Genomic DNA, 457,675 nt, shown 5'->3' with positions numbered 1-457,675 from the left:
TCGAACAGCGCAGCGACTTCGCGCGCTTCACCATCGGCGGGCAGCGCGGCCTTGTCGGTGTAGTGCATCACGCCGCCAGCCAGCGCCGGGGTGGCGGCCAGGGCCAGAACCAGAGAGAGAAGGGTGCGACGCATGGGGAATCTCCGTTGTGATAGATGGGTGCCTCAGCAGGCAGGGGCCAGTATCGAAATCCACGGAGCGCCGAAATTCCGCTGTTCGGCATATGCCTCGATACGCCTTTCAGCGTATCGACGTCAAAAGTAAGTGATTGAATTAGATTGGATATATCGAAAAATAAAGCGTGGTTTCGATTGCCGCGTCCGTGCCGCTCCTAAGATCGTCGCGGGCCCTCGAGTCAGGCAGGCGTCAGCCCATACAGATCGCGCCGGCATCGCCGAGCTCATTACCGTGTCAATTGACGGTACCCACACAGCGTGCCCACCTTCCGATTCCCGATTCCCGATTCCCCACCACGCATGCACCAAGGCACAACGTCCTAGCGCCACATGCTGCAGCGCTGGCCGCAGCACGGCTGCACGAGTGCGACGCTGCTAGAATGGCGGTCCCTTTCCATCCGCCGCGCCATCGCGGCCGCAGGAGCTAGTGAACATGGCAATCAAGGTTGGCATCAACGGATTCGGTCGCATCGGCCGCAACGTGCTGCGCTCTGCGGTGCAGAACTTCGCCAATGACATCGAGATCGTGGCCATCAATGACCTGCTCGAGCCCGATTACCTCGCCTACATGCTGCAGTACGACTCGGTGCATGGCCGCTTCAAGGCCGATGTGTCGGTCGACGGCAACACGCTGATCGTCAACGGCAACAAGATCCGCCTGACCCAGGAACGCGACCCGGCCAACCTCAAGTGGGATGCAGTCGGCGCCGACGTGGTGATCGAGTCCACCGGCCTGTTCCTGACCAAGGAAACCGCGCAGAAGCATCTCGACGCGGGCGCCAAGAAGGTGATCCTGTCGGCACCGTCCAAGGACGACACGCCGATGTTCGTGTTCGGCGTCAACGACAACACCTACAAGGGTGAAGCGATCGTCTCCAACGCCTCGTGCACCACCAACTGCCTGGCGCCGTTGGCCAAGGTGATCAACGACAAGTGGGGCATCAAGCGCGGCCTGATGACCACCGTGCACGCGGCCACGGCGACACAGAAGACCGTGGACGGCCCGTCGAACAAGGATTGGCGCGGTGGACGCGGCATCCTGGAGAACATCATCCCGTCCTCCACCGGTGCCGCCAAGGCCGTGGGCGTGGTGATCCCCGAGCTCAACAAGAAGCTGACCGGCATGAGCTTCCGCGTGCCGACCTCGGACGTGTCGGTGGTCGACCTCACCGTCGAACTTGAAAAGCCGGCCACCTACGCCGAGATCTGCGCCGAAGTGAAGGCGCAGAGCGAAGGCGCCTTGAAGGGCGTGCTGGGTTACACCGAAGACAAGGTCGTGGCCACCGACTTCCGCGGCGAAACCTGCACCTCGGTGTTCGACGCCGACGCCGGCATCGCGCTGGACTCGACCTTCGTCAAGCTGGTGTCCTGGTACGACAACGAGTGGGGCTATTCCAACAAGTGCCTGGAAATGGTGCGGGTTGTCGCGAAGTAAACCTTCGCGCCGCTCGGTCGAAGAACCCCGGCTGGTCCGGGGTTTTTTATGCGTGCTGTAGCGCCTTGAAGCGTGCCGCCGGGCAGGAATGGATAGAGTGGGGCCGTGCATCCTCTGCGCGATCACGCGACGTGGCGTATGTAGTGCGCGCGATCGGTCGATGACCAGACGATCCGGGGGCGTTGCTGCTGGCGGGAGTGCCGGCTGACGACTTGGTCAGGCGCGCCGGTAGGCGGTGTCCTCGGCCCAACCACTCCAGGAGTGGCCAACAAAAACGGCTGCGTGTCCGCCCGGCGCCTTCACCCACCCGACGACCACTCGCTACGTTTGTTATGCCTGCGACTTTCGTCGGCGCGCCGAGTAGCATGATGGCGCTAGCGTCGGCCGGATGCCGACTCAGGGGTTGTGCGTTGGAAACGATGATTGTGACGGTGGTGCTGTTGCTGCTTGCGGTGCCGGTAGGGCTGGTGATCGCCCTGGTGTGGATCGCCGGGCTGCGGCGGCGCGTGGATGCGCTGGAACAGCGGCTTGCGCAATGGCAGGCTAGCGGCGCAGCAGGTGCGGACGCGGCGGCGGTGCACAGGTCAGCGCCAACGCCATCGCCTGCCGGGGCGTGGGAGCCGCAAGAGGCGTCCAACGTCGGCATGCCTGCGTATGGCGAGCCTGAGCTGCCTCTCGCAGCAGATCTGCAAGCCGCGCCGGCGCCGTCGCCGGTCGCACCACTGCCAGTGCCGCCATCATTGCCGGCAGAAGCTCCCGCATCGTCGGCGGCGCGCAGCGCAGTGCAAGCGCCGTCCCTGATCGCTGCGCCTGCCGAGTCCGAGCAGCCAGCGCACGTGCCCTCCGGGCCGGGCCCGCTGGCGCGCGTGGCCAGCGCAGCGAAGCGCTGGTTCACCGAGGGCAATGTGCCGGTCAAGGTCGGCATGCTGGTGTTGCTGGCCGGTGTGGCGTCGCTGTTGAAGTACGCCAGCGACCAGGGCTGGATGCGCATGCCGATCGAGCTGCGGCTGGCCGGCATCAGTGTGCTGGCGCTCGTCGGTCTTGTCTTCGGCTGGAAGCAACGGCTGCAGCGGCCGGGCTTTGCGCTGGCGTTGCAGGGCGGCGCCATCGGCGGCTTGCTGCTGACGGTATTCGCCGCGTTCAAGCTGTACGGGCTGCTCGGCGCGGGTCTTGCAATGGGCATCAGCGTGGTGCTGATTGCCGGCATGTGCGTGCAGGCGGTGGTGCAGGATTCGCGCACGCTGGCGGTGCTGGGTGTGCTGGCCGGCTTTCTTGCGCCGATCTGGCTGTCCACCGGCAGCGGCAATCATGTCGCGCTGTTTTCGTACTACGCGGTGCTCAATGCCGGCGTCGTGGCGATCGCCTGGACGCGTCCGTGGCGGGTGCTGAACCTGCTCGGATTCGCCTTCACCTTCGGCATCGGCACGCTGTGGGGTGCGCTGCAATATACCCCGGCGAAATTCGCCACGACCGAGCCGTTCCTGCTGTTGTTCTTCGCCATGTATGTGGCGATTCCGGTACTGCACGCGCGGCGTGGCGATGGCAGCGCGGGCAAGCTCATCGACGGCAGCCTGTTGTTCGGCACCCCGCTGGTGGCCTTCGCATTGCAGGCGCGCCTGCTGGATGGCGAGCGCCTGCCGTTGGCGCTGTGTGCGCTGGCGGTGGCTGCGCTGTACGCGGGCCTGGCCAGCTGGTTGCTGCGACGTGCCTCCACGCGCCTGCTGGGCCAGGCGCACGCGATGCTTGCGGTCGGTTTTGCGACCCTGGCGGTACCGCTGGCCTTGTCGGCGCGTGCCACCGCCAGCGTCTTCGCGCTCGAAGGCGCCGGCTTGTTGTGGCTGGGGCTGCGGCAGCAGCGTCACATCCCGCAGTTCAGCGGGGTGGCGTTGCAGTTGCTGGCGGCGGTCGGGGTCGCCTTCGGTGTAGATGCGTGGCGCCACGACACAGCGGCCGTTGCCAACGCCACCTGCATGAGTACCTTGCTGCTTGCATTGGCCGGCTGGGCCAGTGCCTGGTTCCTACGCGATGCAGGGCAGCCGCGCCGCGCGCTGGTGGCGTATCTGTGGGGGCTGGGCTGGTGGGCGCTGTGCGGTGTGCACGAGATCTTGCGCTTTGCCGGCGATCTGCGCAGCGAGCCGGATCTGCTGCTGGGCTTTGTCGCACTCAGCGTGTGGCTGGCAGCCGAGGTGCATCGGCGTCGCCCGGCAACGGCGCTGGTGTGGACGGCGATGTTCGGGCTGGCGCTGGCCGCGCCGTTGGCGCTGTGGCAAAGCCATGCGCATACGCAACCGTTCGCACATTGGGGGGCGCTGGCCTGGCTGGCGTTCGCCGTGGCCGGCACGCGCGCGCTGTGGTGCCTGCGCAGGCAGCACGGCGCCGGCGCGGTGGCCGCACAGTTCGTCTGGTGGCTGCTGTGGCCGCTGGTGCTGTCGTTGGGCGTGTCCTGGCTGGCCGATACGTTCGTGCTGGCAAATGGCTGGCGTTGCGCCTTGCTGGCCGCGCCCTGGCTGATCGTGGCGGCAGTGGGGCTGTTGCGCTGGCCATGGCTGGCGTGGCCGCAGGGTGCCGGTTTCGATCGGGCACGCAATGCCTTGCTGGGCTGTGTGTTCGCGGTGCTGGGCATCGGCTGGTTGATCGTGCTGCTGGACCCGGTCAGCGCGGCGCCATTGCCGTGGCTGCCCGTGCTCAATCCGGCCGAGCTGGCACAACTGGCGGTGCTGGCCTTGCTGGCGCGTTGGGCCTGGTCCGCGCAGGCGCCGTTGGCCGTGCAACGCTGGCGGGTGACTGCGCTGGGCGTGTCGGGCTGGGCCTTGATCACCGGCAGCACCTTGCACAGCGTGCATCACTGGGGTGGCGTGGCGTGGGATGCCGGGTTGATCGGCGCGACCCTGTCGCAGACCAGCCTGACCATCGTGTGGAGCGTGCTGGGCGTGCTGGGCTGGGTGATCGGCTCGCGGCGCGGTCAGCGTGGACTGTGGCTGGGTGGTGCGCTGTTGATGGGTCTGGTGCTGGCCAAGCTGGTGCTGGTCGACCGCCAGCATCTGGGCAATCTGCTCGGCATCGGCTCGTTCATGGCCTATGGCCTGTTGTGCACCGTGGTGGGCTATCTGGCACCGGCGCCGCCGCGCCAGCCGGTGGCCGAAGAGCAGACTGGCGGAGACGATGGCGTGGACAAGGATCAGGCATGAAATCGAGGCAATGGGGATGGCTGCTGTTGGTGCCGCTGCTGGCGCAGGCAGCCGATGTGCGCCAGGACTATCGTCAACAGTGGCCGCTGCAGGTAACCGGCGCGGACGCCGGCATGTATCAGCTGCGTTTGAATGCGGCGATCTATCGCACCGCCCATGACCCGGGGCTGCGCGATGTCACGGTGATCGATGCGCGTGGCGAGGAGATGCCGGCCGCGCTCTTGCCGGTGGATGCCGCGCCGGCTGCCGCGCCGCGTCGGCAACGCCTGCCCTTGTTCGCGCTGCCGGCCGGTGCGGCGCCCGCCAACGGCGATCTGCAGCTGATCGCCGAACGCGATGCCAGTGGCGCGGTGCGTCGGCTGGAAGGCCGTTTCGCCACCGGCACCGCTGCCGTTGCAGGCGCCGGTGGCAGCTGGCTGATCGATGCCAGCGCGTTGCGCGATCGTCCGCGCGCGCTGTGGCTGGACTGGGACGGCAACACGCCGGTGCAGGCCCGGCTGCGCGTGGAAGGCAGCGACGATCTGCGCGACTGGCACCTGCTCGCCGCAGATGCCACCGTGATGGCGCTGGACAACCAGGCGCAGCGTCTGCAGCAGCGCCGCATCGCGTTGGACGCGGGCGCGCGCTATCTGCGCATCGTGCCGGTGTCCGGCGAGTTGCCGGCCTTGCGCGTGGTCGAGGTGGAACTGGACGGCGTCTCGACGCCGCCGCAATCGCAGTGGCTGGAATTGCCGGGCACCGCGCAGGACAAGGCAGTGGTGTATGCCCTGCCTGGGCGCTTTCCGATCACCCAGGTCGATGTCAGCGGCGGTCAGGCCGAGGCGGTCGAATGGACCGTGGCAAGCCGCGATGCCGATGACGCACCGTGGCTGCAACGTGCCGGGCCATGGTTGGCGTATCGCCTGGGTACTGGCACCGCCGCCGCGTCGCCGCCGCAACAGCTGTCAGCGCCTGTGCGCGACCGTCAGTGGCGGTTGCTCGCCGCGCAAGGGCGCAGCACTGCGCTGCCAACGCTGCGTGTGGGCTACCAGCCGGAGCGGATGATGTTCCTCGCCCAGGGGCAGCCGCCGTATGCGGTGGTCGCCGGCAGCGCGCGGCAGCAACGTGGCGATGCGCCGCTGGCCTCGATGCTGCAGGCACTGCGCCGCGAACGCGGAGCGCAATGGCAACCGGCGCAGGCCAACATCGCCGCGCAGGCACAGCCGCTGGCCGGTGATGCCGCGCTGCAGCCGGCCGCCACACCGCGTGACTGGAAGCGCTGGTTGCTATGGGCGCTGCTGGTCGGCGGCGCCTTGCTGGTCGGTGGTTTTGCAGTGAGTCTGCTGCGCAATTCGGCGACCGACCGCAGCCCCTGACGACCCGCGCATCGCACCGCGGTTTGCCGCTGCGGCGCGAAGGTCCGACAATGGGCATCCCCCGTCGCCAAGGCAGCCGCATTGCCCGTCGTCTTCGACCGAGCATCCCCCGCATCGCCAGCCGTATGGGCAGCGACATGCGCGGCAGGCAGGCTGCAATCTCCGCGACCTGCACGCGGGCGCAACGCCAGCGTGCAACGGCTGCCCCAAGCCATCCATCCGCGCAGCGCCCAGACATCGGCGCCACGTGTAGCAGCTGCTTCTTCGATTCCCCAATCCCGATTCTCGATTCCCCAATCCCCAGACCTAGCGAGCTGACCCCATGTCCATCGTCCGCATGACCGACCTCGATCTCTCCGGCAAGCGCGTGCTGATCCGCCAGGATCTCAACGTGCCGATCGACAACGGCCAGATCACCTCCGAGCAGCGCATCACCGCCTCGGTGCCCACCATCAAGCTGGCGCTGGAAAAGGGCGCTGCAGTGATGGTCACCTCGCACCTGGGCCGGCCCAAGGAAGGCAGCTGGAGCGAAGAAGATTCGCTGGCGCCGGTGGCCGCACGCCTGACTGCGCTGCTGGGCGTGGACGTGCCGCTGGTGCGCGACTGGGTCGACGGCGTGGACGTCGCGCCGGGCCAGGTGGTGTTGCTGGAGAACTGCCGCATGAATGTCGGCGAGGGCAAGGACGACGAGGCGCTGGCACGCAAGTACGCGGCGCTGTGCGATGTGTTCGTCATGGACGCCTTCGGCACCGCGCATCGCGCGCAGGCCTCCACGCATGGGGTGATCCGCTTCGCGCCAGTGGCTGCCGGTGGTCCGCTGTTGATGGCCGAACTCGATGCGCTGGCCAAGGCGCTGGATAATCCGGCCAAGCCGCTGCTGGCGATCGTGGCCGGCAGCAAGGTGTCCACCAAGCTGGAGCTGTTGTCCAACCTGGTCAACAAGGTCGACCAGCTGATCGTCGGCGGCGGCATCGCCAACACCTTCATCGCCGCAGCCGGGCATGGCGTCGGCAAGTCCCTGAGCGAGCCGGATCTGATTCACACCGCCAACCAGATCGTCGCCGATGCGAAGCTGCGCGGTGCGGAGATTCCGTTGCCCACCGATGTGGTCGTTGCCAAGCAGTTCCTGCCCGATGCCGAAGCGACGGTGAAGGCGCTCGACGCCGTGGAGGCCGACGACCTGATCCTGGACATCGGCCCGCAGACCGCCGCGCGCTACGCCGAGCTGATCGCCAGCGCCGGCACCGTGGTGTGGAACGGGCCGGTCGGCGTGTTCGAGTTCGAGCCCTTCAGTCACGGCACCGAGACGCTGGCGCGTGCGATCGCCAGCTCCAAGGCGTTCTCGATCGCCGGTGGCGGCGACACCCTGGCGGCGGTGGACAAGTACGACATCGCCAAGGACGTCACCTACATCTCCACCGGCGGCGGCGCCTTCCTGGAATTCCTGGAAGGCAAGACCTTGCCGGCGGTGGCGGCGCTCGAGGCACGCGGCAAGTGAGTGCAGCCACGCTGTTCTTCGATCTGGACGGCACCCTGGTCGATTCGGAGCCGGGTATCGTTGCCAGCATCGTGCATGCCTTCGACGCGGTGGGCCAGCCGCGTCCGTCGCCGCAGACCCTGCGCGCGTGGATCGGCCCGCCGCTGCGCGACAGCTTCACCGACTGCTTTCCCGACGATCCGGAGCTGGTGCAGCGCGCACTGGCGGCGTATCGCGGGCGTTACGACGCGGTCGGCTGGACCGAACTGAGCGTGTTCGACGGTATCGGTGAGGTCGTCGTCGACCTGCACCGCGCCGGCCATCGCCTGGCGGTGGTGACCTCCAAGAACGAGCGCTACGCGCGCCGCATCGTCGAGCATCTGCCGTTCGGGGCCTGCTTCGAGAACGTGATCGGGGCCAGCGAAGACGGCGAACGCCGCTTCAAGCCGGACCTGATCGCCGAAGCGTTGCGGCGGCTGGACATCGCCAAGACCGGTTGCGTGATGATCGGCGACCGTCGGATGGACATCGATGGCGCCAACCACCACGGCATCCACAGCATCGGCGTGTTGTGGGGATTCGGCGACGAAGCCGAGCTGCGTGCCGCCGGTGCCGGCGCGATCGCGCACACGCCTGCCGGGTTGCGCGCCTTGATCCAGTCGTAGGAGTGACAAACAGAGCAGCTGCGCGCACCGCCAGGCGAGCGCAGCCGGCGCTCGTCGTTGGGTGGCAGCACGCGGATGCGGTGAGGGTCTTGCAGCATCCGCGCTGCGACGACCGCTCGCCGTCATCCGACCGCCGCTGCAACCCGTAGGGCCTTCACCGCTGCCGCGTTAGGGTGGCAGCCCACAGCAACATCCCGCGACGCGCCAGCGCGCTGCGGAAAGCGTACGTACTGTCCCGCACTGTCTTTAGGACATGCCGGAATACGAGGGTGGCTATGCCGCAATGCCATCCTCGGTAGGTGACGCGTGTGTTAAGTTTCGCGGCTTTTACAGGGAGGCCATCATGAAAGAACGTCAACGCCGCACCAAGATCCTCGCCACGCTCGGACCGGCGACGGATCCGCCCGGTGTGCTGGAAGCCTTGTTCAAGGCGGGCGTCAACGTGGTGCGCCTCAACTTCAGCCATGGCGACCCGTCCGGCCAGGCCAAGCGCGCGGCCGAAGTGCGCGCGGCGGCCGTGCGCGTCGGTGCCGAAGTCGGCATCCTGGCCGACCTGCCGGGCCCGAAGATCCGCGTCGAACGCTTTGCCGAAGGCAAGGTCAAGCTGACCACCGGCGAGCGTTTCGACCTGGTGGCCGACCCCAATGCGCCCGCGGGCGACCAGCACCAGGTGGGCGTCAGCTACCTCGGCCTGCCGCAGGACGTCGCCGCCGGCGACGTGCTGCTGCTGGACGATGGCCTGGTGCAGCTGCAGGTGGCCGAAGTGCAGGGGCAGCGCATCGTCACCACCGTGCTCAACGACGGCGTGCTGTCCGATCGCAAGGGCCTGAACAAGCAGGGCGGCGGCCTGTCGCTGGGCGCGCTGACCGAGCGCGACAAGGAGCTGATCGGCATCGTCGCCAAGATCGGCGTGGACTTCATTGCGGTGTCGTTCTGCCGCAACGCCGAAGACATGAATGACGCGCGCCGTATCGCGCGTCAGCACGGCTGCGATGCCGCGCTGGTGTCCAAGATCGAGCGCACCGAAGCGATCGAGAACCTGGTCGAGATCGTCGAAGCCTCCGACGTGGTGATGGTGGCGCGTGGCGATCTGGGCGTGGAAATCGGCGATGCCGAATTGCCGGGCCTGCAGAAGAAGATCATCCGCGAGTCGCTGGCGCAGAACAAAGTGGTGATCACCGCCACGCAGATGCTGCAGTCGATGGTGGAAAGCCCGATCCCGACCCGCGCCGAAGTGCTGGACGTGGCCAATGCGGTCATCGACGGTACCGACGCGGTGATGCTCTCGGCCGAAACCGCGGCCGGTGCCTACCCGGTGCGTGCGGTGGAGGCGATGGCGCGCATCTGTCTGGGCGCCGAGCGCCAGTTCGAGTTCGACACCGACTTCGAAGCGGCGCAACGCAATCTGCAGCGCGCCGACCAGGCGATCGCGATGGCGACCATGTTCCTGTCCGAGCACATCGGTCTGGCCGGCGTGGTCGCGTTGACCGAGTCCGGCGGCACGCCGCGGTATCTGTCGCGCTTCCGTTCCAACATGCCGATCTACGCCTTCACCCGTCACGATGGCGCGCGCCGCCACATGGCGATGATGCGTGGCGTGTTCCCGATCAGCTTCGACAGCCGCGGCCTGACCCCGCGCGAAGCCGCACGTGCGGCGATCCGCCTGCTGGTGGAGAACGAGCGCATGGGACCTGGCGACCGCGTGGTGTTCACCAGCGGCGAGCATATGGAAACCCACGGCGCCACCAACACGCTGCGTCTGCTGGAAGTGGGCGAAGACGGCCGCGCCAGCGGTCTGGGCGAGCTGTAACGCACGGCCTGCGCAGCGCGTGCGTCGTCGGTCGACACACGCGCTGCATCCACATCGTTGCGTACAGACACAGCGGCGGCCTGCGGGTCGCCGTTGTGCTGTGCGGGACAGGGTCTGCGGTGCGAGTGCGCCTGCGGGGCACGCAGCCCGCAGCGTGCGCATCACGCTGGGAGCCGCGCCACACATCCGCCATGCCGGACACGTGTAATCGGTTGCAGGCATTCCGTGAAGGAATGTCTGCAACTTTCGTCGCTATACTTTCGTTCTCCCCCGCAGCTGCCACAGGAACTACATGAGCATCGAACAGCTTGCCGAAACCGCCCAGGCCATGGTCGCCCCGGGCAAGGGCATCATCGCCATCGACGAATCGACCAGCACGATCGCCAAGCGTTTTGCCAGCGTCGGCATCGAGAACATCGAAGAAAACCGTCGCGCCTACCGCGAACTGCTGCTGACCACGCCCAAGCTGAGCGACTACATCTCCGGCGCGATCCTGTTCGACGAGACCATCCGTCAGAAGACCAAGGACGGCGTGCCGTTCGCCGAGTACATGACCGCCCACGGCATCATCCCGGGCATCAAGGTCGACAAGGGTGCGCAGCCGCTGGCCGGCATGCCGGGCGAGCTGGTCACCGAAGGCCTGGACGGGCTGCGCGCGCGTCTGGAGGAGTACTACACGCTGGGCGCACGCTTCGCCAAGTGGCGTGCGGTCATCAACATCGGCGAGGACATCCCGTCCGGCACCTGCATCGAGGCCAACTCGCATGCGCTGGCGCGTTATGCCGCGCTGTGCCAGGAGCAGGGCCTGGTGCCGATGGTCGAGCCGGAAGTGATCATGGACGGCAACCACGACATCGAGACCTGCTACGAGGTTACCGAAGCCACGCTGCGTTCGCTGTTCGGCGCACTGTATGAGCAGAATGTGGTGCTCGAAGGCACCATCCTGAAGGCCTCGATGGTCATCTCCGGCAAGGGCTGCGAAGAGCAGGCCAGCGTCGAGGAAGTGGCCGAGTCCACCGTGATGTGCCTGAAGTCGACCGTGCCGGCGATCCTGCCGGGCATCGTGTTCCTGTCCGGCGGCCAGACCGACGAGCAGTCCACCGCGCACCTCAACGAGATGCACCAGCTCGGCAACCTGCCGTGGCCGCTGAGCTTCTCGTACGGCCGCGCGATGCAGCAGGCCGCACTGAAGCTGTGGGCCAAGGACATGACCGGCAATTTCGCCAAGGCGCAGCAGGTCATCTATGAGCGCGCCAAGGAAAACGGCCTGGCCGCGCTGGGCAAGTGGAAGGGTTGATCGGCATGCCGGCTGCTTCATGGCCGGAGCACACCTAGCGAAAACGCCGGCAGCGATGCCGGCGTTTTTGTTTGTGTGGGTTGCCCCGCGCCCGCATGAGTCCCCAAACGCAACGAGCGCCTTGCGGCGCTCGTCATCTCCAACCTCTGCCTTGCACAGGCGTCAGGCGGCAGCGGTTTCCTGCGCAGCCAGCGCCTGCTGGTAGGCCTTGAACGTGGCCTCGTTGTAGGCCACCAGCACGATGTGCTTGGGCACCTTGTGCGAGCGCTGCCAGTCGCGCGTTTCGGTCACGGCGATGCGCGCGGCCTGGTACAGCGGATAGCCATAGATGCCGCAGCTGATGGCCGGGAATGCGATCGAATGCAGCATCATCTGCTCAGCCAGCTTCAACGACTGCCAGTAGCAGTTGGCCAGTTGCTCCGGCTCGTTGTGCTTGCCGTCGCGCCACACCGGGCCGACGGTATGGAAGACGTGCCGCGCCTTGAGATCGAACCCGTCGGTGATGCGGATTTCGCCGGTGGGGCAGCGCACGCCTGGACGCACCTGCGGCAATGCCTCGCAGGCCTGCAGCAGGCGCGGGCCGGCAGCGCGGTGGATGGCGCCATCCACGCCGCCACCGCCCAGCAGTGATTCGTTGGCGGCGTTGACGATGACGTCAACGTCGAGTTCGGTGATGTCGCCTTGCCAGACTTCGATCTTCATGGCCAGATAATTATGGGATTTGCATGAGGAACGCGTGATGGGGCGCGCGTTGCGGAACAGGCACGCTAGCGCCCATTCATCTCATCTGCTGCGATTGCCGGGAACGGCTGTGGCGGTCGTGCGGCGGGAAGCATGCGAACCCACAGCTGCGATCGATCCGCTCAATCGCCGAGCAGCGATGTCGCCACGATTGGCGACTTACAGCCAGCGCCGCACGCGTGCGCAATAGGCGATGTATTGGCGGCCGAATTCGTTGCGCAGACGCGCCTCTTCGAATGGAATCACGTACCGCTGCAGGGCCAGCCAGGGCAGCGGCAGCAAGACGACTGCCCACAGCAGGCCTAGCTGCAGGCACAGGCCCACATAGCTGAGCACCAGCGCCAGGTACATCGGGTTGCGGGTGAAGCGATACGGGCCATCCAGCACCAGCCGTGAGGGATGGCCGCTGGGCATGATGGTGGTGCGCCGGCGCGCGAACAGCATGAAGCAGCTCACCGCCAGCGCCAGCCCCAGACAGGCGATCACACCGCCGACCAGCTCGATCCAGGCCAGTGGCGTCGGTGCAGGCAATGGCAGCTGCAGTGCGCTCTGCAGCCAGGCGCCCACGCCCAGGGCAAGCGCGAAGTGCGCAGGCGAGGTGATCTTGACCAGCCATGGCGCCCGCCACACGCGGGTGTCGCTGTATCCATACGGCCGGTTGCTCACGACGGTTCTCCCTGTGTCGGCCGCCATCCTAACGTTTCCTTGACGCGGAGGGGAGTACGCGCACGCCGGAGTCCGCCGCACGCGAACGAAAATCCATGCAGGCGTAGTGCCGCGACGTTGGCATGTGCGCGCCGGCACGCGGGAGCACACCGAGCAGCTGCGCAATGACTGGACGACCACAAACGCACAGGCCGCGCTGTGGGCGCGGCCTGTGCGTGCAAACCAACGCCATGTGATCGGTCAGGGCAGACCGGCCAGCCAGTCGTCGTCGGAGCCTTCGTTGATGTCGGCAAACAGCGGCGTGGAGAAATAGCGCTCGCCGGTATCCGGCAGCATCGCCAGCACCACTGCGCCGGGCACCGCGCTTTCGGCCACGCGCAAGGCGGTGGCGACGGTGGCTCCGCCGGAGATGCCGGTGAAGATGCCTTCTTCGGCGGCCAGGCGGCGCGCCACGCTGATCGCGTCGGTGTCCTCGACGCTCAGCACTTCATGGGCAACCTCGCGGTTGAGCACTTCCGGCACGAAGTCCGGAGTCCAGCCCTGGATCTTGTGCGGCTTCCAGTCCTGGCCCTGCAATAGCGCAGCGCCGGCCGGTTCGGTGGCGGTGATGCGCACTTCCGGGCGGGCCACGCGCAGCACTTCACCCACACCGGTGAGCGTGCCGCCGGTGCCCCAGCCGGTGACGAAATGGTCCAGCCGGTGGCCGGCGAAGTCGCGCAGGATTTCGGCCGCGGTGGTGTTGCGGTGGTAGGCCGGATTGGCCGGGTTGGCGAACTGGCTGGCCAGGAACCAGCCATGCTGCTCGGCCAGCTCCCTGGCCTTGCGCACCATGCCGCTGCCACGCTCGGCGGCCGGGGTCAGGATCACCTTGGCGCCATAGGCGCGCATCAGCTTGCGGCGCTCGATCGAGAAGGTTTCCACCATGGTGGCGACGAACTTGTAGCCGCGCGCGGCGGCCACCATCGCCAGCGCCACACCGGTATTGCCGGAGGTGGCTTCGACAATGGTGTCGCCGGGCTTGAGCAGGCCGCGCTGTTCGGCATCGAGGATGATCGCCAGCGCCAGGCGGTCCTTGACCGAGCCGCCCGGATTGAACGACTCGACCTTGACGTACAGGGTCACGTGCTCGGGCGCGAGCCGGTTGAGTTTGACCACCGGGGTGCGGCCGATGGTGTCGAGGATGTTGTCGTACAGGGCCATGGGGTCTCCGTCGGAATCAGGCTGCGTGGGCGAGTGTGGGCGCGTCGGGCGTTGCGATGGGTGAGTGCGGGGGCGGCTGCGCGGTCAGCGGCGCTGCGCCGAACCAGTGCAGGCTGGCGGCCAGCCCGGCGACCTCGCCCAGGATCAGCAACGCCGGGGCGCGCACGGCGTGCTGCTGCGCGGTGGCGGCCAGGCTGGCGAGGGTGCCGGTGATCACGCGTTGCTGCGGGCGCGAGCCGTTTTCCACCAGCGCGAACGGGGTGGTGGGTGCGCGGCCGGCCTGCAGCAGGCGTTGCTGGATGCCGTCCAGGCCGGCCACGCCCATGTAGAACGCCAGGGTCTGGCGTTCCTGGCCAAGCGCCTGCCAGTCCAGCGTGTCCAGCGAATCCTTGCAGTGCGCGGTGATCAACCGCAGCGATTGCGCATGGTCGCGGTGGGTGAGCGGAATGCCGGCATAGGCGGCGCAGGCGATCGCGGCGGTGATGCCGGGAATGACCTGGAAGCCGATGCCGTGCGCACGCAGGAATTCCAGCTCTTCGCCGCCGCGGCCGAACACGAACGGGTCGCCGCCCTTGAGCCGCACCACGCGGCGCCCGGCGCGCGCGTGCTCGCGCATCAGTACGTGGATCTGCTCCTGGCGCGTGCTGTGGCCCTGGGCGGCCTTGCCGACTTCCACGCGCAGTGCGTTGCGCCGGGCCAGTTGCAGGATCTGCGGGCTGACCAGGCGATCGTAGAGCAGCACATCGGCCTGCCGTAGCGCGCGCAAGGCATGCCGGGTGAGCAGGCCGGGGTCGCCGGGGCCGGCACCGACCAGGGTCACGCTGCCGGGGGAGAGCCGGCCGACCGCGGTGCGCGGCATCGGGGGCCGTGCGGGCGGCGCTGCCGACGCGGCGGGCGTGGCGTCGTGGGTAAGCAGGCGGCGTGCGCTGGCCGCAGTACGCAAGGCATCGTTGAGGTCCGGCGCGGTGCTGGCGGCGATGGTGAGCCAGACCGGTTGGTCGGGCAGCTCCAGCCATGCCGGCTCGAACCGTCCCACCAGCCAACGCAGCCGCCCGGCCTGCGCCCAGTCGCGCAGTTGCGGGCTCAATTCCGGCGCGCCGACCAAGGGGACGGCGCCGGCCTGCAGCAGCGCGGAGGTGGCGTGCTCGGCCTCGGCGCCGCCGCCGATCACCAGGACGGCACGGCCACGCAGGTCGGCAAGAAGCGGGAACACAGAGGGCACGGCCAGCGCATCGAGAGGGGAGGGCCAGACCGTAACGCCGGCATATAGCGGTCGGAAATGACTTCATACACCCTGAAAATAGCGTTCGGTTATAAGCTGGCCCGCAGAACTCCTCTACAGTCGAGTCCTTCGTGGCGCCTCGCGCTTTTTTGGATATAAGCCCATGACGCTGACCCAACTTCGCTATCTGGTCGCCATCGCCGATGCCGAGCTCAACATCACGCTCGCCGCCGCGCGTGTGCATGCGACCCAGCCCGGTCTGTCCAAGCAGCTCAAGCAGCTGGAGGACGAACTGGGCTTTCTGCTGTTCGTGCGCAAGGGGCGCAGCCTGGATGCGGTGACGCCGGCCGGCGTGGAAGTGATCGAGCGCGCGCGCTCGGTGCTGTCGGAAGCCAACAACATCCGCACCTACGCGGCCAACCAGCGCCGCGAGAGCCAGGGCCAGCTGACCCTGACCACCACCCACACCCAGGCGCGCTTCGTGCTGCCGCCGGCGGTGGCGCAGATCAAGCACGCCTATCCGCAGGTCAGCGTGCACCTGCAGCAGGCCGCCGAGAGTGCGGCATTGGATCTGCTCAGCCAGGGCGATGCGGATATCGCAGTGGTCAGCACCGCCGGCGGCGAACCGAGCGCCGGCATCGCGGTGCCGCTGTATCGCTGGCGCCGGCTGGTGATCGTGCCGCGCGGCCATGCGCTGGATCAGGCGCGCACTGCGCCAGACATGCAGGCCTTGTCGCAGCACCCGTTGATCAGCTACGAATCCTCCACGCGGCCGGGCTCGTCGCTGCAGCGCGCGTTCGCCCAAGTCGGGCTGGAGCCCAGCATCGCGCTGACCGCGCTGGATGCGGACCTGATCAAGACCTATGTGCGTGCCGGGCTGGGCGTCGGGTTGGTGGCGGAGATGGCGGTCAGCGCCAGCGACGAGGACCTGCGCGCCTGGCCGGCACCGGCGCCGATCGCCGAGTGCATTGCCTGGGCAGTGCTGCCGCGTGACCGCGTGCTGCGTGACTACGCCCTGGACCTGGTGCACGTGCTGGCGCCGCAGATCGACAAGCGCGACCTGCGGCGCGTGCTGGACGGCAACCAGGCCCCGGCCTGGCCGCTGCCGCCGACCTGGGAATCGCTGACCCAGACCATTACCAGCTGAGCTGCCTGCCGAAGATTGCAGCGCGCCTCGAGCACGCTCGCTCACGACGTCTGCGGTGTTTGCGAGAGGGCTTCGGTCGCTGAGGGGCGCCTGCACGCGTACCGGCATGGGACACGCCGCAAGTACGTCCACGTAGCAACTGTGCAACTGCGTCATGCTGGCGGTCAGTGTGCGGAATCGATGACGACTGTCCGTACACTGCGACCTGCGCGCCGGCGTACCGATTCCGCTTGGCTGCGCGCGCGGTCCCTGTTCGCCACTGTGAGGCACTGCCACCGATGACCGAGCCACTGCGTCCGCCCCTCAGCCGGCTGTGGTCGCCCGACCAGGACGGCGGCATGGCCTTGCAGCTGTCGGCACGCGTCGAGGGCCGCGAGCATGCGGTACTGACGGTGCTGGCCGATTCCCGGGACGAGTCGCTGTGGGTGGAACTGCAGGCCGATGGCACCCAGGTGCAGATTCCGCTGGCGGTGCTGCGCCAGCTGCTGGAGGTTGCGGCGGAAGAGGTGCATTCGGCGGACTGGTTCGCGCGCCAGGATGCGGCCGATTCCGGGTTCTGAGACAGCCTGCGAACGCACATCGGAATGCTGCGCTGCAGCGTCCGCTTTCTAGAAAAGCTTTCTTCTATCAATCACTTGGGAAGCGGCGCGCGCTCGCCAAAATGCGCGCTGTCGGTGATTCTCCCTACAGCTGTCAGGGCCGTGGCGGCGGGGTGGTCTGGCCGCATCAAGTTGCGCGCTGCGCTGTCGTAAATCCTTATAGCAACCATCACGCGACACTCTCGGACGTCTAGGGGTGGACGGCGCAGGACTGGCGATGCGGCACATCGCATCGCTGGTTTGTCTGTCGGTGTCGCCAAGCGGTTGCTAGCGCTGTCGCACCACCGTTGCGCGAGGCTGCGCAATGGAGCGACTGGCGCACCCGGGTCCCTGGGGAGAGACCTGGCGTGCTTGGCGGCGGATCCGGGTCGGGAGCCCGGGTCCGCCTTTTTTTTGCGTGGCATCGGCTGCATGGCGTTGACGGTCTGCGCAATGCCGGCAAGCAGCGCCCACCTGCTGCGCTGACTCGGTCTGGCCCGGCGCTACCGAGCGGTGGTCAGGCCAGCGGGATGCGTACCGAAAAGCAGGTGCCGCCGCCCGGGCGTGGGCGCACATCCACTTCGCAGCCCAGGGTCTCGGCGGTGCGGTGCACGATCCACAGGCCGATGCCCAGCCCGTCGCTGCGCGGGTCGGCCTGGCGGAAGGCCTGGAACACCTGTTCGGGGTGGTCCAGGTTCAGGCCGATGCCGCTGTCGATGATTTCCACCACCGCATGGCCGGGACGACGCCGGACGCCAACCAGCACGCGTCCGCGTTCGGTGTACTTGACCGCGTTGCCGATCAGATTGCCGAGCAAGGTGGTCAGCAGCGTGGGGTGGCTGCGCACGCGTAGCGAGGTGGGCACGTGGCGCAAGGCCAGGCACTTGTCGATCGCCGGTTGCCGCCACACACCCAGCACCGAATGCAGCACATCTTCCAGCGCCAGCGGTTGCAGATCCGGCGTGGCGGTCTCGCTGGCGGCCGCCAGGGTGGCCAGCTCGTCGAGGTTGCGCGCCACCAGATTGATCGCATCGCGCGCGGTGACCAGGGTCGGCACCGAATCGACATTGGCATGCCGGCGCATCTTGTCGATGGCGTAGGCGGCGGTGCGCAGCGGGGTCTTCAGGTCGTGCCCGGCGATGGCCATCAGACGACTGCGGTAGCGGTCGGACTCTTCGGCCAACTGCAGCGCGCGGCGCAGTTCCAGCTGTGCCATGGTCTGGCGCGCGAGTGCGCGCAGCGCATCGACCTGTTCGGCACTGAGCTGGCGCGGCTGGCGGTCGAGCACGCAAACCGTGCCCAGCGGCAGACCTTCGCTGGTCTTGAGCACGGCACCGGCATAGAAATGCAACGGCGCCTCGCCGGTCACCAACGGATTGCGCGCGAAGCGCACATCCTCGCGGGTGTCCGGCACCACCAGCACGTCACTGTCGAGCAGCGCATGCGCGCACATCGACTTGAACAGCGGCGTCTCGCGCTCGCCCATGCCGAGTTCGCTCTTGAACCACTGCCGCTCGGCATCCACCAGGCTGATCAGCGCGATCGGCGTCTGGCAGATGATCGAGGCCAGCCTGGTGATGTCCTCGAAGGCGGCCTCGCGCGGCGTGTCGAGGATGCCGTAACTGCGCAGCGCCTGAAGGCGCAATGCCTCGCTCGGCGGCTTGGCAGCACAGGGAAGGGGCTCGGCCGCTGGGTCGGACAGGACGGTGCTCATGCGCGCGCAGGTGGATGGATGACGTATAAGCATAGGGCATGCCAGGGCCTGCCATGTGCGCGCTGTCACGTCCACTGCTGGAACTGTGACTACCGACCTCGACAACGGCCGTGCATCGACCCTTCAGGACTTCGTCTGTACTCGCGTCTGCGCGCCTGCAGGGTGCCTGATCGGCAGATTCCGCCACTGCTCAGCCTGGCGGGCAAGGCGGCCGTTGCCGACGGGTGCGACATGCGGTCGCGCACCGGCCGCCACCATCGCCCCTGCGGCATGCGGCGGCTTACACTCGCGCAATGCCTTCGCTCCGCCGCCACCCTTGCCTGCATCTGCTTGCCTGTCTGGCGGTGCTGCTGATGCTGGTGGCGCCGCTGGTCAGCCGTTGGAGCCAGGCGCAGTCGCCCGAGCCGATGTGCATGAGCGGGCCGGCGCTGGACGCGGGCGGGTCGCTGCGTGCGGATCATCAGGCCCTGCCGGCGCAGACGGCCGCGCACCATCACGCCGCCGCTGCATCGCCCGCCAAGCCGGACACCGGCGAACACGCAGGCGCGCATGGTGAAGCCTGCGATTACTGCGTGCTGGCCGCGCGCCTGCTGCCGTGGCTGGCCTTGCTGGTGCTGTGCCTGCTGCAAGCGCGGCCGGCGCCGGCGCCGGTGCACAGGCAGGTGCGCGCAGCATCGATACTGCGCTGGGCCGCACTCGGGGCACGTGGGCCGCCGCTGCACGCGTGAGTCTGGCCCCATCGCGGGCGTCCGTTGCGTTGTAGCGATTGCGTGCCGGATCTTCCGGCGCGCCTGCATGCAGTTGCGTGGACGACCCGCTCTCCTGAAGTGATGCCTGTGCCCGCTGTGTTGCCGCGGCGCACGGCGGTGTTGCCGTGCCGGCACGGCGAAGGGTTGGTCATGCGGTTGCGATTATTGAAAACGCTGTGGTACGCGCCATCGTTGGCGCTGGTGTGGGGGCCTGCCTGCACTGTGCAGGCGCAGGATGCGGCATTGACCCTGGGCAAGGTGCAGGTGAGCGCGCAACCCCAGCGCAGCCCGAGCACGGCACGCGTGCTGAGTTCGGTGGATGTGATCGGTGGCGAGCTGCTGCACGATCAGCACGTGGACTACAGCTGGGAGCTGTTGATGCGTGCGCCGGGCGTGCAGGTCACCCAGTTCCGCATGGGCACCGATGCGGGGCGGTTCTCGTTCCGTGGTTTCAATGGCGAGGGGCGCATCAATGCGGTGAAGCTGCTGATCGACGGCATCCCCAGCAACGACAATGCCGGCGGCATGCCGTATCTGGACGCGGTGTTTGCGCAGGACATCAGCGCGATCGAGATCGTGCGCGGCACCAACGATGCACGCTACGGTCTGCATGCGATCGCCGGCAGCGTGGATGTGCTGACCCGTACCGGCGGCAACGATGGCCGCCTGAGCGTGACGGCGGGCAGTTTCGGTGCGCGCGAGGTGCAGTTGGGCAAGGGCTTCGAACATGGCGCATGGAGCCAGAACTATGTGCTGGCCTGGCGCGATTCCGATGGTTATCGCGAACACGCCGACGCGCGCAAACGCAGCGTGGCCGGCAAGTGGTTCTATACCGACCCCGATGGCGGCTTCCGTGCCGGGCTCACCACGCGCTACTACGACAATCACGCGCTGGAAGCCGGTTATCTGGATGCGGCCAGCGCACGCGCGGCGCCACGCAGTTCGCCGGCGTATGCGCAGGACGATCGCAGCGAACGCCAGCTGCGGCAGACCGCGTTGCACGCGGACGGCACGCTGGGCGCCGCTGCGCAGTGGAGCGCCAAGGCCTACCAGAACTATTACCGCAATCGGCGCTGGGTGCGCTTTTCCGCAGCCGGCCTGCAGCAGGAACGCGATACCGACGAGACCCATCGCGGCCTGCTGTTGCGCGGCAACTGGCAGCCGGATTGGGGCGCGCTGGCGGCCAATCTGGAAGCCGGCGTGGATGCGCAGTGGCAGGACAATCAGTCGCAGCGCTACCGCACCGTGGCCCGGGTGCGCGGCGCGCAATTGCGCGATTGGGATTACGACCTGCGCACGCGCGGGGCCTACGTACAGGCGGTGCTGACCCCGGTCGAGCGGTTGCAGCTGGTGCCGGGCTATCGCATCGACCGTGTCGATGGGCAACTGCACGATGTGCGTGCCGGCATTTATGCACCGACGTACGACTACGGCACCATCAAGCAGCCCAAGTTCAGTGCCAGCTACCGGCTGGCCGGGCAAAGCAGCGTGTATGCGAACTGGGGGCGCAGCTTCCAGATCGGCAGCGGCGATGGCGCGTATCGGCGCCAGCCGGCAAATCTCGGCCCGTCGATCAATGACGGCTGGGAGGCCGGTTTCAAGTTCGCGCCATCGGCGCTGATGGACGGCCGCCTGGCGTATTGGGAGCAACGCGCCTCCGGCGAAGTCGCCACGATCCTGGGCGTCAATGGCGTGGCCGGTGTCGGCGATGTGGCCAATGTCGGGCGCACGCTGCGGCGCGGCTGGGATGCGCAACTGAACCTGCAGCCGGCCGAGCACTGGCGGGCCTGGATGTCGTACTCGCGGCAGAAGGCCAGCATTGCCACGCCGGACCCGAGTGCGCCGGCCACGCGCGGCAAGGAGATCGAAAACGTGCCGCACTGGCTGGCCACCGCCGGGCTGGAATGGCAGCTCACCGCGGCCGTGCAGCTGAGCGCCTGGGGTAATGCGCAAGGCGATTATTATCTGGAGCGCAGCAATACGCTGGGGCGCACCGGTGGCTACGCCCTGCTCAATCTGGGCGCGCGTTGGAACCTTGATGCACGCAACGCGCTCAGCCTGCAGCTGCGCAATGTCACCGATCGCGCGTACGTGTATGCGTGGTACGACACCGGTAGTTCCGGCTATTCGCCGGGTGATGGACGTGCGTTGTCGCTGTCCTGGGACTGGAGCTTCTGATGCGCGCAATCATGGGCGATGGCCGCGTCACCGATCCGCGCCGCGATGGCCGCTGGCGCTTTTATCGCGCGGTGTGGCGCTGGCACTTCTATGCCGGGTTGCTGGTGCTGCCCTTCATCGTCTGGCTGGCGCTGACCGGTGCGGCGTTCCTGTACCAGGATGCGATCGACCGCAGCGTGCACCATGGCTTGAAGGTGGTGCCGGTGGGCGAGCTGCGGGTGTCTGCGCAACGCCTGGTCGATGCGGCGCAGCGCAGGGTCGGCGGCAGCTTGTTTCGTTACACCACGCCCGCACGTGCCGATGCCAGTGCCGAGATCGGGCTGGTCGACACGCACGGTGTGCGGCAGGTGGTGTATGTCGACCCGTATCGCGCACGCGTGCTCGGTGCGCTGCCCGAGCACGGCACCCTGGCCTGGACGATCCGGCGGCTGCACAGTCTCGAGTTGATCGGGCCGTTTGCGCGCGGCCTGATCGAAATGGCGGCGGGCTGGGCGATCGTGCTGGTGCTGACCGGTGTGTATCTGTGGTGGCCGCGCGGGCGCCGCGGCGGGGTGGTCAGCGTGCGCGGCACGCCGGGGCAGCGGCTGTTCTGGCGCGATCTGCATGCGGTCACCGGTGCCGGCGTCGGTGCGGTGTTGCTGTTCCTGGCGCTGACCGGGATGCCCTGGTCGTGGCTGTGGGGCGCGCAGGTCAATCGCTGGGTCAACGGGCAGGACTTTGGATATCCGGCCGGTGTGCGGGTGCAGCTGCCGATGTCGCAACAGCGTTTGTCCGAGACGACCGATCCGGCATGGTCGTTGCGGCAGGCGCGTGTGCCGGAGTCAGCGGTGCCTGGGCGTGGAGCCGCGGGGGGGGATGAGGGTCTGCATGACGGGCGGGTGGGTGTGACGCTGTCGGGTGCGGAACATTCGGAACATTCGGAACATTCAGAACATTCAGAACATTCAGAACATTCAGAACACGCGGAACACGCGGAACACGCGGAACAGCCAAGCCGGTCGGAACATGCGGTGCAGTCGGAACATGCCGCACACGGCGGCACCGGCAACGTCGCTGCGCCCGGTCACGGTGCCATCGGGCTGGATGCGGCGATGGCGCGGTTCGATGCGCTCGGCATCGTGCCGGGCTATAGCGTCTCGCCACCGCGTGGCGCCACCGGGGTGTATACCGCCTCGGTCTATCCGGCCGACCTGCAGCGCCAGCGCGTGATCCATCTGGATCAGTACAGCGGCGCGGTGCTGCTGGACATGCGCTATCGCGATTACGGGCCAGTGGGGCGCGCGCTGGAGTGGGGCATCAATGTGCATCTGGGCCAGCAATACGGCACTGCCAATCAGGTGATCCTGTTGCTGGCCTGCGCGGCGATCGTTCTGCTGTGCGTGAGCGCGGCGGTGATGTGGTGGAAACGTCGCCCGGTCGGCGGCCTGGGCGTGCCGCCGTTGCCGGCCGATCCGCGCACGCTGCGCGGTCTGCTGGCGCTGCTGGTGATCTGCGGGCTGATCTTCCCGCTGGTCGGGGTGTCGTTGTTGCTGATGTGGCTGTTCGATCGCTACTGGATGCAGCGCAATCAGGCACGTGTTCCCGCGCCATGAGCACGTGCGCGTCACCTCAATGCGCTGCGGACGCGCCGAGTCAGGGATGCGCTTGGCGGTGTGCCCACCGGCAAACTCGACGCGTAGTGGTGCAGGCCTGCTTTGTAACGGCCGCGCACCGCGCCGCGCTCAGATGTCCTCGTGGATGCCGCATTCGCGCTTCAACCCGAAGAAGCGCGTGTCCTCCTCGCGCATGCCCGGTTCCCAGCGGCGTGTGGTGTGGAAGTCGCCGATGGACACGTAGCCTTGTTCCCATAGCGGGTGATAGGGCAGGTCGTGCGCCTGCAGGTATTGCCACACGTCGCGGTCGGTCCAGTCGGCGATCGGGCTGACCTTGTAGCGCTCGCCGCGCTTTTGCACGATCGGCGTCTGTGCGCGGCCGCCGGACTGGCTGCGGCGCAGGCCGGTGAACCAGGTGCCCACGTTGAGCTCGTCCAATGCGCGGCGCATCGGCTCGACCTTGCGCAGGTTGTTGTACTGGTCGATGCCGACCATGCCCTGTTCCCACAGGCGGCCGTGGCGCGCTTCCATCCAGGCACGGCTGACCAGCGGGCGGTAGACCTTGAGGTTGAGCTTGAGCCGGTCGGCCAGCGCGTCGGCAAACCGGTAGGTTTCCGGGAAAAGGTAACCGGTATCGATCAGGATCACCGGAATGTCCGGGCGCTGCTGGGTGAGCAGATGCAGCGTGACCGCCGACTGCGCGCCGAAGCTGGACGACAGTGCCGCCTCCTGCGGGCCGTGTTGCAATGCCCAGGCCACGCGCTCGTCGGCGCGCAGGCCTTCCAGCTGCGCGTTGAGCGCGTCCAGGTCGTCCAGCGCGGACGCAGTGATCGATGCAGCGGGCAGCGCGGTCATGCGAGCAATTCCAGGTCGAGGTGACGGTGTGTGGGGTAGGGCGGCAGCGCGATCAGGCCGCTGCGATGCAGGAAATCGCCGAAGCCTTCGTCGCCGGCCTGATCGCGTTCGGCCGCATAGCGCGCCAGCAACGGTTGCAGTGCGGCGAGAATGTCCGCTTCGGTGATGTTTTCGCGGTACAGCGTGTTCAGGCGCTGGCCGCGGCGGTCGCCGCCCAGCATCAGGTTGTAGCGGCCGGGCGCCTTGCCGACCAGCGCGATCTCGGCCAGATACGGGCGCGAGCAGCCATTCGGGCAGCCGGACAGGCGCAGCACGATCGGGGTGTCGGCCAGCCCGTGTTGCTCCAGCACCGGCTGCAGGGCCGCGCTGAAGTCGGGCAGGTAGCGTTCGGCCTCGGCCATCGCCAGCCCGCAGGTCGGCAGCGACACGCAGGCCATTGCGCCGCGTGCCAGCGCGGTGGGCGCGCGATTGCCGGCATCCAGGCCGTACTGCGCGACCAGGGCATCGACGCGCGCGCGCTCGCTGGCCAGCACGCCGGCGATGACGAGGTTCTGGTTGGGCGTCATGCGGAACTGGCCGACGTTCAATTGCGCAATCGCGCGCAGGCCGCTCAGGTGCGCAGCGGTGTCGGTATCGGCAATGCGCCCGGCAGGCAGGGCCAGGGTCAGATGCGACAGACCATCGTCGCCCTCGACCCAGCCGTAGCGGTCGCCGTTGTGCTCGAACGCGAACTGCCGGGCGGGTTGCAGCGCAAAGCCGGCACGACGTTCGATCTCGGCCACGATGGTGTCCAGGCCGTGATCGTCGATGGTGTACTTGAAGCGCGCGCGCTTGCGCACCGCACGGTTGCCGAAGTCGCGCTGGGTGGTGACCACGGCGGTGGCCACCTCCAGCAACTGATCGCGGGTGACGAACCCGACGACATTGGCCACACGCGGCCAGGTTTCCGCATCGCCATGGCTGGCGCCCATGCCGCCGCCGATGCTGACGTTGTAGCCGAGCAACTCGCCGTCGCGCAGGATCGCGATGAAGCCCAGGTCGTTGGCGAACACGTCCACATCGTTGAGCGGCGGCGCGGCGAAACCGATCTTGAACTTGCGCGGCAGATAACGGTCGCCGTAGATCGGCTCTTCTTCGTTGCCGGAGCCGGACACGCGCTCTTCGTCCAGCCAGATCTCGTAATACGCACGGGTGTTGGGCAACAGATGCTCGGACACCCGCGCGGCATCGGCATACAACGTGGCATGCGCCTGCGACAGCAGCGGATTGGCGGCGACCTGCACATTGCGATTGACATCGCCACAGGCGGCCAGCGTATCGATCAAGGTAGCGTTGATCGCCTGCATGGTCGCCTTGAGTTCGCGCTTGATCACGCCGTGGAACTGGAACGCCTGGCGCGTGGTGATGCGCAGCGAATGATTGGCGTACCGCGTGGCGATGCCATCCAGCGCCAACCACTGCGTGGGCGAGATCACCCCGCCCGGCGTACGGGTGCGGATCATGAACTGGTACGCCGGTTCGAGCTTCTGACGACGCCGCTCATCGCGGATATCGCGATCGTCCTGCTGGTAGCTGCCGTGGTACTTGATCAGGGTCTGATCGTCCTCACGCAACGCACCGGTCACCGCATCGGCCAGGCTCTGTTCCAGCGACCCGCGCAGACGGCGACTTTCGGATTTGATGTCTTCGACGGAGTGGCTCATGACGGGATTCGGCATTCGTGATTGGGGATTGGCAAAAACAAACAAGCAGCAGCACGACAACAACCAGACCCGGGGAACCCGCAGTTACGAATCCCCAATCTCAACTCCCCAATCCCGGCATTAATAGACATCACGCGCATACCGCCCCTCCACCTGCAGCTGGGTGAGATACGCCGCGGCGGCTTCTGCATCCACGGCGCCGTGGGTGGCGACGATGTCGAGCAGGGCGGCGTGCACGTCCTTGCCCATGCCGATGGCGCCGCACACGTACAGATGCGCACCGCCCTGCAGCCAGGCGTAGACCTCGGCGCCGCGTGCGCGCAGGCGGTGCTGCACGTAGATCTTTTCGGCCTGGTCGCGCGAGAACGCGACTTCCAGTGCGTGCAGTTCGCCGCGCTGCAAGGCCTGTTGCCATTCGGCCTGATACAGAAAATCGGTATTGAAATGTTGGGCGCCGAAGAACAGCCAGTTGCGGCCCTTGGCGCCGGTTTCGGCGCGCTCCTGCACGAAGCCGCGGAACGGCGCCACGCCGGTGCCCGGGCCGATCATCAGGATGTCGCGATCGGTATCGGCCGGCAGCCGGAAGCGCGTGTTCGGCTCGATGTAGACCGGTGCGGTATCGCCTTCGCGCAATGCGGCCAGAAAGCCGCTGGCCGAGCCCAGGTGCGCATGCCCGTGCGCCTGGTAGGTGAGTTCGTCCACCACCAGGTGCACTTCCTCGCCCACGCGCTTGCGGCTGGAGGCGATCGAGTACAGGCGCGGGGTGAGCGGACGCAGCGCGGCCAGCAGGCCGGCATGGTCCCAATCCGCCGGCCAGCGTCGCAGCACGTCGATCAGCTGGTGATCGGCAAGCAAAGACGCCAGGCCGGCGGTCTGGGTCGGGGCGAGCAGCGCTTGCAGCTCGTCGGCGCGCGCACGCTCGGCATGTGCGGCCAGCAGCGGCCGCGACAGCTTGGTCAGTTCGCGCCGGGTGGCCAGCCACTCGTGCAGGGCCAGAGTCTCTTCGCCGACGGTGACCGCGGCATGACCATCCAGACGCAGCGTCTCCAGCACCGCATCCACCAGCGTCGGCGGATTGCGATGGCGGATGCCTAGCGCATCGCCGGGCTCGTAGCTCAGCCCGCTGCCTTCCAGCGAAAATTCCAGATGGCGCACGCGCTTGCTCGGCAAGGCGTAGACGCGGAACTGCGGGCCCTTGAAGTCGCGCCCGCTGACGATCTGGTTGGCCAGCAATTCGGCGGGGAAGGGCTGCTGATGCGACCACACCGGTGCGGCTGCACTGATGCGCAACGGCGTGATGGTGGCCGATGGCGGGCCGCTCCTGAGCTGCTCGCGTGCATGCTTGAGCGCCTGCGTGCGCCAGGGCGCAGCGACACTGTCGATATCCAGATCGGCTTCGCCGCGTGGCTGCACGCGGCTGCCGCCAAGTTCGGCCAGGCGATCGTCGATGCGGCGTGCGATGCCGCAGAAATCGGCGTAACTGGAGTCGCCCAGGCCAAGCACCGCGTACTTGAGCTCGGGCAGCTTGGGCGCGCGGCGGCTGGCCAGGAACTCCACCAGCCCGATCGCATCGTCCGGCGGGTCGCCTTCGCCCTGGGTGCTGATGACCACGTAGAGCAGTCGCTCGCTGGCCAGTTCGCGGGTGGGGTACTGGTCGGCACGCAACAGACGCACGCTCAGTCCGGCGGCCTCGGCCTCTGTCGCCAGCTGCTCGGCCTCGCGGCGTGCATTGCCGGTCTGGCTGCCGTACAGCACGGTCAGGCGCTGGCTTTCCTGTGCCGGCGCGTGCGGCTGGCCGCCCGGCAACACCGCCAGTGAGCGCGGCGGCTGGCCTTGTGCCAGCCCGGCGGTGTAGCCGGACAGCCACCACAGCGATGCGGCATCCAGGCCGTCGACCAACCGTTCCAGCAGCGCCTTGCGCTCGTCGGGCAAGGGGCTGGGCGGTAGCGCGGAACTGGCGGCGGTCATTCGGATCCAGGGCGGTTGATGAGACCACTGATGTTAGGGAAGCGTTGCCGCGGCCAGAAAGGATGAGCCGTTATCGCGTTATGCCGGCCGCTTATTTGGGTGCGGGCGGCCCGCGCCACACACTGCGGCGCCTTGCCCTACCATCGGCTGGTCTGCCCGCCGACGCCCACGATACCCTGATGACTCTGCTGCCCCTGTCACACCTGGATCGGCTCGAGGCCGAAAGCATCCACATCCTGCGCGAGGTCGCCGCCGAGTTCCGGGCCCCGGTGATGCTGTATTCGGTGGGCAAGGACAGCTCGGTGCTGCTGCATCTGCTGCTCAAGGCGTTCGCGCCGTCGCCGCCACCGATCCCGCTGCTGCACGTGGATACGCGCTGGAAGTTCGGCGAGATGATCGCCTTCCGCGACCGCCGCGCGGCCGAGACCGGCGTGGACCTGCGCGTGCACATCAACCCCGACGGCATCGCCCAGGACGTCGGCCCGATCAGCCACGGCGCGGCGGTGCATACCGACATCATGAAGACCCAGGGCCTGAAGCAGGCGCTGGAGCAGGGCGGCTTCGACGCGGCGATCGGCGGGGCGCGCCGCGACGAGGAGAAATCGCGGGCCAAGGAGCGCGTGTTCTCGTTCCGCAACGCGCGTCATCGCTGGGACCCCAAGAACCAGCGCCCGGAGTTGTGGAATCTGTACAACGCGCGCACCAAACCCGGCGAAAGCGTGCGCGTGTTTCCGCTGTCCAACTGGACCGAGCTGGATATCTGGCTGTACATCTACCGCGAACGGATACCGGTGGTGCCGCTGTATTTCGCCGCGCCGCGCCCGGTGGTGCAGCGCGACGGTGCCTGGATCATGGTCGACGACCACCGCCTGCCGCTGCACGACGGCGAGACGCCGCAACTGCGCTCGGTGCGCTTCCGCACGCTGGGCTGCTATCCGCTCACCGGTGCGATCGAATCGACCGCAGACACGCTGGAAGCGGTGATCGCCGAAATGCTGGTCAGCACCAGCTCCGAACGCCAGGGCCGCATGATCGATCATGCGCCAGGCGCGTCGATGGAGCAGAAGAAGCTTGAGGGGTATTTTTGATGGGCAGGGAATCGGGATTCGGGATTGGGGATTCGCAACAGCGGTTCGCCGTGGACGGAACGGAGGAAGCAGCTGCCTTTGCCAATCCCCAATCCCCACTCCCCAATCCCGGCGCCATCAGCGCCTACCTGCATCAACACGAAGCCAAGCCGCTGCTGCGCTTCATCACCTGCGGCAGCGTGGACGATGGCAAGAGCACCTTGATCGGGCGCCTGCTGTACGACAGCAAGCGCCTGTTCGACGATCAGCTTGCCGCGCTGGAAAGCGATAGCCGGCGGCATGGCACGCAGGGCGAGGGCATCGACTATGCATTGCTGATGGACGGGCTGGCCGCCGAGCGCGAGCAGGGCATCACCATCGATGTGGCGTACCGCTACTTCGATACCGACCAGCGCAAGTTCATCGTCGCCGACTGCCCCGGACATGAGCAGTACACGCGCAACATGGCCACCGGCGCATCCACTGCCGATGTCGCGGTGGTGCTGGTGGACGCGCGCAAGGGCTTGCTGGCGCAGACGCGCCGGCACAGTTACATCGTGTCGCTGCTGGGCATCGGACATGTGGTGCTGGCGGTCAACAAGATGGACCTGGTGGACTACGACGCGCAGGTCTTCGCCGACATCGCCGAGGGCTACCGCGCGCTGGCCGCGCAGTTGGGCATCGTCGATGTGCAATGCATTCCGCTGTCGGCCCTGGCTGGCGAAAATCTGTCCAGCCCATCGACGCGGATGCCGTGGTACCGCGGCCCGCATCTGCTGCAGCATCTCGACACCGTGCACGTGGAGACGCCGGAAGCCGGCAGCGGCTTCCGCTTGCCGGTGCAGTGGGTCAATCGCCCCCATCAGCACTTCCGTGGCTACGCCGGCACCATCGCGGCCGGGCAGGTGCGGGTGGGCGATGCCGTGGTGGTGGTGCCGTCCGGGCGCCGCACGCAGGTGGCATCGGTGCTGGATGCCAACGGCGAGGTGGACAGCGCACGTGCTGGCCAGGCGGTCACGCTGACCTTGCGCGAGGAGATCGATGTCAGCCGCGGCGACATCATTGCCGCCGTCGACGACCCGCCGGAAGTGGCCGACCAGTTCGCCGCGCATCTGCTGTGGATGGACGATGCCGCCTTGCTGCCGGGGCGCCCGTACTGGCTGAAGATCGGTACGCGCACGGTCACTGCGAGCATCAGCGAGATCAAGCACAAGGTCGATGTGAACACGCAGGAGCGGCTGGCCGCCAAGCGGCTGGAGCTCAATGAGGTGGGCTACTGCAATCTGGCGCTGGACGAGCCGATCGCGTTCTCGCCGTATGCACGCAACCGCGTGCTGGGTGGCTTCATTCTGATCGACCGGCAGAGCAATGCCACCGTGGCCGCCGGCACGCTGGAGTTCGCGCTACGCCGTGCCGGCAACGTGCACTGGCAGCATCTGGACGTGGACCGCGCCGCGCGCGCGCGCATCAAGGGCCAGACCCCGCGCGTGCTGTGGTTCACCGGCCTGTCGGGCGCGGGCAAGTCCACCGTCGCCAACCTGGTCGACAAGCGCCTGCATGCGCTGGGCTATCACACCTTCATCCTGGACGGCGACAACGTGCGCCACGGGCTCAACCGCGACCTGGGCTTCACCGACGAAGACCGCGTGGAGAACATTCGCCGCGTGGCCGAGGTGGCGCGGCTGATGGCCGATGCCGGCCTGATCGTGCTGGTGAGCTTCATCTCGCCGTTCCGCGCTGAGCGGCAGCTGGCGCGCGAGCGCTTCGATGCCGGGGAGTTCGTCGAGGTGTTCGTGGACGTGCCGCTGGCGGTCGCCGAAGCGCGCGATGTGAAGGGGCTGTACCGCAAGGCGCGGGCCGGGCAGATTCCCAATTTCACCGGCATCGATTCACCCTACGAGGCGCCGGAGGCGCCGGAGGTCCATCTTCACGCCGATGGTGAGAACGTAGAGGCGCTGGCGCGTCATGTGCTCGAGTTTCTCGGGCTGGAACGCTGAGCGGGGCTGACAGGACATAGCGGCAGGCGTCAGGTGGGTGTGGGCAACGCGAAGCCGTCATGCATGAATGCGTCCATGCAGCGGCCGAGCGGTGGCCGCGTCCGTCCGGCAGCCACGCCGCCGTGTCGGTGGCTGCGCTGGCCAGCGCATCGCGCCGACGACAGCAAGGGTCTTTGGTCATGGTGCAAAGCACGCCCTTTCTGTCAACTCCATGGCGGCTAGGTCGTTAAACTTTCGACGTACCCCGCCAGGATGTTCTGATGCTTGTTCGACCCAGCGCGCGTTTCGGCGCAGCGCTCTTGTTGGCCGTTGCGCTGGCCGGTTGTAGCCGTGAGGCCGCCGCGCCGGCCGCCGCCAAACCCATCCCGGTCTCTGTGCAGGCGGTGACCACCCAGCCCTGGAACTCGACCGTGCAGTCGATCGCTACCGTGCGTGCGCGCGAATCGGTGGCGCTGACCGCGGCGGTGAGCGATGTGGTGGAGCAGGTCAATTTCGACAGCGGCGACGAGGTCAAGGCCGGGCAGCTGCTGCTGCGGTTGCGCGGCAATTCGCAGCAGGCGGCACTGACGGCCGCGCAGGCCACCTTCGAGGAAACCGATCAGCTGTACCGGCGCCAGTTGAGTCTGGTTGGCCAGCAACTGGTGGCCAAATCCACTGTCGATACCCAACGCGCGCTGCGCGATGCAGCGCAGGCACGCGTGCAGCAGATGCGCGCGGAGATCACCGACCGCGAGGTGCGCGCGCCGTTCTCCGGTGTGCTCGGCATCCGCCAGATCAGCCCGGGCTCGTTGATCACCTCGAGCACGGTGATCGCCACGCTGGACGACGTGGCGCGCATGTACGTGGACTTCCAGGTGCCCGAGTCGCAGTTCGGCCTGGTGCAGCTCGGCAATACCGTCAATGGCACCGCGGCGGCGTATCCGGGCGAGCAGTTCGAAGGCGTGGTGGCGGCGATCGATTCGCGTATCGACGAGACCACCCGTTCGGTGACGGTGCGGGCCGACTTCCCCAACGGCGACCGCCGCCTGCGCCCGGGCATGTTGCTGGATGTGCGCCTGTTCCAGCCGGCGCGGCAGGCGGTGGTGATCCCGGAGATTGCGGTGGTGCAGGTGGGGCGCGAGTCCTACGTGTTCCGGGTCAAGCCCGACAGCAGCGTGGAGCGCGCCGACGTGCGCCTGGGCGAGCGCCGCGACGGCAAGGTGGAAATTCTCGACGGGGTCAAGGCCGGTGAGCGCATCGTGGTCGACGGCACCGGCAAGCTGCGTCCGGGCCTGAAGGTGGTCGATCAGGCCGCGCCTGCATCTGCAGCGGCGCGCCCGCAGGCAGCACGATGAAACTCTCCGACCTGTCCATTACCCGCCCGGTGATGGCGGTGGTGATGAGCCTGCTGCTGATCGTGCTGGGAGTGATGTCGTTCACCCGGCTGACCTTGCGCGAGTTGCCGGCGATCGACCCGCCAATCGTGTCGGTGGACGTGGAATACACCGGCGCGTCGGCGGCGGTGGTGGAGAGCCGCATCACCCAGGTGCTGGAAGACGCACTGGCCGGCATCGAAGGCATCGAGACCATCGAGGCGCGCAGCCGCAACGGCTCTTCCGATATCAGTATCGAATTCGTGCAGTCGCGCGATGTGGAAGCCGCCGCCAACGACGTGCGCGATGCGGTCAGCCGCGTCTCCGACCGCATGCCCGACCAGGCGCGCCCACCGGAGATTTCCAAGGTCGAGGCCGACGCCGACCCCATCCTGTGGCTCAACATGAGCTCCAGCACGATGGACACGCTGCAGCTGTCCGACTACGCCGAGCGCTATGTGGTGGACCGCTTCTCCAGCCTGGACGGCGTGGCGCAGGTGCGTATCGGCGGGCGCCAGCGCTATGCGATGCGGATCTGGCTGGACCGCGATCAACTGGCCGCGCGCGAACTGACCGTGGCCGACGTGGAAGCGGCGCTGCAGAACGAGAACGTGGAGCTGCCGGCCGGTAGCATCGAATCGGCGCAGCGCGATTTCACCTTGCGCGTGGAGCGCAGTTATCTCAAGCCCGAGGACTTCGCCAAGCTGCCGCTCAGCAAGGGCGAGGGCGGCTATGTGGTGCGTCTGGGCGACGTGGCCAGGGTCGAGCTGACCTCGGCCGAGCGCCGCGCCTACTTCCAGAGCAACGGCGTGCCCAATGTGGGCCTGGGCATCGTGCGCAACTCCACCGCCAACGCGCTGGACGTTGCACGCGAGGCGCGCGCGCAGGCCGAGGAAGTGCAGAAATCGCTGCCGCAGGGCACCAACATCTTCGTCGCCTTCGACACCACGACCTTCATCGATGCGGCGGTGGAGCGCGTGTATCACACGCTGATCGAAGCGGTGGTGCTGGTGCTGGTGGTGATCTGGGTGTTTCTGGGCAGCGCACGCGCGGCGCTGATTCCTGCGGTGACGGTGCCGGTGTGCCTGATCGCCGCATTCATCGCGCTGTACGCGTTCGATTTTTCGATCAACCTGCTGACCTTGCTCGCGCTGGTGCTGTGTATCGGCCTGGTGGTGGACGATGCCATCGTGGTGGTGGAGAACATCCAGCGCCGCATCGACCTGGGCGAGCCGCCACTGGTGGCGGCCAAGCGCGGTACCGGCCAGGTCGCCTTCGCGGTGATCGCCACCACCGCGGTGCTGGTGGCGGTGTTCCTGCCGGTGGGCTTTCTGGAAGGCAATACCGGGCGCCTGTTCCGCGAGCTGGCGGTGGCATTGGCCGCGGCGGTGGCGATCTCGGCCTTCGTGGCGCTGACGCTGACGCCGATGATGTCGTCCAAGCTGTTGCGCTCGCACGGGCAGGCCAGGCCCAACCGCTTCCATCGCTGGTTCGATGGCCGCATGCAGGCAGTGTCCGGTGCGTACGGGCGCTCGCTGGAGCGGCATGTGCATCGCACCTGGATCTTCGCGCTGCTGATGCTGTTGGCACTGGGTGCCAGCGCGTGGTTGATGGGGCGGATTCCCTCCGAGCTGGCGCCAGCCGAGGACCGCGGCAATTTCCAGATCATGATCGACGGGCCCGAAGGCGCCGGCTTCGATTACACCGTGGGGCAGATGCATCAGGTCGAGGCGATCCTTGGCCCCTACGTGGGCCCGGACAAGCCCATCGTGCGGGCCAACCCGCGCGTGCCCGGCGGCTTCGGCAGCAGCGAGGAAATGCACACCGGCCGGGTCAGCGTGTTCCTGCAGGACTGGGAAAAACGCACGCGCCCGACCACCGAAGTGGCCGACGAACTGCAGCAGAAGCTCAACGTGCTCAGCGGCGTGCGCGCACGCACGCAGGTGAGCGGCGGCCTGGTTCGCAGCCGCGGCCAGCCGTTCCAGCTGGTGCTGGGCGGGCCGGATTATGCGGAGATCGCGCAGTGGCGCGATCGCATCCTGCAGCGCATGGAAGCCAATCCCGGCCTGGTCGGCCCGGACTCGGACTACAAGGAAACCCGCCCACAGATGCGCGTCAACATCGACCGCCTGCGTGCGGCCGATCTGGGCGTGCCGGTCACCGCGATCGGTGGCGCGCTGGAGGCGATGATGGGCTCGCGCCGTGTGACCACGTTCGTGGACAACGGCGAGGAATACGACGTGATGCTGCAGGCCGGCCGCGAAGGCCGCATGGCGCCGGAAGACCTCACCGCCATCCGCGTGCGTTCCACACGTGGCGAGCTGATTCCGCTGTCCAACCTGGTCACGCTCAGCGAAGTGGCCGAAGCCGGCACCCTCAATCGCTTCAACCGCCTGCGTGCGATCACCATCAGTGCCGGCCTGGCGCCGGGCTACCCGCTCGGCGAGGCGATCGCCTGGGCGCAGCAGACCGCACGCGAGGAATTGCCCGAGTATGCGCAGGTGGACTGGAAGGGCGAATCGCGCGAATACCAGCAGTCCGGCAGTGCGGTGCTGCTGACCTTCGGCATGGCCTTGCTGGTGGTGTATCTGGTGCTGGCCGCGCAGTTCGAAAGCTTCGCCCATCCGCTGGTGATCATGCTCACGGTGCCGTTGGCGGTGCTGGGCGCGCTGGTCGGCTTGTGGGTCACCGGCGGCACGCTCAACCTGTTCAGTCAGATCGGCATCGTGATGCTGGTGGGGCTGGCGGCCAAGAACGGCATCCTGATCGTTGAGTTCGCCAATCAGTTGCGCGACGAAGGCCGCAGCGTGCATGAGGCGATCGTGGAATCGGCATCGGTGCGCCTGCGTCCGATCCTGATGACCTCGATCGCCACTGTGGTCGGCGCAATTCCGCTGGTGGTGGCCGGCGGGCCCGGCTCGGCCAGCCGCGCCACGATCGGCGTGGTGGTGATCTTCGGCGTGTCGCTGTCCACCTTGCTGTCGCTGTACGTGGTGCCGGCGTTCTACAGCCTGATTGCGCCATTCACCAAGTCGCCCGAAGCGGTGGCGCGCGAGCTGGAAACCCTGGAGGCGCAGACGCCGTCGGTAGGCGGTCACGCCTGAACGATACCGGCAGCGGCATGCTGCTGCCGGTTGTCGATGAGCGGGGATGCTGCGGCATCGGCGTTGATCGCGGCGTTTGCATCTGGCTGCATCGCAAACAAAACCCAAACATCGGGGCGCAGGCTGTGTCCATCGAGCGCGGCAGCGCCAGGCCAGCGCGATCGATGCGACGCCGCAGCGCGGCAGGTTGCCTTTGCGGGCGGCGCGCTCACCGCATCGGTCGTGCAATGACTAAGGTCACATGACAGTCATGCCCGGCTGTGGTCGACTCCCGCAGTTGCCCTGACCGGAATCGCCAATGCGTCGTCTTGCCTGCCTGCTTGCTCCCTCTCTCCTTGCGCTGTGCTGTGGCACCGCGCTGGCGCAGTCCTCCGGCGAGCCGGTGCCCAATGGCCGCCTGCCGACCTGGGCAGTGCCCGAGCGCTACAGCCTGTCGTTCAAGATCGATCCGGACCAGAGCGAGTTCAGCGGCCGCACCAGCATCCGCGTGCAGCTCAAGCAGGCCTCCGATCATCTCTGGCTGCATGGCAAGGAACTGAAGGTCAGCAAGGTCACGGTCAAGCCGGTCAAGGGCAAGGCACTGACCGCACGCTATGTGCAAGCCGATGCGCAGGCCGGTGTGGTGCGCCTGGATTTCGGCCGCACGCTGCAGCCGCAGACGCTCACCGTGGACATCGTCTACAGCGCGCCGCTCAATCAGCAGCTGCAGGGCCTGTATCAGGTGAAGTACCAGGGCCAGGCCTATGCGATGACGCAGATGGAGCCGATCAGCGCGCGCTACGCGTTCCCCGGTTTCGACGAACCCGCGTTCAAGACTCCGTTCGACCTCAGCCTGACCGTGCCCACCGACGACCAGGCGCTGGCCAACACCATCGCCACCTCGACCAAGCCGGCCGGCAAGGGCTGGAAGACGGTGACCTTCGCCCCGACCGTGCCGCTGCCGACCTATCTGGTCGCCTACGCCGCCGGCCCCTGGGACGTGGTGGACGTGCCGGCCATGCCGGCCACCCCGCAGCGCCCCAACCCGACCCCGTTGCGCGGCATCGCCGCCAAGGGCCAGGGCCCGCGCATCACTCCGGCGCTGGACCAGACCCCGGCGATCATCGCCGCGCTGGAGGACTATTACGCCTTCGGCTATCCGTTCGACAAGCTCGATCTGGTCGCCGCCCCGGACTTCAGCGCCGGTGCGATGGAAAACCCCGGGTTCGTCACCTTCCGCGACTGGCTGCTGTTGCTGGACAAGGACTCGCCGGCCGAGAACGTGCAGCGCTCCTTCAACACCAATGCGCATGAGCTGGCTCACCAATGGACCGGCGACGCCGTCACCATGGAATGGTGGGACGACCTGTGGTTGAACGAGGCGTTCGCCACCTGGATGCAGCAGAAGATCACCATGCAGCTGCACCCGGAATACCGCGCCAATCTGGACCGCATCGGCGGTGCGCAGTACGCGATGGACAACGACAGCCTGGTCAGCGCGCGCAAGATCCGTCAGCCGATCACCGGCAACGGCGATATCGAGACCGCCTTCGACGGCATCACCTACCAGAAGGGTGCGGCGGTGCTGGCGATGTTCGAGGCTTTCGTCGGCGAAGACGTGTTCCGCCAGGGCATGCGCGCCTACATCGCCAAACACAAGTTCGGCAGCGCCACCGCCGACGATCTGGTCGATGCGATCGCCGATGCCGCCGGCAAGGGCGAGGAGTTCAAGGCTGCCTTCCGCAGCTTCCTCAATCAGCCGGGCGTGCCGTATCTGCAGACCCAGCTCGTCCGCGAAGGCGGCAAGACCGTGGTCAAGCTGCAGCAGCAACGCTATCTGCCGCTCGGTTCCACCGGCTCCACCGCGCAGCAATGGGGCGTGCCGGTGTGCGTCAAGTACGGCAAGGGCAAGAACCAGGTCGGCACCGCCTGCCAGATGCTCGCAGACGGCAGCGGCAGCATCGTGCTGGATGGCGCCGGCAAGAACACCTGGGTGTTCCCGAACGCGCGTGGCGCCGGCTACTACCGTTTCAGCCTGCCCAAGAAGCAGCTGGCTGAACTGGGCAAGCAGGTCGGCCAGCTCGACGACAACGAACAGCTGGCCTATGCCGATGCGATCGATGCGGCCTACCGCCACGGCGATACCGACGGCGACGCCGTGCTGGCAGCGCTCAAGCAGTTGGCGCCGTCCGAATCGGCCGATGTGTCCACCGCGCTGCTGAACCGCTTCGTGTGGATCTGGCGCTACCAGGCCACCAGCCAGGCCCAGCGCGACGTACTGCGCAAGGCGGCCGAACAGGCGTATCTGCCGCGTCTGCGTCAGCTGGGTTACACGCGGCGTAGCGGCGAGTCGATCGACGACACCAGCCTGCGCTCGGCGCTGGCCGGGCTGTTCGCGCTGCGCCTGCAGAACGCGGAGGTGCGCAAGGCACTGCTGGCGCAGGGCGATGCGGTCCTGGCCGGCGGCAACGGCGCGCTGGACTTCTCCAAAGCCAATCCGGATCTGCTCGGCACCGCACTGGCAGTGACCGCGCAGGAGCGCGGCGCACCGGCGGTGCAGAGCCTGATCGATGCATTGCGCACGCATGCCGACCCGGCGCAGCGCAACGCCATGATCGCCGCCCTGGGCACGCTGCAGGACCCGGCGCTGCTCAAGCAGGTGCGTGATTTCGCGCTGACCGATGCGATCAAGGTGGGCGAGATGAAGAGCCTGCTGATGCGCGGTCACAGTTATGAGGCCTCGCACGCGTCGATGTGGCCGTGGTTCACCGCCAACTTCGACCGTATCGTGCAGCGCAGTGGTTCGTTCGACGGCGGCGGATTGCCGGCGCTGGGCGCGTCCGGCGGTTGCAGCGTGGAAGAAGCCGACCGCCTGGATGCGTTCTTCAAGCCGCGCCTGGCCACGCTCAGCGGCGCCGACCGCGGCATGGCGCAGACAGGCGAGACCATCCGCCTGTGCGCCGCGCTCAAGCAGGCGCAAACCACCAAGCGCTGAGCCGCGGCCTGCGGCCCGGGTGCGCGGTATCGGCAGTGGCGATACCGCGCATATCGCATCAGGAACGGCTACAGGCAACTGCACGTTCCGCCAGTCGGGCGCGGCGGGACCATCCGGCATCGGCCAGGGTGCTGCTGCGCAACGGCGTCGTCGAAGAAGGCTGCAGCCGCTGCGCGATCACGCGGCCGGATGGGCTGCACGATTTGCGCGTGCTCGCGCGGGTGGGGGGTGCCGGACGATCTGGACTGATCCCGGCCATGCGCGCTGGTGAATGCGTGTGCCAGGCGCATCTGTACGCAGCGGGTCGGCGCAGATCCAACACCGGCATCGGCACCGATCCGCGTGTCCTGCATCGCGTCAACGTCAACCCGACTCACCCGTGTTGCAGGGCCTCGAAAGCAGCGCTTCGGCTACTTCGTATACGGCTCGTTGCGCCAGTGGCTTACCATCGTCGCCAATGCGTCTGCACCGCCGGCTGCGCCGGCCTGCAGGATGACGAGCAACGCTGGTGGCAAAAGGGGAGACACGATCCCCGCAGCGCCGGCAAGCAACACGAACCCTGGATACGACGATGACACAGCATGATGGACGCGGCGGACGACCGCCGCGCGATGGCGGCAGCTCCGGCGCCTCGCACAATCCCTGGGGCCGCGCCGCGCCGCGTACACCGGCAGCGCGCCCGCCGGCACGACAGGCGGCAACGGCGTACACGCCTGCTGCTACGCAGTCCGCGGCTTCGTCGTCCGGCGGCAGTGCGCGCGAGCTGCGGCTGTACGGCATCAACGCAGTGCAGGCCGTGTTCAAGGCGCGCCCGGAGGCGGTGCGCAAGCTGTACCTGAGCGAGGCGCGCATTCCGCAGTTCAAGGCCTTGCTGGCCTGGTGCGTGGCCCAGCGCATCGGTTACCGCGTGGTCGAGGAAGCCGATCTCAGCAAGCTCGCCGCCAGCGCCCACCACGAGGGTGTGGTGGCCGATGTGCTGCGCGTCGCCCCGCAGCCGTTGCAGGACTGGCTGGCTGCGTTGCCGCAGGGGCCGGTGCTGGCGCTGTGGCTGGATGGCGTGGGCAACCCGCACAACTTCGGCGCGATCCTGCGCTCGTCCGCGCACTTCGGGGTAGCCGGCCTGCTGCTGCCTGCCGGCTCCACGCTGGGTCTGTCCGGCGCAGCCGCGCGCGTGGCCGAAGGTGGCGCCGAAGCGGTGCCGCTGGTGCAACTGCCCGACACCGCAACGGCGATGGCGCAGCTGCGTCAGGCCGGTTTCGCAGTGGCGGCCACGCTGGTGGAGGGGGGGCAGGACGTGTTCGCCGCCGCGCTGCCGCAACGGCTGGTGTATGTGATGGGCGCGGAGAGCGAGGGCATGGACCGCCAGTTCGCGCGCGATTGCGACCTGCAGTTGTCGATCCGCGGCAGCGGCAAGGTCGAAAGCCTCAACGTGGCCTCGGCCACCGCCGTGTTCCAGGCCGCCTGGCGTGCCCGCGCGTTGGGTGGAGAGTCGTGATGCGCCTGTGTGCCGGTCTGCTTGCCGCCGCTTGTGCGTTGAGCGTCAGCGCGCATGCCGCAGCAGCCTCCACGCCTGCCGCACCGCCGCAGGTGCGCACCGATCACGGCCTGGTGCGCGGGCAGTGGCAGGACGACGGCAGTGCGGTGTTTCGCGCGATTCCGTTTGCCGCGCCACCGCTGGGCCCGCTGCGCTGGCAGCCGCCGCAACCGGCCGCTGCGTGGTCGGACGTGCGCGATGCGACCCAGGCCGCCACGCCGTGCGTGCAACCGGCGCTGGGCTGGAACGACGCCATGGCCAGCCGCGGTACGGAAGATTGCCTTTACGTCGAAGTGCAGACGCCAACGCTGCAGCCGGCCAAGCCGCTGCCGGTGTTCGTCTGGATCCACGGCGGCGCCAATGTGGCCGGCGGCGCCGATGGTCATCTGCCGACCAACCTGGTCGCACAGGACATGCTGGTGGTGACGCTGCAGTACCGGCTCGGTGCGCTCGGCTTCCTGTCGCTGCCGGAACTGCGCGATGGCGACCATCAAGCCGCCGGCAACTACGCCTTGCTCGACCAGATCGCCGCGCTGCAATGGGTGCGCGACAACATCGCGCAGTTCGGTGGCGACCCTGCGCGGGTCACCATCGCCGGGCAGTCGGCCGGTGGCCAGGATGTGGGCTTGCTGATGCTCAGCCCGTTGGCACGTGGTCTGTTTTCAGCGGCGATCGAGCAAAGCGGCACCGCCGGGTTCGGATTGCCGGCGCGTTCGCTGGAGGACAATCGCGCGCTGGGCGTGGAGATCGCCAAGCGCGCAGGTATCGATGACCCCGCCACGCGTCTGGCGCAGTTGCGCGCGCTGCCGGTGGAGCAGCTGATCAAGGCCGGGCAGGATGTCGACGTGCCGGCACTGGATGACGATGGCTACATCTGGCTGCAGGCGATCGTCGATGGGCGCGTGCTGCCGCGTGCGCCCGCCGCGTTGCTGGCCGACGGTGCACAGGCCAAGGTGCCGCTGTTGATCGGCTATGTGGTGCAGGAACTGGAATACGGCGGCAAACAGGGTGCACAGGCGCGGCTGCGTCGCGACTATCCGGCGCAGGCCGATGCCGTGCTGCAGGCGCAACGCACGCATGCGGCGCAGCGTGCCGCACGGCAGGGCGACGCAGCGATGCAGCTGTCCACCGATCTGACCTTCCGTTGCCCGGCAGTGAACGTGGCCCAGCATCAGGCCGCGCTCGGCGTGTCGGTGTGGCATTACGTGTTCGATACCGCCGCACCGGGCGGGCGGGTCACGCATAGCGCCGAGCTGCCGTTCCTGTTCAAGGGTCTGCCGATCGGCCAGCCGCCGGTGAGTCTGCAGCGCTATTGGGCCGCGTTCGTGCAGCGTGGCAATCCCAACACCAAGGGCTTGCCGGCCTGGCCGGCATTTGCGCCCAAGCATGCGGCATTGCAGTTCGACGCCAGTGGCGTGCGCCCGCTCAAGGATGCACGCCCGGCGGTGTGCGCAGGCGTGGACCTGCCGTAATCGATCGCGCGTACCGCCACGGTACGCGCGCTTGACTCAACTCGACTTGGCTCAACTCAGCGGACGCAGCCCGTCCGCCTAGCTTATTTTTTTTGCAGTCGCACGGCGGCGCCGCCGTTTGCAGCCAATGGCAGCTGCAGGCTGTCGTTGGAGGTGAGTTTGCGCGTATCGATACGCACCTCCGTCGGGGCCGCGCCGTCGGCATAGATGGTGGCGGTCCAGCTGCCCTTGCCCAGGAATGCCAGCGGCAAGCTCAGCGTGCGTGCCTGCTCGTTGGTCATCGCGCCTACGTACCAGTCCTTGCCGCTACGCCGCGCCAGCGCGATGTGCTCGCCGATGGCGCCATCGAGTGCACGTGTCTCATCCCAGCTCGCCGGCACATCGTGCAGGAACTGTGCTGCCGGCACGTTTTCGTATTGTTCCGGGCTGTCGGCGACCACCGCGAACGGGCTTTCGTAGACCACATACATCGCCAGTTGCTGCGCACGTGTGGTCATCACCTGCGGCGCGATGTGCTGCATCTTGAACTCGGCCGGACGCACATTGCGGAAGCCACCCGGTGTGTAATCCATCGGCCCGAGCAACATGCGCGTAAACGGCAGCGTGAGGTTGTGGGTGGCGGTGATGCGCGTGGTCCACTTGTTGTACTCGGCGCCGAGCACGCCTTCCTGCGTGAGGTAGTTGGGATAGGTGCGGGTCAGGCCGGTCGGGTGATAGGCGCCATGCAGATCCACCAGCAGTTTGTGCTCGGCGGCCTTGGCTAACAGGCGGTGGTAGAAATCCACCATCTGCTGGTCGTCGCGGTCCATGAAGTCGACCTTGATGCCCTTGATGCCGAGTTGCTGATACCAGGCGAGTGCTTCGTCCATGTGCGCATCCAGCGCGCGCCAATGCGCCCATAGCCACAGCCCGACATCGCGCTGCCGTGCGTAGGCCACCAGGCCCGGCAGGTCGAGCTGCTCCACCGGGCGGCGGATATCGGCATCGACGTTGTACTGGCCATCGCCGGTGCTGCCGAAATACCAGCCATCGTCGATCAGCATGTATTGCAGTTTCAATTGCTGCGCGTGATCGATATAGCGCTGAATCGTGGCGGTATTCATGCCCGGCTGTGCCACGCCGCTGGCCAGTGAGCCGGACCACCAATCCCATGCCGATTTGCCCGCGCGCACCCAGCTCGCATCGAAGGCCGGCGGTGGGTTGAGTGCGGAAATCAGATTGGATTCAATCAGGCTGGCCGGGCTGTCGCCCAGCATGATCACCCGCCACGGCGTGGCGAAATCGCGGCCCTTGGCATCAAGGCTGACGGCCAGCGTGGGGTCGTCCAGGCGTGGCGATAATTTCGCCGACACGCCCAGGCTGCCATCCTCGCGGCCGCTGAGATACAGGCCGGCATAATCGCGCAGGTTCGCCTCGGCAATCGCCAGCGTGGTGCCGCTGGCATCGGTCTGGCACACCAGCGGCAACTCGAGCAGATTGTGCGGGCGCAGCCTGGATGCGGCGATCGCATCGTATTCGCCCTCATGGCTGGTGCCGAAGCGGCCCAGGTTCAAGCTCCAGCATGCGTAGTCGCTGGGGAATGCAAAGCCGGTGAGTTCATTGCGAATCCGCACCTCACCGGCATTTGGCAGCACATAACGCAGCGCAACGCCATCGTCGTAGGCGCGCAATTCCACTGTCAGGCGTCGCTGTTTGGGGTCTGACAACTGCACGCGCAATTGGCGGTAGTGATCGCGTGCCTGACGCGTCTTGCCCACGGGCAGGGCGAAGCGGCTGTCATGCGTTTCGTTGGTGCTGCCCTGCAACGTCATCGCCTTGCCGAGCGTGTCGGCGCGGCCCAGATCCAGTCCGAGCGGAGCGTCGTCGAGCACGACTTTGTTGCGATACAGCACGCGATAGGTCGGCACGCCGCCCTCGCGCAGCGTGAATTCCACCTGCGTACGTGCGTCGGGCGACTGCACCTGCAAACGCTGCGCAGCTGCAGGCAACGCGATCGAACACAGCAGCGCGCACGCCGCCGGTAATGCGGACTGGATCAGGTTTCGCATGAGCCCCTCCTCCTGGGAGCGCCAACCCTAACGCAGAACGGTTGTCGTCGATATCCACCTGGGGTAACGTTACCTCGCACCATGGCCGCTGAAACAGGGGCGGCAGCCACGGGCGGCATCACGACAGATGCAATGACAAGGCGACGACGCGTCGCCTTGGCGGTTGCGTCCAGGTGGTGTGCACCGTTGCTTGGCAGTAGAGCTTGGGAGAGGCCTCTAATGCTGATGGTTCGCAAGGCGTTCCGCCGTGGAGCGCTGTGGTTGTTGTGTGCTTGCATCGCCTGGACTGCAGTGGAGGCTGCACCCGCCGATGCCGATCCGCCCGGTCCCTACGACGTGCGCGTGCTCGCGGGCGGTCTCGGGCTGAGCAAGAAGCTCGCTGCCGGAACACCGCTGCTGGCCGCCGATGCGGATTGGAGCGTGTCCGCCTGGGTGCGGCCCTCCAGCGGGACCACCGGCCCGGCCTTGATTGCCGGGCTCGGTGATCCGCAGGCGGCTGGCCGTTTCTTCGTCATCGACAACGGCCTGCTGGGCTTCGCCCAAGGTGCCGAGCATGTGCTGCGCAGCAAGCAGCCGCTGCGCGCCGGCGTCTGGACGCAGGTTGCCGCAATTGCGCAGGGCACGCGCCTGAGCCTGTATGCCAATGGTCGCAAGGTGGCCAGCGGCAACGTGCAGCAAACTGCGGTCGCGCCCACGCTGGTGTTCGGTCCGCGCCAGCAACCGGCGGCGTATACGCAGCACTTCGGCGGCGAGATCGCAGGCTTCACCGCGCAGTCCGGTGCGCTGGATGCTGCAGCCATCGCACGGCTTGCCGGACAGGCGCCGGATCCTGCGCTGCAGCGCTTCGAAGACGCATCGCCCGGCTGGCGCGTGCAGGTCAAGCAGATGGCAGGGCAACTCGCACCGCAAGCGGCGGCGACCCTGCCGCGCAGCGCCGCGCCCTTCCCGGTGCCGGTCGCCAGGCCGGTGTCGGAAGCGCCTGCGCTGCAGCCGCTGGATGCTGCCGCATGGCGGCTCGGTGCATGGCAACTCGCTGCGGCACCAGAGCTCGGTCAGGCCAGCGGTGCGACGCTGTCGCGTAGCGATTACGCTGCCGGCAAGACCCGCTGGCGCGCCGCGACCGTGCCGGGCACGGTACTCACCACGCTGGTCGATCGTGGTGTGTATCCGGATCCGGATATCGGCCTCAACAACATGGCGATTCCCGAATCGCTGAGCCGGCAGGACTGGTGGTACCGCAGCAGTTTCGATCTGCCTGCAGCACTGCAAGGCAAGCGATTGGAGCTGCTATTCAACGGCATCAACTATGCCGGCGAGATCTGGGTCAATGGCACCCAGGTCGGCCGTACCCGCGGCGCATTCGCACGCGGTCGCTTCGATGTCAGCAAGCAGCTCAAGCCGGGCAGGAACGTCGTCGCGGTACGGGTGTCGCCACCACCGCATCCCGGCATCGCGCACGAACAGTCGATGACGGCCGGTGTCGGCGAAAATGGCGGCATGCAGGCGTTGGACGGGCCTACCTTCATCGCCAGCGAAGGCTGGGACTGGATTCCGGCGGTGCGCGATCGCAATGCCGGTCTGTGGCAGGACGTGCAGCTGCATGCCACCGGTCCAGTGGCGCTCGGTGATACGCAAGTGATCACCGCGAAGCTGGCACCTGATCATCACCGCGCGGAACTCGAAATCAACGTGCCATTGCGCAACGACACTGCCGCAGCAGTGCAGGGCACGGTGCAGCTGGCCTTTGGCGATGTGCGCATCCGGCGCGAGGTCAACGTGCCGGCCGGTGGCAGCACGCTCAAGCTCACTGCTGCGGATACGCCGCAGTTGGTCGTCGCCAATCCGCGTCTGTGGTGGCCAAACGGTTATGGCGAGCCTGCGCTGTATACCTTGCAGGCCAGTGTCGAAGTGGCCGGTACGCCGTCGGACGCGCAGCAGCTGCGCTTCGGCATTCGTCAGGTGACCTACGAACTGTCGTTGTTCGACGACGATGGCGCGCTGCGCCGCGTCCTGGTCGATCTCAATCAGGCCCGGCAACGCGGCGAGCGCATCGTCGACGTGCGGCATGCAGCGATCCGTCCGGTACCCGGCGGCAATGCGCAATCCCTGTATCCCGGCGCCTTGTCCTCGCCGGCGGTGCAGCAGCTCGACGACAACAGCCTGGCCCCGCATCTGGCACTGCGCATCAATGGTGTGCGTATTGCGGTGAAGGGCGGCAACTGGGGCATGGACGACTGGCGCAAGCGGGTCTCGCGCGAGCGGCTGGAGCCATACTTCCGCCTGCAGCGCGATGCGCATTTCAATGTGGTGCGCAACTGGGTGGGGCAGAACACCGAAGCCAGCTTCTTCGAGCTGGCCGACGAATACGGCATGCTGGTGCTCAACGACTTCTGGCAGTCAACCCAGAACTACAACATGGAGCCGGCCGACGCGGCGCTGTTTCTGGACAATGCCGCCGAGGTGATCAAGCGCTTCCGCAATCATCCTTCCATCGTGCTGTGGTTCGGACGCAACGAAGGCGTGCCGGCGCCGATTCTCAACGAAGGCCTGGACCAGCTGGTGGCCGAACTCGATGGCACGCGCTGGTATACCGGCAGTTCCAACGAGATCAATCTGCAGGGCAGCGGCCCGTACAACTACCGCGAGCCGGTGGCGTACTTCAACAAGCTGGCGCAGGGCTTTTCGGTGGAGGTGGGCACGCCCTCGTTCTCCACCCTGGAGGCGTTCCAGGCATCGGTACCTGCGGTGCAGGACCAGTGGCCGATCGGCGATGCCTGGGCATATCACGACTGGCACCAGTCCGGTAACGGCGACACCGCCAGTTTCATGCGCTCGCTGACCGACAAGCTCGGCGCGCCGACCAGCCTGGCCGACTTCGAACGCAAGGCGCAGCTGCTCAACTACGAAACGCATCGCGCCATCTTTGAAGGCTTCAACGCGCAGCTGTGGAGCAAGAACAGCGGGCGGCTGCTATGGATGAGCCATCCGGCCTGGCCCAGCAACATGTGGCAGATCTACAGCCACGACTACGACACCCACGCGGCCTACTACGGTGTGCGCAATGCGGCAGAGATGCTGCATGTGCAGATGAACCTGCCTGGCCACGAGGTGGTGGTGGTCAACAATGCGGCCGAGCCGGTGAGCGGCCTGCGCGTGCGCGCAGACGTCTATGCCGCCGACGGAAAGCTGCTGCAGCAGCGCGAGCAAGTTTTGGAGGCCGCGGCGGTTGCGGTGTCGGCACCGGTGCTGCAACTGGCGCCGTTGCTCAAGGACACCAATGGCCTTGGCTTTGTGCGGCTGCAATTGCTCGATCGCGACGCGGTCGTGCGTTCGCGCAATTTCTACTGGGTGGCGCGCGATGCGGCGGCCATGCGCGGTCTGGATGCGCTGGCGGCAGTGCCGGTACAGCTCAGCACGCAGCTGCAGGAGGGCGCCGAACCGGTGCTGCGCGCCAGCGTGCGCAATGCCTCGCAGCAGGTTGCGCTCAACACCAAGCTGACCCTGGTGGATGCGCAAGGCCAACGCATCCTGCCGGCGTACTACAGCGACAACTACCTCAGCCTGGTGCCGGGCGAGCAGCGCGAGATCGAGATCCGCGGCCCGTCCGCGGCGAGCTTGCGCAATGCCACGCTGCAGGTGCGCGGCTGGAATGTCGAACCATCAACAGGCGTCGCCAACGGGCCTCCGTAGCGGCGCCAGCGCGTTGCCGCGCCGTGCCCCCGCACGGCGTTCGCACTGACGCGCCGATTGCGCGTCAGCCAATACCGCATTGCCGTTGCTGCAATGCCATTCGAAACGGTCGTGGATTGTCGTCATCCCTGGGAGGGGACCATGAACAAGCTGCATTCGAACACCCGCCACACCCCACTGGCCGCCGCACTCGCGGCTGCACTCACCCTGCTTGCCGGCAGCGCAGGCGCACAGGACGCCGGCAATGCCGCCGGGGTCACCGACCTGGACAAGGTCATGGTCAAGGGCGTGCGCGGCGCGCAGGCAGAGGCCATCGAGAACAAGCGCACCGCTGCGCAGATCATCGACTCGATCTCTGCTGAAGACATCGGCAAGTTGCCCGACGTCACCATCACCGATTCGCTGCAACGCGTGCCCGGCGTGCAGATCCGGCGTTCGGCCGGCGAGGGCTCGCAGCTCAATATCCGCGGCATGCCGCAGGTGCAGACCACCATGAACGGCGAGTTGTACCTGAGCGCCGGTGGCGGCGACCAATACGGCCAGCCGAACATCGGCCGCGCGCAGCCGGATTTTGTCGATATCCCGCCGACGCTGTTCAGTGGCGTGGACGTGATCAAGTCGCCGACCGCCGCCGATCTGGATGGCGGCATCAGCGGTACCGTCTCGCTGAAGACGCGGCGCCCGTTCGACCTGCCGGAAGGCTGGACCTTCAGCGGCCAGGCCGAAGGCTCCTACGGCGACCGCGTGCAGGAACTCAACGAGCTGTACTCGGGGCTGGCCAGCTTCCGCACCGAGCGCTGGGGCGCGTTGCTGGCCGTGTCGTACTCCGACGCCACGCTGGAGAACAAGCACCCCAGCGTGTATTCCAATGGCGCGCAGAAATCCACCGAGCAGAATGTGGGATTCGATTTCAACGGCGACGGGCGCATCGGCAGCAACACCGACCCCAGCAATCTGCCGCGCGATTATTTCTATAACTGGGTCGCCACCGAACTGGACAACCGCAGCACCGATCGCCAGCGCACCGGCATCAACGGCTCGTTCCAGTTCAACATCAACGATTCGTGGACGGTGTTGGCCGATGCGGCCTACACCAAGCTCGAAGACCAGGACACCTCGGTGGCCGCGCAGCTGCACACCGGTTGGGCCACCAACCAGTTGCAGCCCGGGTCGGTGGTCGATTCCAACGGCGTGCTGGAATACGGCCAGTTCCGCTACAACCGCTTCCAGGCCCACTCGATGGCCGGCGTTGCCGACTCGGACGCACTCAACACCAATCTGGAGCTGCGCTTCGATGATGGTGGCCCTTTGCGTGCCTCGTTCCGCTGGGTGCATGGCGATGCACAGCGCACCTACGACGAAGCGCGTGCCGATGCGGTGGTGACGCGTGGCGACCAGATCACGCGCGCCGGCGGCGTCACGCAGTGGGCGAACGCCAACGGCTTGCCGACAGTGGATGCCTCGGTGGATTTCCGTGGCACCTATCCGGCGGTCAACCTCGGCACCGACGTGTCCAACCCGGACAACTGGCAGCTGATGTCGACCTGGGCGCAGGGCAACAAGATCGAAGCGACGATGGACGCGTTCCGCGCCGATGGCACCTTCGAGTTCGACGAGGGCGTGGTGCGCGGCTTCCAGTTCGGCATCCGCTACGGCGAGCGCGAGGTCAAGCTGGATACCTATCGCTATCTGTCGCCGGTATCGACCAGCTGCGCCGACCCGAACCGCTCGCTGTATTACTTCAAGGATCCGCTGATCGTGGACACCTGCAGCGGCGTCTCCGAAGCGCGCCTGCTGCCGTTCAATTCGATTCCCGGTTACTGGGCGTATTTCAACGATTTCGATCCGCTCAAGGTCACCGGCCTGGGCAGCCAGGGCCTGCCGGCGATCAACCCGCAGGTCATGAAGGACCCGGTGGGCTATCTCAACAGCCTGTACCCCGGCAACGTGGCCTACCAGCAGGCCGCCGATTCGTACAAGGTCACCGAAAAGAGCACCGCAGCGTATTTTCTGGCCAATCTGGAAGGCGGTACCGGCAGCGCGGTCCCGTGGACGGCCAACATCGGCGCGCGCATCGTGCAGACCAAGCTGGCGATCGACCAGTACCTGAGCAGCGGCAATGTGTTCATCGGCAATGTCGAATGGAACGGCGTCAGCCCGGCGATCGGTACCAATCGCCTGAACCGCCAATACACCGACGTGCTGCCCACCGCCAACCTGTCGCTGGACATCACCGATGCGCAGAAGCTGCGCTTTGCCTACAACAAGGCGGTGGCGCGCCAGGACCTGCCCGATCTCGGGCGCGGGCTGGTGAGCTTCTATGCGGTCAACGGCACGCCACCGCGCAACCCCGCGTTGCCTTCGGATGCGGTGCTGTTCCTCAATGGCCGCTCCGGCAATCCGGATCTCGATCCGTATCGCGCCACCAACTACAACGCCTCGTGGGAATGGTATTTCTCCGATGCGTCGTTGGTCAGCGTGGGTGCGTTCCTGATCGATGTGAAGTCGTTCCCCACCACGGTGACCAATATCGAACTGTTGCCCGATGCCGATGGCGTGGCGCGACTGGGTGGCCCGGTGGAGCGCATCGTCAACGGCGGTGGCGGCAAGATCAAGGGCTTTGAAGTGGGGTATCAGCAGGCCTTCGACTTCCTGCCCGGCTGGTTGAGCGGCTTCGGTACCAACATCAACTACACCTTCTCCGACGCCGACACCGACAACACCGATATCGACGGCAACACCTTGCCGATCGGCGACAACTCCAAGCATCAGGCCAACGCGGTGCTGTGGTACCAGAAGGACAAGCTGCAGGCGCGTGTGGCGTACAACTGGCGCAGCAAGCGCTTCAGTCAGGTCAACAGCGGTGCCTGGGGCGACGAGCTGGCGATCTGGAACGACGACGTTGGCTATCTCGATGCGTCCTTCAGCTACGACGTCAACGATCACCTGACCCTGTACGCCCAGGCGACCAATCTGACCGGCGAAAGCGAGCGGCGCTACGCGCAGTGGACCAACCACTACTACGACCAGAACATCTTCGAGCGTCGTTACTACGCGGGCTTGCGTCTGCGCTTCTGATCCGGCTGCACCGTTGTGCGACCCAGCGCACCCCCGCGCTGGGTCGCGCATGTTTCGCTGTTGTCGCTCTCCAAGCGGTCATTGCGCTTTCTTCCCGTCGCCGCTGAGTGCGGCGCTGCAGTACGCCTGACGGCAACGTCAGGCACCCTCCCATTCGGCCGCATCGTCGGGAAGCGATGTGGCCGTTTTTTTAGCGTGATGCCGCAGGCGTTACCCGATGCCGATCGATGCGGCGCTTACCGCGCCGGTGGCCCGGCCGTCGAGCCGCGCTTGACCACGGTGTACTTCATCACCTGATGCACGCCCTGCGCGGGAGCGCCCTTGCGTCGCTGGCGGATCGCATCGGCCAGCAGCGACACCGCCGCGCGGCCCATCGCGGTGACCGGTTGATGCACGGTGGTGAGTTCGGGCCAGATGGTGGTGGCAACCGGGGTGTCGTCGAAGCCGGCGACCGATACATCTTCGGGCACGCGCAGGCCCAGGCCGTGTGCGACCGCAACGGCGGCTGCCGCCATATCGTCGTTGCTGCAGAACAGGGCGGTAGGCGGTTGCGCCTGCGCGAGCAGGCTGCGCGCGGCGAGCAGGCCGGAGTGATAGGTGAACAGACCGTCTGCCATCAACTCTTCGGCCACAGGCAGGCCGGCAGCCTGCAGGCTGTCGAGATAGCCATTGGCACGTAACGCACTGGGCGTGTGCTTGGGGTCGCCCTTGATCAAGGCGATGCGGCGATGGCCCAGTTCGATCAGGTGATCGACGATGGCGCGCGCAGCCTGGTAATCGTCGATGCGCACCGAGCTGATCTGCGCCATCGGTGCGCCGCTCGCCACCGCCACGACCGGGATGCCGCGTGCATCGAGTTCGGCGATGGTCTGGCGCGAATCGCATAGGGGGGGCGGCAGGATCACGCCGTCCACACCGGCCGCCAGCAAACGCTCGGTGGCGGCACGCTGGCTGCGGATGGCGCCGCATTTTTCCACCAGCACCTGGCTGCCATTGAGGCTGCTCTGTTCGAGCAGCCCGAGCATGAATTGGTTGAGGTAGGCCGCGCTGGGATTGCTGTACAGCACGCCGATGCGCAACAGGCCGCTGGTGCGCAACGAACGGCCGGCCAGGTTAGGGCGATACCCCAATGCCTGGACCGAGGCTTCCACACGCACGCGCATCTCCTCGCCGACATGCGGGTGGCGGTTGATAACGCGCGAAGCGGTCATCGGCGAGACCCCGGCGTGCTTGGCGACATCCAGCAGGGTTGCCGCGTTGTTCGCACTGCGTTGGCGCTTGGCCGCCATTGTGTGTGCTCGTCCTGGAGTGGAAGCGAAAGGCGGGTGGCGTGCTCGAGACCTGCAGCGACCAGGACGTGCCTGGCCGCTGGCAATCGTCGCTGCGATGTCGGTATCGGCACAGATCACGCGCAGCGTGCGCGTGCCCTGTGCCGCGCGCACTCAACCGAGGTGCGCCCGCGACGTCTGCAAATGCAGTTATTCGCTCGGCGGCTGCACGCTTTTTGCGCGGCTGCCGAAATCGCCATCGGCTTCGGCCGCCAGGTACGCAAACACCGTGTAGGCCGCGACATTTTGCGCAAGCGCCTTGGGGTCGATCTTGTCCAGCGTGTCGTCGGCGGTGTGGTGCAGATCGAAGTAGTCGGTGCCATCCTGCGCCAGCCATGCCCAGGCGCCACCCTTGGCGGAAATCGGCCCGACATCCGGGCCGGGGCCGCCCTTGCTCGGCTCATACGCGATGCCCAACGGCGCGAGTACCTCGGCAATCTGTCTGGTCGCTGCGCGCGACTGGTCCGGTGCCGCCGAGCCGGTGTTGAACGCATAGATGCGCCCGGCACCGAAGTCGCTCTCCGCGCCGATCTGATGCAGCGCCATGTCCTTGGCATCCTTGCCGTGCGCGGCCGCATACGCCTTGCCGCCGTACAGGCCTTGCTCCTCGTTGGCGAAGGCCACCACGCGGATGCTGCGCTTGGGCGCCTGCTTGAGTTGGCCGATCAGGTGGCCCGCGGCCATGGTGATCGCCACGCCGGCGCCATCGTCGATCGCGCCGGTGCCCAGATCCCACGAATCCAGATGCCCGCCGATCACCACCACTTCCTTCGGCTTGCTGCGTCCGGTGATTTCGCCGATCACGTTGTACGAGGTCGCGGTGCCATCCCAGCCGCAATCCAGCGCCAACCGCACACGCGTGCTGCCCAGCGCGGTCAGGCGCGCGAGCTGGTTGGCATCGGGCACCGACAATGCCGCTGCCGGTACCGGCGTCACGCCTTCATCGAAACGGGTGATGCCGGTATGCGGCACGCGGTGCGAGTCGGTGCCAGCCGAGCGCATCACGAAGCCGATCGCGCCCTTGCGGATCGCTTCCGACGGACCCTTGCTGCGCACCGCGCCGCCATTGCCGTAATCCTTGCCGTCGCGCGCCTTGGTCATCTGGTAATCGACGAACGCGATCTTGCCGGCCAGCGAGCCGGCCGGCGCGGCCTGCAGTGCGGCCAGGTTTTCGAAGCGCACCACCTCGCCTTCGACGGTGCCGCCCGGGCTGCCGCCCAGTGCGGTGATGTGCAAAGGCTGCGCATGCGCGCCGATCACCGCCGCCTGTTCGCTGCGCCGCTGCCACTTCGGAAAGCTCACCGGCTCGGTCCACACCTTGTCGAAGCCCAGCGACTGGAACTTGGCCTTGGCCCAGGCCACCGCGCGCGGATCGGCCTCGCCACCGGCAATGCGCGGGCCCACTTCGGTGGTCAACGATTCCACCACCGCAAAGCCGGTGGTGTCGGCCAGGGCCTGCTCGCGCAGCTGCGCGGCGGTGCGCAGCGCGCCATCGGCGATGGTGGTCTGTGCGGCAAGCGCGGGTGTGCAGGCGAGTAGGGCAGAGATGGCAACAGCGAGGCGACGCATGCAGGGCGGCTCCAACGACAAGGGGACCCCGAGCTTATCAGCGCGAGGTCCCCCGTCTGCGTGCGAAAGGTCATCCTCCCGCGCGAAGTTGCGCAGCGGATGTGTCCGCTTACGGCACGCCCGGTGTCTTCAGTGTGTCGTTTTTCAACGAATCGCGGATCTCGCGCAGCAATAGCACTTCTTCGCTCGGGCCCTTGGGAGCATCCGGCTTGCGGTGGGTCAGGCGGTTGATCAGCTTGACCACCATGAAGATCGCAAAGGCGATGATCACGAACTGCACGACGGTGTTGATGAAATCGCCGTAGCCGATCGCCACTGCCGGAATTTCCTTGCCGGTGGCATCGACGCCGGCTGGCTTGAGCACCCAGGCCAGGCGCGAGAAATCCACATTGCCGATGGCCCAGCCGATCGGCGGCATGATGATCTTTTCCACCAGTGCAGTGACGATCTTGCCGAACGCTGCACCGATGACCACACCGACCGCCAGGTCGATGACATTGCCACGCATCGCGAATTGCTTGAATTCGCTGACCATTCCCATAGCGCACTCCAGATGCGGTCGCGGACCAACTGCCGCAGGGTGATCGTAGCGGGCCGCGTGTCAGCCCGCGATGATGCCGTGGCGCTCGGCAACGTTTTCCAGGCGCGCACTGAACTGATCGCCGGGCAGCAGCGGGCCGACACCGGCCGGCGTGCCCATGAAGATCAGGTCGCCCGCGCGCAATGCGTAGAGCTTGGAGAGCTCATGCAAAATCTCCGGCACGTTCCAGATCATCTGATCCAGCAACGACTGCTGACGCACCTGGCCGTTGACTTCCAGTGACAGGTTCAAGGCCTCCAGCGCACCCACTTCGCCGGCATGCACCAGTTCGCTGATCGGCGCGGAGTGGTCGAAGCCCTTGGCGATGTCCCACGGCAGGCCCTTGGCCTTGGCCGCTGCCTGCAGATCGCGTCGGGTCAGGTCCAGGCCCACGCCGTAGCCATAGATCAGCGCCTCTGCCTGCTCCACCGGCAACTCGCCGGCCGGCGCATCACTGCCCAGTGCCACCACCAGTTCCACTTCGTGGTGCAGTTCCTTGGTGCCCGGCGGGTACGGAATGTGGTCGCCGTGGCCGACCACGATCGCATCGGCAGGCTTCATGAAAAAGGTCGGCTGGCCACGCTCGGCCTTGGAGGCAGGCGCAGTGGCGCCCATCTCGCGCGCGTGATCGGCAAAGTTGCGGCCGACGCAGTAGATGCGGTGCACCGGAAAGTTGCCGCCACCAACCACCGGAATGCGCGGAACATCGGCGGCGGGAATCACATCGTGGGTCATGCACGCATCCTTGGGGAACGGGGCACGTGAGTCTAGCCGTTTGCCCGTGCATGACGAAACCGCCGCGCTGCAGCGTGCAGTGCGGCGCAACGTCTGGCTGGCAGGTCTGCGATCACGGCTTGCATCGGCGCACGCAAACTCGCGCAGACCGGTCAATACCTGCGCGACTGATTCGGGATTGGATGCTCACCGCGCTGAAGGCGGTGGACTGGTGCCTCAGTGCGACAACGGCAGCGCAGGCTTGCGCACCACGCGGTATTCGGCCTCGACCACGCGGGTGTGCTGCGGCGTGCGACGGTTCGATTTGCTCAGCAGCTTCCAGGCAATGCCGCCCAGGATCATCGCCGCGCCCACGAACACGCTGAAGAAGATCAGCACCGCAAGGATGACCAGACCAGCCAGGCCGGCGGCCACGCGCACCAGCGGGTGACGCGGCTTGCGCGGGGCAAACAGGTGGTGGAGGTTACCGAGTTGGAAGATGCGTGCAGGCATGGCGGTGGGCTGCCGGGCAGGAAACAGGCAGGCAGTATCGTTGCGGTTTCATGTCATTGAGTGAAAACTTCGTTAAACGTTCGCTCGTTTTGTTAAATCCATCACATCAGGTGTGCTGGGCGATTGTCGCTCTGGCAGCCCGGAGCACCGGCCGTACGGGCCGGCAAGCGGCGAATTGCAGCCCGCCGCGTGGCGTCGGGGCGATGCAGGCGCATGCCACAATCGCAGTCCGTTCTCGAACAGCAGACTGCATGTCTTCGTCATCGTCCACCACGCTTGTCGAACTGGCGCAGATTCCCGACGCCGGATTTCTGGAAGTCGAAGCGGTCTGGGACGGCGGCCCGGAGTCCCTGGTGCTGTATCGCGACGGCGCCCAGGTGCGCGCCTGGTTGAACGTCTGCCCGCACGCCGGCCGCCGGCTGGACTGGGCGCCGGGCCAGTTCCTCAAGACCAAGGACGGCCATCTGGTGTGCGCAGCGCATGGCGCAGCGTTCGAGCTCACCGGCGGCGAATGCATCAGCGGCCCGTGCCGCGGTCAGTCGCTGCTGGCGGTGCCGGTGCGCATCGAGGGTGAGCAGGTGGTGCTTGGGTGACTGCTGAAAGTGGTGCGGCTCAGCGCGCTGCCCACCAGAACATCAGGTTGATCATCGACACCATCACCACGATGTAGATCAGCGACAGCGGTGCGCCCACGCGCCACAGCTCGCGCGGCTGATAGTTGGCTGGGCCGGCCACCATCGAGATCACCGGGTTGGAGGCCGTCATCAGATTGTTGGACGCCGACAGCGCCACGATCAACGCGAATGCGGTGGGGTTGCCGTTGGCGGCCAGCGCCAGGTTGACCGCAATCGGCACCATCACGATGGTGGCGCCGACATGGCTGATCACCAGCGAAAACGCGGTGGTCAGCAGCGCCAGGCTGATTTCCAGCGCCCATACCGGAATGCCTTCGGGCAGGCGGTCGATGGTATGGCCCGCCACCCAGGCCGCGGTGCCGCTGCTGTCCATCGCCCAGCCGAGTGGAATCAGGCCGGCCATCATGAAGATGGTCTTCCAGTTGATCGAGGCATAGGCCTCGTCCATGCGCAGCACGCCGCTGACCAGCATGCAGGCCACGCCGGTCATCAAGGTCAGTGCCACCGGCAAGCGCGAGGTCAGCGCGATCAGGATGGTGAAGGCGAAGATCGCCATGGCGATCTTGAACTTGTGCGGGCGCTGCTCGCCCTTGGGAAAGTCGGTCACCGGCACGAAGTCGCGGCTTTCCGCCGCCTGCGCCAGGTCCTGCCAGATGCTGTGGAACACCAGCATGTCGCCGCCACGCAGCGGCACGTTGCGCACGTCTTCGCGGATCACCTGCTTGTCGCGGTTGATCGCCAGCAGGCTGATGCCGCTCTGCTTGCGCAGGCGCAACTCGGCCGCGGTCTTGCCGATCAGCCGCGAGTTGGGCGGGATCAATGCTTCGGAAATGCCGGCCAGGCTGGGGTTGAACAGATCGCCCAGGTTGCGCAGGCGCGAGGACATGCGCAGGAACTGGTTCTGCGCGAAGTCGGTCACTTCCTGGCGCGGCCCCATCGCCCCGAGCACGCTGCCGACCCAGATGCGCATGTCGGCCGGCGGCGCCAGACGGGTGTCGTTGCCGGTCTTCAGGGCCAGCAGCAACGGCGCGTCGTGCAGCGCTTCGGCCTCGCCCAGGGTCATGCCGACCAACGGGCTTTCGGCGCTGACGGTGAGCTCGAACACGTCGCCGTCGATGCCGTAGGTCTTGGCGAAATAGCTTTCGGTGCGCGAGGGCGTGACGCCTTCGTTGATCAGGCGTTCTTCTTCGATCAGCTTGCGGTCGCCGTAGAAGCGGAAGTACAGCAGTGCGGCGATCAGCAAGGCCACGCCGATCGGCAGCGGCGCGAACATCGTCAACGGCTCGATGCTGGCCATGCCCGAGGGCAGGTTGTTGTTGGCGGAGACCAATAGATCGTTGAGCAGGATCAGCGGTGAATTGCCCACCATGGTCAGCGCGCCGCCCATCACGATGGCCGCGGCGATCGGCAGCAGCATGCGTTGCAGGGTCAGCCCGGTGCGCGTGGCCAGCCGCGAGGCGACCGGCAGGTACAAGGCCATCACCGACGGGTTCTGCATGAAGGACGAATTCAAGCCGGAGATGGCCAGCGTCATCATCATCAGGCGTTGTTCGCTGCCGTGCGAGCGCCGCAGCAACCAGGTCGCCAGGCGATTCAACGCACCGGTGCGCTCCAGCCCCGCACCAAGAATGGTGGTGGCGATGATGCTCATCACCGCGTTACCGGAAAAACCACCGAACAGTTCTTCCGGCGCCACCAGCCCGGTGACGCCCAGCACCACCAGCACGATCAAGGCCACCACGTCGGCGCGGATGCGCTCGAACAAAAACATCGCCATCGTGAAACCGACCAGCCCGAGGACGAGCTTCATATCGTTGGTCAGTGTCAGCGCGGTGTCCATCGGGGCGGGGATTCGGGATTCGGAAGTGGGGATTGGTCAGGCGACTGCGGCGTCGAGTATGCGGGGAAGCGCTGTTACGAGTCCCCAATCCCCGCCCCCGAATCCCGGTCATAAACCAGATCCCACACGCCGTGGCCGAGCTTCTGGCCGCGGGTTTCGAAGTGGGTCTGCGGGCGCCAGGCGGGGCGTTCGACGTGGCCGCGTGGGCCGGCGCGATTGACCAGGCCCGGGGTGGCGTCGAGCACGTCCCACATCTGTTCGGCGTAATCGGCCCAGTCGGTGGCCGCATGCAGGCGGCCACCATCGCGCAGCTTGCGCACCACCAGCTGCGCGAACGCCGGCTGGATCAGGCGGCGCTTGTTGTGGCGCTTCTTGTGCCACGGATCGGGGAAGTAGATGCGCACCTCGTCAAGCGCGCCATCGGCGATCTCGTGTTCGAGCACTTCCACTGCGTCGTGGTGATACAGGCGCACATGCGTGCTGCCATCCTCGTCCAGCGCATTGAGCAGGCGACCGACGCCGGGCGCATGCACCTCGATGCCGATGTAGTCGCGGCTGGGGTCCTGCTGCGCGGCAAAGCGCAATGCCGCGCCATTGCCAAACCCGATCTCCAGCACCTTGGGTGCGGGACGGCCGAAGGCCGCATCGAGATCGCGCGGCGCACCGCTGTAGTCCAGGCCGAAGCGCGGCCACAACTCGTCGAACGCGCGCTGCTGCGCCGGGGTGAAGCGGCCCTGGCGCAGCACGAAGCTGCGCACCTGCCGGCGGCCCTCTTCGATGGTGAAGGGCTTGGGCGGCATCTTGGCGCCGTCGCTGGTGAAAGGATCAGTCATGAGTTAAGTCACATCAAAAAACAAAAGCCCCTCTGCCTTGGGGAGAGGGGTTGGGGTGAGGGTACGGCGTAAGGGAGCACGTGCAGCGACGCGCGATCCAGCAACGGCCACATCCGGCATGTCACACGGCCAAGCGGTGCGCATCGACGGCAATGTCAACGCAGTCCACCCACTCATCCAATCACGCCATCCACCGGACTCGACGCCGAGGCATACCGCTTGCGCGGAATCCGCCCGGCCAGGAAGGCTTCGCGTCCGGCCTCGATCGCCTTGCGCATCGCGCTCGCCATCAGGATCGGATCGCGCGCACCGGCGATGGCGGTGTTCATCAGCACGCCGTCGCAGCCCAGCTCCATCGCGATCGCCGCATCCGATGCCGTGCCCACGCCGGCATCGACAATGATCGGCACCTTGGCGTTTTCGATGATTTCCAGCAGGTTGTACTTGTTCTGGATGCCCAGCCCGGAGCCGATCGGCGCGGCCAGTGGCATCACCGCCACGCAGCCGATCTCTTCCAGGCGCTTGGCCAGGATCGGATCGTCGGAGGTATAGACCATGACGTCGAAGCCATCGGCAACCAGCTGTTCGGCGGCCCTGAGCGTCTGCACCACGTCCGGATACAGCGTGCGCTCGTCGCCGAGCACCTCCAGCTTGGTCAGGTTGTGGCCGTCCAGCAGCTCGCGCGCCAGCCGGCAGGTGCGCACCGCGTCTTCGGCGGTGTAGCAGCCGGCGGTGTTGGGCAGCAGCGTGTAGCGATCCGGCGGCAGCACATCGAGCAGGCTGGGCGCGTTGGGGTCCTGGCCGATGTTCACCCGGCGGATCGCCACGGTGACGATCTGCGCGGCGGCCGCTTCGGTGGCCAGGCGGGTTTCGTCCAGGTCCTTGAACTTGCCGGTGCCGGTCAGCAGGCGCGAACGGTACGGCTTGCCGGCGATGATCAGCGCATCAGAGGGGGCGGTATTGGTCATCGGGCAATTATCACCGATCGCGCGCAGCTGCGCCGGCCTGTGTGCCGCATCAACCGCCGCCCAGCGCGTGCACGATCTCCACCACATCGCCGGCACGCAACCGGTGCGTGGCATGTCGCCCGCGCGACACGATTTCGCCATTGATCTCCACCGCCACGCGCCGTTGTGCAAGACCTTCCTGCTCCAGCAGGGTGGCCAGCAGCAGATCGTCGGGAACGTCGCGCGGGGTGCCGTTGAGTTGAATGTTCATGTCATCATTGTGGCATCGCGTGCCGCCAGGGCGCGCGTTTTTGCGTTATGCGGCAATGCAGCGTGAGCGCGGGCGGCGAGGGTGAAACCATGTGCCATTCGCCGGCGTACGTCAGCAGGTCCGGTCCAGTTCCACACTACCTTGAGCAGGCACTCCCATGGCTTCAACCCTTCGCCCGATCCGTTCCCTGATGGCCGTGGCCATCGCCATTGCGGCCACCCCGGCCATGGCCGCGTCTGCGTTCGACCAGACCGTGTTCTTCGGTGACAGCCTCACCGACAGCGGCTACTACAACCCGTTGCTGCCGGCCGCCTCGCGCGCGGTCACCGGCAAGTTCACCACCAACCCGGGCTGGGTCTGGGCCGAGTACGTCGCCGACCACTACGGCACCAATGCCGCGCCCAACGGCAATGGCCAGACCGGCGACAACTACGCCGCCGGCGGTGCCCGCATCCAGGCCGGTTCGACCAGCGTGCTCGGTGCCGCGCCTTCGGTGACCAGCCAGATCAACACCTACCTGAGCGCCAACGGCGGCCAGGCCAACCCGAATGCGCTCTACACCGTATGGGGCGGCGCCAACGATCTGCTCGCCGCTGCGGCCGTGCCGGCCCAGGCGCAGGCCATCATCGGCAACGCAGTCACCGCGCAGGTCGGTGCAGTCGGCGCCTTGCAGGCCGCCGGCGCGCGCTACGTGATGGTGCCGACCATTCCGGACGTGGGCATCACCCCGCGCTTCCGCGCCGGCGGTGCCGCTGCGATGGCGCAGGGCACTGCTGCGGCAACCGCCTACAACACCGCATTGTTCAATGGCCTGCGGTCGGCCGGCCTGCGCGTGATCCCGGTCGACACCTTCCACATCCTGCAGGAAGTGGTCGCCAATCCTGGCACCTACGGCTTCAGCAACGTCACCAGCACCGCCTGCAACCCGGCCGTGCCGCTGCCGGCCTGCAACCCGACCAGCCTGGTCGCCGCCAACGCGCCCAACACCTATGTGTTCGCCGATGGCATCCACCCTACCACCGCCACCCACCAGATCCTGGGCCAGTACGCCATCTCGCTGCTGGAAGCCCCGCGTCTGCAGCAGGTGCTCACGCATTCGGCGCAGGCGATCGGCCGCGCGCGCGCCGACCAGGTGGCCTGGCATCTGGACGGCAAGCCGGACGCCGATGGCCTGCGTTGGTGGGGCAGCGTGCGTGGCGACATGCAGCGTTACGACCACGCCGATCTGTACGACGGCATGGCCCCGGCCGGCCTGTTCGGTGTGGACTGGACTGCGGGCGACCTGGTGTTCGGCGGCTTTGCCGGCTTCGGCAGCATGGACGCCGACTTCGGCAACCGTAACGGCAGCTTCAAGCAGGACGACACCACGCTGGGCGGCTTCTTCGGCTGGTACACCGGCCCGGTCTGGGTCAACGCGCAGGTCAGCTACAGCTGGCTGAGCTACGACGTCGACCGCGAAGTGCAGCTCGGGCCGGCCACCCGCGTGCACAGCGGCTCGCCGGACGGCAGTAACCTCACCGCCGCGGTCAACGCCGGTTATTCGTTGGGCGAAGGCAACGTCAAGTACGGCCCGGTGGTCGGCCTGACCTGGCAGAAGCTCAAGCTCGACGGCTACACCGAGAGCAACGAAAGCTCCACCGCACTGGGCTACGCCGATCAGGACATCGACTCGATGGTCGGCCGCATCGGCTTCCAGGTGCGCCTGGACGGTGCAATGGTCAAGCCGTACCTGCAGGCGACCTACGACCACGAGTTCAAGGACGGCACCGAAGCCAGCGCCTGGCTGCAGTCGATGCCGGACGTGGGCATGTACACCGTCCCGGGCCAGAACTTCGATCGCAACTACGCGACCGTCGTGCTGGGTGCCCGCACCGGCCTGTGGGGCCTGCAGAGCAACATCGGCCTGAGCACCACCACCGCCCAGCGCAGCGCCCGCGACGCGACGCTGTTCGTGAATTTCAGCGGCAACTTCTGATCCAAGCACCACACGCGTTGCAAGCGAGGGCCGGGCAACCGGCCCTCGTCACATCTACGCATTGCGCCCGGCCCCCGCACCCGCCTAAACTCTCGCAACGCCGTGCGGGCGTAGCTCAATGGTAGAGCTGTAGCTTCCCAAGCTACTGACGTGGGTTCGATTCCCATCGCCCGCTCCATGTCCGGCAGTGGCCTCTGACGATCTTGTCCACTAGGCCAGCGCGGATTGCTCGATATCCGATCCGTCCTAACTGAATTGCTTATCTTCTGGGCCGGTCGCTGCGCGATTGCGCTTACACCCTGACATGCCATTTCAGGGCGCAGCTCAGGCCTCCGCAGTCGATGGCAACGATTGGTTTTCAGCTGTCGGCTTTTTAACCCTGGATGGGGTGTTTTCGTCGGCTACAACCGATTGCGACAATGCAGCCGGATATAACATTTAGTGTTTGGACCGGCACCGATTGCAGCGCGCTTGGAGCGAATAACGCCAGTTGCGCGCTTCGCTATTTCCTTCCCCTTGGTCAGGAACCTCCTGATTGAGCGGGCTCGCGGCGATGGGCATAGTGGCAGCCATCATCGAGCGAGCACCATGACCGCCACGCATCCTCAACTCATCGGCGCACTTCTGAAGGGCATACGACGCGCCGAATCCGCGCGGGCAGCCTCGGTTGCTCACCGCGCCGAGCAGATGCGTTTTGGTTACGGCACGCCGGACGATGCTGGCAAGGTGTTGGAGATGTTCGCGCTGGATTCCGAGCAGATTCGCGAGCTGGGTCTGGTGGGGGTGGAAGAGCTGGGCGAAGCGGTCTGCCATGCCTGGTCCATCAACGCCGGCGAGCTGGATCGGGTGGTGCAGTGGTTTTCTGTGCCCAGGGTCGAGTTTGTCGGCAAGCACTGCGGTGAGCTGATCCGGGCCGGGCGCATCGGGCCGGTGCTGACCATGGCCCGCGAGCATGCCTTGCTGCGCCATCGCTGAGCGCAGCCAGACTCGGGCGCGTCCTGCCGCTTTACGCTAGCCGGCGCAACGGCAATACTCGCTGACCCGTCCAACCTCAGTTTTGCCAATGCGCCAGGTTCCGCCCGCTTCACCCTCTGCCGCCGCCAAAGCCCAATTGCTGGAAGAGCTGCGCAAGCTCGAGCAGGAAGAAGCCCAGCTGAAGTACGCCCAGACGCTGGAAGCCTTCGACCAGGTGGTCGAGGTGCTGACCCAATTCGGCAGCCGCTTCAATGCCAAGCAGAAGTCCCAGATTGCCTCGCTGGCAATGACTGGCAAATCCAAGGGGCCGTTGTCGTCCACAGGCGAAGTGGTGGCCAAGTACTGGATTCCGCATTCCGGCGAGACCTGGTCCGGGCGTGGCCGCACGCCGCGTGCGTTCAAGGCCTGGGAAGGCACCAGCTCCTACAAGGAATGGAAGGCCAATCATCCGGACAAGCGATTTCCGCTGTATCCGGGCTGAGTTTTGCGTCTTCAAGGTCTGGCTAGGGTGCGTAACGCTTAGCGATTCACGGCCGTCGTGCACTTTGGTGTTATCGCCGTCATTGCCGCATTCGAGACGCTGCCGGATCGTGCAATCACATCTGGGTGTGGTGATGCTTGCCGATGTCGCCGTGTTTTAGGCCGGAGCCAGAGAATTGCGTGTCCAGCTTGCTATGGCGATGTAATTGTTTAAGCACAGTGCGTCGCGATTAAGCGGCGGGTTTTTCGATAGATGTACTCGAAATGCGTGATTGCCGGGTGCGGCTGTTTCGTTTTTTAAGTTGGTTGATCGGCTATCGATAAAGGCGAGCGGTAACTTGATAAATACCGCACCAGGCCGCATCGCCACGCGCGTCACTAGAGACCAAGCCACTGCTCCAAGCGCTTTGGCAAGCAAAGCCATTGCAGCTCTATCTGCGATTGCGGCGCGCCGGCAGCGATTCTGCTTCCCCCGCGCTCGACGCAGAGTCTGGCTGTCACCTTCAGGGTTGACTGCTGCATCGGCATCCATGAATCGATAGCGCAGATCCTGTCAAAGCCGTAGCCTCCGTCGCCGATGTCGAAGCAATAAAAAACTCGCGGTCTACCGGGTTTCCGGCAGGCCGCGAGTTCGTGTTACCGCATCAGTGTTACTGGTCGTTCTTGCACTCGAACACCGACACGCTGCGCGGCGGGGCCAGGAATTCGCTGGCGCCGGCCGGCATCATGTCCACTTCCAGTGCTTCGTCGGTCGAGAGCGCCAGCTTCCAGTGCACCGGTTCGTCGGCCGAGGGCAGGGTGAAGGTCACGCCTTCGTGATAGGCATTGATGACGATCAACAAGGTGGCGTCGTTGGCCAGCTCCTTGACGCCGGAGGTCTGGGCCTTGCCTTCCAGCAGCAGTCCCACCGAGCGCGCGCCGGCATCGGTCCAGTGCGCGTCGTCCATTTCGGTGCCGCCCGGATTGAGCCAGGTGAGATCGCGCAGGCCTGCCTCCTCGTTGTACTGACCGTTGAGGAAGCGGCCGCGCGACAGGATCGGATAGCGCTTGCGCAACTGCGTCAGTGCCTGGACGAAGTCGGTCAGGCGGCCATCGGTCGGGTCGTTTTCCCAGTCCAGCCAGGTGATCTCGTTGTCCTGGCAATAGGTGTTGTTGTTGCCGCCCTGCGACTGCGCACGCTCGTCACCGGCAAGCATCATCGGTGTCCCTTGCGAGAGCAGCAGCGTGGCGAGCAGGTTCTTCATCTGCCGCTCGCGGATCTGCAGCACGTCCGCGTTGTCGGTATCACCTTCCTCGCCATAGTTGCAGGAACCGTCGTTGGACGAACCGTCGCGATTGTCCTCGCCATTGGCGATGTTGTGCTTTTCGTTGTAGCTCACCAGGTCGCGCAGGGTGAATCCATCATGCGCGGTGATGAAGTTGACCGACGCCCACGGGCGGCGACCGCGACGATCGAACAGATCGGCCGAACCGGTGAAGCGCGTGGCGAACTCGGCGAGCTTGCCATCCTCGCCCTTCCAGAACTCGCGCGCGTTGTCGCGGAACTTGTCGTTCCATTCCGACCAGCCCGGCGGGAAATGACCGACCTGGTAGCCGCCGGGGCCGCAGTCCCAGGGTTCGGCAATCAACTTGACCTCCGACAGCAACGGATCCTGGTTGCACGCATCCAGGAAACCGCCACGCTGGTCGAAGCCACTGGGCTCGCGTCCCAGGATCGTGGCCAGGTCGAAGCGGAAGCCGTCCACATGCATTTCGCCGGCCCAATAGCGCAGCGAGTCGTTGACGAACTGGATCACCCGCGAGTTGCTCAGATTGAGCGTATTGCCGGTGCCGGTATCGTTGATGTAGTAACGCTTGTCTTCGGCAAGGCGATAGTAGCTGGCGTTGTCGATGCCCTTGAACGACAGCGTCGGGCCCAGCTCGCTGCCTTCGGCGGTGTGGTTGTAGACCACGTCCAGGATCACTTCCAGGCCCTGCTTGTGCATGGCCTTGACCATGTCGCGGAACTCATCGCGATGTCCGCTGGACAGGTAGCGCGACTTCAGCGCGAAGAAGCCGATGGTGTTGTAGCCCCAGTAATTGCGCAGGTCCTTGTCCAGCAGATGCTGGTCGTCCAGATACGCATGTACCGGCAACAGCTCCACTGCGGTGATGCCCAGGTCCTTGATGTATTGCAGCACCTGCGGCTGCGCCAGGCCGGCGAAGGTGCCGCGTACGGCCTCCGGTACCTGCGGGTTGCGCATGGTGTAACCACGCACATGGGTTTCGTAGATCACCGTCTCGTTCCACGGCTTGAGCAGGCGCGCATCGTCTTCCCAGTCGTAGGTGTCTTCGACCACCACACACTTGGGCATGAACGGTGCGCTGTCGCGCTCGTCGAAACTCAGATCGCCATCCGGGTGACCCACGGTATAGCCGTACAGTTCGTCTGCCCAGATCAGTTCGCCATCCATCTCGCGTGCATACGGATCCATCAACAGCTTGTTGTGGTTGAAGCGGTGGCCTTCGGTGGGCTCATACGGGCCATGCACGCGGTAACCGTAGCGCTGGCCGGGTTTGACGTCGGGCAGGTAGCCGTGCCAGATCTCGTTGGTGTATTCCGGAAGATCCACCCGCACTTCGGTGCCCTGTTCGTCGAACAGGCACAGCTCCACGCGCGTGGCATGCGCGGAAAACAACGCAAAATTGGTGCCCTGGCCATCGAAGACGGCACCGCGCGGAAACGGGCGTCCTTGACGGATGCGGGAGGGGTTGGCGTAAGCCGCGCTTGCTGGACGTCGCATTGAGAGTCTCGGGTGCGCCGGCATGCCGGCATTGAGGGAACTCAAGCATTGCGGGTTGCGCTGTGCAAACTGCGTCACGACGACAGGGGGGCGGCGTGAGGGCGGTCGATGCGGCACGCGGCGGCCGGTCATTCCGCCCGAGGTGACGGAAGCGCGCGCGCTGACGCGGATGGAGCTGAGACGTCGAGTCGCGGATGTCTGCTGCGTTGTCTGCGCGACTGTCGCCGGGCAAACCTGCGCCGTGCATCACCTGTGCCGCGGTACGTCAGCGCGCTTGAGCGCTGCGCAGCCGCCCTGCTAGCATCCGGGCCGTCGCAGCCACGCCGCGCGTGCAGTCTTACAGCTGCCTTGCTGCGTCACTTCCACCTCCCATTCTCGGGGCCGTCGCACACCCGTCGAACGCAACGTGCAGGGCAGGGACGCTGCCCGCGCGTGCAATCGGCCGGCAGACCTACGGACTTGGGTCACTCCGTCATCAGACTCCGACCATGTCCAGGCCGCGCCGTACACCTGCCGCGATGAAAATCGCCATTCTTTCCCGCAACAGCAAGCTGTACTCGACCCGGCGGCTCATCGAGGCCGGGCGCAAGCGTGGTCATACCGTGCGCATCCTCGACCCGCTGCGCTGCTACATGCGCATCGCCGCCGACGGTTTCAGCCTGCACTACAAGGGCAAGCCGATCACCGGCTTCGATGCGGTGATCCCGCGCATCGGCGCCTCGGTCACGCGCTATGCCACCGCCGTGTTGCGCCAGCTCGAATTCATGGGCACCTACACGCCCAACCCGTCCGACGCCATCCTGCGCTCGCGCGACAAGTTGCGTGCGCATCAGTTGCTGGCCGCGCAAGGCATCGACATGCCGGTGACCGTGTTCGGCGACAACCCGGACGACACCCAGGATCTGCTGTCGATGCTGGGCCCGCCGCCGCATGTGGTGAAGTTGAACGAGGGCGCGCAGGGCGCCGGGGTGATCCTCACCGAGAAAGCCAGCGCCTCGCGCGGCGTAGTCGAGGCGCTGCGCGGGCTCTATGCCAACTTCATCGTGCAGGAATTCATCGGCGAGGCCGAGGGCGCGGACCTGCGCTGCTTCGTGGTCGGCGACCGGGTGGTTGCCGCCATGCGCCGGCAGGCGGCCGAGGGCGACTTCCGTTCCAACCTGCATCTGGGCGGCAGCGCTGCGGTGGCCCAGGCCACCGAGCAGGAGCAGGAGGTCGCGGTACGCTCGGCGCGCGCGCTGGGCCTGGCCGTGGCCGGTGTGGACCTGATCCGTTCCAGGCGTGGGCCGTTGGTGCTCGAGGTCAACTCGACTCCCGGACTGGAGGGCGTGGAAGGGGTCTGCGAGGTGGACGTGGCGGCGGCGATCATCCAGCACCTGGAGCAGTCGATCCGTTGATCGGGCCGGGAGTGTTGTTAGCAAAAATTTAACGAAAATCTAATCCTTTCCTCGCTAGCCTCACCCGACCGTAGCTCCGCTCTCGGCAGTGACGGTGATCGGGATGAACTTTTGGCCCAAGTGCGTTGTCGCACTTGGGCCTTTTTACTTAGGCACGCTTGCTCCACCAGCGACGTCGAGTCTAAAGTGAGGAAATGTTAAACGGACGATGGAACAAGGAACGATCATGCTCAAGGCTTTCTGTTATGCGGCATCTTTGTCTGTGCTCTTGCTAGTCAATGCTGCGGATGCTTCGGCAACAGTAGACGTCAGGAAGCCTTTCGCCCAGCAGGCCGCTCAAGTGCGCAACGAGCTGGATGGCGGCACCAAGTACTCCGAGATCAGTCAGGAAGACCGCGCTAAGGTGCTTTCTGCGCTCACGAGAATAGAAATTGCAGTGGCAGAAAATGGTGATGCACAGGCGTTGACGCCGGACCGAAAGGCAGCGGTCTATAACGACCAAGAGCTCATCAATACAATTTTGACGAGGGCGGGTGAGGAAAGTCGCCTGGTTTGTACGCGTGAAAAGGCGACGGGTTCTCATCACACCACTTCGATCTGCAAAACCGTTGCCGAACGCAGACGCTTGCGTGACAGCGGCGAGCGTGACATGAGCTCCATGCAGCGGAGACACAAGGCCACCGACCCGGGCTCCTAAGTCCACCCCGACCATAGTTATTGAGGTTTCAGTGCGAATTCTAGTAATCGAAGACAACAGCGATATCGCCGCCAATCTGGGCGACTATCTCGAAGACCGCGGCCACACGGTGGACTTTGCCGCCGACGGCGTGACCGGTCTGCACTTGGCCGTGGTGCACGAGTTCGACGCCATCGTGCTCGACCTCAACCTGCCCGGCATGGATGGCATCGAGGTGTGTCGCAAGCTGCGCAACGAAGCGCGCAAGCAGACACCGGTGCTGATGCTCACCGCACGCGATTCGCTGGACAACAAGTTGGCCGGTTTCGACTCCGGCGCGGACGACTACCTGATCAAGCCGTTCGCGCTGCAGGAAGTGGAAGTGCGGCTCAACGCGCTTTCGCGTCGTGGCAAGGGCGTGCACACCCGCGTGCTGGAGACCGGCGATCTGGAATACAACCTGGACACGCTGGAAGTGCGTCGCCGCGGCAAGCTGTTGCAGCTCAACCCCACTGCCTTGAAGATCCTGCAGTCGCTGATGGAGGCCTCGCCGGCCGTCGTCACCCGCCAGGAGCTGGAAACCCGCGTCTGGGGCGAAGAACTTCCGGATTCGGACTCGCTGCGCGTGCATATCCACGGCCTGCGTGCGGTGGTCGACAAACCTTTCGATGTGCCGATGATCCAGACCCGTCACGGCATCGGCTATCGCATCGCCTCGCCCGATGCCTGAAGGCAATAACGGCGCGCGGCCCGCCCGCAGGCGCGGCCGCTACCGGCGGCGCCTGCGCAGCCGCATCATTCTGTCGTTCGTGTTGTTGGGCTTCTGCCTGACCACGCTGTTCGCCTTCGCCACCAACTGGGCGCGCTCGCGTGTGGAAAACCAGTTGGTGGAAGACGTGATGAACCGCAACATCGACGCCTTTGCGCAGCGCTTCTATTCCGACCCGCTGCGCAACCCCGACCTGCCGGTGCAGCAGATGCGTGGGCGGGTGGTCAAGAGCGACAAGTTCGAAGCGCTGCGGCTGGAACAGCCGGAGTGGTATCAGTTCCCGGACGGCATCCACACCATCTCCGGCGTGGACGAGAACGGCAACGCGTATTCGTACAAGCTGGCGGTGCGCAAGACGCCGAGCGAGTGGTTCTTCCTCGCCTACGACATGACCCAGACCATCAAGGGCGAGATCCAGCTCAAGCGCACCTTGATGCTTTCGGTGCTGGTGTTCAGCGGCTTCTCGCTGCTGATTGGCTGGTGGTCCGCATCCAAGGTCATGCGCCCGGTGTCCGACCTGGCCGCACGCCTGCGCGCCTATCGCGGCGGCACCAGTGAGCCCAAGCCGCTGGCCGCGCACTTCCCGGACGATGAGGTGGGCCAGCTGGCCGAAGCGCTGGACGATTACTCGGCCCGCCTCACAGAAGTGGTACAGCGCGACCGCGAATTCAACGCCGACGTCAGCCACGAACTGCGCACCCCGCTGGCGGTGATCCGCGGCGCCACCGAACTGCTGCTCACCAAGCCCAATCTCGACGAAAAGATGCTGCAGCGCCTGCAGCGCATCCAGCGCGCCGAACTGCAGTGCAGCGACCTGATCGGCTCGCTGCTGCTGCTCTCGCGCAACGAACGCGGGCAGGGCAGCAGCAATGTCGCCAAGGTGGCCGAACAGCTGATCGACGCGCACCGCGCCCAGCTTGGCGGCAAGCAGCTGGAGCTGCTGCTGGAAGGCGAGCGCGATCTGGTCATCGACGCGCCCGAATCAGCCTTGTCGGTGGCGCTGGGCAACCTGATCGGCAACGCGGTCAAGTACACCCAGGATGGCCAGGTGCGCGTGCGCGTGCTCGGCGACGCGGTGGAAGTGATCGACTCCGGCCCCGGCCTGAGCGAAGAAGACGCCGCCAAACTGTTCCAGCGCGGCTATCGCGGCACCCACGCCGGCCACTCGCAAGGCGGCGGCATCGGCCTGTCGATCGTCAGCCGGCTGTGCGACCTCTACGGCTGGCGTGTCAGCGTGCGCCCAGGCCAGCAGCGCGGCGTCATCGCAACACTAGCCTTCCATCGCTAACCACCACCCGCACTCCCGTAGGAGCGCACCCGGGCGCGAGGGCTTTACACGTATCGTCCTTCCCACTGCAGGGCGTCCAAACAACAACTGCACCCAAAACACCTTTCAGCGCTCCACCACCGTCACCACCAACTCGCCCGCACGCGCAGTGATCTGCAGCTTGCACCCAATCGCAAACCCCAACTGCTCCAGCCACAGCCCGCGCAAACGCACACTGGGGATGCGCTGGCTGTGCGGCCGGCCCGGCTCCGCATCGTAGAATGCATAGCCCACCGTGCAGCGCGTGGGCGTACGTGCCTTGCGCGGTGGCCGCGGCGGCAGATCGTCCACGCGGGGCCTGTGGCGACGGTCGAAGGCGAGGTTGTCCACATCGAACGTGGGTGACGGCACCAGCCGCATCGGCTGCGTGTCCTTTACCGGCGTAGCTGCTCGCTTGGCGGAAGTGGCGCGCTTGGTATTTGATTTGGACCGCTTGGAGCTTGGAGGCTTCGTTCGGCTCATCGCCTCACCTGCCCCAGCACCACGGGGCGACGACGCCCACCAACCTGCAATACCGATGCATCTGTCATGACAGCGCCTCCCTTCCAGGAACAGGCACCGTCGCCGGCCGGCGATGGGATGTCGGGAGGTTAGAAACCGCTCATAGCCGGCGGGCGTATTCCTCCCGAAGGAATGTTGTATTAGCCGCCCTCCCGACGCAGGCATCGCTTCGGCTTGCGCCTGGGAACAGGCACAAAAAACTCAGCGGTTTAACGGAGGTGGGTACCGCTATAAGCGGAGTTTCTACGCTCCTTGAGGCGGAGGTTGCCATCGAAATGATAGGTGTGTCAACTAGAGCTGGATTCTTATAGGTAAGTGATTTCCAAGAACGGAGAATTGGTTCCAGTTGCATATGAATTTATTATTCAATCAGGCTGAATCTACATAGATTTGTAGGAATTAAAAAACGCTTTCCGCCCGAAACGTCTATTGCGCGAACAAATTCGTAATTTATTAAGCTGTAATGATTCCAATCGAAAAAATCATAAAACCTAAGTTCAAGCGATTTGCCTAGGTCTGCTGGGTTTAGCTCGTCCCAGCGGGTGTTCCCTTCGTCAGAAAAGGCCGATTTATATGCTGGACCTTCACTAGGATCTTCTATTACGTGAACTGCTAAGCAATCAATTGCTTTCGTCCTATATTTATCTGCGGCGTCCTCCATATCACTGAGTACTAAGCATCTCAAAAGCTCCCTCTCAATAATTTCGAAAGATTGCTCAACGTCTAGTTGCAGGATATTTTCACCTGGCATTAGGTAGTTGTTCCAATTATGGCAGGCGGCTTTGCGGAAAGTTTCCATTCTTGAGGTAACGTCTTTCACAGTCAAAATCCTTGGAGTCCACCGCTTGGGCGATCTGGGTAGCACATGCAGGTTCGAGGGTCTTGATTGTAATTTATGACGTGCCAGTATCCATTGTTGTGACCATGGCCGGGCTTATTAACAAACCATCTTGCGCCTTTGGGGCAGGGCATGCAGTTGCCATCACAATCCCGTCCCGGGTTAACCGGAGGTAGTACTACTGGATCACTCTTACCCCGTGACTCCTGGGCAATGGGCATCGCCACGTTATGTGTATCGCCCGGCATGCTCATGACGGCGGCGACAGCCACTGCCGCGCCGATAGCTGCACCCACGCCGCAACCGACTGGTCCTGCCCATGCGCCGATAAAACAGCCTGCTGCAGGGTTTAAGCCATTTGGGTCAAAGTAAATGAGTGGCGATGCATAAGAATATCCATAGGTCGCTAACCCGCCGATTTGACCAACCGGATCACTTTGCCCATACCGCCCAGTAGCTGCTTCATAGTCCCTGAAGTAGTTCTGATTCAACCCACTCGCCGCATCAAACCGCTGCCCCGGAAACCGCATATCCAACACCAGCGCCGCACCATCCCCATCAGGATCCTGATTCGGTGCGGTGTTGCCGAAGGCTTCGCCCTTCAAGCTCCATGTCCACACCGCCACATCGCGGGTGGGGTCGATCACCACCCGCGGGCTGCCCAGGTGGTCCGGTTCGATGTAATGCAGCGTGTTGGCGTTGGCCAGCAGGCCGACCGGTAGATCGTCCAGCCAGATCGCCTGCTGCTTGGGCGCGCCGTTGTTGTCGTAGTCACCCAGCCAGTGGCCGGCTTCATCGTAGAGCGCGTAGGTATTGGTGGTGCCGAGGAAGCGGCGCACATGCTGCCCTTTCCGTTGTAGCGGTAGTTCATGGTAAGTGCTGACGCAGTGGCCTCATGTGCGGGCGTCATTGGTCAAAGGGGGCGGACGGCTGAGTATCTAAAGCTAGCTCGTGAAGCTTTAGAATTTTTCTATATTCCTCAAATTCATTAGATGTGATTAATTTATTTTCAAATTTTATTTGAATTGTTTCGTATAGAAAAAATATCAACCTGATGTCTCTGCATTCATGATCTAGATATAGTTCAATTATGCAATTTTCAATTGATGGAAAAATTTCGCCCTTAAGAAAGGTTCCGGTAATTCCTGCTTTAATATTTGCGCCGCTTGCGGCCACTACCGCAGCCGCAAATGCATTGGAATCACTAAATCCCAGTTGTATAATCCCATCTTTATTTCTTATTTTAAATATTTTCAAGCTTGGCGATAGCTTGATTGCTATCATTTTAATTTCGTCAAATAGATTATTATCGGCCACGGTTATTTCCCCATATTTCACTAATCACTGGTCCGCCGCCGGTATTTGTGCAGCATCGGCAAGAAAATATAGACCCCATGTACGCGCCATTTAGGAATACCGTCTGATGCCCCCCCTTCATTGAGCATATTCCACCCATTGCAGGTGTGGCAGGTCTAGCTCTGCTGCCTCTCGGAAAGTCAAGGAGTGAGTGGGCGGATGATGCATACGGATAGTAGCGTGACATTTCCGAACATTCGTCATACTCAGGATAAATGTCCGAACACGTCTTGCATTTCTCTTGTGTGTCGGGTTTGGGAAGAGCGATGCTTCCTGTTTTAGGAGTTGCCGTAATGGCACCCATTGCGAAAATCGCTGCGCATTCTACCGGGTGCTGCCTACACCATATATCAACTGTTGTTTGTAGTCCTAGCGGATCTGTCGAGTTAAGAGGAGATCCGTAAACATAGCTATAAGTTGAAACTCCACCCCCTAAGCCAATCGGATCACTCTGCACATACCGCCCAGTAGCTGCTTCATAGTCCCGGAAGTAGTTCTGATTCAATCCACTCGCCGCATCGTACCGCTGCCCCGGGAAGCGCATATCCAGCACCAGCGCCGCGCCATCCCCATCGGGATCCTGATCAGGCGCGGTGTTGCCGAAGGCTTCACCCTTCAAGCTCCACGTCCACACCGCCACATCGCGAGTTGGGTCGATCACTACGCGTGGGCTGCCCAGGTGATCGGGTTCGATGTAGTGCAGCGTGTTGGCGTTGGCCAGCAGGCCGACCGGTAGATCGTCCAGCCAGATCGCCTGCTGCTTGGGCGCGCCGTTGTTGTCGTAGTCGCCCAGCCAGTGGCCGGCTTCATCGTAGAGCGTGTAGGTGTTGGTGGTACCGAGGAAACGGCGCACCTGCTCGCCACGGCCGTTGTAGCGGTAGTTCATGGTCACCGCGCCGGCGCGGCGGGCCTGGGTCATGCGGCCGGTGGTGTCGTAGGTGTACTGCCGCGCGGTGCCGCCGATGGCGGTGGTGTTGCCGGTAGCGTCGTAACTGCGGGCCACGCCGGCCACCGCACTGAGGCGGTGGCTGTCGGCCGGGTAGGTGTAGGCCTGCATGGCCGTGCCGACCTTGGCGCTGAGGCGGTTGCCGGTGGCGTCGTAGCTATAGCCGTCGATCAGGGTGCCGGTGCGGCCGTCCTTGAGGCCGATCAGGCGGCCCAGGGTGTCGTAGCCCAGGCCGATCTCCGGCGTGGGATTGCCAGCGGGCGTCAATGCGGTGAGGTTGCCGGCCGGGTCGAAGCCGAAGCCGACTTCCAGCCCGCCTGGGCGGGTGTCCTGGATCGCTTGCGGGCGGTAGTCCAGATCGTACTGGCGGGCGAGGGTGCGGCCATTGCCGTAGGTCCAGCCAGCGGCCGGGCCAAACGGGTAGTAGCTGGCATTGCCCAGCAGCACTTGCCGGCTGCCGCCGGCCGGGGTTACGCCGACCTCGGTGGTCTGGCCTTGCGAGTTGCGCACATAATCGACCACCGCCCCGTCCGGATAGATCATGCGGCGCAACTGGCCGCCGACGGTGTAGTCGTAGCGCAGCACCAACGCCTTACTGTTGCTGGTCTGCACCTTGCGCACCAGATCGCCGAAGCGGTTGTAGCAGTACTGGGTGATGGCGCCGCCGTCCTGCATCTTGGTCAGGCGGCCGATGGAGAAGGTCTCCCCGCTCGCACACACTGTCTGCGTCACGTCGTAGGTGTACGTCACGTTGAGGCTGGTGGTGGGGTAGGTGACCTCGGTCAGGCGATTGAGCGCGTCGTAGCCGTAGCCAGTGGTGTTGCCGCGCGCATCGGTCTGGGTGGCGCGGTTGCCGGCGCCGTCGTAGGTGTAGCTGGTGACGCCAGTGTCCGGGCTGGTGAGCTTCACCAGATCGCCGAAGCCGTTGTACTCGTATTTGGTATCCAGGCCCTTGGGGTCGGTGACCTTGGTGAGGTTGTCCAGCGCGTCGTAGTCGAAGGTGGTGTCGGCCTTGATGCCGGCCACATCCTGCAGCGTGCGCGACAGCCGGTTTAGCGGGTCGTATTCGCTCTGCGTCGCGGTTGCCAACGCATCGGTCACCTTGGTGGCGTTGCCGTTGGCGTCGTACTCGAAGTCGGTGGGGTCGCTGGCCGCGGTGGCCTGCGTCTTGAGTTGCCCCAGCTGGTTGTAAACGCGCGAGAGCGTGCGCTTCAACGTACCGGCCGTGTCCTGGGTGTCTTCCTTGACGCGATTGCCGGCGTTGTCCAACGTGTAGTGGACGGTATTACCCGCGTTATCGGTGATATCGGTCAGCCGATGCGCGGCATCGTAGGTAAAGACGGTGAACGCGCCATCGGGCTGGGTGACCTGCTTGACCAGGCCGGTCGGCCAGTAATCGATGCGGGTGATGCGGTCATCGGCCTCGCTGGAGGCATCGGCGCCGCGCACCTTGCTGGCCGTCAGCCAGCCGCGCGGGTGATAGGTGTAGTCGGTGACGATGCCGTTGGTGTCCTTGATGGACAGCGGGCGGCCGGCGCCGTCGTAGGCGAGGTATTCGGTGGCTTGGCCGAGGGCGTTGGTGACTTTCCACAGATCGCCCTTGTAGTGCGGGCACGTGCTCGCCGAGGCCGTGCAACTGGTGTCATCGGCAGGGTAATAGGTATAGCGGGTGCTATCCGCGATATCTGCGCGTGCGCCATCGCTGGCCAGGAGCAGGCCGGTCAAAGGACAGCTATTGGCGGCAACATCGCTGTCTTCGCAGTAGCGCTGCGTGGTGGCACGCGTGGGACCTCCGCTTGGATTGATCCGCGACATGGTCAGTGCCTGACCCCTGCTATTGTAGGTCCAGGTCGTCCTTGCTATCAGTACATCATTGGCATCGTAAGTGCGCTGGTCGGTGGGGACACGGAAGCTGGGGTGCCAGTCTGTTTGTAGCGTGCGGCGCTTTGACAAGATGTTGTTGGCATCTTCGATCGTTCGGATCAACAGGCCACGCGTGTCATAGGTAGTTTTTACAGACACACCGGAGAAATCAATGGTTTCCTTGGGGTAACCGGCATCATCATAAAAACGTTGTTGATAATCTCCTTCAATGCATGCAGGGCATTTAGCTTGAGCCCCAGTCAGCTTCGCACGTCCGAACTGAACTTGGTAGCTGTACTCCACAGTCCCACCCGATGGATTCTGGACGATGGCCTTATTGTTGGTGCGCGTGACCGAGAAAAGCTCGATGTTGTCATCGCCGTGATGGCTGCTAATCGCCTGGCCGTTCGCATCATAGGACCATGTGGCATATCGGTTGCCACTTTCGTCGATTATTCCCGTCAGTGCATTCTGTCTCAAGGCGTCGTCATATCTGTATCCGATACTGCTGATTTGGTTATCGGATTCATCGCTCTGAGTGACTTGTGCAAGTCGTCCATCGCTGTAGCTGTATTGAGCTTTTGTTCCGTCTACAAAGTCGGTCTCTTCTAAGTAGATGCCGTTGAAATGAAATGTCAACGAACGGCCACGGCGGTCGACGACCCTTTTAAGGGTGCCATTGTAGTCATAGCTCAGTCGGACAACGTCTCCGTCAGGGTATTCGATGCTTTCCAGCCATCCCGCAGGATTATAGTTTTCTCTGCAATCCAGTGTGTCGACTAAGGTCCAGCCGATGAAGACGCCATCCTGCGTGCGTTCGAAGAGCTGTTCCTTTACATCGGCATCGGCAAGCCAACTTGTACCGGACTTATGGAAGATGTATTGATTTCCCGATGGTCGACTGACGCCGATCACGATTCCGTCGCTAGTAGATTCAAGGAGGAGATTGCGTTGATAGGAATGCCTCCAGTTCGGCCCCATCATTACTGTTGGATTCGAGGGAATATTCGTGCTGCTATATGACCTGGAAAAATCTAGATGGCCAGATGGGTCGCTATAGTCATAGGCAATCTCATGTTTGCCGCCAGTGAACATATTGATTGGGTTGCCAATCATGACTGGCCCGGTAACTGTGCACGAACTGTCGCAAGAATTATTTTTGGCAGGATCAATCTGTGGGCATGCGTCTCCAATGCAAGGAGTGGTAGGTGAGTATCCGCGACTGAACTGTCTATAGTAACTGCCGCTGCAAATCGGATTGGGTCCGCTATGTGTGATATAGGCTTCCAGCACGATATGCGACGGTGAAGACAGGCGAGGCGGCATCCAGCAGATAATGCGCCGGTTACGATCTGGTAAGCCGGACCAAGCGGCGTTTACGAGTTGCTGTAGCGCAAGCTGTGCGTCGCCTTTGGTAGGGCAGCTTATATTTGTATCCCATGCCCTGTAACATTCTTCGATTGGGTTTGAAGCTGCAATTGCAGTGCGTGGAAAAAAGAGCAGCGAGATAATAACCAGGGCGGCCGTTGCCAGAACCAAAAGCTTTTCATTGGCTTGCATCTTTTGACGATTTCCGTTGATGTTTTTTGTGCTTCCAGCTTTCGGGCTGGCAAAGACGATGCGAGTATTGAGGATCGTCAGCTTCATTTAGATAGTCCAGCCAGCCTATTGTTCGGCTGTAATAAAGCAATTCGTGTCGTCAGAGCTTGCTCGGGATGCCGAGAGCAACGGAAGCATGCGTCGCCACAAACGCAAACGGCAGCCCGAACTATGTGGCCAGATCCAGGGTTTCGCATCTCCATATCCTGCATTGCGTCTAACTCCTTGTAGAATTTGTGCAGGGCCCCATGGTCGTGCTTTCGCAGGTAACTTATCTTAGAAGTGGAATCGCTAGCGGCGAGCGTTGCTCTGTTTTTGCAATTGCCATAGTGCATCCCGGCGCTCCGCAGCGGTCGCTGCGAACACGTTGATCAAGATATGCGTAGCGCATATGGGCATGCCGATGCATGATGGCCTAGCGGTTGCCTCGTGCGCGATAGTGCGCGTCCAATCTGCGTGCCGCTTGCGTCAATTGCTCCAATACGCCGTCATTGCAGACGACATCATCGGCAATTGCCAGCCGTTGCTCGCGAGTCCCTTGCGCAGCGATCATGCGATCGGCTGCTTCAGTTGTCGCGCCATCCCGCTGCATCAGACGCTCGTGTTGCAAGGCGACTGGCACGTCGACGACGAGGATGCGGTCGAGCCATGGATAGCCCTCACGTCCGCCAACCTCGGCGAGCAGGGGGACTGCGACAATGGCATAAGGCCCCCGGGCCGCCAGTGCTGCCCGCTGCAGCTCGCTGCGTATTGGGGGGTGGGTGATGGCTTCGAGAGCTCGCCTTTGCGCGGTGTCGGCAAAGACGTGATGACGCAGGGCCTGGCGATTGAGTGTTCCGTCGGCGAGCAGAATGCCATCCCCGAAATGCGCAACGATAGCGTCGAGAATGGGGCCAGGCGCCACCACCTGCCGCGCAACGACATCCGCATCAATGACCGGCACACCCAGTTTCTCGAACTCGGCGGCGAGGGCGCTCTTGCCGGAGGCGATGCCGCCCGTGAGGCCGACGATGAAGTCGCTCATCGTCGTGCCCCGGTCAACGCAGGCCTGCGAAGTGCAGGTAGCCGTCCACCAGGTCGTTGCCCCAGAAGAACACCACCCAGCCGGCGATGGCCAGGTAGGGGCCGAACGGGATCGGGGTGGCACGGTCGCGGCCCTTGGCCACTAGCCAGATCGAGCCGAGGATGGCGCCGACCAGCGAGGAGATCAGGATGATCGGCAGGATGCCTTTCAGCCCGCACCACGCGCCCAGCGCGGCCAGTAGCTTGAAGTCGCCGTGACCCATGCCTTCCTTGCCGGTGAGCTGCTTGAACAGCCACCACACCGTCCACAGCGAGACATAGCCGACCGCCGCGCCCAGCAGGGCGGGCTTGGCCGGCATGTAGAGGTTGTCCATCGAGCCGACCAGGCCCAGCCACATCAGCGGCAGGGTCAGCTGGTCCGGCAGCAGCTTGTGGCGCAGGTCGATGCCGGACATCGCCACCAGGAAGCAGCTCAGCACGATCGCGCCGAAACCCTGCCAGCCGAAGCCGAAGCGCCAGACGCTGGCCACGCACAGGATCGAGGTCAACAGCTCCACCAGCGGGTACTGGATGGAGATCGGCTTGCCGCTGTAGCGCGACTTGCCGCGCAGCATCAGCCAGCTGACGAGCGGAATGTTCTCCCACCATTTGAGCTTGTCGCCGGTGACCGGGTCGTGCGAGGGCTCCACCACGATGCCTGGCGGCGGCGGTTCATAGATGTCCGGCAGCTCCAGGATCTCGCGCGCGTCGCGCCGCCACTGCCACTCCATGCGCTTGGGCAAGCGCAGGATCACCACGTTCAGGAAGCTGCCGATCAGCAGTCCCAGTCCGGCCGCGGCGGGAAAGCCGAGACCGGGATGCTGGTCGAGAAATGCCATTACGTCTTATCCAACCACTGCGCCGAGTTTGAAGATCGGAAGATACATGCCGATGACCATGCCGCCTACGATGGTGCCAATAAACACCATGATCATTGGCTCCAACAAACTGCTAAGCGCATCCACAGCGTTGTTGACCTCCTGTTCGAAGTACTCGGCAACCTTGAACAGCATGGCGTCCAGCGCGCCTGCTTCTTCACCGATCGCGGTCATCTGGATCACCATATGGGGAAACAGGTTGACCTGCTTCATCGCCATGTTGACTGGATAGCCAACTGACACGTCGTCCCGCATGCGTAGCACTGCTTCTTCGTACACTTTGTTGCCTGTGGCGCCCGCCACGATGCCTAGTGCCTCCACCAGCGGAACACCTGCCTTAAACGTAACAGCGGTAGTTCGAGCGAACCGCGAGATCGCACTGTTATGCATGATCTGTCCAATCACAGGCACCTTCAGGATCAAACGATCCATGCCATGTTGCATGCGTAGTGAACGCTTGTATGCGTACACGAAGCCAATGGCTGCCCCGCCTACAATGAACAATAGAGCCCACCAATAACTGACCATGAAGCGTGAAGCTCCCACGATCAGCTGTGTGAACGCGGGTAGCTCTGCGCCGAAACCCTTGAAGACCTCTTCGAACTGGGGGACGACGAAAATCAGCAAAATGGCGCTAACAATAAGGGCAACTGCTACCACCATTGCGGGATAGAAGAGGGCCTTCTTGATCTTGCCTTTCAGGGCCTCGATGTTTTCTTTATAGTTGGCGACAGTATCTAGCACTGTCTCGAGTACGCCAGCGCCTTCGCCCGCGCGGACAAGATTGCGGTAGAGTTCGTCAAATTGCACCGGATGCTTGCTAATTGCTTCATGCAGCGAAGAGCCGCCCTCGATGTCGGTCCTTATTTGGCCGACCATCTTCCTCATTCGCGGGTTCTTATGGCCCTCGCCGATGATCTCTAGGGATGCGACGATAGGGACGCCGGACTTCATCATGGTCGCCATCTGACGACTGAAAAAAGCAATGTCCTTGGGGCCGACCTTTTTGCCAGCAGCGCCGAAAAGTGGCTTAGGTTTTGGTTTGACGACAGTGGGCGTAATTCCCTGCCGACGAAGCTCTGCACGCAGCATATTCACGTTGCGTGCCCCCTGCTCCCCCTTCATCTTTATGCCACGCTTGTCCGTCCCCTCCCATACGAAAGGCTGCATCTGGCTGCTGCTACGGTCGGCTGGCTGCTTCTTGATCACGTTACGCGCGACAGACATAAAAGTTCCCCGTCGGCCATCCCCAGGCCGAGACTACCCATATGGTAGCGCCTTTGGGAGCACTTCACACAATGTAGAGCCTGCCGGGATTGCCCTTGAAGGTTCTGCGGGGCGGCTAAAAGTGACCCCTTACGTCACATCGCAAGAAAGGTCGCACTTCCGGAAATCGGTGCTTCCAATCGGCTCCGGGTCTGCGATGCTTTGCCCTGGGGAGACTCCTGGGTTGAGATGTATAGTTGGCACGCAACCTGCTTAACCCTTCCTGCAAGAAACCTGGCGTCTAGGTCATTACGGCCGGCGACATGCGACAACCTTTGATATTCACCACCTCTAGGGGATGTACTCATGAAGAAGCAACAAGGCTTTACTTTGATCGAATTGATGATCGTGGTTGCGATCATTGCCATCCTGGCAGCCATTGCACTCCCGGCGTATCAGGACTACACCATTCGCTCGCGAGTTTCGGAACTGGCTGTGATGGCTAGCTCCTTCAAGACGACCGTCGCAGAAAATATTGCCAACAACGGTGGCACTTTGCCGGCTGATGCTTGCGTCGGTGTCGGTGCCACTGCAGCGACAACTAATATGGCCTCGATCGCATGCACTCCTGCTACCGGTAATATCGTCGTTACTGGCGATGCGACTCGTACCAAGGGTACCGTCCTGACTTATGCTCCCACCGTGGGCGCCGCCAATTCGGCGGTTGGCACTACTTGGCTCTGCACGGGAAGTGGCAGCCAGTCTAAGTACTACCCGGCCGAGTGCCGTCGCTAATTGTCGATGCAGTAGCAACTCGGTGATCTAGAGGCCTCGCAAATGCGGGGCCTCTTTGCATGAGGCATTCATTGCGGCCTTCATACAGGAGCATCTATGGGCCGGGAAAACGGTTTCACTCTGCTTGAGCTGATGATCGTCGTGGCGATCGTGGGGATACTGTCCGCCTTGGCCCTGCCTGCTTATCGAAGCTATGTAGTCAAAGCGCGCGTGTCGGAGGCAATTGTTTTGGCTGACTCTGCTAAGGCAGCGGTGACGCAGAATGTCAATAACGAAAATGCTTTGACCAATACTGCATGTGCGGGGGTGAGCGGGCTTTCGTCACCTACTAAGAATGTGTCTTCCTTTACGTGCCAGGGTGCAGGAATTCTTACGGTCGTCACTACCAGCGTTGCCGGTTCGGTCACTCTTTCACTTGTACCCAGCTACAACTCAGATCGCCCGGTAGTGTGGACTTGCCGGCATGTTTCCGGACCAGCTAGCTACGTGCCGTCAGATTGCCGAAACTGATGTAGTTAGTTAAGTTGCTATGTCTGCGTAGGAGTTTTGCCATGAACGTTGCAATCAGCTCAAATCTAGTTGGGATTACCGGCATTGCGCGGCGCCTTGTTCAGGATGGCGCGCTCGATGAGGCGAGTGCACGTGCGGCAATGGATCATGCAACCCAGGCCAAGGTTCCTTTGCCGCAATGGTTCGCCGAAAAGAAGCTTGTAACAGCCGCGCAACTCGCGGCCGCCAACGCGGTCGAGTTCGGTATGCCGTTGATGGACGTGTCGGTCTTCGACGCCAACCAGAACGCAGTCAAGCTGGTCAGTGAAGAGTTGCTCCAGAAGTACCAGGTGCTGCCGCTGTTCAAGCGCGGCAACCGGTTGTTCGTGGGGGTGAGCAACCCGACCCAGACCCGGGCGCTGGACGACATCAAGTTCCATACCAATCTAGTGGTCGAGCCGATCCTGGTCGACGAGGACCAGATCCGTCGCACCTTGGAGCAATGGCAAGCCAGCAATGCGGCGCTTGGCTCGTCGCTCGGTGACGACGATGAGGGGATGGGCGACCTGGACGTGTCGGCCGGGGACGAGGACATGGGCGCCGGCGGGGATTCCGGGGTCGATGCCAAGGGCGACGACACGCCGGTGGTGAAGTTCGTCAACAAGGTGCTGGTGGATGCGATCCGGCGGGGAGCCTCCGACATCCACTTCGAGCCGTACGAAGACGACTACCGGGTGCGCTTGCGGATCGATGGGCTGCTGAAGAATGTGGCCAAGGCACCGGTAAAGCTGAACCAGCGCATCGCGGCGCGCCTGAAGGTGATGTCGCAGTTGGATATCGCCGAGAAGCGGGTGCCGCAGGACGGGCGCATCAAGCTCAACCTGTCCAAGACCAAGCAGATCGACTTCCGCGTGAGCACCTTGCCGACCTTGTTCGGCGAGAAGGTGGTGCTGCGTATCCTGGACGGCAGCGCGGCCAAGCTGGGCATCGAGAAGCTGGGCTACGAGGCGGACCAGCAGAAGCTGTTCCTGGAGGCGATCCACAAACCCTACGGGATGGTGCTGGTGACCGGGCCGACCGGTTCGGGCAAGACGGTGTCGCTGTATACGGCACTCGGCATCCTCAACGACGAGACGCGCAACATCTCCACCGCCGAGGACCCCGTTGAAATTCGCTTGCCTGGCGTCAATCAGGTGCAGCAGAACAACAAGCGCGGCATGACCTTTGCCGCGGCGCTGCGTTCGTTCTTGCGCCAGGATCCGGACATCATCATGGTCGGCGAAATCCGCGACCTGGAGACCGCCGAGATTGCGATCAAGGCCGCGCAGACCGGTCACATGGTGCTGTCCACGCTGCATACCAACGATGCGCCGCAGACCATCGCGCGTTTGATGAACATGGGCATTGCCCCTTACAACATCACCTCGTCGGTGACCCTGGTGATCGCGCAGCGTCTGGCGCGGCGCCTGTGCAACAACTGCAAGCGCAAATCGACCTTGCCCGAGCATGCGTTGCTGGCGGAAGGCTTCACGCCTGCGCAGATCGCTGCCGGGATCGAGCTGTATGAGGCGGTCGGTTGCGACGAGTGCACCGAAGGCTACAAGGGCCGTACCGGTATCTACCAGGTGATGCCGATGACCGACGAGATCGGCGCGATCGTGCTGGAAGGCGGCAATGCGATGCAGATTGCCGAGGCGGCGCAGAGTATCGGCATCCGCGACCTGCGCCAGTCGGCGTTGGTCAAGGCCGCGCACGGGGTGACCAGCCTGGCCGAGATCAACCGAGTGACGAAGGACTAAGGGCTGGGATTTGGGGATTCGGGATTGGGGATTCGCAAGAGCCCCCGACCGGCGGGCTGGGCAGCTGTCTGTCTTGGATCGTTACTGGCAACCTGCATCAGGTGGACTGGATGAAGGTCGCGCGGGTGATCAGCCTGGCCGAGATCAATCGGGTGACCAAGGACTAAGGCCGGGAATTGGGAATTGGGAATCGGGATCGGGGAATCGGAAAAGCTGGCTACGGCGGTAATCCCTCTCCCCCAAGCTTTTGCTCACCGGTTTTGGCGAGACTGGGCAAAGTTGCAAAGCCCCAATAAAAACGGCGCTTCCTCGTAAGAGGAGCGCCGTTTTTTATTGGTGAACAGCATAAGGCTATGAATGCCGTCTTCTAGGGTCATGGAGACGTAGAGGTCAGAACGGAGCATTCAGAAGAAACGCAGCCAACTCGCGTTTACGAATCCCCAATGCCGAATCCCCAATCCCAGCCTTCCAGCTACTCCATCCCCAACTTCTTCAACTTGTAACGCAACGCCCGAAACGTGATGCCCAGCTGCGCGGCGGTCTTGGTCTTGTTCCAGCGGTTTTCTTCCAGCGCCTTCTGGATCGCGGCGCGCTCCAGTTGCTCGATGTAGGAAGGCAGGGCGGCCGAGGCGGGGTCGATGTCGACCACCGCTTCGCGGGGTTCGACGGCGGCGCTGCCGGGGGTGGCGGCCAGGCGATGGCCGCCGTGGGCGGGCAGGCGCAGGTCGGTGGCGCTGATCTGGTCGTCTTCGGCCAGGGCCAGGGCGCGTTCTAGGATGTTTTCCAGCTCGCGCACATTGCCCGGGAAGCCGTACTGGTCCAGCGCGTCGAGCGCGGACTGGGTCAGCAGCGGAATCGGCCGGCCGTGGCTATGTGCCAGGCGCGCGATGATGGCCGCGGCCAGTTGCGGCAGGTCGCCGCCGCGTTCGCGCAGCGGCGGCACGCGCAGTTCGATGACGTTGATGCGGTAGTACAGGTCGTGGCGAAAACGGCCGTCGGAGACCAGGTCGCCCAGGTTCTTGTGGGTGGCCGAGAGAATGCGCACGTCCACCAGCGACTCGCTGGAGGCGCCCACCGGGCGCACCGATTTTTCCTGGATCGCGCGCAGCAGCTTGACCTGCATCTGCAGCGGCAATTCGGCCACCTCGTCCAGAAACAGCGTGCCGCCGTGCGCGGCCTGGAACAGGCCTGGCTTGTCGGCATGTGCGCCGGTGAAGCTGCCCTTCTTGTGGCCGAAGAACTCGCTTTCCATCAGTTCGGCGGGGATGGCGCCGCAGTTGACTGGCACGAACGGGCCGGCCGCGCGTGCGCCCTGTTCGTGGATGGTGCGGGCGACCAGTTCCTTGCCCACGCCCGATTCGCCGACGATGTAGACCGGCGCCTGGCTGCGCGCGACCTTGCCGATGGTGGCGCGCAGGCTTTCCATCGCACTGGAATCGCCCAGCAGGCGGCTGGCCTGTTCCGGTGGCGGCGGTGGCGGGGCAGGGCGGTCGCGGTTATTCAATTCCAGCGCGTGCTTGACCAGGCCGCGCAGCACGCTGATGTCCACCGGCTTGCTGACGAAGTCGAAGGCACCGGCCTTCAAGGCTTCCACCGCCAGGTCCATGCTGCCGAACGCGGTGATCATCGCCACCGGGGTCTGCGGATAATGCTTGGCGATTTCGGTAACCAGTTCAATGCCGTTGCCGTCGGGCAACCGCATGTCGGTCAGGCACAGGTCGTAGGGATTGTTGGCCAGCAGCTCGCGTGCTTCGGCCAGGTTGGCGGCGGTGCTGATGCGCAGGCCCATCCGGCCCAGGGTGAGAACAAGCAGTTCGCGAATGTCACGCTCGTCATCGACAACCAAGGCACTTTTCGGTTCGTTCATGTCGCGCACGATAGCCCACGGCGATGACCGTCGACAATTGCCGGCCGGGTCCGGGCGTAACGATTCACGCGATCACACGATGGTGCGCGGGCGCAGCGCGATGCGCAGCGGCTGGCTGCACGGACACGATCGCAGTGCCAGCGCAGGCCGCAGCGCCATTGGCTTGCTGCTGGCATGACGCAGCGCTCTCGCTCATTTCCCGAGCAGGCTATTGGGCCCCTGCAACAGGATCCGGAAACAGGCGCCGCCGCCCGGCACCGACACGTAGTCCAGTTGCGCCTGGTTGGCGCGGCACAGTTCCTGGGCGATATACAGGCCCAGCCCGGTGCCGTGCTCGGAGGTGGTGTAGAACGGGCGGAACAATTGCGCGGCCACCGTCTCCGGGATGCCGGGGCCGCGGTCGACCACGTCGATCACCGCCATGCGCTCCATGCGCTCCACTCGCAGTTTCACCCGCGCCGGTTCGTCCATGACCCGGCCGTACTTGAGCGCGTTGTGCACCAGCGCGGTCAGGATCTGGTGCAGGTGCTTTGGGTCGATCAAGGCATGCACGGCATTGCCCTGGATGCTGGCCTCCAGGATGTCGGTCTCCATCGACAGGGTCTGCCGGTACTCGACCACGAAGCGGCGCACGAAGGCGGCCAGATCCAGGTTGTCCGGGCTTGCGCGCTCGCGGCGGGCCAGCGCGAGCACGCTCTCGACAATGCCGTTGGTGCGCTGGCATTGCTGGTGGATGATCTGCAGCAGGCGGCGGTCGGCATCGCCGATGTCCGGGGATTCTTCCAGCAGCTGTGAGGCGTAGCTGATCGCCGCCAGCGGGTTGCGGATCTCGTGTGCCAGGCTGGCCGAAAAGCGCCCCATCGCCGACAGGGTGAGCGATTCGGCGCGCCGCGACACCACGCTGGCATCGTCCAGAAACACCAGCACCAGGTCGCTGTCGGCGAGCAGCCGCACGAAGCGCGGCTGCACTTCCGGGCGGTCGGCGCCCAGTTGCAGCGGGGCCTCTTCCTGGCGCCAGCCGCTGCGCCAGCGCTGCAGGCGGCGCGACAGTTCGGGCGTGAGCGCCGCCAGCGACAGGTCGACCGGGGCGTTGCGCTGGTCGCCGTCGCCGAGCAGCGCCAGCGCCGCCTCGTTGGCCAGGGTGATGCGGTTGTGCGTATCGACCACCAGCACGCCGGTGCGCATGCGGCGGATGATCAGTTCGTTGATCTCGTAGAGGTTGGCGACCTGCGCGCCGCGTTCTTCGGCCAGTACCTGATTGCGGCGCGCACGCGAGCCGATCTGTTCGCAGATGAAGGCCACCGCGACGTAGCTGGTGGCGAACATCGCCAGTTCCGCGACCGGGCGGGCGGCGCCGCCACCTTCGAGCAGGGTCCACAGGTATTCCAGCACGATGGCGCCGCTGGCGAGCACCGCGATGCTCATGCCGTAGCGCAGGCGCAGCAGGATCGAGGCAGCGGCGACATTGAACAGCAGCATCATCGCGATGCCGGCGCTGGCGCCGGGCAGCGCATGCGTGGCCAGGGTCGCCGCGGCGATGTCGGCCAGCACCGAACAGAACACGGTGGTGGTCAGCCGGCGCTCGCTGCGGCCCCAGAACAGCAGCGGGATCGCCACCGACAGATAGCCGATCGCCACGCCGGCCGCCAGGCGCGGGTAACGCGGCTCCGGGATCGCGTCGGACAGGGGGCTGAACACCAGCGCGGCGATCAGCCCGGCCACCAGCACCCGGTACAGCGAAAAGAAGTACAGCTCGCGCTGCGGCGCGGACTGGATCCGGTCGATAAGCGATGGGCTGGATGGCAAGCCGATTCCCCGCTGGAGCAAGCCGCGAGTATAGGCAGGTGCGCGGCCCGCGCAGCGCTTGCGCACAGTGCCGGGCGGCGTGCAAGCGCCGCAAACGGCGGGCCGCGCGCGCCGACTTTTGCGCCGCACGGCGTGGTCGGCCACAATAGGCGGCCCGTTCGCGTCTCTTGACGTGCCGCCCAGGCGGTCTGCGTTGCACGCAGCGGTCGTTTCCTTTTCCCACGGTGACGCATGAATTTCCACGAATACCAGTCAAAACAGCTGCTTGCCGAGTACGGCATCCCCGTTCCGGCCGGCAAGGTCGCGGCGACCCCGGACGAAGCGGTTGAAGTCGCCAATTCCCTGGGCAAGGGCCCCTGGATGGTGAAGGCGCAGATCCACGCGGGCGGTCGCGGTAAGGCTGGCGGCGTCAAGTTCTGCAAGACCACCGACGACGTGAAGGCCGCAGCGGCCAAGATGCTCGGCACCAAGATGTCCACCTACCAGACCGCCGGCGTCGAGCTGCCGATCAACCTGGTGCTGGTGACCACCGCCGGCGAGATCGTCAAGGAGCTGTACCTGTCGATCCTGGTCGACCGCGGCACCAAGACCATCACCTACATCGCCTCCAGCGAGGGTGGCGTGGAGATCGAGCAGGTCGCCGCCGAGACGCCGGAGCTGATCCACTCGCTCAACGTCGATTTCGTCGAAGGCGTGCAGGGCTACCACGGCCGCGATTTCGGCTTCAAGCTCGGCCTGACCGCCAAGCAGGCCGGCCAGTTCGCCAGCATCATGGTGAACCTGTATCGCCTGTTCAACGAAAAGGATCTGGCGCTGGTTGAAATCAACCCGCTGGCGATCCTGGACGACGGCAACCTGTACGCACTGGACGGCAAGTTCGACAGCGACGACAACGCCGCGTTCCGTCAGAAGCAGCTGGTCGCCATGCGCGACAAGACGCAGGAAGACGAGACCGAAGTGACCGCGTCGGAGCTGGACATCAACTACGTCACCATGGACGGCAACATCGGTTGCATGGTCAACGGCGCAGGCCTGGCCATGGCCACCATGGACGTGATCAAGCTCAACGGCGGCGAGCCGGCGAACTTCCTGGACGTGGGCGGCGGCGCCAACAAGCAGCGCGTCATCGAGGCGTTCAAGCTGATCCTGTCCTCGGACAAGGTCGAAGGCATCTTCGTCAACATCTTCGGCGGCATCGTCCGTTGCGACATGATTGCCGAGGGCATCATCGCTGCGGTCAAGGAAGTGGGCGTCAAGGTCCCGGTCGTGGTGCGCCTGGAAGGCACCAATGTGGAAGAAGGCAAGCAGCTGCTGCGCGACAGCGGCATGGCCATCATCCCGGCCGACAACATCAACGACGGTGCCAAGAAGGTCGTCGAAGCTGTCAAGAACGCCGCCTGATCCACGACACCGAAGGAACTATCCATGTCCGTTTTGATTAACAAGAACACCAAGGTGATCGTGCAGGGCTTCACCGGCCAGCAGGGCACCTTCCACGCCACTCAGATGATCGAGTACGGCACCCAGGTCGTCGGCGGCGTGACGCCGGGCAAGGGCGGCACCACGCATATCGACCTGCCGGTGTTCAACACCGTGGCCGATGCCGTGCAGAGCACCGGCGCCGATGCGTCGGTGATCTATGTGCCGCCGCCGTACGCGGCCGATGCGATCCTGGAAGCGGCCGCGGCCGGCATCAAGGTCATCGTCTGCATCACCGAAGGCATCCCGGTGCTGGACATGCTGCGCGTCAAGAACGTGCTGACCCGCTCGCATCCGGACACCGTGCTGATCGGGCCGAACTGCCCCGGCGTGATCACCCCGGGCGAGTGCAAGATCGGCATCATGCCGGGCCACATCCACAAGCCGGGCAAGATCGGCATCGTGTCGCGTTCGGGCACCCTGACCTATGAAGCGGTCAAGCAGACCACCGAAGTGGGCCTGGGCCAGAGCACCTGCATCGGTATCGGTGGCGACCCGATCAACGGCCTGAACTTCGTCGACTGCCTCAAGCTGTTCAACGAAGACCCGCAGACCGAAGGCATCATCATGGTCGGCGAAATCGGTGGCGACGCCGAGGAAGCCGGTGCCGAGTACATCAAGCAGTTCGTGAAGAAGCCGGTGGTCGGCTTCATCGCCGGTGCGTCGGCTCCGGCCGGCAAGCGCATGGGCCACGCCGGTGCGATCGCATCGGGCGGCAAGGGCACCGCCGAAGGCAAGTTCGCGGCGATGGAAGCCGCTGGCGTCAAGACCGTCCGTTCGCCGGGCGATCTGGGTGCGGCGATTGCTGCGCTGGTGAAGTAAGCACGCCGCGCGCGCAAGCGCGTAGCGTCGGAGAGGCCGCCTTCGGGCGGCCTTTTTTGTGGCTAGCCATTCGTGGCTAGCAGTTTGTGGCAATGGCCGACGTGGCCATTTCCGTGGCCAATGGCTGGCTGGTGTCAGCGTCTTCGCCGGCCGCCGTTGCCTGCTGCGGCTTGGCGGCGGATTCGAGCGGCTTGCAGCGTTCGATTCAAAGCTCGTGCTGTTGCGCATTGAGCTCAAGCAACAGATCCACGAACGCGCGCACCTTTGCCGGTCGAAAGCGCGTTGCCGGGAACACGGTGTGGATGCCGCCGGACGGCAACTGCCACTGCGGCAGCACATGCAGCAAGCGACCGGCGGCCAGATCGTCGGCGACCACATAATCGGGCAGCACCGAGATGCCTGCACCCTGGCACACCGCCTCGCGCACGGCGAGGGTGGCGTCGAGAAAGACGCCCGGCTGCACGTCCACACTCTGCGGCGCATGCGTGGCGTGCGCGAATTGCCAGCGCTGGTGATCGCGCAATGCAGTGTTCGCCACGAAGGGCAGGGTGGCGACGTCCTGCGGCGATGCGATTCGGGCCAGCTGCGCGGCCATCGCGGAAGGCGCGACCAGCAACTGGCGAAACGCGCCGATCCTGCGTGCCTGCAGGCTGCTTTCGGCCAGCCAGCCGACCCGGATCGCAAGCTCGATGTTGGCCGTCATCAGGTCCAGGGTCTGGTCGCTGAGGATCGCGTCGACCTTGCAGGCCGGATGGCGCCGGGTGAAGGCCGCGATCGCCGGCACCACCACGCGCACGCCGTAGTCCAGCGGGGCGGTGAGCCGGAGCAGCCCGGACGGTTCGGCGGCGGTGTCGGTGAGTGCGTCGAAGGCGTCGTCGGTATCGCGCAGGATGGCCGCGCAGCGCTGGTAGAACGCCTGCCCGAGTTCGGTGGTGCGCACCCTGCGGGTCGTGCGCACCAAGAGCGAGGTGCGGCATTCGCGCTCCAGGCGGGCGACCTGCTGGCTCACCACCGCCTTGGTGATGCCCAGGCGCTCGGCGGCCGCCGTGAAGGAGCCGGTGTCCACCACTGCGACGAAGTAGGCCAGGCGGCGCAGATTGCCCAGGCCGCCTGGCCCGGTCTCGCTTCGATTGTGTGTCTTTGGCATACGGTATGTTTATGGCGGATGGATTTAAGAGTCAACGGCGCGGGCCTAGGATGCCTTCCTCGCCACCGGATGCCGCTGCCATGTCCACTACCGTTCACTACATTTACGACCCGCTGTGCGGCTGGTGCTATGGCGCCAGCGCGGTGGTGTCGGCGTTGCAGGCACGGGCCGATGTCACGCTGCAAACCAGCCGGGCTGTTTCTGGGCGCGGGCGCCAGGGCGATGGACGACACCTTCGCCGGCTACGCCTGGTCCAACGACCAACGCATTGCGCAGCTAACCGGCCAGGGTTTCAGCGCCCAGTATCTGCAACGCGTGCTCGGCAATCGTCAGCAGCGCTTCGATAGCGCTCCGGCGACGTTGGCACTGACGGCGGTGGCGCGTGTCGCTCCGTCGCGCGAAGTGCAGGTGCTGGGGGCCATCCAGCGGGCGCGCTATGTCGAGGGCGACGATGTGACCGCGCTGGACACGCTGGTGGGCCTGCTGCAATCGCTTGGGCTGGAGCAGGCCGCGAAGCAGATCGCCGCGCCGGATGCGCAGCTGCTTGCGCTGACACAGGCGCGCATCGACCAGGCGCTGGAGCTGTTGCAGGAATTCGATGTACGCGGCGTGCCGACGCTGGTTGCGCAGTCGTCCGGCAAGCGGTGGTTGCTGGATGTCGGGGCGGGTTATGGCAACCCCGATGTCGTCCTGCGGCAGTTGGATGCTGGGCATTTTTAGGCATCTGGGGGACTGGTTTCTCGCCATGGGGTTGGCTTTCTTGCAGCTGACCTTTCCCCACACACGTCTCCAGTGACTTGGTTGTCTTCCGCCGCACCCTCACCCCAACCGTCGCCATCCCTAAAGGCCGAAACAATGCCAACCCGACGAGACGTCATCAAAACCCTGGCCGTTGCGAGTGTCGCAACCGCCTTCCCTGGAGCGAATACCGCCATGGCTGCACCGACTACACTGACGTATCAACATTTCCCCGCCGGCGAACATGGGTTCTTCCGCGCGCCGGTGCTGATTTCCGGCACGCACGATGCGGTGCTGATCGATGGTGGCTTCACCCTGCCCGACGGCAAGGCGCTGGCCGAGGCGATCCGCGCCAGCGGCAAGACGCTGACCACCATCTACATCAGCCAGAGCGACCCGGACTACTACTTCAGCCTGGCGCCGATCAAGGCTGCCTTCCCCGAGGCGCGCGTCATCGCCGCCTCGGCCACCATTGCGGCGATCAAGGGCAATGTCGAAAAGAAACTGGCCACCTGGGGCCCGCAGCTAAAGGAAAACGGCCCGCAGCGCCTGGCCGACATCGTGATGCCGGAACCCTTCGATGGCCCTGCGCTCACACTGGAAGGCCACGCGCTGGAGATCGTCGAAGCCGACGGTCTGGCCAATCGACGTTATGTCTGGGTGCCTGCACTCAAGGCAATCTTCGGTGGCGTGCTGGTGTTCTCCGGCACGCATGTGTGGACCGCCGATACGCGTGGCGCCGAAGGTCGTGCCGCCTGGCGCAAGGCGCTGGACAGCATGGCGGCGCGTTCGCCGTCGGTGGTGGTGGCCGGCCATCTGCTGCCGGGCGCGCCCACCGATGCCTCAGCCATCGCCTACACGCGCGATTATCTGCTGGCTTTCGAGCAAGAGCTGGCCAGGCACAGCAACAGTGCCGACCTGATCAAGGCCATGACCGCGCGCTACCCCGATGCCGGCATGACGGTGGCATTGCAGATCGGCGCCAAGGTCGCCACCGGCGAGATGCAGTGGGGTTGATGCGATGACGGCGCAGCCGGACATCGTCCGCGCAGGCGCCGTGCACGCAGCGGACGCGTAACACCGAGGCGCGGCAGATCCCTGCACGCCGCCGCGCTTCTGGAATAATGCAGGCTTGGCGGCGACGCCGGTCTGCATCCCGGTCTGTTGCGGGATGCGGCGCAGCCACGCCTTCCCCGCTGCATTCGCATAGGCCTTCCAATGTCCCAGACGCTCCGCATCGCCATGGCGCAGTTCGACTTCCCGGTCGGCGCCGTGACGCGCAATACCGATCGCATCATCGACTTCATCGCGGCAGCGCGCGACGAGTTCGATGCGGACATCGTGCTGTTTCCCGAGCTGGCGATCAGCGGCTACCCGCCGGAAGATCTGCTGCTGCGGCCCGGTTTTCTCGCCCATTGCCAGGAAGCGCTGGCGCGCATCGCCGCCAGTACGCGCGGCATCGTGGCGGTGGTCGGCTGGCCGCAGAGTGCCGGCAGCGTGGTCTACAACGCCGCCAGCGTGTTGCGCGACGGGCGTATCGAGGCGACGTATCGCAAGCGCGAATTGCCCAATTACGCGGTGTTCGACGAGCGCCGCTACTTCGACGTGGACCCGGATGGCGACAACTGCGTGGTCACGGTCAAGGGCGTGCAGGTGGGCGTGGTGATCTGCGAGGACCTGTGGTTTGCCGAACCGCTGGCCAGGACCGTGCAGGCCGGCGCCGAGCTGGTGCTGGTGCCCAATGCCTCGCCCTACGAGCGCGGCAAGCATGCGCAGCGCGATGCCCTGCTGGCCGAGCGCACCCGCGAGAGCGGGGCGGCGATTGCCTACCTCAACGTGGTCGGCGGCCAGGATGCGCTGGTGTTCGACGGCGCATCGGTGGTGGCCGATGGCGACGGTACCGTGCATCCGGCCGCTGCCGCCTTCGTCGATCAGTGGCTGGTGGTGGACTACGCCGCCGGCGAGCGCAGTTTCACCCCGGTGGTGTGGGTGGACGATGGCGACGAGAGCATGGATGCGCTGGCCTGGCGCGCCGTGGTGCGCGGGCTGCAGGACTATTGCCGCAAGAACGGCTTCAGCAAGGTCTGGCTGGGCCTGTCCGGCGGCATCGATTCGGCGCTGGTGCTGGCGATGGCGGTCGATGCGCTGGGCGGCGACAACGTCACCGCAGTGCGGTTGCCGTCGCGCTACACCGCCAACCTGTCCAACGATCTGGCCGACGAGCAATGCCGCGCGCTGGGCGTCAAGCTGGAAACCATCGCGATCGAGCCGGCGTTCGAAGGCCTGCTCGCCGCGCTGGGGCCGATGTTCGAAGGCACCCAGCCGGACATCACCGAAGAAAACCTGCAGTCGCGCAGCCGTGGGGTGATCCTGATGGCGCTGTCCAACAAGTTCGGCGGGCTGCTGCTGACCACCGGCAACAAGAGCGAGTACGCGGTGGGTTACGCCACCATCTACGGCGACATGTGCGGCGGCTACGCCCCGCTCAAGGATCTATACAAGACCGAAGTGTTCGGCCTGGCCAAGTGGCGCAACACCGTGGGCGGGGCGCCGGTGATACCGCCGGCCGTGATTTCGCGCCCGCCCTCGGCCGAGTTGCGCGACAACCAGACCGATCAGGATTCGCTGCCGCCGTACGATGTGCTGGACGGCATCCTGTACCGCTACGTCGACCAGGAGCAGTCGCGCGATGACATCGTCGCGGCCGGCTATGCCGCCGACATGGTCGAGCACGTGCTGCGGCTGGTGCGGCTCAACGAATGGAAGCGCCACCAGGCCGCGCCCGGGCCCAAGGTGTCGCGGCGCGCGTTCGGGCGCGAGCGGCGTTACCCGATCACCAATGGCTATTCCGGCCAGTAGCCCGAACGGCTATTGCGGTCGGTCGCCCGGCGCATCGGCTGTCGTTGCGGTGGCCGGTGCTTGGGCAAAGCGGGTGAGCAGGTCCAGGGTCGGCTTGGGCCGGGTCAGGTCGTACATCAGGCCGAAATGGCCTTCGGTGCCCTGGATGCTGGTCTGGTCCAGCAATTCGTAGACGTTCACCTCGGACACCACGTCGGCATAGTTGTCGCGCACGTTGCGCAGCAGCTGCGCCAGGCTGTCGTAGCAGCCGCGGTCGCCTTCCGCACCGCCGGTGGTGTTGCCGGTGTAGATCTCCGCACAGTTGAGTTCGTTGAAGAACACCGGGGTCTTGTAGGTCTGCGCCGCGGTGCGCAGCTGGCCCAGGTACAACGCGCTCCAGTAGCCGGCATCCTGGTGGAAGGCGTAGTAGTGGAAGCTGATGTGGTCGAAATCGAAGCCGGCCGCCTTGGCCTTGGCCAGGAACCATAGCGAGCCATTGCGATCGCCGGGGCAGCGTGCGTTGGCGCTGCGGTCGTCGCTGTTGCAGGCGGTGATGTTGATGGTGAAACGCAGGCCGGCGCCCAGTTCGTTGGAGGCCTGGCGCATGCCCAGGTACATCGTGGTCATTGCCGCGATGCGAACATCGGCCTCGGCGCGCACCAGGTCCTGTTCGTTGCCGATCTCCCACACCTTGATGTCGGCCGCATAGCGGCGTGCCAGCTGGTAGCCGATCTCGCGCGACATCGGGTAGACCATCGGGCGCAGCGTGATGCCGTACTTGCGCGCCAGCGGGACCAGCGCATCCAGCGTTGCGTAATCGCGCGGGTCCACATCGAAGCGGTAGCTGCGCAGATTGCGTGCGGCCAGCAGCTTGAAGCGGGCCTCGGCCTGGGCCATGGAATAGCCGGGGCGATTGTCGTGGGCGTTGACGCCATAGACGATCGGCGCCGCGGTGGCGGTGGTGGTCATCGCCGCCAGCAACAGGGCGAGCAGGAACGGGACGATGCAGCGGGACATGCGGCCTCCTGGGCGGGCGCCAGCGGGGAGTCGGAGCTTCTTCAGGGCCGAGTATAGGCAGCGCACCGGCGCGGTTCGGTGACCTGGTGCCGGGTCTGGCGACGTGCCCGCAGCTGTCGCAGGCAGGCGCGCCCCGCGTTGCGCGAGAGGGTGGGGCGCGGGCGCGGAATGCGGGACGGCCGATCTCCCGGTCGATCAGGCGTCATTGTCGCCAGGCATCGCGAGTGCCTGCGGCAGCCGGCGCGCCGTCACCGCCGCAGGCGCGTTACCGCAATAAAAAAGGGGCCTTGCGGCCCCTTCTCATCACACCGGCGACTACTGTCTCAGTCGCGGCTCATCTGTGCGTTGCGCTGACCGGTGGCGGCAGACTTCTCGCCGGCGAACGGGTTGAGCTTGCGGATGGCCCAGGGATACTTCGGCCAGTCGCCGGTCAGCCACGGGTGCTGCGGGCTGTTGAGCTCCAGCACGCGGCGTGCGTCGGCGGCCAGGGTCTTGTTGCCCAGGTGGGTGTAGGCCTCTGCCAGCACCGCGACCGCGTCGTATTGGTAGGCGCTCTGCGGATAGGTTTCCAGCAGGTAGTTGGCGCGACCGGCCGCCGAGACCCAGGCATTGCGCCGCAGGTAGTACAGCGCGTTGTCCAGTTCATGCTGGGCGAACACGTCGCGCAGCTCGATCATGCGCTTGCGCGCATCCGGCGCGTAGCGGCTGTTCGGGTAGCGGTCGGTGACGGTGTTGAAGTCGTTGTAGGCCTGCTGCGGCGAGGACAGGTCGCGACGGCTCGGATCCAGCGACCACACGCGGCGCAGGAACACCGTATCGCGGTTGCTGTTGGCCAGCCCGCGCAGGTAGTACAGATACGAGATGTTGCGATGGGTCGGATAGGTCCGAATGAAGCGGTCGACGCTGGAGACGGTGTCATCGTGCTTGCCGGCCTTGTACTGGGCATAGGCGGTTTCGATCATCGCCTGCTCGGTGTACGGGCCGTACGGGTACTGGGCGATCAGGCGCTTGTAGCTGGCTTCGGCGCCGGCCCAGTTGCCTTTCTCCATCAGGCCGTGGCCCTTGCCGTAGAGCTGCTCGACCGGCATGCCCTCATCGGGATTCTTGTCCTTGGCGCCGCGGTGGCAGCCGGTGACGACGAACGCCATGACCAGCATGAGGGCAATCAGGCGCGCAGGCGCGGAAAACGTGGACCGTCGGATCATGGGTCTGGGCAGGACGCATCAGGAAAACGAGAGCGCGATGATAGCCTAGTGGCCTGTCCGGCGACTGACTCCCGCCGCCCGGACCGCCAAATTCCCGCTTTTGCCTGAGTGCCCGTGTCCATGTCCGACCCATCTGCCGACCCCCTCGACCCGTCCATCCGCCAGGCCATCGTGCCCGACAACGCCGCTGGACGCCGTTTCGACGCGGTGCTGGCCGAGCTGTTCCCCGAATTCTCGCGCTCGCGCCTGTCGGAGTGGATCAAGTCCGGCGATGCGCTGCTGAACGGGGAAATGGCGCGCCCGCGCGACACCTTGCGCGGCGGCGAGAGCGTGCAGGTGCAGGTGGTGCTGGAAACCCAGACCCACGCCGCGCCGCAGGACATCCCGCTGAGCGTGCTGTACGAAGACGACCAGGTACTGGTGATCGACAAGCCGGCCGGGCTGGTGGTGCACCCGGGCGCGGGCAATCCGGACGGTACCCTGGTCAACGCCTTGCTGTTCCGCGACCCGGCGCTGGCGGCAGTGCCGCGCGCAGGCGTGGTGCACCGGCTGGACAAGGACACCAGTGGGGTGATGGTGGTGGCGCGTACCGTGCAGGCGCAGACCGCGCTGGTGGAACAGCTGTCCGCACGCGATGTGCATCGCCAGTATCTGGCGGTGGTGGTGGGCGCGCTGGTCTCCGGCGGCACCGCCAACGCGCCGATCGACCGCCATCCGCGCGATCGGCTGAAGATGGCGGTGCGTGACGACGGCCGCGATGCGGTCACCCATTACCGCCTGCGCGAGCGCTTCCGCGCGCACACCGCGCTGGAATGCCGGCTGGAAACCGGGCGCACCCACCAGATCCGCGTGCACATGGCGCATCTGAAGTCGCCGATCGTCGGCGACCCGCTGTACGGCGGCGCGCTCAAGCTGCCCAAGGGCGCCACCGACGAACTGGTGCACGAGCTGCGCACCTTCAAGCGCCAGGCGCTGCATGCCGAAACCCTGGAATTCCTGCACCCGGTCAGCGGCGAGCCGGTGCGCGCCAGCGCGCCGGTACCGGCCGACCTGCAGCGGCTGATGACGGCCCTGCGCGAAGACAGCGCACGCGCCGCCGAGCTGGCACGCCGCTGACGTGGCCGCCGCCGCACCCTTCGTGCTGCCGGCCGACTGGCCGGCGCCACCACGCATCCATGCGCTGACCACGCTGCGTCACGGCCTGGGCGGCTCGCTGGCGCCGTTCGACACGCTCAACCTCGGCAACCGCAACAGTGCCGATGGCGACGCGCCGGAGCAGGTGGAACGCAACCGGGCGCTGCTGGTCGAGGCGCTGGTACTGCCCGGTACCCCGCAGTGGCTGCGTCAGGTGCATGGGGTGGAGGTACTGCGTGTCGACGCGCCCGTGCTCGCGCCCGGCGAACAGCCGCCTGCAGCAGGCACTGTCGCGCCAGGCGCGCAGGAACCGGTCGCCGATGCAGCGGTGACCGCTGTGCCCGGCGTGGTGCTGGCGATCCTCACCGCCGATTGCCTGCCGGTCGTGCTCGCCGCTGGCGATGGCAGCGAAGTGGCCGCCGCGCATGCAGGGTGGCGCGGCCTGGCCGACGGCATGCTGGAGCGCAGCGTGGCGGCGATGCGCACGCCGCCGCAGCAGGTGATGGCATGGTTGGGGCCGGCAGCGGGGCCGCAGGCCTATGAAATCGGTGAAGACGTGTTCAACGCCTTCGTCGCGCACGATGCGCAGGCGCAACGCGCGTTTGTCGCGACCCGCCCGGGGCATTGGCGGGTGGACTTGTATACGTTGGCGCGTCAGCGCCTGCAGCATGCCGGTGTGCCGGCCAGCGCCATCCATGGCGGCGGGCTGTGCACCATTTCCGAGCCGCAACGTTTCTTCTCGCATCGTCGCGACCGCCGCAGCGGACGCATGGCCACGCTGGCATGGATCGCGCCCTGAGCGTGCCGTTGTTTGCGCAGGTGTTGGGGCAGGGCGCGTTCGCGCAGCTGCCTGCGCCGGTGCGCGCGCTGCATTCGGTGCAGCAGCGGCAGACCTTCGCCGGCCGGGCAAGGATTCAACGCGGCACGCATGCGCTGGTCCCGTTACTGGCACTGTTGAGCCGCTTGCCGCGCAGTGGCGAGGTGGAGGTCGAAGTAGAGTTTCTTGCAGACGCGGCGGGCGAGCGCTGGCATCGGCGGTTCGGCGGCCTGCCGATGCATTCGCGCCTGTGGCGTGAGGGCACGCGCCTGCGCGAACATCTGGGCGCGGTGCGGTTCGAATTCGCGCTGCGCGCCGACGCGCAATCGCTGTACTGGCAGGCCACCCGGGTGTGGGCATTGGGCTGGATCCGGTTGCCTGCGCGCTGGTTCGAGCAGGTGCGTTGCCGCGAGCATGCCGACGCCGGGCGTTACGGGTTCCTGGTCGACGTGCACTTGCCGCTGGTCGGCCAGTTCATTCGCTACGAGGGCTGGCTTGAACCGCGTTGATCCACCGCTCGTTGACGTGTCTCAGCTGGAGACATCTCAGTTGGAGACCCCTCACTCGAAGCCGTCGCGCGTGGAGCCGCCCGGCCGTCAGCCAGGTGCTGTGCCCGCGACCATCGTGTTCGATGGCGTGTGCCTGCTGTGCAATGGCTGGGTCAGGTTCCTGCTGCGTCACGATCGACGCGGGCATTATCGCTTTGCCGCAATGCAGGGCCAGGCCGGACGTGCGCTGTTGCAGCAGCATGGGCTGGATCCGGACGACCCGTTGTCGTTTCTGCTGGTGGATGACCGCGGTGCATGGACCGACAGCGACGCGATCGTGCGGGTGCTGGCCGGGTTGGGCGGCTTCTGGCGGCTGGCCACGGTGTTGCGCGTGGTACCGCGTCGCGTGCGCGACATCGGCTATCGCCTGATCGCACGCCATCGCTACCGCTGGTTCGGTCGCAGCGAGCATTGCATGCTGCCGACACCGGAGCAGCGCGAGCGGTTTCTCGACTAGCGCCCCAGCTAGACGTAGGAGCGCACCTGGGCGCGATGGGGCGTTACCGGGAAAGCTTCGTCGCGCCCAGGTGCGCTCCTACGGTGATTCCGTGACGGCGGCTTACGCGGCTGCGTTTTTGAAGCTTGCGGGCGCTGCTTTCGGGTTGCCGCTGTGCGCAGGCTGCAGGCGGAAGATCGACACCGCATCGGCCAGTTCCACGGCCTGTTCTTCCAGGCTGCGCGCGGCGGCGGTGGCTTCTTCCACCAGCGCGGCGTTGCGTTGGGTGACTTCGTCCAGTTGCGCGACGGTACGGTTGACCTGTTCGATGCCGCTGGATTGCTCGGCGCTGGCGGCGGTGATCTCGCTCATGATGTCGGTGACGTGTTTGACCGAGCCGACGATCTCGCGCATGGTCGCGCCGGCGCGGTGCACCAGGCCCGAGCCCAGTTCGACCTTGTCGGTGGAGTCGGCGATCAGCGTCTTGATCTCCTTGGCCGCATCGGCCGAGCGTCGCGCCAGCGCGCGCACTTCCGAGGCGACCACCGCAAAGCCGCGGCCCTGTTCGCCGGCGCGTGCGGCTTCCACCGCGGCGTTGAGCGCCAGGATATTGGTCTGGAAGGCGATGCCGTCGATGACGCCGATGATCTCGCCGATCTTGCGCGAGGCAGTGCTGATCTGGCCCATGGTGGACACCACATCGTCCATCACCTGGCCGCCGTTCTGCGCGACTTCGCCGGTGCCCACCACCAGCCGGTTGGCCTGCAGCGCGCTGTCGGCGTTCTGCTTCACGGTGGAGGTGAGTTCTTCCATGGAGCTGGCGGTTTCTTCCAGATTGGCGGCCTGTTGCTCGGTGCGCTCGGACAGGTCGGCGTTACCGGCGGCGATTTCCACCGCCGCGCGGCGGATCGTGTCCGATGCGATCTGGATGTCGCCGATGATCTCGGTCAGCCGGGTCACGGTCTGGTTGGTGTCGTCGCGCAGGCGCGCGAAGATGCCGTGCGCATCGCCCTCCACGCGCTGGGTGAGGTCGCCTTCGGCCAGTGCACCGATCACCCGCGCCAAGGCGGCCAGGTGGGTTTCCACCGAGTCGTAGATGCGGTTGATGCCCTGCGCCAGCGACAGCAGCACGCCATCCATGCCGTCGATTTGCATGCGCCGGCTGAAATCGCCGGCCGCGGCGGCATCGATGATCTGGATCAGCGCCTGCTCGGCGTTGACCTGCGCGGTGACGTCCATCCACTGCGCGATGGTGCCGAGCTTGGTGCCGTCGGCGGCGATGATCGGGCTGTAGACGAAGTCGATCTGGCGGCCGAAGAACGGCGCGCGCACCGCCTTGGAGGCGGTCAGCGCACGCATGCGGTCGATCGCGGCCTGGCTGTCGGGATAGATGTCGCCGATGCTGCCGCCGACGAAGCCTTCGGCATGGAAGCTGGGGCGGAAGCTCTGCACATCCGGCTCGATCAGCTTGAGCATCGCCAGCAGTTTGCGGTTGGCGAACAGCACCTGGCCGTCGTCGTCGGCGATGCGGATCATGGTGTCCAGATCGTCCAGCGCCTTGATCACGAACTGGCCGTGGCGCAGCCCCTGTTCCATCACATCGAGACGGATGGCCAGCTTGTCCTGGGTCGCCTGCAGGGCGTGCAGCAATGGCGCGAGTTCGCCGGAGGCGGTGCGCAGATCCAGGCGCTGAAAGCGCCCTTCACCGATGGCGGTCACCGTGCCGATCGCCTGTTGCAGTTGCGCCACACCGCGCCGGCGTGCCCACCACCACAGCCCGGCACTTGCCGCGCCCAGTACCAGCAGCGCCGGCAGCAAGCGGCCCAAGCCGGTCCAGACGCCGCCGGGCAGCAGCGTGGCGGCGTAGAGCGTCAGCAAGCCCAGCAGCCCGATCTGTGCAGCGGCAGGCAGCCATGCGGCCGTGCTGGCACGCGCAAGGTTCCGGCCGGAAGGCGGGCGGGAGACGGCGGTGGCATCGGGTGAGGGCGACATAGGCTGAGTCCAACTGAGTGATTCGGAGTGGGGAGCGGCGTCCTGCGCTGCATGGGCTGCTATGGGGTATCGGCGGCCGAGCCCGAATCATGACGGCGTGAAATCACCGTTCGTCGGAATCTGCCGACCAGACCCCCAAAAACACCGATGTAGTTGATTTGGAAGCGGTTTCAGTACCGCCCGATGTGCTGTAAAAATGCGACTTTCAGCCAAACGCCGGTCTTGCAATTGTAAATCCCACGTGAAATATCAGCTGGCTCCGTAAACACTTCGTAGACCGCGACGCCACGCAGTCCGATCGCATGCACGCAATCAAGACTGACCAGTGGCGCCATCGGTGCAACGCAACGAACATGCATCGAAGCGCGGGGAATCGGGAGTGGGGATTGGCGAATCGGGCGCGCCATCAATCCAGCCCAGCGGTGAAAGACGACAGAAAAGCGCTTTTCCCATTCCCGAATCCCGATTCCCGATTCCCAAAAAAAAACCGGCCATCTCACGATGACCGGTCTATCGATACCCAACTAGCTGACGCTACACCGGCTTACTTCGCCGGCTTGGCGCCCGCGTCGTCGGGCAGCGCCCAGGCGATCACGCTGTCGCCCGACTTGGTTTCCATGCGGTCGTGCCCACCCACGGCGGCCACGATGTACTGCTTGCCGTCGATGGTGTAGCTCAGCGGAGCGGCCTGCGGGCCGGCCGGCACGCGGGTCTCCCAGACCTGCTTGCCGGTGCGGGTGTCGAAGCCGCGCATGAAGTCGTCCAGGGTCGCGCCGATGAAGGTCACGCCGCCGGCGGTGGCCAACGAGCCGCTGTTGTTGGGCGTGCCGATCTCGAACTTGGTCTTGGACGGGATGCCCATCGGACCCTGGTCGTAACCGGTGCCCAGCGGACGCCGCCAGATCACCTGCTGGGTGCGCAGGTCCACGCCGGAGATGTAGCCCCACGGCGGTGCCACGCACGGCGTGTTGAGCGGCGACATCCACGGCTCCTTGCGGGCGCCGTAGGCCAGGCCCTTCTGCGCCATGTAGCCCGGCGTCTTGCTCTTGCCGTCGAACACCGACACCACGCCCAGCTCATTCATCTTTTCGCGGGTGTAGACCTGCAGGGTGTAGGGCAGGCGATTGCTGTTCATCACCATGATGCCGCGCTGCAGATCGACCGAGACGCCGCCCCAGTTGATGCCGCCGTGGTTGCCGGTGAAGGCCAGCGAGCCCTGCAGGGTCGGCGGGGTGAACATGCCTTCGTAGCGCAGCTGCTTGAACTGGATGCGGCAGGCCAGCTGGTCGAACGGGGTCATGCCCCAGGCGTCGGATTCGACGATGGTTTCGTACTCGCGGCTCGGTGCGCCCACGGTATTGGGCATGCCCGGCGAGATCGGCTGGGTGGCCGCGGTCCAGTCGCCATGATCGGTGCCCTGCGGCACAGCGATCTGCTTGACCGGCATGAGCGGGGCACCGGTGGCGCGGTCCAGCACGAACACCTGACCGGACTTGGTGGCCTGGATCACCGCAGGGCGGGTAGCGCCGCCGGCGACCGGCCAGTCGACCAGGTTCGGCTGCGGGCCGATGTCGTAATCCCACAGGTCGTGGTTGACGGTGCGGAAGTGCCAACGCTCCTTGCCGGTGGCCGCATCCACGGCAACCAGCGAGGCGGTGTATTCCTCATCCTGCGGGGTGCGGCCCTTGCCGAAGAAATCGCCCGAGGCATTGCCGGTCGGCAGATACACCAGGCCCAGTTCGTCGTCGGCCGCCATCAGCGACCACACGTTCGGGGTGGAACGGGTATAGGTCTGCCCGGCCGGCGGCTCGGCGGTGATCGCCGGGTTGCCCAGGTCCCAGGCCCAACGCAGCTGGCCGGTGAGCGCATCGAAGCCGCGCACCACGCCCGACGGCGCATCGCCTTCCTGGCCGTCACGCACCTGGCCGGTGGGCTGGATCACCACGCCGCGCATCACCACCGGCGGCGAGGTCGGGCCGACGAAGCCCGGCTTGGTGTTGCCGGTGCCGGCATTGAGATCGACAAAGCCGTTGTTGCCGAAGCTGGTGCACAGCTTGCCGGTCTGCGCGTCCAGCGCGCCGAGGCGGCCATCGACCATCGGCCAGAAGATCCGCGTCGGGCACTCGGCGGTGCCTTGCGGCGCCTGGTAGTACGACACGCCGCGGCAGGTGGTGGCGGCAACGCCGGCCATCGCCTTGGGGTTGGTCTGCGGGTCGAAGCGCCAGCGCTCCTTGCCGTTGGCCGCTTCCACCGCGATCACCTTCTGGGTCGGGGTGCAGATGTAGAGCAGCTCGCCGACCTTGAGCGGGGTGTTCTGGAAGGCGTAGCCCAGCTTGGAGCCGGCCGGCTTCAGATCGCCGGTATGGAATTCCCAGGCCACCTTCAGGTTCTTGGCGTTCTCCGGCGTGATCTGCGCACCGGGGGTGTAGTGGTTGGACAGGTTGGAGCCGGCGTACGAGGTCCAGTTGCTGGCATCGTGATTGGCCGCGACGTTGCCGTCCGGGCTGGGCACGTTGGCGCGGCTGAACGGCGTCGCATTCTCGGCCGGCAGCTTGGAGGCATCGGCCAGTTCGACATTGCGCGGCACCAGCAGTGGCCACAGGATCAGCGTCGCGCCCAGGATCGGCAGCACGCCAGTCACCAGCACATAGCCCAGCCCCGACAGCGGCTGCATACGGCGACGGGCCACGCCCCAGAACGGCAGCAGCACCAGCCCCAGCACCGACATCCAGGCCAGACGCGGGACCAGGCCCCAGCCATCCAGGCCCACTTCCCACAGCGCCCAGGCGATGGTGGCCGCCAGCGTGGCGCCAAACAGCCACAGGCCGGCACGCTTGCCCAGCGCCAGCAACACGCCGGCCAGGAACAGGCCGATGCCCGCCAGCAGGTAATACCAGGAGCCACCGACGGCGACCAGGCGGCCGCCCTCGTAGGCAAGCACCGCACCGAGCACGGCGATCACCACGGCATAGACCACCAGCAACCAGGTGCCTAGTCCACGTTTTGAGGATTGATCAGTCATTTTGAGATGTCAGGAAGGACCCAGGCACCGGCAGGCGGTGGCGAGTCGTGGAGGGAGCAAGATCACAGGCTGGCAAAGGGCGGCCTTGGATCCAACAAAAACGTCCTAAAGCAGAACGTCCGGATATGAACGCGCAGCCCCTCCCAGGGTCCTCAGCGCTACTCATGCAGATATTTTAGACCGCAATGACGCTTGTGTCCGTGACGGAATGAGAACCAATGTTCCAGGCCATGCGGTTGGGGCGCTGGAATTGCTCAAATCCGATATGGCTGGAGATTGCTGCAGGCGTCAGTCGGTGTTTGGTGCATTCGTGCGCCGCGACAAATGCAGGATCCTGCAGTAGTTCTATTGAGTTATTGACTCAAGCGGTGAGGTGGGGATTCGGCATTCGGGAGTTGGGATTTGTAGAAGCTGGGAGTTTGCGCTTCGGACATTTCCACTTGTACGTACACGCTTACTCTCATCCGCCCTTCGGGCACCTTCTCCCGAGGGGAGAAGGGGGGGGCGCTGCCGGTGCGCAGCGCGTCTGTGCTGATAGCGTGGTGCTGGCAGCCTGCGTTGCGGACACCGAAGTCAGATATCTGCAAGTGCCTGCAGGTAGCGCTGGCGCCAGTGATTGATGTTGTTCTTGCGCAGATGATCCATCATCGCGCTCCAGCGTTCGATACGGGTTGCCAGCGGCATGCTTGCCGCAGTGGCGATCGCGTCGGCCACGCCGTCCAGATCGTGCGGATTGACCAGCAGTGCCTCTTTCATTTCGTCCGCTGCACCGGCCAGCAACGACAGCACCAGGACGCCCGGATTCTGCGGATCCTGCGCCGCGACGAATTCCTTAGCGACCAGGTTCATGCCATCGCGCAGCGGTGTGACCAGGCCGACTGAGGCCGCACGATAGAAACCGGTCAACGTCGCATGGCTGAAGTTCTGATTGACGTAGCGCAGCGGCGTCCAATCCGGCTCGGCATGTCCACCGTTGATGTGGCCGGCGATCTGTTCCAGCTGCCCGCGCAACTGGCGGTACTCATTGACGTCGCCGCGCGATACCGGCGCAATCTGTAGATAGGTCAGGCTGCCGGATTGGTCCGGATAACGCTCCAGATAGCGCTCGAAGCCCTGGAAGCGTTCCGGCAGGCCCTTGGAATAATCCAGCCGGTCCACGCCGATCGCCAGTTGCCGGCCACGCAGGCTTTCGCGCAGGTCGCGCACCGCCTGCTTGCCGACCGAGGCCTTGGCCTGGTTGGCGATCAGGTCGGTATCGATCCCGATTGGGAACGCCGCAGCACTGAAGCGACGCCCGCCGGGGCCTTCGACGATGTCGCCGTCGAGAATGCGGCCGCCGCCGAACAGGCGCACATAGGCCTTGAAGCGCTCGGCATCGCGCTGGGTCTGGAAGCCGACCAGGTCGTACGCGTAGAACGTACTGAACAAGCGCGCGTGATCCGGCATCGCCTGCATCAGGTCGGCCGAGGGCATCGGCACGTGCAGGAAGAAGCCCATCTTGCAGCCCACACCCAGCTCGCGCAGCATCGCGCCCAGCGGAATCATGTGGTAATCGTGGATCCACAGCGTGTCGCTGTCCTTCAGCAACGGCGCCAGCTTTTCGGCGAACAGCCGGTTGACGCGCATATAGCCTTCGCGGGTGGCGCGGTCGTAATCGACCAGGTCCAGGCGGAAGTGCAGCAGCGGCCACAGCGTGCGATTGGCGAACCCGTTGTAGTACGAATCGATGTCGCGCTTGTTGAGGTCCATGGTGACGAACTTGATGTCGCCCTCGGTCTGTTCGTGCATGCCGCCGCTGTCGCCGCGGACGGTCTTGCCGCTCCAGCCGAACCACACACCGCCGCGCTCCTTGAGCGCAGCCAACAAACCAACCGCCAGCCCGCCGGCGCGGTTTTCGCCGGGCACTGCAACGCGGTTGGATACCACCACCAAACGACTCATGACGCCTCCTGCCAGCTCCGCGACAAGCGCATCGCTGCGATGATCAAGCCCACATGCGAATAGGTCTGGGGGAAATTCCCCCAGGCTTCGCCGTCTTCAAACGATAGATCCTCCGACAGCAAGCCGAGGTGATTGCGGCGCGAGAGGATGCGTTCGAACAATTCACGCGCCTCCTCCTTGCGACCGATCGCGGCCAGCGCGTCGATGTACCAGAACGTGCAGATGGTGAAGCTGGTTTCCGGCTCACCGAAGTCATCCGGTGCGATGTAGCGATACAGCGCATCGCCATGCTTGAGCACGCGGCCAACCGCTTCGACCGTGCGCACGAAGCGGCTGTCGTCGTTGGCGACGATACCGATATCGGCCAGCAGCAACAGCGATGCATCCAGGCGATGACCGCCCAGCGTATCGGTGAAATGGCCGCGCTCTTCGCTCCAGGCCTCGTCCAGCACGCGTTCGCGGATGGTGTCGGCGCGTTCGCGCCAGTAAACGCTGCGCTCGGGCAGCACCAGCCGGTCGGCGATCTTGGAGAGGCGGTCGCAGGCAGCCCAGCACATCGCGGCGGTATAGGTATGCACTTCAGCGCGGCCGCGGAATTCCCACAAGCCGGCATCGGGCACGTTGTGCAGCGCGAACGCGCGCTCGCCCAGTGGCTCCAGGCGGCGGAAGGTGTCCGCATCGCCCTGGTCCTTCAGGCGCAGATCGAAGAACAGCTGGGTGGAGGCCAGCACTACGCTGCCGTAGACATCGTGCTGCTGCTGGATCCAGGCCAGGTTGCCGCGGCGTACCGGGCCCATGCCGCGGTAGCCCTCCATCGTCTCGACTTCGTGCTCTTCCAGCTGGGATTCGAAACCGATGCCGTACAGTGGCTGCATGGTGCCGTCGGCGGTGGCGATGTTGAAGATGTAGCCGATGAACTGCTCCATCGTGCGGGTGGCGCCCAGGCGATTCAGCGCACGCACCACAAATGCGGCATCGCGCAGCCAGCAATAGCGGTAATCCCAGTTGCGCGGGGTGTTGGGGGCTTCCGGGATCGAGGTGGTCATCGCCGCGATGATGGCGCCGCTGTCTTCGTACTGGCACAGCTTGAGCGTGATTGCGCTGCGGATCACCGCTTCCTGCCAGTCGAGCGGAATCGACAGGTAGCGCACCCATTCGCGCCAGTATTCTTCGGTGCGTTCCTGCGCTTCCTGCACATAGCCGGTGAGCGAGCGGGTCAGCGATTCGTCCACGCCCAGCACCAGGTTGACCGGGTGGCTGAGCACGAACGGCAGGCCGTCGCGTACGAAGCGTACCGGCACGTCAGTGGTCAGGCGCAGGGTGAATTCGGGCAGCACCCAGCGGATGTGATTGCTGCCCCAGGTGGTTTCCGGGCTGCGTCCGCCCCAGTCGGCCAGCGGGCGGGCGCGCACGATGATGCGCGGGTTGCCGGCCAGCGGGCGGATCTGCCGGATGATGCTGACGGGCCGGTAGAAACGCCCGTTGTTGCGCCAGCGCGGTGCGAAGTCGATGACTTCCACTTCGCCGCCGTGGTGGTCGCGCAACACGGTGCGCAGCACAGCGGTATTGGGCAGATAGTGTTGCTCGCTGCTGGCGAAGTCCTCCAGCTCCACGGCAAAGTCACCGCCTTCGCGCTTGGGCGAGAGCAGCGAACAGAACGCCGGGTCGCCGTCGAACGCCGGCAGGCAACTCCACACCACGCGTGCCTGCCGATCGACCAATGCCCCAAAGCTGCAGTTGCCGATGACGCCCAGATCCAGGTTTGGCTCGGTCATGGAGTGCGAACGATCCTTTTGAAGAGAAGAGGGGAAGGCGCGCCGCGCTCAGGCCTGACGCGCGTTGCGTTGCAGCCACGCATGCACGTCGGCGGTGCCGTCGACGCGGAAGCGCGCGCTGGTCTGGGCGCGATCGCCGACCAGCACGCTCCAGCCGCCGAGACGATTGGCTGCTTCGAAACCGAATTCGTCGGTGAGGTCGTCGCCGACGAACACCGGCGTGCGGCCGGCGAATGCGCCCTGCTGCATCAGCTGTTCGACCGCCAAACCCTTGTTGCTGCCTTCGGGGACGAATTCGATCACGTGGTCGCCCGGTTGCAGGCGGTACCCGGAAAGCTGGGCGATTTCCTGCTGCGCAAAGGCGAGCACGTCGGGGCCGGCCAGCGGCTGTGCGCGCCAATGCAGCGCGACGCTGACGCCCTTGTCTTCGACCAGCACGCCGGGGTGCCGGTGCGTGAGTGCGGCGGCACGCTGATGCAGGCCATGCAGCCACTCGGAGGTGTCCTGCGGCATCGCCGCGCGTGCGGCGATATCGCTGCGCAGTTCGTGCCCGTGCAGGCCGGCGGCCGGAAGCAGCAACGGCGCGAACAAGGCGTCCAGTTGCGACAGCGGTCGGCCGCTGACCAGCGCCACGGCGCCATGCAGGCGGTCACTTAGCTGGCCGATGGCCGCGCGGACCTCGGGCAGGAGCCGCACAGCCTCGGGGCTGTCGGCAAAGTCGATGAGGGTACCGTCCACGTCCAGAAACAATGCGCAGGCATCGTCCAGCAATGGCGGCGACGGAAGGGGGGAGTGCACGTCTGCCATCACGCTAGTGTGCGCAAGGCGATGTGATATTCAGGTTATGCAACAGCGGGGAGTGGGAATTCGGGAGTGGGGATTGGCGATGCGCCGCCCTTGCCAATCCCGAATCCCCGATCCATCCATCCCGGCGTCAGAACGAGTAGCGCACCCGCCCGTACCAATACGCGCCGTTGCTGCCGATCGGCGAGAGCACGTCGTAGGGCAGGTTGCCGAAGTAGGCGATGTCGTCGATGGAGCGGTCCGAATAGTTGTCGAGAATGTTCTGGCCGCCGATTGCCAGCGTCCACTGCGTGCCCAGGTGGTACTCGGCTTCCAGGTCCAGCTGCCATTCCGCGCCATAGGTCTGGCGTGGCACGAAGCCGCCGCCGAAGTCGAACACGCGCGTGGCGCTGCCGTAGCGATTGACCCGGGTCTGCAGGTTCCAGTGTTCGTTGTTCCAGTTGGCGGCCAGCGCGGCGCGCGTGCGTGGTGCGGCATCGGTGAGCGTGTTGCTCTCTTCGACACCGAACAGCACGTAGTCCGGGTCCAGCGCGAGCAGCTGCGCCGGGGTGCCGATGACGTTCTTCAACTCGGTCTTGGCGTAGCTGTAGGTGCCGGTCAGCAGCAGGTCGCCGCCGAAGGCGTATTGGCGCCAGTTGCCGACCAGCTCGGCGCCGCGGGTGCGGGTGTCGGCGGCGTTGAGGAAATAGCTGGCGCTCTGCACGCCGGCGACGGCGAAGTTCTGCTGCACGAAGTCGGTCAGCGTGGTGCCGGTGATGTCTTCGGACAGCGCGATGCGGTCGTCGATATCGATCTGGAAGAAGTCCAGCGACAGGTCGAAGTGATCGCCCAGCTGGCTGGTGAATCCCAGGCTGTAATTGAGCGACTTTTCCGGCTTCAGGTCGGTGGCACCGAGCGCGCGTGCGATCGGGTTGTTGACCGACAGCAGGCGGCCCTGGGTCAGGCGGCCGGCGGCGTCGTAGCCGGTGGAGGTGGCTTCGTAGCCGATCTGGCTGAGCGAGGGCGCACGCACGTTGTTGGAGACCGCGCCGCGCAGCGCGAACGCCGGGGCGAAGGCATAGCGCGCGGCCAGCTTGCCGGTCCACTGGCTGCCGAAATCCTGGTAATGCTCGTAACGGCCGGCCAGGTCGGTGGAGAACTTGTCGCCGAACTGGCTGGACACGTTGGCATAGGCGCTGGCCACGTTACGCGACAGGTCGGCCTCGTCCTGCGGGGTCAGCCCACCGCCGGCCTGCGAGCCGGTGGGGCGATCGGTGAACGGGCCGGCCGCATAGCTGGCCGGGTCGCCGGCATGGGTGCGGTATTGCTCGCGGCGGAATTCGGCACCGGTGCCGAAGGTGTGGGTGGCGCCGGCCGCATCGAACACGCGGGTCAGATCCAGATTGCCCACGGTCTGCGCAAAGGCGAAATCGCCGGTCTTGAAGCGGGTGGTGCTGCCCGGGCCGAGCGAGGCGTTGAGCGAGTTGCGCAGCCGGTAGGTGAAGTCGTTGCGGCCGTAGTTGACGCTGGCGTCGTAGTCCCAGCTGCCGAGCTGCCCACGTGCGCCGGCGACGACCTGCAGGTCGCGGTTCTCGCCTTCGGAAATCGGGCGGTAGCCGTTGGGATAGATCTCACGCCAGTTGGCGCTGCCATCCGGGTAACGGAAGTAATTGGCGCCTTCGGTGTCGCGCTGGTTGTAGGTGCCGAAGGCGTAGAACTCGCCGGTGGCACTGAAGGGCACCTTGGTGTTGAGCCAGGCATTCAGGCCCTTGGTGGCGCCATCCCCGAGCACGTAATTGCGCTTGCCGGCCAGCGCCAGGTTGGCCGGGGTCTGCTCCTCGAACGACGGAATCTGGTCGAAGCCGGCGCGGTTGGTCGCCTCGCGATTCTTCAGCTCCAGGCCGACCTTGAAGAAGCCGCCGTCATCGCCGAGCAGGCTGCCGACCTTGGCGCTGGCGTAGCTGGTCTGGCCATCGGTGACGCGGCGATTGATCGGCTCCACGTCGGTGTTGTAGGCGCCGAAGCTGGCTTCCAGCTCGCCACGCTCGGGGTTGTCGTCCAGGATCACGTTGATGACGCCGGCGATCGCGTCCGAGCCGTACTGCGCGCCGGCACCGTCGCGCAGCACTTCGATGCGCTTGATCGCGTTGATCGGGATGGAGTTGAAATCCACTGGCGTGGTGCCCTTGCCGATCTTGCTGTCGGTATTGACCAGCGCCGAGGTGTGGCGGCGCTTGCCGTTGACCAGCACCAGCACCTGGTCGGGCGAGAGCCCACGCAGCTGCGCGGCGCGGATATGGTCGGCACCACCGGAGTTGGACTGGCGCGGGAAGTTGAACGAGGGCAGCAGCGCCTGCAGCGCGCTGCCCAGCTCGCCGTTGACCACGCCGGCCTTGCGGATGTCCTCGGCGGTGAGCACGTCCACCGGCACGGTCGATTCCAGCACGGTGCGGTCGCTGGCGCGGGTGCCGGTGACGATCACGGTGTCCAGCGTGGTGGCGCCGGGGGCGGCCTGCTGGGCCTGGGCGTTGACGCTCAACACGGCGGCCACGGCCAGGCCGATAGCCGAAAGGGTGGGGCGGGTCATCTCTCTCTCCTGCGACAGCAACTGCGAACGCGCCGCGCGGACGGCATCCGGCCGGGCAGGGGCGCAAAGGGGGTTCGGATCGTCCACATTCATCCGGATGGAGAGATATTATCGCGTTGTTCAGGCGCGTGCGAGATGGCACAGTGCGCGCACGCCGGCATCAGCTGATGCCGGCCCTGCATGAGCCCGCCCCCGATCCGTCGTAAACGCACCCGTTGTGGAGAAGTCGATGAAGTTGCTGCCGTCCTGCCTGCTTGCCGCCATGCTGGCGCTGTCCGCCTGCGCCACCACTCCCGGCGGCGCGCCGGGCCCGACCACTGCCAGCCTGCAGGGCGATGCGGCGCGGCCGGCGGCGGCGCGCGGCTGGGTGCGCAGCGAGCTGTACTTCGGCGTGGGCGAGGAAACCGGCCCGGCCGATCGCCCGCAGACCCGCACCATCGACGAAACCCAATGGCGGGCGTTTCTGGACAAGGAAGTGACCCCGCGCTTTCCCGACGGCCTGACCGTGTTCGACGCCTATGGCCAGTGGCTGTTCCGCGGTGCCAAGGAACCGAACCGGCTGGGCACCAAGGTGCTGGTGATCCTGCACGAGGACACCCCGCAGCGGCGCAACGACATCGAGGCGATTCGCCTGGCCTGGAAGCAGGCCACCGGCCACCAGTCGGTGCTGTGGTCGCGGCAGGCGGTGGAGGTGTCGTTCTGAGTCTGGCGACCATGCGGCTTGAACATCTGCACCGGCTGCGCGTGAGCGCTGCGCGCAAGCTGCTGTTCGCCGCACTGGGTGGGCTGTCGTTTGCGTGCTTTGCACGCGACACCAGCGTGCAGGTGACTCTGGACGCAAACACACAGGCGACCGCCACACTGGTCGGCGCGCGCCTGCATGTGGTGTTGGGCCCGGGCGGCAAGGAGCAATGGTTCGACGCGAACCTGGACGAGGGCGAAGGCGGCGCCGGTGTGGACAGCGACGACTACAACTTCGACGGACATGCGGATCTGGCGGTGTCGGCGATGCTCGGCCAGGTCAACGAAGCGGTGCTGGTCTTTGTGTTCGATCCGGCGCAACGGCGCTTTCGTGCGCTGACCGCGCCTACGCGCCCGGCAGTGCAGTGCGAGGGCTTCTTCAATCTGACGCCCGACAGGCAGCAGCGCAGCCTGACCAGCTCCTGCCGCAGCGGGCCGATGTGGTACGCCGATGTGTATCGCTACGCGGCCGATGGGCGGTTGTATGTGGCCAGGACGCAGCAGCCGATCGCCTCGCCCGACATCCAGACCTTGCTGGATCCAGGCACCGGCGATGGCATGCCGCTCTCGGTGTGGCCCAGTTACGACGCGCGCGGAGCGAAGCTTTCAAGCGAGATCGGCACCACCCTGGACGCGCCGATGCCGGTGCAACTGCGCGTGCAGGTGGCGCGTCTGCCGCTCTACGCCACCCCTACGGCGACCGGCACCAAGCGCTATCTGGTGCAGGGCGATCGGGCCGACGCGCTGGATGTCAGCGCCGATGCCACGCGCGTGCAGGTGCGCTATCGCAGTGCTGGCCGTGGCGACATCGTCGGCTGGATCGAGGTCGCTGCGGCAATGAAGTAGGGCCGTTGCTGCCACGCAGCCGCCTGGCATGGAACAGATCGGCGCAATCGCGGCGACACGCTCTGATCCACCGCGCCGCTGTCGCACGTGCGGAGCAGCGGCTACCATCGGCCGATCCCCATGCTTCCTGGCTCCCATGTCGGCCCCTTCCTCGCGTACTGCGGCATCGCCGCGCTGGTTCGTCGCCGGCGACCTCAATGGCTTCTTCGGCCTGGTCGTCGACAATCTCTCCATCCTCGGCTTCATCGCGATGGCGTTGGTCGGGATGTTCCAGTTCCCGGCCGAGGTGGTGTTCGGGCGCATGTTTCCCGGCACCGCGTTCGGCGTGCTGGTGGGCAACCTGCTTTACACCTTGATGGCGCGGCGGCTGGCTGCACGCACCGGGCGCGACGACGTCACCGCGATGCCGCTGGGCCTGGATGCGCCGACCAGCATCGGCATGGCGCTGTTGGTGCTGGGCCCGGCATTCGTCGGCTTCAAGGCACAGGGACTGGACCCGCAGGCAGCTGCCATCGCCACCTGGAAACTCGGCATGGCCGCGCTGGTGGTGATGGGCCTGCTCAAGCTGGTGCTGTCGTTCGTCGGCGAGGCGGTCACGCGGGCGTTGCCGCGCGCGGCCTTGCTGGGTTCCATCGCCGGCATCGCGCTGGTGTTGATGGGCTTGTTGCCGCTGCTGGAAACCCTGCGTTCGCCGGTGGCTGGCTTCGTCACCCTGGGTCTGTTGCTGTACGTGCTGCTCGCCAAGGGCCGGTTGCCGACCAAGTTGCCCGGCGTGCTGGTGGCGTTCGTGATTGGCACGGCGTTGTACTACGGGCTGGGTTTGGCCGGATTGGGCGCACCGGGCTTCGCGGTGCCGGAATGGACGCCGCCGCAGATCGTGTTGCCGTTGCCGAACCTGGGCTTCATCGACGGCCTGCCCGCCACGCTGGCGTACCTGCCGCTGCTGCTGCCGTTCGGCCTGTTGATGGTGGTAGGCGGCATCAATGTCAGCGAGAGCGCACGCGCCGCGGGCGATGACTACCGCACCCGTGACATCCTGCTGGTGGAAGCCCTGGCGACGCTGGTCGCAGGCGTCTGCGGCGGGGTGGCGCAGACCACGCCTTACATCGGCCAGCCGGCCTACAAGCACATGGGGGCGCGCTCCGGTTACACGCTGCTGACCGGACTGTTCGTCGGGATCGGCGGCATGCTGGGTGTGATCTCCGGCTTGGTGCAATGGCTGCCACTGGCGGTGCTGGCGCCGATCATCGTGTACGTGTCGATCGACATCACCACGCAGGCGTTCCAGGCCACGCCCAGGCAGCATGCCGGTGCGATGGTGCTGGGCTTTCTGCCATCGGTGGCCTACCTGCTGACCATCAAGGCACCGGGCTGGATTGCGCCCGATCAACTGGTCGCACTCACCACCAAACTCGATGGGCATGGCCTGCCGGAGCTGGCGGTGATCTTCGCGTTGGGCAATGGCTTCATCATCACCGCGATGTTGTGGATCGCCGCCGTGGCGGCGATGATCGATGGCCGGCTGCGCCGTGGCGCGGTGTTCCTGCTGGTGGCCGCGGGGCTGACGCTGTTCGGCCTGATCCATTCGGTGGACCCGCGCGGCGGCATCTATCTGCCATGGTCGCTGCACGGCCTGGCGCGCGTGATCAGTTGGCAGTTCGTGGGTGCCTATGTCGCGCTGGCGGTGACTCTGCTGCTGCTCTCGCTGCTGCCCGCACGCAAGGAGGCAGTGCAATGACATCCTGCTCCAGCATGTTGCGGGTGATCATCGGTGGCGCACTATTGCTTGGCGCCGGCGGTGCCTGGGCGGCGTCGTTCGATTGCAAGCAGGCAGCCACGGCGGTCGAAAAACGGCTGTGCGCGGTGCCGGCGCTGGGCAATCTGGACGATCAGCTGGACGAGTCCTATCGGGCGCTGCTGGACACTACGCCGCGTAGCGCGGTTGCAGGCGTGCGTGATCAGCAACGCGCCTGGCTGCGGCAGCGCAATGCCTGCGCGCAGGACGCCAAACTGGACGACTGCCTGCAACGCACAGTGACGGCCAGGGCCGATGTGCTGGCCAAGGCGCTGACTGTGCAGCAACAGGCGCTGGATCGCATCATCGCCTTGATTCCCACTGCGCCTGCCGACGCCGCGCGCCAGTTGCAGGGCTACGACACGCCGCTGGCTTCGGCGTGGCTGGCGTATCTGCATCAGTTTGTCCCCGCCGCGGGCGTGGATGCGAAGCTGGCCAGCGCGCGGTTTGAAAGTGCGCGCAAGGCGCTGCGCAAGGTCGACGACTTCGCCGCATCCTTGCTCGACGATGTGGATGGCATGCCCGCCATGCAGGCGCAGGAACGCGTACTGACATTGCTGCGGATGTGGATCGAACGCGACAACAGCGATCATCGTCCTTACGTGCATTGCTTCATCTTTGCTGCAGTGGGCGAGCCGGCGTATGAGGCGTTCGGGTCGCTGTATGGCTCGACACGCGACGGGTTCGCGCCGATCTGCGAGCCGCCGGGCGGTCTGTTTGCATTGGCCAGCTGGAAGCAGCTGGATGCCGGCTTCGACGGGTTGATCGAGGCCCTGAGCAAGGACGCCGGCACCATTCGCTACGCCAGTTACGCCGAGTGGAAAATCATCGCGTTACGCGCGTCGGTATCGCCATTGCTGTACCTGACCCCGGCATTGCGCAAGCGCTACGGCGACGATCCGGACAAGGCGATTGCCGCCTGGACCGGGGAAGACAGCGACTGGCCGGCGGCACAGCGCAAGGCCGTGCGCGCGTTACTGCCGAAGGTGCGCGCCGACACGGCCGCATGGCTGGTGCGCGAGAAGCGCCTGCCTGCGAAGCAGGCCGAGCAGGCGGCCGCCGCCATCGTGGCGGCCTGGGTGAACGCGCGGCTGGATTTCGCAAGCTGAGAGCGGCGGAGACAGCCACTCGCGGCCATCGGGCGGGCGGCGTTGTTGCTTGATGCGGCGATGCTGATCGTTCTGGTTCGAGCGTTGACGATGTGGGTGAGCGAGAGTCAAAGCCAGAGCTAGAGCCAGAGCATGTGATCTGCGGATGGCTGCGGGGCCCTTGCCCGCCCACCATCGCAGGACACGCCGCAAGTACGTCCATGTAGGCTCTTACGCGGCATCCATGCCGCGTAAGGTCCCGCGACGGTGGGCCGGCAAGGACCTGTCGAGATGGTCGGTGGTTTGGTTGCAAGCAAAGCATGGTGTGCGTTGTTCGGATCACCGTGTGTTCGATCAGCTTTCCAGCGCAAACCGAGTAACGGCAGCGGCTCAACAAAGCAACCTGCAAACTTTTCAGCGTCCCGACGCAAGACTTGCAATCGCAACAGGCAGCTTTTCATTCGACCACCAACCAACCTCCTGGCGCGGTGTCCTTGCCGGTTGCGGGACCCTTGGCGGCATGGATGCAGCCAAGGAGCCTCCACGGACGGATTCACGGCGTGTCCCGCAAGCGGTGAGGGCATCGCGCCCCTCGATCACTGAGTTGTGGCTGCATCGGACTTCGCTACGCGCGTGATCGGTTCGCAATGAGGAGGGTAGTCACAGGTATGTCGTTGCCAGTTCTAGCGCTGCAGCCAGCGTTTCCTGCCAGAGACAGGCATCCTCGCGTGCCAATCGCTCTTTTGCGATGCACATGGCCTGCTTGATCGCGTCATCGCCGCACATCGATGGAACCACCGCGATATCTCGTTGTCACACCCTGGATGTTGTCGATGTAAGGAGTTCCACGATGCAATCCAAGTCTTCGCGTTGGCCGTGGCTGCTGGCGGTGCCAGTGGTGGCTGGCGCTGCCTGGTGGCTATTCAGCGGGTCACCCACGGCGCCGGGCGCGTTGCCTGCGCCGATCAGCCAGACCGCCAGCGCCGTGGCAGCGGCGGTGGCCCCAGCGCCGCCGGCACCGGCAGGGCCGCGGCATCCGGTGCAGCAGCCCTCGGCCGATGCCGCCGACGCTGCGATTCCTGCGCTGGCACAGAGCGATGCCGCTGCGTGGCAGGCCTTGCTGGAACTGGTGCAGGACGATGGCGCCTTGTCGATCGTGCTGCGCAAGCACCTGATCGAACGCGTGGTGGTGATGATCGACAATCTCACCCAGCCCAGCATCAGCCGTCGCGCCTCGGTGCTGCAGCCGGTGGCGGGTGAATTGGCAGTGTCCGATGCCAGCGGCAGTGTGGTGATCGATCAGGCCAATGCGGCGCGGTATGCGCCTTATGTGGCGGCGTTCACCCAGGTGGATGCGCAGGCGCTGGTGCGCAGTTATGTGCGTTTCTATCCGCTGTTCCAGCAGGCCTATGCCGATCTTGGTGCGCCAGACCGCTACTTCAACGACCGCGTGATCGACGTGATCGATCATCTGCTGCGCACGCCCGACCCGGTACAGCCGATCAAGGTGCAGCGCGACGAGCGTGGCCGTTATCGTTTTGTCGATCCCGCGTTGGAGTCGCTGTCGGTCGGTCAAAAGGCGCTGCTGCGGTTGGGGCCAGCGCAAGCGGCTGCAGTGAAGGCGCAGTTGCAGCGGATCCGGACGGCGTTGCTGCAGGGACGTTGACGCAGCGTGTGATGACGTGAGGAGAAGGCCGCCCGAATGCGGCCTTGCATGCATGGATGCAGCGTCGTGCGCCAGCCCAGCAGGGAAACAACGCAACTTCGGCGGCATGCGGTGCATCACGCGCCGCCATCGTTTACGCCGCATCCAGCTCCGGATAGTGGCGGAAGATGCCGTTGGTATTGAACGCCACGCGTCGTTCGGAGGCGAGATAGCCGGCGATGCGTGGGCGGGCGGCCACGCGCTGTTGCAGCGCTTTCAGGCCTGGCAGCTCGGCTGACAGTGTCTTCATGCGCTTGGGGAACATGTATTCCAGCCCGCTGATCAGCTGAAACAACGACAGATCCACATAGGAATGCGTGCCAAGCACATGCGTGCCGCCGGCCTGTTGCAGCACCTGCTCGAAGTAGCCCAGGAACTTGGGCAGGCGGTTGTCGCGCAGATTCTTGGCGCGCTTGGCTGCCTCGGCTTTCTGGTCTTCGTAATACAGGCCGGTGGCGATCGGATGATGGCTGTCGTGCACCTCGGCCACCAGGTCGGCGATGGTCAGCTGCAACTGCAATGCCTGGATGCGCTGTGCGTCCGAGTCCGGCACCAGCTGCAGTTGCGGTCCGATGACATGCAGGATGGCCGCCACCTGCGCAACCACCGTATCGCCGGCCTTGAGGAAGGGCGGTGCGAACGGCTGCGCGCCGGCCTGGTGGCCTTCTAGAAAGGCATTCATCACCTCATCGCCTTCGACACGCGCCACGTCGGTGTAGTCGGCGCCGGCGTCTTCCAGTGCGAGCCGGACGAATTCGCCGCGGCCTTGCAGGCCGGTCCAGTAATAGAGCTGATAGTGCATGCGCTGCTCCGCGATTGATGATGCTGCAGCGTAGAAACCGCGCGGCTAGGCGGGCGTGAGCGAAGCGTCAGCGGGCTGTGACCCGGTGCCGTCGTGCGGCTGCGCCAGCAGCCAGGCCAGCTTGCGCGCGCGCGGTTGCTGCTTGAGCTGCCACTCTGCGCGCGAGGCGGCGGCGCGGTCCGCATACGGATGGCTGGCAAGCAGCTCCAGCGGCGGGTTTGCGCGGGTATAGCGCGCGCCGGTGCCGCGCTGATGCGCCTGGAAGCGCCGCTCCAGATCGTTGGTGATGCCGGCGTAATAGCTGCCGTTGCGACATAGCAGCAGATAGAGGTGCCAGGGCTTGGGTGCATCCATGGGCCCATTATCGCCATTGGCCTGGGTGTTGTGTGCAGCGATGGTCTTGGCGAGCGCTGGGCACGGGTGGTCGACACGCGGCGGCGCGTGAGTGAATAACCACCTAAACATTGGTTATTTGACGCTCGCGGTCGCTGCAAACAGCATGCGCTACTGCATTGCAGCGCCGTGTCGGCCTGTGCTGCGGCCGGGTCGCCGTGCATGCATGGCGCCTGCCAATTCGCAAAAAATCTCCCCACGCTGCTGCACGACAGCCGACGCCACGAAAGGACGTACATGCCTGCGCGACACCGGACCCCTGCAAGGATCCTCGCTGCTTCGAGATGGTTGGCCAGGCCGCAGGTGCTGGCGTGGAGTCTGGTGTGGGCATGTGCGCCGGTGCTGGCCGATGAAATGGGCGAGGCTGCTGCGACGCCGGAGCACGCCGCGCAAACCCTGGGCGCGGTCACCGTGACCGCCACGCGCCGCGAAACCACCTTGCAGCAGGTGCCGGTGGCGGTATCGGTGGTGCAGGGCGAGACGCTGGAGCGCGAAAACCGCAACAGCGTGGCCGACCTGCCGGCGCTGGTGCCCAGCCTGAGCTTTCGCAATGGTGCCTCCAACAAGGACACTTCGTTGTTCCTGCGTGGCGTGGGCACCATCTCCACCTCGCCAGGCGTCGAGCCCAGCGTGGCGACGGTGATCGACGGCGTGGTGCTGGGGCGTCCGGGCCAGGCCACGCTGGACCTGCTCGATGTCGAACGCATCGAAGTCCTGCGCGGACCGCAGGGCACCTTGTTCGGCAAGAATGCCTCCGCCGGCGTGCTCAATATCGTCAGCAAGCCGGCGCCGGAGCTGTTCGGCGGCTATGTGGATTACTCGCACTTCGGTGGCGGCGACGAAGACCGCGTGCGTGCCAGCGTCGGCGGCACGCTGGTTCCGGAGCTGCTCAAGGCCAGCGTGTCGGCATTGTGGGCCGAGTACGGCGGCAACGTGCGCAATGTGGCCGACGGCCAGACCGTCAACGGCTACCGGCGCGCCGGCGCGCGCTTGCGGCTGGACCTGAGCCCGAACCCTGGCTTGAACGCGACGCTGCTGGCCGACTACCTGCAATCGCACAGCGACGCGCCCAGCGGCGTGGTGGTGGACAGCACGCGTGCCGACTTCGCCGCGGCGCTGGCACCGGTCGTCGCCAGGGACGACAACCGGCAGATCAACAGCGATTACCGCACGTATCTGGACGACATCAACAAGGGCGCCTCGCTGCAGCTGGACCAGCAGCTCGGCGATGCGCTGCTGACCTCGATCAGCGCGTGGCGGCAATGGGACAACACCCAGTTCCAGGATGGCGATCGCACCGCGCAACGCAGCGCGGCGTTTCCGTCTTCGCATGACCGTGGTGACCTGGGCTACACGCAGTATTCGCAGGAAGTGCGCATCCAGACCCCGCGCGATCGTGCGGTGGAGGCGGTCGCCGGGCTGTATTACCTGCATGCGCGCAACGACGAAACCTACCGCCGCACGGTGACGACGCCCACCGCCAGCAACGTGGGCGTGGCCGATTACGCCACCCGCGCGGAAACCTATGCCGCCTTCGGCGAAGCCACCTGGCATTGGCGCACGGATCTGCGTGCGCTGCTGGGCGCGCGCTTCACCCGCGACACGCTCGACTACCGGCATCAGCGCGTGTCCAGCTCGGCAACCGCAGTCACCGGCATCCAGCCGTCCACCGCAAGCAGCGGCAGCACCGCAGAAAACGGCGTGTCCGGCCGCACCGGCCTGCAATACGATTTCGATGCGCGGACCACCGGTTACATCACCTATTCGCGCGGCTACAAGGGCCCGGCCTACAACGTATTCTTCAACATGCAGCCGCGCGATACGCCGGCGCTGAAACCGGAGACCTCCAATGCCTGGGAACTGGGCCTGAAGGCGCGCGCCCTGGACGATCGCCTCAGTGCGAACGTGGCGCTGTTCCATACCGAATACGCCAACTACCAAGCCAACTTCTTCGACACCGTGGCCGGGCAGGTGGTGACGCGCCTGATCAACGCCGGGCAGGTGCGTACGCAGGGCCTGGAACTGGATCTGGACTACCGGCCCACCGAGCGGCTCAGCCTGGCCGCCTCGCTGGCCTACACGCAGGCGCGCATCCAGCGGTTTGCCTGCCCCACCGCAGCGGCGGCCAACTGCAATGTCGATGGCCGGCCGTTGCCGTTTTCGCCGGACTGGAAGGGCAATCTGCGCGCCGGTTACCGGGTGCCGCTGCGCGGCAGCCTGGCACTGGAATTCAACGGAGACGTGAGCTGGCAGGATAGCGTGCAGTACGACCTCAGCCAGACCCCGCAGACCATCCAGGGCCCGTATGCGATCTGGAATGCCAGCATCGCACTGGCCGACGATGTGCATGGCTGGCGGGTGGCGGTGCTCGGCCGCAATCTCGGCGACCGCTCATACGCCCCGTTGCTGGCCAATGCCACCGGCAACGTGTTCCGGCTGGTGCCGCGCGACGACCAGCGCTATGTCGGGCTGCAACTGCACAAGGATTTTTGACGATGTCCGTGATGTTTGTTGATGCTGATTCGAGCAATGCAGGCGCACCGCACGGTGGGCTGCGATGAGCGCTGCACGACAGCTCTCGCTCGGTGCGTTCCTGATGGCCACCGGCCATCACGTGGCCGCATGGCGGCACCCGCAGGCCAGTGCCGACCCGCTGGTGTTCGACCATTATCGCGAGATGGTGCGCATCGCCGAAGCCGCCAAGTTCGATGCGGTGTTCGTCGCCGACAGCCTGGCTGCGGCCGGTGGGCCGGTGGCGTCGCGGATGGCGCGCTCCAGCCTGTTCGAACCGCTCACGCTGCTGAGCGCGTTGGCGGTGGTGAGCGAGCGCATCGGCCTGATCGCCACCATGACCACCAGCTACAACGAGCCGTATCACGTGGCGCGCAAGTTCGCCTCGCTGGATCATCTGTCCGGTGGGCGTGCCGGCTGGAATCTGGTCACCTCCGATGCCGCCGACGAAGCATTGAACTTCAACCGCGACGCGCATTACGTGCATGCCGAGCGTTATGCGCGGGCGCGCGAATTCCAGCAGGTGGTCGCGGGGCTGTGGGACAGCTGGGACGACGATGCCTTCATCGCCGACACCGCTGCAGGCGTGCACTACGATCCGGCGCGGCTGCATGTGCTGGATCATCGCGGCGCGCACTTCCAGGTCCGCGGCCCGCTCAACATCGCACGCGCGCCGCAGGGGCATCCGGTGCTGGTGCAGGCCGGCTCGTCCGAGCCCGGGCGCGCGCTGGCTGCGGAAACCGCCGAGGTGGTGTTCACCGCGCAATCGTCGCTGGCCAAGGCGCAGGCGTTCTATGCCGACATCAAGGGGCGGCTGGAACAGTTCGGGCGCGCGCGCGATGCGTTGAAGGTGATGCCGGGTGTGTTCATCGTGGTCGGGCAGAGCCAGGCCGAGGCGCAGGACAAGTTCGCGCAGTTCCAGGAGCTGGTGGAGCCGGAGGTCGGCATCGCGCTGCTGTCGCGCATGCTGGGCAACTTCGATCTGTCCGGCTATCCCCCCGATGGCCCGTTGCCGGAGCTGCCGCTCACCGAAACCGGCCAGCGCAGCCGCCAGCAGTTGTTCACCGAGCTGGCCGGACAGGAGCAGCTGAGCATTGCCCAGCTCGGTCGGCGCATCGCAGGCGGACGCGGGCACTACAGCCTGATCGGCACGCCGGCACAGATTGCCGACGAGCTGCAGGCCTGGTTCGAAGGCGGGGCCGCGGACGGTTTCAACGTGCTGGTGCCGCATCTGCCCGGCGGCCTGGCCGATGTGGCCACGCACGTGGTGCCCGAGTTGCAGCGGCGTGGACTGTTCCGGCGTGAATATGCAGGGCGCACCCTGCGCGATCATCTGGGGCTGGCACGCCCCGTCAATCGCTTCAGCGCACGCTGACTCACCGGATACCCTGATGACCTATCTCGCACATCCCGATCGTTACGACCGTATCGCCTACCGCCGTGTCGGCCGCAGCGGCCTTGTCCTGCCTGCGCTGTCGCTGGGCCTGTGGCACAACTTCGGCGACAGCACGCCGATCGACACGCAGCGCGCATTGCTGCGGACCGCCTTCGACCTGGGCATCACCCATTTCGATCTGGCCAACAACTACGGCCCGCCGTATGGCAGCGCGGAAATCAACTTCGGCCGCCTGCTGCGTGAAGACTTCAAGCCGTATCGCGATGAATTGATCATTTCCACCAAGGCCGGCTGGGACATGTGGCCGGGCCCGTACGGGCAGGGCGGCAGTTCGCGCAAATACCTGTTGTCCAGCCTGGACCAGAGCCTGCAGCGGCTGGGCGTGGACTATGTGGACATCTTCTACTCGCACCGCTTCGATGCGGACACGCCGCTGGAAGAGACCGCCGGCGCATTGGCCAGTGCGGTGCAGCAGGGCAAGGCGCTGTACGTGGGGGTGTCGTCGTATTCGGCGGCGCGCACGCGGGAGATCGCCGGGTTGCTGCGCGAGTGGAAGGTGCCGCTGCTGATCCACCAGCCGGCCTATAACCTGTTCAATCGCTGGGCCGAGCATGAGCTGTTCGATGCGACCGACGAGGTCGGCGCCGGGGTGATTGCATTCACGCCACTGGCGCAGGGCCTGTTGACCGGCAAGTACCTCAATGGCGTACCCAGCGATGCGCGCGTGAATCGTCCCGGTGGCGACTCGCTGCGGCCGGAACATCTGGCCGAGGCCAACCTGCAGCGCGCACGCGGGCTGGATGCGATCGCGCAGCGGCGTGGGCAGAGCCTGGCGCAGCTGGCCCTGGCCTGGGTATTGCGCGACCCGCGGGTGAGCTCGGCATTGCTGGGCGCCAGCCGCCCGGAGCAGTTGATCGAAAACGTCGCGGCCTTGCAGACGCCCGCGTTCAGTGCGGACGAGTTGGCCGAGATCGACCGCTTTGCGGTCGAGGGTGGCGTCAACCTCTGGGAAAAACCGTCCACCGATTGGCAATGAGGAACGCTCCGATGCGCTACCGCTTTTTGATTGCTGCGTTGCTGTTGTCCGGCATCGCGTGGCTGCAACCCGCAGCGGCGGCCGAGCCGGCGCAGTTGCGTATCGGCTATCAGAAAGCGGTGTCCAGCCTGGTGCTGGCCAAGCAGCATCGGTTGCTGGAGCAGCGCTTCCCGCGCACCAGAATCAGCTGGGTCGAGTTTCCGGCCGGCCCGCAGCTGCTGGAAGCCTTGAACGTGGGCAGCATCGACCTGGGCGGTGCGGGTGATATTCCGCCGCTGTTTGCGCAGGCCGCCGGTGCCGATCTGCTGTACGTGGGCTGGGTGCCGCCCACGCCCAAGGCTGAGACCATTCTGGTGCCGGCCAAGAGCACGCTGCGGCGCGTGGCCGACCTCAAGGGCAAGCGGGTGGCCTTCCAGAAGGGTTCCAGCGCGCACAACCTGCTGCTGCGGTTGTTGGCCAAGTCCGGCCTGAGCATGCGCGACATCACGCCGTTGTATCTGTCGCCGGCCAACGCACGTGCGGCATTCGCGGCCGGGCAGGTGGATGCCTGGGCGATCTGGGACCCGTGGTATTCGGCATTGACGCTGGATGGCAGCGCACGCCTGCTCGCCAATGGCGAAGGGTTGGGATTGACCGGCGGGTTCTTTCTGTCCTCGCGGCGTTACGCCACCGCGTGGGGCCCGTTTGTGCAGCAGGTGATGCTGCAGCTCAACCAGGCCGATGGCTTGCTGGAGCGCGACCGCGCCGGCAGCATCAAGGTGCTGGCGCAGGTCAGCGGGCTGTCGCCTGCGGTGGTCGAGCGCACGCTGACGCATCGCCCGCCGGCCAGCGTGCAACCGCTCAGCGCCGAGGTCATCAAGGCGCAGCAGGCCACCGCCGATCTGTTCTACGCGCAGCGCCTGCTGCCCAAGCGCGTGCTGGTGGCGCCGGCGGTGTGGCGGGCGCCCGCAGTTGCTGCGGTGCAAGCGGCAGGCAAGCAGGCGGCGGGCAAGTGATGCATGGAAGCAGGAATACACTCGCAAGTAGGAGCGCATGCTCAGCATCCGTGAGCGGGCAGGCGCACGCCGTTGTTTCGCTGCATCGCCCAACCAACAAGGCCGTGCGATGAGTCGCCGCTCGCAGCGTCTAGGCAACGTGCTGGTGCCCTGGTTAGTGCCGCTGGCCTTGCTGGTGGCCTGGCAGGTCGCGGCCTCCGGCGGCTGGTTGCCGCAGCGCATCCTGCCCGCACCGGATGCGGTATTGCGTGCCGCAGTGACGTTGGTACAAACCGGCGAGTTGTGGCAACACCTGGCCATCAGCAGCTGGCGTGCGGCGGTGGGCCTGGCCATCGGCGGTAGCATCGGGTTTGCGCTGGGCCTGCTCACCGGCGTGTCGCGTATGGCCGAACGCCTGCTCGACAGCACCTTGCAGATGCTGCGCAACGTGCCGCATCTGGCGCTGATTCCGCTGGTGATCCTGTGGTTCGGGATCGACGAGGGCGCCAAGCTGTTCCTGGTGGCGCTGGGCACCTTCTTCCCGATCTATCTCAATACCTATCACGGTATCCGCAGCGTGGACCCGGCCTTGATCGAGATGGCGCGCAATTACGGCCTGCGCGGCCCGCAGCTGTTTGTCGATGTGTTGTTGCCCGGCGCATTGCCGTCGATTCTGGTCGGCTTGCGCTTTGCGTTGGGCCTGATGTGGCTGACCCTGATCGTGGCCGAAACCATTTCCGCCAGTTCCGGCATCGGCTATCTGGCCACCAACGCACGCGAGTTTCTGCAGACCGACATCGTGGTGGTGGCCATCGTGCTGTACGCGCTGCTCGGCAAGCTGGCCGATCTGGCCGCACGCGGGCTGGAAGCCTGGTGGCTGGGCTGGCATCCGGCGCAGCAACAGCGTGCGGAGCTGCGCCGGTGAGCGCGGCCGACACCGGCCTGCCGCTGAGCCTGCGCGGCATCGGCAAGCGCTACGGCGACAGCGAGGTCTTGCGTGGCGTCGACCTTGAGATCGCGCCTGGCGCTTGCGTGGCGGTGGTCGGGCGCAGCGGCTGCGGCAAGAGCACCTTGCTGCGCGTGATCGCCGGGCTGGAAGCAGCCGATACCGGCACCGTCGACAGCGGTCATGCAGCGCTGGCAGCGCAGCGCGATGCAGTGCGGCTGATGTTCCAGGACGCGCGCTTGTTGCCGTGGAAGCGCGTGATCGACAACGTGGCGCTGGGCCTGGGGCGTGCCGGGCATGCGCAGGCACAGGCGGCGCTGGACGCGGTGGGGCTGGGCACACGCGGCGGCGACTGGCCGGCGGCGCTGTCCGGCGGTCAACGCCAGCGCGTGGCCCTGGCGCGCGCACTGGTACATCGGCCGCGGCTGCTGTTGCTGGACGAACCGCTGGGCGCACTGGATGCGTTGACGCGCATCGAGATGCAGCAGCTGATCGTGCAGTTGTGGCGGCAGTACGGCTTCACCCTGGTGCTGGTCACCCACGATGTGGCCGAGGCGAGCGCGCTGGCCGATCGCATCGTGCTGATCGAACACGGCCAGGTCGGCCTGGACCTGCCGGTGCCGGTGCCGCATCCGCGTGCCCTCGGCGCGTCGGCCCTGGCGGCAATCCAGGCGCAGGTGCTGTCGCGTCTGCTGGGGGCGTCGCACGTGCCGGCGCCAGCGGCTGCGGAGAATCCTGCTGCGGCGCCTGCGTCGCTGCCGCTGCGGCGGATCGTCTAACGACGTGTCCGTCGGCCTGGGGCGGTCCAGGCCAGTGGGCGAACCCACACCGCCCAGCCCAGGCGCCACCGTGTGTGAGCCGGTCCTGCTGCCCCGCATCGGCACCTGCGCAGCCGCCAAACCTTGAAACCCCGCACGGCAGCCGCATCTGCACGGTATCGTCGGCGTCGCCGGCCACCAGTTCAGAGGATTATCCCCATGCGGATGGACAAGCTCACCTCGCGGTTCCAGCAGGCGCTGGCCGACGCGCAGTCGCTGGCCGTGGGCCGCGACCACAACATCATCGAGCCGGTGCACGTGCTCGCCGCATTGCTCGACCAGAGTGGCGGCAGCACGCGCCCGCTGCTGTCACAGGCCGGCGTCAACGTGCCGCTGCTGCGCGAGCGGCTGGGCGAGGCGCTGGACACGCTGCCCAAGGTCTCCGGGCAGGAAGGCAACCTGTCGATCGGCAACGATCTCAACCGCCTGCTCAACCAGACCGACAAATTAGCCCAGCAACATGGCGATGCCTTCATCGCCAGCGAGTGGTTCGTGCTGGCCGCCGCCGACGATGCCAGCCCGCTGGGCGTGGCCTTGCGCGCGGCCGGCGGCGACAAGAAGAAGATCGAAGCCGCCATCGACAAGCTGCGCGGCGGCGAGACCGTGCAATCGGAAAACGCCGAGGAACAACGCCAGGCGCTGGAAAAATACACCATCGACCTGACCGCACGTGCCGAGAGCGGCAAGCTCGATCCGGTGATCGGCCGCGACGAAGAAATCCGCCGCACCATCCAGGTGTTGCAGCGGCGCACCAAGAACAACCCGGTGCTGATCGGCGAACCCGGCGTGGGCAAGACCGCGATTGTCGAAGGCCTGGCGCAACGCATCATCAACGGCGAAGTGCCCGAAGGCCTGCGCGGCAAGCGCGTGCTGTCGCTGGACATGGGCGCGCTGATCGCTGGCGCCAAGTTCCGCGGCGAGTTCGAAGAACGGCTAAAGGCGGTGCTCAGCGACCTGTCCAAGAACGAAGGCCAGATCATCCTGTTCATCGACGAGCTGCACACCATGGTCGGCGCCGGCAAGGCCGATGGCGCGATGGACGCCGGCAACATGCTCAAGCCGGCGCTGGCGCGCGGCGAGCTGCATTGCATCGGCGCCACCACGCTGGACGAATACCGCAAGTACATCGAAAAGGACGCGGCGCTGGAGCGGCGCTTCCAGAAGGTGTTCGTGGGCGAACCGACGGTGGAAGACACCATCGCGATCCTGCGTGGGCTGAAGGAGCGCTACGCGGTGCATCACGGCGTGGAAATCACCGACCCGGCGATCGTTGCCGCCGCCACCTTGTCCAACCGCTACATCACCGACCGCCAGCTGCCGGACAAGGCGATCGATCTGATGGACGAAGCGGCATCGCGCATCCGCATGGAGATCGACTCCAAGCCGGAGGAACTCGATCGCCTGGAGCGCCGCCTGATCCAGCTCAAGATCCAGCGCGAGATGCTGAAGAAGGAAAAGGACGACGCCTCGCGTCAGCGCCTGGCCGATCTGGAAACCGACATCGACAAGCTCGAACGCGAGTTCTACGACCTCAACGAGCTGTGGAAGTCGGAAAAGGCCGCGCTGCAGGGCACCACCAAGGTCAAGGAGCAGATCGAGCACGCCAAGCTGGAGCTGGAAGCCGCGCAACGGCGCCAGGACTACGCCAAGATGAGCGAGATCCAGTACGGCGTGCTGCCGCAGCTGGAAAAGCAGATGGCGCTGGCCAACGAGGTCGAACATCACGACTTCAAGCTGGTGCAGGACCGCGTGACCGCCGAGGAAATCGCCGAAGTGGTGTCGCGCTGGACCGGTATCCCGGTCAACAAGATGCTCGAGGGCGAACGCGACAAGCTGCTGCGCATGGAAGACGAGCTGCACCAGCGCGTGGTCGGCCAGAACGAGGCGATCAAGGTCGTCTCCGACGCGGTGCGGCGTTCGCGCGCCGGCCTGTCCGATCCCAATCGCCCGAGCGGCTCGTTCCTGTTCCTGGGCCCGACCGGCGTGGGCAAGACCGAGTTGTGCAAGGCGCTGGCGGACTTCCTGTTCGACAGCACCGAGGCGATGATCCGCATCGACATGAGCGAGTTCATGGAGAAGCACTCGGTCTCGCGGTTGATCGGCGCGCCTCCGGGCTATGTGGGCTATGAGGAGGGCGGCTATCTGACCGAGGCGGTGCGGCGGCGCCCGTATTCGCTGATCCTGCTGGACGAGGTGGAAAAGGCGCATGCCGATGTCTTCAACATCCTGCTGCAGGTGCTCGACGACGGCCGCCTGACCGATGGCCAGGGCCGCACGGTGGACTTCCGCAACACCGTCATCGTGATGACCTCCAACCTGGGCTCGCACCAGATCCAGGAGCTGTCCGGCGACGGCAGCGCCGAGGCCTATACGCAGATGAAGGCAGCGGTGATGGGCGTGGTGCAAGCGCATTTCCGCCCGGAGTTCATCAACCGGCTCGACGACATCGTGGTGTTCCATCCGCTGGACAAGGCGCAGATCAAGTCGATCGCGCGCATCCAGTTGCATGGCCTGGAAAAACGCCTGTCCGAGCGCGGCCTCAAGCTGGACCTGGACGATGCCGCGCTGGAACTGCTCGGCAATGTCGGTTTCGATCCGGTGTATGGCGCACGCCCGCTCAAGCGTGCGATCCAGTCGCAGGTGGAAAACCCGCTGGCCCAGCAGATCCTGTCCGGCCAGTACCTCGGCGGCGACACCGTGCGCGTGCGTGCCGAGGGTGGGCGGCTGGTGTTTGGCAAGGGCTGAGACGCGGCGCCGGTTGTGCGCCGCATCGCTGGCAGCGGTTGAAGCAAGCAACGGGCACTGCGCAGGCAGTGCCCGTTTGCATGAGGGGGATGGCGCATGCGGCATATCGTCCGCGCTCACAACGCGGCGGCATAAGGTCATCACCGCTGGTTTGCAGACACGCGTGCAGGGCCGGCTATGGTCGGCACTCCTGTCCGAGCGAGCCGCGCCATGACCGATCCGCAGTGGAAGCCCGAAACCATCGCCGTGCACGGCGGCTATCAGCCCGATCCCACCACGCGGGCGGTGGCGGTGCCGATCTACCAGACCGTCGCCTACGCCTTCGACGATACCCAGCATGGCGCGGACCTGTTCGACCTCAAGGTGCAGGGCAATATCTACAGCCGCATCATGAATCCGACCAACGCCGTGCTGGAGCAGCGCGTGGCTGCACTGGAAGGTGGCATCGGTGCGTTGGCGCTGGCCTCGGGGCAGGCCGCGGTGACCTATGCGATCCAGACCATCGCCGAGGCCGGCGACAACATCGTCTCCTCCAGTGCGTTGTACGGCGGCACCTACAATCTGTTCGCGCATACCTTGCCGCAGTTCGGCATCGGCACGCGCTTTGCCGATTATCGCGATCCGCAGGCGTTTGCCGGCTTGATCGATGAACGTACCAAGGCGGTATTCGTCGAGTCGATCGGCAATCCGCGCGGCAACATCACCGATATCGAGGCCGTGGCCGCGGTGGCGCATGCGCATGGCGTGCCGCTGATCGTGGACAACACCGTGGCCACGCCGTCGCTGCTGCGGCCGATCGACTTCGGCGCCGACATCGTGGTGCATTCGCTGACCAAGTATCTGGGCGGCCATGGCAACAGCATCGGCGGGGCGATCGTGGACAGCGGGCGCTTCCCGTGGGCGGCGCACAAACAGCGGTTTCCACGCCTCAACGAGCCGGACGTGAGCTATCACGGCGTGGTCTATACCGAAGCGCTGGGCGAGGCGGCGTACATCGGCCGTGCGCGCGTGGTGCCGCTGCGCAATACCGGCGCGGCGCTGTCGCCGTTCAACGCATTCCTGATCCTGCAGGGCATCGAAACGCTGCCGTTGCGGATGGAGCGCATCAATGCCAACACGCTGGCGATTGCGACGTATCTGCAGCAGCACCCGCGGGTCGCCTGGGTCAATTACGCCGCGCTGCCGGATCATCCGGAGCATGCGTTGGCGCAGAAGTATCTGGGCGGGCATGGCTCGGGCGTGCTGACCTTCGGCCTGCCCGGCGGGCGCGCGGCCGGCGCGCGTTTTCTGGATGCGCTGCAGTTGTTCACGCGGCTGGTGAACATCGGCGATGCGAAGTCGCTGGCAACGCATCCGGCATCGACCACGCACCGTCAGCTGGGCCCGGCCGAACTGGAACATGCCGGGGTCAGCGAAGACACGGTGCGGCTGTCGATCGGCATCGAGCACATCGACGATCTGCTGGCGGACCTGGAGCAGGCGCTGCAGGGGGCGTGAGGTTTGATAGCCGTGAACTGAGCAGGAGTGCGGGAAGAGACGAGCTTAGCCTCTCTCTCGTCGGGGCGAGGAGGCACAGCTGGCGCGCCATGGGCGCGCGTGCCTTGGAGCGCCCGCGCCGCAGGCCGGGGCGCAGAGCGGGAGTTGGGGTGAGCGTACGGCAAAGCAAACTGCCTGTCGGTACTGGCTTCGGTAAAAGCGTCAGCGCGGCCGGGAATCGGCTCTTCGGCTCGGTCAGACATCCTGTCTGACTCGCCGCCGCGGCACATCCCTGTGCCGCTCTCCGCCAATCCCCGGCCACGCTGCCGCCTCGGCACGTTGTTGCCGCGACTTCGAGTTGCCGCGACTTCGAAAAATGCTGAACGCGGTCATGACGAAGTTGCCCGAAGCCCCTCTTCCGTCGGGGCGAGGAGGCACAGATGGCGCGCCATGGGCGCGCGTGCCTTGGAGCGCCCGCGCCGCAAGCGCGTGCCGTGGCGCGGAGTGGGGCTTGGGGTGAGGGTACGGGGGCGAAGCCCACTCGCATGTGCGAGATGACGCTCGGTGGCAGGCATGCGGCCATGCCGGTAGTCCCGGCATGCTGCTTCCATCCATGGCATGAGGCTTCGCTCCGTACCCTCATCCGGCGCTGCGCGCCACCTTCTCCCGGTGGGAGAAGGAATCGGCCATTCGCCATCCAGACGCGTGGCGACGCGTTGCGCCTGGCCGCCTGCCGCAGACCTCGGAAGCGCCTCTGGCCAATCCTGCTACCATGCGCGCCCCTGAGGTGACTGCCGGTTAGCCGGTGGTTTAAACGGGAATCCGGTGCGCGGATCGCCTTGGCGAACTGCAATGCCGGAGCTGCCCCCGCAACGGTGGGCGAGGTCAGATGCCGCAACACGCCACTGTGCAGTCGCATGGGAAGGCGCGGCATCGGAAGCGCAGGCTTCCACTCGCGAGCCCGGAGACCGGCCTGAGGGATTGAACCGGCACGCGGTGGGCGTGGCCTTGATCGTCTGGCGCTGCCGCGTTGGACGCCTGGCCCGTTGCTGCCTGCCGTCCCCATTGCCCCCGCGCGGGTAGGCGCGGTTCCAGGAGCAGCAATCGATGTCCGTTTCTTCCGTTTTGCCGCGTCGTGCGGTGCTGGCCGCGGGGCTGTCGCTGTGCGTGGCCACCCTGGCCCATGCCGAGGCCGCCATCGATCTCGACCAGGTCGTGGTCACCGCCTCGCGTACTGCGCAGACCCAGGACCAGACGCTGGCGCCAGTCACCGTGATCGACCGCGCGCAGATCGAGCGTCGCCAGGTGAATTCGCTGCAGGACCTGCTGCGTGGCGAAGCCGGGGTGGCGCTGGCCAACAACGGCGGCCCGGGCAAGCCGACCTCGCTGTTCCTGCGCGGCACCGAGTCCGATCAGGTCGTGGTGCTGATCGATGGTGTGCGCATCGGCTCGGCCACCTCGGGCGGGGCGGCGTTGCAGGACCTGCCGATCGAGCAGATCGAGCGCATCGAAATCGTGCGTGGTCCGTTCTCCAGCCTGTACGGTTCCGAGGCGCTGGGCGGGGTGATCCAGATCTTTACCCGGCGCCCGCAAGGCCGCTTCGTGCCCACCTTCAGCGCGGCGGCCGGCAGCGACAATGCGCGCCGCTACAGCGCGGGCCTGGCCGGGCGCAGTGCAGGCGATCTGAGCGAAAGCGGTGGCTGGTATTCGGCCAACGCGGTGCATGACGAAACCGATGGCATCAACGCGTATCTGGACACCAGCTCCAGCGACTACGACCCGGATCGCGATGGCTACCGCAACGATTCGCTGAGCATGCAGGGCGGCTGGCGCTTCAATCGCCAGTGGGACGCCGACGTGCATGCCTTGCGCGCGCAAAGCCGCAACGAATACGACGGCTCGGCCTTCGGCGGCAACCTGTCAAAGGGCGTGCAGCAGGCGGTCGGTGGCCGTGTGCGTTACGCGCCTACCGATGCGGTCAAACTCACTGCCAGCGTCGGCAGCAGTTCCGACTTCAGCGATGCGTATTACGACGGTGCCTATCTTTCCACCTACGACACCCGCCGCAAGCAGGGCGCGTTGCAGGCCGATATCGCTGCCGGCGCGGGCCTGTTCACGGTCGGCTTCGACTGGCAGCGTGACGCCATCGCCAGCAGCGACAATTACGATGCCGACAGCCGCATCGACCGCGCCGCATTCGCGCAGTGGCAACAGAGCTTCGGTGCGCAGTCCTTGCAGGCCAGCCTGCGTCGCAACGACAACAGCCAGTTCGGCGGCAAGACCACCGGTAGCCTGCTGTGGGGCTGGGATGTTGCCGAGCATCTGCGCCTGACCGCCAGCTACGGCACCGCGTTCAAGGCACCGACCTTCAACGAGTTGTATTACCCCGATTTCGGCAATCCGTTGCTGGGGCCGGAAACCTCCAGGAGCGCCGAGCTCGGCCTGCGCGGCAGCTACGGCTGGGGCACCTGGACGCTGAGCGCGTTCCAGACCCGCATCGACGATCTGATCGCCTACGACGCATCGTTGGTGGATGCGGCGCATCCGTTCGGGCAGCCGAACAATATCGATCAGGCGCGCATCCGCGGCGTGGAAGCCGGCTACGACACCGAGCTGGCCGGCTGGACCGTACGCAGCGCCTTGACCTGGCTACAGCCGCAGGCCGATGGCGAGGTCAACAACGGCAACTGGTTGCCGCGGCGCGCGCGGCAGAGCGGGCGCATCGATGCGGACCGCAGCTTCGGTGCATTCGGCGTCGGCGCGAGCCTGTTCGGGTCCGGCAAGCGCTTCGACGATCTGGCCAACACCGAGCGCCTGGCCGGTTACGGGTTGCTGGATCTGCGCGTGAGCTATGCCGTGACTGCGGACTGGAAGGTCTCGCTCACCGCCAACAACGTGTTCGATCGCCAGTACGAAACCGCACGCTGGTACGCGCAGCCCGGGCGCAATTATCTGCTGACGTTGCGTTATCAGGCCGCGCAGTAAGCGCGGCTGTTGCGCCGGGCATGCGCACTGTGGGGTGAGCGCGCAACGAAGCGGGCCAGGGCGTCGTGCCGCTGGGCGAACTCACGCCTCGATTTGTCGACAGGCCGGCTGCACCAGGCATTGGCGCTACAGTGCGAGCGTGTGGTGCTGGTGATGGCAGGTTTGCCGATGGTTCTAACGGGAGAGGCGGTGTGACAAGCGATTGGATCCATGGTGCCTGTGCGGTGCCGGACGCGCGTGTGCGCGCGGCTGCGCTGGCGCGGCAGGAGCAACTGACCAAGCCGCACGGCGCGCTGGGCCGGCTGGAACAGCTGGCAGTGCAGCTGGCGGCCTGGCAGCGCAATGAGCACCCCACCGTGCAGCGGGTCTGGATCGCGGTGTATGCCGCCGACCATGGCGTCGCCGCCGAGGGCGTGTCTGCGTTTCCGCAGGCGGTCACCGGCGAGATGGTGCGCAATTTCGCCCGCGGTGGCGCCGCCATTGCGGTGCTGGCGCGCGAGCTCGGTGCGCGCCTGGAAGTGGTCAATCTGGGCGTGGTCAACGACCCGGGCGAGTTGCCGCGGGTGCGGCGTGCCTGGATCGCGCCGGCCAGTGCCAACATCTGCGAGCAGCCGGCGATGACTTCCACCCAGTTGCGCGACGCGTTGGCCGCGGGCGCCGAAAGCGTCGCCCAGGCAAAGAGTTGCGACACGCAGCTGTTTGTCGGTGGCGAAATGGGAATCGGCAACACCACCTCGGCCGCGGCGTTGGGCTGCGCGTTGCTGTCGCAGTTTCCGCAGGCGATGGCCGGCGCCGGCACCGGGCTGGATGCCGAGGGCATCGCCCACAAGGCCACCGTGATCACCCGTGCGCTGGCCCTGCATGCCGATGCTGCGACGCCGCTGGAGCGGTTGCGCCGGCTGGGCGGTTTCGAGATCGCCGCGCTGGTCGGTGCCTACATCGCCGCTGCGCAGGCCGGGATTCCGGTGCTGGTGGATGGCTTCATCAGCACTGCTGCAGCGCTGGTCGCCACCCATCTCAATGGCGGCGTGCGCGAATGGCTGTTGTTCGGACATCGCTCGCAGGAGCGCGGCCACGCCGCCTTGCTGCGCGCGCTGGATACCGAGCCGTTGCTGCAACTGGACCTGCGGCTGGGCGAGGCCAGCGGCGCAGCGGTGGCGATTCCGCTGCTGCGTCACGCCTGCGCCTTGCACAACGGCATGGCCACCTTTGCCGAAGCCGGCGTGTCCGACGCATGAGTGTGCAGATCAGCCTGCTGTGGCACGGCGACACCGGCCAGCGCAGCGACCGCGGCCAGCTCGACGACCCGCTCGCTTAACTGGCTGGCAGCAACTGCGCGCGGCCACCGCCGATGGCGCATGGGACGCGGTGGTGGCCTCGACGCTGTAACACCTGCGCATGGTTCGCCACCGGGTTGTATGCAGCCGGACGCGCCAGCGACACTGCGCAAGATCGGGACCGCAGGCCCAGCCGATCTGCGCGATGCTGGGGCTGTCCAACAGGAGTCGCCCCATGCCAGCAGCCGCTTCGGTCGTCTTCAATCGCCAGCGCAGCGTCGAGCGCGTCGTCGCCCATCTGCAGGCCAGCATCCGCGCCGGCGAACCGCTGCCGGACCTGGCCGCATTGGCGGCCGTGGCGCAGCAGTCGCCGCATCATTTCCATCGGGTCTATCGCGCGTTGGCCGGCGAAACCCTGGGGCAGACCATCGCGCGGCTGCGTCTGAGTTATGCGCTGCATCTGCTGGGCGAGCCGACGAGCACGGTGACCGAGGTGGCGCTGGCGGTGGGTTATCAGACCCCGCAGGCGCTGGCACGCGCGTTCCGCAGCCTGTTGCAGGCCAGCCCGAGCAGCTTGCGCAACGCGCCCGCGGTGCGCGCACAGAAACTGCAGCAGCTGGCCATGCCCTCGCTGCCGCCGCAGATATCCGGCGCACCCTTGCAGGTGCTGGTGCAAATGCTCGATCCGCTGGAAGTGGTGGTGCTGCGCCAGCGCGGCGCCTTCGACGATCTGGACCGTGGCTTCGGCCGCATCGCGGCCTGGGCCGAGCGCGCCGGTGCGATCGAACACTTGCAGGCCTTGATCGGCCTGCCACTCAACGACCACCGCGATGTGCCGGCACATCGGCATCTGTTCGAATGCGGCATGGTCTTCGACCCTGCACTGTCGCCGCCCGCACCGTTGCAATTGCGCCAGCTCGACGGCGGCGCGCACGCGGTGCTGCGCCATGTGGGCTCTTATGCAGGTATCGAAGACGCGCTCGATCGCGTGCTCGCGCAATGGCTACCCGACAGCGGCTACGTCCTGCGCGATGCGCCGCTGCATTACCTCTACCTGGACGACCCCGAAGCGGTGGCAGAGGCAGAGCTGCGTGCAGACATTCGCGTGCCGGTCCGGCCCGCGACGCACGCCGATGCCGCCGCCTGAGCCGCAACCGGCAGGAACACCATCTGCGGCGGCGGATGCATCAGGAACTGCTGGTGCGAGATATTCCACGCATACGCGCCGGCCAGCGGGAAGGCTAGGCAGTCGCCTGGTGCCAGCGCTGCGACAGGTTGGTTGCGCGCCAGCACGTCCTTGGGCGTGCACAGTTGCCCGACCAGGGTGACCGGGGTGTCGCGCAGCACCGGCGCGTGCCTGCCACGCAATACGCGGAACGGATGATCGTGGCCTTGCGCGGCCGGGGTGCGGAAGTGATGGGTGCCGCCGCGGGCGATCGCAAACCAAGCGCCGTGGCTGCGCTTGAGGTCCAGCACGTCCATCAGATACCAGCCGCAGCTGGCGCTGACATAGCGCCCGGGTTCCAGCCGCAGGCGCAGCGCCTGGCCGTGTTCGCGTAGCAAGGCAGGCAAGCCGGCGCAGAAGCCGGCCCAGTCGAACGACGATTCCGGGGCCAGATAATGCACACCGAAGCCGCCGCCTGCATTCACCCGCAACGGGCCGAGTCCGTAGCTCTGCCGCCACTGCTGCACGGTGCGCAGGTAGGCGGCGATCAGATGCAACTGCGCGCCGGCATCGCGCTGGTGCGACATCAGATGGAAATGGAAGCCTTCCAATCGCAGCGAGGGGCTGGCCCGCAGCCGCTGGATCGCCGCGTCCAGATCGTCCGGGTCCAGGCCGAACGGCGAGGGCTGCCCGCCCATCATCAGGCGCGTGCTCTGCGCACCGGGCACGGCGATATTCATGCGCAGGAACACCGGCACGCAGCGGCCGGCCTGCACCGCGATCGCGGCCAGGCGCTCCAGTTCGCCCAGGCTTTCCACATGCACGGTGCAGTCGGGCAGTGCGACGGCCTGGGCCAGTTCGCCATCGAGCTTGCCAGGGCCGCCGAACAACAACGCAGCCCGGGGTTGTTGCGTGTGCAGCCAGGCCAGTTCGCCGCCGGAGGCCGCCTCGAAGCCATCCACGTGCGGGGCGAGCGTGTGCAGGATCGGTGGCTCCGCATTGGCTTTTGCCGCGTAGAACAGCTCGCAGTCGGCCGGCAGTTGCGCGCGCATCCAGGCCGCATGCGCATCCAGGGCGGCCAGGTCGTAGACGTAGGCGCACAGCGGGCCATCGCTTTGGTCGCGGATGCCCGGCAACGCCTGCATCACGGCGTCCATATCGATGCGCAGGCTCATGCCGCCACCCGCCGTGCCGCTGCGATGCATGGAATCGGATTGGGCAGCGCGGTGTAATCGGATTGGCGATCGGCGCGTTGCCACAGCCGCGTGCCCAGGTTGTTCTTGCCGGGCAGCGGCGCGCCGTCGAGCAGGCCCTGCAGCGCGGCTTGCGTGCCATGGCGCTGTTGCCAGCGTGCGGCGAGCTCGCCCACGCATTGCCACAGGCGCGCCTCCAGCACGGCATCGCCTTCGGTCAGATGGAAGATCGCCTCGGCCAGGTTGTTGACCAGCGCGCAATACGCCACCCGATTCCAGCCCTGTTCCGGCGTGTAGTACAGCGATTGCCGGGCGCGTTCGCCCACGCCCTGCAAGCGCGTGGCGGGCCAGTGATGTGCGAGCAGCTTGGTGCCTTCCAGGTCGCGGATCCATACCCGCGTCGGCCAGCCATCGGCAAACCCGATCACGGTGTTCTGCAGGTGCGGTTCCAGCGCGATGCCGTGCTGGAACAAGGCACTCCACACCCCGTCCAGCAGCAAGCCGGCATAGGCGCGGAACCACAGCAGCGTGGCGGTGTGGCGATCCATCTGCGCGCCGCCCAATGCCTGCAGCATGGACGCACACACGCTGTTGCCCTGCGCATCGCAGGTGAACAACGCGGCGGCCACCTGCGGCTGCCAGCGCGCGCGGTGCGCGGCGGGCAGGGTCTGCCGGTACAGGATGCCGAAGCTCTCCGACAGGCCACGCGCCGCCAGCGGATCGGCATCGTGGAAGGCGGGATCGACCTGGGCGACCTCCAGCGAGGTGGCCGCCGGCTCCAGCATCACATCGAAGCCCGGCACCTGCACGGCCAGCGCACGCCAGCTCGGTGCCAGCAGCTCGGTGAGCGCGACCGCACTTTCCAGCTCGTACCAGGCGTTCTTGCGCACGCAGTTGGTCAACCGCACATGCACCGAGCACTTGAGGAAATAATCCAGTTCCGGGTGGTACAGCGTGCGCACCGACGAGGTGGGCCGCAGTGCCTCGCCGAGCATGCCGACAGGCTCGATCAGCCCGCGCGCCTGCAGGGTGCGCAGCAGCGGGTCGTCGAGCAGGCGCTGCGCTTCCCACGGATGACAGGGATACAGCGCCTCGCTGCCGGAGAGTTGCCGCAGGCTGGCACGCACATCGCGGCCCTGCGTGCGCAGCAGCCGTGGGTCGATGCGGAACCAGAACAGCTGGAACGCGGCGCGCGCTTCCGGCGCGCAGGCCAGCACCTGCGCCAGATCGACGCCTTCGCGGCTCTTGGGCGTGGGATGCAAGGCATGCCCCCACAGCATCGATTGTTCGGCGTCGATCATCGCCTCGCCGGTCGCGGCGCTGCCCTGTGCCTGGCGCAGCAGTGCGGCAGTGATCGCCACGCTGTTGGCGCTTTGCGCGAGCAGTTCCGGGTTGACCGCCTGCGTGCTGCCCAGCGCCTGCAGCAGGCAACGCGCCAAGGCATGCGCGTCCAGGCTCTGCCACGGTTGGCCGGCGCCCTTGAGAAACGGCGTGGAGGCAAAGCGGCAGCGGCCCAGGCGATCGGCATAGGCAATGCGCACGCACAGCGTGCCGGTATCGCCCAGCGCGATCCGCAGCCAGCGCTGCTCGGCCACGCGCGGGCCGGGGCGATCCAGCCCGCGGTAATCGAAGTCCACTGTGCGTTGCGGAATTGCGAACTCGCGCAGGTAGCAGTTCAACCAGCAACTGCAGGCCTGCGCGTCGGCCATGCTGTCGTACCAGGGGTCATGCATCGTGTGCGGCGACATCGGCGGATCTCCTCGAAGGGAAGCGCACCAGAACGGTGAGCGCAGCGGCCGCCGCAGCCAGCGCGGCAGCCAGGAAAGGGGTGGCAGGGCCGGCGGCCTGGGCCAGCGCACCGGCAGCGGCACCGGCGAACACGCCGGCCCATTTGCCGCAGGCATCGAAGCGGCCGAACAGGCGCCCGGCGCCATGCCCGCTGGCGACCAGCGCCAGGCTGCGGTTGAGCCCACGCAGGCCGAACAACATGCCGAACCCGAACAGCAGCCGCGCCGCTACCAATGCGGCGGCGTCGTGCAGCAGCGCCTGCCACAGGCAGGCCAGCGCGAACAGCGCCAGGCCGGGCACCAGCCAGGCCTCGCCATCGCCGCGCCGCCACCACGGCAACACCACCAAATAGACCAGGTGCGGCAGGCTGTAGAGCAGGCCGGCCAGCGCGTCGTGGCCGGCGCCGCGCGCCAGCGCATACGGGATGAAGTAGGGGAAGGTCACCACCATCGCGAAGCAGAACAGGAACTGCGCGATCAGCAACGCAGGCCACAGTGCGCTGGCCGGTGCTGACTCCGATGGCGCCGACGTAGCCACATGCCCGGAGGGTGTGGACTGCGCAGTGGGCGCGGTCGGCCGCGGCGCAGGCCGGTCGGCGGGCAGACGCCAGGTCAGCGCGAACGCCAGCAGCGGCAGCAGCGCAAGCGCGCGATACAGCGACTGCGCCGGGCCAAGCGCCAAGGCCAGGCCCAGCAGCGCAGGCGCGCTGACCATCGCCAGGCGCGCCGAATACTGCGTCCAGTCGAGCGCACGTGCCAGCGGGCCGGCTTGCGGCTGGCTGGCCAGGTACGCATTGGCTGCCGCCAGCGAGCCGCCGCAGGTGCCTTGCACGATCAGGCCGATCACCAGCCAGCTCAGCGACGGCGCGAAGCCGGCGATCGCAAAGCCCAGCGCCAGCCCCAGCTGCGCACGCAGCAACGAGCGCTTGCGTCCATAGCGGTCGGCCAGACGCCCCCAGGTGCCGGCCGTCAACGCGGTGCACAGCGTCGGCAACACGTACAGCACGCCGCTCCAGCCAACCGCCGCCGAGGGCGCCAGCTCGGCCAGCACCTGCGGCAGAAACAACGGCATGCCCAGTGCGGTGAAGGCGGCCAGGTAATGCGCGGCCAGCACCGGGCCCAGGATGCGCTTCATCGCTGGGCACCCGCCTGCCGACGCGGCCTCTGCTGCGCGCCAGCGAAGGCGTCGCCGAAGGGGTTGGGCGCGCTATCGCCGTAGAACTTGTTGATGTCGCTCGCACCGGTGAGTTGCTTGCTGAGCAGGCTGCCGGCGCTGAGCAGGTACTTCACCGGCAGCCGCGGTGCGGCCAGCAGGCGACGCGCGGGAGCGGTATCGATGCCATCGACATCCAGCTGCGCCAGCGTCAAGGCGAACTGCGTCTGCAACTGCGTGTACAGCGGCGCGCGCAGCGCCGGCTGCCATTCGGCCAGGCCTTCCAGCACCGCCTGCAGATCCAGCTGCAGCACGATGGTGCAGAACATCTGCGCCAGGGCTTGCGGCTGGTCCACCGCGATGCGCGCATCGTGCAGCGGGCCCAACGCGTCCAGATCCGGCAGCTGCGCGCGCAACTGCGGCATCGCGATACGCGCGGCGTCGTTGTCCTTCATCAGCAGCCGCGTCGCCTGGCCATCGGCGTAGACCAGCATGCTGTTCTGCTGATTGGCTTCCAGCGCAATGCCGTAGCGCAGCCACAGGCGCAAATGCACCGCCAGCATCAGCTCGGTGTACTCACGCCACCAGCCGAGCACATCGCCCTGCGCAAAGCGCTCGGCCAGATGGATCGCCATCGGCCGGCCGTCGGGCAACCGCGCGCACAGCGCGGCCACCGGCACCAGCGTGGCGTTCTCCAACGGTGGATAACGCCGCAGCAGATAGGCCAGATGACGGGTCTGTCCCACATGCCCGCCATGCGATTCGTCCACGAACACGCAGCGGCCGCGCAGGGCCGGATCCAGCGCATCGATGCGCCGCAGTGCGCGCTCCAGCCAGTGGCCGTCGTACAGCGTGGAGGGCTTGATCAGGCGCAGATTGAGCGCGCCCAGCGTGCGCATCGGAATCGGCAGCTTGAGATGCAGCTGCGGATGCTGCAGCGGCACCAGCGTGCGGACCGACAGGGTGGGGCGCACCTCCAGCCAGGCCTGCGGTGCCCGCAACGTGCCTGGCGGCAGTGCAAAGCCGTCCTGCTCCAGCCGCGCCCACACCAGCGGATGCACCGGCCAGGCGACATGCGTGTCGGCCAGCGCGGGCGGCAGGCCCAGCGTGGCGAAGTCCGGCCACAGCTCGGCCGGCGCTGCACTGGTGCAGCTGACCTGCGCACGCGGAACCGCCAGCCAGCGCAGCGCGAAGGTGGGGGCGAATTCCGGTGCGTAATCGCGCAGTTCCGAGGCATCCAGCCCGGCCTTGGCACGTGCGGTGGGATAGAACGGATGATCGCGATAGCTGGCCAGTTGATCGCAGCGGTATGCACGCTCGGCCGCATCTGCATGCTGCAAGGCGTTGAGCAGCGCAGGTGCCTGCGCGTCGTAGGCCTGGCGCGCCAGGCCCAGGTGGGCGGCAGCGCACTCGGCTTCTTCGGCGTAGGCGCGATGCAGCTGTTGCGTCTCGCTGTCCAGCTGCGCGCTCATGCGTTGCAGCCAGGCCTGCGCACCGCGTTCGACATGCGCGCCATCGGCGCCCTGCACGATACAGCTGTCGCCGCAGGCGCTGATGTCCTGCAGATAGCCCTGCCGATGGATCGGCAACCACAGCGTGCCGTCGGGCAGATGCGCGATGCGCCACCAGCCTTCCACCGGGCTGGGGTCGGTCCATGCCGCCAGTACGCCTGCCTCGGGCATTGCGGCGCTGCCTCGGGTGGCGATGCCGCGCAGGTCCTCGCGCAGGCAGGCATCGATGATGCGGGTGGCGATATAGCGTTGGTCGGCGGCACTGCTCATGCGCGCAGCTCCGCGCCATCGATCCGCCACTGCAGCCCCGCTTCGGCATGCACCACTGCCTGTTGCAGCGCCTGTGCATCGCTGGCCACCGCGCTCAGCACACCCAGGTAATCCTTGTTGGAATGGCTCAGGCGGATGCGTTCACCGGGCGCGCGCATGCGCCGGTACTGCACATCGCTGTGCGCATCGTGGTGGCGGCGATCTTCGCTGGCGGTCACCAGCTCGCCGTCCTGCGCGGCGACGTAGTAACGCAGCAAGGCATGGGCGCGATCGCAGCGCAGCTGCGGCAGCGGCAGGCCCAGATGCGGCGCCAGCGCGGCGGTGAACCACTGCCCGCCGAACATGTCGTCGAGCAGGAACTCGCGGCGGTCGCCGATGCTGCGGTAGTTGATCTCCACCAGCACCGGGCCGTCGCTGGTGAGGATGAATTCGCTATGGCACAGCCCGAAGCCGACCCCGAAGCTGCGCAGCTGTTGCAGCGCCTGCGCAATCACCGGCGTGTCCACGCGGGCATCCCACTGCGCCTCGCATTCCACGAAGTGCGGCGGTGGCGACAAGCGCACCCTGAAGCCGCCCAGCGCTTGCAACGTATGGCCGTCGCCCAGCGTTTCCAGCGTAAACAGCTCCCCTTCCAGCATGCCTTCCAGCAGCATGGTGCGCTGCGGATGGCGCTGCCACACATCGTCCAGATAGGCCTGCAACTGCGCGGCATCTGCACAGTGGCGCACGTCCAGACTGGCCACGCCCTCGCGCGGTTTGGCCACCACCGGCCACGGAATGTCGGCCGGCAATGCGGCGCCCGGGGCCAGCGTGCAGAACCACGGCGACGGCAGTCCACGCGCACGCAGGCGCTGACGCATCGCCGCCTTGTTCTTGGCCGCGTAGCAGACCTGCCAGTCCTTGCCGGGCAGGCCGAGACCCGCCGCGACCAGCGCGGTGCTGGTCTGCAGATGATCGCTGTTGCTGAACACCGCACGCGGCGATACATCGGCGTCGTGCAGTACGTCCAGCACGCCGAGCGGATTGAACACATCGCATTCGATCACCCGTTGCGGCGCATGCGCCGGATGCTCGCGGAAATGGCTGAGGTGATCGAGTCGGTGGTCGGTCAGCAGCCACACCGGCAGGCCGAGCGCATGCGCGGCCGGGAGAAACCCTTCGGTGATGGCCGGATGGCAGACATGGGTGAGGATCACCAACGGTGCAGCGGATGTCGCAGTCATGGCAGCTCTCGTTCAACAGGACGGTGGAAAAAACCGGTACTGAAACGGGCTGCCTGGCGCCGCAGGGGCGTTGGGTGGCCTGCGATACGGTGATCGCATGCCGCATGCTGCGGCAGGGAGACGTGCGTCATGCACGCCGTGTTGTCTGCGGCGCCCGCCAGCGCGAGCGCCGTTGCCGTCAGCCGACCGACGCCCCTGTACGTCGGTCGCTACGGCATGTGCCGGGTCGAAGGCCTAAAACGTGTACTCCAGCCCGGCGGTGACGGTGCGCGACGGCGCGGCCTGGCGGCCCCACGGGCTGGTATCCACACCGCGGAACCAGTACTGCCGATCGAACAGGTTGTTGATCGCCAGCGACGCGCTGAATTTTTGTCCATCGCGTTCGAACAGCGTATGGCTCACCTGCGTGTTCCATACCCAGTACGACGGCAACTCGCCGACCGAGGCGATCGCGTTCTCCTGCACGGTGTTCGCCGCGTCGCTGTAGGCCTTGCTGAAGTAGTAGCTCGACAGTGCGACAGTGGTGTGACCGAGCGTGTAGTTGCCGCCCAGGATGATCTGGTTGCGCGAGGTGTAGGGCACGCGCAGCCCGCGGAATGCACCCGATTCCTGGCTGGCATCCAGATACGCATAACCGGCGTTGAGGGTGAGCGCGCGCAGGTTTTCCGGGCTCCATTGCAGTTCCAGCTCGCCGCCTTGATGGCGGGTCTTGCCGAGGTTGCGGAACACGCGCGTGGTGTTGTCCAGCTGGATCTGCTGATCGAAATCGATCAGGTACGCACCGAGCTGGATGCGGGTGCGGTCGTTGGGCTGGTAGCGCGTGCCGGCTTCGTAATTCCATGCCAGTTCGGCATCCAGGTTGTTGCCGAAGATGATTTGGGTGACCTGCGGCGCACGCAGCGAGCGCTGCCCGTCCGCGTAGAAGAACCATTCTGCGTTGGCCTGGAAACCCACCGTCAACCCCGGCAATACATCGCGGGTCTGGTTGAGCGTGCGCAAGCCGGTGGCGCGATTGAAATAGCGCGAATCCAGCCGCTCGTAGCGCAGGCCCGGGGTGATGGTCAGGCGTTCGTCGGGCAGGGTGATGGCATTGCTGACGTAGGCGGCCAGGGCGCGGTCTTCGAACTGCCAGTCACGCACGCTGGTGAACAGGCCATCGCGCAAGCGCAGATTGCCGACCAAAAAATCGATGTCCTCGTGCACCGCACGCACGCCGGCGGTCCACTGCTGACGCACGCCACCGGCATCGCCCATGCTCCAGCTCAGCCGCGGCTCGCTGCCGACCACGCGGAAGTCGCGCGGTGCGGTCTGGCGCAGTTGCGGCGGCAGGTCCGAACGCCAGGTTTCGGTGGCGGCCTGGCGCATGCCGACGATGAAGTTGCGGCTGCTGCGCGCGCTGAAGTTGGTCCAGGACAACCGGACGTCTTTCAGCGGGCCCCAGTCTCCGAACAACTGCTCGTAGCTCAACGATGCGCGCGTGGTACGCCCATTGAAGCTGTCCAGCGGGCGCGTGGACTGGCGCGGGTCGCGCCGGTAATCGTCCGGGCTGAGCGCGCCGGCCAGATCCATGTCGACCAGATAGCGTTGCACGCTGGCCTTGAGCAACTTGGTGTCGTCCAGCCACCACTCCGCACGCACGCGCAGATTGCTGATGTCGGTATCGCTGTGCGCGCGCCAGTACTCGCCGTAAGTGCGATTGGCATCGACCTGCAGGCCGAGGTTGTCGGTGAGGTAGCCGCCGCTGCTGAGCGCGCTGTCCTGCAGGAACTGGCCCTGGCCGCCGGCGGTGACCTTGTGCGCCAGCGTGGTACTCCACTCGCTGGGGATCTCCTTGCTGACCAGATTGATCACCCCGCCGACATTGTTCGGCCCGTACTGCACGGCCGCGCCACCGCGCACGATGTCGATGCGGTCGATCTGGTTCAGCCCCACCGGAAACAACGACAGGCTGGTCTGCCCGTACGGCGCCAGTGCCAGCGGAATGCCGTCTTCCAGCACCTGCACGCGGCCGCTGCGGCTCTCGTACAGGCCGCGCAGCATCAGCTGCGGCAACGCGCCGGTGCCGGTCTCGTCGAAGATCTTGATGCCCGGCACGCGCTGCAGGGCATCGTCCAGCGAGCGGTTGCCGCCATTGCGCAGTTGCTCGCGGTCGATCACCTGGCGGCTGCCGGCATAGCGCTGCACGTCGTCGGGCCTGGAACGCCCGAGCAGGCTGCCTTGCACCTGGATCGTGTCCAGCGCACGGATCGGCGTCTGCGCATCGGTGGCTGCCGCATCCGGCGACTCGGTGGCGAACGCCAACGGCGGCAGGGTCCAGGTGGCCGCAGCGATGGCGATGGTCAGGGCGTGGAAACGGAACGTCGACATCTACGGCGTGCTCCTGCAGGCGGGTGGTGGAGTGGGTGCGGCGAAGCTGGCCAGGTGGCCGCGCAGTGCGCGTTGAATCAGCGCGCGGTCTTCGCCGGCCAGCAGCCAGCGCAGGTCCGGCTGTTGCAGCCAGTGCGCGCGTTGCGCGTCGGTGCGCGGATTGGGGCAGAACGGCACGTTGGCCGCAACGCAGTGCGCATGCAGTTGCAGCAGCAGTTCCCACACCTGTGGATGGGTCGGTTGTGGGCCCAGGCCCAGATCCAGCGCAAGATCCAGCGCGCCTTCCATCACCAGGGCCACGCCGGGTAGCGCCAGCAGCTCGGGCACTGCCGCGATGCCGGCGGCACTTTCGATCATCGGCACGATGCGGATATCGCGATTGGCCTGCGCGATGTAGGTGGACAGGTCGACATTGCCGAAGCCGGTGACGCGCCCACCGGTGATGCCGCGCCGCCCCAGTGGCGGGAACCGTGCCGCGACGATGGCGTCGGCCAGTTGCGCGGCCGATTCGGCGCGTGGAATCACGATCCCGCGCGCGCCGGCATCCAGCACGCGGCCGATCAGTTTTTCGTCAACCTCCGGCACGCGTACCCAGGCCTCGCAGCCGGACAGCTCGCAGGCGCGGATGGCGTGTTCCAGTTCGTCCGGCGCGCGCAGCACATGTTCCAGGTCGAGCACCACAAAGCCGTAGCCGATGCGGCCCAGCAGCTCGCACAACTGCACGCTCGGCACTGCGTTGAGAACGCCAACCGCAAACGTCATGGATGAGGCCGCCAAGGAAACGGGCGCTCATCCTGCTCCGGATGGGAATGATTATCAAGTGGATTTGGTGGGCAGTTTTCGGTGCCCTGGTCGCAGTTCGATCAATGCACGGCTGCAAGCCGTTCCGCACTGAACCACCTGCGGGCAACAAAAAACCCGCAGGCGCTGCCGGCGGGTTTTCGATTCGTGCAGCGCTGCGTCCCCCGCCTTGCGGTTACGACGCCGGTACGCGCAATGCCCGATACGGCGGGGTGGACATCACCATCTCGGCCAGCGAATAGGCCAGCTCGCGTTCGGCCAGCACCGCGCCGTCGGCGCCGTGTTCGAGCAGGTGCTTGACCTCGGTGTCGCTGTGCGCGCGCGCCAGCAGCGTCAGCGACGGGTTGATCGCGCGCAGCTTGGCCAGCGCCTCGCCGGCTTCCAGTGGCTGCGGGATCGCCAGGATCGCGATCTTGGCGTGCTCCGGGCGGGCTTCGGCCAGCACGCGGTCGGCCGCCGCACTGCCGCGGATACCGGGAATGCCGGCCGCATGCGCCTTGGCCACATGATCGCTGTTGTCGTCGATCACCAGCACCGGCACGCCGCGGCTACGCAGCAACTGCGCCAGCGCGCTGCCGACGCGGCCATAGCCGATCACGATGGCATGGCCGTCCAGCGGCAGCGGCGGGCCGGGCGGCAGTTCCGGCTCCACCGCGGCCGGAGCGTCCTGCGCCTGCCTGGCCTGCCAGCGGTCCAGCCACGAGAACAGGAACGGGTTGGCGATGATCGACAGCAGCGCGCCGGCCAGGATCAGGTCGCGCCCGGTTTCCGGCAGGATCGCCAGCTGCACGCCCAGCCCGGCCAGGATGAAGGAGAACTCGCCGATCTGCGCCAGGCTGGTGGAAATGGTCAGTGCGGTGCCGGTGGGGTGGCCGAATGCACGCACGATCACGAATGCGGCCAGCGACTTGCCCAGGGTCACGGTCAGGAACGTGGCCAGTACCTGCCACGGGTGCTCGACCAGGATCATCGGGTCGAACAGCATGCCCACCGAGACGAAGAACAGCACCGCGAATGCATCGCGCAACGGCAGCGAATCGCTGGCGGCCTTGTGGCTGAGCTCGGATTCCTTCAACAACATGCCGGCGAAGAACGCGCCCAGCGCGAACGACACCCCGAACAGCGTAGCCGACAGGAACGCTACGCCCAGCGCGATGCCAAGCACGGCCAGAGTGAACAGCTCGCGCGAGCCGGTGGCGGCGACCTTTTCCAGCGACCACGGAATCACCCGCCGCCCGACCACCAGCATCACCGCCACGAACGCCACCATCTTGAACAGCGTCAGGCCCAGCGCGGCCAGCAGCGAGGTGGATTCGCCGGCATGCGCCGCGGCCGGCGCGGCGGTGCCCAGCACCTCGGCCAGCGCCGGCAACATCACCAGCGCGATCACCATCACCAAGTCTTCGACGATCAGCCAGCCCACCGCGATGCGGCCGCGCTGGGTTTCCAGCAGGCGGCGTTCTTCCAGTGCGCGCAGCAGCACCACGGTACTGGCCACCGACAACGCCAGACCAAACACCAGCCCATGCATCAACGGCCAGCCCATGCTCCAGGCCAGCGCCCAGCCAAGCAGCGTGGCGACCACGATCTGCGCCAACGCACCCGGAATCGCGATCCATTTCACTTCCATCAGATCGTCGAGCGAGAAGTGCAGGCCCACGCCGAACATCAGCAGCATCACGCCCAGCTCGGACAGCTGGTTGGCCATGGTCTGGTCGGCCACGAAGCCGGGCGTGAACGGCCCGACGCAGACGCCGGCCAGCAGATAGCCGACCAGCGGCGAGAGTTTCACTTTCTGTGCGAGCGTGCCCAGCACGAAAGCGACCGCGAGGCCGACGGCGATGATGTCGATGAGGCTGGTGTCGTGATGCATTCCAATCCGTTGTGAGAGTGTCCGAGAGAGCGTCGCGGGCGCGACCAGCCAACGGCACTGCGCCGGGCGTCGCCTGCGGGCATTGCGTGGTCATGGCTGGGGTCCGGCGCGGGGGAACCGGGACCGCGTTGCTGGTCCGGTTGGCCGGACGCCCATAGTACACAGCGCTTGATTAACGCGATGCGACACGCAGCGCATGCACGCAGGCCGATCCATGCGTCAGACGCCGCGCGTAAACCGCCGTGGCCCGCGCCTGCGCGTGCGAGCTGCGACGCAGGGCGCAAGTCCGGCACGCCGATTCAACATTGACGACACCGCTTCGCCCCTGCGCAAGGTCGCAGCGCGGCGCCGGCCGACAATCCGGGCTCCCAGTGGAGCGCCTGCGTCCTTCGGCAGGCCCACGCACGCATCGCCCCGTTGCGGGTGACGCCACACGAGCCAGGCCATGCATCTCAGCGATTTGGCAACACCCCAGTTCCGGCACGATCCCTATCCGACCTACGCGCGCCTGCGCGCCGAAGGCGCGTTGGTGCAGGTGGCAGACGGGCGGCTGATGTCCGGCCGCTATGCCGTGGTCGATCGCCTGCTCAGCGACCGCCGGGTCGGCCGCGACTATTTGCAAAGCATTCGTCTGCGCTACGGCGAGGCGGCGGTGCACCTGCCGCTGTTTCAGGGCATGAGCCGCATGTTCCTGCTGCTCAACCCGCCGCTGCACACCCAGTTGCGCGGACTGATGACACAGGCCTTCGGTGCGCGGCAGATGGAATCCATGCGTGAAGTGGCCAGCGATACTGCTGCCGGGTTGATCGACGCTTTCCAGGCCAACGGCCATTGCGATCTGCTGACCGAGTTCGCGTTCCCGCTGCCGATCGCCATCATCTGCCGGCTGCTGGATATCGATGCCGCCGATGTCACCGCGTTGAGCCACGCGACCAGCGCACTGGCAAAAGTCTTCGATCCGATGATGACGGCGGAAGAACTGCAGGCCACCAGCGTTGCGTACGACCAGCTGGCGACATATTTCCACGGCGTGATCGCGCAACGTCGCAGCGCTGGCGGCGATGATCTGATCGCGCGTTTTATCCAGGCCGAGGACAACGGCCGCCGCCTGAGCGACGAGGAGATCGTCTCCAACGTGATCCTGCTGTTCTTTGCCGGCCACGAGACCACCTCCAACATGATCTGCAATGCGCTGGTCGCGCTGCATCGGCATCCACAGCAATTGCGCCTGCTGCAGGAAACCCCGAGCCTGCTGCCCAATGCAGTGCTCGAATGCATGCGCTACGACAGCTCGGTGCAGATCGCCACGCGCACGGCGTTGCAGGATGTCGAGATCGAGGGCGTGGCGGTTCCCCAGGGCGCCATGCTGTATCTGATGCTGGGCGCGGCCAATCACGACACGCTGCAGTTCACCGACCCGCAGCTGCTGGATATCCGCCGTCAGCAGGGCCGCGCGCTGTCGTTCGGTGGCGGCATCCACCACTGCCTGGGCAATCGGCTGGCGCTGATCGAAATGGAAGCCGCGCTGGCCTGCCTGCTGGCGCGTCTGCCGGCGCTTCGGCTGGAGCAGCTGGACACGCTGAGCTGGAACGATCGCGCCAACCTGCGTGGTGTGGACGCGCTGTTCGCTTCCTGGTGAGCTGCGGCCAGGCGGCGCGGTGCCTGGCCGGCACGCAGTGTTGCGGCAGTCATAGCGCTGGCAATCACCGCGGCAAATGACGCACGGCCGCTGCTGGCGAATCGAAGCCCACAACGACAAACACCGCCGATCACTCGGCGGTGTTTGCGTTGACGCAGGCGCGGATTGTCAGATCCGCTCGAACCCGCCGGTCAGAACCGATAGGTGACCCGCCCGTACCAGTAGCGGCCGTTGAAGCCGAACGGCGACAGCGACGAATACTGCAGGCCGCCGGCGCGGTCGTCGTAGGCGGTGGTCAGCTGCGCCTTGGTCGGATACTGATTGGTGAGGTTGTCCGCGCCCACGGTGAAGGTGAACGCGTTCCAGGTCTGGCTGGCGGCCAGGTTCAACAACCAGCGCGCGTCGTAGGTCTGGTCCTGGCTGCCATCGGCCGGGTCGCTGATGCGCTTGATCGATCCGTAGCGGGTGGCGTTGAAGTTCAGCGCAAAGCCGCCCAGCGTCCAGTCCGCCGCCGCCATGTACTTGGTACGCGGGGTGGCGTCGGTGAGCAGGCCCTGGCTGGCGCGCCCGAAGTTGGGGTTGGACAGTTCCAGGATCGTGGTCTTGTTGTAGTTGGCGCTGGCACTGAGATTGAGCTTGCCGTAGCTGCCCAGGTCGGCGAGATAGCTGTTGATCCAGTCCACGCCACGGGTGCGGCTGGTGGCGCCGTTGACGAAGAACTGCACCGCGGCCACCTGGCCGATCGGCTGCGCCAGCTGCAGCTGGTCCGAATACAGGATCTGGTCCCAGATGCGGATCTGGTAGACGTCCAGGCTGGAAGTGAAATTGGCAGTCGGCTGCCACACAGCGCCCAGGCCATAGTTGGTGGATTTCTCCGGGCTCAGCGGGCCGGCGCCCAGCGCCACCGCGACCGGGTCGGAGGTGCGGTAGGTACCGACCTGCACCAGCTCGCCGTTCTGGATCAGCGTCACCACCGAGGCGTAGTTCTGCTGGGCCAGCGACGGTGCGCGGAAGCCGTTGGAGATGGTGCCGCGCAGCGAGAAGGTGTCGCTGAAGGCGTAGCGCGCCGACAGCTTGCCCGAGCGCGTGGAGCCGGCATCGCTGTAGTTTTCATAACGCCCGGCAATGCCGCCGGACAGCTTGTCGGTGATGTCCGCCTCCAGGTTTGCGTAGACCGCATTGCTGTGGCGTCCGAACTTGCCGGCCACCGTCGGCTCCAGGCCGGAGAACACCTGCGCGCCGCCCGGATACGGCGCGCCGTCGTCGGGATTGATGGTATTGGGATCGAAGAAGTACGACTCCGGCGAGCCGGCGGTGATCTGGTAGCGGTCCTGGCGATGCTCGGCACCGAAGGCCACGTTGACCGGATACGCCAGGCCCCAGTCGAAGGACTTGTTGATGTCCAGGTTGATCGTGCCCTGTTCGGTTTCGAAGCCACCGGAATTGAAATTGGTCGGCGAGCTGCCGGTGGTGTAGTACAGATTGGTGTTGATGCTGTTGAGGATGTTGAAGGTCATGTCGTTCTTGCCGTAAGTGGCCGACACGTCCCAGTTCCATTCGCTCTCGGTGCTGCCCTTCAAACCCAGCACCGCCGAGCGGTCGTTGGTGGGGTTGTAGATCTGCGGCAGGAAGCCGTTCGGGTAGATCGCCTGCACATTGCGCGCGGTGTTGTCGGCGGCGCGGTAATAGCCGTTGGAGGTGACCTCGCGACGGCTCATGCTGAGGTGGCCGTACAGTTCCAGGTTCGGCGAGAACGCGTAGCCGAATGCGGCCAGCCCCTGGTAGAACGTGGAGGCCGGGTCGCCGTGGCGCTGGTAGGGGACACCGCCTGGATTGGGCGTGCCCGGCACGGTGGTGGCGCGGTTGGTGTTCTCGCCGCGGTTGGTGCTCATGGTGTTCTGGTAGTTCCAGGACAGCCGCACCCAGCCCGCGGTGTCGCCGCCGCTGCTGCCGAACGGCAGGCCGACCGAGCCGTCGATGCCGTTCTGCTCGCCATCACCCTTGTCCATGATGCCGCCATTGATCGACACGCTGTTGCTGCCGGCATCGGCGCCATGCTTGAGCACGATATTGACCACGCCGGCGATCGCATCGGAGCCGTACTGGGCCGAAGCGCCGTCACGCAGCACTTCGATGCGCGCGATGGCCGACATCGGCAGCGAGTTCAGGTCGGCCGGCGCCGAGCCACGGCCGACGTACGGGTTGTAGTTGATCAGCGAGGAAGTGTGATAGCGCTTGCCGTCCACCAGCACCAGCACCGCATCCGGCGACAGGCCGCGCAGCGTGGCCGGGCGCGCGGCATCGTTGCCGTCGGAGATCGCCGGGCGCGGGAAGTTCAGCGACGGCAGCAGCTTGCCCAGCGCGGTGGCGATGTCGGTCGCGCCGGTGGCCTGCAGCGACTGCTCGGTGATGATGTCGATCGGCGATTCGGATTCGGCCACCGTGCGGTCGCTGACGCGGGTACCGGTGACGATCAGGGTGTCCAGGGTTTTCTGCGGCTGGGCAGGCTGCGATTGCGCACTGGCAGCGAACGTACAGACGGTGAGTGCGACCGAGATCGCAAGCGAGAGTGCGTTGGAGGTGTGCATGGGAATGGAGACTCAAAGGGGATGGTGGACGCAGCGATGCGCTGCGCGCATTGCCGGGGGGAAGACGACGGCGGACTGCGTGACCCGGGTTGCCTGCGCGCAGCGCGTGTGCGCTGGCAAGGCGACGTGCACAGCAAGACAGCAGACTGCGACGCAGCGTCTGCTGCGTGGCGCATCCTTGCGAAAGAAGGGGGGAGCTCGCCCTTTCGCGACAATCGGAAAGGGCGAGCGATGCTGCGGGCGTGCTGCCCCGTCTCAGCGAGGCGGGACGAGGCGATCGACATGCCGGTCGCTGCCGACCGGCACGCGGCGATTTACCACTTGTAGCTCACGTTGGCGTACACCAGCGCACCGTTGAAACCGAACGGCGAGGCGCTGCTGTAGGGCAGGTAGGTGCGCGTGCCCAGGCCGGCTTCCTGGCGGTCGGGATACTCGTTGAGCACGTTGTCGCCGCCGATGGTGAAGTTCCAGTCGTTCAACTTGTAGGAGGCGGCCAGGTCCAGCGTCCACTTGGCCGCATAGGTCTGGTCGCTGCCGGCGTTGGTGCCGAAGGTGCTGAACTCGCCCCAGCGCGTGGCGGTGCCGGTGAACGACCAGTTGCCTGGCGACCAGGTGCCGCCCAGGAAGAACTTGTCGCGCGGCGTGCCTTCGGTGATGCGACCGAGTTCGGCGCGGCCGATGCGCACCGCACCCGGATCGATCGCTTCCAGCGCTGCCGGGTTGTCGGCGACCCGTTCCACTTCGGTCTTGTTGTAGTTGTAGCCGGAGGTCAGCTCCGCGCTGCCACCGTCCAGGTTCCAGCGATAGGTGCCGACCGCATCCACGCCCTGGGTCTTGGTGTCCACCGCGTTGGTGAAGTAACGCCCGCCACCGATGCCCGGGAAGCCATTGGCCTGCAGGTAATTACGCGCCGCATTGGAGGTGAGGTTTTCCGACAGCACGATGCGGTCATCGATATCGATGCGGTAGGCATCGACCGTGATGTACAGGTTTTCGATCGGCTGCAGCACCACGCCAAGACCGTAGTTCTTGGATTCCTCGGCCTTCAACGGCTCGGCACCGAGTGCGATCGCGGCCGGGTTGTCGGTACGGAAGGTGCCGATCTCGAACGGGATCGCAGTGACCGTGCCATTGGGCTGGGCCACGTTGAGGAACTGGGTGGCGATCGACTGGAAGTTCTGCTGCTGCAACGACGGCGCACGGAAACCGGTGGAGGCGGTGGCGCGGACGGCCACCTTGTCGGTGAACGCGTAACGCAACGACAGCTTGCCGGTGGCGGTATCGCCGAAATCGCTGTACTTCTCGTAGCGCCCGGCCAGGCCGGCCGAAAGCTTTTCGGTCAGATCCGCTTCCAGGTCGACGTACGCCGAATGGCTGTTGCGGTTGTAGTAGCCGGCGTCGGAGAGTTTGAAGCCGGGGAACACCTGTGCGCCCGGAATCAGTGTGCCTGCCGCAGAGGGAATGCCGCCATTGGCCGAGGACGCCGCGTCGCCGGGCGACTGGTTGAACTTCTCACCGCGCCATTCCGCACCGAAGGCCAGTGTGACCGGATACGCCAGGCCCCAGTCGAGCGTCTTGGTGAAGTCGGCATTGAGCACGTTCTGGGTCACTTCCAGCGTACCGGCATGGAAGTCGGTCGGGCTGGCCAGGCCCAGGCTGTTGTTCAAGCTGTTGCGCACATCGAAGGTGAGATTGTTCTGGCCGTAGTTGTAGCTCAGATCGATGTTCAAGCCGCCTTCGGTGGAGGTCTTCAAGCCGCCCACCCACGACACGTCCTTGCTGACGTTGTAGATCTGCGGCAGGAAGCCGTCCGGATAGATTTCCGGGCGGTTGCGGTTGTCGCCGGCAAAGCGGAAATAGCCGTTGGACAGCACTTCGCGGCGGCTGACCATGCCGAACGAGTAGAAGGTCAGGTAATCGGTGGGGCTGTATTCGCCGTTGAAGGAGATCGCGCCCTGGTCGATGTCCGGATCGCCGTAACGCTGCTCCACGCGGCCCTGGAATGGCAGTGCGCGGTTGGTCTGATCCGAATGCCCGGCCTGTGCGGCCAGATGCACCTTGCCGGTGCCGGCAAAGCTGAAACCGGCATCGCCGGACAGCTGATACTGCTCGCCATCGCCGGCGCTGTACTTGCCGTAGCGGCCATTGACGCTGCCGCCTTCGCCGCTGCCCTTGAGCACGATGTTGATCACGCCGGCAATCGCATCCGAACCGTATTGCGCCGATGCACCGTCACGCAGCACTTCGATGCGCTCCACTGCGGCGATCGGAATGGTGTTGAGATCGGCCGGCGACGAACCACGGCCCTGGGTGTCGTTGAGATTGATCAACGCGGTGCTGTGATAGCGCTTGCCGTTGACCAGCACCAGTACCTGGTCAGGCGACAGGCCGCGCAGCTGCGCCGGGCGCACTGCGTCCGAGCCGTCGGAGATGGCCGGGCGGGGGAAATTCAATGAGGGGATCGCGCGTGACAGCGCGGTAGCCAGCTCGGTGGTACCGGTCGATTCCAGTGCCTGTGGCGAGATGATGTCGATCGGCGATGCCGATTCGGCCACGGTGCGATCGGCCACGCGCGTGCCGGTCACGATCAAGGTATCGAGCGTTTTCTGGGTGGGAGCCTGTGACTGCGCGGACGCGTTTGAAGCGGAAAACGACAGTGCAAGAACAACGGCAACTGCGAGTGGACTGGTCTTGCAATTCATGCGGTGACAACTCCGAGTGGGGAACGGATGCATCGCAGGGGGCCCCCTCCCGGGCCGCGTCCGTTGCGGCAGCTGCGGTGCGTTCCCAACCATTAACCACGTGTAACCGCATGTCAAATTTTGGTTACGTTGCGCAAGTAACTGTCATGTATGACGTGCTACTGCCATCGTTGTCATTGTGCACCAAAGTGATGCGCGGTTTGCACCAGACCTGCGGTATCAGCTGCTTGCCTGCACCATCATGGACATCGATACCAGATATGAAACTTCTGCATCAGAACGTGATTTGCACCGCATCGGCACTGCGTTGCGCAGGACCATGGAACACCGCTTCGATGTTGTTGCCATCCGGGTCGAGCACGAACGCGGCGTAGTAGCTCGGGTGATACGGGCGCACGCCCGGCGCGCCGTTGTCGCGACCGCCGTGGGCGAGGGCGGCCTGATGGAATGCGTGCACCATGGCCACGTCGTGCGCCTGGAAGGCTAGATGGTGGCGGCCGGTGAGTTGGCCTTGCGCCATCGTGTCGCAATCGGACACGAACAGCTCGTCGGCCCAGAAGAATCCCTCGCCTTCGCCACCGATCGGAATGCCCAGCACATCGAGCACCGCCTGGTAGAAACGTCGGCTCGCCGCCAGGTCGTGGACGACCAGATGCAGGTGATCGATCAGGCGGCCACGTGAGAGCTGCGCTGCGTCCATGGTGGGTGCTCCGGCAGGGTGGAAGCGATGTTGATACCACCGCAGCCGCCGGCAGCTCTTCACGGCGCATCGATGCCCGCGCCTGGATGGCTGCATCAAAACGCCGCACGTACAACGGATAAAACGCACACGCCCCGGGCAGGCCGGGGCGTGTGGTCAGGCGTCAGGATGCGGCCGTGCCGCGCGCGTCAGCAACCGACACGTGGCAACACCGCAGCAGTGTGGATCGCTGTCTTGATTACCAGCGATAGTTGATGCGACCGTACACGTAGGCACCGTTGAAGCCGAACGGCGACAGATTGCTGTACGGGAACTGCCCGCTGGTGGAGTTGGCGAAGTTGTTCTCGTCCGGGTACTCGTCCAGCAGGTTGTCCGCACCCAGGGTCAGTGTCCAGCGATCGATCTTGTAGCTGGCCGAGGCATCCACCACCCACTTGGCACCGAAGGTCTGGTCGTTGATCGCCGCGGCCGGACGCGTGCTGTACTTGCCATAGCGCGTGGCACCCAATGCCAGCGTCCAGTGCTCCAGGTTCCAGCTACCGTTGACCAGGAACTTGTCGCGCGGGAAGCCTTCCTCGATGCGACCGCGTTCGGTGCGGTCGATGCGCTCCAGGCTCAGCCCGTTGGCCGACAACGCAGCCGGGTTGGTGGCGACGCTGCGCACTTCGGTTTCCGAATAGTTGTAGCCGGCGGTCAGGTCCACGCTGCTGGCGGCGAGCTGCCAGCGGTAGCTGCCGACCACGTCCACGCCGCGCGTACGCGTGTCCACCGCATTGGTGAAGTAGCGCCCGCCGTTGATGCCGAAGATGCCCTGCGCTTCGAGCAGGTTACGCACGCCGGTGCCGGTGAGGTTGGACGACAGCACGATGCGGTCGTCCACGTCGATCTGGTACGCATCCACGGTGAGGTAGAGCGCATCGGTCGGCTGCAGCACCAGGCCCAGGCTGTAGGACAGCGAGGTCTCGGCATCCAGCGGCTCTGCGCCCAGCGCGCGCGCCACGTTGCTGTCGGCCGGGAAGGTGCGGATCTCGAACGGGTTCGGATTGCCGGCCAGGAAGGTGGTGCTGGTGGACTGGAAATACTGCTGCGCCAGCGATGGCGCGCGGAAGCCCGACGCCACCGTGCCGCGCAGCGCGATCTTGTCGGTGAACGCATAGCGCCCGGACAACTTGCCCGATGCCTGGCTGCCGAAGTCGTTGAAGTCTTCGTAGCGCCCGGCCAGGCCGGCGGAGAACTTGTCGGTGAAATCGGCTTCCAGGTCCGCATACAGCGCGTAGCTGTCACGCGAGTATCGCCCGGACACGCTGGGCGCGAATCCGCCAAAGCCCTGCGCGCCACCAGCCAGTGTGCCGGCCTGGAAATACGAGCCCACTTCGCCCGGCGACTGATTCCACTTCTCGTTGCGGTATTCGGCACCGAAGGCCACCGTCACCGGATACGCCAGGCCCCAGTCGAAGCCGCGCTTGACGTCCAGGTTGACGATGTTCTGCGTGGTCTCCAGCGCGCCGTCGTAGAAGGAGGTTGGCGAGCTCGGCCCCAGGCTGACGTTGAGCGTGTTGCGGGTGTGGAAATCGATCTTGTTGTAGCCGTAGTTGTAGCTGGCATCCCAGTCCCAGCCACTGGCGGTGGAACCGCGCACGCCGGCCACCAGCGAGCGGTCCTTGGCGTAGGTCTGGATTTCCGGCAGGAAGCCCTGCGGATATACCGACAGGATGTTCTGGCTGCTGCCCGGCGCGCGGAAGAACGCGAACGAGGTGATGTCGCGGTTGCTGGCGGTGGCGAAGGCGTAGCCGGTGATGCTGTCGCTGAAGGCGAACTCGGTATTGGCCGACACCGCCTGCGCGTTGACGTCCGGGTCGCCGATCTTGAACGCCTTCTGGCCCACGGCCGGCTGCGAGGCGCTGGGTGCGCCGGCATAGCCGCGCGCGCGGTCGGTGGGGTCCTGCTGGTTGAGCTGGGCGGCCACGTGCAGCCAGCCGCGCTCGTTGCCGTAGGCCACGCCGGTGTCGCCGGACAGCTCGTAGTTGCTGCCGTCGCCGGCCGAATACTGGCCGAAGCCGGCCTGCAGGCTGCCGCCCTTCTCCGCGCCCTTGAGCACGATGTTGACCACGCCGGCGATGGCATCGGAGCCGTACTGCGCCGAGGCGCCGTCGCGCAGCACTTCCACGCGCGCGATCGCCGCCACCGGAATGGTGTTCAGGTCCACTGCCGCGGCGCCACGGCCGATGGTGCCGTTGAGGTTGAGCAGCGAGGAGGTGTGGCGGCGCTTGCCGTTGACCAGCACCAGCACCTGGTCCGGCGACAGGCCGCGCAGCTGCGCGGGACGGATCGCGCTGGTGCCGTCGCTCAGGGCCGGGCGCGGGAAGTTCAGCGACGGCAGCGCGCGGGCCAGCGCGGTGGCCAGCTCCGAGGTGCCGGTGGCCTGCAGCGACTCGGCGCTGATGATGTCGATCGGCGACTGCGACTCGGCCACGGTACGGTCGGAGACGCGGGTGCCGGTGACGATGACGGTATCGAGCGTATTGGCGGGCGCGCTGGCCGGGGTGGCGGTCTGGGCGAAGGCGGGGGAGGCGAGCAGCGCCGCAACGACGGCGGTTGCGAGCGTGGACAACGGGTAATTCATGACAACTCCGAACGGGGGTCCAGGCAGGACCAGCAAGGCTGGGCGGGGTCTGGTCGCGGCGATGCGAAGGGAACGACGGCCAGCCCGAAGGCGCTAATTATTCGTTAACGCTAGAATGGCGTCGCAGGAGTGCTGCTCATCTGCTCATTCCTTTTCGTTCTATCGGACTGTCCATCAATGATTTCCCTGCGCAACTTCTCCATGCGACGCGGCGAGCGTCTGCTGTTGTCCAACGTCGACCTGACCATGCACGCCGGCTACCGCGTCGGTGTGGTGGGCCGCAATGGCACCGGCAAGTCGAGCCTGTTCGCCGCGGTCAAGGGTGAACTGGAAGCGGACAAGGGCGATGTCGACCTGCCCGGCAAGGTGCGCACCGCCAGCGTCTCGCAGGAAACCCCGTCGCTGCCCGATCCGGCGCTGTCGTTCGTGCTCGGCGGCGACATCGAGGTCTCCGCGATCCTGCAGGAAGAGGCCGCAGCCACCGCGCGCGAGGACTGGGAAGCGGTCGCCAACGCGCACCAGAAGATGGCCGAGCTGGGCGCCTACGATGCCGAGGCGCGTGCCGGCAAGCTGCTGCACGGCCTGGGCTTCCCGGCCGACACCCATCACCGCGCGGTGTCCTCGTTCTCCGGCGGCTGGCGCGTGCGCCTGAACCTGGCGCGCGCGCTGATGATGCCCAGCGACCTGCTGCTGCTGGACGAACCGACCAACCACCTGGACATGGACGCGGTGCTGTGGCTGGAGCAATGGCTGCTCAAGTACCCGGGCACCTTGCTGCTGATTTCGCATGACCGCGAGTTCCTCGACAACGTGGCCACGCATACGCTGCATCTGCACGGCGGCACCGCCAAGCTGTATGTCGGCGGCTATACCGATTTCGAGCGCCAGCGCATCGAGCACCTGCGGCAGCAGCAGATCGCCCACGACAAGGAACAGGCCGAGCGCGCGCATCTGCAGAGCTTCATCGACCGCTTCAAGGCGCAGGCCAGCAAGGCCACCCAGGCGCAGAGCCGCATGAAGCGCCTGGCCAAGATGGCCGGCACCGAGGCGGTACGCGCCGAGCGCGAATTCCGCATCCAGTTCGCCCAGCCCAATCGGTTGCCGTTTTCGTTGATCCGGCTGAATCACGCTGCTTGCGGGTATGCGGCTGCGCCGCGGGAATCGGGAATCGGGAATGGGGAATCGCAAAAGCGTGGGTCCAGCGATGCGATTACCGTGTTGCACGATGTTGGATTCGGATTGGAGGCGGGTGACCGGATTGGTTTGCTGGGGCCGAATGGTGCGGGTAAGTCAACGCTGGTCAAGACGTTGGTGGGCGAGCTGCAGCCGCTGTCGGGCGAGCGCAGTGCGCATCCGGATCTGCGGATCGGCTACTTCGCCCAGCACACGGTGGAATCGCTGCACGAGGGCCAGTCGCCGATGGATCACTTCCGCGAACTGTCGCCGGATGGCTCCAATCAGGCGTTCCGTGATTTCCTGGGCAAATGGAACTTCGCTGGCGACCGCGCCTTCGAAGTGGTGGATGGGTTCTCCGGCGGCGAGCGCGCGCGCCTGGCGCTGGCGCTGATCGCCTGGCAGCAGCCGAACGTGCTGTTGCTGGACGAACCGACCAACCATCTGGACCTGGAAATGCGCGAGGCCCTGGCCGAGGCGCTGAGCGACTTCGAAGGCGCCATCGTGATGGTCTCGCATGACCGCCATCTGATCGGTCTGGTCTGCGACAGTTTCTGGCGCGTGGCCGATGGCGTGGTCGAGCCGTTCGCTGGCGATCTGGACGAATACGCCGCCTGGCTGCGCAGCCGCCCGGCCGCCCAGGGCACCAAGCAGAAGATGGCCGAAGTGGCGCCGACCCCGCCGCCGCCGACCAAGCCACTGCCGCCGAAGAAAGCCGTCAACCCGCACAAGCTGGCCAGCGCGGAAAAGCGCGTCGGCGAGCTGGAAGCCGCGTTGGCAGAGCTCGACCGCCAGCTGGCCAACCCGGCGAACTATGCCGACACCGACAAGATGGCGGTGCTGGGCCGCGACCGCGAGGCGACGGCGCAGCAGCTGGCCGCCGCCGAGGCGGCGTGGATGGAGTTGATCGAAGGCGCGTAACGCGCAGGCGTTACGATGCGCGTGGGGCCAAGCACAGGGAGGTAGGCAACATGATCAGCGCCACCATCAGTCTGGAAGACCATCTGGCCGCGCAGCGCCTGCATGCGCGACAGACGGCCAAGCTGTTGATCGTGATCCTGGTGGTCCTGCTGTTGATCGGGGCGGGGTTGCTGCAACTGATCGGGGCCGGCGAAATCATCGGCCCGATGCTGATCGGTGCCGGAGGCGGCGGCTTGATCGGCCTGGTGGTGTTGCACGTCTGGGGCTTGCCGCGGAAGATCAAACGCCTGCACGCGCAGCAGGCCGCGCTGCGGCATACCTACACCTTTGCGTGGGACGAGACCGGGCTGGAGATCACCTGGGCAGACGGGCGACTGCGCCGGCCCTGGTCCGATTACATCCGCTACCGCGAGAACGAGCGGGTGCTGCTGCTGTATCACAACGACCGCTTGTTCGAGCTGTTCGCCCCGCACTGGTTCGCCGACAGGGCGCACTACGAGGCGTTTCGCCGCGTGGCGGTGCAGGGGATCGCGGCATCCGCGCGTCGCTGAGCGCAGCGGCGGGCTCGCTCAACCGGAGCGCTGTTGCTCCGTTGTCAGCCAGTCGCGCAATCGCGCATCGGCATCGCCTTCCGGGCGCGAGCGCAGCCGGGTGAGCCAATAGCGTCCGGCGTCGATCTGGATCGGGAACGGGCAGACCAGGCGCCCGGCATCCAGATCCTGGCGAAACATCGGCAACGGCAACAACGCCACGCCGGCACCGGCGGCCGCCGCGCTGGCCAGCGTCAACGACGAATCGAACATCGCCCCGCGTGCGGCGACTTCGGCCACGCCCGCCGCGCGAAACCACTGCGGCCATTCGTCCAGACGGTACGAGCGCAATAACGGCAGCTGGGCCAGATCGGCCGGTGTGCGCAGGCCCCGCGCCATGCTGGGCGCGCACACCGGCGCAAACGGCGCCTCCATCAGCGCATGGGCGATCTGGCCCTGCCAGTCGCCGTCGCCGAAACGGATCGCCAGATCCAGCCCTTCGCCAGCCAGATCGACCCGGTTGTTGTGGGTGGAAAGGCGCAATTCGATCTCCGGATGCGCCGCATGAAAGGCGTCCACGCGCGGCAGCAGCCAGCCGGTGGCGAAGGTGCCGACCACGCCGACGCTGAGCACCTCGCGATAGCGCCCGTCGGCAAAGCGCTCCAGGGTCGCCGCGATGCGGTCGAAGGCCTCGCCGAGCACCGGCGCCAGCGCCGCGCCCTCGTCGGTGAGCGCCACACCGCGTGGCAGGCGGTGGAACAGGCTGCTGCCCAGTTGCTGTTCCAGCGCCTTGATCTGGTGGCTGAGCGCGGCCTGGCTGACGCACAGCTCGCTGGCGGCGCGGGTCAGGTTCTGGTGGCGCGCGGCGGCCTCGAAGGCGCGCAGGGCATTGAGCGGAAGACGGGGCCGGGGCATGCACAGAGATTAGTTCAATTCATGCCAGGGATCGAAACATCGCAATAGTCCGGTGGCCGGCATGCGCCGATACTGCGGGCTCTCACCGGGAGGCTGCTGCATGTTGAACCGTCGACAATTCTTGTACGCAACCGGCGCGGGCGTTCTGCTTGCGGCCTCCAGACCTGCATGGGCACTCACCCCGGCGATGACGGTGGACGATGTGCTGCGGGCGCAGTGGGCGGAGATCGAACGCCGCACTGGCGGCCGCCTGGGCATCAGCCTGCTCGACAGCGCCACCGGCGGGCGCCTCGGCCAGCGCGAGGATGAGCGCTTTCCGATGTGCAGCACCTTCAAATTTGTATTGGCTGCGGCAGTCTTGCAGCGGGTAGACCAGGGCAAGCTGACGCTGGCGCAACGGGTCAAGATCCGTGCCTCCGACATGCTCGAGCATGCCCCGGTCACCGAGCGCCATGTCGGCGGGGCGCTGAGCGTGGCCGAGCTCTGCCGGGCCACGATGATCTACAGCGACAACCCGGCCGCCAACCTGCTGTTTCCGCTGGTCGGCAACCCGGCCGGCCTGACCGCCTTCCTGCGCGGCATCGGCGATGCGCACACCCGCAGCGACCGCCGCGAGCCGGAGATGAACCGGTTTGCCCCGGGCGACCCGCGCGACACCACCACGCCGGCGGCAATGGCCGCCACCTTGCGCACCCTGTTGCTCGGCAACGCGCTGCAACCGGCCTCGCGCAAGCAGCTGACCGACTGGATGATCGACAACCGCACCGGCGATACCTGCCTGCGCGCCGGCCTGCCGCGCGGCTGGAAGATCGGCGACAAGACCGGCAGCAACGGCACCGACACCCGCAACGACATCGCCATCATCTGGCCACCGGCAGGCAAGGCGCCATTGCTGCTCACCGCGTACTTGAATGGCGCCAGCGTCGACAGCGATGCGCGTGACGCGGCGTTGAAGGCAGTGGCGGCCGCGGTGCGCGACAGCATGGTGGGGTGAGCGCAACGACCCGCTGCCTCCCGCGATCCATGTCGCGTGTGAGTCCGCAAGCTGCTTGCTGTTTCCTGCCAGCTGTTCGAGGTACGACCGTGCGCATCAGGGTGTGTCATTGCCATCGCCGTCTATCCGGGCCATCTGTGGGCGCACGACGACCGCGCCACACGCGATCCTACCCATCTGTCGCTGCGGCCAGACAGCACCGTCACTGCGCGGACGCCGCCAACCTTTTTGCTACAGGCCGAGGACAATGCGGTGGATGGCGTGAGTCAATCGCTGGCCTACCACGTGGCGCTCAAGCAAGCCGGCGTACCGGCAGAAAGGCATCTCTATGCCGAGGTGGCCACGCGTTCGGTCTGCGCGCGGGTGCATTGCCGATCACGCAATGGCCGCATGTGGTGGAAACCTGGTTGGGAACGATCGGCATGCTGGATGCGGCCGACGCGCACTGAGCGGCACCGTGCGCAAGCATGCTGAGCACGCAGCCGCCTGCGTTCTCACCGCAGGCCCGGCTGCAAGGTTCAGCCGGGTGCCCCGAACGGCAAAGGCAGATCTTGCTGCAGCCGCGCCGGCCCGCCCATGGCTGGATCGCTGACGCTGTCTGCACCGGTTTCGATACGTCCGGCCAAGCGCTGGGCTGCGCCGTCGTGGTGTACCCACAGGTCGTACCAGCCGCCAGTTGCCGCCGCTGTCCAACGGCGCTGCTCGGTGGTGCCGGGTGCAACGCTCAGGCGTTCGTGCGGCTGCGCGGCTGAATATGCGGCCGGTTGCAGCTCCACCTGCACGGCAGTGCTGCCGGCATTGCGCAGCGATAACGACACGGCCGTAGGATCGTTTGCATCCTGTGTGATCTCGGTCACCAGCAACGGTGCGCTCAGATCGCCACGGTAGTGACGATGGAATCCGTTGGGGCCGAGCAACCACAGATCGTAGCGGCCGTCGTCGGTGGTCCACGTGGCATCCACTGCTGCGCCGCTCCCTACGGTGTAACGGCGCGGAATCGCCGCAAGATCGAAGCGGTCGTAGACATGCAGGACCACCGCAGCACCCGCGTTGGACATGCGCAGCCTCACCTGGCCACGCTCGGGCAACGCGGCCAGTTCCACGCTTTGGCGATACGGCAGCGCCCGCGAACGGCGTGTACCGAAGGGCTGCTGCGGCGGTTGCAACGCGGCAGGCAAGGGCGGCAGTGCGTGTTCGCGCAGGGCTGCCGCGCGCGCTGCGGTTGCGCTGACATCGGGCAGCGCCGCGGCGAACGGGCGCGCATCGGCCGAGCGGAAATCGAACGCATTGACCAGGTCGCCACAGACTGCGCGCCGCCACGGTGTGATCTCCGGTGCGGGCACGCCGAAGCGGCGTTCCAGCAGCCGCAATACCGATGTGTGGTCGTACACCTGCGAGTCCACCCAGCCGCCGCGGCTCCACGGCGAGATCACGTACAGCGGCACGCGCGGACCCAGGCCATAGGGGCTGCCGCGCAGCTCGGGCAGATCCACTTTCTGTTCGCCCGGTGCCGGGTGGCGGTGGTAATCGTCGTCGGTGGCGATGCTGGATGCGCCGGCAAGGCCGCCGGCCGCGCGTGGGTCCGGCGACGGCGGCGCCGGCGGCGGCATGTGATCGAAAAAGCCGTCGTTCTCGTCGAACATCAGCAGCAGTGCGGTGCGGCTCCATACCTGCGGGTCGGCGGTGAGCGCATCCAGCACGCGTGCAGTGTAGGCTGCGCCTTGCGCTGGGCTGGAGGGATCAGGGTGTTCGCTGCCGGCCGCATCGGCAATGATGAAACTCACCGATGGCAGTTGCCCGCCCAGCACATCGGCGCGCAGCTGCTCGACACCGCGCGTGCTGACACCACGCGCACGCAGTTGCGCATCGTGCCCGGGCGCAGCAGCGAAGGCCTGCCGGAACGGCGCAAAGCCCGCCAACGGGTTGTCGGTGAAGTTGTCGCGCATGTCCTGATAGATCTGCCAGGACACGCCGGCGTTCTGTAGCTGCTCGACGTAGGTCGTCCAGCGGTAGGGGTCGGCAAAACCGCCCAGCTCCGCAAAGTTGTCGTGCGAGTTGCCGATCACCGGGCCACCGGCCCGCGCCTGCGGATCGTTGCCGCCGCTCCACAGGAACACGCGATTGGAATTGGTGCCAGTCTGGATTGAGGCGTGGTACGCATCGCAGATGGTGAAGGCGTCGGCGAGCGCGTACTGGAACGGAATATCCGCGCGCCGGTAATAGCCCAGCGCATGGTTGTGCTTGGCGGCGGCCCAGTGGCCGAGCCTGCCGTGATCCCAGGCGCGCTGCGCATCCACCCAACTATGCGGCGTGCCTTGCACGCGCATGAAGCCGAATTGCGCTGCCGTATCCAGCGCAAACGGCGTCAGCCATTGGCGGCCGTCCTCGCTGGGCTGCAGCCACACCGTGCGCGCGGGCGCGCCCGGTAGCGGCGGTGCGGGAATCGGAAAACGATCGCCGAACCCGCGCACGCCGGGCAGGCTGCCGAAGTAATGATCGAAGGCGCGGTTTTCCTGCATCAGGATCACCACATGCTGCAGATCCTCCAGCGTGCCGGTGCGGCGGTCCGGCGCGATGGCGGCGGCCCGCGCGATGCTGGGGGGCAGCAGCGCGGCGGCGGCACTGGCAAGCCCGGTCTGCAGAACGCGGCGGCGGGGAAGGTCGATCATCGTGTCACCTGGTTGGCGCTCCCATCCTGTCTGCGCTGGAGCGGGCTGAGCGTAACCGACGCGTCAGCGGCTTTATTGTCTTGCGCTTGCAACACCGCCGATCCTCTCCGTTTGCACCTGTGTGGCAGGCGATGCAGGGGGCGGATCGGGTGGCGTGTCTTCAGCCCGATCCGCTCCAGTACATCGCAAAGCCTATCCCGCGCAGGTCGGCAATGCGCCGCCGACGTTAGAGATCCAGCGTCAACGTCAGCCCGACCGTGCGTGGCGCGGCGATAAAGGCACTGTCGCTGCCGTCCACGCCTTCCAGGTAGCGTTTGTCGGTGAGGTTGCTGACGTTGAGCGCCAGCTGCAGGCCCTTGAGCTGCGACGACAGCTGCGACAGCTCCACCCCGAGGTTGGCATCGAAGGTGGTCACGCCATCGAGTGCGGCGCGGTTGGAGGCATCCAGGTAGCGCTTGCCCAGATAGCGCCCGGACACACCGAAGCGCCACGCCTGGCCGCGCCAGTCCGCCGACATCACCAGGGTGTTGCGCGGTTGGCCGATCACCTGCGCGCCCGGGGTGATCTCCAGCGCGGTATCGCGTGCGGCGTCGCCGCTGCCCAGGTAATCGGCCTTGTTGTAGGTGTAGGCACCGTTGATGCGCCAGCCGTTGTCCCAGCCATAGCCCAATGCCGCTTCCACGCCGCGCGCATGCACGCCGCCGAAGTTCTCGTACACGCCGTCGGTTTCGCCAAGGTAATCGATGCCGGTGACGAAGTTGGCCGGCACATAGACGATGCGGTTGTCGAAGCGGATGTCGTACAGGGTCACACTGCCGGTCAGCGGCCAGCGGCTGAGACGCAGGCCGAGTTCGACGTTGTCGGCGGTCTCCGGTTGCACGCGGCTCAGTGCGACCGGGTCGGTCTCGCCGAGCACGCCGGACGGAATCGCAGCGAAGTTCTGCGAGTAGCCGGCAAAGGCTTCCAGGCCCTGCACCGGGGTGGTCCAGGTCAGGCCGGCCGACAGCAGCGGGTCCGAATGCGAATCCGATTCCACATGCTGCGCATCGCCGATGCGGCGGTCGCGGGTCTGGTCGACGAAGAACTGCTTGACGCCCACGCGCCAGGCGAAGGCGCCGTAGCGCATCACGTCCTCGACGTAATACATCTGCTCGTCGGTCTGGTAGTTGTCCTTGAACTGCACCCAGTACGGCTGGTGATCGAAGCTGATGTTGGTGCCGACGTTGAGCAGGCGATGCCAGTCGCGGGTGACACTGCGGTCGTAGCGCTCCAGCCAGGCGCCGGCGCGCACGGTGTTGTCGATGGCGCCGAGTTTGGCGCGCCATTCCACATCGGCCATCGCGCCGGCGCGGTGGTTGTCGTAGTGGCTGTGCCGATACGACTGCACCGGCACCGAGCCGGCCGGATAGCAGGCCGGGTTGGATTCGGCCGGCACCGCATCGCTGCCGGCGCAACCGGCCAGCATGGTCGCGGCCGCGCCGCCGGGCGTGAGGTAGTACAGCTTGCCCAGGTCGCTGCCGGCGTACACGGTGTTGCCGCCACGCGCTTCGGATTCCGGCGCGCCGGCGCCATCGTTGGTGACATCCACCAGATACGGCGGAATCCAGTCGCCGCGGCCCTGCATGCGATGCGCATAGCCGGTCAGCGTGGTCTTGAAGCCGTTGCCGCCATCGAAGGCGCCACGCAGGTAGCCAAAGGTATTCTTGCGCAGCGCACGCGAGCCGGAGCGGTAGTTCTGGTCCAGGTACGGAATGCCGGTGAGCGTGCCGTTCAACAGATCGTGCTCGGGGTCGCGCGCGAACTGCTCGGGCGTCACGCTGGTGTATTCGGATTCGTCGGCATCGTCGTAGGAGGCGTAGCCGCTGAGGGTCCACTTGTCCAGGATGCTGACGAACTTGCCGGCCAGATGATCGCGGCTGGTGTGGCCGCTGCCGTCGATCCAGTCGTCGTTGCGTGCCGACGAGCCGCTGACCCAGGCGCGTGTGCTGCCCCCGAGCAGGCCGGTGTCGTAGCGCGCGTAATACTTGCGCGCCTGGTTGTCGCCGATGCCGCCGATCACGCGCACGCGCTGCTCTTCCAGCGGCTCGCCGGTGAGATAGTTCAAGGTGCCGCCCAGCGCTTCGTTGGAGCGCGAGGCGATGTCGGCGGTGCCCTGGCTGACTTCCACCGTTTCCAGGTCCGGCATGTCGATGAAACGGTTGGCCTTGGAGCCGCCGCCATACGCCGAACCGCCATTGGGCACGCCATCGATGGTGGTGCCGATCTGCTGGGTATCGCGATTGCTGACAAAGCCGCGCATGCTGATCTGGGTGCCCCAATCCGACGAGCCGAAGGCATCGGCCTCGGTGACCACCACGCCGGGCAGTTCGTTGAGCGCATCGTTGACGCTGCCGAGCACGAACTGGCGGTCCAGCATTTCCTTGCTGACGTTGGTCTTGGAATACGTCATCGCCTGGCCGACCACCTGCACCTGATCCAGCGTGGACACCTGTTCGCCAGCGCTGCCCGGTTCGGCCGCAGCCGGGCCAGACGCTGCGCCATCTGGGACTTGTTGCGCATAAGCGGGCAGGGTGAGCGGAACCAGCAACAAGGCGAGCGTGGCCGGACGGCGCACGCGCGAGGAGGACGTCGAATCCATTGCAATCCAACAAGCGGGGAGGGTCTGCAAAGACTGCCGCGCTTGCATTGCGTGATGATGACCGCGCTAAAGGTGTGGCCGGGATCACCAGATGGACTTGGGAAGTCCTAACGTCGGGACGATGGCGATTCAGCGCTGTCTGGATGTTTCCGGGCCGCGCTATTGCAAGACACCCGGAGTTTCGTGTCGCAGCGTTGTCTCCACTTCAAGACAAGCGATTTCGAGTCGTCGCGTTGTTGTAGATGCACTCAAGTACTTAGGTAAAAAAAGCCTGGTGAGTCGAGTGCGCGGTGCCCTCACCACTTGCAGGACACGCCGTGAATCCGTCCATGGAGGCTCCTTGGCGGCATCCATGCCGCCAAGGGTCCCGCAACCGGTAAGGACACCACACCAGGAAGTTGGTCGGTGGCCGCGTGAAAAGCCGCTTGTCGAAACGTGTGTCGGGTTTCGAGCGGCACACCCTATCGAGCAACGCGCATCACGCACTGCTCTTAACCATGCACACCGACCATCTCGACTGGTCCTTGTCCGCTCACCGTCGCGGGACCTTACGCGGCATGGATGCCGCGTAAGAGCCTACAAGGATGTACTTGCGGCGTGTCCCGCGACGGGGGGCGGGCAAGGGCCTTGCAGCCAGGCCGCAGATCAACCGCTTGACAACTGATCCATCCAAAAAGTCGTCCACCAGCTGCTTCGCCTTGCGGCGCCCCTCGCAATGGTGGGCGGGCAAAGGGGCCTCTGCAGCAACGCCGCAGATCGCCTGATCAGCAGCGCAGCGACTGACGACGGTGAAACAGGTGTGTCAGCCGCCCTTGACGTGCGGCGGTGCTTCGGCCTGTTGTGTTTCCGGCATCAACTCCAGCGCAGATGGCGTGGTGCGCAGCATCGGGCGGAACAAGATCGGATGGGTGCGGCGGCGCGTGAAGCGCAGCAAGCGGGTCAGCGTAAATCCGGACAGTGCCAGCAGCATCACCGCGAAATACACCGGCAGTGCCGCTGGCCCGAATTTCTGCATTGCGCCGCCGGCCAGGGCCGGACCGATCGCTGCGCCCACGCCATGCACCAGCAGCAGGCTGCTGCAGCCGGAGAGCAGATCTTCGCGCGGCAGGTAATCGAGCATGTGCGCCACCGCAAACGGATACAGCGAGAACGCCAGCCCGCCGTACACGAAGAACAGCACGAACAGCAGGTTTGCCTGTGCCTGCACCATCGGCACCGCGGCAGCGATCGCAATGCCGGCTGCCAGCACGCTGATCGTGACCAGGCCGATGCGCCGGTCATGGCCATCGCTGATGCGCCCGATCGGCCACTGCAACACCGCGCCGCCGATGATGGCGGTGAGCATGAACATCGCCACGCCATCGGCATCCAGCCCGATGCGGTTGGCGTACACCGGCAACAAGCCCCAGAACGCCCCCATCGCCAGGCCCGACAGTCCCGCGCCGATGGTCGCCACCGGCGCCAACGCGTACAGCGTTTTCAGTCGCAGCCGCGAGACGTGCGGCACTTCGGGCGGAATCAGGCGCGTGGTCATCACCGGCATCACCGCCGCACAGATCAGGATTGCCGTCAGCGTGAACATCGCCGGTGCGCCCGCATCGCCTGCAGTGAGCAGGATCTGGCCCAGCGCCAACGCCGACAGATTGATCGCCATGTACACCGAGAACACCCGACTGCGCCGACGCGCGTCCGGCTCGGCGTTGAGCCAGCTCTCGATCACCGTGTACAGGCCGACCAGTGCCGCGCCGGTGACCAGGCGCAGCAGGCCCCAGCCCCAGGCATTCAACCAGATCGGATGCAGCAACACGGCAATCGCCGCCAGCGCCGCGTAAAAGGCGAATGCGCGGATATGCCCGATGCGCCGAATCAGCGGCGGTGCGAAAAAGGTACCGAGAAAGAAGCCGGCGAAATACCCGGACATGATCAGGCCAAGCGCACGCGCATCGAAACCGGCCTGGCCACCGCGCACGGCAAGCAAGGTGCCGAGCAGCCCGCTGCCGGTCAGCAGCAGGGCAACGCCCAGCAATAAGGCAGTCAGCCGCAACATGGATGCGGTCCTCGTGGGGGGAGAGGCGCGTCGATCACGTGTTCGAGTGTAGCAGCCCAAGTCGTGCGGCTTGATCGAAACGACCTGGCTCTGTAGCTCTCGATACCCGCTGATGCGATGTCAGGCCGATGCGAAGCGTGGGCTTCTGGCGTGCGGGATGACTACCTTATCTACCCGCGCAGTTCGGGCAGTCGCGCCGATCTGATGACCATCCATTACGCAGATTCGCGTTCTTCGGCATACGCGCGAACACTCCGACCGTCCTGCTACCTGCCGATGAGTGCTGCGGTGGTCAGCGAGGGCACCTAGCGCAAGCGCGACGCAACCACCATCGATCGATGTCTCTCACCCGCAAGATGTTCGCGCGCGTGCAGGGTCGCAGACGGCCCACTGCACCTGCCCGCCCGCATCCGTCTAGAATCTGCGCCCCGCATCGTCTTCAGCTGATCCTGCCATGCCCATCTACGGTTTCCAGTGCACCACCTGCGGTCACGCCTTCGATCGCCTGCAGAAGATGGCCGACCCAGATCCGCAGACCTGTCCGGCCTGCGCGGCGGCCACGATCAAGCGCCAGATCACCGCGCCCTCGTTCCGTCTGTCCGGCAGCGGTTGGTACGAGACCGACTTCAAGTCGGCGGGCGAGAAGAAGAAAAACCTCACCGAGAGCAGCAGCGCCGGTGGCGATGCCAAGCCTGCGGCCGCCGCCGAGAGCAAGCCTGCTGCCAAGCCCGCGGCCGACCCCGCCTGAGCCGGACCAGCGCGCCGCAGCCGCTGGCAGGGCGGACGTCCCAACCCCTGGGCCCAGCCGCCCGCGGCGCGCCTGTTCGCTGCTTCAACGCGCCTCGAAGCGTGCCCGGCAACCATCGTTGACCCACACCGTCGCGCGGCGCTCGTCGTACCCCCAGCTGCGGCCTTCTTCGCAACGGGTGTCGGACAGCTGGCGGGTCAGCACCGGGCGGCCATAGCGGCCATCCCAGCCGCAGGTACGCAGGCGGCGGTCGTCGCTGGCGCAGGTGATGGCGTAATCGTTGCGCGGGCGGTCGTCGCGGCCACCGTAGCCGCCGTCACCCCGGTCCCAGCCGCCGCCGCGTGCCTGCGCAAACTCGCCCCGGCAGCCGTCGTCCACCCAGATCCGGCCCCCGTCCTGGCGCCAGTTGCGGCCTTCCACGCAGGGCGTGTTGGACAGCTGGCGCACCAGCATCGCGCGGCGCCAGCCGGTGTCGCAGATCTTCTGGCGCTGGTCGTTGCTCTCGCAGCGCACCGTGCCGGCCACCCCGCCACCGTTGCCGCCCCAGCCGCCGTTGCGGCCATCGACAAAGCGCGCGCGGCAGCCGTTGTCGACCCAGACGCGGCCGCGCTCGCTGCCCCAGTTGCGGCCTTCGATGCAGCGCGTGCCTGAGATGTTTTCGACCAGCACCGCGCGGCCGCGGAATGGCGTATCGCACTCGCGGCGACGGTTGTCGTTGCTGGAGCAGGTGATGCTGGGGCCGTTCCAGCCGCGGTCCTGCGCGGCGGCAGGCGCGCTGGTCAGCAGGCCGGTCAGGGTGATCAGGCCGAAGCCGGAGAGCAGCAGGGCGGTGCGCAGCATCGTGGCGTCCTTGGTGCGGAAGGGTCTGGCGCCTATTCAGCCGGGCCCTGACTTAAGCGGCCATGAGCGCCCGCAGATTTGCTCCTGCCGCCCGCCGGCCCCAGAATATCCGGCTCTCCGGCGCTGTCCTGTGTCGGGTTTTTCAGCGGAGCTTTCGATGCGTACCCACTTCTGCGGCCTGGTCGACGAGACCTTGATCGGCCAAACCGTCACTCTCGCCGGCTGGACCGACGTGGCCCGCAACCTGGGCGGGGTGTGCTTCATCGACCTGCGCGACCACGAAGGCATCGTGCAGGTGACGGTCGAACCGGTGGCCGGCGACGACGCCAGTGCCGAGCTGTTCAAGGTGGCCGCCAGCCTTGGCTACGAGGACGTGCTGCAGGTCGAAGGCGTGGTGCGTGCGCGGCATGCGGTCAACGACAAGCTGCGCACCGGCAAGGTGGAAGTGATCGCCACCCGCATCAGCATCCTCAACAAGGCCGCGCCGCTGCCGTTCCACGCGCACGAGAACCCGGGCGAGGAGACGCGCCTGAAGTACCGCTATCTGGACCTGCGCCGTCCGGAAATGCAGCGCATGCAGCGCACCCGCATCAAGCTGGTGCAGGCGCTGCGCCGGCACCTGGACGCACGCGATTTCCAGGACATCGAAACCCCGATCCTGACCAAGGCCACCCCGGAAGGCGCGCGCGACTTCCTGGTGCCGGCGCGGATGCATCCGGGCGAGTTCTATGCCTTGCCGCAGAGCCCGCAGCTGTTCAAGCAGATCCTGATGGTGGCCGGCTTCGACCGCTACTACCAGATCGCGCGTTGCTTCCGCGACGAAGCGCTGCGCGCCGACCGCCAGCTGGAATTCACCCAGCTCGACATGGAATTTGCCTTCGTGCGCGAGCGCGACGTGCAGGATTTCGTCGAAGACATGATTCGCGCCATCTTCGCCGAAGTGGTGGACGTCGAACTGGCCGCGCAGTTCCCGCGCATGACCTGGGCCGAGGCGATGCGTCGCTATGGCTCGGATAAGCCGGACCTGCGCATCGCGCTGGAACTGGTCGACGTGGCCGAACTGGTCAAGAGCAGCGAGTTCCCGGTGTTCACCGCCGCCGCCAACGATGCCGACGGCCGCGTGGCCGCGCTGCGCATCCCTGGTGGCGCCACGCTGTCGCGCAAACAGATCGACGAATACGCCGCCCACGCTGCCAAGTACGGCGCCAAGGGCCTGGCCTACGTCAAGCTGTCGGAGAGCGGCGAAGTCAGCTCGCCGATCGCCAAGTTCTTCGGCGAAGACGCCTTCGCTGCGCTGCTCAAGCACGTCGGGGCCGGCAACGGCGACATCGTGTTCTTCGGTGCAGGCGGCTACAACAAGGTGTCCGACTTCATGGGCGCGCTGCGTTTGAAGGCCGGCAAGGATTTCAACCTGATCGCCGATGGCTGGGCGCCGCTGTGGGTCACCGATTTCCCGATGTTCGAGTGGGACGAGGAGGCGCAGCGCTACGTCGCCCTGCATCACCCCTTCACCGCGCCGGCGGTGGACGACATCGCCGACCTGCGCGCCAATGCCCGCACGGCGGTGTCGCGCGGTTACGACATGGTGCTCAACGGCAACGAAATCGGCGGCGGCTCGATCCGTATCCACCGCCCGGACATGCAGAGCGCGGTGTTCGAGCTGCTCGGCATCGGCGCCGAGGAAGCGCGCGCCAAGTTCGGCTTCCTGCTGGATGCGCTCAACTACGGCGCGCCGCCGCACGGCGGCATCGCCTTCGGCATCGACCGCATCGCGGCGCTGATGGCAGGCACCGACTCCATCCGCGACGTCATCCCGTTCCCCAAGACCACCGGCGCGCAGGACCTGATGACCGACGCCCCGTCGCCGATCGCCGCCGATCAGCTGGCCGAAGTGCACGTGCAGGTACGCCCCAAGCAGGTCTGACCTGCCGCCCACACGGCCACCCCAGCGTGGCCGTGCAGCCGGCACGCTGCGCCGTGCAGCGTGTCGCGTGCAGAGATGCCGCGGGCGCATCGCGCCCCCGCTCAACGATCGATGCCCACACCGGCGGCGGTGCCTGCCGCAGCCGCGACGCAGGGCCTTGCCCCGCGCTCGCCCTCAACAACGCACTGCGCGCAGTCCACGCCGCGCCGGCCCGCAAACGCGTATCGGATCGCAGATGCTCTTCCGATTCCCGAATCCCGAATCCCGAATCCCGAATCCCCGCTTGCGACCCCACCACCGCATGCGCGAAGCTGCCACGTCCACCCGGCAAGAGAAGCCCGCATGACCCGCATCCGCCGCGCCACACCGGACGATGCCGAAGCCTTGTCGCTGCTGGCTGCGCAGACCTTTACCGAAACCTTCGGGCATCTCTACCCGCAGGAGGATCTGCACGGCTTCCTGCAGGAGACCTATGCGGTCGAGCGCGCGCGCATCGTGCTGGCGCATCCGGACTATGCGATCTGGCTGCTGGAGATGGACAACCTGCTGGTCGGCCACGCTGCCGCCGGCCCCTGCGGACTGCCGCATCAGGACGTGCGTCCCGGCGACGGTGAGCTCAAGCGGCTGTATCTGTTGAAGGACTACCAGAACAGCGGTTGGGGCAGCCGCCTGTTCGAGACCACGCTGGACTGGCTGGAGCGCGACGGCCCGCGCACGCTGTGGATCGGCGTGTGGTCGGAGAATTTCGGCGCGCAGCGTTTCTACGCCCGCTACGGGTTCGAAAAGGTCGGCGAATACGATTTCCCGGTCGGCAAGATCCTCGACCGCGAATTCATCCTGCGCCGCACCCCGCGCATTGCGGCCGATTGAACGGCGCGCCGATGCCCGGCTGGCGCGGCGTGCGACCACGGTTGCCGGCGCCAATCGGTTGTCGGTCTGCCGGCCCGGCGCCGGTGGCGTTGATTCGCGCGCAAGCGACCTGCGGCAGATCCGCCGCACATTCGCGCTCACCTGAAGCCGGCGCCAAGTCGCGGTCATGACCTCCGTGTCCGGCGCATCCTCGTTCATCCCGGGTCACTCCCAACGCATCCTGCGTGAGCGGGCGAGCGCCGCGACCGCCGACGTGCTGCTGGTGCACGGCATCTGGAACACCGCGCACTGGCTGTTGCCGCTCGCGCGCCGGCTGCGTGCCGAGGGCCTGGCGCCGGCGCTGTTCGGCTACGCCAGTGTGCTCGGCGGACCCGAACGGTCCGTGCCACGGCTGATCGAACGCCTGCAGGCGACCGGCGCGCAATTGCTGGTCTGCCACAGCCTGGGCGGGCTGGTCGCGCTGCAGGCCCTGCGCGCCGCGCCCGAATTGCCGGTGCGCCGCGTGGTCTGTCTGGGCTCGCCGTTGTGCGGCAGCGCCGCCGCGCGCGGCCTGGCCCGCCGCGGCGGGCGCTGGGCGCTGGGGCGCAGCGCGGCCTTGCTGCAGCACGGTGTCGTGCAATGGGAGGGCGAGGCGGAGATCGGCCAGATCGCCGGCACCGTCGCGCGCGGGGTAGGGCGATGGCTGGCGCCGCTGGACGGCGGCTCGGACGGTACCGTGGCGCTGGCCGAAACCCGCCTGCCCGGGCTGCGCGACCATTGCGTGGTGCAGGCCAGCCACAGCGGCCTGTTGCGCTCGCCCGAGGCCGCGCAGCAGGTGCTGCGCTTCCTGCGCCAGGGCCGGTTCCGCCACTGAACGCCGCGCCCCGGTGCGGGCGAGCAATCAGGTAAAATCCGCGCCCTGTCATCCAAGCCAGTCTGGAACCACCCATGGGTAGAGGCCCCTCCATCGAAGGCCGCAAGAACGCCTCCGACGCCAAGCGCGGCAAGATGTTCACCAAGATCATTCGCGAGATCAGCGTCGCCGCGCGCGGCGGCGGTGGCGATCCGTCCAACAACCCGCGCCTGCGCGTGGCGGTGGACAAGGGTCTGTCGGCGAACATGTCCAAGGACGTGATCGAGCGCGCCATCAAGAAAGCCACCGGCGAGCTGGAAGGCGTGGAATACGAGGAAGTGCGCTACGAGGGCTACGCCCCCGGCGGCGTGGCGGTGATCGTGGACTGCCTGACCGACAACCGCGTGCGCGCGGTGGCCGACGTGCGCCATGCCTTCAGCAAGTGCGGCGGCAACATGGGCACCGACGGCTCGGTGGCCTTCATGTTCAAGCGCCTGGGCGTGCTGAGCTTTGCCGCCGGCACCGACGAAGACACCCTCACCGACGCGGCGATCGAAGCCGGCGCCGACGATGTGGTGGTCTACCCGGAAGACGGCGCCATCGACGTGCTGACCGCCCCGGACGCCTTCGCCCAGGTCAAGCAGGCGCTGACCGCCGCCGGCCTGGAGCCGGCGCACGCCGAAATCACCTTCCGCGCCGAAAACGACATCGCCGTCGACGGCGACACCGCCGTGCAGGTCCGCAAGCTGCTCGACATGCTCGAAGACCTGGACGATGTCCAGGACGTCTATTCGAACGTCGATCAAGCGGCGCTTGGCGCCTGATGATGGCCGGGATGGCGGGATTCGTTATTCGGGATTCGCAACAGCAATGCGATCGCCGCACGGCAGGTGCGTCACCAATCCCGAATCCCGACTCCCCAATCCCGGCGTTTCGATGACCCGCATCCTCGGCATCGATCCCGGCTCCCAGCGCACCGGGCTCGGCATCATCGACGTCGACGAGAGCGGTCGCAGCCGGCATGTCTATCATGCGCCGCTGGTGCTGCTGGGCGAGGGCGACTTCGCGCAGCGGCTCAAGCGCCTGCTGCACGGGCTGGGCGAGGTGATCGAGACCTACCGGCCGCAGGAAGTGGCGATCGAGAAGGTGTTCATGGGCAAGAGCGCCGATTCCGCGCTCAAGCTCGGCCACGCGCGCGGGGCGGCGATCTGCGCGGTGGTGCTGCGCGATCTGCCGGTGCACGAGTACGCTGCCACCGAGATCAAGCTGGCGCTGGTCGGCAAGGGCGGGGCGGACAAGGTGCAGGTGCAGCACATGGTCGGCATCATGCTCAACCTGAAAGGCAAGCTGCAGGCCGACGCCGCCGACGCACTGGCGGTCGCCATCACTCACGCCCACGTGCGCGCCACCGCGCAGCGCCTGGGCGTCAATACCCAACAGGCCTGGAGCCGCAAGAAATGAGAATCGGGAGTCGGGAGTCGGGATTGGGGATTGGCAACGGCAGGTTCGTTCGCGCTGAGCTGATCGGGCTGTACGCGGCCGTTGTCAACGGCCGCGAGGGAACTAACCAATCCCCAATCCCCAATGCCCAATCCCGGCATCTCCTTGGAGGTGCCCAATGATCGGCCGCCTGCGCGGGCTGCTGGCCTACAAGCAGCCGCCGTGGCTGGTGATCGATGTCGGTGGGGTGGGGTATGAGCTGGAGGCGCCGATGAGCACCTTCTACGACCTGCCCGATGTCGGCCGCGACGTGATTCTGTTCACCCACTACGCGCAGAAGGAAGACAGCGTGTCGCTGTACGGTTTCCTGCGCGAAGGCGAGCGCAGGCTGTTCCGCGACGTGCAGAAGGTCACCGGCATCGGCGCCAAGATCGCGCTGGCGGTGCTGTCCGGGGTCAGCGTGGACGAGTTCGCCCGCCTGATCACCAGCGGCGACATCACCGCGCTGACCCGCATCCCCGGCATCGGCAAGAAGACCGCCGAGCGTATGGTGGTGGAGCTGCGCGACCGCGCCGCCGACTTCAGCAGTGGCGCGCCGATCACCGGCCAGCTCGGCCCGGATGCGGTGTCCGAGGCCACGGTGGCCTTGCAGCAACTGGGTTACAAGCCGGCCGAGGCCGCACGCATGGCACGCGAGGCCGGGGCAGAAGGCGACGAAGTCGCCACGGTCATTCGCAAGGCCCTCCAGGCCGCGCTGCGTTAGGTCGCGCCGTCCTCCTCTCCTTCACGCCACTTGGCGATACCCTGCCCACTTCATGTCCCAGACCCCCACTTCCGCAGCTGGCCACGGCCATGCGCCTGCCAATAGCCATATGGCCTTGGTCATCGGCGCCATCGGCGTCGTCTTCGGCGATATCGGTACCAGTCCGCTGTACACCCTCAAGGAGGCGTTCTCGCCGCACTACGGGCTGACCAGCGACCACGACACCGTGCTGGGCGTTCTGTCGCTGGCGTTCTGGGCGCTGATGGTCACGGTGACGCTCAAGTACGTCACCATCATCATGCGCGCCGACAACGAGGGCGAGGGCGGCATCATGGCCTTGATGGCGCTGACCCAGCGCACCCTGCGCAGCGGATCGCGCTCGGCGTACGTGGTCGGCATTCTCGGCATCTTCGGCGCCTCGCTGTTCTTCGGCGATGGCGTGATCACCCCGGCGATCTCGGTGATGGGCGCGGTCGAAGGCCTGGAAATCGCCGCGCCCAGCCTGCATCCCTTCATCGTGCCGATCACCGTGATCGTGCTGCTGGTGGTATTCATGGTGCAGCGCTTCGGCACCGAAAAGGTCGGCAAGGTGTTCGGCCCGATCACCTGCCTGTGGTTCCTGTCGCTGGGGGCGATCGGCGCCTGGAACATCGTCGACGCACCGGAAGTGATGAAGGCCTTCAATCCCTGGTGGGCGATCCGCTTCTTCATGGAGCACGGCTGGCACGGGGTGTTCATCCTGGGCGCAGTGGTGCTGGCGGTGACCGGCGGTGAAGCGCTGTATGCGGACATGGGCCACTTCGGCGCCAAGCCGATCCGCCATGGCTGGTATTTCTTCGTGTTGCCGATGCTGCTGCTCAACTACCTGGGGCAGGGCGCGCTGGTGCTCAATCACCCCTCCGCACTGAAGAACCCGTTCTTCGAAGCGGTGCCGGGCTGGGCGCTGTATCCGATGATCATCCTGGCCACGCTGGCGGCCGTGATCGCGTCGCAGGCGGTCATCACCGGCGCCTATTCGGTGGCCCGCCAGGCGATGCAGCTGGGCTACATCCCGCGCATGCTGATCAAGCACACCTCGCGCACCACCATCGGCCAGATCTACGTGCCCGGCATCAACTGGCTGCTGATGGTGATGGTGATCGCGCTGGTGCTGATCTTCCGCAGTTCCACCAATCTGGCGGTGGCCTACGGCATCTCGGTGTCGATGACCATGCTGATCGATACCCTGCTGCTGGCGCTGGTGGCGCGCTCGTTGTGGCCGCGCTGGCGCAACTGGGTGCTGCCGCTGTGCGTGGTGTTCTTCTTCATCGAGCTGGCCTTCGTCATCGCCAACGGCGCCAAGCTGTTGCAGGGTGCCTGGTTCCCGCTGGCGCTGGGCATCGTGGTGTTCACCCTGATGCGCACCTGGCGCCGCGGCCGCGCGCTGCTGCGCGAGGAAATCCGCAAGGACGGCATCCGCATCGACAGCTTCCTGCCGGGCCTGATGCTGGCCCCGCCGGCGCGCGTGCCGGGCATGGCGGTGTTCCTCACCGCCGACCCGATGGTGGTGCCGCATGCGCTGATGCACAACCTCAAGCACAACAAGGTGCTGCACGAGCGCAACATCTTCCTCAACGTCGACACCTTGCCGATCCCGTACGCGCCGGCGGACAAGCGCCTGCAGATCGAATCGATCGGCGACGAGTTCTACCGCGTCTATGTGCGCTTCGGCTTCATGGAAACGCCGGACGTGCCGCTGGCGCTGATGCGTTCCTGTGACCAAGGCGGCATCCATTTCGACCCGATGGACACCACCTTCTTCGCCAGCCGCGAGACCATCGTGGCCAGCGCCAACCGCGGCATGCCGATCTGGCGCGACAAGCTGTTCGCGCTGATGCATCGCAACGCCGCCCCGGCCACCGGCTTCTTCCGCATCCCCGGCAACCGCCTGGTCGAGCTGGGCGCGCAAGTGGAGATCTGAGCATGGCAGCGCTCAAGTGGATGATCTACGGTCGTTCGCCGAGCCTGGCCACCTTCTGGGACGAAGCGCTCAACCTCGGGCGCGTGCCGGCGAGCGAGGCCGCCATCGCAGCGGCGCAAGCGCGGCTCGGTGTACGTCTGCCGGCGTGGCTGCGCAGCCTGTATGCACGCTATGACGGCGGCGCTGTGCAGATGGCGCGTGGCCAGTCGCTTGAGGAACCGGACAACTGGCTCAAGGCCGAATGGCTGATCCCGCGTGCACGCCTGCTTGGCAGTGCGGAATTGTTTTCCTTCGCACAGGTGCGCGCTCGCGAGGACTACCGCGATGACGCATTTGCCGGTCTGGCTGCCGGTCGCGATGACGGCCGCCTGATCGTCATTGCCGCCGATGACCGCACGCCCAGCCGCGCGCTGTGCCTGGACTACTCCGCATCCGATGTTGAGCCCACCGTGGTCTATGTCGACGCAGGCAATAATCGCAGGCTGGCGGAGTTTGCCAACGTGGACGCTCTGCTGTCGCAGTTGGTCGATGTCCACTACTGGTCGCCCGCCCTGCAGGCCAAGCACGATGGGGATGTGGTGCGTTGGCAGCCGCAGCCGCCCGCGTTGACCACGTTCTGGAGCGGTGCCGGGTACTGGAACGACGGCGGGGCCGCTGCGGACGCCTCTGTGTTGGCTGCCACCGAAGCGCGCCTGGGCGTGCGCCTGCCGGCGTTGTTCAAGCAGCTCTACAGTGTCCAGGACGGCGGCGACACCGGCTGGTGCTGGGTGCCGCGGACCCGCTTTCCCTCCGATCTTTACGTGGATTGGGAATGCGTGCTGGTGGATCGGTATCTGTCGCCGCTGGCGAAGATCGGCAGCCTGCTGGATCTGGCCGCTGCCTTCGAAGACCCCGACGACTTCAGCGCGGCGGCCTGCCTGCACGCCGGCCTGGATCGGGTGCTGGTGCTGTCAAGCCATAACATTGACTGTCTGTTGTGCCTGGACTATCGCGCGGGCGGCCCGCAGTGCGAGCCGGACGTGGTGTATTTCGATCGCTGGGAGGGGCTGGTCCCAACCTGGCGCGCGCCCAGCTTCGACGCGTTCTTCAGTGTGCTGCGGCAGGCCGATCTTGATTGCTAGATGCTGCGCCGCCCGCACGCGGCATGCGAAGATGGCGGGATGACCGAACAGCGCATCATCGCCAGCAGTGCCACCCGCGAAGACGATGCCGCCGATGCGAGCATCCGGCCCAAGCGCCTGGCCGATTATCTGGGCCAGCAGCCGGTGCGCGAGCAGATGGAGATCTACATCGAAGCGGCCAAGGCGCGCGGCGAGGCGATGGACCATGTGCTGATCTTCGGGCCGCCCGGTCTGGGCAAGACCACGCTCAGTCATGTCATCGCCAACGAGCTGGGCGTGAACCTGCGCTCGACCTCCGGCCCGGTGATCGAGAAGGCCGGCGATCTGGCCGCGCTGCTGACCAACCTGCAGCCGCACGATGTGCTGTTCATCGACGAGATCCATCGCCTCTCGCCGGTGGTGGAGGAAGTGCTGTATCCGGCGATGGAAGATTTCCAGATCGACATCATGATCGGCGACGGCCCGGCCGCGCGCTCGATCAAGATCGACCTGCCGCCGTTCACCCTGATCGGTGCCACCACCCGTGCCGGCCTGCTGACCGCGCCGCTGCGCGACCGCTTCGGCATCGTGCAGCGGCTGGAGTTCTATTCGCCGCAGGAACTGACCCGCATCGTGATCCGCTCGGCGGCGATCCTGGGCATCGACTGCACGCCCGAGGGGGCGGCCGAGATTGCCCGCCGCGCGCGCGGCACCCCGCGTATCGCCAACCGGCTGCTGCGGCGGGTGCGCGACTTTGCCCAGGTCAAGGCGGCGGGGCATATCGACCTGCCGGTGGCGCAGGCGGCGATGCAGATGCTCAAGGTCGACCCGGAAGGCTTCGACGAGCTCGACCGCCGCATGTTGCGCACCATCGTCGATCATTTCGACGGCGGCCCGGTTGGGGTGGAGTCGCTGGCGGCCTCGCTGTCGGAAGAGCGCGGCACGCTGGAAGACGTGATCGAGCCCTACCTGATCCAGCAGGGCTTTTTGATCCGCACCGCGCGCGGCCGCATGGCCACCCACAAGGCCTACATGCACCTGGGCCTGAAACCGCCACGGGACCGCGCGCCAGGATTCGGCGAGCCGGGAGAGCTGTTCTGATGATGCTCCGTTCATCGCGCGCCCAGGCCGTCTCGACCAACAATCCGTGCCCATGACCGCCGATTCCCGACTCCCGATTCCCCAATCCCCGCCTGTATTCAGTTGGCCGACACGCGTGTACTGGGAAGATACCGACGCCGGGGGCGTGGTCTACCATGCGCGCTACGTCGCTTTCATGGAACGGGCGCGCACGGAGTGGATGCGCGCACTCGGCTACGGGCAGGAGCGCATGCGCCAGCAGCACGATCTGGTGTTCGCGGTCCGCTCGATGCAACTGGATTTCCTCAAGCCGGCCCGGCTCGACGACGCGCTGTCAGTGTCGGCGGTACTGCTGCGATGCAAACGGGCCAGCCTGCTGTTTGCGCAGTCGGTACGTCGCGAGGGCGAAGTGCTGCTGACCGCCGAGGTGCGCATTGCCGCACTCGGTACCAGCGACTTCCGCCCGCGCGGGATGGACGATGCGCTGTATGACGTGTTGAAAGCTCTAGAAACCCCAGAATCCGATTACTGAGGAACAAACGGATGTCGATTGCATTGCTCCTGGCCCTGCAGGACACGGTAGTGGAAGCACTACCGCAGGACGTTGCCGCCGCTGCGGCACAGACCGCCAGCGTGGCGCACAACAGCAGCATCAACTATGTCGATCTGATTCTGCGGGCGAGTATCCCGGTCAAGATCATCGTGTTGCTGCTGCTGATCGGCTCGTTCATCAGCTGGGTGATCATTTTCCGCAAGGCGCGCGCCTTCAAGCAGGCCAACCGCGAGGCGGACGAGTTCGAAAACCGCTTCTGGTCCGGCGCCGATCTGGCCAAGCTCTACGCGTCGGCCACCGACCGTAACCGCACCGTCGGCGGCCTGGAGTCGATGTTCGAGAGCGGCTTCCGCGAGTTCTCGCGGCTGCGCGACCGTCGCCGGCTGGACGGGCGGGTGCAACTGGAAGGCGCACAGCGCGCCATGCGCACCGCCTTCACCCGTGAAGTCGACCAGCTCGAGCGCAATCTCGAATTGCTGGCCAACATCGGTTCCACCGCCCCGTACGTCGGCCTGGTCGGCACCGTGTTCGGCATCATGGTGACCATGCACGACATGGTCAGCAGCGGCGAGCAGGCCGGTATCGCTGCGGTCGCACCGGGTATTTCCGAAGCGCTGTTCGCCACCGCCATCGGCCTGTTCGTGGCGATCCCGGCGGTGTGGGCCTACAACCGCTTCACCACCCGCGTGGAACGGCTGTCGGTGCGCTACGAGACCTTCGCCGACGAGTTCAGCTCGATCCTGCAGCGCCAGGCCGGCGCGGACGAGTAATGCGCGTGCCCTGCGACAGCCGGCAGCCAGGCGAATGCCCCATCACGGCACGCACATCCCGCTGCGTGGACGTGGCAGGTGCGGCGTTCGCACATGCGCGTCTGGCGTGGCGCAGGGATTGGACAGGCAAGCCCCTCGCGACAGCGCGCACACGCATGTGCGATGGATTGGATGGGCGAGTCCCTCGCAAGAGCCCGCACATCCATGTGCGGGGGATCAATAGGAACGTTCCGCGATGATTTCCGGTATTTCCCGCCGTAAGAAGCGCAAGCTCAAATCCGACATCAACGTCGTGCCGTATATCGACGTGATGCTGGTGCTGCTGATCATCTTCATGGTGACCGCGCCGCTGCTGACCCTGAGCACCGACGTCAACCTGCCCAGCTCGCGCGCCAAGGCGCTGGAGAGCAAGCAGGATCCGGTCGTGGTGGTGGTCGCCGCCGACGGCCAGCTCGCACTGCAGCTGCCCAAGGGCAAGCCGCAGGCGATGGACGTGGCGGCGCTGCAGGCGCAACTGGCCGCCATCGTGGCGCAGGACAAGGACGCGCGCGTGGTCGTGGCCGGTGATCGCGCCGCGCCGTATCAAAAGATCATGGACGCCATCGACGTGCTCAAGCAGGCCAAGGTCGAGAAGGTCGGCCTGATCTCCGACTCCGGCGGCACTGCAGGCAGCGATGCACGCTGACGCACTCCCCACTCAGACGGCGCGCGAGGATGGCTGGCTGCGGCCGGTCGTGCTGGCCCTGGTCGTGCACGTGCTGGTCGCGCTGGTGTTCATCGCCGGCTGGCTGTGGTCGCCCGAACGCTCGGTCGAGCCGGCCGCGGGCGACCCCAGCATGGAAGCCTCGCTGGACGTGTCCGCCGCCGAAGCGCGCGTTGCGCGCCAGGCGCTGAAGGCCACGCCGGTGGAGGCACCGCCACCGCCGGCACCGCTGCCCGAACCGGCGCCGGAAGACACCGTGCCGCCGCCGCAGCCGATTCCCGAACCGCGTCCGCAGGATGCGCCCACGCCGCAACAGGCGCAGGCGCAGGAACGTGTCGCGCAGCCGGACAAGGTCGACCAGGACCGCGTCGACGCGCTGGCGCTGTCGGCGGAAAAGGCCAAGCAGGAACAGGAGGCCAAGCGCCGTCAGGAGCAGATCGACCTGACCGAGCGCAAACGCCAGGAAGAGGCCGAGCAGAAACTGCGCCTGGCCAAGCAGCAGGAAGAAGCCGACGCCAAGAAGAAGCAGGCCGCGGCGCAGCAGGCTGCCGCCGATGCCGAACGCGAAAAGAAGATCGCAGACATCCGCCGCCAGCGCGAACAGGCCACCAAGGAAGCCGCGCTGGCCGAGCAGAAACTGCGCCAGGTCGCCGCCGCGCGTGCGCAGCAGGCCTCGTCGGCTGCCGCCGCCACCGCGCAGCCGACCGCAGGGCAGGGCGGTACCAACACCGATCTGTCGGCCAAGTACGCCGCGGCGATCCAGCAGAAGGTGCTGGCGCAGTGGGTGCGCCCGCCGTCGGTGCCGCCGGGCCAGAAATGCAGCATCAACATCCGCCAGTTGCCGGGTGGCACCGTGATGGAGGCCAAGGTGGCGCCGGGTTGCCCTTACGACGAGGCCGGCCAGCGCTCGATCGAGGCCGCGGTGCTGAGCGCGCAGCCATTGCCGTACCGTGGGTTCGAGTCGGTGTTCCAGCGCAACCTGACGTTTGTGTTCACCCCGCAGGACTAAGCCCCTGATCGGGGGCGCGGCCGCATGACCTGCGCTGCGCCTCGGTCCGGATGTAGATTTGCGGGGTGTGGCCGGCTGCCTGGCGTCGTTCTGCCGGGTAGGTGGTGCTTCACCACCGCACGCCTGCTCGCCGGTTTGGCCGATGGAACGCCCGATGGTTGACCACTCGCTTCATTTTCACGCTGTCTCGTTCACGATTGCGAGTATGTTCACTCGCTGATTGGTATCCCTTGCACACTTTTCCTGCCCGATCCGAGCCGTCCATGAAAAAACCGCTGCGTTGGCTAGCTGCCTTGACCGCCCTGTTGTTGCCGCTGAGCGCGCTCGCGCAGCAGCAAGGGCTCACCATCGATATCGTCGGCGGTAGCGCTTCGGCGACGCCGATCACCGTCGTGCCCATGCCTTACCAGGGTTCCGGCACTGCGCCGCAGACCGATGTGTCTGCCGTCGTCGGTGCCGACCTGGACCGTTCCGGCCAGTTCCGCACGTTGCCGGTTGCGCAGATCGTCGAGAAGCCGACCCGCGGCACCGAGGTGCAGTTCCAGACCTGGCGTACGCTCAAGCAGAACTACATTGTGGTCGGCCGCGTGATGGATGCCGGCGAAGGCGCCTACCGCGTCGAGTACGAACTGTTCGACGTGGCCAAGGGCGAGCGTCTGCTCGGCCTGGCCATGACCGCACGCGCCAATGCGATGCGCGATGTCTCGCACCAGATGGCCGACGCGATCTACGAAAAGATCACCGGCGTGCGTGGCGCGTTCTGGACCCGGATCGCCTATGTGACCGCCAGCGGCAAGGGCGGCGCCATGCGCTATGCGCTGATGGTGGCCGACTCGGACGGCTACAACCCGCAGACCATCGTGCGCTCGGCCGAGCCACTGCTGTCGCCGAACTGGAGCCCGGACGGCAAGAAGCTGGCCTATGTGAGCTTCGAGCGCGGCAATTCCTCGATCTACCTGCAGGACATCGCCACCGGTGCGCGCGAGCTGGTGTCCAGCTTCCGCGGCATCAACGGTGCGCCGTCGTTCTCGCCGGACGGCCGCCGCCTGGCGCTGGCACTGTCGCGCAGCGGCAACCCGGAGATCTACGTCATGGATCTGGGCAGCAAGCAGTTGACCCAGCTGACCAATCACTTCGGCATCGACACCGAGCCGACCTGGGCGCCGGACGGCGGCAGCATTTACTTCACCTCCGACCGCGGCGGTCGTCCGCAGATCTACCAGGTGGCCGCAAGCGGCGGCAGCGCAAACCGCGTGACCTTCCAGGGCAACTACAACGCCACCGCCAGCGTCTCGTTCGACGGCAAGAAGATCGCCGTGGCACAGGGCAGCGGCAACAGCTACCGCATCGCCATGATGGACCGCAGCCTGGGTTCGCCGAGCTGGAGCACGCTCTCGCCGGGGTCGCTGGACGAGTCGCCGAGCTTTGCGCCGAACGCCAGCATGGTGCTGTACGCCGCACGTGAAGGTGGTCGTGGCGTGCTCTACGCCGTGTCTGCCGACGCTCGTGTCCGCCAGCGCTTGGTCCTGGCGGATGGAGATGTGAGAGAACCTTCGTGGGGGCCTTACCGAACCGCGCATTAATGTTAATATTTCGCTGCGTTAAACCACTCATTGGCCCAGAGCCTCCATAGGTATCCCATGAACAAGTCCACCCGCGTCTTGCTTGTCTCCCTGTTGTCCGTTGCCGTGCTGGCCGGTTGTTCGAAGAAGGTGAAGGAAACTCCGCCTCCTGCGACTGACACCACCGCTGGTTCCTCCGTTCCCACCGGCCCGTCCACCTCTGGCCTGTACGGCCCGGGCGACCTGGATACCGATGCCTGCTTGCGCCAGCGCGTCGTCTACTTCGATCTGGATCAGGACTCCCTGAAGCCGGAATTCCAGGCCATCATGGCGTGCCACGCCAAGTACCTGCGTGACCGTCCTTCCTCGCGCATCACCCTGCAGGGCAATGCTGACGAGCGCGGTTCGCGTGAGTACAACATGGGTCTGGGCGAGCGTCGCGGCAATGCCGTTTCGTCGTCGCTGCAGGCTGCCGGCGGTTCCGCCAGCCAGCTGACTGTCGTCAGCTACGGCGAAGAGCGTCCGGTCTGCACCGAAACCAGCGAAAGCTGCTGGTCGCAGAACCGTCGCGTCGAAATCGTGTACACGGCTCAGTAAGAAGCGATGCGCTTTCGAGTGACATCCCTGTTCGTCGCGGCGGCCCTTGTGGTCGCCGCGCCGGCACACGCGCAGCGAGCCAGTCTCGCTGATCGTGTTGCCGTTCTCGAGCAGCAGCAGGCCAACAGCCAGGCCAACAACGATCTCCTCAACCAGCTGCAGCAGGCGCGTTTGGACCTGCAGGGCTTGCGAGCGACCGTGGAGCAGCTGCAGCACGACAACGAACAACTCAAGCAGCAGTCCAAGGATCAGTATCTGGACCTGGACGGACGCCTGAATCGGCTGGAAGGTGCAGGTGGCGCAACCCCTCCATTGCCATCTCCCACCGGCAGCGTCACATCCGCCCCGGCTCCGGCCGCGCGGCCTGCAGCGGCGGCAACTTCCGAGAAGCCGCCCAGCGTGCATGGCGACCCAGGCACCCTGGCCGTCAGCAACGAGGAACGCACTGCCTACAACGTCGCCTTCGATGCATTGAAGAACGGCAAGTACGACGATGCCTCGCAGTTGTTCCTGAGTTTTCTGGAGCTGTATCCAAACGGCGTCTACACCCCCAATGCCTTGTACTGGCTGGGCGAGAGTTACTACGCCACCCGAAATTTCCAGCTGGCCGAGGCGCAGTTCCGCGATCTCGTCAGCCGCTATCCCACGCATGACAAGGCCTCTGGCGGCCTGTTGAAGCTTGGCCTGTCGCAGTATGGCGAAGGCAAGAACGACCAGGCCCAGCAGACCCTGCAGCAGGTCGCATCGCAGTATCCCGGCTCCGACGCAGCGCGCGTGGCTCAGGAACGTCTGCAGTCCATCCGTCTCGGCCAGCAACTGCGCTGAGCCCGCGCGTGCGCGCCTTCGGGCGTGACGAATACTTTGCCAATGAACGCCGCCGCCGTCCCCAGCGAGATCGTCCAGTCGCCGTTGCCGCGATTGAAGATCACCGAAATCTTTCTGTCCCTGCAGGGCGAAGCCGAGGCCGCCGGCTGGCCGACCGTGTTCGTGCGTTTGACCGGTTGCCCGCTGCGCTGCCATTACTGCGACACCGCCTACGCCTTCCACGGCGGTGAATGGCATGACATCGATGCGATCGTCGCCGAGGTGGCTAGCCACGGCGTGCGCCATGTCTGCGTGACCGGCGGCGAGCCGTTGGCGCAGAAGCGCTGCCTGGTGCTGCTGCAGAAACTGTGCGATGCCGGCTTCGACGTCTCGCTGGAGACATCCGGCGCGTTGGACGTGTCGGCCGTGGATCCGCGCGTCTCGCGCGTGGTCGACATCAAGACGCCCGCCTCCGGCGAGGAACAGCGCAACCGCTGGGAGAATCTGCCGCTGCTGACCGCACGCGACCAGATCAAGTTCGTGATCTGCAGCCGCGCCGATTACGAATGGTCGCGCGAGATTGTCGCCGCGCATGCGCTGGACCGCCGCTGCACGGTGTGGTTTTCGCCCAGCAAGAGCGAAGTGACGCCGCGGGAGCTGGCCGACTGGATCGTGGCCGATCGTCTGCCGGTGCGCTTCCAGATGCAGCTGCACAAGCTGCTGTGGAACGATGAGCCTGGGCGCTAGGCCCGAGCGCTAAGCCCGGGCGATAGAGCGACCGCGCTCGCCCAAGAAAGGCAGGCGCGGCCGGTTGCCCGCAATCGGCGTGTACCACGCATCCGTTGCGATTGCCGGCATGCCGTCCGCACCCACCTGACGACCACCCGCGACACTTTGTTGGCTGCTTCCGGTCCCCCGTGCAAGGCGAGCCAGGACGCGGCCGCCTGCGTTTACGCGGCGATCCTGTTCAATTCTTCGACGGCATCGGCCGGCAGTTTGAGTTCCGCCGCGAACAGATTGGCGCGCAGATGCGCCACCGACGAGGTCCCCGGAATCAGCAAGATGTTGGGCGAGCGCTGCAGCAACCACGCCAGTGCCACCTGCATCGGGGTTGCGGCCAGGCGCTGGGCAACAGCGGCAAGCGTGGACGATTGCAATGGCGAAAAGCCGCCGAGCGGGAAGAACGGCACGTAGGCGATGCCGTCGCGCGCGAGTGTGTCGATGATTTCGTCGTCGTGTCGATGCGCGATGTTGTACATGTTCTGCACGCAGACGATGTCGGTCATGGCGCGTGCCTCGGCCACCTGCGTCGCGGTGACGTTGCTGATGCCGATGTGCCGCACCAGGCCATCGCGCTGCAGCTTGATCAAGGCCGCCAGTTGCTCGGCGATCGAGCCTTCAGCTGGCTCCTGCGCCTTGAACATCACGCGCAGGTTGACCACCTCCAGCGTTTCAAGCCCCAGGTTGCGCAGATTGTCGTGCACCGCCTCGACCAGCTGCTGCGGCGAGAAGGCAGGTAGCCAGGAACCATCCGTGCCGCGCGCGGCGCCGATCTTGGTGACGATGGTCAATTCCTGCGGGTAGGGATGCAGTGCCTCTCGGATCAGCTGATTGGTGATGTGCGGTCCGTAGAAATCGCTGGTGTCGATATGGTTGACGCCCAGCGCGATGGCTTCGCGCAGCACCGCCAACGCACCTTCGCGGTCCTTGGGCGGGCCGAACACGCCAGGCCCCGCGAGCTGCATTGCGCCGTAGCCGATGCGGGTGAGCTTGCGGTCTCCAAGCAGAAACGTTCCGGCTTTTTCGATGTTGGTCATGGCATGTCGCTCGCGTGTCGTTGAGCCAACAACGATAGGAAACGTGGCGCGGCATGTGAATTCGCATTTGCCGCGGCGCCAGTCCACTCCCGCCAGGGCTTGTGGCATATGGGCGCAGCCGCAGCGCCCCGGGCCGATCGTCCGGCGGGATGTGCTGGAGTTTCAGGTTTTGCTGGCTGCACGGGCAGTGCTTTCGCCGCGTTTCTTCGCAACCGTCGCCGCCGCGTTGCGCGTTTTGCGTTGACAGGCGCCAAGCGGCGGCGCGAGTATTCCAACGTCGCCGCACAATCGGCGACCGGGATTGGCGTCCCGAACCAAAAGGCGCACCAGCGCCCATCGACCGATGCACGGCGCTTTTTTATCGCCCGCATCGTCGCGGGCGCATGCCGGCCAGTTTTATGGCGGGCGGTGCGCGGGGGCCGCAAGGCCCACCGGGTCCTTTTGGCCGGCACGCCAACCGCGTACCGTCCGCCACCCCGATTGGCGTCTGGGTGGCGGATTCCAAAACACAAAAGGAATCCAGCATGTCTCACGACACCCATGAAGCACCCACGTCTGTGGCGTACCAGGTCGTCCATGATGTGCGGCCGATCTTCAATGCCCGCGAAGGGACGCGTGCCGTCTGGCGAAGTCCGAATGCCCATCTCGGCGTCGCAGGTAAGGCTGTGCATGCGCTCACGCTTGCCGGCGCCGATGCAATCGCTAGCGTCGATAACGCGTTGACGGAGCCGCAGCGATGAGCCTGGGCAAACAGTTCCGGGTCTGCACGGGCGTCGTCCTCAGCGTCGAGGTGATGCAGGGCTATGTGCTGGCCATGCTGCATTCCGACGCGCAGCCCGATGCCTCGCCCGTCCTGATCGCCTGCGAAGCCACCGGCTTTGACGACATTTTGCCGGGCAGCGATGCGCAGAGCGTCGTACTGGGCCGCCTGCATGTCTGCATGCGCGTGGACGCCGCGGTGGACGTCGTCAGGTGGCTGCGCAAGCAGGCACGCGCCGCAGGAGCTGCGCGACGAACGCGGCGCGTGCAATCGCGTATCCAGAAGACGGGAGCCACATGATTGGCGAGAACGCCACGGCCGCCTGCGCCGGCCCACGACCTGCAAGATGACACGCGCGATCGGCAAAAGAGGAGCCGGCGTTGACGGCGGCGCGCCAGTCGCGGCAGATGGGGCATGCCATCCGACTCCGCGGCCGTGACGCAGGATCCCTGGCGATGCAGGTCCCGGCAACTTTCCGGCGGGCACAAAAAAAGCGCCTGTGGCGCTCTTCAAGTTGCTGATTTGATTGGTGGGCCGTGATGGATTCGAACCATCGACCAAAAGATTAAAAGTCTTCTGCTCTACCGACTGAGCTAACGGCCCACTGTCCCGGCAGTGCGCCGGGGTGCGCATTCTACCCTACAGCGGCGTCAAGGCGAAATGGCGTAGTGGGTGGGGTCCGCGACGCCGGCGTCGGCGAAACCGGCGGCACGCAGGCGGCAGGCGTCGCAGTGGCCGCAGGCGCGTCCGTCGGCGTCGGCGCGGTAGCAGGACACGGTCAGGCCGAAGTCCACGCCCAGGCGCACGCCTTCACGCACGATGTCGGCCTTGCTGAGGAACTGCAGCGGTGCGTGCACGCGCAGGCCGGCGCCTTCCACGCCAGCCTTGGTGGCCAGGTTGGCCAGCACTTCGAAGGCGCGCACGAATTCGGGCCGGCAGTCGGGGTAACCCGAATAATCGACCGCGTTGACGCCGCAGAACAGGTCGTTGGCGCCGATCACCTCGGCCCAGCCCAGTGCCAGCGACAGCATGATGGTGTTGCGCGCCGGCACGTAGGTGACCGGGATGCCGTCACCGCCGGCATCGGGCACGTCGATGTCGTCGGTGAGCGCCGAGCCGCCGATGCTGCGCAGGTCCACGTCCACCACCTTGTGCGCGATGACGCCCTGCGCCGCCGCCACGCGCGCGGCGGCGTCCAGCTCGGAGGTATGGCGCTGGCCGTAGCGCACGCTCAAGGCATGCACGGCAAAGCCCTGCTCCTGCGCAAGCGCGATGACGGCAGCGGAATCCATGCCCCCGGACAACAGAACAACGGCTTTTTTCATGACGGATCGGCAATCACAACGGAATAAGCGGAAAGGCTAGCAGGCTCGGCGTGGCACGGCGACCCGGCTGTCGCTGCGGCGGCAGCGGGATGCCGGGCAACGCGGCTGTGCCAAGCGTGCGCGGGCAGGGCAGCGATGTACCTGCAGGCCAATCCGGTGCGACAGCCTGCCGGCAGTTGCGCGCCTCGGACATCGTGTTTTTGCCGGCGTCGGTGCGGCACGGCCGGTCTCAGCGCAGGCTTGCAGCCGCGGCCTTGCGCAGGGCCTGGCCGAGCTGCTGCAAGGTGCTCGAGCGCACCGCGGCGCATTGCCAGTACAGCGGCACATCGAGCCAGCGTGTTGGGTCGATGATGACCACCTGCCTGTTGCGCACGGCAGGCACGACCATCGATTCCGGCGCTAGACACCAGCCGAGTCCGCGTGCGGCCGCTTCGACAAAACCGGTCGAGGTCGGCAGGTAGTGGATCGGCGGCGCCACCTGCGTGCGGGTGATGCGGCGGACAAAGCGGGTCTGCAGCGTGTCCTTTCGGTTGAACACCAGCATCGGTGCGTGGGCCAGGGCCGCTGCGCTGAAGCCCTGCTTGAAATGCGTTGCAACGAATGCGGCCGATGCGATGGCGTGGTAACGCATCACTCCCAGCGCCTGCACATTGCAGCCCTGCAGCGGCTTGCGCTCGGCGGTGACGGCACCGAGCACCGCCCCGGAGCGCAACAGCTCCAGGGTGTGGTCCTGGTCGTCCATCTGCACATCGAAAAGGACGCCGTGTTCCCGGTGCAGCGCCGACAGGGCCGCCAGAAACCAGGTCTGCAGCGAGTCGTCGTTGACGGCGATGGCCAGCGTGCGCGGATGCCCGGCGCTGCCGTCGCCAGGGAGGAAGTCGGCGATCGCTTCGGATTCCAGGACCTGCATCGGCTTCACCCGGCGTAGCAGGCGTTCGCCGGCCGGGGTAGGGCGGCAGGGGGCTTTGCGGATCACCAGCACCTGGCCGAGCCGGTCTTCCAGCGCCTTGATCCGCTGCGAAATCGCCGACGGCGTCACCGACAGCCGCCGCGCAGCGGCGTCGAAGCTGGCTTCCTCGAGAACGGCAGCGAATGCGGCCAGTTGCGGATGCAGAAGATCCATGGCGTTCGGCGGGATTAGAAGTTCTAAGCAGGATACAGAAGATTTAGTTTTCCTAATTGCAGCGGAACGCCCAGCATTGGCGCCTGTGATCCGGGAGGTGCTCGTGTTCCTTCAAGCCGCAATCTCTGGCTTTATCGCCAGCGCAGGTCTCATCATCGCAATCGGTGCGCAGAATGCATTCGTGCTGCGGCAGGGACTGCAGCGCCAGCATGTCGGTCTGGTGGTGGCGATCTGCGCGTTCGGCGATATCGCGCTGATCGTGCTGGGCGTAGCCGGGATTGGCGTGCTGGTGACGCAATGGCCGGAGTTGTTGCAGGGACTTCGCTATGCGGGAGCTGCATTTCTCGCGGCATATGGCGCGCTGGCTGCGCGCAGGGCCTGGTGTGGCACCAGCGGGTTGGCGCCGTCGCAGGCCGGTGCGCAACGCTGGCAGCGCGCCATGCTGACGTGCCTGGCATTTACCTTTCTCAACCCGCATGTCTATCTGGACACGATGCTGCTGCTGGGCAGCCTGTCCGCGCGCTACCCGGGTCAGCTGCGCTGGGCATTCGCGTCGGGTGCGTGCCTGGCCAGCATTGCCTGGTTTTCCGCTCTGGGCCACGGCGCGCGCTTGCTGCAGCCGGCCTTCCGCGATCCGCGCGCATGGCGTGTGCTGGATGCGGCGATCGCAGGATTCATGCTGGTGCTGTGCGCACTGTTGCTGCTGCCTGCGCGGGCGCTAGCCTGAGGCCACTGTTGCCGGAGTTGTCGTCATGTCGCCGCTGCGCGTTTCCACCGATCACTCCGAACTCGATGTTGCGCTGGTCCATCGCTACCTGGCCCAGCACAGCAGCTGGGCCAGGGACATCCCGCTTGCGGTGGTACAGCGCTCCATCGCCAACTCGCTGTGCTTCGGCGGGTTTCTGCAGGGCGGGCAGGTCGCGTTTGCGCGGGTGGTTTCCGACTATGCAACCGTCGCCTATCTGGGCGATGTGTTCGTGTTGCCCGAGCATCAGGGCAAGGGCTATGGCAAGGCAATGATGGACGCGGTCATGGCGCACCCCGATCTGCAGGGGCTGCGCCGTTTCAGCCTGGCCACCAGCGATGCGCATGGTCTCTATGCGCGCTACGGCTTCACGCCGCCGCTGGCTCCGCAGTCGCTGATGGAACGCTATCGTCCCGGTCTCTACACGCGCTAGCCGCGGCGGGCCGGCTGTTGCGCGGCCGCACCGGCATGGCACTGCGTCGTGGCAGAAGGACGGTTCAACGCGCTGCCGCTAGGCAAGCACTGCGACCTCGTCACCGCACAGCGCCGGCCAGGCATCGGCAGCGCGCATTGCCGCCAACGATGAATCGCAGTTGCCGCCGCACAGGTGCCGATCCTGCCGCAGGTCGATGGCTTCCCACTCCCAGCGCGGCGAATGCGGCATCTGCCAGGCTGCCAACAGCACCGACATGCCATCCTGGAGCATGAGCTGCCGCCGCCAGATCACGCGTGCGTCGAGAGGGGCTTGGTGCCAGTGCGATAAGGCATCGTCGTATGGCTTTGCGTCTGCGTCCCCTGCGTATGCGCAAGCATGCACGTTGGCATGCTCGTCGTTGATTGAGCGGTGCAGATCATGACTGTCGATGCTGGTGTTCACGGGTGATCCTTCCTGATTGAGAAGGCGTGCCGAGCGGTGACGAGAGCACGCACGGACACACCTGCAGTGCCGGCATCGCCGGCTGCGGATGTCGTGGGTACCGATGGCTAAGATGCCGCCTGCGCTGCAGACGGTGGCCGGGCTACCATCCGGCCTGCTCTCTTTCGACCGGCGCAGCGTAACCAGGCATCGCGCTGGAAACAAGCGCTTTTGAGTGGCTTGCGTGCTTGTTTTCCAGGTTGTTTTGTGGGCACTGCGCGCGCGTTGCGGGTGCCTGAGCTGTCTGCGCCGAATGCCGGTGAGCGTGCGGGATAAACGCAGAAAGCGCCCTGGCGGGCGCTTTCTGCGTGTGCGATGGCATCAATGGCTGCGGGCACATCCGCGGTGTTGCATCAGCGTGCCTGCACCGACAACCGGTCGACGGCGCAGTGCCGGCTGCTGGCTCAGGCGTTGCGGACCTTGCTCAGCAGCTGTGCGACCGGTGCCGCTACGCGCGAGGCGGCCTGCCGTGTCTGGCGTGCGTCGATCTTGAAGATCGCCACCGCATCGGTGAGCTGCACCGCCTGCTCTTCCATCGCGCGCGCGGCGGCAGTGGCTTCTTCCACCAGCGCAGCGTTCTGCTGGGTGGTTTCGTCCATATGCGTGATGGTCTGGTTGACCTGCTCGATGCCGGCCGACTGCTCCTGCGAGGCTGCAGAAATCTCGCCCATGATGTCGGTGACGCGTTGCACGCTGGCCACCACATCGCCCATGGTCTTGCCGGCGCTGTGCACCAGTGCCGAACCCTCGGCCACGCGTTGCACCGAGTCGTCGATGAGGTCCTTGATCTCCCTGGCGGCGCCGGAGGACCGCTGCGCGAGCGTGCGCACCTCCGAGGCCACCACGGCAAAGCCGCGGCCTTGCTCGCCGGCGCGCGCGGCTTCCACCGCTGCGTTCAAGGCCAGGATATTGGTCTGGAAGGCGATGCCGTCGATGACGCTGATGATGTCGGCAATCTTCCTGGACGAGGCTTCGATACCGGTCATGGTGTCCACCACCTTGCCGACCACGTCGCCACCTTGCGAGGCAACGCGTGCGGCGCCGATCGCCAGCTGGTTGGCCTCGCGTGCGCTTTCGGCATTCTGCTTGACGGTGGAGGTCAGCTCTTCCATCGATGCTGCGGTTTCTTCGAGGTTGGCTGCCTGCTGTTCGGTGCGCTGCGACAGGTCCTGGTTGCCGGCGGCGATTTCGCTGGCCGCGGAGTTGATCGACACGGCCGACTCCTGGATGTTGCCGACGATCTGCGCCAGCTGGCTGGCCGTGGTGTTGGCGTCATCGCGCATCTGTGCGAACACGCCGCGGAATTCGCCGCTCATGCGTGCGGTCAAGTCGCCAGCGGCGATGGACTGCAGCAACGACGACAGCGACTGCAGATTGCCGTCGGCCGTGGACATCAGGTGGTTGAGGCTTTCGACCATGATGCGGAAGTCGAACTGGAAGCGCTCGGCATCGCCGCGCGCGCTGAAGTCGCCATTGGCGGCGGCCTGGGCGAGATGCTTGATCTCGTGGTTCATCGCCGACAGGTTGAGCTTGACCTGCGACATGGTGTCGCTGAAAACGGCCTTTTCGCCGGGCAGCGGCTGCATGTCTTCGGAGAGTTCGCCAACCGCATACCGGCCCATGATGCGTGCCAGATCGGTCTGCACCGCCACGTGCGAGGCAACCAGCAGGTTGGTGTCGTTGGCCATGCGCCCATAGTCGCCCGGGAATGCTGCCGCATCGATGCGGAAGCTGATCTGGCCGTTGTCATGATGCCTGGCCATGTCGGTTTGCGCGGCGATCAGGTTGCGCAGCTGCAGCTGCATCTTGTCCATGGCCTTGAGCAGACGACCGGTTTCATCGTTGGCGTTGGTGTGCACATCGTTGTGCAGGTTGCCGGCCGCGATGGCTTCTGCGGTGCGTGTGGCCTGGCTGAGCGGCTGGGTCAGGCTGCGAGTGATCAGCCATGCGAGCAGGCCGCTGATGACCAGTGCGGCAATGCCGCCGGTGGCCAGGGTGATCTTCCCTCGATGCATCGATGCAACCGCGGCCGCATAGGCATCCTTGCTGAGGCGGCGCTCCAATGCAGCGTTCTCGCGGATCGCCGTCTGCTGCGCATCCATGGCCGCTGCGGCGTCGCCTTGCAGCAAGGCCTGCGCTTCCTGGTTCTGGTCGCGGAGGCCGTATTCGAGAATCTGGTTATTGAGCTTGACCGAGATGTCGCGCTTTTCCTGCACCAGGTCGAGCGCCTGTTTTTCAGGCACGCTGCTGGGCAGTGCGGCCAGGGCGTCGTGTGCCTGCTTGTAGCGTGCGCGGTTCTTCTCGATCATGTCCATCGCACGGCGATTGGCCGCGTCGCCAGCGACCATGACGATGTCGCGCAGGCCGATTGCCACGTTGGTGTTGGCGTCGAGCATTTCCGAGGACAGCTGGATCCTCTCCATGTTGCTGTTGACGATGGTGTCCAGTTCGAAACGCGCGTTGGACATGGTGACCAGGCCGGTGGCCACAAGCAGGCCCGACAATAGGATCAAGATGCCAAAGGCCATGCCCAAGCGGCGGCCGACATTGAGGCGTTGCAGATATGTATTCATGACCGCATCCAGGTAGTGCAACTGAGGGGCTCGATGAATGGGTCATCCACCAGAGCGTCTTGCCCCAGCTAGCGGCCGGATCGCGACGGGCTAAAGGCTCGTATTTGAAATTACTTATATTGAATTCATCGGATGGAAGAAATTTCCCGACAGCCGTCCGCAGCGGCCTGACATACGCGCAGAAATTGCTTGTTTATTGCGTTATGGCTGGATCGAAGCGTGCCAACGGCGGAACGATTTTCCGACGTTCTGATGCCAGGTGGCGATGCACCCAGGGCAAGGACGTTGCTGGGACAGGGTGCAATTCATCTCGTGTCGCGATACCGGCAATGCGCTTGTCTTCAAGCAGCGGCGGCGCCATTGCTACCGAGTGCTCAGATGCTTGGATCGGCCGTGATGCGGTGCGACAAGCCCACGTTGCCGCGAGCGATTTGCGGGCCCGCACGTGCTGGCTGCTCTGCCGGCAACGCCCATCGCGCGTGAGGCACCACGCGCGTGACGGCACTGTGGGTCTTGCGCTCAACCTTCCAGTGCAGCGAGCACCTCTGCATGCAGCTGCTCGGCGCCGCTTTCGGTATTGAAGCGTGCAAAGATTTCCTCGCCGGAGAGCAGGCCGACCCGGACCGAGTGGCAATACGAGCCGAAGTTTTCGCCTGCATTGAAGGGGTCGCTGATGACGGAGATATGGTTGAGGCGGACCCGGGTGGTGCCGAACTTGATGAACATCTGCAATCTCCTATGTGAGCGCCCAGTTTCCCATGTTGTCGGGCGGTGCAGAAGCCGGCCTCACGCATCCATCGACCCAGCACGTACACTGCCGTGCCCTGAAACCGAGCTCGCCCGATGTCCGATCCGATCCGTCTCGACAAATGCGTGGCCGCGCTGTTCGGCTGCTCGCGTGGCGAGGCGCAGCAATACATCGAAGGCGGCTGGGTCAGTGTGGACGGGGCCGTGGTCGAAGAGCCGCAAGCCTTGGCCACTGCAGCGCAGGTGACGCTGGCGGAAGACGCCGTGCTCGCAGCTGCCGAGCCTGCCACGCTGCTGCTGCACAAACCGGCAGGCATGAGCGCCGAAGCGGCGCTGGCACTGGCCACGCCGGCAACGCGCAGCGCACTGGACCAGCTCGAAATGCGGGTGCTGAAGCGGCACTTCCTGCGCTTGAACGCGCCGCTGCCGCTGGAGGACGAGGCGAGCGGCTTGCTGGTGCTGAGCCAGGACGGCCGCGTGCTGCGCAGGCTCAGTGCCGATGCGACCTCGATCGAACAGGAATTCCTGGTGGAGGTGCGCGGTGAGCTGCGCCCGTATGGCATGGCGCGGCTTGCGCATGGTCTGGTGTATCAGCAGCGCAGCCTGTCGCCGTGCAAGGTGAGCTGGCAGAACGAGGAGCGCCTGCGGTTCGCGATCAAGCATGTGCAACCCGGCCAGCTGCGTTACATGTGCGCTGAGGTGGGGCTGGAGGTGGTCAGCATCCGGCGCCTGCGCGTGGGCCGTGTATCGCTGGGCAAGCTGGCCATCGGTGAGTGGCGCTATCTGCCGACAGGCGAGCGGTTTTGATCGGCGTCGGTTTTCTGCGCGCCTAGTCGCAACGCGGTCGTCTGCAGATGCTGGTGACACGTGCTGGTGACACGGCACATGCATCAAATGCCGCGCGGCCTCAACGCAGCGATGTCGCTGCGGGGCCTCGCTTTCCAGACAGCGTTAGCACTGCTGCGCTGTTACGCGGGAAGTAGTGAGTGTTAGCCGTGCCAGGCAGAGGCCGGCCTGGACCGGCGCCCGGTATCAGCAACTCAGGGTAAGTGCGCATCGAGCGCGGGATATGTCCCATCTCGATGTCTGGCGCGCTTCCTGTGTTGCTTACTTCTTGTTGCGCTTCTTCTTGGCGCGGGTCACCAGCCAGAACACCACGGCAATCACGCCGATAACCAGAATGACGAAGGCCGGTGACAGAAACGAATTGTCGCCCATGGGAATTTCCTGAAAGTCTTCGCAGCCAAGTGCTGCACTGACATCAGCCTAGCGAGCGGCCTGCTTGATGGCGTGAAATATACTGCATTCGTCCCTGGCAGCAGCGGTGCATTGCCATCCGCGCAAGAGCACGCTACAGCTGCGAGTGCGGTTGCTGGGCATCTGGCTGCCGGCTCTGCCGTGGGAATACCGGCGCAATGATGCTGTGCTGGCGGTAACCGCAAACCGATAAGTCTCATGCCACAAGCGCATGGGCAGCAGCGTTTGGAGATCGCTGTGCAGGTGATCAATTCAATGCGCAGACAAGGCCAGCGCGTGAGCCAGCCATAATCAGCATCAGCACGGATCGAGTTGCAGGGTTGGAGCGTCCGTAACGTTGGAGCTCGGACACAGGGCCGGCGTGTCACCGAGCAGTTCGACTGCAAACCCAAGTGAGCCGTCTGCGCCTGCGCGAATGACTCTTTGTCCGAGTAAAGCGCGCGCAGCCAGGCTGATGGACGAACAACTCACCACGATGTGTGAGCCGCTTGCCCGGTACCGGCAATGTCCCGGCAGGGGCGTGCTCAGCGCCCCGCGAGTTGAGCGGCCCAACAGGCCTCGCGTCCGGTGGCTGCAGTCTAAATGAGGTGTACATCACGTAAATCGGGGCCGCGCCGACAGCTTGTCGGGTCATCCCCGACAGGCGTCGTGCCGTCCGGCTGCACCCGCACCCGGGCGCAGCCTTGTCAGGTCACGGGAAGCTCGCGCTGCAGCGGAAACCGGCGCAATCGATCTGTACCGTACTGCCGCCAGTGCAACTGGCGGTGAAGCGCGTGGCGCTGCGCGCCTGCACCGCGCCGCAACTCAGGCCAGTGCTGATGCCCTGCGCGCGCGTCATGGCCGATTCGGTGGACATCGCCGGGCCTGCAGGTGCAACGGTGGCTGCGGCGTTGCCGGCTGGTGCTGCTGCGCTGGCCGGTGCAGGCGGGGCGACATCGCCTGCCAGCGGCAGCGTGACCGCTCCGCCGGGCGAATTGCCGCCGCTGGAATCGGTTGCTGCGACAGCGCGCCCTTGTGCGTTGTCGCCCTGCAACGGTTGGCCGCGATCCTCGCGGTGGCGGTCGAAGCTCAGCGTCTGTCCGAATACCAGCTGGATCCAGCTCGGGTAGGTGTAGCCGGTCCCTTTGCTGTGGTCGACGATGGCGCCAATCGCGCCGCCGATCAGGATGTTGCCCCAGATCCCGATGTTGGCGCGCGAGATGGAGCGGCCGGCGGCATCGCGCTGACCGGGCAGCACGCAGCTGACCTCCAGATCGCGCGAGGACCGATGTACCTGCACGGTCTGCCCGGACTTCAGGGTGAACCGGCCCTTGTCGTTGCTGAGCGCGCAGTCGGCGCCAGCGATGACGTGCCCGTCGGCGGTCTTGGTATCCACACGGATGGGCTGGGTCGCGTCGTTCATGACCGTCGCGCAACCGCTCAACGCAGCCATGGCAATGGCTGCGGTCACTAGGTGTTTCATGTTGTCCCCTGGCGTAAGACATGGTCGGGCCAGGTGGGCATGGCGCCGCGTCCCTGGCACAACCGTGTCGTGATCAATCCCCGTTGCCGACGCATCGCGCCGGCCGCCACTTCATACCGGGATTGTGGGTCGCCGTCCAGTCGCGACCGTCTGCGTCATGCAACCGGGGTGGAGAGCACCCGGTGCTTGGCCATCACGCTGCGGATCGCGCTCAACAACTGCTCAGGGGTATAGGGCTTTTCGAGGAAGGCCACGCCGTCCGGCAGGATCTCTTCCACATATTCAACCGCCAGGCCGGAGGTCAGCAGCACCGGCAGGTTGTAGGGCGCGTGCGCCGTCTTGAGCGCCAGGTCCACGCCGGTCAGGCCGCCCGGGAAATGGATGTCGGAAAACAGCACATCCACGCGTGGGTCGCTTTCGATTAGGGTCAGCGCCTCTTCGACCGAGCCTGCACTACGGCAGGTAAAACCATAGCTTTCCAGCACAAGGCAGCTGAGTTGTCGGGTGCCATCGCCATCTTCGACGACAAATACAACTGGCCGTTCCTTGTTCTGTGACATGAGCACGTCTCGTAAGGCAGGCCACATTCTCAGCGATGCGGCAGTGAACCCTCTGTCAACGCAGACGGAGCCGTACGGTTACCAGCCGAACGGGCCGGGGCCGTAGCCGCCGGGGCCGTAGCGCGGGCCGAACAGCGCGCCTTCGCCGCGTCCGACGCTGATGCTGACGCCGATCTGGTGCGCCTTGCCGTCGTCGTCGTAATAGGTCTTGCAGGAATTCAGGTTGACGGCCTGCCAGTTGCTGTTGCCGCCGCGGTTGGAATAGCCCATGCCGGTTTCGACCGCGCCATGCAGCTTGCCCTGGCATTGTTCGGCACGTTCGGCAGCGAGCGAGGCCGCGCTGGGGCGGCTCAACGCAGGCTTGGGGCCACTCTTGTCGCCGTAGAAGGTGCCCGGCGGGTCGGTGCTGTATTCCGGGTCGGAGCGGTACTGCACCGGGGCTTGCGGAACGCTCAGGTCCAGCGACCGCGCCGACCCCGGCTCGGCACTGCTCTCGCCGGCCTGGGCAAGCGCGCTGCCGGCGGCAAATAGAGTGGCCAGGACAAGCAGGCTGCGTTTCATGGGTGGACTCTACTCAAGAGGGACTGACAGCGCGTGCCAGATCGCCTTGTGAAACTAGCAATGGCTGATTGAATGCGCGCTGTCGATTCTGCGGATTTTTGTGCCAGCGCCGCCACCGCGATGACACATGCCGTTGCATCAGCCCTGCTCGCGCACGATCTCGATCAGTTGCGCGCCATAGCGGGCCAGTTTGCCGCCACCGATACCACCGACGCGCGACAGTGCATCGATGCTGGTCGGCCGCTGTTCGGCGATATTGCGCAGCGTGCTGTCGTGGAAAATCACGAAGGCCGGCACGTTCTGCTCCTTGGCCAGCTCCGCGCGCAGGCCGCGCAAGGCATTGAACAGCACCAGATCCTGCGGCTGCACCGGCAGGCCGGTCCGCTGCGCGCTGCGCTCGCGCCCGGCAGCCGGGTTCTCGCGCCGCATCATCACCTGGCGCTCGCCCTTGAGCACCTGGCGGCTGGCATCTGTCAGGCGCAGCCCGCCGTGGCCCTCGCTGTCGACCTCCAGCAGGCTGGCCGCCACCAGCTGGCGGAACACTCCGCGCCAGGTGCGCTCGTCCAGGTCGCGGCCGATGCCGTAGGTACTCAGCTGGTCGTGGCCGAGCTGCTTGATGCGCTCGTTCTCGCTGCCGCGCAGGATGTCGATCAGGTGGCCCACACCGAAGCGCTGCCCGCTGCGGTACACGCAACTGAGCGCCTTCTGCGAGGCCACCGTGGCGTCCCAGGCGGCAGCAGGCGTCAGGCAGTTGTCGCAGTTGCCGCAGGGCTTGGGATAGGTCTCGCCGAAGCCGGCCAGCAGCACCTGGCGGCGGCATTGCATCGATTCGCAGTAGCCGAGCAGGTGATCGAGCTTGGCGCGCTCCAGCCGCTTGCGCTCCTCGGCCGCTTCGCCCTGTTCGATCATCTGCTTGAGCAGCACCACATCGCCCAGGCCATAGCAGAGCCAGGCCTCGGCGGGGTCGCCATCGCGGCCGGCGCGGCCGGTTTCCTGGTAGTAGCCTTCCAGCGATTTGGGCAGATCCACATGCGCCACGAAGCGCACGTCCGGCTTGTCGATACCCATGCCGAAGGCGATCGTGGCGGCCATGATGATGCCGTCCTCGCGCAGGAAGCGGCGCTGGTTTTCCGCGCGCACCTCGGCGGGCAGGCCGGCGTGGTAGGGCAGGGCGTTGAAGCCCTGCGAGCACAGATACTGCGCGGTCTCCTCGACCTTGCGCCGCGACATCGCATAGACGATGCCGGCCGAGCCGCGGTGGCGGCCCAGGAACTCCTGCAGCTGCTTGCGCGCGTTGTCCTTTTGCACCACGGTGTAACGGATGTTGGGGCGGTCGAAGGAGCTGACAAAGTGGCGCGCGTCGACCAGGTCCAGGCGTTCGGCGATCTCGCGCTGGGTCGGCGGATCGGCGGTGGCGGTGAGCGCCATGCGCGGGATATGCGGCCAGCGTTCGTGCAGCACCGTGAGCTGGCGGTATTCGGGGCGGAAATCGTGACCCCATTGCGAGACGCAATGCGCCTCGTCGATGGCGAACAGCGCGATGCGGCTGCGTTCCAGCAAGGACAGGAAGCGCTGGGTCAGCAGGCGCTCCGGGGCGACGTAGAGCAGGTCCAGGTCGCCCGACAGCAGGGCACGTTCGACCCGCTGGGCGTTCTCCGCGTCCAGCGTGGAATTGAGGAATTCGGCGCGCACGCCGAGCTGGCGCAAGGCCTCGACCTGGTCCTGCATCAGCGCGATCAGCGGCGAGACCACGATGCCGATGCCGTCGCGCAACAGCGCCGGCACTTGGTAGCACAGCGACTTGCCGCCACCGGTGGGCATCAGCACCAGGGCATCGTTACCCGCAGCGACATGTTCGACAATGGCTTGCTGTGGGCCGCGGAAGTCGTCGTAACCGAAGACGCGGCTGAGCAGTTCGTGGGCGGGGGAAGACATCCGCTTAGGATACCGCGCGGGTCAAGCCCTGGTCGGTGTCAGGCTGACGCTGTGGCGCAATGGTGCGTCGGAGATTGCCGCGATGTGGCGGGTGTGCCCACGAGTGCTGATGCGGACGTTGCTGGATAGGGGGCGTGCGGCGAAAAAAATGGCCGGTGGCCGAGCGTTGCCTAAGGCGACTGGAGCTTCGCTCCGTACGCTCACCCCAAGCCCCGCTCCGCGCCCCGGCCCGCGCTTGCGGCGCGGGCGCTCCAAGGCACGCGCGCCCATGGCGCGCCAGCAGTGCCTTCTCGTCCCGATGGGAGAGGTGCTCAGTGTCTAACTTATGGAGCAGGAGCCCAAGGTTTCGGCGCAGCGAAACCTTGGGCAAACCCGCAGGGGTGAAGCCCAGGGGGGTTACTGCAGCAGCGAACGCAGCATCCAGGCGTACTTCTCGTGGGTCTGCAGGCGCTGGGTCAGCAGGTCCACGGTCGGATCGTCGCCGGCGTCGTCGGCGGTACCCAGCACCTTGCGTGCGGTGCGGCAGACCGCCTCGTTGCCGCTGACCAGCTGGCGCACCATTTCACGCCAGTCGGCGCTGTCGCTCAGCCCCTGTTCTTCCGGGATCGAGGTCAGGGCGACGAACTCGCTGTAGGAGCCCGGTGCGTTGTAGCCCAGCGCGCGGATGCGCTCGGCCACTTCGTCCAGCGCGGCCCACTGCTCGGTGTACTGGGTCTCGAACATGGTGTGCAGCGAGTTGAACATCGACCCGGTGACATTCCAGTGGAAGTTGTGGGTCTTCAGATACAAGGTGAAGGCGTCAGCCATGTAGCGGGCCAGACCGTCGGAGATCTGCTTGCGATCGCCGTCCTTGATCCCGATATCGATGTGTGGCGCCGATGCTGCGGCGACCGGCAGTGCACCCGCTGCTTCATTGATGACGACGGGCTTGTTGGCGTTCTTTTTCTTGGACATGGGAATGGTCCTCCTGAGGAACCTGATATCGGGTCACAATAGACAGGCTAAAGGATCTGTTGTCATTCAATCTTTCACATTTTTCCATCAATGAGCGCTATCGACACCGACCTTGCCAACACCTTGCGTGAGCGCCGCCGCGCCGTCGATGGCGCGATGAGCCGCGACCGGGGCCGGCTGCTCGGTCTATGGTCGCGCTGGCAAGGCAAGCCCGGCAACCCGCAGGTGCGCGCGGCGTTCGAGCAGGCGCTCGCGGCGTCGCAGGCGCAACGCCAGGCGCGCGCCGAGCAGCAGCCGGCCATCACGCTGGATCAGCAACTGCCGATCGCGCGCGAGGCCGAGCGCATCATCGCGCTGATCCGTGACCATCAAGTGGTTGTCATCGCCGGCGAAACCGGCTCGGGCAAGACCACCCAGCTGCCCAAGCTGTGTCTGGCGGCCGGGCGCGGTGCGGCCGGCATGATCGGCTGCACCCAGCCACGCCGGATCGCCGCGCGCGCGGTGGCGGCGCGGGTGGCCGAGGAGCTGAAGACGCCGTTGGGCACCACGGTGGGCTTCCAGGTGCGCTTCACCGACCGGGTCGGCGAGCAGTCGCGGATCAAGTTCATGACCGACGGCATTCTGCTGGCCGAGATCGCCAGCGACCGCTGGTTGTCGGCCTACGACACCATCATCGTGGACGAAGCGCACGAACGCAGCCTCAACATCGATTTTTTGCTCGGCTATCTCAAGCAGTTGCTGCAAAAACGCTCCGATCTCAAGTTGATCGTCACCTCGGCCACCATCGATACCGAGCGCTTCGCCCAGCATTTCGACAATGCGCCGGTGATCAATGTGGAAGGCCGCACCTTCCCGGTCGAAGTGCGCTACCGGCCACTCGAAGGCGAGGCCGGCGGGGCCGACGACACTGGCGACGGCGAGCGTGGCAATGGCCGCGATGGCGAACGCACCGTCAACGATGCGATCGTGGCGGCGATCGACGAGATCACCCGCATCGATCCGCGTGGCGATGTGCTGATGTTCCTGCCCGGCGAGCGCGAGATCCGCGATGCGCACCAGTCGCTGGAACGGCGCAAGTACCGCGAAACCGAAGTGGTGCCGCTGTACGCGCGGCTGTCGGCGGCCGACCAGGACCGCGTGTTCAACCCAGGGCCGCGTCGGCGCCTGGTGCTGGCCACCAATGTGGCCGAGACCTCGCTGACGGTGCCGCGCATCCGTTACGTGGTGGACCCGGGTTTTGCGCGGATCAAGCGCTACAGCCCGCGCCAGAAGCTGGACCGCCTGCATATCGAGCCGATCTCGCAGGCCAGCGCCAACCAGCGCATGGGCCGCTGCGGGCGCATTGCCGAGGGCATCTGTTACCGCCTGTATGCCGAAGCGGACTTTGCCGCGCGGCCGGCATTCACCGATCCGGAAATCCGCCGCTCGTCGCTGTCGGGCGTGATCCTGCGCATGCTGCTACTGGGGCTGGGGCGGATCGAGGATTTCCCGTTCCTGGAAGCGCCTGACGAGCGTGCGGTCGCCGATGGCTGGCAGCAGTTGCTCGAACTGGGCGCGATCGACGGCAACCGCCGCCTGACCGCGACCGGCCGCCAGATGGCGCGCCTGCCGGTGGACGTCAAGCTGGCGCGCATGCTGGTGGCTGCGCAACAGCATGGTTGCCTGCGCGAGATGATCATCATCGCCGCCTTCCTGGGCATCCAGGATCCGCGCGAGCGCCCGCCCGAGGCACGCGAAGCGGCCGACAACGCGCATGCGTTGTTTGCCGATGCACGCTCGGAATTCGTCGGCATCCTGCGCTTGTGGGAGGCCTACCGACAGGTGCACGAAGATCTCACCCAGTCCAAGCTGCGCGACTGGTGCAACCGGCATTTTCTCGGCTTCCTGCGCATGCGCGAATGGCGCGAGCTGCATCGGCAGCTGCGCCTGTTGTGCGAAGAGCTGGGTTGGAGCGAAGAGCCGGCCACCGCGATGCTGGCACCATTGCTGGCCGGTGCCAGCGCGCCTGCGCGCGAGGATGGGCACAACGCCAACCGGCCCACGCGCGGGCAGCTGCATCGCGCTGCGCGGCTGGCACGCGAAGGCAAGCCGGATTCGAACGCGCCACCTGCACAACACGCCTCTGCTGCTGCCGCCAGGCAGGCCGAAGCGGCCGAAGCGGCGGCACGCACCAGCGAGCGCGAGCGTGCAGCGGCGTATCAGGCCTTGCATCGCGCGCTGCTGGCCGGCCTGCCCACGCAGATCGGCCATCGCACCGAAAAAGGCGACTTTCTCGCCGCGCGGCAACGCCGGTTCGTGCCGTTCCCCGGCTCGGCACTGGCACGCAAGCCGCCGCCGTGGATTCTGGCGGCCACGCTGCTGGATACGCAAAAAGTCTGGGGCATGACCAATGCCGCGATCGAGCCGGACTGGGCGATCGCCGAGCTGGGACATCTGCTGGCACGCAAGCACTTCGACCCGCATTGGTCGCGTGCGCAGGGGCAGGTGGTGGCGTCCGAACAGATCAGCCTGTTCGGCCTGGTGCTGGCACCGAAGAAGCCGGTCCATTTCGGCAAGATCGATCCGGCCGGCGCGCATGACCTGTTCGTACGCCAGGGCCTGGTCACGGGCGAGATCAACACGCGTGCGGCATTCATCGCCGACAACCTCAAGGTGCTGGAGCAGGCGCGCGAAGAAGAAGCCAAGCTGCGCCGCGCCGGCATCGTGGCCGACGAGGACTGGCAGGCGCGCTGGTATCTGGACCGCATCCCGGCCGAACTGCATTCGGCCAGCGGGCTGGATGCGTGGTGGAAAACCCTGCCGCCGGACAAGCGCCGCAGCCTGCACTGGACATTGAACGACCTGTTGCCGGGCGAAGGCAGCGAGGCCGATCGTTTCCCGAAGTATTTCCCGCTGGGCGATGCGCGGTTGCCGCTGCATTACCGCTTCGAGCCGGGCGCCATCGATGACGGCGTGACGCTGGACGTGCCACTACACCTGCTCAACGCGCTGGATCCGGCACGGCTGTCGTGGCTGGCGCCGGGCTTCGTTGCCGACAAGGCATCGGCCTTGATTCGCAGCCTGCCCAAGGCGCAGCGGCGCAACTATGTGCCGGCCCCGGATTTCGGGCGCGCGTTCTACGAGGCCTACAGCATCGCCTCGGCCGACGACATCCGCGGCGAGCTGGCGCGCTTTCTGACCAAGACCACCGGTACGCAGGTGGCGGCGCTGGATTTCGACGAAGAGTCGCTGGACACGCATCTGCTGATGAACCTGCGCCTGCGCGATGACGACGGCAAAGTGCTGGCCGAGTCGCGCGATCTGGACGGATTGCGCGCCCGCTTTGGCGAGCGTGCCGGCCAGGCCTTCGCCGCGCGTGCAGGGCGCGCGCTGGCTGCCGAGGGCCTGCGCGATTTTCCATCCACGCCGATTCCCGAACAGGTTGCCGGCGAAGCCGGCGTGCCGGCCTATCCGGCGCTGGTGGATCAGGGTGACGGCGCGGCGTTGCGCATCTTTGCCGACCGCAACGAGGCGGCGCAGGCGCATCCGCGCGGCGTGCGCCGGCTGCTGGAAATCGCGCTGGCCGACAAGATCAAGCAGGCGCGCAAGCAGCTGCCGGTGTCGCCCAAGACCGGGCTGCTGTACGCGGCGATCGAATCGCAGGAGCGCCTGCGCGGCGATCTGGTCGATGCCGCGCTCAACGCGGTGCTGGCCGATGGTCTGGGCACGATCCGCGACCCCGGCGCCTTTGCGCAGCGCCGCGACGAGGCGATCAAGCGCCTGTTCGGCGAGGCGATGGAACGGCTGAAGCTGGCCGAAAGCATTCTCGCTGCGGTGGCCGAGCTCAAGCCCCTGCTGGAAGCGCCGTTGATGGGCTGGGCGCGTGGCAACCTGGACGATATGGAGCAGCAGCTACGTGCGCTGGTGCACGCCGGCTTTCTGCGCGAAACACCGGCCGAGGCGCTGGCCAATTACCCGCGCTATCTCAAGGCGATGATCCTGCGGACCGAGCGCGCCAAACGCGATCCGGCCCGCGACCAGGCGCGCATGCTCGAACTCAAGCCGTTCGTGGATGCATTGGACCAGGCGGCTGCGCGCGGTCTGCAGCAACGTGATGAATGGCAGTCGCTGCGCTGGGACCTGGAGGAATTGCGCGTATCGGTATTCGCGCAGGAGCTGGGTGCCAAGTCGGGCGTGTCGGCGAAGAAGCTGTCACAGCGGGTGGTCGCGTTGCGCAACTGACTGGTGCCGGAGGCGCTGGTGACGACGGCTTGCCGCCATCGCCATCGCGTTGTGTCGGAGGCGCTGGTCCTGCCACCGACTGGTCACTCAGGCCAAGCACTGCGCTTTGAGCGGTGAACGCAACCCAGCGCGCAGTGGTCAGCTGGGCGTGGGCAATGCCCGGAACCGGCGTGTACGCCCGGTACATGCCGGTTCCGGACATTGGCCGCGCCGCCGGGCGGTGCGCGCCGTCCGGTTGCCAGCCGCTGTCAGAACTTCATGTGCAGGCTCGCCATGTAGCGGCGCCCGCTCCTGTAGCGGCCGGCCAGATGGTCGGTGTCGCCGAGATACTGCAGGTATTGCTCGTCCAGCAGGTTCTGCGCGTCGATCTGCAGCGACCAGTTCGGGCTGAACGCATAGCCGATGCTCGCGCCGAGTTCGGCGTAGTCATCTACGCTTGCCGGCGCGGCGCCGGCCACGTAGCCGCCGGCCAGATAGCTGTCGCGCCAGTTGTAGGTCAGCCGTGCGTTGAGCGGGCCTTTTTCGTAGTACGGGCTGACTGCCACGCTGTTGCGCGACTGGTAGGGCAGGGCATCGCCAGTGTTGTTTTCGCCATTGGCGTAGGTGTAGTTGGCGGTCAAACCAAAGCCGCTGTCGCCGAACGGCTGCTGGAATGCGATGTTGAAGCCCTTGACCTTGCCATCGCCGGCATTGCGTGGCCGCTGGATGCTGTAATCGCAATAGCCATCGGCGCTGCAGCCGTTGCTGCCGAGCAACTGCGCCCAGCTCTGCGGCGCGGTATCGCGCAGCGCGTTGTACTGGCGCTCCACGCTGGCGCTGGTGTCGATGTAGTTGTCGATCTTCTTGTAGAACAGCGACCACGCCACCACCGACTGCTGCGCGAAGTAATACTCGGCCGACAGGTTGAAGTTCCAGGATTCGTACGGCGACAGCTCGGCATTGCCGCCGCTGCCGGTCAGCGTGGTGTCGTTGAGGAAGGTGTTGTTGACCATCTGGTTGTACGGCGCCCAGGCAATCACCTTGGCCGCGGCAAAGCGGAACACCCAATCGTCGTCGGCCTCGTAGGACAGCGTGAGCGAAGGCAGCAGGAAATCCTCCTTGCGCGTACGTGTCTGCCACAGGCTGTCGGCGTTCTGCAGTGTGGGCGTGCCGCTATAGACGAAGCCGCTGCCCTCGGTTTTCGAATCGACATAACGCAGCCCGAGATTGCCGCGCAGGCCGCCGCCGGAGAAGTTCAATTGCGCATAGGCGGCGTTATTGGTCTGCTGCAGCGCCCAGGTGTTGTTGAGGTAGCTGGCCGGATCCGGCGCGCCGTAGTCGACCGGACTGTTGCGGATCCAGTTCAGCACGTTGTTGCGGCCTGCCTGCACATGCCGGCCGTGGTCCGGATAGAAATCCTGCAGATCGGTCAGCCCGATCGTGCCCACGTCGGCCAGCGTGCCCGGCGTCACGCCGCCATAGACGTTGAGCTCGAAGCGCTCCTCATGCTTGCCATGGCGCACGCCCAGCAGCAGTTGGTTGAACACGCTGTCGAACTGCAGATTCAGATCGAGTTGGCCGTAGGTGTCCTTGCTTTCGGTGGAGAAGATGCCGTTATTGCCGAACCAGCCGCCGGCCGAGCCCCAGTTGGCCGGATCGCGCGCACGCGCCGGATCGTCGAAACGGATGCCGCGCCGCGTGTCCCAGCTGAAGCCGCCGTTGTAGAACGGCTCGATGAAATACTGCGACAGGTCCTTGTTCTCGGATCTGCTTTGGCCCACCTGCCCATTCAATCCCCAGCCATCGCCGCGGAATGCGCCGCGCAGGTCCAGGCCCTTGGTGGTGACTTCCGATTCGCGCACGTTGTTGTCGTAGATCACGGTGCCGCCGAGCGGGTCGGCATTGGCGCCGGAATGCCCGCTGGTCACCACACCATTGCGCAGGCCGCCGAGTTGGTCCACTGCCGCCACCGTGCCGGCATTCCAGGTCAAAAAGCTGTACATCGACTGGTTGTAGTTGTCGAAGTTCTCGTTGATGTACAGGCCGCTGAGGTTGAATTCCAGCGCCTGGCTGGGCTTGAGCTGCAGATTGACCACGGCGCTGTCGCGCTCGCGATCCTGCTGGAACCAGGCCGCGTTGATGGAGTTGGGCACGTCCGCATCGGCGGGCACGCCGCCTGCGGCATTGGCGAAGGTACTGGCTGGCGCATAGCCGAACACTTCCATACCGCGACGATCGACGCGTTCTTCGTAATGCTGCGCCGACACCGCGATGCCGAAGGTGTCGGCCGCGTTCTTCCAGCTATACAGCAGCGCCGCGTTCGGCTTGCCCTCGCTGGCCTGCGCGCTGTAGCTGTAGCCGATGGAGGCGGCCACCTCGTTGACGTCCAGGTCCAGCGGCTGCCGGGTGTGCATCAACACGGTGCCACCCAGGCTGCCTTCGGTCAGGCGCGCTTCGGAGGATTTGAGGATTTCCGCGCGGCCCAGGATCTGCGGCGCCAGCAAGGTGTAGTCGAATCCGCGGCTGGGTTGCTCGCCGTAGAGCCAGATCGCCTGCGCCACCGGATGGCCGTCCAGGAAGGACAGATTGAGGCTGGGGTCGGTGCCGTCGATGCTGACGCGCTCGCCCTGGCCAAAGCGCCGGTCCAGGGTGACGCCGGGAATCTGCGACAGCGCCTCGGCCACGTTGGTGCTTGGAAACTTGCCGATGTCTTCGGCGGTGATGGCTTCGGAAATGCCGGCGTTGTTGCGTTTGGTGTCGAGCGATTTTTCCAGGCTGGCACGGATGCCGACGACCTGCACGGCATCCAGATCGGTGGCCTGGTCGACCGCGTCCTGGGCTTGGGCGGCGAATGCCAGCGACAACGCGATCGCGCTGGACAGCAGGGTGGTGCTGTATTTCATGATGTCTCTCCTCATCACGCACAGGGATGGACGGCGGGCTGCTGCTCGCCGGATGCGGGGTCTTGCAGACGCGCGCCCGGGGCCGAGCGCGTGGTGGATCGCTTACGTCAGGTCAGCGTGGTGTTGCAGATACCAGTTGGCCGCGCCGAGCACGCCCAGTTGCCCGTGCTCGACCAACTTGACCGGAATGCGTTCGAGTACCGCGCGCATGCGTCCCTTGGCCAGAAAACGCTCGCGAAAGCGGCTGTTCTGCAGGAACGGCCCGATCGTCGGCAAGAAGCCGCCGGCCAGATAGATGCCGCCGGCTGCACCGTAGGCCAGCGCCATGTCGCCGACCGCGCTGCCCAGGATGGCGCAGAAGACCTGCAGGCAATCGCGTGCCAATGCATCGTCTTCGTGCAGCGCGGCATGCGTGATCGCGGCCGGCAGCCGATGGCGGGGCGTGGCGCCCTGCAGTTCGCACAGGGCGTTGTACAGATGCAGCAAGCCTGGCCCGGACAGCACATGTTCGAGCGGCAGATAGCGCTCGCCACGCAGCAGGACCCGCAGCACCTGCAGTTCCATCTCGTCGTTGCTGGCCAGGGCGACCTGGCCGGCCTCGGTGGCGAGCACGATCGCCCGCGGCCTGGCATCGATCCAGACCGCCGCACCCAGCCCGGTGCCTGGGCCGACCACCAGGATGGGGCCGCTGGCGCGTGCATGCCGCGGCGTCGGCCCACTCAGTTGCAGCGCGGCACGTTGTTCCATCAGCGGTGCGGCGTAAGCCACCGCTTCGAAATCGTTGACCAGGTGCACGCTGGGCACGGCAAGCGCGGCGCGAATGCGGCCAGGCGAAATCGTCCACGGCAGGTTGTTGCTGATGAAGCTGCCATCGTCCAGCGCCACCCCGGCACTGGCGATCACCACCGCCTCGACGTCGTGCCGTGGCTGCAGGAAGTCGGCAAGGATGGCGTCCAGACTGGCGTGTTCGGCGCAGCGGTAGGTGCGGTAATGCGACAACTCGGTCGCAGCAGTACCTGCCCGCGCGATGTGGCCGACCCGCACATGCGTGCCACCCACGTCGGCCGCGATAAAGCCGGTGGCAACCGGTGCGGTGGGCAAGCCAGAAGCGAGAGCAGAACGCGAAGTCGCAGCCACGTGCAGTCCTTTGGAGTCGTCCGAGCGGCCAATGCGATCGGCGAGTAGCGGCCTGTGTAGAAGTTGGTGACAACGATGTCAATGGTTCAGTCGGGTTGGATCGATCTTGCTGGCGGACTCAAGTGCAAAATCGCCCGTTTCAGGGCTGTCTGCATGGGCGTGATTGCGCAGTGCGGGAGCGCGCGCACGCGCCACCGCGCCACCGCGCCGTCGCAACGGTCGCGTTTGTTGTCGCCATCTGGACGCTGAGCGGCGCCGACATCGCTCCGTGGCATCGACATTGGCTTCGGCGGTCGCTACCGCCAGCTTGTTTGCGTCAGCGCTCCGCGTAGTCGCCAGCTCAGCGCGCAGCCGCCGCAGAGGCCACGCCCGGCAAGGTGCTGCAGGCCGCACCGTCGGTGGGTGGCGCCTGCGTCGGATAGCGCTGCTTGCCGAGCACGTAGGTCTGGCTGGTGGCGACGAAGCCGTCCGCGTAGGTGGCCTCGACGAAGTACGCGCTCCAGCCAGCGTCGGGAATCTGCACCGGTACCGACACCGTGTTGCCGCGTGCAGGCGCGATCGGCGTGGCGCTGTAACGAATGCCGCAGGCATAGCGGAAATCGCGCGCCGCCGGATTGCGCGCCTGCCACAGACGCAACTGCGCAGGGCGCTCGGACGACTGGAAGCGGATCTGCGGGTGTTCGCCTGTGTGCAGGGAATCGCGCACCTTTGGCAATGCACGCTGCTGCTGCTGCCGGGTCACGAAGGGCACCAGGCTGTCGACGATGGAAGCGCGGATGCCGTTATGCGCGCTGTTGGGCACCATGCGCAGCGCCTTGCTGCCGGGCAGCGCGTCGTAGAAGAACTGCGTGTTGTCCGGCAGGAAGAAATCGTCGCCGCTGGCATTGACGATGTACTTGGGCACGGCCAGGCGTTTGCGCTGCGGCGTGTGCAGATAACTCAGCGGGTCCTGCAGTTGCACCAGCTGCGCAAATGCCGGCGTGTGCAGCTGCGCGGTGATTGCCTGCCTGGCGTAGGCGCCGAATGCGATCGGCCAGTTGCCGCCATAGGCCCGGGACATGTGATCGAGCACGGCCGGCAGATTGAGGATGTCGATCACGAACGGCACCACAGCCTCCACGCGCGCATCGGCGATGGTGGCGTGCCAGCTCGCCCAACCACGTTTGGAGGCGCCGGCGAGGATGAAGCGATGAATCTGCAACGGCGCCAATTCGCGTTCGGCCAGGCTCATGGTGCGCGCGATCGCCGCGGCCATTGGTACGTGCAGCGGCATGGTCTTGCGTCGTTGCGGCGACGCCAGGAACAGCGACCAGCTGTAGGCGACGCTGTCGTCCTCGCGGCGCGGCGTGCCATCGTTGCGGTAGGTCAGTGCCTGGCTGGGCAGATCGCCGAGCGCGATCACCACGGTGCGGCTGCGCCGCGCCAATGCGGCCAGGGCCTCGGGTGGCAATTCGCTGGGCGGTTGTGGCGCGCCGCCATCGGCCGGTTGGCGGGTGCCATTGGTGGAGATCAGCAGCGCACGCGTCGGCAACGCATCTGCCGGGACGTAGATCGCCACATCGTGCTGCCAGCTGGCCGGCTGCACCAAATCCTCCGGCGACCACTGCTGCGAGGTCAGCAGGTAATCGCGCCTTTCGACACCGTCCACCGTGCGGGTGGCCACGCGCCGGTAGACCAGCGGTTGGCGCTCGATGGCATCGTGATAGCACACCAGCGCCTGGTCGATGCCGACCTCGGGCGCATCGGCACATTGCTGCGCTGACAGGGTGGTCGCAGTGGCCGCATCTGCAGGCGCAGTGCCTGAGAACCAGGCCAGCGACGCCAGCAACCCCAGGCTGCAACGTGTCATCGAACGCATGCGTGTTCTCCGGGTGGCCTGCCTCAGTCTGCGGTAGCGGGCCGGCAATGCCCGGACGCGCTTACTTGACCCGGCGCACCTTGGCCTGCGTGTTGTAGCCCTCGATCTGCAGATACCACACGCCGACCAGGCCCGGCTTGATCTTGACCTTGGGGGCCTCCTTGCGCACGCCCGACAACGTCGCAGCGTCGGTCTGCTCCCAGTCCTGGCCATTGGCCAGCGTGTACACGCGCCCCTTCGAAAAGCCCTTGAACTCGCCGACGATGTTGCTCTCGATCGGCTCGTTGCTGCCGAAATCGAAGAAGCCGCGGTTCTTGACGATCACTTCCTGGCGGCCGGCTTCCTTGGCCTGTTCGACCACGACCGCAGCTTCCTTGGCGACCTTGCCCTGCAGCCAGTCGTTGAGCGCGGCCAGTTCGCCGGCATCGAGCTTGTCCAGGCCGGCGGCCTTGAACTGTTCGGCGCTCATCTGCGATTGCAGGTCGCCCTGCACCGCGCGCTGCGCGAGGGCCGGAGCGGCGTTCAGGGCGAGGGTCAGGCAGACCAGCAAGGGAATGCGGCGTGCGAGCGACATGGATGCCATCCGATCAGGAAAGGCGGCTAGTGTAGACGCTAGCCCGCGCATGACGCAGCCGGCTATGGCGCGTCGGCGGCTCGTGCCTCTGTGCTGGCCGATGCCGCGCGTCCGGGGCGGCCGGGGCGGCGGTAGACGAACTCCGGCGGCGGGGCGGCGGCCTCGCGTTCGGCGGTGGCGCGCACCTCGGTGTGCCGCGGCGAGCGTTCGCAGACCGGGTCCAGCGTGGCGGCATCGCCACTGAGCGCGAGCGCCTGGCAGCGGCAGCCGCCCCAGTCGATCTCGCGTTTGGGGCAGCCCTGGCAGACCTCCGGCATCCAGGCGGTGCCGCGGAAGCGCACGAATGCCTCGCCGTTGTTCCAGATGTCGGCCAGCGACCGCTCGCGCAGGTTGTCAAAGCGCATGCCGTCGATGGTCTCGGCCGCATGGCAGGGCAGCACATCGCCACGCGGGGAGATATTGACGAAGCGCTGGCCCCAGCCACCCATGCACGGCTTGGGCTGGCGGGCGTAGTAATCGGGGGTGACGAAATCGATCGCCAGGCGGTCGCCAAGCTCGCGGCGGGCGGTTTCCACCGCGTCAATCGTGGCCATCAGCTGCTCGCGGCTGGGCATCAGCGCGGCGCGATTGCGCAGGCCCCAGCCGTAGTACTGGGTGTGCGCCACTTCGATGCGTTCGGCCTGCCATTCCAGCGCCAGCGCGATCATGCCGGGCACGCGCCCGGCGTTATGGCGATGCAGTACCGCATTGAGCGTCAGCGGCAGGCCGCGCGCGCGCACGGCGGCGGCGAACTCGCGCTTCTTCGCCAGGCTGTTGCGATAGCCGGCGATACGGTCGGCACCGGCCGGGTCGACGTCCTGCACGCTCAGCTGCACATGCTCCAGCCCGGCGGCCTGCAACTGGTCCAGCATCGGCTCGCCGCCGGCCACGCCGGAGGTGATCAGGTTGCTGTACAGCCCGAGCGCGCGCGCATGCGCCACCAACTCGGGCAGGTCCTTGCGCAGCATCGGCTCGCCGCCGGAAAAGTGTGCCTGCAGCACGCCCATGTCGGCAGCCTGCTGCAGCAGCGAGCGCCAGCCGGCGGTGTCCATTTCCTCGCGCAGCGCCGCCAATGCGATCGGGTTGGAGCAATACGGGCAGGCCAACGGACAGCGATGGGTCAGCTCCAGCAGTACCGACAATGGCGGCGGGGCGATGGTCATAGCCGCAGCAGACGCTTCTGATGCAGCGTGGTGGTGAGTTCGATCACATCGACCTCGATATCGGCGGCGTCGGCATCGAATTCGCCTGCCAGTTCCTGCGCGATCTGCGCCAGCGAGCGCGTGCCGTCGTAGCGCTGTGCCACCACCAGTGCGATCTCGTCCAGCTCGACCACGCGTTCCGGCGCCAGCAGCACCCATTGGTCACGCGCGCGGTCGTGCTGCAGGCGCACGCCTGCGCGCAGGGCCGGCTGGCTGTCGCGGGTGATGCTGCTCACGCCGCGGCCCGGCTGGCGTCGCGGTCGGGCACGAACGCATCCGGCCACACGATGCCCGGGGCGACGTAGGCCACGTGCAATGCGTCCAGCTGCGCCCACAGCACCGAGCACTTGAAGTGCAGCGCGGCCTTGACCAGGGCCTGTTTTTCGACGGTATCGGCGTGCTGCTTGACGTAGTCCAGCGCAAAATCCGAATCGCGCGGCGCCTCGGTCAGGCGATGCTCGAAATAGGCCAGCGCTTCGGGCGAGACGAAGTCGTAATGCTTGAGCATGCCGGCCACGCGCCGGCCGATGATGTTGGGGGCGAACAGCTCGGTCAGCGAGGAGGCGATCGCCTCGAGCAGGCTTTTTTCGCGCACGAACTGCAGGTAGGCCTGCACCGCGAAACGGGTGCCCGGCAGCAGCGCACGGCCGGATTCCACCAGCGTGCGCTCCAGGCCGAGCGCGTCGGTCAGGTGCAGCCAACGCGCGATGCCGCCATCGCTGGGGCTGTTGCCGTCGTGATCGAGAATGCGTTGCCGCCAGATCCGCCGCAACGCCGGGTCTTCCATGCGCGCCAGGATCGCGGCGTCCTTCAATGGAATGCAGCGCTGGTATTCGAAGCGGTTCAGCGCCCAGGCCTGGACCTGGCCGCGATCGAGCTTGCCCTCGTGCAGAAGCGCATGGAAGGGATGCTGGTCGTGGTACAGGCGAGCGCCGATGGCACGCAGGTCTGCCTCCAGCTGGTCCGGGGTGAGCAGGGTGGTCACAGGGTGATCTCCAGGCCGTCGTGCGCGACTTCCCAGCCGCTGGCACGCGCGCTGGCGTACTCCGGCGAGCGGGTATCGAGCACGGGGTTGGTGGTGTTGAGGTGGATGAAGATCTTGCGTGCCACACTAAGCGGGGCGAACGCGGCAACCGTGCCGTCGGGGCCGTCGATGCTCATGTGGCCCATGCGCTGGCCGGTCTTCTGGCTGATGCCCAGTTGCACCATTTCGTCGTCGCGCCACAGCGTGCCGTCGAAGAACACCAGTTCGGCGCCTTGCAGGCGCGCGCGCAAGGCATCGGTCATCGCTGCGCAGCCGGGGATGTAATGCACGCGGTGCTGGCCATCGTCGATGGTCAGCCCGAGGGTTTCTTCGTTGGAGCCGGCCAGGTCGCCGCCACTGCGCGATTCCATGAACAGCGGCACCTTGCCGGGCACCGAGAATGGCGTGAGTTGCAGGCCCAGCAGCGACACCGGCGTGTCCAGCGCAAACGGCTGGCGCTGCACGTAGGCGGGATTGACCGCGTCGAAGATGGGGTTTTGCGACAGCAGATCCAGCACGCGGCTGCTGGCATGCAATGAGAACGCCTGGCTCTCGCGCATCGACAGCAATCCGGCGATATGGTCGATCTCGCCGCTGGTCAGCAGCACCGCTTCGATCGGCGAATGCCGCAAATCGCGCTGCGGCCAGAGTGCGGGCGTTGCAAGGATTTGTTGACGGAAGTCGGGTGAGGCGTTGATCAGGACCCAGCGCTGGCCATCGGCACTGACGGCGATGCTGGCCTGGGTACGACGTTGGGCACCGTCGGCTTGTTGCCATGCCCGCCTGCTGGCGGGTGTGTGGCAATTCCACTGCGGGTGCCCACCGCCGGCCGCCGATCCCAGAACGATGATGCGCATGGAGAACTGTTACCTATCTGCCGGCGATTGCCGGTCATGCATCGGGAGGAGGGGCGGCAGGTGAGCTCAGAATTCGCCGGAGACGTAGCAGTTGATCTCGGCGCCACAGTTGACTTCACGAACGACAGGCTTCTTCCAGGTCTTCATCGGCTACCTCGCAGTTGGTTGGAATGACGTCGCCGCGGCAGGACGCAGCGACAACGCTACTGGAGGATAGGCAGGCGGTTTGGGCGAGTTGTAAAAAGCACGTAAAAAGCCGATTGAGCGTGCCGATTGGCCTGCAGCGTTGCCGCGCTTGCGGCGCACAGCGGTTGCGAATCAAGACGTTGGCGGGTGAACCGACCATAAGCGCAAGCATGCGGGATTGCGCCGACGATGCAGCGATTGCGCGTTGTGGAGAAGGTGACGCGCACGTTACCGTAGCCGTCAGCCCCCCGTTGTTGCCCATCGCCGTGTCCACCGCTGTGACCAGTTCCTCACTCGAGCGCCTGCATGCCTTGCTGCAGCGTCCCGCCATCGCGTCGATCGCGCCAGATCTGCGCGATGCCCTGGCGCAGGCCTGGCAGCAGTTGCCGGCGCCGAGCGAGGACGTGGCCTGGACGCTGCTGGCCGACACGCTGGACGCGCTGGCGCTGCTGGCCGCCGACGAGGCGACATTGATTGCGGCATTGCTGTTCGACCTGCCGGCGTTGCGCGGCGCGATCGCCGGCCTGCCATGGCAGCCGGCCGAGCGCCGGGTGGCGGTCGAAGGCCTACTGGACGGGCTGGATGCGGCCGACCAGGTCTGGGCCCTGCACGCCGGTCGCGAGGCCGGGCGCAACAGCGAAGGTCTGCGGCGGCTGCTGCTGTCCATCATCCACGACCTGCGGGTGGTGCCGATTCTGCTGGCGCGGCAGTTGGCGCGCATGCGCGTGGCCGACCGCCTGAGCGAAGAGCAGCGCCGTGCACTGGCCCAGCTCACCCGCGACATCCATGCGCCGCTGGCCAACCGGCTGGGCATCTGGCAGGTGAAGTGGGAGCTGGAAGACCTGGCGTTCCGGCATCTGGAGCCGGACACCTACCGCCGCATCGCCCGCGAGGTGGACGAAACCCGCGTGGCGCGCGAGCGCTATCTGGACGCGGTCAAGCGCACCCTGTCGACGACGCTGGCCCAGCAGGGCCTGCGCGCAGAGGTGAGCGGGCGGCCGAAGCACATCTACAGCATCTGGCGAAAGATGCAGAAGAAGCGCCTGTCCTTTGACCAGCTTTACGACATCCGCGCGGTGCGGGTGATGGTCGATGACGTGGCCGCCTGCTATGCCGCCCTGGGGGCGGTGCACTCGCTGTGGGTACCGGTGCCGAGCGAGTTCGACGATTACATCGCCCGGCCCAAGGCCAACGACTACCGCTCGCTGCATACCGCGGTGGTCGGCCCGGAAGGGCGCACGATCGAAATCCAGATCCGTACCCACGAGATGCATGCGCAGGCCGAGCTCGGCGTGGCCGCGCACTGGAAATACAAGGAAGGCGGCAAGGGCGGCGAAAAAGCCTTCGACCGCAAGATCCTGTGGATGCGCCAGCTGCTGGAGCAGGTGCAGGAAGGCGACCACGGCGAACTGGCCGGCGCGCTGGACGCCGAGCTGATCGAAGACCGCGTGTATGCGCTGACCCCCAAGGGCGAGGTCATCGACCTGCCGCAAGGCGCTACGCCGCTGGATTTCGCCTATCACGTGCACACCATGGTCGGGCATCGCTGCCGCGGCGCGCGCGTCAACGACCGCATCGTGCCGCTGACCTACCGGCTGCGCAGCGGCGACCGGGTGGAGATCATGACCGCCAAGGAGGCCGACCCACGCCGCGACTGGTTGCTGGCGTCCAATGGCTTTCTGGCCAGCGGGCGCTCGCGCGACAAGGTGCGCGCGTGGTTCCACAAGCTCGACCGCGCGCGCAACGTACAGGCCGGCAAAGACCTGCTCGATCGCGAGCTCAAGCGGCTGGGCCTGCAGCACGCCGACCTGAGCGTGGCCACGCGCAAGTTCCACGCCGAGAATGTCGACGACCTGTACATCCAGGTGGCGCTGGGCGATACCGGGCCCAACCAGGTCAGCCGTGCGCTGCTGGAAGCCGAACGGGCCGCTTCGCAGCCGGCGGTGCCGGCGCCGCCACGGCCCACCGCGCGCCGCGAGGGCTTGGGTAAATCCAAGTTCACCGTGCAGGGCGTGGGCAATCTGCTGGTGCAGCTGGCGCGCTGCTGCCAGCCGGTGGCGGGCGAGCCGATCGCCGGCTATCTGACCCGTGGCCGCGGCATCACCGTGCACCGCACCGATTGCGCGGCACTGTCGCGTCTGGCCGCGGCGCATCCGCAGCGCGTGTTGCCGGTGGAGTGGGGCCAGGCCGGCAGCGGCTACGAAGTGGATGTGCAGGTGCGCGCGGTCGACCGCCGCTGGCTGCTCAAGGACATCACCAACCTGATCGCGCAGGAGGACGCGCACGTGCTGGAAATCAACAGCGACAACGTGCGTGACACCGGAAGGGCACAACTGCGCCTGCGCCTGAAGGTCAGCGACTACGACCAGCTGTCCAGCCTGCTTGGCAAGCTGGACGCCTTGCCTGGAGTGAGCGAGGTGCGGCGACTCGGTTGAGTGCGCCGCAGCCCGCCAGCGCCAATCGCCTGGAAACAGGCGGGACCCACAGCAAACAAGGTGTGCTCGCTTCCCGCTTCCCGCTTCCCGAATCCCGAATCCCGAATCCCGAATCCCGATTCCCGAATCCCGATTCCTCAAGCCCACATCGTCTTCGCAGCAGACAGCTACCATGAGGGGGTGAACGCGTCCCCGTCAGGTCGCGCCAAGGACGGACGCCACCGCATGCTCCCGCTTCCGCGCTGGGCAAGATCGCCTCGCCTCTGGGCACCATTGCGCAGCCGCGCGCTATGGCGCGTGGTGCTGGCGCTGTGCGCCTGTCTCTTGCTGGCCACGGTCGTGCTGCGCAAGCCGCTGGCAGATTTGTTGTGGCCGGACACACGCATCCAGCAACTGCTGCAGCGGGGCGATGCGGCGCTGTCGCGCGGCCATCTCAGCGCAGCCGATGGCAACGGCGCGCGCGAACTGTTCGCTGCTGCGCTTGCGCTGGACAGCGATCGCGGCGAAGCCCGTGCCGGGCTGGCGCGCACCGGTGCCGCCGCAGTGGTGCAGGCGCGCGCGGCGATTGCGGCCGGGGACGCCGCTGCTGCGCAGCGCGCGCTGACGCTGGCGGGCGCGCTGGAGGTGCCGCAGGCGCAGATCGCACCGGTGGCACTGCGCCTGCGCCAGTTGCAGGCGCGTCGGGCCGGCCTGGACGCCTTATTCGCACAGGCGGTGTCCGCGCAACAGCAAGGGCGCCTGGATGGCAGCCCGGACAGCGCGCTGCCGTTGTATCAGCGCATCCTGACCCTGGCACCGGACCGCACCGATGCGCTGGAAGGGCGCGAGGACGCCCTGACCGATCTGCTGGCGCAGGCGCGCCAGGCCTTGGCGCGCGATGCGCTGGCCGATGCGGCGATGCTGCTGGCCGCCGCCAAGCGCTATGACGCCGGGCATGCCGATGTGCCGCTGACCGAAGGCCACTATCACCGTGCGCTGGACCAGCGCCGTCAGCGCGCGCAGGGCCTGTTGCGGCGTGGCCGGCTGGCACCGGCCGCACGCGATTTCACCGCAGTGCTGGCAGCCGAGCCGGCGGATGCGGCCGCCCAGCGTGGGCTGGAGCAGGTGGCAGGCGAATATGCCGCGCAAGCGGGCCGACAGGCGGCAGACTTTCAGTTCGATGCCGCGCTGCAGTCGCTGCAGGAAGCCAAGACCTTGCTGCCCGGCGCCGCCGCGATTGCACAGGCCGAGCAGGCGATTGCGCGTGCCCGCGATGCCCAGCGCAGCCCCGAGACCGGGCTGTCGCGCAGTGCCCGCGAGCGCCGCCTGCGCGCGCTGCTGCAACGGGTGGCAGCTGCCGAAGCGCAGCAGCAGTGGATGACGCCGCCCGGCGCCAGTGCCTACGACGCGGTGCGTGCCGCGCAGGCGCTGGCGCCGCGCGATCCACGCGTGCTGCAGGCCGCCGCACGTGTGGTGCCGGCCAGTCAGCGCTGCTTCGAGGACGAGCTACGCAACAACCGCCTGCGTGCCGCGCGCGGCTGTCTGGATGCCTGGCAGGCGCTGACGCCCAACGGCGATGCACTGGCCGGCGCGCGTCGACGGCTTGCGCAACGCTGGGTTGCGGTGGGCAGCGAACGCCTGGGACAGGAAGACGCCGCCTTTGCACGACGCGCGCAGGACGAGGCGCACCAGCTGGACCCTGGGCTGCCGGAATTGGCCGAGTTCACGCGCCGGGTCAAGGCCGTGACCGAGCAGCGTTGACGCAGCGGCTGTCTTCGGCGGCGCCACTCACAGCGCCATCCCCGAGCGCCGGCGCGCACTCACTCCGCGATAAACAGCGCGCGCACCGTGCCACGCGCCGCATCCAGCGAAAAATGCCGGGCCACGTTGTGCAATCCGTTGTCGGCCAGGCGTTGCCACAGCGCCGCATCGCGATACAGGCGCACGATCGCTGCGGCGAAGGCATCGGCGTCATCGGCCACGCAGACATCCTCGCCGTCGCGCAGATGCATGCCTTCCACCGCACAGGTGGTGCCGACCACCGGCTGCCCGTGCGCCATGCTCAGGTTGATCTTGCCTTTGACGCCGGCGCCGAAGCGCAGCGGTGCCACCGCGATGCGTGCGTTCTCCATGAACGGCAGCAGATCCGGCACATGCCCGTGCAATTGCACGCCGGGGCATTCGTCGGCCAGCAGTGTCAGCGCCTCCGGCATGTCCGCGCCGATGCAGTGGAAGACCACCAGCGGCAATTGCGCGCGCACCTGCGGAAAGATCGCGCTGATGAACCACTGCACCGCATCCACATTGGGGGGATGCCGGAAGCCGCCGACGAACACGAGGTCGTGGCGTTGCTCGAAGTGGCGGCCGCTGCCGGCCACCTCATGCAGGTTGGAGAGCAGGGCGGTGCGGATCTGCGGTGCGTCCGCCTGCAGCTGCGCCTGTTCGGCCGCCGAGACCAGCAAGGTGACATCGGTGGCGGCCATGATCTCCAGCTCGCGCAGGCGTGTGCGTTCGGCCGCGCGCAACAGGTTTGCATCGCCGGCCAGCTCGGCGCCGCGGCGCTCGCGCAGGTAGTGCAGATCGACGGTGTCGAACAGGGTGCGCGCCTGCGGGGCGTATTGCCTGAGCAGCGGCAGGCAGGCATGCGCAACGTGGTGACGCACCAGCAGCACCACCGCAAACCGCGGGCCGTGCGTGCGCAGCCAGCTGCCGATGCCGTCCAGGAACGGCGCGTACCAGACTTCCACGCCCAGCTGCTGCAGTGCGTGCGTGTGCCGTCCGGCGTGTTCGCGACGGGTCGGCACGAACACCACGTGCGCGCCCTCTTCGCATAGCAGGCGGATCAGATTGAACTGCCGCAACGAGCCCGAGTCGCGATCGGGTTGCGGCACGCATTCGTCCAGGATCAGCACCTGGCGTTGGCCACGGTGCAGCAGCGCAGGTCCGGGGACCGTGCCGACCGGCAGCTGCGTTGCCAGCGCCTGCTGCCACTTGTCGGCGAACACGCCTTGGTTGCGCACCTGGTACGCCTTCACCCCGGTGCGGGTGTCGGTGCCATTGCTGGTGCCCTCGTCATGTACCACCACGCTGGCCGGCTGCACCAGCACCCGGTAGCCGGCGGCACGCACCGCAAACGCAAGATCGGTGTCTTCGTAATACGCCGGCATGTAGCGGCGATCCAGCCCACCCAGCGTCTGCAACAACGCGCGCGGCAGCGCGATCGCCGCGCCGGAGCAGTAGTCCATCGCACGCACATAGGCATGGCGCGGGTCGTCGGCCGATTCGAAACGGCCGTAGCTCCAGGCGCTGCCGTCGGCGAACACCACGCCGCCGGATTCCTGCAGGCGTCCGTCCGGGTACACCAGTTGCGCGCCGACCAGCCCGGCGCCGGGGTGCTGGGCAAATGTGTCGATCAGCCGATCCAGCCAGCCGGGTTGCGGGATGGTGTCGTTGTTGAGCAGCACCACGTAGTCGCCGCGCGCCAGGGCGATGCCGTCGTTGCAGGCGGCGATGAAACCGCCATTGCTGGCGCGCCGGTGGTAGTGCAGCCCTTGCACCTGCGGCAGCTGCGCCTGCGTGGCATCGCTGCTGCCGTCGTCCACGACGATGATCTCCACCTCCAGCAGCGGCGGATGCGCCGCCAGTGCGCGCAGGCACGCCAGCGTGTGCGCGATGTGGTTGTAGACCGGAATCACCAGCGTCACGCGCGGGGTGTCGCTGTGCGGGACCGCAAACGCGGCAAACGGCGCGGCCTCCAGCAACCACAGCGGCGTGCCGAGCGCCGCCGGCGGTGCCTGCGTATGCACGCGAATGCGCTGCCAGGTGGCGCGCCAGCCGCGTGTGCGCATGCTCGCCACGCTGCGGTGAATCAGCCCAAGCACGCGATTGAACAGATAGCGTGCATCGGCCAGTGACATCGACATTCCGTTGGAACTCCAGACTTGGCGTGACGAAGAAAACCCGGCGAGCAGTCGTCAGGCGGCGAGGACGGCGCAAGGCAAGCGCAGGGAACGCAGGGTACCCGCAGATGCCGGAGACGGTCCGTGCCCGCTGACGGTGAGCGTGGCCGTTTTGTTAGCCGCTCTTAAGTCAGAGGGGCCGGCCGGCCACAACCACGACAGCGCTGCGCTAGACTCGCCGGACTCTACATTCTCGCATTCCTGTGCCCCGACGCCACGACAACGACGCTCCCGACGATTTCGAGGACGACTCCACCGAGCAAGGTTCCCGCTGGCAACGCAGGCTGATTGTCTGGGCCTTTGCGGCATTCGCGCTGGCGCTCGGTTTTCTGATTCCCTACACGGTGTATCTGAACAAGCAGGTCACCCAGCGGTTTGGCGAGCTGCGTTGGCAGATCCCGACCCGCGTGTACGGGCGGCCGTTGGTGCTGGTACCGGGCAATGCGCTGGATGCGGCCACGTTGAAGACCGAGCTAGACGCCGCCTCGTACCGTGACGACGGGCAAGCCAAGCTGGCCGGCACCTACCAGCAGGACGGCAGCCGCTTCACCATCGCCAGCCGCGGCTATATCGATGTGGATGGGCGCGTGCCTGCGCGGCGGGTGGAAGTCAGCCTCTCCGCCGGGCGCGTGGCCAGCCTGCGCGACGCTGGCGACCGCAAGGCGCTCAAGAGTGCACGGCTGGACCCGGCGCGCATCGCCACGCTGTACGGACAGAAGCAGGAAGAGCGCCGCCTGGTGCGCATGGAAGAAGTGCCCGAGCTGCTGGTCACCGGCCTGCAGGCGGTCGAGGATCGCGACTTCAACAGCCACCACGGCATCGATCTCAGCGGCATGGTGCGTGCGGCCTGGATCATGGCGCGCTCCGGCGGCCAGGTTCGCCAGGGCGCCAGCACCCTGACCCAGCAGCTGGCGCGCAGCGGCCTGCTCGGCATCGGCAAGGAACAGACCGTCACCCGCAAGTTCAACGAAATTCTCTACGCAGTGATCATGGAGGCGCGTTACGACAAGCGCACCATCCTGGAGGCCTATCTCAACCAGGTCTATCTGGGCCAGCGCGGCGGGCAGGCGATCCACGGCGTGTCCTCGGGCGCGGAACTGTGGTTCGGCCGCGAGCTCAATTCGATGACCACCGAGCAGATCGCCTTGCTGATCGGGCTGGTCAAGGGGCCGTCCTACTACGACCCGCGGCGCAACCCGGAGCGCGCGCTGGATCGGCGTAATTTCGTGCTGGGCAAGCTGCACGAAAACAACCTGATCGACGCGGCCGAATACAAGCGCGCGCTGGCCGCACCGCTGGGCGTGCCCACCGAGCCGGGCCTGGTCGCGGCCAACCGCTTCCCGGCCTATGTGGACCTGGTGCGCCGCCAGTTGGCGCACGACTACCCGGAAGGCGTGCTGCAGGGCGCCGGCATGAGCGTGCTCACCGGCATGTCGCCGTCCGCGCAGGCCTATGCCGAAGGCGCGGTGACCGGCACCATCAAGCGGCTGGACAACAAGAAGCGCCCACCGCTGCAGGCCGGCCTGGTGCTGACCGACGTGCATAACGGCGACGTGCTGGCGGTGGTCGGCAGCCGCGACGTGGCCAAACCGGGCTTCAACCGCGCGGTCGAAGCGCAGCGGCAGGTCGGCTCGCTGCTCAAGCCGTTCGTCTACCTGCTGGCGCTGGCCTCGCCGGACCGCTGGGCGCTGTCCAGCTGGGTCGACGATGCACCGGTGACGGTGCAGCTCAGCCGCGGCAAGACCTGGTCGCCGGGCAATTCCGACAACCGCAGTCACGGCACGGTGCGGCTGATCGATGCGCTGGCGCATTCCTACAACCAGGCCACGGTGCGCGTGGGCATGCAGGTCGGCCCGGAGCGCATCGCGCAGCTGATCCAGGTACTGGCCGGCATCAAGGCCGACACCAATCCCTCGCTGATCCTCGGTGCCACCGACCAGAGCCCGTACGGCATGGCGCAGCTGTATCAGTTCCTGGCCGCCGGTGGCGAGATCCAGCCGCTGCACGCGGTGCGCGGCGTGCTCGATCCGCAGGGCAAGCTGCTCAAGCGCTACGACAAGACCCCGGCGCCGGCGCAGGAGGGCGATTCGGTGGCGGCCAACCTGATCAGCATCGCCCTGCAGCAGGTGGTCAGCGGCGGCACTGCGCGGCAGTTGCTGGGCGATGGCCTGGGCCGGTTGTCGCCGGCCGGCAAGACCGGCACCTCCAACGACGGCCGCGACAGCTGGTACGCCGGCTACACCGGCGACCACCTGGCGGTGATCTGGATGGGCAACGACCAGAACGAGCAGACCGGCCTGTACGGCGCCACCGGCGCGATGCGGGTGTGGTCGAGCATCTTCGCGCGGCTGCCGAGTGCGCCGTTGAAGGTCAGCGGCAAGGGCCTGGACTGGCAGTGGGTGGACGCGGCCGGTACCGGCGTGACCGATGCCGGCTGCCCGGGCGCGCGCCAGTTCCCGTTCGTGGTCGGCTTCACGCCGGCCTACGCCCCCTGTGCCGGCAATGCACCGTCGATCGAAGGCGTGCCCGGCGATGCATCCGCGCCGGCCGAGCAATCCAGCGGTGGTGGCTGGCGTCGCTTCTTCGGTCTGGAAAAGAAGCCGGAAGACCCCGCGCCGGCACCCGCCGCGGCTGCACCTGCACGTTGACTGGAGTGACCCGATGAACCGACTGCACCGTTTGCTTGCCCTCGCTGGCGTGTCTGCCGCACTCACCGCCTGCGTCAGCGCGCCGCCTGCGCCACCGCCGGCCCCGGTCGACCCGACCACGCCGACACAGCGGCTGCTGCTGATCGAACGCGAGGCCGGCGTCGACGATACCGAGCTGTCGGTACAACCATTGCGCGACCCGCAGGTGGACGACCTGCGCGAGACCGCCAAGAGCAAGCGCCAGGCCGGCGACCTGGCCGGCGCGGCGGCGTCGCTGGATCAGGCCGTGGGCCTGGTTTCCGGCGATCCCGCCATCCTGCAGGAGCGTGCCGAAGTGGCGGTGCTGCAGGCCGACTGGCCCGCCGCCGAGCGTTTCGCCAAGCAGGCCATCGAGCTGGGCTCCAAGACCGGGCCGCTGTGCCGCCGGCATTGGGCCACCATCGAGCAGTCGCGGCTGGCGCGTGGCGAGAAGGAAAACGCCGCTTCGGCCAAGTCGCAGATTGCCGGGTGCACGGTGCCCGGCGTGAAACGCTACTGAGCACGGCCACGCCGCTGGCTGCGCCTGCTGCACGACAGGCGCGGCGAGCGTGATGCGGCCTGCGTTGCTTGCGCCCATCTGCTTCGACGCGAGCCGTTCGTTCCCGCGCGCGACCGCCAGCGGCGCCACGCCGCGCATACTGACGCGTAAACGCCGGCTGCGCGGCCAGTGCCGCCACCGGCCCACCGGCGCAATCCAGGCAGCGGCAGCGCGCACGCGCTAGGCTGTCGCGCTTCCTGCTCCAGCTTCCGGTCCCATGTCCCAACTTGCCACTGCCAGCATCGAGGCGCTCAGCGAGGGCGGGGCGCTCGCGCGTCAGCTCGATGCGTTCGCGCCGCGTGCCGCGCAGTTGCGCCTGACCGGCGCCATTGCCGAGGCGTTCGAGGCCCGCGATGTGCTGCTGGCCGAAGCCGGCACCGGTACCGGCAAGACCTACGCCTACCTGGTGCCGGCATTGCTGTCGGGGCTGAAGACCATCGTCTCCACCGGCACACGCGCATTGCAGGACCAGTTGTTCCATCGCGACCTGCCGCGCGTGCGCGCCGCGCTCGGCATCGGCCTGCGCAGCGCGCTGCTGAAGGGCCGCGCGAACTATCTGTGCAAGTACCGCACCCAGCAGGCGCGCGGTGAGCCGCGCTTTGCCACGCCCGAGCAGGTCTCGCAGTTCCAGCGCATCGTGGCCTGGAGCGGGCGTACCCAATTCGGCGACATGGCCGAGCTGGAAGCCCTGCCGGACGACTCACCGCTGCTGCCGCTGGTGACCTCCACCGTCGACAACTGCCTGGGCACCGAGTGCCCGTTCTACAGCGAGTGTTTCGTGGTGCAGGCGCGCCAGCGCGCGCAGGCGGCCGATCTGGTGGTGGTCAACCACCATCTGCTGCTGGCCGATCTGGCGCTCAAGCAGGAAGGCTTCGGCGAGATCCTGCCCGGCGCGCAGGCCTTCGTCATCGACGAAGCGCATCAGCTGCCGGAGCTGGCGGCGAACTTCTTCGGCGAAAGTTTCGGCATGCGGCCGTGGCAGGAACTGGCGCGCGACTGCATGGTCGAAGCGCGCCTGGTCGCCGGTGCGCAGGCCAGCCTGCAGGAGCCGATCCTCGCCCTGGACGAGGCTCTGCGCGGCCTGCGTGCGGGCATGGAGGGCCTGCCATCACGCGGCACCCAATGGCGTGCGCTGGCCAAGCCGCAGGTGCGCGAGGGTTTCGATGCGGTGCTGTCGTCGCTGGCGCGGCTGGCCGAGGCCCTGCTGCCGTTGCGCGAGGCCTCGCCCGGGTTCGATGGCTGCTGTGCACGTGCGCAGGAAGCGCTAGCGCGGCTGTCGCGGTGGCTGGGCGAGGATGCGCCGGTACCGGATTTCGAGCAGGAGCTGCCGGAGACCGTCGACAACGATGTGCTGTGGTACGAGCTCAGCCCGCGCGGGTTCCGCTGCCAGCGCACGCCGCTGGATGTGTCCGGCCCGCTGCGCGAGCATCGCGAAAAATCGCATGCGGCCTGGGTGTTCACCTCGGCCACGCTGGCAGTGGGCGGCGAGTTCGACCACATTGCGCAGCGCCTGGGCCTGAGCGATCCGGTGACCTTGCTGCAGCCCAGTCCCTTCGACTGGGCGCGCCAGGCGCTGTGCTACCTGCCGCCGCATCTGCCCGATCCTGCCGCACGCGGATTCGGCACGGCGCTGATCGCGGCGCTGATGCCGGTGCTGGATGCCTCCAATGGCCGCGCGTTCCTGCTGTTCGCCTCGCACCGCGCGCTGCGCGAGGCGGCCGACGCATTGCGCGGCGCGCCGTGGCCGCTGTTCGTGCAGGGCGAGGCGCCGCGTGCCACCTTGCTGCAGCGTTTCCGCACTTCCGGCAACGGCGTGCTGCTGGGCTCGGCCAGCTTCCGCGAGGGCGTGGACGTGGTCGGCGATGCCTTGAGCGTGGTGGTGATCGACAAGCTGCCGTTCGCCGCACCCGACGACCCGGTGTTCGAAGCGCGCCTGGATGCGATCCGCCGCGACGGCGGCAACCCGTTCCGCGACGAGCAGTTGCCGCAGGCGGTGATCGCGCTCAAGCAGGGCGTGGGCCGGCTGATCCGCAGCGAGACCGATCGTGGCGTGCTGGTGCTGTGCGACCCGCGCCTGGTGAACAAGGGCTACGGCCGCACCTTCATGCAGTCGCTGCCGCCGTTTGCGCGTACCCGCGAGATCGGCGACGTGCGCGCGTTCTTTGGCGTCGCCGAGCCGGTGGGCGACAATGGCGTGCTCGCGTTGCCGTTTGGCGACGACTGAGCTTTCTCCTTCCTGCCTGCGGTCCTGCCATGAAAGTCCTCGCGTTCGAGACCTCCACCGAAGCCTGTTCCGTCGCGCTGCATGTGGATGGCCGCGTGCTGGAGCGCTTTGAACTGGCGCCGCGTCGCCATGCCGAACTGGCGCTGCCATGGGCCGAGCAACTGCTGGCCGACGCCGGCATCGCGCGCCGCCAGCTCGACGCGATTGCGGTCGGTCGTGGCCCGGGCGCGTTCACCGGCGTGCGGTTGGCGATCGGCATTGCGCAGGGCATCGCGCTGGGCCTGGACGTGCCGGTGCTGGCGGTGTCCACGCTGCAGGTGCTGGCCCTGCGCGCGCCCGCCGAGGCGACGCAGGTGCTGGCCTGCATCGATGCGCGCATGGGCGAGGTGTACGCCGGCATCTTCGCGCGCGCTGGCGATACGCTGCGGGAGCTGATGCCGGAAGTGGTCTGCGCACCGCAGGAATGCGTCGTGCCGGACACGCTGCAGCGCTTTGCCGGTGTCGGCAGCGGGTTCGCCGCTGCCGAGGCAGTGCTGCAACAACGATTTGCGACCCGGCTGAGCAGCATCGATGCCGCCGCATTGCCGCATGCCGCCGACCTGCTGACGCTGGCCGTGCCGGCGTTGCTGCGCGGCGAGGGCGTGGCGCCGGAGCGGGTGGAACCGGCCTATCTGCGCGACAACGTGGCGCTGACCCTGCTTGAGCAGCAGGCCGCACGCGCAGCCAAGGCCGCCGGCGCCGCGCCATGACCGACGACCTGCAACGCGCGCGTTTCCGCGGCTGCCTGCTGGGCCTGGCGGTGGGCGATGCGCTCGGCACCACGCTGGAATTCTGCGCACCGGGCAGCTTCACGCCGATCGACGACATGCGCGGCGGCGGCCCGTTCGCGCTGCGCGCCGGGCAGTGGACCGACGACACCTCGATGGCCTTGTGCCTGGCGCACAGCCTGCTGTATCGGCAGGGCTTCGACGCCGCCGACCAGATGAACCGCTATTGCAACTGGTACCAGCACGGCTACCTCAGCAGCACCGGCAGCTGCTTCGATATCGGCGCGACCGTGCGGCAGGCACTGGAGCGCTATCTGGATGGCGGCCCGGCCTTCAGCGGCAGCACCGATCCACGCTCGGCCGGCAATGGCTCGCTGATGCGGCTGGCGCCGGTGGCGATGTACTACGCGCATCGCCCCGCCGAGCTGGGCGAGCGCGCCGCCGACAGTTCGCGTACCACGCATGCTGCCGACGAAGCGCTGGATGCCTGCCGGCTGTTCGCCTTCCAGTTGCGTGCCGCATTGCTCGGTGGCCAGCGCCAGCAGGTGTTGCAGACCCGCTGCGAAGGGCTGTCGACACCGGCGCTGCGTGCGTTGTCGGTGCGCGACCATGCGGCAGTTCCCGCCGCCCGGATCCGCGGCACCGGCTATGTGGTCGATGCGCTGTCGGCGGCACTCTGGTGCTTCGCCACCACCGACACGTTCGCCGATGCGGTGCTGCGTGCGGCCAACCTGGGCGACGATGCCGACACCACCGCGGCCATCTGCGGTCAGCTGGCCGGTGCATTCCATGGCATCGACGGGATTCCCGCCGCCTGGCGCGCGCGCGTGCAGGATGCGGACGCGATCGTCGAGCTGGCCGACCGGCTGTACGCAGCCGCGCAGGCCGCATAAAGGCCGCGCGCAACGCACTGGCCAACGCAGTCCGCCGGGAAGGCATGCCGCAGAAAGACGCGTCCCTGTCGGGACGCGCGACGGCTCAACGATCGTCGTGCAGCTCGCCGCCGGGCAGGAACAGCCAGGTGCGTGTGACCTGCAGGATATCCACGTCGTCCTTGGTCCTGGGCAGTGGCGGGAACGGCTGCGCCAGCTGCACCACCCGCAGCGCTGCCGCATCCAGCGCCGGGGTGCCGCTGGAGACCAGCACGCGGCTGCTTTCCACGCTGCCGTCGCGGCGCACGCCCACGCTGATCACCACCTTGCCGCCGAGTCGGCGCCGGCGCGCCTCGTCCGGGTAATTGAGATTGCCGACGCGCTCGGCGCGGTCCACCCAGGCACGCAGGTAGTTGGCGTAGGCGTATTCGCGGGTACTGGCCGAGACGAACTTGCGATTGGGGCGCTTGGCATATTGCTCCGAACGCAGATGCACCTCGGCGGCGAGCCGGGCCATTTCCGCGTCGCGCTGCACGCGTTGCGCATCGGTGGGCGAGGGCAGGTCGGTCTGCGGATTCGGCTGCGGGGTGGGCACGGTCTGCTCGCCGCGGCGGCTGGCCACCACGCGGGTCTGGGTCGGCTCCGGCGCCTGCAGCGAGGTCGCACGCTGCGCCTGCGGTGCCAGCCCGCTGCGGTCCTGCGGTACCACCCCGGGCTGGCTGTCGCGCGGGCGTTGCGCGGTGGCGTGATTGCCACCGCCCTGCTGGTTGGCCTGGGCCAGGAAATCGGCCTGCCTGGGCGTCAGCGGGGTGCTGGTCTGGCTGAAGATCACATCCAGCGTCGGCACCAGCGGTGCGTCCTCGCTGACCGCAAACCCCACGCCCAGGATCAGCACGCCGTGCAGCAGCAGCGAGATCACCAGCGTCGCGGTCAGCCGGCGGCGCTCGTGCATGGGAGCCGGCAGTGCCGCGGCCGCGCTCATTGCGCCGCGCCGGCCTCGATCGCGTCGAACAGCAGCCCGGCGATGTTCAGGCCGAACTGCGCATCCAGCTCGCGCACGCAGGTAGGGCTGGTGACGTTGACCTCGGTCAGGTAATCGCCGATCACGTCCAGGCCGACGAAACGCATGCCGCGGCGGCGCATTTCCGGGCCCACCTGCGCGGCGATCCAGCGGTCGCGCTCGGACAGCGGCCGGCCTTCGCCACGTCCGCCGGCGGCCAGGTTGCCGCGGAATTCGTCGCCCTGCGGAATCCGTGCCAGGCAGTAGTCCACCGGCTCGCCATCGACCAGCAGGATGCGCTTGTCGCCGGCGCTGATGTCGGGGATGAAGCGCTGCGCCAGGGTCAGCTTGCGATTGCCGTCGGTCAGCGTCTCCAGGATCACGTTGAGGTTGGGGTCGCCGGTGCCGCTGCGGAAGATCGAACGCCCGCCCATGCCGTCCAGCGGCTTCAGCACGGCCTGGCCGTGTTCGAGCACGAACGCCTTGAGCGCGGCGGAGTCACGGCTGACCAGGGTCGGCGGGCAGCACTGCGGAAACAGCAACGCGGCCAGCTTCTCGTTGTAGTCGCGCAGGCCCTGCGGGTCGTTGACCACCTGCGCGCCGGCGCGCTGGGCCACGCTCAGGACCTGGGTGTCGTAGACGAACTCCGCATCCACCGGCGGGTCCTTGCGCATCAGCACCACCTGGCCGGGGCCGAATTCCAGTTCGGCGAACTCGCCCAGGGTGAACCAGCCGGCCTTGTCCTCGCGCACGCTCAGGGGTGCGACCTGTGCCACCGCGCGTCCCTCGCGCAGGCTGAGGCCGCCCGGACGCACATACTGCAGGCGGTGACCACGCCGCTGCGCTTCCAGCAACATGGCGAAGGTGGTGTCTTTGGCGATCTTGATGGAGGCGATGGGATCCATCACCACGACGACGTCGAGCGACATGGGGAGCTAAACCTTTAGAACAGGCTGCCGATGGTAACTTCAAGCGGTGGCGATGGCGCGCCCGGCCGGTCGTGAATGCGCGACTTGCCGCTCGGCCCGCAGCTGCACACGGTCGGAACGTCCGCCTGGCGGGCCCCCGGCAACGTACCCTTGACAGTCAATGCGGGTCTTGGGATATACATGCAGTTTCGTAGCGACGCCGGCAGGGAAGAAGCGTCGCGCGTCCGGGGATATTTGCATGACAGAAAACATTGCTGCGGGTGGGGAACTCGCAGGACTGAAGGTGATGGTGATCGATGATTCGAAGACCATTCGCCGCACCGCCGAAACGCTGCTGAAGCGGGAAGGCTGTGAAGTAGTGACAGCGACCGATGGTTTCGAGGCACTGGCCAAGATTGCCGACCAGCAACCTCAGATCATTTTTGTCGACATCATGATGCCGCGTCTGGATGGGTACCAGACATGCGCGTTGATCAAGGGCAACCAGCTCTTCAAGTCGACGCCGGTGATCATGTTGTCGTCCAAGGACGGCCTGTTCGACAAGGCACGCGGCCGCATCGTCGGCTCCGAGCAATATCTGACCAAGCCGTTCACCCGTGAAGAACTACTGAGCGCGATTCGCACGTACGTCCACGCCTGACCAGGGGGAAAGGCAACATGGCTCGAATTATATTGATCGAGGACTCGCCCACCGACAGGGCAGTCTTCAGTCAATGGCTGGAAAAAGCAGGCCATACGGTCGTCGCCACCGACAATGCCGAAGAGGGACTTGCGCTGATTCGCAGCCAGGCGCCCGATCTGGTGCTGATGGACGTGGTGCTGCCCGGCATGAGCGGTTTCCAGGCAACGCGTGCATTGGCGCGCGACCAGGCCACCAAGGACATCCCCGTGCTGCTGGTCAGCACCAAGGGCATGGAAACCGACAAGGCCTGGGGTTTGCGGCAAGGTGCCAGCGACTACATCGTCAAGCCGCCGCGCGAAGACGATCTGATCGCCCGCATCAAACAATTGGTGCGTTGATGCGTTCTCCATTCGACATTCTCGAAGACTACGAGCGTCGTAGTCTTGCGCACGCCACGCCGCTGCCGGAACGCCAGTTCTCGGCCGACATCTGGCGCGGCGTCGGCTATCGCGTCGGCACCCGGCGGCTGGTCTCGGATTTCCGCGAAGTCGCGGAAATCGTGCCGATGCCGCCGGTCACCCCGGTGCCGGGCGCACAGCCCTGGCTGCTGGGCGTGGGCAACCTGCGCGGCAACCTGTTCCCGGTGATCGATCTAAAGCAGTTCCTGGAGGGCCGGCGGACGGTGCTGCAGGAAGGCCAGCGCGTGCTGATCATGCGCCAGAGCGGCGGCGACGTCGCGCTGACCATCGACGAGCTGTACGGCCAGCGCAGCTTCGAGCAGGTCCAGGCGGTCGAACCCGGCGAGTTGGCGCAAGGCCGCTATGCCCACTTCATCGACCGTGCCTTCCGCAACGAGACGCAGGACTGGGGTGTGTTCTCCCTGGCGTTGCTGTCGCGCACTCCTGAATTCCGGCAGGCCGCGGCCTAAGCCGCGACCCCGCCACGTCATACAGATCGAGGTCGAACCATGAGTACCGCCCCGGACGCCCGCAAGACCAACAAGCTCGGCAGCGTCAGCACCAGCTTCTGGCTTGGTTTGCTGGTGTTGTCGATGATCGTGTTCGGCGCCAATACCGGCGTCGCCACCTGGCAGGGCAGTCGCCTGGCCGGTGCCGGCACCGGCGCGGCCGATCTGCAGGTGCTGTCGCAGCAGTTGGCCAACCAGGGCCGCGAAGCGGTCTCCGGCGACCCCAAGGCGTTTGCCGCGTTCAAGGAGACCAAGGCCCGCATCGACAGCACGGTCAGCGAACTGGATGGCCGCTACGGCCAGGAAGGCTCGGTCGCCAGTTCGATGGCCCAGCTCAAGGCGACCTGGGTGCCGCTGAGCAAGAACGCCGATCAGGTCATCGCCAGCGAACCGGCGGTGCTCGGTCTGTCAGGCAACGCCGAACGCTTCTCCGGCAGCGTGCCGCAGCTGCAGGCGCAGTTGAACGAAGTGGTGCGTGCGATGACGGTCAGCGGCGCGCCCGCCTCGCAGATCTACAACACGCTGCAGCAGGTCGTGGTCGCCGGCACCATGGCGCGGCGGGTGACCGAAATGCGCGCCGGTGCCGCCAATGCCGCCGCTTCCGGCGATGCGCTGGCACGCGACTCGGTGGTGTTCACGCAGATGCTCGAAGGCCTGCGCGCAGGCAACGACGAACTGGGCATCGCCGCGGTGCGCAACCCGGCCGCATTGTCGGCGCTGGAGCAGTCGCAGGCGCAGTGGGCGACGATGAAGAAGGACGTCGACGCCATCCTGGCCAGCTCGCGCAACCTGTTCGCCGCGCAGTCCTCGGCCGCGGCGCTGACCGCCGGCTCGAACAAGATGCTGGACGACAGCAAGAAGCTGTTCGATGCGTTCTCGGCGTTCGGCTCGGTGCGCGACACGCGCCTGTTTCCGAACTTCTGGCTGGGCGTGGTGTCCGGCCTGCTGGCGCTGCTGGCGATCATTGGCTTTGTCTGGAGCTCGGTGCGGGTGCGCTCGCGCGAGCAGGACGTGCGTTACCAGGCGCAGGTGGAATTCAACAGCCGCAACCAGCAGGCGATCATGCGGCTGCTGGACGAAATCAGCTCGCTCGGTGAGGGCGATCTGACCGTCAAGGCCTCGGTGACCGAGGACATGACCGGCGCGATTGCAGACGCCATCAACTACGCCGTGGACGAGCTGCGCCACCTGGTGACCACGATCAACGACACCTCGGCCAAGGTCGCCGTGTCGACCCAGGAAACCCAGGCCACCGCGATGCAGCTGGCCGACGCCGCCGGCCAGCAGGCCAACCAGATCACCACCGCCTCCGAGCGCATCAGCGAAATCGCCGCCAGCATCGAACAGGTGTCGCGCAACTCCACCGAGTCGGCCGAAGTGGCGCAGCGCTCGGTGGTGATCGCCGCCGAAGGTGCCGGCGTGGTGCGCGAGACCATCCAGGGCATGGACCAGATCCGCGACCAGATCCAGGAAACCTCCAAGCGCATCAAGCGCCTGGGCGAATCCTCGCAGGAGATCGGCTCGATCGTGGAACTGATCAACGACATTTCCGAGCAGACCAACATCCTGGCGCTCAACGCCGCGGTGCAGGCCGCCTCGGCGGGCGAGGCCGGTCGCGGTTTCGCGGTGGTGGCCGACGAAGTGCAGCGCCTGGCCGAACGCACCTCCGGCGCGACCCGGCGGATCGAAGGCCTGGTGCAGACCATTCAGGCCGATACCAACGAGGCGGTCAGCTCGATGGAGCAGACCACCTCCGAAGTGGTGTCCGGTGCACGCCTGGCCGAAGACGCCGGCACCGCGCTGACCGAAATCGAGCGCGTGTCCAACGCCTTGAACAACCTGATCAAGAACATCTCCATCGCCGCGCACCAGCAGTCGGCCGCAGCGACGGATATCACACAGACCATGGGCGTGATCCGTCAGATCACCAGCCAGACATCGCAGGGTGCGGAGCAGACGGCCGAGTCGATCGGCAACCTGGCTCAGCTCGCTGCCGATCTGCGCCGTTCGGTCGCCGACTTCAAGCTGCCGGCGTGAGCACGACGCGGAACGGGAAAGGATCAGCAGATGGCGCGTAGTAGCGTTACGTCGATGCAGGAACAGACCGGTGGCCGCCTCGGCGGTACCCCGGCCGTAGGCAGGGGGCTGCAATGAGTGCGCTTCGCGATGCGATGAGTCACGCCGCGCTGGGCTGGGTCAAGCCGGAGCTGGACGAGACGTTGCGCCAGGCGCGCAACGAGATCGAGTACTTTGCCGAAGAACCGTCCGACACCAGTCGGATGCGCTTCTGCGCCGGCTATCTGCACCAGGTGCAGGGCACCTTGCGCATGGTGGAGCTGTACGCCCCGGCGATGGTGGCCGAAGAACTCGAGCTGCTGGCCCAGGCGGTGCAGGTCGGCGAGGTGGCCGACCGCGACGAAGCCTGCGCCATGCTGATGCGCGGCACCGTGCTGCTGCCCGATTACCTGGAGCGTCTGCAGAACGGTCACCGCGACATCCCGATCGTGCTGCTGCCGCTGCTCAACGAAATCCGTGCCACGCGTGGTCAGCCAGGCCTGAGCGAAAGCGTGCTGTTCGCGTTCGATCCGCAGGCCGGCGTCGCCACCGAGGCCGAACTGGATCACGCGCGCGGCAGCCTGAGCGGGCGCAATCGCGAGTTGCTCGACACCGTCGGCAACGCGGTCAAGGAAGAATTGCTGCGCGTCAAGGACGCGCTGGACCTGCACCTGCGTACCGGCGGCGAGATCGCCGAGCTGCAGACCCAGGTCAAGGATCTTGGCAGCGTTGCCGACACCCTGGGCATGATGGGCCTGGGCGTGGCGCGCAATGTGGTCGTGCAGCAGCGCGATGCGCTGGCGCGCGTGGTCGACGGCCAGGTGCAGATGGACGAAGGCGTGCTGCTGGATATCGCCGGCGCGCTGCTGTATGTCGATGCCTCGCTGGATGACCAGGTCGCCAGCCTGGGCGCCGATGTCGGCGACGGCAATGAAGCCAGCAACAGCGCCACCTCCTCGGAAGTGCGGCGCACGGTGGACGTGCTGGCACAGGAAGCGATCGCCAATTTCGGTGCGGCGCGCGAGCATTTCGTCGCCTTCATCGAGACCAACTGGGACCACGCCCGCCTGGCCGACGTGCCGCATCTGCTCGGCGAAGTCGGCGGTGCGCTGCGCATCCTCGAGCTGCCGCAGGCGGCCGATTACCTGGAAGGCGTGCGCCGCTATGTCGATCTGGAACTGATCGGCAAGCAGCGCGTGCCCAGCGGGCGCCAGCTGGACACCCTGGCCGATGCGATGGCCAGCCTGGAGTACTACCTGGAAGCCCTGCGCGAGCGCCGTCCCGGCCGCGAAGAAATCCTGGACATCACCCGCAACAGCCTGGAAACGCTGCGCTACTGGCCGCTGCCCTCGGGCCAGCCGTCCGACCTGCCGGTCGGTGCCGACCAGCCGGGCAGCGTGGCCGAGCAGCTCGCCGCATCGCTCGCGCAGCAGGCCGCTGCCCCGGCGCTGGCGGCCAATGACGCTGCGCCGACGCCGTCGCTGGAATGGGCCAACGAAACCGTGGTCGAGGCGCCGTTCGCCGCCAGCGTGGTGCACGACACCGGCGCTGCCGCTACCGACACGGTGTTTTCGTTCGACCCGGTCGCCGCCGAGGAAACCGTCTCCGGCCAGGCGCACGTGCCGTTTACGGTTGCGCCGCTGGACCTGTCCGACGATGGCGCGCAGGCGCCCGGCGACTGGCAGCTGGAAACCACCGAGCACGCCGCACCGATCGCCACCTCGGTGTTCGACCCGGTGTTGGCCGAGCAGGACGGCACCGGGTCGGCCGATGCCGCGCAGGTCAGCTACACCGTGGATCTGAGTGCGCTGGAGCAGGACGATAGCGCCACGCCGGCGGTTGCCGAACCGACGCCGCTGCAGATCGAGCAGATCGAGTTGCCTGGCGATGCCGACCAGAGCGAGGCACCGCTGGACTTTATCGCGCAGGCCCAGACCGGCCGCGCGCAGACCAGCATCGAGGATGCGTTTTCGCCGCCGCCGCTGCCGCCCGTGGCGCCGCAAGAGCTGGACGACCCGTTCGTCGACTCCGCGCCCGAACCGCAGCCAGCCCCGGCCGACGCCGCCGCCGAGCAGAGCGCACCGCGCGTGCAGCAGGCGGTAGTCAGCGAGTTCGAACTGGACGCCGCATCGACGGTGTTTTTGGCCCAGCTCGACGCGGCCGCCGCGCAGTTCGATGTGCAGCGTCCGCAGGTACAGCACACGACCGATGCCGACACTCAGACTGCGAAGGCAGCGCCCGAGCCGGCAGCGAGCGAACCGGCCCAGGCCAGTGCCGATGCCGGCATCTTCGGCGGCTTTGGCGACAGCGATATCGACGACGACATCCGCGACGTATTCCTGGAGGAATTCGACGAAGAGCTGGTCAATCTGGGTCAGCTGCTGCCGGTCTGGCGTGCCGCGCCACACAGCCAGGACAACCTGCGCCCGATCCGCCGCGTCTTCCACACCTTGAAGGGCAGTGGTCGCCTGGTCGGCGCGCAGGTGCTCGGCGAGTTCAGCTGGAAGATCGAGAGCATGCTCAACCGCGTGCTCGACAATTCGCGGCCGGCCAGCCCGGCGGTGGTGGCGATGGTCGAACTGGCCTACGAAGTGCTGCCGCAGTTCAACGCCGCATTGCGCGACCAGGGCCGCATCAGCGCCGATCTGCCGGACATCCAGGCAGTTGCCGAGCGTGTGGCCGCGGGCGAAGAAGTCTATTACGTGGCCGCGCCGGCGACGCCGGTGGCTGCGGATGTCGCCTTCATTCCGGCAGCGGCAGGCGTGTTCGCGGCGACCGGTGGCACACCGGCCTCGGTGGACAGCGTGCTGCGCGAGATCCTGGAAGCCGAAGTCGCCACCCACCTGGAAACCGTCAACGCATGGCTGCAGGCCAACCAGGCCGAGCCGCAGCTGGCGAGCGAAGAATTGCTGCGCGCGGTGCACACCATGAGTGGCGCGTTTGCGATGACCGACGTGCCGGAAATCACGCTGGTGACCACGCCGGCCGAGAGCTACGTCAAGCGTCTGCTTGCCGCGTCGCTGCTCCCCTCGCAGGAGGGCATCGACGCCATTGCCGCAACGGCGTCGGCAATCGCCACCACCGTGACCGCCTTGCGCGCCGATGCGCCGTTGATTCCGTCGTTTGCGCCGTTGAGCGAACGCCTGCGCGCGCTGGTGGAGACGCTGCCGGAAGCGCAGTGGCCACCGCAGGCGCTCCTGGACGAGCTGGAAGATCTGGATGCGCCGGGCGAGATGGCGGTCAGCAGCGAGTCGGCGGTCGAGCTGACCGGCGCGCAGGATCTGTCGCAGTATCTGGACGCCAGCGCGCTGCCGTCGGATACGAGCGATCACAGCGCGCCCGTGCATGCCGCCGATGACGCAGCGGATGCCGATGCGCACACCGATGCCGACGCAGCGATCGCGGTGGACGAGCTGGCCGAGGCCGAGGCCGAAGACACCTCGTCGCTTGCGCTGGACGCACCGGCACCGCACGAACAGACGCAGACGGCTGACCTTGCTGCGCTGGAGCAGGAGCAGGTTGCTGATTCGGTCGAGACTGCGCAGGCCCCGGCCGGTGATGCAGTCGCCTCCGATGCGGGAGCGGAGCAGCTCGCCGAGGCCTCGCATGGCGATGCTGCCCAGCACCAGCACGAAGCCGGGGCCGAGGCTGAGTCGCCTGGCGTCGATGCGCACGACACGCCGGCCGATGAGCCGGTGGTCGACGCCGATGCCTGGGATGCGACCGGGCTGCAGCAGGCCGGCCATGTCGAGGCGGCGTCGCATGCGCAAGCAGGCGACGTGCCGGAAGCTGGCGAGCACGTGGCAGTGGACGAGTTGTCCGACGCGGAAGCCGCGTTGGGCGATGCGCAGACGCTCGCCGCACCCGAAGCCGGGGAGATTGCTGCCGAGCGTGCAGACGCCGAGCAGCAGTCGCCGGGCGAGCATGCTGCCGAGTACGAGCAGCACGACCAGCGCGAGGCTGACGCAAGCGCGCAGGATGCCGAAGCGGCATTGAGCGATGACGCGGCGTCCACGGACGAAGCGCCTGTCGAGACCATCGAGGCATTGGAAGCAGTGCATGCGCAGGCCCCGCTGGCCGACCACACGCAAGCGGCGACCAGCGAAGACTGGACGCAGGACAGCGCGGCGCTGGATGGCGAGTCGACCGGGCAGCGCGACCACGTGTCCACCCCGCACGACGAGGCTATCGGTGCGCACGCGCAGCCGCCCGTCGACGAGGCAGCGCAGCACAGCGATGCCGCGTTGCCGCAGGATGCCGACGCGCAGCTTGGCGACCAGTTGCAGGTGGAAGACACCGCGCAGTTGGGCGAGCATCCGTCTTCCGAAGAACATGCTCGGTCGGGCGAGCAGGTGCACCTGCAGGAACCTGTGCATACGGACGAGGCTGCGCAATCGGAAGCGCATGTCGATTCGGACGAGCAGGAACACCTGGACGCGCACGCGCATGCCGACGAAGTCGAGCACGTTGCGGAAGCCGAGCGCGCTGCAGAAGCAGAGCAGACTCCAGCAGCAGAGCAGGCTACAGAGACAGAACAGACTGCAGAGGTGGAACAGCCCGCAGACGCAGACCACGCTGCAGACGCACAGCAGGCTGCCGAAGCGCTACCCGAACACACCATCGAGTCGGTGCAGGCCTTCGAGATGGCGCAGGTGGCCGATCAGGTCGAAGAGACCGGCGATCCGCAGTCAGAAAGTGCGCCGGAGCTGCATTCGGACGTCGCTGCTGACGCCGAGGCGGATACCCATGCCGATGCCGAGGTCCACGCGCAGCATCCAGACGCAGACGCATACGCGACGCTCGAGGCTGCCAACGCAACGGATGCTGTCGAGCATCCCGAGCAAGTCGAACACACCGAACAAGTCGAGTATCCCGAGCATGCCGAACAGGTCGGACACACAGAGCAAGTCGAATCTACCGACTCCGTAAGCAAACACGAAGACGCCGCCGCCGTGGCCTTCAGCGCGCCGGTGGAAGACGCCGCAGCGGGCGATAGCGCCGCCAGCGACGTGGGCGCAGCCTTCGATACCGGCCCGCTCAACTTCGACCAGCTCGATGGCGAACTGGTCGACATCTTCGTCGAGGAAGGCCGCGACCTGCTCGACCATTGCGATGGTCTGATCGCCCGCATGCGCGAGGTGCCGGAAGACCGCGAGGTCCTCAACGGACTGCAGCGCGACCTGCACACGCTCAAGGGCGGCGCGCGCATGGCCGGCATCAACGCCATCGGCGACCTCGGCCATGCGATCGAATCGCTGCTCGAAGCGGTGGCGGCCAACCGGACCGACATCGACCGCGACGACGTGCGCCTGTTCGAGCGCGGCTTCGACCGCCTGCATCAGCTGTTGACCCGCACCGGCATGCACCGCGCCGTGGCGATGCCGACCGACCTGGTGGAAGCCTTCGAAACCCGCACCCGTGGCCGCAATGCCGCAGAGCCCAGCGACGCCGATGTGCGTGCGATCGCCAAGGCGTCGGTGGAACCGGCACCGCTGTCGGCGCCCATCCCGGTCGACGGCCAGGTCGAGGAAGAGCTGCTGCCGCGCACGCAGCAGGAACAGGTGCGCGTGCGTGCCGACCTGCTCGACCGCCTGGTCAATCACGCCGGCGAAGTGGCGATCTACCGCTCGCGCCTGGAACAGCAGATGGGCGCCTTCCGCGGCGCCATGGGCGAACTGGATCGCACCAACGCCCGTCTGCGCGACCAGTTGCGTCGTCTGGATCTGGAAACCGAAGCGCAGATCGTGGCGCGTTATCAGCGCGAGCAGGATCAGGGCGATCGCACCTTCGATCCGCTGGAACTGGACCGCTTCTCCACCCTGCAGCAGCTCAGCCGCGCGCTGAACGAATCGGCCGCCGACTTGGGCGGTCTGCAGGGCGTGCTGGAAGATCTCTCGCGTCAGTACGACGGCCTGCTGCAACAGCAGTCGCGCGTCAGCTCCGAGCTGCAGGACGGCCTGATGCGTGCGCGCATGGTGCCGTTCGACGGCCTGGTGCCGCGTCTGCGCCGTGTGGTCCGCCAGGCCGCCACCGATACCGGCAAGCAGGTGCATCTGCTGCTGGAAGGTACCCAGGGCGAGCTCGATCGCAACGTGCTTGATCGCATGGTCGCGCCGCTGGAACACATGCTGCGCAACTCGGTGGCGCATGGCCTGGAGGCGCCGGAGCAACGGCGCGACGCGGGCAAGCCGGAAGAGGGCAGCATCGCGATCCGTCTGCGCCGCGAAGGCTCGGAAATCGTGCTGGAAGTGGCCGACGACGGCGCCGGGCTGGACCGCGATGCGATCCGTCGCCGCGGTGAGCAGCGCGGCCTGATCGAACCCGGCCAGGAACTCAGCGAGGCCGAACTGGATGGGCTGATCTTCGCCTCCGGTTTCAGCACCTCCGAGCAGGTCAGCCAGCTGGCCGGCCGTGGCGTGGGCATGGACGTGGTCCGCAACGAAGTGCGTCAGCTCGGCGGCTCGGTGGACATCCACTCGGTACGCAGCCAGGGCGTCACCTTCACCCTGCGCCTGCCACAGACGCTGGCGGTCACCCAGGCGGTGTTCGTGCGCATCGGCGACACCACCTTCGCGGTGCCGGTGGCATCGGTCAGCGGTATCGGCCGCATCTCGCGCAGCCGCTACGAGTCGGGCGAGGGCGGCTACCACTACGCCGGCGAGGAGTACGTGCTGCACGATCTCGGCTCGCTGGTCGGCCAGGCCGCCGCGCGTGCCGATGGTCAGGCGCAGGTGCCGTTGCTGCTGGTGCGTGCGGGCGACCTGCGCGCGGCGGTGGCGATCGATCAGGTGCTGGGCAACCGCGAAATCGTGGTCAAGCCGGTGGGCCTGCAGATCGCTTCGGTGCCGGGCATCTACGGCGCCACCATCACCGGCGATGGCCGCGTGGTGGTGATCCTGGACGTGGCCCCGCTGGTGCGCCGCTATCTCAGCCAGCCGGCGCGTCCGGCGCCGGAAACCCCTGCCGAATCGCAGCGCCAGGTGCCGTTGGTGATGGTGGTGGACGATTCGCTGACCATGCGCAAGGTCACCAGCCGCGTGCTGGAACGCCACAACTTGGATGTCACCACCGCACGCGATGGTGTCGAGGCACTGGAACTGCTGCAGGAGCGCGTGCCCGACCTGATGCTGCTGGACATCGAAATGCCGCGCATGGACGGCTACGAGCTGGCGACCGCGATGCGTGCCGACCCGCGCTTCAAGGCGGTGCCGATCGTGATGATCACCTCGCGCAGCGGCGAGAAGCATCGCCAGCGCGCCTTCGAGATCGGCGTGCAGCGTTACCTGGGCAAGCCTTACCAAGAGTTGGATCTGATGCGAAACGTGTATGACCTGCTGGGGATCGCCCGTGTCCGAGAATAATGGCGCAATGGGAACTCCGGTCGCCTTGCTGGGCCGGCCCGGGCAGGCGCGCGAGCGCCTGCGTGAAGCGCTCGGCCTGGCCGGTGCCCACGTGGTGCTGGAAGACGAGCCCTCCGCGGTAGACGTGCAGATGCTGCGCGATGCCGAGCCGGTGGCGGTGCTGGTCGCGCTGGAGCCGTCGATCGAAGACGCGCTCGAAGCGCTGGAGCCGGCCTTCAACATGCCCGGCGTCACGGTGATCTTCGACGAGGCCGAGCTGACCGTGCGTCGCGAGGGCTGGGAAGCGCAGCGCTGGGTGCGCCATCTGGCCGCCAAGCTGCATGGCCATGCCGACGTACTGCCGCCAGGCACCGAGAGCGAGCCGTCGCTGCAGCCCGAACCGGGCCTGGAACTGGCGCCGCGGCAGCATTCGGACCTGCAGCTGGACCAGCATCTGCAGGCAGCCGCGCATGCGTTCGACAGCGTGCCCGGCGATGCCTTGTTCGCACGGGGCGTGGACACGTCCGAGGCCGCGGCCGACAAGCCGGGCCTGACGCTGGGCGATTCCAGTACCTGGGGCCTGGTCGACGAGGTCGCGGTGGTGGTGCGCCCGCGTGCCGAATTGAACATGGACGCGTTGTCGACCGGCGGACTGTCGCTGGTGGAGCTGGATCAGGCCGGTGACACCACCGGTGCTGTGCTGGTACTGGCCGGTATCGGCGGCCCGGATGCGATCCGTCGCCTGCTGTCCGCGCTGCCGCCGGCGTTTCCGCGCGCCGTGCTGGTGCGCATGACCCTGGATGGCGGCCAGTACGGCAACCTGGTGCGGCAGATGGGACGCGTGTCGGCATTGCCGGTCGAACTGGGCGAAGCCGGCCAGGTGATTGCGGCGGGCAAGGTCTACGTGCTGTCCGACGACATCGGCGTGCAGCAACATGCCGGCGCGCTGGCGTTTGTCGCGCAGGCCGATCCGGCCGGGCTGGTGGCCGCGTTGCCGCCGACCGACAGCGCGGTGCTGATGCTCAGCGGCGCCAATGAGGCGCTGGTCGAGGCCGCGCTGGCGCTGGCCGAGCAGGGCGGCTGGCTGGCCGGTCAATCCGCCGACGGCTGCTACGACCCGGCCGCGGCGGCACGTCTGGCGCGCCAGGGCATTCTGACCGGCGACCCTGCGCAGCTGGCGCAGGCGTTGGCGCAGCGCTGGCCGGCATAAGCCGGGCGCTTCCTCTCAAGAACGGAACAGGTGCGATGAGCTACGCCAACAATGACGAAATCCGCGGCGTCCTGATCCAGGCCGGCCAGGAGCGCGTGCTGCTGCCCAACGCCACGGTGGCCGAGGTGATGTCGCGCGTTGCGGTCGAGCCGATGGCCGAGATGCCGCGCTGGGTGGTCGGGCGCATCGATTGGTACGGCTGGAAGGTGCCGCTGCTGTCGTTCGCGCGCTTGAGCGGCATGGGCGAGGAGCCTACGGCGGTCAACAACAAGGTGATCGTGCTCAAGGCGCTGGGCGGCAATCCGGTGCTGCCGTATTTCGCCTTGCTCACCGCCTCGTTCCCGCAGCTGATCTCGGTGCCGCGCGACGGCCTGCTGGCCGATGCCTCTGAAGATGCGCTGCCCGACGGCGTGCATATGCGCGTGCTGCTGGGCGAGCAGAGTGCGCTGCTGCCGAATCTGGATGCGATTGAGGCGCAGGTTGCGCAGGCGCTTGCGGCGGTTGCCGCCTAAAGCGCCATTGCCGGGCGACGACGCTGCCCGGTTGCGGGCAGTGCCGGGATGAGGATCGGGTAGAGGCCGCGCTGCTCTGACGAGTGCCGCCGCGCTGCGTGCAGTGGGCAGATGGCTGGTATGTCTTGCTGCCGTAGGGCAACCGTTTGCGGGGGCGTGATCCGTATGTGTCAGCCTGCTCCACACAACTCGCACGCCGCGCGCAAGGCGCGCCCGCGGCTGTCATGAGTCTTCCCGTCTTCGCGCCGGTCGAGCACGCCGACGGTGTGCTGCTGTGCGATCTGGCCATCGTCGATCCGGCCGCGATGGCCGATTACCACAGCCGTAATCGCGCGCATCTGGCCGCGGCGATGCCGCTGCGGCCACCAGCGTTCTACACCACCGAGGGCTGGCGCCGGCTGAGCATCGCCTACCGCACCGCGGTGCCGGGCGAGCGCGAGTTGCAACTGGTGTTGCTGCGCGATGCGCAGGTGATCGGCACGGTCGGCTTCACCCAGATCCAGCGCGGTGCCTTCCAGGGCTGTCATCTCGGGTATGGCCTGGATGCGCAGCAGCAGGGGCGCGGCCTGATTCAGTGGGCGGCCACGCAGGGCATCGGGTTTGCGTTCGGCCCGCTTGGCCTGCATCGGGTGATGGCGCAATACGTCCCCGACAACCTGCGCAGTGCGCGTGTGCTGCAGCGGCTGGGCTTCCAGATCGAAGGCTATGCGCGCCGTTACCTGCAATTGAACGGCGTCTGGCGCGACCATGTGTTGACCAGCAGGTTGCGCGGCGACGATCCGGCGGCGGGTGCGTGAGCCCGGTTGCGCAGGCGGGTACAGCGATGCCCGATGTGCGGTGACCTAGGGGGTGGCGGTCAGCGGCTCGACACGCAGCTGGTCGGCTTCGAGCCCTGCATCCTGCAAGACCTCCACCTGTGTCGACCAGCCGCGTTGCTGGAGGCACGCGCGCAGTCGGTTGGCCCAGTCCTGCACCTCGGGTGCATCGGGTGTGGCGGCCAGGATGCGGATCCGAGCCGGCGCGTGATCGTCGGCGGCGGCGTGGCGCGCAAGCCAGTCGGCCGGTGGCATGGCGCGCTTAATCGGCGCGAGGCGGCGCGCCGGGGCGGATTTTGCTCGAGACATCCTGATCTCGGTTGCCGTGGTGCCGACGGCTGGTTGGCTGGTTGGCGGTGTTGCGCGGGCGGCGTCCGTCTGCGCCAACGGCGCATGGAGCACACGCAGCGGTGCAGGCTGGCCTGCGCTAGGCGCGCGTGACTGCAGCGTGCCGTCTGTTGCGCTGATGACGATCTGCGCCTGCTCGGTCAACGGCGGTGGGGCCGGCAGTGATGCCGGTGCGGGCGAGGGCGGGATGGGTGCAAGTGCTGCAGGCGCGCTGCGCCGGGCACTGGCTGCGAGCGAGCCAGTCACCGACGCATCCTCAGGGAGTGCGACGATCGGGGCTGGAGCTGGTGCAGGCGCCGCGGGTGGCTGGGCGTCGGCTGATTGCAGGTCAGTGCCTGGCGTGGGGTCGGCGGCGAGTGCGGAGTCGAATGACGGCGCAGGCGCTACAGGCGCCGGTGCACTGGCTGGTTCCGGGGCGAAGGCGGGCGATGGCAGGGCTGATGGCGCGCGCGGCGGGGAGGGCGCTGCCGCGCTCGGGCGCGCTGCGGTTTCGGGGACTTCGGCATCCGCAGGTGCCGGCACTGCGGGCAAAACCAACGCATGGCCTGCGCCGGGATCGACCTGCTCAGGCGCGCGCCTGGCTGGGTGAACTGTCGACGGTTCGACGACTGCCGTCTCGACTGCAGCCGCTGCCGGCGCCTCCTCGTTGGGCTGACTGGCCTGCCACTGCAATCCGATGCCGACCACCAGGGTGATCGATGCAGCGAAGGCCAGCGTCGGCATCCAGCGCGGGCGACGGCTGCTGCGTCGGCGGGCGGCTGGGTTGCCGGCAGGGGCGGGGTTTGAGCTTGCTGTGGCTGCTGATGCCTGCGCCTGCGCCGCATGGGAGGTAGATGTGGATGTGGACGCAAAGTCGGGCGCAGGAAGCGCGCGCGATGCGACTCCAGATGCAGCTCCGGCTTCCTGCGCAGATGCCTGTACCGCGGTAGCCAGCGACGCAGCTGCTGCTGCGGCCACGTCTGCGGTCGGACGCAGCTCTGCCGTATCGGCGTGTAGCTGCTGCGCGGCGATCCACGCACGCGCTGACTCGCCCAGGTTCGTCGTCCCGGCCTGATCGATAGGTTGGCCCTGTGCCAGACGCGCCTGCACGGCAGCACGCCGTACGGCCTGCACCTGCTCCGCCTGCGCGGCGGCCGCCGCAAACATCGCCGCCATCGTGGCGGGTGCTTCGAACTGCAAGGTGTCCTGCGGTGGATGCACTGCAGCGCGTTCGGCATCGGCGTTGCGTGCGGCCTGTGCGAACCACGCCTGCATCGACGCTGGCGGCGTATGCGCCGGCAGTGCACGCAGCAGTGCGGCAAGCCCGTCGCTGCCGGCGACAAACCGTTCGAAGGACTGGCTCATCGGGTCGCGTCCAGGCTCAGGCGCAACTTTGCGAATGCATAGCGCAGCCGGCTCTTGACGGTCTCGAAACCTTCGCCGATCACCTGGGCGATTTCGTCGACGCCGAGCTCGGCAAAGAAGCGCAGCACCACCACTTCGCGTTGTGCGTCGGGCAATGCCATCACCGCGGCGCGCACGCGATGGTGTTGCTGGCCGAGCATGGCCAGCTGCTCGGTCGACAGATCGTCATCGGGCAGCTGCAGATGCGCGTCGTCCAGCGCCACCGAGGTGCTGTGAGAGGCGCTGCGACGGGTGTCGATCCAGCCGTTGCGCGCGATCTGGAACAGAAAACTGGTGAAGGCGGCCTGCCCGGGGCGGTAGTCGCTGCAGCGGGTCATCAGCTTGACCCAGGTCTTCTGCGCGAGGTCTTCGGCTTCGCTCAGGTTGCCTTCGCACAACCAGGCCAGGAAGTTGAACAGGGCGCGGTTGTGACGCGTGAACAACTCGGTGGCCGGCTGTTCGACAAAACCATTGGCGACGAGGAGCATGAGCTCCTCGTCGGGAAGATGCGCGAGGTCGGCAGGTTGCATGCGCGCAGTATAGGCAGGTGCCGCGCGCATCAGTCGGTGGTTGCGATTGGCCGGCTACTCAGTGCGTCGGCCTGCTGCACCAGCTGCAGGAAATCGGCGCGGTAGCCGAAGCGGTCGCTGCCCAGGCTGGCCGCGGCCAGGGCGCGCACCTGCGGATAATCCCAGCCGTGCAGCTGAGTGCCGCCACGCAGGCGCTGGCCGAACCCGGCCACTGCGGCGGAAAAGCGGAAGGCATCGCTGGTGGCGTTCAAGGCCCGGCGCTGATTGCTGCGGACCACCGTGTCGAGCAATCGGCTGCGTTGTGCATCGGGCAGTTTGTAGCGCAGTTTGACGTGTGCCAGTTCGCTGTCGATTGCACGCACTTTTCGAGGTGTGGGGGTGTTGGCATAGCGCAACGGGTCCACCGATGCGTGGCCGTCGGTCGGGGTGATTTCATACAGCGCGGTGACGGTGTGGCCGGCGCCGATCTCGCCTGCATCGACCTGGTCGTTGTTGAAGTCCTCGCGTTGCAGTGCGCGGTTTTCATAGCCGATCAGGCGGTATTCCTTGACCGTGTCCGGATTGAATTCGACCTGGATCTTGACGTCGCGCGCGATCGTGGCCAGCGTGGCGCCGAGCTCATGGGTCAGTACCTTGCGTGCTTCCAGCGACGAGTCGATGTAGGCGTAGGCACCGTCGCCGGTGTCGGCCAGCTGTTCCATCAGCGTGTCGTTGTAGTTGCCGGTGCCGAAGCCGAGCGTGGACAGCGCCACGCCGGAGCGCCGCTTCTCGGCGACCATGCCCTTGAGCTGATCGAAGTCTGTGACGCCGACATTGAAGTCGCCATCGGTGGCGAGCAGGATGCGGTTGATGCCGCCGCGCAGATAGGCTTGCTGGGCAGCCCTGTAGGCCAGTTCGATGCCGCTGGCGCCGGCGGTGGACCCGCCCGACTGCAGGCTGTCGATGGCCTCGATGATGCGGCCCTGCTGGTCGCCGGGCGTGGGCGGCAGCACGACTGCGGTGTTGCCGGCATAGGTCACCAGGGTGATGCGATCTTTCGCCCGCAACTGACGCACCAGCAGCTTGAGCGAGGATTGCAGCAGCGGCAGTTTGTCGGGCGAGTCCATCGAGCCGGAGACATCGACCAGAAACACCAGGTTGGCCGGCGGCAGATCGGCGCTGGCGATGTCGCGGCCGGCAATGCCGACGCGCAACAGCAGGCTGTCGTTGTTCCAGGGCGTGGGCGCCAGTTCGGTGCGCACGGCGAACGGTTGGCCGTTGGTGGGTGCGGGGTCGTCGTAGCGGAAGTAGTTGATCAGCTCTTCCACACGCACGGCGTCCACCGGCGGCAGCGTGCCTGCGCTCAGGAAGCGCCGCACATTGCTGTAGCTGCCGGTGTCCACGTCGATGCTGAAGGTGGACACCGGATTCGCCGCAGTCTGCACGATCGGGTTGTCGCGCAGCGTTTGATAGGTTTCGCGGTCTTCGGCCGGTGCCGGCAGGAGCGGCGGCATCGGCATGCGGTTGTCGAGCATTGGGCGTTGTGCGACCCACTTGGCGCTTGGCGCCCGCTGTGCAACGGAGGCCTCAAGTGCGATGGGCGCTGCTGGCATCGGCATCGGCATCGGCATCGGCATTGCGGATGGCGATGGTGCCGGTGCTGGACTCGGCACAGACGGCGGCTGCATGGGGTGGGCGGGGGCAGGCGCTGCGAGACTGCCCTCGATCTGCGCGGGTGTCGAAGCGGTGGATGGCGATGGCTGCGCGGTGGCAGGCAGCACGGTGGCGCGTGAGCTATCGCTGTTCGGCTGGGTCGGCTCGTGCGAGCAGGCGCTCAGCAGCAAGGCGAGCGCAAGAAGGCTGTGACGGGGCATGGGAATCCTTTGCGTGGCGAAGAGGGATGGGTGAACAACGGACCGCCCGAGGTCGCCGTGCACTGCGCCTCTGTTGAGTAAACGGGCCAGTGCGGCAAACGGGGTTAACTGGGGTGAAGATTTTTTCGATCGCTGCTGAGTGCTGTGTGCAGTGCCCGCTGCGGGGAGGGCTGGGCGATGGGCATCACTTGTCTGCGTACCCTCACCCCAACCCCTCTCCCATTAGAGAGGGGCTTGATGCTTCCCTTCTCCCATTGGAAGGAGGTGGCGCCTAGCGCCGGATGAGAGCACGGCGGTGCAAGGCGGTGCCGTTCGCCCCGTACCCTCACCCCGACCTCCGCTCTGCGTCCCGGCCCTCGCCAGCAGCGCGGGCGCTCCAAGGCCCGCGCGCAAGCCGTGCCTTCTCGCCGCTGTGGGAGAGGGGCTTTACAGTCATTGCTGCGCGTTATGCGCGAATCCGCACTGCTGGGCGCCGCAAGGCGGTTTATCCGCGCGCGGTGCTGCCGCATGATGGAAGGCTATGGCCGCGCACTGCGGTTGCCTGTCTTCTTCCTGCATGGAGTTCGCCCGGATGATCCAACGTCGTCACTTCCTCAAGAGCGCCACGCTTGGTGCGATCGCTTCCGGCCTGGCCGGGTGGGGCGCACGTGCGCAGGCCGCCGCCGGTGCCGGCACGGCCGGACGCGTTACCGCGCTGCCGCGCGGCGCGGCGCGGGTGATTTCCACCTGGGATTTCGGCATTGCCGCCAATCAGGCGGCCTGGAAAATCCTTGGCAGCGGCGGTATCGCACTGGATGCAGTGGAAGCCGGCGTGCGCGTGCCCGAAGCGGACCCGAACAATCCCACCGTGGGGCTGGGCGGCTATCCGGACCGCGACGGCCGGGTGACGCTGGACGCCTGCATCATGGATCACCTGGGCAATTGCGGCTCGGTTGCTTCACTGGAAGATGTGGTGCATGCGATTTCGGTGGCGCGCGCGGTGATGGAAAAAACCCCGCATGTGATGCTGGTCGGCGATGGCGCGCGGCAGTTCGCGCTGGAGCAGGGATTCCCGCAGACCAAGCTGCTCACGCCCAGCTCGGAAGCGGCGTGGAAAGAGTGGTTGAAGACCTCGAAATATTCGCCGGAAGCCAATATCGAAAACCGCGCCTGGCGCGATGCGAAACTGCCGGGTGGCAAGGACAATCACGACACCATCGGCATGCTGGCGCTGGATGCGCACGGCAACCTGTCCGGCGCGTGCACCACCAGCGGCATGGCGTGGAAGATGCACGGCCGGGTCGGCGATAGCCCGATCATCGGCGCGGGGCTGTATGTGGACAACGAGGTGGGCGGTGCGACCTCGACCGGCGTCGGCGAAGAGGTGATCCGCAATGTCGGCAGTTTTGCGGTGGTGGAAATGATGCGCCAGGGCAAGTCGCCGGCCGATGCCTGCCGCGAGGTGGTGATGCGGCTGATCCGGCGCAAGCCCGAACTCACCCGCACCTTGCAGGTAGGATTTCTGGCGATGAACAAGCGCGGCGAGGTGGGTGCGTTTGCGATCCAGAAGGGTTTCAGTTACGCGGTCTGCGATGCGCAGCGGCAGGATCTGCTGGTGCCCGGCGAAAGCCACTACACCACCGAGCCTGCAGCATGAGTGCGTTGGGGCTGGAAGTGGCCGCCGATTCGGTGGGGTCGGCATTGGCGGCACAGGAAGGCGGTGCGATGCGGGTCGAGCTCTGCGGGGGCCTGGATGGCGGCGGGCTGACGCCATCGTTCGGCACGCTGGCAGTAGTGCGTGAGCGATTGCAGATTCCGCTATACGTATTGATCCGTCCGCGCGTAGGCGACTTCGTTTTCGACGCGGCGGAGGTCGAGGTGATGCGGCGCGATGTGGAGCAATGCGTGCGGCTGGGCTGCGATGGCGTGGTGCTGGGTGCGCTGGATCCGCACGGGCAGGTCGACATGGGCACGATGCGGGTGTTGATCGCCGCAGCCGGTTCGCTGGGCGTGACCTTTCATCGTGCGATCGACGTCAGTGCCGATCCGTCGCGCGCGCTGGAAGATGCAATCACGCTGGGCTGCGAGCGCGTGCTGACCTCCGGTGCGCGTGCGAGCGCGCTTGAAGGTGTCGACACCATTGCCGCATTGGTGCGGCAGGCGGGCGACCGCATCAGCATCATGCCGGGCGCGGGCGTGTCCGAAAGCAATGTGCGTGCGCTGCGTGCCAACACCGGCGCACGCGAGTTCCATGCCTCCTCACGTGGGCCGGTTGCGGCGCAGGTGCATGCGCCGCATGCGTACATCTCCGATCTGGGCGGCGACTACCAGCGTACCGATGTGGCGCGTGTGCGGCGGATCGTGGGGTTGTTGCAGGAGCTGTGAGGCGCGTGTGCCGATTGTGGAGCGCGTGAGCTGGACCTTTTTGCACGCTGTGGCTGGGCAATTTAGGTGAAGCGAAGACGTGGCATGTGAGCTGTAACTTGGCTGCCGGGCCCTTGCCCGCCCACCCTCGCGGGACACGTCGCAAGTACGTCCATGTAGGCTCTTACGCGGCATCCATGCCGCGTAAGGTCCCGCGACGGTCGGCGGACAAGGACCTGTCGAGATGGTCGGTATGCATGGACAAGAGCAGGAGCGGCGGTCTGCGAGTCGCTTGTGCAGTTCTATCAGCGCACGACCACCAGGCTTTGCTGCGTTGAAACGGCGGCAATGCTCAGGAGCATGTTGTGTTGAGCTCAGACGGGCGCTGTGGAAGAAGTGAGGGCAAAGCGTCTGATCTGGTGCTTCGTTGCAGGGCCCTTGCCCGCCCACCATCGCGGGACACGCCGCAAGTACGTCCATGTAGGCTCTTACGCGGCATCCATGCCGCGTAAGGTCCCGCGACGGTGGGCGGGCAAGGACCTGTCGAGATGGTCGGTGTGCGTGTTTGCAAGCAGAGCATGATGGATGCCGCCAAGGAGCATCCACGGACAGGTTTATGCCGTGTCCCGCAAGCGGCGAGGGCACCGCGCCCTCGACCGTTCGATCTATTGCACACTTCCGGGCAATGACTGCGGCGATCTCATGTCATCTGCTTCGCTGCCAAGTCGTGTCGGATCCAGGACGACATGCTTGATGCGTTGGCGCTTCCAGGTGTAGCTGATATGGACCAGGCCATCGCGGGTCTGGATCACCGCCGGATAGGAGAACTCGTCTTTTGCGCTGTTTTCCAGCGTGAGGGCGCGTTGCCAATGCACGCCGTCGGTCGATAGCGCCACCGCAAGCGTGCCGCGACCATCCCACCAGTCCTTGCCGGCGATACCGGGGTTGTAGACCAGCAGGGCGCGGCCGTCGCGCAGCATCACCGCGTCGGTGCCGGAGTTGGGGTTCTCCACATCCAGCAACTGCATCGGTTGCCAATGCAGGCCGCCATCCTGCGAGAAGGTACTGAACAACTTGTTCTGCTGGCTGCGCCCGAGCACCTGCACGCGCCCGTCTGCGTGCAGCAATACGCTGGGCTGGATCGCACCGATCACACTCGGGTCGTTGAGCGGCATACCGCGCTGCCAGTGCGCGCCGTCGTCGTCGCTCCATTCCAGATGCGCGCGCCAGCCGCGGTCTTCGCTGCTGCTGGGCGCAAGGATGCGTCCATTCGGCAATTGCACCGGCTTGTTCTTGATCGGGCCGAGAATGCCGTCGGGCAGGCGCTGCGACGGCGACCAGTGCGCACCGTCGTCATCGGAAGTGGTGCGCAGTCCCCACCAATCGCGCGGATTTGGGCCGAGCTTGTAATACAGCTGCACCGGGCCGGTGCCGGACTGGAACAGCACCGGATTCCAGGCCGGCAGCGCGGCGCCATTGGTGCCTGCGTGCGCGCCATCGGCGATGCGTCGTGGCGACTGCCAGTGCTGCGCGCCGCGTTGTGCGAGCCAGATACCGACATCGGCCGCTCCCTCGTGCGCGCCGCCGAACCAGGCCGCCAGCAGCGTGCCGTCGCGGGTTTCCAGCAGCGTGGAGGCGTGCGCCTGCGGTGTCGGTGCCGGGTCGGCGATGAACTCGCTGAGCACGATGGGTGAGGGCGTCGGCATGGGCGATTCGGCTTGAACTGCGCAGGCGGCAAGGCTCGCAACAAGGCAGGTCAGCAGGCGTGACGGGAGCATCGTGGTGAAGTCCTGTGCGGATTTTAAAGATACCTATTTATTATCTATTAAATACCATGTTCCCCGGTCATCCCAGGCGGCCGTGGTCACCGACCACTGCGAGGCGCCGCGATGTCATGACACCCGCTCTCCCCATTGCGCTGGCTGGCCGCACTCGGCCTGACCGCGTTGACCCTGCACACCGCCATGACGCAGGACTTTGCTGCGCCTGCGACGTCCATCGCGAAGCGGCGTTGCGAGGATTCAGTCGTGCGCGAGCAGGCCGTTATCGAGATGACACGGTGTGCGGTGTGCCTGGTGTTTGGTCGGCGCACTGCGACGCGGTAAACAGCTGCGACCGGCTGTCAGGGCCGATTGGCGTGCAACAACGCGCAGCGCCGTGTATCCGTCCACTCAGGAGCACACGTATGGCTTTTCCAACATCAGTCAACGACCAGATCACCGATGCTGTCACGCAGTCCAACGTCAAGGTCATTGGCGAGGCGCCTGCAATGGCGACGAGCACGGTCTACCAGAGCATGGCGCATTCGACCGACATCCTGTTTCAGAACGCGGTATCGGTGCAACAGCAGCAAAACACGCTGTCGCAGGCCGCCACCAACCAGGGCGTGATGCAGATCTACAGCCTTGATACGACCGCCTCGGCGGCGGATGTCGAGAAGATCGCGCAGGCGGGCATCGCCGACAATCTGACCAGTCTGCTCACCGTGCTCAATGCGTTCAACACCAGCAAATAATGGCGGCTGGCGACAGCGGCAGTGCTGTCGCCAATGTTGCTATTGCCATTGCTGACGCGAGCGTCGTCGCACTCAGGCCGCGTCGTCGTCGCGCGCCTGCGGCGGCAACAGGATCTGCGGCTGCTTGGCCGAGTGGGTCTGGCACAGGAAGGTCATCAGGTGCGCCGCTTCGGTGCTGCCGATCGGCTGGCTGGGCGCGGGCTTGCTGTGAACGTGTTCGGCGAAGGCGTGCTGGGTCTGCTCCGGAACCGCGGAGACAGGGTCTTGCGTAACGGTGGACGACGACATGAAACGCTCCTGGAACTCACGATCTGACCGTCGCCCGATAGGACGACGGGAATGCGCCACTGCCTTCCACAACGGCGTGAGCCGGTGATCTTGCCTGGAATGCGGTCGGTCCGATACCGCAATTGGTAGCAGACGCTGCGCGGGCAGCGGACCTCCAGATAGCGGCGGGCGCGCGGCGGTCTGAAGGGGCGTCGCTCCGGGGGCGCCCGGCGGGTTGCCTGGCGGTTGGGTTGGGCGTCGACGGGGGATGGGCGTGCGGCTTGCGATCGCCGTCCCGGACCGGTGCGCGATCGCCAGCGGCCCAGCATCCGCGTGCCCGTTACTCCTTCGGCGTGATCCACACCTGCTGCTGCAGGCCGCGCACGCCGGGCTTGGCGATGCTGTCCAGGTCGAACACCACCACGGCGTTGTCGCCCTTGCGCTGGAACGGCGCCGGGAAATACAACGCCCGCTGCGGGCCGATGGCCCAGTGGCGGCCCAGGTTGACGCCGTTGGCCCAGGCCACGCCCTTGCCGAAAGCGCGCATGTCCAGATAGGTGTCGGTCGGTGTGCCGATGCGCAGCGTGCCGCGATGGAAGGCCGGGCCTGCGACGGGGGTGCGGGTCCAGCCGCGGATGCTGTCGGGCGAGCGCATCGGCAGCGGGAAGGCCTGCCAGCCGGTGAGCTGCCGGTTGTCCAGCAGCACCGGGTCGACCAGCCCGGCGCGGCCGTCGGCCATGCGCGGGCCGTAGTTGATGCGGCCGCTGTTTTCGACCAGCACATCCAGCGTGTGCTGGCCGGCCGGAAGATCCACATCGGTGGAGACCTGCTGCAGCCGGCGCTCGACACTGCCGACCGGCTTCTGGTCGACATACACCCGCGCCACATCGCGCACCTCGCCCAGGTACAGCGGCCCCTTGCGCGGGCCGGTGACGGTGGTCCGGTAGAGGATGTAGCCGTAGTCCTGGCCGAAGTGCTCCATCGGCTGCGGGGTGTCGATGGCGATCGGGGCGGGCAGGTTGTCCCACAGCGAGGCGGATTCGCGCAGCGGTGTCTCCGGCAGCGCCGTGATCGCGATCGGCTTGGGCAGCGCGGGCGGCTGTACGCCGGTGACGCGGGCGATGGCGTCGCGCATCAGCGCGAACTTGGGGGTGGGGCGGCCGGCTTCGTCCAGGATGGCGTCGTAGTCGTAGCTGGTGGTCTGCGGGGCGTAATGGTCGCTGGGATTGCCCTGGAAATTGGCACCATTCATGAAGCCGAAACTGGTGCCGCCGATGAACATGTAGAGGTTGGCCGAATGCCCCTGGCGCAGGATCCACTCCAGCTCTTCGGTCTGTTGTTTGGCATCGGTGCTGGCGTGCGGCTTGCCCCAGTGGTCGAACCAGCCGGCCCAGTATTCGCCGACCATGCGCGGTTGGTCAGGGCGGAACTTGATCAGTTTGTCGAACGCGCTTTTGGCCTCGCCGGGGGCGAAGTTCACCACCGCCAGGGTGTCCGGCAAGGTGCCGTTGGCGAGCATGTCGGCGCCGTCGGAGGTGAACAGCAAGGCGTCGTCGAAGCCGGCCTTGACGTACATGGCGCGGTTGTCGGCCATGTAGGCATGGTCGTCGTCGTAGGAGCCGTATTCGTTCTCGACCTGCACGGCGATGATCGGCCCGCCGTTGTGATTGAGCAGCGGACGCACCTGTTGGGACACGGCATCCAGATAGGCCTGGCTGGCGGCGAGGAAGCGCGGGTCGCGGCTGCGCACACGGATGTTGTCCTTGCCGAACAACCAGGCGGGGTAGCCGCCGGCTTCCCACTCGGCGCAGGTGTAGGGGCCGGGCCGCAGAATCACGTTGAGGCCTTGCGCGGCGGCCTCGCGTACGAACGCGGCCACGTCGTTGTTGCCGGTGAAGTCGAACCGGCCTTGCTGCGGCTCGACCAGATTCCAGAACACGTAGGTCTCCACCGTGTTCAAGCCCAGTGCGCGCGCCTTCTGCAGGCGGTCTTTCCAGTAGTCACGCGGGATGCGCTGGAAATGGATGGCGCCGGAGAGCAGTTGATACGGCTTGCCGTCGCGCACGAACTGCGTGCCCTGGGTGCCGAAGCTGGGCCAGCTGTGGGTGTCGGCGGCATTGGCGGCGACGGGAAGCGCCAGCGCGAGGGCCAGGACGAGGGGGCTGAGGGTGCTGCGCAACATGGGCGATTCTCGGCGGTAACGAGTGACGAGTGACGGGCAAGAACAGACTTCAAGCAAACGAAGGCGGCAGATCTTCCTTGTTCGCGCCGAAGGCCAGGTTCGGTTTGGCGCCCATGGTGAATTCCAGCGTGCCGCCAGCGGCCAGGTCGGCATGCCGCATCCAGCTGCGGTTGGTCGGTTTGCCGTTCCAGCTCAGCGCCTGCACATACACGTTCTGCGCGCTGCTGTTGTTGGCGACGATGCGCAGCGTGCGGCCGTTGCCGACATCGAGTTCTGCGCGCTTGAACAGCGGGCTGCCGAGGACGTAGTTGCCGCTGACCGGGTCCACCGCATACAGCCCGAGCGCACTGAGCACGAACCAGGCACTCATCTGCCCGCAGTCCTCGTTGCCGGACAGGCCATTGCGCGCGTCGTGGTATTGCTCGCGCAGCAGCCGGCGCACCATCGCCTGGGTCTTGTACGGCTGGCCGGCGTAAGCAAACAGATAGGCCACATGATGGCTGGGCTCGTTGCCGTGCGCGTACTGTCCGACCAGGCCGTCGATATCCGGTGGCGCATCGGCGGGCAGTTCGGAGCTGGTGGAAAACAGCTCGTCGAGCTTGGCGACGAAGCCGTCGCGGCCGCCGTACAGGTCCATGTAGCCGTACAGATCGTGCTGATTGAGGAAGCTGGCCTGCCAGGCGTTGGATTCGGTGAAGTCGCGCCATTTGTTGATATGGCCCATGCCGCGCGGGTCGAACGGCGTGGCCCAGCTACCGTCTTCCAGACGCGCCTGTACGAAGCCGCTGTCGCGATTGAAGACGTTGCGGTAATTGCGCGAGCGCTCGCGCAGTGCGCGTGCATCGTCGGTGGCACCGGCGGCCTGCGCCAGATGCGCGCAGGCCCAGTCGTCGTAGGCGTATTCCAGCGTGCGGCTGACCGCTTCGTCCACCTTGTCGGCGGGGATATAGCCGAGCTTGCGGTAGTACGCCAGGCCATGGGTGGTGTCGTCCATGGCGCGCTTGCGGTAGGCCGGCCAGGCGGCGGTGTAGTCGATGCCGGTGAAGCCCTTGGCATGCGCCTCGGCCAGCACCACCGCCGAGTGGTAGCCGATCATGCAGCCGGTTTCCACGCCTTGCAGCGGCCAGATGCCCACGCCGTCCGGGCATTCGTTGGCGCCGCGCACCAGGCATTGCAGCAGGTCCGGTACGCGCTCGGGCTGCACCAGGGTGAGCAGCGGATGCGCGGCACGGTAGGTGTCCCACAGCGAGTAAGTACTGTAGTTGTGATAGCCCTTGGGGGCGGTGTGGATCTGCAGGTCCATGCCGCGGTAGCGGCCATCCACATCGCTGAAAAGGGTGGGCGCGAGCAGGCTGTGATACAGGCCGGTGTAGAAGATGCGGCGTTGCGCGTCGTCGTCGCTGTCGATGCGCACGCGTGCCAGTTCCTTTTCCCAGGCGGCCACGGCTTGCGCATGTACGCGGGCGAAGTCGAAGTCGGGCAGTTCTGCATCCAGGTTGGCCAGCGCATTGTCGGCGCTGACAGCGGAGATGCCGACCTTGATCAGCAGCGGTGCGTCGGCTGCGTCGGGGTAGTGCAATGCGGCCTTGAGGTGCACGCCGTCCACGTTGCGCGTGCCTGCGGCCAGCGGCTGGTCTTCGTTGTACAGCTGCACCTGCTTGAACGGCCGCGACAGCCGCATGGCGAAATAGATGTAGCGCCCCTGCGCCCATTGATAGACGCGCCGGCCACCGGTGAGCGTGCGGTCGTCGACCACGCGCAGTTGCGCGTCGGTGATGCGGGTGGGGATGCCGGGTTTGTCCTGCATGCCGTGGCACAGGTCCAGCAGCACATGCGCCGGCTTGCCCTGGGGAAAGTGGTAGCGGTGCAGGCCGGCGCGCGCGGTGGCAGTGAGTTCGGCATGTACGCCGCTGTCCTTGAGCCGCACGCGGTAATAGCCGGGCGAGGCGGCTTCGTCGGCATGGTCGTAGCGCGAGCGGTAACCGCTGTCCGGTGCGTCGAGTGCGCCGGGCACCAGCTTCACTTCGCCGGTGGCGGGCACCAGCAGAAAATCCAGCATGTCGCCGATGCCGGTGCCGGACAGGTGCGTGTGCGAGAAGCCCATGATCGAGCCGTCGGACTCGTGATAGCCGGAGCACGAATCCCATACCGCGTTGTAGGTGTCCGGGCTCAGCTGCACCATGCCGAACGGCAGGGTCGCACCGGGGAAGGTGTGGCCATGGCCGCCGGTACCGATGAACACATCGACGTGGCGGGTGAGCTCGGCGCGGGTGCGCGCATCGGCCGGCAGTGCGTAGTTGCCGGCGCGTGCGCGCGCAAGCCCGGAGAGGCCTGCGCTGCCGAGCAGTGCTGCCGCGATGGCGCCTTGGAGAAAACCGCGTCGTGTTGCCATGGTGATGTGCTCTTGGATGTCACGAAGTGGGGCGGGCCGTACCCTCATCCGCCCTTCGGGCACCTTCTCCCGGCGGGAGAAGGGAAGATCAAGCTCTGCAGTTCCGCGTTGGAAGGGCGGGCCCTTCGTGGAATCAGGCGCTGCGCAGCAGCTGGGGTTTGCGTTGGTGCAGGTCGATGATCAGTTCGCCGAACAAGGTGTTGGCCCAGGCGAACCAGTCGCGGGTGAAGGTGCTGGGGTTGTCCTTGTCGAAGGCCTCGTGCATGAAGCCGGTGCCGGCATGGGTGGTCTTGAGCCACTGCAGGCATTGGCGCAGTTGCGCGTCGTCGTCGCTGACCAGCGCGTACTGGATGATCGACATCGGCCAGATCGTACCCATGCCGCTGTGCGGGCTGCCGACGCCTTCGGCCGCGCTGCCGCGCGAGAAATACGGGTTACGTTCGCTCCAGGCCAGCTGGCGCGTGCGCAGGAACACCGGGTCGGCGCGGTCGCAGCAGCCCAGGTAGGCCAGGCTGAGCAGGCCGGGGGCGTTGGCGTCGTCGATGAACAACTGGTTGCCGTAACCGTCCACTTCGAATGCCCAGTAGGCCTGCCCATCGGCGTCGCGTTGCTGGCCGAACTTGCGTGTCGCCGCTTCCACTTCGTCGGCCAGCGCGGTGCAGTCGGCGGCGAACGCGGCATCGCGATGCAGGGCCGTGCTCATCGTCGCCAGCTGGCGCAGCGAGGCCACCGCGAACAGGTTGGCCGGCACGAACAACGGATACACGCAGGCATCGTCGGAGGGGCGGAACATCGAGTGGATCATGCCGTTGGGCCGGGTCGGCTGGCCGTAGCCTTCCAGCACCAGGGTCTCGGTCGCCAACGGCGAGGGGCGCTGGAACACGTAGGGGCCGCGGTTGTCCTTGCGCTGCTGCTCGCGGAAGGTCCTGACCACCACCTGCATCGCCGCGCGCCAGTCGTCGTCGAACGGGGCGGCATCGCCGGTGGCGCGCCAGTATTCGTGCGCGATGCGGATCGGGTAGCACAGCGAATCGATTTCCCACTTGCGCTCGCCCACGCCGGGCTTCATCTCGGTGATGTCGTTGAGCGACCACTTCAGGCGCTGGGTCTGGCCATCGGGCAGGAAGGCGTTGGCGTACGGGTCCAGCCGGATGCAGGCGGCCTGGCGCTGGATCAGGCCATGGAACATGCGCCGCAAGGCAGGGTCGCGCCTGGCCAGCGGCACATACGGGTGCACCTGGGCGGAGGAGTCGCGCAGCCACATCGCGTGGATGTCGCCGGTGATGACGAAGGTGTCCGGCTTGCCGTTGCGGGTGCCGGTTTCAACCGTGGTATCCAGCGTGTTGGGGTAGCAGTTCTCGAACAGCCAGGCCAATTCGGGATCGGCGATGCGCGCCTTGATCTGCACGATCTGCTGCTCGACCGCCTTGCTGACGAAGCGGCGCTGCGCCTTGGGCGGGCGCTTGCTGACGAAGTTGCCGGCAGCCGTGGAGGTGCCGGCAACGGGGGCGGCGAAGGCGGGCAATGCGCCGGCGAGCAGGCCGGCGCCCGCGCTGGCGCCCAGCAACTGGAGGATGTCGCGGCGGGTGTGCATGACCTGGAGCTCCCTGGGATTTCAGCAAGCGGTCGACGCAGCGGACATCCTTGCAGCGACGGCATCACGTGCCGGGCCGATGATGAGACCTCTGCATGACCAATTCCCGATGACCATACAACGTGTGCGCCGAATGTGCATAGTGCGCCCGCACAATTCGGCGCCGTACGCGTGGCCTGCGGCCATGGCGGCAGTGGCTGGTCCACGTCCTCCGCGGTCGCGCAGCGCCGGCTGTCAACCGGCCGCATGCCTGCGCCAGTGCGCCGGCCCCGCGCAGTGGCCATCGTCCTGCGCATGCCGCCCGGACCACCTCGGCCAGCATGCGCCGCGACGCGCTACGTGCCGATCGCCGGGCGGATCAGCAACGCCTTGCAGGCGTCCAGGTGGCTGCCGCCGAGCGCCGGCCATGACAGCCGACGCCTGTTGCATGTTGCGCAGATGCCGCACTTATTTCGGCAACGGCGAACGCCCCGAGATCGAGAACGCTGCGGCCTCGCCAGCCGCGCCGGTGCCGGGCTGGCCACCGCCGACAAACAGCGTGTAGTCGCCCGCTTCCACCGCACGCTGCCCGGTGCGATCCACATCGCTCAGCGCGCGCGCATCCAGGGTGAAGCGCAGCGTGCGCTGCTCGCCGGGCTTCAGATGCACACGCTGAAAGCCGACCAGGCTGCGCAAGGGAGACTGCGGGCGATCCGGATATTGCAGATACACCTGCGCCACTTCGTCGCCGGCACGCGTGCCGGTATTGCGCACGGTGGTGGTCACCTGCAACGGACTGCCGGCTTGCAGGGTTGCAGTGGACAGCTGCGGCGCGGCGTAGGCAAAGCTGGTGTAGCTCAAGCCGTAGCCGAACGTAAACAGCGGCTCGCCCTTGAAGTAGCGGTAGGTGCGGCCCTTCATGTCGTAGCTGACGTAGGGCGGCAGGTCCTTGGTGGAGCGATAGAACGTGACCGGAAGGCGCCCGCCGGGGTTGTCGTCGCCGGCCAGCATGCGCGCGATCGCGGTGCCGCCAGACTGGCCCGGATACCACGCCGCCACGATCGCATCGGCATGCGTCTTGGCCCAGTTCAGGGCCACTGCGCTGCCGCTCATCAGCACCACCACCAGCGGCTTGCCGGAGGCCTTGGCCCGTTCCAGCAGCGCCTGCTGCGGGGCGGGCAGGGCGATGTCGTTGCGGTCGCCACCGTCGAAGCCGGGCACATCGATGCGCAGTTCCTCGCCTTCCACATCCGGCGACAGGCCGACGAAGGCCACCACTGCATCGGCCTGCGCCACCGCCTGCTCGGCCTCGGCCAGTTGCGCGGCCGCCGGTGCCAGCCACTCCAGGCGCACGCCCTGGTCCTGGCCGCGGTGTTCCATCTCCAGGCGGATCTTGCGCGGGCGGGTGTCGTCGAAGTGCAGCACGGTTTCCACGCTGCGGCCGTCGGCGTTGTGCATGCCGGCCGGCACGTGCTTGTCTTCGGCATTGCCGGCGACCACCAGCTTGTCGTCGATGTACAGCCGCACCGGGTCGTGGCCGGCGCAGTCGAAGCAGCGCGCCACCCGCACCGCCAGCGTGTAATCGCCCGCGCTCGGCGGCAGCAGTTCGCCGCTCCAGCGCACCGCGTAGCGATCGGCCGGCACGCCCTTTGCGGGGGCGACCTGATCCCAGTTGAAACTCACCGTACGATCCTGCCGCACCGTGCGCGGCGCACCGTCCAGCTCGACATTATCGAAATATTCGCCACGCAAGCCCGGCTTGCCGTCGCTGCGCAGCGCGGTTTCCGGAATCATGCCGGGTACGCCCGCGGCCAGCGGCGCACCTTGCGCATAGCTCACCTGTTGCGCACCAAAGCGCTCGCGCAGGCCAAGCAGCGGGGTGACCGGCGTGGACGAGGTGCCCTGGTAGTTGGCTTCCAACGCTGCCAGCGCATCGGCATTCGGCCCGATCACTGCCAGCCGCGTGCCGGCTTTCAACGGTAGTGTGCCGGCCTCGTTCTTGAGCAATACGATCGATTCGGCAGCGGCCTTCAGCGCCAGCGCACGGTTGGCGGCGTTATCGATATCCTTGGCACCGAGCTTTGCATACGGATCCTTGCGCGGCGCTTCCAGTTCGCCCAGGCGATAGCGCGCGGCGAACAGGCGCACCAGCGATTGGTCGAGCAGGGCTTCGTCCACTTCGCCACGTTCGATCGCCGTGCCGAGTTCGCGATAGGCATGCCCGCAATTGAGATCGTGCCCGGCCTTGAGCGCGGCAGCCGAGGAGCCGGCATTGTCCGGGCGGAAGTAATGGAACTGGGTCATGTCGTCCACCGCATCGCAGTCGGACACCACAAAGCCCTTGAAGCCCCAGTCGCCACGCACGCGGCCGTTGAGCAACCAGTCGGCCGCGCAGGCCGGCGTGCCGTGCAGCGAGTTGTAGGCGCACATCACCGAGCCGGCCTGGCCGTCGATCAGGGCGGCGCGGAAGGCGGGCGTATAGGTCGCTTCCACGTCGCGCGGCGACACGTCCACATCGAAGCTGTGCCGGCCAGGCTCCGGGCCGCTGTGCACCGCGATGTGCTTGGGCGTGGCGATGGTGCGCGGGTGATCCAGATCGTCGCCCTGCAGCCCGCGAATGAAGCCCACCGCCAATTGCCCGGTGAGGAAGGGATCCTCGCCGTAGGTTTCCATGCCACGGCCCCAGCGCGGGTCGCGGAAGATATTGATGTTGGGCGACCAGATGGTCAGGCCCGCATAGCGCTTGTGATCCTTGCCCGGGGCGCCGGCCTGATTGAACTTGGCACGCGCCTCGGTCGACACCACCGTGCCCACCTGCTGCATCAACGCGGTATTCCAGCTGGCGGCAAGGCCGATCGACTGCGGAAACACCGTGGCGTAGCCATTGCGTGCGATGCCGTGCAGGCCTTCGCTCCACCATTCGTAGGCGGGGATGCGCAGGCGCGGAATCGCCGGCGCATCGTTCATCGCCTGCGCGACTTTCTCCTCGCGGCTCATCTGCGCGACCAGCGCGGCGGCGCGTTGCTCCGGCGTCGCATCGGGTTGTGTTGCGGCCAACGCCGGCGCGCCGACCAGCGGCAGGCCCAGGCCCAGACTCAGCGCGACCGCCAGGCGGCATGGAAACACGGACAACGACATCTGCTCACTCCTGCGGGGCGGCGACTGGCCGTCACGCGTTGTTCTTGGATTGCCCGCAGCGATACCGCGGGCAGCGGTTGGTGACACTCGGGTTGGTGATTGCCGCCGATCAGGCGCGGATCAGATACGAGACCTGCGCCCGGGACTGCAGTCACCGCGCCACGCGCCGGCTTGGCCGATGGCGCAGCGCCCTGAGACGAGCGCTGCGCCATCGCCTGACGCCTGTTCCCGGCGCGGCTTACTTCGTCTCGGCCGGCTCCGGCGGTGCACCGGCCAGCGTGCTCGCCAGATCGCGCACCTGCAGCGTGGACTGCAACTGTGCCAGCGCGGCCTTGCTGCTCACATGTACGGTCAACGGCTCGCCCGGCAGCAGGTCGAACGCGTTGTCCGACAGCGTGGCATCAACATCGCCGAACGATAGCCAGACCTCGCGTGCCAGCGTGTTGCTGGACAGCGTCAGCGCATAGCCATCGCCATCGGCGCGCCACTGGCTGTCGATCTTGGCGGCCGGCAACGCCAGCTGCTTGGCCGGCGCGAAGAACACCACCTCGCGCGACAGCAGCTTGTCGCCGTCGAACAACTCGAACACCGCGTAGCTGCGCTTGGGGTCGGCGCTGCCCAGCAACTGCTTGTCGCTGAAGTTGCCCACCTGCAGGCTGCTGAGCGGTTTGACGGTGGCCTTTTCCTCGCGCTTGCTCAGCAGCTTGCCGTCCATGTTCATCACCCGCATGCGCCAACGCGCGGCCAGCGGGGTGGTGCGGTCGGAGACCAGCGACACCTCGGTCTGGCCCTTGTCGTTACGCAATGCGGCGATCAGCTCCGGCGCGTAGAAGCGGCGGGCGTGGTAGTGCAGCGCCTTCCAGCGGCCGTAGTAGTCCACGCTGGACCACGACGCACCCGGCCACACATCGTTGAGCTGCCAGTACAACGAGCCCATCGATTGCGGGCGCGAGGCGCGCAGATGCGAGGCGGCCAGGTTGATGCCTTCGGCCTGCATCAGCTGGCTCAGGTAGACGAAGCTCTCGAAATCCTTGGGCTCGCCGAATTCGCGCCGGATGTACAGCATCAGCCGCTTGTTGCCGTTGCCCTTGTCGAACTTCTGATGCACGCGCATCACCGGCGATTCCGGATCCATGTCGCCGGGTTCGGCGAAGGCACGCACGGTGCGCATGTCCGGGAACGACTGCAGGCCGTATTCGGACATGAAGCGCGGGGTGACGTTGAGGTATTCGGTCACCGGCAGCGCGGGGCCGCCCCAGACCTTCCAGTAATGCATGTCGCCATCGTTGGCCTGGTCGGCGGCGCCGTCGAAGTTGGTGCCCGGCGAGGTGGACCAGTACGGCACGTCGCTGTCGTAGGTGGCCACCACTTCGCGGAACACGGTGCCGAACAAGGTGGTCATGCCGCGCTCGATGCGGCTGCGTTCTTCCGGGTCCACCGACTGCTTGAACTTGACCCGGTCGCCCCAGTTTTCCCAGCCGGTCTGCACTTCGTTGTTGCCGCACCACAGCACGATGCTGGGATGGTCGCGCAGGCGCTTGACCTGTTCGATCGCCTCCTGCCGGGTGTTCTCGCGGAACTCCACGTCGTACGGCGGCACCGCGCCGCCGAACATGAAGTCCTGCCAGATCATGATGCCCAGCTCGTCGGCCACCTCGTAGAAGCGGTCGTCCTGATAATGCCCGCCGCCCCACATGCGCAGCATGTTCATGTTGGCATCGCGCGCATCCTGCAAGGTGCTGCGCATGCGCTCGGGGCTCACACGTGCGGGGAACGCATCCAGCGGGATCAGGTTGGCCCCCTTGGCGAAGATCGGGATGCCGTTGATCACGATCTCCATGCTCTTGCCGTACTTATCTTTCTCGCGCCGCAGCTCCACCGAGCGCAGGCCGGTCACCCGCTTGATCTGCTGGCTGTCGCCATCGGCATCGCGCACGCTGGCCACGAAGGTGTAGCGGTCCTGCGCGCCGTAGCCGGCCGGGAACCAGCGCTTGGGCTTGGCGATGCGCACCGGCAGATCGATGCGGTTCTGGCCCGGGTCGACCACTGCCTGCTGGGTGAATTGCCCGACTTTCTGCCCATCCGGGCCCAGCACGTCGAGCGTCACCTGCACCGGGCCGCTGCGGCCGGCCTGCAGTTCCAGCTGCGCCTGCAATTGCGCGCTGTCGGCATCCACGCGTTGCTGGGCAATATGCAGCCCGTCCACGCGCACCGCATCCCAGGCTTCCATGCGCACGTCTTTCCAGATGCCGGCATTGACCATGCGCGGGCCCCAATCCCAACCGAAGTTGTACGGCGCCTTGCGCACATAGGTGGAGCTGTGGCGCGACTCGGGCTCGTCGCCGAAGGCGGAATCGTAGGCGCCCGGCAGCGCGTACGGCTGCTTGGCCAGCCACGGCTGGATCTTCTTGATCGGCGAGAACAGCTTGACCTCGAGCACGTTGTCGCCGCGCTTGAGCAGGGGTTTGGCATCCACGCGCCACTGCCGGAACATGTTGTCGGCGCTGAGCAGCGGCTTGCCGTTGAGGGTGACCTCGGCAAACGTGTCCAGGCCGTCGAACACCAGCTCGACGTGCTCGCGCTTTAGCGTAGCCGCATCCACGTTGAAGCGGGTCTGGTATTGCCAGTCGCTCAGGCCCGCCCACTGGATCTTGCCTTCGTTGTCGCGATAGAACGGGTCCGGCACGATCTTGGCGGCGATCAGATCGGTCTGCACCGCGCCCGGCACCTGCGCCGGCAACCACGCCGCTGCTTTCGGATAGGTCCTGGCCTGCTCCTGGCCCGGCACCAGCCGCACCTGCCAGCCGCTATCCAGCGGCGTCGCGGTGGGCGGCGCGGCCCAGGCCTGCGAGATGGCAACGGCCAGGGCAAGCCCGAGGCGGGCGGGGGCGGGAACGCAACGATGACGGGACAGGGGCATGGATGACTCTCCTTGGATGGATCAGCGCGTGGCGGCGGGGGGCGCCTGCGCGGTGGTTTCAATCAACTGGACGGCGCCGATGGCATACAGCGGGCCGCGAATCGGCGCGGTGAAGCGCAGGCATAGATCGTGGATGCCGGTGCGTGCAGGCAGTGCGGTTTCCAGCGTGAATTGTTCGCCCAGCGTGGCGCTGTTGGGTAATTGCACGCTGGCGATCAGCTCGCCCTCGCAGCCCAGGCGCACTTCCAGCTCGCCGCGGCGCGTCTTGGCGGGGTACTGCACCACCTTGGATTGTTCGTGGGCCAGGCCGAAATTGTTCGGCAGGCGTGCGGCCTCGATCCGGATCGCGCCGACGCCATCCAGGCGCGCCTGCGGATACAGCCGGCAGGCATGGAACAGGTCGACGTTGTAGACCGGCGTGTCGGCGCCGGTCAGCTCCGGCAACAACGGCAGGCGCAGGCCGAGCGCACCCGTGTCCACGCAATCACGCAGGCCCTGGGTGTCCGCGCGCAACAACCCGGCACGATCGAAAGTACGGCTGCGCGTGGCCGCCAGCGCGGTGCCGCCGGCATCGAAGGCGGTGGCCTTGACCGTGGTCGGCAGCTGGATCGTAAACGGCGCCGCATAGCGTGGCGATGCCGGCGTGGGATCGCTGCCGTCGACGGTGTAGTGCAGCGTGCCCGCACCGGCCTGGGTGCCGAGTGCCACCTTGGCCGGGCCACCGGCCAGCACCGGGTTGGGGCCGCCTTCCAGGGCGATATCGGCGGCGAAGGCACCGTCGCTGTAGTCGATCCCCAGCGCCTTGTAGCGCTGCAGCTGCGCCGGCAGGCGCGCCAGGAAATTCTTCCAGTTGCGGGCAGCCACCGGCGACCAGGTCACTTCGGCGATGGCGGACAGACGCGGGAACAGCGCGTGATCCACATGCCAGCGCGAGGGAATGTATTCGGACCACAACGCGCCTTGCGCGCCGAGTACATGCGTGGCCTGCTCGGCGGTCAGTGTGTCGGGCACCGGGTCGAAGGCGTAGACCTTGGACAACGGCAGTACGGTCAGGCGGCCGTTTGGTTCGTCGCTGCGGGTGGTCTGCAGGTTGTCCAGGTACAGCCAGTCGCCCGGTGCCAGCACCACATCGTGGCCCTGCCTGGCGGCGGTCACCGCACCTTCGGTGCCGCGCCACGACATCACCGAGGCACTGGCCGGCACGCCGCCTTCGAGGATTTCGTCCCAGCCGATCATGCGCCGGCCGTGCTGGGTGAGGTAGGCCGCAAGCTGTTCGTTGAACCAGCCTTGCATGGCATGGGCATCCTTGACGCCCAGCTTGCGCATCTGCGCGCGCACCGCGGGCGAGGCTTCCCATTGATCCTTGACCGCCTCGTCGCCACCGATATGGATATACGCCGACGGGAACAAGGTCAGCACCTCGTCCAGCACGTTGGTGATGAAGCTCAGGCTGCGTTCGCTGGTGTTGAACAGGTACGGATTGACGCCCCAGTTCACACCCACCTGCGTGCGCTGGCCGGGCACGCCGACTTCTTCCGGATACGCCGCCACCGCGGCCTGCGCATGCCCGGGCATGTCCAGCTCGGGCAGCACGGTGATGTGCAGGCGCGCCGCATAGGCGACGATCTCGCTGATCTGCTGCTGCGTATAGAAACCGCCATAGCGCTCGGGCGTGCCATGCTGGCCGGCGCCGGGCGGAGTGCGCCAGGCACCGACCTCGGTGAGTTTGGGGTAACGCTTGATTTCGATGCGCCAGCCCTGGTCGTCGGTGAGATGCCAATGCAGCACATTGAGCTTGTGCGCGGCCATCGCGTCCAGCACATGCTTGACGGTGTCCACGTCGTGGAAGTGGCGGGCCACATCCAGATGCTGGCCACGCCAGCCAAAGCGCGGCCAGTCGCGGATCGCCACCGCCGGTACGGTGACATCGCCCTTGCCCGCATCCGGCGTCATCAATTGCCAGGCGCTGATCGCGCCATAGAACAGGCCGGCACCATCGCGCGCGGTGATGCGGATGCCGTTGCCGTCCACATCCAGGCTATAGCCTTCCTTGTGTGCCACCGGCGCCTGCGGGGTGCGCTCCAGGCGGATGCTGTGCGGCGAGGCGCTGGTTTCGGTGCGCACTTCCAGGGTCAGGCCGCGGGTGCGTTGCAACAGGCTGGCCAGCGACTCAGCGCTGCGTCGCACTTCGGCGTTGCCGGTGGGGATGGAGATCACCGTGCCGGTGCCGACGCGGAAACTGCCGGTGCCGCGCCTGGCTTCGGCCGGGGCGGGAATCAGGGGCAGCGGTGCGTTGGTCGCAGGCAGTGTTGCGGTGGTGCCGGGGTTGGCTGCAGGTGCGGTCGCTGCATCGCGTTGGCCGCAGCCCGCCAGCACCATTGCCGCAAGCGCCATCGCAAGCAGGCACGAGGAGCGTCGGTGCGATGACAGCAGGCGCGACGACAGGCTGCGCGGCGACGGCGGCCCGGATAACGGTGAGCGCAGGCTCGCTGCGGAGTTCGACATCATGCAATCACATCCCGGTATGGCGGGGGAGATACGGCAGCCACGCACAGTAGCAAAGCCGTGCCGGATGGCGCAGGGACTGGCGCACGCTTCGTCGGGGTGCGCGGTGTGTGGTGTCGCGCAGCGCCCGCGCTCCGCATGGCGTGGTGCAGAACGGGCGCGGACAGTGCACGCATCGGCTTGCAGGGGATGCATTCCGATGCGAACACCGACCGCGCCCGTCCTGTCGTGCAGCAGTGCGATGACGCGGTCAGCGCTGCGCGGTCGGCAACTCGTCCCACACCTTCGGGTCCTCGGCGCCCAGCACCCAGCAGCTGAAACCTTCCAGGCCGTACTGCTTCACCAGGTCGTAGCGTGCCTTGAAGCTGCGCGCATCCGGGCGGAACACCCACTCGCGCATGTCGTCGCGGTAGAAGTAGAACCACGATTCCTGCTCGACCGGATCCCATTGCACGGTGGCGTTCTGCTCGATCGCCAGCGGGAACGATTCGTCGGCATCGATATAGGTGGCGGAGATGTTCGACGCCTCGGTGCCGTCTTCCTTGACCGGATTGCCGGTGTACCAGCGGTAGCCGTAGGTGGCGATGCCGAGCGAGAGCTTGTCCTTCGGCACCTGGGTGATCGCGTAATCCAGGTGCTTCTTCATCCACACCATGCCGTCGACCGGGCCCGGCGTGGTCCAGCGGGTGTGCTGGTCGTAGGTCATGATGCTGACCAGATCCACGGCCTGGCCCAGCGCCTTGAGGTCGTACGCGCCGCGCCAGTATTCCCACATCCACTTGGAGAACTGGCCGCCTTCGGCATGGCCCGGGGCATTGGGCACCACCGCCACCGACATCTTGAAGCCGGCCTTGTGCAGCGCATCGGCGGTCTGCTTGACCATCAGCGTGTAGGCGTCGCGGTCGGTCCAGGCGATGTTCTCGAAATCGAACTGGAAGCCGTAGTACTTGTGCTGCTTGCCGTGGATCAGCAGCGATTCGATCATGCGCTTCTTGGCGGCCTCGTCGTGCATCAGCTTGTGGAAGCCGTCGCGCCCGGTGGTCATCGACAGGATCGGCATCACCCGCAGGTTCTTCTGCTTGGCGATGTCGTACAGGTACATGTTGGGCGTGCCGTTGACCAGGCCGTTCTGGTCGACGCCGTACCAGGTCGGCACCACCACGTCGATCTTGTCGACATTGGCCAGGAACGAGTTGGTCGATTTCTGCGTGTTCATCAGATAGAACAACGCCGTGGGGGTTTTGGCCAGGGCCGGCGCGCACACCAGCGCCAGCGCCAGCAGGATCCAGGTCAATCGCTTGCTCATGAAAACAGCATCCGTCAGGGAGTGGAGGAAGAAGAAAGATCGATGCGCAGCACGTAGGCGTGCTCGCCGACCGGCTTGGCAGGCAGGCTCAGATGCAGGCCGTCAGCCTGCTGCTCGAACGGCACCTTCTTGCCGTTGGCCAGCAGCGTCACGCCGCGCACGCCGTCGGCCGGTGTGAGCGAGCGGATCACCGCCTTGCCGCCGGCCGGCCAGCCGAGTTCGATCGCATACAGCGCGCCATCGCGCGTGGTGAAGCGGAAATCCTCGGCGGTGTAGGGCTTGGTCTTGACGTCCTGGAAGGTGCCGCCGACCACCTCGGTCGGGCCTTCGCCATACACGCGCCACGGCTTGCTGTCATAGATCGCGCCGCCGTTGGTCTTGAGCCACTTGCCGATCGCCAGCAGGATGCCGCGCTCGGTATCCGGGATCGAGCCATCGGCACGCGGGCCGATGTTGAGCATCAGGTTGCCGTTCTTGGCCACCACATCGGCCAGCATGTGGATGATGAAGGTCGGCGACTTGTAGGTGTCGTTTTCGATGTAGCCCCACGACGCATTGCTCACCGAAGTGTCGGTCTGCCAATGGGTGGGATGGATGCCGGTGAGCTGGCCGCGCTCGATGTCCAGCGTGCCGGCCCCTTCCGGAAACGCGCCCAGCTTGTAGTTCACCACCACGCCGCGATCGGCTTCGGTGCGCGCCGCGCCCTGGTTGTAGTAGTAGGCCAGCATGGTCGGCAGGCTGCTGCGGAAGGTGGGGTGGGCAATCCACCAGTCGAAATAGATCAGGTCCGGCTGATAGGTGTCGATCAGCTCGGTAGTACGCGCCAGCCAGTCGTCCAGCCAGGCCTGCGACACCGGCGTCCAGTCGTTGGCCACATCGGCGTCGTCCTTGCCCGGCAGGCGGACCTGCGCCGGGCCGTACAGCGCGGCATAGCGCGGGTCGTTGACGTCCGAATCGAACTTGCGCCCACCATCGAAGAACCAGTTGTGCTCGGCGCGGTGCGAGGACAGCCCGAAGTGCAATCCCTGCGCGCGGATCGACTTGGACAATTCGCCCAGCAGATCGCGTTTGGGGCCCATCTTGACCGCGGTCCAGTCCGACAACCTGGAGTCGTACAGCGCAAAGCCGTCATGGTGCTCGGCCACCGGCACCACATAGCGCGCGCCGGAGTCGCGGAACAGTTTGGCCCAGCCATTCGGATCGAACTTGGGCGCGGTGAACTTGGGAATCAGATCCTTGTAGCCGGAGCGCGCCTGCGGCCCGTAGGTCGCCACGTGATGGGCGAATTCCTTGGAGCCCTCCAGGTACATGTTGCGCGAATACCACTCGCTGCCGAACGCCGGCACCGAGAACACGCCCCAATGGATGAAGATGCCGAACTTGGCATTGTCGTACCACGCCGGCGATTGATAGGCCTTGAGTGCAGCCCAGTCGGGGCGGAACGGACCCTTGCGTGCGCCGGCTTCGGCTTCGCGCACCAGGCGCTCGCGTTCGGGTGCGTACTTGGCGGTGGCGCTGAGCCACTGCTGGTCGATCTGTTCCGGGCTGAGTGTGGTGGCGGTGGCCGCGGTGGGCGATTGCGCGCTGAGCGTGGCAGCAGGCAACGCGAGCAGCAGACCGAGCGCGAGCATTCGCGTTCTGGGTGCAGCTCCGGCGTGGCGGCGGGATGGAGCCGCAGGGCGGCTATCGGTCGTCATGGGAACTGCACTCCTTCAAGCGAGACGTGTCGGTTGCAGCGCAGCCGGCACGTGGATGGCAAAAGCGGGCCTGGCCATGCTCCCTCAACCGCGAAGGGGCGTGGCCAGTACCACTCCTTGGTACAACATCGAGCGGTGCACTGCATGCAACACACCGCTCAAAAAAAAGCGCGCCACCGTGGAGGGTCGGTGGCGCGCCGGTGCTACATCAGAACTTGAAGTTCAACTGGGCCTGATAACCGCGGCCGTTCTTGTAGAACGCCGTGGGGGTCGAGCGGGTGTTGCTGAACAGCCGGTAGGTGGAATCCAGCAGATTGGTCGCGCCGAAGGTGATGCCCATGTAATCGGTGATCTGGTACGAGGCGGTCAGATCCAGCTGCTTGTAGCTGTCTGCGAAGTCCTGCGAGGCCAGGCGGCCGATCTGGGTGAAGTACTTGGAACGGAAGCTGTAGTTCACACGCACCATCCAGTCGCCATGCTCCCAGTACGGGATGATGTTGTAGGTATCGCGCGACAGGTACGGCAGGTTCAGGCCCGAGCTCGAATCGGATTCGGCAAAGGTGTAGTTGGCCTGCACACCGAAGCCCAGACCCAGCGACTGCTGGTAGTTCACCGACACGCCCTTGACCTTGGCGTCGGAGACGTTAATCGGCGAGGTCACCGTGTAGATGCCGGAGTTGCCGCTGATCGGATCGGTCAGCTGCTGCTGGCTGGTGGTGTTGACGATGTAGGAGCTGATGTCGCGATAGAACACTTCACCGGACAGCATGCTGGACGGCGCGAAATACCACTCCGCAGCAAGGTCGTAGTTGGTGGACTCGTACGGCTTCAGGTCCGGGTTACCGCCACCGGCGGTCAAGTTGCCGTTCGCACTGTTGATGCTGAACGTGCCGGCCAGATCGCCATAGCGTGGACGTGCGATCACCTTGGCAGCCGAGAAACGCAGCACGGCGTCGTCGGTGATGTCGTAGGCGATGTTGAAGCTCGGCAGCGCCTTGCGGTAGTCGTTGGTCTCGGCCACGCGCGAGTAGTTGGTGCCGCCATCGGCGGTCTGCCAGTACAGCGACTTGTCGGTGGTGTCGACCAGGCGCACGCCGACGTTACCGCGCCACTTGCCGGTCTCGTAATTCAACTGGGTGTAGAAGTTCTGCGTGATCTCCTTCACCTCGAACGAGGAACCGTAATCGGGACGGTACGGACCCTGCGGCTGCGACAGCAGATAGTTGCGGATCGAGTTCAGGCTGGCGGTCGGCCAGGTGGTCAGGTCGCCACTTGCGCCCAGGCCGTCGTACAGACCGCTCGGGGTGGTGCCCGGGTTGAACTGGGTCAGCGAGATCGCATCGGTGGTATTGATGCGGTTGCCGCGCGCGTCCACGCCGTTGTTGTGGTTGATGTACTTGTAGCCGAACAGCAGTTTGGTGAACGGTCCCAGCTCCAGATCGCGGGCCGCATCCCACTGGAAGTATTTCTCTTCGTCGGTGCTCTTCTGATAGAAGATGCCGCCGGCCTGCATCGCGCTGGAGTCCTGCGAACCGGCGGGCAGGCCGGCCGGCGAACCGGGCAGCGTCCAGTTCGAGGCGCCGCCGTTGTCGTAGTTCACCGCGGTGTTCTGACCATCGAAGGCGTAGTTATAGCCGCCGTCGGTCATCAGGAACTTCATCAGGTACTCGGGGTTCTTGCCGCCGGTGGCCTTGGTGTCGCCGACCTGGGTGGTGAACACCCACTTCTCGCCCGACCAGTCGTGACGCAGGTTCAGGCTCTTGGTGGTGACGGTGCTCTCGCGGTAGTTCGCGTCCAGCTGAGCGTACGGCTGCCCCGCGGCGCCATCGCCGAAGGTCGCCGAGGTGACCACGCCGTTCTGCACATTGGCGCTGGTGACCTTCTGCAGGTCGTTGTTGCAGGCCGGGCAGACGTAACGCGATTCGCTGAAGTTGTTGTACTTGCCCTTGATGTACAGGCCGGTCAGGTTGAATTCGTTCTGCTCGTTCGGCTTCCACTGCAACGCGCCCTGCACGCCGCTGCGTTCGCGGGTCTGCTGGAAGAATGCGCTGTTGATGCCGGCCGGTACACGGGCGGTGGCGACATCGCTGCCGTCGCCGGTAATGGTGGCGCTGGCGGGAATGTTGGCGCCGGTGGTGTAGCCGAAGTATTCGATACCGGCGCGTGCCAGGTCCTGCTTGTCATGCGTGGCGGAGATCAACGCGCCGAAGGTCTCGTCGTCGTTCTTCCAGCTCCACAGCGCCGAGCCGCGCGGATTGCCTTCTTCCGAACGGTCGTTGTAGTTGTAGCCGACCGAGCCGCGGATGGTGTTCTTGGGCAGGTCCAGCGGCTTGCGGGTGTGCACGATCACGGTACCGCCGATCGAGCCTTCGTCGATGCGCGCTTCCGGGGTCTTGTAGACCTCCATCAGGCCGATGATTTCCGGCGACAGCAGGGTGTAGTTGAAGGTACGGCCGCTGGTGTCGGTCGGGTTGCCGCCCCAATCGCCCGAGGCGATGGTCTGGCCGTTGAGCAGCACGCGGTTCAAGGCCGGGTCGGTGCCGTTGATGCTGACCTTTTCGCCTTCGCCGAACTGGCGGTCGACGCTGATGCCCGGCAGGTGCGACAGCGATTCGGCGGCATTGATGTCCGGGAACTTGCCGATGTCTTCGGCGCTGATTGCATCGACGATCGAGTTGGCCGAGCGCTTGACTGACTGGCTCTTCTCCAGCGATGCGCGATAACCGGTGACGGTGATGGTATCCAGCTCGGTGGTCGCCGACGGCGTGGCGGCAGGAGCCTGTTGTTCTTGTCCGGCAGCCATTGCAGAGCCGGAGCAGTACAGAGCGGCGGTAATACAGAGTGCTAACGTCGTGGTGCGGCTGTGCATGGCTAAACCTCGTTGGTTAGTGCTGTGAGCGCGCCGCCTCTGGAAGGCGTCACGCGCTCGGCGTGGCCGGCAAAACAACACGCCCTGACCGATCGCGGTGATCGCACTGGCACGCGTCGCTAGAGGCGGGCCCGGGTGATTCGCGTGGTAGAGGAGGTGTCCCCCGTGTGGTGAAGCGGTAGAGCGAATGCGACTTCAGCGAGTCGAACATCGGGTGATGTCCCGCTCACGAATCTGGAATGCACCGGCGAGGGAGTAGCCCGTTCCTGAGTACCGAACAGTCCATGGCCCCTCCTGCCAGAACCCCGATTTGGATCGAGTCTCGCGTAGCGTTGACAGCGTTGTCAACACATCGTCACAGATCTCTGAAGCGGCTGCGATTGCGCTGCAATGCAGCATTTCTCCGCGATGCCATGCACTGCGCCGATACCGTTGCGCAATGCGCCGTCGGCGGCTCGCGGTTTTGATCAGCTGTTTCTATGGGGAATGGCGCTTGTGCAAATGGCGGGTGCCGTTTTGTGCTGAAATCGCTGTCGCAAACGTGGAATTTGAGTGAATGATGAAATTGGCGGCATCCTGTTTAAATCGTGATCGCCACGGTTGCGTTACAGGGCGATTACTGACAACGTTGTCTACCCCGTTACCGTTCGTCGGACAATGGGCATGACGCCAGCCCGCGGCCACTTATCAGGAGAATGCGTGAGCGCAAGCAGTCCAATGGAAGCGGTGGCCTTTCCGCGCCCCGACACCTTCGTTGCCGCAGACGTGGGGGGGACGCATGTGCGTCTGGCGCTGGTGTGCGAAAGCCCCGATCCACGCCAACCGGTCACGGTGCTGGACTACCGCAAGTACCGGTGTGCCGACTACCCGGGCCTGGCCGAGATCATGGCCGCGTTCTTTGCGGAGCTGGGCTGCGCGCCGGTGCAGCGTGGTGTCATCGCCAGTGCCGGGTATGCGCTGGAAGACGGCAGCGTGATCACCGCCAACTTGCCGTGGGTGCTGGCGCCCGAGCAGATCCGCCGCCAGCTCGGCATGCAGGCATTGCATCTGGTCAACGATTTCGAAGCGGTGGCGCATGCGGCCAATTACATGGTCGGCAATCAGGTCCTGCAGTTGTCCGGCCCGCCGCAGGGTGCGCCGGGTCCGGCGCTGATCCTGGGCCCGGGCACCGGCCTGGGCGCGGCGTTGTGGATTCCAAACGGCGCCACCCCGGTGGTGTTGCCGACCGAGGCCGGCCACGCCGCGCTTGCTGCCGCCAGCGATCTGGAAGTGGCCTTGCTGCAGGAGCTACGCCGCACCCGCACGCATGTGGCCACCGAGCACCTGCTCTCCGGCCCGGGCCTGTTGAATCTCTACACCGCACTGGCCGCGCTGCGTGGCGTGCCGGCGCTGCATGCCAGCCCGGCCGATGTCACTGCCGCCGCACTGGCTGGCGAGGACGTGCTGGCGCGCGATGCGCTACAGGCGTTCTGCGGCTTCATGGGCAGCGTGGTCGGCGACATGATGCTGCTCTATGGCGTGCGCAGCGGTGTCTATCTGGCGGGTGGATTCCTGCCGCAGATCGCCGCATTCGTGGCCGCAAGCGATTTCGTCGTACGTCTGCTCGACAAGGGCGCATTGCGTCCGGCGCTGGAGCAGGTGCCGGTCAGCATCGTCGAGCACGGCCAGCTCGGTGTGATCGGCGCGGCCAGTTGGTTCCTGCAGCACGGCCGCTGAGCGCCCGCGCATCGCCAGGTGCAGCAGTCTGGCTGCACCAAACCGATCAACTCCACATCCCGTAGGAGCGCACCCGGGCGCGACAAGGCATTCTCGATAACGCCAGGTCGCGCCCAGGTGCGCTCCTACGAGTCGGCGCGGGTTTAGGGCCGGGACGCAGTGGACGGAGCCATCGACATGCAGCGGACGACGCAACGCCGATCAACTCCACATCCCCCGTAGGAGCGCACCCGGGCGCGACGAGGCATTCTCGATAAGGCCCGGTCGCGCCCAGGTGCGCTCCTACGAGCCGGCGCGGGTTTAGGGCCGGGACGCAGTGGACGGAGCCATCGACATGCAGCGGACGACGCAACGCCGGTCAACTCCACATCCCCGTATGGGCGCACCCGGGCGCGACGAGGCATTCTCGATAAGGCCCGGTCGCGCCCAGGTGCGCTCCTACGATGTCGTGGCGCTATAGGTCACCGAACCGCGACTGCAGCGCCGCGATTGCCGCCAGGCCCGCGGTTTCGGTACGCAGAATGCGTGGCCCCAGTTGCAGGCCGCTGAAACCGGCCTCGGCGAGGGTGGCGCGATCACGCGGCGACCAGCCGCCTTCCGGGCCGATCGCCACGATCACATGCGGTTGCGCGTCCAGCACCAGGCTACCCAGGCGATGCGCGCCGTGCGGGTCCAGCGTCAGCCGTAACGCCTGCGGGTCGCTGGCCCGCGCCGCATCCTGCAGGCCGTGCGGCGCAGCGACCGAGGGAATGCGCGCACGCCCGGACTGCTCGCACGCCGACACCACCACGCTGCGCCAATGCGCCAGGCGTTTTTCCATGCGCGCCGCATCCAGCTTGACCTCGGTGCGCTCGGCGTTGACCGGCACGACCGCCGTTACCCCCAGCTCGGTGGCCTTCTGCAGGATCAGATCCATCTTCTCGCCGCGCGCGATGCCCTGGATCAGGGTGATCGACAACGGCGACTCGTTGTGCAGCGGCTCGGCACGTTCCACCAGTGCGCGCGCCTCGCGTTTGCCGGCCAGGGTGATGCGCGCGTGGTAGTCGCTGCCGTCGCCGTTGAACAGCACGCAGGCATCGCCCTCGCGCAGTCGCAGCACACGCAGCAGGTGATTGGCCGACTCCTCCGGCAGCGTCACCTCCTGGTCGCAGTGCAGCGGCAGTGCGACATGGGAGCGGGTCAGGCGCATGCAACGGCCTCCTCGATGGCGTGGCGGGTGGTCGCAGCCAGCAGCGCAAGTTGCGCGTCGTCCACGCAATACGGCGGCATCCAGTACAGCACGTCGCCGAGCGGGCGCAGCACCACGCCCTTGTCGAGTGCGGCGCGATAGGCCTTCAGGCCCACCCGCGCCGCAGACGGAAACGGCGTGCGCTTGTCGCCGCCCTGCGTGAGTTCGAACGCCACAATCATGCCGGCCTGGCGCACGTCGGCCACCGCGGGGTGTTCGCCGATCTGCGCAGCCAGCGTGGTCATGTGCGCGGCGGTGCGCTGGTTGCGCGCAATCACATCGTCGTCTGCAAAGATCTGCAGGGTTGCCAGCGCGGCGGCGCATGCCAGCGGATTGCCGGTGTAGCTATGCGAATGCAGGAACGCACGTTCGCGCGAGTCGTCCAGGAACGCCGCGTACAACTGCTGCGTGGCCAGCACCGCCGACAGCGGCAGAAATCCGCCGGTCAGCCCCTTGGACAGGCACAACAGGTCGGGCATGATCCCGGCCTGTTCGCAGGCGAACAGGCTGCCGGTGCGACCGAAGCCGGTGGCGATCTCGTCGGCGATCAGGAACGCGCCATACGCGTCGCACAGTTCGCGTGCGCGGCGCAGATAGGCCGGGTGATACATGCGCATGCCGCCTGCGCACTGCACGCGCGGCTCCAGGATCAGCGCGCAGATTTCGTCGGGCGAGTGTTCGAACACCGCCTGCAGCGCATCGGCCGCCTGCAGTGCGTAGTCTTCCGCGCTCTGTCCGGGCTCGGCCAGGTAGGCGTCGGGCGAGGGCGCAAAGATCGACTCCAGCAGCAACGGCGCATACACGCGCCGATACAGCGGGATGTCGCCGACCGACAGCGCGCCGATGGTCTCGCCGTGGTAGCCGTTTTCCAGCGCGACGAAACGCGTGCGGCGGTGCTCGCCGCGGTTATGGAAATAGTGGAAGGCCATCTTCAAGGCCACTTCCACGCCGGCCGAGCCATTGTCGGCATAGAACACCTTGGACAACGGCGCGCGGCCGGCCTGGCGCGGCGCGATCGCCAACAGGCGCTCGGCCAGCTGCACGGCGGGCGCATGGGTGAAGCCGGCCAGCATCACCTGCTCCAGTTCGCCAGCCTGGCGCGCGATGGCCGCGCCGATGCGCGGTTCGCTATGGCCGAACAGGTTGGTCCACCAACTGCTGACCGCGTCCAGGTAGTGGCGACCGTCGTGGCCGATCAGCCACGCACCGTCGCCACGCGCGATCGGTACCAGCGGAAGTGTGTGCGGGTGCTCGCGCATCTGCGTGCAGGGGTGCCACAGCACGGCAAGATCGCGTTGCCGCCAATGTTCGTCAGCTTGGGAGGCTGCCGGGTCTGCTAGGATTTCGGGCTCATGAACATGTCGATGCATACGCCTATTCTATCGGTCGGCCCTGCCGCTGCGTGCGACGCATGAGCCCGCGCCTGCCGACCATCCACAAGATCACCGATCTGGGTGACGGGCCGTTCCGTCGCCAGCAGCTGGATCTGGAATTTTCCAACGGCGAGCGTCGCCTTTACGAGCGCCAGCTCAGCCAGGGCCACGGCGCGGTGGTGGTGGTGCCGATGCTCGACGCGCAGACCGTGCTGCTGGTGCGCGAGTACGCTGCCGGCGTGCATCGTTACGAGCTGGGTCTGGTCAAGGGCCGCATCGATGCCGGCGAAACGCCGGAGCAGGCCGCCGACCGCGAGCTCAAGGAAGAAGCCGGTTACGGCGCGCGCCAGGTGCAGGTGCTGCGTGCGATGACGCTCGCTCCTACTTATATGAGTCACCAATCCTGGTTGGTGCTGGCACGCGACCTCTATCCCGAGCGCCTGGTGGGCGACGAGCCGGAAGAGATGGAGGTGGTGCCCTGGCCGATCGCCCGTCTGGACGAATTGATGCTGCGCGAAGATTTTTCCGAAGGCCGCTCGCTGGCCGCCTTGTTCATTGCGCGCGAGTGGCTGGAGCGCAACCCATGATCCGCATCCCGATGGAACTGCGCGAAACCGTGATCGCCATCGCCCGCGAGGCGGGGGCGGCGATCATGGATGTCTATGCGCAGGATTTCGCGGTGGAGATCAAGGACGACGCCAGCCCGCTGACCCAGGCCGACCTTGCCGCCAACCGTGTCATCGTCGAAGGCTTGCGCCGGGTCACCCCGGACGTGCCGGTGCTGTCGGAAGAATCCGCGCACGTGGCCTGGGAAGACCGCCAGTTCTGGACCAGCTACTGGCTGGTCGACCCGCTCGACGGTACCCGCGAGTTCGTCAAGCGCAACGGCGAGTTCAGCGTCAACATCGCCCTGATCCATATGGGCGCACCGGTACTCGGCGTGGTGCAGGCGCCGGTCGATGGCCGGGTCTGGTACGCCGCACGGGGCGAGAACGCCTACCGCCGCGATGGCGACCGCGACGAGATGCTGCACACGCGCACGCCGGCGGCCACGCCGCTGCGGGTCGCCGCCAGTCGCTCGCATCGCGATGCGCGCACCGCCGCCGCGCTGGAGCGCATGGGCGAGATCGATGTGGTCGCGCAAGGCTCGTCGTTGAAGTTCTGCCGCATCGCCGAAGGCGACCTGGACGTGTATCCGCGCTTCGGCCCCACCTCCGAGTGGGACACCGCAGCCGGCCAATGCGTGCTGCACGCCGCCGGCGGTGTGCTGCTGGCCGGTGGCACCGGCAAACCGTTCCGTTACAACCGCCGCGACACCTTGCTCAATGGCGACTTCATCGCGCTGGGTGATCCCAATCTGCCGTGGCGCAGCTGGCTGGTGTGAGCACGGCCGACCGCCGCTTGCGCGCTCGCCGGTTGAATCCGGCAGTTGCGCGCACTCCCGATGCAGTCATGTCCAATGCGGCCCCTGCCCATCGCCTGCCGCCAGGTGACCCGGCACGTGCCCGCGGCATCGCCCGGGCACGCCACTCCACTGCACCACACCTGCCAGGAACACACCATGTCTCAGTCCCCGCCGACCGGCGACCTCCAGCGCCTGCTGCAGCTGATGGCGCGCCTGCGCGATCGTGAGCACGGCTGTCCGTGGGATGTGGAGCAGACCTTCGCCAGCATCGCGCCGTACACCATCGAAGAAGCCTACGAAGTTGCCGACGCCATCGATCGCAACGACCTGCCGGCTCTGCGCGACGAGCTGGGCGACCTTCTCCTGCAGGTGGTCTTCCATGCGCAGATGGCCGCCGAGCAGGGAACGTTCGGATTCGCCGACGTGGTCGCCACGCTCAGCGACAAGCTGGTGCGTCGCCACCCGCACGTGTTTGCCGAGCAACGTGCCGACGATGCGCAGGCGGTGAGCGCCAACTGGGAGCAGATCAAGCGCGACGAACGTCGCGCGGCGGGCCATCAGGACGATTCCGCACTTGCCGGCATCGCACGCGGCCTGCCGGAATGGCAGCGCTCCACCAAGCTGCAGGCGCGTGCGGCGCGGGTCGGCTTCGATTGGCCCGGCCCGGCCCCGGTGCTGGAAAAGCTGCAGGAAGAAATCGAGGAGCTGCGCGTGGAGTTCGCCCATGGCCCGGTCGCCGACAACCAGGCGCGGCTGGAAGACGAGCTCGGCGATGTGTTGTTCGTCTGCGCCAACCTGGCGCGCCATGCCAGGGTCGACGTGGGTGCGGCGCTGCGCCATGCCAATCTCAAGTTCGAGCGCCGCTTTCGCGCGATGGAAGCGCAGGCGCAGGCGGACGGCACCTCCCTGGCCGCGCTGTCGCTGCAGCAGCAGGAGGCGCTGTGGCAACGGGTCAAGTGCGGCGAACGCGGCGGTGATCCGTCCGCTCTAGGTCAAGCTACCGCGACGCCTGTCACTGACGCGCCCGCGGCCGGTGAGCAGGCGCGCGACACTGCGGAGCTGCAGCAGGCCGACGCTGGCAAGCAAGGCGTCGACAAGCAAGGCCGCGCATGACTGCTGCACCGACCACGCTGTTGCTGTTCGCGGCCACCGCCGTCGCCGAGCTGGTCGGCTGCTACCTGCCGTATCTGTGGCTGCGCAAGGGCGGCAGCATCTGGTTGCTGCTGCCGACGGCGCTGAGCCTGGCCGTCTTCGTCTGGTTGTTGAGCCTGCATCCCGATGCCAGCGGCCGCGTGTATGCCGCCTATGGCGGGGTCTATATCGCCAGTGCGCTGCTGTGGCTGTGGTGGGTGGACGGGGTGACGCCGACGCGTTGGGATCTGCTGGGCGCAGCCTGCTGCCTGCTCGGCATGGCGATCATCATGTTCTCGCCGCGCGGCGCCTAAGCGCGCGTTCGCAGCACCGTCTGCACTTTACAAAGCGCGGTCGCCTGCGCGTTGCGGCGAGCTGCACAACGCCGACACGCTGCCCGAGGTGGTCAGCCACAGCGCCGCATGCAGGGTCGCGGCCGCCGTTGCCGAAGCTAGGGCGCGCAGTGGGGACAGGTGGCGCTAGGGCATACTCCAGCCAAGGATCGACTCGTCATCGCAAGGGGCTGCTCATGTTTCCGACTTCTTTCTTGGCCATCGCCGTTCTGGTCGCTGGCGTCATCGTGCTGTTCAAGACCGTGCGCATGGTGCCGCAGGGCTTTCAGTGGACGGTGGAGCGCTTCGGCCGCTACACCCACACCATGAGTCCGGGTCTGCACTTTCTGGTGCCGGTGGTCTACGGCGTGGGGCGCAAGATCAACATGATGGAGCAGGTGCTCGACGTCCCCAGCCAGGACGTCATCACCAAGGACAACGCGGTGGTGCGCGTGGATGGCGTGGTGTTCTTCCAGGTGCTGGATGCCGCCAAGGCCGCCTATGAGGTCTCCAACCTGGAGATCGCTTCGATCGCGCTGGTGCAGACCAACATCCGCACTGTGATCGGCTCGATGGATCTGGACGAATCGCTGAGCCAGCGCGAGACCATCAATGCGCAGCTGCTCAGCGTGGTCGACCAGGCCACCAATCCCTGGGGCATCAAGGTCACCCGCATCGAGATCCGCGACATCCAGCCGCCGCGCGACCTGATCGACTCGATGGCGCGGCAGATGAAGGCCGAGCGCGAGAAGCGCGCGCAGATCCTCGAAGCCGAGGGCTCGCGCCAGTCGGAAATCCTGCGCGCCGAAGGCGAGAAGCAGGCCGCCGTGCTCGAAGCCGAAGGCCGCAAGGAAGCCGCGTTCCGCGACGCCGAGGCGCGCGAGCGTCTGGCCGAGGCCGAAGCCAAAGCCACCCAGATGGTCTCCGATGCGATCGCCAACGGCAGCGTGCAGGCGATCAATTACTTCGTCGCACAGAAGTATGTGGAGGCGTTCAAGGCGCTGGCCACCGCGCCCAACCAGAAGTTCGTGCTGATGCCGATGGAATCCAGCGGCGTCATCGGCTCGATCGCCGGCATTGCCGAGCTGGCCAAGGAAGCGCTGAACAAACCCGACGCGAGCCATGTGCGCGTGCCGCCGATGCCCCCGCGCGTGGGAGGTTGAGCCATGCGTTGGGACGTGGTGGCCTGGGCGGTGCTGGCGTTGCTATTGATTGCTGCCGAGACGCTGGTGCCCGGCGCGTTCCTGCTGTGGATGGGCATTGCCGCCGCAGCGGTGTGCGTGCTGGTGCTCGCGTTGCCGGGCATGTCGCTGCTGCTGCAGATCGTTGCCTTCGTGCTGCTGAGTTTCGTCTCGGTGCAGGTGTATCGCAGCTGGTTTCGCGGCAAGGGCCGGCAGAGTGATCGGCCCCTGCTCAACCGACGTGCCGAGCAGTTGATCGGTCGCTGCGTGGTGCTCGACCAGGCGATCCGGGAGGGACGCGGCCGTGCCAAGGTCGACGACGCGTTCTGGGTGGTCAGCGGCCCGGACCTTCCGGCCGGCACGCCGGTGCGTATTGTCGGTGTCGATGGCATGACCTTGCAGGTGCAGGCGGCCGGTTGATCGGGCAGGGCACGCGTCGTGCCCATGCAGCGATGCTGCAGCGCGGCGCGATAGGGCGCGGCCAGGTCCAGGTGTCGGCGGCGCGTTGCCGCATCGCCTGCGCCGTTTCCCCAGGCACGGCCAGGCGGCGATAATGGTGCTCTTTCCCTTGGACCGGTGCGCATGACCCAGAAGACCATCCTCAACGACACCCATCGTGCGCTCGGCGCCAAGATGGTCGACTTCGGCGGTTGGGACATGCCGATCCATTACGGCTCGCAGCTGGACGAGCACCACCAGGTGCGTCGCGACGCCGGCATGTTCGATGTCAGCCACATGACCGTGGTCGACCTGCACGGTCCGCGCGTGCGCGAGTTCCTGCGCTACCTGCTGGCCAACTCGGTGGACAAGCTCAAGGTCTCCGGCAAGGCGCTGTACACCTGCATGCTCAACCCGCAGGGCGGGGTGATCGATGATCTGATCGTCTACTTCCTGCGCGAGGACTTCTTCCGCCTGGTGGTCAACGCCGCCACCCGCGAAAAGGACCTGCAGTGGATCGGCGAACAGGCCGCAGCCTTCCAGGTGCGCGTGGAAGAGCGCGGCGACTTTGCGATGATCGCCGTGCAAGGCCCCAACGCGCGCGCCAAAGTGATCGAACTGGTGGATCCGGCCGATACCGTAGCGGCGAGCAAGCTCGGCCGTTTCGCTGCGCTGCAGACGCGTTCGCGCGATGGCGTGGAACTGTTCCTTGCGCGCACCGGCTACACCGGCGAAGACGGTTTCGAAATCGTGTTGCCGCAGGAGGCAGCAGTGACGTTCTGGAACGCGCTGCTCGCGCAGGGCGTCAAGCCGGCCGGTCTGGGCGCACGCGACACCTTGCGTCTGGAAGCCGGCATGAATCTCTACGGCCAGGACATGGACGACACGGTCAGTCCATACGAGGCCGCGCTGGCCTGGACGATCGCCCTGGACGACGGTCGCGACTTCATCGGTCGCGCCGTGCTCGAGTCGCAAAAGGCGCAGGGCGCACCGCGTCAGCTGATCGGTGTGGTGATGGACGAGAAGGGCGTGCTGCGGCATGGACAGACCGTGCTCAGCGCCAGCGGCGAAGGCGAGATCCTGTCCGGCACCTTCTCGCCCACGCTCGGCAAGGCGATCGCGTTCGCGCGCGTGCCGGCCGGCAGCATCGACGCGCTGCGCGTGGACATCCGTGGCAAGCAGGTGCCGTTGCGCGCGGTGAAGTTTCCGTTCGTGCGCGACGGCCAGGCGCAGCCTGGCGTCCTCGGCGAATGAGTCAGACCTCTGCCGGGCGTGCAAACGTCCGGCAGCGTGCGACATCCATCGCCACCCACCGGCCGATACGCGCGTGCACCTGTGTTGTCGTGCGGTCTAAACTAGCCACCTGTCCCCAACCCAACAGTTTCCCCGGAGCACACCCATGAGCGAGATCCCTGGCGACCTCAAGTTCCTCAAATCCCACGAGTGGGCCCGCGTCGAAAGCAGCGGCCGCGTGACCGTCGGCATCTCCGACCACGCGCAGGGCTTGCTGGGCGACTTGGTCTACGTCGAACTGCCCGGCGTCGGCGACACCGTGCAGGTCGGTACCGGCGCGGCGGTGGTGGAGTCGGTCAAGGCCGCCTCCGACGTCTACAGCCCGGTCAGCGGCACCGTCGTTGAGGTCAACAGCGCACTCAGCGACAAGCCGGAAACCATCAACGAAGACGCCTACGGCGAAGGCTGGATCTTCGTGGTCGAACTCGACGACAAGGAAGAGCTCAACGACCTGCTGTCGCCGGACGACTACGCCGAGCTGCTGGAAGACGACGCGCACTGACCGCGCCTCGCCCGTCGCACACCCGGATGGCCGCTCGTTGGAGCGGCCATTTTTTTGTCTGCGTGGCGATGGCCGCGCGCCGATCCCGCCTGCCGATGGCGTGCGTCCTGCCGCGCTGCACGCGTCCGGCCGGTGCCGGCTGTCGCTCGCAGTCAAAGCCTTTGCCGATGTTCGACGACCGTGCACTCGCCAGCGGCATGCGCGCGCGACATCGTCGACTGCGTTGCGACCGTCGCGGTGTCGGATTTCCGACGTGAGCCGGTCGTGAGGAGATGGCGTGCAGCCGGTGAAAAATATTTGCAGCGTCGCCTGCATCCAACCTTGGACACGGTGCGCAACGGATGCCGTTGGCAGTGCACGCGGATGCACGCATGGGTCGAAAAACGCGCAATAAGTTTGCGCATTTTTGCTTGTGCGAGGCCTTGGGCAAGCTTGGTCGATAAAAAATTTTCAGCTGGCGGACAGGCGGCGCGTACCGCGGCAAGCGGGCGTGCGCTGTTGTGTCGCTGCAGTGGACAACAGCGTGCGCGTCTGCATCGCTAAAAAAAAACAGCACAAAAGAAGTGCTTTTTTGAAAACGTCGTTGCGCCGCTGCATGCCAAGGGCAGCGGCGCGCGCCACCGCACGGCGTCTTTGGACACGCTCGACGGGACGCGCCGCGACGAGGCGTTGAAAAAAAAATGCAAAAGAGTGTTGACAGTAAAAAAAAGCGTGATTAGGTTTCGCCCAGCAGACGTTGCTGCGAAAGAGAGTGAGCAGAATCGACATCAAGCCGACACGCTTGTTCCCTATGTCCACCGAAGCGCTATCCACGGTGGAGTTGGGTCCGCTTCTCTCCGAAAAAGCAGCAGTCGCTCCGATCACGCACCCGCGTCGCTGTTCGATGCGGGTGTTTCTGTATCCGTCCCGTCGCGCATTACCTGCGGACGGTTCCCGACGACGGCATGCCGTTGCGGGGTTTGCTTCAACTGGGCGTTTCACCTCCATAGTTCACTGACGAGGAGCCAATTACATGGCCACTGCAAAAGCTGCGAAAAAGAAACCCACTGCCAAGAAGGCAGTGAAGAAGACTGCCGCCAAGAAGGCAGTCAAGAAGGTCGCCAAAAAGGCAACCGCCAAGAAGGCAGTGAAGAAGACTGCTGCCAAGAAGGCCGTCAAGAAGACTGCAAAGAAGGCAACCGCCAAGAAGGCAGTGAAGAAGACTGCAAAGAAGGCGACCAAGAAGACTGCCGCCAAGAAGGCAGTGAAGAAGACTGCAAAGAAGGCGACCAAGAAGACCGCCGCCAAGAAGGCCGTCAAGAAGACCGCCAAGAAAGCGGTAAAGAAGACCGCCAAGAAGGCAGTTGCCAAGAAGGCGACCAAGAAGTCCGCCACCAAGAAGACTGCCGCCAAGAAGCCTGCTGTGAAGAAGGTCGCCAAGAAGAAGCCGGCCGTTCGCAAGAAGAAGGCCGCTCCGGTCGCGCTGCCCGCAACCCCGGCGCCGCTGATCTGATCTGCACCACCCGATCGCCGTAAACATCGAGCTCTCTCCCCGACGCCCAGCGGGGAGGGAGCTTTTTTATTGGCGGATCCAGCGCATCCGTGATGGGGGAGTCCCGGTCGCACGCAGGCAGCCGAAGCTATCGCCGCCGGATGCGTTGCGCTGTGCGTGACGGGATGTCAGGCCGGGACGTTGTAGCTATCGCCGCACTATCGCCGCTTGCCACCCGCCACCCGCTTTCTCCGGTCCAACGCTGCCGGTGGGCTGGGCCGCTGCGCCGCCCGCCCAACTGACCATCGTCTGTCCCGATCGGTCGTGCCGCCATCGATTGGCCTAGCGGTGCGGTGTGTTGGTCGTGCCAAGCGGGAGTAGATGCATTGGGCCGCATCGTGGGCAGCCACGCTCTCGCTTTTCAGTCAGGTCTGACGCGCTTACTCGACAAGGTGACTCAGACCTGCGCCTGCCATGATCGTCATCGCATGGCCATGGAGCGATGCCCGGCTTCCGGCCACCGATGTCGACACGCCCGACTCGATCCTGCAGGCCAGAAACGACACAGGCGGCCGAAGCCGCCTGTGTGCGAGGTCGCCGCAACGCCAACTCAGCGCGGCGATGCCACCGACTTGCCCGACGAGGCGCCCTTGCCGGCAGGATCGGGGCGCTCGGCCAGCATGTTCTCGCTGCCGAAGTCGCCATCCACATCGATATCCAGCCAACGCTTGGCGGGCAGACCCAGCGCTCGATCCAGAATGGTGGGCAGCATGCCGGAGGGCAGGCCGCTCTCGCCGTTCCACATGATCGCGATGCCGAGATCACGTTCGGGCAGCAGCGCGACCAGGCCGCGATAGCCTTGCACTGCGCCGGCATGGAAGACGACCTGATGGCCGGCGTAGTCGAACACGCGCCAGCCCAGCGCGTAGCTGGCAGCGTCAACACGCTCGTGGCGCCAACCCGAGCGCATCTCCCCTGGCGTGGAGATCAGCGGCGCGTGCAGCGTCGCCAGCAGCGGCGCAGGCAGCACGTCGGTGCGGTGGCCGGTGTGCGCGAGCAGCCACTGCGCCATGTCGCTGGCGCTGGCATTGACGCCGGCAGCGGGGGCCAGACGGTAGTAGGTCGGCTTGGGCGTCAACGACACCCAGCCATTGCGGCTGCGCACATGCGGGCGTGCCCAGCGCGGGCTGGCCTGGATACCGGCCAGACCCATGCTCGCATCGTTCATGCCCAGCGGCTTGAAGATGCGGCGCTCCACCGACTGCTCGTAGAAGCTGCCGGACGCAGCGAACACCACATCGCCGACCAGGCTGAAGGCCACGTTCTGGTACGCATAGCAATCGCCGGGCGCGCAGCGCAACGGCGCGGCGGCGAGCTTGTGGCTGAGCGAGTAGTAGTCGACGTTGGATTCGATATCGTTGTCGTAGGCGTTGCGGGTCAGCCCGACGCGGTGGCTCAGCACCTCGGCGACGGTGAGCTGCCGGGTGGCGACGTCATTGCTGAGCTGGAACCCGGGCACATAGTCCACTACCTTGCTGTCCCAACGCAGCACGCCGTCGTTGACCAGCAACCCGGCCATGGTGCCGGCGAAGGCCTTGGACAGCGATGCCAGACGGAACACGGTATGCGCATCGACCGGCTGCGGGTGATTGACGTCGGTGACACCATAGCCGCGCGCGCTCAGCACCTTGCCGCCCTGCACGATCGCCATCGCCATGCCGGGCAGGCGATTGCCGTAGGTCAACTGGTTGGCCATCGATTCGAACGCGGCCACATCGAACCCGGCCGCCGGGGCCAGCACCTGGCTGGCCGGAAGCGATGCACGGTATTGCAGCGGGGCGGTGGGCGACTGCACGACGGTGGCCGGCTGCAGCGCAGAAGCAGCCGGCGCGGGTGTCTGCGCGGTGGAAGAGAGGGCCAGAGGCAATAACGCCCCGAGCAGCCCGATGGCCAACGGTCGGAACCGTCGGCGCCTGCGCATTTGAGTCATGGTTGTCCCGCCTGTTCCACTGCCTCCGACGATTCTAGCGCCGCGCTTTGCAATAGCACAAACTGCCGGAAGATGAATGGGCATCGTGTTGATCCTATTGATGATTTTAGGTTCATAAATCGAACTGCCAGGACCCTCTGCAACGCAATCGGGAGCCCGTGCGGAGACAGCTGCAAGCGGCGTGCCGTCTCCGCAGGCAATCGATTTAGTCGGTGCCGCCCGCTGCTGCTGGTGATGCAGCGCGGCATCGGCTAACTTGCGCGCTTGTTTCGCGGGTGTTGCCGCTGCCATGTCCCTGCTGTCGCGCTCGTCGATGCGAGCGAGCCTTACCCGATGACCAGCCTGTCTTCGCCGCGCTCTGCGGCTGGCCGTCTGAGCGTGGCATTGCGCAGCTCGCCGCCGCTGGCGTGGTCGTTCCTGTATTTCTTCTGCCTGCTCAGCGGCTACTACGTGCTGCGCCCGGTGCGCGAGGCGATGAGTGCGTCGGCGGATGTGGAAGCGATTTTCCCCACCGGCATGATCGCCTTCTTTGCCACGCACGGCATACCGCTCAAGGATTTCACCCTGCAGGTGCTGTTTACCTGCACCTTCCTGATCATGGTGTTGCTGCAGCCGGTCTACGGCGCGCTGGTCAGTCGCTACCCGCGCCGGGTGTTCCTGCCGGCGGTGTATGGCTTCTTCATCGCGACCCTGTTGCTGTTCTACGTATTGTTCGACAGCGGCGTGCCCGGGCGCGGCCTGGCGTTCTTCCTGTGGGTGACCGTCTTCAACCTGTTTGCGGTGGCGGTGTTCTGGAGCTTCATGGCCGACGTCTTCAGCAATGCCGAAGCGCGCAGCTACTACGGTTACATCGGTGCGGCCGGCACGCTGGGCGCGTTTCTCGGACCGATCCTCACCCGCACGCTGGTCGAGCGCATCGGCATCGCGCATCTGATGTTGGTCTCGGCCGGGTTTCTGACCGTGTGCGTGGTGTGCGTGCTGCGTCTGCGCCTGTGGGCGGTTGCGCGCGAGCAGGAGCGACAGCTGGGCTCCGGCGAGGTGCCGATGGGCGGCGATGTGCTGGGCGGGCTCAAGCTGATCGTGCGCGAGCCGTTGCTGCGCTGGCTGGCCTTCATGGTGCTGTTCGGCGTGGGCGTCGGCACCTTGCTCTACAACGAGCAGGCAGCGTTGGTACGCCGGCTTTACACGGACGCAGCGGCGGCCACCGCCTATTACGCCAGCATCGACCTGGCGATCAACGCGCTTACCCTGGTGTTGCAGCTGCTGGTGACGCGCGCGCTGCTGTCGCGTTTCGGCATCACACCGGCGCTGTTGATTCCGGGCGTGGCGATCACGCTGGGCTATGCCGTGCTGACGGCCTCGCCGCTGCCGATGATGCTTGCGATCGTGCAGGTGATCACCCGCTCCAGCGAGTTCGCACTGGCCAAGCCGGCGCGCGAGACCTTGTACACGCGGGTGGATCGGGAATGGCGTTACAAGGCCGGCGCTGCGATCGACACCGTGATCTACCGCGGTGGCGATCTCACCTTCGTCTGGGTGCACAAGCTGGTGTCGGCATTCGGCTCCAGCGCGGTGTTCGGCGTCGGTCTGCTGGTGGCATCGGGCATGACCCTTGGCGCGTTCGGCCTGCTGCGCGAGGCGCGCAAACTGCCCGCAGAGCGCGATGCGGAGACTGGCAATCAGGTCTCCGACTAGGAGCGGTCAACAAATGGCCTGGTTGCAGGGCCCTTGCCCGCCCACCCTCGCGGGACACGCCGCAAGTACGTCCGTGTAGGCTCTTACGCGACATCCATGCCGCGTAAGGTCCCGCGACGGTGAGCGGGCAAGGACCGGTCGAGCTAGTCGGTGTGCATGGTGTTCAACAAAACAGCCGCAGCCTGCGCGGTGTCCTCGCCGCGCCCTCGACGCTGTGAGCTTGCTGCGGGGCCCTTGCCCGCCCACCGTCGCGGGACACGCCGCAAGTACGTCCTTGTAGGCTCTTACGCGACATCCGTGCCGCGTAAGGTCCCGCGACGGTGAGCGGGCAAGGACCGGTCGAGATGGTCGGTGTGCACTGGCAAGCAGGGCATGACATGCATTAGCGATGCCGCTGTCTGGACTAGCCGCTTTTGCCTTTGGGAGAGCGTGGCGAGCAGATAGATCAGGCCATTGCAGGACACGCCGCCGATGTCCGCAATCGCGACGCTCCGATCATGCATGCAGGTCCTGCACATCCCCCGCCTCTTGCCGGCGTGCCGGGTTCCGTCGCCTGTTCCGAGCAGCAGGGCCACGATCGCAGCTATGCTGGTCGCCACATCCATCACGCCGATCCGCCATGTCCCTGTTCGCCATCGTTGCCGGCCTGTGCGTCGCTCTGCTGCACGTCTACATCCTGGTCTTGGAGATGGCGTTGTGGACGCGGCCGCTGGGCCTGAAGACCTTCCGCAATACTCCCGAGAAGGCGCAAGCCACGCGCGTGCTCGCGGCCAATCAGGGCTTGTACAACGGCTTCCTGGCAGCGGGCCTGTTCTGGGGCGCGTTGCAGGCCCGCACCGATGTGCTGGGCTTCTTTCTGGGCTGTGTCGTCGTGGCAGGCTGCTATGGTGCCTACAGCGTCAACCGCCGCATCTTTTTCGTGCAGGCCTTGCCCGCGCTGATTGCCCTGGCGTTGCTGTGGTTGCCGCGCTGAGGCGGTGTGCTCGCTTCCTGTAGGAGCGGGCCTGCCCGCGATGGGGCGTTACCGGTAGAGCTTCATCGCGGGCAAGCCCGCTCCTACTAGGCGGCTCGCTGGAATTGCAGGTGTCGCGAACTGGTCGAAGGTGACAGCGACAGGCAATGCAACTGCGAGATGGTCGGTCTCTACAGTAGCCAATCTCCACAAACGACAACGGCGAGCCGAAGCCCGCCGCTGTCTGCTTGTCACCTCGGCCTGAGACCTACGCCGCTTCGCGCGGCTGCTGGGCTTGCGGCTTGTCGTAGTAGCTGGCCGCACGCAGTTCGTGCGGGTCGAAATCGTCCACGGTGATGGTGTCCATCATCATCTCGCGCAACTCTTCCAGCTGCCTGCGCTCGTCGCCGGTGATCACGCCTTCGGCCACGGCTTCGTCCAGCTGCGCGGTGAAATCCAGCGCTTCGATGCCCTTGGTCTTGAGCGCCTTGAGGAACTTGCGCTCCACCGGCTCGGCCAGCACGGCCTTGGCCAGATAGCTGGCGATACGTCCGCCCGGATTGTTGGCGCAGGGGGTCAGAAACACGCCCTGGCCCAGACGGTCGCGCGCTTCGTTCGGTGTCATCAGGATCGATGCCACGCGGTGTCCCAGCCGGTCGCCCGGTGCTTCGGCACGACGGCCCAGCGGGAAGATCAGCACCCACATCAGCCAGCCCACCGGACGGATCGGGAAGTTGCGCAGCGCCGCAGACAGCGCGGTTTCGATCTTGTGCACGCTGTCATGGAACGCCCAGGCCAGCAGCGGCTGATCGGTCGCCGGCGCGCCTTCGTCGTGATAGCGCTTGAGCATCGCGCTGGTCAGGTAGATGTGGCTCAGCACATCGCCCAGACGGCCAGACAGCGATTCCTTGAACTTGAGCTTGCCGCCGAGCATCAGCATCGACACGTCGGCCATCAGCGCCAGGTTGGCGGAATAACGATCCAGCTTGCGGAAGAAGCGCCGCGTGTACGCATCGCCCGGCGCTGCCCCGATGCGCGCACCGGTCAGCCCGAACCAGAACGAACGCACCGCATTGGAGATGCCGAAGCGGATATGCCCGAACAGACTCTGGTCGAACTCTTCCAGGCCACGACGCGTATCCGGATCCTGCGCCGCCTGCATTTCCTTCATCACCCACGGATGGCACAGGATTGCGCCCTGCCCGAAGATCAGCAGGCTGCGGGTCATGATGTTGGCGCCTTCCACGGTCACGCCGATCGGCGCCGCCTGCCAGGCACGGCCGGCGAAGTTGCGCGGCCCCAGGATGATGCCTTTGCCGCCGATCACATCCATCATGTCGCTGACCACTTCGCGGCCCATGGTGGTGCAGTGATACTTGGCGATCGCCGACGGCACCGATGGCACATCACCACGGTCCACCGCCGCAGCGGTGGCCTGCGACAACGCGCTGATGGCATAGGCCTTGCCGCCGATCCGCGCGAGCGCTTCTTCGACGCCCTCGAAGCGTCCGACCGACAGGCCAAACTGCTTGCGAATACGCGCATACGCGCCGGTGACCACGGCGGCATACTTGCTGCCACCGCTGGCCGTGGAGGGCAGGGTGATCGAACGGCCCACCGCCAGGCACTCGTTGAGCATGTTCCAGCCCTTACCGACCATCTCCACGCCGCCGATCAGCTGGCTCAGCGGGATGAACACTTCCTCGCCGTGGATCGGGCCATTCTGGAACGGCGAATTGAGCGGGAAATGGCGACGGCCGATTTCCACGCCGGGGGTCTCGCGCGGCAACAGGGCCAGGGTGATGCCGATGTCCTTCTTGTCGCCGATCAGGCCATCCGGATCGTAGGCGCGGAATGCCAGGCCGATCAGCGAGGCCACCGGCGCCAGGGTGATGTAGCGCTTGTCGAAGGTCAGCTTGACGCCGAGCACGTTGGCGCCATTCCACTCGCCCTTGCAGACGATGCCGTAGTCGGGGATCGAGGTCGCATCGGAACCGGCGAACGGACCGGTCAGGCCGAAACACGGCACTTCTGCGCCGACCGCCAGGCGCGGCAGATAGTAATCCTTCTGTTCCGGCGTGCCGTAATGCAGCAGCAGCTCGCCCGGCCCGAGCGAGTTGGGCACGCCGACGGTGGAGCTGACCACGCTGGAGATCGAGGACAGCTTCTGGATCACCTTGTGATGCGCCAGCGCACTGAAGCCCAGCCCGCCGTACTGCTTGGGAATGATCATGCCGAAGAACTTGTTCTTCTTGATGTATTCCCACAGCTCCGGCGGCAGGTCGGCGTGGACGTGGGTGATCTCCCAGTCGTTGACCATCCTGCACAGCTCTTCGACCGGGCCATCCAGGAAGGCCTGCTCTTCGGCGCTCAGTTGCGGCTTGGGATAGTTGAGCAGCTTCTGCCAATCCGGGTCGCCGGTGAACAGTTCGCCTTCAAAGCCCACCGAGCCGGTTTCCAGCGCGATGCGCTCGGTCTGCGACAGCGGCGGCAGCACCTTGCGGAAGAAGCCCATCAGCGGCGTGGTCAGCAGCGGCTTGCGCAGGAACGGCAACAGCACCGGTGCGGAAACCAGCACCACCAGCACGGCAGCGACGATGGTTGCGGTGAGATTGGCACCCAGCAACCAGCAGGCCACCAGCACACAGGCGCTCAGCGCGACCCAGGTGGCAAGGCGCATGCGGTGATAGGCAGCGATGCCCGCCGCCAGGATGACGAGGAGGAACGGTGCAACGATGCTCATGGTCTTGCTCCAGTGACATGCTCGGTAATGTTGGACGCTGCGATGGTGCCAACCGGGGGCAGTGCGTCCAGATAATGCAACACGGTTGCGGTAAACGTGGTGTTGTCGTCGCCGGCCAGCATGTGCGTGGCATCGGGCAGATGCACGTGCTGCGCATGCGGCGCGATCAACAGGAATTCCTTGATGGTGTCCGGAGTGACCAGGTCGCTGCGACCGCCGCTGATCAGCAACATCGGGCAACGCGCCCGCGCGGCGGCGTCCAGCAAGGTCTGTTGTTGTGCGTGCGGATCCTGTCCCGCCAGCTCATCGACCAGCCGTGGATCCCAGTGCCAGTGCCAGCGCCCGTCTGCGCGCTGCCTCAGCAAGGCCTGCAATTGCTCGGCCGTCTTGCGTGGGCGCTGTGGCAAATAGGCGGCAATCGCATCGGCGGCGGCATCCAGCGATGCGAAGCCATCCGGATGTGCGGTCATGAAACGCAGGATGCGCTCCACGCCCGCGGTATCCCAGCGCGGCGTGATGTCGACCAGCACGATCGCGCGAAACAGACCTGGCCAGCGCGCCTCGGCAAGCAGGCCGAACAAGCCGCCCATCGATGCGGCAACCAGCACCGGTGGCTCGGCCTGCTCGCCTGCCAACACGATCAGGTCATCGGTGAACTGCGTGGCCGAGTAGGGCAGGTCTGCGTCGTTGAAACCGGAATCGCCATGGCCGCGCGCATCGTAGGCCAGCGCCCGGTAGCCAGCTTCGGTCAGTTGGACCGCAGTGCTTTCCCACGCGTGCCGGGTTTGTCCAAAGCCGTGTGCCAGCAGCACCGTCGGCGTGTGGTCCGCGCCCCGCACCGACACCGCAAGCGATGTCTCGCCAGCGTCGATGCGCGAGGTAGACGCACTATGGGCGAGGCTCGGAGAAGAGGTGACCATACCTCATGGTATGGACCTGTCTGGGTCGCTGTCAATACTCCTTGGTATGGACGGTTAAGCCATTGAATCGTGGCAGTTGTATGTCCTTTTTGTGATGCATACTGCAACTGACTCAAGCGTATGGTTAAATCGCGGCAATGAATGACATCACCGACCCAAGCCTCACCACGCCCCGCGCCACGTCCGGTCGCGGCAACCGCCTCAGCGCGGACGATTGGGCGCAGGCCGCACTGGACCTGATCGCCGAACAAGGGGTGGGTGCCGTCGCGGTGGAGCCACTGGCACGCCGTCTCGGGGTGACCAAGGGCAGCTTCTACTGGCATTTTCCCTCGCGCGATGCCTTGCTGCAGGCAGCCCTGGAACGCTGGGAAATCTTCGAACAGAAGGAAGTGTTCGGCAGCCTGGAGGACGTGCCCGACCCCAGCGCACGCCTGCGCGCGCTGTTTCAACTGGTCGCGCACGAAGTCAAGCCGCACGTCATCTACAGCGAACTGCTCAAGGCACTCGACCACCCGGCCGTGCGCCCGGTCATCGACCGCGTCTCGCAGCGCCGCCTCGACTACCTGATCGCCTCGTTCCGCCAGGCCGGCCTGAGCCGCACCGACGCCCAACACCGCGCCCGCCTGGCCTACGCCGCCTACGTCGGTTTCCTGCAGCTCTCGCTGCAACTGCAGCAACCCAAGCAGGCCCGCGAAGACTTCGAGGCCTATGTCGAGCATGTGATCCAGACCTTGATTCCGGGGTGACCGGCACGCGTTGGATGCCGCGTCCGGTTCCCGCTTTTTGAACTCCAGACGCAACTACGGCCCCATTCGGGGCCGTAGTTGTTTTACGCCGCAGGCTCTATCAGAAGCGCTGGCGGTACTGCATGTACATGTAGCGGCCCGGCAGATCGTATTGCGGATCGAACATGTTGTAGGACGTGCTGTACGCGACCGGCGGATCCTTGTCGAACGCGTTGTTCAGGCCGACCGACACGGTTGCATTCCAAGGCGTGTTGTAACGCACCTGGATGTCGTGATACGTCGTCGCGCCGATGTGGTTACGCGGCGATGCGCCGTCGGCGGTGACGCGATCAGGCTCCGAGCAATACGCCTGGGCCAGCGCTGCAGACAGCGGGCAGACTTCCTCCATGCCGGACTTGTAGCGAATGCCCCAGTTGATGCCGAAATCGCCGAGGGACCAATCGACATAAAGATTGGAACGAATGCGCCAGTACGGATCCTGATTCAGGTAACGGCCCTGGAACTGCTCCAGTTCGGAATCGGCAGTCGCCTTGGTTTCCCAGCTCGACAGGTAGGTCGAATCCCAGCTGATGGTGAACTGGCCGAACGCCGTCTCCGGCAAGCGGTAGTTGATACCCAGATCCCAGCCTTCCACCTTGTACGACGCCAGATTCAACAGCGGCATGTTGATGTTGGTGATGGTGTAGGCGCCATCGGCGTAGGTCGGATCACGCGTGACAAGCGCGCAGTACTGAGCCTGTTCGCCGGCGCTGCCGCCATAGCACTTGTCGAGGATGAACTGTGCTGCGGGACGCGTGATCGCGTTTTCGATCTCGATCTGCCACCAGTCCAAGGTGACATTCAAGCCCTGCGCGAAGCTGGGGCTGAACACCAGGCCCAGGGTGCGGCTGGTCGAGGTTTCCGGCTGCAACTGCTCGTTGGAGGTGTAGGTGAACGGCTCCAGCGTCTGCTTGGCGCCGGTGCCTGCACCGGGCTGCACAAAATTGGCAGGCACGCCGGCTGCGGTGCAGTTCTGTGCCACGACCGGGTTGCTGAGCTGACCAGCCTGGATCGAGCAGGGATCGGCGTAGGTTTCGAACGAGTCGGCGTTACCGGCAAACAGGTTGTTGATGCTGGGCGCGCGGAAGCCTTCGCTGTAGTTGCCGCGGATCATCAAGTCCTGAATGGGCTTCCAGCGGAAGCCGAACTTGTTGTTCACGGTGTCGCCGAAGTTGCTGTAGTCCGAGTAACGCGTCGCGAGGCTGAAGTCCAGCAGCTGGGCGCCCGGCAGATCGGCCAGCACCGGGACCGACAGTTCCAGATAGAACTCGTCCAGGCTGTAGGAGCCTGCAGTCGGGCGTGCGCCGTTGCCGGTGCTGAGGCCCGCCGCAATGAAGGCGTCCGGATCGAACTGGCCGCTTTCCTTGCGGTATTCGTAGCCGGCCGCGAAGGCCAGCGGGCCAGCCGGCAGGTCGACGATGTCGCCGCTGAGATTTGCGGTGTAGCCCTTGGATTCAACCGAGGACGAGTCGTGCGCGGTGAAGCCGGTGTAATCCAGCGCCGCCTGGCTGATCGAGCCGCGCGGGCCCAGCGGATTGACCGGGACGCATCCGGGAATCACGTCGCCACCGGGTGCGGTGACGCAGACCGGCACGCCGCCACGCAGCTCGGAGGGGCCGTAGGCGTTGTTGAGGTTGGCAAGGTTGAACAGGCCGTAGGTCAGATCGTTCTGATCGGACTTGTCGTAGCGATAGCCCACATCCCAGTCGAAGCTATGGTCGGCAAATTCGAAGAAACCTTCCAGGCCACCGTAGAAGTGCCAGTTCTTGACGTTCTGATTGAACGAGCGGCCACCGGTTTCGATAAAGCGGCGGTTGACGCTGGTCAGGTTCTGGTCGAAGGGGTTGTAGAGGCTGTCGGCGCTCAAGGTCAGGCCGGTGACCGGCATTGCCGCCAGCAACTGCTCCGACTTGCGCTCGTTGTACATCGCCTCGGTGCGGAACGTCACGTTGTCGGTGAAGTTGAAAGTACCTTGAGCGAACAGCGAGGTGCGTTCCTGCGGGGTCAGCAGGTAGTTGTCCGGCGCGGTGTTGTAACCGTGGACATTGGCCACGTAAGGCGTTTCGACGCCATTGATCAGGATGCGGCGCGCACCATTGCGCACATACGAACCCGGGAATCCGGTGCCGCTCTGGCCGCTGAAGAATGGAGGACCGCCAGCGGAGATCTGTCGATCGCCCGCCATGACGGACTCTTCCTGCACGTACGAAGCGCCCAGCAGCAGGCTTGCGCGATCGGTGGTGGTGCCGATCGTGAAGTCGTAGGCCTGGCGCTGGCCATCGCCATCGCTGTACTGGCCAACGTTGACGCCTGCCTCGGCACCGTCGAAGTTCTTGCGGGTGATGATATTCACCACGCCGGCAATGGCATCGGAGCCGTAAATCGTCGACGCGCCATCCTTCAGGATGTCGATGCGCTCAACCATCGCAGTCGGAATGGTGTTGAGGTCGACGCTGCCGTCCAGACCCGTGGTCCAGCGGCGGCCGTTGACCAGCACCAGGGTACGTGCGCTGCCGAGGTTGCGCAGCGCGATGCCTGAGCTGCCGTCGCCGCCGTTATTGAAGGTGCGGTTCAGCGCCGCGCCGTTGGCTGCCACGCGCTGCAACACATCGGCAACAGAGGTGACGCCCTGCTTGTCGATGTCCTGACGGGTCAGCGTCAGAACGGGCTGCGACGTTTCAACGTCTGCGCTCTTGATGCGCGAACCGGTCACTTCGATCTTGTCGAGGTTGGTGGTGCCGGCTTCCTGAGCGATGGCGGTACCGGTACCGCCGACGCCCACGACAAGCGCGAGGACGACTGCATCGCGCAGCTTGTTGGACTTGCAATTCATTAGCTCTCTCTCCAAGTGATCTTGGGTACTGCCAAGGGTTGTTTGCCTGTCGGGGGCCCGAAAGAAGCGGATCCAAAACGTCAGGGTGAACCGATGGTATATGCGTTATGCGAGAAATTAAAGTCCCGTTAACGAAAAAGAAGAAAGACGTGAAAGGCTGCCGCAGGCCGAGTGCTGGAACGCAAAACGCCACCGGCTGCAAGCCGATGGCGTTAGGTAAAATAATTTAAAATCAATTACTTAGAGGTCTTGCTCGTACCGAACGTACGGGATCGTGCCGTCGCTGTTGCTCTCATTGCTCGGCGCAAACGGGTTCTTGCCGCGGGAGATGACGTTCTCTGCGCCGACGGTCAGCTGGCCGCTCCAGGGGGTGCGCCAGGTCAGACCCAGGCCCAGACCTTCCCACTTTTCCGGCTGGCCGGGGACGTCGACGACGCGGCCGATGACGTTGGCGCTGAAGGCACCGTAGCCGCCTCCGACGCTCAGGGTCTTGCTGTCCCACTGGTCGGCGATCGCCGGCGAAACGTCGGCCAGCGGTACCAGGCGCGCGCGCGCATAGGTGCCGCCGATCGAAACGAAGCCTTCGCGGCCGATGTTCTTCTGCCCGAACACGGTCAGGTCGTTCTGTTCGACGCGGGTCAGCGGTGCCTTGCCGGCGCCGATCAACCAGGCCGGCAGGGTATCCCGGCCGGTACCGGCAGTGACGCCGGCGCGTGCGCCGCCACGGTTGAAGCCCAGGGTTGCCGACACGCGGCGCGATGCGGCGGCGCTGTCTTCTTCGTCATCGCCGATGCCTGCGAGCAGGCAGTGGCTGGCGAGTCCGTTGATGTTGGTGCCGCGGCTGCTGTTGCAAATCAGGCCCAGCGAGTCGCCGGAGGTCAGGCCGAATGCCGCGTCCAGCGAGTTGCGGCCGAAGTGCCAGCGTGCACCGGCCCTCTGCTCGCCGGTGGGCTCCAGGTACAGAAAGGCTTCGACCTTGCCGCTGCCCTTGTTCCACACCGGCAGGATGGTGCTTTCACGTACCTGCTGGGTCGACTGCGCATGCACACCCGTAGCCGCCGCAAGGGCAACCATCAGAGCAAGCGGAAGGCGCAGTAGGTGTCGCATACCAGAGTTCAGACCCAGCGGCAGTTGTTAAGTTCCCGGAAGCGGGCAGTCGGAATGCTAGGGTGTTTATGATTATTTAACAAGTACTCACGATCCCCGGATCGCACCTGTCAAACCTTTCTACTGCAACCGCTCCGGCGCCTCCTGCAGGGGGCGCGCCTCGCTGAAAAGTACGTCCAGTGCGGTCAACGGAAAGTGATACTCACGCCCACAGAACTCGCAGCGGACCTCGACCTCGCCGGTCGCCTCGGCAGCGGCACGGGCCTCGTCTTCGCCCAGGGACTGCAGCATCGAGGCGACCCGCTCGCGCGAGCACGAGCAGCCGAAGCTGAGCGGCTTGCTGCCCAGTAATTGGGTGTCTTCCTCGTGGAACAACCGGTGCAGCAGGTCCTCGCTGGCGACCGAGAGCAATTCCGGTGCGCCCAGAGTGTCGAACAGCGCGCCGATGCGGGTCCAGCCATCGGTGTCGCCCTCGTCGCCTGGCAGCTTTTGCAGCAACAGGCCAGCGGCCTGATCCGGGCCGGCGGCCAGCAGCAGGCGGGTCGGCAGTTGCTCGGACTGCTGGAAATAAGTTTCGAACGCTTCGGCCAGATCCGGCGCCTGCATGCCGACCAGGCTCTGGTAGCGCTGCGGTTCGCGCGGGTCCAGGCCGGGGTTCTCGATGGTGATGGCCAGCAGCGCGGCCTCGCCCAGTTCGCGCAGGTCGGCGGGCGCATCGGCGCCGTCGGCCAGCTGCACGATGCCGCGCAAGGTGCCGGCCGCGGTGCATTCGGCGAACAGGGTGCGCAGCGTCTGGTTGCCGCGCAGCTGCACCGACAGACGCCCGTCGACCTTGGTGTGGCCGGTGAACAGGGCGGCGGCCACCGCCGCCTCGCCGAGCAATTGGCGTGCGGCGGGCGGGTAATCGGCGGCCCCCTGGATGTCGTGCCAGGCCTGGGTCAGGCGGACATGGACGCCGCGCACGCCGGCAGCAGGCAGCAGGAAACGGGAAAGCTGATCGTGATCGGTCATGGGAACATCGGACGTAAGGGACGCCGGTTGCCGGATAATGCAACGAGCATCGGGATGAAAGGTCGTAGCGAACAATGGGGACGGATGCATTGGATGGCAAGCAGGTGGCGCCACCGCGGCGCGTGCGGCGCTGGCTGCGCTGGCTGTTGGCAGCGCCGCTGCTGTTTGCCGCCGCGAGCGTGCTGCAGGTACTGGTGCTGCGGGTGATCGATCCGCCGATCAGCAGCATGATGGTCGGGCGCTATCTGGAAGCCTGGGGCGAGGGCGACTGGGATTTTTCGCTGCACCAGCAATGGCGCGACTACGACAGGATCGCCGCCAGCCTGCCGATTTCGGTGGTGGCCGCGGAGGATCAGCAGTTTCCGGTGCATCACGGCTTCGACCTGCAGGCGATCGAAAAGGCGCGCGATCACAATGCGCGCGGTGGGCGCGTGCGCGGGGCCAGCACGATCAGTCAGCAGGTCGCCAAGAACGTGTTCCTGTGGCAGGGCCGCAGTTGGGTACGCAAGGGCCTGGAGGCCTGGTACACGGTGCTGATCGAGTTGCTGTGGCCGAAGCAGCGCATTCTGGAGATGTATCTCAACGTGGCCGAGTTCGGTGACGGGGTGTATGGCGCGCAGGCCGCTGCCCGGCAGTTCTGGGGGAAGGATGCGGCCGGGTTGTCACCGACCGAGTCGGCGCGCCTGGCGGCGGTGCTGCCCTCGCCACGCCGCTATGACGCGCGTCGTCCCGGCGCCTATGTGCAACGGCGGACGGCATGGATCCAGCGGCAGGCGCGCCAGCTGGGTGGCCCTGCGTATCTGCAGGCGCCGTGAGCATGCGCACGTCCGGACCCGTGCAGCTGCCGGTGGCAGGAGACCGCCTGACGGTGGTGATTGCAGCCTATAACGAAGAGACCAGCATTCCACAGCTGCACCCGCGCCTGTGCGCAGTGCTGGCGGGCCTGAGTGGGGTGCAGACGCATGTGCTGTATGTCGACGATGGCAGCAGCGATGGCACCTGGAGCGTGTTGCAGGCACTTGCTGATGCCGATGCGCAGGTGAGTGCGGTGCGGCTGTCGCGTAACTTCGGCAAGGAGGTCGCGATTTCTGCAGGCCTGGACCATGTGCTGCCCGGTGCGGTGGTGCTGCTCGATGCCGATGGACAGGACCCGCCGGAGTTGATCCCCGAGTTCGTCGCGCTGTGGCGCGCCGGTTACGACAACATCTTCGGCACGCGGATTTTTCGCGAGGGCGAGAGCTGGCTGAAGCGCAGTGCGGCGCATGCGTTCTACCGGGTGATCCGGCAGTTGTCGCGCACGCCGATTCCGGCCGACACGGGGGATTTCAGGCTGTTGTCGCCGCGGGTGGTGGAAGCCTTGCAGCAGCTGCGCGAGCGCCACCGTTTCATGAAGGGGCTGTTCGGTTGGGTCGGGTTTCGCCAGGTGGCATTGCCGTACCGGCGTGCGCCACGGCTGTCGGGGCGCAGCAAATTCACCGTGTGGCGGCTGTGGAACTTCGCGCTGGATGGCATCACCAGCTTTTCCACCGTGCCGCTGCGCGTGGCGACCTATCTGGGCTTGCTCACCGCGCTGGTGGCATTCCTGTTCGGTGGCTGGGTGGTGATCAAGGCGGCGCTGATGGGCGACCCGGTGGCCGGCTGGCCGACCATGATGTCGGTGATCCTGTTCCTGGGCGGCATCCAGCTGATCGCCCTGGGCCTGATCGGCGAATACCTGGGCCGCTTGTACGACGAGGCCAAGCAGCGTCCGCTCTACCTGGTCGATACCCACTGCGGCGCGGTGGGAGTAGGCTGCGACCACCAGACCAAGCGCGGAGCGGGCCATGCAGACCGTACGACAGCTGTTGGGGACCAAGCAGATTGAGGTATTCGCGGTAGCGGCAGATGCTGCAGTGATCGAGGCGATCCGGCTGATGGCCGAGAAAGGCATCGGCGCGGTGTTGGTGATGGACGGGCCACGCCTGGTCGGCATCGTGTCCGAGCGCGATTACGCGCGCAAGGTGGTGCTGCGCGATCGCGCCTCATCGACCACCAGCGTTGCCGACATCATGAGCACTCAGGTGGTGACAGTGTCGCCGTCGGACACGGTGGAGCGCTGCATGCAGTTGATGACCGACGGACGCTTCCGGCATCTGCCGGTGGTCGACAACGGCCGCGTGCAGGGCGTGATTTCCATCGGCGATCTGGTCAAGGCGGTGATCGAGAACCAGCAGCGCGATATCGATCAGTTGCAGCGTTACATCGCCAGCTAGGGCCGTGCCGGCGACGTTCCCTGCGTTTTGTCTTGAACGACGCTGCTGCTCGCAATAGCTTGAGGAGTGTGGCGAGCCGATAGATCAGCTTTGGAGCGTTTGATCTGTGGCCTGGTCGCAAGGCCCTTGCCCGCCCACCATCGCAGGACACGCCGCAAGTACGTCCTTGTAGGCTCTTACGCGGCATCCATGCCGCGTAAGGTCCCGCGACGGTGAGCGGGCAAGGACCCGTCGAGAAGGTCGGTCTGCATGGTGCAAGCAGTGCAGGCCGTGCGGTCGTTCGAGGACTGCGGTCTGATCAGTTCCTGTTGATCCGGCCATCACTGCAGGTTTCGGGATCACTGCATCCGACAATGCACTTGCATGCAATCGACATCTTGCCTTTATCGCTACAGCGGTCGACAGGTTTGCTGACGGCGCAAGGTCGTGCAGTGAGCTTACTTTGCGAACTTGCCGCCGCAGTCGCTGTCCTTGCCGGGGCCCGGTTCGAAGGTTGCGAGCAAGGCGGCGGGTGGAGCGATCATGCCCAGGCCGACCGCAAGCGCGCCTCGCAGACCCAATGCCTTGAAGTCCGGACGGAAGGTCGGGTCCTTGAAGCTGCCGCCAATCCGCAATGGCGACCGCAGGCTCAGGATGCTGCGATCTTTCGGGCGTGGGCGCAGCAGCAGGTCCAGCGTCTCGTCCTTCAAGCTGATGCTGCCTTCGCCAATGATGATGGTGTCGGTGCTGTCGAAGGCCAGCGCACGCGATTGCATCAGGCCGTCCTGCACGCCGAAGTCGCCGAAGATGCAGCGCACCGGAATCTGGCGGTCCTTGGTGACCAGATACTTGAGCGACTCGGCGATATCCAGCCCGGCCAGCTCCATGATCAGATTGCCGACATGGCCGCGGCCCATGCCCACGCCGATCGTGCCGTCGGCGGTACCGAGCATCGCGCCGATCGAGTTGCCGCGTCCACGCAAATCGAATTCGCCACCGATGGCACCCGAGGCCTGCTTGGCGAGGGCGGTATCGGGGAAGAGTTGATCCAGCCGGATGCCGCGAAGACCTGCCTTGAGGTGCGTGGTGATCACCTCGCTGCGCGCATCCATGCGGATGATGGAGCGGATATCGCCACCGGCAACGCCGAAGTTCAGCGGGTCCAGCTGCAGCAAGCCGTCCTTCAATGTCAGCGAGGCATCCATGTCGTCCAGCGGCCACGATGGCGCATTGATGCGCTGCGCGCGCCAGCGTACCTGCGCATCCATCGCGCGTAGCTTCGACAAGTCGTACGGGGTGCTGGGGAGCACGCGTGCACTGGCTGCGAGCTGTGCCGCCTGTTTTTTCTGTTCTGCATTTGCCGACTCGTTCGCGCCGGTCTTCGGTGGCGCGCCGACGAAGCCCGCCAGGTCATCGAAGTCCAGGCGTTTGGACGCCAGATCGGCACGCAGGAACGGACGCTTGTTGCGCAGGTCCACTTCTGCAGTGCCCGACAGATCGCTATCGCCGGCGGTACCGGTGAACTTTTCGTAGCGCCAGAGCTGGCCGTTGCGGCGCAAATGACCGTCTAGCTTGTATGGCGGCGTCGACGGCATGGCCACGCCGGTCAGCGGATACAGGTCCTGCATGTCCTGGCCGCTGAGCGCCATTTGCAGATCGAAGACCTGGAACTGGAACGGGTTGGTCAAGGTGCCGCGCACGTGGGTGCGGGTGGCGCCGGCGCTGCCGCGCAGATCGATGCGGAATGGGTGCTCGCTCTGGCTCAGTTCCAGCGGCGAGGCAGTATTGCCCTTGAGCGTAAAGGGATAGCCCTTCCAGCGGCCCTTGCCGTCGATGCCGATCGGCGCTGCACGTTGGTCGCTGCTCGGTGGTGCGAGGCTGTTGATTGCCACATCCACGTTAGAGCGATTGGCTGCATCGATGTATTGCAGGCGCCCGTTGTTCACCAGCAGGCGGCCAAGGCGCGGCATGGTGCCATCGCCACTGTCCTGATCGAATACCCAGTTGCCGGGATGGGTGTCGTCGCCGGCTTCCAGCAAGAGGGTTGGGTGATCCAGGCGGATTTCCGGTAGACGCACCTTGCCGCGCAGCAGTGGCCACAACTCGACATCGATCTCGGCCGAGTTGAGCTCGGCCATCGGCCCGCGCTTGGACCATGCTGCGTTCGCCAGGCTCAGCCGATTGCCGCGCACGGTGGTCGTGCGGCCCAGCTTCACGTCCAGATAGCCGAGATGGAACTGGCGACCGGTCTTGGCGCTGACCACGCGCTCGACCGGACCGCGCAGCCAGTTCCACTGGAACAGCAGCACGAAGATCACCACGGCGGCAGCGACGATGGCAAGCCCGACCAGCCAGCGTCGACGACGTGGGCTGGGGGGCGATGGTGCAGCTGAGGTGTCGGTCACGTTGTCCACGCGGGCCATGGTTGGCGATGCCTCGTGCACGGCGCGCGAACGCGCCGCAGATCGCGTCTCACATCACCTGCGCAATCACCGCAACGAAGTGACAGGCACTGCCGGCCAGTACGAACAGGTGCCAGATCGCGTGGAAATAGCGCTGGGTGTCGCGTTGGTAGAAATACGTGCCCAAGGTATAGAAGAGTCCGCCGGCCAGCAGCCAGCACAGAGACCAGGTATCGACCGAGCGCAGCAAGGGCTGGATCGCCACCACGATCAGCCAGCCCATCGCCAGATACAGCACCGTCGACAGCAGGCGGAAACGACCGGTGAAAAACAGCTTGAAGACCACTCCGGCGGCGGCGATCGTCCAGATCGCGGCGAACAAGCCCCAGCCCCAGGAGTCGCGCAGATTGATCAGCGTAAACGGGGTGTAGGTACCGGCGATCAACAGATAGATCGCGCAGTGATCGAGCACCTGCAGGCGCGCCTTGGCGCCCGGGTGCGGGATGGCATGAAACAGCGTGGAGGCGACGTACAGCAACACCAGGGTGGCGCTGAACACGATCGAGGTGGCCAGTTGCCAGCCGTCGCCATAGACGGCGGCCAGCGTGATCAGCACCGAGCCACCGGCCAGTGCGGCAATCGCACCCAGGCCGTGGGTCACGGCGCTGGCTATCTCGTCGCGCAGGTCGGTCGAGGGGGAGGCGTCTGCGTTCATGCCAAAAAGGTACCGCAATTGCGAGCAATTCGCATCGCCGGCAAGTGCGGTCGCAGGCGCCGGTTCAAGCCGCGGTCAATCGATCGCCTTGGCATGCGCGTGTTCGCGCGTGGCAGAGAAGCGCACGTCCGGCGCGCGTTCCTGCGCCAGCTGCAGATTCACACGCGTCGGTGCGAGATACACCAGCTGGCCGGCCGCGTCGATGCCCAGGTTGCCGGCATTTTTCTCGCGGAACTCCTCCAGCTTCCTGGCGTTGTCGCAATGCACCCAGCGTGCGGTGGTAACACTGACCGGCTCGAAGATCGCGTCCACGCCGTATTCGTCCTTGAGCCGGTAGGCCACCACGTCGAACTGCAGCACGCCTACCGCGCCGAGGATCAGATCGTTGCTCATCAACGGCCGGAAGAACTGCGTGGCGCCTTCCTCGGACAGCTGCGCCAGGCCCTTTTGCAACTGCTTGAGCTTGAGCGGGTCGCGCAGGCGCGCCCGCCGGAAAAGCTCCGGTGCGAAGTTGGGAATGCCGGTGAACGACAGCGATTCGCCTTCGGTGAAGGTGTCGCCGATGGAGATGGTGCCGTGGTTGTGGATACCGATCACGTCGCCCGGCCAGGCTTCGGCGGCGATTTCGCGGTCGGAGGCCATGAAGGTCAGCGCGTTGGCCAGCTTGACGTCCTTGCCGCTGCGCACATGCAGGGCCTTCATGCCGGCGGTGAACTTGCCCGAGCACACGCGCATGAAGGCCACGCGGTCGCGATGCTGCGGGTCCATGTTGGCCTGGATCTTGAAGACGAAGCCGCTGAGCTTGGCTTCGGTCGCCTCGACCCGGCGGCCGGTGGTGTCGCGCGCCTGCGGCGGCGGCGCGTGCTCGACGAAGAAATCCAGCAGCGGTTGCACGCCGAAGTTGTTGACGCCCGAGCCGAAGAACACCGGGGTCTGCTGGCCGGCGCGATAGGCGTCCAGATCGAATGGATTGCTGGCACCCTGCACCAGTTCCAGCTCGTCGCGCAGCTCGGCCAGCATCTGCGCGCCGATCTTTTCGGCAAGGCCGGGCGCATCCAGCGACGGGAAGATGGTCGAATCCTGGCGGGTGAAGTTGCGGCCCTGTTCGTACAGGTGCACCTCGCCCGTGATCAGGTGCACCACGCCCTTCAGGCGCTGGCCCATGCCGATCGGCCAGGTCACCGGCGCGCACTGGATGCCGAGCACGGTCTCGACTTCATCCAGCAGATCGATCGGGTTCTTGCCCTCGCGATCGAGCTTGTTGATGAAGGTCATGATGGGGGTGTCGCGCAGGCGGCAGACCTCCATCAGCTTGATGGTGCGTTCTTCCACGCCCTTGGCGACGTCGATGACCATCAGCGCCGAGTCCACCGCAGTCAGCACCCGATAGGTGTCCTCGCCGAAGTCGGCGTGGCCGGGGGTGTCGAGCAGGTTGACGATCTTGCCCTCGTACGGGAACTGCATCACCGAGGAGGTGACCGAGATGCCGCGTTCCTTTTCCAGCGCCATCCAGTCCGAGGTGGCGTGACGGGCGGCCTTGCGGCCCTTCACCGAGCCGGCCATCTGGATCGCACCGCCGAACAGCAGCAGCTTTTCGGTCAGCGTGGTCTTGCCCGCATCGGGGTGGGAAATGATGGCGAAGGTGCGGCGGCGCGCGGCTTCGTTGGAGACGTCGGACATGGGCTGAGCGCGCCCGGTCGGACGCCTGCGGAAACTGAGGAAGCCGGAGATTATAGCGGCTTCGCCGCAGCCGGCCTCTGTAGCGCCGGTCAGGGGCTCTCCGGGCGGCAGGTTGGCGCTCCCGGGTGCCGCCACTCACGGTGCCGGCGAGGGGAACTGCAACTCGCCCTGCGGGCCCAGCATCCGGAACGGCAACGAGATCAGGCGCATGTCCGCATTGCGCTGGAGCGAAAAATGCAGGTGCGGGGCCGTGCTGAAGCCGGTACTGCCCGAGGCGCCCAGGCGCTCGCCGGTGCGCACCACCTGGCCCGGGCGTACCGCCACGCCATCTGGCGCCAGGTGGGCATAGATGGCCATGCTGCCGTCGGCGTGCAGCACCCGCACCAGGTTGCCGGCGCCGGCGGCCTGGTCATGCGGGCCGCCTTCGATCACATCGCGCCGTACCTCCATGACAGTGCCCGCGCGTGCCGCCAGCACCGGCGTGCCCTGCGGCAGCGCGAAGTCCACCGCGTACCAGTTGGGCGCATCGGTATGGCTGAAGGTCCCGCCAAAGCCCTGGTCCACTTGGATCGGCGCATCGCGGAACGGGAGCTGGTAGCGCACTTGCTGCTGCGGGCGGGCCTGCGGATCGCCGGGCACCAGGTCGAGCTTGAGTCCAAGCCCACCCAGGCTGCGCTGGCTACTGACCGGATACAGCCGGGCGAGCAGGCGGCGCTCGTGCGCAGCCAGTTGCACCGTCAGCGGCAACTGCGGCACGGCGCGGTAATCCTCGCTGGGCGGTGCGCTCAGTTGCACCTGTGCGGGCCCGGCCAGCGGGTTGCTGACCCAGGCCAGGTAGGCCGGCGCCTGCCATTCCAGTTGCAATGAGGGGCCGGTGCCGGGCGATGCGGGCGCCGTCTGTGCCGCTGCGACTGATGGCGAGCTCGCAGCCGTGTTTGCGGCACCGGGCCAATGCCAGCGTTGCTGCGCGTCGGCGGACGCGGCGTACGCCAGAAACGCGATGAAGCACTGCCGGGCGAGGGCGGGCAGGGCGCTGCGAGACACGTGGTCGGGCACGCGATCGGCTCGAACGAAGGAGCCTCAAGTATGCGGTCCATCACAGGCCGCAGTGGTATCGGATGAAAATATATCTTTCCATCCGCATGAAGAGATTGACACCGCAAAAAAGTGGTGGCATCTTGGCTTCACCATCGAGACCGGCGGAGGGACAGGCCCTTTGATGCCGGGGCAGCCAGCGGAGCGCGCAAGCGCCCGCGTTTGGTGCCAAATCCTGCGGGGACCTCCGCGTCCGCCGAAAGATGGTTCGAATCGTGCCTTGCGCACGTCGAACGCGAGCTCCCGCGAAGCTCGATGGCCGATCCACCCCGGATATCGCCATGAGCCTCGTGAATACAGCATCGCCATCACCGACCGATTACGCCGAGACACCCGCCACCACCGATGACGGCTTGATTGCCGTACGCGGCGAGCGTGTCATTGCCTTGCCGATGCGCCATGCCGGCATGCGCGAGCTGCGGCTGCGCTATGAACTGATCGGCGCAGCCAATGCGCCGGTGGTGTTCGTGGCCGGCGGGATTTCCGCGCATCGCCATCTGGCCGCCAGCGACCTGTTCCCCGAGAAGGGCTGGGTGGATGGCCTGGTGGGCGCCGGCCGCGCGCTGGATCCGGCATCGCGCCGCCTGCTGGCGTTCGACTTTCTCGGCGCCGACGGCACGCTGGATGCGCCGATCGACACCGCCGACCAGGCCGATGCGATCGCCGCCCTGCTGGATGCGCTGGGTATCGCGCGTTTGCATGGCTTTGTCGGCTACTCGTACGGCGCGCTGGTCGGTTTGCAGTTCGCGACCCGCCATGCCGCTCGTGTCGGTACCCTGGTTGCGGTCAGTGGCGCGCATCGCGCCCATCCCTATGCCGCCGCCTGGCGTGCATTGCAGCGCCGCGCGGTGGCGCTGGGCCAGCTGCAATGTGCCGAAAACCATGGGTTGGCGCTGGCACGGCAGTTCGCCATGCTCAGCTACCGCACTCCGGAAGAATTCAGCGAGCGCTTCGACGCGCCGCCGGAAGTGATCAATGGCCGCGTGCGCGTGGCCGCCGAAGACTATCTGGATGCCGCCGGCGCGCAGTACGTCGCGCGCACGCCGGTGACCGCCTACTTGCGGCTGTCCGAATCCATCGACCTGCATCGCATCGACCCGGCCCAGGTGCGCGTGCCCACCGTCGTCGTTGCGGTGGAGGGCGACCGCCTGGTGCCGCTGGCCGACCTGGTCAGCCTGGTCGAAGGGTTGGGGCCGCGCGGCAGTCTGCGCGTGCTGCGCTCGCCGTATGGCCACGACGCCTTCCTGAAAGAAATCGATCGCATCGACGCGATCCTCGCCACTGCCCTTCGCATCACCGGAGAAACCGCATGAGCTTTCGTGACCCCGCCGACGCCCCCTGTACCGCCGCCACCGCCGCCGTCCGCGCCGGTATCGATCGCGACACTGCCTATGGTGCGGTGACGCCGCCGATCGTGCTGTCGTCCAACTTCTCCTTCGATGGTTTCGGCAACAAGCGCCAGTACGACTACACGCGCAGCGGCAACCCGACCCGCGATCTGCTCGGCGAAGCGCTGGCCGAGCTGGAAGGCGGTGCGGGCGGGGTGATCACCTCCACCGGCATGGGCGCGATCAACCTGGTGCTCAATGCGTTGCTGCAGCCGGGCGACACCCTGGTGGTGCCGCACGATGCCTACGGCGGCAGCTGGCGCCTGTTCAACGCGCTGGCCAAGAAGGGCCACTTCGCGTTGATCACCGCCGACCTCACCGACCCGCGTTCGCTGGCCGATGCTTTGGCGCAGTCGCCCAAGCTGGTGCTGATCGAAACCCCGTCCAACCCGCTGTTGCGCATCACCGATCTGCGCTTCGTCATCGAGGCGGCGAAGAAGGCTGGCGCGTTGACCGTGGTGGACAACACCTTCCTGTCGCCGGCGCTGCAGAAGCCGCTGGAGTTCGGGGCGGACCTGGTGCTGCACTCCACCACCAAGTACATCAACGGCCACAGCGATGTGGTGGGCGGTGCGGTGGTCGCGCGCGATGCCGAACTGCATCAGCAGCTGGTGTGGTGGGCCAATGCGCTGGGGCTGACCGGTTCGCCGTTCGATGCCTTCCTCACCTTGCGCGGTCTGCGCACGCTGGATGCGCGCCTGCGCGTGCATCAGGAAAACGCCGACGCCATCGCCGAGCTGCTGGACGGGCATGCGGTGGTCAACCAGGTGTATTTCCCCGGCCTGGCGTCGCACCCGGGTTATGCACTGGCTGCGCGCCAGCAGAAGGGCTTTGGCGCGATGATGAGTTTCGAGCTCGACGGTGGCGAGGCTGCGGTGCGCGCGTTTGTCGATGGTCTGCGTTATTTCACCCTGGCCGAGTCGCTGGGCGGTGTGGAAAGCCTGATCGCGCATCCGGCCTCGATGACGCATGCGGCGATGACCGCCGAAGCCCGCGCTGCCGCCGGGATTTCCGATGGCCTGCTGCGGCTGTCGATCGGTATCGAATCGGCAGAAGACCTGTTGATCGATCTGCGCGCCGGCCTGGCGCGTGCCGAAGCGACGCTGACCAGCGCAAGCCGCAAACAGGTCGACGCGTGAGTACCGTGCTGCCTGTTTCGCGCCGCGCTTCGGCGGCAGCGGTGACGCCGACACCACGGCTGGCCTTGCTGGGCACCGGGACGGTGGGGCGCGCGTTCGTGGCGCGCTACACCGCGCTGCAGGAGCGCCAGCTGCAGTTGCCGCGCTTTGACTGGTTGGCCAACTCGCGTATTGCCCAAGATTGCGGCACCAGCGCCGCACAGGCCCTGCACCAGGCCAATGCCGCGCCGCGGGGCCAGGCCGTGCTGCAGCCGTGGGCGGAAACCACGGCGTTACGTGCCGGCGATGTGCTGGTGGATGCGACCGCCAGCGAGGTCGTTGCCGACTGGCATGCGGAATGGCTGCTGCGTGGCGTACACGTGGTCACTGCCAACAAGCTAGGCCAGGGCACCGCGTTGTCGCGCGCGCAGGCCGTGCACGCGGCGCGTCACGCCAGCGGTGCGCACTACGGCGACAGCGCCACCGTGGGGGCGGGGCTGCCGGTGCTGAGCAGCGTGCGCGCACTGGTGGCGGGTGGCGACCATATCCATTCGATCGAAGGGGTGTTGTCCGGATCGCTGGCTTGGCTGTTTCATCGCTACGACGGTACCGGCGCATTTTCCGAGTGCGTGCGTGAGGCGATGGCGGCCGGCTATACCGAGCCGGATCCGCGCATCGATCTGTCGGGCGAGGACGTGCGGCGCAAGTTGCTGATCCTGGCGCGCGCGGCGGGCTGGCAGCTGGAAGCCGAACAGGTGCATGTGGAATCGCTGGTGCCGGCAAGCATTGCGCGGTTGCCGCTTGATGCCTTGGATGCGCAACTGGGCGCGCTGGATGCGGTGGTCGGCGCGCGCTGGCAGCAGGCACGTGCTGCGGGGCGTTGCCTGCGCTTCGTCGGCCGTGTGGACGCACATGGTGCCAGCGTCGGCTTGCGCGAGTTGGCGCTGGATCACCCGCTGGCCGGCGGCGCCGGCACCGATAACCGTGTCGCCATCAGCAGCGATCGCTATCGCCAGCAGCCATTGCTGATCCAGGGGCCGGGCGCGGGTGCCGAGGTGACGGCGGCGGCGTTGCTGGATGATGTGTTGCGGATTGTGGCTGGGTAGCCGGCTAAGGACATGGAAAGGCGCCGGCGCTCTTTGAGCGCGGCTGTGGGGGCGCGCGCTGTCGATTGGATCGCCACGCGTGTTGATGGCCTGCCGACTGCTCTGCACCTTGCAAACGGCTCAGCTGCAGCTCGCCCTTGCGCAAGCTGCAGCTTCCGAGGATGCGTTGGTCATGCCAATCGCACCGCCGCTGGCATTGCTTACGGCGCAATCGCCTTCAGTAACGCGGCATTGAACCGTGTCGGGTCCTGCACCTGCGGCGAATGTCCGAGATCGGCGAACTCGACGAGCTTCGCGTTCGGAATCGCCGCGGCCGCACGCTTGCCCAGCTTGGTGTAATCGCCGACACGTGCCTTGACCTCGGGCGGTGCGGTGTCCTTGCCGATCGCGGTGCGGTCCTTGAGACCAATGAACAGCGTGGTCGGCACGCTGAGTTTGGGCAGTTCGTAGACCACCGGTTGGTTGAACACCATGTCGTAGGTCAGCGCCTGGTTCCAGGCAACCGCCTGCCTGCCGTTGCCCAGCGACATGCCGGCCTGCATGCGCGCCCAGCGCTCGAACTCGGGCTTCCACTGGCCGGCGTAGTAGACCTCCATCTGATACTTCTTGATGCGCTCGAAGCTGATCTTCAGTTCGTTGTCGTACCAGGCATCGACGCTGCGCCACGGAATGCCTTCGGCCTTCCAGTCTTCCAGGCCGATCGGGTCGACCAAGGCCAGGTGCTCGGTGGCCTGCGGATACATCAGCGCGTAACGGATGGCGAGCATGCCGCCCATCGAATGGCCGACCACCACCGCACGTTCGATACCCAGCTTCTTCAGCAGCGCCTGGGTGTTGTCGGCCAGTTGCGCGAAGGAAAACTGATAGGCGGCCGGCTTGCTGGATTTGCAGAAGCCCACCTGGTCAGGCGCAATGACGCGGTAGCCGGCGGTACTCAACGCGGCAATGGTCTGTTCCCAGGTGGCGGCGCAGAAGTTCTTGCCATGCAGCAGCACGGCGGTGTGCCCGTTGGGTTTGCCGGTGGGCGCGACATCCAGGTACGCCATTTCCAGCGGCTGCCGTTGCGAGGTGAACGCAAAGGTTTTGACCGGATAGGGGTAGTCGAAGCCTTCCAGGCGCGGGCCGTAGCTGGCTTCCTGTGCCATCAGAGGGCCGCAGGCCAGGGCCAGGGCGAGAATGCAGGCAAGCTGTCGCATCGCGATCTCCGTCGGGATCCAGCGTCAGACGGTACATGGCGGCATGTGGTGGGGACGTACAGCGCTGGCATGCGACTGCATCGGCGGGCGCTGCCGTTGGATGCATTGCCCAGTTTCGCGATGCCTGGAGAGTGACTGCAATACATGGCGCGGCCCGGGGCCGCGCCCGGCTCAGCATTCGATAACGTTGACCGCCAGGCCGCCGCGGCTGGTTTCCTTGTACTTGTCCTGCATGTCGCGGCCGGTGTCGCGCATGGTCTTGATGACCTTGTCCAGCGACACCTTGTGCTTGCCGTCGCCGCGCATGGCCATGCGGCTGGCGTTGATCGCCTTGACCGCGCCCATTGCATTGCGTTCGATGCAGGGGATCTGCACCAGGCCGCCGATCGGGTCGCAGGTCAGGCCCAGGTTGTGCTCCATGCCGATTTCGGCGGCGTTTTCGATCTGCCCCGGATTGCCGCCCAGCGCGGCGACCAGGCCGCCGGCGGCCATCGAACAGGCTACGCCCACTTCGCCCTGGCAGCCGACCTCGGCGCCGGAAATGGAGGCGTTTTCCTTGTAGAGGATGCCGATGGCCGCAGCGGTGAGCAGGAAGTCGAAGATGCGCTGCTCGGATGCGCCGGGGCAGAAGCGGTCGAAGTAATGCAGCACCGCCGGGATGATGCCGGCCGCGCCGTTGGTGGGCGCGGTGACCACGCGGCCACCGGCCGCGTTTTCCTCGTTGACGGCCAGTGCGTAGAGATTGACCCAGTCCAGTGTGGTCAGCGGATCGCGCATTGCCGCCTCCGGTTTGGACGACAGCTCGCGATACAACGCCGGCGCGCGCCGCGAGACGTTCAGGCCGCCCGGCAGCGTACCTTCCTGGCGGATGCCGCGCTCCACGCAGGACTGCATTGCCGCCCACAGCTCGCGCAGACCAGCGCGAATCTCGTCCTCGCTGCGCCAGCTCTTTTCGTTTTCGAACATCAGCGCGGCGATGCTCAGGCCGCTGCGTGCGCATTGCGCGAGCAGTTCGTCGCCGCTGAGGAAGGGGTAGGGCAGCGGCGTTTCGTCGGCCACGATGCGGTCGTCGGCGGCATCGTCCTGGTTGACCACGAAGCCGCCGCCGACCGAGTAGTAATCGCGCGTGGCGATCACCGCTTCATCGGCATCGTAGGCGGTAAAACGCATGCCGTTGGTGTGGTAGGGCAGCTTCTGCCGCTTGTTCATCGGCAGGTCGCGTTTTTCGTCGAAGGCGATGACGTGCTGGCCCATCAGGCTGATGCGCTTGCTGGTGCGGATGCGCTCCAGCGTGGTCGGGATGATGTCCGGGTCGATCAGGTTGGGGCGGTGGCCTTCCAGGCCGAGCAGCACGGCCTTGTCGGTGCCGTGGCCGCGGCCGGTCAGGGCCAGCGAGCCGAAGACTTCGGCGCGGATGCGCACCACATCCTGCAGGCGGCCGGCATCCAGCAGCCAACGATGCACGAAGCGCTCGGCCGCGCGCATCGGCCCCACGGTGTGGGAGGAACTCGGACCGATGCCGATCTTGAACAGGTCGAACGTGCTGACAGCCATGCTTGCCGGAGAGGTGAGCGTAAAGGCGGCTATTCTAGTCGCTCGGCGCTTGCGGCACGGCTGCAGCGCAGCATGGGAGCTCCCGATGGCCTTGATCCTGTACCAGCGCGACGACTGCCACCTGTGCGACCAGGCCGTGGAAGTGCTGGCGCAGGCACGCGCAGGCGAGTTCGGCAGCGTGTTCATCGATAACGATGCTGCGCTTGAGTCCGCTTATGGCGAACGCGTGCCGGTGTTGCGCGATGCCGATGGGCGCGAGTTGGAGTGGCCGTTCGATTGCCAGCGGTTGCGTGACTGGCTGGATGCCGGCACGCGCTGATGCGCTGCGTACGCACCCGATACGCGCCAGACTGTGGGCTTGGAGCGGCTGAAAACGACTCGTGCCGGTCTAGTGCATAGCGGATGATCTGGGCCTTCGCTGCGGGGCGGCTGATCTGCGGGTTTGCTGCAGGGCCCTTGCCCGCCCACCATCGCAGGACACGCTGCAAGTACGTCCTTGTAAGCTCTTACGCGGCATCCATGCCGCGTAAGGTCCCGCGACGGTGGGCGGGCAAGGACCAGTCGAACTGGTCGGTGCGCATGTTTTCAACAAAGCAACCGACTCACTCTCCGGTGCGGTGTCCTCGCCGATTGCGGGACCGTTGGCGGCATGGATGCCGCCATCGAGCCCCCAGCGACGGGTTCACGGCGTGTCCCGCGAGCGGCGAGGGCACCGCGCCCTCGACCAACTCGGCGTTTGACTGCATCTAACAAGATGCCGCTGACAAACCATGCTTGTCGGCGGCCCGTTCAAAGTATGAGCCGCGTTGATTCAACGGCACCACTGGTCCTCGCAGGGCACGCCATCGTGGTCGCCGTCCATTGCGGTATTTGGGCAATGCTGCAGTACGTAAGTAGCTTCGGCGCAGGAACTCATCTGTGTGCAACGCGTGCGTCCGCCGCAGCTGTATTGCGCGGTGGGTGCAGACGCAGGAGCGGCTGCTACGGGCCGCGCTGGCGGTGACGTTTGTTCTAGTGTCGGTGCCGGGGTGAGCGCATTGATCAAGTAATCGCGCTGCTGATAGGCGAACGCCCCGCCACCGAGCACCAGCATCATGAGCAAGACCTTGCCAAGCCCGATCTGCCCTTTTGCCGGCGCCGTGCGTGCGGTGTTGCGTCGCACAGGGGGGACATGCTTTGGCGCGTGCGTACCGCCACGCACGACGCGCACCGCGCGCGGGCGACCATCCGGGCCAGGCTCGGTTTCGAAAGAGATCACTTCGCCGATGCGCGGCGCCTCGAAGCTGCGTGGAAACGCTGAAATGTGTACGAACAAATCATCCCCCGGCTGCGCCGGCGTGATGAAGCCGAAGCCGCGATCGGTATTCCAGCGGGTCAAGGTTCCATGCGTGCGCATCGGCGGCGTCCCTGGGATGAATGCCGAGTCTAGCTGTCGCGCGGTGTCATCCGGCCGCCAGGCACAAAAAAACGGCGGACCCGACGAGGTAGTCCGCCGTTCAATGGCCGCGTCCGGTTGCGGCCGGTGGCGTTACTTCGCCTTGAACACGACCTTGGTGCTGATCGCGGTTTGGTTGGGAATGGTCTTGGTATCGGCCCAGTCGCCGCCGCCGACGCCGAAGTCCAGGCGCTTGACCAGCGCCTTGCCGGCCAGCACCGGCTGCGCGCCGGGTGTCCAGGTGAAGGTCAGCGTGACCGGCTTGCTGACGCCGCGCAGTTCCAGCGTGCCGTCGGCCGCGTATTGGTTGCCGCCGAGTGCGCGGAACTTGTCGGCGCGGTAGCGCGCGGTGGCGAACTTGGCGACGTTGAAGAAGTCCGGCCCCTGCAGGGTCGAGTCACGGTCGTTGTTGCCGCTGATGGCACTGGCCAGCGGGATGCGCACATCGAGCTTGGCGCCGGCAAGATTGGCCGGGTCGAAACTCAGCGTGGTGTCGAAACCGGGGAACTTGCCGGTAAACACTTCGCCGTCGTACTTGCTGGCAAACACCAGCGACGAGCCGGGCGCCTGCACGTAGTCGGCAGCGAGGACCGGGGTGGTGGCGAACGTGGCCACCAGCGAGGCGGCGACCAGCAGGGGAGAGGCGAACAACCTGGACGACATGGGGAATCCTTTAGGGTTTGGAAGAGAGCCAGCCGCGCGGCAACATCCGCACCAAGGTGGCGTCACGCTGGAACAGGTGGTGGTAGAGCGCAGCGCCGGCATGCGCCAGCACCACGGCAATCAACAGCCAGAAGCCCCACTCGTGGATGAAGTGCGCAACCGCACGCAATTGTTCGTCCGGCGGGCTGAGCTTGGGCACGGCGAACAGGCCAAACCAGCGGAACGGGCGCAGGCCGCTGGTGGAGTCGTACAACCAGCCCGACAGCGGCATCGCAAAGATCATCGCGTACAGCAGCCAGTGGGTCAGCCCGGCGATGCGTTCCTGCCAGCGTGGGGTGCCGGCCACCGGCGGCGGCGCGCCCGCATGGAGGCGCCAGCCCAGCCGGACGATCACCAGTGCCAACACGGTCAGGCCCACCGACTTGTGCGCGGTGTAGACCCAGAAGTATTTCGGCGTCTTGGGCAATTCGCCCATGGTCAGGCCGACGATGCCCAGCACCAGGATCAGCAGGGCGATCAGCCAGTGCAGGGTCTGGCTGACACCGCCCCAGCGTTCGATGTTCTTCAGGGTCATGCTCAGGATTCCGGGCTGGGCGCAGCGTCAGGGGCGGCGGGTGCGTTTTGGGGTTGCGGCGTGTCGTCGTCGGCGCGGCCTTCGCGCACGGCTTCGGCTTCGATGCGCAGTTCCACCGTATCGCCGATCATCGATTTCCACGCGTCGATGCCGAACTCCGCACGGCTCAGCGTGGCAGTGGCGGAAAACCCGGCGGTGCGGCGGAACGGCGGCAATGGATGGCGTTTGAGCGCATTGAGGGTGACGTCCAGGGTGACCGGGCGGGTGACCCCGTGCAGGGTCAGGTTGCCGGTGACCTTGGCGTGGTTCTCGCCGCTGGCTTCCACCTGCGTGGAGACGAAATGCGCGTCGGGAAAGTGCTCGGCGTCGAGTAGGTTGCGTGCCAGGGTGGCCTCGTTCCACTTGGCATCGCCCAGGTCGGCGCGCTGCAGTGGCACGGTCACGTCCAGCCGTGCCGAGGCCCAGTCGTCCGGGTCGAACACCAGCGTGCCGCTGGTTCCGGAAACGGTGCCCAACGCCTTGGAAAAGCCGGCATGTTCGACCGCGAACAGCACCCGCGTGTGCACCGGATCCAGCGCGTAACGCACCGGCGCGGCGGTCGCGGCAAGGCTGGTCACGACCAGGGCGGGAAGCAGCAACAGGCGGGCGAGGGTTGTCATGGGCGGATTCTAGACATATCCCGCTGCACCGCGCTTGGCTTGCGCTCGCAACGATCCGTTGCGAGCATGCGGGCTGGACGTGGAAAGGATGCCCACATGCGTGCGCTTGCTGTTTTGTTGGTCTTGCTGCTGGGCGCAATGCCCTGTGTGGCGAAGATTCCGGAGATTCCGCGTTTCCGGATCGTGGGTCCCAGCGACGGACTCCCATCGACCATGGTGGTTGCGATCCACCAGGATCGCGCCGGCTATCTGTGGCTTGGCACCCTGGATGGTTTGGTGCGGTACGACGGCGCAGGATTCAGGACCTGGCGACATGATCCTTCCGACCCGACATCGTTGCCCTGCAACGCGATCCAGGCGCTGCACATCGACGCGCTTGACAGGATATGGATCGGCTGCGGCAAGACGCTGAGCGTCATGGATGCCGGACGAGGCCATTTTCGGCACTACCGCGCGGTTGACTATCCGTCGATGAAGGACGGCGAGATCTACAGCATCACTGCGTTCGACGGCGATATCTGGGCCGGAACCACGACCGGCGCGCTGATTCGCATCGATACTTCCGGCGTGATGTCGTCGGTGGATCTGGGTACGCTCGATGGCGACCTTGACCAGGCCATGGTCATGAATCTTGCGGCGGACAACCGGCAGCGGCTGTGGATCGGAACCACCGCTGGACTGGCGTATTACGACGGAAAACGTCTGCATCGCGTCTATGTCCCGGACGAGCCTAATCGGCAGTCTGCCATCTTCGGTCTGCAATGGGCGGGCGACCGTCTGTGGCTGGGCAGCGAGTCGGGGCTGCACGTCATGGGATCCGACGATCGATGGCAGCCGCTTCCCTGGGGGACGATGTTCGGCACCGGCAACGAATTCTGGGGTGCAGTGGCTGCCCCGGACGGCGAATTCTGGTTGGGAAGCGGACGCGGTCTGTGGCGGACCCGCGGCGAGCGTCCACCGGTCCCAGCCTTCAGCGGAGAGGGGGCTTTGTCACGCCGTAATGTCATTGGCCTGCTTGGAGCCGCTGATGGCGGGCTATGGGTTCCGATGCATGGCACCGGCCTTGGGTACTTGCCGGCAGACTGGAAGCGCACTGCCGTGCTCAAACCCGCGGTGCCGACGGGTGATGCCATCTATTGCAACCTGGCCCCTGCCACACGGTCCGGTGGTCTGTGGCAAGTCGATGCGGAAGGTCGCTTGTTGCGCGTCGATCCAAGCACTGGCGACACGTTTCAGACAGGGTTGCAGTCGTCGCAACTCAAGGACATGGAGTTGGTGTCGGCGCTGGAGGATCGCCTGCAACGTGTCTGGCTAGGCAATTTGAGTTTTGGCCTTTCCCGCATGGACCTGCGGACCGGTGAATTCATCCACTGGCCGTCCGATGGCCCCGAACCGGCGTCGGCGCTATCGGCGCCTGACTGGATCATCGAGCATGGCGATACGGTGTGGATGGCCTTCATCGACATGCTGCAGCAGCGCGATCTGCGTAGCGGTCGTGTCTTGCAGCGCATCACGCAGCAGGACTTGCACGGTTTGCGCGATATCGCCGTACAGCAGCTGGAACAGGGCCCGGACGGGCGCGTCTGGGTTGCAGGCGAAGGCGGCATGTTTGCCTGGGACGAAGCGTCACACCAGTTCGTGCCGGTCCCAGGGTTGGAAGGGACGCAGATCCAGGCGTTTGCCAGCCAATCGCCGGAGATGGTGTGGGTGTATCGGGCCGTCGGTGCAGAACAATGGAAAAAAACCGCAACACGTTGGGTGCGCGTGCGTCAGGTGGGCCAGGTGGATGGCCTGACCGGGTTCGATGCATCCGCAATGCGGATCGACCCGCGTGGCAGGGTCTGGATTTCCAGCTTGCGCGGGCTATGGCGGATCGACCCTTCGGTGACGCCGGCACGCCTACGCAATATCGGTACACGCGATGGATTGACCAGCCAGGAGTTCATTCAGCATTGTCTGCTGATGGCGGGCGATAGCCTGATCGGGGCGACCAGCGATGGCTCCACCGTGCTGCTGGATACCGCAATGCCCGATATCGCACCGTTTGTTCCGGCACTACAGCTGGAACATGTCAGTGTGCTACGCAATGGTGCACGCGTCGCGCTGCCAATGGATCGCCCGTTTCAGCTTGGCCCTGGAGATCGGCAGCTGCAGATCGTCAGCCGTCTGCTGTCGTACAGCGACTCGCTGTCCAATCGTTATCGCAGTTTTTTGAAAGGCTTCGACACCGAATGGCAGACCTCGGGCAACGCGGGAATCCGGGAATTCGCCAGCTTGCCTGCCGGTAGCTACGAACTCACGCTGCAAGGGGTGGATCCGCTGGGCAATCGCTCACAGATGCGCTCGCTGCGGTTCTCGGTCAATCCACCGTGGTGGCGCAGTGACGCAGGCATCGCGCTCATTTTCCTGCTTGTGCTGCTGCTGGGCGCATTGCTTGCGGCAGCCTACCGCCGCCGTGTGCGCATGCGCGCGCAGTGGCAGCTGGCCCAGCACAAACGCGAGCTGGCCGAGCAGGCATCGTTGGCCAAGACACGCTTTCTTGCGACCCTGGGGCACGAAGTGCGAACGCCGATGACCGGTGTGCTGGGCATGAGCGAGTTGCTGCTGCAGACGCCATTGGATGGACGCCAGCAGGGTTATGCCAGCGCGATCCAGCTGGCCGGCAAGCATCTGCTGCGGCTGGTCAACGATGCATTGGACCTGGCGCGGATCGAGGCCGGCAAGCTGCCGCTGGATTACCGCGACTTCGATCTGCGTCAGCTGATCGGGCAGGTGGCCGAGCTGGTGCGCCCGAGCGCCGAGCAGAAGCGGCTGGCCTTCGCCTGCGAGCTGGATGACGCGCTGCCGCCGGCATTGCATGGCGATGCCAGCCGGGTGCAACAGATCCTGCTCAACCTGTTGTTCAACGCGGTCAAGTTCACCGAGCGTGGCAGCGTCAGCCTGCGTGTGGGGGTGGTGCCGCAAAGCCACGGGCAAGGCATCCGGATCGAAGTGTGCGACACCGGCCCGGGCATGAGTGCAGAACAGCGCGGGCGCCTGTTCCAGCGCTTCGAGCAGGCCGAAGGCGCCGTGACGCTGGCCCGGCATGGCGGCAGCGGCCTGGGCCTGGCGATCTGCCGCGAACTGGCAGCGGCGATGGGCGGTGCGGTAACGGTCAGCAGCGAACTGGGGCAGGGGGCGTGTTTTGTCGTCGAGCTTCCGCTGCGCTGGGTGAGTGCGCTCCCCGCGGTGCCCGCGCCTGCACGCACAAGCTCGCCGCAGGCACAGGCGCCATTGCAGCTGCTGCTGGTCGAAGATGACCCGACCGTGGCGCAGGTGATCGTTGGCCTGTTGCAGACGCGTGGCCATCAGGTCACCCATGTCCTGCATGGTCTGGCGGCGTTGGCCGAGGTGAGTACGCGCCGCTTCGACGCGGGGCTGTGCGATCTGGACCTGCCGGGCATCGACGGTGCGGCGCTGGTGGCGCAGTTGCGCGCGCGCGGCGTGCGCTTTCCGATCGTTGCGGTCACCGCACGTGCCGATGCCGACGCAGAACCGCAGGCGATGGCCGCCGGCTGCAATGGCTTCCTGCGCAAGCCGGTCACCGGCGAGCTCCTTGCACAGGCGTTGGCACGCGTGCTGGCCGATGCCGCCGCTGCGCATGACGTCCCGGCCGTCGGCTGAGCTGTCATCGCTTGCCCGGTCGTACGGTTGCCGCCTGGCGCCGCTGCAACAGCGTTGAACCGGATCGAGGCCCCCCTGCATGCGCTGGTTCGGGCCGGGAGGTGAAAACGGACGAGCGACGCGACAAGCCCGCTCGGGCTTGCTCGCACCGCGTGCGGCCCGCACTATGCGGCGACTTGTCGTGAAACCTGTCCCGTGCGCCTTTTTTCGTGTTTTTCCTACTGGTTGATCGCAGCGGTGTCGCTGTGTGTGTACGTCACGGTGCCACCTGCGCGGGCGGCCACGGGCGCGCTGCTCACGCCGGTGCCCAGCCAGGTCACGGTCGCCGACGGGCTGCCCTCGGACACCGTCAGTGAGCTGGCCGAAGATCAGCAGGGCTATCTCTGGATCGCCAGCGATGACGGCCTGGCCAGATTCGACGGGCGCAACTACCGCATCTGGCGGATGGAAGACGGCTTGACCAGCAATGCGATCTGGACCATCTGCGTCGATCGCGACAATCGCGTGTGGATGGGATTCGAGAACGGCGGAGCCGGTTTTCTGGAGCCCAAGACGCGCGCGTTCAGGCGGCTGGAGAACCCGCAGTTTCCGGAGCTGCGCGAAATCACGGTGTGGGCGCTGGCCTACACCCCGAACGGCGATATCTGGCTTGGTACTGCGGCCCACGGGCTGTATCGGCGACGTCCCGACGGCAGCATGCAGCGCTTTTCCAACGTGCCCAGCGACCCGACCAGCCTGCCGTCCGACAGCGTGATCGGGTTCGAGGTCGCGCCCGACGGAACATTGTGGATCGGGACCCATGGCGGGCTAGCGCGCTGGGACGGCGCGCATTTTCAGCGGGTGTCGTTGCCCGGAACCACGCAGGCGGTCAACCGGCTGCACATGGAGCGCAGCGGCAACACCTTATGGGTCTCGGATGTGGTCGGCGACGCGTTTCGCGTGGACGCCGACGGCCAGGCGCGGCCCCAGCCGTGGCAGAAGGCCGTGAGCAAGCGGCGGGTGATGGGAGTGTTGCTGCACGACCGCAGCGGGCGCTATTGGCTGGACACCGAGAGCGGCCTGGGCCTGTCCACCGCAGGAACCGACATCAGCAGCGTGCCGGTCTACAGCCTGTCGGCGCATGGCCTGGTCAGGCGCAACTGGATTACCGCTTACGAGGATCGGGAGGGCGGGCTGTGGTTTGCGGCGCTTGAAGGTGGCCTGTGGCACCTGCCTCCGCATTGGGACACCTTTGCGGTACTGGCCCACCACGGTGCTGATCCACAGTCGCTGACCAATCCGTCGGTGCTGGCGACGGCGTCTTCGGCTGCGGGCGGTGTCTGGCTGGCTGGCTCGCGGCATGCGCTGGAGTATCTCGATGCGGCGACCGGCCAATTGCAGACGCATCTGACGCAAATCGATGCCCGTCCGCCCGACTCCATGCTCGAAAGCCGGCGCGGGTTGGTCTGGATCGGCGTCGAAGGAAAACTGGTCCGGTATGACCCGCAGAGCGGGCAGGTCAAACGCTTGCAGCTACGTGAGGACGTCGAGCCTGATCCGGATGGTGCGGCGGACCGTCCGGGCTGGATGGCTGAGGACGCGCAGGGCCGCCTGTGGGTGACAGTGCTGGAATATGGCCTGCAAATCCGCAACCAGGACGGGCAACTGCTGCGGACCATCGTCAATGGCAGTCATGGACTGGAGGTGTTGACCATCCTGGACCTACGCCTCGGCCCGGATGGTCAGATATGGCTGAGCAATAACGCCGGCCTGCGGCGCTGGGACCCCGCCGCCGACCGATTTGTCCCCGTCGACGGTACACCGTCCCTGCCGACCTATCTGTTCCGGCTGGGAGAGGGGGGCGTGGTCTGGACCGGGTTGGCCGGCGAGATCCGGCGGTATCTGTGGGACGGAAAGCGGCTCAAGCACCTGGACACGGTCGGAAAGGAGCAGGAGTTTCCGTTGGTGGCACCCAACGGCCTGGTGGTCGACGCCAGGGGCGTGGCGTGGGTGTCCAGTCAACGCGGGCTGATCCGGATCGATCCCGGCAGCAGGTTGGTGCGGGTGTACGGGGTGCACGATGGGCTGCCCAACCAGCAGTTGCAGATCAACACGCTGGTGCAGGCCGGCAGCGGGCGCATCGTCGCCGCATCGCCCGACGGCGTGGTGGTGTTCGACCCGGCCACGATGCGCCCCAGCACCCGCAGGCCGCCGTTGATCATCGAACGCGTGGGCCTGCGGCGCGGGGAGCGTGGTCTGGATATCACCGGGCAAGAGCCGCTGACGATGCAGGATGGCGACCGCGATCTGCATATCGTCGCGCGCCTGCTCAGCCTGGCCGATTCCGAATCCAACAGCTACCGATTTCGGTTGAGTGGCTACGATCCGGACTGGATCGATGTCGGTCCCAGCGGCGAGCGGCAGTTCTCGCGGCTGCCTGCGGGGCATTACACGCTGGAAGTGCAGGGGCGCACCGCCGACGGCATCTGGTCGGCCAGCCAGACGCTACGTTTTCAGGTGCTGCCGCCCTGGTGGTTGTCGCCATGGGGACTGGTGTTTCTGGGCGTGCTCGCGCTCTGCGCCATCGCCGCGGCGGTGTTGCTGTATCGCCGCCGCCTGCGGCGTTTGAACGCCTGGCAGCTGGCCGTGCACAAGCAGGAGCTGGCCGAGCAGGCGTCGCTGGCCAAGACGCGCTTTCTGGCCACGCTCGGCCACGAGGTACGTACCCCGATGACCGGCGTGCTGGGCATGAGCGAGCTGTTGCTCAAGACCTCGCTGGACAACAAGCAGCGCAGCTATACCGAATCGATCCGTCGTGCCGGCGCGCATCTGCTGCGCCTGGTCAACGATGCGCTGGACCTGGCGCGGATCGAATCCGGCCGTCTGGAACTGGATCTGGAGCCGTTCTCGGTACGCCAGCTGGTGGCCGAGGTGGAAGGCCTGATGGCGCCCCTGGCGCAGGAGCGTGGCCTGCGTTTCAGCCTGGAGGTAGGGCTGCTTGGCGACATCACCGCCAGTGGCGATGTCACCCGCATTCGCCAGATTCTGCTCAACCTGCTCAGCAATGCGATCAAGTTCACCGAGCGCGGTGTGGTCGGGCTCAAGCTGACCACGCTCGGGTCGTATCAGGGGCTGCGTTTCGAAGTGGCCGATACCGGGCCGGGCATCAACGCCGACCAGAAAGCGCGCCTGTTCCAGCGCTTCGAACAAGGCGACGGCGCCAAGACCACTTCGCGCTACGGCGGCAGCGGCCTGGGCCTGGCCATCTGCCAGGAACTGGCGATGGCGATGGGCGGGCATATCGAGGTGATCAGCCGGTTGGGCGCGGGCACGCGCTTCGTGGTCGATCTGCCGCTGCGCTGGGTCGCTTCCAACGCCACGCTCGGTGGCGAGGTGGCGCGCACCGGTGGCACGGTCGCCCCGCAGCGCATCCTGCTGGTGGAAGACGACCCCACCATCGCCGAGGTCATCGTTGGCCTGCTGCGTTCGCAAGGTCACTCGGTGGTGCATGCGCCGCACGGGCTGGCCGCGCTGACCGAAGCGGCCGACAACCCTTTCGACCTGGCCTTGCTCGATCTGGATCTGCCCGGGCTGGACGGCTTCGCCCTGGCGCGGCAGCTGCGCGTGTTCGGTTACGACATGCCGCTGGTGGCGGTGACCGCGCGCTCGGACGAAGAGGCCGAGCCCACCGCGCAGGAAGCCGGGTTCGACAGTTTCCTGCGTAAGCCGCTCACCGGCGACATGCTGGCCGACACCATCGCCGAGGCATTGCGGCGCGAACGCCCGCGCGAGCAGATCTAGAGCCGTGCACCGCAGTTGAAATCGCACACGGCCCTGCGCTGGCGCGCGGCGCTGGTCGATGGCGCAGCGGCCGCGTCATTCGGCGACTTCTTCCACCTGCCTGGGATGTGGCCGCGTCTCGGCCAACTGCCAGAAGATCAGCGTCGACGACAAGGTGATGCCACCGACGCACAGGAAGGTCGCATGCAATGCGGCAGTGGCGCCGTGGCTGTCGCCCAGATGCGTGTTGAAGGCGGCCAGCAGACTGCCCGCTGCCGCCGCGCCGAACCCGGTGGCCAACATCATCACCATCGATAGCAGGCTGTTGCCGGGGCTGGCCTGCTCACGATCCAGGTCGCGCAGGGTCACGGTGTTCATGACGGTGAACTGCAGCGAGTTCACCGCGCCGAAGCAGGCCAGCTGCACCAGCCGCAGCCATAGCGGCTGGCCGACATCGACCAGCGCGAAGCTCGCCATCGCCAGGCCCACCAGCACGGTATTGAGCATCAGCACACGGCGATAGCCGAAGCGACCGACCAGCTTCACCGCTGCACGTTTGGCCGCCATGCCGGCCAGCGCCACCGGCACCATCATCAGCCCGGCATTCATCGGACTCATGCCCAGGCCAACCTGCAACAACAGCGGAATCAGCAACGGCATCGAGCCGCTGCCCACCCGCGCGAACAGGTTGCCCAGGATGCCGATGCGATAACTGGCCACCTTGAACAAGGCCAGCGGAAACAACGCCGCCGACGTGCTGGCCGCATGCAACCAGTAACCGGCCAACGCGGCCAGCCCGCCGATGGCCAGCAGCATGACAAAGGCGTGGCGCAGGCCGAGTTCGGAGATGCCGTCCAACGCCAACGACAGTGCCACCATGCCGAACGCCAGCATCAGATAGCCGATCAAATCGAAGCGCTGGCGTGCATCGCCGTAGTGGTCGGGCATGATCTTTAGCGCGGCGATGAACCCGATCACGCCGATCGGCAGGTTGATCAGGAACACCCAGTGCCACGAGGCGACTTCCACCAGCCAGCCACCCAGCGTGGGGCCGATGAGTGGGCCGATCAATGCAGGAATCGCGATGAAACTCATCGCGCGTAGGAAGTCGGCGCGCGCCACGGTCTTGAGCACTGCCAGCCGGCCCACCGGCAGCAGCATCGCCCCGCCAATGCCTTGCACCACGCGCGCCGCCACCAGCTGCGGCAGCTGCTGCGCGGCGGCGCACAGCAGCGACCCCAGCGTGAACACGATGATCGCCGCCAGGAAGGTGCGCCGGGTGCCGAAGCGGTCCGCAATCCAGCCCGATGCGGGAATGAACATCGCCACCGCCAATGCATAACTGAAGACCACCGACTGCATCTGCAGCGGGCTTTCGTGCAGGCTGCGCGCCATCGACGGCAACGCCGTATTGACGATGGTCGCATCCAGCATCTGCATGAAGATCGCCAGCGACACCAGCCACAGCAGCGGCTTGATGGTGTCGTAGGCGCGCAAGGTGGGCACGGGTTGGGACATGAGCATCGCCATCGGGAAGACAGCGCATTATCCCTGCGCGCGCGTGCAGAACGTCGCAACACTATATACGACGCCATTGCTTGAGCCCGTCGCAGCGTCGCATCGCCGCAGCGGCAACGAGTGAGACGCGCCGCACCCAATCCAATTGCGGACAAGCCCGATGCTACGAATCGTCGGGAACGGGCTGTGGCGGCGTGCTAATGCCAGATCTGGCTTGCACCAAGCGGTTGCTTTGCTGGCGAATCGTTTTGCGCCTGCCACCGTCCAGTCACCGCAAGCGAGCGTTGTCTCACATCAGGGTGGATCGACCGAGGGCGGGCGAGGGGAGCGTTCGTAGAAAAAGCGGAATGCACGCTTGGAGCTTTGCCGACGGTCTGGTCAGGGATGGCGCGACTTGGGTCTGGCCGCCTTCCGAGCGCGCCAGTAGATCAGGTCGAAAGCATCCATGGAAAAGCAAGTCTTTGATGTAGTGCAGCGCGCCTATTTCCCAGGCGATCCCTTGGAGAAAATGCTGGGAAAGATCGCTGCACAACTGTCGCAGAGCGCGATCACGAACGGCGCGGTATGTAAGTTTGTCGCGGTGGAGCATCACGGTCCACCGGGTCCGGTTCTGGCAGAAACCCAGCCCCCGCCCACGCAGTGTTTTCCCGTCCAGCACGGCCGGCAAGTGCTCGGCACACTGAATGTCACGCCGGCTCAAGAACGAATGACCCCGGAAGCGATGACGCTGTGCCAGCAGATCGCAAAGTATTGTGCGTACCTGATCAAGCGCGATGCCGCGCGGGCGTTCGCGCAAGACCGGTTTGGTCGCGCGCTGTCGATCGTGGGCGTGAGCGAAGAGGTCTTGACGATCGACGAATTTGTCGAGCACGGCGCATACAGTCGCTTGCCGGTCATCGTGCGCGGCGAGTTCGGAACCGAGAAGGAAACTGTGGCCGTTTTGCTGCATGCAGCTTCACCCTGGCGGGAGGGGCCGTTCGTCGCGATCGACTGCGCCGCTCCCGGCAACGCACCGGCGGCATGGTTCAAGCGCGGGGCCGGGGGAACGCTGTTCCTGCAGAGCGTGGACGAGCTCGACGACGCGCTACAGCGCCAGTTGGCAGGGCAGCTTTGTGGCCTCGGCGGGCCATGGTCCGCCGTGGACGGCGAGGACTCGCCACGCGTGGTCGCCTCCACGACCGCTGATCTGTCGCGCCGCGTACGTGCCGGACGCTTCTCGCGGGCGCTGCTGTCGCAACTGGATGTCCTGTCGATCGAACTTACCTCGTTGCGCAAGCGACGGACAGATATCGGCTTTCACGTCGAGCATGTGCTGGATCGGCATGGCCTAGATCACGGTCAGGTGGTCACCGAGGTGTTGATGGACGCCCTGACCCACTACCCATGGCCGGAAAACCTCCAGGAGCTGGAGCGGGTGGTGCTGCGCCTGGCGGTCATGACAGCCGGCAGGCCGATCGGCAGCGCCGACATCCAGCGCCACGCACCGCGTCTGTTGGAAGGCCGGGTGCAGGGAGCGCAGCGCGATGCATGCGCCACGGTGTCGCAACCGGCCGATCTTCCCGCTGAGCCCACGCCGCCTGAAACGCCTGTCGACTGGATCGACGGCCTTCCGCATCGCCCCGGGCAACGTCTCGCCACCCTGCACGACGCACTGCGGCGCGCATTGGTGCATCTGGGCGAGCACTATGCCGAGCCGCTGACCCTGGGCGATCTGGCCCGGCAGGCGCATGTCAGCCAGTCGCATCTGGGCTTTCTGTTCCGCGACGAACTCGGCACCCCGTTCAAACCGATGTTGCAGCAGCTACGGATCGAAAAGGCCAAGGAGCTTTTGCATCAGCAGCGCAAGCTGCGCATCACCGAAGTGGCGCTGAAGGTCGGTTTCGGCGACCTGAGCCATTTCGAAAAGAGCTTCCGACGGCTGGTTGGGGTGAGCCCGCGTGAGTTCCGTAGGGTCTATGGCCAGGATTGACCGTCAGATATGAGGCCCCAACTTCGTGCTGGGTTCATCGGCTGGGCCCAGCATGCGGTTGCTTACAAATGCGCCGCCTCTCAGAAAAAATTCTATTCAAGCAACGATTGGTTGGGGTGGCCGACTTGCGGCGCCCGAAAAGATCGCCCGCGCCGGGTCGTGCCCATCGGCTGTCTCTACCTCTACTACATGCGCGGCATCGATCGCGTGCGTCAGCAATCCGTCCAATCCCGCTTCACTCCTGCGCTGCCGACAACGAGCTGGCATCATTCCGCCACGGGTACGGCAGTGCAAGGATGGTCCCGGATTGCTAGCGATCAGGTCCAGCGTAGCGAAAAAGCGCAGTTGTGGCACGGTTGGGCTGCCTGTAACGCATTGGGGCGGTCGGGCGAGTGACGTCTTTCAGGGACGACTAATAAACCGCCCTGTGGTTACCGGGAACCACTGAGCCAGCAAGTCCCTTTCAATGGCCTCCGGCCTTCCTGTCAGATCGGCATAGTGCTTGATGTAAACACTGCGATGGTGCCAATTTACAAAGATCGGATCGGGGTGCAGCATCGGTAGCGATGTCAGGCCCGCAACAACCGCACCGGAACCCACGGCTGCCCATCGGTCTCCGCTTTCCGTTTCCACACATCCCATGCCGTAGCCCAGTTGCCGCATTGCGATGTAGCTTCTATCGTCCTTGAGAATTTGTTCGTAGAGTTCCAATAAGCCGGTATCCTTCAGATTCAGGCATGAGCCGAGCTGCGTCCCATTATCCCGCAGGAATGTCTCCGCAAGATGCCGCACCATTTGTCCTGGTTCCGGAAAGATCTGGTTGCCGCCGCCCTTGCCATTCTTGGATGCGTTTCCGACAAGGGTCGCATGGGCACCAGGCATGAGGATTAGTTCCTTCTTTACTTTTACGTCCGGGATGATCGGAGTAAAGCCGCGCGCCCTCTCATCGCGTGCGTATACGGCGCGGTATTCCAGCACGTTGGTATTCAGTGTTGTCCTGTTTAACTGGAAATTCAAAGGACCGGGTACCGGGTCTATCGCAAAAATGTTGACGCAGATGTGGCGGAGCTGCGGGTCGGCATACATTGCATTGGCCATCATGTGGCAGGTAACTGCGCCACGGCTCCAGCCAATGAGGTTGACGCGGTCAGGCAGTGGTGTTCGCAGGACTTTTGCTCGCGCCTTTTGTAAGGCTTGGGGGACGATTTTTCGGTGCTTATTGGCAGGGGTCCAGCCACCAAAAGTGTTCTGCGGCTCAAGTCCAGCTGCTTCGGCAGCTGCCTTTTCCCTTTGTAGGATGCGTATTTCCGCATCTGTCATTAAGGTCCTCATATGGCTGGGGTCTTTCTTGATCACCGCAATCGCGTGCTTGACGTTCTCCTCCCAGCCCGAGCCAAAAGTAGTGCCCCGAGCATCAGTGTAGTTCCCCGGGAGTGTCCATTTATCGTTTTCTTGTTGATTCCCGCTGCCCGGTCCATCTGCTATGAGCCAATCATCGAACTCCACCCCGAGATGGTTGCGTGCCAATGTGGAGATAAGCTGTCCTTCGCTGTAGTTTGCACTGTCGTAATCCAGGCTGTTCGATCCTGTCCCGCAAAAAAATACTGTGAATGTTGACATTCTTGATGTCTCCAGAATCTCGGGTGGTTGGGTCGCTGTATTAATCTATGTGTGGATTACGGAGCTCGTGCACTACGGTGGTATGAGGGTGAACTCTTGATGCATTCATGGAGTGAAATGTGGCTTTTTCTGCTAAACTTCCGCTGTAGTCGAGTTGCGTGATTAGTCAATGCGCTGCTGTTGACCGGGGTTGTGATTGCGGCGGGCGTGTCATGTGGTGGATTTATATAAATCCACCCATGATGTTTTGCATCAAATGGCCTTGAAGCGAGTCGCGTACTTTTGTCAGTTGGATGACATAGGAGGAATAATCGTTCTCCGACTCGAGAAGGTAGTTGATGAGCAGCGTGAGAGAAGCTAGGACGCAATTGAAGCTATTGAATCCGTCACCATTCTTCAGTGCGAAGACATTGATTTCCGGAGCCACAGCACGGAACCATCGCGGGAAATTTCCGGCATCCTCCTCTGTTACAGGTATCTCGAAACTGACGCAGGTCGGGTCGTCAAGCATGGCGCTATCATCTTGCCAGTGGCCTCCACCGCCTTGGCCAAAGAACGCCCATGGATAACCCGACACATTCGGTACCAGTCCCCTGACGAACTGGACCCGCCCGCGAAGACGAGACAGAACGGCCGTATGACCTGTAAATTGCTGTAACAGGGGAGAGCGCGATAATCTTGAGGATCCGATTCCCATGTTTTGCTCGGTCCAAGCGATCAAGGTCGGCTCGGGGTCGACTTCATAGCGCATGTCTGGCCGGTGCCTCCAACGTCCTTGGTGTCGTGAGATGCCTGCGATGCCGACGGAATTGGTTTGTTCTGACATCAAATCAACTATTACTGTCATTTCACATCTCCTTTCGAGGCGGAAGGTGCAGGCCGGCATATGCCGTACCGAGATCGAGCGACCTGATGGCGGAGTTCTCTTGCCGCTGCGGTAATGCGTACTCGTGGGCTGGCTGCTGCAGGCGCTAGGTTTTATGCGGTGAGATCGGCATGATCCCGGTCTGCGGGGATACGCGCATGCACGCTCGATACAGACGTGGGCTCTTGGACAGGGGTGTCGGAGCGTTTGGTAATACCGCCGATTTCGCTATAATTTATTGGGGAAAATTACAGTTATTATTCTTTCCGGGGGCGCTAGCCAATCGTTGCAGGTCCCTTTGGGCGAGGGTTGCTATGGAATATTGATGTGATTCCATGGAACTAGGTCCGCACCAGGTGTTGATCCGGATTCGGCTTTGGCCTGATTTCGACAAGTGCGTTGGCGGATTGATTGATGCAGGTGATGCGCTTATCCGTTCGTTTAATGCATTGAATCAGTGCGGGGGAAAGTGGGGTGACGCGTGGTGTCGTCTATCGATGCAGGGAGTGTCGGGTTGGTTGCAAGGGATCTTCATGCATTGCTGGAGTTTATGGGTTTCTGCTTTTTCCCGATGCAGGAAATACGCGCAATCACGCCGAGCTCGGATCGGCTAAACTCGAATAACTGAGGTCAACTTCCAGTCCATCGCACGGCGTACCAGGAAGCGACAGCACCGCATCCTGTTCGTATTGCCAGAGCATGGCCTGGGAATAGCCGCAGCCGGCCGGATCGGAGGGCTGGACGTGTTGGATGTCGCCGGCGTAGAGGTGACGCCCTGCCGTGGAGACCCGCCAGGCCCAGACGCGCGGGGAGGGGCAGGGGCCGATCCGCGACAGCAGTTCCACTGCGCGCGCGTGCGAGCAGTACAGGCCGGGCGAAAAACCATTGCCCAACAGCGCGGCGATCCACATACGGATGTAGTCGATGGCTGCCTGTGGCGGGCTGCCGCCATCTTCCCAGTCGAGATAGACCACCGCGCCATCGGGAAAGCCTTCGGCGCGTGCCAGCGCTGCGGCCTGTGCACCATCGAGGCTGCCCTGCCGGGCGGTGACGTCGTGCGAACCGGGGCCGATCGTCTGCTGACCAAGGTAGACGGGCGCCAGGCCCCAGCCTTGTGCGATCAACGCAGCGCGTTGGCCCATCCAGCCGGTGTCGGCATGGCTTGGCGCCGGTGCCAGGTAGTAGCCGCACCACGCCAGCTCGGCCTGGGTCTTGAGCCAGTCAAGGGCGGGCAATCCGGGGAATTGATCGGTGTCGAAGCCTGTGTAGAAGGTCATGTCGGAATTCCTTCGGATCGGGCGTTGGCTGGGCCGGGGCTAGATGGCCGCGGCAAGTGGGGCTGCGCTGCTGGATCAACGTGGCGGCGGGGAGCCGGCAGACCGGCACCAATGAGACCGGACGGGTTCATCGCGAGACCGGCTTCATCGCAACGCCGAAACGCATCGCTCCGTCAGCTGGCTGTTCCGTCGTCGGCGTTCGGAGTGGCCGGCGACGTCGCCGCCATTGCCTGCTCGGTCTGCTGCTGCGCGGCGGTCACCGCCGCAGCGGCGGCCTGTTCGGCCTGCTGCAGTGCCTGGTTTGCGCTATCGATCGCCTGGTCATTGCCAGCTGCGGCGGTCGCGGCGGTTGCGGCCTGCATGGCCGCCCGTACTGCCCTATCGCTGGCCGCCATCGCCTGATCGATCTGGGCTTGCGCCGCTTTCAGCGCCGCTTCGATCTGCGAGGATCCTGACGATTGCGCAGTGGAGGCTGGTGTCTGGTACGGGGGCGTGGGCTGAGTATTGTCGGACATGCGGGTATCTCCTGAAGTGGACGCGGAATGGAGCGGGGTGACGGCATCGGCACGCGATGGTCGCATCGGCGCGGCGAGTGGTGCGGTTTCGGTTGGGCGCTGCGCTGCAAGCGCGCGCAGCCTCTCACCCAGTGCGTTTTCGGCCTGCGCCATGCCCTGGCGTGCGGCCGCTAGGGCAGCGGCGCGACCTGCATGCACCGCTTCGCGCGCCGCGTCGGCGGCGCTGGTCGCAAGCGGGGCCTGGTCGCCGGCCGCAGCAGGCGGGGGCGGTGCGCTCACTGCGTGGCCTCCGCATCCGTGTCTTGCGAGGTGGTGGGTGATGCAGGTGCGGCACCGAAGTCGCGGAGCGAGATGATGCCGCCGTTGACCTGCAGCAGTGCAGCCAGGGCGTCGTTCTGCATGGTGAACACGCAGCTGCTGCCATCCTGGCCCAGCACCCCACGGCTGGGCCGGTTGGCCGCCAGGAAGGCCTGCGCCGACTGCAGGTAGAGGCGGATCGCATCGCTCGCCGCCTGGTCGTCGCCGTCGCCTCGGTAGCGGGTGTGCTGGACGATCTGCTGGGCCGCCAGCGATAGCCGCGCGAAGCCGATCTGGCGACCGCGTGCCAGCCATTCGGCAACGCTGCGTTCGACCTCGTTGGGCGAAGGCAGCCCCTGCACCTGTGGGCAATCCAGGGTGGTGAACAGCTGCGGCAACAGCGTCTGCAGTGCCGAGGCCGCCGCATGCGCACGGTCGTCCTCAGCGGCGATGGTGGCGGTGCAGGCCAGGTAGAAGCGGTAGTAGTCACAGAATTCCAGCGGCGTGCGCGCCTGCTCGACAGCGAATGCCGCCGCTTCCTGCTGCAGTGCTGGCGTGACGTCGGCTGGCGGCGCTTCGGCGGCCAGTTGGCGTAGCGCCAGGCTTTCTTCAAGGTCCAGCGACTGGAACACGCCGGCGCCATCGACCTTCAACTGGGTCAGCAGGCTGCGGCCTGCGGCCAGGTCGCTTGCGGTGTATAGGGCGTTGTCGCGAAAGATGCGCTGCAGCTGCGCCTTGACCACCGAGCCGGTGTCGCCTGCTTCGGCCTGCGCCAGCGTGCCCAGGTCGGTCGGACTCAAGGTCATCAGCTTGACCGGGCTGACCCTCAGCTCCAGCTGCGGCAACAAGGCCAGGCGCGAGCCGTGCAGGCCTTGCTGCACTTCGTCGAGCAGGCTGCTCTCGTCGGGAAAATCGTAGCGCACACCGGGCGATTGGATCGCCCAGGCCAGCCACTGCGTGCCTCCATCGATGAAGGCCAGGCACTGCCTGCCCAGCGTCGAGAGCATCGTCGGCATCGAGATCAGGCGGCCTGCGATTGAAACGGACATTGCATGACTCCTTGTGAGTTCAACCAGCGGGGAAATTCTTCAGCACCAGCCCGGCCGCCGAACCGATCCTGGCGAAGTCGTCGGTGGCGCCCTGCATCAGCTCCTGCGCCTTGCTAAGTGCAGTGACGTACTTGTCATCGCCGGTGGCCAGGTACTGCGCCATCGCCACGCCGACCGCGGTGGTCGCGATCGTGGAGACATTGCGCAACGCGTCGGTGGCGTCCTGCACCGCGATGGCAGTGGACTGCGCCACCGATTGGTAGGCTTTGCCGGCTCCGCTGGTCAGCACGACCTGCGGGCTCATGGTCGCCAGCTGCACCTGGTTGATGACATCGATGACCTGCGCATTGACCTTTGTCGGTTCCATCTTGATTCCCATGGAATGATCGGCCGCCTTTCAATGAGGCCTGGTGGTAGGGGGGGCTGACCTCATCTCTGCGGACGCCCTATGACTGAGCAGGCGGCGCAGGTGCAGGTGCAGGGATAGATGCAGATGCAGGTGCAACAGGAGCAGCAGATGCAGATGCAGCAACGACAGGGGGTGTGCCTGTAGCTGCAGCTGCGGGTGAAGTTGCGGCTGCAGCAGCAGGAGCATCAGAAGTGGCAGCATCATCGGGGCCGGCACCGGAGGCGGGGGGAGTAGCGGGCAGGGGCGGCGGTACGCTCAGCGCATGCACTTCCAAGAGGTCGGCGGTTGCGGTCGCGGCATCTGCCGAGGCGCCTTGCGCTTGCGTTTTCAGCACGTCGACGGCCACCTTGGCCTCCGCCGCTGCGGCGGCGATGAGCGCTGCAGGCGGGGGCGGTACGGGGGGCGGGCCGGGCAACGGCGCGACCATCGGTGGTGGTCCGGGTGGTGCAGGCGGTGGTGGCGGCGCCACCGGGAACGGTGCCGAGATCATCTTGGCGCAGGCGGCGGTGATCGCTGCTGCATTGATCATGCCGGCGCCTTGCTGCCGGTTGACGGCGTTGTGCATCGCCATGCCCAGCGTCTCCAGCATCACGGCATCGAGCATGCCGAGCGCCTGTGCGGGCGCCTGACCGGTGGTCAGCGTCACGATGCTGCTCACCGCATCGACGACCTGGCTGTTCACGCTACTGTCGTCGATCATGACGAAGTCGCTCCCTTCTGGATGATTAAGGCAAGGATTTGAGTAAGGGCTGCATCGGCAAGCACCTGTCCGCGCTGCTGGTTGGCGACTGCGTTTTCCATTGCGAGGGCGATGGAATCCGACAGCGCCAGATAGGTCGCCCCCATCGCGAAGGCCGGCGCCTGGCCGATCGCCATCGCCGCACCTGTAGCGGCGGTACCGATCAGGTTGGCGACGCTTGCAGCCTGCGCGCTTGGCTCCATGACGGGGCACTGGCATCAGTGTCCTAGGCCAACGACGGCCTGCGCTGTGCGACGCCAGCCGACGCCGAGAACAGCACGGTGTTCTGTGGTTCGTGTCTGCACGCGTACTGCAAGGCTACGCCATCGGGCACGCGTTCCAGGAATGCAAAATTGCCCTGCGGCACGTTGATCACGCTGTCCAGCTTCCGGCGGTAGACCAACGGCTGCGCTCCGGGAATCACAGGCAGGATGCCGTCGAACTCGACGTTGATCACCGCCTTCTGGTGCGGCGCGAACGTCGCCACAATGGTGCGGCCCCGGATCAGTCTGACGACGACGTCCAGGGTGTTGGACGTGGGGATATGACGTAGTTGCAGCATGAGACGTCCTTTCTCGATTCGGCCAGCGAACTGCGTGGTGGTTGCAAAGGCTTCGCGTATCGAACCAGGCGCCGCTCTCGCTGTGACAGCGGCGCCTGGCTGCCGATTACCGGAGACCGGCGCTCAGGATTTCCCGGGTGGCGACGCCATCGGACGCGGTATCGATCGAATACAGCGTGGACACGCCCTGGGTCGTCGACGCCTGCATCGTCACGTAGGACTGCTGCTGGTTGTTGGTGGCGTTGTGGGCGGCATTGGACAGCGCCTGGCTGGTGGCAACAAACAGGTTGCCCATTGCAATCGCCGGCGCATCGCCGAGGACCTTGGTGTTGACCTGGGAAACGGAATCGGTGATCTGGCTGTTGACGGCGGTCGGAAAGGCCATGGTGATAGCTCCTTGAGGTAGGGAAACAACGAAGACGCTGCGGCGTTAGCGGTTAGCCGAGGATCTTCCTGGTGGCGGCACCCGTGGTGCCGGTATCGAGCGAATACAGCAGCGAAACGCCCATCGTGGTTGCTGCCTGTGCGGTGACATACATCTGCTGTTGCGCGAGGGTTGCGTTGTGGGCCGCGTTGGCCAGCGCCTGCGCGGTGGCCTGGTACAGATTGCCCATGGCTGCGGCTGGAGCGCTTCCCAATACCTGCAGATTGGCCTGGGTAACCGAGTCGGTGATCTGGTCGTTGACGGCGGTGGGAAATGCCATTGGCGAATGTCCTTGGCGTTAGCCGGGCCGTCAGACGCCCAGGATCTGCTTGCTGACGACGCCGGTGGTGGCGGTGTCGATGGAGTACAGCGTCGCCACGCCCATCGTGGTAGCCGACTGCGCAGTGACGTAACTCTGCTGCTGCGCGTTGGTGGCGTTGTGGGCGGCATTGGCCAGCGCTTGCGCGGTTGCCTGATACAGATTGCCCATCGCGATCGCCGGTGCGTCGCCCAGGACCTTGGTATTTACCTGGGTGACGGAATCGGTGATCTGATTATTGACTGCGGTCGGAAATGCCATTGCTTGCTCCTTATGTGCCAGAAATCACGGTCGGCTTAGCCCAGGCCCTTTATGCCGGTGCTCAGAACCTGCTTGGTCGCAACCCCGGTGGTGGCGGTGTCGATGGAATAGAGGGTGGCCACGCCCATGGTGGTGGCCGACTGCGCAGTGACATAACTCTGCTGCTGCGCATTGGTCGCGTTATGGGCGGCATTGGCCAGTGCCTGCGCGGTGGCCTGGTACAGATTGCCCATGGCGATGGCGGGGGCATCGCCCAGCACCTTGGTATTGGCTTGTGTGACGGAGTCGGTGATCTGGTCGTTGACGGCGGTTGGAAATGCCATGCGTTTCTCCCTGTTCTCGAATGAGTGGAGCGTTTGAACAAACGTGACGATGTCGAGGTTCGGCAGGCGGCCTGCCTGTCCGGAGATGTGTTGCAGTGGCACCGCATCACCGTGGAGAAACAGTAAATCTCCTTGCTCCGGGAAAATTGGTTTAAACGACGGCAATGCCGGGCTTATCGACGTGAAGCCGATCCGCTTTAGGGCGGCATGCGATGTAATGACGCGTTTTGGAACCGCGTGCGGGGAATGTCGTGGTGAATCGCAAAGGGAGTAACGGAAAGACCATGCAGAACAGGCGAGCACAGGCTGCTGCTGACGCAAGGCAGCAACGCTCGCGTCCGCTTGGCGACTCTCTGCGGCAAGTCAATGGCCGGCCGGTACGCTGTCGGTGCCCTGCGAAACCGGAGCCCACGCGCATCGATGATTGACCGCGTTGCGGCTGAGCTCGGCGCGCATCACGTCGCAGTGACGTCGGCAGGGCGCTCACTGCGCACATCACTGGAGTGGCGAGATCACGTTCAACGGAACGAGGCGGGAGGGCCGTGTTTGGAGCGGATGCAGACGTGATCCGGGTGACGGCATGGAGGCTGGTCTTGCTATCGCTGAAGACTGCCTTCGTCACTGTGCCGCGTGCCTGGCGCGGCCTGGCAGCATCCCGTACGTATCGGCGGTGCTGCCGATCTATTGCTGATGCAGCCACCGCCCGTCATCACACTCAGCGTGCACTCCCCGGGCGGGCGCGCTGAGCGGCGGTCGACAGCACACCGGTGCGCTGTCGACCCGTGCCTTGGATTACCGCTTGCTCAGCGTCTGCACCGCTTCCACCAGCACGCCCACATGGTCGGGATTCATGTCGGGCGACATGCCATGGCCGAGGTTGAAGACATGGCCTTCGCGCGAGCCGCCATTGCCCTGGGCGTAGCTGTCCAGGGTCTTGCCGACCTCGGCGCGGATCGCTTCGGGCGAGCCGTACAGGGTGGCCGGGTCCAGGTTGCCTTGCAGCGCGACGCGGCCGCCGGCGCGCTGGGCGGCGTCGGCCAGCGCGATGGTCCAGTCCACGCCTACCGCTTCGGCACCGCTGGCCGCCAGCTCGCTGACGTAGGCCCCATTGCCCTTGCCGAACAACACCAGCGGGGTGCGCTCGGCACCGTCGCCGCGTTCCAGCTCGCGCGCGATACGGGTGAGGTAGGGCAGCGAGAATTCGCGGTACATCGCCGGCGACAACACGCCGCCCCAGGTGTCGAACACCTGCAACGCCTGTGCACCGGCTGCGCGTTGCGCGGACAGGTAGGCGATCACCGCATCGGTGACGGTGCCGAGCAGGTGATGCAGCACCTCCGGCGCGTTGAAGGCCATGGCCTTGATGCGCGCGTATTCCTTGCTGCCGCCGCCTTCGATCATGTAGCAGGCCAGTGTCCACGGGCTGCCGGAGAAGCCGATCAACGGCACCGCGCCATCCAGCTCACGGCGGATCAGGCGCACCGCATCCATCACGTAACGCAGCTCGGTCTCCATGTCCGGCACGCCCAGCCGATGGATCGCGGCGGCATCGCGCACCGGGTGGCGGAACTTGGGGCCTTCGCCTTCGACGAAATACAGCTCCAGGCCCATCGCATCGGGAATGGTCAGGATGTCGGAGAACAGGATCGCCGCGTCCAGCGGAAAGCGTTGCAGCGGCTGCAGCGTCACTTCGCAGGCGATTTCGGGATTCTTGGCCATGCCGAGGAAGCTGCCGGCGCGCGCACGGGTGGCGCGGTATTCCGGCAGATAGCGGCCGGCCTGGCGCATCAGCCACACGGGGGTGCGGTCCACAGGCTGACGGTTCAGGGCGCGCAGCAGGCGATCGTTCTTGAGCATGGGAGGTGTGTCCTCAGCGCGGCGCGTCGGCGCCGCCGGTGATGAGTTGGAAGCCGCGTTTGAGGTGGGTGTCGCGCGCCTTGTCGAAGGCCCGGTCCGCTTCGTCCTGCAGCAGGTATTGGTCGCGTCGCAACTGCGAGCGTCCACCGATCTCGCCGCTTTCGCGCAGCAGCTCCCAGCCGCCGAACAGATCCGGTTGCAGGGTCAGCTGGACGTAGCGGAGCGGCGCGTTGCCGCCAGGATCGTGTTGCAAGTGGATGCGCATGGCGCCGATTGTAGCCGGGCGGTGCTGAAGGCTGGGGGCAATGGGCGCGCCGGGTTGCTCCGCTTGCGAAGGGAGCGTTGGCAAGCAGGCATTGCGTAGGAGCGCACCTGGGCGCGACGGGGATTTACCGGCAAGCCCTGTCGCGCCCGGGGGCGCTCCTACGAATGTGCCGGAGACAAGCGGCGTTGCTCAGCCCGCCAGGATCTCCAGCACTGCCGCCTCGTCGACATCGGGTACCACCTCGGCCTTGCCGATGCCGCGCCATAACACCAGCCGCAGGCGGCCGGCGATGTTCTTCTTGTCCAGTCGCATGCGCCCCAGCAGGGCCTGCGGGGACAGGCCGGGCGGAATGTCGGTGGGCAGGTCGAAGTCATGCAGCAGCGCGCGCAGTGCGTCGGTGTCCTGCGCATCGCTCATGCCCAGCGCGGCCGACAGCCGCGCGGCCAGCACCATGCCCACCGCGACCGCTTCGCCATGGTTGAGGTTGTCGTTGCCGGGCGCGCCATAGCCCTGTTCGGTCTCGATCGCATGGCCGAAGGTGTGGCCCAGGTTGAGCAGGGCACGCTCGCCCTTTTCCAGCGGGTCGCGCGCCACGATGTCGGCCTTGTGCTCGCAGCTGCGCGCGATCGCCTGCGCCAGCGCGTCGGCATCGCCCTCCAGCAGCGCGCGGCGTTCGGCATGCAGCCACTGGAAGAACAGCGGGTCGCGGATGGCGCCGTACTTGATCACCTCGGCCAGCCCTGCGCGCAGCTCGCGCGCGGGCAGGGTATGCAAGGTGTCGGTATCGGCGATCACTGCGCGTGGCGGATGGAACGCGCCGACCAGGTTCTTGCCCTGCGGGATGTCCACCGCGGTCTTGCCGCCGACCGAGGAATCCACCATCGCCAGCAAGCTGGTGGGCAGTTGCACGCAGTCCACCCCGCGCATCCAGCACGCCGCCGCGAATCCGGCCAGGTCGCCGACCACGCCGCCGCCGAGTGCGAACACGCAGGCGTCGCGGGTGGCGCCCAGCTCGGCCAATGCCGTGATCGCGGCGCCAAAATTGTCCAGCGTCTTGGAGGCTTCGCCGGCGGCGATCACCAGCTCGCCCAGTTGCAGGTCCGGGCGCGCCTGCAGCAGCGCCTTGCGCACGCCGGCGGCGTACTGCGGGGCCACCTGCGAGTCGCTGAGCAGCAATACGTGGCGGCCGCGCACATGGCTGGCCAGGCGCGCGCCATCGGCCAGCAGGCCGGGCGCAATGGTGATGGTGTACGGCTGCGCACCGTCGACATCGACGCTGCGCGAAGAACGGGGAAGTGTCATGCGGGGGGACTCGACATGCGCCATTGCGCGGCCAGGCGCAGCACTAGCTGCGCGGTGGCCTCGGCGGGGGAGAAATGATCGGTTTCCAGACTGAGGTCGGCGACCTCCTGGTACAGCGGGGTGCGTTGGGCGGCCATCGCATGCAGTACCTGCTCGCGGTCGGCGCGTTGCAACAGCGGCCGGTTGCGGTCGCGCGCCAGCCGGGTGAGCTGGGCCGGCACGCTGACGTGCAGGTACACCACGAAGCCGCGCGCGCGGATGCGCTGGCGGTTGAGCGGATCCAGCACCGCGCCACCGCCGGTGGAAATCAGCTTGTTGTCCTGCTCCAGCAGCGTCTGCAGGGTCTGGACCTCGTGCTGCCGGAACCGCGCTTCGCCGTGCTGTTCGAAAATGGCCGGGATGCTGCTGCCGACCTGCTCGACGATGGCCTGGTCCACGTCGACGAACTCCAGCCCGAAGCGCTCGGCCAGACGGCGGCCGATGCAGCTTTTTCCGGCGCCCATCGGGCCGACCATCACGAGATTGGAAGCGGGGTTCATGCGCAGGGATCGTAGCATTCGGGCCCGCGCATCGGGCCGATCGGCATGGACTGAAACCATTCCGGCGCGGCGACCGCCGGCTGCGCGCAGCAGCATCGACACCCACGCTGCGCGGACAACGGCTGGGACGACCGCTGAAGATGGAGTGGCTGCACGCAACCCGTGGCGAGTGCTTGGCAGCCAGCGTCAGTGGCGCGAAGACGTCCCAATGCGCGCGACCTGCTTTCAGGCATCGGCGGCAGGTTCTTACAGCGGGCGCAGGCCTGTCGACCGCTGCGCATAGGCGAAGCAGGCCCGATGCGCCCACAATAGGCGTCAATCTTGCTGCCCTCGCACCGTCATGACCGATCTGTACGCAGAAGCCCTTGCCACCTTTACCGCGCTGTACGCCGAGGCGCAGGCCGGCGCCGAACTCGAAGCCAGCGCAATGACCGTGGCCACCGCCAACGTGGACGGCCGGCCGAGCGCGCGCACCGTGCTGCTCAAGGCCTTCGATGCGCGCGGGTTCGTGTTCTACACCCACCTGGATAGCGCGAAGGGCCGCGACCTGCAGACCCATCCGCAGGCCGCCCTGCTGTTTCTGTGGCGCAGCCTGCGCGAGGCCGGCATCCAGGTGCGCATCGAGGGCGGCGTGCAACTGGTCGGCGCGGAGGAATCGGATGCCTACTTCGCCTCGCGCCCGCGCATGAGCCAGATCGGCGCCTGGGCCTCGCTGCAGTCGCAGACGCTGGGCTCGCGTGAGGAGTTCGACGCGGCCATCGCCAAGGTCGAAGCCACCTTCGAAGGCCGCGCGGTGCCGCGCCCGGAGGGCTGGGGCGGGTTCCGGGTGGTGCCGCAGGCATTCGAGTTCTGGTACGGCGCCAAGTTCCGCCTGCACGAGCGCTGGCGTTACGAGGCCGATGCGGCCAGCCACTGGAGCAAGCGGATGCTGTATCCGTGAGCGCGCAGGCCGGCTGGCGGGTGCGCGCGGCGGTGGGCGCCGATGCGCAGGCCTTGCTGGCCCTGCGCCTGGCCTTGTGGCCCGATGCCGACGATGGCCTCGCCGAGCTGCAGGCCGCGCTGGCGCAAGCAGACGCCAGCCACCTGCTGGCGGTGGACGACGCGGATGCGGCGCTGGGGTTTGCCGAGGTGTCGGTACGCCACGACTACGTCAATGGCACCGAGAGCACGCCGGTGGGCTTCCTGGAAGGCTGGTATGTGAGTCCGGCCTGGCGCGGTCGCGGGCTCGGTCGCGCGCTGGTGGCCGCGGCAGTGGAGTGGACGCGGGAGCAGGGCTGCGCGGAGCTGGCCTCCGATGCGCGGCTGGACGACAGCGGCGCCCAGGCGGCGCATGCGGCATGCGGCTTCGAGCCAACTGAACGGGTGGTCTACTACCGCCTGCAGCTGGCCTGACCGGCTGACTTCTGGCCCTTTCTGCCGGTCGCGGACAGTCTGTAGTATGTCCGCCCATTGCACGGCCGCTGCTGCATCACCGCAGCGGCAACTGCATCACCACCGCTGCATGACCAAAGGACAGGACATCGTATGACGCAGTACACCACTGTCGAATTGCACGGCCTGCTGGCCGAGCGCTACCGCGACCAGCCGATCGAGGTCGAGCTGATCGACGGGCTGGAGCCGGCCATCAACCTCACCCTGGCCGACCACGGCGACATGCAGATCCAGGTCGCCGCCTCCGGCTCGCAGGTGTTCGTTTCCACGCTGCTGGCCAATGCCGACCAGGTCAGCGACCGCGCGGCGTTCAACGATGCCTGCCTGCGGCTCAACCCGCTCAATCCCTTGTCCAACCTGGGCCTGGTGCAGGTCGACGGCAAGGATAGCTATGTGGTCTTTGGCGAACTGTCGGCGTCGTCCACGCTCGACCAGATCGACGAGGAAATCCAGACCCTGGCGGCCAATACGCTGGATGCCGCCGAATCTCTCAAGCCGTTCTTTTCCTAAAGGCGTGTTGTCATGAGTATCTTTTCAAAGCTGATCACGCTGCTGCGTGGCACTGCACACGAAACCGGCCAGAAGGCAGTCGACGCCAACGCGCTGCGCATCCTGGACCAGGAAATGCGCGATGCCGGCGCCCAGCTCACGCGCTCGCGCGAGGAGCTGACCAAGCTGATGGCGCAGAGCAAGCTCGCCCAGCAGAAGATCGACGCGCGCGCCGGCAAGATGGCCGAATACACGCGTTATATCGAAGGTGCGCTGGCCAAGAACGACGAGGCACTGGCGCACGACGTGGCGGTCAAGCTGGCGGCGCTGGAAAGCGAGGACGCCGGCGACAAGGCCTCCAAGAGCTCGCTGGACCAGTCGGTGGTGACGCTCAAGGCCACCATCCAGAAGACCGAGAACCAGCTGCGCGGCATGCGCCAGCAGATCGACACCGTCAAGGCCACCGATGCGGTGCAGAAGGCACAGGCGGCGATTGCCGCGCGCCATTCCGGTGCCAGCAGCAAGATGGGCTCGGCACTGGAATCGCTGGAGCGAATCAAGGCGCGTCAGGCCGAGACCTCCGCACGCATCGAATCGGCCGAAGAGCTGGAGGCAGCCAGTGGCGACGGCGATCTGAACCGGCGTCTGGCTGCGGCCGGCCTGATGGAAGGCGAGTCCAACGCCGCCGCAGTGCTGGCACGCTTCAAGAAGCCGGCCCAGCTCGGCCACGACACCGCCGGCGGCAGCGCGCCGCTGATCGGCCAGGTGCGCGACGTGCAGCAGGTTCCGCGCAGCGACAGCTGATCCGCCGCACGGCACAGGACGCGCCATGATCATCGTCGGAAAGCTGTTGCGGATAGTGCGGCGCCACGTGCGCCGCGTCAGCTGGGGCATGGTGGCGTTGGCATTGCTGGCGCACATGGGGCTGAGCTGGGTGTTGCTGCTGCTGGCCGGCGAGCAAAAGCTCGTTGGCCTGGACGCGTTTCCGTACTACTACATGACCACCGCCACCACCATCGGCTACGGCGACCTGTCGCCGGGTTCGGTGGCCGGGCGCTATATCGCCGCGTTCGTGCTGATGCCGGGCGCGGTGGCGCTGTTCGCCACGGTGCTGGCCAAGACCAGCGGCGTGCTCATCACCTTCTGGAGGCGCCACCACATGGGCAAGATGGCTTACGCCGATCTGCACGGGCACACCATCCTGATCGGCTGGCAGGGCGCCGCGTCCACACGCTTGCTGGAACTGCTGCTGTCCGATACCGCTACCGACGACGAAGGCGTGGTGCTGATCGCCGAGGGCGTGGCCGAGAACCCGATGCCCGACCATATGCGCTTCATCGCCGCCGAGTCCTACACGCATACCGAGGTCTACCTGCGTGCCGGCATCGCCGGTGCGGCGCGGGTGATCGTCAACCCGCCCTCGGACGACCAGACCCTGGCGGCGGTGTTCGCGCTGATGGCGCATGCGCCGCGTGCGCACGTCGTGGCGCACTTCGATTCGGGCAGCGCCGCGCGGCTGGTCAATTGCCACTATCCGGCGATCGAATGCACGCGGCCGATGACCGCCGAGATCCTGGCCCGCGCGGCGCAGGATCCGGGCAGCGCGGCGATCACGGCCGAACTGCTGTCGGTGGACGATGGCCCGACCCAGTTCAGCCTGGCGGTTCCTGCCGATGTCGACCCGCTGGATTACCGCCTGCTGGCCGCCGATTTCGGCCAGCGCGGCGCCCTGTTGCTGGGCCTGCGCGCGCCCGATGGCGCGCTGCGCTTGAACCCGCCCGCACACACCGCGGTGCCGGCCGGTGCCATGCTGTATTACCTGGCCCAACATCGCGTTCCCGTGTTTGCCATCGCCTGGCAGGCCCTGCGCGCTGAGCCGGTGTCCCGTTCCCCATCGCCACAAGGTGCATGACGATGAGTTTTTTCAGCAAGTTGTTCGGTCAACCACAACCACCGCCGTTGTCCAGCTCCGGCACTGGCGCCATCGGTCACGCGCTGCCGCTGGGCTTGCGCGTGGGTGGGCAGCTGGAGATCGATACCACGTTGTACCGCATGGCACCGGAGGCCATGACCGCCGAGTTGCCGGGCGGGCATCAGGGCATTCCGTGCTACGGCCACGTCAATCTGGGCGATGGCTATGCCCTGCATCGTTTCTATCTGGACGACGACGCGTTCCTGCAGGTCACCACGGTTGGCGGCGATCTGGAGGCGATGAAGGCCTTCGTGTATTGCGAGACGGTCAATCCGCCCAGCAAGCAGGCGTTTCAGGAGTTCGTGATGCAGCATCCGCATCTGGGTGCGGCGCAGATCGAGTACGCCGGCAAGCGCTGGCAACGCGCCACGCAGTCCACCGACGATGCCGCGCGCATCCCGCCGATCGCCTACGACGAGGTGCTGTACCGCTATCAGCCGCCGCGCCGCGATGGCGATCTGACCCACTACGCCATGCTCTACAGCCGCGATGTACCGGAGCTGCAGCGCGAGGAATTCCTGCTGGTCACCGGCGAGGATTCCGGCCCCAACGAGTTCTGCGTCACCTATGCGGTCGGCATCGATGTCACCGTCGCCGATCTGGATATCACCTGAGCGTGCGCGCTCGTCTTCCACTTACCCTGGTCCTGTCATGAACCCGATCAACCTGCAGAGTTTCCTCGCGTTTCTTTCCTACTTCGGCACCGGCCTGGGCGTGTTGATCGTGGCGGTGGTGCTGGTGACCCTGGTCACCCCGCACAAGGATTTCACCCTGCTGCGGCAGGGCAACGTGGCTGCGGCCACCGCCTTGGCCGGCAACCTGATCGGTGTGGCATTGCCGCTGCATTCGGCCATCACCCATTCGGTGAGCCTGGTCGATGCGCTGATCTGGGGCGCGGTCGCCTGCGGCATCCAGGTCGTGGCGTATCTGCTGGCCAACCTGGTGGCCGGGCGCATCTCGCGGCAGATCACCGATAACGTCACCGCCGCCGGCATCTTTTCGGCCGGCGTGTCGATCGCCGTCGGGCTGATCAATGCCGCGGCGATCACGCCGTAACGGAGCGCAGGCATGAAGCGATCACGCAATCTCAAGCTCACCCTGATGGCCGCATTGCCGGCCGCCCTCGTCACCGGCTGCGGCTCCGAACCGGAAACCGGCGTGGTACTGCAGTCGGCCTCCGACTGCTACCAGATCAAGCAGGAACAGACCGACATCCAGCAATGCCTCAAGGCCTACGACGAGGCGGTGACCAAGCACCAACAGGCCGCGCCGCGCTTCAGTACGCGCTACGAGTGCGACGAGCAGTTCGGCAGTTGCACGGCAGTGCAGACGGCGCAGGGCCAGCAGAGCTGGATCCCGCCGATGGGCGGGTTCCTGCTGGGCTATGCGTTGGGCAACATGACCGGTGGTGGCGGCTACCGCTATGGCGGCTCGATTCCGCTGTACCGCGATTACCGCAGCGGCGGGTACTACAAGCCCAACGGCGATCTGGCCAGCAACCGCGTCGGCACCGTCCGCGGGCGCAGCGGCGCCATCGACATGCCGTCGCGGGCGATCACCGTGTCGCGCTCGGGTTTCGGCTCCAGTGCGGCGGCGCGCAGTTCGTTCGGCAGCGGCGGGCGCAGCTCCGGATACGGCGGCTGACATGCAACGGATCGCAATTGCCGAGCGCCCGGACTGGCGCGAGCAGGCCGAGTCGCTCGGCTTCCATTTCCACACCATCGACGGCGAGCGGTACTGGGACGAAAGCGCGTACTACGCGTTTACGCTGCAGCAGATCGAAGACGACATTGAAGCGCCCACGCAGGAACTGCATGACATGGCGATGCAGTTGGTGGACGAGGTGGTGGGCTCGGAGCAGCTGATGACGCAGCTGGCGATCCCGCCGTTCTACTGGGACTGGATCGCCACCTCGTGGAAGAACCGCGACCCGCATCTATACGGCCGCATGGACCTGGCCTATGCCGGCAACGGCCCGGCCAAGCTGTATGAGCTCAACTACGACACGCCGACCTCGCTGTACGAATCGGCGTATTTCCAGTGGCTGTGGCTGGAACAGCAGATCGCCGCCGGTGCGCTGCCCAAGGGCACCGATCAGTACAACCTGATCCAGGACCTGCTGTGCGAAACCCTGGGCGCGCTGGCGGTGGATGGCGCGATCGGTGCGCAGATGCATTTCTCCGCGGTGCGCGATTCGCTGGAAGACCGCGCCACGGTGCGCTACCTGCGCGACTGCGCGCATCAGGTGGGCATCAGCACCGAGGAAGTGGCCATCGAAGACATCGGCCTCAGCGCCGATGGCTGGTTTACCGATGAGCAGGACCGGGTGATCCACACGCTGTTCAAGCTGTATCCGCTGGAATTCATGATGGAAGAGCGCTTCGGCCCGGCGTTGTGCGCCAACCGCGTGCGCCTGATCGAGCCGGCGTGGAAATCGGTGTTGAGCAACAAGGGCATCCTGCCGCTGTTGTGGGAGCGGCATCAGGGCCATCCCAACCTGCTGCCGGCGCGCTTTGCGCAAACCGGCGAAGCGCCCACGGCAGGCTGGGTACGCAAGCCGCTGCTGTCGCGCGAGGGTGCCAATATTTCCCTGGTCAGCGCACAGGGCGACGCTGCGCAGACCGATGGCCCGTATGTGGACGGGCCGGCGATCCTGCAGGCGCATCATCCATTGCCGGTGTTCGATGGCCGGCATGCGCTGGTCGGCAGCTGGGTGGTGGCCGATCGTCCGGCCGGGCTGGGCATGCGCGACGACGACGGTCCGATCACCCGCGACACCTCGCGCTTCGTGCCGCACGTGATCGTGAACTGATGCAGCAGTGGGTGAGGCAGCGCCGCTGCGACGCGGCGCTGCCGTGTGGCGCGATCGCCCTTGCATGTGGTGGTGAGTAAGGCGCTGCTCCCGCATGGCCCGGGACGTATGCCAGGCCGGCACTGCATGAGGCAACTGCCGCTAAGTATCGCCTGACACATGCTGCAGTGACGCGCAAGCCCTGCGCTGCCTGCCGCGCAGCGCAGGTTTTCCACACCCCCTGTGGATGGAACTTGCACAAGGCTGTGGACAAGTGGGTGCAGGCCCCGGCCTGCAACGCTGTCAAGATGGGTGGCGAAAAAATGACCAGCCGCTCGCGGATACGTTTTTCCGGTCCCGATCGCAGCGATCTCGGCAGGATCGGCAAAGTCGGTTGCGCTGTGGGCGATGAGATGTGCCGGCCTGGGTTGCGTCATGCCAACGCGACCTGCCGTGCAGGCGGATCCAGCAAGTCGTGCAGACCGTACGCGCGCTGCATGTGATGCGGGCGATACACATCGACTGAGCGCGACACGTCAGCCTCGCGATCAGTGTTCTCTTGCTTCGATACACCGCGCACACCGCACACCCATTACACCCGCCGCGCCACCAACAGGCCCGCCACCGCCAGCAGCCATGCCAGGGCGAACACGCTCAGGTAGGCGGCCGCAGTCGCCGAGGCCAGCAGCGCGGCGAACAAGGCGCCGGCCAGCGCCAGCATGCCGGCCACCGCAATCGCCTCGCTCAACTGCAGCGCCGAACTGTTGGCGCCTTGCTGCGCCGGCGGCGACAGCGACAACGTCAACACCGACAGGCTCGGATACAGCAGGCCCATGCCCAGGCCGGTCAGCGCCCAGCCGGCAATCGCCACCGGCACCGGGATGACCGGCCACACCGCCCCCGCGCTGATCACGATGCCCAGCGACATGAAGCACGCACCGGTCTTGAGCAGGCGTGGCCGCGACCAGCCGGCGCGGCTATGGCCCTGGTACCAGGAGCCACTGAACCAGCCCAGCGCGCCGACGCTCAGCGCCACGCCGGCCAGCAGCGGCGACAGGCCGCGCTCGCGCGACAGCAGCAACGGCAGGAACGCCTCGAAGCCGAAGAAGGCCGCCGCCGCGATGCCGCGCAGCGCGATCACGCTGGGCAGCCCGCGCGCAAGCCGTAGCGTGCCGGCAGGCAACAGCTGCCAGGCGCAGTACCCGGTGAGCGCCAGTGCCGGCAGCATCGCCAGCAACGCGCTCGTGCCGTGCAGCTGCCCGCCCAGATACACGCCGAGCACACCCAAGGCCGCACCCACCGCCCAGCGCAACGCGGAATCCGACGCGCCGGCTGTGTCGCTGGACCAGGTGCGCCCGCGGATCGCCGGCCACAGCATCAGCCCGGCCGGTATCGCCAGCAGCGGCACCGACAGGAACACCCAGCGCCAGCCCACGTGCTGCACGATCAATCCGCTGATGCCCGGCCCGACCAACGACGGCACCACCCAGCCGGCCGAAAACGCAGCAAACACGCGGGGCCGCAAGGCTTCCGGATACAGGCGGCCGACGATCACATACAGCGCCACCGAATACGCGCCGGCCCCCAGGCCTTGCAGCAGGCGGCCGGCAATCAGCACCGGCATGCTCGGCGCCAGCCCTGCCACCAGCAGGCCGATCACGAAGCACAGCAGGCCGTAGGCCAGCGCGCCGCCCGGGCCACGTCGGTCGCTCCAGCGCCCGGCGGCGGTCATGCCGACCACGCTGGTCGCCAGGGTGCCGCCGAACGCCAGCGCATACAGCGGCAAGCCATTCAATTCGCGCGCGACGGTCGGCATGGCGGCGGCCACCGCCAGCGATTCGAAGGCATTGAGCGATACCAGTGCCACCATGCCCAGCGTTGCGGCGCGATACGGCGCGGCCAGGATGGAAGTGGGTTGGGCCTCATTGAGTGGCGTGGCGGGCAGGGCGGTATCGGCGGGCATCGAGCATCCAGAAACTGAAATGTGTAGGGCCATGACCACGGGGCTTGCACCGGTCATGGCCGCGCAGCATCCTGCCTCAACCAAGGTTGAGGTCAAGGCAATGCAGCGTGAGTTGTCCGTGGGCGAGGTGGCCAAGCGCAGTGGCGTGGCGGTGTCGGCTTTGCATTTCTACGAGCGCAAGGGCCTGATCCGCAGCCTGCGCACTGCCGGAAATCAACGCCGCTATGCGCGCGACGTGCTGAGGCGCATCGCCGTGATTCGCGTGGCGCAACGGCTCGGCGTGCCGTTGCAGCAGGTGCTGGATGCGTTCTCGGTGCTGCCGGACCAGCGCACGCCCACGCGTGCGGAATGGGCACGCATGTCGGCACGTTGGCGCGGGCAACTGGATGCGCGCATCGCCGAGCTGCAGGCCCTGCGCGACCAGCTCACCGACTGCATCGGTTGCGGCTGTCTGTCGCTGCGCCGCTGCCGGTTGAGCAACCCGGGCGATGCGCTGGCCGAGGGTGGGGATGGCGCGTTGCGCTTGTCGCGGCTTGCTGCCGATTGAGGTGGCAAGCGCGGGCTAGCCGCCGCCAGGGCAGGGCTGGTGCGATCGGCATCTGCAGATCGCGCGCGGGCCGCGGCTGCTGCGCCCCGGGCAGCCTGTCACCGCCGAGAGAAGTTCGATGCCGCAACCGGGACCAATGGCAGTGCCGTGCCTGGCGAAGGCGACCGTAGGATGGGGATCCCCTCCGCCGCAGGACTTCACGCATGTTCCCCACCTTGCGCCGTTCGCTCGCCGTTGCGCTGTCGCTGGCATGCATCACCTCGTCCGCGCACGCCGCGCCCGCCACCAGCGCCGCCGCGCCGGCAAGCGTCTTCGATCCGCTGGCCTTGTTCGCACCGCTGCAACTGCCCGATGCACCCAACGCCTACCGCAGCGGCAGCGGCGTCCCCGGCCCGCTGTTCTGGCAGAACCGTGCCGACTACAGCCTCAACGCCAGCATCGACCCGGCGACCCACACGCTCACGGGCGAGGCGGCGATCCACTACACCAACCGCAGCCCGGACACGCTGGACGTGCTGTGGCTGCAGCTGGACCAGAACATCTACCGCGCCGATGCGCGCGCTGCCGCCAGCCGGCCGTCGCGCCGCACCCAGTTCACCGACGGCATGCAGATCGCCAGTGTCGAGATCGACGATGGAGGGCGTCGCCAGCCTGCGCATTTCGTCGTCGACGACACCCGCATGCGGGTGGACCTGCCGCAGCCGTTGGCCGGGCAGGGCAAGGCGCTGACCGTGCATGTCCGCTACCGCTACACGATTCCGGGCACCTGGGGCGGGCGCACTGCGGTCAGTACCAGCAAGCAGGGCGAGATCTACGAGATTGCACAGTGGTATCCGCGCATGGCCGTCTACGACGATCTGCGCGGCTGGGACACGCAGCCGTACCTGGGCTCGGAGTTCTATCTGGAGTACGGCGACTTCGACTACGCGGTGACCGTGCCGGAGGGCTTCCTGGTCGCCGGTTCGGGCGCGCTGACCAATCCGGCCGAGGTGCTCAGCCGCAGCGAACAGCAACGCCTGCAGCAGGCACGCAGCAGCGATCGTACGGTGCTGATCCGCACGCCCGAGGAAGTAAGCGCGCGCGCTGCCAAACCTGCGGGAAACGCCACGCGCACCTGGCGCTTCCATATGGACAACACCCGCGATGTCGCGTTTGCCGCCTCGCCTGCGTTCGTGTGGGATGCCGCGCGCATCAAGCTGCCGGGCGGCAAGCAGTCGCTGGCGATGTCGGTGTATCCGCTGGAGGGCGTGGGCGCGGACAAGTGGAACCGCTCCACCGAATACGTCAAGGGCGCGATCGAACATTTCTCGCAGTGGTACCCGTATCCGTGGCCGGCCGCGATCAACCTGGGCGGGTACGGTGCGGGCATGGAGTATCCGGGCATCGTCTTCGACGGTTTCGAGGACAGCGGCAAGGAGTTGTTCTGGATCACCGCGCACGAGATCGGACACACCTGGTTCCCGATGATCGTCGGCTCCAACGAGCGCCGCCACGCGTTCATGGACGAAGGCTTCAACACCTTCATCGACGTCTATGCATCCGATGCCTTCAACAAGGGCGAGTACGCGCCCAAGCGCGATTCGGAATATGCGCCCAAGGGCGGCAACCCGGTCGACGAAATCCTGCCGCTGCTGGCCGATGCCGGCGCGCCGACATTGATGGACAACGCCGATTCCACCAGCGAGACCTATCGGCATTCGCTGACCTATTTCAAGGGCGCGTTGGGGCTGGTGTTGTTGCGCGAGCAGATCCTGGGGCCGGAGCGCTTCGACCCGGCTTTCCGCAAATACATCGCGACCTGGGCCTACAAGCACCCGACGCCGTCGGATTTCTTCCGGCTGATGGAAAGCGAGAGTGGCGAGAATCTGGCCTGGTGGTGGCGCGGCTGGTACCTCAACAACTGGCAGCTGGACATGGGCATCAGCGAGGCCCATTACGTCGATCACGATCCCGCCAAGGGCCTGCAACTCACGTTGCGCAGCCGCCAGAAACTGGTGATGCCGGTCACCGTGCGGGTGGACCTGGCCGACGGCAGCCATCTGGACCGCCGCGTGCCGGTGGAAAGCTGGCTGCAGAACACCGCGCCCACGCTGACGCTGCCGACCACGCAGAAAGTGCTGCACGTGACGCTGGATCCGGACCATGTGTTGCCCGATGCCCAGCGTGGCGACAACCAGGTCAATACGATCGGCTAGCGGGTGCCGATCGCTGGCATCTGCGCTGCAATGGCGCAGATGCTGCGGGCGTTCCGCCCACGCGGTTCACCGTCACCAGCGGCGCAATCGATTGCAGCGATTGCGCCGTTTTTTCGTTGCGCCCTGCAGTCCGATGTCGCGCGCAAGCGCGCAATGACGTGCTCGCATCGGCGTCCGCTGCCACGCGTGTGTGCCTCAGCACATCGCCGTTGAAGGCGGCCGCGCTGCGATTCTCGCGCTGCTTTGCGCAACTGCTTCGTATGGTGTTGCTGCGGCCAGGCGACGACATGCAGCTGCGCCGTTGCGGCGTAGTTATCGCCACCGCTGGCTGGTAACGCTTACAGCCACGCTGCGCCTGCTTTCGCACTGCGGACTCAAGCGCACGCGGTGTTTTGTGCCTGCATGTGGCTTGGTGTGTTTGCTGCAACGCACGGTGACAAGCCCCGCCACGCGTGACTAGGCTGCGCCCCGTGTTAGCGCTATCAGTCCTGCATTGCCCGCTGGTACGCGGTTGCATGCAGAGGCGCAGGGCGAGACACGTGGTGCAGGCGTACTGGTTGGGAAGGCAGTCGCAGGTGCGGTACAGCGCCAGGTGCACGGCGCGTCCGTGAGGACGTGGCACGCACATGGCTTGCATCAGGGGGGATGCGCCGGCAGTCGAGGCGGCGGATCAGAGCAAGTGCTGTGCAGGGATGTATGTCGCGTGCCGTCCAGGCGCGTGGCCAGGCAAGCGCCGCGTCGCATTCCGCGACCACGGCCGTGGGTGTTGGACTCCAGACCCGAGGATAGATCGATGCGTCGTACGTTGAGCAAGTTCAAGTCGAAGGCCATGTTTACCTTCGTCGGTGGCATCCTGGTGATCAACCCCGCCTTTGCGCAGGACGTTACCGCGCAGCAGGTGCCACCACCGCAGTCCGGCGCCCAAACCGCCACCACCCTGGATGCGGTCAATGTCACCGGCATCCGCAGCAGCCTGGATCAGTCGATGGGCATCAAACGCGATGCTGCCGGCGTGGTGGACGCGATCAGCGCCGAAGACATCGGCAAATTTCCCGATACCAATCTGGCCGAGTCGCTGCAACGCATCACCGGTATCTCGATCGAGCGCCGCGATGGCGAAGGCGCGCAGGTCACCGCGCGCGGCTTCGGCCCGCAGTTCAATACCGTCACCCTCAACGGCCGCCTGATTCCCGGTGCCGATGCGTTCGGCGCGCCGGGCCAGACTCCGATCGGTGGTGTGGATGTGGGCACGCGCGCGTTCAACTTCGCCCAGCTCGCCTCCGAAGCCATCACCGGCATCGAGGTGTTCAAGACCAGCCGTGCCACCGCGCCCAGCGGCGGCATCGGCGCCACCATCAACATCCAGACCGACAAGCCGTTCAATCACGAAGGCGTGGTGGCCAATGCCGGCGCCAAGATGGTGTCGGATCGTTCGCAGCCGTTCGGCGATTCGCTCACTCCTGAAGTCTCCGGCATCTTCAGCTATACCAATCCCGACAAGACCTTCGGCATCGGCCTGAGCGGCAGTTACCAGAAGCGCCATGGCGGCTCGGTGCAGGCCACCGAAAACACCTGGAACATCCAGCGCTGGACCGGTACCGACCCGGCCCTGCGCCCGGATGCGGTGGTGACCAATGCACCGGCGATCGGTCAGCTCTACGGCATGCCCAACGATCTGCGCTATGCCTTTGCCGACTTCCAGCGCGAGCGCACCAATGGCCAGGCGGTGATGCAGTTCGCGCCCAGCGACAGCCTGACCCTGACCCTGGACTACACCTATTCGTCCAACGAAATCCGCGAAGAGCGCGGCGAGCAGGGCATCTGGCTGCAGCGCGCCAACAGCTTCACCGATCTGACCTTCGACACCGGCCAGGCGGTGGCCACCCCGGTGTATCTGCGTGACGTGCCCAACGGCGCCAAGGACTTCGGCATGGAGCAGCAGCGCAACGAGCAGAAGTACACGCTCGGCTCGCTCGGCTTCAATGCCGACTGGCAGGTGAGCGACCGCTTCCAGCTGTCCTTCGATGCGCACAACTCCAAGACCAAGAGCCTGCCCAACGACCCGGTCACCGGCGGCAGCGCCACGTACTTCAGCTTCGCCGGCACCAACAACTGCAGCAACGGCCCGTCCTGCGGCGGTCAATGGGGGCAGGAGCTGCGCTTCAACAATGGCCTGCCGATCGGCGCACGCACCTGGTATCCCACCGCGGCCGATTCCCTGGCCGGCACCAACGGCGTGCTCAACCCGGACTTCACCCCCGCCGAGCTTGGCTCGCAGGTCCTGCGCATCTTCTATCAATCGCAGGTCACCGAGATCAAGGAAGGCCGCATGGACGGCACCTTCGATTTCGAGGACGGGCGCTTCCAGTTCGGCGTGAGTACCGCCAATACCACCATGAACCGGCTCACCAGCGACACCAATTCCACGCTGGGTGACTGGGGCGTGGCCAACGCCGGCAACGAGCCCGGTATGCAGGCGCTGCTGCGGCCGGTGAGCATCACCGGCATGTTCAAGGACTTCAACGCCAATGGCGCCGCGCCCAATGCTTGGCGCGGCGATGCCGATCAGCTGGCGCTGTGGGGTGGCAGCCAGTACGGCGCCACCACCCGCTACAACCCGCAATACAGCGCCGACAACCAGGTCGAAGAGAAGACCCGCGCCGCCTACGTGCAGCTGGAACTGAAGGGCGACATCTCCGGCATGACCACCAATACGCGGCTGGGCTTGCGCTACGAGCGCACCGATGTGGAATCCACCTCGCAGGTGGCCACGCCCACGGCGTTGTTGTGGCAGGCCAACAACGACTTCCAGCTGTTGCGCTCCACCGAGCAGCAGCCCTTCAGCGAGAAGACCAGCTACAACTACATCCTGCCCAATCTGGACTTCAGCATCGACATCTCCGATCAGCTGAAGGGGCGCGCCTCGTTCGGCCAGACCATCGCACGCGCGCCCTACAACAACCTGATTGCCGGCCCGACGCCGAATACGCCCAATGGCTCGATCCTGATCAATCCGTCCAACCGTGCCGGCGGCAGCTCGCAGAACCCGCAACTGGACCCGCTGGAATCGGACAACCTCGATCTGGCGCTGGAGTGGTACTTCGCCGATGCCAGCTACGTGTCGGCCACGTTCTGGAACAAGCGCGTCAGCAACTTCATCGGCAACACGGTCTCGCGCGAATCCCTGTACGGGCTGAGCGATCCCACCTCCGGTCCTGACGCGCAGGCCGCGCTGGCGTTCCTGCAGAGCGGCGCCTGTGCGGCGCAGGTGGGCGCCTCCGGCAACGACGTCGCGGCGGCGTGCTCGGCCAACGACACCTCACTGTTTGCGGCGATGGCGCTGCTGCGCAATGCCGCTGCCACCGGCGGGCTGGCCGCCTACAACGGCAGCTCGGCGCAGAGCCTGGCACTGGAGAATGCCTACGATATCGTCGGCAATGCCTCCGATCCGCTGTATCAGTTCGACGTGTCGCGCCCGGTCAACCAGAACAAGGCCAACATCCACGGCTGGGAATTGGGCGGGCAGTACTTCTTCGACAGCACCGGCTTCGGCATCTACGCCAACTACACCATCGTCGAAGGCGATGTGGGCTTCGACAACACGGTGATCGATCGCGACCAGTTCGCGCTGCTCGGCCTCAGCGACACCGCCAACGTGATGCTGATGTACGAAAAATACGGCTGGAGCGCGCGCCTGGCCTGGAACTGGCGCGACGAGTATCTGATCGCCGCCAACCAGGACAATGCCAACCGCAATCCGTACTACGTCGAGGCGTATCAGCAGTGGGACCTCAGCGTCAGCTACAGCTTCAGCAAGCAACTTTCCGTGGGCTTTGAGGCGATCAACCTCACCGGCGAAGACGTGCGTTGGCATGGGCGCTCGGACAAGCAGATCATCCGCCTGATCGACCAGCAGCCACGCTACACGCTGGGTGTGCGTTACGCGTTCTGACCCACCGGCTGCGCTCACTTCCCTCCCGGTGAGCGCAGCCGGTGCCTGGTGGGGCCGATGCCGACGTGCGGGCTGGTGCGGGCCAGCCGCGCGCTTTTTCGAAGGCGGCCGGCGAGCGTTCGCTGGCTGCGCCACGTGGCCGCATCGAGTCGTCAGCCTGCGTGGCACCGGTCCGGCGGCCGCAACCGCAGGCGCGAGCTGGATGCCGCCGCGCATCCCTTGGTGTCGCCGGTACACGCGGCGCTTGCTTGCACCCACACACGGCCGCCGCCGGGTCACACCGGCGATATAGGTTGCTGCAGGCCAGGTCCCGATGCTGCTGTGCCGCTTGCCGGTCTGCCGCTTTTTGGCAATGCTCGCCACCAGCAAGTGCGGTACCTGGCCGCGCGATCGACGCATTCCACGCAATGCGGTACTCCGTGGCGGAGCACCGTTGGAGTTTCAGATGACGCGATACGCAGTGCTCAACAATGTGGCGCATCACGATCTGCGCGTCGTGCTGCGCTTCGGTGCCGAGTTCGGCGATGCGCTGGGCCTGGTGCCGGCGTTCGTCACCGAATACGCCGAGCTGCAGCGCGAGTACCCGCTGTTCTTTCGCAAGGATCCAGCCACCGGCGGCTACCAGTCGGTGGCGCTGCTGGGCTTTGCACAGGACGAGAATCTGTTCCTGCAGGACGGCCGTTGGACTGCCAGCTACCTGCCCGGCATCGTCGCCAAGGGCCCGTTCCTGATCGGCTTCCAGGAGCAGCGCATCGAGGGCGCCTTGGTGCAGGAGCCGGTGATCCACGTCGATCTGGAGCACCCGCGCATCAGCCGTCACGAAGGCGAGGCGGTCTTTCTTCCGCAGGGCGGCCATAGCCCGTACCTGGAGCACATCATCGGTGTATTGCGCGGCATCCGCGACGGTGTGGATGCCGGCCAGGCGATGGCGGCCGCACTGGATGCGTTGGGGCTGATCCAGCCGGTGCAGTTGGATGTCACGCTGGATGCCACCCACGCCACCAAGCTGGAAGGCCTGTTCGCCATCGACCGCGAGCGGCTTGCCGCACTCGATGCGTCCTCGTTGCAGCAACTGCACCGGGCCGGCTATCTGGAGGCTGCGTTCCTGATGCTGGCCTCGCTGCACAACGTGCGTCGGCTGATGGCCGAGAAGCAGCGCCGCCTGCAGCAGGCGCACACTGCGTCTGCGACTGCTGCGTTCGCCTGAGCGCATGACGACCGGCGCAGCCTTCTCCTCCCTCGCGGCCGTCGCCGAGCGCAGCGATTGCCACCCCGACGCGCTGCCGCTTGCCGCGCTGTGCGATGCCGCCGAGCCGGTGGTGCTGCGTGGCATTGCACGCGACTGGTCGCTGGTGCAGGCCGGGCGGCGCAGCCCCGAGGAGGCGATGGCGCTGCTGCGCGCGCACGATAGTGGACGCCCCCTGCAGTATTCCCGCGGCGGCCCGGAGATCGCCGGCCGGCCGTTCTATACCGACGATTGCAGTGCGCTGAATTTCGAGGTGCAGCGCGGCAGCTTGAGCAGCTTGCTGGAAGCGATCGTGACGCATCGCGACGACCCGCAGCCGCCTACCTATTACCTGGCGTCGTTGCCTATTGACGACAATCTCCCGGGCTTGCGCGCAGGCAATGATCTGGATTTCGCCGCCAGCGGCATCGCGGTGCAGCCGAGTATCTGGATCGGCAATCGCGTCACTGCTTCCTGCCACTACGATGCGCCCAACAACCTGGCCTGCTGCACGGTGGGGCAACGTCGCTTCACGCTGTTTCCGCCCGAGCAGGTGGCCAACCTGTATCCCGGCCCGCTGGATCCCACGCCGGGCGGGCAGGTCGTGAGCATGGTGGATATCGCCAATCCGGATCTGCTGCGGTATCCACGCTTCGCCCAAGCGCTGGCGCAGGCGCGCACCGTTGTGCTGGAGCCGGGCGATGCAGTGTTCATTCCCGGCATGTGGTGGCATCACGTGCAATCGCTGCAGCCCTTCAACGTGCTGGTCAACTACTGGTGGAGCAGCGTGCCCGCGCATCTGCCGGCGCCGATGCCCGCGCTGTATCACGCGCTGTGGGCCATCCGCGACCGCCCGGCAGCGGAGAAGGAAGCCTGGCGCGCCCTGTTCGACTACTACGTGTTCGGCCCTGCCGAGCGCGCGGGCGAGCACCTGCCCGAGCAGGCACGGCATGCGCTGGGCCCGATCGACCCCACGCTGGCGCGACAGCTGCGCGCGCTGTTGCTCGGCAGGCTCAACCGCTGATGCGCGCGATCGGCTCCAAGGCCACTGGCCGGACAACTGCGCAGCTGCCGGGCGGGCAGGGCCCATGTGCGGCATTGGCAGGCGCCACTCACGCGTTCCGCTCCCGGCGGGCCACCTGCGTTGTCCAGACGATCGATCAAGACCTCATCCCGGATCCATCACCCAGGAGCGCGCAGTGAGCCAGGCCCCGATTCGCAAGGTCGTCATCGCCGGCGGCGGCACCGCCGGCTGGATCGCCGCCTGCGCACTGTCGCATCAATTCCGCGAGCTGCTGGAGATCACGCTGGTCGAGTCCGAGCAGATCGGTACCGTGGGCGTGGGCGAATCCACGGTGCCGCCGATCCGCAGCTTCCATCGCTTCCTGCAGATCGACGAGCAGGAGTTCCTGCGCGCGGTGGCCGGCACCTTCAAGTTGTCGATCTCCTTCGAGCATTGGCGCCACCAGGGCGAGCGCTATATTCATCCGTTCGGCATCACCGGGCAAAGCACGCTGGTGTGCGCCTTCCACCATCTGTGGCTGGAAAGCCAGCGGCGCGGCATGCCGGGCAGCTTTGGCGATTACTGCCTGGAAACCGTGGCTTCGCGCGTCGATCGTTTCGCCTTGCTGCGCGAGCCTGCGGTCAACTACGCCTATCACCTGGATGCCGCGCTGTATGCCAGGTTCCTGCGCACGCGCAGCGAAGCCTGTGGCGTCAGGCGTATCGAAGGCAGGATCCAGCAGGGGACCTTGCAGCCGGACAGTGGCGATGTCGCCAGCCTGCTGCTGGAAGACGGGCAGGTGATCGAGGGCGACCTGTTCATCGATTGCAGCGGTTTTCGCGGCCTGCTGATCGAGCAGGCGTTGCACACCGGTTACGAAGACTGGAGCCATTGGTTGCCGTGCGATCGCGCCGTTGCGGTGCAGACCGAAGCGCTTGGCCCGCCGGTGCCGTATACCCGCGCCATCGCGCACGAAGCCGGATGGCGCTGGCATATCCCGCTGCAGCATCGCGTTGGGAATGGTCTGGTCTTTTCCAGCAAGCACCTGTCCGACGACGAGGCACATGCCAAGTTGCTACGCGATGTGGCCGCGCCTGCGCTGAAAGACCCCTGGCTGGTGCCGTTCCGCACCGGCCGCCGCCTCAAGGCCTGGAACAAGAACGTGGTGTCGCTGGGCCTGGCCAGCGGCTTTATCGAGCCGCTGGAATCCACCAGCATCCATCTCACCATCGCCGCCGTGGTGCGCCTGATCAGCTTGTTCCCGGGGGAGGGCATTGCGCCCTCGCAGGTGGAGCTGTTCAACGACATCAGCCGCGCCGAAATGGAACATGTGCGCGACTTCATCATCCTGCATTACCACGCCACCCAGCGCGAGGAACCGCTATGGCGGCAATGCCGCGCGATGGAGTTGCCCGAATCGCTGGCGCTGCGCCTGCGCGCCTGGCGCGAACGCGCACACGCCTGGCAAGCGGCCGATGAACTGTTCCGCGTCGACTCCTGGACCCATGTGCTGATGGGGCAGGGCATGGCGCCCGAGCAGCATCATCCGCTGGCGCGCGCGCTGTCCGATCGCGACCTGCGTCGCCTGCTGGACGGCATCGCCCAGCCGATCCTTCACGCGGTGGAGCAGATGCCGTCGCAGCAGGCGTTTATCGACGCGTATTGCAAGGCGGGTGCAAGCGTGTGGGGCCTGCGCAGTCCGGTGATGACGTAGAGCGGCTGGCAACGCCGGGGCGCCGCCGGCAGTCGGACACGGCCGCTGCCCGCAACCGCCACAGCACCAGCACGTCCTGGCCCGGCTCGGCAACGCGATGCGGGACGGGCGGCGTGCTCCGCGCAGTCGGCAAGGAAGGCCGGTACGGGCAGTCGGCACGGGCCAGACCGATGTAGGAGCGCGCTCGCGCGCAATTGAGCGTCACCGGAAACGCTCGTCGCGCCCTTCCTCCCCGGTTCCGAGCGCGCCGTCCACGTCCACCTGGCGACTGCTTGCTACGTGTTAGCCGCTCTTGGACACACAAGACCACAGATGCAGTGTCGCGTGCTGTGCCATGCCCGCTCTACGCGGTGTTTGGAGATTGCGTGCCGCTTTGATAGCGGTTGGCGACATCACCGCCGGCTACAGGTCGAATGCGCTGATGACAGTGCGCAGCCGGATCCATCGCTACAGTGCCCAACTGCTTCGCTACAAGCGCATCAGATCCTTGCCGACCACAATCGGCCCGGCATAGTGCTTGCGCGCGCCCTCGCTCCACATCGCATCGGTGATCGTGGGGTCGCCGCCAGGCACAAAGTGATTGAGCACCAGCATCCTTGCGTTGGCTGCTGAAGCGATCTTGCCCACTTCTTCGCTTGTGGAATGGCTCTTGAGCAGATGGTCGAGCAAAGTCGGTGCGTTGTCGTTGGTATTGAGCATCTTTTCCAGCGCGGGCAGATACATCACCTCGTGCACCAGGATGTCGGTGTCCCTCGCGAATTCGGCCAGTGCAGGCAGGTAACGCGTATCGCCGGAGAACACCACCGTGCGGTCGCGCGCGGCAAAGCGATAGGCGAACGCCGGCTTGAGCGTGTAGTGATCCACCAGCGTCGCGGTGACAGTGACCTGGTCGTTCTGCAGCACCGTGCCGGGCTGGTCGAACTCGTGCACATGGATCAGCTGCTTGAACGGCGGGCGGCCTTCTTCGCGGATGCGCGCATCGATGTCGATGGCATTCATCTCGACAAAGGCATCCACCATCCTGGCGATACCGGGCGGGCCGTACAAATGCACCGGCGTCTGCAGTCCGCTGGCCCAGGCCAGCCAGACCACATTGAGCAGGTCGGCGTTGTGGTCGGAGTGGTGATGGGTCAGGAAGATGTCGCGCAGCGCAGGCAGGCGGACGCCGGCCTTGGCCAGTTGCTGTGCAACGCCATTGCCGCAGTCGATCAGGTAGGGTTGCCCGTCGATGACCAGCGCGTTGGCGGCCGCGGCGCGCAGCGGCGATGGCGTGGGGCCGCCCTTGGTGCCGAGCAGCACCAGCACGCTGCCCTTGGCCGGGAAGGGTGCCGGTGACGCCGGGTTTGACGGCGCAGGGTCTTCCTTCGATGCGCGCGGCAGTGCGGCACCGAGCTGGCTCGTCACGCTCAGCGTGGCCGCTGCCAGCGCGATGCGCAGCACCTGGCGACGGGAAGGGCGTGGCGAAGCGGCAGACATGACGGCTCCTGTCGAAGCGGGGACGAGGATGTGCCAGGCGTGGCGTGGCACTGCGCCAGACTATCGTGGGGCTGCCGGGTTTGCGAATGGATCACGTAAACCTCGGCACTGGCATGCCCACGCCCGATGCAGCAGAGCTGCAACTGCGATGCACGCGGTGCGTGTACTGCTCGATCCGATGGCCCGCACCGAATCGGCCACGCCGATCCATCCATTGCCTTCCAACGGTGGGCTTGCATCGATTGCCTTCAGAGTTCCTGTGCAATGAACGCGTTCAACGCAGGCGAACGATAAAACGCCATGCATTGCGCGAAGATCCTGTTGAACGGGCCGCGGCGGGCTTCGTCCTTCATCGGCACTTCGGCGCGATGGAAGTCCGCCGTCTGCTCGGCCACGAAACGGTGCAGGCGGTCGGTGGCACCGGTCTTGGCATTGTCGAGCGCGTAGGTCGTCAGCAGATACGAACGATCGCGCAGCTGGTCGGCGGTGTATTTGCCGCTACGCTCATAGTTGTTGTCCAGGCACAGCTGCAGCGCATAGGCCTTGACGTCGTCGCGATTGGCAGGCTTGCCGGCGGCATGGGCGGTGACCTGTAGCGACAAGGCCAGGAGTGCAGCTGCGGCGATGACACAAGGAGTGCGTTGAACGGGCATGCCGATCCAGGTGAAGGACGAGCTGCCAAGTCTGCATCATTCGGGCACTGCAGATGAAGTGCATCACGACTGACGCGCGTGACCGATAAGGTCCAAGGGTCAGTGCACAAAACGTCAACCCGTACAGATCGATCCACACAGCACATCAAACAATCGACCACACTCTGTACAGGCCAGGCGCAGTCGCACGTGGCAGGCGCTACCCGCCTGCCACGCGCAGCACCCGCTTACGGGCCGAAGTAGGTGGAAATGCTGGAATACACGTCCGAGAAGCGCGAGTAGTAATCCGGATCGGTCTGCGCGGTGCAGAACGAGTAGCCGCCGTACAGGCCGCCGCGCAGCTGGTAGGCGCCACCGCTGGCGACGGTGAACAGGCCCGAGCCGGACGAGCCGCCCTCGGTGACGCCATCGTTCCAGACCACACGGTACAGCGGGCTCTTGCCGTCGATGCTGGTGCTCAGCCCATTGACGGTGCCCAGCGAATACTTCTTGACGTCACCGGACGGGTGGTGGATGCCGACGATCGAGGTGCCGGTCGCGCCGATCGCCGCGCTGTTCCATGCCGCATAGAACGCGCCGCTTGGCGGTGCGGTCTTCAGTTCCAGCAACGCGGTATCGCGCGTGGTATTGGCATGGCGCAGGAATGCACCGCCGGTCAAGGTGGTGGCCTGCGAGCTGGCGGTATTGCCGTTGCAGGTGGCCGCGTCGTAGAACCAGTAGGTCTGCAGTGTGTTGGCGACCGTCTGCGTGCTGATGCAATGCGCTGCGGTCCAGAACAGGTTGCGCTTGGGCGAGTTGGTGTTGTTGAGCAGCGTGCCGGTGCACAGGAACGAGCCCTGGCTGGTGGTGAACACCATGCGCGCCACCGCCTTTGCGGCATTGGTGAAGCCGGCGGTGGGATTGGCGCGGCAGACGATATCGTTCTGGCAGGAATCGCTCTCGCCGATGGCAATGGTCATCATGTCGCGCGCGCTGGCGGTGGGGCTGATATCCAGGTGCGACAGCTGCGGGATGCTCAGGCTGAAGTTCTCCGGATACTGGCCGGCCGGCAGCGACAGTTCCACCAACAGATTCTCGCCGCTGACGGTGGGCGACCAGCCGATGGCGTCGCCGCTGGCGGCGAAGCTGGCACCGGATTGCTCGAATACCCGGCCATCGTCGCCGGCAAAGCGCAGCGTCACCTTGGACGGATCGCCCGGCGTGGCACCGGCACCACGCAGGATCAGCGATGCACGCAGCGAGGCCGCCTGCGCGGAGCCGACCTTCAGGGTCGCCACGCGCGAGCCGTCTTTGGCCATCTGCCAATCGAGCGTGGCCAGATTCACCAGGGGCTTGGCCACCGCGCGCGAAAACCCGATCTGCAGGGGCTGCCCATGTTTGACCTGTGCGATGCGACGCTCACGCACGCGACCGATCTCGGTGCTGGTGGGCGCAGTGAGTTGCACCACACGCGTGGGCAGGATGCCGCCACGCAGACTTGCCGACTGCAACGTCGCTGCGCCGAGCTTGGCCGCCTGCGGTGCGGTACTTACCGGCGCCGCATCCATTTCGGTCGGCGGCGTTGCCAGTGCAGCGCCGGAAACGGCGGAAAACAGCGCCAGGTACAAGGCATTCTTGCGATTCATGGGTAGTCCTTCTCGTCAGGGAACGACAGACTGCGGCGGGGGCCACAGCGAGCGGGCGCCATCGTTGGCGCCGAACGAGACTAGCGAATGTTTAAAGCTGAATATGTGCTGAAAATCTCGTTCAGAGATTGGCATTCGATAAAAAGATCATCGTGTTTTGCATGCAGCAGTCGACGTAGGCACGACTTGCCAGTGGTCTTGCGCAGACGAATACGCACATGCGTGGCGCCGCAGCGCCGCATCCAGGAATCATCTGCAACACGTAAGCTGCTTTACCTGCGGCAACTGCGATCGCGCAGCGCACCGGCAGCGCTGCCTTGATCAAGCTGTCAGGCGATGCAGGTAGCTACGCTGCATGCGGGATGGCGAACGCGCATAACCTTGGCGGGCTTTGACAAGGCGCGCGCTACGTCCCTGCAAGCAGGCACGCCGGCAGCCAGCAGCAAGGTCTGCACATTGGCTCGCGACGAATTATTCCAACGCGTCGCTGGCGCGGAAGTCGGTCGAGCGACCGTTGGCTTTCAAAAACGCCAACACTGCAAGCCCGACCACCATCCAGGCCGTGCCGCCGAGTTGCGCATGCTGGTCGGCATTGATCAGCACATAGGCCAGGATCACGATGCCGATCAACGGCGTGGCGACATGCAACAGCACGCGGCGGCCCTGCCCGCGGAAATGCCACAGCACCGCCACGTGCAACAGGATGAAGGCGGTCAGTGCGCCGACATTGCACAACGAGGACAGCAGCGCGATCTGTCCGACGAAGACTTCGCCCAGCACCATGCTCAGGCCTGCCACCAGCAGGATGGCGCGCTGCGGCACGCCGGTGCGTGGATGGATGTAGCGCAGAAAGGCCGGCAGCTGGCGGTCGCGCGCCATGGCGAACAACAGGCGCGAGGTGGCGGCCTGCGCCACCAACGCGTTGGCGATCGCCGCACTGATCGCGACCGTGAGCGCAATGACGATCTGCAACCACGGCCCGGCGATCAGGCGCCCGATCTCGAAGAACGCATCGTTGGAGGCCTGCGCGTCGGGATAGCGTTGCAGGGTGGGCTGCAGCAGCGCGGCCAGCCAGGTCTGCAGCACGAACAAGCCGGCCACCAGCAACAGCGCCAGCAGGGTCGCGCGCCCGACCACCCGATTGCCGCCACGGGCTTCTTCGGACAGCGTGGAGATCGCGTCGAAGCCCAGGAACGACACCACCGCCACCGACAAGGCGCTGAAGATCAGCTGCGGCGAAAAGGCCTGCGGGTTGTAGAACGGACGCAGGTTCCAGTGCGCACCATTGACGCCACGCTGGATGGCCAGGCTGGCCAGCACCACGAACACCGCCAGCACCACCAGCTGCGCGTAGAGGAAGATGCGATTGGCACGCGCGGTGGTTTCAATGCCGCGCAGGTTGACCAGCGTGTTGAGCACCACGAAGAAGGCGATCCACGCCGGTTGCGGCAGCGCCGGCAATACGTTGTGCATGGCGTTGGCGCCGACCACGTAGAGCAGGGTGGGCACCAGCAGATAATCCAGCAGGATCGCCCAGCCGGCCAGAAAGCCCATGCCGCTGCTCAGGCCGCGTCCCACATACGCATACACCGAGCCGGCGACCGGAAACGCCTGCGACATCTGCTGGTAGCTCAACGCGGTGAACAGCATCGCCACGAAGCCGAGCAGGTAGGTCAGTGGCACCATCCCGGCGCTGATGTCGAACACGCCGCCGAAAATGGAGAACGGCGCGGTCGGCACCATGAATACCAGCCCGTAGATCAGCAGGTCCTTGAGCGTCAGCTGCCGCTTGAGCTCCTGGGTGTAGCCAAAGCGTTCCAGCGCGGCCGCATCGTTGCGGCGGGGGGTGTCGGTCATGCAGGTGTCCGCTGAAAGGGATGCCGAGTCGCGACGCAGGCGCCGTGGGAGCGTCTGCACGTCGATGCTGCAGTGCAGCCAGCTGACTGGCATTGTGACGATAATGTGGCCGCCAAGCCCATCCATTGGTAAAAATGCTAGGTTTTCCATGCCGGATGTCATCCAGCGGCGTACGTCGACACCGAAGGACCCCACATGTTCGACACTCTGGCCAGCCTGGGCCGCGACCTGCAGGCGCTGCACACGCTCAATGCCTGCCTGGACCGGGTGTTTTCCGACGTCTGCGGGCTGGGCTTCCAGTCACTGGTCTACGACTACGCGCCGGTCCCGCTGAGTCTGGAAGGGGCATTGATCACCCCGTCGGTGTTCATGCAGCGCAATGCGCCGGGCGACATGCAGCACATCTGGTGCGAGCACGGCTATTACCAGCACGACCCGGTGCAGCAGCGTGCGACGCGCCGCACCACGCCATTCGTGTGGTCCTACCGCAGCGACGGCGAGATGGAGGGCGTGGAATACGTCGGCAGCCAGCATCGGCAGGTCACGCGTTATCTGTGCGATAGCGGTATGGGAACCGGTGTCACCGTGCCCCTGCACCTGCCGGGTGGCGCGTTCGCGACATTCAGCGCTGCGGTCGATGCGGTCGCGGCCGAGGCGCCACGGCTGGCCGAAGCGCAGCTGTCGCCATTCCTGCTGCTGGCGCATACCTTCCAGGCACGCGCGCAGGAACTGCTCGATCCGCAGGAACGCCGCTGCCACCACATCGCGCTGACCCGCCGCGAGCGCGAATGCCTGCAGTATTCGGCCAAGGGGCTGACAGCCAAGAGCATCGCCGCTGCGCTCAACCGTTCCACCGCCACGGTGAACCTGCATCTGAACTCGGCAGCGCGCAAGCTGGGCGCGCGCAATCGCGTCGAGGCCGTCGTGCGCGGCATGCACTATCGATTGCTGGAGCCGTAAGCCCGACGTGCTCGGCTGCGGCGACATGCCGCGATAGACGATTTCGCTGCGGCGAGAATTTGCGATCGGCAGGCGCAATCTCTGCCCTGATTGATGCCCGTCCTGGCGACCAAATACGCGTTCAGCTGGATCGCATCGCCCGCGCAGCCGGCCCCGATCTTCGAAAGCGCCACGAACCTGGGAGTTTTGCCAGTTAACGCGCGGCGGTTGCCTCGCTAGGCTCGGCGCTCATTCTTGCCGTTAGCAGGCGCAGGTCATGCAGTCCACCGAGGGTTACGTCGAATTCCGTGGGTACCGGACCTGGTACCGCATCACCGGCGACCTGCGCAGCGACGCCTGCCCGCTGATCGTGCTGCACGGCGGCCCCGGCTGCACCCATGACTATGTGGACAGCTTCAAGGACCTGGCGGCCAATGGCCGCGCGGTGATCCATTACGACCAGCTCGGCAACGGCAAGTCCACCCATCTTCCCGATGCAGACCCCGGTTTCTGGACGGTGGGGCTGTTTCTGGACGAGTTGCAGGCCTTGATCACGCAGTTGGGGTTGTCGCAGTACGCGCTGCTCGGGCAGTCCTGGGGCGGGATGCTGGCGGCCGAGCATGCGGTGCGGCGGCCGGCCGGCCTGCGTGCGCTGGTGATCGCCAACTCCCCGGCATCGATGGGCTTGTGGCGCGCTGCGGCGCTGCGGCTGCGTGCGCGCCTGCCCGAGGACATCCAGGCGGCGCTGGACGCGCACGAAGCGGCCGGCACCCTGGACGACCCGGCCTATCGCGCCGCAAGCCAGGTGTTCTACGCCCAGCACGTCTGCCGCGTGCTGCCCTGGCCTGCCGAAGTGGCGCGCACCTTCGCCGCCATCGATGCCGACCCGACCGTGTATCACGCCATGAACGGCCCGACCGAATTCCACGTGGTCGGCAGCCTGCGCAACTGGAGCATCATCGAGCGCCTGCATCGCATCAACGCCCCCACGCTGGTGCTGTCGGGCAAGTACGACGAGGCCACACCGGAAACGGTGGAGCCGTACGCACGCCTGATCCCGGACGCGCGGTGGCATGTGTTCGCCAATTCCAGCCATATGCCGCATGTGGAAGAACGCCCGGCGTGCATGCGCCTGGTCGGCAACTTCCTCGACGACCAGACGCCGTGGCCCGGCGAGCAGCTGGTGCATGCGTCGGCGGTGGCCAGTCGCGCTGTTTGAGCGGATGGGGTGGGGTGTATGTAAGTGCCGTGAAGCTGAGCGTGCCCGGCTGCGGTGCGCAGCTGCGACGCGTCGCGATTGAGCGTGCGCTGCCTTGCTTGCGCATCGTAGGCGTCAGTGTGAGCAAATGATTGAAGAGTCCTCCTGTTGATACACGCAGCTGTGCCTCAATCGCGTGTCGCTGAGCCGACACATCCAATGCGGATTGCCAGGCTACGGTCGAACACCACCTGACGTACCACGTGGTCGGCCCGAAGCGGCCTGTCAATGTCGAAAGAGGCTGGTCGTAGCGCCAGTGCTCGCCCACTGTCGCGATTGATCCAAAGGCGCAATCACGCATCGTCTTCTGCAACGCGGCATCAAATGCCGTGTAAACCACACAAGCCATGCAAACCGCGTGTCTGCGATGGCGCTGCTGCTACGCACCAATGACGCTCACAACACACGTTCGTGTGCAGTGACCACCGCGCAGCATTGTGTGTCGCACTTCGATGCTTAGAAAACGCATTTGCCACCAGCAACTGCGGTCGAAAGCGCGCGTGAGCAAACCGGCATCGGCCTGCGTTTGCATGCATGAAAAACACATCTGCATACAGAGCAAAACACCGTGCACGCCACAATGGTGTCTTGTCCCGGGTGTCTCGTGCTGTCTCTTTTGCATGTCCTGCACGGAGAACACCGTGGTGCGTCAAAGTTTCAGTGATGGATAATTGTTTTATGTGTTAAATCGCGCGAAGAATGCGGCCCCCACGCACCGCTTTGCTGTTGTCGTCGCTCCGGCGCAGGCAGCACGCATCGCTTTTCCACACTTTGGGAGAGGCTGCATGATCATCAAGACATTTCAGGGCGCAGTTGCGCTTGCCCTGTCCGCCTGCGCTGCGGGCGCCATCGCAGGCCCGGTCGGGTACGGTGCCGGCACCACCGGCGGCGGCAACAAGACACCGGTCACCGTGACCACCTTCGAGGCGATGCAGGCTGCGATCGACAGTTATTCCGGCAGCGGCGGGTTGGTGCTCAACTACACCGGCAAGTTCGACTTCAGCAGCATCAAGGACGTCTGCGCGCAGTGGAAGTTGCCGGCCAAGACCGTGCAGATCAAGAACAAGAGCAACATCACCATCAAGGGGGCCAACGGCTCGTCGGCCAACTTCGGGCTTTGGGTGGTGGGCAACTCCAGCAACGTCATCATCCAGAACATGACCATCGGCCTGCTGCAGGGCGGTGAAGATGCCGACTCGATCTCGCTGGAAGGCAATTCCAGCGGCTCGCCGTCCAAGATCTGGGTCGACCACAACACCGTGTTCGCCTCCTTGACCAAGTGCTCGGGCGCCGGCGATGCGTCTTTCGATGGCGGCATCGACATGAAGAAGGGCGTCCATCACGTCACCGTGTCCTACAACCACGTCTACAACTACCAGAAGGTCGCGCTCAACGGATACAGCGACAGCGACACCAAGAATTCGGCTGCGCGCACCACCTATCACCACAACCGCTTCGAGAACGTCGAATCGCGCGTGCCGTTGCAACGGCGTGGGCTGAGCCACATCTACAACAACTACTTCAACAACGTCACCACCTCGGGCATCAACGTGCGCATGGGCGGGGTGGCCAAGATCGAGTCCAACTACTTCGAGAACATCAAGAACCCGGTGACCTCGCGCGACAGCAGCGAGATCGGCTACTGGGACCTGATCAACAACTACGTCGGCAGCGGCATCACCTGGGGCACCCCGGATGGCAGCAAGCCGTACGCCAACGCCACCAACTGGATCACCACCAAGGTGTTCCCCGAACCGCTGGGCTACACCTACAGCATCACCCCGGCCGCACAGGTCAAGGCCAAGGTGATCGCCACCGCCGGTGCGGGCACCAACCTGGCCGAGTAAGCGACAACAGGGTGCGGTCACATGGATCCCCGGCCTGGCCGGGGATTCTTGTCTGTGGGATGCAGCTGGTTCGCGCCTGGCCGGTTCGCGGCCAGGCACGGCGGCCACCGGTGGTTGCACGTGGCGGTGATCCCTGGCGGTGGATGCAGGCAAGCGCCCCCAAGGTTGATCGACCTCGCTCCGGCGCCGGCGTCAAGAGGCGCGGCAGGCGCCGCGACGCGGTATCGTGTCGCGATCCCATCCATGCAAGCCCGTCCATGCCGCTTCCAACCGATCCCGTTGCTGAGCACGCTCCGTCCGCCGCGCCCACCTTGCGCCACGCGCTGAAACCGCGGCAATTGATGATGATGGGCCTGGGCACGGCGATCGGCGCCGGGCTGTTCCTGGGCTCGGGCGTGGGGATCCACGCGGCGGGGCCGGCAGTGCTGGTGTCGTACCTGATCGCCGGAGCGCTGGTGATCATCGTGATGAACGCGTTGGGCGAAATGGCCGCGTCCAAGCCGGCCAGCGGTGCGTTTTCGGTATACGCGGCCGACGCGATGGGGCCGACCGCCGGTGCGACGGTGGGCTGGTTGTGGTGGCTGCAGATCGTGGTGGTGATCGCCGCCGAAGCGGTCGGCGCGGCGGGCCTGCTCGCCTCGGTATGGCCGGCGTTGTCGGTGCCATTGCTGGCGGTGGTGTTCATGGCCACCTTCACGGCGATCAATCTGCTCGGCGTGCGCAATTTCGGCGAGTTCGAATTCTGGTTCGCCATCCTCAAGGTCGTTGCGATCGTGGTGTTCCTGCTGATCGGTGTGGCCCTGCTGGCCGGCTGGTTGCCCGGCGTGGTGTCGCCGGGGCTGTCCAACTTCACCCAGAACGGCGGATTCGCACCCAAGGGGCTGGCCGGCATTGGCTCGGCGTTGCTGGTGGTGGTGTTCGCCTTCGGCGGCACCGAAATCGTGGCAGTGGCCGCTGCGGAAACCGCCGACCCGGGCCGCAGCCTGGCACGCACGATTCGCACCGTGGCCTGGCGCATCCTGGTGTTCTACATCGGCTCGATCAGCGTGATCGTGGCGGTGGTGCCGTGGACCAGCGCGGCGCTCAGCTCGCCGTTTGCCGCCGTGCTGGAGGTGGCGCGCATTCCCGGCGCGGCCACCGCCATCACCCTGGTCGCCGTGGTGGCCTTGCTGTCGGCGCTCAATGCCAATCTGTACGGCGCCTCGCGGATGATCTTCTCGTTAGCCCAGCGCGGCGAAGCGCCACGGCTGCTTGGCAGGACCAGCGGCGAGCAGGTGCCGCTGGTGGCGGTCATCGCCAGCGTGCTGTTCGGATTTGCCGCAGCCGCGCTGGAACTGCTGTACCCCAACAAGGTGTTGCCGATGCTGCTCAACATCGTGGGCGCCACCTGCCTGCTGGTGTGGACGATCTCGCTGCTGTCGCAGCTGATCCTGCGCGCACGCGCCGACCGCGCCGGCATCGCGTTGCCGTTCCGCATGCGGGGTTATCCGTTTCTGACCCTGCTGGCCCTGGCGATCCTGGCGGTGATCTTCGTGCTGCTGGCGTCTTCGGCGGACACCCGCGCGCAGTTCCTGTCGATGGTCGGTCTGACTGTCTTCATCGCCGTGGTCAGCGAAGTGGCGCGACGCGTGCGTGCGCGGACATGAACGTGTAGGTTAACGCGGCTGAGTGCGTGATCGTCCAGCAACGCAACCACGGCGGCAGTGCGCTGTTGCACACCGTCGAAGCGAGAACACGCAAGCAGTCTTGCGGTTTCCTTCTCCATTAGACAGGCGAGTGGCTGGATCTGCCGATCCAGCTCGGCTACTGTCATTTGGCCGATTCCGTTCGTTGCATCGGTTGGCTGGAAAACATCGGCGCGCCAGCGCGCGACGATGAAAATGCATCGCTTCATTCCTTGATTGTTTCAGCAATCATCGCCGGGGTTAGTGCATGCATGCCGTTTCGTCCGAGAATTCTGCTGCCTTGCCTGCCGCCCGCACCCTGGAGGCGGTGCATGCGCTGGCCTATCCGGTCGACACGCATCTGGACTCGCTGTATCTGTCGCGCCTGGGTGGCTTCGATTACTGGAAGGGCGACTGGAAAGCGCAGCGGCGCTCGCTGATCCTCTGGCTGATGTCCAAGACCTCGCCAAGGGGTCGCAACCAACCGCTGATGTACCACGTCAGCGGCCCGGACTTTCTGGCCGGCGGCTACGGCGCTGCCTGCTTCAGCGCCCACGCGTTGTGGGAGAACCTCTTCGGCGCGCCGTTTCTCGACCCCTGGAACAACTGGGTGGAGCATCAGCGCTATGTCGAGGAGATGGTGGCTGCGAGCAAGGGTCGGATGCGGCTGACACGCAGCGCCGCCGAGCTGCGCGCGGTTCGGGCCGAAGGTCTTTGCTGCGCCATCCTGTCGCTGGAGGGCGCGCATATGCTCGGCCCACGCGGAGTCCGCAGCCAGGCGCTGCGGCTGGAGCGCCTGGACATCGCTGCCAGGGCCGGCGCCGCCTATGTGACGCTCAACCATTTCAGCCATACCGACATCTCCCAGGCCGGCTATGCGCCGCTCAATCCGTGGCGCGGGATCGAAGGGGCGGGGCTGTCGGAATTCGGCCGCAAGGTCGTGGAGCGCTGTATCGATGCCGGACTGCTGGTGGATCTTTCGCACACCTCCAGCCAGGGCGTCCTCGATGCCTGCGCCATCTGCGTCCGTCGCAACGTGCCGGCCTTCGCCTCGCATGCCGCCTCGCGCAGTGTCACCCGTGGCGCCGAAACGCGGCCGTCGCGTCATCTCGACCGCGGGCTCGACGACGCGGCGATCCGCGCCATCGTCCAGACCGGTGGCTGCATCAGCGTCATCCTGGCGCCGTACTTTCTGCAACATGCCTATCTGGCCGACGGCAAGCCGAACATGGATGCCGATCTCGCCTTTGTCGTCGGCTACTACGAAGCCTTCGCCCGACAGATCGCCGCCATGGGGATCGTTGAGGATCCGTGGAAGCACCTGAGTTTCGGCAGCGATTTCGATGGCGGTATCTCCAGCCTGCCGACCGGTCTGCGCAGCGGTGCGGATCTGCCCAGGCTCACGCAGGCGATGATGGATGCCGGCTGGCCCACGCAACGCATCGTCGATGTGTACAGCGGCAATTTCCTGCGGGTCTGGGAGCGGGTGCGGCCGTAGCGTTCTCCGGTGCCCTGCGTGCGGATGCGGTGTGGCAGCGCGGTGACCTTCCAGCGCGTGCCGGTGTATCTGCGAGCGCCGGGTGCATCGCGGTGACCGGCCTGTGTGCAACGCGTCTGCGTGCGAGAAATGCGCGCTGCAGTGCACACCGGGTGTAGCATCGCCGAGAGGGCCAACAAGGCTACAACGTCAGGCAGGCGCGGCCGGTGCTACGAATCGGCATGAGCCACGCCTGCGCTGCGGTTCCGGGCGCGCCGTCCGCACCCACCTGACGACCACCCGCGGCGTGTTGTGGGTCGCTGCTGGCTGCACAAGCGCGGCAATTTGCCGCAGATGCGACGCCGTGTCGCATCGGGAACGAGCACGACCGTCCTTATCATGATCCCGTAGCGCAGAGGTCGCGATCGACCGGCACTGGTGTTCGGCAATCGACCTGCAGCCTGTGCGCTGATGCTGCCCCATCTTTTTCCTGGAGGATTCTCCATGGATGCCTTGCTGTTATCGCGGATCCAGTTCGGATTCGTCATCGCATTCCACGTGCTGTTTCCCGCGTTCACCATCGGGCTGTCCAGCCTGCTGGCATTTCTCGAATGGCGCTGGCTGCGCACCCGGCTGCCGGTGTGGCGCGAGCTGTATTTCTTCTGGCAGAAGATCTTCGCGGTGTCGTTCGGCATGGGCGTGGTCAGCGGCATCGTGATGGCCTTCCAGTTCGGGGCCAACTGGCCGGAGCTGAGCCGGATCGCCGGCAGCGTGATCGGCCCGTTGCTGAGCTACGAGGTGCTGACCGCGTTCTTCCTCGAAGCCAGCTTCCTGGGCGTGATGATGTTCGGCTGGGGGCGCATCTCCGAGCGCCTGCATTTCCTGGCGACCTGCATGGTGGCGCTGGGCACGCTGTTTTCCACGTTCTGGATCCTGTCGTCCAACAGCTGGCTGCAGACCCCGGCCGGCTATGAGGTGGTCAACGGCATCGTGCATCCGGTGGCGTGGCTGAAGATCATCTTCAACCCCTCGTTCCCGTACCGGCTTGCGCATATGGCGCTGGGCTCGTTCATCACCACCTGCTTCGTGGTCGGTGCGGTGGGGGCGTGGTATCTGCATCGCGGCGTGCACCGCGAGGCCGGGCTGCGCATGCTCAAGCTGGCGGTGGCCTTCGCGGCGATCACCGTGCCGTTGCAGATCTTCGTCGGCGACATGCATGGCTTGAACACGCTCAAGCACCAGCCGATGAAGATCGCGGCGATGGAAGCGCACTGGCATGACGAAGGCCAGGGCAAGGGGTTTCCGCTGGTGCTGTTCGCCCTGCCCAATGCGCAGGCCGAGCGCAACGATTACGAGGTGGCGATTCCGCGCCTGGGCAGCCTGATCCTGACCCACAGTGCGGAAGGCAGCATTGCGCCGCTGACCTCGGTGCCGGCGGCCGATCGCCCGCCGGTGCTGCCGGTGTTCTTCGCCTTCCGCATCATGGTCGGGCTGGGCTCGTTGATGCTGCTGGTGGCCTGGGTCTCGGCGTTCGCCTGGTGGCGCGGCAAGTTGCTGCAGTGGCGCTGGTTGCTGGCGACCTGGCGCTGGATGTTGCCGAGCGGCTTCATCGCGCTGGTGTCGGGCTGGTTCGTCACCGAGATGGGGCGGCAGCCGTATGTGGTCTATGGCCTGTTGCGTACTGCCGATGCCGTGGGCCCGCAATCGACGCTGATGACCGCAATCTCGCTGGCGGTGTACGTGGTCGGCTATGCGTTCGTGTTCGGCTGGGGCATCTGGTACCTGGTCAAGATCGGCAAGATCGGCCCGACCCCGCATGACGCGCCGCAGCTGGACCACGGCGAACACACCCCGGCACGGCCGTTGTCGGCGGCCGACGAACCGATCGACGGAGCCGCATGATGGACATGAGCAGCGTATTGCCGGTGGCGTGGTTCGCAGTGATCGGCTTCGGGGTGCTGATGTACGTGGTGCTGGACGGCTTCGTGCTCGGCATCGGCATCCTGGCGCCGTTCCGCAAGGACGAAGCGCAGCTGGATCTGATGATGAATACCGCCGCGCCGATCTGGGACGGCAACGAGACCTGGCTGGTGCTGGGTGGGGCAGGGCTGCTGGCGGCGTTTCCCAAGGCGTATGCGGTGATCCTGTCGGCGCTTTATCTGCCGGTGCTGTTGATGGTGATGGCGCTGGTGTTCCGCGGCGTGGCGTTCGAGTTCCGCTTCAAGGCGCATCGCTCGCGGCGGCTGTGGAGCAATGCCTTCGCTGCCGGCTCGATCCTGGCCACGTTTGCGCAGGGCGTGATCCTGGGCGCGCTGGTGCAGGGCCTGCCGATCGAAGACGACCGCTATGTCGGCGGCATCTGGGGTTGGTTCAGTCCGTTCGCGATGCTGACCGGCGCGGCGCTGGTGTTCGGCTACGCGCTGCTCGGCAGCACCTGGCTGATCCTCAAGACCGAAGGTCATGTGCAACAGCTCGCGCGGCAGTTGAGCCGGCCGCTGACCATCAGCGTGCTGATCTTCATCGGCCTGGTCAGCGCGTGGTTGCCGTCGCTGCAATCGCATGTGATGGACCGCTGGTTCAGCGGCGCGCATTACCTGTGGCTGATGCCGGTGCCGGTGCTGGTCGCCATCGTCGGCTTCGCGCTCTGGCGCTGCACCGAAGCGGGGCGGCCGGATACGCCGCCGTTCCTGCTGGCGATGGGCCTGTTCGTGCTCGGCTTCCTCGGCTTGGTGCTGGGCATGTGGCCGTACCTGGTGCCGCCGGTCTACACGATCTGGCAGGCCGCCGCGCCGCCGTCGTCGCAGCTGTTCGCACTGATCGGCCTGGTGGTGCTGCTGCCGCTGATCCTGGGCTACACGGTGTGGTCGTACCGCGTGTTCCGCGGCAAGATCACCGCCGATACCGGCTATCACCACTGAGCGGTCGCAGACCGCATCGGCGCGGTGCGCCGCCTGCTCAGCGCAGGCGTTGCCTGAACATCCACTCCCACATCGCCGGGTCTGCGTAGGTCGCATCCCAGGCGTTGTGGTTGCCGTCCGGATATTCGCTGTAGCGCACGTTGGCGCCGATGCCCTTGGCGGCGCGGTACAGCGCACGGTCGTCATGCGGTGGCACCGAGTCGTCCTTGGCGCCATGGAACATCCAGATCGGCACGTGTTTGAGCTGGGTGACCGCAGCGGTGTACGGGTCGGCTTCCTTGGCCACCAGGCTGACGTATAGCGTGCGACGCTCATCGCGTGGCGCCTTGAGCGCACCGCAGATCGGCACGATCGCGGCAAAGCGCTGCGGCTGCATCAGGCCGATTTCCCAGGCGCCATAGCCGCCCATCGAGATGCCGGTGAGATAGGTGCGCTGCGGGTCGGCACCGAATTCGGCGCTGGCCGCATCCAGCGCGGCGATCGCCATGCGTGCATTGATGCCCAGCCACTCCTCGTCGTCGGGCACCTGCGGCAGCACCACCAGCGCCGGGAACTCGGCGGTGTGTTCGCTCAGGTAAGGCCCGACGCCCACTTCGGCCTGATCGCGCCCGTTGTCGCCGCGTTCGCCCGAGCCATGCAGGAACAGCACGATGGGGCGTGGTTGCGGCGCTTTGGAGGTCGGCACGAACACCTGATAGCGGTAGAGCCGTCCTTCCAGCTGCAGCGTGCGGGTGACGAAATGGCCGCGGCGCCCGTCGTGGTGGCGCTCAGCCATGCTGGAACAGCCGGCCAGCAGCAGCGCAAGAATCGCAAGAACAAGACAACGACGGATCACGCACACCCCCTGACCGATGACATACCCGCAGTATCGCCGCATGCAGCTGTGCTGGCATGTCGCATTGCGGCGATTTCTGTCGAATATTCATATGATTGTCGCTGCGGTGTGCTCGGTGCAACGTTGATCGTCATGGCCCGACACGGCGACTACGGCAGCAGGATCAGCGTCGCCAGGCCGAGGAAGCTCAGGAACCCCATCACGTCGGTCAGCGTGGTCAGGATCACCCCGCCGGCCAATGCCGGATCGAAGCCAAGGCGTTTCAGCGTCACCGGGACCAGCACCCCGCCGAATGCGGCGGTGAGCATGTTCAAGGTCAGCGCGGTGCCGATCACCAGCGACAGCATCGGCTGCTGGAACCAGGCCAGCACGATCAGGCCCAGGCCCACGCCCAGTACCAGGCCGTTGATCAGCGCGACGGTGAGCTCCTTCTTGAGCAGGGTCATCACGTTGGAAGAGCCGATCTGGCCCAGCGCCAGGCCGCGCACCATCAGGGCCAGCACCTGGGTGCCGGCGTTGCCGCCCATGCCGGCGACGATCGGCATCAACGCCGCCAGCGCCACCAGCTTCTCGATCGTGCCTTCGAAGCGGCTGACCACACTGGATGCAATGAACGCGGTGCACAGGTTGATGCCCAGCCAGATCAGGCGGCGGCGGAAGGCGCGCCGCGCCGGGCTGAACATGTCCTCGTCCTCGTCCAGACCGGCCGCGCTCATGGCCTGGTGTTCGGCCTGTTCGCGGATGATGTCGACCACGTCGTCGATGGTGATGCGGCCGAGCAGGATGTTGTTGTCGTCCACCACCGGCGCGGAGATCCAGTCGTGGTCCGAGAAGCGCCGTGCGACCTCGTCGGAGCCATCGCCGACATCGATCGCCGGTTGTTCGTCGTCGATCAGGCGATTGACCGGCGTGCTGTCCTCATGAGTGACCAGCGCGGCCAGCGACACGCGGCCCAGGTACTGATGGCGCCGGCTCACCACATACAGGTGATCGGTGTGGTCGGGCAGCTCGCCGCGCAGGCGCAGATAGCGCAGCACCACATCGACATTGACGTCGGCGCGCACCGTCACCACGTCCGGATTCATCAGGCGGCCGGCAGTGTCCTCCGGGTACGACAGCACCTGTTCGAGCCGCTCGCGGTTCTCGCGGTCCATCGACTTGAGCACTTCGTCGATGACGGTGTCGGGCAGGTCTTCGACCAGATTGGCCAGATCGTCGATGTCGAGGTCTTCGACCGCGGCGACGATCTCGTCGGTGTCCATGTCGGCCAGCAGGCTTTCGCGTACTTCATCGCCGACATGCAGCAGCACTTCGCCGTCGTCTTCCGGGTCGACCAGCCCCCACACCACTTCGCGCTTGCCGGGCGGCAGCGACTCCAGCAGGTTGCCGATCTCCGCCGGCGCCAGCGTATTGACCAGCCGGCGTACCGGGCCCAGGCGTCCGCTATCGAGCGCATCGGACAGCAGTCGCAGCTGGCGCGCGGTCTTGTCGTGGCGGACGGCTTCGGCCATGCGCGGCTCCCTGGAAGAGTGGACACGTCCCGATGGAAGACGCGCTGCTGAGTCAGCACGGCATTATCGCTTGCGCACGGTGACGAAACATACAGTGCCGCTCGCAACGCGTTAGAACATCGCCTGCGCGATGACGCGATCGCTCAGCGCGCCAGGCCCTGCGCGACGGTAGCCAGCCACTTCTCGATGCCCTTGCGGTCGCGCGCGCGCAGCAGCTTGTCGCCCTGTACGCGCAACTCGCCCAGATGGATGTCGCGCACCGCACGGCGCACTTCCAGCAGCGTGGCCGGATGCAGGCTGAATTCGGTGAGCCCCAGCGCCAGCAACATCGGCACGAAGCGCGGGTCGCCCGCGATCTCGCCGCACACCGCCACCGGCTTGGCGTACGCGCGCCCGGTGGCGATCACCTGCGCGATCAGGCGCAGCACCGCCGGATGCAACGGCGAATACAGCTCGCCCAATGCCTCGTTGTTGCGATCCACCGCGAGCAGGTACTGCACCAGATCGTTGGTACCGATCGACAGGAAATCGATGTCGTCGATAAAGCAGTCCAGCGCCAGGGCCGCAGCCGGCACTTCGATCATCGCGCCCAGCGGAATGTGCTCGGCGATCTCGTGGCCTTGCTCGCGCAATTGCGCGGCCAGCTTCTTGATCTGCCGGCGCAGCAACTGGACCTCCTCGCGGCCGCTGACCATCGGCACCAGGATGCGCACTGGTCCGTAGCCGGAGGCGCGCAGGATCGCGCGCAACTGCGCCTGCGCCACCGCAGGGCGGGCCAGCGACAACCGCACCCCGCGCAAGCCCAGCGCCGGGTTGTCCTCATCGCTCAAGGTCAGGCCGGTGCGGTCGGCCTTGTCCGCGCCCAGATCCAGGGTGCGGATGGTGACCGGTCGCCCGCTCATGCCCAGCACGGTGTCGCGATAGGTGTGGAACTGTTCTTCTTCGTCCGGCAACTCGCTGCGCTGCAGGAACAGGAATTCGGTGCGATACAGGCCAAGGCCGCTGGCGCCGAGCGCGTGCGCCCTGGCCACGTCCTCCAGCGATTCAGCGTTGGCCAGCAGCGTGATATCGACGTTGTCGCGCGTGCGCGTGGGTTTGGAGCGCAGCCGTCCGAGTTCGCGCTGTTCCTTGGCCAGCGCGCGCAGGCGCTCGCGGTAGTCGCGCAGATGCTCGGGCTTGGGATCGACGATCACCTGGCCGGAGCCGGCATCGACGATCAACACGTCGCCATCGTCGATCCGCTGGACCGCATCGCTCACCCCCACCACCAGCGGCAGGTGCAGGCTGCGCGCCAGGATCGCGCTGTGCGACAGCGCGCTGCCGGCGGTGGTGACGATGCCGACCACCCCTTGCGCCTGCAGCTGCGCCAGCTCCGACGGCGCCACGTTGTCGCAGACCAGGATCTCGCCGGCCACGCCCTTGAGGTCGGGCGCGCGCTTGTGCAAGAACGCATGGATGCGGCCGATGACGTGATCCAGGTCGTCCATGCGGCTCTTGAGGTAGGCGTCCTCCATGCCGTCGAACACCGCCGCCAGCCGGTCGCGCTGCACGCGCAAGGCGTAGTCGGCGCTGTAGCGGTGGGTGCGGATCAACTCGTCCAGGCCTTGCAGCAGCTCCGGGTCGTCGAGCAGCAGCGCATGCAGTTCGAGGAACTCGCCGACCTCGCGCGCAAGCGCGCCATGCAGGCGGTCGCGCAGCTGCTGCATCTCGGTGCGTGCCGCCTCGATCGCCACGTGCAGACGCTGCAGCTGGGTTTCCACCTGGCTGGCGGGCACGCGTTGTTCGGCCACTTCCAGCGTGTGGCTCTGGCGCACGCGCGCGCGTCCGAGTGCGTTGCCGCGCGAGGCGGCGTGTCCACGCAAACGCAGGCTCATATGCGGCCCTGGCGCGGACGCGCCCTGTCGGTCAGCCCCGCACCGACGCGGCGCATGCTCAGCTGTCCTCGTCGAAACGACGCTCGAACAGGTCCACCAGTGCCTGCAGCGCTTGCGCTTCGTCCTCGCCATCCAGCCGCACCACCACGCTGGTGCCCTGGCCGGCGGCCAGCAGCATCACGCCCATGATGCTCTTGGCATTCACCTCGCGGCCCTTGGCCGCCAGGGTGGCGTTGCTGCGATAGGACGACAGCGTCTGCACCAGCTTGGCAGTTGCCCGCGCATGCAGTCCGAGTCGGTTGGAAACTATGAGTTCGCGTTCAAGCATCGTCGATGATCGCTCCGTTGCGGGTGCCTGCCGCCGCGGTGGCGGGCAGCTCCTGCAATCCTTGTTCGGGGTAGTTCATCACCCGCAGCAGCATCGGCAGGCTGAGCGCGGACACCCGGCGAACCGGCGTGCCGAGCTTTGCCAACCGGCTGGCGAGATTGCTGGGGCTGGCGCCGTACAGGTCGGTCATGACCAGCACGCCGTCGCCGCTGTCGACCCGTCGCATCGCCGACGAGGCCTGGGGCAACAAGGCGTCCAGGTCTGCATCGAGCGGCACATCGAACGCTTCGGTCTTCAGCGGCAACTGCCGCAACAGCCCCGTCGCCACGTTCAACAACGCCGCGCCGATGCCGGGATGAGTAATGAGGAGAATGCCACAGGCCATGCCGAAACGTTAACAGGTCGGCATGACCGCGCGATAGCGTCTGCCGGCACCGATGTGTTGCGAAATGAATAGCCGTTTAGGACCGCGGCAGCGTGTCGCGTGCAGCGCATGCAGCAAGCGCGCCGCTGCCCGCATGGCAATGATCGCGACGCCCGCAGTCTGCCGATGCGAACCGCATCACAAGCGAACGCTGCAGCGCGCGCTTGCCAGGCAGTCCCCGATCAGAACGCGCAGACGAATGCACCGATCAAAAGTTTTTCCCGCAGACCCAATGCCTGCGCCAGTCCGAACAATCTGCGCCCGCAGCAAAACTAAGGAAGCAGCAGTGACAAAGGCGGCCTGCAGCTCCAAATGAGCCACCAAGATCAAAGCCTCGACAGCAAGCGCGGGGCAGGGACCCGATGCCGAGGCCAACCCGCAAGGCCAAGCTTCGAAGCACAGCTGTCATCGACCGTTCGCACATTCCAAGCCGCATGACACCGCTTTGACGATTCCCCAATCCCGATTCCCCAATCCCAGCCCTTCAATCCTGCTCACGATGAAACGTCGCCACCTCCGGCCAGCCCTGCTCGCGCGCATGCCGCGCCATGCGTTCGGCCAGATACACCGAGCGGTGCTTGCCGCCGGTGCAGCCGAAGGCGATGGTCACGTAGCTGCGGGTGTCGTTGCGCAGCCGTGGCAGCCAGGTATCGAGCAGGTCCACGATCTGCGCGCTGTAGCGCACCACGTCCGGTTCCTTGTCCAGATACTCGCGCACGCCGGCATCGCGGCCGGTCAGCGGGCGCAGTTCCGGGTCCCAGTGCGGATTGGGCAGGACGCGCGCATCGAACACGAAGTCGGCCTCGGCCGGCACGCCGCGTTTGTAGGCGAACGATTCGAACAGCAGCGACAGCCGGTCGCTGCTGCCGAGCGCGAACTCGGTGACCACGCGGCGACGCAGCTGGTGCACATTGAGCGCGCTGGTGTCGATGATGGCATCGGCCTGCGTGCGCAGCGGTTCGGTCAACTGCCGCTCGCGGGTGATCGCTTCCGGCAAGGCCAGGCCGAGATGGCTGAGCGGGTGGCGGCGGCGGGTATCGGCGTAGCGCTTGATCAGCGCCTCGTCGCCGGCCTCGAAAAACAGCAGCCGCGCCTCGATGCCGTATTCCTGCGCGGCCTGGCGCCATTGCGCCAGCTGGGTCAGGTCGCTGCGGCTGCGTACATCGATGCCCACCGCCAGGCGCTGGTCGCCGAGCGGATTGCCGCGCAGGCGGCTGCGCACGAAATCCGGCAGCAGCTCCACCGGCAGGTTGTCCGAACAGTAGTAGTCCAGATCCTCGAAGGTCTTCAACGCGACCGATTTGCCCGAGCCGGACAGCCCGCTCACGATCATCAACGTGGAGGGCGCGGTACTCATGGCGTGCGTCGCTCCAGCAGGTTGCTGTGGCGGGCGATGAACATCGCCGCCGGGTCGATGCCCTTGGTGCGCAGGATATGCAGGCGCGTGGCCGCTTCGGTCAGCACCGCCAGATTGCGCCCGGGCATCACCGGCAGGGTGATCAGCGGCACGTCCAGATCCAGCACGTGCCGGCTGCCGGAATCGCCGGTCAGGCGTTCGTAGCCGGACGGGGTGGGCTCGGTCATCGGGCGGGTCAGGTGCACGATCAGGCGCAGGTACTTGTTCTTCTTCACCGCGGTGTCGCCGAACATGTCGCGCACGTTCAATACGCCCAGGCCGCGCACTTCCAGCAGGTCCTGCAGCAGTTCCGGGCAGGTGCCGTCGAGTACGTCGGGGGCGATCTGGGTGAACTCGGGCGCGTCGTCGGCCACCAGCCGGTGACCGCGGCTGAGCAGTTCCAGCGCCAGCTCGCTCTTGCCCGAACCGGCCTCGCCGGTGATCAGCACGCCGATCGAATAGATCTCCATGAACACGCCATGCAGCGTGACCCGCGGCGCCAGCGTGCGCGCCAGGTGGTAGGAGAGGTGATTGAGCAACTCGTGGCCGCGCTTGGGCGAGATCCACAGCGGCGTGTTGGATTCGTCGGCGGCCGCGCGCAGGTCTTCCGGGCAGGACTGGTTCTTGCTGATCGCCAGTGCCAGCGGCTGCACCTGGATGATCTTCTCGATGGTTTCCCAGCGTTGCCGCGCATCCAGCGAGTCCAGCCAGGCCAGCTCTTCGGTGCCCAGGATCTGCACCTTGTTGGGATAGATCACATTGAGATAGCCGGCCAGCGACGGGCGGCGTGCGTTGTTGCTGCCGGCCTCGATCTCGCGGTGCTCGCCTTTCTGGCCCGCCACCCAGCGCAGCGCCAGCTTGTCGCGTTGCTGGTCGAACAGTTCGCGTGCGGTGATGCTGGTATTCATGCGGCGCTGGCCTGTGCTGGCGGTGCGTCGGTGAGCAGCGCCATCAAGGCGTCGGCATTGGGGGCGGCGCGCAACTGCTGACGGAAGTCCGCGTCGGAAAAGCGCTCGGCCAGTTCCGACAGCAGCATCAGATGCTGGTGGGTGTAGTGCGCAGGCACCGCCATTGCAAAGATCAGGTCCACCGGCTCGTCACCACCGAAGGCCACCGGGGTGTCCAAGCGCAGCAATGCGCCACGCGGCTCGGTGAGGTTGGGGCAGCGCCCGTGCGGAATGGCAATACCGTGGCCGATGGCGGTGCTGCCCAGGGCCTCGCGTTCGCACAGGTTGGCGTAGAGCTCGTCGGCACCAGCCTGGCGGCAGGACAGCAGGTCGGCGGCGGCATGCAGGACGGTGTCGCGATCGGCGGCCGGCGACACCACGGTGCGCACGGCCGCCATCAGATCGGTTAAAGGCATGAGGGCATCAAGCGGGAAGCGTCATGCGGGATTGTCGCGCACCTCGCGTGCATGGTGGTTACATTTCTTTTCCTTGTGCTTGAGCACCAGGCGGTCGAGCTTGTCGACCAGCAGGTCGATGGCCGCATACATGCTGGAGCCGCTGGCATCTGCATGCAGGGTGCGACCGGGGAGGTTGACGGTGGCGACCACGTGATGGTCTGGCTTGCGAACGGCCAGCTGGGTTCGGACTTCACAGTGCTGGTCGAAATGGCGCTGCAGTCGCTGCAGCTTGCTTGCCACGTACTCCCGCAGCGCGGGGGTCACTTCAAGCTGGTGGCCATACGTCTCGATACGCATCGGATACCTCCATTGGTCGGTGGGCCAATGAACCTTTCCGGTGCTCCGACTTACCCGGCGCAGGCCGGCGTTGCGGTGGGTGCAACGTCAGGCGATACGGACGCGTTCGTGGGAGGCGGAAATGTTCATGGCCTCACGATACTTCGCAACGGTGCGCCGCGCCACTGGTACGCCGGAAGTTTTCAGCAGATCGGCCAACTTGGCGTCGGACAGCGGTTTGCGCGGGTTTTCCGCCTCGATCAGGCGCCGGATCATGGCCTGGATGGCGGTGCTGGAAGCCTCGCCGCCGCTGTCGGTGTCGATGCCGGAGGCGAAGAACGAGCGCAGCGCGATGGTGCCGCGCGGGGTGCGTACGTATTTGCGCGCGATCGCGCGGGAAATGGTGGATTCGTGCAGGCCGAGCTCGCCGGCGATCTCGCGCAGGGTCAGCGGGCGCAGGGCCTGCGCGCCGAATTCCAGGAACCCGGCCTGGTGCTGCAACAGGCAGCGCACCACCCGCAGCAGGGTCTCGCCGCGCGCCTCCAGGCTCTTGAGCAGCCAGCGCGCCTCCTGCAGCTGGCCGCGCAGGTAGCCGGCGTCGGACTCGCCGCAACTGCGGATCAGGTTCTCGTAGCCGCGGTGGATGGTGACCTTGGGCTGCGCGCGGCCGGCCAGCGAGGCCCGCCACACGCCACGCTGGCGCCAGATCACGCAGTCCGGTACCACGTAGGTGTCCTGCGACAGGTCGCCGATCTGCTTGCCCGGGCGCGGGTCCAGCGAGCGCACCAGCTGGACCGCCTGCTCGACATCGGCGGTGGAGCGCTTGAGTTCGTGCGCCAGGCCGGCCACGCCGCTGCGCGGCAGGCGCTCCAGCGGGCCGGCGACGATCTGCAGCGCCAGCTCGCGCCCCGGAGTGGCCGGGTCGAGCACCGCCAGCTGCAGTGCCAGGCATTCGCCCAGCGTGCGCGCACCCACGCCGACCGGGTCGAAGCGCTGGATCTGGTGCAGCACGGTCAGCACTTCGGCCTCGTCCACCGCCGCACCGAGCGCCAGCGTTTCCAGAATCGCCGACAGCGGCTCGCGCAGGTAGCCGTCCTCATCCAGCGCATCGATCAGCAGCGCGCCGATCTGGCGGTCGCGCGGCGACAGCGGCGACAGGTGCAGTTGCCACAGCAGGTGGTCGGCCAGGGTTTCGGATTCGGCCACGCGCTCGGCCGCATCGCCGGACTCGTCGTCGTCGAAGCTGCCGCCGCTGCCCGACCCGGTCCACTGCAGTTCGTCCTGCGACCAGTCGTCATCGCGCTCGGCCGGTGCCGGTTCTTCACGCGGGGTGTCGTCGGTGGAGGCGGCCGACGACGCGTCCACCGGCAGCTCGTTGGCCGCATGCGCGGCCTCGTCGGCCCATTCCAGCAGCGGATTGGTCTCCACCGCTTCGGCGATTTCCAGTTCCAGCTCGGTGGTGGACATCTGCAATAGCTTGATCGCCTGACGCAACTGCGGCGTCATGACCAACTGCTGTCCTAGCGATGTCTGAAGCCGGGCTTTCATGCGGGCACTGACTGGAAGAATCGATGGCGCGGCGACGCGCTCAAAGGCGGAAAGTTTCCCCCAGATACACGCGACGGACGTCGGGATTGGCTAGCAGCGCATCTGGTGCCCCCTGCGCCAGCACGCCCCCCTCGGCGAGAATATACGCGCGGTCGCAGATTCCCAAGGTTTCGCGCACGTTGTGATCGGTGATCAGTACGCCGATGCCGCGTTCCTTGAGGTGGATGATGATGCGCTGGATCTCGCCGACCGAAATCGGATCGACGCCGGCAAAGGGTTCGTCGAGCAGCATCATGCGCGGCTTGGCCGCCAGCGCCCGCGCGATCTCGCAACGCCGCCGCTCGCCGCCGGACAGGCTGGCGCCGAGCTGGTCGGCCACATGGGTGATCTGCAGCTCTTCCAACAGCGAGACCAGCTCCTTCTCGCGGCCGGCGCCATCCAGCTCTTCGCGCAGCTCCAGCACCAGGCGGATGTTGTCGGCCACGGTGAGCTTGCGGAAGATCGAGGGCTCCTGCGGCAGATAGCCGACACCGAGCTTGGCGCGGGCGTACATCGGTTCGGCGGTGAGGTCGCGGCCGTCCAGCTCGATACGCCCGGCATCGGCCTCGACCAGGCCGACGATCATGTAGAAGCAGGTGGTCTTGCCGGCGCCGTTGGGGCCGAGCAGGCCGACCACCTCGCCGGCCTCGAGCGTGAGACCGAATTCCTTGACCACTTCGCGTTGCTTGTACTTCTTGCGCAGACCGGTGGCGACCAGCATTACTTCTTCCCCTGCGGCTTGGCCGCGGGCTTGGCGGCCGGCGTCGCCGCAGGCGTTGCTGCCGCCGGCGCTGCGGTCTTGGGCTGGATGATCGTACGCACGCGGCTGCCGTCGCCGCCGCTCTGCATATTGCCGGTCTTGGTGTTGTAGACCATGCGCTGGCCGGCGTTGGTGCCCTTGGGCGAGTCGACCTTGTAATTGCCGGTCAGCACGATGACTTCGTTGGCGACCTGGTACTCGATGTTGTCGGCCTGGCCGTTCATCATCGCGCCATCGTCCATCTGCTGCTTCAGCGTGGCCTGCTTGCCGGTCAGCACGACGCGGTCGGTCTGGCCGTTCTTCTGGAAGATGTCGGCGGTGTCGGCGTGGATTTCCAGTGTGCCCTGGGTGATCACCACATTGCCGCTGAAGCGGCACTTGCCGCTGTCGTCGAGCATGTTGCAATCGTTGGCATTGGAGTCGATCGCCATCGGCTGATTGCGGTCGCTGGTCTTGGCCATCGCAAGGGCGGGCAGCAGCAGCGCGGCAAACGCCAGTTTAGCGGGCAGCATTCGGTTCATAGCGGGTCTTGACCTGGGAAAGGAGCTTGTACTGGCGTGATTTGAGATCGGCCTCGAAGCCGACCCCGCTCTGCATGATACCCGGCCGGCTCATGCTCACCGGGGCCGCGGTCTTGGCGAGGTTCTGCTTCGGGAACACGTCCAGGCTCTGGGTGCGGAAGGTGGTCGGCGGGGTCGCGCCGCCGGTGGGGCTGTCGCCCTCGACATCGCCGCGCAGGCGCAGCTCGTCGCCCGTGGGGCTGATCCAGCCGGTCTTGGAGCGCAGCGTCCACGGTTGATTGGTGTTGTCCGGCAGCAGGAACACCGGGGTGGTGACCTCGGAAGTGCGATCGGCGCGGTTGCGATGCATCTCCGGCGCGCGCAGCGTCATCGATTCCTTGCCGGTTTCCTTGTCCAGCGCAATCAGTTCGAAGTCGCGCAGCACGTAGTCGGCGCGCACATCGTCTGTCGCCGCGGCGACCGGCCGCGCGCGCTGCTGCCACGCCGACCAGCCGGAAATCACCGCGGCGGCGAACAGCGCCACGCCCAGGGTGGTGCGCCAGTTCCAGCTCATGCGGAGAACCTTTCGATGATGCCCTCGACCTGGCCCTGCGCGGCCAGCACCACATCGCAGACCTCGCGCGCGGCGCCTTCGCCGCCACGTGCCCGGGTATGCCACTGCACGCGCTCGGCGATCCACGGGTGCGCATTGGCCGGTGCCACCGGCAGGCCGACCGCCAGCAGGGCCGGCAGGTCCGGCAGGTCGTCGCCCATGAACAACACCTGGTCCAGCGACAGGCCATGCTCCTGGCACAGGGCCAGCACTGCCAGGCGCTTGTTCTTGACCCCGATCTGCACATGCAGGCCCAGATCCTGGCCGCGCTTTTCGGCCGACAGGCTGGCGCGCGCAGTGATCAGCGCGACATGGATGCCGGCATGGTCGAGCTGCTTGAGCCCCTGGCCGTCGAGCACATTGAACGACTTGCTCTCGTTACCGGCATGGTCGTAATAAAGACGGCCGTCGGTCAGGGTGCCGTCGACGTCGAAACAGGCCAGGCGGATACGCGCGGCGCGGTCGGTGATGTCGACGGGCAGGTGTTGCAGAGGGGAATAGGGCATCGGCACGAATCGGTGAGAACGGGGTTCCAACGGTAGAAAACTGAACCTGTTAAACCACTTTTGCGCGCAACAGGTCGTGAATGTTCAATGCGCCCACCGCGCGCTGCTGCGCGTCGACCACGATCAAACCGTTGATCTTGTAATCCTCCATCAGCCGTGCGGCTTCGGCGGCCAGCTGGTCGGCGCCGATGGTGCGCGGATTGCGCGTCATCACCTGGGCAATGCCGGCGCTGCGCACGTCGATGTCGCTGTCCAGCGCACGGCGCAGGTCGCCGTCGGTGAAAAGGCCGATCAGGCGCCCGTCCGCGTCCACAACGGCAGTCATGCCCAGCCGCTTGCGGCTCATTTCCATCAGCGCCTCGCTCAGGCTGGCGTCCTCGCGCACGCGCGGCAGGTCATCGCCGCTGTGCATCACGTCGGTGATGTGCAGCAGCAGGCGCCGGCCCAGGCTGCCGGCCGGGTGCGAGCGCGCAAAATCGTCGGCGGTGAAACCGCGCGCGTCCAGCAGCGCCACGGCCAGCGCGTCGCCCATCGCCAGCGAGGCGGTGGTGCTGGAGGTGGGTGCCAGATGCAGCGGGCAGGCTTCGGCCGACACGCTCACGTCCAGGTGCACGTCGGCGGCCTGGGCCAGCGAGGAGCGCGGGCGCCCGGTCATGGCGATGATCGGGTTGCCCTGGCGCTTGAGCACCGGCAGCAGCATGCGCACCTCGTCCGATTCGCCGGAATAGGACAGCGCCAGCACGATGTCGGCCTCGGTGATCATGCCCAGGTCGCCGTGCCCGGCCTCGCCCGGATGCACGAAGAACGCCGGCGTGCCGGTGGAGGCCAGGGTGGCGGCGATCTTGCGCGCGATATGCCCGGACTTGCCCATGCCGGTGGCCACCACGCGCCCGCGCGAGGCCAGCACCAGCCGGCAGGCCGCGGCGAAGTCGCTGCCGATCCGCGCGCCCACGCTGGCCAACGCCTCGCGCTCGATCTCGAGCACGCGCTGGCCGCTGGCGACCAGGCTGGCGTCGCTGACGGTGGCGGAGGGCAGGTGCGAGACGGCCATGCGGGACTCGGGTGAAGAGTAGAATGTGCGCTCATTTTATGAGGAAACGCCCTTTGGACGCCGAAACCATCCGTAAACTCATCGAATCCGGCTTGCCCGAAGCCCGCGTCGACGTGCACGGCGACGACGGCGTGCACTTCGAGGCGACCGTGATCAGCCCCGCATTCGCCGGCAAGGCCCCGTTGGCGCGCCATCGCATGGTCTACGCGACCCTGGGCGAACTGATGGGCGGCGCGATCCACGCGCTGCAGCTCAAGACGCTGACGCCCGACGAAGGCTGAGCGTCAGCCGGGTCCTGGCCGGTCGGGCTGCGCCTGCGCCCCGACTGCCAGCGGCCCGGCCGGCTCCTGGCGACGCTTCTGATTCCCCCGACATCCCTTTTCGGATTCCCCAAGCTCCCATGGCAAAAATCATAGTGACCGGCGGCCAAGCGCTGCACGGTGAGGTCAATATTTCCGGCGCCAAGAACGCGGTGCTGCCGATCCTGTGTGCGACCCTGCTGGCCGATGCGCCGGTGGAGATCAGCAACGTGCCGCATCTGCACGATGTGATCACCACGGTGAAACTGCTCAGCGAACTGGGCGCCGAGGTCACCATCGACGAAGGCACGCTGGCCAAGGGCCGCTCGATCCTGGTCGACCCGCGCTCGGTCACCCACCAGGTCGCGCCGTATGAGTTGGTCAAGACCATGCGCGCTTCGATCCTGGTGCTCGGCCCGCTGCTGGCGCGCTACGGCACCGCCGAAGTGTCGCTGCCCGGCGGCTGCGCGATCGGCTCGCGCCCGGTCGACCAGCACATCAAGGGCCTGCAGGCGCTGGGTGCGGAGATCAGCGTGGAGAACGGCTACATCAAGGCCACCAGCAACGGGCGGCTGAAGGGTGGCCGCTACGTGTTCGACATGGTCAGTGTCACCGGTACCGAGAACGTGCTGATGGCTGCCGTGCTGGCCGAAGGCACCACCGTGCTGGAAAACGCGGCGATGGAGCCGGAAGTCACCGACCTGGCCGACTGCCTGATCGCACTCGGTGCGCAGATCGAAGGTGCCGGCACGCCGCGCATCGTGGTGCAGGGCGTGGAGCGTCTGGGCGGCGGGCACCATGCGGTGCTGCCGGATCGCATCGAGACCGGCACCTTCCTGGTTGCCGCAGCGATGACCGGCGGCAGCGTCACCGTACGCCGCGCCCGTCCGGACACCCTGGACGCGGTGCTGGACAAGCTCACCGAAGCCGGTGCCAGCATCACCACCACTGCCGACAGCATCACGCTGGACATGCACGGCAAGCGCCCGCGTGCGGTCAATCTGACCACCGCGCCGTACCCGGCGTTCCCCACCGACATGCAGGCGCAATTCATGGCGCTCAACTGCGTGGCCGACGGGGTGGGCGTGATCAACGAAACCATCTTCGAAAACCGCTTCATGCACGTCAACGAACTGCTGCGCCTGGGTGCGGACATCCAGGTCGAAGGCCATACCGCGATCGTGCGCGGCACCGAGCGCCTCAGCGGCGCGCCGGTGATGGCGACCGACCTGCGCGCGTCGGCATCGTTGATCCTGGCCGGCCTGGTGGCCGACGGCGACACCACCATCGATCGCATCTACCACCTGGACCGTGGCTACGAAAACATCGAGGAGAAGCTGGGGGCGCTGGGCGCGACCATCCGGCGCATCGCATGATCCTGCGCGGGCGCTTCACCACCCGGCGCAAGATCCTGCTCGGCGTGATCGTGCTGATCCTGGCATGGCTGGCCTATGCCTGGTCGGTGGGCATGGCAATCACTCAGGGCGTCGAGTTCAAGGACATGGACTGGAACAACGATGGCACCGCCAGCCGCGACGAGATCGCGCAGTCGTTCTATGCGGTGGCGGTCAGGAAGACCGTCGAAGGCAAGCGCCATTGCGACCTGTTCTACTGGCGCAGCACCGGCGAGCAGATCCGCGTGGACTGCCGCACGGTGTTCTCCAGCGGCGACGACAAGGCGGCGGCCAAGCCCTGAAAGTCGAGCGTTTCTGCGTGCTGCGCAGCGTCCGCCGCACGCCGATCGGAAGGAGGAAGCCCGGCTCGCAGCCGGGCTCTTCATCGCTGTCGGAGGCAGGATGCCTGTCGAGCAGGTTCTCATGCCCTGGTAGGAGCGTGCCCGCGCGCGACGGGGCGTTACCGATAACGCCCCCGTCGCGCGCAGGCACGCTCCTACCAGGCGCGCCTGGCGCTTAGCGCAGGCCCTTGATGGTCAGATCCAGTGCGTCCTGGCCTTTTTCCTTCTGCAGCAGGCGCGCCGGCACCGGCAGGTCCTTGACCACCCACGCGATCAATTCCTTGTCGCCATCCACGCGCGACACCTTGGTCGCCTGTTCCTGCTTGCCGTTGACGGTGATGGTTTCCTTGCCGACCACCTTGTAGCTCATCGGCTTGATGCGGCCTTCGTCGACCATGCGGTAGTTCAGCGGCTTGCCGGCGGCCAGGTCGCGGGTGATCGCCAGGTTGATCAGCAGCGCATCCATGTCGCCGGGCTGCAACTTCACCGGGCCACGACGGTCCGGCTTGATGTCGCCGCCCCAGGTCGCCTGGCTGGTTTTCCAGTCGTAGTTGGCGGTGACGTTGCGGCGCTTGACCATCATCGACGAGGTGTCGTTGCTGCTGACCGGACGCAGTTGGCCGTTGCTCTCTTCGAACACCGTGCTCTGGGTCAGGTTGGCCAGCTGGTTCTGGATGGTGAGCGTATAGCGCCACTGATTGGCGCCGGCGGCGGCCAGGGTCATGGTGCCGTTGGCCTGCATGCCCATGTAGTTGGCCGAATAATCGGCCTGGAACGGCTGCATGGCGAACGCGGGCAGGCTGGCCACGGCCAGTGCGGCAGCGGCAATCAGCGAACAGGTGCGGGAAACAGTGTGCATGGGTCAGGCTCCTTGATATTCGACCAGGCGTAGATCGACCTGATCCTCACCTTTGTCACGTTGCAGGATGCGCACCGGCGTGGGAACGCCGTTGGCGATCCAGAGGATGGTTTCGTTGTCGCCGCTGTTGACGCGGTACACGCGCAACGCGTCGTAGCTCAGGTCGCCGACCTGTACCACTTCGGTGGCATCGGCGACCTTGTAGTCGTACTTGCGCACCCGGCCGACATCGACGTAGCGATAGCTCAGGCTGCGTCCGGGTTGCGCGTCGCGCATCAGCGACAGGTTCAGCGACAGCGCGCTCTGGTCGCCGCGCTGCAGGGGAATCGCCTGCTGGCGCTCCTTCTTCAGATCCCCGTCCCACTGCGCGCTGGCGGTCTGCCAGTTGTAGACGCCGGTGACCTTCTTGCCGAAGAACATCGCCTTGCGCACCGTGCTCTGGCTCAACGGTACATAGGTGTCGCCATCGACACGGAACACCGTGCTCTGTTCCAGATTGAGTCCCAGAATGCTGGCAAAGCCCTTGCGGCCGCGCACCGACATGTCGATACGCCACTGGCTGCCTTCGCCGTTGCTGACCTGCATGGTGGCATCGCCGGCTTCCTTGCCACGGTAGAACGCCTGGTAGGTGGCCACGAAGGGTTGCAGTGGCGGTGGCGTCCAGGTGCTGGCAGGCAGGGCCGCTGCAGAGGCCGGTGCCGCTGGCGGCGCCGCAGCTGGAGCAGGGGCTGCTGGCGCAGGCACGGCAGGCGCCTGTTGCGCACGGCCGGCACCGGCCGGGGCGAGCAGGGCGGTGGTCAACAGCGCGGTCGCGATCGGGAGGAGTTTCATGCGCTGGGAGGGAGGCACGGGGCCGCCAGGATGTCCGAGACAGGATGAGGAGGGCGTATCCGCATTCAGGCGAAGGCGGTGTCAGCGGACTCTAGTCGCAGTGGCGTAAACAGGCACTGACCGTCGATATGGACGCCATCGCCACGCACCTCCACGCGCCCACTGGCGAGCAGGTCCAGCGTGGCCAGCAGCAGCGGGTGTTCGCGCGCCAGCACGCGCGCGGCCAGCTGCTCGGCGCTGTCGTCGGGCAGCACCGGCACGTGCGCCTGCGCGATCACCGTGCCGGCATCCAGCTCCGGCACCACCAGGTGCACGCTGGCGCCATGTTCGGTATCGCCTGCTTCCAGTGCGCGGGCATGGGTATGCAGGCCGCGGTATTTGGGTAGCAGCGAGGGGTGGATGTTGAGCATGCGCCCGGCAAAGCGACGCACCAGCGGCTCGCCGAGGATGCGCATGTAGCCGGCGCAGATCACCCAGTCCGGCTGCGCGGCGGCGATTGCATCGCCCAGCGCAGCGTCGAAGGCCGCGCGGTCGGCGAAGTCGCGCGGGCTGGCGCTCCAGCGCAATGCCTCATCGACCTTGTGCAGTGCCGGCGCCTGCGGGCGATCGGAAAACACGCCGACGACCTCGGCCGGCAGCCGGCCGCTGCCGATGGCATCGAGAATGGCCTGCAGGTTGCTGCCACGGCCGGAGGCCAGGACGGCCAGACGCAGGCTCATGGGGCTGGATTCGCTGAAGTCATGGGGCAGTGCGCGTCACGCGGGGGTGGCGGTCGGCGCGAACAAGGCCTTGACCTGCGGGCGCAGCAGCACCACCAGCGTAAACACGCCGACGACGGTACCGAACGGCATGAAGGAGCAGGAAATGCCGGCCACGATCAGGCACAGCAGATGCCGTCTGCGCTGGGCAATGCAGCGGCCCGCGTAGGCCATGAACGCCGCCAGCGTCAGGCCGCAGCCAATGAACACAGCCGCGAACACCACGAAGAACCAGCCGAACAATCGCGGATCCATCGATGGTGCGTCCGCATTGGCATTTGTCATGGGCAGGTGCCCGGTGATGATTGCAATGCCCATGAACAGATGGATCAACGGGAAAAGCGAAAACAGCGCAGTGATCGCGGCCAGCACATAGTGAAAGACCGACAGCAGTTTCAGGTGCTGGAGGTCGTCAGCGCTGGCCGATGCCGGCAGTGCGCGCGGGGAAGCGTCCATGCAGCTCTCCTCGATCAACCGATCCGCACGCGCTCGTCGCCTTGCGCCGGGACCACCTGGCCGATGCGCCAATGCGCCAGCGACTGCGCATCCAGCGCCTGTTCCAGCGCGGCAGCCTGCTCGGGGGCGGCGATCAGCACGAAGCCGATGCCGCAGTTGAAGGTGCGCCACATTTCGGCATCGGCCACCGCGCCTTCGCGCTGCAGCCAGGCGAACACCGGCGGCAGCGTCCAGGCCTTGGCGTCGATGTCCAGGCCCAGGCCGTCGGGGATTACCCGAATGATGTTTTCGGTCAGCCCGCCGCCGGTGATGTGCGCCATGGCGTGGATGCTGTCGCCATGCGACTTGAGCAGCGCCAGGATCGGCTTGACGTACAGCGCGGTGGGCGCCATCAGCGCATCGATCAGCTTGACGCCGTCGTCCAGCACCAGCTCGGCCGGTGAGCCGGCACGTTCGTAGATCTTGCGGATCAGCGAGTAGCCATTGGAATGCGGGCCGGACGAGGCGATGCCGATCAGCACGTCGCCCGCGCGCACCTGTGCGCCGTCCAGCAGCTGCGATTTTTCCACCGCGCCGACGGTGAAGCCGGCCAGGTCGTACTCGCCCGGCGGATACATGTCGGGCATCTCGGCGGTTTCGCCGCCGATCAGGGCGCAGCCGGACAGCTCGCAGCCGCGCGCGATGCCGCCGACCACCGCCGCGGCGGTGTCCACGTCCAGCTTGCCGGTGGCGAAATAATCCAGGAAGAACAACGGCTCGGCGCCCTGCACCAGCACGTCGTTGACGCACATGCCAACCAGGTCGATGCCGATGGTGTCGTGCCGTCCCAGCTGCTGCGCCAGCTTGAGCTTGGTACCGACGCCGTCGGTGCCGGACACCAGCACCGGCTCCCGGTACTTGCCGGACAGGTCGAACAAGGCGCCAAAACCACCCAGGCCGCCCATCACCTCCGGCCGGAAGCTGCGCTTGACCAGCGGCTTGATACGTTCGACCAATGCATTGCCGGCATCGATGTCGACACCTGCCTCACGGTAGGTCATGGGCGAGGGATTGGAAGGCGTTGGGCTGGTCACGGGCGGGGAGGGCTCGGCTGTAAAGGCGGCGATTTTAGCAGCCACGTTGGCGCTGGCGTCCCATTCGGGCAACAATTCACCCGGATACGCTTACGTCATGGAACCGTCGATGCGCCGCAGTCTCGCTTTCTTTCTCGCCCTCGTGGTCGCCATGCCCCTCGCGCCAGCCTTTGCGCAGGCCGATCTACGCACCGAAGGCGACGTCGCCAAGGCGCAAAGTGCCTACGAGGCCGAAGTGCCGGTCAACAGCCAGAGCGAGTCCGATCGCCCCGGTGCGCTGGCGCGCGCGCTCGGTGCGGTGCTGGGCAAGGTGTCCGGCGACCGCGGCGTGATGAGCCGCCCCGGCGTCTCGCAGGCATTGCGCGGCGCGCCGGGCTATGTCGAAAACTACGACTACCGTCAGGACCAGGGCACCTCGCGCACCGGCGCGCCGACCTTTCGCACCGTGCTGGTGGCGCGCTTCCGGCAATCGGACGTGGATGGCCTGATCGCCGCACTGGGCCTGCCGGTGTGGCCGCTGCCGCGGCCCAAGCCGGTGCTGTGGCTGGCCATCGACGACGGCAGCGGCCCGCGCCTGGTCGGCGTGGGCCAGGCCAATGCCGCGCGCAGCGTGTTGGACCGGGCGATCGAGCGCGGCTACCGGCTCGGCCTGCCCGGCGGTGCGGCCGCCGAGCAGGTGCTGGCCGGCGCGATCTGGCGCAAGGACACCGCCACGGTGGCACGCGCATCGGCCAAGTACAGCCCGCCGATGCAGTTGATCGGCAAGCTCTACCGCAATGACGCCGGCTGGACCGCCGACTGGGTCTTCGTCGACAACGGCAACGTGCTGTCCAGCTGGACCAGCAGCGACGCCGACGCGCGTCGCGCGATGGCTGCCGGTGCCGACGGCGCCGCCGACGCGCTGGTCAAGCGTTACGCCAAGCGGGTGGATTCGGGGGTGCCCGGGGTCTACCGCGCGGTGATCACCGGGATCGGCAGCGCCGACGATTACCTGCGCGTCTCTGCCGCACTGCAGGGCGTTTCGGTGGTGCGCAGCATCCGCCCGGTCAGTGCCAATGGCGACCGCATGGAAGTGGACCTGGAATTGCTCACGGGCATTTCCGGCCTCAACCGTATGCTCGGCGACAACAGCCCGTTGGTGCCCGTGTCGGTGCCGACCGAGGGCCCGATCATTCTCGAAAACGAGCACGCCGAGTACCGCCTGAAATGACTTTGACTCCCGAAGCCGAGATCGCCCTGTTTCTGCGTCGCCTGAAATGGGTGGCGGTGACTGTCGGCGTGCTGTGGGTGGTATCACTGCTGTCGCCGATCCTGACGCCGTTCGTGCTGGCGCTGCTGCTGGCCTGGCTGGGCGACCCGCTGGTGGACCGTATCGAGCGCGCCGGCCGCTCCCGCAACATCGCGGTGGTGCTGGTATTCGTGCTGGCGCTGCTGCTGTTCGTGCTGGCGCTGATGATCCTGGTGCCGATGATCGAGCGCCAGATCATGACCCTGATCGACGCGCTGCCGCAGATGCGTGCCTGGGCGATCAGTACCGCGATCCCGTGGCTGGAAGCCAAGACCGGCGTGGAGCTGATGGGCTGGCTGGACCCGGAGCGCCTGATCGACTGGATCCGCAGCCACTGGGAGCAGGCCGGCGGCGCCGCCAAGACCTTCTTCGGCTACGTGCAGCGGTCGGGCTTTGCGATGGTGACCTGGGTGATCAACCTGGCGTTGCTGCCGATCCTGGCGTTCTATTTCCTGCGCGACTGGGACCGCCTGGTCGAGCGTGTGGCCGCGGTCATTCCGCGCGCCTACATCGGCACCGTGAGCCGGCTGGCGCAGGAATCCAACGACGTGCTGGGTGGCTTCATCCGTGGCCAGTTCCTGGTGATGCTGGCGCTGGGGGCGATCTATGCCGCCGGCCTGTCCATCATCGGGCTCAATCTGGGCCTGTTGATCGGCATCATTGCCGGCCTGATCAGCTTCATTCCGTATCTGGGCGCCACCACCGGCATCGTGCTCGCCCTGCTGGCGGCGGTGGTGCAGGCGCAGGGTTTCGACCTGAAGCTGCTGATCGGCGTCGGCGTGGTGTTCACCGTCGGCCAGCTGCTGGAAAGCTATGTACTGACGCCGCGCATCGTCGGCGACAAGATCGGCCTGCATCCGGTGGCGGTGATCTTCGCGGTGATGGCGGGCGGCCAGTTGTTCGGCTTCCTTGGCATGCTGCTGGCGCTGCCGGTGGCGGCGGTGGCCAATGTGCTGCTGCGCTATGCGCATGAGCAGTACACGCGCAGCGATCTGTATGCGGGCGAACGTGCCGGCATCGTGCTGCAGTCCACCAACGAGCGCAGCGTGATCATCGACCCAGGCAAGGACACCGATCGGCTGTGAGCGTTCCGCAGTTGCCACTGGCGCTACGCGCGCCGCCCGATCAGCGATTCGATAGTTACATCGCTGCGCCCGACGGCCTGCTGTCGCAACTGCAGGCGTTGGCAGTCGGGCAGGTGAGCGACTGGCTGTATCTGGCCGGCCCCGCCGGCACCGGCAAGACGCATCTGGCGTTGTCGGTGTGCGCGGCCGCCGAGCAGGCCGGGCGTGACCCGGCGTACCTGCCTCTGCACGCCGCCACTGGCCGGCTGCGCGATGCGCTGGAAGCGCTGGAAGGGCGCAGCCTGGTCGCACTGGATGGCGTGGAAAGCATTGCCGGGCAGCGCGACGACGAAGTGGCGCTGTTCGATTTCCACAACCGCGCGCGCGCTGCCGGCACCACCTTGCTGTACACCGCGCGGCACATGCCCGACGGCCTGGCCTTGGTGTTGCCGGATCTGCGCTCGCGGCTGTCGCAATGCATCCGCATCAGCCTGCCGGTGCTCGACGACGCAGGGCGCGCGGCGGTGTTGCGCGATCGTGCGCAACGGCGCGGACTGGCGTTGGACGAGGCGGCAATCGACTGGCTGCTGACCCATAGCGAACGCGAACTGGCAGGACTGGTGGCATTGCTGGACCGGCTGGATCGCGAATCGCTGGCTGCCAAGCGCCGCATCACCGTGCCGTTCCTGCGTCGGGTGCTGGAGGATCGCGGCTCTTCGAGCGGCTGACGTAAGTAGTGCGCTCAGCGCTAGGTAGGCGCAGGTTGCTTCGCGCTTCCCTTCAGGCACATCTAAAGCAGTGTCCAGGTACTTGAGGCACCACGCCTGAAGCTTGCAGAGCGGCTGATTTGCAGGTTGGTTGAATGGCCCTTGCCCGCCTACCATCGCGGGACACGCCGCAAGTACGTCCTTGTGGGCTCTGGCGCGGCATCCATGCCGCTCAAGGTCCCGCGACGGTAGGCGGGCAAGGACCTGTCGGGATGGTCGGTGCGCATGGACAAGAGCAGGAGCGGCGCCGGCGGTTTGGCTGCAAGTCCGGCGAGATGGTCGGTGTTTGGAGTTCTAGCAATGCGCGACGCGCGGCCAGGCATTTGCAGCGGCGTGGTTGCGATCAGCCGCCGTCGCGCAGCAACCGGGCATCCAGCTCCGCCAATCGCTGCGGCGTGCCGACATCGGTCCAGCGCCCGGCATGGTGGATACCATCGATCAGGCCTGATGCCATCTGCGCGCGCAGGATCGGCGCCAGCGCGAAGCGCGGCGCGGTGCCGGGGTGCTCTGGGAGCTGGCCGATGACCGACTGCCAATCGCGCAGCAACGCCGGTCGATACATGCCGATGCCGGCGTAGGTCAGCGTCGCGGGCAGATCTGCGCGCACCTTGCCATCGGCATCCAGCGCAAAGTCTGCGCGCGCGGCATAGGCGGGTTGATCGACCAGCACCAACTGCGCCAGGCCCGCCGGTGCGGCCGACAGCCGCGCGAAATCGAAATCGGTCCAGATATCGCCGTTGACCAGCAGAAACGGGGCCTCGCCCAGCAACGGCAACGCATGCAACATGCCGCCGCCGGTTTCCAGCGGGGTGGCGCCCTCGAAGGAGTACGTCAGCCGCAGCCCGAACGCGCTGCCATCGCCCAGTCCCTGTGGAAACTGCTCGGCCAGCCACGAGGTATTGATCACCACCTCGTCCACGCCCAGCGCGGCCAGCTTGCGCAGATGCCAGACGATCAGCGGTGTGCCGCCGACCGACAGCAGGGGCTTGGGCGTGCGCTCGGTCAACGGACGCATGCGCTCGCCGAAACCGGCGGCGAAGATCAGTGCCTTCATGCGCCGGCCTGCGCGGAGCGTGCCGCCAGGGCAGGTTTGACCAGGTCTTCCAGCAGGCCGATCAGTGGCGCAAGTTCCGGATGACGCGGCAACACCTCGTCCAGATAGACGATGAAACGCGGCACGTTATCCAGATACCAGTGCTTGCCGTCGCGATGGCTCAGGCGGGAGAAGATGCCGAGATTCTTCAGGTGCCGCTGCACGCCCATCCAGTCCGCATCGCGCAGGAATTGCGCCAGCGGCGGCACCGGCAATCCGGCCGCTGCGGCACGCGCGTGGTAGCGCTCCAGCCAGCCATCCACGCGCGCCAGCGGCCAACTCACCGAGGTGTCCTTGAACAGACTGATCGGGTCGTAGGCGATCGGCCCGATCACGCAATCCTGGAAGTCCAGCACCGCTGGCCCGTCGCCGACCGGCATCAGATTGCGCGGCATGAAATCGCGGTGGGTAAAGACACGCGGCTGCGCCAGTGCGTTGTCCATCAAGCGGCGCTGCACCAACTGCAGCTGCTCGGCCTGGCCGCAATCCAGCTGCAGGCCGAGGTGGCGGCCAAGAAACCATTCTTCGAACAGGCCTGCATCGCGTTGCAGCAGCGCCTCGCCGAACACGCCGCTGTCGGCAGGCGGCGCAATGCGCTGCAGCAGCAGCAACTGGCTGATCGCAGCATCCAGCAACGCGTCGGCATTGGCGTCGGTCAGCACCTGCGCCAGGGTCGGCACGCCCAGGTCTTCCAGCAGCAGGAAGCCGGTTTCAAGATCCTGCGCAAGCACCTGCGGCACCCGCACGCCGTGGGTGCCGAGCAGGGCGTGCATGCGCAACCAGGGCGCCACGTTTTCCAATGCAGGTGGCGCATCCATCAGGATGCGGTCCACGCCGCGTCCTTGGGTACGCCAGTAACTGCGGAATCCCGCATCGACCGAGGCACGCTGCAGCGTGACCTCAGGGTCGTTCAACGCCTGCTTCGCCCATTGCAGACGAAGCGCAGCGCGCGCGGTATCGGGAGTCAACGATGACGTCATGGGTGAATGCTGTGTCGTGAAGTGAGGCGCCAGGTCGGCAGCGACGCCGGGTCGATCAACGCTTGCTGCCGCTGAACAGCCGCAGCAGCGCCAGGATCGCGATCGCACCCAGCAACGCGCCGAGGAAACCGGCCGGTTCGCCAGCGTGGTACCAGCCCATGTAGCGGCCGAACCAGCTGGCCACCACTGCGCCGGCGATGCCCAGCACGATGGTCAGCAGGCAACCCAGTCGCTGCGTGCCGGGCGTGATGAAACGCGCCAGCAGCCCGACCACGAAGCCGACCAGAATGATGTAAAGCCAGCTGTCGCTACCGAAAAGATTGTTCATCGCAGGCACCGAGGGAAGTGGGAGCGGCAGACTAGCATTCGCCGCTGCGGCAACCACATGGGCAGCACCGACTGCGACGAAGGCGTTGGGGTTATGTCCATGCGCGTGCCGCAGCGCACGGCAATGCCACTGGGCCGCCCCGGCATGCGCGGGGCGGTCCAGGGGTCAATCAGCAGCAGCCATGCCCACCATGACGGGTGCCGCTGTCGGCCGCCACCGGCGAGCCGCTGGTCTCGCCGCGCAGGCAGGCGGCGTGATGCTCTGCGAGCACCTTGGACACGCAGGCCGTGACCCGCTTGCCCATCGGGATGTGCAGGAACTCGTTGGGGCCATGCGCATTGGAATGCGGGCCGAGCACGCCGGTGATCATGAACTGCGCGCCGGGGAACTTCTCGCCCAGCATGCCCATGAACGGGATCGAGCCGCCTTCGCCCATGTACATCGCCGGCTTGTCGAAGAACGCCAGGCTGGCGTCGTCGATGGCTTTTGCCAGCCATGGCGCCATCTCGGGCGCATTCCAGCCCGATGAGGCCTTTTCCAGTTCTAGGGTCACCTGTGCGCCGTTCGGTGGGTCGCGCAGCAAGGCCTCTTTCAGCAGTTCGCCACAGGCCTTGCCGTCGGCGGTTGGCGGCAGACGCAGCGACAGCTTCACCGCGGTCTGCGGACGCAGCACGTTGCCGGCCGACGCCAGCGGCGGCATGCCATCCACACCGGTGATCGACAACGCCGGGCGCCAGGTGCGGTTCAATACCAGCTCGGTGAGGTCGTCGTGCATCGGCACCAGGCCCTCGACCATCGGGAACTTGTCAAAGATGGCGGTATCCAGCGTCGCCGCCGCGGCCTTGGCCTGCGCCAGCCGTTCGGCCGGCACCTGCACATGCAGTCCGTCCAGCAGGATGCGACCGCTGGCTTCGTCCTCGATCCGCGACAGCAACTGGCGCAGCAGGCGGAAGCTGGACGGCACCACGCCGGAGGCATCGCCCGAATGCACGCCTTCCTCCAGCACCTTCACGCTCAGGTTGCCGCCGGTCAGCCCGCGCAGCGAGGTGGTGCACCACAGCTGCTCATAGTTGCCGCAGCCCGAATCCAGGCACACCACCAGCGATGGCTTGCCGATGCGTGCGGCCAGATGGTCGACGTAGGCCGGCAGGTCGTAGCTGCCGGATTCCTCGCAGGCCTCGATCAGCACCACGCAGCGCGCATGCGGCAGGCCCTGGGTGCGCAGCGCCAGTACCGCCGCCAGCGAACCGAAGATCGCGTAACCATCGTCGGCGCCACCGCGGCCGTACAGCTTGTCGTCGCGCAGCACCGGCTCCCATGGGCCGAGGTCCGCATCCCAGCCGGTCATTTCCGGCTGCTTGTCCAGGTGGCCGTACAGCAGCACGGTGTCGTCGCCCGATTCGGCACCGGTTGCCGGAATCTCGATAAAGATCAACGGCGTGCGGCCTTCCAGGCGCACCACCTCGACCTGCATGCCCTCGATGGCCTGCGCGCGCGCCCAGGTTTCCATCAGGGTGACCGCTTGCTCCATGTAGCCGTGCGCGACCCAATCGGCGTCGAACATCGGCGATTTATTGGGGATGCGAATGTAATCGACCAATTGCGGGACGATCTCGCGGTCCCAGGTGTCGCTGATGAATTGGTCGATCTTGGCGCTGTCCATGGAGGCTCCGAATACGTGACGTAATGGCACATTCTACGCCCGTGCCTGGGGGTAGGTATTTCCCTACAAGGCGGCGCGCAGTTCACCGGCTGTGTGAAAAGTTCGTTGGCGATAGGATTGCTGCATGTGGCGCGGGACACTGGCTCGGCCGGCAGGAATGCTGGCTAGGACCATCACCCAAGCCACAAGGAGCGTTGCAATGAAGTCATTTACCGTAGCCCTGAAGTCCCTGCTACTGGTGTTGCTGTTGTCCTCGAATGCGTATGCACTCGACAAGGTCGATATCAACACCGCGTCTGCTGAGGAATTGGACAAGGTGCTGACGAACGTCGGGCGATCAAAAGCCGAGGCAATCGTCGAGCACCGACAGGCAAACGGTCCCTTCAAGAGTGCCGAGGAACTGGCACTGGTCAAGGGCATCGGACTCAAGACGGTCGAACGGAATCGAGACCTGATCGAAGTGGGAGCCACGATGGCTCCCGCCAAGAAGGCTGCCAAGGGGGCGGCGGTGAAACCGGTGGGACGGCGTTAACGGGAAAGGATCCGAGATACGGTTCGACGCGAGGATGCGTGGCCGCAACCTAACTGGACAGGATGTCTGGGGGATGGCTGGAAGCCGACAAGGACGTGGAATCGCCCGGTGTTGCACTTGGATGTGCAGCCGGGCGTTTTTCGTTTTGGGTCCGCGTGGGTTGCGAGCGCACGCAAGCGTTTGTAACTGCGGGAAAGCAGTGCTCGCCGTATGAAGCGCTACTCACTCCGTGAGGCACCAGCCGCTTCGTGGGTCTCGGCCACACCCTGCAGTTGAGGGGCATTGAGCCTAGGGCACATCAGCAGCCCTGAAGCACCGCATGACGGGCTGGCGCCGCGCTTGCGGCACAATGTGCCCATGCAGCTGACAGACCTGAGCAGCCGGGTGATTCCGGCCACCGAGTACCGCCGTGAGCGGTGGCGCAATCAATTGGGCTGGACGCGCGAGATCCTGCGTCTCGGCGAAGCCGATGCGTGGTCGCTACGCCTGTCGATCGCCGAGATCGAGCAGGACGCGGCGTTTTCCGCATTCCCGGGCATCGATCGCGAGCTGGTGCTGTTACACGGCAATGGCATGCGGCTGCAGTTTGGCGATGCTGCCAGCGGTATGGGCAGCGATACCAGCACCGGCACCGGCATCGGCACCGGCATTGGCATCGGCACGGCTACTAGCGGCGGTGTCAGCAAAAGCGATAGCGGCAGTGGCAATGAGGGCAGTGGCTCTGATCACGGCGGCCATGACGTCGGCACCAATGGCCGTACCGACGCCCCTGGCAGCAGTCATCGCAGCTGCGAGTTGCTGCCGCCGCACCAGCGCGTCCGATTTGCAGGCGAGGAAACGGTACATGCCACGCTGCTCGACGGGCCGACCCAGGATTTCAACCTGATGTGGCGGCGCGATCGGCTGCAGACCGAACTGCTGCACCGGCCGCTGGTCGGCACCATGCTGTTTTTCGCCGACCCGCGCAGCGCCTGGGCGATCCACCTGCTGGCAGGCCAGGCCAGCTTTGGGCGCGAGAGTGGCCTGCCACCGTTGGCTGCCGGCGATACCGCGTGGCTGAGTGCCTCCACGCGCACGCGCCATGTGCTCGATGGCGGCGGCGAATTGCTGGCGATCCGGGTGAGCCCGGTCTAGGTCGTTTCACGTATCCGCAAGCAGATCGCGCGCTCCTCCGCACGTGCCCGGATGCGTTCGTGTCAAGGCAGACAAGCGACGGCATCGCTGTGCCAACTGGCTAGGGAACAGTGCAGGCGCCGGAAGTGGTTCCGGCAATTCCAGGGGGAAACCAATGAGTACCATCAGCTCGGTCGGAGCCGGCTATGCCGCCTACCCGTCCTATGCAAGCCGCAGTGCGACCACCGGCAACGCCGCATCCGCCGCACAGGCGGAAAAAACCAATCCGCTGACGCAGTTGTTCAAATCCATCGATAGCGACAGCGATGGCAGCCTGACCGCGTCCGAGCTATCGACCGCGCTGTCGTCCAATAGCGATGACGACAGCAAGATCGACATCGACGGGTTGCTGAGCATGCTCGATCAGGATGGTGGCGGCACCGTCAGCGAGAGCGAACTGGCGCAGGCCTTGCCGCCGCCTCCGCCACCGCCGGGTGAGCAAGGACAGGATGTGCAGTCGTTGTTTGCCGGCCTGGACAGCGATGGCGACGACAGTGTCAGCAGCGGTGAATTGAGCACGCTGGTCAATGGCGACAGTGCGTCGAGCACGCAGCTGCTGGACCTGCTCGACAGCGACAAGAGCGGGGCGCTGAGTCTGCAGGAACTGCAGGAGGCGATGCAGCCACGCGATCCGCCGCCGCGACCGCCGTCATCGGCCGATGCATCCAGCAGCGACGGCACACAGCAGGCCTATGCAGCGTTGATGCAGATGGCCGTGGGGCAGTACCGCAGCATTGGCGGCAGCGCGACAACGAGCAATCTGGTCGATCTGGCAGCGTAATGCGGTGATCGAGAGAGAATGGGGAAGCCGGAGCGCGGTCCTGGATCAGCCGGTGCGTCTAGCGCGCAGCCACCGCAAGCAGGGATGTTGCGGATTTCAGCAGCAGACGCGCTGTGAGTATCTGCGTAATCGCTTTGTTGAGCGCTTTTGGCGGTGCCGCGTGCGATGGTTCAGTACACGTCGCGGCGATAGCGCCCGCTGCCCAGCAGTTCCTGTCTGACATCGGCTCCGAGGATGCAATCCAGCGTGCGGTCGAGTTGGGGTGCCATGCCGCGCAGACTGCCGCAGACATAGATGCAGGCACCTTGATCAATCCAATGACGCAGGCGATCGGCGGCTGCGGCCAGCGCGTGTTGGACGTAATGCGGTGGCTGTGGTTGATCGCGCGAGTAGACAAAATCCAGGCGTTCGATCCAGCCGTCCTGATGCCACTGCTGCAACTCGTCGGCATACAGCGCGTCGTGCGCGGCATTGCGTTCGCCGAACAGCAGCCAGTTGCGCCGCGCGCCGGCTGCGATGCGTGCACGTAGATGCGCGCGCAGACCGGCGATGCCGGTGCCGTTGCCGATCAGCAGCATCGGCTGGTCGGGTGCGGGTGGGTGGAAGCCGGGGTTGCTGCGCAAGCGCAGCGCGATGGCTGCGCCGATCGGTGCATGGACGCAGAGCCAGCCGCTACCCAGCCCCAGGCTGCCGTCGGCGTGCCGATGCTCGCGCACCAGCAGTTCTGCATGGCCTTCCTCGGGGATGGAGGCAAGCGAATAGTCGCGATGGGGCAGGGCGGCCAAACTGCGCACCAACGCATCTGCGTCCAGTGGTGAAGTTGTACCTGTGGCTGTTCCCGTAGCTGTATCAGTGCCTTTACCTATGTCCGTAATTAGGTCGATTTTGACTTCGGCATCGGCATCGGCATCGGCGCCAGTACCAGCACCAGCACCAGCACCATCGCTGAGACTGGCACCAGCATCCACATCGATACCGAGAGCGGCATCGGTATCGACGGGAAGTTGCGCGCCGCCGAGCCAGTCGCGCAGGGGGCGGCCGTCGATCTGCTGCGCGCCATCGTAGTGGTTACGCCGCAGCCAGGACTCGACCGCATCCGGGGCGTGACGCGGTGCGATCTCCGCGATATCGCCTGCGCTCCACTGCAGCAATGCGCCATCGCATGGCGTCAGGCGCAGCCGGTAAATCGGCGTACCCGCACTGCCGGGATTGACGTGGACACGTTCGCGTAGCTGCCAGGTGGTGTAGGTGGGCAGGCTCCAGTCGGGTTGCGTCGCCAGTGCGGGTGCCAGTTCCGCCAGACGGCGTTGCCAGTGCTGCAGGGCGTTGGGGTCAGCGTTATCGACCTCGATGCGTTCGAACAGGCGAGTGGCGCCGCGCGCCTGCAGGCGATCGTCGAGGCGCCGGCCGAACGCGCAGTAGTGCGCGTAACCACGGTCGCCAAGCGCCAGCACTGCGTACTGCACCGCCGTCAGATCCTGCGCGTGGTCGGCACGCCAGGCGCGCTCGGCGGCCTGCGCATGGTCGGGCGCATCGCCCTCGCCGGTGGTGCTGACGATGCACAGCAGCCGCGGCACGCGTGCGAGTTGATCGCTATCGACGGCTTCGATCGGCAGCGCATGCGCACCGACGCCGGCCGATTGCAGCGCGGCAACGCTGCGTTGCGCCAGCTCACGCGCAAATCCGGTCTGGCTTGCCCAGACGATCAACACGCCGCTGGCGTCTGCGCGTTGTGCGCCGACGCGCTTGCGGGCACGCAGCAGCACGACCGCGCACAGGCCCAGATACATTGCCAGGCCGAGCGCTGCCAGTTGCCAGCGATGCGGCGTGGGTGGGCTCCACCATGCGCCCTCATGCAGGCCGGCCAGCCAGCCGACGATGACCGCAAGCGCCAGCAGAGCGAGCCCGTTGCCCAGCCACACGCGTGAGGTGGTGTTGCTCATGACGCGGACAGGTGGCGTTCGAATGCCGGGCTCATGGATTCGAGCAGGATGCCGTCCTTGCGTGCCAGGAATCGCACGGCCAGGTCCGCCTTGCGTGCATGGGCAAGACCGGCATCAACGCCAAGCACGGTCATCGCGGTGGCCCAGGCATCGGCCTGCATCGCATCGGGCGCGAGTACGGTGACCGCCGCAGGGGCATGCGGAACGGGCGCGCCGGTGCGTGGGTCGAAGGTGTGCGTGTAGCGTGTGCCGCCGGCATCGAAGCGGTGCCAGCGATCGCCGGAGGTGGCGACCGCCAGACCGTCCAGCACCAGCACGCGTGCCGGCAGTGCGCTGCCGGCATCTTCGTCGGGGGCGGATTCGACCAGCACGCGCCACGCGCTGGCATCGGGCTTGCGTCCGTAACCGAACAATTCGCCGCCGACCTCGATCAATGCACTGTCGATACCCGACTGCAGCAATGCGCGATGCACGCAGTCCACACCGAAGCCCTTGGCGATGCCGGACAGATCCAGCGCCGCTGCGCCCGGCTGCAGCACACGCTTGCCATCCAGCTGCAGGCGTTGCCAGCCGCAACGCAGGCTCGCCAATGCGATCGCCTGCGCTTCCGGCACACGCCGGCGCGTGCCGGCGGCGCCGAAGCCCCATAGCTCGACCATCGGGCCAACCGTGGGATCGAAGGCACCCTCGCTGGCCTGTGCGATCTCCAATGCTGTGCTCAGCACTGCGTGGAATTCGTCGGGCAGGTGGTGCCAGTTGCCCGCCGGTGCGCGGTTGTAACGGCTGATATCCGAATCGGCCTCCCAGGTACTCATCTGCGCGACCACGCGATCCAGCGCGGCCTGGATGCACGCATGCAAGGGGTGCAGATCGCGTCCGCGCGGCGCCACCAGCTTCACGCTCCAGGTGGTGCCCATGCTGCGGCCGCCGAGCGTGGCAATGGCGTGGTCGGCGGAAGACGATGCGGGCATGGACGGGTCTTATGAGGATGGGGCGGCAGGATGCACGCTGTGTGCGCTCCTGCCGCGTGCCGGCAGATTACTGCGGCAATACTTCCAGGGTGGCGACATAGCCCAGGCGGCGCTGCTTGGCCTGCGGCAGCGAGGTCTTGGTGTCTTCGGTGGTGGTTTCCAGCCAGTACATGCCCGGTTCCGGCCAGGTCACGCTGAAGCCGCCCTTGGCATCGGTTTTGAGCTTGATCTCGTTCTGCGCATCGCGATAGCGGGTGCCGCCGCGCACGATCTCTACCTCCAGCCCGGCGGCCGGTTTGCCATCCAGCTGCAGCGTGAATTGCGCCGCTTCGCCGGCGACCAGATCGTTGGGATGGGTCACCGGAATCAACTCGATGCCCTTGCCGGCGGGCTTGAAGACCGTGGTGGTCGGCGCACCGCGGGTGACGAAGGTCTCCACCCGGTTGAAGGACTGCGAGACCTGCAGATCCTGCGCGTTCTTCGGCACCTCGGTGGCGAAGCGGGTTTCGTCGCCACGCCAGCGCTTGGGCTTGCCGTCTTGCTTCCAGCTGGCGAACAGGCCGGCGTTGACGATGCTCAGCTTGTAGGTGCCGGGCTGGGTGAGCTGCAGGTCGAACACGCTGCGGTACTTGCCGGTGGCCGGATTTTCCGGCTTGAGCGCGCTGCCATCGGGCGCGGTGATGCTCAGGTTGTCCAGGCGCAGCGGCACGTGGTTGAAGTAGAACAGGTCGTTGGACACCGCTGCATCCACGGTGATCCACGGCGCCTCACCGGCGATGACGGTCTGCGACGGCAGCAACCAGGCCTTGTGGGCGAGTGCGCTGAGCGGCAGTGCGGCGAGCATGGCGATCAGGACGAGCGAACGTTTCATGACAACTCCTTGAAGGACGATGAGGACGGTGGGTCACGTGTCTGATCAGCGCGCAGGTATGGCGCTGCGTGGATGCGTGGAAAGCGAATGTGTCTGGCAACGCGATGCACTGCGCACCTGCGCCGTGGCCGGCCGCGTGTGCTGCGCGCGGCCGCCACCAGCAGGCAATGCTCAGGGTTTGGCGACCAGGCTGATGGCGCCGAGCTCGCTGCTGCCGCTGGCCTTGGTGGTCTGCGCAGACTTTGCCGGCCAGGTAAAGGGCACCTTGACCAGCTCGCGGCCGCCGACCTCGCGCGCGGCTTCCACCACCAGCGTGTACTGGCCGGGCGGCAGCGACTTCAATGCGCCCTTGGTGTCGGAGAACGACAGCGCATGCGCGCCGGCCGGACGGGTGGGGCCGGTGACGCCGTCGACCGGCACCTCGAGGGTGCGCCCGCTCTTGCGCCACCACTGGCGCAGGTCCGGCAGCCACTTGGTGCCGTGGCCTTCGGCGGTGTCCTTGGATTGATACCAGACCGCCAGATTGGCGGCGACCTTCTGGTCCGCACCTTCCAGCCAGATCGCCACGTACGGGCGGTGATATTCGGCGACGTTGAGCTTGGGGATCTCGACGTTGATGTCGAGCGTGGCGGCGTATGCCGGCATGGCGAGCAGGCCGCTCAGGGCGATGGTCAGGGTGGCGCGCATGATCGTCTCCGGTAGGAAAAAGTCAGTGGATCAACAGCAGGGCGAGCAGCAACGGAATCAGCAGACCCAGGCCGACCAATGGCCAGGTCATGCGGCGCTGGCGGGCATGCAGATGCAGCAGGAACAGCCCGGTGATGCAGAACACCAGGCAGGCGATGGCGAACACGTCGATGAACCAGCCCCAGGCCGGCCCGGCATTGCGTCCCTTGTGCAGATCGTTGAGATAGGCGATGGCGCCGCGCCCGGTACGCTCGTATTCGATCGCGCCGGTGCTGCGGTCCAGGCTCAGCCAGGCATCGCCACCAGGACGCGGCAGCGCCAGATACACCTCGTCGGCCGACCATTCGCCGGCACGCGTGCCGATGCTGATATCCAGCTCACGCCCCAGCCATTGCGCCACGCGTGGCGGCAGCGGGGCATCGCCGTCCTCGCGGCTGCCCAGGGACTTGAGCAGGGCCGGCGGCAGCGTGAGCGTGCGGTGTTCGGTCGAGGGGCTGGCTTCGATGCGCGCGGCATGGTTTAAGGTCAGCCCGGTGATGGCGAACAGCAGCATACCGATCAGGCACAGCGCCGAACTGATCCAGTGCCATTGATGCAGCATGCGCAGCCAGAAACCGCGGCGTTGCTGGGAGGTGGCAAGAGTGTCGTTGGAGGTCGCCATGGCGCGCTCAGGCCACATCCACTGCGAGCGACGGCTGCAGGTGCGATTGCCGCGCGGCCACTTCGCTCAGCAACGCGCGCAGACGTGGTTGCGTTGCACCCGCCAGCAGCGGTGTGAGCTGTTGCAGGAAGCCGGCATGCCCGCCGGCGATCGCACGGCGCATCCATCGCTCGGCCTGATCGATGTCGCCGGCGTCTGCGAGCAAGGTCGCGTAACCGGCCTGGCCGCGGAAATCGCCGGCTTCGGCGGAACGTCGGTACCAGTGGCGCGCGGCGACCGGATCGGCAGCGCAGGCCAGGCCCTGGTCGAGATAGCGCGCCACGAAGTTCATCGATTTGGCATGTCCGCGTTCGGCGGCGGTGCGATACAGCGCCAACGCCTGCGCGTGGTCCTGCGCCACGCCGCGGCCGGAGCCGTACAGATGGGCGAGGTTGTACATGCCCCAATCCAGCCCATGCTCGGCGGCGCGGCGGTACCACAGCGCCGCCAGCACCTCATTGCACGCGGTGCCGAAGCCCAGTTCGTGGCAGCGCCCCAACTGGTTCATCGCTTCCGCATGCCCGGCATTGGCGGCGACCTCGTACCACAGCATCGCCATGGCCGGATCGGCGGGGATGCCGCGGCCTTCGGCGTAGAGCTGGGCGAGCAGCAGTTGCGCCGCCAGATCCTGGCGCTCGGCGGCCTTGCGTAGCAGCGCGACCGCGCGATCGGGCTGCGTGTGCAGCAGCTCGATCAGCTGCGCCGGGTCCAGTGCGGGCTCAGACATCGGCCCATTGCCGCAACAGGTTGTGATACACGCCGGTGAGCTGGATCAGCGACGGATGGCCAGGGGTGTCCTGGGTGAGCCGCCGGATCGACACGTCCAGTTCGAACAGCAGGCGACGCTGCGCATCGTCGCGCAGCATGCTTTGCGTCCAAAAGAAACAGGCGACACGGGCGCCGCGGGTCACCGGCATCACCCGATGCAGGCTGGTGCCGGGATAGATCACCAGGTGCCCGGCCGGCAGCTTCACCGACTGCGTGCCGTAGGTGTCTTCGATCACCAGCTCGCCGCCGTCGTAGCTGTCCGGGTCGCTGAGAAACAAGGTAGCGGAGACATCGGTGCGCACGGGATCAGCGCCGCCGCGACTGCGGTCGTAGCGGATCGCGTTGTCGACGTGGTAGCCGAACGATTGCCCGCCGCTGTAGCGATTGAACAGCGGCGGATAGATGCGCCGCGGCAATACCGCCGAAAAGAACGTGCTGCTGCGCGAGAGTGCGTCCAGCACCAGCGCGCTGGCCTCGCGTGCGACGGCGCTGTCTTCGGGCAGTTGTGCGTTGTCCTTGGCCTGCGCCGACTGATGGCCGGCGGTGATGCGGCCGTCCGCCCAGTCGGCCGCGTCCAGCCGCGCGCGCAGCTCGGCGAGCTGGGCGGGGCTGAGCACATCGGGAATGGGCAGCAACATGCGGTGGTCTCCACGCCGCCCGCGTCGTGCGGGCGGCGTGTCAGTGGGTCAGAAACTGAAGGTGGCGCTCAACACCGCCGAGCGGCCTTCGCCCGGAAGTGCCCAGCCACTGCCGGCGGTGACGGTGCCGGCCGCATTGACGGTGAGGTTGTTGCGCACGCTGGTGTAGTACTCCTCGTCGAACAGGTTGTTGACGTTCAACTGCAGGCTGAGCCAGTCGTTGACGCGCAGGCCGACCATCGCGCGGTGCACCCAGTAGTCGTCGGTCTTGCGATAGGCCGCGGCCGAGGCGTTGTTGGGATAGAAACCGCCCTGGTAGGTGACGCCGTAGCCGAAGGTCCACTGGTTGAGCGTATAGGTGGTCCAGATGTTGCCGGCATTGCGCGGGGTCTGCACCAGGTCGCGTCCGGCCACCGGGTCGCCGGTGAGGCTCTCGGTGCGGTTGGACACGCTCTGCAGCACTTCGCTGTCCAGGAAGGTGTAGTTGGCGAAGATCGACCAGCGGTCGGTCAGGTAACCGGCGGCGCCGAGCGCGATGCCGTCCACCCGTGCCTTGCCATCCAGCACCTGCTCGGGGATCAGCGGATCGCCGCTGTTGACCTTGTAGTTTTCGCGCTCGTTGCGGAACAGCGCAGCGGTCAGTGCCAGACGCTGGTCCAGCACGTCCCACTTGCCGCCCAGTTCGATGTTGACCGCCGTTTCCGGCTCGACATTGCAGTTGGCACCGGCGGTGGCCGTGGCGATCGGCGTGCACGAGCCGTTGACCGAGGCCTTGGACGGCGTCTTGCTGTTGGCGTAGGACAGATACAGGCTGGCATTCTCGGCCGGCTTGAACACCAGACCGGCGCGATACGAGAACAGGTCCTCTTCGCTGCCGGCCGGGAAGCCCGCGCTCACACCGGTGACGTTGCCGGCGGCGTTGACGGTGTAGGTGGTGCTGTCGCCTTCGTTGTGCTCGTAGCGGCCGCCGAGGTTGAGCATCCACTGTTCGTTGAACTGCAGCGTGTCGAACAGGTACACCGCCTGATTGGTCAGGCTGCCCTTGCTGCGCCCGGTGCGGAAGTAATTCTGCGGGCCGGTCCAGATGTTGTACGGATTGTCGAAGGACTGCACCGGGTAGGTGATGCCGGTGGTGGAGCCATCGGCATTGCGGAAGGTGGTGCCGCTATTGAGTTCGAAATCTTCCTTGCTGAAGGCCACGCCTGCGACCACACGGTGCTCGATGGCGCCGGTATGCAAGGTGGCGGTCAGGTCGGTCTGGCTGTGCGCGATGAAGTTTTCCGTCTCGCGGACCAGGCCGCGCGGGCCGCTGTTGGGGTTCCAGCTGGCCGCCGGTTGGCCGACGCAGGCGCGGCCGGTGTACGGGTCGGTGCCGTTGGGCAGGCACCAGGTGCCCTGCGGTGCGGTGGCATTGGTGGTCTGGTCGACGCGCTGCACGCGCGCCAGGCTGCGCAGTTTGACGTTGTCGTCGAAATCCATTTCCAGCACGCCGGTCAGCATGTCCACGTCGATTTCCTGACGCGAGGTATTGCGGTAACCGAAGAAGGTCTCCGGGTCCACGCCCGGCAGCGGGCCGTCGTTGAACGGGCTGAGTGCGAACGGCACGCCGTACTGCGGCAGGTTGTTGTCGTGCTGGTGCAGGTAGCTCAGGGTGAAGCGGGTATCCGAGCCCAGGCCGAACGCCACCGACGGCGCAAAGCCCCAGCGATGACGGAACTCCTCGTCGCGCCCCGGCACGTCCTGGGTGTGACCCATCGCGTTCAGGCGCACGGCGGTGCCGTTTTCGAAGTCGTAATTGCTGTCGGCAGTCAGCCGGCCATAGCGGTCGCTGCCGCCACCGACCACGACGTGGGTGAAGTCGCCCTGGCCGGCGGTCTTGGTGACCAGATTGATGTTGCCGCCGACCGAGCCGGCGCCTGACATGGCCGAGTTGGCGCCGTTGATCAGCTCCACCGCTTCCAGGTTGAAGGTGTCGCTGCGGCTGTACTGCGCGCTGTCGCGCACGCCATCGGTGGTGATGTCGCTGCTGGCGGTGAAGCCGCGCAGGTTGATGCTGTCGCCATAGCCACCGCCGCCTTCGCCGGCGCCGAAGGTGATGCCGGGCAGGGTGCTCAGCACATCGCGCAGCGACAGCAGGTTCTGCTGGTCCATGGTCTGCTTGGTGACCACGGTGATCGTCTGCGGCGTGTCGCGCAGCACCTCGGTGTACTTGGGCGAGGACGGCTTCTGCGCGCGTTCCTGCTGCACCCGGATGGCGTCCAGATCGACCGCGCCCGGAGGCGCCGGCGCATCGCCAGGCTGGGCGAGGGCAGGAGCGGACAGCGTCAGCAACACGGCCGAAGTGAGCGGGGAAATCCTGGGAGTCATGAGGCGTCTCGAAGAAGAAAGAGAGGCTCCGGCCTGGCGATGGCTCGGCGGATGCGGGATGGGAAGCGGATCGGGGAACGCGTGCCCGCTAGCCGGAGGCGGCCAGTCGGCCGGACCAGTCCCCGGACACGCACAGGCGCTGCGCAGCAAGGCGCATGCGGGGCAGGATCGGGAAAAAAGTGTCGAGCAGAGCTGGGCGCATGGGGATCGCAGGGCAGGCCAGTTGTTAAGAAGGCCTGAAGGGCTGCGATCTTAAATGCAAATCATTCTTCTTTGCAATCTTTGTCGGCTGGCGCCATGCGCCGGGCAATCGCGCCGCCTGAGGTGTCAGGCCAGTGCGGCGATCGATGCGGGCTTGCATGGGGAACCGCGCGGGTTTGCGCCTGCTGGCGGGCCGAGGTGTCGCTTGCACGACTGGTCGAGCTCGCTGGCGTGGCAGCGCGTCCTTTTCCTGCGGGGCGCGGATCTGCGAACGCCCGGGCACGCGCCGGACGGGGCCGAGACTGCGGATCAGCGTCCTGAGCGGTCTGCGCTCATGGCGACCGGGTCACCCACGGGTCCGACCGGTGTCAGCGGTCGTCGCGGGTCCAGATGCCGCCGTGTTCGCGCTTGACCGGGAACTTGGGCACCGCGGTGTAGGCCGGTGCGCACAGCGGGCGGCCGTCGCGGATGTCGAAGCGGGCGCTGTGCAGCAGGCACTCGATGCTGCCTTCTGCCGGGTCGAACATACCCGGCGACAATTCGTAGTCCTCGTGGCTGCAGCGGTCTTCCAGCGCGTACAGCTCGCCGTCGAGGTTGAAGATGACGATCGGGGTGTCGGTCACCTCATCCCAGACGGTCTGCAGTTCGCCAGGCAGCAGCGCCTCGCTGGCGCAGACGAAGGTCCAGGTGTCGCTCATGGCGCTGCGCCGCCAAGCGGTTTTTCCAGCACCTCGAAGCGCAGGTCCTGGCGCAGCGGCACGCCGAAACGCGCGTCGCCATACGGGAACGGTTTGAAGACGCCGGTGCGGCGGTAACCGCGTCGCTCGTAGAACGCGATCAGCTCATCTCGGATGTCGATCACCGTCATGCGCATCACCGGCAGCTGCCACTCGGTGTAGGCGATACGCTCGGCCTCGGCCAGCAGCGTCTTGCCCAGCCCGCTGCCCTGCAGCGAGGGATCCACCGCAAACATGCCGAAGTAGCCGGCACCGTGGTCGTCGGCGATATGCGCGCAGGCCAGCAGGCGCCCGTCCAGTTCGACCAGCAGCACCAGGCTGCGGTCGCGCAACAGGTCCTCGCGCAGCACCGCAGGATCGATCCGCGCGCCGTCGAGAAAATCGGCCTCGGTGGTCCAGCCAACGCGGCTGACATCGCCGCGATAGGCCGAGGTCACCAGCGACACAAGGGCGTCGATGTCGTCGACGGTGGCGGTACGGAAGGTGGTGGTCTGCATGGGGAGCAGTTTAGCGGGAGTCGGGATTGGGGATTCGTAAAAGCGCGAGAACGCTGTTTCTTGCACCGTGTCGGATGTCCGGATTGGGGCGTTGCGCTGTGTCTTGCCATGGGCACGTGCGCCAACGCACGGAGGTCTGGCGCACGCGCTGCAAGGCGGCGAAGGGGTCTTCCGAATCCCCAATGCCGAATCCCCAATCCCCGCCGTCAACCCAGCAGGCGACGCACCTTCACCAACGCAGCAACGAAGCGCTCGATCTCGTCATGCGTGTTGTAGAACGCCAGCGAGGCACGGCAGGTGGCGGCGACGCCGTAGTACTGCAGCAGCGGGTGCGCGCAGTGCTGGCCCGAGCGGACCGCGACGCCTTCCAGGTCGAGCAGGGTGGCCAGGTCGTGGGCATGCGCGCCTTCGATCAGGAACGACACCACCGCGGCCTTGTCCGGCGTGGTGCCGAAGATGCGCAGGCCGTCGATGCGCTGCAGTTCTTCGGTGAAATGCGCCAGCAGCTCGGCTTCGCGCGCTTCCACGTGCGCCAGCCCGACCGACTCCAGGTAATCGACTGCCGCGCCCAGGCCGATGAAACCGGCGATGTTGGGCGTGCCGGCTTCGAACTTGTGCGGGGCATCGTTGAACACCGTGCCCTCGAAACTGACTTCCTTGATCATCTCGCCGCCGCCCAGGAACGGCGGCATCGCCTGCAGGTGTTCGCGCCGTGCCCACAGCGCGCCGGTGCCAGTGGGCCCGCACATCTTGTGGCCGGTGATGGCGTAGAAATCGCAGCCGATGCCGGCCACGTCGATACGCCGATGCGGCGCCGCCTGCGAGCCGTCCACCACGGTGACGATGCCACGCTTGCGTGCCTCGCGGCAGATCTCGCGCACCGGATTGACCGTGCCCAGCACATTGGACACATGCGTGATCGCCAGCAGCTTGACCTCCGGCGTCATCGCCTTGCGCAAGGCGTCCAGATCCAGCGCGCCGTCCGGGGTGATCTCGGCCACGCGGATGGTCGCGCCGGTGCGTTGTGCTACCAACTGCCACGGCACGATGTTGGCGTGGTGCTCCATGCGCGAGATCAGGATCACATCGCCAGCGCCCAGGCGCGGCAGCGCCCAGGAATAGGCCACCAAATTGATTGCAAAGGTCGTGCCGCTGCACAGCACCAGTTCGTCGGCACGCACGTTGAGAAAGCGGGCGAGCTTGCTGCGCGCGCCTTCGAAGGCGTCGGTGGCCTCGGTGCCCAGCGCATGCACCGCGCGGCTCACATTGGCGTTCTGACGGCGATAGAACTCGTCGGTTGCGGCGATGACCTGCAGCGGCTTCTGCCCGGTGTTGGCGTTGTCGAAATAGATCAGCGGCTTGCCATGCACCTGCCGCATCAGCAGCGGGAAATCCGAGCGCACGCGCTCCCAGTCCGGCGCGGCCAGTTGCGTGGCGGCGGGCGCGTTCATGCCACGCCTGCCGAGGCCAGTGCGCGGTCCAGCTGCAGCGCCAGCACCGCAGTCAGCGCGGCGGGGAGCACGCGCAGCGGCTCGTGGCAGAACGCCGCGCTCAACAGGCGCTGCGCCTCGGCCTGCGGCAGGCCGCGCGAGCGCAGATAGAACAAGGCATTGTCGTCGAGCTGGCCGACGGTGGCGCCATGCGCGGCCTGCACTTCCTCGGCATCGATCACCAGCACCGGCTGGGTGTCGATCTCGGCATTGGCCGACAGCAGCAGATTCTTGTTCGACAGCCGCGCGTCGGTGCCATCGGCGCCCGGGCGGATGTTGATGCCGCCGTGGAAGACCACCCGGCTGCGATCGGCACCCACGCCGCGCCAGACCAGCTCGCAGGTGGTGTCGCGTGCGATGTGCGCGATGCCCAGACGTGTATCGACATGGCGGCGGCCGTTGCCGAGCAGCACGCCATTGGCGGTGAGCTGGGCGTTGTTGCCTTCCAGGCGCACGTTGAGCTCGTGGCGCGACAGGTTGGCACCCAGTTCCAGGTCCACGCGCTGGTAGCGCGCATTGCGCGCCAGCACCGCATCGGTGCGTAGCAGCGACGTTGCGTGCGCGCTGTCAGCCTGCACGCGCGCATGCGACAGCACCGCATCCTGGGCCAGATGCACATGCATCAGGCTGTTGTGCAGATGCGCGGCATCGCCGACATGCAGGTGGTGCTCGACCACGTTCAGTGCCGCGCCGGCACGCAGTTCGATCAGGTGACGGTGGTGCCAGGACAGGTCGTGCTCGCCGGCCACGCCGATGAAGACCAGATGCAGCGGCGCCTCGATCTGCGCGCCGTCCTGCACGCGCACCAGCACGCCTTCGTCGGCAAGTGCGGCGTTGAGGCGCGCAAAGATTTCATCGCTGCCGTCGAAACGGCGGCCGAGCAACTGCTGCGCCTCGTCGCCGGCTGCCAGCGACGCTGACAAGGTGTCCAGCCGCACGCCGTCCGGCAGTGTCGACAGGTCGCTCAATGCGTCGGACGGGCGGCCGTTGACGAACACCAGCCGCGGGGACGGGATCTCGTCCAGCAGCGCGGCATCGATCAGCGTCGGCACCAGCGGCGCGGGCTGGAAGCTGCGCCGCTCCAGCTGCCGCAGCGAGGTGTACTTCCAGGCTTCGGCGCGCGGGCCGGGCAGGCCGGCCTGCAGCGCGGCATCGAGTTCGACCCGGCGCGCATCGTTACCGCTGAAGCCGCGGGCGAGGGATTCCAGCAGGGCGCTCATCAGGCAGCCGCCTCGGGCACCACGCGGTCCTTCAGGAAGTGGTAGCCGTGCTTTTCCAGCTCCAGCGCCAGTTCCGGGCCGCCGCTCTGCACGATGCGGCCTTCGGCCAGCACATGCACCACGTCCGGGGTGATGTAGTCGAGCAGGCGCTGATAGTGGGTGATCACCAGGAACGAACGCTCCGGCGAGCGCAGCGCGTTGACGCCGTCGGCCACGCTCTTGAGCGCATCGATGTCCAGTCCCGAATCAGTCTCGTCCAGGATGGCGAGCTTGGGCTCGAGCACGGCCAGCTGGAAGATCTCGTTGCGCTTCTTTTCGCCACCGGAGAAGCCTTCGTTGACGCCGCGATGCAGCAGCTCGTCCTTCAGATGCAGCACGGCCAGCTTCTGCCGCACCAGCTTGAGGAACTGCATCGAGTCCAGCTCGTCTTCGCCACGCGCCTTGCGCTGCGCATTGAGTGCGGCACGCAGGAAGTAGGTGTTGTTGACGCCGGGAATTTCTACCGGGTACTGGAAGGCCAGGAACAGGCCGGCGGCCGCGCGTTCTTCCGGCGGCAGCTCGAGCAGGTCCTTGCCTTCGAACTGCACGGTGCCGGCGCTGACCTCATAGCCGTCGCGCCCGGCCAGCACGTTGCCCAGCGTGGATTTGCCCGCGCCGTTGGGGCCCATGATGGCGTGCACCTGGCCCGGCTGGATGTCCAGCGACAGGCCCTTGAGGATGTCTTTGCCGGCAATGCTGGCGTGGAGGTTGTTGATCGTAAGCATGGGATTGGTTATTCGAAATTTGGGATTGGTAACAGCAGAAGAGCCGGGATGGCAGGGAGCGGGACGTTGCGAATCTCCAATCTCCAATGCCGAATCCCTGCCGGCAGCGTCAGCCGACGCTGCCTTCCAGCGAGACTTCCAGCAGCTTCTTGGCTTCCACCGCGAACTCCATCGGCAGCTCGCGGAATACCTGCTTGCAGAAGCCGTCGACGATCAGCGACACCGCGTCTTCCTGGCTGATGCCGCGCGCGCGGCAATAGAACAGCTGGTCGTCGCTGATCTTGGAGGTGGTGGCCTCGTGCTCGACGGTGGCGCCGGGATTCTTCACCTCGATATAGGGGAAGGTGTGCGCGCCGCACTGCTTGCCGATCAACAACGAATCGCACTGGGTGTAGTTGCGCGCGCCGTCGGCATTGCGGTCCACCTTGACCAGACCGCGATAGGTGTTCTGCCCGCGGCCTGCACTGATGCCCTTGCTGACAATCTTGCTCTTGGTGCGCTTGCCGATGTGGATCATCTTGGTGCCGGTGTCGGCCTGCTGACGGTGATGGGTCAGCGCCACCGAGTGGAACTCGCCGACCGAGTCGTCGCCGAGCAGCACGCAGGACGGATACTTCCAGGTGATCGCCGAGCCGGTTTCGACCTGGGTCCAGGTGACCTTGCTGCGCGCGCCACGGCATTCGGCACGCTTGGTGACGAAGTTGTAGATGCCGCCGCGGCCTTCCTCGTCGCCCGGGTACCAGTTTTGCACGGTCGAATACTTGATCTCGGCATCTTCCAGCGCCACCAGCTCGACCACCGCCGCGTGCAGCTGGTTTTCATCGCGCATCGGTGCGGTGCAGCCTTCCAGATACGACACGTAGGCCTTGTCCTCGCACACGATCAGGGTGCGCTCGAACTGCCCGGTATGGCCGGCATTGATGCGGAAGTAGGTGCTCAGTTCCATCGGGCAACGCACGCCCGCAGGAATGAACACGAAGCTGCCGTCGGAGAACACCGCCGAGTTGAGCGCGGCGAAATAGTTGTCGCCGACCGGCACCACACTGCCCAGATACTGTTTGACGATCTCCGGATGTTCCTTGATCGCCTCGGACATCGAGCAGAAGATCACGCCCTTTTCGGCCAGTTCCTTGCGGAAGGTGGTGCCGACCGAGACCGAGTCGAACACCGCATCCACCGCCACGCCGGCCAGCCGGGCGCGCTCGTGCAACGGCACGCCGAGCTTGTCGTAGGTGTCGAGCAGTTCCTTGGGCACATCGTCCAGCGAGGCGTACTTCGGGCCCTTGGGCGCGGAGTAATAGCTCAGCGCCTGGAAGTCGATCGGCGAGACCTTCAGCTTCGCCCATTCCGGCATCGGCATCTTCAGCCAGTGGCGATACGCCTCAAGACGCCAATCGGTCATCCATTGCGGCTCGTCCTTCTTGGCCGACAAGGCACGGATGACATCCTCGTCCAGGCCGGGCGGGAGCGAGTCCGATTCGATCTCGGTGATGAAGCCGGCGTCATAGCGTCGGCCCAGCCGTTCGATAATTTCGGCATTCTGCGGGGGTGCAAGTTCGGTGGCCATCGGGCTGCCTACAGGGTCAGGTGGTCGCGACGCGTGCGGCGATGGAACGCCGACGGCTGTCGCCAGGGAGAGAGAGGGGCTGCAACATCTGTGCGAGCGTGACGCGACGCAATGCATCGCCGACCACGTCGTTGATCAGGCGCCAGTTGGAACGCACCCCGCATGTCTGCGCGATGCCGCACTGGCTGTGGTCCTGGCTGCATTCGGTGATCGCCAGCGGGCCTTCCATCGCCTCGACGATTTCGACCAGCGTGATCTCGCTGGCCGCGCGCGCCAGCCGGTAGCCGCCGTGCACGCCGCGCAGCCCTTCGACCAGGCCCGCCTGCGACAGCGGCTTGAGGATCTTGCTCACGGTCGGCGCTTCCAGGCCGGCCTGCTCGGCAAGTTCGCTGGCGCTGAGCACCTGGCCGCAGCGCGCTGCCAGGACGGTCAACACGACGGTGGCGTAATCGGTGAGTTTGGTGACGCGCAACATGGGAAGGCGATAAATCCGAAAGCGGACCGAAATTGTACGCTTTTAGCCGGGGCAGGGCCACCTGCTTGGTTCAGCCGCCGGCAAGCAGCAGCCGTTGCGGGTACTGCTGCGCTTGTGCTTGGCGCATCGTCGCGCTGCAGTCACAATGAGCGGCCCCATCACTGGACCCCTTCATGTCGCGCAAAGTTGCCGCCCGCAAGTCACGTATCCACGGCAATGGCATGTTCGCCCTCGCCGCGCTCCGCAAGGGCGAGCGCATCATCCAGTACAAGGGGCGCTTGCGCACGCACGCGGAAGTGGATGCCGATGACACCGGCGATGTGGAGAGCGGCCACACCTTCCTGTTCACGCTCAGCGACGACTACGTGCTGGATGCCAATTACGAAGGCAATGTCGCGCGCTGGATCAACCACAGCTGCAATCCCAATTGCGAGGCGGTGATCGAAGAAGCCGAGGGCGACGACCGCAGCAAGGACAAGATCTTCATCGAGGCCAAGCGCGCGATCAAGGCCGGCGAAGAGCTCACCTACAACTACGGCATCACCCTGGCCGAGCGGCACACGCCGCGTTTGAAGAAGATCTGGGCATGCCGCTGCGGGTCGAAGAACTGCACCGGCACGATGCTGCAGCCCAAGCGCTGAGCACCGGTGTCCTGGCGTCGCACTGACGCGGCGCACACATCGATTCACTCGTGCGCAACAGGCGCACGCCTAGCGTGCGGGCTTCTTTTCAGTGAGGAGTTCCGCATGTCGTATTCGCTCTCCGGCAAGGCCATCGCAGTGCTGGCCACCGATGGCTTCGAACAATCCGAACTCATTGAGCCCAAGCGCCTGCTGGAATCCTGGGGCGCCAAGGTCGATGTGATTGCGCCCGGCGACGCTGCGCAGATCCGCGCCTGGAACAAGACCGACTGGGGCGATTCGGTGCAGGTGGACCAGCGGCTGGATCAGGCCAAGGTCGACAGCTACGACGCGCTGGTGCTGCCTGGCGGGGTGCTCAACCCCGACACCTTGCGCGGTGACGCCAAGGCGATCGCATTCATCCAGGCCTTTGCCAGTGCCGACAAGCCGGTCGCCGCGATCTGCCACGGCCCGTGGCTGCTGGTGGAAAGCGATCTGGTTCGCGACCGCGACGTCACCTCGTGGTCGTCGGTCAAGACCGACCTGCGCAATGCCGGCGCACGCTGGCAGGATGCGGAGGTGGTTGTCGACGGGTCGCTGATCACCAGCCGCAAGCCCGACGATATCCCGGCCTTCACCGCTGCAGTGGCCAAGGCCCTGGTGGCCTGATCGGTCCCTTGCAACGTTGAGATGAAAACAAAGGCCCGGCGTGGTGATGCCGGGCCCTTGTCTTGATCCGAGGGCCGCTTGCGCAGATCGGCGCGACGGCATGACGGCGTGTTTCAAGCCATGCGTCGCAATTGACGCGTCAGCCTATTTCCCGGACAGTGCAGCGGCCGGCACCAGTTGCTCGATGTTCTGGTTGAAATTCACCGCGACGCGGCCGTTCTGGATGCCGACCGACTCCACCTGCACATTGCCCATCACCGCTGCGATGGCCGGATCGATGCGATAGATCGGCTCCTTGCGCGCGTAATCGGCCAGCCAGGCGTTGAGCAGCTGGCGGGTGCTGTGGTCGAGTTTTGCACCAGCGTTGGCCGGCCGGAAATCATCGATGGTGGGTTGATCGAGATAAAAGCCCTGCTTGGCCGTGTCGTAGCGCAGTGCGCTGGTCAAGGTCACATTGCCGACCGGTGCCGGCGCGCCGCCGGCAGTGGCGAGCGCCAGGTCGAAGGCCATCTTGAGCCGGTCGCCCGGCGGCAGCGACAGTGCCGGATTGCTGACCGTCATCTCGACCAGGCCGCCCAGCGCATCGTGCGTCTGCGGGAAGCGGCCACCCAGGAATTGCTGCAGGTCGCTGCCCTGTACGCTGATCTGGGGTCCCTGGATCTGCGGCGTTGCCCACGCGCTGGTCGTGGGTAGCGCCAGAGCGAGGGCAAGCATGGATCCGGCAAGCGAACGCAGTTTCATCGGGTGACTCCGGCAACAGGTGCGATCACCTTAGTCGTTGCCGGTGAACCGTGGGTTAGCGCAATACCGGGTGCAGGGTGGCCGAGTAGATCTCCCAGTCGTCGCTGCCGCTGCGCGGCTGCAGCCGGTAGGCGCCGACCAGGCGTTGGGTGCCGGTGTCGGTGCGCACGATCAGTTGCACCGGCACTTCGATCCGGCGCGGGGGCTGTTCCTGATCCAGTGCGATGGGCGCGTCGTTATTGATACGCATCGACTGGATATTCCCGATACCGCGCAGCGCCGCATCGTCCGGCACCGGCGCAGGACGACCGCCGCTCCACAGTGCATCGGCATCGCCACGTGCCGCACCTGGCAACGCGCCCAGGTATCGCTGCATGGTCGCGCTTGCTTTGGCGAAGTTGGCGCGCGCAACCGCATCGTCAGGGGTGGCATCGCTTGTGGGTCGTGCGGGCGTGTTGTCTGTGGTGGCGGTAGTCGGCGTTTGCGTCGCCGCTGCAACGTGCGAGGACGCTGCCGCGTTGCCCGTTTCTTTGTCAGCGCTGCGATGGCAACTGCAACCGGCGATTGCCGCTGCCAGCATGACGATCCCCAACCCGCGCATGGCGCATCTCCTCTCCCCGATGCGCGCAGTGTAGCGGTCGCCGCGACGCCGGTCTCAGGTGCCGGCGGCCGGTTGCACGCGTTGCAGGCGTTCCAGCAGCAACTGCAGTTTTGGCCGCAAGGCCTCCAGTGCATCGCTTGGCTGCGCGCGCGGGCGGGCGGCCAGGTCTTCCAGCAGCTGCGAGCCGACCGTGAGCGCCGCACATTCGTCGCTGCTCAGATCGCGTCGCAGGTGCAGTTCCTCGAGCAGCCGCATCCAGTCGGCCCGCGAGCGCTGTTCGAATTCGATGGTGCAGCGATCGCTGCAGGGGCGGCCATCGCTCTCGATGGGCGTGACCGTAATGCGATAGCGTTTTCGGGACATGGAGGGGGCGTCGTTCCTTGGGCTGACTCCACCATAGGCGTAGCCAGCAACGGCCTCGATAGCTCAGGCCATGACGCAGTGTTCCAGCATGCTCACTGTGCCGGCTGTGGCACGGGTTTGCGCAGCAGCGGCAGTGGATCGTACGCACCGTTGCGCCCATAGACACCATAGTGCAGATGTGGCGGCGTGCCGCGCGCGTTGCCGGTGGTGCCGACCATGCCGAGCGGTGTGCCGGGCTCGACGACATCGCCAACGGTCAGCCCGGCGGCCCAATCGTCCAGGTGCGCGTAGTAATGGCGCTCCATCGCCGGCCCGAGCACCCAGACCTGCTTGCCGCCCAGGCCTTGATCGCGGATGGCGCTGACCACCCCGCGTGTTGCGGACAGCACCGGCGTGCCGCGCGGCGCGAAGATATCCACGCCGGCATGGCGTCGGTCGCGACCGCGCGGTGCGCCGAAGGTGTCGGCGATGCGGCGCGCCTGCACGCCTTCGACCGGAACCGACAACTGCACGGGTGGCGGCATGCGCGACAGCTCCCAACTAGTCCGCAGTTGTTCGGCGACCGGCAACTGCCATGCCCAGCGCGCGGCCACGCCCAGGGCGCACAGCAGCGCAATCGACACCAGCAGCCGGCGCACCCGGCGCGCGGGGCTGCGGGTTGCCGATGACGGCGGTGTGGGTGGGCGAGGAGACGACGGATCGGTCACATGCACCTGCTGCGTTGCAAATCAGCGTGCAGGGTAGGCAAGCGGCGATGAGCGGCATGTGGGGAGTGATGCGGGCGGTCACGCGCGCGCAAAAAAAAGACGGCCCGCAGGCCGCCTTCGTGACAACGCAGGCGTGCTCGATTAGAGCGCGGCGTCCTTCAACTTCTTCAGCAGACGAGCCTTGACCTTGAAGCTGGCCGGCTTCGCTGCAAAGGTCTGCTCTTCCTTGGTGAACGGGTTGATGCCCTTGCGCTTCGGCTTGGCCGGCACATGGACGCTGGTCAGCTTCAGCATGCCCGGCAGGGTGAACGAGCCCGCGCCCTTCTTGCTCAGCGACGAATGAGCGGCCGATTCCAGCGTCGCCAGAACAGCGCGGACGTCCTTCGGAGCCAGCTGGGTGGATTCGGCAATGTGCGCGACCAGGCCGGTCTTGCTCAGCGCTTCCTTGATCGGCTTCGGCGCAGCGGACTTGGCAGCAGCGGCCTTGGCCGGCTTTGCGGTCTTGGTCGCGGCGACCTTTTTCACTGCCTTCTTGGGGGCAGCCTTCTTAGCGGCGGTTTTTGCCATGAGTTATGTGTTCCGTGATCGTTGGTGGTGTTGGGTCTGCCGACCCAGTCGGCAACGCGAAATGTAGGGCAACTGCTGCGCGCCGCCAATAGGGAAACGATGAAACGACCGAAAAAAAGCGTCTTTTGACGGGGATTCGTTCACCGGCGGCAGAAAACCTCCGCGAAAGCGCTGTCGACACGGCTGCGAGGCGCAGGGCGATGCGGTGTCTGACGCATAGCAGCAGATCGTTTGCGCGAAGCCGTGTGTGCGTTTTGCATCGAGCTCGCCGCTGAGGAGTGGCTACGGCGTGCAGCTGGCGGTGGCGTTCGCTGCCGCGATCAGCGTTGCTGCGTGGCTACGCCTTGCAGGAGACGTCTGGCGTTGCCGGCTTCGATCCGTCGACCCGCTGCGTTCGCGCTGTTGCTGCCATCTGCGCCAGTCACGTGCGCCGGGTTTTTTCCTGCACCTGGCAGGCGCCGATGCGCGACGTGTCGTGACGGTTCCACTGCACGGTCGTCGTGGCACTCCCGCGCGCGGCACGGCCGGCCGCTGCGAGACATTCCTGCTTTGGACGATGTCCCGTCACCGGTCGACTAATCATTGGCCGCCGACAGGCTACGGCCGCGCTCGGTCGCTGCGGCAATCGCCTTGGCGGTGAGCGCTTCGAACTGGCCGGCCTGAAATGTCTCGATTGCCGCCTGCGTGGTGCCGTTGGGCGAGGTCACCCGGCGGCGGAGCAGCTCCGGTGCTTCGCCCGATTCGGTCAGCATGCGCGAGGCACCGAGCAGGGTCTGCAGCACCAGCGTGCGTGCGGTGTCGGCTGGCAGGCCTTGCGCCTGCGCGGCGGCTTCCATCGCTTCGGCCAGCAGAAACACATAGGCTGGCCCGCTGCCGGAGACCGCGGTCACCGCATCCATCTGCGCCTCGTCGTCGATCCAGACGGTGACGCCGGCGCTCTCCAGCAGGCCGGTTGCCTGCGCGCGTTGCGCGTCGGAGACGCGTGGATTGGCATACAAGCCGGTGACGCCGGCACCGAGCAGGGCGGGTGTGTTGGGCATTGCGCGCACCACCGCAAGCTCGCCGCCGGACCAGCGCTCCAGCTGCGGAGCGGTGATGCCGGCGGCGATGGACAGCAGCAGCGGCTGCTGCGCCTGCGCAAGATCGGCCAGCTGCGCGCATACCGCTGGCAGCACCTGCGGCTTGACCGCCAGCACCCAGATGGCTGCGCCGTCCACGGCGCTGCGCGCCTGCTCCACCGCACGCACGCCGAAGTCGCGCGACAGCGCATCGCGCAGTTCGGCCACCGGCTCGGCGACGCGGATGCTGGCCGCGGGCACGCCTTGGCGGATCAGCCCGGCAATCAGGCTGCGCGCCATGTTGCCGCCGCCGACGAATGCGGTGATTGCAGCGGAAGGCGCGGGCGAGGAAGGCAGAGTCATTGCGACACCTTAAGTAAGAGGAAACGGCGATGCGCTACGCGAGGCCGATCGGGACGGACGGTCAGGATGCTGCAGCAGCCGACGAGCCGCGTTCGCCGAACAACGCAGTCCCGACCCGCACCATGGTCGCGCCGGCCGCGATCGCTTCGGCAAAATCCGAGCTCATGCCCATCGACAAGGTATCCACCTGCGGGTAGCGGTGCTTGAGTTCTTCGAACAGTGCCTGCATGCGGGTAAACGCTGCCATGCGGCGCGCCTGCTCGGGGAATGGCGCGGGAATCGCCATCAGGCCGCGCAGTTGCAGCCGCGGCTGCAGCGCGATGGCCGCGGCCAGGCCGTCGACCGCCTCCGGCGCGCAACCGTGCTTGCTGTCCTCGTCGTCGATGTTGACCTGGATCAGCACATTCAAGGGTGCGCGACCGGCCGGGCGGTGGTTGGCCAGCGGCGCGATCAGCTTGGCGCGGTCCACGGTCTGCACCCAGTCGAACCACTGGCTGGCCAGTTCGGCCTTGTTGGATTGCAGGTGGCCGATCAGGTGCCACTCCAGGCCGAGCGTCTGCAGTTGAGCAATCTTGCTTTGCGCTTCCTGCACGTAGTTTTCGCCGAATGCGCGCTGGCCCTGCGCCGCCAACGCGGCAACCGCATCTGCCGGCCGGGTCTTGGACACCGCCAGCAGGCGCACATCGGCGCGCGCGTGCCGAGCCGCGGCGGCGTGGATGGCATCGAGAATCTGCTGCAGCGACGAAGCCGGCACGTTGCAATCCAGTCGGGAAAGGAACGCTATAGTGCCGCCCCCGGCTGCGTCCTTCCAGCCGGCGCGTCGGATCGGGCCGGCGATGACGCTGCAGTGGCGCCAGCCCGCGCCGAGCCTGCCCACAGGCGGGGCGAGCTGGCGATCGGCGCGGCGCTGGCCCAGGCAAGGACCGTGCCCGCACCGCGTGCCCAAACCAACGCCTTCAGGCGCGCCCGACGGCGCCGGCCTGAACCGGCCGCGCGCCGCTTCCCGCCAGCAGCCAGAACGCTATACTGCCGCTCGGGGAGTACCTTCCAATCGCAGCCTAGGGGAAAAGCAGCGCATGGATATCGCTGAACTACTGGCGTTTTCCGTCAAAAACAAGGCATCGGACCTGCACCTGTCGGCCGGCTTGCCGCCGATGATCCGTGTCGATGGCGATGTCCGTCGCATCAATATTCCGGCCCTGGACCACAAGCAGGTGCACGCGCTGGTCTACGACATCATGTCGGACAAGCAGCGTCGCGATTACGAGGAATTCCTCGAGGTCGACTTCTCGTTCGAGATTCCGTCGCTGGCGCGCTTCCGCGTCAACGCGTTCAACCAGAACCGCGGCGCCGGTGCCGTGTTCCGCACCATCCCGTCCGAAGTGCTGACGCTGGAAGACCTGGGCTGCCCGCCGATCTTCCGCCAGTTGATCGACCAGCCGCAGGGTCTGATCCTGGTCACCGGCCCGACCGGTTCGGGCAAGTCGACCACGCTCGCCGGCATGATCGACTACATCAACAAGAACGAATACGGCCACATCCTCACGGTCGAGGATCCGATCGAATTCGTGCATACCTCGCAAAAGTGCCTGATCAACCAGCGCGAAGTGCACCGCGATACGCACGGCTTCAACGAGGCGCTGCGCTCGGCGCTGCGCGAAGATCCGGACATCATCCTGGTCGGCGAATTACGCGATCTGGAGACCATCCGCCTGGCGCTGACCGCCGCCGAAACCGGCCACCTGGTGTTTGGCACCCTGCACACCAGCTCGGCGGCCAAGACCATCGACCGCATCATCGACGTGTTTCCGGCCGGCGAAAAGCCGATGGTGCGCTCGATGCTGTCCGAGTCGCTGCGTGCGGTGATTTCGCAGGCGCTACTGAAGAAGGTCGGCGGCGGACGCACCGCGGCCTGGGAAATCATGGTCGGCACCCCGGCCATCCGCAACCTGATCCGCGAGGACAAGGTGGCGCAGATGTATTCCTCGATCCAGACCGGCCAGCAATACGGCATGCAGACACTGGACCAGCATCTGCAGGACCTGGTCAAGCGCAGCCTGATCACGCGCAACCAGGCACGCGAGTACGCCAAGGACAAGCGGATATTCGAGTAACCGGGATTGGGGATTCGGGATCGGGGATTCGCAACGGCGGCTCCCGGACCGGACCCCGCTCTTGCGAATCCCGAATCTCCCATCCCGAATCCCTGCTCCAGAGGAGCACGCCATGAGCACCATCGACTTCACCTCCTTCCTCAAGCTGATGGCGCACCAGAAGGCGTCGGATCTGTTCATCACCTCGGGGATGCCGCCGGCGATCAAGGTGCACGGCAAGATCAGTCCGATCACCCAGACTCCGCTGACCGCGCAACAGAGCCGCGATCTGGTGTTGAACGTGATGACGCCGTCGCAGCGCGAAGAATTCGAAAAGACCCACGAGTGCAACTTCGCCATCGGCGTGTCCGGGGTCGGGCGCTTTCGCGTGAGCTGCTTCTACCAGCGCAACCAGGTCGGCATGGTGCTGCGCCGGATCGAAACGCGTATCCCCACGGTGGAAGAGTTGAGCCTGCCGCCGGTGATCAAGACGCTGGCGATGACCAAGCGCGGCATCATCATCTTCGTCGGTGCCACCGGCACCGGCAAGTCCACCTCGCTGGCGGCGATGATCGGTTACCGCAACCAGAATTCCACCGGGCACATCATCACCATCGAAGACCCGATCGAATTCGTGCACAAGCACGAGGGCTGCATCATCACCCAGCGCGAAGTCGGCATCGATACCGACAGCTGGGAAAACGCGCTGAAAAACACCCTGCGCCAGGCGCCGGACGTGATCATGATCGGCGAGGTGCGCACCCGTGAAGGCATGGATCATGCCGTGGCTTTCGCCGAAACCGGCCATCTGGTGCTGTGCACCCTGCACGCCAACAACGCCAACCAGGCGATGGACCGCATCATCAACTTCTTCCCGGAAGACCGGCGCAACCAGTTGTTGATGGACCTGTCGCTCAATCTCAAAGGCGTGGTCGCGCAGCAGTTGATTCCGACCCCGGATGGGCGCGGCCGCCGCGTGGCCATGGAGATCATGCTGGGCACGCCGCTGGTGCAGGACTACATCCGCGACGGCGAGATCCACAAGCTCAAGGAGATCATGAAGGAGTCCACCAACCTGGGCATGCGCACCTTCGACCAGAGCCTGTTCGAGCTGTACCAGGCCGGCGAGATCAGCTACGAAGACGCGCTGCGCTACGCCGACTCGCAGAACGAGGTGCGCCTGCGCATCAAGCTGTCGCAGGGCGGCGACGCCAAGACCCTGGCGCAGGGCCTGGATGGCGTGGAGATCGCCGAGGTTCGCTGAGCGCCTGCATGAGCGCTGCACGCCGGGGCGGATGGCCAGGCGTGCATGGAAGGAAGCGGGATGGTCTGCGCTGGATCCGATCCAGCGTGCTGCTTGCAGCTGTTTCGCGCGCGATGCCGGCGGCGCGCGCCGCCATGGCCGATGAACGTGCAGCGGCGCAACGCACGCGTGGGGTGATGTTTCAGATGTAACCAGGCGGGCCGATAGTGTCTAATATCCGCACCCCACCGCAGTGCCCAGCCCGTGAGCCTTCCCGATTCCGATCTCCGTCCGGAGCAACAGCCGTTGCCCGACGACGGCACAGTGATGACTTCCGGTCCGTTGACGCCGCCACCGGATTCGGCCGGCACCCCGGCCGACGATCACGCGTTTCACCACTCGGTGGCCGAGGACGTGCAGGGCATGGTGCTGGCGACGCTGGTGGCTTCGCTGGGCCTGGCGATCTTCGCCAAGGGCGGCCTGATGATCGGCGGCATGGCCGGCGTGGCGTTCCTGCTGCATTACGCGCTGCACTGGAACTTCGGCCTGGTGTTCGTGCTGGTCAACCTGCCGTTCTATTGGCTGAGCGTGCGCCGCATGGGCTGGGAATTCACCCTGAAGACCTTTGCCGCGGTAGGCGCCTGCGGTGCGCTCACCGACCTGCTGCCGCGCTGGGCCGATTACGCGCACATCAGCACGCTGTTTTCGGCGATCGTCGGTGGCGCGCTGGCGGGCCTGGGCATCCTGTTCTTCATCCGCCATCGCGGCAGCCTGGGCGGCATCGGCATCCTGGCGGTGTACCTGCAGCGCGAGCGCGGCTGGAGTGCCGGCAAGGTGCAGATGAGTTTCGATGCGATGCTGATGCTGGTCGCCTTCAGCGTCCTCACCCCGGACAAAGTGCTGTATTCGGCGCTGGGCGCGTTGATGCTGAGCCTGGTGCTGATGTTCAATCACCGCCCGCATCGGTATATGGGCGTGTGATCCAGCGCGTTATCGGGCGCCGTTGATCTAGCTGCGGTCGGCCGCTACGCGGCACGTCGAGGCGGCATGTTGCGCATTGCCGCTGCCGCCATGCGCCGTGCGGCTGCTTGCCGGCGTGTGCGTGCCGACGTTGCCGCTAGACGGTGCCGTTGCGCATCCACGGCGGCGACAGCGCCTGGATGCGCTTAAACACCGGGCAATCGGCATGGTGCGCGCCAGGCAGGTAGCCCAGGCTCATCAGGAACTCGCCGGTGATCTCGCCGCCGGTGAAGCGGAAGGTCTTCTTGAACAGCTTGATCCAGGCGGTTTTGTCGAGCGGATGCTGTGCATCCAGCCATTGCGCGAAACTGCCGTGCGAGGCGCGTAACTGCTGGATGACCTGCGCATTGTGGATGGCCGCCAGCACCTTCAACCGGTTGCGGATGATGCCGGCATCGCCGAGCAGCCGCGCAATGTCGCTCTCGCCATAGGCGGCCACCGTGTCCACGTCGAAGCCGTCGTAGGCGCGCTGGAAGTTGCTGCGCTTGCGCAGGATGGTTTCCCAACTCAGCCCGGCCTGATTGATCTCCAGCACCAGGCGCTCGAACAGCTCGCGCTCGTCGCGCTGCGGGAAGCCGTATTCGTGGTCGTGGTAATGGCCATGAATCGGGTGGCCCGGTGCGATGGCGCAATAGCCGCTCATGGCCGGGACTCCGGACGGATGCCTTCTTCGCTGGGTCGGATGTGGATGCGTCGGTCTCCCGGCAGCGCCAGGTCCGGCCAGCGGGTGGGCCGTGTCTGGATCTGAGCTTTGCGCAGCGCCTGGCTCACTTCACTCATGGCCTCGTCGTCGAGGGAATAGAGCTGTGCGGTACCGGCCTGATACCAGCCATGCCGGTTGCGGGTCTGCAGCTCGCAGGCGACCGCATAGTCGCCGTTGAGATTGCACAGCAGCAGATCGAGCTGGCCGTCGCCATCGATGTCGCTGCTGCTGACCACGCAGTTGCTGTTGCCCTGGGTGCAAGCGCCCGCGAGCGGCTTGGAGCTCATCAGGTACTGCCACCAGTCCGCAGGCGGGTCTGCCTGGCCGGCTGCCACGGTCACATGCTGGCGGATCTTGGCCAGGTCGGTCAGCTGCTTGTCCTTCTGATCTTCCACGCTGTCATTGCCGCCCCAGCGGCTGGTGCGCGCCAGCAGCTGTTCCAGCTTCTGCTTGCGTGCGGGGTTGCCGGCAAAGGCGGGGGTTTGGCGCAGCGACTGCACCGCCAGATAGCCGCGGCGGCCATTTTCGAAGCGCAGGAATTCCAGGTTCTTGTCCACGCTCTCTTGCGTGCCGCTGGCCAGGCGCTGCATCTGGCTCTGCACGGTGATGCGGTAGGGGTCGAGCACGGGAGTGTTGACCAGCACGGCCAGGCCGATCACCACCCACGACAGCACCTTGTTGCCGCCGGCCAGCTGCGGCAGCCAACGATCGGCGCGTGGTCGCAACACCGCCAACGCGTAGGCCACCGCATAGGCCAGCGCCAGTGCGGCCAGCAATGCGGCGCAGACGCGGTCGCTGGTCCAGCCGTGCTGCGCAATGCGCAGGCCCACCGCGTATGCGGCCAGCGCTGCGTGTAGTGGCAGGCTGAGCAGGCCGGCCTCGATCATCCGACGCAACCAGCGCGGATACGGCGGCAGCCCGCTGCCATCCTGGTACACCGCGTTGGTGAACAGCACCAGCCCGAACACCAGGCTGATAAGGATCGTGGCGGCCGAACGGGTCTGCCAGAGCGCCTGCAACCCGGTGAACGGCAGCACCAGCAGGAACAGCAGCGCAATGCCGGCCAGCAGCGGCAGCAGACCGGTGCACAGGGCGAACAGGATCTGCCGCAACACCTGCACCGCGCGGTGTTGGGTGCGCCCGATCAGGATGCCCAGCCCGGTGATGACGCCGGTCGCCAGGTAGACAAACGCCTGTTCGCGGAACAGTTCGGCAAAGAAGCTGATCTTGACCAGCGCGAACAGGCTGGCCCACAGCCCCAGCACCATCCAGCACACCCCCACGAACAGCAGTGCCAGCGCCAGCGTCAGCGCGTTCTGCCAGGCGTATTCGAACAGGGCGTGGTAGCCCGCCCGCCAATGACCGTGCAGTTGCCGGTGCTGCAGCCAGGGCAGGGCGACGAACCAGCCGACCGTGACGGTGAAGCCGAACGACCACAGCACCGTGGCGATCTGCAGGGTCGGCGCGCCGGTGGCGCTCCACGCCGCCCAGCTGCCCAGGGCGGCCAATACCAGAGTGCTTGCCGCCACGTGCTGCCACAACCGCCAATCGCGAAGATCCTGCACGCTCAGCAGCACCAGGCCAGGCACCGTCAGTACCACGGTGTACCAGCAGATCCGCGCGCCCAAGTCGGTGAAGGGCCACACGCCGTGTTGCTGGCCCAGTGCGGCCAGATACAGCAGGCCGCCCTGCAGCAGTGCGATCAGCACGATGAATGTGCGGGTCAGGCGGGGCAATGGCGCATCGGCGACCGCGGTGACGGATTCTGGTGTGGTCTGCATCGTCGGTCCTTGGCGTTAGTCTGCCCCCAAGTATCGCATCGGCTCTGCGCGCGGCAGAACGAACGGCTAGAATGCGGCCATGTCTGTTTTGCCCACGCCTCTGGCCAACCAACTGCTGATCGCGCTTCCGGCGCTGTCCGACCCCACCTTTTCGCGCAGCGTCGCGCTGATCTGCCAGCACGACGAGAACGGCGCCATGGGCGTGCTGGTCAACCGGCCCTCCGAATACACGCTGGGCGAGGTCCTGTCGCAAATGGGCATCGACACCGTCGACGAGCACCTGCGCGAGCAGATCGTGCTCAGCGGCGGGCCGGTGCACCCGGAACGCGGTTTCGTCATCCACGACGATGCGCGCGACTGGGATTCCAGCCTGGAAGTGGGGCAGGGCGTCTATCTGACCACCTCGCGCGACATTCTCGAAGCCATGGCGGCCGGCGAAGGCCCGCGCAATGCGCTGGTGGCGCTGGGCTGTGCCGGCTGGGGGGCGGGCCAGCTGGAATTCGAACTGGGCGAAAACAGCTGGCTAACCGCGCCGTCGGATGCCAATGTGCTGTTCGCTACCGCGCTGGAAGATCGCTGGCAGACCGCTGCCGGGCGCATCGGCGTGGATCTGTTCCGGCTGACGGATTATTCCGGGCATGCCTGAGGCGGGCGCGATCCGCCCGGATGGCACGGTGCTGGGCTTCGACGTGGGATCGCGCCGCATCGGCGTGGCCATCGGCACTGCGCTCGGCGCCGGTGCGCGTGCAGTTGCCGTCATCAATGTGCATGCCAATGGCCCGGACTGGGTCGCGCTGGATCGCGTGCACAAGCAATGGCGCCCCGACGGCCTGGTGGTCGGCGACCCGCTGACCCTGGACGACAAGGACCAACCCGCACGCAAGCGCGCGCATGCCTTCGCCCGCCAACTGCGCGAGCGCTATGCGCTGCCGGTGGTGCTGATCGACGAGCGCTCCAGTTCGGTCGAAGCCGCGCAGCGTTTCGCGCGCGAGCGCGCCGACGGGCGCAAGCGCCGCCGCGATGCCGAGGCGCTGGACGCGATGGCGGCCGCGGTGATCGTCGAACGCTGGTTGGCCGCGCCCGACCAAGCCACTCTTCTTCCCTGACACTCCCGACCTGCGATGACCACCATGCAACTCGATTCGGACGGACGCCTGCGCCACCTGCTCACCCTGGAAGGACTGCCGCGCACCACGCTGCTGCAGCTGCTCGATCGTGCCGGCCAGATCCGCGATGCGGCGGTGGGGCGCGTGGGCAAGCGCAGCGTGCTCGCTGGCACCGCGGTGTGCACGCTGTTCTTTGAACCGTCCACGCGCACGCGCAGCTCGTTTCATCTGGCTGCGCAGCGGCTAGGCGCGGACGTGCTCAACTTCGATGCCTCCACCTCGTCCACGCGCAAGGGCGAGACCGCGCGCGATACGCTGAAGAACCTCGAGGCGATGGGTGTGCGCGGCTTCGTGGTGCGCCATCCCGACGACGGTGCGGTGGAAGCGCTGGCGGCGGCCGCAGGCGAGGGCACCGCCTTGATCAACGCCGGTGACGGACGCAGTTCGCATCCCACCCAGGGCCTGCTCGACATGCTCACCCTGCGCCAGGCCAAGGGCACCGATTTTTCCAAGCTCAAGGTGGTGATTGTCGGTGACGTGAAGCATTCGCGCGTTGCGCGCTCGGACCTGCATGCACTGCGCACGCTGGGCGCCGGCGAGATCCGCGTCTGCGGTCCGGCCAGCCTGCTGCCCGACGACGACATGCTGGATGGTTGCGTGGTCGGGCAGGACTTCGACGCCATGCTGGAAGGTGCCGACGCCTTGATGATGCTGCGCCTGCAGCGCGAGCGCATGGAAGAAGGCCTGGTGCCGTCGCTGGAGCAGTACCACGCCGTCTATGGGCTGACCCGCGAGCGCCTGGCACGCGCCGGCCGCGACGCCGCCGTGCTGCACCCGGGCCCGATCAACCGCGGCGTGGAAATCACCGACGAAGTCGCCGACGGCGCGCAATCGTGCGTGCTGCGCCAGGTGGCCAACGGCGTGGCGGTGCGCATGGCCGTACTGGAAACCCTGCTGGGTTGAGCCAGCCCGGCGACGCGACCGTGCACCCACACTGCGGTCGCGGCCGCCGCCGGCCGAGCGTCTTCGCGCAGACGCTCGCAAAGCCCTTGCCATCAGACTGAGCGCACGGCCTGCTCTTCCGATTCCCGATTCCCGATTCCCGATTCCCGATTCTCGATTCTCGATTCCCGAATCCAGGCACCACGCCATAACATCCACTCGCCTATCGTGGCCGCTCCTTTCATCGCAGGAGATCGCAATGGGTATTTCGCGTCACGCCACCGCTCACTGGGAAGGCGACCTCAAGACCGGCAAGGGCCAGCTCAGCACGCCGCAAAGCGGGCTGATGGACAAGACCCGCTACGCCTTCAGCAGCCGTTTCGGCGACGAGAAGGGCACCAACCCGGAAGAGCTGATCGCCGCCGCGCACGCCGGCTGCTTCACCATGGCGCTGTCGGCACAACTGAGCGAAGCCGGTTTTCCGCCGACCTCGCTGGATACGCGTGCAGACGTGGATCTGTCGATGGAAGGCGGCCCGCAGCTGTCGCAGATCCGTCTCAAGCTCAAGGCCGTGGTGCCGGGGATCGACGAAGCCAAGTTCCGCGAACTGGCCGACACCGCGAAGAAGAACTGCCCGGTGTCCAAGGCGCTGAGCGCCGTGCCGATCAGTCTGGAAAGCGAGTTTTCCAACCAGGCGTGATCCCTGCGTGCGCCGGCGATGGCTGCCGGCGCACGCAGCTGGCGGCGACCTGAATAGGGCGTTGCAAGGGCGGTTCGGTTCAGGGCGGTTTCACTGGCGCAGGCCGAGCATCGGCAGCGTGTCCTCCCTGTGAAGCTGCCGCAATGAAAACTCTTGTGCTTGGTGCTCTGGTGATGGGTCTGGCAGTTGCAGGCAATGCAACGGCGCAGCGCTATGACAGCGGCTACTACGGACGTGGCGGCGATGAGGATGGTCGCTACGAATATGCGCGGGTAGTGCGCGTGGACCCGATCATCGTGACCGATTCGTATAACGAGCGCAGCAGCGAGCGCTGCTACAACCGCCCGGCCGATGGCTATTACACCCGCAACGACGGCTACTACCGCGATGGCGGCAGCTACGGCCAGGCCGGTGTGTCCAACCGTGGTGTGGCCAGCGTGATCGGCGGTATCGCCGGTGCGGTGCTTGGTAGCCAGGTCGGTGGCGGCAATGGCCGCCTGGTCGGCACCGCGGTCGGCACCATGGCCGGCGTCGCAGCGGGCCGCTCGATCTACGAAGCCAATAATCGCAACTATCAGGGCAACGTCAGCGTCTGCGAGCCGGTGTCCTACCGTCGCGAACGCGACCGTGTCGATGGCTACGACGTGACCTACGAATACGCCGGCCGCACTTACCACACGCGTAGCGACTACAACCCGGGCGACCGCATCCGCGTGCGCGTGGACGTGCGCCCGGACTGACCGCCGCGGTGTCGCACGCTGCGCTCAGGCGATCAACATCGGCAGGTTGAATGAAGAAAACGCTGCGGGCGACCGCAGCGTTTCTTGTTTCCGCGCAGGCACTCTTCAGCCTGCGGGATCAGGCGCGATCACGCCCAATCCAGCGTGCCGCGGATCACCGTCTGCACCTGGCCGCCAGACCACACATCGCCATTGGCGTCGATGCGCAATTCCAGCAAGGCGTCGAAGCCGATCTCGCGGCCCTGGCTGACCACGTAGCGACGTTCCTTGCCCGGCAATGCCTGGCGGCTGTCCAGCCAGGCGGCGAGCACTGCATTGGCCGCGCCGGAGGCGGCATCTTCGAAGCGCCGGCCATTGCCGACGAAGGCGCGTACCGCCAGATCGTAGGCGCCGGGCGCTGCGGCGCGGGCATAGGCGAACACGCCCATGCTGCCGGTGGATTCGGCCAGCGCGGCGATCGCGTCCCAATCCGGCTGCAGGCCGCGCAGCGCCGCTTCGCTGGCCAGCTCCACCACCCACCAGGTGCGGCCGCCGTCCATCAAGGCGGGCGGCAGGCTGCCGAGTGGCCAGCCGCGCACCGCATCGCGCAGGCGCGGGTCGTCGGCCTCCACCTGCTCGGCCACGCGCGCACGCGGGGTGCGGATGGCGATGCTGCGGTGGCCTGCGATCTGCTCCACGCGCAGCGGCAGCTGGCCGGCGATGCCATCCTGGATCAGCACGCCGTCGTCCGGTGCGGCCAGGCCGGCTTCCAGCACCGCGTGGGCGGTGCCGACGCTGGGGTGGCCGGCAAACGGCACTTCCTTTTGCGGGGAAAACATCCGCAGCCGATAGCTGCTGTGCGCATCCGGCGCTGCAAACACGAAGGTGGTTTCCGGCAGCTTGGTCCAACGTGCGATGGCCTGCATCGCGGCATCGTCCAGGCCTTGGGCATCCAACACCACCGCCAGCGGGTTGCCGCTGCCGGGGCGGGCGGAGAACACATCCAGTTGCAGGAAACGGCGGGTGGTCATGGTGGCGGGTCCGCGAACAGGGCGCGGCAGCTTACCAATCGATGCGGCCTTCGATCACTTGCCTGGTCGTTCCGCCGATCCAGACTTCGCCTTCGTGATCCACTTCCACGTGCACACGGCCGTCGCGGCCGACTTCGCGCCCCTGGCTGGCGACATAGCGCGACGCCTGACCCGGCACGCGGCCTTCGCCGTGCAGGCGCGCGGCAATGCAGGCATTGGCGCTGCCGGTGACCGGATCTTCCGGGATGCCGTCGCCGGGGCAGAAGGCGCGCACCACCAGGTCCGCATCGCCATTGGCCTGCGGGGCGTAGATGGCCAGGCCGGTGGCTGCGCTGGCCTGGGTCAGGCGGCTGATCGCCGCCAGATCGGGCAGCGCCTGGCGTACCGCCTGCGCGTCGGCCAGTTCCAGCAGCCACCAGCCGGGGCCGTTGTTCCACAGTGCGGCCGGGCGTTCGGCCATGCGCAGGCCGGCGCAGGCCTCGTGCAATGCCGCAACATGCGCATCGCCGGTTTCGACTGCTTGCGCACGCGGTGCCCGCAGCCGCACCAGCAGGGCGCCATGCCGGTCGATCACCTCTACGGGCAGCACGCCGGCAGCGCATTGCTGGCGCATCCGGCCATCAGGCTTGAACGCCACCAGCCCGTGCGTCGCCGCCGCCCACGCAGCGCCGACGCTGGGGTGGCCGGCGAACGGCAGCTCGGCACGTGGCGTGAAGATGCGGATGTGGTAGTCCGCATCGGGCGCGCTGACCGGCAGGAAAAAGATCGTCTCCGACAGGTTCAGCCAGGCGGCCATCTGCTGCATCTGCTCCGACGACAACGTCTGCGCGTTGAGGACCACGCCCAACGGATTGCCGTGGCCGTCCTGGCCGCCGAACACATCCAGTTGCAGGTAGCGGTGCTTGCTCATGGGGCATGGATCTCGGTCGATGGAAGGCGCGTCGATGGTTGCAGCGCAAACCGTTGCGGTGATGGCCGTGGCTGCCGGCAGGCTGTGACCGTACACGGGGTCATGCGGGCGGCATTGGCAGTAGAATCGGAGGTTCCGCCCGGCGTACCGGGCGTCTTCCCCCTCATCCTAAACGCCTATCTCCATGTCAGCTCCCCACTCTACCGATCGTTGGATCGTCCTCAAGTTCGGCGGCACCTCGGTGTCGCGTCGTCATCGCTGGGACACGATTGGAAAACTGGCGAGCAAACGGGCCAACGAGACCGGCGGCCGCGTGCTGGTGGTGGTGTCCGCACTGTCGGGCGTGACCAACGAGCTCACCGCGATTGCCGATGGCGCCGCCGACAGCGCGCAGCGCGTGGCGGCGCTGGAGCAGCGTCATCGCGAGTTCCTGGCCGAGCTGGAACTGGATGCCGATGCAGTGCTGGGCGAGCGCCTTGCCGCGCTGCATGCATTGATCGGCGACGCGCGCGCGGCAACCCGCACGCTGGACTGGCAGGCCGAGGTGCTAGGGCAGGGCGAGTTGCTGTCTTCCACCATCGGTGCGGCGTATCTGCATGCCAGCGGCCTGGACATGGGCTGGCTGGATGCGCGCCAGTGGCTGTCGGCGCTGCCGCCGCAGCCCAATCAGAGCGAATGGTCCAAGCGTCTGTCGGTGTCCTGCCAGTGGCAGTCCGACGCCGACTGGCGCGTGCGTTTCGATGCGCAGCCCACGCGCCTGTTGATCACCCAGGGCTTCATTTCGCGGCACGCCGATGGCGGCACCGCGATCCTGGGGCGGGGCGGTTCGGATACCTCGGCGGCGTATTTCGGTGCGCTGCTCGGCGCCAGCCGGGTGGAAATCTGGACCGATGTGCCCGGCATGTTCAGCGCCAATCCCAAGGACGTGCCGGACGCGCGGCTGCTGACCCGCCTGGACTATTACGAGGCGCAGGAAATCGCCACCACCGGTGCCAAGGTGCTGCATCCGCGGTCGATCAAACCATGCCGTGATTCCGGCGTGCCGATGGCGATCCTGGATACCGAGCGCCCCGATCTGCCCGGCACCAGCATCGACGGCAATGCCGAGCCGGTGCCGGGCGTCAAGGCGATCAGCCGGCGCAACGGCATCGTGCTGGTGTCGATGGAAGGCATCGGCATGTGGCAGCAGGTGGGCTTCCTGGCCGATGTGTTTACCCTGTTCAAGAAACATGGCCTGTCGGTGGACCTGATCGGTTCGGCCGAGACCAATGTCACCGTGTCGCTGGACCCGTCCGAGAACCTGGTCAACACCGATGTGCTGGCGGCGTTGTCGGCCGATCTGTCGCAGATCTGCAAGGTCAAGATCATCGTGCCGTGTGCGGCGATCACCCTGGTCGGGCGCGGCATGCGCTCGCTGCTGCACAAGCTCTCCGACGTGTGGGCCACGTTCGGGCAGGAGCGCGTGCACATGATCTCGCAGTCGTCCAATGACCTGAATCTGACCTTCGTCATCGACGAAGCCGATGCCGATGGCCTGCTGCCGATCCTGCATGCGGAACTGATCGACAGTGGCGCGATGCCGGTGAGCGAAGGCGAGGTGTTCGGGCCGCGCTGGCGCGAGATCATCGGCTCGGTGCGCCCGCGGCCCACGCCGTGGTGGCATGCCGAGCGCGCGCATCTGCTGACACTGTCCAAGGCCGGCACGCCGCGTTACGTCTATCACCTGCCCACGGTGCGTGCGCGGGCGCAGGCGCTGGCGCAGATCGCGGCGGTGGATCAGCGCTATTACGCGATCAAGGCCAATGCGCATCCGGCGATCCTGATGGCGCTGGAACAGGCCGGGTTCGGGCTGGAATGCGTCTCGCACGGCGAGCTGCGCCGCGTGTTCGATACCTTGCCCGAGCTGTCGCCGCGGCGCGTGCTGTTCACCCCGAGTTTCGCGCCCAAGGCCGAATACGAAGCCGGATTTGCGCTGGGCGTGACCGTCACCGTGGACAACGTCGAAGCATTGCGGCGCTGGCCGGAGGTGTTCCGTGGCCGCAACGTGTGGCTGCGCATCGACCTGGGGCATGGCGATGGCCATCACGAGAAGGTCAACACCGGCGGCAAGGCGTCCAAGTTCGGCTTGTCGTCCACGCGCGTGGATGAGTTCGTGGAGGTGGCGCGCACGCTGGAGGTCACCATCACCGGCGTGCATGCGCACCTGGGCAGTGGCGTGGAGACCGGCGAACACTGGCGGATGATGTACGACGAACTGGCCGGCTTCGCGCGCCGCATCGGCACGGTGGAGACCATCGATATCGGTGGCGGCCTGCCGATTCCGTACAGCGCCGAGGACGAACCGTTCGATCTGGAGCTGTGGGCCAAGGGCCTGGCCGAGGTCAAGGCGGTGCATCCGGGCTACCGGCTGGCGATCGAGCCGGGCCGTTACCTGGTGGCCGAAGCCGGCGTGCTGCTGGCGCAGGTGACCCAGGTGATCGAGAAGGACGGCGTGCAGCGCGTGGGCCTGGATGCAGGCATGAACACGCTGATCCGCCCCGCGCTGTACGACGCCTGGCACGACATCGAAAACCTCAGCCAGCTCGATGCGCCAGCCGATGGCAGCTTCGATATCGTCGGGCCGATCTGCGAATCCTCCGATGTGTTCGGCAAGCGTCGTCGTCTGCCTGCCGCCACCGCGCCGGGCGATGTGATGCTGCTGGCCGATGCCGGTGCCTACGGCTACTCGATGGCCAGCACTTACAACCAGCGCGAATTGCCGCGCGAAGAGGTGATCGATGCGCCCGCAGGCTGAGTTCATTGCACTCAGTACGCTGGCCGGTGGTGCTGCGATCGTGTTCGCCACCGCGCTGCAGCAACTGAGCCTGGGCATGCCGTGGAGCGACACCTTCAAATGGGCGCTGCCCGCGCTGGTCGCCGCCGGTATCGGCGCATGGTTGGCCGGGCGTTGGCAACGTCGGCGCGACGCGCGGGGTCCCACGCGTCGCAGTGGCGGGATGGCGGTGCGCACGGTGCTGTTGAGCGCGCTGAGTTATGTGCCGGTGGTGGCGCTGTATCTCGCCATCGCCTTCGCGGTGTCTGGCGATGCCACGGCTGCACGTCCAGATGTGCTGTTGCTGGCGGTGCTGTTCGGTTGCCTGCCGCTGCTGTGGGCTGCGGTGCCGTTTTCCATGATTGAATATGTCCTGTGCCGGCGTTATCTGCGTCGCGTACGTGTTCCTGCAGGTAGTCCATGAGCGCTTTCGACAAACACCAGATTTCCACCTTCCGTTTCGTGCGTTGCGCACTCGACGCGCAGACCGGCGTGGCGACGCTGGTGTATGCCTTCGATCAGGGGCCGGAACTTGTGGAAACCGTTGCCGTGCCCGGCGCGCCATTCGTGCTAGACGGCGCGCGTGCCGCCGCCGTGCAACAGGCCTTGCAGTTGCTGCACCTCATTGCGGGCGTGAGTTACTACAAGGCCGCGGTGCCGCCGACCATTGCCATCGACAGCTACAGCATCGATGCCGATACCGCTGCGCTGGTGGAAAGCGTCTACCTGCACGGCCTGGGCGAGTTCGCCTATCGCAATGGCTTGAACCTGCACGGCAAGATCCACTTGCCGGTGGCTGCGCCGGCTGCCGGCGATGCGCCGGCGTTGGGCTTGCGCGAGCACGCCCTGGTTGCGATCGGTGGCGGCAAGGATTCGCTGGTCAGCATCGAAGCGCTGCGGCATGCCGGTGTCGAGCAGACCGTCAGCTGGATCGGCGGCTCGCAGCTGATCCGTGCCTGCGCCGAGCGCACCGGTCTGCCGGTGCTCAATATCGGCCGCGTGCTGGCGCCGGAATTGTTCGAGCTCAATCGCCAGGGCGCCTGGAACGGGCATATCCCGGTCACTGCGGTGAACTCGGCCATCCTGGTGTTGTCGGCCTTGCTCAACGGCGTGGACCAGGTGGTGTTTTCCAACGAGCGTTCGGCCAGTTACGGCAGCCAGATTCCCGGCACCGGCGAGGTCAATCACCAGTGGTCCAAGGGCTGGGCGTTCGAGCAGGCGTTCGGCGATTACGTGCAGCGGCATGTGGCGGCCGACCTGCGCTATTACTCGTTGCTGCGGCCGTTGTCGGAGCTGGCGGTGGCGCGCCAGTTTGCCAAGACCGATCACTACGACGCGCATTTTTCCAGCTGCAACCGCAACTTCCACATCATGGGCGAGCGCCCGGTGCATCGCTGGTGCGGGGTCTGCCCGAAGTGCCATTTCGTGTTCCTGGCATTGGCACCGTTCATGCCCAAGACGCGGCTGGTCAAGATCTTCGGGCGCAATCTGCTCGACGATGCAACCCAGGCCGGCGGCTACGATGCGCTACTGGAATTCCAGGACCACAAGCCGTTCGAATGCGTCGGCGAAGGGCGCGAATCGCGCGCGGCGATGGCGGTGCTGGCCAGCCGTGCCGAATGGAAGGAAGACGCGCTGGTGCTGCGTTTCATCCGCGAGATCCAGCCGCAGCTTGACCAGCAGGCGCTGCAGCTGGAGCCGTTGCTGGCCATCGACGGCGAACACCGGATTCCGTCGGCGCTGTGGGAGCGCGTGCGTGCGAATTTCGCAGCTTGAGGGCAAGGCGGTTGCGTTATGGGGCTGGGGGCGCGAGGGACGCGCCGCGTACCGCGCACTGCGCGCCGCGTTGCCCACGCAAACGCTGACGGTGTTCTGCAACGCCGACGAAGCGCGCGAGCTCGAGACGCTGGCCGATGCTGCGTTGCATGTGGAAACCGACGCCAGCGCGCGGGCGCTGGGCCGGTTCGATGTGGTGGTGAAATCGCCCGGCATCAGCCCGTATCGTCCCGAGGCGCACACCGCCGCAACCGAGCACGGCACGCAATTCATCGGCGGCACCGCGTTGTGGTTTGCCGAGCATGCGCAGCCTGACGGCTCTGTGCCTGGCGCCATCTGCGTCACCGGCACCAAGGGCAAGAGCACCACCACCGCGCTGCTGGCGCATCTGCTGCGCGCGGCCGGCCATCGCACCGCCCTGGTCGGCAATATCGGCCAACCCTTGCTGGAAGTGCTGGCGCCGCAACCGCCGCCGGGCTATTGGGCGATCGAGTTGTCCAGCTATCAGACCGGCGAAGTGGGGCGCAGCGGCGCGCGTCCGGAATTGGCGCTGGTGCTGAACCTGTTTCCCGAGCATCTGGACTGGCATGGCGACGAGGCGCGCTACGTGCGCGACAAGCTGGCGCTGGTCACCGAAGGCCGCCCGCGCATTGCCTTGCTCAATGCTGCCGATCCGCATCTGACCCAACTGCAGTTGCCCGACAGCGAGGTGCGCTGGTTCAACCATCCCGATGGCTGGCATCTGCGCGGCGATGTGGTGTATCGCGGCGAGCAGCCGGTGTTCGACACCGCCAACGTGCCGCTGCCCGGCGAACACAATCGGCGCAACCTGTGCGCGGTGCTGGCAGCGCTGGAATCCCTGGGGCTGGACGCTGCCACGCTGGCGCCGGCCGCAGCGAGCTTCCGCCCGTTGCCGAACCGCCTGCAGCTGCTCGGCAGCGTGGACGGCATCAGCTACGTCAATGACTCCATCAGCACCACCCCGCATGCCTCACTGGCGGCGCTGGCCTGCTTTGCGCAACGTCGTGTGGCCTTGCTGGTCGGTGGCCACGATCGCGGGCTGGACTGGCAGGATTTTGCCGCGCAGATGGCGCAGCAGGCGCCGCTGGAAATCGTCACCATGGGCGCGAACGGGCCGCGGATCCATGCGTTGCTGGCGCCGCTGGCCGCGAGCGGCCGCTTCGGCCTGCATGCTGCCGACGACCTGGAGCACGCGATGCGGCTGGCACGCCAGGCGCTGGGCGAGCAGGGCGGCGTGGTACTGCTGTCGCCGGGTGCGCCCAGCTTCGGCGCCTATAGCGACTATGTCGCGCGCGGCCGCCATTTCGCCCAGTTGGCGGGGTTCGATCCGGCGGCGATCAGCGCGATTCCCGGCTTGGGCGTGCAGTAGCGCGGCGTTGCTCGCGGGGCAACGGCGCCATCCGCCCCGGAGTTTTTCGACGGCCGTGGCAGAACGCCGACGCGATCGGTCCGTCTGCGTCCACGCTGACCCGGTGTGCACGGCGGCAGCGCCTACACTCGCCGGACCTTTCCGGGAGCAAGCACATGCACAAGCAATGGAGATGGCGTGGCGTTGGGTTGTTCGGTGTCTTGGCGTCGCTGGCGTTGCCCGCCACCGCAGCGATGCAGGCCAAACCGCTGGAATGGACGATCGGCAAGGACACCTTCAGCGGCGTGCTGGTCTACGACGACGCCGGTGCCGCCAAGCGCCCAGGGCTGGTGATGGTGCCAAACTGGCGCGGGGTCAACGATTCGGCGGTCACCAAGGCCAAGCAACTGGCCGGCGACGACTACGTGGTGCTGGTTGCCGACGTCTACGGCAAAGGCAAGCGTCCGGCCAACGACAGCGAGGCCGGGCAGTTTGCCGGTGCGCTGAAGAAGGACCCGCCGACGCTGCGCGCCCGCGCGCTGAAGGCGGTGGATGTGCTCAAGGCGCAGGCCGGCAAGGCGCCGCTGGATGCATCGCGCATCGGTGCGGTGGGGTTCTGCTTCGGCGGCACCACGGTGCTGGAGCTGGTGCGCGCCGGTGCGCAACTGGCCGGTGTGGTCAGCCTGCACGGTGGCATCGCCACCCCCAGCCCGGCGGCGGCCGGTTCGGCCAGGACGCCGCTGCTGGTGCTCAATGGCGCCGACGACAAGAGCGTGAGCAAGGCGGACATCGCCGCCTTCGAAACCGAGATGAATGCGGCCGGCGCGGACTGGCAGTTCGTCAATTTCAGCGGCGCAGTGCATTGCTTTGCCGAAGCCGATGCCAACAGCCCGCCAGGCTGCCTGTACAACCCGCGTGCGGCGAAACGTGCCTACCGCATGCTCGGCGATTTCTTCGACGAACGCTTTGGCGATTGACGAGGTGGCCAGAGGCGGCTGACCGCCGCACTGGCGGTCGTCGGGTGTGGCGGGTGGCGCGCGGACACGCGGTGCGGGAGCGAGATGCCGATCCCGTATATGGATCGGATCGCGCACGCAGCGTCGGTGTGTGATGCGTTCAGAGGCCGTGTGGCAAGGCGCCGCAGTCCCGGCATGGGTTGCGGCAGCGTTTCCGCCGGAAAGGCGAGGGTGCACCGCCGCCTGACAGCCCGTTCAGTGAGCGCGGCAGGCGAAACCTGCCGCCACCCGGCTCAATGCGTGCGTTGCACCGCATACCGCGCCAGGCCGCGCAATGCGGCAACTGCGGGGCTGGGCGGCAACGTGTCCAGCGCCTGTTCGGCAGCGGCGGCATATTCGGCGGCACGCTGGCGGCTGTAATCCAGGCCGCCGGTGGCATGAATCGCCGCCAGCACTTCGGGCATTGCGCTCGCATCGCCTTGTTCGACGATCTGGCGCAGGCGCTCCCGGGTGCCCGCATCCGAGTGCGCCATGGCGTGGATCAGCGGCAGGGTCGCCTTGCCTTCGGCCAGGTCGTCGCCCAGGTTCTTGCCCAGGTCCGCGGCGTCGGCAGCGTAGTCGAGCACGTCATCGGCAATCTGGAAGGCAAAGCCCAACTGCATGCCGTAGTCGTACAGGCGCTGCTGCACCTGCGCATCCGCGCCCGAGGCCAGCGCGCCCAGGCGGGTGCCGGCGGCAAACAGCACCGCGGTCTTGCGCTCGATCACGCGCAGGTAGGCAGCTTCGTCGGTGTCGGGGTTGTGCACGTGCAGCAGCTGCAGCACCTCGCCTTCGGCGATGCGGTTGGTGGTGTCGGCCAGGATCTGCATGACTTCCATGCGATCCAGCTCCACCATCAGCTGGAAGCTGCGCGAATACAGGAAATCGCCGACCAGCACGCTGGGCGCGTTGCCCCACAGCGCATTGGCGGTGCTGCGCCCGCGGCGCAGGTCCGATTCGTCCACCACGTCGTCGTGCAGCAATGTGGAGGTGTGGATGAACTCGATGATCGCCGCCAGTTGATGGTGCTCCGGACCGGAGCCGCCAGCGGCGTGGCCGGCCAGCATCACCAGCATCGGACGCAGGCGTTTACCGCCGGCGGAGATGATGTGATCGGCGATCTGGTTGATCAGCACGACGTCCGAGGCCAGACGGCGGCGGATCAGCGCGTCGACCGCGGCCATGTCGGGCGCGGCGAGGGACTGGATCTGGGGCAGGCCCAGGACGGTGGGGAGGTCTTCGGCGATGGTCATGCGCAGGCGTTCGTGATGTGCGCCGATTATAGGTGTCTGGGCCAGATCCGTCCCGCTGGCCGTGTCCGACGGCCTCCAGCGTGGCCGCAAACCCTTGCGGCGCCAGCGTCGGGCCTGTCCGGGAGCGTCCGGATTCCGACCTGCCGGCGCGGCATTTCCCGGCCCGGCGCTGCGGCGATCCGCCGGGACCGTGGCCGGCAGGTGCGGTAACATTGGCGCCAAGACATTCACCGCCGCGCCCACTGGCGCCGGCGCATCATCTCGGAAGCATCTATGGCCCGCGGCATCAACAAAGTCATCCTCGTCGGCAACCTCGGCAACGATCCCGACACCAAGTACACCCAGGCCGGCATGGCGATCACGCGCGTGAGTCTGGCCACCACCAGCATGCGCAAGGACCGCGATGGCAACAACCAGGAGCGCACCGAGTGGCACCGCGTGGTGTTCTTCGGCAAGCTGGGCGAGATCGCCGGCGAGTACCTGCGCAAGGGCTCGCAGGTGTATGTCGAAGGCGAGCTGCGTTACGACAAGTACACCGGCCAGGACGGCGTGGAGAAGTACAGCACCGACATCGTCGCCAATGAGATGCAGATGCTCGGCGGCCGTGGCGAAGGCGGTGGTGGTGGCATGGGCGGCGATCGCCCGCAGCGCAGCCAGGCGCCGCGCCAGCAGCAAGGTGGTGGCGGTGGTGGTCAGGGTGGCGGTCAGGATTACGCCCCGCGTCGTCAGCAGCCGGCCCAGCAGCAGTCGGCACCGCCGATGGACGATTTTGCCGACGACGATATCCCGTTCTGATCGATAGCCAAGCCTGGTTGTCATTCAAAAGGCCCGCATCGCGCGGGCCTTTTGCTTGCTGGCCGCTGTTGCATCGACGCAGGCCGGGCTGTTTCGAAGCTCCCTGGACGCGCAGACCTGGTCGGTACGACGGTGCCAATCACCAATCTCGACCAAGCGTGGCTAACAGCACCTCGCGTGCAATCGTCAGGTGGCTGAGAACGCCGCGCACCTATGGGGTGTCTGCCTGACACGTGCCGATTCCGGACATGGGCCGCGCCTGCCTGACGTTACGGGCAGTTCTTACTGCCAGTTGCGCTACGCCGACGTCCGGTCGCGGCCGTTCTGCTTGGCGCGATATAACGCCGAGTCGGCGTCGTGCACGAAGGCATCCGGGGTGCGTGGCGTTTCGCCCGGTTCGAACGTCGCGACGCCGACGCTAACGGTGACGTGTGCGCTGGTCGGGCTGGACAGGTGCATCAGCCCGAGCCCGGCGACGGCGCTGCGAATTGCGTCGGCCAGCCGCAGTGCGCCGGCGGCATCTGTCTGCGGCAGGATCATGCCGAACTCTTCGCCGCCGTAGCGCGCGGCAATGTCTTCGCTGCGCCGTGAGCAACCGGCAATCGCGCCTGCGACCAGGCGCAGACAGGCGTCACCGTTGACGTGGCCATAGGTGTCGTTATAGAGCTTGAAATGATCGACATCGATCATCAGCACCGACAGCGGTGCCTGTCGATGCACGGCCTGCTGCAAGGCACGCGAGAGCCGGTGGTCGAACGCACGGCGGTTGGCAATGCCGGTGAGTGCATCCATCCAGGCTTCGGAGCTGAGTTTGTCCTCGTTGCGATGCATGCGGCGCAACTGCAGATCCAGCCAGATACCGACGCCCAACAACAATACGCATCCCAGCGCGGCGATCAGGATTCGCTGGCGTGCGGATTGCCGCCAGTTGGCCAACGCGTCATCGACGGCGACCCCGGTCAATACGGTCAATGGATAGGCCTGCGCTGGCGCAAAGCTGGAAATGCGCTCCACGCCGTCGATCGGCGAACGATAGGTGGCCGTGCCATGCCTGCGCGCACGCATGGTGACGTAGATCGAAGTGCCTGCGATCGAGGTGCCGATCACGCCCGGTTTGTCGGGCCGGCGCACCAGCACGATGCCGTCGTCATTGGTCATGCCGATGGTGCCGTTCGGACCGACCTCGAAGGTGCTGTAGTAGTTCTGGAAATACTTCAGTTGCAGCGTGACCAGGACCACGCCGGCAAATTCGCCGCGGGGGGTATTGAGGCGCCGGCTCAAGGTGAGCACCCAACTGCCATCGGAGCGACTCTGCACCGGCGGCCCGACCAGCGACAAGGCGTCGCGATGGTCGCGGTGATATTTGAAATAGGCGCGATCGGCGTTGTTGTGCTTCCTGGGCGTGCTGTCCAGTGACGAACTTACCCAGCTGCCGTCGGCCGCATAGATGAAAATGCCATGCAGCCGGTCCGAGCGACGCGCTTCATGCACCAGGAAGTCATGCATGACCGGTCCCGCACTGGCCGAGCCCTGGTCGTGCTCCACCCGCGACACCAGTCCCGACAGCACGGCATCGGCGATCGTCAGGGTATCGCTGGCATGCTGCGCCAGCGAATTGGCGAGGTTCAACGATTGCGCTTCGGCGGTACGCAGCGCACTCGTACGCTCGTCGTGGATGGACCAGTATTCCGAACCAAGCAGCAGCAGGCACGAAATGCCCAGCACGAAGTGCAGCGCGATGCGTTGTGCTCGTTGCCGTCGCCGCTTGCCGGGTGATGTCACGGGAGTTACCTGTCTGGACATCAGAACGTTGCAACCGCCGTGCCAGCTTAGCCGTGGGCGCTGGGTGGAATCGTTTGCATCGTGAGGCGCAATGCCGATCTGTGATTGATGCCTCATGCGTTGCACGGCAGCTCGCCCGGTATGCGACTGCGTTGCTGTCCAGCCTGCTGTCGTTACGCGCTCGATGCTGCGACGAAATCGCGAGCCCAGAACAGATTCCAAAGCCAGCTCGACTGCATGCGGATAACGCCCGGCGTGTTATCCCGAAGATCGATCACAGTAAGGAGCGCCCCCATGCGCGCGATTCGTTTAGCTCAGCCTGCAGGCCTGAATGCATTACATGGTGTTGCCTTGCCCGACCCCGGGCAGCCGGCACGCGGTCAGATCAGGGTGCGGCTGCATGCAAGCTCGTTGAATTTCCATGACCTTGGCGTGGTGTCGGGGCAGATGCCGACCGCTGACGGCCGTATCCCCATGTCCGACGGTGCCGGCGTGGTCGAGGCCGTTGGGCCTGAGGTGGATGAGTTCGCCGTTGGCGATCATGTGGTGTCCACCTTCTTTCCCGAGTGGCTGGATGGCGAGCCGCTGCATGCCGGCTTTGCCACCACGCCCGGCGATGGCGTCGATGGCTATGCACGCTCTGCGGTGGTGGCCGCCGCCCATGCGTTCACGCATGCCCCGGCCGGCTACAGCCATGCCGAAGCGGCGACCCTGACCACGGCCGGCGTTACCGCATGGCGCGCCCTGGTGGTCAACGGCGGACTCAAGGCCGGCGACAGCGTGTTGGTGCTCGGCACCGGCGGCGTATCGATCTTTGCATTGCAGTTCGCCAAGGCGATGGGTGCCACCGTCATCGCGACATCGTCGTCCGACGAGAAACTGGCCAAGGCGCGCGCGCTGGGCGCAGACCATGTCATCAATTATCGACAGCATGCCGAGTGGTCGGCGCAGGTGCTGGAGATCACCAATGGCCGTGGCGTGGATCACGTGGTCGAGGTCGGTGGGCCGGGCACGTTGGCGCAATCGATCCGCGCTGCGCGGGTCGGCGGACATATCGCTTTGATCGGCGTATTGACCGGTGCCGCGGGCCCGGTGCCGACCGCGGAAATGATGGGCCGGCAGCAGCGCCTGCAGGGGCTGGTGGTCGGCAGTCGCACGCATCAACAGCAGCTGGTGCGTGCACTGGATGCCTTGCCGCTGCGGCCGGTGATCGATCGCGCCTTCGCACTCGACGATATCGCCGACGCCTTCGCGCTGCAGCAGGCAGGCGGCCATCTGGGCAAGATCGTGCTGGAATTCTAAAAGCGGTTGAAAACGCGCCGCGCTTGCCGTGAGGCGGGCGCGGCCGCTGCGTGGGATCGGAATGGATCACTCGTACACATCGCAATTCCACGCTATCCACACTCGCCTGACGGCCGATCGCCACGCGCTGGCCGCCGCTCAAGCGCGGTCGTTCGTGTCCGGATGTTCTCAATGCAGCGTATCCGGATGCAATGGAGCACCGCGGCGTGTAGATGGAAGCACGCGCGCAGACGCAGATGACATCGTCGTTGTCAGCACATGGAAAGGTCTCGAACCACTTCAAGAACCTGAGGCGCGCTGCAAAACGCGAGCTGCCAGCACACACGATCGTTGTATAGCGAGTACGCAACCCATTCCAACAATGATGAGCGCGTTTCATAGGCGCATGCAGTCCCTGCCGTCAATGCCCGCCTGCAGCGCCTCTAGAATCGGGCCATACCGCCGATTCGCGCCCGAACACACTCGCCGCATGCTCACGCGATTGTGACCGGCCGCGCTGCACATTATTTAAGAACTGTATAAGCCAGCATTGTTGGAGATGCCAGCCATGAGAGATATCAAGATGACCCGTCGCGAGGTACTGATCGCTGGCACGGCGTCGGCAGCCAGCGTTGCCGCAACCCAGTCGATGGCGGCCACTGCAGCCAATGCGATGTCGCAGCGGCAGGCAGTCAACGCATCGAGCCAGGTCGCATTCGAAGTCAACGGCAAGCCGGTGACGCTGACCCTGGACAATCGCACCACCTTGCTGGATGCCCTGCGCGAACACCTGCATCTGACCGGCACCAAGAAAGGCTGCGACCATGGCCAATGCGGCGCCTGCACCGTGATCGTCGATGGGCAGCGGATGAATTCCTGCCTGTCGCTGGCGGTGATGCATCAGGGCGGCAAGATCACCACTATCGAAGGCCTGGGCACGCCGGACAAGCTGCATCCGATGCAGGCGGCCTTCGTCAAGCACGATGGATACCAGTGCGGCTATTGCACGCCCGGGCAGATCTGTTCGGCGGTGGCGGTGCTGGACGAAGTCAAGCGCGGCATCCCCAGCCATGTCACCGACGATCTGACTGCCAAGACCAGGCTCACCACGCCGGAATTGCAGGAGCGCATGAGCGGCAACATCTGCCGCTGCGGTGCGTATTCCAACATCGTCGATGCGATCAATGATGTTGCGGGAGAGCGCGCATGAAGGCGTTTAGCTACGAGCGTGCGACTTCGCCCGCCGACGCTGCGGCCAAGGCGGCGCGCCAGCCGGGTGCCAAGTTCATCGCTGGCGGTACAAACCTGCTCGATCTGATGAAACTGCAGATCGAGACGCCCTCGCACCTGATCGATGTCAACGGGTTGAGCCTGGATACCATCGAAGAGACACCGGATGGCGGCCTTCGCATCGGCGCGCTGGTGCGCAATACCGATCTGGCAGCCGATGCCCGTGTGCGTCGCGATTACGCCGTGCTGTCGCGCGCATTGCTGGCAGGTGCGTCGGGGCAACTGCGCAACCGCGCCACCACCGCAGGCAATCTGCTGCAACGTACGCGTTGCCCGTATTTCTACGACACCAACCAGCCATGCAACAAGCGCCTGCCGGGCAGCGGTTGCGCGGCGATCGGTGGCTTCAACCGGCAGCTGGCGGTGATCGGCGTGAGCGAGGAGTGCATCGCCACCCATCCCAGCGACATGGCCATTGCCATGCGCGTGCTGGATGCGGTGGTTGAAACGGTGCGTCCGGATGGACAGACGCGTGCGGTGCCGTTGTCGGAGTTCTATCGTGCGCCTGGCAAGACGCCGCACCTGGAAACCATGCTGGAACGCGGCGAACTGATTACTGCGGTGAGCCTGCCCAAACCGCTAGGCGGAACGCATGTCTACCGCAAGGTGCGCGATCGTGCCTCCTACGCATTCGCCCTGGTGTCGGTTGCGGCGGTCGTGCAACGCGATGGCAGCGTGCGTGTCGGCGTCGGCGGTGTCGCCCACAAGCCGTGGCGCAGCGAGGCGGCCGAAGCACAGTCGCGTCAGGGCGCACGTGCGATTGCCTCGGTGCTGCTCGACGGCGCACAACCCACCGAACACAACGCCTTCAAGCTGCCGCTGGTTGAGCGCACCTTGACCGCGATCCTGGCCGACACGAGGGCCTGATATGAAATTCGACACTCCCGCCAGTACCAATCCCATCGACCAGCTCAAGGTGGTCGGCAAGCCGGTCGATCGTATCGACGGTCCACTCAAGACCACCGGGCAGGCGCCGTATGCATATGAGCATCACGATCTGCCTGGCCGTGCCGCCTATGGCCATATCGTTGGCGCCGGCATCTCCAAAGGCAGCATTCGCAGCATCGATCTGAGCGCCGCGCGCAATGCGCCGGGCGTGCTCGGCATCGTGACTGCGCAGAATGCAGGCAAGTTGCAGAAAGGCAAGTACAACACGGCCAAACTGCTCGGCGGCCCGGAGATCCAGCATTACCACCAGGCCATTGCGGTGGTGGTTGCCGAGACCTTCGAGCAGGCACGTGCCGCAGGCCAGCTGATCAAGGTCGACTACGGTCGCCATGTCGGCGCCTACGATCTGGAAAAGGCCCGCGATGGCGCCAAGGTCACCAAGGAGGGCGGGGCACCGAACAGTGCGGTCGGCAATTTCGATAGCGCCTTTGTGGCAGCGCCGGTGCAGCTGGATGCCGAGTACACCACGCCCGATCATTCGCACGCGATGATGGAGCCGCACGCATCGATCGCGATGTGGGAAGGCGACAAGCTGAGCGTGTGGACCTCCAACCAGATGATCGACTGGAGCGCGGGCGATCTGGCCAAGACGCTGGGGATCCCGCGCGAAAACGTGCGTCTGATGTCGCCGTACATCGGTGGCGGCTTTGGCGGCAAATTGTTCCTGCGTGCCGATGCGGTGCTCGCCTCGCTGGCCGCGCGCCAGGTCGGACGCCCGGTCAAGGTGATGCTGCCGCGGCCGCTGATCTTCAACAACACCACGCATCGCCCGGCCACCGTGCAGCGCATCCGTATCGGTGCGCAGCGCGATGGCAAGATCACCGCGATCGCGCACGAGAGCTGGTCCGGCGACCTGCCCGAGGGCGGCCCGGAAATCGCGGCCGCGCAGACCCAGTTGCTGTATGCCGGCGCCAATCGGTTGATTTCCACGCGCCTGGCGGTGCTCGATCTGCCCGAAGGCAACGCGATGCGTGCGCCGGGCGAAGCGCCGGGTCTGATGGCGCTGGAAGTGGCCATGGACGAGATGGCCGAGAAGCTGGACATGGATCCGGTCAAGTTCCGCGTCGTCAACGACACCCAGGTGGATCCGGAAAACCCGCAGCGTCCGTTCTCGCAGCGTCAGTTGGTCAAGTGCCTGGAAGACGGCGCAAAGCGTTTCGACTGGTCCAAGCGCAAGGCCAAGCCGGCCAGCAACCGCGATGGGCGTTGGTTGGTCGGCATGGGCGTGGCGGCCGCGTTCCGCAACGCGCCGGTGATGACCTCCGGTGCACGCATGCGGCTAGAGCAGGGCGGCCGGGTGGTAGTGGAAACCGACATGACCGATATCGGTACCGGCTCCTACACCATCATTGCGCAGACCGCTGCGGAGATGATGGGCGTGCCGCTGGACTGGGTGGATG

368 protein-coding genes, 2 tRNA genes, 2 other RNA genes, 6 pseudogenes and 2 riboswitches (2 of these 380 only partly in view) are annotated in these 457,675 nt (G+C 66.2%); of the genes and pseudogenes, 184 read left to right on the top strand and 194 right to left on the bottom strand.

The window, feature by feature from the left end; translation table 11 throughout:
- Positions 1-134, bottom strand: the start of a protein-coding gene (locus AC1PLS_RS16115) for an SgcJ/EcaC family oxidoreductase (RefSeq protein WP_481103853.1). Its footprint begins 379 nt before the window's first position; 134 of the gene's 513 nt are visible here — the first part of the coding sequence; the start codon lies at positions 132-134; its stop codon lies beyond the left edge, outside the window.
- Between the two features lie 475 nt (positions 135-609).
- Between AC1PLS_RS16115 and gap the strand changes: the two genes are divergently transcribed.
- The 7 genes from gap (at position 610) to AC1PLS_RS16080 (ending at position 11,403) form a co-directional block, all read left to right on the top strand.
- On the top strand, positions 610-1,611 hold the full coding sequence (gene gap / locus AC1PLS_RS16110; RefSeq protein WP_024938165.1) for a type I glyceraldehyde-3-phosphate dehydrogenase: 1,002 nt from the start codon (positions 610-612) through the stop codon (positions 1,609-1,611).
- A 419-nt stretch (positions 1,612-2,030) separates the two neighbouring features.
- The gene (locus AC1PLS_RS16105; RefSeq protein WP_481104506.1) at positions 2,031-4,799 is read left to right on the top strand and encodes a DUF2339 domain-containing protein; all 2,769 of its coding nucleotides are present in this window, start codon (positions 2,031-2,033) and stop codon (positions 4,797-4,799) included.
- On the top strand, positions 4,796-6,154 hold the full coding sequence (locus AC1PLS_RS16100) for a DUF3999 domain-containing protein (protein WP_184379111.1): 1,359 nt from the start codon (positions 4,796-4,798) through the stop codon (positions 6,152-6,154). The genes AC1PLS_RS16105 and AC1PLS_RS16100 overlap by 4 nt, the downstream gene beginning before the upstream one ends.
- Before the next feature lie 322 nt (positions 6,155-6,476).
- Positions 6,477-7,652 (top strand): phosphoglycerate kinase, encoded by a 1,176-nt coding sequence (locus AC1PLS_RS16095; protein ID WP_184433660.1) that lies wholly within the window; start codon positions 6,477-6,479, stop codon positions 7,650-7,652.
- Entirely contained in the window at positions 7,649-8,296 is a 648-nt protein-coding gene (locus tag AC1PLS_RS16090) for an HAD family hydrolase (RefSeq protein WP_054592162.1), read from the top strand. The genes AC1PLS_RS16095 and AC1PLS_RS16090 overlap by 4 nt, the downstream gene beginning before the upstream one ends.
- A 343-nt stretch (positions 8,297-8,639) precedes the next feature.
- A complete protein-coding gene (gene pyk, locus AC1PLS_RS16085) occupies positions 8,640-10,106 on the top strand; it encodes a pyruvate kinase (protein WP_024938169.1) in 1,467 nt (488 codons plus the stop codon).
- Positions 10,107-10,398: 292 nt separating this feature from the next.
- Positions 10,399-11,403 carry a class I fructose-bisphosphate aldolase gene (locus tag AC1PLS_RS16080; RefSeq protein WP_016902277.1) on the top strand — a complete coding sequence of 335 codons (1,005 nt, stop codon included), beginning with the start codon at positions 10,399-10,401 and terminating at the stop codon, positions 11,401-11,403.
- A gap of 162 nt (positions 11,404-11,565) precedes the next feature.
- Here the strand turns inward: AC1PLS_RS16080 and AC1PLS_RS16075 are convergent, their stop codons facing one another.
- From AC1PLS_RS16075 to cobA, 4 genes are all read right to left on the bottom strand, one after another.
- On the bottom strand, positions 11,566-12,105 hold the full coding sequence (locus AC1PLS_RS16075; RefSeq protein ID WP_024938170.1) for an O-acetyl-ADP-ribose deacetylase: 540 nt from the start codon (positions 12,103-12,105) through the stop codon (positions 11,566-11,568).
- Between the two features lie 198 nt (positions 12,106-12,303).
- The gene (locus AC1PLS_RS16070) at positions 12,304-12,810 is read right to left on the bottom strand and encodes a methyltransferase family protein (protein ID WP_184379107.1); all 507 of its coding nucleotides are present in this window, start codon (positions 12,808-12,810) and stop codon (positions 12,304-12,306) included.
- A 240-nt stretch (positions 12,811-13,050) separates the two neighbouring features.
- A complete protein-coding gene (gene cysK, locus AC1PLS_RS16065) occupies positions 13,051-14,010 on the bottom strand; it encodes a cysteine synthase A (protein WP_016902280.1) in 960 nt (319 codons plus the stop codon).
- A gap of 16 nt (positions 14,011-14,026) precedes the next feature.
- Positions 14,027-15,232 carry a uroporphyrinogen-III C-methyltransferase gene (gene cobA / locus AC1PLS_RS16060; protein WP_184433663.1) on the bottom strand — a complete coding sequence of 402 codons (1,206 nt, stop codon included), beginning with the start codon at positions 15,230-15,232 and terminating at the stop codon, positions 14,027-14,029.
- A gap of 163 nt (positions 15,233-15,395) precedes the next feature.
- On the opposite strand from cobA, the gene AC1PLS_RS16055 reads away from it, so the two are divergent.
- A complete protein-coding gene (locus tag AC1PLS_RS16055) occupies positions 15,396-16,379 on the top strand; it encodes a LysR family transcriptional regulator (RefSeq protein ID WP_024938173.1) in 984 nt (327 codons plus the stop codon).
- Positions 16,380-16,657: 278 nt separating this feature from the next.
- On the top strand, positions 16,658-16,939 hold the full coding sequence (locus AC1PLS_RS16050; RefSeq protein ID WP_104593870.1) for a hypothetical protein: 282 nt from the start codon (positions 16,658-16,660) through the stop codon (positions 16,937-16,939).
- Positions 16,940-17,474: 535 nt separating this feature from the next.
- Here the strand turns inward: AC1PLS_RS16050 and AC1PLS_RS16045 are convergent.
- On the bottom strand, positions 17,475-18,671 hold the full coding sequence (locus tag AC1PLS_RS16045) for a GAF domain-containing sensor histidine kinase (RefSeq protein ID WP_039519306.1): 1,197 nt from the start codon (positions 18,669-18,671) through the stop codon (positions 17,475-17,477).
- Between the two features lie 293 nt (positions 18,672-18,964).
- On the opposite strand from AC1PLS_RS16045, the gene AC1PLS_RS16040 reads away from it, so the two are divergent.
- The 3 genes from AC1PLS_RS16040 (at position 18,965) to AC1PLS_RS16030 (ending at position 23,190) form a co-directional block, all read left to right on the top strand.
- A complete protein-coding gene (locus tag AC1PLS_RS16040) occupies positions 18,965-19,399 on the top strand; it encodes a DUF2946 family protein (protein WP_184433668.1) in 435 nt (144 codons plus the stop codon).
- A gap of 195 nt (positions 19,400-19,594) precedes the next feature.
- A complete protein-coding gene (locus tag AC1PLS_RS16035) occupies positions 19,595-21,598 on the top strand; it encodes a TonB-dependent receptor (protein WP_184434388.1) in 2,004 nt (667 codons plus the stop codon).
- The gene (locus AC1PLS_RS16030) at positions 21,598-23,190 is read left to right on the top strand and encodes a PepSY-associated TM helix domain-containing protein (protein WP_481103852.1); all 1,593 of its coding nucleotides are present in this window, start codon (positions 21,598-21,600) and stop codon (positions 23,188-23,190) included. The genes AC1PLS_RS16035 and AC1PLS_RS16030 overlap by 1 nt, the downstream gene beginning before the upstream one ends.
- Before the next feature lie 129 nt (positions 23,191-23,319).
- Here the strand turns inward: AC1PLS_RS16030 and AC1PLS_RS16025 are convergent, their stop codons facing one another.
- The 3 genes from AC1PLS_RS16025 to AC1PLS_RS16015 all read right to left on the bottom strand — a co-directional run bounded on the left by AC1PLS_RS16025 (position 23,320) and on the right by AC1PLS_RS16015 (position 27,716).
- Entirely contained in the window at positions 23,320-24,045 is a 726-nt protein-coding gene (locus tag AC1PLS_RS16025) for a phosphoadenylyl-sulfate reductase (RefSeq protein WP_024940721.1), read from the bottom strand.
- Positions 24,042-25,748, bottom strand: coding sequence for an assimilatory sulfite reductase (NADPH) hemoprotein subunit (cysI, locus tag AC1PLS_RS16020; RefSeq protein WP_481103851.1), 1,707 nt, complete (start codon positions 25,746-25,748; stop codon positions 24,042-24,044). Before cysI ends, AC1PLS_RS16025 begins: the two co-directional genes overlap by 4 nt.
- Positions 25,749-25,868: 120 nt before the next feature.
- Positions 25,869-27,716 (bottom strand): assimilatory sulfite reductase (NADPH) flavoprotein subunit, encoded by a 1,848-nt coding sequence (locus AC1PLS_RS16015; protein WP_184433677.1) that lies wholly within the window; start codon positions 27,714-27,716, stop codon positions 25,869-25,871.
- Between the two features lie 179 nt (positions 27,717-27,895).
- Between AC1PLS_RS16015 and cysD the strand changes: the two genes are divergently transcribed.
- The 4 genes from cysD to AC1PLS_RS15995 all read left to right on the top strand — a co-directional run bounded on the left by cysD (position 27,896) and on the right by AC1PLS_RS15995 (position 35,236).
- Positions 27,896-28,804: a sulfate adenylyltransferase subunit CysD gene (cysD, locus tag AC1PLS_RS16010; RefSeq protein WP_167709535.1), complete on the top strand. Its 909-nt coding sequence runs from the start codon at positions 27,896-27,898 to the stop codon at positions 28,802-28,804.
- A complete protein-coding gene (gene cysN / locus AC1PLS_RS16005) occupies positions 28,804-30,780 on the top strand; it encodes a sulfate adenylyltransferase subunit CysN (protein ID WP_481103850.1) in 1,977 nt (658 codons plus the stop codon). The genes cysD and cysN overlap by 1 nt, the downstream gene beginning before the upstream one ends.
- A gap of 260 nt (positions 30,781-31,040) precedes the next feature.
- On the top strand, positions 31,041-32,114 hold the full coding sequence (locus AC1PLS_RS16000; RefSeq protein ID WP_046344036.1) for an efflux RND transporter periplasmic adaptor subunit: 1,074 nt from the start codon (positions 31,041-31,043) through the stop codon (positions 32,112-32,114).
- Positions 32,111-35,236: an efflux RND transporter permease subunit gene (locus AC1PLS_RS15995; protein ID WP_024940307.1), complete on the top strand. Its 3,126-nt coding sequence runs from the start codon at positions 32,111-32,113 to the stop codon at positions 35,234-35,236. Before AC1PLS_RS16000 ends, AC1PLS_RS15995 begins: the two co-directional genes overlap by 4 nt.
- Here the strand turns inward: AC1PLS_RS15995 and AC1PLS_RS15990 are convergent.
- Complete coding sequence (locus tag AC1PLS_RS15990; protein WP_184433682.1) at positions 35,227-35,448, bottom strand: hypothetical protein; 222 nt, start codon at positions 35,446-35,448, stop codon at positions 35,227-35,229. The two genes, AC1PLS_RS15995 and AC1PLS_RS15990, sit on opposite strands and share 10 nt — an antisense overlap.
- 86 nt (positions 35,449-35,534) lie before the next feature.
- On the opposite strand from AC1PLS_RS15990, the gene AC1PLS_RS15985 reads away from it, so the two are divergent.
- The 3 genes from AC1PLS_RS15985 to AC1PLS_RS15975 all read left to right on the top strand — a co-directional run bounded on the left by AC1PLS_RS15985 (position 35,535) and on the right by AC1PLS_RS15975 (position 41,216).
- On the top strand, positions 35,535-38,210 hold the full coding sequence (locus tag AC1PLS_RS15985; RefSeq protein ID WP_184433685.1) for a M1 family metallopeptidase: 2,676 nt from the start codon (positions 35,535-35,537) through the stop codon (positions 38,208-38,210).
- Positions 38,211-38,781: 571 nt separating this feature from the next.
- The gene (locus AC1PLS_RS15980; RefSeq protein ID WP_184433688.1) at positions 38,782-39,705 is read left to right on the top strand and encodes a TrmH family RNA methyltransferase; all 924 of its coding nucleotides are present in this window, start codon (positions 38,782-38,784) and stop codon (positions 39,703-39,705) included.
- Positions 39,702-41,216 carry a carboxylesterase/lipase family protein gene (locus tag AC1PLS_RS15975; RefSeq protein WP_184433691.1) on the top strand — a complete coding sequence of 505 codons (1,515 nt, stop codon included), beginning with the start codon at positions 39,702-39,704 and terminating at the stop codon, positions 41,214-41,216. Before AC1PLS_RS15980 ends, AC1PLS_RS15975 begins: the two co-directional genes overlap by 4 nt.
- Before the next feature lie 83 nt (positions 41,217-41,299).
- On the opposite strand, the gene AC1PLS_RS15970 is transcribed toward AC1PLS_RS15975, so the two are convergent.
- Positions 41,300-43,264, bottom strand: coding sequence for a glycoside hydrolase family 97 protein (locus AC1PLS_RS15970; RefSeq protein ID WP_184433694.1), 1,965 nt, complete (start codon positions 43,262-43,264; stop codon positions 41,300-41,302).
- 219 nt (positions 43,265-43,483) lie between these two features.
- On the opposite strand from AC1PLS_RS15970, the gene AC1PLS_RS15965 reads away from it, so the two are divergent.
- Together AC1PLS_RS15965 and AC1PLS_RS15960 are read left to right on the top strand one after the other, a co-directional pair.
- The gene (locus AC1PLS_RS15965) at positions 43,484-46,954 is read left to right on the top strand and encodes a glycosyl hydrolase 2 galactose-binding domain-containing protein (RefSeq protein WP_184433697.1); all 3,471 of its coding nucleotides are present in this window, start codon (positions 43,484-43,486) and stop codon (positions 46,952-46,954) included.
- Positions 46,955-47,095: 141 nt separating this feature from the next.
- A complete protein-coding gene (locus AC1PLS_RS15960; RefSeq protein ID WP_102585144.1) occupies positions 47,096-50,032 on the top strand; it encodes a TonB-dependent receptor in 2,937 nt (978 codons plus the stop codon).
- Positions 50,033-50,268: 236 nt separating this feature from the next.
- Here the strand turns inward: AC1PLS_RS15960 and AC1PLS_RS15955 are convergent, their stop codons facing one another.
- The 5 genes from AC1PLS_RS15955 to AC1PLS_RS15935 all read right to left on the bottom strand — a co-directional run bounded on the left by AC1PLS_RS15955 (position 50,269) and on the right by AC1PLS_RS15935 (position 54,736).
- A complete protein-coding gene (locus AC1PLS_RS15955; protein ID WP_184433700.1) occupies positions 50,269-51,321 on the bottom strand; it encodes a LacI family DNA-binding transcriptional regulator in 1,053 nt (350 codons plus the stop codon).
- A gap of 189 nt (positions 51,322-51,510) precedes the next feature.
- Positions 51,511-52,929 carry a M28 family peptidase gene (locus tag AC1PLS_RS15950; protein ID WP_104576713.1) on the bottom strand — a complete coding sequence of 473 codons (1,419 nt, stop codon included), beginning with the start codon at positions 52,927-52,929 and terminating at the stop codon, positions 51,511-51,513.
- A gap of 109 nt (positions 52,930-53,038) precedes the next feature.
- The gene (mscL, locus tag AC1PLS_RS15945; RefSeq protein ID WP_024940317.1) at positions 53,039-53,470 is read right to left on the bottom strand and encodes a large-conductance mechanosensitive channel protein MscL; all 432 of its coding nucleotides are present in this window, start codon (positions 53,468-53,470) and stop codon (positions 53,039-53,041) included.
- Between the two features lie 60 nt (positions 53,471-53,530).
- Complete coding sequence (locus tag AC1PLS_RS15940) at positions 53,531-54,244, bottom strand: fumarylacetoacetate hydrolase family protein (RefSeq protein WP_039525784.1); 714 nt, start codon at positions 54,242-54,244, stop codon at positions 53,531-53,533.
- Positions 54,245-54,460: 216 nt separating this feature from the next.
- On the bottom strand, positions 54,461-54,736 hold the full coding sequence (locus AC1PLS_RS15935; protein ID WP_053045694.1) for a hypothetical protein: 276 nt from the start codon (positions 54,734-54,736) through the stop codon (positions 54,461-54,463).
- A gap of 251 nt (positions 54,737-54,987) precedes the next feature.
- On the opposite strand from AC1PLS_RS15935, the gene AC1PLS_RS15930 reads away from it, so the two are divergent.
- A complete protein-coding gene (locus AC1PLS_RS15930; protein WP_039512348.1) occupies positions 54,988-55,329 on the top strand; it encodes a Rieske (2Fe-2S) protein in 342 nt (113 codons plus the stop codon).
- A 19-nt stretch (positions 55,330-55,348) separates the two neighbouring features.
- On the opposite strand, the gene AC1PLS_RS15925 is transcribed toward AC1PLS_RS15930, so the two are convergent.
- The 4 genes from AC1PLS_RS15925 to thiS all read right to left on the bottom strand — a co-directional run bounded on the left by AC1PLS_RS15925 (position 55,349) and on the right by thiS (position 59,262).
- Complete coding sequence (locus AC1PLS_RS15925) at positions 55,349-57,211, bottom strand: SLC13 family permease (RefSeq protein ID WP_024940321.1); 1,863 nt, start codon at positions 57,209-57,211, stop codon at positions 55,349-55,351.
- A gap of 74 nt (positions 57,212-57,285) precedes the next feature.
- Complete coding sequence (gene trmB / locus AC1PLS_RS15920) at positions 57,286-58,044, bottom strand: tRNA (guanosine(46)-N7)-methyltransferase TrmB (protein ID WP_053045691.1); 759 nt, start codon at positions 58,042-58,044, stop codon at positions 57,286-57,288.
- 173 nt (positions 58,045-58,217) lie between these two features.
- Complete coding sequence (locus AC1PLS_RS15915) at positions 58,218-59,012, bottom strand: thiazole synthase (RefSeq protein WP_104593854.1); 795 nt, start codon at positions 59,010-59,012, stop codon at positions 58,218-58,220.
- A gap of 49 nt (positions 59,013-59,061) precedes the next feature.
- On the bottom strand, positions 59,062-59,262 hold the full coding sequence (thiS, locus tag AC1PLS_RS15910) for a sulfur carrier protein ThiS (protein ID WP_024939391.1): 201 nt from the start codon (positions 59,260-59,262) through the stop codon (positions 59,062-59,064).
- A gap of 190 nt (positions 59,263-59,452) precedes the next feature.
- On the opposite strand from thiS, the gene AC1PLS_RS15905 reads away from it, so the two are divergent.
- From AC1PLS_RS15905 to AC1PLS_RS15890, 4 genes are all read left to right on the top strand, one after another.
- Entirely contained in the window at positions 59,453-61,237 is a 1,785-nt protein-coding gene (locus tag AC1PLS_RS15905; RefSeq protein ID WP_102256007.1) for an autotransporter outer membrane beta-barrel domain-containing protein, read from the top strand.
- A 104-nt stretch (positions 61,238-61,341) separates the two neighbouring features.
- Positions 61,342-61,415 (top strand) — tRNA-Gly (locus AC1PLS_RS15900).
- Positions 61,416-61,825: 410 nt separating this feature from the next.
- Positions 61,826-62,212: a hypothetical protein gene (locus AC1PLS_RS15895; RefSeq protein WP_024939393.1), complete on the top strand. Its 387-nt coding sequence runs from the start codon at positions 61,826-61,828 to the stop codon at positions 62,210-62,212.
- Between the two features lie 88 nt (positions 62,213-62,300).
- Complete coding sequence (locus AC1PLS_RS15890) at positions 62,301-62,693, top strand: H-NS histone family protein (protein WP_023904915.1); 393 nt, start codon at positions 62,301-62,303, stop codon at positions 62,691-62,693.
- 156 nt (positions 62,694-62,849) lie between these two features.
- On the opposite strand, the gene AC1PLS_RS15885 is transcribed toward AC1PLS_RS15890, so the two are convergent.
- Together AC1PLS_RS15885 and glgX are read right to left on the bottom strand one after the other, a co-directional pair.
- Positions 62,850-63,224, bottom strand: coding sequence for a hypothetical protein (locus AC1PLS_RS15885; RefSeq protein ID WP_184433703.1), 375 nt, complete (start codon positions 63,222-63,224; stop codon positions 62,850-62,852).
- Between the two features lie 118 nt (positions 63,225-63,342).
- Positions 63,343-65,475: a glycogen debranching protein GlgX gene (glgX, locus tag AC1PLS_RS15880; RefSeq protein WP_184433705.1), complete on the bottom strand. Its 2,133-nt coding sequence runs from the start codon at positions 65,473-65,475 to the stop codon at positions 63,343-63,345.
- A 518-nt stretch (positions 65,476-65,993) separates the two neighbouring features.
- Here glgX and rimK point away from each other — a divergent pair.
- From rimK to AC1PLS_RS15860, 4 genes are all read left to right on the top strand, one after another.
- Positions 65,994-66,869, top strand: a complete 876-nt coding sequence (gene rimK, locus AC1PLS_RS15875; RefSeq protein ID WP_016904091.1) for a 30S ribosomal protein S6--L-glutamate ligase — start codon at positions 65,994-65,996, stop codon at positions 66,867-66,869.
- Between the two features lie 208 nt (positions 66,870-67,077).
- Entirely contained in the window at positions 67,078-67,566 is a 489-nt protein-coding gene (locus AC1PLS_RS15870; RefSeq protein ID WP_481103849.1) for a hypothetical protein, read from the top strand.
- Between the two features lie 31 nt (positions 67,567-67,597).
- On the top strand, positions 67,598-68,275 hold the full coding sequence (locus AC1PLS_RS15865; protein ID WP_006448355.1) for a response regulator transcription factor: 678 nt from the start codon (positions 67,598-67,600) through the stop codon (positions 68,273-68,275).
- Positions 68,268-69,602 (top strand): sensor histidine kinase, encoded by a 1,335-nt coding sequence (locus tag AC1PLS_RS15860; RefSeq protein WP_167709509.1) that lies wholly within the window; start codon positions 68,268-68,270, stop codon positions 69,600-69,602. Before AC1PLS_RS15865 ends, AC1PLS_RS15860 begins: the two co-directional genes overlap by 8 nt.
- A gap of 105 nt (positions 69,603-69,707) precedes the next feature.
- On the opposite strand, the gene AC1PLS_RS15855 is transcribed toward AC1PLS_RS15860, so the two are convergent.
- The 8 genes and pseudogenes from AC1PLS_RS15855 to AC1PLS_RS15820 form a co-directional block, all read right to left on the bottom strand.
- Positions 69,708-70,103 (bottom strand): SymE family type I addiction module toxin, encoded by a 396-nt coding sequence (locus AC1PLS_RS15855; protein ID WP_184433708.1) that lies wholly within the window; start codon positions 70,101-70,103, stop codon positions 69,708-69,710.
- A 400-nt stretch (positions 70,104-70,503) separates the two neighbouring features.
- The gene (locus AC1PLS_RS15850) at positions 70,504-70,962 is read right to left on the bottom strand and encodes a hypothetical protein (RefSeq protein WP_184433711.1); all 459 of its coding nucleotides are present in this window, start codon (positions 70,960-70,962) and stop codon (positions 70,504-70,506) included.
- 299 nt (positions 70,963-71,261) lie between these two features.
- A pseudogene (locus AC1PLS_RS15845) lies at positions 71,262-71,866 on the bottom strand (RHS repeat-associated core domain-containing protein); the annotation flags it as partial.
- Positions 71,867-71,886: 20 nt separating this feature from the next.
- The gene (locus AC1PLS_RS15840) at positions 71,887-72,297 is read right to left on the bottom strand and encodes a hypothetical protein (RefSeq protein ID WP_184433715.1); all 411 of its coding nucleotides are present in this window, start codon (positions 72,295-72,297) and stop codon (positions 71,887-71,889) included.
- Positions 72,287-76,792, bottom strand: a complete 4,506-nt coding sequence (locus AC1PLS_RS15835; RefSeq protein ID WP_481103848.1) for an RHS repeat-associated core domain-containing protein — start codon at positions 76,790-76,792, stop codon at positions 72,287-72,289. Before AC1PLS_RS15835 ends, AC1PLS_RS15840 begins: the two co-directional genes overlap by 11 nt.
- A 367-nt stretch (positions 76,793-77,159) precedes the next feature.
- A complete protein-coding gene (gene coaE, locus AC1PLS_RS15830) occupies positions 77,160-77,768 on the bottom strand; it encodes a dephospho-CoA kinase (RefSeq protein WP_184433718.1) in 609 nt (202 codons plus the stop codon).
- A 13-nt stretch (positions 77,769-77,781) separates the two neighbouring features.
- The gene (locus AC1PLS_RS15825) at positions 77,782-78,645 is read right to left on the bottom strand and encodes a prepilin peptidase (protein WP_104559904.1); all 864 of its coding nucleotides are present in this window, start codon (positions 78,643-78,645) and stop codon (positions 77,782-77,784) included.
- Positions 78,646-78,651: 6 nt separating this feature from the next.
- Positions 78,652-79,911 (bottom strand): type II secretion system F family protein, encoded by a 1,260-nt coding sequence (locus tag AC1PLS_RS15820; RefSeq protein WP_104551204.1) that lies wholly within the window; start codon positions 79,909-79,911, stop codon positions 78,652-78,654.
- A gap of 345 nt (positions 79,912-80,256) precedes the next feature.
- Between AC1PLS_RS15820 and AC1PLS_RS15815 the strand changes: the two genes are divergently transcribed.
- The 3 genes from AC1PLS_RS15815 to pilB all read left to right on the top strand — a co-directional run bounded on the left by AC1PLS_RS15815 (position 80,257) and on the right by pilB (position 82,973).
- Positions 80,257-80,685, top strand: a complete 429-nt coding sequence (locus AC1PLS_RS15815) for a pilin (RefSeq protein WP_104551203.1) — start codon at positions 80,257-80,259, stop codon at positions 80,683-80,685.
- 96 nt (positions 80,686-80,781) lie between these two features.
- The gene (locus AC1PLS_RS15810) at positions 80,782-81,195 is read left to right on the top strand and encodes a pilin (RefSeq protein WP_104551202.1); all 414 of its coding nucleotides are present in this window, start codon (positions 80,782-80,784) and stop codon (positions 81,193-81,195) included.
- Between the two features lie 41 nt (positions 81,196-81,236).
- Entirely contained in the window at positions 81,237-82,973 is a 1,737-nt protein-coding gene (gene pilB, locus AC1PLS_RS15805; RefSeq protein ID WP_104559900.1) for a type IV-A pilus assembly ATPase PilB, read from the top strand.
- A gap of 472 nt (positions 82,974-83,445) precedes the next feature.
- On the opposite strand, the gene AC1PLS_RS15800 is transcribed toward pilB, so the two are convergent.
- Together AC1PLS_RS15800 and AC1PLS_RS15795 are read right to left on the bottom strand one after the other, a co-directional pair.
- Complete coding sequence (locus AC1PLS_RS15800; protein WP_016901261.1) at positions 83,446-84,840, bottom strand: sigma-54-dependent transcriptional regulator; 1,395 nt, start codon at positions 84,838-84,840, stop codon at positions 83,446-83,448.
- A gap of 192 nt (positions 84,841-85,032) precedes the next feature.
- Positions 85,033-86,646, bottom strand: a complete 1,614-nt coding sequence (locus AC1PLS_RS15795; protein ID WP_115511483.1) for a sensor histidine kinase — start codon at positions 86,644-86,646, stop codon at positions 85,033-85,035.
- 231 nt (positions 86,647-86,877) lie between these two features.
- Between AC1PLS_RS15795 and sucC the strand changes: the two genes are divergently transcribed.
- A complete protein-coding gene (gene sucC, locus AC1PLS_RS15790; RefSeq protein ID WP_016901264.1) occupies positions 86,878-88,047 on the top strand; it encodes an ADP-forming succinate--CoA ligase subunit beta in 1,170 nt (389 codons plus the stop codon).
- 24 nt (positions 88,048-88,071) lie between these two features.
- Positions 88,072-88,947: a succinate--CoA ligase subunit alpha gene (gene sucD / locus AC1PLS_RS15785; protein ID WP_011038208.1), complete on the top strand. Its 876-nt coding sequence runs from the start codon at positions 88,072-88,074 to the stop codon at positions 88,945-88,947.
- A gap of 205 nt (positions 88,948-89,152) precedes the next feature.
- Here the strand turns inward: sucD and AC1PLS_RS15780 are convergent, their stop codons facing one another.
- Positions 89,153-90,094: a LysR family transcriptional regulator gene (locus AC1PLS_RS15780; RefSeq protein WP_184433724.1), complete on the bottom strand. Its 942-nt coding sequence runs from the start codon at positions 90,092-90,094 to the stop codon at positions 89,153-89,155.
- A 171-nt stretch (positions 90,095-90,265) separates the two neighbouring features.
- Between AC1PLS_RS15780 and AC1PLS_RS15775 the strand changes: the two genes are divergently transcribed.
- The 3 genes from AC1PLS_RS15775 (at position 90,266) to AC1PLS_RS15765 (ending at position 93,691) form a co-directional block, all read left to right on the top strand.
- Positions 90,266-90,814, top strand: coding sequence for a DsbA family protein (locus AC1PLS_RS15775; protein ID WP_221237806.1), 549 nt, complete (start codon positions 90,266-90,268; stop codon positions 90,812-90,814).
- Between the two features lie 213 nt (positions 90,815-91,027).
- Complete coding sequence (locus AC1PLS_RS15770) at positions 91,028-91,849, top strand: MBL fold metallo-hydrolase (protein WP_260300153.1); 822 nt, start codon at positions 91,028-91,030, stop codon at positions 91,847-91,849.
- Positions 91,850-92,050: 201 nt separating this feature from the next.
- A complete protein-coding gene (locus AC1PLS_RS15765; protein ID WP_481103847.1) occupies positions 92,051-93,691 on the top strand; it encodes an NAD+ synthase in 1,641 nt (546 codons plus the stop codon).
- 9 nt (positions 93,692-93,700) lie between these two features.
- Here the strand turns inward: AC1PLS_RS15765 and AC1PLS_RS15760 are convergent, their stop codons facing one another.
- Positions 93,701-94,687: a glycoside hydrolase family protein gene (locus tag AC1PLS_RS15760; protein ID WP_184433733.1), complete on the bottom strand. Its 987-nt coding sequence runs from the start codon at positions 94,685-94,687 to the stop codon at positions 93,701-93,703.
- Positions 94,688-95,010: 323 nt separating this feature from the next.
- Entirely contained in the window at positions 95,011-95,892 is an 882-nt protein-coding gene (locus tag AC1PLS_RS15755; protein WP_024939405.1) for an outer membrane protein assembly factor BamD, read from the bottom strand.
- A 120-nt stretch (positions 95,893-96,012) separates the two neighbouring features.
- Between AC1PLS_RS15755 and rluD the strand changes: the two genes are divergently transcribed.
- From rluD to AC1PLS_RS15735, 4 genes are all read left to right on the top strand, one after another.
- Entirely contained in the window at positions 96,013-97,008 is a 996-nt protein-coding gene (gene rluD, locus AC1PLS_RS15750) for a 23S rRNA pseudouridine(1911/1915/1917) synthase RluD (RefSeq protein WP_054592204.1), read from the top strand.
- A gap of 1 nt (position 97,009) precedes the next feature.
- Positions 97,010-97,825, top strand: coding sequence for a peptidoglycan editing factor PgeF (gene pgeF, locus AC1PLS_RS15745; RefSeq protein ID WP_226427341.1), 816 nt, complete (start codon positions 97,010-97,012; stop codon positions 97,823-97,825).
- Positions 97,826-97,827: 2 nt separating this feature from the next.
- Positions 97,828-98,352, top strand: a complete 525-nt coding sequence (locus tag AC1PLS_RS15740) for a DUF4166 domain-containing protein (RefSeq protein ID WP_481104505.1) — start codon at positions 97,828-97,830, stop codon at positions 98,350-98,352.
- Between the two features lie 70 nt (positions 98,353-98,422).
- Positions 98,423-98,848: a thiol-disulfide oxidoreductase DCC family protein gene (locus AC1PLS_RS15735; protein ID WP_481104504.1), complete on the top strand. Its 426-nt coding sequence runs from the start codon at positions 98,423-98,425 to the stop codon at positions 98,846-98,848.
- Positions 98,849-98,950: 102 nt separating this feature from the next.
- On the opposite strand, the gene AC1PLS_RS15730 is transcribed toward AC1PLS_RS15735, so the two are convergent.
- From AC1PLS_RS15730 to AC1PLS_RS15705, 6 genes are all read right to left on the bottom strand, one after another.
- Positions 98,951-100,819 carry a methyl-accepting chemotaxis protein gene (locus AC1PLS_RS15730; RefSeq protein ID WP_481103846.1) on the bottom strand — a complete coding sequence of 623 codons (1,869 nt, stop codon included), beginning with the start codon at positions 100,817-100,819 and terminating at the stop codon, positions 98,951-98,953.
- A gap of 544 nt (positions 100,820-101,363) precedes the next feature.
- Positions 101,364-103,802 (bottom strand): glucose/quinate/shikimate family membrane-bound PQQ-dependent dehydrogenase, encoded by a 2,439-nt coding sequence (locus AC1PLS_RS15725; RefSeq protein ID WP_172641715.1) that lies wholly within the window; start codon positions 103,800-103,802, stop codon positions 101,364-101,366.
- A 612-nt stretch (positions 103,803-104,414) separates the two neighbouring features.
- Entirely contained in the window at positions 104,415-105,782 is a 1,368-nt protein-coding gene (gene otsA, locus AC1PLS_RS15720) for an alpha,alpha-trehalose-phosphate synthase (UDP-forming) (protein WP_024939412.1), read from the bottom strand.
- Positions 105,779-107,557 (bottom strand): glycoside hydrolase family 15 protein, encoded by a 1,779-nt coding sequence (locus AC1PLS_RS15715; RefSeq protein WP_039519409.1) that lies wholly within the window; start codon positions 107,555-107,557, stop codon positions 105,779-105,781. The genes otsA and AC1PLS_RS15715 overlap by 4 nt, the downstream gene beginning before the upstream one ends.
- A gap of 48 nt (positions 107,558-107,605) precedes the next feature.
- The gene (gene otsB / locus AC1PLS_RS15710; RefSeq protein WP_481103845.1) at positions 107,606-108,364 is read right to left on the bottom strand and encodes a trehalose-phosphatase; all 759 of its coding nucleotides are present in this window, start codon (positions 108,362-108,364) and stop codon (positions 107,606-107,608) included.
- 127 nt (positions 108,365-108,491) lie between these two features.
- Complete coding sequence (locus tag AC1PLS_RS15705; RefSeq protein ID WP_481103844.1) at positions 108,492-110,927, bottom strand: TonB-dependent receptor plug domain-containing protein; 2,436 nt, start codon at positions 110,925-110,927, stop codon at positions 108,492-108,494.
- Between the two features lie 229 nt (positions 110,928-111,156).
- On the opposite strand from AC1PLS_RS15705, the gene AC1PLS_RS15700 reads away from it, so the two are divergent.
- The 5 genes from AC1PLS_RS15700 to AC1PLS_RS15680 all read left to right on the top strand — a co-directional run bounded on the left by AC1PLS_RS15700 (position 111,157) and on the right by AC1PLS_RS15680 (position 117,063).
- Positions 111,157-111,630, top strand: a complete 474-nt coding sequence (locus tag AC1PLS_RS15700; RefSeq protein WP_024939416.1) for a DUF3574 domain-containing protein — start codon at positions 111,157-111,159, stop codon at positions 111,628-111,630.
- An 11-nt stretch (positions 111,631-111,641) separates the two neighbouring features.
- On the top strand, positions 111,642-112,514 hold the full coding sequence (locus tag AC1PLS_RS15695) for an XAC2610-related protein (RefSeq protein WP_481103843.1): 873 nt from the start codon (positions 111,642-111,644) through the stop codon (positions 112,512-112,514).
- A 136-nt stretch (positions 112,515-112,650) separates the two neighbouring features.
- Positions 112,651-114,252, top strand: coding sequence for a SulP family inorganic anion transporter (locus tag AC1PLS_RS15690; protein WP_102580633.1), 1,602 nt, complete (start codon positions 112,651-112,653; stop codon positions 114,250-114,252).
- The gene (locus AC1PLS_RS15685) at positions 114,249-115,418 is read left to right on the top strand and encodes a lysozyme inhibitor LprI family protein (RefSeq protein ID WP_481103842.1); all 1,170 of its coding nucleotides are present in this window, start codon (positions 114,249-114,251) and stop codon (positions 115,416-115,418) included. Before AC1PLS_RS15690 ends, AC1PLS_RS15685 begins: the two co-directional genes overlap by 4 nt.
- An 829-nt stretch (positions 115,419-116,247) precedes the next feature.
- Positions 116,248-117,063: a DUF3014 domain-containing protein gene (locus AC1PLS_RS15680; protein ID WP_349777989.1), complete on the top strand. Its 816-nt coding sequence runs from the start codon at positions 116,248-116,250 to the stop codon at positions 117,061-117,063.
- Positions 117,064-117,196: 133 nt separating this feature from the next.
- Here AC1PLS_RS15680 and AC1PLS_RS15675 read toward each other — a convergent pair whose 3' ends face one another.
- Complete coding sequence (locus AC1PLS_RS15675) at positions 117,197-117,904, bottom strand: glutathione S-transferase (RefSeq protein ID WP_481103841.1); 708 nt, start codon at positions 117,902-117,904, stop codon at positions 117,197-117,199.
- 45 nt (positions 117,905-117,949) lie between these two features.
- Positions 117,950-118,258, bottom strand: coding sequence for a GIY-YIG nuclease family protein (locus AC1PLS_RS15670; RefSeq protein WP_104553566.1), 309 nt, complete (start codon positions 118,256-118,258; stop codon positions 117,950-117,952).
- Positions 118,259-118,651: 393 nt separating this feature from the next.
- Here AC1PLS_RS15670 and AC1PLS_RS15665 point away from each other — a divergent pair, with 393 nt between their 5' ends.
- The 13 genes and pseudogenes from AC1PLS_RS15665 to AC1PLS_RS15605 all read left to right on the top strand — a co-directional run bounded on the left by AC1PLS_RS15665 (position 118,652) and on the right by AC1PLS_RS15605 (position 135,608).
- A complete protein-coding gene (locus AC1PLS_RS15665; protein WP_481104503.1) occupies positions 118,652-120,790 on the top strand; it encodes a TonB-dependent receptor in 2,139 nt (712 codons plus the stop codon).
- Positions 120,791-120,854: 64 nt separating this feature from the next.
- On the top strand, positions 120,855-122,183 hold the full coding sequence (locus tag AC1PLS_RS15660) for an LLM class flavin-dependent oxidoreductase (protein WP_184433759.1): 1,329 nt from the start codon (positions 120,855-120,857) through the stop codon (positions 122,181-122,183).
- 16 nt (positions 122,184-122,199) lie between these two features.
- On the top strand, positions 122,200-123,240 hold the full coding sequence (gene mgrA, locus AC1PLS_RS15655) for an L-glyceraldehyde 3-phosphate reductase (protein WP_481103840.1): 1,041 nt from the start codon (positions 122,200-122,202) through the stop codon (positions 123,238-123,240).
- A gap of 11 nt (positions 123,241-123,251) precedes the next feature.
- On the top strand, positions 123,252-124,235 hold the full coding sequence (locus tag AC1PLS_RS15650; protein ID WP_155758340.1) for an aliphatic sulfonate ABC transporter substrate-binding protein: 984 nt from the start codon (positions 123,252-123,254) through the stop codon (positions 124,233-124,235).
- A 109-nt stretch (positions 124,236-124,344) separates the two neighbouring features.
- Positions 124,345-125,139, top strand: coding sequence for an aliphatic sulfonate ABC transporter permease SsuC (gene ssuC / locus AC1PLS_RS15645; protein WP_054592220.1), 795 nt, complete (start codon positions 124,345-124,347; stop codon positions 125,137-125,139).
- On the top strand, positions 125,136-125,939 hold the full coding sequence (locus tag AC1PLS_RS15640) for an ATP-binding cassette domain-containing protein (RefSeq protein WP_481103839.1): 804 nt from the start codon (positions 125,136-125,138) through the stop codon (positions 125,937-125,939). The genes ssuC and AC1PLS_RS15640 overlap by 4 nt, the downstream gene beginning before the upstream one ends.
- Before the next feature lie 198 nt (positions 125,940-126,137).
- Positions 126,138-128,723 carry an ATP-dependent chaperone ClpB gene (gene clpB, locus AC1PLS_RS15635; protein WP_024940653.1) on the top strand — a complete coding sequence of 862 codons (2,586 nt, stop codon included), beginning with the start codon at positions 126,138-126,140 and terminating at the stop codon, positions 128,721-128,723.
- A 210-nt stretch (positions 128,724-128,933) separates the two neighbouring features.
- Entirely contained in the window at positions 128,934-130,220 is a 1,287-nt protein-coding gene (locus tag AC1PLS_RS15630) for an O-acetylhomoserine aminocarboxypropyltransferase/cysteine synthase family protein (RefSeq protein WP_024940655.1), read from the top strand.
- Between the two features lie 747 nt (positions 130,221-130,967).
- A riboswitch (cobalamin riboswitch) is annotated at positions 130,968-131,190 on the top strand.
- A gap of 116 nt (positions 131,191-131,306) precedes the next feature.
- Complete coding sequence (btuB, locus tag AC1PLS_RS15625; RefSeq protein ID WP_481103838.1) at positions 131,307-133,184, top strand: TonB-dependent vitamin B12 receptor; 1,878 nt, start codon at positions 131,307-131,309, stop codon at positions 133,182-133,184.
- 44 nt (positions 133,185-133,228) lie between these two features.
- Positions 133,229-133,379 (top strand): annotated as a pseudogene (locus tag AC1PLS_RS15620) (bifunctional adenosylcobinamide kinase/adenosylcobinamide-phosphate guanylyltransferase); the annotation flags it as partial.
- The gene (gene cobT / locus AC1PLS_RS15615) at positions 133,376-134,422 is read left to right on the top strand and encodes a nicotinate-nucleotide--dimethylbenzimidazole phosphoribosyltransferase (RefSeq protein ID WP_481103837.1); all 1,047 of its coding nucleotides are present in this window, start codon (positions 133,376-133,378) and stop codon (positions 134,420-134,422) included. The pseudogene AC1PLS_RS15620 and the gene cobT, both read left to right, overlap by 4 nt.
- Positions 134,419-134,620: pseudogene (locus AC1PLS_RS15610) on the top strand (histidine phosphatase family protein); the annotation flags it as partial. The gene cobT and the pseudogene AC1PLS_RS15610, both read left to right, overlap by 4 nt.
- A 76-nt stretch (positions 134,621-134,696) precedes the next feature.
- The gene (locus tag AC1PLS_RS15605) at positions 134,697-135,608 is read left to right on the top strand and encodes an AraC family transcriptional regulator (protein ID WP_260300160.1); all 912 of its coding nucleotides are present in this window, start codon (positions 134,697-134,699) and stop codon (positions 135,606-135,608) included.
- Here AC1PLS_RS15605 and AC1PLS_RS15600 read toward each other — a convergent pair.
- From AC1PLS_RS15600 to ybaL, 8 genes are all read right to left on the bottom strand, one after another.
- Positions 135,512-136,801, bottom strand: a complete 1,290-nt coding sequence (locus AC1PLS_RS15600; RefSeq protein WP_184379039.1) for a type III PLP-dependent enzyme — start codon at positions 136,799-136,801, stop codon at positions 135,512-135,514. The two genes, AC1PLS_RS15605 and AC1PLS_RS15600, sit on opposite strands and share 97 nt — an antisense overlap.
- Positions 136,798-138,567 (bottom strand): IucA/IucC family protein, encoded by a 1,770-nt coding sequence (locus AC1PLS_RS15595; RefSeq protein ID WP_184379037.1) that lies wholly within the window; start codon positions 138,565-138,567, stop codon positions 136,798-136,800. The genes AC1PLS_RS15600 and AC1PLS_RS15595 overlap by 4 nt, the downstream gene beginning before the upstream one ends.
- Entirely contained in the window at positions 138,545-139,741 is a 1,197-nt protein-coding gene (locus tag AC1PLS_RS15590; protein ID WP_184379035.1) for an MFS transporter, read from the bottom strand. The genes AC1PLS_RS15595 and AC1PLS_RS15590 overlap by 23 nt, the downstream gene beginning before the upstream one ends.
- Positions 139,738-141,540, bottom strand: coding sequence for an IucA/IucC family protein (locus AC1PLS_RS15585; protein WP_481103836.1), 1,803 nt, complete (start codon positions 141,538-141,540; stop codon positions 139,738-139,740). Before AC1PLS_RS15585 ends, AC1PLS_RS15590 begins: the two co-directional genes overlap by 4 nt.
- A complete protein-coding gene (locus AC1PLS_RS15580; protein ID WP_481103835.1) occupies positions 141,537-142,763 on the bottom strand; it encodes an ATP-grasp domain-containing protein in 1,227 nt (408 codons plus the stop codon). Before AC1PLS_RS15580 ends, AC1PLS_RS15585 begins: the two co-directional genes overlap by 4 nt.
- Before the next feature lie 234 nt (positions 142,764-142,997).
- Entirely contained in the window at positions 142,998-145,130 is a 2,133-nt protein-coding gene (locus AC1PLS_RS15575) for a TonB-dependent receptor family protein (RefSeq protein WP_481103834.1), read from the bottom strand.
- A complete protein-coding gene (locus tag AC1PLS_RS15570) occupies positions 145,131-145,892 on the bottom strand; it encodes an HpcH/HpaI aldolase family protein (protein ID WP_481103833.1) in 762 nt (253 codons plus the stop codon).
- A 214-nt stretch (positions 145,893-146,106) separates the two neighbouring features.
- A complete protein-coding gene (gene ybaL, locus AC1PLS_RS15565; protein WP_046343878.1) occupies positions 146,107-147,804 on the bottom strand; it encodes a YbaL family putative K(+) efflux transporter in 1,698 nt (565 codons plus the stop codon).
- Between the two features lie 445 nt (positions 147,805-148,249).
- Between ybaL and AC1PLS_RS15560 the strand changes: the two genes are divergently transcribed.
- Complete coding sequence (locus AC1PLS_RS15560) at positions 148,250-149,443, top strand: cytochrome P450 (RefSeq protein ID WP_481103832.1); 1,194 nt, start codon at positions 148,250-148,252, stop codon at positions 149,441-149,443.
- Positions 149,444-149,634: 191 nt separating this feature from the next.
- Here the strand turns inward: AC1PLS_RS15560 and AC1PLS_RS15555 are convergent, their stop codons facing one another.
- The 4 genes from AC1PLS_RS15555 to AC1PLS_RS15540 all read right to left on the bottom strand — a co-directional run bounded on the left by AC1PLS_RS15555 (position 149,635) and on the right by AC1PLS_RS15540 (position 158,056).
- The gene (locus AC1PLS_RS15555) at positions 149,635-152,031 is read right to left on the bottom strand and encodes a TonB-dependent receptor plug domain-containing protein (protein WP_481103831.1); all 2,397 of its coding nucleotides are present in this window, start codon (positions 152,029-152,031) and stop codon (positions 149,635-149,637) included.
- A gap of 314 nt (positions 152,032-152,345) precedes the next feature.
- Positions 152,346-154,733, bottom strand: coding sequence for a TonB-dependent receptor plug domain-containing protein (locus AC1PLS_RS15550; RefSeq protein WP_024940250.1), 2,388 nt, complete (start codon positions 154,731-154,733; stop codon positions 152,346-152,348).
- A 274-nt stretch (positions 154,734-155,007) separates the two neighbouring features.
- Positions 155,008-155,433 carry a VOC family protein gene (locus AC1PLS_RS15545; RefSeq protein WP_184433776.1) on the bottom strand — a complete coding sequence of 142 codons (426 nt, stop codon included), beginning with the start codon at positions 155,431-155,433 and terminating at the stop codon, positions 155,008-155,010.
- Positions 155,434-155,671: 238 nt separating this feature from the next.
- Positions 155,672-158,056, bottom strand: coding sequence for a TonB-dependent receptor plug domain-containing protein (locus tag AC1PLS_RS15540; protein WP_104576462.1), 2,385 nt, complete (start codon positions 158,054-158,056; stop codon positions 155,672-155,674).
- A 177-nt stretch (positions 158,057-158,233) separates the two neighbouring features.
- On the opposite strand from AC1PLS_RS15540, the gene AC1PLS_RS15535 reads away from it, so the two are divergent.
- Both AC1PLS_RS15535 and AC1PLS_RS15530 read left to right on the top strand, forming a co-directional pair.
- Positions 158,234-160,150, top strand: coding sequence for an ABC-F family ATP-binding cassette domain-containing protein (locus tag AC1PLS_RS15535; RefSeq protein ID WP_228911092.1), 1,917 nt, complete (start codon positions 158,234-158,236; stop codon positions 160,148-160,150).
- A gap of 50 nt (positions 160,151-160,200) precedes the next feature.
- Positions 160,201-160,701 carry a YcxB family protein gene (locus AC1PLS_RS15530; protein WP_046343867.1) on the top strand — a complete coding sequence of 167 codons (501 nt, stop codon included), beginning with the start codon at positions 160,201-160,203 and terminating at the stop codon, positions 160,699-160,701.
- An 18-nt stretch (positions 160,702-160,719) separates the two neighbouring features.
- Here AC1PLS_RS15530 and ampR read toward each other — a convergent pair whose 3' ends face one another.
- Positions 160,720-161,595, bottom strand: coding sequence for a LysR family transcriptional regulator AmpR (gene ampR / locus AC1PLS_RS15525; RefSeq protein ID WP_054591037.1), 876 nt, complete (start codon positions 161,593-161,595; stop codon positions 160,720-160,722).
- Positions 161,596-161,695: 100 nt separating this feature from the next.
- Between ampR and bla the strand changes: the two genes are divergently transcribed.
- Both bla and AC1PLS_RS15515 read left to right on the top strand, forming a co-directional pair.
- On the top strand, positions 161,696-162,589 hold the full coding sequence (gene bla / locus AC1PLS_RS15520) for a class A beta-lactamase (protein ID WP_481103830.1): 894 nt from the start codon (positions 161,696-161,698) through the stop codon (positions 162,587-162,589).
- 111 nt (positions 162,590-162,700) lie between these two features.
- A pseudogene (locus tag AC1PLS_RS15515) lies at positions 162,701-163,038 on the top strand (alpha/beta hydrolase); the annotation flags it as partial.
- 69 nt (positions 163,039-163,107) lie between these two features.
- Here AC1PLS_RS15515 and AC1PLS_RS15510 read toward each other — a convergent pair.
- The 3 genes from AC1PLS_RS15510 to AC1PLS_RS15500 form a co-directional block, all read right to left on the bottom strand.
- Complete coding sequence (locus AC1PLS_RS15510) at positions 163,108-165,258, bottom strand: phosphocholine-specific phospholipase C (protein ID WP_481103829.1); 2,151 nt, start codon at positions 165,256-165,258, stop codon at positions 163,108-163,110.
- A gap of 226 nt (positions 165,259-165,484) precedes the next feature.
- Complete coding sequence (locus AC1PLS_RS15505) at positions 165,485-167,896, bottom strand: TonB-dependent receptor (RefSeq protein ID WP_481103828.1); 2,412 nt, start codon at positions 167,894-167,896, stop codon at positions 165,485-165,487.
- 802 nt (positions 167,897-168,698) lie between these two features.
- A complete protein-coding gene (locus tag AC1PLS_RS15500) occupies positions 168,699-169,943 on the bottom strand; it encodes an MFS transporter (protein ID WP_481103827.1) in 1,245 nt (414 codons plus the stop codon).
- A 454-nt stretch (positions 169,944-170,397) separates the two neighbouring features.
- Here AC1PLS_RS15500 and AC1PLS_RS15495 point away from each other — a divergent pair, with 454 nt between their 5' ends.
- Positions 170,398-170,691 carry an FmdB family zinc ribbon protein gene (locus AC1PLS_RS15495; RefSeq protein ID WP_016904137.1) on the top strand — a complete coding sequence of 98 codons (294 nt, stop codon included), beginning with the start codon at positions 170,398-170,400 and terminating at the stop codon, positions 170,689-170,691.
- Between the two features lie 84 nt (positions 170,692-170,775).
- On the opposite strand, the gene AC1PLS_RS15490 is transcribed toward AC1PLS_RS15495, so the two are convergent.
- A complete protein-coding gene (locus AC1PLS_RS15490) occupies positions 170,776-171,531 on the bottom strand; it encodes a DUF3011 domain-containing protein (protein WP_481103826.1) in 756 nt (251 codons plus the stop codon).
- Positions 171,532-171,688: 157 nt separating this feature from the next.
- Between AC1PLS_RS15490 and aspS the strand changes: the two genes are divergently transcribed.
- The 17 genes from aspS (at position 171,689) to queE (ending at position 188,245) form a co-directional block, all read left to right on the top strand.
- The gene (gene aspS / locus AC1PLS_RS15485) at positions 171,689-173,455 is read left to right on the top strand and encodes an aspartate--tRNA ligase (RefSeq protein ID WP_039812429.1); all 1,767 of its coding nucleotides are present in this window, start codon (positions 171,689-171,691) and stop codon (positions 173,453-173,455) included.
- Positions 173,456-173,797: 342 nt separating this feature from the next.
- Complete coding sequence (locus AC1PLS_RS15480; protein WP_046343852.1) at positions 173,798-174,325, top strand: GNAT family N-acetyltransferase; 528 nt, start codon at positions 173,798-173,800, stop codon at positions 174,323-174,325.
- 175 nt (positions 174,326-174,500) lie between these two features.
- Positions 174,501-175,178 carry an alpha/beta fold hydrolase gene (locus tag AC1PLS_RS15475; RefSeq protein WP_481104502.1) on the top strand — a complete coding sequence of 226 codons (678 nt, stop codon included), beginning with the start codon at positions 174,501-174,503 and terminating at the stop codon, positions 175,176-175,178.
- A gap of 74 nt (positions 175,179-175,252) precedes the next feature.
- Positions 175,253-175,981 (top strand): YebC/PmpR family DNA-binding transcriptional regulator, encoded by a 729-nt coding sequence (locus tag AC1PLS_RS15470; protein ID WP_024940614.1) that lies wholly within the window; start codon positions 175,253-175,255, stop codon positions 175,979-175,981.
- 112 nt (positions 175,982-176,093) lie between these two features.
- Entirely contained in the window at positions 176,094-176,618 is a 525-nt protein-coding gene (gene ruvC, locus AC1PLS_RS15465) for a crossover junction endodeoxyribonuclease RuvC (protein ID WP_016904120.1), read from the top strand.
- A gap of 157 nt (positions 176,619-176,775) precedes the next feature.
- The gene (gene ruvA, locus AC1PLS_RS15460; RefSeq protein ID WP_016904121.1) at positions 176,776-177,360 is read left to right on the top strand and encodes a Holliday junction branch migration protein RuvA; all 585 of its coding nucleotides are present in this window, start codon (positions 176,776-176,778) and stop codon (positions 177,358-177,360) included.
- A 52-nt stretch (positions 177,361-177,412) separates the two neighbouring features.
- Positions 177,413-179,320: a potassium transporter Kup gene (locus AC1PLS_RS15455; RefSeq protein WP_026064726.1), complete on the top strand. Its 1,908-nt coding sequence runs from the start codon at positions 177,413-177,415 to the stop codon at positions 179,318-179,320.
- A 2-nt stretch (positions 179,321-179,322) separates the two neighbouring features.
- Positions 179,323-180,441, top strand: a complete 1,119-nt coding sequence (locus tag AC1PLS_RS15450; RefSeq protein WP_481103825.1) for an SMI1/KNR4 family protein — start codon at positions 179,323-179,325, stop codon at positions 180,439-180,441.
- Positions 180,442-180,480: 39 nt separating this feature from the next.
- Positions 180,481-181,521, top strand: a complete 1,041-nt coding sequence (gene ruvB / locus AC1PLS_RS15445; protein WP_046346028.1) for a Holliday junction branch migration DNA helicase RuvB — start codon at positions 180,481-180,483, stop codon at positions 181,519-181,521.
- A gap of 52 nt (positions 181,522-181,573) precedes the next feature.
- Complete coding sequence (gene ybgC, locus AC1PLS_RS15440) at positions 181,574-182,032, top strand: tol-pal system-associated acyl-CoA thioesterase (protein ID WP_024939950.1); 459 nt, start codon at positions 181,574-181,576, stop codon at positions 182,030-182,032.
- Positions 182,033-182,043: 11 nt separating this feature from the next.
- Entirely contained in the window at positions 182,044-182,823 is a 780-nt protein-coding gene (gene tolQ, locus AC1PLS_RS15435) for a protein TolQ (RefSeq protein ID WP_016904125.1), read from the top strand.
- Between the two features lie 235 nt (positions 182,824-183,058).
- A complete protein-coding gene (gene tolR / locus AC1PLS_RS15430) occupies positions 183,059-183,508 on the top strand; it encodes a protein TolR (protein WP_016904126.1) in 450 nt (149 codons plus the stop codon).
- Complete coding sequence (tolA, locus tag AC1PLS_RS15425; protein ID WP_024939949.1) at positions 183,498-184,535, top strand: cell envelope integrity protein TolA; 1,038 nt, start codon at positions 183,498-183,500, stop codon at positions 184,533-184,535. The genes tolR and tolA overlap by 11 nt, the downstream gene beginning before the upstream one ends.
- Before the next feature lie 263 nt (positions 184,536-184,798).
- Positions 184,799-186,118 carry a Tol-Pal system beta propeller repeat protein TolB gene (gene tolB / locus AC1PLS_RS15420; protein ID WP_024939948.1) on the top strand — a complete coding sequence of 440 codons (1,320 nt, stop codon included), beginning with the start codon at positions 184,799-184,801 and terminating at the stop codon, positions 186,116-186,118.
- Between the two features lie 57 nt (positions 186,119-186,175).
- The gene (gene pal, locus AC1PLS_RS15415; protein ID WP_016904129.1) at positions 186,176-186,694 is read left to right on the top strand and encodes a peptidoglycan-associated lipoprotein Pal; all 519 of its coding nucleotides are present in this window, start codon (positions 186,176-186,178) and stop codon (positions 186,692-186,694) included.
- Between the two features lie 6 nt (positions 186,695-186,700).
- Complete coding sequence (gene ybgF / locus AC1PLS_RS15410; protein WP_065032674.1) at positions 186,701-187,519, top strand: tol-pal system protein YbgF; 819 nt, start codon at positions 186,701-186,703, stop codon at positions 187,517-187,519.
- 42 nt (positions 187,520-187,561) lie between these two features.
- On the top strand, positions 187,562-188,245 hold the full coding sequence (gene queE / locus AC1PLS_RS15405; RefSeq protein ID WP_024939946.1) for a 7-carboxy-7-deazaguanine synthase QueE: 684 nt from the start codon (positions 187,562-187,564) through the stop codon (positions 188,243-188,245).
- A 203-nt stretch (positions 188,246-188,448) separates the two neighbouring features.
- Here the strand turns inward: queE and AC1PLS_RS15400 are convergent, their stop codons facing one another.
- A complete protein-coding gene (locus AC1PLS_RS15400) occupies positions 188,449-189,315 on the bottom strand; it encodes an aldo/keto reductase family oxidoreductase (protein ID WP_115511447.1) in 867 nt (288 codons plus the stop codon).
- 524 nt (positions 189,316-189,839) lie between these two features.
- Between AC1PLS_RS15400 and AC1PLS_RS15395 the strand changes: the two genes are divergently transcribed.
- Both AC1PLS_RS15395 and AC1PLS_RS15390 read left to right on the top strand, forming a co-directional pair.
- Positions 189,840-190,055: a hypothetical protein gene (locus AC1PLS_RS15395; protein WP_481103824.1), complete on the top strand. Its 216-nt coding sequence runs from the start codon at positions 189,840-189,842 to the stop codon at positions 190,053-190,055.
- Positions 190,052-190,375 (top strand): hypothetical protein, encoded by a 324-nt coding sequence (locus AC1PLS_RS15390; protein WP_481103823.1) that lies wholly within the window; start codon positions 190,052-190,054, stop codon positions 190,373-190,375. The genes AC1PLS_RS15395 and AC1PLS_RS15390 overlap by 4 nt, the downstream gene beginning before the upstream one ends.
- Positions 190,376-190,602: 227 nt before the next feature.
- On the opposite strand, the gene AC1PLS_RS15385 is transcribed toward AC1PLS_RS15390, so the two are convergent.
- The 3 genes from AC1PLS_RS15385 to AC1PLS_RS15375 form a co-directional block, all read right to left on the bottom strand.
- Positions 190,603-190,678 (bottom strand) — tRNA-Lys (locus tag AC1PLS_RS15385).
- 47 nt (positions 190,679-190,725) lie between these two features.
- Complete coding sequence (gene queC / locus AC1PLS_RS15380) at positions 190,726-191,400, bottom strand: 7-cyano-7-deazaguanine synthase QueC (RefSeq protein ID WP_039519526.1); 675 nt, start codon at positions 191,398-191,400, stop codon at positions 190,726-190,728.
- 229 nt (positions 191,401-191,629) lie between these two features.
- Positions 191,630-192,523 (bottom strand): LysR family transcriptional regulator ArgP, encoded by an 894-nt coding sequence (locus AC1PLS_RS15375; protein ID WP_481103822.1) that lies wholly within the window; start codon positions 192,521-192,523, stop codon positions 191,630-191,632.
- A gap of 76 nt (positions 192,524-192,599) precedes the next feature.
- Between AC1PLS_RS15375 and AC1PLS_RS15370 the strand changes: the two genes are divergently transcribed.
- Both AC1PLS_RS15370 and AC1PLS_RS15365 read left to right on the top strand, forming a co-directional pair.
- Positions 192,600-193,250, top strand: coding sequence for a LysE/ArgO family amino acid transporter (locus AC1PLS_RS15370; RefSeq protein ID WP_221208333.1), 651 nt, complete (start codon positions 192,600-192,602; stop codon positions 193,248-193,250).
- Between the two features lie 25 nt (positions 193,251-193,275).
- Positions 193,276-193,701 (top strand): GNAT family N-acetyltransferase, encoded by a 426-nt coding sequence (locus AC1PLS_RS15365; protein WP_016904343.1) that lies wholly within the window; start codon positions 193,276-193,278, stop codon positions 193,699-193,701.
- A gap of 78 nt (positions 193,702-193,779) precedes the next feature.
- Here the strand turns inward: AC1PLS_RS15365 and AC1PLS_RS15360 are convergent, their stop codons facing one another.
- The 3 genes from AC1PLS_RS15360 to AC1PLS_RS15350 form a co-directional block, all read right to left on the bottom strand.
- Entirely contained in the window at positions 193,780-194,145 is a 366-nt protein-coding gene (locus tag AC1PLS_RS15360; protein ID WP_102251485.1) for a hypothetical protein, read from the bottom strand.
- Between the two features lie 443 nt (positions 194,146-194,588).
- Positions 194,589-196,757, bottom strand: a complete 2,169-nt coding sequence (locus AC1PLS_RS15355) for a methyl-accepting chemotaxis protein (protein WP_184433817.1) — start codon at positions 196,755-196,757, stop codon at positions 194,589-194,591.
- Positions 196,758-197,276: 519 nt separating this feature from the next.
- Positions 197,277-197,483: a hypothetical protein gene (locus AC1PLS_RS15350; RefSeq protein WP_016904346.1), complete on the bottom strand. Its 207-nt coding sequence runs from the start codon at positions 197,481-197,483 to the stop codon at positions 197,277-197,279.
- A gap of 117 nt (positions 197,484-197,600) precedes the next feature.
- On the opposite strand from AC1PLS_RS15350, the gene AC1PLS_RS15345 reads away from it, so the two are divergent.
- Entirely contained in the window at positions 197,601-198,311 is a 711-nt protein-coding gene (locus AC1PLS_RS15345; protein ID WP_016904347.1) for an rRNA pseudouridine synthase, read from the top strand.
- Between the two features lie 1,141 nt (positions 198,312-199,452).
- Here the strand turns inward: AC1PLS_RS15345 and AC1PLS_RS15340 are convergent.
- From AC1PLS_RS15340 to AC1PLS_RS15320, 5 genes are all read right to left on the bottom strand, one after another.
- Positions 199,453-200,223: a hypothetical protein gene (locus AC1PLS_RS15340; protein WP_240475949.1), complete on the bottom strand. Its 771-nt coding sequence runs from the start codon at positions 200,221-200,223 to the stop codon at positions 199,453-199,455.
- 155 nt (positions 200,224-200,378) lie between these two features.
- On the bottom strand, positions 200,379-200,783 hold the full coding sequence (locus AC1PLS_RS15335) for a response regulator (protein WP_039816233.1): 405 nt from the start codon (positions 200,781-200,783) through the stop codon (positions 200,379-200,381).
- A gap of 78 nt (positions 200,784-200,861) precedes the next feature.
- Positions 200,862-201,344, bottom strand: a complete 483-nt coding sequence (locus AC1PLS_RS15330; protein ID WP_046343838.1) for a hypothetical protein — start codon at positions 201,342-201,344, stop codon at positions 200,862-200,864.
- A 138-nt stretch (positions 201,345-201,482) separates the two neighbouring features.
- A complete protein-coding gene (gene recQ / locus AC1PLS_RS15325; protein ID WP_024939934.1) occupies positions 201,483-203,279 on the bottom strand; it encodes a DNA helicase RecQ in 1,797 nt (598 codons plus the stop codon).
- A 396-nt stretch (positions 203,280-203,675) separates the two neighbouring features.
- Complete coding sequence (locus AC1PLS_RS15320; RefSeq protein ID WP_024939933.1) at positions 203,676-204,233, bottom strand: Dps family protein; 558 nt, start codon at positions 204,231-204,233, stop codon at positions 203,676-203,678.
- Between the two features lie 90 nt (positions 204,234-204,323).
- Between AC1PLS_RS15320 and hrpA the strand changes: the two genes are divergently transcribed.
- Positions 204,324-208,454 carry an ATP-dependent RNA helicase HrpA gene (hrpA, locus tag AC1PLS_RS15315; protein WP_481103821.1) on the top strand — a complete coding sequence of 1,377 codons (4,131 nt, stop codon included), beginning with the start codon at positions 204,324-204,326 and terminating at the stop codon, positions 208,452-208,454.
- A gap of 112 nt (positions 208,455-208,566) precedes the next feature.
- Here the strand turns inward: hrpA and AC1PLS_RS15310 are convergent.
- From AC1PLS_RS15310 to pqqA, 10 genes are all read right to left on the bottom strand, one after another.
- A non-coding RNA gene (locus tag AC1PLS_RS15310) (sX9 sRNA) lies at positions 208,567-208,641 on the bottom strand.
- 61 nt (positions 208,642-208,702) lie between these two features.
- Positions 208,703-211,336: a TonB-dependent receptor gene (locus tag AC1PLS_RS15305; RefSeq protein WP_184433823.1), complete on the bottom strand. Its 2,634-nt coding sequence runs from the start codon at positions 211,334-211,336 to the stop codon at positions 208,703-208,705.
- A gap of 102 nt (positions 211,337-211,438) precedes the next feature.
- Positions 211,439-212,473 (bottom strand): glucokinase family protein, encoded by a 1,035-nt coding sequence (locus tag AC1PLS_RS15300; RefSeq protein ID WP_046343831.1) that lies wholly within the window; start codon positions 212,471-212,473, stop codon positions 211,439-211,441.
- Between the two features lie 340 nt (positions 212,474-212,813).
- Complete coding sequence (locus AC1PLS_RS15295) at positions 212,814-214,331, bottom strand: PhoPQ-activated pathogenicity-related family protein (RefSeq protein WP_481103820.1); 1,518 nt, start codon at positions 214,329-214,331, stop codon at positions 212,814-212,816.
- 61 nt (positions 214,332-214,392) lie between these two features.
- On the bottom strand, positions 214,393-214,905 hold the full coding sequence (locus AC1PLS_RS15290; protein ID WP_016903716.1) for a hypothetical protein: 513 nt from the start codon (positions 214,903-214,905) through the stop codon (positions 214,393-214,395).
- Positions 214,906-214,967: 62 nt separating this feature from the next.
- Positions 214,968-216,107: a pyrroloquinoline quinone biosynthesis protein PqqE gene (pqqE, locus tag AC1PLS_RS15285; protein ID WP_481103819.1), complete on the bottom strand. Its 1,140-nt coding sequence runs from the start codon at positions 216,105-216,107 to the stop codon at positions 214,968-214,970.
- A complete protein-coding gene (gene pqqD / locus AC1PLS_RS15280) occupies positions 216,104-216,382 on the bottom strand; it encodes a pyrroloquinoline quinone biosynthesis peptide chaperone PqqD (RefSeq protein ID WP_039816244.1) in 279 nt (92 codons plus the stop codon). The genes pqqE and pqqD overlap by 4 nt, the downstream gene beginning before the upstream one ends.
- Positions 216,379-217,131: a pyrroloquinoline-quinone synthase PqqC gene (pqqC, locus tag AC1PLS_RS15275; protein ID WP_039525992.1), complete on the bottom strand. Its 753-nt coding sequence runs from the start codon at positions 217,129-217,131 to the stop codon at positions 216,379-216,381. Before pqqC ends, pqqD begins: the two co-directional genes overlap by 4 nt.
- Positions 217,128-218,027 carry a pyrroloquinoline quinone biosynthesis protein PqqB gene (pqqB, locus tag AC1PLS_RS15270; RefSeq protein WP_481103818.1) on the bottom strand — a complete coding sequence of 300 codons (900 nt, stop codon included), beginning with the start codon at positions 218,025-218,027 and terminating at the stop codon, positions 217,128-217,130. The genes pqqC and pqqB overlap by 4 nt, the downstream gene beginning before the upstream one ends.
- A 66-nt stretch (positions 218,028-218,093) precedes the next feature.
- Positions 218,094-218,174, bottom strand: coding sequence for a pyrroloquinoline quinone precursor peptide PqqA (gene pqqA / locus AC1PLS_RS15265; RefSeq protein WP_002812057.1), 81 nt, complete (start codon positions 218,172-218,174; stop codon positions 218,094-218,096).
- 290 nt (positions 218,175-218,464) lie between these two features.
- Here pqqA and AC1PLS_RS15260 point away from each other — a divergent pair, with 290 nt between their 5' ends.
- On the top strand, positions 218,465-220,648 hold the full coding sequence (locus AC1PLS_RS15260) for a RelA/SpoT family protein (protein WP_184433832.1): 2,184 nt from the start codon (positions 218,465-218,467) through the stop codon (positions 220,646-220,648).
- 225 nt (positions 220,649-220,873) lie between these two features.
- On the top strand, positions 220,874-222,388 hold the full coding sequence (locus AC1PLS_RS15255; RefSeq protein ID WP_180968653.1) for a hypothetical protein: 1,515 nt from the start codon (positions 220,874-220,876) through the stop codon (positions 222,386-222,388).
- 59 nt (positions 222,389-222,447) lie between these two features.
- Here AC1PLS_RS15255 and AC1PLS_RS15250 read toward each other — a convergent pair whose 3' ends face one another.
- Positions 222,448-224,550, bottom strand: a complete 2,103-nt coding sequence (locus AC1PLS_RS15250; protein WP_184433835.1) for a glycosyltransferase — start codon at positions 224,548-224,550, stop codon at positions 222,448-222,450.
- A 239-nt stretch (positions 224,551-224,789) separates the two neighbouring features.
- Here AC1PLS_RS15250 and mrcB point away from each other — a divergent pair, with 239 nt between their 5' ends.
- The 5 genes from mrcB (at position 224,790) to AC1PLS_RS15225 (ending at position 231,695) form a co-directional block, all read left to right on the top strand.
- Entirely contained in the window at positions 224,790-227,234 is a 2,445-nt protein-coding gene (gene mrcB / locus AC1PLS_RS15245; protein WP_184433838.1) for a penicillin-binding protein 1B, read from the top strand.
- A 13-nt stretch (positions 227,235-227,247) separates the two neighbouring features.
- On the top strand, positions 227,248-227,772 hold the full coding sequence (locus AC1PLS_RS15240; RefSeq protein WP_024940334.1) for a tetratricopeptide repeat protein: 525 nt from the start codon (positions 227,248-227,250) through the stop codon (positions 227,770-227,772).
- Between the two features lie 256 nt (positions 227,773-228,028).
- Positions 228,029-230,035, top strand: coding sequence for a DNA repair helicase YoaA (gene yoaA, locus AC1PLS_RS15235; RefSeq protein WP_481103817.1), 2,007 nt, complete (start codon positions 228,029-228,031; stop codon positions 230,033-230,035).
- A 29-nt stretch (positions 230,036-230,064) separates the two neighbouring features.
- Positions 230,065-230,784 carry a tRNA (adenosine(37)-N6)-threonylcarbamoyltransferase complex dimerization subunit type 1 TsaB gene (gene tsaB / locus AC1PLS_RS15230; RefSeq protein ID WP_016904594.1) on the top strand — a complete coding sequence of 240 codons (720 nt, stop codon included), beginning with the start codon at positions 230,065-230,067 and terminating at the stop codon, positions 230,782-230,784.
- The gene (locus AC1PLS_RS15225) at positions 230,781-231,695 is read left to right on the top strand and encodes an ADP-ribosylglycohydrolase family protein (protein ID WP_039519589.1); all 915 of its coding nucleotides are present in this window, start codon (positions 230,781-230,783) and stop codon (positions 231,693-231,695) included. The genes tsaB and AC1PLS_RS15225 overlap by 4 nt, the downstream gene beginning before the upstream one ends.
- 85 nt (positions 231,696-231,780) lie before the next feature.
- Here AC1PLS_RS15225 and AC1PLS_RS15220 read toward each other — a convergent pair whose 3' ends face one another.
- Together AC1PLS_RS15220 and gshB are read right to left on the bottom strand one after the other, a co-directional pair.
- Positions 231,781-232,656, bottom strand: a complete 876-nt coding sequence (locus tag AC1PLS_RS15220) for an energy transducer TonB family protein (RefSeq protein ID WP_184433844.1) — start codon at positions 232,654-232,656, stop codon at positions 231,781-231,783.
- Positions 232,653-233,603: a glutathione synthase gene (gene gshB, locus AC1PLS_RS15215; protein ID WP_024940329.1), complete on the bottom strand. Its 951-nt coding sequence runs from the start codon at positions 233,601-233,603 to the stop codon at positions 232,653-232,655. The genes AC1PLS_RS15220 and gshB overlap by 4 nt, the downstream gene beginning before the upstream one ends.
- Positions 233,604-233,841: 238 nt before the next feature.
- On the opposite strand from gshB, the gene pilG reads away from it, so the two are divergent.
- The 8 genes from pilG (at position 233,842) to AC1PLS_RS15175 (ending at position 247,106) form a co-directional block, all read left to right on the top strand.
- The gene (gene pilG, locus AC1PLS_RS15210) at positions 233,842-234,243 is read left to right on the top strand and encodes a twitching motility response regulator PilG (protein WP_024711139.1); all 402 of its coding nucleotides are present in this window, start codon (positions 233,842-233,844) and stop codon (positions 234,241-234,243) included.
- Positions 234,244-234,260: 17 nt separating this feature from the next.
- Positions 234,261-234,623: a response regulator gene (locus AC1PLS_RS15205; RefSeq protein WP_024940328.1), complete on the top strand. Its 363-nt coding sequence runs from the start codon at positions 234,261-234,263 to the stop codon at positions 234,621-234,623.
- Entirely contained in the window at positions 234,623-235,153 is a 531-nt protein-coding gene (locus AC1PLS_RS15200) for a chemotaxis protein CheW (RefSeq protein ID WP_003482487.1), read from the top strand. The genes AC1PLS_RS15205 and AC1PLS_RS15200 overlap by 1 nt, the downstream gene beginning before the upstream one ends.
- A 39-nt stretch (positions 235,154-235,192) precedes the next feature.
- Positions 235,193-237,229, top strand: coding sequence for a methyl-accepting chemotaxis protein (locus tag AC1PLS_RS15195; protein ID WP_184433852.1), 2,037 nt, complete (start codon positions 235,193-235,195; stop codon positions 237,227-237,229).
- Between the two features lie 113 nt (positions 237,230-237,342).
- On the top strand, positions 237,343-244,608 hold the full coding sequence (locus AC1PLS_RS15190; protein WP_184433855.1) for an Hpt domain-containing protein: 7,266 nt from the start codon (positions 237,343-237,345) through the stop codon (positions 244,606-244,608).
- A 7-nt stretch (positions 244,609-244,615) separates the two neighbouring features.
- Positions 244,616-245,797, top strand: a complete 1,182-nt coding sequence (locus tag AC1PLS_RS15185) for a chemotaxis protein CheB (RefSeq protein ID WP_102585093.1) — start codon at positions 244,616-244,618, stop codon at positions 245,795-245,797.
- Between the two features lie 35 nt (positions 245,798-245,832).
- Positions 245,833-246,309: a chemotaxis protein CheW gene (locus AC1PLS_RS15180; protein WP_024940325.1), complete on the top strand. Its 477-nt coding sequence runs from the start codon at positions 245,833-245,835 to the stop codon at positions 246,307-246,309.
- Positions 246,310-246,533: 224 nt separating this feature from the next.
- Positions 246,534-247,106, top strand: a complete 573-nt coding sequence (locus tag AC1PLS_RS15175) for a GNAT family N-acetyltransferase (RefSeq protein ID WP_102580834.1) — start codon at positions 246,534-246,536, stop codon at positions 247,104-247,106.
- A gap of 45 nt (positions 247,107-247,151) precedes the next feature.
- On the opposite strand, the gene AC1PLS_RS15170 is transcribed toward AC1PLS_RS15175, so the two are convergent.
- The 3 genes from AC1PLS_RS15170 to AC1PLS_RS15160 form a co-directional block, all read right to left on the bottom strand.
- Positions 247,152-247,616 carry a hypothetical protein gene (locus AC1PLS_RS15170; protein ID WP_184433858.1) on the bottom strand — a complete coding sequence of 155 codons (465 nt, stop codon included), beginning with the start codon at positions 247,614-247,616 and terminating at the stop codon, positions 247,152-247,154.
- A gap of 1,196 nt (positions 247,617-248,812) precedes the next feature.
- Complete coding sequence (locus AC1PLS_RS15165; protein ID WP_104576486.1) at positions 248,813-249,385, bottom strand: sigma-70 family RNA polymerase sigma factor; 573 nt, start codon at positions 249,383-249,385, stop codon at positions 248,813-248,815.
- A gap of 29 nt (positions 249,386-249,414) precedes the next feature.
- Positions 249,415-250,899, bottom strand: a complete 1,485-nt coding sequence (locus tag AC1PLS_RS15160; RefSeq protein ID WP_260300166.1) for a vWA domain-containing protein — start codon at positions 250,897-250,899, stop codon at positions 249,415-249,417.
- Positions 250,900-250,960: 61 nt separating this feature from the next.
- On the opposite strand from AC1PLS_RS15160, the gene AC1PLS_RS15155 reads away from it, so the two are divergent.
- From AC1PLS_RS15155 to AC1PLS_RS15145, 3 genes are all read left to right on the top strand, one after another.
- Positions 250,961-251,230 carry a hypothetical protein gene (locus AC1PLS_RS15155; RefSeq protein ID WP_481103816.1) on the top strand — a complete coding sequence of 90 codons (270 nt, stop codon included), beginning with the start codon at positions 250,961-250,963 and terminating at the stop codon, positions 251,228-251,230.
- Between the two features lie 579 nt (positions 251,231-251,809).
- Complete coding sequence (locus tag AC1PLS_RS15150; RefSeq protein WP_104609129.1) at positions 251,810-252,874, top strand: glycosylasparaginase; 1,065 nt, start codon at positions 251,810-251,812, stop codon at positions 252,872-252,874.
- A complete protein-coding gene (locus AC1PLS_RS15145; RefSeq protein WP_024940207.1) occupies positions 252,871-253,602 on the top strand; it encodes a copper homeostasis protein CutC in 732 nt (243 codons plus the stop codon). Before AC1PLS_RS15150 ends, AC1PLS_RS15145 begins: the two co-directional genes overlap by 4 nt.
- 644 nt (positions 253,603-254,246) lie before the next feature.
- Here AC1PLS_RS15145 and AC1PLS_RS15140 read toward each other — a convergent pair.
- Complete coding sequence (locus tag AC1PLS_RS15140; protein ID WP_184433866.1) at positions 254,247-255,359, bottom strand: sialidase family protein; 1,113 nt, start codon at positions 255,357-255,359, stop codon at positions 254,247-254,249.
- Between the two features lie 407 nt (positions 255,360-255,766).
- Between AC1PLS_RS15140 and AC1PLS_RS15135 the strand changes: the two genes are divergently transcribed.
- Positions 255,767-256,096, top strand: coding sequence for a RebB family R body protein (locus AC1PLS_RS15135; protein WP_184434395.1), 330 nt, complete (start codon positions 255,767-255,769; stop codon positions 256,094-256,096).
- A 72-nt stretch (positions 256,097-256,168) separates the two neighbouring features.
- On the opposite strand, the gene AC1PLS_RS15130 is transcribed toward AC1PLS_RS15135, so the two are convergent.
- The 11 genes and pseudogenes from AC1PLS_RS15130 to AC1PLS_RS15080 form a co-directional block, all read right to left on the bottom strand.
- A complete protein-coding gene (locus tag AC1PLS_RS15130) occupies positions 256,169-256,384 on the bottom strand; it encodes a hypothetical protein (RefSeq protein WP_016904393.1) in 216 nt (71 codons plus the stop codon).
- A gap of 319 nt (positions 256,385-256,703) precedes the next feature.
- Positions 256,704-258,545, bottom strand: coding sequence for a glycoside hydrolase family 35 protein (locus AC1PLS_RS15125; protein WP_184433869.1), 1,842 nt, complete (start codon positions 258,543-258,545; stop codon positions 256,704-256,706).
- A 49-nt stretch (positions 258,546-258,594) separates the two neighbouring features.
- Positions 258,595-260,937: a GH92 family glycosyl hydrolase gene (locus AC1PLS_RS15120; RefSeq protein ID WP_184433872.1), complete on the bottom strand. Its 2,343-nt coding sequence runs from the start codon at positions 260,935-260,937 to the stop codon at positions 258,595-258,597.
- Between the two features lie 133 nt (positions 260,938-261,070).
- Positions 261,071-262,531, bottom strand: a complete 1,461-nt coding sequence (locus AC1PLS_RS15115) for a glycoside hydrolase family 125 protein (RefSeq protein ID WP_184433875.1) — start codon at positions 262,529-262,531, stop codon at positions 261,071-261,073.
- A gap of 234 nt (positions 262,532-262,765) precedes the next feature.
- A pseudogene (locus tag AC1PLS_RS15110) lies at positions 262,766-262,932 on the bottom strand (6-phospho-beta-glucosidase); the annotation flags it as partial.
- A gap of 46 nt (positions 262,933-262,978) precedes the next feature.
- Positions 262,979-265,648, bottom strand: a complete 2,670-nt coding sequence (locus AC1PLS_RS15105) for a glycoside hydrolase family 3 C-terminal domain-containing protein (protein ID WP_481103815.1) — start codon at positions 265,646-265,648, stop codon at positions 262,979-262,981.
- 238 nt (positions 265,649-265,886) lie between these two features.
- Complete coding sequence (locus tag AC1PLS_RS15100; RefSeq protein WP_481103814.1) at positions 265,887-268,568, bottom strand: beta-mannosidase; 2,682 nt, start codon at positions 268,566-268,568, stop codon at positions 265,887-265,889.
- Between the two features lie 21 nt (positions 268,569-268,589).
- Positions 268,590-271,076 carry a family 20 glycosylhydrolase gene (locus AC1PLS_RS15095; RefSeq protein ID WP_481103813.1) on the bottom strand — a complete coding sequence of 829 codons (2,487 nt, stop codon included), beginning with the start codon at positions 271,074-271,076 and terminating at the stop codon, positions 268,590-268,592.
- 247 nt (positions 271,077-271,323) lie between these two features.
- On the bottom strand, positions 271,324-272,379 hold the full coding sequence (locus AC1PLS_RS15090; RefSeq protein WP_016903894.1) for a glycosyl hydrolase family 18 protein: 1,056 nt from the start codon (positions 272,377-272,379) through the stop codon (positions 271,324-271,326).
- Between the two features lie 14 nt (positions 272,380-272,393).
- The gene (locus AC1PLS_RS15085; RefSeq protein ID WP_481103812.1) at positions 272,394-274,076 is read right to left on the bottom strand and encodes an alpha-L-fucosidase; all 1,683 of its coding nucleotides are present in this window, start codon (positions 274,074-274,076) and stop codon (positions 272,394-272,396) included.
- A gap of 208 nt (positions 274,077-274,284) precedes the next feature.
- Positions 274,285-276,945, bottom strand: coding sequence for a TonB-dependent receptor (locus tag AC1PLS_RS15080; RefSeq protein WP_065032635.1), 2,661 nt, complete (start codon positions 276,943-276,945; stop codon positions 274,285-274,287).
- A 717-nt stretch (positions 276,946-277,662) separates the two neighbouring features.
- Here AC1PLS_RS15080 and AC1PLS_RS15075 point away from each other — a divergent pair.
- Entirely contained in the window at positions 277,663-278,661 is a 999-nt protein-coding gene (locus tag AC1PLS_RS15075; protein WP_180970474.1) for a glucokinase family protein, read from the top strand.
- Between the two features lie 454 nt (positions 278,662-279,115).
- Here the strand turns inward: AC1PLS_RS15075 and AC1PLS_RS15070 are convergent, their stop codons facing one another.
- Entirely contained in the window at positions 279,116-279,850 is a 735-nt protein-coding gene (locus AC1PLS_RS15070) for a 16S rRNA (uracil(1498)-N(3))-methyltransferase (RefSeq protein WP_184433887.1), read from the bottom strand.
- Positions 279,841-281,259: an adenosylmethionine--8-amino-7-oxononanoate transaminase gene (bioA, locus tag AC1PLS_RS15065; RefSeq protein WP_184433890.1), complete on the bottom strand. Its 1,419-nt coding sequence runs from the start codon at positions 281,257-281,259 to the stop codon at positions 279,841-279,843. The genes AC1PLS_RS15070 and bioA overlap by 10 nt, the downstream gene beginning before the upstream one ends.
- Before the next feature lie 41 nt (positions 281,260-281,300).
- Between bioA and nudE the strand changes: the two genes are divergently transcribed.
- The 8 genes from nudE (at position 281,301) to gcvH (ending at position 287,544) form a co-directional block, all read left to right on the top strand.
- Positions 281,301-281,849, top strand: coding sequence for an ADP compounds hydrolase NudE (gene nudE / locus AC1PLS_RS15060; RefSeq protein ID WP_016905001.1), 549 nt, complete (start codon positions 281,301-281,303; stop codon positions 281,847-281,849).
- Positions 281,846-282,646 carry a 3'(2'),5'-bisphosphate nucleotidase CysQ gene (gene cysQ / locus AC1PLS_RS15055; RefSeq protein ID WP_016905000.1) on the top strand — a complete coding sequence of 267 codons (801 nt, stop codon included), beginning with the start codon at positions 281,846-281,848 and terminating at the stop codon, positions 282,644-282,646. Before nudE ends, cysQ begins: the two co-directional genes overlap by 4 nt.
- A gap of 177 nt (positions 282,647-282,823) precedes the next feature.
- Entirely contained in the window at positions 282,824-283,780 is a 957-nt protein-coding gene (gene mazG / locus AC1PLS_RS15050) for a nucleoside triphosphate pyrophosphohydrolase (protein WP_184433893.1), read from the top strand.
- Complete coding sequence (locus AC1PLS_RS15045; RefSeq protein ID WP_024939264.1) at positions 283,777-284,112, top strand: YnfA family protein; 336 nt, start codon at positions 283,777-283,779, stop codon at positions 284,110-284,112. The genes mazG and AC1PLS_RS15045 overlap by 4 nt, the downstream gene beginning before the upstream one ends.
- Before the next feature lie 215 nt (positions 284,113-284,327).
- Positions 284,328-285,293 (top strand): SPFH domain-containing protein, encoded by a 966-nt coding sequence (locus AC1PLS_RS15040; protein WP_024939263.1) that lies wholly within the window; start codon positions 284,328-284,330, stop codon positions 285,291-285,293.
- 3 nt (positions 285,294-285,296) lie between these two features.
- Positions 285,297-285,731, top strand: a complete 435-nt coding sequence (locus AC1PLS_RS15035) for an NfeD family protein (protein ID WP_102251534.1) — start codon at positions 285,297-285,299, stop codon at positions 285,729-285,731.
- 162 nt (positions 285,732-285,893) lie between these two features.
- Positions 285,894-287,003: a glycine cleavage system aminomethyltransferase GcvT gene (gene gcvT, locus AC1PLS_RS15030; protein ID WP_184378932.1), complete on the top strand. Its 1,110-nt coding sequence runs from the start codon at positions 285,894-285,896 to the stop codon at positions 287,001-287,003.
- Positions 287,004-287,148: 145 nt separating this feature from the next.
- Positions 287,149-287,544, top strand: coding sequence for a glycine cleavage system protein GcvH (gcvH, locus tag AC1PLS_RS15025; RefSeq protein WP_024939260.1), 396 nt, complete (start codon positions 287,149-287,151; stop codon positions 287,542-287,544).
- A 450-nt stretch (positions 287,545-287,994) separates the two neighbouring features.
- On the opposite strand, the gene AC1PLS_RS15020 is transcribed toward gcvH, so the two are convergent.
- Positions 287,995-288,312, bottom strand: a complete 318-nt coding sequence (locus AC1PLS_RS15020) for a hypothetical protein (RefSeq protein ID WP_184378930.1) — start codon at positions 288,310-288,312, stop codon at positions 287,995-287,997.
- A 244-nt stretch (positions 288,313-288,556) separates the two neighbouring features.
- On the opposite strand from AC1PLS_RS15020, the gene AC1PLS_RS15015 reads away from it, so the two are divergent.
- Positions 288,557-289,036 carry a hypothetical protein gene (locus AC1PLS_RS15015; RefSeq protein WP_039519650.1) on the top strand — a complete coding sequence of 160 codons (480 nt, stop codon included), beginning with the start codon at positions 288,557-288,559 and terminating at the stop codon, positions 289,034-289,036.
- A gap of 589 nt (positions 289,037-289,625) precedes the next feature.
- Here AC1PLS_RS15015 and AC1PLS_RS15010 read toward each other — a convergent pair.
- Positions 289,626-291,005, bottom strand: a complete 1,380-nt coding sequence (locus AC1PLS_RS15010; protein ID WP_039813429.1) for a serine hydrolase domain-containing protein — start codon at positions 291,003-291,005, stop codon at positions 289,626-289,628.
- Between the two features lie 333 nt (positions 291,006-291,338).
- Here AC1PLS_RS15010 and AC1PLS_RS15005 point away from each other — a divergent pair, with 333 nt between their 5' ends.
- Together AC1PLS_RS15005 and AC1PLS_RS15000 are read left to right on the top strand one after the other, a co-directional pair.
- Positions 291,339-292,700, top strand: a complete 1,362-nt coding sequence (locus AC1PLS_RS15005) for an NTP/NDP exchange transporter (protein WP_184378928.1) — start codon at positions 291,339-291,341, stop codon at positions 292,698-292,700.
- A 619-nt stretch (positions 292,701-293,319) separates the two neighbouring features.
- The gene (locus tag AC1PLS_RS15000; protein ID WP_046343744.1) at positions 293,320-293,673 is read left to right on the top strand and encodes a DUF1304 domain-containing protein; all 354 of its coding nucleotides are present in this window, start codon (positions 293,320-293,322) and stop codon (positions 293,671-293,673) included.
- 247 nt (positions 293,674-293,920) lie between these two features.
- Here AC1PLS_RS15000 and AC1PLS_RS14995 read toward each other — a convergent pair whose 3' ends face one another.
- Together AC1PLS_RS14995 and AC1PLS_RS14990 are read right to left on the bottom strand one after the other, a co-directional pair.
- Positions 293,921-296,395 (bottom strand): acyl-CoA dehydrogenase, encoded by a 2,475-nt coding sequence (locus tag AC1PLS_RS14995; RefSeq protein WP_024939254.1) that lies wholly within the window; start codon positions 296,393-296,395, stop codon positions 293,921-293,923.
- On the bottom strand, positions 296,392-297,315 hold the full coding sequence (locus AC1PLS_RS14990; RefSeq protein ID WP_184378926.1) for an alpha/beta fold hydrolase: 924 nt from the start codon (positions 297,313-297,315) through the stop codon (positions 296,392-296,394). The genes AC1PLS_RS14995 and AC1PLS_RS14990 overlap by 4 nt, the downstream gene beginning before the upstream one ends.
- A 137-nt stretch (positions 297,316-297,452) precedes the next feature.
- Here AC1PLS_RS14990 and AC1PLS_RS14985 point away from each other — a divergent pair, with 137 nt between their 5' ends.
- Positions 297,453-298,061 (top strand): TetR/AcrR family transcriptional regulator, encoded by a 609-nt coding sequence (locus tag AC1PLS_RS14985; RefSeq protein ID WP_016902764.1) that lies wholly within the window; start codon positions 297,453-297,455, stop codon positions 298,059-298,061.
- A gap of 100 nt (positions 298,062-298,161) precedes the next feature.
- Here the strand turns inward: AC1PLS_RS14985 and AC1PLS_RS14980 are convergent, their stop codons facing one another.
- The 3 genes from AC1PLS_RS14980 to hslO all read right to left on the bottom strand — a co-directional run bounded on the left by AC1PLS_RS14980 (position 298,162) and on the right by hslO (position 303,051).
- Positions 298,162-300,933: a TonB-dependent receptor gene (locus tag AC1PLS_RS14980; protein ID WP_166770612.1), complete on the bottom strand. Its 2,772-nt coding sequence runs from the start codon at positions 300,931-300,933 to the stop codon at positions 298,162-298,164.
- A 240-nt stretch (positions 300,934-301,173) separates the two neighbouring features.
- Positions 301,174-302,007, bottom strand: coding sequence for an XOO1806 family protein (locus AC1PLS_RS14975; protein ID WP_024939250.1), 834 nt, complete (start codon positions 302,005-302,007; stop codon positions 301,174-301,176).
- Positions 302,008-302,160: 153 nt separating this feature from the next.
- On the bottom strand, positions 302,161-303,051 hold the full coding sequence (hslO, locus tag AC1PLS_RS14970; RefSeq protein WP_024939249.1) for an Hsp33 family molecular chaperone HslO: 891 nt from the start codon (positions 303,049-303,051) through the stop codon (positions 302,161-302,163).
- Between the two features lie 74 nt (positions 303,052-303,125).
- On the opposite strand from hslO, the gene mtgA reads away from it, so the two are divergent.
- Genes mtgA through AC1PLS_RS14955 form a run of 3 tightly spaced genes read left to right on the top strand, consistent with a single transcriptional unit; the run spans position 303,126 to position 305,303 of the window.
- A complete protein-coding gene (gene mtgA, locus AC1PLS_RS14965; protein WP_024939248.1) occupies positions 303,126-303,866 on the top strand; it encodes a monofunctional biosynthetic peptidoglycan transglycosylase in 741 nt (246 codons plus the stop codon).
- A gap of 2 nt (positions 303,867-303,868) precedes the next feature.
- Entirely contained in the window at positions 303,869-304,915 is a 1,047-nt protein-coding gene (locus AC1PLS_RS14960; RefSeq protein ID WP_184608852.1) for a glycosyltransferase family 2 protein, read from the top strand.
- Positions 304,875-305,303, top strand: coding sequence for a CBS domain-containing protein (locus tag AC1PLS_RS14955; protein ID WP_481103811.1), 429 nt, complete (start codon positions 304,875-304,877; stop codon positions 305,301-305,303). The genes AC1PLS_RS14960 and AC1PLS_RS14955 overlap by 41 nt, the downstream gene beginning before the upstream one ends.
- 437 nt (positions 305,304-305,740) lie before the next feature.
- Here AC1PLS_RS14955 and AC1PLS_RS14950 read toward each other — a convergent pair whose 3' ends face one another.
- The 4 genes from AC1PLS_RS14950 to AC1PLS_RS14935 form a co-directional block, all read right to left on the bottom strand.
- Positions 305,741-307,705: an AsmA family protein gene (locus AC1PLS_RS14950; RefSeq protein WP_481103810.1), complete on the bottom strand. Its 1,965-nt coding sequence runs from the start codon at positions 307,703-307,705 to the stop codon at positions 305,741-305,743.
- A gap of 49 nt (positions 307,706-307,754) precedes the next feature.
- Positions 307,755-308,399, bottom strand: a complete 645-nt coding sequence (gene trhA, locus AC1PLS_RS14945) for a PAQR family membrane homeostasis protein TrhA (RefSeq protein ID WP_024939244.1) — start codon at positions 308,397-308,399, stop codon at positions 307,755-307,757.
- Between the two features lie 75 nt (positions 308,400-308,474).
- Positions 308,475-310,079, bottom strand: a complete 1,605-nt coding sequence (locus AC1PLS_RS14940) for a peptide chain release factor 3 (RefSeq protein WP_046343732.1) — start codon at positions 310,077-310,079, stop codon at positions 308,475-308,477.
- A gap of 135 nt (positions 310,080-310,214) precedes the next feature.
- Positions 310,215-311,135 (bottom strand): M23 family metallopeptidase, encoded by a 921-nt coding sequence (locus AC1PLS_RS14935; protein WP_184433899.1) that lies wholly within the window; start codon positions 311,133-311,135, stop codon positions 310,215-310,217.
- Between the two features lie 128 nt (positions 311,136-311,263).
- A riboswitch (SAM riboswitch) is annotated at positions 311,264-311,384 on the top strand.
- A gap of 71 nt (positions 311,385-311,455) precedes the next feature.
- On the opposite strand from AC1PLS_RS14935, the gene metX reads away from it, so the two are divergent.
- From metX to AC1PLS_RS14920, 3 genes are read left to right on the top strand one after another with little or no spacing between them, the layout of a single operon-like run.
- Positions 311,456-312,487: a homoserine O-succinyltransferase MetX gene (metX, locus tag AC1PLS_RS14930; protein WP_046343729.1), complete on the top strand. Its 1,032-nt coding sequence runs from the start codon at positions 311,456-311,458 to the stop codon at positions 312,485-312,487.
- Positions 312,484-313,701: an O-succinylhomoserine (thiol)-lyase gene (locus AC1PLS_RS14925; protein ID WP_184433905.1), complete on the top strand. Its 1,218-nt coding sequence runs from the start codon at positions 312,484-312,486 to the stop codon at positions 313,699-313,701. The genes metX and AC1PLS_RS14925 overlap by 4 nt, the downstream gene beginning before the upstream one ends.
- Positions 313,698-314,786, top strand: a complete 1,089-nt coding sequence (locus tag AC1PLS_RS14920) for a homoserine dehydrogenase family protein (protein ID WP_184433908.1) — start codon at positions 313,698-313,700, stop codon at positions 314,784-314,786. The genes AC1PLS_RS14925 and AC1PLS_RS14920 overlap by 4 nt, the downstream gene beginning before the upstream one ends.
- Before the next feature lie 200 nt (positions 314,787-314,986).
- On the opposite strand, the gene AC1PLS_RS14915 is transcribed toward AC1PLS_RS14920, so the two are convergent.
- Positions 314,987-315,982 (bottom strand): alpha/beta fold hydrolase, encoded by a 996-nt coding sequence (locus AC1PLS_RS14915; protein WP_184433911.1) that lies wholly within the window; start codon positions 315,980-315,982, stop codon positions 314,987-314,989.
- Between the two features lie 171 nt (positions 315,983-316,153).
- A complete protein-coding gene (locus AC1PLS_RS14910) occupies positions 316,154-317,536 on the bottom strand; it encodes an L-serine ammonia-lyase (protein ID WP_184608864.1) in 1,383 nt (460 codons plus the stop codon).
- An 85-nt stretch (positions 317,537-317,621) separates the two neighbouring features.
- On the opposite strand from AC1PLS_RS14910, the gene AC1PLS_RS14905 reads away from it, so the two are divergent.
- Positions 317,622-317,855 carry a glutaredoxin family protein gene (locus tag AC1PLS_RS14905; protein ID WP_184229732.1) on the top strand — a complete coding sequence of 78 codons (234 nt, stop codon included), beginning with the start codon at positions 317,622-317,624 and terminating at the stop codon, positions 317,853-317,855.
- A 492-nt stretch (positions 317,856-318,347) separates the two neighbouring features.
- On the opposite strand, the gene AC1PLS_RS14900 is transcribed toward AC1PLS_RS14905, so the two are convergent.
- The 4 genes from AC1PLS_RS14900 to AC1PLS_RS14885 all read right to left on the bottom strand — a co-directional run bounded on the left by AC1PLS_RS14900 (position 318,348) and on the right by AC1PLS_RS14885 (position 320,867).
- Positions 318,348-318,914, bottom strand: a complete 567-nt coding sequence (locus tag AC1PLS_RS14900; protein ID WP_164739561.1) for an excalibur calcium-binding domain-containing protein — start codon at positions 318,912-318,914, stop codon at positions 318,348-318,350.
- A 150-nt stretch (positions 318,915-319,064) separates the two neighbouring features.
- Positions 319,065-319,634 carry a YceI family protein gene (locus tag AC1PLS_RS14895; protein WP_184433917.1) on the bottom strand — a complete coding sequence of 190 codons (570 nt, stop codon included), beginning with the start codon at positions 319,632-319,634 and terminating at the stop codon, positions 319,065-319,067.
- A 10-nt stretch (positions 319,635-319,644) separates the two neighbouring features.
- Entirely contained in the window at positions 319,645-320,208 is a 564-nt protein-coding gene (locus AC1PLS_RS14890; protein ID WP_184433920.1) for a cytochrome b, read from the bottom strand.
- A 2-nt stretch (positions 320,209-320,210) separates the two neighbouring features.
- A complete protein-coding gene (locus tag AC1PLS_RS14885) occupies positions 320,211-320,867 on the bottom strand; it encodes a YceI family protein (RefSeq protein ID WP_046343714.1) in 657 nt (218 codons plus the stop codon).
- 96 nt (positions 320,868-320,963) lie between these two features.
- Between AC1PLS_RS14885 and AC1PLS_RS14880 the strand changes: the two genes are divergently transcribed.
- Positions 320,964-324,530 (top strand): hybrid sensor histidine kinase/response regulator, encoded by a 3,567-nt coding sequence (locus AC1PLS_RS14880; RefSeq protein ID WP_184433923.1) that lies wholly within the window; start codon positions 320,964-320,966, stop codon positions 324,528-324,530.
- 237 nt (positions 324,531-324,767) lie between these two features.
- A complete protein-coding gene (locus tag AC1PLS_RS14875) occupies positions 324,768-328,310 on the top strand; it encodes a hybrid sensor histidine kinase/response regulator (protein ID WP_425519001.1) in 3,543 nt (1,180 codons plus the stop codon).
- A gap of 75 nt (positions 328,311-328,385) precedes the next feature.
- Here the strand turns inward: AC1PLS_RS14875 and mdtD are convergent, their stop codons facing one another.
- Entirely contained in the window at positions 328,386-329,807 is a 1,422-nt protein-coding gene (mdtD, locus tag AC1PLS_RS14870) for a multidrug transporter subunit MdtD (protein WP_167709308.1), read from the bottom strand.
- A gap of 445 nt (positions 329,808-330,252) precedes the next feature.
- Between mdtD and AC1PLS_RS14865 the strand changes: the two genes are divergently transcribed.
- Entirely contained in the window at positions 330,253-331,776 is a 1,524-nt protein-coding gene (locus tag AC1PLS_RS14865) for a helix-turn-helix domain-containing protein (protein ID WP_481103809.1), read from the top strand.
- Positions 331,777-332,178: 402 nt separating this feature from the next.
- On the opposite strand, the gene AC1PLS_RS14860 is transcribed toward AC1PLS_RS14865, so the two are convergent.
- From AC1PLS_RS14860 to AC1PLS_RS14780, 17 genes are all read right to left on the bottom strand, one after another.
- Complete coding sequence (locus AC1PLS_RS14860; RefSeq protein WP_065032612.1) at positions 332,179-333,396, bottom strand: hypothetical protein; 1,218 nt, start codon at positions 333,394-333,396, stop codon at positions 332,179-332,181.
- Positions 333,397-333,619: 223 nt separating this feature from the next.
- Positions 333,620-334,243, bottom strand: coding sequence for a hypothetical protein (locus tag AC1PLS_RS14855; RefSeq protein WP_481103808.1), 624 nt, complete (start codon positions 334,241-334,243; stop codon positions 333,620-333,622).
- A 608-nt stretch (positions 334,244-334,851) separates the two neighbouring features.
- Positions 334,852-335,538 carry a glycoside hydrolase domain-containing protein gene (locus AC1PLS_RS14850; RefSeq protein WP_481103807.1) on the bottom strand — a complete coding sequence of 229 codons (687 nt, stop codon included), beginning with the start codon at positions 335,536-335,538 and terminating at the stop codon, positions 334,852-334,854.
- A gap of 173 nt (positions 335,539-335,711) precedes the next feature.
- On the bottom strand, positions 335,712-336,053 hold the full coding sequence (locus AC1PLS_RS14845; protein WP_258071511.1) for a hypothetical protein: 342 nt from the start codon (positions 336,051-336,053) through the stop codon (positions 335,712-335,714).
- A gap of 275 nt (positions 336,054-336,328) precedes the next feature.
- On the bottom strand, positions 336,329-337,399 hold the full coding sequence (locus tag AC1PLS_RS14840; protein WP_481103806.1) for a hypothetical protein: 1,071 nt from the start codon (positions 337,397-337,399) through the stop codon (positions 336,329-336,331).
- Between the two features lie 19 nt (positions 337,400-337,418).
- Entirely contained in the window at positions 337,419-337,766 is a 348-nt protein-coding gene (locus AC1PLS_RS14835) for a hypothetical protein (RefSeq protein ID WP_054591492.1), read from the bottom strand.
- 79 nt (positions 337,767-337,845) lie between these two features.
- Positions 337,846-338,508, bottom strand: a complete 663-nt coding sequence (locus AC1PLS_RS14830; RefSeq protein WP_184433943.1) for a RebB family R body protein — start codon at positions 338,506-338,508, stop codon at positions 337,846-337,848.
- A complete protein-coding gene (locus AC1PLS_RS14825; protein ID WP_024939223.1) occupies positions 338,505-338,750 on the bottom strand; it encodes a RebB family R body protein in 246 nt (81 codons plus the stop codon). The genes AC1PLS_RS14830 and AC1PLS_RS14825 overlap by 4 nt, the downstream gene beginning before the upstream one ends.
- Positions 338,751-338,773: 23 nt before the next feature.
- Positions 338,774-339,109 (bottom strand): hypothetical protein, encoded by a 336-nt coding sequence (locus AC1PLS_RS14820; RefSeq protein WP_054591480.1) that lies wholly within the window; start codon positions 339,107-339,109, stop codon positions 338,774-338,776.
- A gap of 106 nt (positions 339,110-339,215) precedes the next feature.
- A complete protein-coding gene (locus AC1PLS_RS14815; protein ID WP_022973268.1) occupies positions 339,216-339,494 on the bottom strand; it encodes a RebB family R body protein in 279 nt (92 codons plus the stop codon).
- 52 nt (positions 339,495-339,546) lie between these two features.
- The gene (locus AC1PLS_RS14810; protein WP_054591479.1) at positions 339,547-339,813 is read right to left on the bottom strand and encodes a RebB family R body protein; all 267 of its coding nucleotides are present in this window, start codon (positions 339,811-339,813) and stop codon (positions 339,547-339,549) included.
- A 30-nt stretch (positions 339,814-339,843) separates the two neighbouring features.
- Positions 339,844-340,113 (bottom strand): RebB family R body protein, encoded by a 270-nt coding sequence (locus tag AC1PLS_RS14805; RefSeq protein WP_024938705.1) that lies wholly within the window; start codon positions 340,111-340,113, stop codon positions 339,844-339,846.
- Positions 340,114-340,148: 35 nt separating this feature from the next.
- Positions 340,149-340,436, bottom strand: coding sequence for a RebB family R body protein (locus AC1PLS_RS14800; protein WP_024938706.1), 288 nt, complete (start codon positions 340,434-340,436; stop codon positions 340,149-340,151).
- Between the two features lie 792 nt (positions 340,437-341,228).
- Positions 341,229-342,293 (bottom strand): uroporphyrinogen decarboxylase, encoded by a 1,065-nt coding sequence (gene hemE, locus AC1PLS_RS14795; RefSeq protein ID WP_024938707.1) that lies wholly within the window; start codon positions 342,291-342,293, stop codon positions 341,229-341,231.
- A 13-nt stretch (positions 342,294-342,306) separates the two neighbouring features.
- Positions 342,307-342,558: a WGR domain-containing protein gene (locus tag AC1PLS_RS14790; RefSeq protein WP_006449079.1), complete on the bottom strand. Its 252-nt coding sequence runs from the start codon at positions 342,556-342,558 to the stop codon at positions 342,307-342,309.
- A gap of 189 nt (positions 342,559-342,747) precedes the next feature.
- Positions 342,748-343,860, bottom strand: a complete 1,113-nt coding sequence (aroB, locus tag AC1PLS_RS14785; RefSeq protein WP_184433945.1) for a 3-dehydroquinate synthase — start codon at positions 343,858-343,860, stop codon at positions 342,748-342,750.
- Complete coding sequence (locus tag AC1PLS_RS14780) at positions 343,857-344,399, bottom strand: shikimate kinase (RefSeq protein WP_005995037.1); 543 nt, start codon at positions 344,397-344,399, stop codon at positions 343,857-343,859. The genes aroB and AC1PLS_RS14780 overlap by 4 nt, the downstream gene beginning before the upstream one ends.
- 340 nt (positions 344,400-344,739) lie before the next feature.
- Between AC1PLS_RS14780 and pdxH the strand changes: the two genes are divergently transcribed.
- The 9 genes from pdxH to AC1PLS_RS14735 all read left to right on the top strand — a co-directional run bounded on the left by pdxH (position 344,740) and on the right by AC1PLS_RS14735 (position 351,103).
- On the top strand, positions 344,740-345,339 hold the full coding sequence (gene pdxH, locus AC1PLS_RS14775; RefSeq protein WP_005995039.1) for a pyridoxamine 5'-phosphate oxidase: 600 nt from the start codon (positions 344,740-344,742) through the stop codon (positions 345,337-345,339).
- Entirely contained in the window at positions 345,336-345,791 is a 456-nt protein-coding gene (aac(6'), locus tag AC1PLS_RS14770) for an aminoglycoside 6'-N-acetyltransferase (RefSeq protein ID WP_104568161.1), read from the top strand. Before pdxH ends, aac(6') begins: the two co-directional genes overlap by 4 nt.
- Positions 345,792-345,923: 132 nt before the next feature.
- Entirely contained in the window at positions 345,924-346,340 is a 417-nt protein-coding gene (locus AC1PLS_RS14765) for a YjfI family protein (RefSeq protein WP_005995044.1), read from the top strand.
- Between the two features lie 12 nt (positions 346,341-346,352).
- Positions 346,353-347,123, top strand: a complete 771-nt coding sequence (locus tag AC1PLS_RS14760) for a PspA/IM30 family protein (protein WP_024938711.1) — start codon at positions 346,353-346,355, stop codon at positions 347,121-347,123.
- A gap of 25 nt (positions 347,124-347,148) precedes the next feature.
- Entirely contained in the window at positions 347,149-348,231 is a 1,083-nt protein-coding gene (locus tag AC1PLS_RS14755; protein ID WP_054591476.1) for a potassium channel family protein, read from the top strand.
- A complete protein-coding gene (locus tag AC1PLS_RS14750) occupies positions 348,228-348,905 on the top strand; it encodes a YjfK family protein (protein ID WP_184433948.1) in 678 nt (225 codons plus the stop codon). Before AC1PLS_RS14755 ends, AC1PLS_RS14750 begins: the two co-directional genes overlap by 4 nt.
- A 37-nt stretch (positions 348,906-348,942) precedes the next feature.
- Complete coding sequence (locus AC1PLS_RS14745) at positions 348,943-349,347, top strand: DUF350 domain-containing protein (protein WP_005995053.1); 405 nt, start codon at positions 348,943-348,945, stop codon at positions 349,345-349,347.
- A 12-nt stretch (positions 349,348-349,359) separates the two neighbouring features.
- Positions 349,360-349,935 (top strand): DUF1190 domain-containing protein, encoded by a 576-nt coding sequence (locus tag AC1PLS_RS14740; RefSeq protein WP_016904951.1) that lies wholly within the window; start codon positions 349,360-349,362, stop codon positions 349,933-349,935.
- Between the two features lies 1 nt (position 349,936).
- On the top strand, positions 349,937-351,103 hold the full coding sequence (locus AC1PLS_RS14735) for a glutathionylspermidine synthase family protein (protein WP_039526127.1): 1,167 nt from the start codon (positions 349,937-349,939) through the stop codon (positions 351,101-351,103).
- A 571-nt stretch (positions 351,104-351,674) separates the two neighbouring features.
- On the opposite strand, the gene AC1PLS_RS14730 is transcribed toward AC1PLS_RS14735, so the two are convergent.
- Positions 351,675-353,045: an MFS transporter gene (locus AC1PLS_RS14730; RefSeq protein ID WP_046343694.1), complete on the bottom strand. Its 1,371-nt coding sequence runs from the start codon at positions 353,043-353,045 to the stop codon at positions 351,675-351,677.
- 100 nt (positions 353,046-353,145) lie between these two features.
- Between AC1PLS_RS14730 and soxR the strand changes: the two genes are divergently transcribed.
- The 6 genes from soxR to AC1PLS_RS14700 all read left to right on the top strand — a co-directional run bounded on the left by soxR (position 353,146) and on the right by AC1PLS_RS14700 (position 363,681).
- Positions 353,146-353,592 carry a redox-sensitive transcriptional activator SoxR gene (gene soxR / locus AC1PLS_RS14725; protein ID WP_024938717.1) on the top strand — a complete coding sequence of 149 codons (447 nt, stop codon included), beginning with the start codon at positions 353,146-353,148 and terminating at the stop codon, positions 353,590-353,592.
- 203 nt (positions 353,593-353,795) lie between these two features.
- Positions 353,796-355,787 (top strand): M1 family metallopeptidase, encoded by a 1,992-nt coding sequence (locus AC1PLS_RS14720; protein ID WP_184433950.1) that lies wholly within the window; start codon positions 353,796-353,798, stop codon positions 355,785-355,787.
- A 793-nt stretch (positions 355,788-356,580) separates the two neighbouring features.
- Positions 356,581-359,739 (top strand): TonB-dependent receptor, encoded by a 3,159-nt coding sequence (locus tag AC1PLS_RS14715; RefSeq protein WP_054591471.1) that lies wholly within the window; start codon positions 356,581-356,583, stop codon positions 359,737-359,739.
- 445 nt (positions 359,740-360,184) lie between these two features.
- Positions 360,185-360,946 (top strand): SapC family protein, encoded by a 762-nt coding sequence (locus AC1PLS_RS14710; RefSeq protein ID WP_046346016.1) that lies wholly within the window; start codon positions 360,185-360,187, stop codon positions 360,944-360,946.
- A gap of 4 nt (positions 360,947-360,950) precedes the next feature.
- Positions 360,951-361,988, top strand: a complete 1,038-nt coding sequence (locus tag AC1PLS_RS14705) for a cupin-like domain-containing protein (RefSeq protein WP_184433953.1) — start codon at positions 360,951-360,953, stop codon at positions 361,986-361,988.
- A 175-nt stretch (positions 361,989-362,163) separates the two neighbouring features.
- Positions 362,164-363,681 (top strand): tryptophan 7-halogenase, encoded by a 1,518-nt coding sequence (locus AC1PLS_RS14700; protein ID WP_184433956.1) that lies wholly within the window; start codon positions 362,164-362,166, stop codon positions 363,679-363,681.
- A 468-nt stretch (positions 363,682-364,149) separates the two neighbouring features.
- On the opposite strand, the gene AC1PLS_RS14695 is transcribed toward AC1PLS_RS14700, so the two are convergent.
- The 4 genes from AC1PLS_RS14695 to AC1PLS_RS14680 all read right to left on the bottom strand — a co-directional run bounded on the left by AC1PLS_RS14695 (position 364,150) and on the right by AC1PLS_RS14680 (position 369,292).
- Positions 364,150-365,157: an MBL fold metallo-hydrolase gene (locus AC1PLS_RS14695; RefSeq protein ID WP_184433959.1), complete on the bottom strand. Its 1,008-nt coding sequence runs from the start codon at positions 365,155-365,157 to the stop codon at positions 364,150-364,152.
- 248 nt (positions 365,158-365,405) lie between these two features.
- Positions 365,406-365,810, bottom strand: coding sequence for a hypothetical protein (locus AC1PLS_RS14690; RefSeq protein WP_024938724.1), 405 nt, complete (start codon positions 365,808-365,810; stop codon positions 365,406-365,408).
- A 227-nt stretch (positions 365,811-366,037) separates the two neighbouring features.
- The gene (locus AC1PLS_RS14685) at positions 366,038-367,435 is read right to left on the bottom strand and encodes a trypsin-like serine peptidase (protein WP_047129084.1); all 1,398 of its coding nucleotides are present in this window, start codon (positions 367,433-367,435) and stop codon (positions 366,038-366,040) included.
- 471 nt (positions 367,436-367,906) lie between these two features.
- Positions 367,907-369,292: an APC family permease gene (locus tag AC1PLS_RS14680; RefSeq protein ID WP_184433961.1), complete on the bottom strand. Its 1,386-nt coding sequence runs from the start codon at positions 369,290-369,292 to the stop codon at positions 367,907-367,909.
- A 195-nt stretch (positions 369,293-369,487) separates the two neighbouring features.
- Between AC1PLS_RS14680 and AC1PLS_RS14675 the strand changes: the two genes are divergently transcribed.
- From AC1PLS_RS14675 to cydB, 8 genes are all read left to right on the top strand, one after another.
- A complete protein-coding gene (locus AC1PLS_RS14675; protein ID WP_016904441.1) occupies positions 369,488-370,252 on the top strand; it encodes a LuxR family transcriptional regulator in 765 nt (254 codons plus the stop codon).
- 256 nt (positions 370,253-370,508) lie between these two features.
- Entirely contained in the window at positions 370,509-371,450 is a 942-nt protein-coding gene (locus AC1PLS_RS14670; RefSeq protein WP_024938728.1) for a proline iminopeptidase-family hydrolase, read from the top strand.
- Between the two features lie 824 nt (positions 371,451-372,274).
- Positions 372,275-373,336: a pectate lyase family protein gene (locus AC1PLS_RS14665; protein ID WP_046343682.1), complete on the top strand. Its 1,062-nt coding sequence runs from the start codon at positions 372,275-372,277 to the stop codon at positions 373,334-373,336.
- 257 nt (positions 373,337-373,593) lie between these two features.
- On the top strand, positions 373,594-374,982 hold the full coding sequence (locus AC1PLS_RS14660) for an amino acid permease (RefSeq protein ID WP_026064748.1): 1,389 nt from the start codon (positions 373,594-373,596) through the stop codon (positions 374,980-374,982).
- A 286-nt stretch (positions 374,983-375,268) separates the two neighbouring features.
- Positions 375,269-376,498, top strand: a complete 1,230-nt coding sequence (locus tag AC1PLS_RS14655; protein ID WP_184433963.1) for a dipeptidase — start codon at positions 375,269-375,271, stop codon at positions 376,496-376,498.
- 221 nt (positions 376,499-376,719) lie between these two features.
- Positions 376,720-376,796: non-coding RNA, sX9 sRNA (locus tag AC1PLS_RS14650), on the top strand.
- Positions 376,797-376,981: 185 nt separating this feature from the next.
- Positions 376,982-378,379: a cytochrome ubiquinol oxidase subunit I gene (locus tag AC1PLS_RS14645; RefSeq protein WP_024938732.1), complete on the top strand. Its 1,398-nt coding sequence runs from the start codon at positions 376,982-376,984 to the stop codon at positions 378,377-378,379.
- Positions 378,379-379,395, top strand: coding sequence for a cytochrome d ubiquinol oxidase subunit II (gene cydB, locus AC1PLS_RS14640; protein ID WP_039519768.1), 1,017 nt, complete (start codon positions 378,379-378,381; stop codon positions 379,393-379,395). Before AC1PLS_RS14645 ends, cydB begins: the two co-directional genes overlap by 1 nt.
- A gap of 37 nt (positions 379,396-379,432) precedes the next feature.
- On the opposite strand, the gene AC1PLS_RS14635 is transcribed toward cydB, so the two are convergent.
- The 5 genes from AC1PLS_RS14635 to AC1PLS_RS14615 all read right to left on the bottom strand — a co-directional run bounded on the left by AC1PLS_RS14635 (position 379,433) and on the right by AC1PLS_RS14615 (position 384,259).
- Complete coding sequence (locus AC1PLS_RS14635) at positions 379,433-380,272, bottom strand: carboxylesterase family protein (protein ID WP_065032588.1); 840 nt, start codon at positions 380,270-380,272, stop codon at positions 379,433-379,435.
- A 107-nt stretch (positions 380,273-380,379) separates the two neighbouring features.
- Positions 380,380-381,741: a magnesium transporter gene (gene mgtE / locus AC1PLS_RS14630; protein WP_024938734.1), complete on the bottom strand. Its 1,362-nt coding sequence runs from the start codon at positions 381,739-381,741 to the stop codon at positions 380,380-380,382.
- Positions 381,742-381,884: 143 nt separating this feature from the next.
- The gene (ptsP, locus tag AC1PLS_RS14625; protein WP_054591463.1) at positions 381,885-383,615 is read right to left on the bottom strand and encodes a phosphoenolpyruvate--protein phosphotransferase; all 1,731 of its coding nucleotides are present in this window, start codon (positions 383,613-383,615) and stop codon (positions 381,885-381,887) included.
- A gap of 58 nt (positions 383,616-383,673) precedes the next feature.
- Positions 383,674-383,943, bottom strand: a complete 270-nt coding sequence (locus tag AC1PLS_RS14620) for an HPr family phosphocarrier protein (RefSeq protein WP_016904613.1) — start codon at positions 383,941-383,943, stop codon at positions 383,674-383,676.
- Positions 383,936-384,259 carry a PTS sugar transporter subunit IIA gene (locus tag AC1PLS_RS14615; protein ID WP_369920304.1) on the bottom strand — a complete coding sequence of 108 codons (324 nt, stop codon included), beginning with the start codon at positions 384,257-384,259 and terminating at the stop codon, positions 383,936-383,938. Before AC1PLS_RS14615 ends, AC1PLS_RS14620 begins: the two co-directional genes overlap by 8 nt.
- Between AC1PLS_RS14615 and AC1PLS_RS14610 the strand changes: the two are divergent.
- Positions 384,149-384,400 (top strand): annotated as a pseudogene (locus tag AC1PLS_RS14610) (GNAT family N-acetyltransferase); the annotation flags it as partial. The gene AC1PLS_RS14615 and the pseudogene AC1PLS_RS14610 sit on opposite strands and share 111 nt — an antisense overlap.
- A gap of 451 nt (positions 384,401-384,851) precedes the next feature.
- Here AC1PLS_RS14610 and rapZ read toward each other — a convergent pair.
- The 10 genes from rapZ to AC1PLS_RS14560 all read right to left on the bottom strand — a co-directional run bounded on the left by rapZ (position 384,852) and on the right by AC1PLS_RS14560 (position 392,461).
- Positions 384,852-385,724: an RNase adapter RapZ gene (gene rapZ / locus AC1PLS_RS14605; protein WP_024938736.1), complete on the bottom strand. Its 873-nt coding sequence runs from the start codon at positions 385,722-385,724 to the stop codon at positions 384,852-384,854.
- Positions 385,721-386,671: an HPr(Ser) kinase/phosphatase gene (gene hprK / locus AC1PLS_RS14600; RefSeq protein WP_016904610.1), complete on the bottom strand. Its 951-nt coding sequence runs from the start codon at positions 386,669-386,671 to the stop codon at positions 385,721-385,723. The genes rapZ and hprK overlap by 4 nt, the downstream gene beginning before the upstream one ends.
- A complete protein-coding gene (locus AC1PLS_RS14595) occupies positions 386,668-387,126 on the bottom strand; it encodes a PTS sugar transporter subunit IIA (protein ID WP_026064839.1) in 459 nt (152 codons plus the stop codon). The genes hprK and AC1PLS_RS14595 overlap by 4 nt, the downstream gene beginning before the upstream one ends.
- A gap of 21 nt (positions 387,127-387,147) precedes the next feature.
- A complete protein-coding gene (gene hpf, locus AC1PLS_RS14590) occupies positions 387,148-387,465 on the bottom strand; it encodes a ribosome hibernation-promoting factor, HPF/YfiA family (protein WP_016904608.1) in 318 nt (105 codons plus the stop codon).
- Positions 387,466-387,552: 87 nt separating this feature from the next.
- A complete protein-coding gene (locus AC1PLS_RS14585) occupies positions 387,553-388,992 on the bottom strand; it encodes an RNA polymerase factor sigma-54 (protein ID WP_039519777.1) in 1,440 nt (479 codons plus the stop codon).
- 40 nt (positions 388,993-389,032) lie between these two features.
- Positions 389,033-389,752: an LPS export ABC transporter ATP-binding protein gene (lptB, locus tag AC1PLS_RS14580; RefSeq protein WP_016904606.1), complete on the bottom strand. Its 720-nt coding sequence runs from the start codon at positions 389,750-389,752 to the stop codon at positions 389,033-389,035.
- Complete coding sequence (lptA, locus tag AC1PLS_RS14575) at positions 389,752-390,312, bottom strand: lipopolysaccharide transport periplasmic protein LptA (RefSeq protein ID WP_024938739.1); 561 nt, start codon at positions 390,310-390,312, stop codon at positions 389,752-389,754. Before lptA ends, lptB begins: the two co-directional genes overlap by 1 nt.
- On the bottom strand, positions 390,290-390,865 hold the full coding sequence (gene lptC, locus AC1PLS_RS14570) for an LPS export ABC transporter periplasmic protein LptC (RefSeq protein ID WP_481103805.1): 576 nt from the start codon (positions 390,863-390,865) through the stop codon (positions 390,290-390,292). The genes lptA and lptC overlap by 23 nt, the downstream gene beginning before the upstream one ends.
- The gene (locus tag AC1PLS_RS14565; RefSeq protein WP_184433965.1) at positions 390,862-391,410 is read right to left on the bottom strand and encodes a KdsC family phosphatase; all 549 of its coding nucleotides are present in this window, start codon (positions 391,408-391,410) and stop codon (positions 390,862-390,864) included. Before AC1PLS_RS14565 ends, lptC begins: the two co-directional genes overlap by 4 nt.
- Before the next feature lie 49 nt (positions 391,411-391,459).
- Positions 391,460-392,461 carry a KpsF/GutQ family sugar-phosphate isomerase gene (locus AC1PLS_RS14560; protein ID WP_039515186.1) on the bottom strand — a complete coding sequence of 334 codons (1,002 nt, stop codon included), beginning with the start codon at positions 392,459-392,461 and terminating at the stop codon, positions 391,460-391,462.
- Positions 392,462-392,514: 53 nt separating this feature from the next.
- Here AC1PLS_RS14560 and AC1PLS_RS14555 point away from each other — a divergent pair, with 53 nt between their 5' ends.
- The 3 genes from AC1PLS_RS14555 to AC1PLS_RS14545 all read left to right on the top strand — a co-directional run bounded on the left by AC1PLS_RS14555 (position 392,515) and on the right by AC1PLS_RS14545 (position 394,456).
- Positions 392,515-392,742: a BolA family protein gene (locus tag AC1PLS_RS14555; protein WP_016905061.1), complete on the top strand. Its 228-nt coding sequence runs from the start codon at positions 392,515-392,517 to the stop codon at positions 392,740-392,742.
- A gap of 119 nt (positions 392,743-392,861) precedes the next feature.
- A complete protein-coding gene (gene murA, locus AC1PLS_RS14550; RefSeq protein ID WP_184433967.1) occupies positions 392,862-394,136 on the top strand; it encodes a UDP-N-acetylglucosamine 1-carboxyvinyltransferase in 1,275 nt (424 codons plus the stop codon).
- Positions 394,133-394,456, top strand: a complete 324-nt coding sequence (locus AC1PLS_RS14545; protein ID WP_029218783.1) for a hypothetical protein — start codon at positions 394,133-394,135, stop codon at positions 394,454-394,456. Before murA ends, AC1PLS_RS14545 begins: the two co-directional genes overlap by 4 nt.
- 214 nt (positions 394,457-394,670) lie before the next feature.
- Here AC1PLS_RS14545 and AC1PLS_RS14540 read toward each other — a convergent pair whose 3' ends face one another.
- From AC1PLS_RS14540 to purM, 5 genes are all read right to left on the bottom strand, one after another.
- Positions 394,671-395,354 (bottom strand): DUF3108 domain-containing protein, encoded by a 684-nt coding sequence (locus AC1PLS_RS14540; protein WP_016904621.1) that lies wholly within the window; start codon positions 395,352-395,354, stop codon positions 394,671-394,673.
- Between the two features lie 3 nt (positions 395,355-395,357).
- Positions 395,358-396,185, bottom strand: coding sequence for a DUF3108 domain-containing protein (locus tag AC1PLS_RS14535; protein WP_047126932.1), 828 nt, complete (start codon positions 396,183-396,185; stop codon positions 395,358-395,360).
- 65 nt (positions 396,186-396,250) lie between these two features.
- Positions 396,251-396,904: a phosphoribosylglycinamide formyltransferase gene (gene purN, locus AC1PLS_RS14530; protein ID WP_104553048.1), complete on the bottom strand. Its 654-nt coding sequence runs from the start codon at positions 396,902-396,904 to the stop codon at positions 396,251-396,253.
- Between the two features lie 36 nt (positions 396,905-396,940).
- Positions 396,941-397,399: a hypothetical protein gene (locus AC1PLS_RS14525; RefSeq protein WP_184433969.1), complete on the bottom strand. Its 459-nt coding sequence runs from the start codon at positions 397,397-397,399 to the stop codon at positions 396,941-396,943.
- A 14-nt stretch (positions 397,400-397,413) separates the two neighbouring features.
- The gene (gene purM, locus AC1PLS_RS14520; RefSeq protein ID WP_172837894.1) at positions 397,414-398,547 is read right to left on the bottom strand and encodes a phosphoribosylformylglycinamidine cyclo-ligase; all 1,134 of its coding nucleotides are present in this window, start codon (positions 398,545-398,547) and stop codon (positions 397,414-397,416) included.
- 22 nt (positions 398,548-398,569) lie between these two features.
- Here purM and AC1PLS_RS14515 point away from each other — a divergent pair, with 22 nt between their 5' ends.
- Genes AC1PLS_RS14515 through hda form a run of 3 tightly spaced genes read left to right on the top strand, consistent with a single transcriptional unit; the run spans position 398,570 to position 401,552 of the window.
- Positions 398,570-399,682, top strand: coding sequence for a DUF2066 domain-containing protein (locus AC1PLS_RS14515; RefSeq protein WP_046343651.1), 1,113 nt, complete (start codon positions 398,570-398,572; stop codon positions 399,680-399,682).
- Entirely contained in the window at positions 399,679-400,845 is a 1,167-nt protein-coding gene (locus AC1PLS_RS14510) for an AI-2E family transporter (RefSeq protein WP_016904627.1), read from the top strand. The genes AC1PLS_RS14515 and AC1PLS_RS14510 overlap by 4 nt, the downstream gene beginning before the upstream one ends.
- Positions 400,842-401,552: a DnaA regulatory inactivator Hda gene (gene hda, locus AC1PLS_RS14505; RefSeq protein ID WP_184378866.1), complete on the top strand. Its 711-nt coding sequence runs from the start codon at positions 400,842-400,844 to the stop codon at positions 401,550-401,552. Before AC1PLS_RS14510 ends, hda begins: the two co-directional genes overlap by 4 nt.
- A 382-nt stretch (positions 401,553-401,934) precedes the next feature.
- Here the strand turns inward: hda and murU are convergent, their stop codons facing one another.
- The 4 genes from murU to AC1PLS_RS14485 all read right to left on the bottom strand — a co-directional run bounded on the left by murU (position 401,935) and on the right by AC1PLS_RS14485 (position 405,655).
- Positions 401,935-402,645 carry an N-acetylmuramate alpha-1-phosphate uridylyltransferase MurU gene (gene murU / locus AC1PLS_RS14500; RefSeq protein WP_184378864.1) on the bottom strand — a complete coding sequence of 237 codons (711 nt, stop codon included), beginning with the start codon at positions 402,643-402,645 and terminating at the stop codon, positions 401,935-401,937.
- Positions 402,642-403,664 carry an aminoglycoside phosphotransferase family protein gene (locus AC1PLS_RS14495; RefSeq protein ID WP_184378862.1) on the bottom strand — a complete coding sequence of 341 codons (1,023 nt, stop codon included), beginning with the start codon at positions 403,662-403,664 and terminating at the stop codon, positions 402,642-402,644. Before AC1PLS_RS14495 ends, murU begins: the two co-directional genes overlap by 4 nt.
- A gap of 55 nt (positions 403,665-403,719) precedes the next feature.
- Entirely contained in the window at positions 403,720-403,992 is a 273-nt protein-coding gene (locus AC1PLS_RS14490) for a GlsB/YeaQ/YmgE family stress response membrane protein (RefSeq protein ID WP_006452367.1), read from the bottom strand.
- Between the two features lie 169 nt (positions 403,993-404,161).
- Positions 404,162-405,655, bottom strand: a complete 1,494-nt coding sequence (locus AC1PLS_RS14485) for a M20 family metallopeptidase (protein ID WP_046343644.1) — start codon at positions 405,653-405,655, stop codon at positions 404,162-404,164.
- A gap of 157 nt (positions 405,656-405,812) precedes the next feature.
- Between AC1PLS_RS14485 and AC1PLS_RS14480 the strand changes: the two genes are divergently transcribed.
- The 3 genes from AC1PLS_RS14480 to xopAW all read left to right on the top strand — a co-directional run bounded on the left by AC1PLS_RS14480 (position 405,813) and on the right by xopAW (position 408,141).
- Positions 405,813-406,187 carry a ComEA family DNA-binding protein gene (locus tag AC1PLS_RS14480; protein ID WP_308409822.1) on the top strand — a complete coding sequence of 125 codons (375 nt, stop codon included), beginning with the start codon at positions 405,813-405,815 and terminating at the stop codon, positions 406,185-406,187.
- 357 nt (positions 406,188-406,544) lie between these two features.
- On the top strand, positions 406,545-407,321 hold the full coding sequence (locus AC1PLS_RS14475; RefSeq protein ID WP_184378860.1) for a HutD/Ves family protein: 777 nt from the start codon (positions 406,545-406,547) through the stop codon (positions 407,319-407,321).
- A gap of 154 nt (positions 407,322-407,475) precedes the next feature.
- Complete coding sequence (gene xopAW, locus AC1PLS_RS14470; RefSeq protein WP_065032575.1) at positions 407,476-408,141, top strand: EF-hand domain-containing protein; 666 nt, start codon at positions 407,476-407,478, stop codon at positions 408,139-408,141.
- A 170-nt stretch (positions 408,142-408,311) separates the two neighbouring features.
- Here xopAW and AC1PLS_RS14465 read toward each other — a convergent pair whose 3' ends face one another.
- The 15 genes from AC1PLS_RS14465 to AC1PLS_RS14395 all read right to left on the bottom strand — a co-directional run bounded on the left by AC1PLS_RS14465 (position 408,312) and on the right by AC1PLS_RS14395 (position 424,037).
- Positions 408,312-410,084, bottom strand: a complete 1,773-nt coding sequence (locus AC1PLS_RS14465; RefSeq protein ID WP_481103804.1) for a flavodoxin domain-containing protein — start codon at positions 410,082-410,084, stop codon at positions 408,312-408,314.
- Positions 410,081-411,055: an FAD:protein FMN transferase gene (locus AC1PLS_RS14460; protein ID WP_184378856.1), complete on the bottom strand. Its 975-nt coding sequence runs from the start codon at positions 411,053-411,055 to the stop codon at positions 410,081-410,083. The genes AC1PLS_RS14465 and AC1PLS_RS14460 overlap by 4 nt, the downstream gene beginning before the upstream one ends.
- Before the next feature lie 67 nt (positions 411,056-411,122).
- Complete coding sequence (locus AC1PLS_RS14455; RefSeq protein ID WP_184378854.1) at positions 411,123-411,926, bottom strand: DUF4198 domain-containing protein; 804 nt, start codon at positions 411,924-411,926, stop codon at positions 411,123-411,125.
- A 171-nt stretch (positions 411,927-412,097) separates the two neighbouring features.
- Positions 412,098-412,613 carry a DUF2271 domain-containing protein gene (locus tag AC1PLS_RS14450; RefSeq protein WP_054591447.1) on the bottom strand — a complete coding sequence of 172 codons (516 nt, stop codon included), beginning with the start codon at positions 412,611-412,613 and terminating at the stop codon, positions 412,098-412,100.
- A gap of 22 nt (positions 412,614-412,635) precedes the next feature.
- The gene (locus tag AC1PLS_RS14445) at positions 412,636-413,274 is read right to left on the bottom strand and encodes a PepSY-associated TM helix domain-containing protein (RefSeq protein ID WP_046346011.1); all 639 of its coding nucleotides are present in this window, start codon (positions 413,272-413,274) and stop codon (positions 412,636-412,638) included.
- 7 nt (positions 413,275-413,281) lie between these two features.
- On the bottom strand, positions 413,282-414,040 hold the full coding sequence (locus AC1PLS_RS14440; protein WP_167709260.1) for a tetratricopeptide repeat protein: 759 nt from the start codon (positions 414,038-414,040) through the stop codon (positions 413,282-413,284).
- Positions 414,033-414,719 carry a Fe2+-dependent dioxygenase gene (locus AC1PLS_RS14435; protein WP_047126919.1) on the bottom strand — a complete coding sequence of 229 codons (687 nt, stop codon included), beginning with the start codon at positions 414,717-414,719 and terminating at the stop codon, positions 414,033-414,035. Before AC1PLS_RS14435 ends, AC1PLS_RS14440 begins: the two co-directional genes overlap by 8 nt.
- A gap of 48 nt (positions 414,720-414,767) precedes the next feature.
- Positions 414,768-417,086, bottom strand: a complete 2,319-nt coding sequence (locus tag AC1PLS_RS14430; RefSeq protein WP_065032568.1) for a TonB-dependent receptor — start codon at positions 417,084-417,086, stop codon at positions 414,768-414,770.
- Between the two features lie 569 nt (positions 417,087-417,655).
- Positions 417,656-417,985: a non-heme iron oxygenase ferredoxin subunit gene (locus tag AC1PLS_RS14425; RefSeq protein WP_481103803.1), complete on the bottom strand. Its 330-nt coding sequence runs from the start codon at positions 417,983-417,985 to the stop codon at positions 417,656-417,658.
- Positions 417,982-418,521: a GNAT family N-acetyltransferase gene (locus tag AC1PLS_RS14420; RefSeq protein WP_184378852.1), complete on the bottom strand. Its 540-nt coding sequence runs from the start codon at positions 418,519-418,521 to the stop codon at positions 417,982-417,984. Before AC1PLS_RS14420 ends, AC1PLS_RS14425 begins: the two co-directional genes overlap by 4 nt.
- A gap of 206 nt (positions 418,522-418,727) precedes the next feature.
- Positions 418,728-419,972, bottom strand: a complete 1,245-nt coding sequence (locus AC1PLS_RS14415; RefSeq protein WP_024938768.1) for a cysteine desulfurase — start codon at positions 419,970-419,972, stop codon at positions 418,728-418,730.
- Positions 419,969-421,231: a Fe-S cluster assembly protein SufD gene (gene sufD, locus AC1PLS_RS14410; protein WP_184378850.1), complete on the bottom strand. Its 1,263-nt coding sequence runs from the start codon at positions 421,229-421,231 to the stop codon at positions 419,969-419,971. The genes AC1PLS_RS14415 and sufD overlap by 4 nt, the downstream gene beginning before the upstream one ends.
- Entirely contained in the window at positions 421,231-421,995 is a 765-nt protein-coding gene (sufC, locus tag AC1PLS_RS14405; RefSeq protein WP_039519836.1) for a Fe-S cluster assembly ATPase SufC, read from the bottom strand. The genes sufD and sufC overlap by 1 nt, the downstream gene beginning before the upstream one ends.
- 109 nt (positions 421,996-422,104) lie before the next feature.
- Positions 422,105-423,562 carry a Fe-S cluster assembly protein SufB gene (sufB, locus tag AC1PLS_RS14400; RefSeq protein WP_016902344.1) on the bottom strand — a complete coding sequence of 486 codons (1,458 nt, stop codon included), beginning with the start codon at positions 423,560-423,562 and terminating at the stop codon, positions 422,105-422,107.
- A gap of 16 nt (positions 423,563-423,578) precedes the next feature.
- Positions 423,579-424,037 carry an SUF system Fe-S cluster assembly regulator gene (locus AC1PLS_RS14395; RefSeq protein WP_016902345.1) on the bottom strand — a complete coding sequence of 153 codons (459 nt, stop codon included), beginning with the start codon at positions 424,035-424,037 and terminating at the stop codon, positions 423,579-423,581.
- Between the two features lie 173 nt (positions 424,038-424,210).
- Between AC1PLS_RS14395 and AC1PLS_RS14390 the strand changes: the two genes are divergently transcribed.
- Together AC1PLS_RS14390 and AC1PLS_RS14385 are read left to right on the top strand one after the other, a co-directional pair.
- A complete protein-coding gene (locus AC1PLS_RS14390; RefSeq protein ID WP_016902346.1) occupies positions 424,211-424,678 on the top strand; it encodes an SET domain-containing protein in 468 nt (155 codons plus the stop codon).
- 105 nt (positions 424,679-424,783) lie between these two features.
- The gene (locus AC1PLS_RS14385; protein ID WP_102256407.1) at positions 424,784-425,326 is read left to right on the top strand and encodes a type 1 glutamine amidotransferase domain-containing protein; all 543 of its coding nucleotides are present in this window, start codon (positions 424,784-424,786) and stop codon (positions 425,324-425,326) included.
- Positions 425,327-425,470: 144 nt separating this feature from the next.
- On the opposite strand, the gene AC1PLS_RS14380 is transcribed toward AC1PLS_RS14385, so the two are convergent.
- The 7 genes from AC1PLS_RS14380 to AC1PLS_RS14350 all read right to left on the bottom strand — a co-directional run bounded on the left by AC1PLS_RS14380 (position 425,471) and on the right by AC1PLS_RS14350 (position 430,480).
- A complete protein-coding gene (locus tag AC1PLS_RS14380) occupies positions 425,471-426,067 on the bottom strand; it encodes a YceB family lipoprotein (protein WP_184378848.1) in 597 nt (198 codons plus the stop codon).
- Positions 426,068-426,122: 55 nt separating this feature from the next.
- A complete protein-coding gene (locus AC1PLS_RS14375; RefSeq protein WP_425599201.1) occupies positions 426,123-426,647 on the bottom strand; it encodes a hypothetical protein in 525 nt (174 codons plus the stop codon).
- A 75-nt stretch (positions 426,648-426,722) separates the two neighbouring features.
- Positions 426,723-427,031: a DUF3861 family protein gene (locus tag AC1PLS_RS14370; protein WP_024940752.1), complete on the bottom strand. Its 309-nt coding sequence runs from the start codon at positions 427,029-427,031 to the stop codon at positions 426,723-426,725.
- A gap of 92 nt (positions 427,032-427,123) precedes the next feature.
- The gene (locus AC1PLS_RS14365) at positions 427,124-427,744 is read right to left on the bottom strand and encodes a M23 family metallopeptidase (RefSeq protein WP_184378846.1); all 621 of its coding nucleotides are present in this window, start codon (positions 427,742-427,744) and stop codon (positions 427,124-427,126) included.
- Between the two features lie 135 nt (positions 427,745-427,879).
- Positions 427,880-428,305, bottom strand: a complete 426-nt coding sequence (locus AC1PLS_RS14360) for an HU family DNA-binding protein (protein WP_026064288.1) — start codon at positions 428,303-428,305, stop codon at positions 427,880-427,882.
- 575 nt (positions 428,306-428,880) lie between these two features.
- Positions 428,881-429,726: a pyrroline-5-carboxylate reductase gene (gene proC / locus AC1PLS_RS14355; protein WP_184433981.1), complete on the bottom strand. Its 846-nt coding sequence runs from the start codon at positions 429,724-429,726 to the stop codon at positions 428,881-428,883.
- A 61-nt stretch (positions 429,727-429,787) separates the two neighbouring features.
- On the bottom strand, positions 429,788-430,480 hold the full coding sequence (locus tag AC1PLS_RS14350) for a YggS family pyridoxal phosphate-dependent enzyme (protein WP_184433983.1): 693 nt from the start codon (positions 430,478-430,480) through the stop codon (positions 429,788-429,790).
- A 322-nt stretch (positions 430,481-430,802) separates the two neighbouring features.
- Between AC1PLS_RS14350 and AC1PLS_RS14345 the strand changes: the two genes are divergently transcribed.
- The 3 genes from AC1PLS_RS14345 to AC1PLS_RS14335 all read left to right on the top strand — a co-directional run bounded on the left by AC1PLS_RS14345 (position 430,803) and on the right by AC1PLS_RS14335 (position 434,043).
- Entirely contained in the window at positions 430,803-431,840 is a 1,038-nt protein-coding gene (locus AC1PLS_RS14345; RefSeq protein WP_003489919.1) for a type IV pilus twitching motility protein PilT, read from the top strand.
- Between the two features lie 112 nt (positions 431,841-431,952).
- Positions 431,953-433,083, top strand: a complete 1,131-nt coding sequence (locus AC1PLS_RS14340; RefSeq protein ID WP_016902355.1) for a PilT/PilU family type 4a pilus ATPase — start codon at positions 431,953-431,955, stop codon at positions 433,081-433,083.
- 285 nt (positions 433,084-433,368) lie between these two features.
- The gene (locus AC1PLS_RS14335) at positions 433,369-434,043 is read left to right on the top strand and encodes a YitT family protein (RefSeq protein WP_024940756.1); all 675 of its coding nucleotides are present in this window, start codon (positions 433,369-433,371) and stop codon (positions 434,041-434,043) included.
- 136 nt (positions 434,044-434,179) lie between these two features.
- Here the strand turns inward: AC1PLS_RS14335 and AC1PLS_RS14330 are convergent, their stop codons facing one another.
- On the bottom strand, positions 434,180-434,725 hold the full coding sequence (locus AC1PLS_RS14330; protein WP_228911322.1) for a DNA-3-methyladenine glycosylase I: 546 nt from the start codon (positions 434,723-434,725) through the stop codon (positions 434,180-434,182).
- Positions 434,722-436,566 (bottom strand): DUF4153 domain-containing protein, encoded by a 1,845-nt coding sequence (locus tag AC1PLS_RS14325; protein ID WP_481103802.1) that lies wholly within the window; start codon positions 436,564-436,566, stop codon positions 434,722-434,724. Before AC1PLS_RS14325 ends, AC1PLS_RS14330 begins: the two co-directional genes overlap by 4 nt.
- Before the next feature lie 79 nt (positions 436,567-436,645).
- On the opposite strand from AC1PLS_RS14325, the gene AC1PLS_RS14320 reads away from it, so the two are divergent.
- The 5 genes from AC1PLS_RS14320 (at position 436,646) to AC1PLS_RS14300 (ending at position 440,054) form a co-directional block, all read left to right on the top strand.
- Positions 436,646-437,212 carry a YqgE/AlgH family protein gene (locus tag AC1PLS_RS14320; protein ID WP_011051924.1) on the top strand — a complete coding sequence of 189 codons (567 nt, stop codon included), beginning with the start codon at positions 436,646-436,648 and terminating at the stop codon, positions 437,210-437,212.
- Complete coding sequence (gene ruvX / locus AC1PLS_RS14315) at positions 437,205-437,672, top strand: Holliday junction resolvase RuvX (RefSeq protein WP_024939388.1); 468 nt, start codon at positions 437,205-437,207, stop codon at positions 437,670-437,672. The genes AC1PLS_RS14320 and ruvX overlap by 8 nt, the downstream gene beginning before the upstream one ends.
- A gap of 15 nt (positions 437,673-437,687) precedes the next feature.
- Positions 437,688-438,635 carry an aspartate carbamoyltransferase catalytic subunit gene (locus AC1PLS_RS14310; protein ID WP_016902360.1) on the top strand — a complete coding sequence of 316 codons (948 nt, stop codon included), beginning with the start codon at positions 437,688-437,690 and terminating at the stop codon, positions 438,633-438,635.
- Between the two features lie 238 nt (positions 438,636-438,873).
- Positions 438,874-439,314 (top strand): OsmC family protein, encoded by a 441-nt coding sequence (locus tag AC1PLS_RS14305; RefSeq protein ID WP_016902361.1) that lies wholly within the window; start codon positions 438,874-438,876, stop codon positions 439,312-439,314.
- A gap of 143 nt (positions 439,315-439,457) precedes the next feature.
- Positions 439,458-440,054, top strand: a complete 597-nt coding sequence (locus AC1PLS_RS14300; RefSeq protein WP_179465456.1) for a glycine zipper 2TM domain-containing protein — start codon at positions 439,458-439,460, stop codon at positions 440,052-440,054.
- Between the two features lie 128 nt (positions 440,055-440,182).
- On the opposite strand, the gene AC1PLS_RS14295 is transcribed toward AC1PLS_RS14300, so the two are convergent.
- Entirely contained in the window at positions 440,183-441,064 is an 882-nt protein-coding gene (locus AC1PLS_RS14295; RefSeq protein WP_039513838.1) for a PhzF family phenazine biosynthesis protein, read from the bottom strand.
- A 31-nt stretch (positions 441,065-441,095) separates the two neighbouring features.
- Entirely contained in the window at positions 441,096-441,974 is an 879-nt protein-coding gene (locus AC1PLS_RS14290; protein WP_481103801.1) for a PhzF family phenazine biosynthesis protein, read from the bottom strand.
- Between the two features lie 184 nt (positions 441,975-442,158).
- On the opposite strand from AC1PLS_RS14290, the gene AC1PLS_RS14285 reads away from it, so the two are divergent.
- The 5 genes from AC1PLS_RS14285 to AC1PLS_RS14265 all read left to right on the top strand — a co-directional run bounded on the left by AC1PLS_RS14285 (position 442,159) and on the right by AC1PLS_RS14265 (position 448,908).
- Positions 442,159-444,768 (top strand): bifunctional aspartate kinase/diaminopimelate decarboxylase, encoded by a 2,610-nt coding sequence (locus AC1PLS_RS14285; RefSeq protein WP_126965880.1) that lies wholly within the window; start codon positions 442,159-442,161, stop codon positions 444,766-444,768.
- Complete coding sequence (locus AC1PLS_RS14280) at positions 444,752-445,210, top strand: membrane protein (protein WP_039813229.1); 459 nt, start codon at positions 444,752-444,754, stop codon at positions 445,208-445,210. Before AC1PLS_RS14285 ends, AC1PLS_RS14280 begins: the two co-directional genes overlap by 17 nt.
- The gene (gene murL, locus AC1PLS_RS14275) at positions 445,207-446,562 is read left to right on the top strand and encodes a UDP-N-acetyl-alpha-D-muramoyl-L-alanyl-L-glutamate epimerase (protein ID WP_127159708.1); all 1,356 of its coding nucleotides are present in this window, start codon (positions 445,207-445,209) and stop codon (positions 446,560-446,562) included. The genes AC1PLS_RS14280 and murL overlap by 4 nt, the downstream gene beginning before the upstream one ends.
- On the top strand, positions 446,543-447,952 hold the full coding sequence (gene murD / locus AC1PLS_RS14270) for a UDP-N-acetylmuramoyl-L-alanine--D-glutamate ligase (RefSeq protein ID WP_481103800.1): 1,410 nt from the start codon (positions 446,543-446,545) through the stop codon (positions 447,950-447,952). Before murL ends, murD begins: the two co-directional genes overlap by 20 nt.
- Before the next feature lie 155 nt (positions 447,953-448,107).
- Positions 448,108-448,908 carry a dienelactone hydrolase family protein gene (locus AC1PLS_RS14265; RefSeq protein ID WP_481103799.1) on the top strand — a complete coding sequence of 267 codons (801 nt, stop codon included), beginning with the start codon at positions 448,108-448,110 and terminating at the stop codon, positions 448,906-448,908.
- Between the two features lie 272 nt (positions 448,909-449,180).
- On the opposite strand, the gene AC1PLS_RS14260 is transcribed toward AC1PLS_RS14265, so the two are convergent.
- Positions 449,181-450,179 carry a polyprenyl synthetase family protein gene (locus AC1PLS_RS14260; protein ID WP_016902370.1) on the bottom strand — a complete coding sequence of 333 codons (999 nt, stop codon included), beginning with the start codon at positions 450,177-450,179 and terminating at the stop codon, positions 449,181-449,183.
- Between the two features lie 273 nt (positions 450,180-450,452).
- On the opposite strand from AC1PLS_RS14260, the gene AC1PLS_RS14255 reads away from it, so the two are divergent.
- Positions 450,453-450,974: a single-stranded DNA-binding protein gene (locus AC1PLS_RS14255; RefSeq protein ID WP_024939378.1), complete on the top strand. Its 522-nt coding sequence runs from the start codon at positions 450,453-450,455 to the stop codon at positions 450,972-450,974.
- A 297-nt stretch (positions 450,975-451,271) separates the two neighbouring features.
- Here the strand turns inward: AC1PLS_RS14255 and AC1PLS_RS14250 are convergent, their stop codons facing one another.
- The gene (locus AC1PLS_RS14250) at positions 451,272-452,777 is read right to left on the bottom strand and encodes a sensor domain-containing diguanylate cyclase (protein WP_181097659.1); all 1,506 of its coding nucleotides are present in this window, start codon (positions 452,775-452,777) and stop codon (positions 451,272-451,274) included.
- Between the two features lie 273 nt (positions 452,778-453,050).
- Here AC1PLS_RS14250 and AC1PLS_RS14245 point away from each other — a divergent pair, with 273 nt between their 5' ends.
- The 4 genes from AC1PLS_RS14245 to paoC all read left to right on the top strand — a co-directional run.
- The gene (locus AC1PLS_RS14245) at positions 453,051-454,058 is read left to right on the top strand and encodes a zinc-dependent alcohol dehydrogenase family protein (protein WP_065032554.1); all 1,008 of its coding nucleotides are present in this window, start codon (positions 453,051-453,053) and stop codon (positions 454,056-454,058) included.
- Positions 454,059-454,605: 547 nt separating this feature from the next.
- Positions 454,606-455,247 carry an aldehyde dehydrogenase iron-sulfur subunit PaoA gene (gene paoA / locus AC1PLS_RS14240; protein WP_481103798.1) on the top strand — a complete coding sequence of 214 codons (642 nt, stop codon included), beginning with the start codon at positions 454,606-454,608 and terminating at the stop codon, positions 455,245-455,247.
- On the top strand, positions 455,244-456,194 hold the full coding sequence (locus AC1PLS_RS14235; protein ID WP_481103797.1) for an FAD binding domain-containing protein: 951 nt from the start codon (positions 455,244-455,246) through the stop codon (positions 456,192-456,194). Before paoA ends, AC1PLS_RS14235 begins: the two co-directional genes overlap by 4 nt.
- A gap of 1 nt (position 456,195) precedes the next feature.
- Positions 456,196-457,675, top strand: partial view of an aldehyde oxidoreductase molybdenum-binding subunit PaoC gene (gene paoC, locus AC1PLS_RS14230; protein WP_104573633.1) — the 5' portion only. The gene runs 728 nt beyond the window's last position; only the first 1,480 of its 2,208 coding nucleotides appear in the window; the start codon lies at positions 456,196-456,198; its stop codon lies beyond the right edge, outside the window.

This window comes from Xanthomonas sp. NCPPB 3218, from assembly GCF_056725185.1.
Note: the sequence above shows the minus strand (reverse complement) of the source record. Positions and strands in the feature narration are given on the sequence as shown.

What these genes read in the sequence shown, in the direction of transcription:
- gap (WP_024938165.1), top strand. Translation starts at nt 610, where the DNA reads ATGGCAATCAAGGTTGGCATCAACGGATTCGGTCGCATCGGCCGCAAC.
- AC1PLS_RS16105 (WP_481104506.1), top strand. Translation starts at nt 2,031, where the DNA reads ATGATTGTGACGGTGGTGCTGTTGCTGCTTGCGGTGCCGGTAGGGCTG.
- AC1PLS_RS16100 (WP_184379111.1), top strand. Translation starts at nt 4,796, where the DNA reads ATGAAATCGAGGCAATGGGGATGGCTGCTGTTGGTGCCGCTGCTGGCG.
- AC1PLS_RS16095 (WP_184433660.1), top strand. Translation starts at nt 6,477, where the DNA reads ATGTCCATCGTCCGCATGACCGACCTCGATCTCTCCGGCAAGCGCGTG.
- pyk (WP_024938169.1), top strand. Translation starts at nt 8,640, where the DNA reads ATGAAAGAACGTCAACGCCGCACCAAGATCCTCGCCACGCTCGGACCG.
- AC1PLS_RS16080 (WP_016902277.1), top strand. Translation starts at nt 10,399, where the DNA reads ATGAGCATCGAACAGCTTGCCGAAACCGCCCAGGCCATGGTCGCCCCG.
- AC1PLS_RS16075 (WP_024938170.1), bottom strand. Translation starts at nt 12,105, where the DNA reads ATGAAGATCGAAGTCTGGCAAGGCGACATCACCGAACTCGACGTTGAC.
- cysK (WP_016902280.1), bottom strand. Translation starts at nt 14,010, where the DNA reads ATGGCCCTGTACGACAACATCCTCGACACCATCGGCCGCACCCCGGTG.
- AC1PLS_RS16055 (WP_024938173.1), top strand. Translation starts at nt 15,396, where the DNA reads ATGACGCTGACCCAACTTCGCTATCTGGTCGCCATCGCCGATGCCGAG.
- AC1PLS_RS16050 (WP_104593870.1), top strand. Translation starts at nt 16,658, where the DNA reads ATGACCGAGCCACTGCGTCCGCCCCTCAGCCGGCTGTGGTCGCCCGAC.
- AC1PLS_RS16045 (WP_039519306.1), bottom strand. Translation starts at nt 18,671, where the DNA reads ATGAGCACCGTCCTGTCCGACCCAGCGGCCGAGCCCCTTCCCTGTGCT.
- AC1PLS_RS16040 (WP_184433668.1), top strand. Translation starts at nt 18,965, where the DNA reads ATGCCTTCGCTCCGCCGCCACCCTTGCCTGCATCTGCTTGCCTGTCTG.
- AC1PLS_RS16030 (WP_481103852.1), top strand. Translation starts at nt 21,598, where the DNA reads ATGCGCGCAATCATGGGCGATGGCCGCGTCACCGATCCGCGCCGCGAT.
- AC1PLS_RS16025 (WP_024940721.1), bottom strand. Translation starts at nt 24,045, where the DNA reads ATGACCGCGCTGCCCGCTGCATCGATCACTGCGTCCGCGCTGGACGAC.
- cysI (WP_481103851.1), bottom strand. Translation starts at nt 25,748, where the DNA reads ATGAGCCACTCCGTCGAAGACATCAAATCCGAAAGTCGCCGTCTGCGC.
- AC1PLS_RS16015 (WP_184433677.1), bottom strand. Translation starts at nt 27,716, where the DNA reads ATGACCGCCGCCAGTTCCGCGCTACCGCCCAGCCCCTTGCCCGACGAG.
- cysD (WP_167709535.1), top strand. Translation starts at nt 27,896, where the DNA reads ATGACTCTGCTGCCCCTGTCACACCTGGATCGGCTCGAGGCCGAAAGC.
- cysN (WP_481103850.1), top strand. Translation starts at nt 28,804, where the DNA reads ATGGGCAGGGAATCGGGATTCGGGATTGGGGATTCGCAACAGCGGTTC.
- AC1PLS_RS16000 (WP_046344036.1), top strand. Translation starts at nt 31,041, where the DNA reads ATGCTTGTTCGACCCAGCGCGCGTTTCGGCGCAGCGCTCTTGTTGGCC.
- AC1PLS_RS15995 (WP_024940307.1), top strand. Translation starts at nt 32,111, where the DNA reads ATGAAACTCTCCGACCTGTCCATTACCCGCCCGGTGATGGCGGTGGTG.
- AC1PLS_RS15985 (WP_184433685.1), top strand. Translation starts at nt 35,535, where the DNA reads ATGCGTCGTCTTGCCTGCCTGCTTGCTCCCTCTCTCCTTGCGCTGTGC.
- AC1PLS_RS15980 (WP_184433688.1), top strand. Translation starts at nt 38,782, where the DNA reads ATGACACAGCATGATGGACGCGGCGGACGACCGCCGCGCGATGGCGGC.
- AC1PLS_RS15970 (WP_184433694.1), bottom strand. Translation starts at nt 43,264, where the DNA reads ATGCGAAACCTGATCCAGTCCGCATTACCGGCGGCGTGCGCGCTGCTG.
- AC1PLS_RS15965 (WP_184433697.1), top strand. Translation starts at nt 43,484, where the DNA reads ATGCTGATGGTTCGCAAGGCGTTCCGCCGTGGAGCGCTGTGGTTGTTG.
- AC1PLS_RS15960 (WP_102585144.1), top strand. Translation starts at nt 47,096, where the DNA reads ATGAACAAGCTGCATTCGAACACCCGCCACACCCCACTGGCCGCCGCA.
- AC1PLS_RS15955 (WP_184433700.1), bottom strand. Translation starts at nt 51,321, where the DNA reads ATGGCGGCCAAGCGCCAACGCAGTGCGAACAACGCGGCAACCCTGCTG.
- AC1PLS_RS15950 (WP_104576713.1), bottom strand. Translation starts at nt 52,929, where the DNA reads ATGCGTCGCCTCGCTGTTGCCATCTCTGCCCTACTCGCCTGCACACCC.
- mscL (WP_024940317.1), bottom strand. Translation starts at nt 53,470, where the DNA reads ATGGGAATGGTCAGCGAATTCAAGCAATTCGCGATGCGTGGCAATGTC.
- AC1PLS_RS15940 (WP_039525784.1), bottom strand. Translation starts at nt 54,244, where the DNA reads ATGACCCACGATGTGATTCCCGCCGCCGATGTTCCGCGCATTCCGGTG.
- AC1PLS_RS15935 (WP_053045694.1), bottom strand. Translation starts at nt 54,736, where the DNA reads ATGCCTGCACGCATCTTCCAACTCGGTAACCTCCACCACCTGTTTGCC.
- AC1PLS_RS15930 (WP_039512348.1), top strand. Translation starts at nt 54,988, where the DNA reads ATGTCTTCGTCATCGTCCACCACGCTTGTCGAACTGGCGCAGATTCCC.
- AC1PLS_RS15925 (WP_024940321.1), bottom strand. Translation starts at nt 57,211, where the DNA reads ATGGACACCGCGCTGACACTGACCAACGATATGAAGCTCGTCCTCGGG.
- trmB (WP_053045691.1), bottom strand. Translation starts at nt 58,044, where the DNA reads ATGACTGATCCTTTCACCAGCGACGGCGCCAAGATGCCGCCCAAGCCC.
- AC1PLS_RS15915 (WP_104593854.1), bottom strand. Translation starts at nt 59,012, where the DNA reads ATGACCAATACCGCCCCCTCTGATGCGCTGATCATCGCCGGCAAGCCG.
- thiS (WP_024939391.1), bottom strand. Translation starts at nt 59,262, where the DNA reads ATGAACATTCAACTCAACGGCACCCCGCGCGACGTTCCCGACGATCTG.
- AC1PLS_RS15905 (WP_102256007.1), top strand. Translation starts at nt 59,453, where the DNA reads ATGGCCGTGGCCATCGCCATTGCGGCCACCCCGGCCATGGCCGCGTCT.
- AC1PLS_RS15895 (WP_024939393.1), top strand. Translation starts at nt 61,826, where the DNA reads ATGACCGCCACGCATCCTCAACTCATCGGCGCACTTCTGAAGGGCATA.
- AC1PLS_RS15890 (WP_023904915.1), top strand. Translation starts at nt 62,301, where the DNA reads ATGCGCCAGGTTCCGCCCGCTTCACCCTCTGCCGCCGCCAAAGCCCAA.
- AC1PLS_RS15885 (WP_184433703.1), bottom strand. Translation starts at nt 63,224, where the DNA reads ATGGATGCCGATGCAGCAGTCAACCCTGAAGGTGACAGCCAGACTCTG.
- glgX (WP_184433705.1), bottom strand. Translation starts at nt 65,475, where the DNA reads ATGCGACGTCCAGCAAGCGCGGCTTACGCCAACCCCTCCCGCATCCGT.
- rimK (WP_016904091.1), top strand. Translation starts at nt 65,994, where the DNA reads ATGAAAATCGCCATTCTTTCCCGCAACAGCAAGCTGTACTCGACCCGG.
- AC1PLS_RS15870 (WP_481103849.1), top strand. Translation starts at nt 67,078, where the DNA reads ATGGAACAAGGAACGATCATGCTCAAGGCTTTCTGTTATGCGGCATCT.
- AC1PLS_RS15860 (WP_167709509.1), top strand. Translation starts at nt 68,268, where the DNA reads ATGCCTGAAGGCAATAACGGCGCGCGGCCCGCCCGCAGGCGCGGCCGC.
- AC1PLS_RS15855 (WP_184433708.1), bottom strand. Translation starts at nt 70,103, where the DNA reads ATGAGCCGAACGAAGCCTCCAAGCTCCAAGCGGTCCAAATCAAATACC.
- AC1PLS_RS15835 (WP_481103848.1), bottom strand. Translation starts at nt 76,792, where the DNA reads ATGAAGCTGACGATCCTCAATACTCGCATCGTCTTTGCCAGCCCGAAA.
- coaE (WP_184433718.1), bottom strand. Translation starts at nt 77,768, where the DNA reads ATGAGCGACTTCATCGTCGGCCTCACGGGCGGCATCGCCTCCGGCAAG.
- AC1PLS_RS15825 (WP_104559904.1), bottom strand. Translation starts at nt 78,645, where the DNA reads ATGGCATTTCTCGACCAGCATCCCGGTCTCGGCTTTCCCGCCGCGGCC.
- AC1PLS_RS15820 (WP_104551204.1), bottom strand. Translation starts at nt 79,911, where the DNA reads ATGTCTGTCGCGCGTAACGTGATCAAGAAGCAGCCAGCCGACCGTAGC.
- AC1PLS_RS15815 (WP_104551203.1), top strand. Translation starts at nt 80,257, where the DNA reads ATGAAGAAGCAACAAGGCTTTACTTTGATCGAATTGATGATCGTGGTT.
- AC1PLS_RS15810 (WP_104551202.1), top strand. Translation starts at nt 80,782, where the DNA reads ATGGGCCGGGAAAACGGTTTCACTCTGCTTGAGCTGATGATCGTCGTG.
- pilB (WP_104559900.1), top strand. Translation starts at nt 81,237, where the DNA reads ATGAACGTTGCAATCAGCTCAAATCTAGTTGGGATTACCGGCATTGCG.
- AC1PLS_RS15800 (WP_016901261.1), bottom strand. Translation starts at nt 84,840, where the DNA reads ATGAACGAACCGAAAAGTGCCTTGGTTGTCGATGACGAGCGTGACATT.
- sucC (WP_016901264.1), top strand. Translation starts at nt 86,878, where the DNA reads ATGAATTTCCACGAATACCAGTCAAAACAGCTGCTTGCCGAGTACGGC.
- sucD (WP_011038208.1), top strand. Translation starts at nt 88,072, where the DNA reads ATGTCCGTTTTGATTAACAAGAACACCAAGGTGATCGTGCAGGGCTTC.
- AC1PLS_RS15780 (WP_184433724.1), bottom strand. Translation starts at nt 90,094, where the DNA reads ATGCCAAAGACACACAATCGAAGCGAGACCGGGCCAGGCGGCCTGGGC.
- AC1PLS_RS15775 (WP_221237806.1), top strand. Translation starts at nt 90,266, where the DNA reads ATGTCACGCTGCAAACCAGCCGGGCTGTTTCTGGGCGCGGGCGCCAGG.
- AC1PLS_RS15770 (WP_260300153.1), top strand. Translation starts at nt 91,028, where the DNA reads ATGGCTGCACCGACTACACTGACGTATCAACATTTCCCCGCCGGCGAA.
- AC1PLS_RS15765 (WP_481103847.1), top strand. Translation starts at nt 92,051, where the DNA reads ATGTCCCAGACGCTCCGCATCGCCATGGCGCAGTTCGACTTCCCGGTC.
- AC1PLS_RS15760 (WP_184433733.1), bottom strand. Translation starts at nt 94,687, where the DNA reads ATGTCCCGCTGCATCGTCCCGTTCCTGCTCGCCCTGTTGCTGGCGGCG.
- AC1PLS_RS15755 (WP_024939405.1), bottom strand. Translation starts at nt 95,892, where the DNA reads ATGATCCGACGGTCCACGTTTTCCGCGCCTGCGCGCCTGATTGCCCTC.
- rluD (WP_054592204.1), top strand. Translation starts at nt 96,013, where the DNA reads ATGTCCGACCCATCTGCCGACCCCCTCGACCCGTCCATCCGCCAGGCC.
- AC1PLS_RS15730 (WP_481103846.1), bottom strand. Translation starts at nt 100,819, where the DNA reads ATGTCGCCCTCACCCGATGCCACCGCCGTCTCCCGCCCGCCTTCCGGC.
- otsA (WP_024939412.1), bottom strand. Translation starts at nt 105,782, where the DNA reads ATGAGTCGTTTGGTGGTGGTATCCAACCGCGTTGCAGTGCCCGGCGAA.
- AC1PLS_RS15715 (WP_039519409.1), bottom strand. Translation starts at nt 107,557, where the DNA reads ATGACCGAGCCAAACCTGGATCTGGGCGTCATCGGCAACTGCAGCTTT.
- otsB (WP_481103845.1), bottom strand. Translation starts at nt 108,364, where the DNA reads ATGGCAGACGTGCACTCCCCCCTTCCGTCGCCGCCATTGCTGGACGAT.
- AC1PLS_RS15705 (WP_481103844.1), bottom strand. Translation starts at nt 110,927, where the DNA reads ATGACCCGCCCCACCCTTTCGGCTATCGGCCTGGCCGTGGCCGCCGTG.
- AC1PLS_RS15700 (WP_024939416.1), top strand. Translation starts at nt 111,157, where the DNA reads ATGAAGTTGCTGCCGTCCTGCCTGCTTGCCGCCATGCTGGCGCTGTCC.
- AC1PLS_RS15695 (WP_481103843.1), top strand. Translation starts at nt 111,642, where the DNA reads ATGCGGCTTGAACATCTGCACCGGCTGCGCGTGAGCGCTGCGCGCAAG.
- AC1PLS_RS15690 (WP_102580633.1), top strand. Translation starts at nt 112,651, where the DNA reads ATGTCGGCCCCTTCCTCGCGTACTGCGGCATCGCCGCGCTGGTTCGTC.
- AC1PLS_RS15685 (WP_481103842.1), top strand. Translation starts at nt 114,249, where the DNA reads ATGACATCCTGCTCCAGCATGTTGCGGGTGATCATCGGTGGCGCACTA.
- AC1PLS_RS15680 (WP_349777989.1), top strand. Translation starts at nt 116,248, where the DNA reads ATGCAATCCAAGTCTTCGCGTTGGCCGTGGCTGCTGGCGGTGCCAGTG.
- AC1PLS_RS15675 (WP_481103841.1), bottom strand. Translation starts at nt 117,904, where the DNA reads ATGCACTATCAGCTCTATTACTGGACCGGCCTGCAAGGCCGCGGCGAA.
- AC1PLS_RS15670 (WP_104553566.1), bottom strand. Translation starts at nt 118,258, where the DNA reads ATGGATGCACCCAAGCCCTGGCACCTCTATCTGCTGCTATGTCGCAAC.
- AC1PLS_RS15665 (WP_481104503.1), top strand. Translation starts at nt 118,652, where the DNA reads ATGGGCGAGGCTGCTGCGACGCCGGAGCACGCCGCGCAAACCCTGGGC.
- AC1PLS_RS15660 (WP_184433759.1), top strand. Translation starts at nt 120,855, where the DNA reads ATGAGCGCTGCACGACAGCTCTCGCTCGGTGCGTTCCTGATGGCCACC.
- mgrA (WP_481103840.1), top strand. Translation starts at nt 122,200, where the DNA reads ATGACCTATCTCGCACATCCCGATCGTTACGACCGTATCGCCTACCGC.
- AC1PLS_RS15650 (WP_155758340.1), top strand. Translation starts at nt 123,252, where the DNA reads ATGCGCTACCGCTTTTTGATTGCTGCGTTGCTGTTGTCCGGCATCGCG.
- ssuC (WP_054592220.1), top strand. Translation starts at nt 124,345, where the DNA reads ATGAGTCGCCGCTCGCAGCGTCTAGGCAACGTGCTGGTGCCCTGGTTA.
- clpB (WP_024940653.1), top strand. Translation starts at nt 126,138, where the DNA reads ATGCGGATGGACAAGCTCACCTCGCGGTTCCAGCAGGCGCTGGCCGAC.
- AC1PLS_RS15630 (WP_024940655.1), top strand. Translation starts at nt 128,934, where the DNA reads ATGACCGATCCGCAGTGGAAGCCCGAAACCATCGCCGTGCACGGCGGC.
- btuB (WP_481103838.1), top strand. Translation starts at nt 131,307, where the DNA reads ATGTCCGTTTCTTCCGTTTTGCCGCGTCGTGCGGTGCTGGCCGCGGGG.
- AC1PLS_RS15605 (WP_260300160.1), top strand. Translation starts at nt 134,697, where the DNA reads ATGCCAGCAGCCGCTTCGGTCGTCTTCAATCGCCAGCGCAGCGTCGAG.
- AC1PLS_RS15600 (WP_184379039.1), bottom strand. Translation starts at nt 136,801, where the DNA reads ATGAGCCTGCGCATCGATATGGACGCCGTGATGCAGGCGTTGCCGGGC.
- AC1PLS_RS15595 (WP_184379037.1), bottom strand. Translation starts at nt 138,567, where the DNA reads ATGTCGCCGCACACGATGCATGACCCCTGGTACGACAGCATGGCCGAC.
- AC1PLS_RS15590 (WP_184379035.1), bottom strand. Translation starts at nt 139,741, where the DNA reads ATGAAGCGCATCCTGGGCCCGGTGCTGGCCGCGCATTACCTGGCCGCC.
- AC1PLS_RS15585 (WP_481103836.1), bottom strand. Translation starts at nt 141,540, where the DNA reads ATGAGCAGTGCCGCCGACCAACGCTATATCGCCACCCGCATCATCGAT.
- AC1PLS_RS15580 (WP_481103835.1), bottom strand. Translation starts at nt 142,763, where the DNA reads ATGACTGCGACATCCGCTGCACCGTTGGTGATCCTCACCCATGTCTGC.
- AC1PLS_RS15575 (WP_481103834.1), bottom strand. Translation starts at nt 145,130, where the DNA reads ATGTCGACGTTCCGTTTCCACGCCCTGACCATCGCCATCGCTGCGGCC.
- AC1PLS_RS15570 (WP_481103833.1), bottom strand. Translation starts at nt 145,892, where the DNA reads ATGACGTTTGCGGTTGGCGTTCTCAACGCAGTGCCGAGCGTGCAGTTG.
- ybaL (WP_046343878.1), bottom strand. Translation starts at nt 147,804, where the DNA reads ATGCATCACGACACCAGCCTCATCGACATCATCGCCGTCGGCCTCGCG.
- AC1PLS_RS15560 (WP_481103832.1), top strand. Translation starts at nt 148,250, where the DNA reads ATGCATCTCAGCGATTTGGCAACACCCCAGTTCCGGCACGATCCCTAT.
- AC1PLS_RS15555 (WP_481103831.1), bottom strand. Translation starts at nt 152,031, where the DNA reads ATGCACACCTCCAACGCACTCTCGCTTGCGATCTCGGTCGCACTCACC.
- AC1PLS_RS15550 (WP_024940250.1), bottom strand. Translation starts at nt 154,733, where the DNA reads ATGAATTGCAAGACCAGTCCACTCGCAGTTGCCGTTGTTCTTGCACTG.
- AC1PLS_RS15545 (WP_184433776.1), bottom strand. Translation starts at nt 155,433, where the DNA reads ATGGACGCAGCGCAGCTCTCACGTGGCCGCCTGATCGATCACCTGCAT.
- AC1PLS_RS15540 (WP_104576462.1), bottom strand. Translation starts at nt 158,056, where the DNA reads ATGAATTACCCGTTGTCCACGCTCGCAACCGCCGTCGTTGCGGCGCTG.
- AC1PLS_RS15535 (WP_228911092.1), top strand. Translation starts at nt 158,234, where the DNA reads ATGATTTCCCTGCGCAACTTCTCCATGCGACGCGGCGAGCGTCTGCTG.
- AC1PLS_RS15530 (WP_046343867.1), top strand. Translation starts at nt 160,201, where the DNA reads ATGATCAGCGCCACCATCAGTCTGGAAGACCATCTGGCCGCGCAGCGC.
- ampR (WP_054591037.1), bottom strand. Translation starts at nt 161,595, where the DNA reads ATGCCCCGGCCCCGTCTTCCGCTCAATGCCCTGCGCGCCTTCGAGGCC.
- bla (WP_481103830.1), top strand. Translation starts at nt 161,696, where the DNA reads ATGTTGAACCGTCGACAATTCTTGTACGCAACCGGCGCGGGCGTTCTG.
- AC1PLS_RS15510 (WP_481103829.1), bottom strand. Translation starts at nt 165,258, where the DNA reads ATGATCGACCTTCCCCGCCGCCGCGTTCTGCAGACCGGGCTTGCCAGT.
- AC1PLS_RS15505 (WP_481103828.1), bottom strand. Translation starts at nt 167,896, where the DNA reads ATGGATTCGACGTCCTCCTCGCGCGTGCGCCGTCCGGCCACGCTCGCC.
- AC1PLS_RS15500 (WP_481103827.1), bottom strand. Translation starts at nt 169,943, where the DNA reads ATGTTGCGGCTGACTGCCTTATTGCTGGGCGTTGCCCTGCTGCTGACC.
- AC1PLS_RS15495 (WP_016904137.1), top strand. Translation starts at nt 170,398, where the DNA reads ATGCCCATCTACGGTTTCCAGTGCACCACCTGCGGTCACGCCTTCGAT.
- AC1PLS_RS15490 (WP_481103826.1), bottom strand. Translation starts at nt 171,531, where the DNA reads ATGCTGCGCACCGCCCTGCTGCTCTCCGGCTTCGGCCTGATCACCCTG.
- aspS (WP_039812429.1), top strand. Translation starts at nt 171,689, where the DNA reads ATGCGTACCCACTTCTGCGGCCTGGTCGACGAGACCTTGATCGGCCAA.
- AC1PLS_RS15480 (WP_046343852.1), top strand. Translation starts at nt 173,798, where the DNA reads ATGACCCGCATCCGCCGCGCCACACCGGACGATGCCGAAGCCTTGTCG.
- AC1PLS_RS15470 (WP_024940614.1), top strand. Translation starts at nt 175,253, where the DNA reads ATGGGTAGAGGCCCCTCCATCGAAGGCCGCAAGAACGCCTCCGACGCC.
- ruvC (WP_016904120.1), top strand. Translation starts at nt 176,094, where the DNA reads ATGACCCGCATCCTCGGCATCGATCCCGGCTCCCAGCGCACCGGGCTC.
- ruvA (WP_016904121.1), top strand. Translation starts at nt 176,776, where the DNA reads ATGATCGGCCGCCTGCGCGGGCTGCTGGCCTACAAGCAGCCGCCGTGG.
- AC1PLS_RS15455 (WP_026064726.1), top strand. Translation starts at nt 177,413, where the DNA reads ATGTCCCAGACCCCCACTTCCGCAGCTGGCCACGGCCATGCGCCTGCC.
- AC1PLS_RS15450 (WP_481103825.1), top strand. Translation starts at nt 179,323, where the DNA reads ATGGCAGCGCTCAAGTGGATGATCTACGGTCGTTCGCCGAGCCTGGCC.
- ruvB (WP_046346028.1), top strand. Translation starts at nt 180,481, where the DNA reads ATGACCGAACAGCGCATCATCGCCAGCAGTGCCACCCGCGAAGACGAT.
- ybgC (WP_024939950.1), top strand. Translation starts at nt 181,574, where the DNA reads ATGACCGCCGATTCCCGACTCCCGATTCCCCAATCCCCGCCTGTATTC.
- tolQ (WP_016904125.1), top strand. Translation starts at nt 182,044, where the DNA reads ATGTCGATTGCATTGCTCCTGGCCCTGCAGGACACGGTAGTGGAAGCA.
- tolR (WP_016904126.1), top strand. Translation starts at nt 183,059, where the DNA reads ATGATTTCCGGTATTTCCCGCCGTAAGAAGCGCAAGCTCAAATCCGAC.
- tolA (WP_024939949.1), top strand. Translation starts at nt 183,498, where the DNA reads ATGCACGCTGACGCACTCCCCACTCAGACGGCGCGCGAGGATGGCTGG.
- tolB (WP_024939948.1), top strand. Translation starts at nt 184,799, where the DNA reads ATGAAAAAACCGCTGCGTTGGCTAGCTGCCTTGACCGCCCTGTTGTTG.
- pal (WP_016904129.1), top strand. Translation starts at nt 186,176, where the DNA reads ATGAACAAGTCCACCCGCGTCTTGCTTGTCTCCCTGTTGTCCGTTGCC.
- ybgF (WP_065032674.1), top strand. Translation starts at nt 186,701, where the DNA reads ATGCGCTTTCGAGTGACATCCCTGTTCGTCGCGGCGGCCCTTGTGGTC.
- queE (WP_024939946.1), top strand. Translation starts at nt 187,562, where the DNA reads ATGAACGCCGCCGCCGTCCCCAGCGAGATCGTCCAGTCGCCGTTGCCG.
- AC1PLS_RS15400 (WP_115511447.1), bottom strand. Translation starts at nt 189,315, where the DNA reads ATGACCAACATCGAAAAAGCCGGAACGTTTCTGCTTGGAGACCGCAAG.
- AC1PLS_RS15395 (WP_481103824.1), top strand. Translation starts at nt 189,840, where the DNA reads ATGTCTCACGACACCCATGAAGCACCCACGTCTGTGGCGTACCAGGTC.
- AC1PLS_RS15390 (WP_481103823.1), top strand. Translation starts at nt 190,052, where the DNA reads ATGAGCCTGGGCAAACAGTTCCGGGTCTGCACGGGCGTCGTCCTCAGC.
- queC (WP_039519526.1), bottom strand. Translation starts at nt 191,400, where the DNA reads ATGAAAAAAGCCGTTGTTCTGTTGTCCGGGGGCATGGATTCCGCTGCC.
- AC1PLS_RS15375 (WP_481103822.1), bottom strand. Translation starts at nt 192,523, where the DNA reads ATGGATCTTCTGCATCCGCAACTGGCCGCATTCGCTGCCGTTCTCGAG.
- AC1PLS_RS15365 (WP_016904343.1), top strand. Translation starts at nt 193,276, where the DNA reads ATGTCGCCGCTGCGCGTTTCCACCGATCACTCCGAACTCGATGTTGCG.
- AC1PLS_RS15355 (WP_184433817.1), bottom strand. Translation starts at nt 196,757, where the DNA reads ATGAATACATATCTGCAACGCCTCAATGTCGGCCGCCGCTTGGGCATG.
- AC1PLS_RS15350 (WP_016904346.1), bottom strand. Translation starts at nt 197,483, where the DNA reads ATGTTCATCAAGTTCGGCACCACCCGGGTCCGCCTCAACCATATCTCC.
- AC1PLS_RS15345 (WP_016904347.1), top strand. Translation starts at nt 197,601, where the DNA reads ATGTCCGATCCGATCCGTCTCGACAAATGCGTGGCCGCGCTGTTCGGC.
- AC1PLS_RS15340 (WP_240475949.1), bottom strand. Translation starts at nt 200,223, where the DNA reads ATGAAACACCTAGTGACCGCAGCCATTGCCATGGCTGCGTTGAGCGGT.
- AC1PLS_RS15335 (WP_039816233.1), bottom strand. Translation starts at nt 200,783, where the DNA reads ATGTCACAGAACAAGGAACGGCCAGTTGTATTTGTCGTCGAAGATGGC.
- AC1PLS_RS15330 (WP_046343838.1), bottom strand. Translation starts at nt 201,344, where the DNA reads ATGAAACGCAGCCTGCTTGTCCTGGCCACTCTATTTGCCGCCGGCAGC.
- recQ (WP_024939934.1), bottom strand. Translation starts at nt 203,279, where the DNA reads ATGTCTTCCCCCGCCCACGAACTGCTCAGCCGCGTCTTCGGTTACGAC.
- AC1PLS_RS15320 (WP_024939933.1), bottom strand. Translation starts at nt 204,233, where the DNA reads ATGTCCAAGAAAAAGAACGCCAACAAGCCCGTCGTCATCAATGAAGCA.
- hrpA (WP_481103821.1), top strand. Translation starts at nt 204,324, where the DNA reads ATGAGCGCTATCGACACCGACCTTGCCAACACCTTGCGTGAGCGCCGC.
- AC1PLS_RS15305 (WP_184433823.1), bottom strand. Translation starts at nt 211,336, where the DNA reads ATGAAATACAGCACCACCCTGCTGTCCAGCGCGATCGCGTTGTCGCTG.
- AC1PLS_RS15295 (WP_481103820.1), bottom strand. Translation starts at nt 214,331, where the DNA reads ATGCGTTCGATGACACGTTGCAGCCTGGGGTTGCTGGCGTCGCTGGCC.
- AC1PLS_RS15290 (WP_016903716.1), bottom strand. Translation starts at nt 214,905, where the DNA reads ATGTCGCTCGCACGCCGCATTCCCTTGCTGGTCTGCCTGACCCTCGCC.
- pqqE (WP_481103819.1), bottom strand. Translation starts at nt 216,107, where the DNA reads ATGACCATCGCCCCGCCGCCATTGTCGGTACTGCTGGAGCTGACCCAT.
- pqqB (WP_481103818.1), bottom strand. Translation starts at nt 218,027, where the DNA reads ATGCGCATCATCGTTCTGGGATCGGCGGCCGGCGGTGGGCACCCGCAG.
- pqqA (WP_002812057.1), bottom strand. Translation starts at nt 218,174, where the DNA reads ATGAAGACCTGGAAGAAGCCTGTCGTTCGTGAAGTCAACTGTGGCGCC.
- AC1PLS_RS15255 (WP_180968653.1), top strand. Translation starts at nt 220,874, where the DNA reads ATGCTCCCGCTTCCGCGCTGGGCAAGATCGCCTCGCCTCTGGGCACCA.
- AC1PLS_RS15250 (WP_184433835.1), bottom strand. Translation starts at nt 224,550, where the DNA reads ATGTCGATGTCACTGGCCGATGCACGCTATCTGTTCAATCGCGTGCTT.
- AC1PLS_RS15240 (WP_024940334.1), top strand. Translation starts at nt 227,248, where the DNA reads ATGAACCGACTGCACCGTTTGCTTGCCCTCGCTGGCGTGTCTGCCGCA.
- yoaA (WP_481103817.1), top strand. Translation starts at nt 228,029, where the DNA reads ATGTCCCAACTTGCCACTGCCAGCATCGAGGCGCTCAGCGAGGGCGGG.
- tsaB (WP_016904594.1), top strand. Translation starts at nt 230,065, where the DNA reads ATGAAAGTCCTCGCGTTCGAGACCTCCACCGAAGCCTGTTCCGTCGCG.
- AC1PLS_RS15225 (WP_039519589.1), top strand. Translation starts at nt 230,781, where the DNA reads ATGACCGACGACCTGCAACGCGCGCGTTTCCGCGGCTGCCTGCTGGGC.
- AC1PLS_RS15220 (WP_184433844.1), bottom strand. Translation starts at nt 232,656, where the DNA reads ATGAGCGCGGCCGCGGCACTGCCGGCTCCCATGCACGAGCGCCGCCGG.
- gshB (WP_024940329.1), bottom strand. Translation starts at nt 233,603, where the DNA reads ATGTCGCTCGACGTCGTCGTGGTGATGGATCCCATCGCCTCCATCAAG.
- pilG (WP_024711139.1), top strand. Translation starts at nt 233,842, where the DNA reads ATGACAGAAAACATTGCTGCGGGTGGGGAACTCGCAGGACTGAAGGTG.
- AC1PLS_RS15205 (WP_024940328.1), top strand. Translation starts at nt 234,261, where the DNA reads ATGGCTCGAATTATATTGATCGAGGACTCGCCCACCGACAGGGCAGTC.
- AC1PLS_RS15200 (WP_003482487.1), top strand. Translation starts at nt 234,623, where the DNA reads ATGCGTTCTCCATTCGACATTCTCGAAGACTACGAGCGTCGTAGTCTT.
- AC1PLS_RS15195 (WP_184433852.1), top strand. Translation starts at nt 235,193, where the DNA reads ATGAGTACCGCCCCGGACGCCCGCAAGACCAACAAGCTCGGCAGCGTC.
- AC1PLS_RS15190 (WP_184433855.1), top strand. Translation starts at nt 237,343, where the DNA reads ATGAGTGCGCTTCGCGATGCGATGAGTCACGCCGCGCTGGGCTGGGTC.
- AC1PLS_RS15185 (WP_102585093.1), top strand. Translation starts at nt 244,616, where the DNA reads ATGGGAACTCCGGTCGCCTTGCTGGGCCGGCCCGGGCAGGCGCGCGAG.
- AC1PLS_RS15180 (WP_024940325.1), top strand. Translation starts at nt 245,833, where the DNA reads ATGAGCTACGCCAACAATGACGAAATCCGCGGCGTCCTGATCCAGGCC.
- AC1PLS_RS15175 (WP_102580834.1), top strand. Translation starts at nt 246,534, where the DNA reads ATGAGTCTTCCCGTCTTCGCGCCGGTCGAGCACGCCGACGGTGTGCTG.
- AC1PLS_RS15165 (WP_104576486.1), bottom strand. Translation starts at nt 249,385, where the DNA reads ATGCAACCTGCCGACCTCGCGCATCTTCCCGACGAGGAGCTCATGCTC.
- AC1PLS_RS15160 (WP_260300166.1), bottom strand. Translation starts at nt 250,899, where the DNA reads ATGCTCGACAACCGCATGCCGATGCCGCCGCTCCTGCCGGCACCGGCC.
- AC1PLS_RS15155 (WP_481103816.1), top strand. Translation starts at nt 250,961, where the DNA reads ATGGGCGCTGCTGGCATCGGCATCGGCATCGGCATCGGCATTGCGGAT.
- AC1PLS_RS15150 (WP_104609129.1), top strand. Translation starts at nt 251,810, where the DNA reads ATGATCCAACGTCGTCACTTCCTCAAGAGCGCCACGCTTGGTGCGATC.
- AC1PLS_RS15145 (WP_024940207.1), top strand. Translation starts at nt 252,871, where the DNA reads ATGAGTGCGTTGGGGCTGGAAGTGGCCGCCGATTCGGTGGGGTCGGCA.
- AC1PLS_RS15140 (WP_184433866.1), bottom strand. Translation starts at nt 255,359, where the DNA reads ATGCTCCCGTCACGCCTGCTGACCTGCCTTGTTGCGAGCCTTGCCGCC.
- AC1PLS_RS15135 (WP_184434395.1), top strand. Translation starts at nt 255,767, where the DNA reads ATGGCTTTTCCAACATCAGTCAACGACCAGATCACCGATGCTGTCACG.
- AC1PLS_RS15130 (WP_016904393.1), bottom strand. Translation starts at nt 256,384, where the DNA reads ATGTCGTCGTCCACCGTTACGCAAGACCCTGTCTCCGCGGTTCCGGAG.
- AC1PLS_RS15125 (WP_184433869.1), bottom strand. Translation starts at nt 258,545, where the DNA reads ATGTTGCGCAGCACCCTCAGCCCCCTCGTCCTGGCCCTCGCGCTGGCG.
- AC1PLS_RS15120 (WP_184433872.1), bottom strand. Translation starts at nt 260,937, where the DNA reads ATGGCAACACGACGCGGTTTTCTCCAAGGCGCCATCGCGGCAGCACTG.
- AC1PLS_RS15115 (WP_184433875.1), bottom strand. Translation starts at nt 262,531, where the DNA reads ATGCACACCCGCCGCGACATCCTCCAGTTGCTGGGCGCCAGCGCGGGC.
- AC1PLS_RS15105 (WP_481103815.1), bottom strand. Translation starts at nt 265,648, where the DNA reads ATGTCGTTGTCCGTGTTTCCATGCCGCCTGGCGGTCGCGCTGAGTCTG.
- AC1PLS_RS15100 (WP_481103814.1), bottom strand. Translation starts at nt 268,568, where the DNA reads ATGCCCCTGTCCCGTCATCGTTGCGTTCCCGCCCCCGCCCGCCTCGGG.
- AC1PLS_RS15095 (WP_481103813.1), bottom strand. Translation starts at nt 271,076, where the DNA reads ATGATGTCGAACTCCGCAGCGAGCCTGCGCTCACCGTTATCCGGGCCG.
- AC1PLS_RS15090 (WP_016903894.1), bottom strand. Translation starts at nt 272,379, where the DNA reads ATGAGCAAGCGATTGACCTGGATCCTGCTGGCGCTGGCGCTGGTGTGC.
- AC1PLS_RS15085 (WP_481103812.1), bottom strand. Translation starts at nt 274,076, where the DNA reads ATGACGACCGATAGCCGCCCTGCGGCTCCATCCCGCCGCCACGCCGGA.
- AC1PLS_RS15080 (WP_065032635.1), bottom strand. Translation starts at nt 276,945, where the DNA reads ATGCACAGCCGCACCACGACGTTAGCACTCTGTATTACCGCCGCTCTG.
- AC1PLS_RS15075 (WP_180970474.1), top strand. Translation starts at nt 277,663, where the DNA reads ATGGAAGCGGTGGCCTTTCCGCGCCCCGACACCTTCGTTGCCGCAGAC.
- AC1PLS_RS15070 (WP_184433887.1), bottom strand. Translation starts at nt 279,850, where the DNA reads ATGCGCCTGACCCGCTCCCATGTCGCACTGCCGCTGCACTGCGACCAG.
- bioA (WP_184433890.1), bottom strand. Translation starts at nt 281,259, where the DNA reads ATGCATCGACATGTTCATGAGCCCGAAATCCTAGCAGACCCGGCAGCC.
- nudE (WP_016905001.1), top strand. Translation starts at nt 281,301, where the DNA reads ATGAGCCCGCGCCTGCCGACCATCCACAAGATCACCGATCTGGGTGAC.
- cysQ (WP_016905000.1), top strand. Translation starts at nt 281,846, where the DNA reads ATGATCCGCATCCCGATGGAACTGCGCGAAACCGTGATCGCCATCGCC.
- mazG (WP_184433893.1), top strand. Translation starts at nt 282,824, where the DNA reads ATGTCTCAGTCCCCGCCGACCGGCGACCTCCAGCGCCTGCTGCAGCTG.
- AC1PLS_RS15045 (WP_024939264.1), top strand. Translation starts at nt 283,777, where the DNA reads ATGACTGCTGCACCGACCACGCTGTTGCTGTTCGCGGCCACCGCCGTC.
- AC1PLS_RS15040 (WP_024939263.1), top strand. Translation starts at nt 284,328, where the DNA reads ATGTTTCCGACTTCTTTCTTGGCCATCGCCGTTCTGGTCGCTGGCGTC.
- AC1PLS_RS15035 (WP_102251534.1), top strand. Translation starts at nt 285,297, where the DNA reads ATGCGTTGGGACGTGGTGGCCTGGGCGGTGCTGGCGTTGCTATTGATT.
- gcvT (WP_184378932.1), top strand. Translation starts at nt 285,894, where the DNA reads ATGACCCAGAAGACCATCCTCAACGACACCCATCGTGCGCTCGGCGCC.
- gcvH (WP_024939260.1), top strand. Translation starts at nt 287,149, where the DNA reads ATGAGCGAGATCCCTGGCGACCTCAAGTTCCTCAAATCCCACGAGTGG.
- AC1PLS_RS15020 (WP_184378930.1), bottom strand. Translation starts at nt 288,312, where the DNA reads ATGTCGATTCTGCTCACTCTCTTTCGCAGCAACGTCTGCTGGGCGAAA.
- AC1PLS_RS15015 (WP_039519650.1), top strand. Translation starts at nt 288,557, where the DNA reads ATGGCCACTGCAAAAGCTGCGAAAAAGAAACCCACTGCCAAGAAGGCA.
- AC1PLS_RS15010 (WP_039813429.1), bottom strand. Translation starts at nt 291,005, where the DNA reads ATGACTCAAATGCGCAGGCGCCGACGGTTCCGACCGTTGGCCATCGGG.
- AC1PLS_RS15005 (WP_184378928.1), top strand. Translation starts at nt 291,339, where the DNA reads ATGACCAGCCTGTCTTCGCCGCGCTCTGCGGCTGGCCGTCTGAGCGTG.
- AC1PLS_RS15000 (WP_046343744.1), top strand. Translation starts at nt 293,320, where the DNA reads ATGTCCCTGTTCGCCATCGTTGCCGGCCTGTGCGTCGCTCTGCTGCAC.
- AC1PLS_RS14995 (WP_024939254.1), bottom strand. Translation starts at nt 296,395, where the DNA reads ATGAGCATCGTTGCACCGTTCCTCCTCGTCATCCTGGCGGCGGGCATC.
- AC1PLS_RS14990 (WP_184378926.1), bottom strand. Translation starts at nt 297,315, where the DNA reads ATGGTCACCTCTTCTCCGAGCCTCGCCCATAGTGCGTCTACCTCGCGC.
- AC1PLS_RS14985 (WP_016902764.1), top strand. Translation starts at nt 297,453, where the DNA reads ATGAATGACATCACCGACCCAAGCCTCACCACGCCCCGCGCCACGTCC.
- AC1PLS_RS14980 (WP_166770612.1), bottom strand. Translation starts at nt 300,933, where the DNA reads ATGAATTGCAAGTCCAACAAGCTGCGCGATGCAGTCGTCCTCGCGCTT.
- AC1PLS_RS14975 (WP_024939250.1), bottom strand. Translation starts at nt 302,007, where the DNA reads ATGGTTGCCCTTGCGGCGGCTACGGGTGTGCATGCGCAGTCGACCCAG.
- hslO (WP_024939249.1), bottom strand. Translation starts at nt 303,051, where the DNA reads ATGACCGATCACGATCAGCTTTCCCGTTTCCTGCTGCCTGCTGCCGGC.
- mtgA (WP_024939248.1), top strand. Translation starts at nt 303,126, where the DNA reads ATGGGGACGGATGCATTGGATGGCAAGCAGGTGGCGCCACCGCGGCGC.
- AC1PLS_RS14960 (WP_184608852.1), top strand. Translation starts at nt 303,869, where the DNA reads ATGCGCACGTCCGGACCCGTGCAGCTGCCGGTGGCAGGAGACCGCCTG.
- AC1PLS_RS14955 (WP_481103811.1), top strand. Translation starts at nt 304,875, where the DNA reads ATGCAGACCGTACGACAGCTGTTGGGGACCAAGCAGATTGAGGTATTC.
- AC1PLS_RS14950 (WP_481103810.1), bottom strand. Translation starts at nt 307,705, where the DNA reads ATGGCCCGCGTGGACAACGTGACCGACACCTCAGCTGCACCATCGCCC.
- trhA (WP_024939244.1), bottom strand. Translation starts at nt 308,399, where the DNA reads ATGAACGCAGACGCCTCCCCCTCGACCGACCTGCGCGACGAGATAGCC.
- AC1PLS_RS14940 (WP_046343732.1), bottom strand. Translation starts at nt 310,079, where the DNA reads ATGTCCGACGTCTCCAACGAAGCCGCGCGCCGCCGCACCTTCGCCATC.
- metX (WP_046343729.1), top strand. Translation starts at nt 311,456, where the DNA reads ATGAGCCTCGTGAATACAGCATCGCCATCACCGACCGATTACGCCGAG.
- AC1PLS_RS14925 (WP_184433905.1), top strand. Translation starts at nt 312,484, where the DNA reads ATGAGCTTTCGTGACCCCGCCGACGCCCCCTGTACCGCCGCCACCGCC.
- AC1PLS_RS14915 (WP_184433911.1), bottom strand. Translation starts at nt 315,982, where the DNA reads ATGCGACAGCTTGCCTGCATTCTCGCCCTGGCCCTGGCCTGCGGCCCT.
- AC1PLS_RS14910 (WP_184608864.1), bottom strand. Translation starts at nt 317,536, where the DNA reads ATGGCTGTCAGCACGTTCGACCTGTTCAAGATCGGCATCGGTCCGAGT.
- AC1PLS_RS14905 (WP_184229732.1), top strand. Translation starts at nt 317,622, where the DNA reads ATGGCCTTGATCCTGTACCAGCGCGACGACTGCCACCTGTGCGACCAG.
- AC1PLS_RS14895 (WP_184433917.1), bottom strand. Translation starts at nt 319,634, where the DNA reads ATGTCGTCCAGGTTGTTCGCCTCTCCCCTGCTGGTCGCCGCCTCGCTG.
- AC1PLS_RS14890 (WP_184433920.1), bottom strand. Translation starts at nt 320,208, where the DNA reads ATGACCCTGAAGAACATCGAACGCTGGGGCGGTGTCAGCCAGACCCTG.
- AC1PLS_RS14885 (WP_046343714.1), bottom strand. Translation starts at nt 320,867, where the DNA reads ATGACAACCCTCGCCCGCCTGTTGCTGCTTCCCGCCCTGGTCGTGACC.
- AC1PLS_RS14880 (WP_184433923.1), top strand. Translation starts at nt 320,964, where the DNA reads ATGCGTGCGCTTGCTGTTTTGTTGGTCTTGCTGCTGGGCGCAATGCCC.
- mdtD (WP_167709308.1), bottom strand. Translation starts at nt 329,807, where the DNA reads ATGTCCCAACCCGTGCCCACCTTGCGCGCCTACGACACCATCAAGCCG.
- AC1PLS_RS14865 (WP_481103809.1), top strand. Translation starts at nt 330,253, where the DNA reads ATGGAAAAGCAAGTCTTTGATGTAGTGCAGCGCGCCTATTTCCCAGGC.
- AC1PLS_RS14860 (WP_065032612.1), bottom strand. Translation starts at nt 333,396, where the DNA reads ATGTCAACATTCACAGTATTTTTTTGCGGGACAGGATCGAACAGCCTG.
- AC1PLS_RS14855 (WP_481103808.1), bottom strand. Translation starts at nt 334,243, where the DNA reads ATGACAGTAATAGTTGATTTGATGTCAGAACAAACCAATTCCGTCGGC.
- AC1PLS_RS14850 (WP_481103807.1), bottom strand. Translation starts at nt 335,538, where the DNA reads ATGACCTTCTACACAGGCTTCGACACCGATCAATTCCCCGGATTGCCC.
- AC1PLS_RS14845 (WP_258071511.1), bottom strand. Translation starts at nt 336,053, where the DNA reads ATGTCCGACAATACTCAGCCCACGCCCCCGTACCAGACACCAGCCTCC.
- AC1PLS_RS14840 (WP_481103806.1), bottom strand. Translation starts at nt 337,399, where the DNA reads ATGTCCGTTTCAATCGCAGGCCGCCTGATCTCGATGCCGACGATGCTC.
- AC1PLS_RS14835 (WP_054591492.1), bottom strand. Translation starts at nt 337,766, where the DNA reads ATGGAACCGACAAAGGTCAATGCGCAGGTCATCGATGTCATCAACCAG.
- AC1PLS_RS14830 (WP_184433943.1), bottom strand. Translation starts at nt 338,508, where the DNA reads ATGATCGACGACAGTAGCGTGAACAGCCAGGTCGTCGATGCGGTGAGC.
- AC1PLS_RS14825 (WP_024939223.1), bottom strand. Translation starts at nt 338,750, where the DNA reads ATGGAGCCAAGCGCGCAGGCTGCAAGCGTCGCCAACCTGATCGGTACC.
- AC1PLS_RS14820 (WP_054591480.1), bottom strand. Translation starts at nt 339,109, where the DNA reads ATGCTGCAACTACGTCATATCCCCACGTCCAACACCCTGGACGTCGTC.
- AC1PLS_RS14815 (WP_022973268.1), bottom strand. Translation starts at nt 339,494, where the DNA reads ATGGCCTTTCCGACCGCCGTCAACAGCCAGATCACCGATTCCGTTTCC.
- AC1PLS_RS14810 (WP_054591479.1), bottom strand. Translation starts at nt 339,813, where the DNA reads ATGGCATTTCCCACCGCCGTCAACGACCAGATCACCGACTCGGTTACC.
- AC1PLS_RS14805 (WP_024938705.1), bottom strand. Translation starts at nt 340,113, where the DNA reads ATGGCATTTCCGACCGCAGTCAATAATCAGATCACCGATTCCGTCACC.
- AC1PLS_RS14800 (WP_024938706.1), bottom strand. Translation starts at nt 340,436, where the DNA reads ATGGCATTTCCAACCGCCGTCAACGACCAGATCACCGACTCCGTCACA.
- hemE (WP_024938707.1), bottom strand. Translation starts at nt 342,293, where the DNA reads ATGCTCAAGAACGATCGCCTGCTGCGCGCCCTGAACCGTCAGCCTGTG.
- AC1PLS_RS14790 (WP_006449079.1), bottom strand. Translation starts at nt 342,558, where the DNA reads ATGCGCATCCACTTGCAACACGATCCTGGCGGCAACGCGCCGCTCCGC.
- aroB (WP_184433945.1), bottom strand. Translation starts at nt 343,860, where the DNA reads ATGACACTTCCCCGTTCTTCGCGCAGCGTCGATGTCGACGGTGCGCAG.
- AC1PLS_RS14780 (WP_005995037.1), bottom strand. Translation starts at nt 344,399, where the DNA reads ATGAACCCCGCTTCCAATCTCGTGATGGTCGGCCCGATGGGCGCCGGA.
- pdxH (WP_005995039.1), top strand. Translation starts at nt 344,740, where the DNA reads ATGACCGATCTGTACGCAGAAGCCCTTGCCACCTTTACCGCGCTGTAC.
- AC1PLS_RS14765 (WP_005995044.1), top strand. Translation starts at nt 345,924, where the DNA reads ATGACGCAGTACACCACTGTCGAATTGCACGGCCTGCTGGCCGAGCGC.
- AC1PLS_RS14760 (WP_024938711.1), top strand. Translation starts at nt 346,353, where the DNA reads ATGAGTATCTTTTCAAAGCTGATCACGCTGCTGCGTGGCACTGCACAC.
- AC1PLS_RS14755 (WP_054591476.1), top strand. Translation starts at nt 347,149, where the DNA reads ATGATCATCGTCGGAAAGCTGTTGCGGATAGTGCGGCGCCACGTGCGC.
- AC1PLS_RS14750 (WP_184433948.1), top strand. Translation starts at nt 348,228, where the DNA reads ATGACGATGAGTTTTTTCAGCAAGTTGTTCGGTCAACCACAACCACCG.
- AC1PLS_RS14745 (WP_005995053.1), top strand. Translation starts at nt 348,943, where the DNA reads ATGAACCCGATCAACCTGCAGAGTTTCCTCGCGTTTCTTTCCTACTTC.
- AC1PLS_RS14740 (WP_016904951.1), top strand. Translation starts at nt 349,360, where the DNA reads ATGAAGCGATCACGCAATCTCAAGCTCACCCTGATGGCCGCATTGCCG.
- AC1PLS_RS14735 (WP_039526127.1), top strand. Translation starts at nt 349,937, where the DNA reads ATGCAACGGATCGCAATTGCCGAGCGCCCGGACTGGCGCGAGCAGGCC.
- AC1PLS_RS14730 (WP_046343694.1), bottom strand. Translation starts at nt 353,045, where the DNA reads ATGCCCGCCGATACCGCCCTGCCCGCCACGCCACTCAATGAGGCCCAA.
- soxR (WP_024938717.1), top strand. Translation starts at nt 353,146, where the DNA reads ATGCAGCGTGAGTTGTCCGTGGGCGAGGTGGCCAAGCGCAGTGGCGTG.
- AC1PLS_RS14720 (WP_184433950.1), top strand. Translation starts at nt 353,796, where the DNA reads ATGTTCCCCACCTTGCGCCGTTCGCTCGCCGTTGCGCTGTCGCTGGCA.
- AC1PLS_RS14715 (WP_054591471.1), top strand. Translation starts at nt 356,581, where the DNA reads ATGCGTCGTACGTTGAGCAAGTTCAAGTCGAAGGCCATGTTTACCTTC.
- AC1PLS_RS14710 (WP_046346016.1), top strand. Translation starts at nt 360,185, where the DNA reads ATGACGCGATACGCAGTGCTCAACAATGTGGCGCATCACGATCTGCGC.
- AC1PLS_RS14705 (WP_184433953.1), top strand. Translation starts at nt 360,951, where the DNA reads ATGACGACCGGCGCAGCCTTCTCCTCCCTCGCGGCCGTCGCCGAGCGC.
- AC1PLS_RS14695 (WP_184433959.1), bottom strand. Translation starts at nt 365,157, where the DNA reads ATGTCTGCCGCTTCGCCACGCCCTTCCCGTCGCCAGGTGCTGCGCATC.
- AC1PLS_RS14690 (WP_024938724.1), bottom strand. Translation starts at nt 365,810, where the DNA reads ATGCCCGTTCAACGCACTCCTTGTGTCATCGCCGCAGCTGCACTCCTG.
- AC1PLS_RS14685 (WP_047129084.1), bottom strand. Translation starts at nt 367,435, where the DNA reads ATGAATCGCAAGAATGCCTTGTACCTGGCGCTGTTTTCCGCCGTTTCC.
- AC1PLS_RS14680 (WP_184433961.1), bottom strand. Translation starts at nt 369,292, where the DNA reads ATGACCGACACCCCCCGCCGCAACGATGCGGCCGCGCTGGAACGCTTT.
- AC1PLS_RS14675 (WP_016904441.1), top strand. Translation starts at nt 369,488, where the DNA reads ATGTTCGACACTCTGGCCAGCCTGGGCCGCGACCTGCAGGCGCTGCAC.
- AC1PLS_RS14670 (WP_024938728.1), top strand. Translation starts at nt 370,509, where the DNA reads ATGCAGTCCACCGAGGGTTACGTCGAATTCCGTGGGTACCGGACCTGG.
- AC1PLS_RS14665 (WP_046343682.1), top strand. Translation starts at nt 372,275, where the DNA reads ATGATCATCAAGACATTTCAGGGCGCAGTTGCGCTTGCCCTGTCCGCC.
- AC1PLS_RS14660 (WP_026064748.1), top strand. Translation starts at nt 373,594, where the DNA reads ATGCCGCTTCCAACCGATCCCGTTGCTGAGCACGCTCCGTCCGCCGCG.
- AC1PLS_RS14655 (WP_184433963.1), top strand. Translation starts at nt 375,269, where the DNA reads ATGCATGCCGTTTCGTCCGAGAATTCTGCTGCCTTGCCTGCCGCCCGC.
- AC1PLS_RS14645 (WP_024938732.1), top strand. Translation starts at nt 376,982, where the DNA reads ATGGATGCCTTGCTGTTATCGCGGATCCAGTTCGGATTCGTCATCGCA.
- cydB (WP_039519768.1), top strand. Translation starts at nt 378,379, where the DNA reads ATGGACATGAGCAGCGTATTGCCGGTGGCGTGGTTCGCAGTGATCGGC.
- AC1PLS_RS14635 (WP_065032588.1), bottom strand. Translation starts at nt 380,272, where the DNA reads ATGCGGCGATACTGCGGGTATGTCATCGGTCAGGGGGTGTGCGTGATC.
- mgtE (WP_024938734.1), bottom strand. Translation starts at nt 381,741, where the DNA reads ATGGCCGAAGCCGTCCGCCACGACAAGACCGCGCGCCAGCTGCGACTG.
- ptsP (WP_054591463.1), bottom strand. Translation starts at nt 383,615, where the DNA reads ATGAGCCTGCGTTTGCGTGGACACGCCGCCTCGCGCGGCAACGCACTC.
- AC1PLS_RS14620 (WP_016904613.1), bottom strand. Translation starts at nt 383,943, where the DNA reads ATGCTTGAACGCGAACTCATAGTTTCCAACCGACTCGGACTGCATGCG.
- rapZ (WP_024938736.1), bottom strand. Translation starts at nt 385,724, where the DNA reads ATGAGTACCGCGCCCTCCACGTTGATGATCGTGAGCGGGCTGTCCGGC.
- hprK (WP_016904610.1), bottom strand. Translation starts at nt 386,671, where the DNA reads ATGAATACCAGCATCACCGCACGCGAACTGTTCGACCAGCAACGCGAC.
- AC1PLS_RS14595 (WP_026064839.1), bottom strand. Translation starts at nt 387,126, where the DNA reads ATGCCTTTAACCGATCTGATGGCGGCCGTGCGCACCGTGGTGTCGCCG.
- hpf (WP_016904608.1), bottom strand. Translation starts at nt 387,465, where the DNA reads ATGCGTATCGAGACGTATGGCCACCAGCTTGAAGTGACCCCCGCGCTG.
- AC1PLS_RS14585 (WP_039519777.1), bottom strand. Translation starts at nt 388,992, where the DNA reads ATGAAAGCCCGGCTTCAGACATCGCTAGGACAGCAGTTGGTCATGACG.
- lptB (WP_016904606.1), bottom strand. Translation starts at nt 389,752, where the DNA reads ATGCTGGTCGCCACCGGTCTGCGCAAGAAGTACAAGCAACGCGAAGTG.
- lptA (WP_024938739.1), bottom strand. Translation starts at nt 390,312, where the DNA reads ATGAACCGAATGCTGCCCGCTAAACTGGCGTTTGCCGCGCTGCTGCTG.
- lptC (WP_481103805.1), bottom strand. Translation starts at nt 390,865, where the DNA reads ATGAGCTGGAACTGGCGCACCACCCTGGGCGTGGCGCTGTTCGCCGCC.
- AC1PLS_RS14565 (WP_184433965.1), bottom strand. Translation starts at nt 391,410, where the DNA reads ATGCCCTATTCCCCTCTGCAACACCTGCCCGTCGACATCACCGACCGC.
- AC1PLS_RS14560 (WP_039515186.1), bottom strand. Translation starts at nt 392,461, where the DNA reads ATGGCCGTCTCGCACCTGCCCTCCGCCACCGTCAGCGACGCCAGCCTG.
- murA (WP_184433967.1), top strand. Translation starts at nt 392,862, where the DNA reads ATGGCAAAAATCATAGTGACCGGCGGCCAAGCGCTGCACGGTGAGGTC.
- AC1PLS_RS14545 (WP_029218783.1), top strand. Translation starts at nt 394,133, where the DNA reads ATGATCCTGCGCGGGCGCTTCACCACCCGGCGCAAGATCCTGCTCGGC.
- AC1PLS_RS14540 (WP_016904621.1), bottom strand. Translation starts at nt 395,354, where the DNA reads ATGCACACTGTTTCCCGCACCTGTTCGCTGATTGCCGCTGCCGCACTG.
- AC1PLS_RS14535 (WP_047126932.1), bottom strand. Translation starts at nt 396,185, where the DNA reads ATGAAACTCCTCCCGATCGCGACCGCGCTGTTGACCACCGCCCTGCTC.
- purN (WP_104553048.1), bottom strand. Translation starts at nt 396,904, where the DNA reads ATGAGCCTGCGTCTGGCCGTCCTGGCCTCCGGCCGTGGCAGCAACCTG.
- AC1PLS_RS14525 (WP_184433969.1), bottom strand. Translation starts at nt 397,399, where the DNA reads ATGGACGCTTCCCCGCGCGCACTGCCGGCATCGGCCAGCGCTGACGAC.
- AC1PLS_RS14515 (WP_046343651.1), top strand. Translation starts at nt 398,570, where the DNA reads ATGGAACCGTCGATGCGCCGCAGTCTCGCTTTCTTTCTCGCCCTCGTG.
- AC1PLS_RS14510 (WP_016904627.1), top strand. Translation starts at nt 399,679, where the DNA reads ATGACTTTGACTCCCGAAGCCGAGATCGCCCTGTTTCTGCGTCGCCTG.
- murU (WP_184378864.1), bottom strand. Translation starts at nt 402,645, where the DNA reads ATGAAGGCACTGATCTTCGCCGCCGGTTTCGGCGAGCGCATGCGTCCG.
- AC1PLS_RS14495 (WP_184378862.1), bottom strand. Translation starts at nt 403,664, where the DNA reads ATGACGTCATCGTTGACTCCCGATACCGCGCGCGCTGCGCTTCGTCTG.
- AC1PLS_RS14490 (WP_006452367.1), bottom strand. Translation starts at nt 403,992, where the DNA reads ATGAACAATCTTTTCGGTAGCGACAGCTGGCTTTACATCATTCTGGTC.
- AC1PLS_RS14485 (WP_046343644.1), bottom strand. Translation starts at nt 405,655, where the DNA reads ATGGACAGCGCCAAGATCGACCAATTCATCAGCGACACCTGGGACCGC.
- AC1PLS_RS14480 (WP_308409822.1), top strand. Translation starts at nt 405,813, where the DNA reads ATGCTGGCTAGGACCATCACCCAAGCCACAAGGAGCGTTGCAATGAAG.
- AC1PLS_RS14475 (WP_184378860.1), top strand. Translation starts at nt 406,545, where the DNA reads ATGCAGCTGACAGACCTGAGCAGCCGGGTGATTCCGGCCACCGAGTAC.
- xopAW (WP_065032575.1), top strand. Translation starts at nt 407,476, where the DNA reads ATGAGTACCATCAGCTCGGTCGGAGCCGGCTATGCCGCCTACCCGTCC.
- AC1PLS_RS14465 (WP_481103804.1), bottom strand. Translation starts at nt 410,084, where the DNA reads ATGAGCAACACCACCTCACGCGTGTGGCTGGGCAACGGGCTCGCTCTG.
- AC1PLS_RS14460 (WP_184378856.1), bottom strand. Translation starts at nt 411,055, where the DNA reads ATGCCCGCATCGTCTTCCGCCGACCACGCCATTGCCACGCTCGGCGGC.
- AC1PLS_RS14455 (WP_184378854.1), bottom strand. Translation starts at nt 411,926, where the DNA reads ATGAAACGTTCGCTCGTCCTGATCGCCATGCTCGCCGCACTGCCGCTC.
- AC1PLS_RS14450 (WP_054591447.1), bottom strand. Translation starts at nt 412,613, where the DNA reads ATGCGCGCCACCCTGACCATCGCCCTGAGCGGCCTGCTCGCCATGCCG.
- AC1PLS_RS14445 (WP_046346011.1), bottom strand. Translation starts at nt 413,274, where the DNA reads ATGGCGACCTCCAACGACACTCTTGCCACCTCCCAGCAACGCCGCGGT.
- AC1PLS_RS14440 (WP_167709260.1), bottom strand. Translation starts at nt 414,040, where the DNA reads ATGTCTGAGCCCGCACTGGACCCGGCGCAGCTGATCGAGCTGCTGCAC.
- AC1PLS_RS14435 (WP_047126919.1), bottom strand. Translation starts at nt 414,719, where the DNA reads ATGTTGCTGCCCATTCCCGATGTGCTCAGCCCCGCCCAGCTCGCCGAG.
- AC1PLS_RS14430 (WP_065032568.1), bottom strand. Translation starts at nt 417,086, where the DNA reads ATGACTCCCAGGATTTCCCCGCTCACTTCGGCCGTGTTGCTGACGCTG.
- AC1PLS_RS14425 (WP_481103803.1), bottom strand. Translation starts at nt 417,985, where the DNA reads ATGAGCGACACCTGGACCTTCGTCTGCGCCAGCGAGGCGCTGCTGCCT.
- AC1PLS_RS14420 (WP_184378852.1), bottom strand. Translation starts at nt 418,521, where the DNA reads ATGCAGACCACCACCTTCCGTACCGCCACCGTCGACGACATCGACGCC.
- AC1PLS_RS14415 (WP_024938768.1), bottom strand. Translation starts at nt 419,972, where the DNA reads ATGAACGCGCCCGCCGCCACGCAACTGGCCGCGCCGGACTGGGAGCGC.
- sufD (WP_184378850.1), bottom strand. Translation starts at nt 421,231, where the DNA reads ATGAGCGCCCTGCTGGAATCCCTCGCCCGCGGCTTCAGCGGTAACGAT.
- sufC (WP_039519836.1), bottom strand. Translation starts at nt 421,995, where the DNA reads ATGCTTACGATCAACAACCTCCACGCCAGCATTGCCGGCAAAGACATC.
- sufB (WP_016902344.1), bottom strand. Translation starts at nt 423,562, where the DNA reads ATGGCCACCGAACTTGCACCCCCGCAGAATGCCGAAATTATCGAACGG.
- AC1PLS_RS14395 (WP_016902345.1), bottom strand. Translation starts at nt 424,037, where the DNA reads ATGTTGCGCGTCACCAAACTCACCGATTACGCCACCGTCGTGTTGACC.
- AC1PLS_RS14390 (WP_016902346.1), top strand. Translation starts at nt 424,211, where the DNA reads ATGTCGCGCAAAGTTGCCGCCCGCAAGTCACGTATCCACGGCAATGGC.
- AC1PLS_RS14385 (WP_102256407.1), top strand. Translation starts at nt 424,784, where the DNA reads ATGTCGTATTCGCTCTCCGGCAAGGCCATCGCAGTGCTGGCCACCGAT.
- AC1PLS_RS14380 (WP_184378848.1), bottom strand. Translation starts at nt 426,067, where the DNA reads ATGAAACTGCGTTCGCTTGCCGGATCCATGCTTGCCCTCGCTCTGGCG.
- AC1PLS_RS14375 (WP_425599201.1), bottom strand. Translation starts at nt 426,647, where the DNA reads ATGCTGGCAGCGGCAATCGCCGGTTGCAGTTGCCATCGCAGCGCTGAC.
- AC1PLS_RS14370 (WP_024940752.1), bottom strand. Translation starts at nt 427,031, where the DNA reads ATGTCCCGAAAACGCTATCGCATTACGGTCACGCCCATCGAGAGCGAT.
- AC1PLS_RS14360 (WP_026064288.1), bottom strand. Translation starts at nt 428,305, where the DNA reads ATGGCAAAAACCGCCGCTAAGAAGGCTGCCCCCAAGAAGGCAGTGAAA.
- proC (WP_184433981.1), bottom strand. Translation starts at nt 429,726, where the DNA reads ATGACTCTGCCTTCCTCGCCCGCGCCTTCCGCTGCAATCACCGCATTC.
- AC1PLS_RS14345 (WP_003489919.1), top strand. Translation starts at nt 430,803, where the DNA reads ATGGATATCGCTGAACTACTGGCGTTTTCCGTCAAAAACAAGGCATCG.
- AC1PLS_RS14340 (WP_016902355.1), top strand. Translation starts at nt 431,953, where the DNA reads ATGAGCACCATCGACTTCACCTCCTTCCTCAAGCTGATGGCGCACCAG.
- AC1PLS_RS14330 (WP_228911322.1), bottom strand. Translation starts at nt 434,725, where the DNA reads ATGAGCGGCTATTGCGCCATCGCACCGGGCCACCCGATTCATGGCCAT.
- AC1PLS_RS14325 (WP_481103802.1), bottom strand. Translation starts at nt 436,566, where the DNA reads ATGCAGACCACACCAGAATCCGTCACCGCGGTCGCCGATGCGCCATTG.
- AC1PLS_RS14320 (WP_011051924.1), top strand. Translation starts at nt 436,646, where the DNA reads ATGTCTGTTTTGCCCACGCCTCTGGCCAACCAACTGCTGATCGCGCTT.
- ruvX (WP_024939388.1), top strand. Translation starts at nt 437,205, where the DNA reads ATGCCTGAGGCGGGCGCGATCCGCCCGGATGGCACGGTGCTGGGCTTC.
- AC1PLS_RS14310 (WP_016902360.1), top strand. Translation starts at nt 437,688, where the DNA reads ATGACCACCATGCAACTCGATTCGGACGGACGCCTGCGCCACCTGCTC.
- AC1PLS_RS14305 (WP_016902361.1), top strand. Translation starts at nt 438,874, where the DNA reads ATGGGTATTTCGCGTCACGCCACCGCTCACTGGGAAGGCGACCTCAAG.
- AC1PLS_RS14300 (WP_179465456.1), top strand. Translation starts at nt 439,458, where the DNA reads ATGAAAACTCTTGTGCTTGGTGCTCTGGTGATGGGTCTGGCAGTTGCA.
- AC1PLS_RS14295 (WP_039513838.1), bottom strand. Translation starts at nt 441,064, where the DNA reads ATGACCACCCGCCGTTTCCTGCAACTGGATGTGTTCTCCGCCCGCCCC.
- AC1PLS_RS14290 (WP_481103801.1), bottom strand. Translation starts at nt 441,974, where the DNA reads ATGAGCAAGCACCGCTACCTGCAACTGGATGTGTTCGGCGGCCAGGAC.
- AC1PLS_RS14285 (WP_126965880.1), top strand. Translation starts at nt 442,159, where the DNA reads ATGTCAGCTCCCCACTCTACCGATCGTTGGATCGTCCTCAAGTTCGGC.
- AC1PLS_RS14280 (WP_039813229.1), top strand. Translation starts at nt 444,752, where the DNA reads ATGCGCCCGCAGGCTGAGTTCATTGCACTCAGTACGCTGGCCGGTGGT.
- murL (WP_127159708.1), top strand. Translation starts at nt 445,207, where the DNA reads ATGAGCGCTTTCGACAAACACCAGATTTCCACCTTCCGTTTCGTGCGT.
- AC1PLS_RS14265 (WP_481103799.1), top strand. Translation starts at nt 448,108, where the DNA reads ATGCACAAGCAATGGAGATGGCGTGGCGTTGGGTTGTTCGGTGTCTTG.
- AC1PLS_RS14260 (WP_016902370.1), bottom strand. Translation starts at nt 450,179, where the DNA reads ATGACCATCGCCGAAGACCTCCCCACCGTCCTGGGCCTGCCCCAGATC.
- AC1PLS_RS14255 (WP_024939378.1), top strand. Translation starts at nt 450,453, where the DNA reads ATGGCCCGCGGCATCAACAAAGTCATCCTCGTCGGCAACCTCGGCAAC.
- AC1PLS_RS14250 (WP_181097659.1), bottom strand. Translation starts at nt 452,777, where the DNA reads ATGTCCAGACAGGTAACTCCCGTGACATCACCCGGCAAGCGGCGACGG.
- AC1PLS_RS14245 (WP_065032554.1), top strand. Translation starts at nt 453,051, where the DNA reads ATGCGCGCGATTCGTTTAGCTCAGCCTGCAGGCCTGAATGCATTACAT.
- paoA (WP_481103798.1), top strand. Translation starts at nt 454,606, where the DNA reads ATGAGAGATATCAAGATGACCCGTCGCGAGGTACTGATCGCTGGCACG.
- AC1PLS_RS14235 (WP_481103797.1), top strand. Translation starts at nt 455,244, where the DNA reads ATGAAGGCGTTTAGCTACGAGCGTGCGACTTCGCCCGCCGACGCTGCG.